The sequence below is a fragment of the Anaerococcus degeneri genome, assembly GCF_017874475.1.
Taxonomy (GTDB): Bacteria; Bacillota; Clostridia; order Tissierellales; family Peptoniphilaceae; genus Anaerococcus; species Anaerococcus degeneri.
This window is the reverse complement of record NZ_JAGGLO010000001.1, coordinates 230687-692059: the sequence shown is the minus strand read 5'-3', so window position 1 is coordinate 692059 and position 461373 is coordinate 230687. Positions and strand designations below refer to the sequence as shown.

General features: G+C 32.6%; 454 protein-coding genes, 3 tRNA genes, 3 other RNA genes, 2 pseudogenes, 3 riboswitches and 1 other annotated feature (2 of these 466 only partly in view). Of the genes and pseudogenes, 213 read left to right on the top strand and 249 right to left on the bottom strand.

From position 1 onward, the window contains the following. From J2Z38_RS10690 to J2Z38_RS03095, 55 genes and pseudogenes are all read left to right on the top strand, one after another. A protein-coding gene (locus J2Z38_RS10690) for a metal-dependent transcriptional regulator (RefSeq protein ID WP_209772480.1) crosses the window boundary here: on the top strand, positions 1 to 22 show its end. Its footprint begins 350 nt before the window's first position; only the last 22 of its 372 coding nucleotides appear in the window; its start codon lies beyond the left edge, outside the window; the stop codon is at positions 20 to 22. A 156-nt stretch (positions 23 to 178) separates the two neighbouring features. Continuing rightward, positions 179 to 937, top strand: a complete 759-nt coding sequence (locus J2Z38_RS03355; protein WP_099320402.1) for a thioesterase II family protein — start codon at positions 179 to 181, stop codon at positions 935 to 937. Further along, a complete protein-coding gene (locus J2Z38_RS03350) occupies positions 915 to 1589 on the top strand; it encodes a 4'-phosphopantetheinyl transferase family protein (RefSeq protein ID WP_022620595.1) in 675 nt (224 codons plus the stop codon). Before J2Z38_RS03355 ends, J2Z38_RS03350 begins: the two co-directional genes overlap by 23 nt. 18 nt (positions 1590 to 1607) lie before the next feature. Then, entirely contained in the window at positions 1608 to 3197 is a 1590-nt protein-coding gene (locus J2Z38_RS03345) for an AMP-binding protein (protein WP_209772413.1), read from the top strand. Positions 3198 to 3213: 16 nt separating this feature from the next. Beyond that, positions 3214 to 9387 carry a non-ribosomal peptide synthetase gene (locus tag J2Z38_RS03340; RefSeq protein ID WP_209772410.1) on the top strand — a complete coding sequence of 2058 codons (6174 nt, stop codon included), beginning with the start codon at positions 3214 to 3216 and terminating at the stop codon, positions 9385 to 9387. Between the two features lie 22 nt (positions 9388 to 9409). Next, positions 9410 to 10474, top strand: coding sequence for a Gfo/Idh/MocA family oxidoreductase (locus J2Z38_RS03335; protein ID WP_154541799.1), 1065 nt, complete (start codon positions 9410 to 9412; stop codon positions 10472 to 10474). Next, positions 10471 to 11928 carry a condensation domain-containing protein gene (locus tag J2Z38_RS03330; protein WP_209772407.1) on the top strand — a complete coding sequence of 486 codons (1458 nt, stop codon included), beginning with the start codon at positions 10471 to 10473 and terminating at the stop codon, positions 11926 to 11928. The genes J2Z38_RS03335 and J2Z38_RS03330 overlap by 4 nt, the downstream gene beginning before the upstream one ends. A gap of 24 nt (positions 11929 to 11952) precedes the next feature. Then, positions 11953 to 13329 carry a phosphopantetheine-binding protein gene (locus tag J2Z38_RS03325; RefSeq protein WP_099320406.1) on the top strand — a complete coding sequence of 459 codons (1377 nt, stop codon included), beginning with the start codon at positions 11953 to 11955 and terminating at the stop codon, positions 13327 to 13329. After that, the gene (locus J2Z38_RS03320) at positions 13326 to 14399 is read left to right on the top strand and encodes a saccharopine dehydrogenase family protein (RefSeq protein WP_099320407.1); all 1074 of its coding nucleotides are present in this window, start codon (positions 13326 to 13328) and stop codon (positions 14397 to 14399) included. Before J2Z38_RS03325 ends, J2Z38_RS03320 begins: the two co-directional genes overlap by 4 nt. A 1-nt stretch (position 14400) precedes the next feature. Beyond that, a complete protein-coding gene (locus J2Z38_RS03315) occupies positions 14401 to 15450 on the top strand; it encodes a Gfo/Idh/MocA family oxidoreductase (RefSeq protein ID WP_225304602.1) in 1050 nt (349 codons plus the stop codon). 19 nt (positions 15451 to 15469) lie between these two features. After that, positions 15470 to 20833 carry an AMP-binding protein gene (locus J2Z38_RS03310; protein ID WP_209772401.1) on the top strand — a complete coding sequence of 1788 codons (5364 nt, stop codon included), beginning with the start codon at positions 15470 to 15472 and terminating at the stop codon, positions 20831 to 20833. A gap of 19 nt (positions 20834 to 20852) precedes the next feature. Continuing rightward, on the top strand, positions 20853 to 22964 hold the full coding sequence (locus J2Z38_RS03305) for a class I SAM-dependent methyltransferase (protein WP_209772399.1): 2112 nt from the start codon (positions 20853 to 20855) through the stop codon (positions 22962 to 22964). 4 nt (positions 22965 to 22968) lie between these two features. After that, complete coding sequence (locus J2Z38_RS03300; protein ID WP_209772397.1) at positions 22969 to 23658, top strand: alpha/beta hydrolase; 690 nt, start codon at positions 22969 to 22971, stop codon at positions 23656 to 23658. Between the two features lie 119 nt (positions 23659 to 23777). Beyond that, a complete protein-coding gene (locus tag J2Z38_RS03295; protein ID WP_209772395.1) occupies positions 23778 to 24401 on the top strand; it encodes a TetR/AcrR family transcriptional regulator in 624 nt (207 codons plus the stop codon). A 69-nt stretch (positions 24402 to 24470) separates the two neighbouring features. Beyond that, entirely contained in the window at positions 24471 to 26213 is a 1743-nt protein-coding gene (locus J2Z38_RS03290) for an ABC transporter ATP-binding protein (RefSeq protein ID WP_209772378.1), read from the top strand. Beyond that, a complete protein-coding gene (locus J2Z38_RS03285) occupies positions 26210 to 27943 on the top strand; it encodes an ABC transporter ATP-binding protein (protein ID WP_209772375.1) in 1734 nt (577 codons plus the stop codon). The genes J2Z38_RS03290 and J2Z38_RS03285 overlap by 4 nt, the downstream gene beginning before the upstream one ends. 81 nt (positions 27944 to 28024) lie before the next feature. Next, entirely contained in the window at positions 28025 to 28606 is a 582-nt protein-coding gene (locus J2Z38_RS03280; protein ID WP_010815644.1) for an MptD family putative ECF transporter S component, read from the top strand. Beyond that, a complete protein-coding gene (locus J2Z38_RS03275) occupies positions 28606 to 29340 on the top strand; it encodes an energy-coupling factor transporter transmembrane component T (RefSeq protein ID WP_154272566.1) in 735 nt (244 codons plus the stop codon). Before J2Z38_RS03280 ends, J2Z38_RS03275 begins: the two co-directional genes overlap by 1 nt. Before the next feature lie 2 nt (positions 29341 to 29342). Next, on the top strand, positions 29343 to 30806 hold the full coding sequence (locus tag J2Z38_RS03270) for an ABC transporter ATP-binding protein (protein ID WP_209772372.1): 1464 nt from the start codon (positions 29343 to 29345) through the stop codon (positions 30804 to 30806). A gap of 42 nt (positions 30807 to 30848) precedes the next feature. Beyond that, the gene (locus J2Z38_RS03265; RefSeq protein ID WP_209772369.1) at positions 30849 to 32213 is read left to right on the top strand and encodes an MATE family efflux transporter; all 1365 of its coding nucleotides are present in this window, start codon (positions 30849 to 30851) and stop codon (positions 32211 to 32213) included. Between the two features lie 238 nt (positions 32214 to 32451). After that, entirely contained in the window at positions 32452 to 32862 is a 411-nt protein-coding gene (locus J2Z38_RS03260) for a sigma-70 family RNA polymerase sigma factor (protein ID WP_209772366.1), read from the top strand. 415 nt (positions 32863 to 33277) lie between these two features. Further along, positions 33278 to 33445 carry a hypothetical protein gene (locus tag J2Z38_RS03255; RefSeq protein ID WP_000332792.1) on the top strand — a complete coding sequence of 56 codons (168 nt, stop codon included), beginning with the start codon at positions 33278 to 33280 and terminating at the stop codon, positions 33443 to 33445. Between the two features lie 98 nt (positions 33446 to 33543). Continuing rightward, complete coding sequence (locus J2Z38_RS03250; RefSeq protein WP_209772364.1) at positions 33544 to 35262, top strand: recombinase family protein; 1719 nt, start codon at positions 33544 to 33546, stop codon at positions 35260 to 35262. After that, positions 35255 to 37000, top strand: coding sequence for a recombinase family protein (locus J2Z38_RS03245; protein ID WP_023059418.1), 1746 nt, complete (start codon positions 35255 to 35257; stop codon positions 36998 to 37000). The genes J2Z38_RS03250 and J2Z38_RS03245 overlap by 8 nt, the downstream gene beginning before the upstream one ends. Next, positions 36993 to 38513: a recombinase family protein gene (locus J2Z38_RS03240; protein ID WP_023059275.1), complete on the top strand. Its 1521-nt coding sequence runs from the start codon at positions 36993 to 36995 to the stop codon at positions 38511 to 38513. Before J2Z38_RS03245 ends, J2Z38_RS03240 begins: the two co-directional genes overlap by 8 nt. Before the next feature lie 189 nt (positions 38514 to 38702). Continuing rightward, on the top strand, positions 38703 to 39506 hold the full coding sequence (locus J2Z38_RS03235; RefSeq protein WP_023059212.1) for a KilA-N domain-containing protein: 804 nt from the start codon (positions 38703 to 38705) through the stop codon (positions 39504 to 39506). 69 nt (positions 39507 to 39575) lie between these two features. Further along, positions 39576 to 40196 (top strand): annotated as a pseudogene (locus tag J2Z38_RS03230) (ABC transporter ATP-binding protein); the annotation flags it as partial. Next, positions 40190 to 40309: pseudogene (locus J2Z38_RS10745) on the top strand (ABC transporter ATP-binding protein); the annotation flags it as partial. The pseudogenes J2Z38_RS03230 and J2Z38_RS10745, both read left to right, overlap by 7 nt. 131 nt (positions 40310 to 40440) lie before the next feature. After that, entirely contained in the window at positions 40441 to 41079 is a 639-nt protein-coding gene (locus J2Z38_RS03225) for a DUF6796 family protein (RefSeq protein WP_209772362.1), read from the top strand. An 85-nt stretch (positions 41080 to 41164) separates the two neighbouring features. Further along, positions 41165 to 41992: a class I SAM-dependent methyltransferase gene (locus tag J2Z38_RS03220; protein ID WP_209772361.1), complete on the top strand. Its 828-nt coding sequence runs from the start codon at positions 41165 to 41167 to the stop codon at positions 41990 to 41992. Between the two features lie 53 nt (positions 41993 to 42045). Further along, a complete protein-coding gene (locus tag J2Z38_RS03215; protein ID WP_209772359.1) occupies positions 42046 to 42672 on the top strand; it encodes an L-2-amino-thiazoline-4-carboxylic acid hydrolase in 627 nt (208 codons plus the stop codon). Between the two features lie 70 nt (positions 42673 to 42742). Beyond that, positions 42743 to 43489 carry an alpha/beta fold hydrolase gene (locus J2Z38_RS03210; protein ID WP_209772357.1) on the top strand — a complete coding sequence of 249 codons (747 nt, stop codon included), beginning with the start codon at positions 42743 to 42745 and terminating at the stop codon, positions 43487 to 43489. A 10-nt stretch (positions 43490 to 43499) separates the two neighbouring features. Then, a complete protein-coding gene (locus tag J2Z38_RS03205) occupies positions 43500 to 44006 on the top strand; it encodes a hypothetical protein (protein ID WP_209772355.1) in 507 nt (168 codons plus the stop codon). Positions 44007 to 44123: 117 nt separating this feature from the next. After that, positions 44124 to 44561, top strand: a complete 438-nt coding sequence (locus J2Z38_RS03200; RefSeq protein WP_225304601.1) for a GNAT family N-acetyltransferase — start codon at positions 44124 to 44126, stop codon at positions 44559 to 44561. Between the two features lie 243 nt (positions 44562 to 44804). Further along, entirely contained in the window at positions 44805 to 45038 is a 234-nt protein-coding gene (locus J2Z38_RS03195; RefSeq protein ID WP_225304600.1) for a recombinase, read from the top strand. A 600-nt stretch (positions 45039 to 45638) separates the two neighbouring features. Continuing rightward, complete coding sequence (locus J2Z38_RS03190; RefSeq protein WP_209772352.1) at positions 45639 to 47168, top strand: hypothetical protein; 1530 nt, start codon at positions 45639 to 45641, stop codon at positions 47166 to 47168. 51 nt (positions 47169 to 47219) lie between these two features. Next, entirely contained in the window at positions 47220 to 48035 is an 816-nt protein-coding gene (locus tag J2Z38_RS03185) for a molecular chaperone DnaJ (RefSeq protein WP_209772350.1), read from the top strand. After that, complete coding sequence (locus J2Z38_RS03180) at positions 48023 to 48424, top strand: HIRAN domain-containing protein (protein ID WP_209772348.1); 402 nt, start codon at positions 48023 to 48025, stop codon at positions 48422 to 48424. The genes J2Z38_RS03185 and J2Z38_RS03180 overlap by 13 nt, the downstream gene beginning before the upstream one ends. A gap of 6 nt (positions 48425 to 48430) precedes the next feature. After that, positions 48431 to 49036, top strand: coding sequence for a hypothetical protein (locus tag J2Z38_RS03175; RefSeq protein WP_209772346.1), 606 nt, complete (start codon positions 48431 to 48433; stop codon positions 49034 to 49036). A 164-nt stretch (positions 49037 to 49200) separates the two neighbouring features. Next, the gene (locus J2Z38_RS03170) at positions 49201 to 49413 is read left to right on the top strand and encodes a helix-turn-helix transcriptional regulator (protein ID WP_209772344.1); all 213 of its coding nucleotides are present in this window, start codon (positions 49201 to 49203) and stop codon (positions 49411 to 49413) included. Next, positions 49403 to 49795, top strand: coding sequence for a DUF2178 domain-containing protein (locus tag J2Z38_RS03165; protein WP_209772342.1), 393 nt, complete (start codon positions 49403 to 49405; stop codon positions 49793 to 49795). Before J2Z38_RS03170 ends, J2Z38_RS03165 begins: the two co-directional genes overlap by 11 nt. Before the next feature lie 184 nt (positions 49796 to 49979). Next, on the top strand, positions 49980 to 51224 hold the full coding sequence (locus J2Z38_RS03160) for a DUF2812 domain-containing protein (protein WP_209772339.1): 1245 nt from the start codon (positions 49980 to 49982) through the stop codon (positions 51222 to 51224). After that, positions 51224 to 51535, top strand: coding sequence for a PadR family transcriptional regulator (locus tag J2Z38_RS03155; RefSeq protein WP_209772337.1), 312 nt, complete (start codon positions 51224 to 51226; stop codon positions 51533 to 51535). The genes J2Z38_RS03160 and J2Z38_RS03155 overlap by 1 nt, the downstream gene beginning before the upstream one ends. Before the next feature lie 102 nt (positions 51536 to 51637). Continuing rightward, on the top strand, positions 51638 to 52540 hold the full coding sequence (locus J2Z38_RS03150) for a carotenoid biosynthesis protein (RefSeq protein ID WP_209772336.1): 903 nt from the start codon (positions 51638 to 51640) through the stop codon (positions 52538 to 52540). A gap of 220 nt (positions 52541 to 52760) precedes the next feature. Beyond that, positions 52761 to 53474 (top strand): CPBP family intramembrane glutamic endopeptidase, encoded by a 714-nt coding sequence (locus tag J2Z38_RS03145; protein WP_209772335.1) that lies wholly within the window; start codon positions 52761 to 52763, stop codon positions 53472 to 53474. Between the two features lie 32 nt (positions 53475 to 53506). Next, positions 53507 to 54085, top strand: a complete 579-nt coding sequence (locus tag J2Z38_RS03140) for a hypothetical protein (protein ID WP_209772334.1) — start codon at positions 53507 to 53509, stop codon at positions 54083 to 54085. A gap of 104 nt (positions 54086 to 54189) precedes the next feature. Next, the gene (locus J2Z38_RS03135) at positions 54190 to 55383 is read left to right on the top strand and encodes a serine hydrolase domain-containing protein (RefSeq protein ID WP_209772333.1); all 1194 of its coding nucleotides are present in this window, start codon (positions 54190 to 54192) and stop codon (positions 55381 to 55383) included. Between the two features lie 28 nt (positions 55384 to 55411). Continuing rightward, a complete protein-coding gene (locus J2Z38_RS03130; protein WP_209772332.1) occupies positions 55412 to 55627 on the top strand; it encodes a hypothetical protein in 216 nt (71 codons plus the stop codon). Continuing rightward, positions 55624 to 55986: a hypothetical protein gene (locus J2Z38_RS03125; RefSeq protein WP_209772331.1), complete on the top strand. Its 363-nt coding sequence runs from the start codon at positions 55624 to 55626 to the stop codon at positions 55984 to 55986. Before J2Z38_RS03130 ends, J2Z38_RS03125 begins: the two co-directional genes overlap by 4 nt. 206 nt (positions 55987 to 56192) lie before the next feature. Beyond that, complete coding sequence (locus J2Z38_RS03120; RefSeq protein WP_209772329.1) at positions 56193 to 57041, top strand: alpha/beta fold hydrolase; 849 nt, start codon at positions 56193 to 56195, stop codon at positions 57039 to 57041. A gap of 272 nt (positions 57042 to 57313) precedes the next feature. Continuing rightward, on the top strand, positions 57314 to 58255 hold the full coding sequence (locus J2Z38_RS03115; protein ID WP_209772327.1) for a metal ABC transporter solute-binding protein, Zn/Mn family: 942 nt from the start codon (positions 57314 to 57316) through the stop codon (positions 58253 to 58255). 8 nt (positions 58256 to 58263) lie between these two features. Then, positions 58264 to 58974 (top strand): metal ABC transporter ATP-binding protein, encoded by a 711-nt coding sequence (locus J2Z38_RS03110; RefSeq protein WP_209772324.1) that lies wholly within the window; start codon positions 58264 to 58266, stop codon positions 58972 to 58974. A gap of 4 nt (positions 58975 to 58978) precedes the next feature. Beyond that, positions 58979 to 59848 carry a metal ABC transporter permease gene (locus J2Z38_RS03105; RefSeq protein ID WP_209772321.1) on the top strand — a complete coding sequence of 290 codons (870 nt, stop codon included), beginning with the start codon at positions 58979 to 58981 and terminating at the stop codon, positions 59846 to 59848. Beyond that, entirely contained in the window at positions 59841 to 60974 is a 1134-nt protein-coding gene (locus J2Z38_RS03100) for a metal ABC transporter permease (RefSeq protein ID WP_209772318.1), read from the top strand. The genes J2Z38_RS03105 and J2Z38_RS03100 overlap by 8 nt, the downstream gene beginning before the upstream one ends. Before the next feature lie 8 nt (positions 60975 to 60982). After that, complete coding sequence (locus J2Z38_RS03095; RefSeq protein ID WP_209772315.1) at positions 60983 to 61387, top strand: metal-dependent transcriptional regulator; 405 nt, start codon at positions 60983 to 60985, stop codon at positions 61385 to 61387. Between the two features lie 82 nt (positions 61388 to 61469). On the opposite strand, the gene J2Z38_RS03090 is transcribed toward J2Z38_RS03095, so the two are convergent. Beyond that, on the bottom strand, positions 61470 to 62477 hold the full coding sequence (locus tag J2Z38_RS03090; protein ID WP_209772311.1) for a potassium channel family protein: 1008 nt from the start codon (positions 62475 to 62477) through the stop codon (positions 61470 to 61472). Positions 62478 to 62577: 100 nt separating this feature from the next. On the opposite strand from J2Z38_RS03090, the gene J2Z38_RS03085 reads away from it, so the two are divergent. The 6 genes from J2Z38_RS03085 to J2Z38_RS03060 all read left to right on the top strand — a co-directional run bounded on the left by J2Z38_RS03085 (position 62578) and on the right by J2Z38_RS03060 (position 65885). Beyond that, positions 62578 to 62895, top strand: coding sequence for a hypothetical protein (locus J2Z38_RS03085; RefSeq protein ID WP_209772308.1), 318 nt, complete (start codon positions 62578 to 62580; stop codon positions 62893 to 62895). A 55-nt stretch (positions 62896 to 62950) separates the two neighbouring features. Then, positions 62951 to 63358: a hypothetical protein gene (locus tag J2Z38_RS03080; protein ID WP_209772305.1), complete on the top strand. Its 408-nt coding sequence runs from the start codon at positions 62951 to 62953 to the stop codon at positions 63356 to 63358. A 144-nt stretch (positions 63359 to 63502) separates the two neighbouring features. Then, entirely contained in the window at positions 63503 to 63871 is a 369-nt protein-coding gene (locus tag J2Z38_RS03075; protein ID WP_209772303.1) for a hypothetical protein, read from the top strand. Continuing rightward, positions 63868 to 64536 carry a hypothetical protein gene (locus J2Z38_RS03070; protein ID WP_209772299.1) on the top strand — a complete coding sequence of 223 codons (669 nt, stop codon included), beginning with the start codon at positions 63868 to 63870 and terminating at the stop codon, positions 64534 to 64536. The genes J2Z38_RS03075 and J2Z38_RS03070 overlap by 4 nt, the downstream gene beginning before the upstream one ends. A gap of 116 nt (positions 64537 to 64652) precedes the next feature. Next, a complete protein-coding gene (locus J2Z38_RS03065; RefSeq protein ID WP_209772296.1) occupies positions 64653 to 65408 on the top strand; it encodes an EFR1 family ferrodoxin in 756 nt (251 codons plus the stop codon). Between the two features lie 156 nt (positions 65409 to 65564). After that, on the top strand, positions 65565 to 65885 hold the full coding sequence (locus tag J2Z38_RS03060; RefSeq protein WP_209772293.1) for a glutaredoxin family protein: 321 nt from the start codon (positions 65565 to 65567) through the stop codon (positions 65883 to 65885). 52 nt (positions 65886 to 65937) lie between these two features. Here J2Z38_RS03060 and J2Z38_RS03055 read toward each other — a convergent pair whose 3' ends face one another. Both J2Z38_RS03055 and J2Z38_RS03050 read right to left on the bottom strand, forming a co-directional pair. Next, positions 65938 to 67548 (bottom strand): DEAD/DEAH box helicase, encoded by a 1611-nt coding sequence (locus J2Z38_RS03055; RefSeq protein ID WP_225304599.1) that lies wholly within the window; start codon positions 67546 to 67548, stop codon positions 65938 to 65940. Between the two features lie 123 nt (positions 67549 to 67671). Continuing rightward, complete coding sequence (locus tag J2Z38_RS03050) at positions 67672 to 68727, bottom strand: CaiB/BaiF CoA transferase family protein (protein WP_209772288.1); 1056 nt, start codon at positions 68725 to 68727, stop codon at positions 67672 to 67674. 99 nt (positions 68728 to 68826) lie between these two features. Here J2Z38_RS03050 and J2Z38_RS03045 point away from each other — a divergent pair, with 99 nt between their 5' ends. Beyond that, a complete protein-coding gene (locus tag J2Z38_RS03045) occupies positions 68827 to 69249 on the top strand; it encodes a hypothetical protein (protein WP_209772286.1) in 423 nt (140 codons plus the stop codon). 191 nt (positions 69250 to 69440) lie between these two features. Here the strand turns inward: J2Z38_RS03045 and J2Z38_RS03040 are convergent, their stop codons facing one another. Continuing rightward, positions 69441 to 70829 (bottom strand): sodium-dependent transporter, encoded by a 1389-nt coding sequence (locus J2Z38_RS03040; protein ID WP_209772284.1) that lies wholly within the window; start codon positions 70827 to 70829, stop codon positions 69441 to 69443. A 157-nt stretch (positions 70830 to 70986) separates the two neighbouring features. Between J2Z38_RS03040 and J2Z38_RS03035 the strand changes: the two genes are divergently transcribed. The 10 genes from J2Z38_RS03035 (at position 70987) to J2Z38_RS02990 (ending at position 77312) form a co-directional block, all read left to right on the top strand. Next, a complete protein-coding gene (locus J2Z38_RS03035; protein ID WP_209772281.1) occupies positions 70987 to 71418 on the top strand; it encodes a 2-thiouracil desulfurase family protein in 432 nt (143 codons plus the stop codon). 21 nt (positions 71419 to 71439) lie between these two features. Continuing rightward, positions 71440 to 71533: riboswitch (TPP riboswitch) on the top strand. 31 nt (positions 71534 to 71564) lie between these two features. Further along, on the top strand, positions 71565 to 72242 hold the full coding sequence (tenA, locus tag J2Z38_RS03030) for a thiaminase II (protein ID WP_209772266.1): 678 nt from the start codon (positions 71565 to 71567) through the stop codon (positions 72240 to 72242). Positions 72243 to 72385: 143 nt separating this feature from the next. Continuing rightward, positions 72386 to 73558 carry a YcjF family protein gene (locus J2Z38_RS03025; RefSeq protein WP_209772262.1) on the top strand — a complete coding sequence of 391 codons (1173 nt, stop codon included), beginning with the start codon at positions 72386 to 72388 and terminating at the stop codon, positions 73556 to 73558. Positions 73559 to 73735: 177 nt separating this feature from the next. Further along, a complete protein-coding gene (locus tag J2Z38_RS03020) occupies positions 73736 to 74131 on the top strand; it encodes a hypothetical protein (protein ID WP_209772258.1) in 396 nt (131 codons plus the stop codon). A 158-nt stretch (positions 74132 to 74289) separates the two neighbouring features. Then, complete coding sequence (locus J2Z38_RS03015) at positions 74290 to 74766, top strand: hotdog domain-containing protein (RefSeq protein ID WP_209772256.1); 477 nt, start codon at positions 74290 to 74292, stop codon at positions 74764 to 74766. Between the two features lie 6 nt (positions 74767 to 74772). Beyond that, positions 74773 to 75681 (top strand): hypothetical protein, encoded by a 909-nt coding sequence (locus tag J2Z38_RS03010; RefSeq protein WP_209772253.1) that lies wholly within the window; start codon positions 74773 to 74775, stop codon positions 75679 to 75681. Positions 75682 to 75818: 137 nt separating this feature from the next. Continuing rightward, entirely contained in the window at positions 75819 to 76172 is a 354-nt protein-coding gene (locus tag J2Z38_RS03005; RefSeq protein ID WP_209772251.1) for a hypothetical protein, read from the top strand. Between the two features lie 23 nt (positions 76173 to 76195). Further along, positions 76196 to 76399, top strand: coding sequence for a helix-turn-helix transcriptional regulator (locus J2Z38_RS03000; RefSeq protein WP_209772249.1), 204 nt, complete (start codon positions 76196 to 76198; stop codon positions 76397 to 76399). 8 nt (positions 76400 to 76407) lie between these two features. Next, on the top strand, positions 76408 to 76827 hold the full coding sequence (locus tag J2Z38_RS02995; protein WP_209772247.1) for a histidine kinase: 420 nt from the start codon (positions 76408 to 76410) through the stop codon (positions 76825 to 76827). Between the two features lie 17 nt (positions 76828 to 76844). Next, positions 76845 to 77312, top strand: coding sequence for a GNAT family N-acetyltransferase (locus J2Z38_RS02990; protein ID WP_209772245.1), 468 nt, complete (start codon positions 76845 to 76847; stop codon positions 77310 to 77312). Positions 77313 to 77396: 84 nt separating this feature from the next. Here J2Z38_RS02990 and J2Z38_RS02985 read toward each other — a convergent pair whose 3' ends face one another. Next, positions 77397 to 78452 (bottom strand): endonuclease/exonuclease/phosphatase family protein, encoded by a 1056-nt coding sequence (locus J2Z38_RS02985; protein ID WP_209772243.1) that lies wholly within the window; start codon positions 78450 to 78452, stop codon positions 77397 to 77399. Between the two features lie 105 nt (positions 78453 to 78557). Here J2Z38_RS02985 and J2Z38_RS02980 point away from each other — a divergent pair, with 105 nt between their 5' ends. The 7 genes from J2Z38_RS02980 (at position 78558) to J2Z38_RS02950 (ending at position 85846) form a co-directional block, all read left to right on the top strand. Continuing rightward, complete coding sequence (locus J2Z38_RS02980; RefSeq protein WP_209772241.1) at positions 78558 to 79253, top strand: YjjG family noncanonical pyrimidine nucleotidase; 696 nt, start codon at positions 78558 to 78560, stop codon at positions 79251 to 79253. A 226-nt stretch (positions 79254 to 79479) separates the two neighbouring features. Then, entirely contained in the window at positions 79480 to 80805 is a 1326-nt protein-coding gene (mgtE, locus tag J2Z38_RS02975; RefSeq protein ID WP_209772239.1) for a magnesium transporter, read from the top strand. 178 nt (positions 80806 to 80983) lie between these two features. After that, positions 80984 to 81218, top strand: a binding site (T-box leader). A gap of 57 nt (positions 81219 to 81275) precedes the next feature. Continuing rightward, positions 81276 to 82466 carry an ABC transporter substrate-binding protein gene (locus J2Z38_RS02970; protein WP_209772236.1) on the top strand — a complete coding sequence of 397 codons (1191 nt, stop codon included), beginning with the start codon at positions 81276 to 81278 and terminating at the stop codon, positions 82464 to 82466. A 19-nt stretch (positions 82467 to 82485) separates the two neighbouring features. Further along, a complete protein-coding gene (locus J2Z38_RS02965) occupies positions 82486 to 83373 on the top strand; it encodes a branched-chain amino acid ABC transporter permease (protein ID WP_209772234.1) in 888 nt (295 codons plus the stop codon). 1 nt (position 83374) lies between these two features. Then, positions 83375 to 84352, top strand: coding sequence for a branched-chain amino acid ABC transporter permease (locus J2Z38_RS02960; RefSeq protein WP_209772232.1), 978 nt, complete (start codon positions 83375 to 83377; stop codon positions 84350 to 84352). Continuing rightward, positions 84333 to 85124: an ABC transporter ATP-binding protein gene (locus J2Z38_RS02955; RefSeq protein ID WP_209772229.1), complete on the top strand. Its 792-nt coding sequence runs from the start codon at positions 84333 to 84335 to the stop codon at positions 85122 to 85124. The genes J2Z38_RS02960 and J2Z38_RS02955 overlap by 20 nt, the downstream gene beginning before the upstream one ends. Positions 85125 to 85132: 8 nt before the next feature. Continuing rightward, positions 85133 to 85846, top strand: a complete 714-nt coding sequence (locus tag J2Z38_RS02950; protein WP_209772227.1) for an ABC transporter ATP-binding protein — start codon at positions 85133 to 85135, stop codon at positions 85844 to 85846. A 49-nt stretch (positions 85847 to 85895) separates the two neighbouring features. Here J2Z38_RS02950 and J2Z38_RS02945 read toward each other — a convergent pair whose 3' ends face one another. After that, positions 85896 to 87263, bottom strand: coding sequence for a leucyl aminopeptidase (locus J2Z38_RS02945; RefSeq protein ID WP_209772225.1), 1368 nt, complete (start codon positions 87261 to 87263; stop codon positions 85896 to 85898). A 103-nt stretch (positions 87264 to 87366) separates the two neighbouring features. On the opposite strand from J2Z38_RS02945, the gene J2Z38_RS02940 reads away from it, so the two are divergent. Genes J2Z38_RS02940 through J2Z38_RS02905 form a run of 8 tightly spaced genes read left to right on the top strand, consistent with a single transcriptional unit; the run spans position 87367 to position 94185 of the window. Next, positions 87367 to 88068, top strand: coding sequence for an alpha/beta fold hydrolase (locus J2Z38_RS02940; RefSeq protein ID WP_209772223.1), 702 nt, complete (start codon positions 87367 to 87369; stop codon positions 88066 to 88068). Next, positions 88065 to 89843 carry a phosphatidylglycerol lysyltransferase domain-containing protein gene (locus J2Z38_RS02935; protein WP_209772220.1) on the top strand — a complete coding sequence of 593 codons (1779 nt, stop codon included), beginning with the start codon at positions 88065 to 88067 and terminating at the stop codon, positions 89841 to 89843. The genes J2Z38_RS02940 and J2Z38_RS02935 overlap by 4 nt, the downstream gene beginning before the upstream one ends. Continuing rightward, the gene (locus J2Z38_RS02930) at positions 89818 to 90129 is read left to right on the top strand and encodes a DUF503 domain-containing protein (RefSeq protein WP_209772469.1); all 312 of its coding nucleotides are present in this window, start codon (positions 89818 to 89820) and stop codon (positions 90127 to 90129) included. Before J2Z38_RS02935 ends, J2Z38_RS02930 begins: the two co-directional genes overlap by 26 nt. 47 nt (positions 90130 to 90176) lie before the next feature. Then, positions 90177 to 90527: a Spx/MgsR family RNA polymerase-binding regulatory protein gene (locus J2Z38_RS02925; protein WP_209772218.1), complete on the top strand. Its 351-nt coding sequence runs from the start codon at positions 90177 to 90179 to the stop codon at positions 90525 to 90527. 56 nt (positions 90528 to 90583) lie between these two features. Next, positions 90584 to 91927, top strand: coding sequence for a branched-chain amino acid transport system II carrier protein (gene brnQ, locus J2Z38_RS02920; protein WP_209772216.1), 1344 nt, complete (start codon positions 90584 to 90586; stop codon positions 91925 to 91927). Between the two features lie 51 nt (positions 91928 to 91978). Then, positions 91979 to 92866, top strand: coding sequence for a DegV family protein (locus J2Z38_RS02915; RefSeq protein ID WP_209772214.1), 888 nt, complete (start codon positions 91979 to 91981; stop codon positions 92864 to 92866). 41 nt (positions 92867 to 92907) lie between these two features. Then, complete coding sequence (gene trmB, locus J2Z38_RS02910) at positions 92908 to 93534, top strand: tRNA (guanosine(46)-N7)-methyltransferase TrmB (protein WP_209772212.1); 627 nt, start codon at positions 92908 to 92910, stop codon at positions 93532 to 93534. 54 nt (positions 93535 to 93588) lie between these two features. Further along, positions 93589 to 94185 carry a DUF4230 domain-containing protein gene (locus J2Z38_RS02905; protein WP_209772210.1) on the top strand — a complete coding sequence of 199 codons (597 nt, stop codon included), beginning with the start codon at positions 93589 to 93591 and terminating at the stop codon, positions 94183 to 94185. A 285-nt stretch (positions 94186 to 94470) separates the two neighbouring features. On the opposite strand, the gene J2Z38_RS02900 is transcribed toward J2Z38_RS02905, so the two are convergent. Further along, complete coding sequence (locus tag J2Z38_RS02900; protein ID WP_209772208.1) at positions 94471 to 95178, bottom strand: heparan-alpha-glucosaminide N-acetyltransferase; 708 nt, start codon at positions 95176 to 95178, stop codon at positions 94471 to 94473. Between the two features lie 62 nt (positions 95179 to 95240). Between J2Z38_RS02900 and J2Z38_RS02895 the strand changes: the two genes are divergently transcribed. Next, positions 95241 to 96515 (top strand): bifunctional folylpolyglutamate synthase/dihydrofolate synthase, encoded by a 1275-nt coding sequence (locus tag J2Z38_RS02895; protein WP_209772205.1) that lies wholly within the window; start codon positions 95241 to 95243, stop codon positions 96513 to 96515. A gap of 64 nt (positions 96516 to 96579) precedes the next feature. Here J2Z38_RS02895 and J2Z38_RS02890 read toward each other — a convergent pair whose 3' ends face one another. Beyond that, positions 96580 to 98376, bottom strand: coding sequence for an ATP-dependent helicase (locus J2Z38_RS02890; RefSeq protein WP_209772202.1), 1797 nt, complete (start codon positions 98374 to 98376; stop codon positions 96580 to 96582). 96 nt (positions 98377 to 98472) lie between these two features. On the opposite strand from J2Z38_RS02890, the gene J2Z38_RS02885 reads away from it, so the two are divergent. Together J2Z38_RS02885 and map are read left to right on the top strand one after the other, a co-directional pair. Then, positions 98473 to 99270, top strand: coding sequence for a nitroreductase family protein (locus J2Z38_RS02885; RefSeq protein WP_209772200.1), 798 nt, complete (start codon positions 98473 to 98475; stop codon positions 99268 to 99270). Between the two features lie 41 nt (positions 99271 to 99311). Then, on the top strand, positions 99312 to 100118 hold the full coding sequence (gene map / locus J2Z38_RS02880) for a type I methionyl aminopeptidase (RefSeq protein ID WP_209772198.1): 807 nt from the start codon (positions 99312 to 99314) through the stop codon (positions 100116 to 100118). 32 nt (positions 100119 to 100150) lie between these two features. On the opposite strand, the gene J2Z38_RS02875 is transcribed toward map, so the two are convergent. Then, on the bottom strand, positions 100151 to 100777 hold the full coding sequence (locus tag J2Z38_RS02875; protein WP_209772197.1) for a thymidine kinase: 627 nt from the start codon (positions 100775 to 100777) through the stop codon (positions 100151 to 100153). Further along, positions 100770 to 101867, bottom strand: coding sequence for a redox-regulated ATPase YchF (gene ychF / locus J2Z38_RS02870; RefSeq protein WP_209772195.1), 1098 nt, complete (start codon positions 101865 to 101867; stop codon positions 100770 to 100772). The genes J2Z38_RS02875 and ychF overlap by 8 nt, the downstream gene beginning before the upstream one ends. Before the next feature lie 197 nt (positions 101868 to 102064). Between ychF and J2Z38_RS02865 the strand changes: the two genes are divergently transcribed. The 11 genes from J2Z38_RS02865 (at position 102065) to J2Z38_RS02815 (ending at position 119801) form a co-directional block, all read left to right on the top strand. Then, positions 102065 to 103834: an aminopeptidase P family protein gene (locus J2Z38_RS02865; protein WP_209772193.1), complete on the top strand. Its 1770-nt coding sequence runs from the start codon at positions 102065 to 102067 to the stop codon at positions 103832 to 103834. Next, positions 103831 to 105681, top strand: a complete 1851-nt coding sequence (gene uvrC / locus J2Z38_RS02860; protein WP_209772191.1) for an excinuclease ABC subunit UvrC — start codon at positions 103831 to 103833, stop codon at positions 105679 to 105681. Before J2Z38_RS02865 ends, uvrC begins: the two co-directional genes overlap by 4 nt. Before the next feature lie 3 nt (positions 105682 to 105684). Next, entirely contained in the window at positions 105685 to 106686 is a 1002-nt protein-coding gene (hprK, locus tag J2Z38_RS02855; RefSeq protein WP_209772188.1) for an HPr(Ser) kinase/phosphatase, read from the top strand. A 134-nt stretch (positions 106687 to 106820) separates the two neighbouring features. After that, entirely contained in the window at positions 106821 to 110345 is a 3525-nt protein-coding gene (gene nifJ / locus J2Z38_RS02850; RefSeq protein WP_209772185.1) for a pyruvate:ferredoxin (flavodoxin) oxidoreductase, read from the top strand. Positions 110346 to 110654: 309 nt separating this feature from the next. After that, positions 110655 to 114182 carry a pyruvate:ferredoxin (flavodoxin) oxidoreductase gene (nifJ, locus tag J2Z38_RS02845; RefSeq protein WP_209772182.1) on the top strand — a complete coding sequence of 1176 codons (3528 nt, stop codon included), beginning with the start codon at positions 110655 to 110657 and terminating at the stop codon, positions 114180 to 114182. Between the two features lie 190 nt (positions 114183 to 114372). Continuing rightward, complete coding sequence (locus J2Z38_RS02840) at positions 114373 to 114726, top strand: Asp23/Gls24 family envelope stress response protein (RefSeq protein ID WP_209772180.1); 354 nt, start codon at positions 114373 to 114375, stop codon at positions 114724 to 114726. 7 nt (positions 114727 to 114733) lie between these two features. Next, entirely contained in the window at positions 114734 to 116302 is a 1569-nt protein-coding gene (locus J2Z38_RS02835) for a DAK2 domain-containing protein (RefSeq protein ID WP_209772177.1), read from the top strand. Beyond that, entirely contained in the window at positions 116259 to 118286 is a 2028-nt protein-coding gene (locus tag J2Z38_RS02830) for an ATP-dependent DNA helicase RecG (RefSeq protein ID WP_209772174.1), read from the top strand. The genes J2Z38_RS02835 and J2Z38_RS02830 overlap by 44 nt, the downstream gene beginning before the upstream one ends. After that, a complete protein-coding gene (rsmD, locus tag J2Z38_RS02825; protein WP_209772171.1) occupies positions 118286 to 118828 on the top strand; it encodes a 16S rRNA (guanine(966)-N(2))-methyltransferase RsmD in 543 nt (180 codons plus the stop codon). The genes J2Z38_RS02830 and rsmD overlap by 1 nt, the downstream gene beginning before the upstream one ends. Then, on the top strand, positions 118825 to 119307 hold the full coding sequence (gene coaD / locus J2Z38_RS02820; protein ID WP_209772168.1) for a pantetheine-phosphate adenylyltransferase: 483 nt from the start codon (positions 118825 to 118827) through the stop codon (positions 119305 to 119307). Before rsmD ends, coaD begins: the two co-directional genes overlap by 4 nt. 8 nt (positions 119308 to 119315) lie before the next feature. Then, positions 119316 to 119801: an ATPase gene (locus tag J2Z38_RS02815; RefSeq protein ID WP_209772164.1), complete on the top strand. Its 486-nt coding sequence runs from the start codon at positions 119316 to 119318 to the stop codon at positions 119799 to 119801. A 15-nt stretch (positions 119802 to 119816) separates the two neighbouring features. Here J2Z38_RS02815 and J2Z38_RS02810 read toward each other — a convergent pair whose 3' ends face one another. Then, entirely contained in the window at positions 119817 to 120980 is a 1164-nt protein-coding gene (locus tag J2Z38_RS02810) for a tRNA(Met) cytidine acetate ligase (RefSeq protein ID WP_209772160.1), read from the bottom strand. A gap of 154 nt (positions 120981 to 121134) precedes the next feature. On the opposite strand from J2Z38_RS02810, the gene efp reads away from it, so the two are divergent. The 26 genes from efp to J2Z38_RS02680 all read left to right on the top strand — a co-directional run bounded on the left by efp (position 121135) and on the right by J2Z38_RS02680 (position 143526). Beyond that, complete coding sequence (efp, locus tag J2Z38_RS02805) at positions 121135 to 121692, top strand: elongation factor P (RefSeq protein WP_209772158.1); 558 nt, start codon at positions 121135 to 121137, stop codon at positions 121690 to 121692. A gap of 9 nt (positions 121693 to 121701) precedes the next feature. Beyond that, positions 121702 to 122031 carry an Asp23/Gls24 family envelope stress response protein gene (locus J2Z38_RS02800; RefSeq protein WP_209772156.1) on the top strand — a complete coding sequence of 110 codons (330 nt, stop codon included), beginning with the start codon at positions 121702 to 121704 and terminating at the stop codon, positions 122029 to 122031. Beyond that, positions 122031 to 122417 (top strand): transcription antitermination protein NusB, encoded by a 387-nt coding sequence (locus tag J2Z38_RS02795; protein ID WP_209772154.1) that lies wholly within the window; start codon positions 122031 to 122033, stop codon positions 122415 to 122417. Before J2Z38_RS02800 ends, J2Z38_RS02795 begins: the two co-directional genes overlap by 1 nt. Then, entirely contained in the window at positions 122414 to 123598 is a 1185-nt protein-coding gene (gene xseA, locus J2Z38_RS02790; protein WP_209772152.1) for an exodeoxyribonuclease VII large subunit, read from the top strand. The genes J2Z38_RS02795 and xseA overlap by 4 nt, the downstream gene beginning before the upstream one ends. Beyond that, a complete protein-coding gene (gene xseB, locus J2Z38_RS02785) occupies positions 123591 to 123776 on the top strand; it encodes an exodeoxyribonuclease VII small subunit (RefSeq protein ID WP_209772150.1) in 186 nt (61 codons plus the stop codon). Before xseA ends, xseB begins: the two co-directional genes overlap by 8 nt. Further along, positions 123766 to 124596, top strand: a complete 831-nt coding sequence (locus J2Z38_RS02780; protein ID WP_209772148.1) for a polyprenyl synthetase family protein — start codon at positions 123766 to 123768, stop codon at positions 124594 to 124596. The genes xseB and J2Z38_RS02780 overlap by 11 nt, the downstream gene beginning before the upstream one ends. 8 nt (positions 124597 to 124604) lie before the next feature. Then, positions 124605 to 125057, top strand: a complete 453-nt coding sequence (locus tag J2Z38_RS02775; RefSeq protein WP_209772146.1) for an arginine repressor — start codon at positions 124605 to 124607, stop codon at positions 125055 to 125057. Then, positions 125057 to 126745: a DNA repair protein RecN gene (recN, locus tag J2Z38_RS02770; RefSeq protein WP_209772144.1), complete on the top strand. Its 1689-nt coding sequence runs from the start codon at positions 125057 to 125059 to the stop codon at positions 126743 to 126745. Before J2Z38_RS02775 ends, recN begins: the two co-directional genes overlap by 1 nt. Further along, positions 126738 to 127286: an NUDIX hydrolase gene (locus J2Z38_RS02765; RefSeq protein WP_209772142.1), complete on the top strand. Its 549-nt coding sequence runs from the start codon at positions 126738 to 126740 to the stop codon at positions 127284 to 127286. The genes recN and J2Z38_RS02765 overlap by 8 nt, the downstream gene beginning before the upstream one ends. Next, a complete protein-coding gene (locus tag J2Z38_RS02760) occupies positions 127276 to 127974 on the top strand; it encodes a segregation and condensation protein A (protein WP_209772140.1) in 699 nt (232 codons plus the stop codon). Before J2Z38_RS02765 ends, J2Z38_RS02760 begins: the two co-directional genes overlap by 11 nt. Beyond that, positions 127971 to 128495 carry an SMC-Scp complex subunit ScpB gene (gene scpB, locus J2Z38_RS02755; RefSeq protein ID WP_209772138.1) on the top strand — a complete coding sequence of 175 codons (525 nt, stop codon included), beginning with the start codon at positions 127971 to 127973 and terminating at the stop codon, positions 128493 to 128495. The genes J2Z38_RS02760 and scpB overlap by 4 nt, the downstream gene beginning before the upstream one ends. Next, positions 128485 to 129180 (top strand): pseudouridine synthase, encoded by a 696-nt coding sequence (locus tag J2Z38_RS02750; protein ID WP_209772136.1) that lies wholly within the window; start codon positions 128485 to 128487, stop codon positions 129178 to 129180. Before scpB ends, J2Z38_RS02750 begins: the two co-directional genes overlap by 11 nt. A gap of 27 nt (positions 129181 to 129207) precedes the next feature. Continuing rightward, the gene (locus J2Z38_RS02745) at positions 129208 to 130422 is read left to right on the top strand and encodes a BaiN/RdsA family NAD(P)/FAD-dependent oxidoreductase (RefSeq protein WP_209772134.1); all 1215 of its coding nucleotides are present in this window, start codon (positions 129208 to 129210) and stop codon (positions 130420 to 130422) included. Continuing rightward, positions 130419 to 131072: a (d)CMP kinase gene (gene cmk, locus J2Z38_RS02740; RefSeq protein WP_209772131.1), complete on the top strand. Its 654-nt coding sequence runs from the start codon at positions 130419 to 130421 to the stop codon at positions 131070 to 131072. Before J2Z38_RS02745 ends, cmk begins: the two co-directional genes overlap by 4 nt. Further along, the gene (locus tag J2Z38_RS02735; RefSeq protein ID WP_318527692.1) at positions 131059 to 131667 is read left to right on the top strand and encodes a lysophospholipid acyltransferase family protein; all 609 of its coding nucleotides are present in this window, start codon (positions 131059 to 131061) and stop codon (positions 131665 to 131667) included. Before cmk ends, J2Z38_RS02735 begins: the two co-directional genes overlap by 14 nt. Further along, on the top strand, positions 131654 to 133711 hold the full coding sequence (locus J2Z38_RS02730; RefSeq protein WP_209772127.1) for a bifunctional 4-hydroxy-3-methylbut-2-enyl diphosphate reductase/30S ribosomal protein S1: 2058 nt from the start codon (positions 131654 to 131656) through the stop codon (positions 133709 to 133711). Before J2Z38_RS02735 ends, J2Z38_RS02730 begins: the two co-directional genes overlap by 14 nt. 69 nt (positions 133712 to 133780) lie before the next feature. Continuing rightward, positions 133781 to 135136 (top strand): tRNA (N6-isopentenyl adenosine(37)-C2)-methylthiotransferase MiaB, encoded by a 1356-nt coding sequence (miaB, locus tag J2Z38_RS02725; protein ID WP_209772124.1) that lies wholly within the window; start codon positions 133781 to 133783, stop codon positions 135134 to 135136. Between the two features lie 142 nt (positions 135137 to 135278). After that, positions 135279 to 136259 (top strand): V0D/AC39 family V-type ATPase subunit, encoded by a 981-nt coding sequence (locus J2Z38_RS02720; RefSeq protein ID WP_209772121.1) that lies wholly within the window; start codon positions 135279 to 135281, stop codon positions 136257 to 136259. Between the two features lie 2 nt (positions 136260 to 136261). Next, positions 136262 to 137143 carry a V-type ATP synthase subunit I domain-containing protein gene (locus J2Z38_RS02715; protein ID WP_209772119.1) on the top strand — a complete coding sequence of 294 codons (882 nt, stop codon included), beginning with the start codon at positions 136262 to 136264 and terminating at the stop codon, positions 137141 to 137143. Further along, positions 137144 to 138505, top strand: a complete 1362-nt coding sequence (locus tag J2Z38_RS02710) for a V-type ATP synthase subunit I (protein WP_209772116.1) — start codon at positions 137144 to 137146, stop codon at positions 138503 to 138505. 11 nt (positions 138506 to 138516) lie between these two features. Then, positions 138517 to 138948 carry an ATP synthase subunit C gene (locus J2Z38_RS02705; RefSeq protein WP_209772114.1) on the top strand — a complete coding sequence of 144 codons (432 nt, stop codon included), beginning with the start codon at positions 138517 to 138519 and terminating at the stop codon, positions 138946 to 138948. Between the two features lies 1 nt (position 138949). Further along, positions 138950 to 139186 (top strand): V-type ATP synthase subunit F, encoded by a 237-nt coding sequence (locus tag J2Z38_RS02700; protein ID WP_209772112.1) that lies wholly within the window; start codon positions 138950 to 138952, stop codon positions 139184 to 139186. 11 nt (positions 139187 to 139197) lie between these two features. Continuing rightward, complete coding sequence (locus J2Z38_RS02695) at positions 139198 to 139803, top strand: ATPase (RefSeq protein ID WP_209772110.1); 606 nt, start codon at positions 139198 to 139200, stop codon at positions 139801 to 139803. Continuing rightward, complete coding sequence (locus tag J2Z38_RS02690) at positions 139787 to 141529, top strand: V-type ATP synthase subunit A (RefSeq protein ID WP_209772109.1); 1743 nt, start codon at positions 139787 to 139789, stop codon at positions 141527 to 141529. The genes J2Z38_RS02695 and J2Z38_RS02690 overlap by 17 nt, the downstream gene beginning before the upstream one ends. Before the next feature lie 4 nt (positions 141530 to 141533). Next, on the top strand, positions 141534 to 142907 hold the full coding sequence (locus J2Z38_RS02685) for a V-type ATP synthase subunit B (protein ID WP_209772107.1): 1374 nt from the start codon (positions 141534 to 141536) through the stop codon (positions 142905 to 142907). Continuing rightward, a complete protein-coding gene (locus tag J2Z38_RS02680; RefSeq protein ID WP_209772105.1) occupies positions 142900 to 143526 on the top strand; it encodes a V-type ATP synthase subunit D in 627 nt (208 codons plus the stop codon). Before J2Z38_RS02685 ends, J2Z38_RS02680 begins: the two co-directional genes overlap by 8 nt. 33 nt (positions 143527 to 143559) lie before the next feature. Here the strand turns inward: J2Z38_RS02680 and rodA are convergent, their stop codons facing one another. Further along, positions 143560 to 144726, bottom strand: a complete 1167-nt coding sequence (gene rodA, locus J2Z38_RS02675) for a rod shape-determining protein RodA (RefSeq protein WP_209772102.1) — start codon at positions 144724 to 144726, stop codon at positions 143560 to 143562. A 101-nt stretch (positions 144727 to 144827) separates the two neighbouring features. Between rodA and nth the strand changes: the two genes are divergently transcribed. From nth to J2Z38_RS02615, 12 genes are all read left to right on the top strand, one after another. Further along, positions 144828 to 145472 (top strand): endonuclease III, encoded by a 645-nt coding sequence (gene nth / locus J2Z38_RS02670; RefSeq protein WP_263641982.1) that lies wholly within the window; start codon positions 144828 to 144830, stop codon positions 145470 to 145472. Beyond that, positions 145465 to 146307: an HAD family hydrolase gene (locus J2Z38_RS02665; protein WP_209772099.1), complete on the top strand. Its 843-nt coding sequence runs from the start codon at positions 145465 to 145467 to the stop codon at positions 146305 to 146307. The genes nth and J2Z38_RS02665 overlap by 8 nt, the downstream gene beginning before the upstream one ends. Further along, positions 146300 to 146758, top strand: coding sequence for a tRNA (cytidine(34)-2'-O)-methyltransferase (locus J2Z38_RS02660; RefSeq protein WP_209772096.1), 459 nt, complete (start codon positions 146300 to 146302; stop codon positions 146756 to 146758). Before J2Z38_RS02665 ends, J2Z38_RS02660 begins: the two co-directional genes overlap by 8 nt. A gap of 11 nt (positions 146759 to 146769) precedes the next feature. Continuing rightward, positions 146770 to 147696, top strand: a complete 927-nt coding sequence (gene trxB / locus J2Z38_RS02655; RefSeq protein ID WP_209772094.1) for a thioredoxin-disulfide reductase — start codon at positions 146770 to 146772, stop codon at positions 147694 to 147696. A 65-nt stretch (positions 147697 to 147761) separates the two neighbouring features. Further along, a complete protein-coding gene (gap, locus tag J2Z38_RS02650) occupies positions 147762 to 148769 on the top strand; it encodes a type I glyceraldehyde-3-phosphate dehydrogenase (RefSeq protein WP_209772091.1) in 1008 nt (335 codons plus the stop codon). Between the two features lie 49 nt (positions 148770 to 148818). Then, the gene (locus J2Z38_RS02645; protein ID WP_209772088.1) at positions 148819 to 150015 is read left to right on the top strand and encodes a phosphoglycerate kinase; all 1197 of its coding nucleotides are present in this window, start codon (positions 148819 to 148821) and stop codon (positions 150013 to 150015) included. A gap of 9 nt (positions 150016 to 150024) precedes the next feature. Beyond that, entirely contained in the window at positions 150025 to 150777 is a 753-nt protein-coding gene (gene tpiA / locus J2Z38_RS02640; RefSeq protein WP_209772086.1) for a triose-phosphate isomerase, read from the top strand. A gap of 23 nt (positions 150778 to 150800) precedes the next feature. Continuing rightward, positions 150801 to 152093, top strand: coding sequence for a phosphopyruvate hydratase (gene eno / locus J2Z38_RS02635; RefSeq protein ID WP_209772083.1), 1293 nt, complete (start codon positions 150801 to 150803; stop codon positions 152091 to 152093). Between the two features lie 105 nt (positions 152094 to 152198). Continuing rightward, complete coding sequence (gene secG, locus J2Z38_RS02630) at positions 152199 to 152426, top strand: preprotein translocase subunit SecG (RefSeq protein WP_209772081.1); 228 nt, start codon at positions 152199 to 152201, stop codon at positions 152424 to 152426. A 54-nt stretch (positions 152427 to 152480) separates the two neighbouring features. Further along, on the top strand, positions 152481 to 154601 hold the full coding sequence (gene rnr, locus J2Z38_RS02625; protein WP_209772079.1) for a ribonuclease R: 2121 nt from the start codon (positions 152481 to 152483) through the stop codon (positions 154599 to 154601). After that, complete coding sequence (gene smpB / locus J2Z38_RS02620; RefSeq protein ID WP_209772077.1) at positions 154582 to 155022, top strand: SsrA-binding protein SmpB; 441 nt, start codon at positions 154582 to 154584, stop codon at positions 155020 to 155022. Before rnr ends, smpB begins: the two co-directional genes overlap by 20 nt. Further along, entirely contained in the window at positions 154982 to 155461 is a 480-nt protein-coding gene (locus J2Z38_RS02615; RefSeq protein WP_209772074.1) for a GNAT family N-acetyltransferase, read from the top strand. The genes smpB and J2Z38_RS02615 overlap by 41 nt, the downstream gene beginning before the upstream one ends. 38 nt (positions 155462 to 155499) lie before the next feature. Here the strand turns inward: J2Z38_RS02615 and J2Z38_RS02610 are convergent, their stop codons facing one another. Beyond that, positions 155500 to 156690, bottom strand: a complete 1191-nt coding sequence (locus J2Z38_RS02610; protein WP_209772071.1) for a M20 metallopeptidase family protein — start codon at positions 156688 to 156690, stop codon at positions 155500 to 155502. A gap of 81 nt (positions 156691 to 156771) precedes the next feature. On the opposite strand from J2Z38_RS02610, the gene J2Z38_RS02605 reads away from it, so the two are divergent. After that, positions 156772 to 157695, top strand: a complete 924-nt coding sequence (locus J2Z38_RS02605) for a serine hydrolase domain-containing protein (RefSeq protein ID WP_209772068.1) — start codon at positions 156772 to 156774, stop codon at positions 157693 to 157695. Next, positions 157685 to 157987, top strand: a complete 303-nt coding sequence (locus J2Z38_RS02600; protein WP_209772066.1) for a DUF4298 domain-containing protein — start codon at positions 157685 to 157687, stop codon at positions 157985 to 157987. Before J2Z38_RS02605 ends, J2Z38_RS02600 begins: the two co-directional genes overlap by 11 nt. 39 nt (positions 157988 to 158026) lie before the next feature. On the opposite strand, the gene J2Z38_RS02595 is transcribed toward J2Z38_RS02600, so the two are convergent. From J2Z38_RS02595 to J2Z38_RS02585, 3 genes are all read right to left on the bottom strand, one after another. Next, a complete protein-coding gene (locus J2Z38_RS02595; RefSeq protein ID WP_209772063.1) occupies positions 158027 to 158764 on the bottom strand; it encodes an ECF transporter S component in 738 nt (245 codons plus the stop codon). Positions 158765 to 158938: 174 nt separating this feature from the next. Next, positions 158939 to 159014: transfer RNA gene (locus J2Z38_RS02590), tRNA-Lys, on the bottom strand. 58 nt (positions 159015 to 159072) lie between these two features. After that, positions 159073 to 159948: a C39 family peptidase gene (locus J2Z38_RS02585; protein WP_209772060.1), complete on the bottom strand. Its 876-nt coding sequence runs from the start codon at positions 159946 to 159948 to the stop codon at positions 159073 to 159075. Between the two features lie 126 nt (positions 159949 to 160074). On the opposite strand from J2Z38_RS02585, the gene J2Z38_RS02580 reads away from it, so the two are divergent. After that, on the top strand, positions 160075 to 160575 hold the full coding sequence (locus tag J2Z38_RS02580; protein WP_209772056.1) for a QueT transporter family protein: 501 nt from the start codon (positions 160075 to 160077) through the stop codon (positions 160573 to 160575). A 46-nt stretch (positions 160576 to 160621) separates the two neighbouring features. Here J2Z38_RS02580 and J2Z38_RS02575 read toward each other — a convergent pair whose 3' ends face one another. Both J2Z38_RS02575 and J2Z38_RS02570 read right to left on the bottom strand, forming a co-directional pair. Next, positions 160622 to 160897 carry a metal-sensing transcriptional repressor gene (locus J2Z38_RS02575; protein WP_209772053.1) on the bottom strand — a complete coding sequence of 92 codons (276 nt, stop codon included), beginning with the start codon at positions 160895 to 160897 and terminating at the stop codon, positions 160622 to 160624. Positions 160898 to 160900: 3 nt separating this feature from the next. Further along, positions 160901 to 163432 carry a heavy metal translocating P-type ATPase gene (locus tag J2Z38_RS02570; protein ID WP_209772050.1) on the bottom strand — a complete coding sequence of 844 codons (2532 nt, stop codon included), beginning with the start codon at positions 163430 to 163432 and terminating at the stop codon, positions 160901 to 160903. Positions 163433 to 163522: 90 nt separating this feature from the next. Between J2Z38_RS02570 and J2Z38_RS02565 the strand changes: the two genes are divergently transcribed. From J2Z38_RS02565 to J2Z38_RS02510, 12 genes are all read left to right on the top strand, one after another. Next, entirely contained in the window at positions 163523 to 163792 is a 270-nt protein-coding gene (locus J2Z38_RS02565; RefSeq protein ID WP_209772048.1) for an acylphosphatase, read from the top strand. A 37-nt stretch (positions 163793 to 163829) separates the two neighbouring features. Then, positions 163830 to 165152, top strand: a complete 1323-nt coding sequence (locus tag J2Z38_RS02560; protein ID WP_209772046.1) for a MurT ligase domain-containing protein — start codon at positions 163830 to 163832, stop codon at positions 165150 to 165152. A 5-nt stretch (positions 165153 to 165157) separates the two neighbouring features. Continuing rightward, the gene (locus J2Z38_RS02555; protein WP_209772463.1) at positions 165158 to 165790 is read left to right on the top strand and encodes a type 1 glutamine amidotransferase; all 633 of its coding nucleotides are present in this window, start codon (positions 165158 to 165160) and stop codon (positions 165788 to 165790) included. A 12-nt stretch (positions 165791 to 165802) separates the two neighbouring features. Further along, complete coding sequence (locus J2Z38_RS02550) at positions 165803 to 166117, top strand: YerC/YecD family TrpR-related protein (RefSeq protein WP_209772461.1); 315 nt, start codon at positions 165803 to 165805, stop codon at positions 166115 to 166117. A 55-nt stretch (positions 166118 to 166172) separates the two neighbouring features. Continuing rightward, positions 166173 to 168368, top strand: a complete 2196-nt coding sequence (locus tag J2Z38_RS02545) for an ATP-dependent helicase (RefSeq protein WP_209772044.1) — start codon at positions 166173 to 166175, stop codon at positions 168366 to 168368. A 2-nt stretch (positions 168369 to 168370) separates the two neighbouring features. Then, entirely contained in the window at positions 168371 to 170374 is a 2004-nt protein-coding gene (ligA, locus tag J2Z38_RS02540; protein ID WP_209772042.1) for an NAD-dependent DNA ligase LigA, read from the top strand. Position 170375: 1 nt separating this feature from the next. After that, positions 170376 to 170654, top strand: a complete 279-nt coding sequence (gene gatC / locus J2Z38_RS02535; RefSeq protein ID WP_209772040.1) for an Asp-tRNA(Asn)/Glu-tRNA(Gln) amidotransferase subunit GatC — start codon at positions 170376 to 170378, stop codon at positions 170652 to 170654. A gap of 8 nt (positions 170655 to 170662) precedes the next feature. Beyond that, a complete protein-coding gene (locus tag J2Z38_RS02530; protein WP_209772037.1) occupies positions 170663 to 172075 on the top strand; it encodes an amidase family protein in 1413 nt (470 codons plus the stop codon). Next, entirely contained in the window at positions 172065 to 173483 is a 1419-nt protein-coding gene (gene gatB, locus J2Z38_RS02525; RefSeq protein ID WP_209772034.1) for an Asp-tRNA(Asn)/Glu-tRNA(Gln) amidotransferase subunit GatB, read from the top strand. Before J2Z38_RS02530 ends, gatB begins: the two co-directional genes overlap by 11 nt. 141 nt (positions 173484 to 173624) lie before the next feature. Beyond that, complete coding sequence (locus tag J2Z38_RS02520) at positions 173625 to 174803, top strand: NAD(P)H-hydrate dehydratase (RefSeq protein WP_209772031.1); 1179 nt, start codon at positions 173625 to 173627, stop codon at positions 174801 to 174803. A 2-nt stretch (positions 174804 to 174805) separates the two neighbouring features. After that, positions 174806 to 175924 (top strand): alanine racemase, encoded by a 1119-nt coding sequence (gene alr / locus J2Z38_RS02515; RefSeq protein WP_209772028.1) that lies wholly within the window; start codon positions 174806 to 174808, stop codon positions 175922 to 175924. Then, positions 175914 to 176264 (top strand): type II toxin-antitoxin system PemK/MazF family toxin, encoded by a 351-nt coding sequence (locus tag J2Z38_RS02510; RefSeq protein ID WP_209772026.1) that lies wholly within the window; start codon positions 175914 to 175916, stop codon positions 176262 to 176264. The genes alr and J2Z38_RS02510 overlap by 11 nt, the downstream gene beginning before the upstream one ends. Before the next feature lie 131 nt (positions 176265 to 176395). Here J2Z38_RS02510 and J2Z38_RS02505 read toward each other — a convergent pair whose 3' ends face one another. The 3 genes from J2Z38_RS02505 to murC all read right to left on the bottom strand — a co-directional run bounded on the left by J2Z38_RS02505 (position 176396) and on the right by murC (position 179331). Next, positions 176396 to 177229, bottom strand: a complete 834-nt coding sequence (locus J2Z38_RS02505) for an IS3 family transposase (protein ID WP_233463460.1) — start codon at positions 177227 to 177229, stop codon at positions 176396 to 176398. 82 nt (positions 177230 to 177311) lie between these two features. Continuing rightward, positions 177312 to 177845: a helix-turn-helix domain-containing protein gene (locus J2Z38_RS02500; protein WP_209772024.1), complete on the bottom strand. Its 534-nt coding sequence runs from the start codon at positions 177843 to 177845 to the stop codon at positions 177312 to 177314. Between the two features lie 91 nt (positions 177846 to 177936). Continuing rightward, positions 177937 to 179331: a UDP-N-acetylmuramate--L-alanine ligase gene (gene murC, locus J2Z38_RS02495; RefSeq protein WP_209772022.1), complete on the bottom strand. Its 1395-nt coding sequence runs from the start codon at positions 179329 to 179331 to the stop codon at positions 177937 to 177939. A 148-nt stretch (positions 179332 to 179479) separates the two neighbouring features. Between murC and rpiB the strand changes: the two genes are divergently transcribed. The 9 genes from rpiB (at position 179480) to J2Z38_RS02450 (ending at position 189408) form a co-directional block, all read left to right on the top strand. Then, on the top strand, positions 179480 to 179923 hold the full coding sequence (gene rpiB / locus J2Z38_RS02490; protein ID WP_209772020.1) for a ribose 5-phosphate isomerase B: 444 nt from the start codon (positions 179480 to 179482) through the stop codon (positions 179921 to 179923). Positions 179924 to 179965: 42 nt separating this feature from the next. Beyond that, positions 179966 to 180685, top strand: coding sequence for a purine-nucleoside phosphorylase (gene deoD, locus J2Z38_RS02485; protein WP_209772018.1), 720 nt, complete (start codon positions 179966 to 179968; stop codon positions 180683 to 180685). Then, positions 180686 to 182071 (top strand): bifunctional UDP-N-acetylglucosamine diphosphorylase/glucosamine-1-phosphate N-acetyltransferase GlmU, encoded by a 1386-nt coding sequence (gene glmU / locus J2Z38_RS02480; RefSeq protein ID WP_209772015.1) that lies wholly within the window; start codon positions 180686 to 180688, stop codon positions 182069 to 182071. Positions 182072 to 182073: 2 nt separating this feature from the next. Then, complete coding sequence (locus tag J2Z38_RS02475; protein ID WP_209772013.1) at positions 182074 to 183057, top strand: ribose-phosphate diphosphokinase; 984 nt, start codon at positions 182074 to 182076, stop codon at positions 183055 to 183057. Further along, entirely contained in the window at positions 183057 to 183644 is a 588-nt protein-coding gene (pth, locus tag J2Z38_RS02470) for an aminoacyl-tRNA hydrolase (RefSeq protein WP_209772011.1), read from the top strand. The genes J2Z38_RS02475 and pth overlap by 1 nt, the downstream gene beginning before the upstream one ends. After that, positions 183637 to 187125: a transcription-repair coupling factor gene (gene mfd / locus J2Z38_RS02465; protein WP_209772009.1), complete on the top strand. Its 3489-nt coding sequence runs from the start codon at positions 183637 to 183639 to the stop codon at positions 187123 to 187125. The genes pth and mfd overlap by 8 nt, the downstream gene beginning before the upstream one ends. Next, positions 187125 to 188168 (top strand): peptidylprolyl isomerase, encoded by a 1044-nt coding sequence (locus J2Z38_RS02460; RefSeq protein ID WP_209772007.1) that lies wholly within the window; start codon positions 187125 to 187127, stop codon positions 188166 to 188168. The genes mfd and J2Z38_RS02460 overlap by 1 nt, the downstream gene beginning before the upstream one ends. Beyond that, positions 188140 to 189048, top strand: coding sequence for a SurA N-terminal domain-containing protein (locus J2Z38_RS02455; protein ID WP_209772005.1), 909 nt, complete (start codon positions 188140 to 188142; stop codon positions 189046 to 189048). The genes J2Z38_RS02460 and J2Z38_RS02455 overlap by 29 nt, the downstream gene beginning before the upstream one ends. An 81-nt stretch (positions 189049 to 189129) precedes the next feature. Beyond that, positions 189130 to 189408: an HU family DNA-binding protein gene (locus J2Z38_RS02450; RefSeq protein WP_209772003.1), complete on the top strand. Its 279-nt coding sequence runs from the start codon at positions 189130 to 189132 to the stop codon at positions 189406 to 189408. 57 nt (positions 189409 to 189465) lie between these two features. Here J2Z38_RS02450 and J2Z38_RS02445 read toward each other — a convergent pair whose 3' ends face one another. Continuing rightward, positions 189466 to 191208: an Rqc2 family fibronectin-binding protein gene (locus J2Z38_RS02445; RefSeq protein ID WP_209771999.1), complete on the bottom strand. Its 1743-nt coding sequence runs from the start codon at positions 191206 to 191208 to the stop codon at positions 189466 to 189468. A gap of 93 nt (positions 191209 to 191301) precedes the next feature. On the opposite strand from J2Z38_RS02445, the gene gmk reads away from it, so the two are divergent. The 12 genes from gmk to J2Z38_RS02385 all read left to right on the top strand — a co-directional run bounded on the left by gmk (position 191302) and on the right by J2Z38_RS02385 (position 205285). Next, complete coding sequence (gene gmk / locus J2Z38_RS02440; protein WP_209771996.1) at positions 191302 to 191901, top strand: guanylate kinase; 600 nt, start codon at positions 191302 to 191304, stop codon at positions 191899 to 191901. Then, complete coding sequence (gene rpoZ / locus J2Z38_RS02435; RefSeq protein WP_209771993.1) at positions 191901 to 192086, top strand: DNA-directed RNA polymerase subunit omega; 186 nt, start codon at positions 191901 to 191903, stop codon at positions 192084 to 192086. Before gmk ends, rpoZ begins: the two co-directional genes overlap by 1 nt. Before the next feature lie 4 nt (positions 192087 to 192090). After that, a complete protein-coding gene (coaBC, locus tag J2Z38_RS02430) occupies positions 192091 to 193263 on the top strand; it encodes a bifunctional phosphopantothenoylcysteine decarboxylase/phosphopantothenate--cysteine ligase CoaBC (RefSeq protein WP_209771990.1) in 1173 nt (390 codons plus the stop codon). Between the two features lie 4 nt (positions 193264 to 193267). Further along, on the top strand, positions 193268 to 195634 hold the full coding sequence (gene priA / locus J2Z38_RS02425) for a primosomal protein N' (RefSeq protein ID WP_209771988.1): 2367 nt from the start codon (positions 193268 to 193270) through the stop codon (positions 195632 to 195634). A gap of 330 nt (positions 195635 to 195964) precedes the next feature. Beyond that, positions 195965 to 197122, top strand: a complete 1158-nt coding sequence (gene ftsY, locus J2Z38_RS02420; RefSeq protein WP_404800247.1) for a signal recognition particle-docking protein FtsY — start codon at positions 195965 to 195967, stop codon at positions 197120 to 197122. A 130-nt stretch (positions 197123 to 197252) separates the two neighbouring features. Continuing rightward, complete coding sequence (gene rpsB / locus J2Z38_RS02415) at positions 197253 to 198092, top strand: 30S ribosomal protein S2 (RefSeq protein ID WP_209771986.1); 840 nt, start codon at positions 197253 to 197255, stop codon at positions 198090 to 198092. A 15-nt stretch (positions 198093 to 198107) separates the two neighbouring features. Then, entirely contained in the window at positions 198108 to 198776 is a 669-nt protein-coding gene (gene tsf / locus J2Z38_RS02410; RefSeq protein WP_209771984.1) for a translation elongation factor Ts, read from the top strand. A 211-nt stretch (positions 198777 to 198987) separates the two neighbouring features. Continuing rightward, positions 198988 to 200532: a Na+/H+ antiporter NhaC gene (nhaC, locus tag J2Z38_RS02405; RefSeq protein ID WP_209771981.1), complete on the top strand. Its 1545-nt coding sequence runs from the start codon at positions 198988 to 198990 to the stop codon at positions 200530 to 200532. A 194-nt stretch (positions 200533 to 200726) separates the two neighbouring features. Further along, positions 200727 to 201638, top strand: coding sequence for a cysteine synthase A (gene cysK / locus J2Z38_RS02400; RefSeq protein ID WP_209771978.1), 912 nt, complete (start codon positions 200727 to 200729; stop codon positions 201636 to 201638). Next, positions 201625 to 202152 (top strand): serine O-acetyltransferase EpsC, encoded by a 528-nt coding sequence (epsC, locus tag J2Z38_RS02395; protein WP_209772453.1) that lies wholly within the window; start codon positions 201625 to 201627, stop codon positions 202150 to 202152. Before cysK ends, epsC begins: the two co-directional genes overlap by 14 nt. Positions 202153 to 202277: 125 nt before the next feature. Then, the gene (rny, locus tag J2Z38_RS02390) at positions 202278 to 203819 is read left to right on the top strand and encodes a ribonuclease Y (RefSeq protein WP_209772451.1); all 1542 of its coding nucleotides are present in this window, start codon (positions 202278 to 202280) and stop codon (positions 203817 to 203819) included. Positions 203820 to 204295: 476 nt separating this feature from the next. Beyond that, complete coding sequence (locus J2Z38_RS02385; protein WP_209771975.1) at positions 204296 to 205285, top strand: tyrosine recombinase XerC; 990 nt, start codon at positions 204296 to 204298, stop codon at positions 205283 to 205285. Positions 205286 to 205328: 43 nt separating this feature from the next. On the opposite strand, the gene J2Z38_RS02380 is transcribed toward J2Z38_RS02385, so the two are convergent. The 6 genes from J2Z38_RS02380 to dut are packed head-to-tail and all read right to left on the bottom strand — an operon-like array spanning position 205329 to position 212942. Next, complete coding sequence (locus J2Z38_RS02380) at positions 205329 to 206606, bottom strand: methionine gamma-lyase family protein (protein WP_209771972.1); 1278 nt, start codon at positions 206604 to 206606, stop codon at positions 205329 to 205331. Next, a complete protein-coding gene (miaA, locus tag J2Z38_RS02375) occupies positions 206596 to 207543 on the bottom strand; it encodes a tRNA (adenosine(37)-N6)-dimethylallyltransferase MiaA (protein WP_209771969.1) in 948 nt (315 codons plus the stop codon). Before miaA ends, J2Z38_RS02380 begins: the two co-directional genes overlap by 11 nt. Next, complete coding sequence (gene mutL, locus J2Z38_RS02370) at positions 207533 to 209314, bottom strand: DNA mismatch repair endonuclease MutL (RefSeq protein ID WP_209771966.1); 1782 nt, start codon at positions 209312 to 209314, stop codon at positions 207533 to 207535. Before mutL ends, miaA begins: the two co-directional genes overlap by 11 nt. Further along, on the bottom strand, positions 209314 to 211923 hold the full coding sequence (mutS, locus tag J2Z38_RS02365) for a DNA mismatch repair protein MutS (RefSeq protein WP_209771964.1): 2610 nt from the start codon (positions 211921 to 211923) through the stop codon (positions 209314 to 209316). Before mutS ends, mutL begins: the two co-directional genes overlap by 1 nt. 57 nt (positions 211924 to 211980) lie before the next feature. Continuing rightward, positions 211981 to 212502: a hypothetical protein gene (locus J2Z38_RS02360; RefSeq protein ID WP_209771962.1), complete on the bottom strand. Its 522-nt coding sequence runs from the start codon at positions 212500 to 212502 to the stop codon at positions 211981 to 211983. 5 nt (positions 212503 to 212507) lie between these two features. Then, positions 212508 to 212942 carry a dUTP diphosphatase gene (gene dut, locus J2Z38_RS02355; RefSeq protein ID WP_209771959.1) on the bottom strand — a complete coding sequence of 145 codons (435 nt, stop codon included), beginning with the start codon at positions 212940 to 212942 and terminating at the stop codon, positions 212508 to 212510. A gap of 79 nt (positions 212943 to 213021) precedes the next feature. Between dut and pepT the strand changes: the two genes are divergently transcribed. Continuing rightward, a complete protein-coding gene (gene pepT / locus J2Z38_RS02350; protein WP_209771957.1) occupies positions 213022 to 214242 on the top strand; it encodes a peptidase T in 1221 nt (406 codons plus the stop codon). 81 nt (positions 214243 to 214323) lie between these two features. Beyond that, positions 214324 to 214554, top strand: coding sequence for an elastin-binding protein EbpS (locus tag J2Z38_RS02345; RefSeq protein ID WP_209771954.1), 231 nt, complete (start codon positions 214324 to 214326; stop codon positions 214552 to 214554). Positions 214555 to 214589: 35 nt separating this feature from the next. On the opposite strand, the gene J2Z38_RS02340 is transcribed toward J2Z38_RS02345, so the two are convergent. The 20 genes from J2Z38_RS02340 to J2Z38_RS02245 all read right to left on the bottom strand — a co-directional run bounded on the left by J2Z38_RS02340 (position 214590) and on the right by J2Z38_RS02245 (position 229533). Further along, positions 214590 to 215825 carry a peptidase U32 family protein gene (locus J2Z38_RS02340; protein WP_209771950.1) on the bottom strand — a complete coding sequence of 412 codons (1236 nt, stop codon included), beginning with the start codon at positions 215823 to 215825 and terminating at the stop codon, positions 214590 to 214592. Beyond that, positions 215818 to 216453 carry an O-methyltransferase gene (locus J2Z38_RS02335; protein WP_209771948.1) on the bottom strand — a complete coding sequence of 212 codons (636 nt, stop codon included), beginning with the start codon at positions 216451 to 216453 and terminating at the stop codon, positions 215818 to 215820. The genes J2Z38_RS02340 and J2Z38_RS02335 overlap by 8 nt, the downstream gene beginning before the upstream one ends. Continuing rightward, on the bottom strand, positions 216440 to 218116 hold the full coding sequence (locus J2Z38_RS02330) for a ribonuclease J (RefSeq protein ID WP_209771946.1): 1677 nt from the start codon (positions 218114 to 218116) through the stop codon (positions 216440 to 216442). The genes J2Z38_RS02335 and J2Z38_RS02330 overlap by 14 nt, the downstream gene beginning before the upstream one ends. Further along, on the bottom strand, positions 218116 to 218556 hold the full coding sequence (locus J2Z38_RS02325; protein ID WP_209771945.1) for a Fur family transcriptional regulator: 441 nt from the start codon (positions 218554 to 218556) through the stop codon (positions 218116 to 218118). The genes J2Z38_RS02330 and J2Z38_RS02325 overlap by 1 nt, the downstream gene beginning before the upstream one ends. Continuing rightward, positions 218546 to 218788 (bottom strand): DUF1292 domain-containing protein, encoded by a 243-nt coding sequence (locus J2Z38_RS02320; protein WP_209771942.1) that lies wholly within the window; start codon positions 218786 to 218788, stop codon positions 218546 to 218548. The genes J2Z38_RS02325 and J2Z38_RS02320 overlap by 11 nt, the downstream gene beginning before the upstream one ends. After that, positions 218781 to 219200 (bottom strand): Holliday junction resolvase RuvX, encoded by a 420-nt coding sequence (gene ruvX / locus J2Z38_RS02315; RefSeq protein ID WP_209771939.1) that lies wholly within the window; start codon positions 219198 to 219200, stop codon positions 218781 to 218783. The genes J2Z38_RS02320 and ruvX overlap by 8 nt, the downstream gene beginning before the upstream one ends. After that, a complete protein-coding gene (locus tag J2Z38_RS02310; protein ID WP_209771936.1) occupies positions 219193 to 219453 on the bottom strand; it encodes an IreB family regulatory phosphoprotein in 261 nt (86 codons plus the stop codon). The genes ruvX and J2Z38_RS02310 overlap by 8 nt, the downstream gene beginning before the upstream one ends. 3 nt (positions 219454 to 219456) lie before the next feature. Further along, a complete protein-coding gene (gene alaS / locus J2Z38_RS02305) occupies positions 219457 to 222075 on the bottom strand; it encodes an alanine--tRNA ligase (RefSeq protein ID WP_209771933.1) in 2619 nt (872 codons plus the stop codon). 9 nt (positions 222076 to 222084) lie between these two features. After that, a complete protein-coding gene (locus J2Z38_RS02300) occupies positions 222085 to 222486 on the bottom strand; it encodes an RrF2 family transcriptional regulator (RefSeq protein ID WP_209771931.1) in 402 nt (133 codons plus the stop codon). Positions 222487 to 222494: 8 nt separating this feature from the next. Further along, the gene (locus J2Z38_RS02295) at positions 222495 to 223145 is read right to left on the bottom strand and encodes a helix-hairpin-helix domain-containing protein (protein WP_209771929.1); all 651 of its coding nucleotides are present in this window, start codon (positions 223143 to 223145) and stop codon (positions 222495 to 222497) included. Between the two features lie 27 nt (positions 223146 to 223172). Next, positions 223173 to 223481, bottom strand: a complete 309-nt coding sequence (rsfS, locus tag J2Z38_RS02290; RefSeq protein ID WP_209771927.1) for a ribosome silencing factor — start codon at positions 223479 to 223481, stop codon at positions 223173 to 223175. Beyond that, positions 223456 to 224040 (bottom strand): bis(5'-nucleosyl)-tetraphosphatase (symmetrical) YqeK, encoded by a 585-nt coding sequence (gene yqeK, locus J2Z38_RS02285; RefSeq protein WP_209771925.1) that lies wholly within the window; start codon positions 224038 to 224040, stop codon positions 223456 to 223458. Before yqeK ends, rsfS begins: the two co-directional genes overlap by 26 nt. Further along, a complete protein-coding gene (gene nadD / locus J2Z38_RS02280) occupies positions 224033 to 224629 on the bottom strand; it encodes a nicotinate (nicotinamide) nucleotide adenylyltransferase (RefSeq protein WP_209771923.1) in 597 nt (198 codons plus the stop codon). The genes yqeK and nadD overlap by 8 nt, the downstream gene beginning before the upstream one ends. Then, positions 224629 to 224913, bottom strand: a complete 285-nt coding sequence (locus J2Z38_RS02275; protein WP_209771920.1) for a YhbY family RNA-binding protein — start codon at positions 224911 to 224913, stop codon at positions 224629 to 224631. The genes nadD and J2Z38_RS02275 overlap by 1 nt, the downstream gene beginning before the upstream one ends. Before the next feature lie 8 nt (positions 224914 to 224921). Then, entirely contained in the window at positions 224922 to 226202 is a 1281-nt protein-coding gene (gene obgE / locus J2Z38_RS02270; RefSeq protein ID WP_209771918.1) for a GTPase ObgE, read from the bottom strand. Positions 226203 to 226256: 54 nt separating this feature from the next. Further along, on the bottom strand, positions 226257 to 226538 hold the full coding sequence (gene rpmA, locus J2Z38_RS02265; RefSeq protein ID WP_004827476.1) for a 50S ribosomal protein L27: 282 nt from the start codon (positions 226536 to 226538) through the stop codon (positions 226257 to 226259). Beyond that, positions 226535 to 226852 (bottom strand): ribosomal-processing cysteine protease Prp, encoded by a 318-nt coding sequence (locus J2Z38_RS02260; protein ID WP_209771916.1) that lies wholly within the window; start codon positions 226850 to 226852, stop codon positions 226535 to 226537. Before J2Z38_RS02260 ends, rpmA begins: the two co-directional genes overlap by 4 nt. Further along, positions 226852 to 227163 carry a 50S ribosomal protein L21 gene (rplU, locus tag J2Z38_RS02255; protein WP_209771914.1) on the bottom strand — a complete coding sequence of 104 codons (312 nt, stop codon included), beginning with the start codon at positions 227161 to 227163 and terminating at the stop codon, positions 226852 to 226854. The genes J2Z38_RS02260 and rplU overlap by 1 nt, the downstream gene beginning before the upstream one ends. Before the next feature lie 97 nt (positions 227164 to 227260). Beyond that, a complete protein-coding gene (gene thiI / locus J2Z38_RS02250) occupies positions 227261 to 228424 on the bottom strand; it encodes a tRNA uracil 4-sulfurtransferase ThiI (RefSeq protein ID WP_209771912.1) in 1164 nt (387 codons plus the stop codon). Further along, positions 228424 to 229533 (bottom strand): cysteine desulfurase family protein, encoded by a 1110-nt coding sequence (locus tag J2Z38_RS02245; protein ID WP_209771910.1) that lies wholly within the window; start codon positions 229531 to 229533, stop codon positions 228424 to 228426. Before J2Z38_RS02245 ends, thiI begins: the two co-directional genes overlap by 1 nt. 100 nt (positions 229534 to 229633) lie before the next feature. Here J2Z38_RS02245 and J2Z38_RS02240 point away from each other — a divergent pair, with 100 nt between their 5' ends. After that, positions 229634 to 230542 (top strand): ribonuclease H-like domain-containing protein, encoded by a 909-nt coding sequence (locus J2Z38_RS02240; RefSeq protein ID WP_209771909.1) that lies wholly within the window; start codon positions 229634 to 229636, stop codon positions 230540 to 230542. Here J2Z38_RS02240 and J2Z38_RS02235 read toward each other — a convergent pair. The 44 genes from J2Z38_RS02235 to J2Z38_RS02020 form a co-directional block, all read right to left on the bottom strand. Further along, positions 230536 to 231207 (bottom strand): uracil-DNA glycosylase, encoded by a 672-nt coding sequence (locus tag J2Z38_RS02235; RefSeq protein ID WP_209771907.1) that lies wholly within the window; start codon positions 231205 to 231207, stop codon positions 230536 to 230538. The two genes, J2Z38_RS02240 and J2Z38_RS02235, sit on opposite strands and share 7 nt — an antisense overlap. Further along, a complete protein-coding gene (gene lspA / locus J2Z38_RS02230) occupies positions 231194 to 231634 on the bottom strand; it encodes a signal peptidase II (RefSeq protein WP_209771905.1) in 441 nt (146 codons plus the stop codon). Before lspA ends, J2Z38_RS02235 begins: the two co-directional genes overlap by 14 nt. Beyond that, positions 231631 to 232398, bottom strand: coding sequence for a YlmH/Sll1252 family protein (locus J2Z38_RS02225; RefSeq protein ID WP_209771903.1), 768 nt, complete (start codon positions 232396 to 232398; stop codon positions 231631 to 231633). The genes lspA and J2Z38_RS02225 overlap by 4 nt, the downstream gene beginning before the upstream one ends. Before the next feature lie 27 nt (positions 232399 to 232425). Continuing rightward, positions 232426 to 232995 carry a cell division protein SepF gene (locus J2Z38_RS02220; RefSeq protein WP_209771901.1) on the bottom strand — a complete coding sequence of 190 codons (570 nt, stop codon included), beginning with the start codon at positions 232993 to 232995 and terminating at the stop codon, positions 232426 to 232428. Positions 232996 to 233059: 64 nt separating this feature from the next. Next, positions 233060 to 234043, bottom strand: coding sequence for an NAD(P)H-dependent glycerol-3-phosphate dehydrogenase (locus J2Z38_RS02215; protein WP_209771899.1), 984 nt, complete (start codon positions 234041 to 234043; stop codon positions 233060 to 233062). 8 nt (positions 234044 to 234051) lie between these two features. Next, on the bottom strand, positions 234052 to 234630 hold the full coding sequence (plsY, locus tag J2Z38_RS02210; RefSeq protein ID WP_209771897.1) for a glycerol-3-phosphate 1-O-acyltransferase PlsY: 579 nt from the start codon (positions 234628 to 234630) through the stop codon (positions 234052 to 234054). Beyond that, positions 234627 to 235946, bottom strand: coding sequence for a ribosome biogenesis GTPase Der (gene der / locus J2Z38_RS02205; RefSeq protein ID WP_209771894.1), 1320 nt, complete (start codon positions 235944 to 235946; stop codon positions 234627 to 234629). The genes plsY and der overlap by 4 nt, the downstream gene beginning before the upstream one ends. Positions 235947 to 235980: 34 nt before the next feature. Then, a complete protein-coding gene (locus tag J2Z38_RS02200) occupies positions 235981 to 236397 on the bottom strand; it encodes a SoxR reducing system RseC family protein (protein ID WP_209771892.1) in 417 nt (138 codons plus the stop codon). 8 nt (positions 236398 to 236405) lie between these two features. Further along, entirely contained in the window at positions 236406 to 238154 is a 1749-nt protein-coding gene (gene aspS / locus J2Z38_RS02195) for an aspartate--tRNA ligase (RefSeq protein ID WP_209771889.1), read from the bottom strand. 11 nt (positions 238155 to 238165) lie between these two features. Further along, positions 238166 to 238768, bottom strand: a complete 603-nt coding sequence (locus J2Z38_RS02190; protein ID WP_209771886.1) for an MBL fold metallo-hydrolase — start codon at positions 238766 to 238768, stop codon at positions 238166 to 238168. Then, positions 238768 to 239217: a D-aminoacyl-tRNA deacylase gene (gene dtd / locus J2Z38_RS02185; protein ID WP_209771883.1), complete on the bottom strand. Its 450-nt coding sequence runs from the start codon at positions 239215 to 239217 to the stop codon at positions 238768 to 238770. The genes J2Z38_RS02190 and dtd overlap by 1 nt, the downstream gene beginning before the upstream one ends. Further along, on the bottom strand, positions 239217 to 241397 hold the full coding sequence (locus J2Z38_RS02180; RefSeq protein WP_209771880.1) for a RelA/SpoT family protein: 2181 nt from the start codon (positions 241395 to 241397) through the stop codon (positions 239217 to 239219). Before J2Z38_RS02180 ends, dtd begins: the two co-directional genes overlap by 1 nt. Before the next feature lie 4 nt (positions 241398 to 241401). Continuing rightward, positions 241402 to 243132 carry a single-stranded-DNA-specific exonuclease RecJ gene (gene recJ, locus J2Z38_RS02175; RefSeq protein ID WP_209771877.1) on the bottom strand — a complete coding sequence of 577 codons (1731 nt, stop codon included), beginning with the start codon at positions 243130 to 243132 and terminating at the stop codon, positions 241402 to 241404. A gap of 64 nt (positions 243133 to 243196) precedes the next feature. Then, the gene (locus tag J2Z38_RS02170; protein ID WP_225304674.1) at positions 243197 to 243457 is read right to left on the bottom strand and encodes a preprotein translocase subunit YajC; all 261 of its coding nucleotides are present in this window, start codon (positions 243455 to 243457) and stop codon (positions 243197 to 243199) included. Then, on the bottom strand, positions 243457 to 244575 hold the full coding sequence (gene tgt / locus J2Z38_RS02165; protein ID WP_209771876.1) for a tRNA guanosine(34) transglycosylase Tgt: 1119 nt from the start codon (positions 244573 to 244575) through the stop codon (positions 243457 to 243459). Before tgt ends, J2Z38_RS02170 begins: the two co-directional genes overlap by 1 nt. Before the next feature lie 8 nt (positions 244576 to 244583). Next, positions 244584 to 245606 (bottom strand): tRNA preQ1(34) S-adenosylmethionine ribosyltransferase-isomerase QueA, encoded by a 1023-nt coding sequence (queA, locus tag J2Z38_RS02160; protein ID WP_209771873.1) that lies wholly within the window; start codon positions 245604 to 245606, stop codon positions 244584 to 244586. Continuing rightward, positions 245607 to 246614, bottom strand: coding sequence for a Holliday junction branch migration DNA helicase RuvB (gene ruvB, locus J2Z38_RS02155; protein ID WP_209771871.1), 1008 nt, complete (start codon positions 246612 to 246614; stop codon positions 245607 to 245609). It abuts the gene before it with no gap. 8 nt (positions 246615 to 246622) lie between these two features. Next, complete coding sequence (gene ruvA / locus J2Z38_RS02150; protein WP_209771869.1) at positions 246623 to 247213, bottom strand: Holliday junction branch migration protein RuvA; 591 nt, start codon at positions 247211 to 247213, stop codon at positions 246623 to 246625. Further along, positions 247213 to 247707, bottom strand: a complete 495-nt coding sequence (gene ruvC, locus J2Z38_RS02145; protein WP_209771867.1) for a crossover junction endodeoxyribonuclease RuvC — start codon at positions 247705 to 247707, stop codon at positions 247213 to 247215. Before ruvC ends, ruvA begins: the two co-directional genes overlap by 1 nt. A 28-nt stretch (positions 247708 to 247735) precedes the next feature. After that, positions 247736 to 248449: a hypothetical protein gene (locus tag J2Z38_RS02140; RefSeq protein ID WP_209771865.1), complete on the bottom strand. Its 714-nt coding sequence runs from the start codon at positions 248447 to 248449 to the stop codon at positions 247736 to 247738. 185 nt (positions 248450 to 248634) lie between these two features. Further along, complete coding sequence (locus tag J2Z38_RS02135; protein WP_209771863.1) at positions 248635 to 249372, bottom strand: HAD family hydrolase; 738 nt, start codon at positions 249370 to 249372, stop codon at positions 248635 to 248637. Beyond that, entirely contained in the window at positions 249372 to 249770 is a 399-nt protein-coding gene (locus J2Z38_RS02130; RefSeq protein ID WP_209771861.1) for a hypothetical protein, read from the bottom strand. The genes J2Z38_RS02135 and J2Z38_RS02130 overlap by 1 nt, the downstream gene beginning before the upstream one ends. A gap of 9 nt (positions 249771 to 249779) precedes the next feature. Beyond that, the gene (locus J2Z38_RS02125; protein ID WP_209771859.1) at positions 249780 to 250250 is read right to left on the bottom strand and encodes a YfcE family phosphodiesterase; all 471 of its coding nucleotides are present in this window, start codon (positions 250248 to 250250) and stop codon (positions 249780 to 249782) included. Next, a complete protein-coding gene (gene rdgB / locus J2Z38_RS02120) occupies positions 250231 to 250827 on the bottom strand; it encodes an RdgB/HAM1 family non-canonical purine NTP pyrophosphatase (RefSeq protein WP_209771857.1) in 597 nt (198 codons plus the stop codon). Before rdgB ends, J2Z38_RS02125 begins: the two co-directional genes overlap by 20 nt. 48 nt (positions 250828 to 250875) lie before the next feature. Continuing rightward, entirely contained in the window at positions 250876 to 252360 is a 1485-nt protein-coding gene (locus tag J2Z38_RS02115) for a hypothetical protein (RefSeq protein ID WP_209771855.1), read from the bottom strand. Next, positions 252344 to 253810: a HAMP domain-containing sensor histidine kinase gene (locus J2Z38_RS02110; RefSeq protein WP_209771853.1), complete on the bottom strand. Its 1467-nt coding sequence runs from the start codon at positions 253808 to 253810 to the stop codon at positions 252344 to 252346. Before J2Z38_RS02110 ends, J2Z38_RS02115 begins: the two co-directional genes overlap by 17 nt. Then, complete coding sequence (locus J2Z38_RS02105; RefSeq protein WP_209771851.1) at positions 253801 to 254496, bottom strand: response regulator transcription factor; 696 nt, start codon at positions 254494 to 254496, stop codon at positions 253801 to 253803. Before J2Z38_RS02105 ends, J2Z38_RS02110 begins: the two co-directional genes overlap by 10 nt. Beyond that, positions 254489 to 255388, bottom strand: coding sequence for an ROK family protein (locus J2Z38_RS02100; protein ID WP_209771850.1), 900 nt, complete (start codon positions 255386 to 255388; stop codon positions 254489 to 254491). Before J2Z38_RS02100 ends, J2Z38_RS02105 begins: the two co-directional genes overlap by 8 nt. A 10-nt stretch (positions 255389 to 255398) precedes the next feature. Continuing rightward, positions 255399 to 256352: an RluA family pseudouridine synthase gene (locus J2Z38_RS02095; protein ID WP_209771848.1), complete on the bottom strand. Its 954-nt coding sequence runs from the start codon at positions 256350 to 256352 to the stop codon at positions 255399 to 255401. A 1-nt stretch (position 256353) separates the two neighbouring features. Further along, a complete protein-coding gene (locus tag J2Z38_RS02090) occupies positions 256354 to 256899 on the bottom strand; it encodes a DUF6648 family protein (RefSeq protein WP_209771846.1) in 546 nt (181 codons plus the stop codon). 32 nt (positions 256900 to 256931) lie between these two features. After that, a complete protein-coding gene (locus J2Z38_RS02085; RefSeq protein WP_209771844.1) occupies positions 256932 to 257360 on the bottom strand; it encodes a P-loop NTPase family protein in 429 nt (142 codons plus the stop codon). After that, positions 257357 to 258307: a TIGR01212 family radical SAM protein gene (locus J2Z38_RS02080; RefSeq protein ID WP_209771842.1), complete on the bottom strand. Its 951-nt coding sequence runs from the start codon at positions 258305 to 258307 to the stop codon at positions 257357 to 257359. Before J2Z38_RS02080 ends, J2Z38_RS02085 begins: the two co-directional genes overlap by 4 nt. Positions 258308 to 258309: 2 nt before the next feature. Then, positions 258310 to 258654: a DUF1292 domain-containing protein gene (locus tag J2Z38_RS02075; protein WP_209771840.1), complete on the bottom strand. Its 345-nt coding sequence runs from the start codon at positions 258652 to 258654 to the stop codon at positions 258310 to 258312. Then, positions 258654 to 260039, bottom strand: a complete 1386-nt coding sequence (locus tag J2Z38_RS02070; protein ID WP_209771838.1) for a zinc-binding metallopeptidase family protein — start codon at positions 260037 to 260039, stop codon at positions 258654 to 258656. Before J2Z38_RS02070 ends, J2Z38_RS02075 begins: the two co-directional genes overlap by 1 nt. Before the next feature lie 9 nt (positions 260040 to 260048). Next, complete coding sequence (locus tag J2Z38_RS02065; RefSeq protein WP_209771836.1) at positions 260049 to 260795, bottom strand: peptidylprolyl isomerase; 747 nt, start codon at positions 260793 to 260795, stop codon at positions 260049 to 260051. Positions 260796 to 260797: 2 nt separating this feature from the next. After that, positions 260798 to 261526, bottom strand: coding sequence for a S1 RNA-binding domain-containing protein (locus tag J2Z38_RS02060; RefSeq protein WP_225304673.1), 729 nt, complete (start codon positions 261524 to 261526; stop codon positions 260798 to 260800). 82 nt (positions 261527 to 261608) lie between these two features. After that, positions 261609 to 262448 (bottom strand): YitT family protein, encoded by an 840-nt coding sequence (locus J2Z38_RS02055; protein WP_209771834.1) that lies wholly within the window; start codon positions 262446 to 262448, stop codon positions 261609 to 261611. Between the two features lie 167 nt (positions 262449 to 262615). Further along, complete coding sequence (locus J2Z38_RS02050; RefSeq protein WP_209771832.1) at positions 262616 to 263509, bottom strand: protein kinase family protein; 894 nt, start codon at positions 263507 to 263509, stop codon at positions 262616 to 262618. Between the two features lie 10 nt (positions 263510 to 263519). Continuing rightward, the gene (gene ptsP / locus J2Z38_RS02045) at positions 263520 to 265226 is read right to left on the bottom strand and encodes a phosphoenolpyruvate--protein phosphotransferase (protein ID WP_209771830.1); all 1707 of its coding nucleotides are present in this window, start codon (positions 265224 to 265226) and stop codon (positions 263520 to 263522) included. Positions 265227 to 265296: 70 nt separating this feature from the next. After that, complete coding sequence (locus tag J2Z38_RS02040; protein WP_209771828.1) at positions 265297 to 265557, bottom strand: HPr family phosphocarrier protein; 261 nt, start codon at positions 265555 to 265557, stop codon at positions 265297 to 265299. Between the two features lie 67 nt (positions 265558 to 265624). Continuing rightward, positions 265625 to 266629, bottom strand: coding sequence for a LacI family DNA-binding transcriptional regulator (locus J2Z38_RS02035; protein ID WP_209771826.1), 1005 nt, complete (start codon positions 266627 to 266629; stop codon positions 265625 to 265627). Between the two features lie 44 nt (positions 266630 to 266673). Then, a complete protein-coding gene (locus tag J2Z38_RS02030) occupies positions 266674 to 267117 on the bottom strand; it encodes a hypothetical protein (RefSeq protein WP_209771824.1) in 444 nt (147 codons plus the stop codon). Between the two features lie 14 nt (positions 267118 to 267131). Further along, positions 267132 to 267740 (bottom strand): YtxH domain-containing protein, encoded by a 609-nt coding sequence (locus J2Z38_RS02025; RefSeq protein ID WP_209771822.1) that lies wholly within the window; start codon positions 267738 to 267740, stop codon positions 267132 to 267134. 270 nt (positions 267741 to 268010) lie between these two features. Beyond that, positions 268011 to 268853: an RluA family pseudouridine synthase gene (locus tag J2Z38_RS02020; protein ID WP_209771820.1), complete on the bottom strand. Its 843-nt coding sequence runs from the start codon at positions 268851 to 268853 to the stop codon at positions 268011 to 268013. 39 nt (positions 268854 to 268892) lie between these two features. Between J2Z38_RS02020 and J2Z38_RS02015 the strand changes: the two genes are divergently transcribed. Next, positions 268893 to 269678: an NAD(+)/NADH kinase gene (locus J2Z38_RS02015; RefSeq protein WP_209771818.1), complete on the top strand. Its 786-nt coding sequence runs from the start codon at positions 268893 to 268895 to the stop codon at positions 269676 to 269678. Here the strand turns inward: J2Z38_RS02015 and J2Z38_RS02010 are convergent, their stop codons facing one another. The 9 genes from J2Z38_RS02010 to J2Z38_RS01970 all read right to left on the bottom strand — a co-directional run bounded on the left by J2Z38_RS02010 (position 269679) and on the right by J2Z38_RS01970 (position 282570). Next, positions 269679 to 271199, bottom strand: coding sequence for a peptidoglycan D,D-transpeptidase FtsI family protein (locus J2Z38_RS02010; RefSeq protein ID WP_209771816.1), 1521 nt, complete (start codon positions 271197 to 271199; stop codon positions 269679 to 269681). It lies immediately after the preceding gene. After that, a complete protein-coding gene (locus J2Z38_RS02005) occupies positions 271192 to 272454 on the bottom strand; it encodes an FtsW/RodA/SpoVE family cell cycle protein (protein ID WP_209771814.1) in 1263 nt (420 codons plus the stop codon). The genes J2Z38_RS02010 and J2Z38_RS02005 overlap by 8 nt, the downstream gene beginning before the upstream one ends. Beyond that, on the bottom strand, positions 272447 to 272950 hold the full coding sequence (locus J2Z38_RS02000) for an FHA domain-containing protein (RefSeq protein ID WP_209771812.1): 504 nt from the start codon (positions 272948 to 272950) through the stop codon (positions 272447 to 272449). Before J2Z38_RS02000 ends, J2Z38_RS02005 begins: the two co-directional genes overlap by 8 nt. Before the next feature lie 100 nt (positions 272951 to 273050). Beyond that, entirely contained in the window at positions 273051 to 274745 is a 1695-nt protein-coding gene (locus J2Z38_RS01995) for a phospho-sugar mutase (protein WP_209771809.1), read from the bottom strand. Next, positions 274735 to 276630: a type I pullulanase gene (gene pulA, locus J2Z38_RS01990; RefSeq protein ID WP_209771807.1), complete on the bottom strand. Its 1896-nt coding sequence runs from the start codon at positions 276628 to 276630 to the stop codon at positions 274735 to 274737. The genes J2Z38_RS01995 and pulA overlap by 11 nt, the downstream gene beginning before the upstream one ends. Continuing rightward, positions 276617 to 278872, bottom strand: coding sequence for a glycogen/starch/alpha-glucan phosphorylase (locus tag J2Z38_RS01985; protein WP_209771805.1), 2256 nt, complete (start codon positions 278870 to 278872; stop codon positions 276617 to 276619). Before J2Z38_RS01985 ends, pulA begins: the two co-directional genes overlap by 14 nt. 5 nt (positions 278873 to 278877) lie before the next feature. Then, complete coding sequence (gene glgA, locus J2Z38_RS01980) at positions 278878 to 280308, bottom strand: glycogen synthase GlgA (RefSeq protein WP_209771803.1); 1431 nt, start codon at positions 280306 to 280308, stop codon at positions 278878 to 278880. Further along, positions 280308 to 281435, bottom strand: coding sequence for a glucose-1-phosphate adenylyltransferase subunit GlgD (gene glgD, locus J2Z38_RS01975; RefSeq protein WP_209771801.1), 1128 nt, complete (start codon positions 281433 to 281435; stop codon positions 280308 to 280310). Before glgD ends, glgA begins: the two co-directional genes overlap by 1 nt. A 1-nt stretch (position 281436) precedes the next feature. Next, complete coding sequence (locus J2Z38_RS01970; RefSeq protein WP_209771798.1) at positions 281437 to 282570, bottom strand: glucose-1-phosphate adenylyltransferase; 1134 nt, start codon at positions 282568 to 282570, stop codon at positions 281437 to 281439. A 148-nt stretch (positions 282571 to 282718) separates the two neighbouring features. On the opposite strand from J2Z38_RS01970, the gene ssrA reads away from it, so the two are divergent. After that, positions 282719 to 283074, top strand: a transfer-messenger RNA (tmRNA) gene (gene ssrA / locus J2Z38_RS01965). 153 nt (positions 283075 to 283227) lie between these two features. Here ssrA and J2Z38_RS01960 read toward each other — a convergent pair. From J2Z38_RS01960 to dnaX, 4 genes are read right to left on the bottom strand one after another with little or no spacing between them, the layout of a single operon-like run. After that, complete coding sequence (locus J2Z38_RS01960) at positions 283228 to 284223, bottom strand: substrate-binding domain-containing protein (RefSeq protein WP_209771795.1); 996 nt, start codon at positions 284221 to 284223, stop codon at positions 283228 to 283230. Further along, complete coding sequence (gene recR, locus J2Z38_RS01955; RefSeq protein WP_209771792.1) at positions 284216 to 284821, bottom strand: recombination mediator RecR; 606 nt, start codon at positions 284819 to 284821, stop codon at positions 284216 to 284218. Before recR ends, J2Z38_RS01960 begins: the two co-directional genes overlap by 8 nt. After that, the gene (locus J2Z38_RS01950) at positions 284821 to 285156 is read right to left on the bottom strand and encodes a YbaB/EbfC family nucleoid-associated protein (protein ID WP_209771789.1); all 336 of its coding nucleotides are present in this window, start codon (positions 285154 to 285156) and stop codon (positions 284821 to 284823) included. The genes recR and J2Z38_RS01950 overlap by 1 nt, the downstream gene beginning before the upstream one ends. Before the next feature lie 9 nt (positions 285157 to 285165). Then, a complete protein-coding gene (gene dnaX / locus J2Z38_RS01945) occupies positions 285166 to 286845 on the bottom strand; it encodes a DNA polymerase III subunit gamma/tau (RefSeq protein ID WP_209771786.1) in 1680 nt (559 codons plus the stop codon). A gap of 103 nt (positions 286846 to 286948) precedes the next feature. Between dnaX and J2Z38_RS01940 the strand changes: the two genes are divergently transcribed. The 3 genes from J2Z38_RS01940 (at position 286949) to cbpB (ending at position 287861) form a co-directional block, all read left to right on the top strand. Beyond that, positions 286949 to 287039: transfer RNA gene (locus J2Z38_RS01940), tRNA-Ser, on the top strand. Beyond that, an RNA gene (ffs, locus tag J2Z38_RS01935) (signal recognition particle sRNA large type) lies at positions 287039 to 287305 on the top strand. Before J2Z38_RS01940 ends, ffs begins: the two co-directional genes overlap by 1 nt. A gap of 91 nt (positions 287306 to 287396) precedes the next feature. After that, complete coding sequence (gene cbpB / locus J2Z38_RS01930) at positions 287397 to 287861, top strand: cyclic-di-AMP-binding protein CbpB (protein WP_209771783.1); 465 nt, start codon at positions 287397 to 287399, stop codon at positions 287859 to 287861. Positions 287862 to 287891: 30 nt separating this feature from the next. Here the strand turns inward: cbpB and J2Z38_RS01925 are convergent, their stop codons facing one another. From J2Z38_RS01925 to J2Z38_RS01800, 27 genes are all read right to left on the bottom strand, one after another. Next, positions 287892 to 289550 carry a glycogen-branching protein gene (locus J2Z38_RS01925; protein WP_209771780.1) on the bottom strand — a complete coding sequence of 553 codons (1659 nt, stop codon included), beginning with the start codon at positions 289548 to 289550 and terminating at the stop codon, positions 287892 to 287894. A 14-nt stretch (positions 289551 to 289564) separates the two neighbouring features. After that, positions 289565 to 290278 (bottom strand): glucosaminidase domain-containing protein, encoded by a 714-nt coding sequence (locus J2Z38_RS01920; RefSeq protein WP_225304671.1) that lies wholly within the window; start codon positions 290276 to 290278, stop codon positions 289565 to 289567. A gap of 60 nt (positions 290279 to 290338) precedes the next feature. After that, positions 290339 to 290917: an orotate phosphoribosyltransferase gene (pyrE, locus tag J2Z38_RS01915; RefSeq protein WP_209771778.1), complete on the bottom strand. Its 579-nt coding sequence runs from the start codon at positions 290915 to 290917 to the stop codon at positions 290339 to 290341. An 8-nt stretch (positions 290918 to 290925) separates the two neighbouring features. Next, complete coding sequence (locus J2Z38_RS01910; protein ID WP_209771776.1) at positions 290926 to 291825, bottom strand: dihydroorotate dehydrogenase; 900 nt, start codon at positions 291823 to 291825, stop codon at positions 290926 to 290928. Beyond that, positions 291825 to 292541 (bottom strand): dihydroorotate dehydrogenase electron transfer subunit, encoded by a 717-nt coding sequence (locus tag J2Z38_RS01905; RefSeq protein ID WP_209771773.1) that lies wholly within the window; start codon positions 292539 to 292541, stop codon positions 291825 to 291827. Before J2Z38_RS01905 ends, J2Z38_RS01910 begins: the two co-directional genes overlap by 1 nt. After that, on the bottom strand, positions 292528 to 293391 hold the full coding sequence (gene pyrF / locus J2Z38_RS01900; RefSeq protein ID WP_209771770.1) for an orotidine-5'-phosphate decarboxylase: 864 nt from the start codon (positions 293389 to 293391) through the stop codon (positions 292528 to 292530). The genes J2Z38_RS01905 and pyrF overlap by 14 nt, the downstream gene beginning before the upstream one ends. Further along, positions 293375 to 294568 (bottom strand): dihydroorotase, encoded by a 1194-nt coding sequence (locus tag J2Z38_RS01895; RefSeq protein ID WP_209771767.1) that lies wholly within the window; start codon positions 294566 to 294568, stop codon positions 293375 to 293377. Before J2Z38_RS01895 ends, pyrF begins: the two co-directional genes overlap by 17 nt. A gap of 1 nt (position 294569) precedes the next feature. Then, the gene (locus J2Z38_RS01890) at positions 294570 to 294998 is read right to left on the bottom strand and encodes an aspartate carbamoyltransferase regulatory subunit (RefSeq protein WP_209771764.1); all 429 of its coding nucleotides are present in this window, start codon (positions 294996 to 294998) and stop codon (positions 294570 to 294572) included. Next, on the bottom strand, positions 294991 to 295917 hold the full coding sequence (gene pyrB / locus J2Z38_RS01885; protein ID WP_209771761.1) for an aspartate carbamoyltransferase: 927 nt from the start codon (positions 295915 to 295917) through the stop codon (positions 294991 to 294993). Before pyrB ends, J2Z38_RS01890 begins: the two co-directional genes overlap by 8 nt. 53 nt (positions 295918 to 295970) lie before the next feature. Next, on the bottom strand, positions 295971 to 296495 hold the full coding sequence (locus tag J2Z38_RS01880; protein WP_209771758.1) for a class IV adenylate cyclase: 525 nt from the start codon (positions 296493 to 296495) through the stop codon (positions 295971 to 295973). Next, a complete protein-coding gene (locus J2Z38_RS01875) occupies positions 296495 to 297175 on the bottom strand; it encodes a metallophosphoesterase (protein ID WP_209771756.1) in 681 nt (226 codons plus the stop codon). The genes J2Z38_RS01880 and J2Z38_RS01875 overlap by 1 nt, the downstream gene beginning before the upstream one ends. Beyond that, positions 297172 to 298995, bottom strand: a complete 1824-nt coding sequence (locus tag J2Z38_RS01870; protein ID WP_209771753.1) for an ATP-binding protein — start codon at positions 298993 to 298995, stop codon at positions 297172 to 297174. Before J2Z38_RS01870 ends, J2Z38_RS01875 begins: the two co-directional genes overlap by 4 nt. Next, the gene (locus J2Z38_RS01865) at positions 298988 to 300001 is read right to left on the bottom strand and encodes a metallophosphoesterase family protein (RefSeq protein WP_209771751.1); all 1014 of its coding nucleotides are present in this window, start codon (positions 299999 to 300001) and stop codon (positions 298988 to 298990) included. Before J2Z38_RS01865 ends, J2Z38_RS01870 begins: the two co-directional genes overlap by 8 nt. Further along, positions 299998 to 300567 carry a histidine phosphatase family protein gene (locus J2Z38_RS01860; RefSeq protein ID WP_209771748.1) on the bottom strand — a complete coding sequence of 190 codons (570 nt, stop codon included), beginning with the start codon at positions 300565 to 300567 and terminating at the stop codon, positions 299998 to 300000. Before J2Z38_RS01860 ends, J2Z38_RS01865 begins: the two co-directional genes overlap by 4 nt. Before the next feature lie 80 nt (positions 300568 to 300647). After that, the gene (locus tag J2Z38_RS01855) at positions 300648 to 303941 is read right to left on the bottom strand and encodes an FtsX-like permease family protein (protein ID WP_209771746.1); all 3294 of its coding nucleotides are present in this window, start codon (positions 303939 to 303941) and stop codon (positions 300648 to 300650) included. A gap of 1 nt (position 303942) precedes the next feature. Beyond that, positions 303943 to 304644, bottom strand: a complete 702-nt coding sequence (locus tag J2Z38_RS01850) for an ABC transporter ATP-binding protein (protein ID WP_209771744.1) — start codon at positions 304642 to 304644, stop codon at positions 303943 to 303945. 75 nt (positions 304645 to 304719) lie between these two features. Continuing rightward, the gene (gene thyX, locus J2Z38_RS01845; RefSeq protein ID WP_209771743.1) at positions 304720 to 305493 is read right to left on the bottom strand and encodes an FAD-dependent thymidylate synthase; all 774 of its coding nucleotides are present in this window, start codon (positions 305491 to 305493) and stop codon (positions 304720 to 304722) included. A 38-nt stretch (positions 305494 to 305531) separates the two neighbouring features. Beyond that, positions 305532 to 306734, bottom strand: a complete 1203-nt coding sequence (locus J2Z38_RS01840) for a cation:proton antiporter (RefSeq protein ID WP_209771741.1) — start codon at positions 306732 to 306734, stop codon at positions 305532 to 305534. 37 nt (positions 306735 to 306771) lie between these two features. Beyond that, a riboswitch (Fluoride riboswitch) is annotated at positions 306772 to 306845 on the bottom strand. Positions 306846 to 306878: 33 nt separating this feature from the next. Next, entirely contained in the window at positions 306879 to 307718 is an 840-nt protein-coding gene (locus tag J2Z38_RS01835) for a hypothetical protein (RefSeq protein ID WP_209771739.1), read from the bottom strand. A gap of 69 nt (positions 307719 to 307787) precedes the next feature. Next, positions 307788 to 308300 (bottom strand): hypothetical protein, encoded by a 513-nt coding sequence (locus tag J2Z38_RS01830; protein WP_209771737.1) that lies wholly within the window; start codon positions 308298 to 308300, stop codon positions 307788 to 307790. 141 nt (positions 308301 to 308441) lie between these two features. Further along, the gene (locus J2Z38_RS10615; protein ID WP_263641981.1) at positions 308442 to 308570 is read right to left on the bottom strand and encodes a hypothetical protein; all 129 of its coding nucleotides are present in this window, start codon (positions 308568 to 308570) and stop codon (positions 308442 to 308444) included. 377 nt (positions 308571 to 308947) lie between these two features. Next, positions 308948 to 311383, bottom strand: coding sequence for an ABC transporter permease (locus J2Z38_RS01825; RefSeq protein WP_209771734.1), 2436 nt, complete (start codon positions 311381 to 311383; stop codon positions 308948 to 308950). Then, positions 311376 to 312056, bottom strand: a complete 681-nt coding sequence (locus J2Z38_RS01820; RefSeq protein ID WP_209771732.1) for an ABC transporter ATP-binding protein — start codon at positions 312054 to 312056, stop codon at positions 311376 to 311378. Before J2Z38_RS01820 ends, J2Z38_RS01825 begins: the two co-directional genes overlap by 8 nt. A gap of 46 nt (positions 312057 to 312102) precedes the next feature. After that, positions 312103 to 312963, bottom strand: coding sequence for a sensor histidine kinase (locus J2Z38_RS01815; RefSeq protein WP_209771730.1), 861 nt, complete (start codon positions 312961 to 312963; stop codon positions 312103 to 312105). Position 312964: 1 nt separating this feature from the next. Further along, positions 312965 to 313615 carry a response regulator transcription factor gene (locus J2Z38_RS01810; RefSeq protein ID WP_209771727.1) on the bottom strand — a complete coding sequence of 217 codons (651 nt, stop codon included), beginning with the start codon at positions 313613 to 313615 and terminating at the stop codon, positions 312965 to 312967. A gap of 135 nt (positions 313616 to 313750) precedes the next feature. Next, entirely contained in the window at positions 313751 to 315118 is a 1368-nt protein-coding gene (gene rlmD / locus J2Z38_RS01805; RefSeq protein WP_209771725.1) for a 23S rRNA (uracil(1939)-C(5))-methyltransferase RlmD, read from the bottom strand. Further along, the gene (locus tag J2Z38_RS01800) at positions 315099 to 317441 is read right to left on the bottom strand and encodes an ATP-dependent DNA helicase (RefSeq protein ID WP_209771723.1); all 2343 of its coding nucleotides are present in this window, start codon (positions 317439 to 317441) and stop codon (positions 315099 to 315101) included. The genes rlmD and J2Z38_RS01800 overlap by 20 nt, the downstream gene beginning before the upstream one ends. A 55-nt stretch (positions 317442 to 317496) precedes the next feature. Here J2Z38_RS01800 and J2Z38_RS01795 point away from each other — a divergent pair, with 55 nt between their 5' ends. Both J2Z38_RS01795 and J2Z38_RS01790 read left to right on the top strand, forming a co-directional pair. Then, complete coding sequence (locus J2Z38_RS01795) at positions 317497 to 318249, top strand: nitroreductase family protein (protein WP_209771721.1); 753 nt, start codon at positions 317497 to 317499, stop codon at positions 318247 to 318249. Between the two features lie 38 nt (positions 318250 to 318287). Further along, a riboswitch (THF riboswitch) is annotated at positions 318288 to 318373 on the top strand. Between the two features lie 21 nt (positions 318374 to 318394). Continuing rightward, entirely contained in the window at positions 318395 to 318910 is a 516-nt protein-coding gene (locus J2Z38_RS01790; protein WP_209771719.1) for a folate family ECF transporter S component, read from the top strand. A gap of 30 nt (positions 318911 to 318940) precedes the next feature. Here the strand turns inward: J2Z38_RS01790 and J2Z38_RS01785 are convergent, their stop codons facing one another. The 9 genes from J2Z38_RS01785 to J2Z38_RS01745 all read right to left on the bottom strand — a co-directional run bounded on the left by J2Z38_RS01785 (position 318941) and on the right by J2Z38_RS01745 (position 328881). After that, entirely contained in the window at positions 318941 to 319447 is a 507-nt protein-coding gene (locus J2Z38_RS01785) for a nucleoside 2-deoxyribosyltransferase (RefSeq protein WP_209771717.1), read from the bottom strand. 10 nt (positions 319448 to 319457) lie between these two features. Next, the gene (locus J2Z38_RS01780) at positions 319458 to 320306 is read right to left on the bottom strand and encodes a TPM domain-containing protein (protein WP_209771716.1); all 849 of its coding nucleotides are present in this window, start codon (positions 320304 to 320306) and stop codon (positions 319458 to 319460) included. 40 nt (positions 320307 to 320346) lie between these two features. Next, the gene (locus J2Z38_RS01775) at positions 320347 to 320934 is read right to left on the bottom strand and encodes a LemA family protein (RefSeq protein ID WP_209771714.1); all 588 of its coding nucleotides are present in this window, start codon (positions 320932 to 320934) and stop codon (positions 320347 to 320349) included. Between the two features lie 24 nt (positions 320935 to 320958). After that, entirely contained in the window at positions 320959 to 321459 is a 501-nt protein-coding gene (gene nrdG, locus J2Z38_RS01770; RefSeq protein ID WP_209771712.1) for an anaerobic ribonucleoside-triphosphate reductase activating protein, read from the bottom strand. Then, positions 321456 to 323576 (bottom strand): anaerobic ribonucleoside-triphosphate reductase, encoded by a 2121-nt coding sequence (gene nrdD, locus J2Z38_RS01765; RefSeq protein ID WP_209771710.1) that lies wholly within the window; start codon positions 323574 to 323576, stop codon positions 321456 to 321458. Before nrdD ends, nrdG begins: the two co-directional genes overlap by 4 nt. 189 nt (positions 323577 to 323765) lie before the next feature. After that, positions 323766 to 326342 (bottom strand): ATP-dependent chaperone ClpB, encoded by a 2577-nt coding sequence (gene clpB, locus J2Z38_RS01760; protein WP_209771708.1) that lies wholly within the window; start codon positions 326340 to 326342, stop codon positions 323766 to 323768. Position 326343: 1 nt separating this feature from the next. Beyond that, entirely contained in the window at positions 326344 to 327264 is a 921-nt protein-coding gene (locus tag J2Z38_RS01755; protein ID WP_209771706.1) for a DnaJ domain-containing protein, read from the bottom strand. Positions 327265 to 327451: 187 nt separating this feature from the next. Continuing rightward, the gene (locus tag J2Z38_RS01750; protein ID WP_209771703.1) at positions 327452 to 327970 is read right to left on the bottom strand and encodes an adenine phosphoribosyltransferase; all 519 of its coding nucleotides are present in this window, start codon (positions 327968 to 327970) and stop codon (positions 327452 to 327454) included. A 38-nt stretch (positions 327971 to 328008) separates the two neighbouring features. Continuing rightward, positions 328009 to 328881, bottom strand: coding sequence for an LCP family protein (locus tag J2Z38_RS01745; protein ID WP_225304670.1), 873 nt, complete (start codon positions 328879 to 328881; stop codon positions 328009 to 328011). Between the two features lie 86 nt (positions 328882 to 328967). Between J2Z38_RS01745 and J2Z38_RS01740 the strand changes: the two genes are divergently transcribed. From J2Z38_RS01740 to scfB, 3 genes are all read left to right on the top strand, one after another. Then, positions 328968 to 330320, top strand: coding sequence for an aminotransferase class I/II-fold pyridoxal phosphate-dependent enzyme (locus J2Z38_RS01740; protein WP_209771697.1), 1353 nt, complete (start codon positions 328968 to 328970; stop codon positions 330318 to 330320). Between the two features lie 44 nt (positions 330321 to 330364). Continuing rightward, positions 330365 to 330517: a six-cysteine ranthipeptide SCIFF gene (gene scfA / locus J2Z38_RS01735; protein WP_004828870.1), complete on the top strand. Its 153-nt coding sequence runs from the start codon at positions 330365 to 330367 to the stop codon at positions 330515 to 330517. Positions 330518 to 330645: 128 nt separating this feature from the next. Further along, positions 330646 to 332028 carry a thioether cross-link-forming SCIFF peptide maturase gene (scfB, locus tag J2Z38_RS01730; protein WP_209771693.1) on the top strand — a complete coding sequence of 461 codons (1383 nt, stop codon included), beginning with the start codon at positions 330646 to 330648 and terminating at the stop codon, positions 332026 to 332028. A gap of 37 nt (positions 332029 to 332065) precedes the next feature. On the opposite strand, the gene J2Z38_RS01725 is transcribed toward scfB, so the two are convergent. The 21 genes from J2Z38_RS01725 to J2Z38_RS01625 all read right to left on the bottom strand — a co-directional run bounded on the left by J2Z38_RS01725 (position 332066) and on the right by J2Z38_RS01625 (position 352917). After that, positions 332066 to 332713: a ComF family protein gene (locus J2Z38_RS01725; RefSeq protein WP_209771690.1), complete on the bottom strand. Its 648-nt coding sequence runs from the start codon at positions 332711 to 332713 to the stop codon at positions 332066 to 332068. Beyond that, on the bottom strand, positions 332685 to 334841 hold the full coding sequence (recD2, locus tag J2Z38_RS01720; protein WP_209771687.1) for an SF1B family DNA helicase RecD2: 2157 nt from the start codon (positions 334839 to 334841) through the stop codon (positions 332685 to 332687). Before recD2 ends, J2Z38_RS01725 begins: the two co-directional genes overlap by 29 nt. After that, the gene (gene murA, locus J2Z38_RS01715; RefSeq protein WP_209771684.1) at positions 334841 to 336118 is read right to left on the bottom strand and encodes a UDP-N-acetylglucosamine 1-carboxyvinyltransferase; all 1278 of its coding nucleotides are present in this window, start codon (positions 336116 to 336118) and stop codon (positions 334841 to 334843) included. The genes recD2 and murA overlap by 1 nt, the downstream gene beginning before the upstream one ends. 9 nt (positions 336119 to 336127) lie before the next feature. After that, a complete protein-coding gene (gene upp / locus J2Z38_RS01710; RefSeq protein WP_209771681.1) occupies positions 336128 to 336757 on the bottom strand; it encodes a uracil phosphoribosyltransferase in 630 nt (209 codons plus the stop codon). 8 nt (positions 336758 to 336765) lie between these two features. Further along, positions 336766 to 337800 (bottom strand): L-threonylcarbamoyladenylate synthase, encoded by a 1035-nt coding sequence (locus J2Z38_RS01705; RefSeq protein WP_209771678.1) that lies wholly within the window; start codon positions 337798 to 337800, stop codon positions 336766 to 336768. After that, positions 337801 to 338739 carry a cation diffusion facilitator family transporter gene (locus J2Z38_RS01700; RefSeq protein ID WP_209771675.1) on the bottom strand — a complete coding sequence of 313 codons (939 nt, stop codon included), beginning with the start codon at positions 338737 to 338739 and terminating at the stop codon, positions 337801 to 337803. After that, a complete protein-coding gene (gene prfA / locus J2Z38_RS01695; protein WP_209771673.1) occupies positions 338740 to 339816 on the bottom strand; it encodes a peptide chain release factor 1 in 1077 nt (358 codons plus the stop codon). Positions 339817 to 339819: 3 nt separating this feature from the next. Next, on the bottom strand, positions 339820 to 340614 hold the full coding sequence (gene prmC, locus J2Z38_RS01690; protein ID WP_209772443.1) for a peptide chain release factor N(5)-glutamine methyltransferase: 795 nt from the start codon (positions 340612 to 340614) through the stop codon (positions 339820 to 339822). Between the two features lie 52 nt (positions 340615 to 340666). After that, positions 340667 to 340870, bottom strand: a complete 204-nt coding sequence (gene rpmE, locus J2Z38_RS01685) for a 50S ribosomal protein L31 (RefSeq protein WP_004828860.1) — start codon at positions 340868 to 340870, stop codon at positions 340667 to 340669. Between the two features lie 66 nt (positions 340871 to 340936). Further along, entirely contained in the window at positions 340937 to 342244 is a 1308-nt protein-coding gene (rho, locus tag J2Z38_RS01680) for a transcription termination factor Rho (protein WP_209771670.1), read from the bottom strand. 42 nt (positions 342245 to 342286) lie between these two features. Beyond that, entirely contained in the window at positions 342287 to 343153 is an 867-nt protein-coding gene (gene fba, locus J2Z38_RS01675) for a class II fructose-1,6-bisphosphate aldolase (RefSeq protein ID WP_209771669.1), read from the bottom strand. 60 nt (positions 343154 to 343213) lie between these two features. Then, on the bottom strand, positions 343214 to 344920 hold the full coding sequence (locus J2Z38_RS01670) for a proline--tRNA ligase (protein WP_209771668.1): 1707 nt from the start codon (positions 344918 to 344920) through the stop codon (positions 343214 to 343216). Then, positions 344920 to 347013, bottom strand: a complete 2094-nt coding sequence (locus tag J2Z38_RS01665) for a Tex-like N-terminal domain-containing protein (RefSeq protein ID WP_209771664.1) — start codon at positions 347011 to 347013, stop codon at positions 344920 to 344922. Before J2Z38_RS01665 ends, J2Z38_RS01670 begins: the two co-directional genes overlap by 1 nt. 7 nt (positions 347014 to 347020) lie before the next feature. Further along, on the bottom strand, positions 347021 to 347770 hold the full coding sequence (locus J2Z38_RS01660) for a TraX family protein (RefSeq protein ID WP_209771661.1): 750 nt from the start codon (positions 347768 to 347770) through the stop codon (positions 347021 to 347023). Continuing rightward, the gene (locus J2Z38_RS01655) at positions 347771 to 348940 is read right to left on the bottom strand and encodes a hypothetical protein (protein WP_209771658.1); all 1170 of its coding nucleotides are present in this window, start codon (positions 348938 to 348940) and stop codon (positions 347771 to 347773) included. Positions 348941 to 349321: 381 nt separating this feature from the next. Next, positions 349322 to 349495 carry an indolepyruvate ferredoxin oxidoreductase subunit alpha gene (locus J2Z38_RS01650; protein ID WP_209771655.1) on the bottom strand — a complete coding sequence of 58 codons (174 nt, stop codon included), beginning with the start codon at positions 349493 to 349495 and terminating at the stop codon, positions 349322 to 349324. Positions 349496 to 349618: 123 nt separating this feature from the next. After that, positions 349619 to 350428 (bottom strand): PSP1 domain-containing protein, encoded by an 810-nt coding sequence (locus J2Z38_RS01645; RefSeq protein WP_209771652.1) that lies wholly within the window; start codon positions 350426 to 350428, stop codon positions 349619 to 349621. Further along, entirely contained in the window at positions 350428 to 351216 is a 789-nt protein-coding gene (locus tag J2Z38_RS01640; RefSeq protein ID WP_209771650.1) for a DNA polymerase III subunit delta', read from the bottom strand. Before J2Z38_RS01640 ends, J2Z38_RS01645 begins: the two co-directional genes overlap by 1 nt. Further along, positions 351213 to 351542: a cyclic-di-AMP receptor gene (locus tag J2Z38_RS01635; protein WP_209771648.1), complete on the bottom strand. Its 330-nt coding sequence runs from the start codon at positions 351540 to 351542 to the stop codon at positions 351213 to 351215. Before J2Z38_RS01635 ends, J2Z38_RS01640 begins: the two co-directional genes overlap by 4 nt. Before the next feature lies 1 nt (position 351543). Continuing rightward, positions 351544 to 352167: a dTMP kinase gene (gene tmk, locus J2Z38_RS01630; RefSeq protein WP_209771646.1), complete on the bottom strand. Its 624-nt coding sequence runs from the start codon at positions 352165 to 352167 to the stop codon at positions 351544 to 351546. A 108-nt stretch (positions 352168 to 352275) separates the two neighbouring features. Then, on the bottom strand, positions 352276 to 352917 hold the full coding sequence (locus J2Z38_RS01625; RefSeq protein WP_209771644.1) for a 50S ribosomal protein L25: 642 nt from the start codon (positions 352915 to 352917) through the stop codon (positions 352276 to 352278). Positions 352918 to 353078: 161 nt separating this feature from the next. Here J2Z38_RS01625 and tpx point away from each other — a divergent pair, with 161 nt between their 5' ends. Then, positions 353079 to 353591: a thiol peroxidase gene (tpx, locus tag J2Z38_RS01620; RefSeq protein WP_209771642.1), complete on the top strand. Its 513-nt coding sequence runs from the start codon at positions 353079 to 353081 to the stop codon at positions 353589 to 353591. Between the two features lie 90 nt (positions 353592 to 353681). Here the strand turns inward: tpx and J2Z38_RS01615 are convergent, their stop codons facing one another. The 8 genes from J2Z38_RS01615 to dnaG form a co-directional block, all read right to left on the bottom strand. Beyond that, positions 353682 to 354674 (bottom strand): lipid II:glycine glycyltransferase FemX, encoded by a 993-nt coding sequence (locus J2Z38_RS01615; RefSeq protein WP_209771640.1) that lies wholly within the window; start codon positions 354672 to 354674, stop codon positions 353682 to 353684. Beyond that, complete coding sequence (locus J2Z38_RS01610; protein ID WP_209771637.1) at positions 354674 to 355459, bottom strand: bifunctional 5,10-methylenetetrahydrofolate dehydrogenase/5,10-methenyltetrahydrofolate cyclohydrolase; 786 nt, start codon at positions 355457 to 355459, stop codon at positions 354674 to 354676. Before J2Z38_RS01610 ends, J2Z38_RS01615 begins: the two co-directional genes overlap by 1 nt. A gap of 53 nt (positions 355460 to 355512) precedes the next feature. After that, positions 355513 to 356877 carry a C40 family peptidase gene (locus J2Z38_RS01605; protein WP_209771634.1) on the bottom strand — a complete coding sequence of 455 codons (1365 nt, stop codon included), beginning with the start codon at positions 356875 to 356877 and terminating at the stop codon, positions 355513 to 355515. Between the two features lie 254 nt (positions 356878 to 357131). After that, an RNA gene (gene rnpB / locus J2Z38_RS01600) (RNase P RNA component class A) lies at positions 357132 to 357471 on the bottom strand. A 36-nt stretch (positions 357472 to 357507) separates the two neighbouring features. Continuing rightward, complete coding sequence (locus J2Z38_RS01595; protein ID WP_209771631.1) at positions 357508 to 358281, bottom strand: Nif3-like dinuclear metal center hexameric protein; 774 nt, start codon at positions 358279 to 358281, stop codon at positions 357508 to 357510. Beyond that, positions 358263 to 358955 (bottom strand): tRNA (adenine(22)-N(1))-methyltransferase, encoded by a 693-nt coding sequence (locus tag J2Z38_RS01590; RefSeq protein ID WP_209771629.1) that lies wholly within the window; start codon positions 358953 to 358955, stop codon positions 358263 to 358265. Before J2Z38_RS01590 ends, J2Z38_RS01595 begins: the two co-directional genes overlap by 19 nt. Next, positions 358956 to 360755: an RNA polymerase sigma factor RpoD gene (gene rpoD, locus J2Z38_RS01585; protein ID WP_209771627.1), complete on the bottom strand. Its 1800-nt coding sequence runs from the start codon at positions 360753 to 360755 to the stop codon at positions 358956 to 358958. After that, on the bottom strand, positions 360742 to 362409 hold the full coding sequence (dnaG, locus tag J2Z38_RS01580; RefSeq protein ID WP_209771625.1) for a DNA primase: 1668 nt from the start codon (positions 362407 to 362409) through the stop codon (positions 360742 to 360744). Before dnaG ends, rpoD begins: the two co-directional genes overlap by 14 nt. Before the next feature lie 246 nt (positions 362410 to 362655). Between dnaG and J2Z38_RS01575 the strand changes: the two genes are divergently transcribed. After that, complete coding sequence (locus J2Z38_RS01575; protein WP_209771623.1) at positions 362656 to 363504, top strand: AraC family transcriptional regulator; 849 nt, start codon at positions 362656 to 362658, stop codon at positions 363502 to 363504. Between the two features lie 96 nt (positions 363505 to 363600). On the opposite strand, the gene J2Z38_RS01570 is transcribed toward J2Z38_RS01575, so the two are convergent. Together J2Z38_RS01570 and tuf are read right to left on the bottom strand one after the other, a co-directional pair. Further along, positions 363601 to 364887 carry a putative glycoside hydrolase gene (locus J2Z38_RS01570; protein ID WP_209771621.1) on the bottom strand — a complete coding sequence of 429 codons (1287 nt, stop codon included), beginning with the start codon at positions 364885 to 364887 and terminating at the stop codon, positions 363601 to 363603. A 79-nt stretch (positions 364888 to 364966) separates the two neighbouring features. After that, positions 364967 to 366163 carry an elongation factor Tu gene (tuf, locus tag J2Z38_RS01565; protein WP_209771619.1) on the bottom strand — a complete coding sequence of 399 codons (1197 nt, stop codon included), beginning with the start codon at positions 366161 to 366163 and terminating at the stop codon, positions 364967 to 364969. 127 nt (positions 366164 to 366290) lie between these two features. Here tuf and J2Z38_RS01560 point away from each other — a divergent pair. Then, positions 366291 to 366366, top strand: a tRNA-Thr gene (locus tag J2Z38_RS01560). 102 nt (positions 366367 to 366468) lie between these two features. On the opposite strand, the gene J2Z38_RS01555 is transcribed toward J2Z38_RS01560, so the two are convergent. The 11 genes from J2Z38_RS01555 to glmM form a co-directional block, all read right to left on the bottom strand. Beyond that, the gene (locus tag J2Z38_RS01555; RefSeq protein ID WP_225304669.1) at positions 366469 to 366711 is read right to left on the bottom strand and encodes a putative sulfate exporter family transporter; all 243 of its coding nucleotides are present in this window, start codon (positions 366709 to 366711) and stop codon (positions 366469 to 366471) included. 84 nt (positions 366712 to 366795) lie between these two features. Beyond that, positions 366796 to 367239, bottom strand: a complete 444-nt coding sequence (locus tag J2Z38_RS01550) for a Fur family transcriptional regulator (RefSeq protein WP_209771616.1) — start codon at positions 367237 to 367239, stop codon at positions 366796 to 366798. A gap of 259 nt (positions 367240 to 367498) precedes the next feature. Continuing rightward, positions 367499 to 367882: a 50S ribosomal protein L7/L12 gene (gene rplL, locus J2Z38_RS01545; protein ID WP_209771613.1), complete on the bottom strand. Its 384-nt coding sequence runs from the start codon at positions 367880 to 367882 to the stop codon at positions 367499 to 367501. Between the two features lie 33 nt (positions 367883 to 367915). Beyond that, positions 367916 to 368464 carry a 50S ribosomal protein L10 gene (gene rplJ, locus J2Z38_RS01540; protein WP_209771610.1) on the bottom strand — a complete coding sequence of 183 codons (549 nt, stop codon included), beginning with the start codon at positions 368462 to 368464 and terminating at the stop codon, positions 367916 to 367918. Positions 368465 to 368660: 196 nt separating this feature from the next. Continuing rightward, positions 368661 to 369374, bottom strand: coding sequence for a 50S ribosomal protein L1 (rplA, locus tag J2Z38_RS01535; protein ID WP_209771607.1), 714 nt, complete (start codon positions 369372 to 369374; stop codon positions 368661 to 368663). Positions 369375 to 369410: 36 nt separating this feature from the next. Beyond that, positions 369411 to 369839: a 50S ribosomal protein L11 gene (gene rplK, locus J2Z38_RS01530; RefSeq protein ID WP_209771604.1), complete on the bottom strand. Its 429-nt coding sequence runs from the start codon at positions 369837 to 369839 to the stop codon at positions 369411 to 369413. A gap of 53 nt (positions 369840 to 369892) precedes the next feature. Beyond that, positions 369893 to 370477, bottom strand: a complete 585-nt coding sequence (gene nusG, locus J2Z38_RS01525) for a transcription termination/antitermination protein NusG (protein WP_209771601.1) — start codon at positions 370475 to 370477, stop codon at positions 369893 to 369895. Positions 370478 to 370484: 7 nt separating this feature from the next. Beyond that, positions 370485 to 370667: a preprotein translocase subunit SecE gene (secE, locus tag J2Z38_RS01520; protein WP_209771598.1), complete on the bottom strand. Its 183-nt coding sequence runs from the start codon at positions 370665 to 370667 to the stop codon at positions 370485 to 370487. An 8-nt stretch (positions 370668 to 370675) separates the two neighbouring features. Further along, a complete protein-coding gene (gene rpmG, locus J2Z38_RS01515; RefSeq protein ID WP_209771595.1) occupies positions 370676 to 370825 on the bottom strand; it encodes a 50S ribosomal protein L33 in 150 nt (49 codons plus the stop codon). Between the two features lie 86 nt (positions 370826 to 370911). Beyond that, the gene (locus J2Z38_RS01510; RefSeq protein ID WP_233463458.1) at positions 370912 to 371229 is read right to left on the bottom strand and encodes an aspartate 1-decarboxylase (aspartate alpha-decarboxylase); all 318 of its coding nucleotides are present in this window, start codon (positions 371227 to 371229) and stop codon (positions 370912 to 370914) included. Then, positions 371222 to 372571 (bottom strand): phosphoglucosamine mutase, encoded by a 1350-nt coding sequence (gene glmM, locus J2Z38_RS01505; protein WP_209771592.1) that lies wholly within the window; start codon positions 372569 to 372571, stop codon positions 371222 to 371224. Before glmM ends, J2Z38_RS01510 begins: the two co-directional genes overlap by 8 nt. Positions 372572 to 372677: 106 nt before the next feature. Here glmM and J2Z38_RS01500 point away from each other — a divergent pair, with 106 nt between their 5' ends. From J2Z38_RS01500 to J2Z38_RS01485, 4 genes are all read left to right on the top strand, one after another. After that, positions 372678 to 374102: an aldehyde dehydrogenase family protein gene (locus J2Z38_RS01500; protein WP_209771590.1), complete on the top strand. Its 1425-nt coding sequence runs from the start codon at positions 372678 to 372680 to the stop codon at positions 374100 to 374102. A gap of 204 nt (positions 374103 to 374306) precedes the next feature. Beyond that, positions 374307 to 375017, top strand: coding sequence for a tRNA1(Val) (adenine(37)-N6)-methyltransferase (locus J2Z38_RS01495; RefSeq protein WP_209771587.1), 711 nt, complete (start codon positions 374307 to 374309; stop codon positions 375015 to 375017). Further along, positions 375017 to 375841 (top strand): 16S rRNA (cytidine(1402)-2'-O)-methyltransferase, encoded by an 825-nt coding sequence (gene rsmI, locus J2Z38_RS01490; RefSeq protein WP_209771584.1) that lies wholly within the window; start codon positions 375017 to 375019, stop codon positions 375839 to 375841. The genes J2Z38_RS01495 and rsmI overlap by 1 nt, the downstream gene beginning before the upstream one ends. 3 nt (positions 375842 to 375844) lie before the next feature. Next, positions 375845 to 376033, top strand: a complete 189-nt coding sequence (locus J2Z38_RS01485) for a hypothetical protein (RefSeq protein WP_209771581.1) — start codon at positions 375845 to 375847, stop codon at positions 376031 to 376033. 115 nt (positions 376034 to 376148) lie between these two features. Here J2Z38_RS01485 and uxaC read toward each other — a convergent pair whose 3' ends face one another. From uxaC to J2Z38_RS01405, 16 genes are all read right to left on the bottom strand, one after another. Continuing rightward, entirely contained in the window at positions 376149 to 377561 is a 1413-nt protein-coding gene (gene uxaC, locus J2Z38_RS01480) for a glucuronate isomerase (protein ID WP_209771578.1), read from the bottom strand. 87 nt (positions 377562 to 377648) lie between these two features. Further along, positions 377649 to 378950, bottom strand: coding sequence for a TRAP transporter large permease (locus tag J2Z38_RS01475; protein WP_209771575.1), 1302 nt, complete (start codon positions 378948 to 378950; stop codon positions 377649 to 377651). Continuing rightward, positions 378950 to 379522 carry a TRAP transporter small permease gene (locus tag J2Z38_RS01470; protein ID WP_209771572.1) on the bottom strand — a complete coding sequence of 191 codons (573 nt, stop codon included), beginning with the start codon at positions 379520 to 379522 and terminating at the stop codon, positions 378950 to 378952. Before J2Z38_RS01470 ends, J2Z38_RS01475 begins: the two co-directional genes overlap by 1 nt. Further along, positions 379522 to 380544 carry a TRAP transporter substrate-binding protein gene (locus J2Z38_RS01465; protein ID WP_209771570.1) on the bottom strand — a complete coding sequence of 341 codons (1023 nt, stop codon included), beginning with the start codon at positions 380542 to 380544 and terminating at the stop codon, positions 379522 to 379524. The genes J2Z38_RS01470 and J2Z38_RS01465 overlap by 1 nt, the downstream gene beginning before the upstream one ends. Before the next feature lie 179 nt (positions 380545 to 380723). Then, positions 380724 to 381794 carry a mannonate dehydratase gene (gene uxuA, locus J2Z38_RS01460; protein WP_209771567.1) on the bottom strand — a complete coding sequence of 357 codons (1071 nt, stop codon included), beginning with the start codon at positions 381792 to 381794 and terminating at the stop codon, positions 380724 to 380726. Between the two features lie 18 nt (positions 381795 to 381812). Continuing rightward, entirely contained in the window at positions 381813 to 383393 is a 1581-nt protein-coding gene (locus tag J2Z38_RS01455; RefSeq protein ID WP_209771565.1) for a mannitol dehydrogenase family protein, read from the bottom strand. 603 nt (positions 383394 to 383996) lie between these two features. Further along, the gene (rpsU, locus tag J2Z38_RS01450) at positions 383997 to 384179 is read right to left on the bottom strand and encodes a 30S ribosomal protein S21 (RefSeq protein WP_209771563.1); all 183 of its coding nucleotides are present in this window, start codon (positions 384177 to 384179) and stop codon (positions 383997 to 383999) included. A gap of 40 nt (positions 384180 to 384219) precedes the next feature. Further along, complete coding sequence (locus tag J2Z38_RS01445) at positions 384220 to 384561, bottom strand: histidine triad nucleotide-binding protein (RefSeq protein ID WP_209771561.1); 342 nt, start codon at positions 384559 to 384561, stop codon at positions 384220 to 384222. 56 nt (positions 384562 to 384617) lie between these two features. Then, positions 384618 to 385916 carry a tRNA (N(6)-L-threonylcarbamoyladenosine(37)-C(2))-methylthiotransferase MtaB gene (gene mtaB, locus J2Z38_RS01440; protein ID WP_209771558.1) on the bottom strand — a complete coding sequence of 433 codons (1299 nt, stop codon included), beginning with the start codon at positions 385914 to 385916 and terminating at the stop codon, positions 384618 to 384620. Further along, positions 385913 to 387034, bottom strand: coding sequence for a molecular chaperone DnaJ (gene dnaJ, locus J2Z38_RS01435; RefSeq protein WP_209771555.1), 1122 nt, complete (start codon positions 387032 to 387034; stop codon positions 385913 to 385915). Before dnaJ ends, mtaB begins: the two co-directional genes overlap by 4 nt. 96 nt (positions 387035 to 387130) lie before the next feature. Next, positions 387131 to 388945, bottom strand: coding sequence for a molecular chaperone DnaK (gene dnaK / locus J2Z38_RS01430; protein ID WP_209771552.1), 1815 nt, complete (start codon positions 388943 to 388945; stop codon positions 387131 to 387133). Positions 388946 to 388956: 11 nt separating this feature from the next. Further along, on the bottom strand, positions 388957 to 389508 hold the full coding sequence (grpE, locus tag J2Z38_RS01425) for a nucleotide exchange factor GrpE (protein WP_209771550.1): 552 nt from the start codon (positions 389506 to 389508) through the stop codon (positions 388957 to 388959). A gap of 16 nt (positions 389509 to 389524) precedes the next feature. Further along, entirely contained in the window at positions 389525 to 390538 is a 1014-nt protein-coding gene (gene hrcA / locus J2Z38_RS01420; protein ID WP_225304668.1) for a heat-inducible transcriptional repressor HrcA, read from the bottom strand. Positions 390539 to 390699: 161 nt separating this feature from the next. Further along, a complete protein-coding gene (locus J2Z38_RS01415) occupies positions 390700 to 391653 on the bottom strand; it encodes a 3-hydroxyacyl-CoA dehydrogenase (protein ID WP_209771547.1) in 954 nt (317 codons plus the stop codon). A gap of 59 nt (positions 391654 to 391712) precedes the next feature. Further along, positions 391713 to 392834: a radical SAM family heme chaperone HemW gene (hemW, locus tag J2Z38_RS01410; protein ID WP_209771543.1), complete on the bottom strand. Its 1122-nt coding sequence runs from the start codon at positions 392832 to 392834 to the stop codon at positions 391713 to 391715. Further along, on the bottom strand, positions 392827 to 393687 hold the full coding sequence (locus tag J2Z38_RS01405) for a GNAT family N-acetyltransferase (protein ID WP_209771540.1): 861 nt from the start codon (positions 393685 to 393687) through the stop codon (positions 392827 to 392829). The genes hemW and J2Z38_RS01405 overlap by 8 nt, the downstream gene beginning before the upstream one ends. A 104-nt stretch (positions 393688 to 393791) precedes the next feature. On the opposite strand from J2Z38_RS01405, the gene J2Z38_RS01400 reads away from it, so the two are divergent. After that, positions 393792 to 394274, top strand: a complete 483-nt coding sequence (locus tag J2Z38_RS01400; RefSeq protein WP_209771537.1) for an RNA polymerase sigma factor — start codon at positions 393792 to 393794, stop codon at positions 394272 to 394274. After that, positions 394267 to 395112 (top strand): zf-HC2 domain-containing protein, encoded by an 846-nt coding sequence (locus tag J2Z38_RS01395; RefSeq protein WP_209771534.1) that lies wholly within the window; start codon positions 394267 to 394269, stop codon positions 395110 to 395112. The genes J2Z38_RS01400 and J2Z38_RS01395 overlap by 8 nt, the downstream gene beginning before the upstream one ends. 28 nt (positions 395113 to 395140) lie before the next feature. On the opposite strand, the gene lepA is transcribed toward J2Z38_RS01395, so the two are convergent. Together lepA and lepB are read right to left on the bottom strand one after the other, a co-directional pair. Further along, complete coding sequence (gene lepA / locus J2Z38_RS01390) at positions 395141 to 396952, bottom strand: translation elongation factor 4 (protein ID WP_209771531.1); 1812 nt, start codon at positions 396950 to 396952, stop codon at positions 395141 to 395143. A 14-nt stretch (positions 396953 to 396966) separates the two neighbouring features. Beyond that, positions 396967 to 397539, bottom strand: a complete 573-nt coding sequence (lepB, locus tag J2Z38_RS01385; RefSeq protein WP_209771529.1) for a signal peptidase I — start codon at positions 397537 to 397539, stop codon at positions 396967 to 396969. A gap of 145 nt (positions 397540 to 397684) precedes the next feature. Between lepB and rpsT the strand changes: the two genes are divergently transcribed. Then, the gene (rpsT, locus tag J2Z38_RS01380; protein ID WP_209771526.1) at positions 397685 to 397942 is read left to right on the top strand and encodes a 30S ribosomal protein S20; all 258 of its coding nucleotides are present in this window, start codon (positions 397685 to 397687) and stop codon (positions 397940 to 397942) included. A 391-nt stretch (positions 397943 to 398333) separates the two neighbouring features. Here the strand turns inward: rpsT and holA are convergent, their stop codons facing one another. Then, positions 398334 to 399347, bottom strand: coding sequence for a DNA polymerase III subunit delta (gene holA / locus J2Z38_RS01375; RefSeq protein ID WP_209771523.1), 1014 nt, complete (start codon positions 399345 to 399347; stop codon positions 398334 to 398336). Next, positions 399344 to 401533 carry a DNA internalization-related competence protein ComEC/Rec2 gene (locus tag J2Z38_RS01370; protein ID WP_209771521.1) on the bottom strand — a complete coding sequence of 730 codons (2190 nt, stop codon included), beginning with the start codon at positions 401531 to 401533 and terminating at the stop codon, positions 399344 to 399346. The genes holA and J2Z38_RS01370 overlap by 4 nt, the downstream gene beginning before the upstream one ends. A 53-nt stretch (positions 401534 to 401586) precedes the next feature. On the opposite strand from J2Z38_RS01370, the gene J2Z38_RS01365 reads away from it, so the two are divergent. The 3 genes from J2Z38_RS01365 (at position 401587) to J2Z38_RS01355 (ending at position 405861) form a co-directional block, all read left to right on the top strand. Continuing rightward, entirely contained in the window at positions 401587 to 402198 is a 612-nt protein-coding gene (locus J2Z38_RS01365; RefSeq protein WP_209771519.1) for a hypothetical protein, read from the top strand. A 166-nt stretch (positions 402199 to 402364) separates the two neighbouring features. After that, positions 402365 to 404104: an ABC transporter ATP-binding protein gene (locus J2Z38_RS01360; RefSeq protein WP_209771516.1), complete on the top strand. Its 1740-nt coding sequence runs from the start codon at positions 402365 to 402367 to the stop codon at positions 404102 to 404104. Further along, on the top strand, positions 404101 to 405861 hold the full coding sequence (locus J2Z38_RS01355; protein ID WP_209771514.1) for an ABC transporter ATP-binding protein: 1761 nt from the start codon (positions 404101 to 404103) through the stop codon (positions 405859 to 405861). Before J2Z38_RS01360 ends, J2Z38_RS01355 begins: the two co-directional genes overlap by 4 nt. A 41-nt stretch (positions 405862 to 405902) precedes the next feature. Here the strand turns inward: J2Z38_RS01355 and J2Z38_RS01350 are convergent, their stop codons facing one another. Further along, positions 405903 to 406250 (bottom strand): hypothetical protein, encoded by a 348-nt coding sequence (locus J2Z38_RS01350; RefSeq protein WP_209771513.1) that lies wholly within the window; start codon positions 406248 to 406250, stop codon positions 405903 to 405905. Between the two features lie 9 nt (positions 406251 to 406259). Then, positions 406260 to 406664 carry a helix-turn-helix domain-containing protein gene (locus J2Z38_RS01345; protein ID WP_209771510.1) on the bottom strand — a complete coding sequence of 135 codons (405 nt, stop codon included), beginning with the start codon at positions 406662 to 406664 and terminating at the stop codon, positions 406260 to 406262. A gap of 169 nt (positions 406665 to 406833) precedes the next feature. Here J2Z38_RS01345 and J2Z38_RS01340 point away from each other — a divergent pair, with 169 nt between their 5' ends. The 4 genes from J2Z38_RS01340 to J2Z38_RS01325 all read left to right on the top strand — a co-directional run bounded on the left by J2Z38_RS01340 (position 406834) and on the right by J2Z38_RS01325 (position 408892). Further along, positions 406834 to 407154, top strand: a complete 321-nt coding sequence (locus J2Z38_RS01340) for a DUF4491 family protein (protein WP_209771509.1) — start codon at positions 406834 to 406836, stop codon at positions 407152 to 407154. A 49-nt stretch (positions 407155 to 407203) separates the two neighbouring features. Further along, positions 407204 to 407752, top strand: a complete 549-nt coding sequence (locus tag J2Z38_RS01335) for a TetR/AcrR family transcriptional regulator (protein WP_209771507.1) — start codon at positions 407204 to 407206, stop codon at positions 407750 to 407752. 62 nt (positions 407753 to 407814) lie between these two features. Beyond that, the gene (locus tag J2Z38_RS01330; protein ID WP_209771505.1) at positions 407815 to 408495 is read left to right on the top strand and encodes a hypothetical protein; all 681 of its coding nucleotides are present in this window, start codon (positions 407815 to 407817) and stop codon (positions 408493 to 408495) included. Then, positions 408476 to 408892 (top strand): DUF2871 family protein, encoded by a 417-nt coding sequence (locus J2Z38_RS01325; protein WP_209771503.1) that lies wholly within the window; start codon positions 408476 to 408478, stop codon positions 408890 to 408892. The genes J2Z38_RS01330 and J2Z38_RS01325 overlap by 20 nt, the downstream gene beginning before the upstream one ends. A 67-nt stretch (positions 408893 to 408959) precedes the next feature. On the opposite strand, the gene J2Z38_RS01320 is transcribed toward J2Z38_RS01325, so the two are convergent. From J2Z38_RS01320 to hflX, 19 genes are all read right to left on the bottom strand, one after another. Then, positions 408960 to 409130 (bottom strand): hypothetical protein, encoded by a 171-nt coding sequence (locus J2Z38_RS01320; protein ID WP_209771501.1) that lies wholly within the window; start codon positions 409128 to 409130, stop codon positions 408960 to 408962. Between the two features lie 9 nt (positions 409131 to 409139). Beyond that, a complete protein-coding gene (locus J2Z38_RS01315) occupies positions 409140 to 409478 on the bottom strand; it encodes an SdpI family protein (protein ID WP_209771499.1) in 339 nt (112 codons plus the stop codon). 8 nt (positions 409479 to 409486) lie between these two features. Continuing rightward, positions 409487 to 410080 (bottom strand): TVP38/TMEM64 family protein, encoded by a 594-nt coding sequence (locus J2Z38_RS01310; RefSeq protein WP_225304667.1) that lies wholly within the window; start codon positions 410078 to 410080, stop codon positions 409487 to 409489. A gap of 159 nt (positions 410081 to 410239) precedes the next feature. After that, positions 410240 to 412642 (bottom strand): leucine--tRNA ligase, encoded by a 2403-nt coding sequence (leuS, locus tag J2Z38_RS01305; RefSeq protein ID WP_209771494.1) that lies wholly within the window; start codon positions 412640 to 412642, stop codon positions 410240 to 410242. Between the two features lie 8 nt (positions 412643 to 412650). Further along, positions 412651 to 414039 (bottom strand): asparagine--tRNA ligase, encoded by a 1389-nt coding sequence (gene asnS, locus J2Z38_RS01300; RefSeq protein ID WP_209771491.1) that lies wholly within the window; start codon positions 414037 to 414039, stop codon positions 412651 to 412653. Further along, positions 414029 to 415348, bottom strand: coding sequence for a replication-associated recombination protein A (locus J2Z38_RS01295; RefSeq protein WP_209771489.1), 1320 nt, complete (start codon positions 415346 to 415348; stop codon positions 414029 to 414031). Before J2Z38_RS01295 ends, asnS begins: the two co-directional genes overlap by 11 nt. Before the next feature lie 25 nt (positions 415349 to 415373). Continuing rightward, positions 415374 to 415841: a transcriptional regulator NrdR gene (gene nrdR, locus J2Z38_RS01290; protein ID WP_209771487.1), complete on the bottom strand. Its 468-nt coding sequence runs from the start codon at positions 415839 to 415841 to the stop codon at positions 415374 to 415376. Between the two features lies 1 nt (position 415842). Then, entirely contained in the window at positions 415843 to 416937 is a 1095-nt protein-coding gene (ftsZ, locus tag J2Z38_RS01285; RefSeq protein WP_209771485.1) for a cell division protein FtsZ, read from the bottom strand. A 51-nt stretch (positions 416938 to 416988) separates the two neighbouring features. Beyond that, positions 416989 to 417783 carry a cell division protein FtsQ/DivIB gene (locus J2Z38_RS01280; RefSeq protein WP_209771483.1) on the bottom strand — a complete coding sequence of 265 codons (795 nt, stop codon included), beginning with the start codon at positions 417781 to 417783 and terminating at the stop codon, positions 416989 to 416991. After that, positions 417784 to 418863: an undecaprenyldiphospho-muramoylpentapeptide beta-N-acetylglucosaminyltransferase gene (gene murG / locus J2Z38_RS01275; protein WP_209771481.1), complete on the bottom strand. Its 1080-nt coding sequence runs from the start codon at positions 418861 to 418863 to the stop codon at positions 417784 to 417786. Continuing rightward, positions 418860 to 420176 carry a UDP-N-acetylmuramoyl-L-alanine--D-glutamate ligase gene (gene murD, locus J2Z38_RS01270; RefSeq protein ID WP_209771479.1) on the bottom strand — a complete coding sequence of 439 codons (1317 nt, stop codon included), beginning with the start codon at positions 420174 to 420176 and terminating at the stop codon, positions 418860 to 418862. The genes murG and murD overlap by 4 nt, the downstream gene beginning before the upstream one ends. Continuing rightward, entirely contained in the window at positions 420173 to 421123 is a 951-nt protein-coding gene (gene mraY / locus J2Z38_RS01265) for a phospho-N-acetylmuramoyl-pentapeptide-transferase (protein ID WP_209771477.1), read from the bottom strand. The genes murD and mraY overlap by 4 nt, the downstream gene beginning before the upstream one ends. Positions 421124 to 421141: 18 nt before the next feature. Continuing rightward, complete coding sequence (locus J2Z38_RS01260) at positions 421142 to 421519, bottom strand: hypothetical protein (protein WP_209771475.1); 378 nt, start codon at positions 421517 to 421519, stop codon at positions 421142 to 421144. A 1-nt stretch (position 421520) separates the two neighbouring features. Then, a complete protein-coding gene (gene rsmH, locus J2Z38_RS01255) occupies positions 421521 to 422441 on the bottom strand; it encodes a 16S rRNA (cytosine(1402)-N(4))-methyltransferase RsmH (RefSeq protein ID WP_209771472.1) in 921 nt (306 codons plus the stop codon). Position 422442: 1 nt separating this feature from the next. Next, positions 422443 to 422856, bottom strand: a complete 414-nt coding sequence (gene mraZ, locus J2Z38_RS01250; protein WP_209771470.1) for a division/cell wall cluster transcriptional repressor MraZ — start codon at positions 422854 to 422856, stop codon at positions 422443 to 422445. 108 nt (positions 422857 to 422964) lie between these two features. Beyond that, positions 422965 to 423765 carry a prolipoprotein diacylglyceryl transferase gene (gene lgt, locus J2Z38_RS01245; protein ID WP_209771468.1) on the bottom strand — a complete coding sequence of 267 codons (801 nt, stop codon included), beginning with the start codon at positions 423763 to 423765 and terminating at the stop codon, positions 422965 to 422967. Position 423766: 1 nt separating this feature from the next. Then, positions 423767 to 424498: a YebC/PmpR family DNA-binding transcriptional regulator gene (locus tag J2Z38_RS01240; protein ID WP_209771466.1), complete on the bottom strand. Its 732-nt coding sequence runs from the start codon at positions 424496 to 424498 to the stop codon at positions 423767 to 423769. A gap of 2 nt (positions 424499 to 424500) precedes the next feature. Further along, positions 424501 to 425145, bottom strand: a complete 645-nt coding sequence (locus J2Z38_RS01235) for a YigZ family protein (RefSeq protein WP_209771464.1) — start codon at positions 425143 to 425145, stop codon at positions 424501 to 424503. Further along, positions 425123 to 426358, bottom strand: coding sequence for a GTPase HflX (gene hflX, locus J2Z38_RS01230; protein ID WP_209771462.1), 1236 nt, complete (start codon positions 426356 to 426358; stop codon positions 425123 to 425125). Before hflX ends, J2Z38_RS01235 begins: the two co-directional genes overlap by 23 nt. Positions 426359 to 426474: 116 nt before the next feature. Here hflX and J2Z38_RS01225 point away from each other — a divergent pair, with 116 nt between their 5' ends. After that, positions 426475 to 429369, top strand: coding sequence for a transglycosylase domain-containing protein (locus tag J2Z38_RS01225; RefSeq protein ID WP_209771460.1), 2895 nt, complete (start codon positions 426475 to 426477; stop codon positions 429367 to 429369). A 194-nt stretch (positions 429370 to 429563) separates the two neighbouring features. Here J2Z38_RS01225 and J2Z38_RS01220 read toward each other — a convergent pair whose 3' ends face one another. Next, positions 429564 to 429815 carry a GlsB/YeaQ/YmgE family stress response membrane protein gene (locus J2Z38_RS01220; RefSeq protein WP_209771458.1) on the bottom strand — a complete coding sequence of 84 codons (252 nt, stop codon included), beginning with the start codon at positions 429813 to 429815 and terminating at the stop codon, positions 429564 to 429566. 126 nt (positions 429816 to 429941) lie between these two features. Here J2Z38_RS01220 and J2Z38_RS01215 point away from each other — a divergent pair, with 126 nt between their 5' ends. From J2Z38_RS01215 to J2Z38_RS01205, 3 genes are read left to right on the top strand one after another with little or no spacing between them, the layout of a single operon-like run. Further along, positions 429942 to 430655, top strand: a complete 714-nt coding sequence (locus J2Z38_RS01215) for a response regulator transcription factor (protein WP_209771456.1) — start codon at positions 429942 to 429944, stop codon at positions 430653 to 430655. After that, positions 430636 to 432000: a sensor histidine kinase gene (locus tag J2Z38_RS01210; protein WP_209771454.1), complete on the top strand. Its 1365-nt coding sequence runs from the start codon at positions 430636 to 430638 to the stop codon at positions 431998 to 432000. Before J2Z38_RS01215 ends, J2Z38_RS01210 begins: the two co-directional genes overlap by 20 nt. Next, positions 431972 to 433369 carry a peptidase S41 gene (locus J2Z38_RS01205; protein WP_209771452.1) on the top strand — a complete coding sequence of 466 codons (1398 nt, stop codon included), beginning with the start codon at positions 431972 to 431974 and terminating at the stop codon, positions 433367 to 433369. The genes J2Z38_RS01210 and J2Z38_RS01205 overlap by 29 nt, the downstream gene beginning before the upstream one ends. A 41-nt stretch (positions 433370 to 433410) precedes the next feature. Here the strand turns inward: J2Z38_RS01205 and J2Z38_RS01200 are convergent, their stop codons facing one another. From J2Z38_RS01200 to pcp, 15 genes are all read right to left on the bottom strand, one after another. After that, on the bottom strand, positions 433411 to 434523 hold the full coding sequence (locus tag J2Z38_RS01200) for a TIGR04086 family membrane protein (protein ID WP_209771450.1): 1113 nt from the start codon (positions 434521 to 434523) through the stop codon (positions 433411 to 433413). Between the two features lie 99 nt (positions 434524 to 434622). After that, positions 434623 to 435534, bottom strand: coding sequence for a restriction endonuclease (locus J2Z38_RS01195; protein ID WP_209771448.1), 912 nt, complete (start codon positions 435532 to 435534; stop codon positions 434623 to 434625). 1 nt (position 435535) lies between these two features. Next, a complete protein-coding gene (locus tag J2Z38_RS01190; protein ID WP_209771446.1) occupies positions 435536 to 435967 on the bottom strand; it encodes a hypothetical protein in 432 nt (143 codons plus the stop codon). A 9-nt stretch (positions 435968 to 435976) separates the two neighbouring features. Continuing rightward, complete coding sequence (locus J2Z38_RS01185) at positions 435977 to 436945, bottom strand: sensor histidine kinase (RefSeq protein ID WP_209771443.1); 969 nt, start codon at positions 436943 to 436945, stop codon at positions 435977 to 435979. Then, positions 436938 to 437606, bottom strand: a complete 669-nt coding sequence (locus J2Z38_RS01180) for a response regulator transcription factor (RefSeq protein ID WP_209771441.1) — start codon at positions 437604 to 437606, stop codon at positions 436938 to 436940. The genes J2Z38_RS01185 and J2Z38_RS01180 overlap by 8 nt, the downstream gene beginning before the upstream one ends. Beyond that, positions 437584 to 439482 (bottom strand): FtsX-like permease family protein, encoded by a 1899-nt coding sequence (locus J2Z38_RS01175; RefSeq protein WP_209771439.1) that lies wholly within the window; start codon positions 439480 to 439482, stop codon positions 437584 to 437586. The genes J2Z38_RS01180 and J2Z38_RS01175 overlap by 23 nt, the downstream gene beginning before the upstream one ends. Next, positions 439479 to 440225, bottom strand: a complete 747-nt coding sequence (locus J2Z38_RS01170) for an ABC transporter ATP-binding protein (RefSeq protein WP_209771437.1) — start codon at positions 440223 to 440225, stop codon at positions 439479 to 439481. The genes J2Z38_RS01175 and J2Z38_RS01170 overlap by 4 nt, the downstream gene beginning before the upstream one ends. Further along, the gene (locus J2Z38_RS01165; protein ID WP_209771435.1) at positions 440222 to 440947 is read right to left on the bottom strand and encodes a hypothetical protein; all 726 of its coding nucleotides are present in this window, start codon (positions 440945 to 440947) and stop codon (positions 440222 to 440224) included. Before J2Z38_RS01165 ends, J2Z38_RS01170 begins: the two co-directional genes overlap by 4 nt. Before the next feature lie 58 nt (positions 440948 to 441005). Continuing rightward, the gene (locus tag J2Z38_RS01160; protein ID WP_209771433.1) at positions 441006 to 443096 is read right to left on the bottom strand and encodes a DEAD/DEAH box helicase; all 2091 of its coding nucleotides are present in this window, start codon (positions 443094 to 443096) and stop codon (positions 441006 to 441008) included. Then, positions 443093 to 444415, bottom strand: a complete 1323-nt coding sequence (locus tag J2Z38_RS01155; protein WP_209771430.1) for an ATP-binding protein — start codon at positions 444413 to 444415, stop codon at positions 443093 to 443095. The genes J2Z38_RS01160 and J2Z38_RS01155 overlap by 4 nt, the downstream gene beginning before the upstream one ends. Continuing rightward, positions 444408 to 446078, bottom strand: coding sequence for a tellurite resistance TerB C-terminal domain-containing protein (locus J2Z38_RS01150; RefSeq protein WP_209771428.1), 1671 nt, complete (start codon positions 446076 to 446078; stop codon positions 444408 to 444410). Before J2Z38_RS01150 ends, J2Z38_RS01155 begins: the two co-directional genes overlap by 8 nt. Before the next feature lie 96 nt (positions 446079 to 446174). Then, positions 446175 to 447026: a fructosamine kinase family protein gene (locus J2Z38_RS01145; RefSeq protein WP_209771426.1), complete on the bottom strand. Its 852-nt coding sequence runs from the start codon at positions 447024 to 447026 to the stop codon at positions 446175 to 446177. A 96-nt stretch (positions 447027 to 447122) separates the two neighbouring features. Further along, complete coding sequence (locus tag J2Z38_RS01140; RefSeq protein ID WP_209771424.1) at positions 447123 to 448130, bottom strand: CAP domain-containing protein; 1008 nt, start codon at positions 448128 to 448130, stop codon at positions 447123 to 447125. Positions 448131 to 448220: 90 nt separating this feature from the next. After that, positions 448221 to 449237: an alpha/beta fold hydrolase gene (locus tag J2Z38_RS01135; RefSeq protein ID WP_209771422.1), complete on the bottom strand. Its 1017-nt coding sequence runs from the start codon at positions 449235 to 449237 to the stop codon at positions 448221 to 448223. After that, positions 449237 to 449881: a pyroglutamyl-peptidase I gene (gene pcp, locus J2Z38_RS01130; protein WP_209771420.1), complete on the bottom strand. Its 645-nt coding sequence runs from the start codon at positions 449879 to 449881 to the stop codon at positions 449237 to 449239. The genes J2Z38_RS01135 and pcp overlap by 1 nt, the downstream gene beginning before the upstream one ends. A gap of 91 nt (positions 449882 to 449972) precedes the next feature. On the opposite strand from pcp, the gene J2Z38_RS01125 reads away from it, so the two are divergent. Next, on the top strand, positions 449973 to 450269 hold the full coding sequence (locus J2Z38_RS01125) for a rhodanese-like domain-containing protein (protein ID WP_209771417.1): 297 nt from the start codon (positions 449973 to 449975) through the stop codon (positions 450267 to 450269). Between the two features lie 25 nt (positions 450270 to 450294). Here J2Z38_RS01125 and J2Z38_RS01120 read toward each other — a convergent pair whose 3' ends face one another. From J2Z38_RS01120 to J2Z38_RS01110, 3 genes are read right to left on the bottom strand one after another with little or no spacing between them, the layout of a single operon-like run. Beyond that, positions 450295 to 450495: a cold-shock protein gene (locus tag J2Z38_RS01120; protein ID WP_209771415.1), complete on the bottom strand. Its 201-nt coding sequence runs from the start codon at positions 450493 to 450495 to the stop codon at positions 450295 to 450297. Next, on the bottom strand, positions 450492 to 451226 hold the full coding sequence (locus J2Z38_RS01115; RefSeq protein ID WP_209771413.1) for a class I SAM-dependent DNA methyltransferase: 735 nt from the start codon (positions 451224 to 451226) through the stop codon (positions 450492 to 450494). The genes J2Z38_RS01120 and J2Z38_RS01115 overlap by 4 nt, the downstream gene beginning before the upstream one ends. Continuing rightward, a complete protein-coding gene (locus J2Z38_RS01110; protein ID WP_209771410.1) occupies positions 451226 to 453862 on the bottom strand; it encodes a valine--tRNA ligase in 2637 nt (878 codons plus the stop codon). The genes J2Z38_RS01115 and J2Z38_RS01110 overlap by 1 nt, the downstream gene beginning before the upstream one ends. 463 nt (positions 453863 to 454325) lie before the next feature. Here J2Z38_RS01110 and J2Z38_RS01105 point away from each other — a divergent pair, with 463 nt between their 5' ends. The 3 genes from J2Z38_RS01105 (at position 454326) to J2Z38_RS01095 (ending at position 458583) form a co-directional block, all read left to right on the top strand. After that, on the top strand, positions 454326 to 455123 hold the full coding sequence (locus J2Z38_RS01105) for a pyruvate, water dikinase regulatory protein (RefSeq protein ID WP_209771407.1): 798 nt from the start codon (positions 454326 to 454328) through the stop codon (positions 455121 to 455123). Between the two features lie 14 nt (positions 455124 to 455137). Continuing rightward, on the top strand, positions 455138 to 457762 hold the full coding sequence (gene ppdK / locus J2Z38_RS01100) for a pyruvate, phosphate dikinase (RefSeq protein ID WP_209771404.1): 2625 nt from the start codon (positions 455138 to 455140) through the stop codon (positions 457760 to 457762). A gap of 113 nt (positions 457763 to 457875) precedes the next feature. Beyond that, on the top strand, positions 457876 to 458583 hold the full coding sequence (locus tag J2Z38_RS01095) for a TraX family protein (RefSeq protein ID WP_209771402.1): 708 nt from the start codon (positions 457876 to 457878) through the stop codon (positions 458581 to 458583). Between the two features lie 29 nt (positions 458584 to 458612). Here J2Z38_RS01095 and J2Z38_RS01090 read toward each other — a convergent pair whose 3' ends face one another. From J2Z38_RS01090 to J2Z38_RS01065, 6 genes are all read right to left on the bottom strand, one after another. After that, positions 458613 to 458897: a hypothetical protein gene (locus tag J2Z38_RS01090; protein ID WP_209771400.1), complete on the bottom strand. Its 285-nt coding sequence runs from the start codon at positions 458895 to 458897 to the stop codon at positions 458613 to 458615. Continuing rightward, a complete protein-coding gene (locus J2Z38_RS01085) occupies positions 458897 to 459142 on the bottom strand; it encodes a hypothetical protein (protein WP_209771398.1) in 246 nt (81 codons plus the stop codon). Before J2Z38_RS01085 ends, J2Z38_RS01090 begins: the two co-directional genes overlap by 1 nt. A 133-nt stretch (positions 459143 to 459275) precedes the next feature. Next, positions 459276 to 459866 carry a hypothetical protein gene (locus J2Z38_RS01080; RefSeq protein ID WP_209771396.1) on the bottom strand — a complete coding sequence of 197 codons (591 nt, stop codon included), beginning with the start codon at positions 459864 to 459866 and terminating at the stop codon, positions 459276 to 459278. A 43-nt stretch (positions 459867 to 459909) separates the two neighbouring features. Continuing rightward, positions 459910 to 460494 carry a hypothetical protein gene (locus tag J2Z38_RS01075; RefSeq protein WP_209771394.1) on the bottom strand — a complete coding sequence of 195 codons (585 nt, stop codon included), beginning with the start codon at positions 460492 to 460494 and terminating at the stop codon, positions 459910 to 459912. A 123-nt stretch (positions 460495 to 460617) separates the two neighbouring features. Beyond that, positions 460618 to 461208, bottom strand: coding sequence for a hypothetical protein (locus tag J2Z38_RS01070; protein WP_209771392.1), 591 nt, complete (start codon positions 461206 to 461208; stop codon positions 460618 to 460620). Positions 461209 to 461229: 21 nt separating this feature from the next. Continuing rightward, on the bottom strand, positions 461230 to 461373 hold the end of the coding sequence (locus tag J2Z38_RS01065) for a hypothetical protein (RefSeq protein ID WP_209771390.1). The gene runs 441 nt beyond the window's last position; only the last 144 of its 585 coding nucleotides appear in the window; its start codon lies beyond the right edge, outside the window — the gene reads right to left on this strand; its stop codon occupies positions 461230 to 461232.

The following is a 461373-nucleotide window of genomic DNA, read 5'->3' as shown; positions in this document are numbered from 1 at the left end:
ACATTTTAATGAAACCTTATAATGAATAGCATAGATAACTTTTAAATAAGTTTTTTATGCTGTTTTTTTTAATTATTTAACAAAAAAGTTCAAAATACCATTGATAAATATTATCAAATAGTATATGATGAATTAAGGTTAGCTGTTGCTAACAAAAAATATTTTAAAAGGTGAATTTATGTCAAAAAATTTTGAAATGCTAAATAAAGAATTAGACGAAAATAATATTAAAGCTAGTCTTGTTATATTTCCGTTTGCAGGAGGTGGAGTATCTGCATTTAGAAATTGGAAATATGAATTTGAAGATGTAAGGGTATTTGTTGCTCAATATCCAGGAAGAGAAAATAGATTTTCTGAAAAGGCTACAAGTGATATTAATATTTTAGTTGAAACATTATTCAATGATATGAAAGAAAATTTTGATTTTGGAAAACCTTACTATTTATTTGGACACAGTATGGGAACAAAAATTGTTTATGAAATAGCCTTAAAGATCAAAAATTCAAGTTATGAAAATCCAAGAGGAATAATAATTTCAGGTGGACGTGCTCCAGTGTATAAAGAACCAAATCCAATCTATCACCTTGATGACGAAGGTTTTATAGAAGGGCTAAGAAGATATGAGGGAACCCCGAAAGAGATATTAGATAATAAAGAATTGATTTCAATTTTTTTACCGACACTTAGAGCAGATTTTGTAATAGACGAAGACTATCAAGATACAAAACATGAAAAATTAGAAAGTCCCATACTTGGCCTTATGGGAGATAAAGATCAAGAAATGAAATTAGAAGAACTTAAAAAATGGCAAGATTATACAACAAAAGAATTCGTCTATAAATATATAGATGGCAAGCATATGTTTGTAAATACATCAACTGATATGGTTATAAGGGAAATAAAAAGCTATATTAATGAAAACGTTAAAAATAATTAAAATTACAGAACTAACAAAATTTGACATTAATGAGGTAGTTCAATTTATACATGATGATTGTATAGCAGTAGTTGCTGTAGAAACAAATAGTTATGGAATTATAAGTGAATGTATTCCATATTTAAGTAAAGATCAAATTGAAATTATGTGGAAGTATAGAAAAGAAAGTGACAGAATTAATTATGCTGTAACAAAAGCAATAGTAAACTTGCTATTTTCTAAAATTGAGAAACTAAAATTCGAAGAGATTAGATGGCGTTACGGTAAATATAATAAACCATATATTAGAAATCATTTGAATTTACATTTTAATATATCACATACCACAGGATTTTCAATAGTAGCTTTCTCAAGAAATGATATAGGAGTTGATATTGAAAATATAGAAAGAAATATAGATTATAGTGAAATTAAGAATAATTTTTTTATTAACAATGAAAAAATATTAGGTTTGAAAGACTTTTACAAATATTGGGTTTCTAAAGAAGCTTATTTAAAATATAAAGGAGTCGGTTTAATTCAAAATTTGGAAACAGTTGATGTTATTAATAAAAATAATAATGTAATGAAAGTTATAGATAAAGAAAATAATATTCAAAAGGAGATTTTGATTTTTGAAAAAGAAAAATTTGTTTTTGCGTTATGCTATTAAAAAGGTAGGGCAAATATTATGAATTTAGAGATTAAGAGACAATTAATCAACTTTTATGATAAAGATGTTTGGGAGCATCTAACTGTTGGCGAACATTTGAAAATGTGGTCAAATACATACGCCGATAGAGTAGCAGTTGTAGATGAAAATGAAGAATTGACATATAGACAACTTAAAGATGAAGTGGATTGTTATGCTAATGGACTTTTAAATCAAGGCTTCTGTAAGGGAGATAAAGTATTATTTCAACTTCCTAATAGCAAAGAATTCATTATAATTTTATTTGCAATGATGAGTATAGGAGTGATTCCTGTAATTATCTTGATGGGTCATAGATATTCAGAAGTTAAGGGAATTTTAAATAAAACAAATGCAAAAGCATATATTGGAATTAACAGGTACTTAGGATTTTCATATGAAGATATGGTGTCTAATATTATAGAAGATACGAAAGAAGATTTACAAGTTTATTTGATTGGCGAAACAGAGAAATATGAGAAGTTATGTACCTTAAGACAAAATAGAAAAAATAAATTTGTTGAAGAATTAGAGTATAAGGAAACGGCTATATTTTTATTGTCAGGAGGTACAACCGGATTTCCGAAACTAATACCTAATAGGCATTGTGAATTTATATATTTAGCAAAAGAACTGGCAAATGCAACAGATATGAATGAAGATACAGTGTATTTGGCAGCTTTACCTATGAGCCATAAATTTGCACTTTGTTGTCCGGGAATGATTGGGACATTGTCAAAAGGTGGTAAGGTGGTTACTTGTAGAGTATCCAGTCCTGATGAAATAATACCTTTGATTGAGGAACAGGAAGTTAGCATTATGGCATTGGTACCTACTTTAGCTAATATGTGTATAGAATATCTTAAAAATGATGATGCTGATATCAGCAGTTTGAAGTATATACAGATAGGTGGATCTGTTCTTGATTCTAACTTAGCAAAAAAGATTCAGGAAGAATTTAATTGTAAATTATTGCAATTGTATGGCATGAGTGAGTCGTTGATTACTTGCTCTAGGGTTTTGGACGATGATTATGACAGATTACATACTCAAGGGAAGAAGTTAAGTGAGTTTGACGAAGCTCGTATTGTTGATGAAAACGGGAAAGAGGTTCCTGATGGAGATTTTGGAGAGCTAATAGTTAGGGGACCATATACTATTTTGGAATATTATGATTCATCAAAACTAAATGATACTCAGTTTACAGAAGAATGTTTTTTAAGAACAGGAGATAGAGCCGCTAAGTTATATGGAGACAATTATAAAATTGTTGGTCGTGTGTTGGAGATTATAAATCGTGCTGGAGAAAAAATAGTTCCTTCTGAGTTGGAAAATATTTTGCTTACAAATAAGAATATTAGAGAAGTGCAAATTGTTGGCATACCCGATGAGACTCTCGGAGAAAAAATAGGTGTATTTATTTTGAAGGGGAGTACCGTTCTTACACTTAGAGATATAAGGAATTATTTGGTAGAAAGAGGACTTGCTTCTTTTAAGTTACCGGATGAAGTACAGTATGTTGATCAATGGCCATTAACAAGCGTTGGAAAGGTAGATAAAAGTAAATTAAAACAACAAATGATTAAATAGATAAGGAGGCTACAATATGGAAACATATCAAACTAGACAACAGGCAGTACGACTTCTTGATGAAGTGTTACAAGCAAACTTAGATGGATTTAAACCTTCAGGAAAAGACAATTTGATTGAAAAGGGTTTAGGCTCTATCCAAATCATGCAAATAGTTTCAGAGCTTAAAAAATTAGGGTTAAAATTATCGTTTGCAAAACTAATGGAAAATCCTACACTTGAAGATTGGATTAGACTTATTGAAAAAGCAAATATTAAAAATATTGATAAAAAGACTGAATCAAGAGAAAAGAATATTTCGGAAGAGTTCCCTTTAACGGATGTACAGTATGCTTATTTTGTAGGGAGAGAAGAAGATCAGGTTCTAGGTGGTGTTGGGTGTCACGCATACTTAGAAATTGATGGACAAGAGATTGTAACAGATAAATTAACTGCTGCTTGGAACTGTTTACAAATGGAAAATCCAATGCTTAGAGCAAAATTTAACCGTAATGGTACTCAGCAAATTATGGAAGAACCATACTCAAAAGAAGTTAAAATTTTTAATTATACTTCACTATCTGAAGAAGATGCAGACATAAAACTATTGGAAATGAGAAAAGAAATGTCTCATAGAAAATTTGATATAGAAGTTGGAGAAGTAGCTAGCCTTAGCATTGCGTTACTAAAGGATAAAAAACATAGAATATTTTTAGATATTGATATTCTAGTTGCAGATATAATGAGCATAGGCATTATAATGAGTAGACTTGTAGAGCTGTACTGCGGAGAAGATAAAGTTTCAATAGATAGCAATTATACTTTTAAAAATTATCTGGAGGAACGAAAAATAGATGACGAAATATACAAAAAAGATAAGGAATTCTGGAAGAAAAAAATTGAATCCAGTTTTCCTTTAGAGGCATCTAACTTACCCATTAACAAAAAACCAGAAATGATTGAAAAAGTGGTTTTTTCAAGAAGAAAGAAAATTATTAGCAAAGAAAACTGGATTAAGATTAAAGAAAATGCATATAAAAATAAAGTTACCCCATCAATGGTTCTGTTATCAGCATATTCAATGATTATTGAAAGATGGACAAATCAAGAAAAATTTGTGATCAATGTGCCATTATTCAATAGAGATGTAAATGATAATAGTGTTAAAAGAATGGTTGCAGATTTTACTAATCTTCTATTAGTTGAGTGTGAAAGAAAGAATGAAAAATTTTTAGATAGAGTGAAAACTATATCTGGCACATTTTTAGAAAATGCCTCTCACAGCTCATACTCTGGAGTGCAGGTACTAAGAGATGTTTATAAAGAAGTTGGAAAAACTATCAATATTGCACCTGTGGTGTTTGCTTGTAATATAGATTATCCTTTAGAGACTCAGGAAACAAGAAAAATATTCGGGAAAATAAACTATATGGTATCACAAACTCCACAAGTTTGGCTCGATTTTCAAACTTATTTAGTAGATGATGAGATTGTATTATGCTGGGATGTGGTTGATGAATTATATCCAGATGGAATGATTGATGATATGTTCGACTCTTTATACACTTTATTACAATCATTAAGTGATAATGAAAATTGGTATAGATTACCTGAAATTCTTCCGTTGAATCAGATTGAAGATAGAGAAAAAGAATTAAAAAATATTTTGCCTTTGAGTTACCCTAAACAAACTCTCTATACAGAATTTCTTGATAGGATTAAAGTAAACCCGGAAAAAGTTGCTATCGTGGATGCACAATCCGGTATTGAATTAACTTATGGAGATTTATACAAAAAGGCGTTAATTATTGCAACAAATTTAATTTCTTTTGGAGTAAAAAAGAATGACTACGTGGGAATAACATTGCCAAGGGGATATAGTCAAATAGTTGGTATTTTAGGAATTTTATTTGCTGGCGCAGCATATGTTCCTATCGGTATTAATCAACCCAACGAAAGAAGAAGGAAAATATATGAACAGATAGGAATAAAACATGTCTTATCCAATAAAAATACAATAAGGGATTTTAATTTAGATGATACAGATATCACATTTGTTGATATGGATCAATCAACTATTCAAAGTATAATTGAAAAACCTGTCAATATTAGTCCGTTTGATACAGCCTATGTAATTATGACATCAGGAACGACGGGAATTCCTAAAGGTGTGGAAATTGCACACAATAGTGCTGTTAATACAATCAATGACTTAAATGAAAGATATGAAGTAAATGCCAATGATAGCGTAATAATGGTATCAGCAATTGATTTTGATTTATCAGTTTATGATATTTTTGGAATATTATCGGCTGGAGGAACCATCATTACTTTAGATGATAATAATTTCAAAGATCCGGAACTTTGGTTAAAACTTATTGAAAAATATGAAGTAACAATGTGGGATTCGGTGCCAATTCTTTTTGATATGCTAGTAACTATGGCAGAGGGTAAAGATGTTTCTATTCCATTGAGATTAGTTTTTCTTTCTGGAGACTGGATTGCAACAACATTACCTAAAAGATTTTATAACAGAAGCAAAAATTCTCTTGTAGTTGGAATGGGAGGAGGAACAGAGGCTTCCATTTGGTCAAATTATATCAATATTCCAAAGGAAATACCTAAAAATTGGATTTCTATTCCATATGGAAAAGCGTTAAAGAACCAAGTCTATAGAGTAGTTGATGGTTTAGGAAGAATATGTCCTAACTATGTTAAAGGAGAATTGTTAATTGGTGGGGTTGGTGTTGCAAAGGGATATAGGGGAGATAAGGAATTAACAGAAAAGAAATTTGTAGAATCGGATGGAGTTAAATGGTATAGAACTGGAGATGCTGGAAGAACATGGAATGATGGAACTATTGAATTTTTAGGAAGGCTTGATAATCAGGTAAAAGTTAAAGGGCATCGAATAGAACTTGGAGAAATTGAAGATGCTTTAATTGGAAATCCTAAAATTAATAAAGCTGTTGTTGATGTTATTAAGATAGGCACTAATAATCAATTGGTCGCATTTATTGAAAGTAATGAGAGTAAGGATCATACATTAACTAGATTAAGTAGTAATGAAAAAATAAATAAACTGAAATCTGAATACATTGATTATGATGAGTATCTAAATAGTGAAAATAATATGGTTTTAGGTTTGATATTTTCTATTTTCATGGATTTGGGTATTAGTCAAGAAAAAAGGTATTCTTTTGATGAAATAATGAAATTTGGAGAAATAGATATAGGATACGAATTGCTCGTAAAAAGATGGCTATTATTATTGCAAGAGCATAGTATGATAAGTTTAGAAGATGGTATTTACTTATTTAAAAAAATAGATATAGCATTAGACACAACAGTCAACCTAGATAATTTCAAAAATAATGTGGTAGATATTATACAGGGTAAGAAACAAGCTATTGATGTGTTTTATGCTTCTGAATCTAAACTTAGTCCTTCCAGACTTTTGAGAAAACTGAAAAATTATAGAGAAAATATAAATGAACTTATTGAAACTATAAAGATGGTATTTGATGGCAAAAATAAAAAGCTTAAGATTTTAGAAATAGGTGGAAGAAATAGCGAATTAACAGAAGAGGTAATTACAAACTTTGAAGATAAAATCGAAAAATATGTTTATACGGACAATTCACTATATTTTGCAAATGAGTTTGAAGACATAAAAAATAAATATACTTGTTTCGAGTTTATAAAAATAAATTCTTCAAGTAAGTATTTGGAAAATTTTAAAACGGAAAATTTTGATATTGTCATATTATATAATTCACTACATCGTTCTCATAATATTTCAGATATGTTGCGTAATATAAAAACCATATTATCTCCTATGGGCGTTGTGATTGGAACTGAAATAAATGATGAATTATTATTACCAGAAATTAGTGCATCTGTATTAGAACGTGGTTTTATTGATTTTGATTTGTTAGAGCGTAATGGAAAAATTATTCCAAATATTAAAAACATTAAAAATGCAAGTGAAAATTGTAAATATAAAATTGAGTATTTATCTAATGAGACTGAAATTAACAAAATGGGAAGTATGATATATGTTCTTAAAAATAACAAAATAGATGTTGAACAAGATGAATTAATTAAATTTTTAAAGAACAAGCTTCCTGAATACATGATTCCATTTGAATTTGTAATAGTAGGAGAAATGCCTTTAAATAAAAATGGTAAAATTGATAGAAAAGAATTAAGGAAATTGATAGAAGGACATGATAATCAAGATTCTGGTTATGATAGCAAAAGTATTGAAGGTAAAAATGAAACAGAAAAGTATGATGAAATTACAAGGAAATTAGTCAATATTTATAAAGAAATTTTAAATGATATGAATGTATTATCGACTTCTAATTATTTTCAATTAGGAGGAGATTCTCTTACAGCGACGAAAATTGTTTCCGAAGTACAGAAAGAATTGTGTGTACAAATATCAATTGGAGACATCTTCAAATATCCTGTTTTGAGAGAACTTTCAGAGTATATTAAAAAAATTGACAAAAAGAGAAATTTATCATTTCAAAAAATTATACCTGATGTTGAAAATATAAATGAGCCATTTCCATTAACGGATGTGCAATTTGCATATTGGATAGGAAGAAACAAAATGTATTCTTTAGGTTCAGTAGCAACACATTGTTACTTCGAATTAGATTGTTTGAATATTGAGCCTAATAAACTTCAAAAGATAATAAATGATATGATTAAGTATCATTCTATGTTAAGGGCGATAATTTTAAACAATGGAACACAACAGATATTGGAAAAAGTTCCACCATTTATGTTAGATATTAATAACTTATCATGTCTTAATAAGGTTGAACAAGAGGAAGCTTTAAAATTGACTAGAGATATTATGTCTCACGAAATATTAAAGATAGATAAATGGCCTATATTTAATTTCAAACTTAGCATTTTAGATGAAATTAAATCCAGACTCCACATTAGTTTAGATAATATTATTTTAGACGGTTGGAGTATGTTCTATATTCTAGATGAATTGAAATTAAGATATAATGATGAAAATTTTTATAAGGAATTACCAGATGTTTCATTTAGAGATTATGTTTTAGAAATTAGAAAAGTAAAAAACACATCTAAATATCAGGTTGATAAAAAATATTGGCTGAATAGATTGAATGGATTTTTGGAAGCCCCTAAATTTGAAATAGCAAAGTTAGAAAGTGATATAGAAGAACAAACTTTTAATAGAAGAGAAAAAATCATTGATTCTTATGGATTGAATAAATTAAAAGGAATCGCAAGAGAAAATAACATAACATTGACAATTTTATTAATAACATTATTTTCTGAAATAATTAGGAAATATTCATTAAATGATGAATTTGTATTAAATATTACACAGTTTAACAAGGAACAAATTCATCCGGATATAAATAAAATCATAGGAGATTTTACTAACCTAACATTTCTTGAAGTAAAAAATTGTACTAGCGATTCATTGCTAGAAAAATCCAAAATGTTGCAAAAACAATTATTAGAAGATACAAAACACAATTCATATAGTGCTGTAGAATTTGGAAGAGAATTAAGGAATAAATACTCTAACAATAGATATTCTTTAATGCCTATAGTATTTACAAGTGGATTAGGTTTGTCTGAAGGCAGGAAAGATACTTGGCTAGGAGAACTTGTATATAATATTTCTCAAACACCACAAGTTTGGCTTGATCATCAAGTTATGGAAATGGACGGCAAATTAAAAATAATTTGGGATTCCATTGATGAAATATTTACGGCACAGTTGCTAGATAGGATGTTTGAGTCTTATGGAAACTTATTGGATACTATAATAAATAATACCAATACGTTTTCCACTAAAATTAATTATAAGGAAAATAAAGATACTGAAAATAATGTATGTATTAGAGAAGACTTATCAGTTTATCAAAATAATGAACCTGATGAAGATATTCATAAATCAAACAAGAAAACAGAAGATAAACTGAACACTGAGTTACTTTATTCTATATCAGAAATTTGGAAAGAAATTTTAAAAATTGAAGAAATAAAAAAAGAAGATAACTTCTTTAAACTAGGAGGGAATTCTTTAAATATGATACAACTATCTAATACATTAATGGAACGATATGGTTTTCATTTAGAATTAGGAGAATTTATGGAAACTCCATATATTGAAAATTTGGTAATAAAGTTGATGGATTTTTTGAAATGATGTATTTGGAGAGAGGAACATTATGATGAAAGCGATAGTTTGTGGAACAACTTTTGGTCAATCCTATATAAATGCGATAAAAAAAATAAATAATATTGAATTGGTAGGTATATTAGCTTTTGGAAGTAGTCGTTCTAAGAGGTGTGCAGAAGAACATAATGTTCCACTATATGTTGATGTAGATTCTATTCCAGGAAATATAGATATTGCATTTGTTATAATTAAATCTTCTGTATTGGGAGGTAAGGGAACTGAATTGTCAGAGAGTCTCTTAAAAAAAGGAATTCATGTGATACAGGAACATCCAATTCATTATAGAGAGATAGAGAACTGCTTAAAGTTGGCTCATGAATTCAACTCATATTATATAGTAGGGAATTTATATAATTCATTGGAAACTATTGAAAAATTTATTGAAGCTGCAAAATATTTAAATAAAAAAGATGTTCTTGAACATGTAGATATCATGACATCTTCGCAACTTCTTTATTCTTTGATAGGTATTCTGAACGAAGCATTACCTCTTCTTAGAAGTTTTAATATAATTCCAACGTTAACAGAGAAAAGATACCCTTTTAATCGTGTTGTTTTGTCAAATGGGCAATTGGATGTAAACTTACAAATTCATAATGAGGTTTCTGATGTGGATGGGAATAACCATATGCATCTTCTTCATAAAATTACTTTTTTTTATAAAAGTGGAAGATTAGATCTTGAAGATACCTTTGGATCTGTAATATGGAGGGATAGAATGAATATATCTGATAATATTGTGTTAGATTCAAAACAAATTGATGTTAATTATTTAAATAAGCCAATAAAATTTAGCTTGGCAAATTACAGTAACTTGACATATGAAACTATACTTTATGATGTTTTTCCGAATGCCATAAGGAAAGAAATTGAAAAATTTATTGAAAATGTTAAACAAAGAAAAAATAATATTACAAGAACGCAAAAGGAAATAATAGTTTCGAAAAAATGGGGAGAAATAATGAAAGAAATAGGGTTTCCTAAAAATGTTAAATTTGGTGAAGAACATCTTAACCATTTACAAGCTTTAAAAAATTTAGGGATGAAAAAATGAAACTAAAAAATGATAGTACAGACTTAGAATTATTTGATTATGTAAATGAGCTGAGAAAACAGGGAATGTTTTTGTTTGTGGAAGATAAAAAATTAAAATATAGAATCAAAAAAGAATTATACAATGAAGAGGTAATCAACGAAATTAAAGTTAACAAAGAGGATTTACTCAGATATTTATCAAAAGCACAAGAAAACACTTTGGAATTGAGTTCACTTCAGTTGGCATATATGGCTGGACAAGTAGATGGGGAATTTTTAAATAAAGTTAATGCTCATTATTATATTGAATTTGAAAAGCAAAATTTAAATATTGCTAATCTTGAAAAAAACATTAATTTGATGATTAGAAAAAATGATATTTTAAGATTGATTTTATTATCGGATGGTAGAGGGATTATACTGGAAAAAGTTCCTGAATATAAAGTTTTTAAATATCAATATAATTCTAAAGAGGATAGGTATAAAATGCGAAAGATTTTATCGCATATGAAGTATAATATCGAAACATGGCCTATGTTTAAATTCGTAGTTGGAAAGAAAATTAATGGCGGGAATAAAAATGATGTACTCCACATAAGTTTTGATTGTTCTATATTAGATGCGTGGAGTGCAGGTAATATGATATATAAGCTTTTTGCGTTATACGAAGGAGAAAAAATAAGTTTTTCCGATGTATCTTATAAAGATTATGTAATGAATTTAAGAATATATAAGGAACTTGCGTTTAATAAGAGACTTTTAGATGAGGCTGAAAAATATTGGAATAAAATGATAAAAACACTACCAAAAGCACCGAATTTAAGAACAAAAATGCCGATTAATGACTTAGAAGAATACAATTTTAAAAGAAAAGAATATCGTTTTAGTAAAGAACAAACTGACAATTTAATACATTATTCAAAACTAAGAGGTGTAACGTTGTCTGCTATATTAATCACTATTTATATGAAAGTATTGTCTGACTTAATTGAGACTGACGAATTAACAATAACAACAACATTATTTGGGAAATTACCAGTAGTTAAAAATGCAGATGAATTGTTGGGAGAATTTACAAATATAGGATTAATTAGCTATAAAGATGAATATAAATCTATATTAGAGTCCATCAAAAAAACCCAAAAACAAATATTTAAGTTATTAGAATATAGATGTTTTGATGGGATTAATGTTATAAATAAAGCTAGGCAAGAGAATGGAATAAATAAATTGTTTCCAATAGTAGTTACCTGTATGATTGGAGAGAGTTATAACAATTGTAAAAATGGATTCCATGAAATATGTTCATTAAGTCAAACACCTCAAGTTTATCTAGATCATCATATAAGAATGATTGATGATAGTATTGTGATTACTTTTGATTATATAGATGAATTATTATATGAAGAGGATATTATTTGGATGATAGGTAAGTATATTGATGTTTCAAATGAAATATGCTCTAATTTTTGATAAATCAACTATGGAGGGAATAATATGAAAAGAAAAAAGTTTAATATTGAGTATCAAAAAAGAATTTATAGTGGTAAATATAAAACAATAATCTCACAAGAAAATGTTAAAACGCTCCTGGTTGAACCAGAATTAGAGGAAGATAAATCGGAATTTAAGATAAATTATATTGATAATATTAATACAGACAATGAAGTAAAAAAGAGAAAGTATTTTGTCCAAAAATTTTTATTAGATTTATTAACTGAAATTAATGTTAAAAAAATAAAAATAGACAACAAGAATGAAAATATAATTAAATACTGGTTGAAATATGTGAAAGATTTTAAAGCAGATGAGATGAATGAAGTAAAAATCGCAGAGGATTCTTTATATAGAAAACTACAACTAAAAAAGAATTTATTTGTAGATATACTTGAGAATAATAATAAAAAAGAGCTTTTGCTTTTAGATAATGAAATATCCCCAGCAAAACTAGGCATTAGAAGTGAGTTTACTGAGAGTTTATTAGATAAATTAATTAAAAACATCAATAATGAAAGTAAAGATATTAAAAGGTTAACAATAGGCATTGTTAATGATGTAGATTGCACAATAAAAGATAACTTAGTCAGCAGAATTAAATATTTAAACAATGTAATTTTATTAAATGATTGCAATGATAAGAAATTTTTAAAAGATAATTACTTAAGTAGATTTGATCACATTATTTCTGTTAATTTTTTACATCAAATTGAAGATGTTGAATCTTTTTTCAAAACCTCAAAACTAATGTTAAAAAGAAACGGAAAAATTCATGTAATTGATTTTGGTAAAATGGATCCAATATCTATACTTACAGCCATATTTTTTCAAGAAAAAAATCTTAATGTAGAAACTGAAAAACGTACGCAGTTTTTTTATAAAGTTGATTACATTAAGGAAATAGCCAAAAAATATTTTTTAAAAAATACTATGTTTTCGATAGAAAATAATATTGCTTATTATCTCGAATCAGAAAACTATACAGATCATCTTGAGTTGATAAATAACTTAGAAAATGAAATTGGGTTAGATTTCGATAAGAAGATTGTTTTGCTGTCATTGGACTCTTTTGATGTGGATGTCTCTGATAAAGCAACAATAAAAGAACAATTAAAAAATCATAATGAAAATTTAGAAGAAATCTTAAAAATAATATGGATGCAAAATTTGGATATAGATGATGTAGATAGAAATTCTAATTATTTTAAGCTTGGAGGAAATAGCTTATCTGCAACAAAGCTTCTAGTTGAGATAGAAAGAAGATTAAAATGCAACCTAAAATTAAATGAAATTTTTTCAAATCCTGAATTTGAAAAAATGTTAAATTTGATAAATTCAAAACAGTTAGGTATGGAGGTAGTAGAAGGTGAAATATGATAGGAATAATTGGAGCTACTGGAGATATTGGTTCAGAATGTACTAAAATTTTGAATGATTATGGCATCAAAGATATAAAGTTGGGATATAGAAAAAAAGAAAAAGTTTATAAGAGTAAGAATACTTTTGCGTTTATAGATTTGGATGATATAAATACTTGTATTGAGTTTGTTGATGGATGTGACTGTATTATAAACTGTTCAGGGTATTCAGATTCATCAATATTTAATTTAATAGATACAGTTAATAAAAACAAATGTATTCTCATTGACTTAAGTTATTATAATTTCTATGAGAAATCTGTTTTTGAAGGAGGAACAATATATCATGGAGTTGGTTCATCGCCAGGATTAATAGAAGCATTGCCAGTTATTATTTCTAGAGTTTTTGATAAAACCCTTAGTTTTCAAATGTATTACGCCTCTAATGGAGAATTTACTTATAATGCAGCCAAAGAATACTTGAGATATTTAAGTGAAGATGGGTTTTATGCAAGATCAATCTTAAATTCAGGGAAGATAGAACCATATTTGGCAGAAAATAAAACAATAACATTGCCAATAAGCAGCGAAAGATGGGTGCCATTTCCGTATATTGATAAAAGAACTATTAAAGTTTGTAGGCAAATAGGTGTGGAAAATGCCATATTTTATATGTGCATAAAGAACGGATATGTTTGCAATTTTTTAAAGAATATTCGTTCCGATAACATTGAAAATATAAATGTAATGGCACAAAAATTAGTGGATTTATCCAATTTGGATAATATTGAAAAAAAAGATTTTGGAGGATTTATCTTAGAGGCAACAGGAATAAAAAATAAAAATACTATAGATGCTAATATGATTTTAAAAAGCATTTCACCAACTAGATTAACGGCTCTAACAGTAGCAGCTGTTTCCATTTTAGCTCTAGAACATGGTAATAAAACTGAAATCAAAGATATGAGTGAGTTTCCTTTATTAAATAGTTTACTTGATAAGATGATGGAAATGGATACAACATTTTATTACAAATTGATGAAAGGAACAAATTTGAAATTGAATAATATCTTTGAAGGAGAAATATAAAATGAAAAAAAGATTGAAAGCCATAGTTTGTGGCACGAATTTTGGGGAATTTTATTTAAAAGCATTAAAGAGAGCCGAATCAGATTTTCAAATTGTTGGTATTATCGGAAGAGGTAGTGAAAGGTCAAAGACATTTTCAAAGAAATATAATATACCACTGTATTTTAATGTTGAAGAATTGCCATCAGATATAGATTTAGCTTGCGTTATTGTTAGAAGTGAGGGAACAGGTGGGGATGGAACAGAATTGTGCATAGATTTACTAAATAAAGGAATAAACGTAATTCAAGAGCAACCTGTTTATCAAGAACATTTATATAAATGTTATAAGCTAGCAAGAGAGAAAAACCTTATTTACATGACTGCAAATCTATATTCAAATTTATCAAATATGCAGAGCTTTGCAGTGTATGCAAAAAAATTAAATATATATTCTAAGTTAGAATATATAAGTGTTTCTTTTTCTACACAATTATCATATGTAGCTTTGGATTTATTAGCTATTTCTGGTATTTTAGGTGATTTAGAGTTGGATAATAATATAATAAAGGGATTAGGCCCATTTGATATATTATATGGAAATATAGGGAAATTACCTATTTTAATAGAATTCAATAATCAATTAAATCCCAAAACACCTGATTACAATATGCAATTAATGTATAGTTTTAAACTTTATTATGAAGATGGAGTATTATCGCTAAATGATGCTTATGGAGATGTTGCTTGGCGTCCAAGAACATATTTAAAAGGAGCTAAAGACGATTTAAATATAGGTAAAGAGTCAATCTACAAGGTTTTGAATTCTTTAAAAGAAACGAGTACTTCAAAATTTTTTCAAACATACTGGATTGATTCAATAACAGCAGAATTGATTAAAATGAAGAAATATATGAATTCAGGCAAACTTGATATTCGTCGAGTAAACAGGGAACTATCAACATCTAAAAAATGGGAAATTTTGCAGAAAAAAGCGGGATATGCAAAGTTTATTGAGACTAGTAAAGAGAAGCTGCTTTTGCTGAGTGATATAAAAATTCTTGATGAATAATTTAATAAGGAGGTAAATAATGGAGAACGGTTATAAAGAAATAATTGAAAAATATTCTAAGCAAGGTATTGAGTTGTATGTTGATGGTGAAAAGTTAAAATATAAATCCATAAATGGTCAGTTAGATGAAGATATTTTAATGGAATTAAAATTAAATAAAGAGGGACTTAAAGAATACATTAAAAAACTTGAGAATAAATATGATGTTAAAGATGATTATGCACCATTTCCATTATCTCCAGTTCAGACATCATATCTTTATGGAAGAGATGACTTACATTCATATGGAAATGTATCTTGTCACATTTATCAAGAATTTTTATATGATAATTTAGACGTTTCAAAAGTACAAGATACATGGAATTACTTGATAAATAAACATGAAATGCTGAGGGCAGTTATATTTAAAGAAGGATATCAAAAAATACTACAAAAAGTTCCAGAATATGAGGTTGTTACTGGAGATAGGATATCTATTAGAGAACAGTTAGAGGATAAAGTTTATCAATTAGAAAAATGGCCGATGTTTGATATTGGAGTATCAAATTATGGAGAAAAATCAATTTTACACTTTTCGATGGATTTTATGATATGTGATTGGTCAAGTATATGGCAACTTTTATTAGAGTTTGAGATGAAGTATTTTAAAGGAATAGAGAATGATAGACAATCTAAGATATCATTTAGGAATTATATAATAAGTGAAGAAAAGACAAAAGAAAACTCGGAATACAAGAATGCGAAAGCATATTGGAGTCAAAAGACTAGAAAATTAAAGACATCTCCAGTAATACCTTTAAAAACGCTAAAAGAAACGGACGTTTGTAAGTTTAAAAGATTGTCTTTAACATTAGATAAGGATATGTGGGATAAATTTAAAATTTTAGCTCAAAACCATGCTTTAACACCGACAGCATCAGTATTGACTGTATATAGTGAAGTACTAAAAAAATGGAGTACAGAAAAAGAATTTCTTATAAATTTAACTTTATTTAACAAGAAAAATTTAGGGGAAAATATAGAATATTTAGTAGGAGATTTTACAAATACATCGGTAATTTCGATAAAAAACATAAAAGAATCTTTTTCAGAGTTAGCAAGAGAAGTTAATAAAGAATTATTCAGCTCAATAGATAATAGTGCATATCCTGGAGTTAATATATTAAGAGATATTGCTAAACTGCATAATTCCAAAGAATTTTTAGCGCCGTATGTATTTACAAGTGCAATAGGGTTAATTAAAAAGAGGTTGATAGGAAGATATGTGTATGGAATATCTCAAACACCGCAAGTATTTATTGATTGTCAAGCTATGGATACTGAATTAGGTTTACAGGTTAATTGGGATGTTCGTGAAGGAATATTTGAAGATGATATGTTGGAGGATATGTTTAGTGAGTTTAAGAAGATTTTAATAAATTTATCGAACAATGAAGAATTTTGGGAGAAACGTCTTGAAATTGATCTACCTAAGTGGCAACGTGAAATTAGAGAAAAAGTTAATGCTACAAATAAAAAAATTAATAATAAGACATTATTAGAAGATTTTATAGAAAAAGTAAAATCTTATCCAGATAAGGCGGCTATTATAGACTCCAGAGGCTCAATTTCTTATAAAGAATTATATAATAAGTCTGTATCTATAGCTTTAGCATTGAAAGAAAAAAATGTAAAAAAAGGTGAGCATATAATTGTAAAACTACCACATAATAAAAGTCAAGTTTATACTATTCTTGGAATACTTATGGTAGGAGCTATATATGTTCCAGTAGATTTTAATATAGAAGAAAAAAGATTAGAAAATATTTTAAAACAATGTAATTGTAAAGTTATTTTGACGAATGGCAGTTGTTATGATAGCAGACAAAGAAATTTTGTGAACATTGATGATGTAAATTATAGGTTAGATTTGATAAATATGTTTAATATAGAACATATCAATTCGACTGATGCAGCTTATATCATGTTTGCGTCAGAGACTACTGAAAATCCAAAAGGTGCTGTAATAAATCATGGTGCAGTATTTAATACTATATATGATATAAATCAAAAATTCGAAATATCTGAGAAAGATTGCATATTAAGAATATCAAAATTAGATTTTGACTTATCTGTTTATGATATTTTTGGAATGTTATCAGTTGGAGGAACTATTGTATATCCTGATGAAAGTGAGTATTTAAATCCTGCTCATTGGGATAAATTGATTGAAGAAAATTCCGTGACTATATTAAATATGATACCAGAATTAATGAAACTATATTTAAATTATTTAGAAAATTTATCAAAAAAACAAAATTTTATTAAACTAATATTGCTGTCAAGAGATTGGATTCCTTTAAATATGCCTAATGCGGTGCAAAAAACTTTTGTAGAATCTAAAATAATAGTATTGGGAGGTGCTACAGAAGCCTCTATATGGTCTAACTATCATGAATATAAAGGTATTAAAAAGGGATGGAAAAGCATTCCGTATGGGAAACCGCTCACTAATCAACAGATTTATGTATTAGATAAAAATTTTGAAGATTGTCCAGTTTATTGCGAAGGTAATTTATATATAGCTGGTAGAGGCTTAGCGGATGGGTATTTAGGAGATAAAAAGTTAACAGAAGAAAAGTTCTTTATTCATCCTCTAAAGCATGTCAGACTTTATTCTACTGGAGATTTGGTTCGCTATTTATCAAATGGAGAAATAGAATTTTTAGGTACGGAAGATACTCAGGTGAAAATAAGAGGCAATAGAATAGAATTTGGAGAGATAAAAAACACCTTAATGAAACAGGAAGGAATTGATGATTTAATTGTTAGAGTCAACTATAATAATGAGGATAAACCGATTGAAGTTATTGCCAAAATAGGGGCTGATATTAGTGAGGTTGACGAACAATACGATAAATATTTTGATGGGTTTGAGGCAATAGAAGAAAATATTCAGAAAAATATAGACTATGATTGTTATCAATATATTTGCAAACAAAGGGATATAGTTTGCCTTAATTCGATGTTAAATACTTTGATAGATTTAGGGGTATTAAAAAATATTGGTTTAAATTTATATAATTATGAAAAAAATTTAACTGATATAGATTTAAAATATCATAAAATTATAAATAAATGGATAACTCAGCTAAAAATAAATAATGTTATTTATTCAAAGGGAGAATCAATTGTAATTCCTAAAATAATAAAGAAAGAATTATTAGATAAGTTATGGAATAATTGTATTTTAATGTGGGATAATGCATTCGGAGATATTAATATAATGTATTATATTAAGGAAAATATAGATAATTTAAAAAACATTTTAACAAACAAGATTGATCCAAGAGGAATTCTTTATCCTAATGGCTCAAAGAAATATACAGAATCTCTTTATGAAAAAAGTATATATTCAGCCTTGATTAATGGCTATTATTGCCAGTTTTTAGAAAATTATTTAAAGTACAATAAAAAGAAAAAGATAAGAGTTTTAGAAATTGGTGCAGGTACTGGTGCAACAACAAAAAAACTATTAAAAATACTTAATGGTCATGACTATGAATATCATTTTACAGATTTGCAAAAATATTTTTTACCACAGGCTAAAGAAAATTTTAAAAATAATAAGAATATATTAGTTTACCAACTAGATATAAATGAAGATCCAATTAAAAATGGCCTACAACCAAATTATTTTGATATTATTATAGGAGCATATGTATTGGAAAATGTTAAAGATATTGCTAAAAGCATGTCTTACATTAAGACATTGATGGCACCTAAAGGATATTTGTTATTCTCAGAAGCTATAAAAAACGAACCTTGGCTACTGGTATCGCAAGCATTAATGATGGAAGAAGCAATTGATAGCATAAGAGAAGAAACTGTATTTATAGACACAAAAACATGGGAAAATATATTGCTTACGGTTGATGATAGCAATAAAGTTTATAAATTTCCATATGAGAATAAATCTTTAGGGATTTTTGGGGTAACTCTTTTTATTAAAAAGTTTAAAACGAAGTTTATGGAAATAGATAGAGAAAAAATAAACGAGAGTATTAAGGGATATTTGCCAAATTATATGATTCCATCTAAAGTTTACTATGTAGAATCTATAATGTTGAATAGTAATGGCAAAATTGATCAGGAAAAGAATTTTGATATAATTAATGCTGAGAATAATGAAGAAAAAGTTTATACAGCTAACAATGAAGCGACATCTGAAACTGAAGAAAAAATTCTTGAAATTTGCAAAAATTTGTTGGAAGCTGAAGATTTAACATTGGAATCAAATTTTTATGACTTTGGGGCAGATTCACTTATTATTGCAAAAATAGCAACCGAAGTGAAAAATAAGCTAAATAAGGAAATTTCTTTTGAAGAATTATTGAGAGAAATAATTAATTTTCCTTTTGTATCCGAAATTTCTGCGTTTCTTGAAGAAAGTGATGACAAGGATGTAGAAAAAGATTATAGTGATGAAGAAATGGTATATACAAAAATTTTTAAAGGTTCAAACAATTTGGAGGCCTCAAGGTTAAGGGTACTTGTACACGGCGCTTTTGGAAGTTGGGAAAATTTCAAGTATTTAGCTACAGAATTATGCCAACAAAATGCAGGAGATGTTTTGATATTGGGAGTTTCAAATATAAAAAAATATTTAGAACTTGATAAGAAAAACCTGGTGCCGGTGCTAGCGGATATGTATTGTAAAAAGATAGTTGGATTTGATGTCAAAGAAGTGCAGCTAATAGGATATAGTTTTAGTGGAGTCGTAGCAATAGAAATGGCAAGAAGACTTTTAGAAATGGGAATAAATGTTGTTAATTTATCTATAATTGAAGGCGGAACAATTCCAGAGAATAGTTTTGATGAATTACCACTTGAATTAATATTCATATATGCGTTTGGTATAAATTTAGAAGATTTGGGAATTAGACAAATTGATATATTTGATGATATTTATACTTCAATTGATACTAATAAAAACATACTAACGATATCAAATATTTTAGATTGTTTTAATAATGAAGAAGATAAAAATCTTATTATAGAATTAAATAATATGATACAGAGTGATAGATTTATTAAGTATCATAGTCTTATTAATAAAAAGCAGAAACAGGCGTTATCTATGTACTCTTTGTTTGATCTATATAAAATATTTAGACATTCAATAGAAGCTCAAAAATATAATCCTGATCTTTTCTTTGGGGATCTTGATTATTATATTGCTAAAGATAACAAAGGAGCATATAAATATATTGAGCATTTAGTTGATAAATGGAAAGATTCAATTATAGGCGATATAAACAAATTCTATATTGATGGAAATCACTATAGTTGTGTACAAAATAAAAATAATGCTAAACAATTGGCGATGTTAATAAAAAAATAAACGTCTAAAGGAGATGTAAATGAAGGTGTCAAATGTTTTGATATGTGGTAATCCAGAAAATTTACATTATTTGCAAGCAAAAACTAAATTATGTATATTAGATTCCGAAGATGAGTTAGCTGAGAAAAATGCTTATTTTAAAAATCTAAAACTATACAAATTTGTTTCTCAGTTACCATCAGATATTAAATGGGCATATATTCCTCAAAAATCCTTGATAGCTTCTAACAATCCCTATTTAAGAATGGAATTGTTAGAAGCCGGAATTTCTATAGTTGATCAGATGCCATTGGATGTAAATCAAATAAAAAGTTGTGTAAAAATAGCAAACAATAAAAAAGTTTATTATATTCCAGAAATACCAAGTGAAAATGATATTTTTTTTAAACAGTGTACAAATACGATATATGAAGAATTTAGTAAGAATAATATTTTATATATTGATGGGCTATTTTCAAAGTTTTTGATATATTATATCTTTAAAATACTGAAAGAAGGATTGAAGACAAACCAAAAAGTAAATATAACAAATAATCATGGTAATTCAATGATAAAATCATTTTCGGGATATATTGCAAGTGTTCCGTTTTGCATAAGAATATATAGACCGAATCTTAATGAAGAATATCAATTTACTGCGTACAATGATGAGTTAAAAATTTTCACAAAAAATTGTTGCATAACAATTAACTTTATTCAAAAAAATATATTATATGGTGATAATATAATAAAAAAAACAGCAGGAAATATTAGCGGTTGTAATCAAACATTGGAGAACAATTATAAACTGAATTTAAGTACAGTTATTGAGGAGGGCATAGATATAAATGAAATTAATTATCGCTCTCATATTCAAGAAGCATTAAACGATTTATCTTTTATTCAAGATATAAATAAAGTATTATCATGTGATAAAATGACAGGAATAGGAGAATATAAAAGAAAAAATAATGGGTTTCAAACTTTGAAACAAGGAGATGGATTTAATTATAATAATTCAGTTACAATAAATATGAGTAAAGAAATTGCTAATATAGAGAGGAATTATTCATATATCTCGAAAGAATATTTATTAAAGTATAAAGAAACGTTGGATACTTATATATTAGGAGAAATATTTAAATTTTTTAAAGACAACGGTGCTTTTATCGATCAAAATATAAAATATTCTGAGGAAAAGATCATTAAAAACTGCTTCCATAGCAAAAATAGTAAGATAGTAAAAAGATGGTTAAAAATGCTCGTTTTGCATGGATTTATAGAAAATAATGAAGGAAGTTTTTATTTGACTAAGAATTTACAAATCAATACAGAACAACTTTTTTGTGAGTTGCGTGAATTATGGGATTGGAAATTAGGTGATCCCTCTTCAATAGATTATATCAGAGAAAATATAAAAAATTTGAAAGAGTTGTTTTATGGGGAAATTGATTGTAATGCTATATTATTCCCGGAAGCTGATATAAAATATGCTACAGCTCTGTATAAAAATAATATAATTTACAGATTTTTAAACGAAATAATCGGAATTCAGGTTGCTGATTATGTAAACCGACATTTGGAAAACAAGATTAGGAAAATAACCATACTTGAGGTTGGCGCTGGTATAGGTGCGTCAACAGATAGTGTAATTACAAAATTAAATGAATATAGTTTGATACAAAAAATAAATTATTTATATACTGATATTTCGAAGTTCTTTTTAGATATTGGAAAAGAGAAGTTTAAAAATAATTCAGCAATTAAGTATTTAAGGCTTAATATTGATAATTTAGAAGAGATAGAATCTTTAGATAAGGTAGATATTATTATTGCAGCAGGGGTTTTAAATAATTCTAGTAATCTTGAGAAAGTAATGAAGGCATTTTTAAAAAAGATAAGACCAGATGGAGTAATGTTGATTACAGAACCAATAGGTAATCCAATTGAGATGCTAGTATCACAAGTATTTATGATGGAAGAACCTGATGATATACGAAAGATTAAAAATAGCACTTTTTTAGAATTAAATGATTGGATAGAACTTATTAATCGATGTGGGGATTTTGATTTTAGTATTTTCCCTAGAGAAAATTTCAATTTGAATATATTTGGGCAAAAGTTATTAATAATTAAAGATAAAGTGAGGTGAAAATATGGTAACACAAAAATATAATATTGTTTTTATATGTGGAGCATCACATGCTGAATGGTGTTGGGATGAAAATTTTACTAAATATTTTATAAAGAAAGGCTATAGTGTTAATATCCACGTTCTGTCTAAAAATGCGAGAAATGTTAGAAACTCTGTTTTAATATTAGAAGAAATTATAAGAAAGATAAAAAGAGAAAATAATAGTAAATTAGCGATAGTTTCTCATTCAATGGGCAATTTAATCTTAAATGAATATTTACAAGATAATAAAAATATTAATAATGTAAATGCAATAGTATTACTTTCACCTTATCCAATTAGTAATAGGTTATTGAATGCTATAAAAATTTCTTTTAATTATTACGGAAAAACGAAGGAAGAACTTTTCTTTTCTGGCAGAGTAGATAAAGCTAAAGAATATGTAGCTAAAATGAAAGAAGAAGCTAAAAATATAAGATTGTTGACATTAACATATTCTTCTATTAAATTATTTTACAAATTTGTACCAACTTTTATAATTGGCTCAAAAAATGATAGATGCATACCTGTAAAGTCTCTAATTGATACTATGAATTATTATGGTGCAACTTTGAAGATTTATAATGAATTATGTCATGATTGTATGCTTGATCCAGATTGGGAAAAAGTTGCCGAAGACATACATTTATTCTTACAAAATAATCGTTCATGAATATGGATGTTGTAAACGCATAAAAATCATGGCTCTTCTAAATTCTCTTGACTCAAAATGGAATATATGGTATTATTTTATATAACAAAGTTATCTGTATATAGGAAGAGGTGAATAACATGAAAAATCTGAAAGGATTTGATGTTACACACGAAAACATTTTGAAAAGTGGGAAAATTAATTTTTTAAATGATGGATATGAACGAGCTAATTTAAGAAAGATATGTAAAGATGCCGGTGTTACTACAGGGGCTTTTTATAGACATTTTGAGGATAAGGAAGCTCTATTTGTTGCCTTAGTTGAACCACTCGCTAAAGAAATTTTAGATTTATATACAAAATTCGAAGAAGAATCGTTTAGAAGTATTGATGAGAAACACATTAAAGACTTAGCTGAAATTAATATTGCTGGATCAATCGAAACCGCAATATATATATTTAGAAAAAAAGATATATTTGAACTTTTAGTGTATAAAGCGTATGGAACAAAATATGATAATTTCATTGAAAAATTAGTAAAAATGGAAGATTTAAATAGAAATAAAATCTCAAAAATAGTTTTAAAAGATAATTATAAATGCATTAATATATCTGAAAAATCAATGCACTTACTTAATCATGCATATATTAATGCATTGTGTGAAATTATTATGCATTCTGACAATATTGAAGAGGTTAAACAAAACTCAGAAATCGTTGCGAGATTTTTTCGTGAGGGGTGGAAAAAATTGCAAGGATTTTAAGGGGTAGTTTTTTTGCATAAATGATAACTAAGTTAGCTAATTAAGTTATTTTATTTGGAGGTGTTGATTATGAAACAAAAAAGTCCTGCTACTATATTGTGGGAACTTGCAAAAAAGGAACATTCAAAGTTAAAAACATCTGTATTTATAGCGAGTATCGGTGTTATTGCAGGGATTGTTCCATATATTGCAGCAAGTCGTATTTTAGTTGAATTGTTAAAGGGAAATGAGGATTTTAAAATTTATTCCTTATGGCTAGGAATAGGATTGTTATCTTATATTTTAAAATCATTTTTATACTCTATGGCTTTATCTGTATCTCATAAAGCAACTTTTAATGTACTGAAAGATGTTCGTTTAAGAATGCTTGAAAAACTCCCAAAGATGCCATTAGGGGAAATAATCTCTGTTCCAAGTGGAAATTTTAAGCAAATTATGGTTGATCAAGTTGAAAGTATGGAAAAGCCTCTGGCACACCTTTTACCTGAAATGACCTCAAATTTATTAGGCTCTTTGAGTATATTTATTTACTTATTATTTCTTGATTGGAGAATGGCTCTTTTATCATTAGTATCCATTCCTGTGGGGATGCTTTTTATGGGACTCGTAATGAAAAATTATGCTGTTCAATATGAAGGATCTGTAAAGGTAAATCGAGAAATGAATTCTGCAATTGTTGAGTATGTCAATGGAATAGAAGTGATAAAAACATTTAATCAAGACAAGAGATCGTACGCAAAGTACAAAGATAAAGTCATTGCAAATGCAAGATACTTTTATGAATGGATGAAGAGCTGCCAGTTACCTGTATCTTTATCTAAAAATATATCTCCTACTACAATGATAACAGTGCTTCCATTTGGTTGGTATTTCTACATTAGTGGCAGTTTGAGTGCAGAAGTATTTATATCTGTTATTATTCTATCTTTAGGTATTGCAGGACCTTTACTTGAAACAATCAATTTTGTTGATGGTCTTGCTAAGATAGGAACTATTGCTAATTCTATTAACTCAATTTTAGAAGGAAAAGAACAAAAGCATTCTGATGGAGAAGTGACTATCCAGCAATATAATATTGATTTACAAAATGTAAAGTTTGGATATGAAGAAGAAAAAGAAATTCTTCATGGAATATCCCTAAACATAAAAGAAGGGACAACAGTGGCTTTTGTTGGGCCAAGTGGAAGTGGCAAGTCAACTTTAGCAAAATTAATAGCTGGATATTGGGATATTACGGAAGGAAATATAAATATTGGTGGATACAATCTTAAGGAAATTCCATTAAAGCAATTATATAGTTCAACTGCATTTGTTTCTCAGGATAATTTTTTGTTCAACGAAAGTATTAGGGAAAACATCCGAATGGGTAATCCAAGTGCCAGTGATAAAGAAGTAGAAGACATTGCTAAGAAATCGGGTTGTCATGATTTTATTATGAAAATGGAACATGGTTACGATACGGTTGTCGGAAGTAGTGGGAGCCATGTTTCTGGTGGAGAAAGACAAAGAATATCAATTGCAAGAGCAATGCTCAAAAATGCACCTATAGTAATACTTGATGAAGCTACTTCATATATAGATCCTGAAAATGAAGTGATTATAAAGCAAGCTTTATCAAAGCTTATAAAAGATAAAACGGTGATTATTATTGCTCATAGGTTATCAACTATAACAGATGCAGAACAAATATTCTTAATTGAGAATGGAGAGCTTGTTTCACATGGTAAGCATGAAGAACTTATGGAAGATTCTGAGTTATACCAAAAGATGTGGAATGCTCATATTGGAGTAAAGGATGGTGAAATAAAATGATAAGTGCCTTAAAGAAAATTTTAGATTTCTCAGGTGATGAGAAGAAAAATGTATACCATTCTATATGGGTAAGTTTCTTGTTTGCAATTTTTCACATGCTCCAAATCAGTGCAATATACATTATTGTTAAAGCTATTGTTGAAAAAAATATGAGTATGACACCTGCATGGATTGCTTTGATACTTCTTGTTATAAGCATAGTTGGCAGAAGTGTTGCAAATTATTATTCACAGTTACAGCAATGCCATGCAAGTTATTTTATGGTGGCAAATAAAAGAGTAGCAATAGGAGAAATGCTCAAAAAAATTCCTATGGGATTTTTCAATGAAAACAATATTGGTGAAGTGGTTGGAATTTCTACAACTGTTTTAGAAGATGTAGAAAATACCGCCGCAATGGTTATGGTAAATACATTATCAGGTTTTATAAACACGATAATATTTACAATAATGATTTTAGCATTTGAGTGGAGAATAGGTTTTATTGTTGCAATTGGATGTCTATTGTACTTATTTGTTCTCTCAAAAATGGAAAGCAAATCAAGGAGTGTTCTTCCTAAAAGACAAAAAGCATCTGCTAAATTAGTTGATGCCATTTTAGAGCAAATTGGAGGAATGTCTGTTATAAAATCTTTCAATTTAACAGGGAAAGGAGATGAAAAAGTCAGAGGTGCTATTGAAAATAGTAGAAAAATAAATCTTGATTGTGAAAAACTGTTTACACCTTATACGATTTTGCAAAATATTCTTTTGGATTTGTTTAGCATTTTGATAATAGGTGCAGGTATTTTCTTTTATATCAATGGAGAACTCTCATTCTTAAATACAGTTATGACGATTATAATTTCTTTTCTTGCTTTTTCTCAAATAAAATTGGCAGGAAGTGCAACAACCTCTCTCAGAGTTGTTAGTGGATCTATTGAGCAAACAAGGAAGTTAGAGGAATTTCCACAGATGGATATTGATGGAAAAGACATAAAGCCTACTACTTTCGATATTTCTTTTGATAATGTAGAGTTTTCATATTCAGGTAAAAAAATCCTCGATGATATTTCGGTCAAGATACCACAAAACCAAATGACAGCTATAGTTGGGCCTTCAGGAGCTGGAAAAACTACATTTTGCAATTTGATAGCGAGATTTTGGGATGTAGAGAAAGGAGAAATCAGCATAGGTAGACACAATATTAAAGAATATTCATTGGAGTCATTAATGAGACAAATTAGTATGGTTTTTCAAAATGTTTATTTATTTCAAGACACTATTGAGAACAATATAAAGTTTGCCAAGCCGGATGCTACACATGAGGAAGTTATAGAAGCCGCAAAGAAGGCGTGTTGTCATGAATTTATTATGAAGCTTCCTGAACAATATGAAACAGTTATAGGAGAGGGAGGTGCAAGTCTATCTGGTGGAGAAAGACAAAGAATATCAATTGCAAGAGCAATGATAAAGAATGCACCTATTATTATTTTCGATGAAGCTACTGCAAATGTAGACCCTGAAAATGAGGATAAATTGCAGGTTGCTATGGAGGAACTCACAAGAAATAAAACAGTAATAATGATAGCACACAGACTAAAGACAATAAAAAATGCAAACCAAATACTTGTTTTAGCAAATGGAAAAATAAATCAAAAAGGCACACATGAAGAGCTAATTCAAGCAGAAGGTATCTATAAAAATTTTGTTGAGGCACGACAAAAGGCAGTTAATTGGAAACTGTCATAAGTGAAAATGATTTATATGAGAATTATTCAAATATAGCTCATGTAGATTTGTATTATTTTAATTTAAGGAGGATTAAAAAAAATGAAAAAAGGATTGTCAGCTAAAGATCTAATCAATGTAGGAATTTATACAGCTATTTATTTAGTTCTGTTTTTTGTAGTAGGGATGATGAATGCAATTCCTATCTTATACCCAGCTATCTATCTTCTAATTCCTATAGTCACAGGAATTCCCTTTATGTTGTTTTTAACCAAAATAGAAAAATTTGGCATGGTTACGATTATGTCAATTATTATCGGTGTGTTTTGGTATTTTATGGGCTATACATGGTTAGCATTGGTAGGATATATCCCATTTGGCATTATCAGTGATCTGGTTATGAAATCAGGTGGTTTTAAGAGTTTTAAAAAGAATGTTATTGGATTTTGGCTATTTTCTTGCGGAATGATAGGTTGTCAAATGCCAATGTGGGTAATGGCAGATACCTATATGGAAGGTGTTAAGCAACAAATGGGAGAACAATATGCACTTGCACTCGCAAAATATATGCCTTCTTGGATGGGGATTGCTGCATTTGGAATTATTTTTATCGGCTCAGTTATTGGTGCAAATTTAGGGAGGAAAATGCTTAAGAAACACTTCGAGAGAGCGGGTATCATTTAATGGAAGAGTATGAGGTATATAAACCGAATAAACCAAAGGGCTTTTTCTTAGATCCTCGTACTAAAATTTTATTTATGATATTTATAACAACCATAATGTCTATCGGATATAAGGATATTTTAGTTAGCCTTATATCCGCCATTGTGGCAATAGCATTATTATTATCTAATAAACAATTTAAGATAGCTTTCATTTATGGAGGGCTATTTACTTTGGCTATTATGGCACACTTTACGAAAGATATGTACACATTGCCTACACTCATAAATACAATTTCAGTATTGTTGAATGCCTTGATTTTAAGACTATTTCCAATTTTTATGTTGGGCTATTATGTTGTAATGTCTACAAAAACGAGCGAGTTTATAGCAGCCATGGTAAAGTGGAAAATTCCCAATGCATTTATTATTCCAACAGCAGTTGCATTCAGGTTTATTCCAACTTTGAAAGAAGAACACAATTCTATTAAGACTGCTATGAAAATGAGAGGAATTAGCTTTAAAAATAAAAAGGCGTGGAAAAATCCAAGCTTATACTTGGAATATGTAACAATACCTTTAATCGTTTCTATTGTAAAAATAGGTGATGAATTGTCGGCGGCAGCAATAAGTAGAGGATTGGGAGCTTTGAAAAAGAGAAGTACTGTGGTAAAAGTAAAGTTTACTATATATGATTTATTAATTTTACTCTTTTCAGTTGCCTTTACAGGACTATTTTTATATAGGAGGGGATAGCATTGATTGAATTTAAAGACGTGTCATTTACTTATGATAGCGGGAATAAGAATGCTGGAATTTATAATATTAATTTAAAAATCAATGATGGAGAGGTGGTTGTATTTTGTGGTGAATCCGGTTGTGGAAAAACTACTATAAGTAGATTGATAAATGGACTAATTCCCGGATATTATACAGGAACTTTGACTGGAGAAGTTATAGTTAGAAACCACAAAATTTCTAAAAAGTCGATTGATGAATTAAGTCGATATGTAGGTTCAGTATTTCAGAATCCAAGAACTCAATTTTTCAATGTAGATTCCACAAGTGAAATTGCATTTACCTGTGAAAACTTTGGAATTCCAAGAGAAGAAATTTGTAAAAGAATTGGTCAAGTGACAAAAGAATTAAATATAAAAGATTTGCTTGATAAGAGCTTGTTTTCTATGTCAGGAGGAGAAAAACAAAAAATTGCTTGTGCTTCTGCTGCTGTTATGGAGCCTGAAATCTATGTATTAGATGAGCCATCTTCTAATTTAGATATACAAACTATAAAAATGTTAAAATATATCATAAAAAAATGGAAAGAAAAAAAGTCAACTGTGGTTATTGCAGAGCATAGACTACAATATTTAATTGATATTGCAGATAGATTTATTTATATGAAAGATGGAAAAATTAACAAAGAATTTTCTTGTGTTGAGTTCAAGAAATTACCTAACAGCATTTTAAATAATATGGGGTTAAGGAGCATACACCCTATTGATACCAGTAGCCGTATAAAAAATATAGAATCTAAGGAACAAATAGAGATTAAGGATTTTATGTTTAGTTATGGAAAAGAGCCTTTTTTTGAAATTAATGATGCTGTATTACCTCAAAAATCTATTGTGGCTGTTTTAGGAAATAATGGTTCTGGAAAATCAACTTTTTCAAAATGCTTATGTGGAGTTGAAGAAAAAGCAAAAGGAACTTTAAATATACAAACAGAAAGTTATGCTACAAGAGAAAGGCTAAAAAAATGTTTTATGGTGATGCAGGATGTTAATCATCAATTATTTACCGAATCAGTTAAAGAAGAAATTCTTTTGAGTATAGAGAACGATGAGAATAAAGAAGAAAAGATCGATGAGATATGTAAAAAGTTAAATTTAATGGATTTTATAGATTGCCATCCAATGTCATTATCCGGAGGGCAAAAACAAAGGGTTGCAATTGCAAGTGCTATCGCTTCTGATAGGACAATACTGATTTTGGACGAACCTACAAGTGGTTTGGATTTTAAGAATATGAAAGAAGTTTCTAATGAAATGATAAGGCTTAAAGAGGACGGAAAAACTATTTTTATTATCACACATGATCCGGAATTAGTAGAATGTTGTTGTGATTATTTTATGTTTATGGAGAATGGAAAAGTCAAATGGCATGGTATTAAAGATGAAAAGAATATGGGAAAAATTAGGGAATTCTTCGATCAAACTTAAAATTTGCTAAAAAAATCTGGATGAAAAAAAGGAGGTAATTTTATGAAACAAGATATGAAAGAACAATTATTAACAAAAAGACCTATAGATTTACTTTTTCAATTATCTATCCCTGCTGTAATAGGAATGATAGTAATAGGTCTTTATCCACTAATGGATGGAATTTTTGCAGGAAATATTATAGGACAAACAGCAATGACAGCTTGTGGTGTAGCTATGCCACTTACATTTTTCAATAGTGGTGTATCTACACTTATTGGTGTAGGTTCAGCATCGGTTTTATCAAGAGCTATAGGAAAGGGCGACAAAAAAACAGTTGATAAAATTATGGGGAATTTAATCTTTTGGGTTATTCTATTCTCATCAATTATTACAATAGGCGGAATTTTACTTGCGCCACATTTTTTAGATATGGTTGGAGCAAGTGGAGAAATTAAAGAATATGGTATCAGATATTTACGAGTAATTTTTATTGGTTCTTTATTTGTAAACTTTACTCAATCAGCAAACATGGTTATGCGTGGAGAAGGATTAATGAAAAAAGCAATGCTCATTATGGGGCTAGGGGCTTTTTTAAACATAATTCTTGATCCGATTCTAATGAAATTAATGGGAAAATACGCAATAGAAGGGGCTGCACTTGCAACTATTACAGCACAATTAGTTCAAGCAATAATAACACTCCATTACTTCAAATATAAAAGTAAAGCAGTAAAAATAAATAAAATCAAACCTGATCAGGAAATAAAAAAAGAAATGTTTGGCGTAGGGTCATCTGCTATGATGATGCAAATTTTATTTATGATTCAACAAACAATGCTATATAAAATGTCATTTAAATATGGTGGAGATACAAATGCTATCTTGATGGCAGCAACACTTAGAATATATGCCTTTTCATTCATTCCACTTTGGGGAATGAGTCAAGGTTTACAACCTGTAGTTGGTACAAATTTTGGAGCGAAAAAATACGACAGAGTAAAAGAAGCTATGAAAGTATTTTCTATCGGAGGATTAGTTCTTGCATCAATATTTTGGATACCAGCATTAGCATTTTCAAAGAATATTCTGTCTTTATTTGGAGTAGAAGAAAGTATTATAACTCAGGGAATAGGAAACTTTAGACTATTTTATTCTATCTTTATCCTATATGGAGTAATGGTAATGACTATAACATTCTTCCAATCAATAGGAAACGCTAAAAAAGCTGGCATAATAGTAATGCTAAGGCAGTTATTTTTATTCATACCTGCCATGATTATTTTACCAATGATATTTGGAGTTAAAGCAGTATGGTTTGCAGAACCCCTTGTAGATTTAATTATGATAATAGTTGGTGTAGTAATGATGTTTGGGGAATTAAATAGGATGGATAAAATTAGTTTGAAAAATTCAAGTAATGAATAATAAGTGGGTTTATTTAAAAGAATGGAGGGAAATATGCAAATAAATATAATTAAAGTAAATTTACCTTTTTTCTTTGGTTTACGCTGTTTATAAGCTAGATAACTCAGTTAAAAAATTAAATATAATTCTTATCAGAAAGAGTTTTTTTCATTTTAGAGGACTAACCATGCCCAAGAGCAGGAGTCCTCCTTTTTTTGTCTGAAAACATAAAGACAAAAAAAGAATGGAGGAAACATAAATGACAAAAGAATATTACCTTTATGTCGGTGGGCAAAAAATCAAAGTAAGTGAGCAGATATACAAAGTTTACTGGCAAGAAAGAGAACACGAAAAATATTTAGAGCAGGTGGACAAGAAAAACCACTTGCTATTTTTTTCGTCCCTAAATCACGATGGGAATTTTGAAGATAATTTAGAAGATAAAAATGTTGATGTAGAAAAAGTTGTAGCTACACAAATGATGATTGAAGCATTAAAAAATGCTATGTCAAAGTTAAATAAGGATGAACGGGAAATCATAGAAAGATTATATTTCAATGATGAAACACTTCGTGCAGTAGCAAAGACTAAAAATATCTCACATCCAACATTAATTAAAAGACGAGATAAAATTTTAGAAAAACTAAAGAAATTTATAGAAGAACTATAAATTATGGTTACCAAAGAGGGCAAATTTTCCTTTATAAAGTGAAGGGGAATTTTGTCCTCTTTTATATAAAAAAGAAATTAATAGAAATTTGAACCTTGACAACTGAATAGACCAAGACAGGACATTAACCATTTGTGGAGCTTTATAATTTCTTCGCCATGACTTTTCTGCTGATAAGGATTTCGGTTTAAATAAATACTCTAGCTAAAGGAAGGATATAAGAAAACGAGCGACAAAAAGAAATTATATATTCAGCCTAGGAAACTGATGCATTGAAGCAAATGGGGATAATGATACTTCTACAGTTGTTGCCGGCTCATCTTGAAAAGGGGCGGTGGTGAAATTCCAATGTCGTGACCTACACGCCTGTTAATGTCAAAAAACTTAAAAAAATTAAAGATAAGGAGAAGATATTATGTGTGATGAACATAATATAAATACAGAAATGAAAACAGATAAAAAAGATAAACAGATGATAAATCAAATTGATGGTTGGAATATAGAAGTTAAATTTAATGAAAATGGATTTAGCTTAGAAAATTTAGTAGAGGAATACATCAAAGAAAAATTTTCTGTCTATTAGGGGCTGACAAAAAATATAAGGAGCGTTATAATATTTTTGTGGAAGCCTAACCTTGGTTCGATTTATTGTATGTAAATTGAATTGAAGGAGGCTTTTTTATGTTTAAAAACAATTTAGCAAAAGAAAATTTGGCAGTTATGTATTTAAGATTATCAAAAGAAGATGGCGAAAAAACAGAAAGTAACTCTATATCCAATCAAAGAGAAATTATAAACTCTTATGCAAGAAAAAATCAAATTACAATGATCAAAGAGTATGTTGATGATGGATATTCAGGTGCAAATTTTGATCGTCCCAATTTTAAAGAAATGATAAAGGCTGCCTATGATAGAAAGTTCAATACAATTATTGTAAAGGACTTATCAAGATTCGGAAGAGATTATATAGAAGCTGGAAAATATATTCAAAGAATATTTCCGGAAAACGGTATAAGATTTATATCAGTAAATGACAATTACGATAGTAAAAGTGCAGATATAAACGATACACACCTTATACTTCCTATAAAAAACTTCATCAATGATAGTTATTGCCGAGATATTTCCAATAAGGTAAAAAGCTCTCAAAAGATAAAAAGAGAAAAAGGAGACTTTATCAGTGCTTTTGCACCTTATGGATATAAAAAGTCTGAGGAGAATAAAAACAAGTTAGTGATTGATAAAAAGATATCGGATATTATCAAAAATATATTTGATATGAAACTCTTGGGATATTCCTCAAAGGCAATTGCAGATGAACTAAATCATTTAGGAGTTTTAACTCCAAGAAAATATAAAGAAAGTCAAGGATTTAAGTGTAATGGATTTCAAAATATAAATGGTGGAAATTGGTCAGCAAAGACAGTAAATAGAATTATAGAAAATGAAGTATATATTGGAAATACCTTACAAGGAAAGAGTGTTACTTTAAGTTACAAAAATAAAAAGCAGATAGAAAAAGAGAAAGAAGAATGGATAAGAGTAGAAAATACCCATGAAGCAATTATAAGTAAAGAAGTTTTTACTATTGCAAATACTATGTTAAAAAGAGATTTGAATAATTCTCGTGGAAAGGACAAAATTGATATTTTTACAGGAATGCTTTTTTGTAAAGAATGTGGAAGTTCTTTGATTAGAAGGACTGTAAAGTATAAAAAAAGAGAAGAGATATTCTATATCTGTTCAAAGTACAACAAGGGAAAATCTTGCACAAGACACAGCATAAAAGAAGAAACTTTGATAAAAGCAGTATCTAAAATAATGAAGTCCTACATTGAATTTAATGAAAATCTATATTCTAAAGTTCAGCGTATAGATATAAATAAAAATTTGAAAGACAATCAAATTCCTATACTAAGACGAGAAAAAGCAATGACAGAAGAACTCTTATCTTCTCTATACCTTGACCTAAAAGAAGATGTTATTAGTAAAGAAGAATATCATCTTTTTAGAAAAAACTATACAGAGAAATTGACTAAATTAGATGAAAGTATCGAGTATAGATTGAAAAAACAGGAATATACTAAGGAGAAGATTGACAAAAATAAGAGTTGGATCATCGACATTAACAAGTATAAAAATTTATCTGAAATAGATAGATTGTCTGTTGTGATGCTTATTGATAAAATTTTTATTTCTGAAAATAAGACGATAGATGTTAGGTTTAATCATACCGAAGAATTGTCTTTACTTGAAGAAATGACAAAAATGGATAAGTCTGGCATTAAATCTAACACCATAAAAAAGAAAAGTATCGATATAAGCAGGAAGTCAAAAACTATACCCACTGTTATGAATAAAAGTCTTGTAAGTGCTGAAAGTGAGGTATGCTATGGCTAGAACAAAAAATAGGCATATATCACAATCAGAAACAGAAGTTGGAAAAGTGATTGAAAAAATATACATTGCCGGTATTTATGCTAGATTATCACAGGAAAGAAAGGAAGCTTATAGGGATAAAAGTAATTCACTTGAAATGCAGGAAGAACTTTGTATAAATGCTGCAAACGAAAAAGATATAAAGATTTTAAGAGTATACAAGGACTATGAATATTCTGGAACAAATTTTAAAAGACCTGCATTTATTGAAATGATGGAAGATATCCGAACAGGTAGGATAAATTGTATCATAGTAAAAGATATGTCAAGGTTTGGTAGAGAGTATTTGGAAATCGCAAACTATATCGAAAAAGTATTTCCATTTTTGGGAATTCGATTTATTTCCGTAAATGATAATCTGGATACCAAAGACGGTATAAAATCAGATCAGAGTTATGAAATAGCAATAAAAAATATCTTCAATGATTTATACGCAAAAGATATTTCAAAGAAAATAAAAGCCTCTAAAGAAATAAAAATGAAACAAGGGTCTTTTATAGGAGCGATGGCTCCGTATGGCTATAAGGTTGATAAAATTGATGGAAAAAGAGTTCTGGTGATGGACGAAAAGGCAGCAGATGTAGTAAGACTTATCTTTTATATGGCAAGTCAAGGTAAATCCAATATGCAAATAGCAAGAGAATTGACTAAAACATATACGACACCTGATGAATATAAAAGAACAGGTAAAATTTTTAAGGATAAAGAAGATACAAAACAATGGGATATTTCTTATATATCAAAAATGCTTTCTGATGAAGTATATATTGGGAATTTGATTCAAAGAGTATACTCAAATAGACATGATCCAAGTAGGAAAAGTAAGTTTCGTGATAAAGAAGAGTGGATTATAACAGAGAACACCCATGAAGGGTTAATAGACAAAACTACATTTGAAAATATCAGAGAGATAAAGGAGAAAAAACAAAACTATCTACCTTACCATTCACTGAAAAACATAATAAAAGACGGAAAAGAAAATGTTGGAGTAAAAATTCAAAGAGATTATAAAAAAGAAGGAAAGTATGACGACCTCATACAATGCAGTGTTTGTGGTAGAAATTTGAAAAAACAATATGGACCACGAGGACTGAAATATCATGATGAGATTTGCTATTGCTATTATTGTAAAGGTGGAGATAGATTAAAATTAGAAAAATCTCATGTCAGAATATATGAAACAGAACTTGACAAAATTTTAGTAGATACCTTAAAAAGACTGGTTTCAAGCTTTTATAAAAAGGATAAAATATTACAACTAAAAATATATTTAGAAAATATAAGTGCTGAAAAGATAAATCAAGTTTCTATAAAAACAGATGTAAATAATAAAAAGATTGCTTCTCTTAGGATCAATCTACAAGAACAATATGAAAACTATGTTAAAGGAGATGTTCTTTTAAGTGATTTTAAAATAGAAAGTAAAAAAATAAATAATCAAATAAAAACCTTAAAAAATGAATTAAAAGTTTTTGATGAAAGAATAAGAAATATAAAGAAAAGGAAAAGGGAACTGAAAAAATTCATAGAAGCTCTATTTTACTGCTTAGATGCTGATAAGAGTATAGAAGTGGATAAAGGATTGGTTGATACTCTCATTAACCATATAGAAATTTCACATAATAAGAAAGTAACCATAAATTTTAAGTTTAATCTTGATAAAGATATAAAAGAGCAGTTGGAGGTAGAGTATGAATAAGGTGGCTATTTATCTAAGACTCTCAGACGAAGATTATAACAAAATGGATGAAAGTATAAGCATAGTAAATCAGAGAGATTATATAAGAAATTATATTGAAAATGAATCATCTTTAAAGAGTTGTGAAATAAAGGAATATGTAGATGATGGGTATTCGGGAACGAATACAAACAGACCTGCATTTTTAAGACTTATTGATGATGTAAAAGAAGGAAGAGTAAAGACTATCATAGTAAAGGATATGTCGAGGTTTTCAAGAGATTATATCTTGCTTGGGGATTATTTGAGCAATATATTTCCATTTTTAAAAATACGATTTATAGCTATAAATGATTGTTATGATTCCATAAACGAAAATGGAAATGGCTTAGATATGGATATGCAGTTTAAGACCTTGTATTATGATTTGTTCAGTAAAGAATTATCTGAGAAGGTAAGCAATTCTTTAAAACAAATTAAATCACAGGGGAAGAATACAAACTGGGCAGCACCTTTTGGATACATCAAAGATCCAAATAATAAATATCATATCATCATTGATAAAAAGACAGCATTTATAGTAAAAGAAGCATTTGATTTAATTTTAAGAGGGTATTCTTGTACTCAAATTGCTAATATTTTTAATGAAAAAGGCTATATAACTCGCTCTGAGCGAAAAGAAGAACTGAAACTTTCTGATTATACTGGAAATTTAATTACAGGAAGTAGAGTAAAGAAAAGAGTTTGGACAAGTGTTTGCATATCACAAATTACAAGAAATGAATTATATACAGGAGATTATGTATATAACAAGTATAAAGAAACAAGAATTGGTAGGCGAAAAAAGATATTACTTCCTGAAGAAGAGTGGAAAGTAATCCATAATACTCATGAAGCAATTATTTCAAGAGAGGTTTTTGATGAGGTTAAGTCAATAAAAGAAAAAAGGAAATTTTATGTTTATACAGGAAAGAAAAATCGCTCTATTTTTTCTGGTAAGATATTTTGTAAAGAATGTGGTAGACCTATGAGTTTTCGATGTGACAGTAGACAAAAGAAGAATTCAGATAAAATATACAAGTATAAAAGTTATTATTGTAATTTATGTAAAGCTGAGAAAACACCAAACAATATCAAAGAGAAAGATATTATTGAACTTATAAAACCAAAATTAAAAGGTTTTAAGATTCAAAACACATTAAATAAAGAGAAAGTTATAGAACACAAGAATGTAAAAGAAGAGATTTTAAAGGAAATATCCATATTAAACAGTAATTTACAAATCATTTATGAAAATTATAAAAAGAAAAATATTTCAAAAGAGGACTACTTAAAGGAAAAAACTTTTATCAAAGATAAAAAGATATTATTGGAGAGTAGGTTGAAAGAATTAAAATCAGAGAAGATTGATTTGAAGAAAGAATTCGATGGTAATTCCTTAGATAAGAATAATTTATTGAAATCCTATGTAGATAGTTCTATTGATAAAATAGTTGTATCAAGAAGTGGAGAAATAGAAATTGTAGAAAAATAGATGAATAGCATTAAAAGTAACTCATAATCTCGCCAGCTTTAATTTTAATATGCCAAAATGTAAATAATGGCGAGAAAATTTGCAGAAATAAATAGTGCTGTTTACTATGAGTTGATAGGGTAAATATTTAGGAACAAACAAAAAAATGATATAATTATAGTTAAAATGAGATATTGTGAGGTGATTTTTGTGTCTAAAATAAATGTGGAAGGATCAGAAATTAGCATTATTGCCATAGATAATAGAGATTATATTTCTTTAACCGACATGGTTAGAAATGTTGAAAATGGTGTGACACTAATAGAAAAATGGCTAAGGAATAAAAATACAATTGAATTTTTAGGAATATGGGAAGAAATGTATAATGCGAATTTTAATTCCACCGAATTCGAGGGAATTAAAAATGAAGCAGGTTTTAATCGTTTTATTTTATCGGTTAAACAATGGGTCAATAAGACGAATTCTATCGGAATTGTTGCCAAAGCAGGAAGATATGGTGGAACATATGCACATAAAGACATAGCTTTTGAATTTGCATCGTGGGTATCACCTTATTTTAAGCTCTATCTTATTAAAGAGTTTGAGCGCTTAAAAGAAGAAGAACAAAAACAATTAGGTTGGGATATCAAGAGGAATTTAGCTAAGATAAATTACAAAATTCATACAGATGCAATTAAGAATAAACTTGTCCCTGAGAAATTATCAAAGGAAAGAATAAACTATATCTATGCAAGTGAAGCAGATATATTAAATGTAGCTTTGTTTGGAATGACAGCAAAAGAATGGCGTGAAAGTAATCCGGAGTTAAAAGGAAATATGAGAGACTATGCTGATATATCACAATTAGTGTGTTTATCAAATCTTGAGAACTTAAATGCTGTTTTTATAAATGAGGGAATGGATGCAACCGAAAGGATAGAAAAATTAAATGCAATTGCTATTGAACAAATGAGGATTCTAACAGAAAGTGAACGTATAAAAAAGTTAAAATAAAAGTTTTGTATATAAATTAGGCGATAGAAATATCGTCTAATTTTATGTAACAATTGCTTGACATTGTAGGGTAAAACAACCATCTTGAAACTTATATCAAGACTTTATGATTATGACAAGGGACAAATCCTAATCGACGGCAAAGATATAAAAGGAATATCAACAGAGTCTCTTTTTGATAAGGTCTCAATAGTTTTCCAAGATGTAGTTCTCTTTAATCAAAGCGTTATGGAAAACATCAGACTCGGTAAGCAAGATGCAAGCGATGAAGAAGTTAAAAGAGCGGCAGAGCTTGCCAATTGTACAGACTTTATAGAAAAAATGGACAAGGGTTTCGATACGGTTATTGGTGAGAACGGCGCTGAGTTATCAGGGGGAGAAAGACAGAGATTATCAATAGCCAGAGCATTCTTAAAAGATGCACCGATGCTAATATTAGACGAGATAGCGGCAAGTCTTGACGTTGATAACGAGAAAAAAATTCAAGAGTCTTTAAATAATTTAATTAAAGATAAAACAGTTGTAATCATTTCACACAGAATGAAATCCATAGAAAATGCTGACAAGATAGTAGTTCTAGAAAACGGAAAAGTAGAAATCGAAGGCAAACATGAAGAGCTTTTACAAAAATCAAAAGTTTACAAGAATTTAATAGAAAAAACAAAAATGGCAGAAGAATTTATTTATTAGGAGGACAGAAGCAAAGACTTGCAATAGTATCTGTTATGTGCAAGGATTCTCCGTTTGTCTATTTCGACGAACCTACAAGTGGTATGGATTATTTCAATATGATAAAAATATCGGCGGTCTTCGGACTGCCTTTGTTTTCTTGCTTAGTTTAGCGCAGCAAATCGTATGATTGAAAGGAAACTGTTTTATATGCTATAATTGAGTTGATAATTAGTATCAATTAAGTGCAAGGAGGTGTTTAATTATGACTTTATACAAAAGTATATTAATAGGTCTTTTGGGATCATTTCTGATGTTTTTGGGAGATATGACCTTATATTATGACCCTGATGATTATGATAGCAAGGATACTATAAATAGTATTGTCGGCATAATGAAAAATGTTAGCATAAAAAGATTATACATTGGCGGTCTTTTAGGTCCAATATGTGCCTTTATATATTGTATTGGCTTTTATCATATTGTTTTAGCTACTCAAGAAAAGTATTTAACTATTGGATGGTTTGTATTTTTAATAAATGTTCTTGGCATGATACTAGGAGGCACTTATCATATTCAATGTGCCTACTTAGGACTTTTATCAAGGCACGAAAACAAAGGAGCCTTTGATGAATTTTTAAAATTTTTAAAATTTCAAGCAAAAATAGTTTTTGGAATTATGGCTCTAGGAAATATAGCAATAGCAGTGATAATTTTATTAGGATTTACAGCCTTTCCAAGTTGGCAAGCCCTATTTACACCAATATTTCTTATAATTTTGACTCCAATTGCTGGGAAATTGCCAAAGGGACTCCACATGATTATTCGCGGAGGTTGGTTTAACTTAATATATTTTATTTACTACTTATCTTTATTGATAAACTATACTAATATGAATTTATAAGATTATAAAGCAAGAGATTAAAATTATTATTTTAGTTAATAAAGGGGAATTTTATAAAATTTATTATTTAAAGGAGGATTTTTTTATGAAACATTCAAATTTTATTGATAACAAGAAAACAGAACCTGATTATAGAAACTGGGTTCCTGCAAGTTTAATTAGAAATTTAATCGGAGGGACTATAATTACTTTTATTCTCTTTATAATTTTCGCAGGGACAGACCTTGTTTTCAGTGGAAGACTTAGGATTATCTGTGGAATTATTTTAGGAATTGGAGTCTTAATACTTCTTTTTTTTTCAATTATGCTTTCCTTTATGTATCGAACCTTTGATTATAAGGGTAAGAGGAAGCTTGCTAAAGTCATAATAGATGGGACTGCCGACTATGTAAAGATCCCAGATGGTGGCGTGGGCTTAGATGTAGGATGTGGTAGCGGTGCACTTACTATAGATTGTGCAAAAAGAAATCCAAAAGCGACCATGGTTGGCTGTGATATTTGGAGCGGTTCATATAAAGGGGAGTTTTCTAAAAAGATTTGTCAAGAAAATGCAAAGGCTGAAGGTGTTTCCAACGTGAGATTTGAAGAGGGAAATGCAGTCAAACTTCCATTTGAAGATGAAAGCTTCGATGTGGTGACAAGCAACTACGTTTATCACAATATAATGGGACATAATAAGCAGAAACTACTATTGGAAACTTTGCGTGTTCTTAAAAAAGGTGGAGTTTTTGTTATCCATGACTTGATGAGTAAGTCAAGATATGGAGATATGAATAAATTTATCGAAAAGCTTAAACAAAATGGATACGAAGATGTGCAATTAATTGATACAACAAATGGTCTTTTTATGGGCCACAAAGAATCTTTATTCCTTGGACTTTCTGGCTCAGTTCTTCTTATTGGGAGAAAATAAATTTGTAAATAAATTACTAAAACAAAATTTGGAAAGCTGATGGGGTATGCAAAATGAAATACAAAGGTTTTTGTTTCTATTTATTTAGAGGACCAATGAAAAAAGTTCTTATAGAGAAGTATGATAAAGCATATGCTTCAGAAATTATTAAAAAGAGCAAAAAAATTTATCGAAAACTAATAGAAGAGGCAGATGATATCGGCAATGACAATCCCATGGCATACAATGAGATGTTCGCTCTTGTCTTTGTTGCTCCATATATAGCAAGTGAGAAAAATATTCCGCCGGAGACCATCCAGGAAATGATGCGTCGCTCTCTTTATTCTGTCAAATGGTTTTTTTCTTTGGTAAATCTCAATACCGAGAGGGGGAAAAAAGCCAATAAGAAAAATATTCTTAAGTATTACAAGTGGTATACAGAGGAAAAAGAAAATCTCTATCCAACGTCATTTAAAGTTGATTTTGAGGGAGAACCTTATGAGGGTGCTTGTTATTATAGAATTACTCGTTGCCCTATCTGTGCTTACACAAAGAAGCTGGGGGTAGATGAATTGATGCCACTTTTCTGCGAGCTTGACGACGTGATGATAAGCCTTCAACATGGAGTTTTACACAGAAAAGAAACTATCGCCAAGGGAGGAGATTATTGTGATTTCCTTATCTTGGGAGATAAAGAGTAATAGATAATTTTATTATTAGAGAGGATATTTTTACTTGCTTTTGAGAAAAATTTAAATAATGAGGAATTAAATGAAATTTATTAGCTACGGAAATAGAAATAATAAGTCAATATTATTTATTCACGGGCTTGCCTCAACTGCAGACCTATGTTTCAAACCTCTTCTGCCTTATTTGCAAGATTATTTTGTAATTTTCTGTGAATTGGACGGACATTATGGAAGTAATCCAAAAGATTTAACTTCAATGGAAGAAACCATAGATTCCATAGAAAGTTACATATTAAATCAAATGGGCGGGAGCGTCTATGGATTATGTGGATTTTCTATGGGAGCAACCATTGCGGTTGAACTAATTGCAATAGGAAATATTTCTGCTTCGAAAGTCCTTTTAGATGCGGCGATTACTGCCGAGTTGGGTTTGAAGGCAAGGCCATTTACCTGTGCTTTTATCATTGGTACAAGTAGAATCAAAAATAAAAAGCCGATACCTAAATTTTTATTAGATAAAATTATGGGCAAGGATAATCTAAGCGTAATAGAAATGATGTATCCGCAAATTTCAAAAAATACTATTAAAAATGTCTGCAAGTTTATCTATCATTACAAAGTTCCAAAAAATTTAACCGACTTTTCAAATCCAGTAATGTTTTGGCGAGGAAGTGAAGAGCCTATCCCTGCGAAAAGTGAAAAAATATTAAGAGATTATCTTCCGCAAATGAAGACAGAGGTGTTTGAAGGAATGGGCCATGGACAATTTCTCCACGAACATTCAAAGGAATACGCTGAGAAGCTAAAAGTCTTTTTGGGAAACAAATAAGGAGAATATTATGGATATAACACGAGCAATATTAGATGGAATTGCAATGGCTGCTATCTTTAACGGTGCAGTGGCAGCTTTTGTACTGATTAACCCGAGATTTTTCTTCGATTCCTATCCAAAAGAAATACAAAATTCTGCTCCAGAAAAGATGACGAAAGAAGAAAAAAGAATAAATGCAATACTTACGATTATAATTTCAGGAATCGTATTTATATATGGAGTGACCTCTCTTTTACATACTGGAATAAGAGAGCTTAGAGATCTTTTCTGGATGAGCTATATTCAGTGGATAATATTAAACTTGGGAGATTTCTTTTTATTGGATGTACTTTTGTTTCAAGGAAAGTACAAGGATAGGATAGTCATACCAGGCACAGAAGGACATGAGGACTACGAATTTGGAAATTGGATGAAACATTTGGCCATTAAGGAACATTTTATCTTGTGGCCATTTTTACTAATTCCAATCGTATCCATAGTAGAAGCGTGGAACGTGCTACTACTTGGATTATAAAATAAAATTTGAAAGTTGTAACACAAAAGAAGTACGAGAAATATCCCTTTAAAAAATGTGACTGATACACGATAATAAGCAAAATAAATTTAAGCAAAAAATTACGAGGAGAGAAATTTGGAAATTAGAAAAATATCAAAATCAGATTTAGAAGAATTAGCAAAATTAATGGTAGATGTCTATAATGCCCCACCTTGGAATAATAAACGGACAGTAGAAACAGCCCTCGAATCTTTAACTGATATTTCAGATTTTCCTAAATTTTTTGGCAATGTAATTATCGATGGAGATAAAATAATTGGTGCATTAATTGGTCATATAAGAAGATATGCCACTGAATTAACATTTTATATCGATGAGTTTTTTATTTCTGAAGAATATAGGGGGACTGGTCTGGCAAAAGAACTTTACCAAACCAGTATAAAACAATTGCAGCAAAGAGGTATAAGTGGTGCATTTTTTACTACTTTAAAAAACTCTCAAGCCTATAATTTTTATGCAAAACAAGGTGCTTGGGATTTGGAAGATTCTGCATGTTTTTACCATAAATTTTAGTAATTTTCTATCAAGTTAATAGGTGTTTTTATTAAAAAATTCTTTGATAAGGGTATTATCGTAATTATTAACTTTAAATTAGTAAGTAAATAAAAAATTGATTATCGAAGAAAAGAAAGATATAGCCTTACAAATGCTAAAATATTTAGAAAAAAATGGATATGAAATCAAGTGCGAAAAATATTAAAAAGAGCTAAAGAGTAAGGTCGACATATTAAAGAAGTATACAGTAGATGTTTTTGAATGATAGTTGATAAAGTCGTGGTGGGCAGAATTGACAAAGACGGAACAGTCCATCCATATGACCTGACATTCTATTTCAAAAAAGGAGTTAAAGATAGTCAAAATTCTAATAATTTCAAAGATAAAAGAAAAAATGCTAAAGATAATGATATTAATAAATTGTGCTCCTACAAGAATGACGAGGATAAAAAATTATGTTCCCCAAAAGACAAGGCATGTGGAAAGCGTTGTTAGATTAGAAAAAGAATGATGATTTTTCAGTTGGAATAATTCAGCAAATAAGAGAAATCAGATTATAAATCAAAAATAGGACTTAAATTTAATAAATATCTATTGTGAATCCCTTGGTGATTTGGCATATCAAAACAATCCTAAATTTATGAAATTCATTGCAGATAACAATCTTGGATTTAAATCGTATGCCTCATTTGGTAAGTATGAGATTGCTGAACGAATTGCAGTTCTAACTAATTTGGTAAAATTAGTTTGGAATGATAACTTGTTTCAATAAATTATGAGCTGTAAAATCAAATAGTTTTAGATAGATAGTTATGGTTAAGTTTCTAGTTTATGGGTCATAGTATAGGATAAATATTGATTTTCTTGGAGAACTTAGTGATTACTCTTTTTATATAGAAGTGTTTTCATATATTTAGAAGATAAAATAAATATTTAATAAGATTTTTAGGTTTGAATTTATCTTAAAAGTCTTATTTTTTTATTCTTATTTATCTTGAAATGGGTATAAATTATTTAAGGAAATTGTTTTTCTGGGGAATTTTTAATAAAATATTATATATTTAAAGCTAGTTGATTTCTTATCTGGAGGATCTTATGAAAAAATATTTTAAATCTTTAGTTATTTTATTTATTACGGTAGTTTTTCTTGCTGGCTGCAAAGGTGAACAAAATTCTCCTGATCTTGAGAAAGAAAATGTAGGCCATGAAAATTCTGTCAAAGAAAAAGCAGTTAAAGAAAATGTTGTTAAGGAGAATATCAATAAGGAAAAAACTGTTTCTGACGATTCTAATAGGGAAAATTCAAAGCTTTCTAAAAGTTTAAAACCTGTTGAAGGAGCTAAGATTGGGTCTTTGTCTTCCTTTGTTGAGGACAGGGAGGTATGGAATGACTTATTTGATGAGAAATATATAGATTCTGCAAAAAGCTATGGATTTGGAATCCACGTGCCTAGGATTCTTTTGGATTCTCCTGATGCTAAGACAGCTAATGATGAGATTGATGACCTGGTTAAGTATATAAAAAATACATATGAAAATAATAAGGATAATATGGAAGGCTCTGATACTGGCATCTGTGCATTTTTTTCTGTTTATCAAGATGAGAAAATCCTAAGCGTGATGATTGAAAATTACGATATTTGGAATGGTGGATTTACAAATTATTATGTATATAACTTTTCCCTTCCTGATGGAAACTTTATAGATGATGATAAGCTTATGGAAAACTTTGGTGTGGATAGGGATGAAATTCTAGGGATAATCGAAAATAGTTTAAGGGAAGACCGAGACTTGTTTACAAAAATTTATTGTAGGGATGTTACAGATTTATCTTATACAAGCAATCCTAGCAATTTAACAGGCCTTATCCTTAATGACCTTTGGGATAATTACGATTCTAAAAATCACCAAATTTTTATAGACGAAGTGGGGATTCCAAACTTTGTTTTCGCCAATTATGAAAGTGCGGACAGGAGACGGGCTCCACTAATTTTAAAACTAAGGAAAGATAAATTTGATGATAATCCAATTTCTGATCAATATTTGAGGATAGCAAGAGATTTAGGAATTGACCCTAATGATGAAAATAACAAGGCCTTTATAATTTATCTTGGCGGAGCATATGATGATCAAAGTCTAAAAGATAGTCTAGGAAAATTACAAGCTTACTTAGATGCCTTTACTTATGATTTTGAAGAGCCTAATATGTTGGTTGCTATTAAACAAAGTGAAGGTGGAGATATGCCATATCTAAATGGCCAAGAATGTTATTTAGTGATTCCAAAGTACAAAAATGCTAGTGTATCTCTTAAAGAATTAGAAATCACAGAAGATGACAAGTTGAAAGAGATTGAAAATCCATACTTGGATAATAATGCTTGTAGCGGAACAACTTTTATTTGTCAAAATATAAGCGATATTGGCCCAAACGGGAAAATTACTATAAGGTATAGGGACGATGTCTTAGAATTTTCGCCTTCAATTAGCTTAAAGGACGGGTCTTTGATTCTTCCAGAAGGAGTCACTAATGCTGAAAAAATCCTTGATTGGGATAAGCTAGTTCAAAAAGTCACTTATCCTTACCTTATCTATGAAAGAATGAAATTTATAATGGGTGTGGGTTGATAATTACTCAGTTTTGTGCATGTATGTAAATAATATATGAAAGGTTATGCTATGGGACAAATTGTTGAACTAGAAGATTATAAAAATAAAAAGAAAAAGATTCAAGACCTCAAAAAAAACTTAGAAGATCTTATTTTTGAAAGGGACAATCTTTTGTATGTTGTTTGTGAAAATATTCAAACTTCCTATATGCTAACTTTTGGAAGCCTTACTTATAGGGTAAATAAGGCCTTTAATGACTATTTACGTTTGCGCAGAAAAAAATCTCTTATCCAAGCAAGGATAAATCGACAAGAAAAAATAGACCTTGGAGAAATTGAGACAAAGCTTGATAAAGAATTTCATGAATACAAAGAGAAACTCCAAGATACTATTTCTCAATTAAAGGCTGCCCTAGAACATTCAAGAGCAAAAGCCTTATCTGAGGAAGATACGGCTTTAATAAAAAAAATATATAAGAAGATTGTAAAGAAAATCCATCCCGATATAAATCCAAATATCACAGATAAAGAAAAAAGATTATTTGTTGCTTCAACAGAATCATATAAAAATGGTGATTTAAATACCTTGCAGGTTATATATACAATTGTAACTAGCGGAGAAACGGAAGATGATGAATCTTTATCCCTTAAATCTATGGAAGACGAAATAGAAAGGCTAGAAGATTTACTTAGGAAAATAAAAAGCAGTATTGGAACAATAAAATCAATCCCTCCCTATACTTGGCGAATTTATGTTGAGGACGAAGAGAAAAAGGCAGAAAAGCTTAATGACCTAAAAGAAAGGTTGAAAGCTTACAAGCAAGCAATAAGAACTCAGGAAGAATACATTAAAGAATTATTAGAGGATAAAAAATGGCTGATTTAATAAAAAAAGATCAAAACAATCTAATTGATTATCTTGTAAACACCGGTGGAGATATAGATATACCAAGGCCTTTTGAGCAGGATATTTATCTTTTCGATACCTATGTGGCAGGAACAACACATGTTGAAGGCATTGAAGGAATATATTCAACATTAAAGATTGACGATAAATTGGTTTTTTATCGAGAAATTGAAAATGAGCACGATCCCCAGGCAATCAGAATAGAAACTCTTCGAAAAGAAAAAATCGGCTATGTACCTCGCCAAGACAATGTTGTATTTTCAAGGCTCATGGATTCTGGGAAAGTTCTTTTTGCAAAAGTAATGGAAAAGGAAATGCGTGGTAAGTGGGCAAGGATGAAAATTAAGATTTACCTTCATGAAAGTTAGGGCAAAATGTATTATAATTACGAATGGATTTGGGATAATATTTGTCTAAAAGATAGCCATGTTATGAATTTTGAACCGATATCTGGAGATAATGCTTTTATTATCTCACACCATGTAAGGGATAAATTAAAAATAGAAAGGGGCGTTAAAAGCTTCTTAGAAAATGGCTTTAGGTATTTTAATATTTTTGGTGAATTTTCAGATTTACGGGCGAAAGCCATTTCTTTAAGAAGCAAAACAAGTAATAAAATAAAAATAGAAGCAAGTAAGATTGAAATGTCAAGGATGGTTTATGATTTGGCAATGATGAAAGTTTTAAAACCAGACTTGACCAACTATGTAATTTCAGATGATGAATATTTTACAGAGTATTTAGTAGAAGACTTAGAGAAAATCATCTCTGGGAAAAGTATTTTTACTCCCTATGATTGGAAAGAATTTAAGAATGGTTGTGAATTTTCATATAATAAGAAAGATGCGATAATAAGTGTTTCTAATGATATAATTATTGGATTTCTAGGAGATGAAAAAACTTTTGATACTACCTATGATGCCTTTTACTATAAATTATTTGATGGTAAAAGTTTGTACGAAATTTGGGAGGAATTATAAAGAAAAATTTATATTATTAGGATTGAGGAAACCTAGTTTGTTTACGTTGGGAGTAGATTAAATTAGGTTTTATTTTCAACCACAAATGGAAAGTAAACTTGACATAATATTACAATTTTATTATAATGAATGTAAAGCTAGCTTAACATTGGGGGTTGATAAATGTGAAAAATAGACTAGAAGAAATTCGTAAAGAAAGAGGGATTACCCAGGAAGATTTAGCAAAAATTCTTGAAGTATCGAGGCAAACTGTGGGTTCTTTGGAAAATGGAAGATATAATCCATCAATTATCTTGGCATTTAAGATTGCAAGATATTTTGAAATGGCCATAGAAGATATTTTTATATATGAGGAGGAGAGCGACAATGAAAAATAAGAAAATTTGGTATTTAGGATATGTAATTGGATTTATGAGTTTGGTGGCTATGTTTATTTTTGAAGAAAATGAGACATTAAATAGAATTATGCTTTTTATTTTTACAATAAGTGTGACTATTGCAAGTGTTAGCCTAGGTCATAATAAGAGAATGGAGGAAGATCCATTCTATAGAATAAATGTAAATGATGAAAGAAATGAGAAAATAAGGGATAAGGTAAATGCTACAATGACACCAATTCTAATGCTCATCATGGGTATAGTTGCTGTGATTTGTTTTTCTAAGAATGATTATTTGCCTGCAAGTATTTTGACCATAGGAATTTTATCCTTTCCTCTTATAACATTTTTCGTCAGCAGTCATTATGAGAAAAAATATTAAAAAAATTCGCAGATGTTGAAACATAAACGATTAGAAGTTATTAAACCATCTTGTCCATGTCTATTAAAGATATGGTTAGGTGGTTTTTTATTTGAAATGTTTCATTTATATTGACAAGTATCGAGTATCGATATATAATTAAATCAACAAATATCGAGATTCGATATTTAAAAGGAGGTAAGAGATGCTAAAGTTTAGATTTTTAACCTATACTAATTTTGGTCTTATGGAAAAATGGTACGAAGAAATGGCAAGGGAAGGTTGGCAAATAGATAAAATTCCACTTCCCTTTGTCCATAAGTTTAAAAAGATAGAACCTGCTGATATAAAATATAAGTTTTCTTTAGCAGCAAATGAGAGTTTATTTACTAAGTTTTCTAAGGAAGAACTCTCCGATTATGATCAAATGGCGGATGAATACGGTTGGCACCTGGTCGATAGGACTTTTAATATGAATCTTTATAAGGTTGACGAAGAAGGGGCAGATTCACTATATGATGACGATTCATACGAAATAGAGATTTTAAATAAAGGCGTTAAGGGGGAATTGATTACATTAAGTTTAAATAGTTTTATTTTTGCCTTTTTGGCCATGTCTAACATCGCTCGAATAAGATCAAGTGAAATATATTATTCTAATTTCCCTTTCTTTATGGTTCCAGCTGTTAGCATGTTTCTTATATTTTCACTCTTATCTTTATGTGATTATATAAGTTTTAAGATTAGAAATAAGAAAGTGCAATCAATAAAAAATTTGAAATTTTCTAGGCTTGCTATAGGAAGGTTACAAGCTTTAATACCAGTCTTATCAATAGTATTAGTAATTTTGGCTTTTATTGCATTAGTAATAAATCAGCTGGAAATGGGTTATGGGCTAACAATAATTATCTCTGTGATTCCTATAATTATTATGGCTATTCTTATATCTTACTTTATCAAAAAAGTAAAACTTATGGATGCCAAAAAAGGAAAGAAAAAATTGCTATTTGCCTTAATCCCAGTAATAATGTTTGTGGTATTTACCATATCTAATCTTGGTATGCTTGCTAAGCTTGCGATGAGAGATGACTTAAAAACAAAAGAAAGTGATGATTTCTCAATAAGAAATGAAGCTACAAGTTTGTTGGCAGAAAGCTGTGAAGATTTTAGAGCAAAATCTTATGACCTTAATATAAGAAAAACTCTTGTAAAATCAGAAGGTCTTGCAGAAGATTTATTCAATAGAAATCTTAAAAATGCCAAAAATCATCCTTATAGGGCGGAATTTGTAAAAGATATTTCCAAAGATTTTGCTTATGATAAGACTTACAGCCTTTCCGATGAAGATTCATATTTGATTTTAAGTGGAAAAGTAGTTTTGGAAGTTGATGGCAATATCTATGACGAAAAGGTCACAAAAGATATAGAAAAGATACTCGAGGAAAAATAATGGCAAGAGATCAATTTCAAACCCTAACAGAACCAATGTATTTTACCCTTTTGGCCTTGGGAGAAGTGAGGAACGGAGCAGAAATCACATCCTGGGTCGAGGAAATAACCAAGGGAAGGATAAGACTAGCACCTGGCACTCTTTATGCCTTATTGGCACAGTTTCTAGAAAATGATTTGATAAGAAGAGTAGAAGCGGATCAAAAAGGCAAGCATTACATTATTACAGATGAAGGTAGGGATCTTTTAAAAGACGAAGTTCAAAGGCTAAGGCTCTTAGTCTCTAACTACGAAAATTACTTTGAGAAATAAAATTATACAAGTAAGCTCTATAATATAGGAGCTTACTTGTTTTTTTGTATAAATTTATATTGAATTTTATTTGAAATATATTGATTTTTATTAGGAGTAAAAATGAATTGGATAAATAGTTTTGAGTTAATTTGCTATTTTATAGTGATATTACTAGTTGTAGACATATATAAATCTAGAAATTATAGGGAATTTGGGCTCTTGATTTCTGGCGCATTGGCAGGATTTTCTTTAGAACTCTTGGCAGTAAGATTAACTGATATTTACCATTACAGCGACGATTTTTTCATAAGCATTTGCTTCAGACCCTATCAATTCCCATTTTTTGGAGGCCTCATGTGGGGAGGGATAACAGTATGTGCCCTAAGAATTGCGAGAAAATTTCATTTTAATAAATTAATGACAGCCCTATTCGCTGGTTGGCTAATAGTAAGCATGGATCTGCTGCTGGACGTTGTTGCGATTAGGTTAGACGGTGGATTCTGGGTCTGGGACGGTCGAGAAATAAATCTAGCAATCAACCACCATATGTTTATGTCAGTAATTTGGGTCAATTTCCTGGGCTATATGTTTGAAGTCCCATCCATAGTCTACATGACCTTAAAAAGTTGGGAAAAGGAAAATAACAAGTCAAAAATAAATCTAGGCAAGTCACTTTTAATAGGATCTGGTGGAGTGATTTTTGTAGGAATCTGTTCTTATCTTGCCCTTTTCCTAGATAAAATAAGTAATGAATGGTTCTCCTGCATTGCATTTTGTCTTTTACGGACATTTATTTTTATAAAATTGTTAGCCGAGTTAATGAGAAATCGAGAAAAAATTAGATTGGCAAAGAATAAAGATTGGACATTGATAATATTCTGGTTTGCTATCTATGCCTACTGTATAGTTGGATTAATAAAACTAGGCATAGTACAAGCTATACCGATTTATGGTATATTCGCCATATTCTTGTTCGCCCTAACTATATTTCTTGCCCTTATTAATATAGAAAAGGAAAAATAATAAAGATAATATGTGAATATTAAATTTAATATAGTTTTCAATACATTCCTAATCTAAATTTGATTTTGGGGTGTATTTTTTTAATATTTATATTTAAATTCAATAAATAATTTTATTTAATTTGTAAAATTTTTTATACAAACTAGCTCCAGTATTTTTGCTAAGTATAGTGAAAATAACACTAAGACTCAACATATATTTAAAAAATTAGGGGAAGCCGATGTATAAACTTTATCAAAAAAACGAGCTTAATTTTGCACTTTTCTGGATCCTTATTTATTGTTTGCTGGCTGCACCAATTATGGGGAAATTTGGGGATGCTAGTATCTTCATGTTTTTATTTCTTCTTGTGTTATCTATTATAATTACAACTTTTATCAAGAAATATAAGCTGGTTGAGAAATATGGTTTAGATAAGTATCCAAAAAATTCAAAAAGATATCTATATTTTCTTCCAGTCTGGATTCTTGCAACGGGGAATCTATGGGGTGGATTTAGCTTATCTTATACTGGACTTTCACAGTTGTGGGCAGTTTTATCAATGATATTAATTGCCTATATAGAAGAAATAATTTTTCGTGGATTTCTTTTTAAGGCTTTGCAAGAAAAAAGTGGGCCTAAAAAAGCTATAGTTATAGTTGGCATAACTTTCGGTCTTGGTCATATTGTTAATCTTTTTGCAGGTCAAGCAAGTCTAGAAACCCTAGTTCAAATAATTTTTGCCATTGCTTGGGGATTTATTTTGGTTATTATTTTTTATAAAAGGAACAGCCTATTTCCTTGTATTATCGCCCATAGCCTAATAAATGCTTTTTCAAAATTTGGTGTAGAAAACCAAGTGACAAAATGGATCTATATTATTCTTACAATTATAGTGGCTATTTTCTATTGTTTATATTTATTGAAATTAGATAAGAAGGATGATTTGGATTAAAACTAAAATATTTTATAATACAGGAGATATAGATGAATCGTAGGAAATATTTGGAAATAAGAAGGATTGTCTTTATAATTATCTTTATAATTATCTTAATAATACTTGGAGTAATTGGGATAATTTCTTTTTATCTTATCTTAGAAAATTCTAATGGCTACTATCGAGAGGGCTTAATAGGATTAATATGTGACGCCATTTTACGAGTTTTTATTAGTTTGATTATTTGTACAACACTTTTTGCGACCTATTTTTTTAGGGAGAGGGATCGAGCAAGTATTATTTGGTGGATTTGTCTTGTCTTTTCTGTTCTGGGTATTTATCTTTTATTAAAAGCACCAATACTAGATTTGGAATATCTTGACAATCCAAAATCCATAAAGCTAGATTATGTAAGCTTTGAGGGAGATTACAACAATGAATATTCTGTAAAGTATCATTTGATTGGATATACAAAAAATGGCGAGATAAAAATCTTTGATATTAATGGAGAAACATACGATAGAGAAAAGGAAAAGTGGGGACCTTATGATAATGTTTTGGCTGATATAAAATATTTACCCCATACAGAAGTTTTAATTAAACTTGAAACGGAAAAAGGGGAATATTAGTAGAATTATTATAATTAAAAACTTTATATATTCCTAATATTATTCTTACATAAAAAATAGAATCTGCTTCTATTATAAAATTATAAGAAAAATGGGGTGTTTTTATGAAAAATCTAGTAAAGTCGTTTGTATATTCATTAATATTCAGTTTAGTTTTTATTATTATCTTTGGACCAGTTAGTTTGGCGAGTAAAGCACAAAAATATTTACCATCTGGAATAAAATACGAAGATTTGCCACAAGAGATAGAAAGTTATTTAGGCAATAATAAGGATACAACTTATGGTCTAAATGTGATTGTGTACGACAGGAATCAAATTATTTATGAAAATTATTTTGGATATTTGGATAAGGAAGCTGGACTTAAGGCTGATTTTGATTCTGTTTACGAGTGGGGATCAATTTCTAAACTATTAGTTTGGGTTTCTATTATGCAGCTTTATGAAGCTGATAAAATTGATTTAAATAGGGATATAAGGGAGTATTTACCAGATAATTTCCTCAATAATCTAAGTTATGACAAGCCAATTACTATTTTAGATCTAATGAATCATAAGGCGGGTTTCCAAGATACATATTTTATCCAAACTACAGATCCTTCGGAAATAAAAAGCCTTGATGATACTCTTAGCACTAATCAACCCAGGCAAATCTATGAGCCAGGCCAACATACAGGATATTCGAATTGGGGAGCGGCTCTTGGAGCTTTTATAGTCGAGAGAGTTTCAGGTATGGATTATGTAGATTATGTTCATGAAAATATTTTTAGACCTCTAAAGATGGACCATAGCTCAATAAGTCCTGTATTTGATGATAATGAGTGGGTTAAAAATCAAAGACTTAAGCTTAAATGTTATGACACAAAGGGAGAAAAAATTGAAGGACCTGGAATATATTATATTCATCTTTATCCTGCTGGCAGTGCAATGGGCACAATAGGCGATTTGGCAAAATTAGCTCGTGCTCTTACTTCTGGTGATAATAATTTTTCTACACTTTTTAAAAATCAAAGCACTCTAAAAAAGATTTACACTCCTACAAGTTTTTACGGACCAACAGAGATTCCTAAAAATTTCTATGGTTTTTTTGCAAGTGAGTATGGCCTTAGAACTATTGGCCATGGGGGTAATACTTTTGATTGCTCAGCTATGTTGCAATTTGATCCTATTAGTGGGGTTGTAATGGTTCTTATTACTAATCAAGCCCATGAAACTATTTATAATTACGATATGTATGAATTAATTTTTGATAAATTTAAAGATTCTGACTTAACTAAAATTAAAATGGATGTTCCCTAAAGGTCTTCTTTTAAATACTCGTGGGATAATGACAGGACCACTAAAATTTATTAGTGCTTTGGGAGTAACTTCCTATGGAGAAGAAGATTTGGGAAATTGGTGGTATGAAGAAAATGAGATAGTTGAGATCCAATTTTCAGATTTTCTTATATCTACACCTAAGGCTCTTACAAATATTTTATTTATGGTGTTTTTTATTCTTGCTGGCATATATGGTTTGGTGAAGGTTATTCTAGGGGCTTGATTAAAGAGAAGATAAAAAATAAGAGAAATTTAAAGAATCTTGCGCAGATTCGTAAGGATTCATATTTTATTTTTGTTTTGATGTCAATATCATTTATTAATTTGCTAATTATTTTTTTTAGACTTAGCCATGGCTATGGTACTGGAAATATTGGAATCAGGGCTTCATACATGGTTCAAAGTGCAATATTTTTACCTCTAATTCTTTTAATGGCATATTTTGTTTTTAATGGATTTAGAAAATATTATAACAAGGCTAGTGAGAAAGAAAAATATAAGTTTTTTATAAATAGTATTCTTGCTATGACTCAGATTCTAGTAATACTTAGTTTCGAAATGTATAGGTTTTGGGAAATTTAAAATACTATGAAAAAATTTTTGAAAATAATTTTGTCTATTTTGCTTATATCAATATTTTTGATTTTGGGACTACAATTTTGGGGAAGTGTTTTAATAAATCAAGGCCAAAGGGTGGAATAAATGAGTCGATGTATGTTGAAATTAACGGAACAAAGTAGTGGATAAACATTTATGGTGAAGATATAAATAATCCAGTTTTACTTTATTTGCACGGAGGGCCTGGCTCAGCTACTAGTGAAATTGATAATGCTTTCACAAGAAAATGGGCGGATATTTTCACAGTTGTGACTTGGGATCAGAGAAATTGTGGAAAAAGTTATGATAAAAATCAAAATAATATAAAGCTAACGAGAGAGATTTTTATGGAAGATGGCAAAGAAATGACTGAATTTCTAAGAAAATATCTGGGAGTTGATAAAATAAGTATTCTGGGTCATTCTTGGGGGTCATTATATGGGGCAAATCTCGTCCAAGCCTATCCTAATTATTATAATTTATATATTGGCACCGGCCAAATAGTTGATATTGTAGAAAATGAAAAGGCCTTTAAAGAAGAGGCGATAAAATGGGCAGCAAATGACAATGTAGATATGAACCTATTAGAAACTTACAATCCTGAAGAAATCAACTTGAAAAATATCAAAATAAAAAATACAATTTTAAATAAATATGGATACGATATGATGAAAGATGGTTCAGATTATAATCTTTTTACAACTCTTTTATTCAATCCGAATTACTCAATAAAAGATTGGGCTGCTTATTTTGGCAGAGACATTAAAGTATATTTTGATTTTTATAGGTCAGATGAATTTAAGGATTTTTCCATAAAAGGAAAGTACACTTATCAAGTTCCCAATATAAATATTAATGGTGATATGGATTATCAGGCTAATTACAAACTAGCGAGAGAATATTTTGATGAGCTAGAGGCGCCAGAAAAAGAATTGTATCTTATTGAAAATACCAGCCATGGACTTATGGAGTCAAAGTCTGAAGAGTTTTCAGATTTAATCCATAAAATTTATTTAAAATATAATAAGTATCTTAAATAAATTTATTAAATTTAATCGTAAGTTGAAGCGATGATAAAATTTAATATTAGTTTTTTCAATAATAGCAGAGTCTTTTAAGATTATTAGGTCTTTTAAGACTCTTTTTCATAGGTTTTAAAATTGAATTCCTAGATAATGTGAATTTTTTCTTACAACTACAATCAAATGATAATTATTATCAAAAAATAATTGACAAAAATAAAAGCTGGGGCTATACTATAAATAGTTAGGCATACCTAACTTCTAATTATATTTAATTTATTGGAGGAAATATGAAATTAAAAAAAATATTAATGGTCCTAGCTATGCTTATTATTGCTAGTTCATGTTCAAAAAACGAAAAGAAAGTAGAATCTGAAGGTGCTAATGAAGATAGTGGCAAGAAGGTAGTTACCGTTACAACCTCTTTCTTGTATGATATGGTTTATAACTTAGTTGGGGATAAGGTTGACAGGGAACTTATAATTCCTGCTGGCGAAGACCCACATCTTTATACCGCAAAACCACAAGATTTAGAAAAAATTAAGAAGGCTGATCTTCTTTTATACCATGGTCTTCACTTTGAGGGCAAGATGGTTGATGTTTTAGAGAAGAGTGGTTCTGCAGTTGCCAGAACTTTCAAAAAAGAAGATATTGGTGAAATGGAACAAGATGGAGAAGTTGTAGTTGACCCACACTTTTGGTTTTCTATAAAACTCTACAAGGAAGCGACAAAAAATGCTGCAGAAGATCTAGAAAAACTTCTTCCTGAAGAAAAAGATAATATTGAGAAAAACCTAGAAGCTTATCTTGCTAAGCTTGATGAACTTGATAAGGAAAATAAGGAAAAAATCAACTCTATTCCAGAAGCTAGTAGGTATTTGATTACCCCACACGATGCCTTCAATTATTTTTCAAGGGCTTATAATATTCCTGTAAAGGCTCCACAAGGTGTGTCTACAGATAGCGAAGTTGCCAACAAGGATATTGAAGATACTGTAAACTTTATTGTAGAAAACAAAATCAAGGCCATTTTTGCAGAATCAACAACTGACCCAATGAGGATGGAAAAATTAAAGGAAGCTGTTAAGGCTAAGGGTTTTGATGTAAGAGTTGTATCAGGTGAGGGCAAAGAACTTTTCTCAGATTCTCTAGCACCAGTTGGTCAAGCCGGTGACACATATATTGATATGTACAAGCATAATGTTGACTTGATTGTAGAAAACTTGAAATAGGTGGAATTTTGAAGGATGTAATCATAAAAGTAGAGGATATGACTATAGCTTATGCAGATAAGCCAGTCCTCTGGGATAATGATATAGATATAATAAATAATTCAATAACAGCGATTATAGGCCCTAATGGGGCTGGCAAATCTACTTTGATCAAGGGAATCCTAAATTTACAGAAAAAATTATCAGGATCTGTGACTATCATGGGCAAGTCCTTTGACGAGGTTAAGAAAAAAATTGCCTATATACCACAAACTGCCTCAGTAAATTGGGATTTTCCTACAACTGTTTTAGATGTTGTTCTAATGGGTAGGTATGTCCACCTTGGTTGGCTCAAAAGACCGACCAAGGAAGACTACGGCCTTGCTAGAAAAGCCTTAGAAAAAATTGGCATGCAAGACTTTGAAGACAGGCAAATTTCAGAACTCTCAGGTGGTCAAAGACAAAGAGTTTTCATAGCTAGGGCCATTTGCCAAGATGCAGACATATATTTTATGGATGAGCCTCTTGCAGGTGTGGATAAGGTGACAGAAAAAATTATTTTTGATTTTATGAAAGATTCTCAAAATAAGGGAAAAACTTCAATAGTTGTCCACCATGACCTTAATACTATAGAAAAATATTTTGACCATATAGTGATTTTAAATAAAAAAGTCATTGCCCAAGGTCCAGTAAGCGAGGCATTTACTAAAGAAAATGTCGACAAGGCCTTTGTGAGGTAAGCTTATGGAGATTTTTAGAAATTATTCTTTTATAATAGTAGCCCTTGGTACAGTAATTCTTGCCATGGCCACAGGCATAATTGGATCTATAAGTGTATTAAAGGGCAAGTCATTGATAGGAGATGCTATTGGCCACTCTACTTATCCTGGTATTGTAATTGCCTTTATGCTATCAATGGAAAAATCTCCACTTGTTCTTTTGCTTGGAGCGGCTATTGCTGGAGCTATTTCATTTTTCCTGATAGATATGATAGCAAATAACTCTAAAATTGACCTCGATGCGACTTTAGCTATTGTATTATCGACCTTTTTTGGACTAGGTATGGTTTTAAAATCCTATATCCAAGGAAATCCTACTTACGCTGGTGTTTCTCAATCTGGCCTAAAAAACTATATTTTTGGTCAGGCCTCATATATTATGAAAAATGATGTTAAGATAATTTTTATAGTATCAATTTTTTCAATATTGCTTTTATTAACTTTTTATAAAGAAATAAAGGTCTATGTATTTGATGAAGTTTATGCAAAAACAATCGGCATAAAACCTGGCATAATGAACACAGTAATACTCCTTGCAACCATGCTTTTAATCACAACTGGTCTTAAGCTTGTTGGGGCGATTTTGATTTCATCCATGCTCATAGTGCCAGCAATTACAGCCCTTCAATGGACTGATAAATTCAATGTAATGCTAACAATTGCAGGCATTTGTGGTGGGGTATCAGCCTTTATAGGCACCTATATTTCAACAGCCTATGATGGAATGAGTACAGGATCTACAATTATTTTGATAATGAGCTTTATTTCCCTAGTGTCTATGTTAATCGGCCCTAGAGGGATTAGAAAACAGCTTGGGAGGAAAAAATATGCTTGATTTTTTAAGGTATTCTTTTATATCTAATTATCAAACCTTGTTGGTTCTTCTCGTCACAGCTATTGCTTGTTCTCTAATTGGAGTATTCCTAGTTTTAAGAAGGCTATCAATGCTTGCCGATGCAATTAGCCATTCAATTCTTTTGGGAATTGTCCTAGCCTATTTCATAGTTAAGGATATTACTTCAGTCTACCTAGTATTTGGAGCGGCGATTTTTGGGATAATAACAGTTTTATCCATAGAATCTTTGTCCAAAACCAAACTTGTAAAAAATGATGATGCAGTGGGAATTGTATTTCCAATGTTTTTTGCCCTGGCAGTTATACTTATTACAAAGTATGCGAGAAATGTCCATCTAGATGTGGATGTTGTCTTAATGGGTGAGGTAATCATGGCGCCTTTGAATACTATGAATTTCTTAGGCTATGAGATACCAAAGTCTCTCTTGCAAATGTCTGTGATTGGGCTAGTAAATTTAACCTTTATAGTCGTATTCTTTAAAGAACTAAAACTAACTACTTTTGATTCGGAATTTGCAAAAATTGCAGGATTTTCAGAAGTGTTATTGTTTTATGCCCTCATGACCCTAACATCATTTACAACAGTAGTTGCCTTTGAGGCAGTAGGGGCAATTTTAGTAATATCTTTCTTGATTGCTCCAGCAGCGAGTGCATATCTGATAAGCAAAAATCTCAGAACTATGATTATAATTTCAGTTTTCTATGCTATAATAAATTCTATACTTGGATTTGTTTTAGCCATGTATTATAATTTGTCTATGTCGGGTATGTCTGCAACTATAGCTGGTATAACTTTTCTTTTAACATTTTTATTTAATAAAAATGGATTTTTGATGAAAATGTTGACCCGAAAGAAAAATCATAGGGAATTTAAAAAAGATGCCTTTTTGATGCATGTTGGTAATCATCACGGCCAAGTAGATGCAAGTGAAGAGTTGGGCTTGTCGACAATTTATAAGCACTTATCATGGAAAAAAGAAGATATTGAAAAATATAGTCAAATCCTTATATCCGAAAATAAGATTGAGGTTGATGGAGGTATTTATAAACTAACTGAAAAGGGTAGAATCTTATATGTAAGTTTAATAAAAGATTACGGACTATGAGGTATAAGATGAACTCTATTAGGCAAGACTACATTCAAGCTATCTACAGACTTTCAAAAGACAAGGGCTATACTAGCAACAAAAATATATCTGATTACTTTTCTATAAGTAGACCATCTGTTAGTGAAATGATCAAAAAACTTGTGGATGATGGCCTAGTAATTCAGGAAAAAAACAAGATTTACCTAAGCAACTTGGGAGATAGGGAAGCCAAAGAAATTCTTTCTAAACATAGGATTTGGGAATGCTTCCTAGTGGATGTCCTAGGTCTAAGTGGAGAAGTTGTCCATGACCAATCGGATTTGTTAGAACATGTGACAAGCGATGAAATGTTCGCCGCTTTAAATAAGTTCCTAGCTTATCCAACAATATCCCCAAAAGGGAAAAGAATTTATACTAACGAAAATAAGTGAAATTTTTTAAAAATTAAAATTTAAAAGCCAAGTTCAAATTCAAATTCGAATTAAATTCTCCTAAGATTTTGACTTGGCTTTTTTATTTGCTTTCATCCCCCAAATTTCTTAATTTATCAATTTGTTCTTCTTGGCCTGGGACTATTAAAACGTCGCCAATTTTAAATGTGTAGGAACCGTGTGGGTTGAAAATCATTTTTCCATCTTCAAATTTTTTGATAGCTAGGACTATTAGGCCAGTTTTGTTTGGGATTTGTGCTTCTATTAGGTTTTTATTTTCTAGGTATGAACCACTTTTGACTATTACTTCCTCAAGGTCAAGCTCAACATCACCGACTTTTGTGACTACGTCTAAGAACGAAATAATGTTTGGTTTGATCACGAGAGAAGCCATTCTTTTGCCGCTTATCTCTGTGGCTGATAGGGTCTTATTGGCACCAACTTTCATTAGCTTATCACTGCCTGACTTTGTTATGGAGTTTGAAATAATGTATATATCCTTGTTCATATTCCTTGCAGTTAAGACTGTAACAATATTATCAACTTCAGTTTCTAGGGTGGAAATTAGGCCTTTGGCTTTCATGATTCCAGCGTGTTCGAGGACATTTTCTTCTGTGGATTGGCCTTCTATTACCAAAATATCGTGGTGGCTATAATCATCCAAGTCTTCACGATTATTTGTAATGACAACAAAGTCTAACTTTTCTTTTATAAATTTATCTATAATTACTTCTGCAAGCTCGCCTGAACCACAAATTATGTAATGATCACTTAGAGCTGATATTTTTTTATCCATCTTGCTTCCCTTCCATAAGTCGCCAAGTTTTCCTTCTACAAACATCGCTACAACAGTCGTAAAGGTGTAACCAACTATACCAACACCTAAAAAAATCATAAAAACTGAAAATAGTTCAGATGCATCGCTAGTTGCGCCTACTTCACCAAAACCAACTGTAGATATGGTTATCACAGTCATGTAGAGGGCATCAACAAAGTCTACTTTTAATAAAAACATATAGCCAAGGACGCCAACAACTAGCAAAAGTACAAAGGCTACGAAAATTAATTTGAGTTTTCTTTTTTCTTCCATACCCAGCTCCTTCTTGACTTGATTATAGTATATTTTGAAAGAAAAAGCTATACCTACTTTTTGATAGGGTATAATTTATATATATTTAGGAGGTTAGGTTATGGAAAAATTAAAAGAAAAGTTGCCTTACTTATTGATAAATATTGGAATATTTTATTTATTGCCAACCCTTATGAAAGATACTGGATCTGCTATGATAATATTGTTAATCTTGATGCCTTTAGGTTGTTTTTTAACATCCTTAGCTTATGGTGTGAAAAATTCATTTTCTTGGCTTTATCCAATTTTTGTGATGCTTATATTTCTACCAAGTATATTTATTTATTATAATGAAAGTGCCATGATTTATGTATTTGCTTATGGATTTATTTCTCTTCTAGGATCCTTTGTTGGGGATAGAGTTTTTAGGAAAATTTAGAAAAAACTAGATATATAGATAATTCGGGAATTTTAATTAATAAAAGGAGTAAATATTGAAAGTCAAAAAAAGGACTTTATTATTGATAGCTGGCATAGTGTGGCTAATCGCGGGTTTTAATGTGGCAAGACTTGGGATTTTGTCTTTTGGTTTGATTGATAAGAATTGGTATTTGTATATTTTAACTATTTTGATCTTCATTATTTTTGGACTTATGTTTTTTAAGATGAGCGAAAAACACACCAAAAGGATCCTATCCTATGAAGATAAAAGACCATTTTGGAATTTTTTCGACTTAAAATCTTATTTGATTATGGTCTTTATGATGTCTATGGGTATTGGACTTCGTGCAAGTGGGAAAATATCTGAGTTTTTTATAGGATTTTTCTACACAGGACTTGGTTTTGCACTGGCACTGGCTGGAGTAGTTTTTATTTATAATTATATTTTTATAAAAAATTGAAATAATGGGACCAAGATATGAAATATTTTATAAAAGAATACTTCAAGTATTCTGATTGTAAATATAAAATATCTCATAAAAAGAGCAAGCGAATTGGGATGCGTATTAGATTATGACCAAGAAAGGGATTTTGGGATTAGATAAATGACTATAGAAAAAACCAGACAATTTTATAAAGATTTTGATGACATTTGTGATTGTGCTTATTGCAGAAATTATATTAAAGAGATAAGAAAATCTTACCTAGAATTGGCAGCCTACTTTGATAAGCTAGGAGTCGACATAGAAAAGCCTTTTGAAACTATGCCAGGAGAGATTGTTGGTGGCTTCATTGAATATTTGGGAGCCCAGTATATTATTATTGGAAATAAGGACGATTTTAGAAAAGTAAAGCTAGGAGAAGTCACAATTGACCTTGCCAAATCTTTCCCAGAACCTGGTATAGATAGAGATTACTATGTGATAGAAATTTACCCAATAAAATTAAAGTGGACAATAGAAGGAGAAATATGAAAAAAATTTATAAAGAATTTAAAGAAATTACAGGTCAATATGTAGATGAAATACCAGGCCAGGATCGTTTTGCCTATGGAACATCTGATATGGATGATTTTTTCGAGATTGAAGACATCATAAAACATGATGGGTCTTATAAAGGATCTGTAATAAGATTTTATGACTATCAAACAAGAAAAATTTACCTCCCATTTGAACAAAAAGAAAATATTAGCTATGGAAGGCCGATATTTATTGACGGGATTTTTTATATTTTGCAAGTAGACTTTAATGAGGGATTTGCAAATATTTATAAATATTATCCAGGACAAATCCTGGAAAAAGTTTTTGACTACAAAATCAAAGACTTATCAACCTATAATCTTGAGCTCATAGGAAATAACCTCCACCTAATAAGCCAAGACTCTGAGAGCCTAGAAATTTACTATCCTTACAGCAAAACTCTAAGCCTAGAAGCAAACGAATCGGTAATTTTGATAGACGATGACAAGGTCTATATAAATCGTTGGATAGAAGAAGGCTGGGATGACGAAAAGAATATAGCAAGTGAAGATTATTCTTATTATGATAAGCTAATTATAAAAGATTTTAATTCTAATATTATCGAAGAAAGGATTGGCAACCTCTACCAAAGACATGACGGGACTTGGTGGCTTGCTTAGAAGAATGATTAATGATTCTAAGAGATTATACAAAGTGAAAGAGTGCGATTTGGGCTATGAAAATAATAAATCCTTTAGGGGAATATTTTAAAATTGATATTATTTAAGGAGAAGAAATGATTTTATATTTTTCTGGGACTGGAAATAGTGAGTATCTTGCAAAATCTTTGGCAAGTGAACTTGAGGACGAGGTGGTAGATTTATTTTATTATATAAAAGAGGGCAGACCTGGTGTTTTTGAATCTGATAGTCCCTTCATCCTTGTTTCTCCAACTTATTCTTGGAGGGTTCCGATATTTTTATCAAAATATTTGCTGACTTGTGATTTTAAAGGAAGCAGGGATTTTTATGCGGTGATGAATTATGGAGATTCTTGCGGAAATGCCTATGATTACATAAAGGAAGATATCGACAAGCTAGGTCTTAATTTCATGGGACTTTATGGAATGAAAATGCCTGAGAATTATATCATGCTTTTTGATCTTGATAATCCAGAAACAAACAAGAAAATAATCGCAAAAGCTAAAAGTAAGATTAGCAATATTGCTAAATACATAAAAAACAAGGAAGAATTTCCAAAAAGGAAAGTTGGTATAGTCGGTAAATTTCAATCAGCAATCATTAATCCCATATTTTTCAAATATATCACAAAAGATAAGAAATTTTATGCGACAGATAAATGTATTTCATGCGGCCTTTGCCAGAAAGTTTGCGTTTTAAATAATATTTCTTATAAGGATGGAAGGCCAGTTTGGAATGGGTCTTGTACCCATTGTGTAGCCTGCATATCAAAATGTCCTGTTGGAGCAATTGAATACGGCAAAAAGACAAGGGGTAAGGAAAGATATTTGCTGGATAAAACAATGGGATAAGAAATGAAGGGACAATGGAAAAACACAATATAAAATGATGAACGGGCAGATTGAGGATTTTCCTTAATTTGCTTTTTAAATGAAATAATTTTAAAAGAAAGTTTTTTATAAGAAGAATAGGGTAGGAATATAGGAGAATAGAAAGAAAGGATTATTATGAGAAAAGAAATTAAAAGAGAATGGGATTTTGAACTTTATTTTAAACCAGATTGTCCATTTTGCCTTAAGGTTTTAAACTTCTTTAAGGAAAATGACATTATCAAATTTCCATCATACAATACTGAAGATGTGAATTGTGGATATGAAAACCAAGATAAGCTAATTGCAGTGGGAGGCAAGGTCCAAGTGCCTTGTATGGTAATAGATGGCAAGGCCATGTATGAATCAGACGATATCATTGCTTACGCCAAAGAAAACTTCCTAGAAAAAGCTAAGGAAAACAAGGCTAATAGACAAGAAGTTTTAAAAAGCGAATAAAAAATGGTGAGCTAGGGAGAATTTCTCATAGCTCATCATTTTTTTTCTATATTTAGTTTTGGGACTCTTCTATTTTTAATTTTTTGCCTGCGACTTTTTTGTTGTTCATAGTCCTTATACATTCATAAACCACACTTTTTTCCACATCCACAAAACTATAAGATTTTTGAATCCTGATTTGACCAATTTTTTTATTTGGTACATGGGCCAGTCTATTTAGGGCATTTATTATCTTATCCTTGGTGAAATTGTCCATCTTGCCCCTGTTTAAAAAGAGGGTTGTCATGTTTTCGTCCTTATATTTGCTAGGTTTTTTCTTAGGAGATTTAGGTTTCTCCTTTGGAGTGTCAACACCAGCTATTTTTTCGTGGTGATCTAGATTGTCTTTATTTAGCTTATCTGACAAGAGGACTTGGGAAATAACAAAGGGATCGTAACCTTTTTCCATTAACCTAATGAGAATTGATTTTTCTTTTTCAAGGCTAGTATAATTTTCAAGTTTCTCAATGATGTCTTCAACTACAGCTATTTCTTGGTTTCTATCCATTTGGACTAGGCTTGGGATTTGTGCTTGCTTAATTGTAGCCTTGGTGTATTTTTCAATAGCCTTAAGCCTATCATTATCCCTGCCAGAAATAAGAGAATATGAGAGACCACTCCTGCCAGCACGAGCAGTCCTACCTATCCTATGAACGTAATATTCATCAAGTTGAGGTAGGTCGTAGTTTATTACCATATCAACATCATCTACATCAAGCCCACGTGCAGCAACATCTGTAGCTACCAAAATATCTATGGTATTATTTCTAAATTTTTTCATAACAACATCTCTTTGAGACTGTTTGAGATCGCCGTGAAGTCCATCAACAAGGTAGGCTTTATTGCTTAGGGATTCTACAAGTCTGTCAACTTTTCTTTTGGTATTGCAGAAAATAATGGCAAGTCTTGGTTGGTTGATTTCTAAAAGTCTTCTTAAGGTTTCTTCCTTATCAGTTTCCTTTAATTTTATAAAATATTGGTCAATTTTATTTACAGTTAGTTCTTCTGCCTTAATCTTGATTGTAACAGGATTAGTTTGGTAGATTTTAGAAAATTCTGTAATTTCCTTGCCCATAGTTGCTGAGAAAAAGCAGGTTTGCCTGTCTTCGTTTGTTGCATCTAGGATAAATTTCATGTCATCCCTAAAACCCATGTCAAACATCTCATCGGCTTCGTCAAGGACAACTATCTTGAGATTATCAAGTTTTAAGACCTTCCTTCTCATTAGGTCCATTAGCCTTCCTGGTGTTCCTACAACTATTTCCACACCTTTTTTTAAAGTTTTTATTTGTTTTACAATCTGTGTTCCACCGTAGACTGAAAGGACTTTTATGCCTGTTTTATATTTAGCAAGATTTCCTATTTCTTTTGCAACCTGGATACAAAGTTCTCTTGTAGGGCAAAGAACAAGGGCCTGGGTTAATCCATTTGCTTCGATTTTTTCGATAACTGGGATTCCAAAAGCGGCAGTCTTACCTGTGCCAGTTTGAGCCTGACCAATCACATCTCTTCCATCTAAAAGGGGAGGTATGGTTTCTTCTTGGATTGGTGATGGCGACTTAAATCCCATACTATCTATTGCTTTTAAAATTTCTTCTGATATATATAATTCTTTAAATTCCACTATTTTTTCCTTTACTAATTCAATAAAAAAAGCAGCCGTCATCAGACAACTGCCAAATACTTATATTATTATACCTCTAATTTTTTAAATAGCTCAATTCTATCATAATTAATTGTGGTTGGTCTATTCAAATTTTATAGGATTAGAGTAAACTTTAATTTGTTCACCATCTATGTCTATGGTATTGATTGACTTTCTAATTTTGGTGTTTTTATCTTCAAGCAAGGCTTCCTTAAGGTCTAAGACTGGTTCCACGCAGCAATCAGCATCTTTAAAGATTAGGGTCCATTCATCCCTAGTTTTTTTCTTGAATATTTTTCTTAAAACTTCTTTCTTTTCCTTAAAGTCAGGGCAGACACAGCCTTTCTCAACCCATTCTTCCTTGCCTATTATTTTACAAAATCTTTCGAAAAATTTTGGCTCAAGGCCACCGAAGCTAAGGTATTTGTTATCCTTTGTTTGATAAAAATCATATAGAGATCCGCCGTTTAGGAAATCTTCTTCTCTTTTTGGATTATTTCCACTCATCATTGCACCAACACCAGCCATGGCATTAAAAGGAATTACAGAATCTAGGATTGAAACATCAATGTAGGTTCCAAGTCCTGTTTCATTTCTCTTGTTAAGGGCGGCAAGGATTCCAATAACAGAATTTTGGGCAGATGCTATGTCCGCAATTTGCATGCCGTAGAGGACAGGGCCAGTTTCTTGCCTTCCAGAATAACTCATAAGACCTGAAAGGGCGAGGTAATTTATATCGTGTCCTGCCTTGTCCTTGTATGGGCCATCTTGACCATAGCCAGTCAGACTTAAGTAGATTATATCATCTTGAATTTCTTTTACGTCTTCATAAGCAAGTCCAAAATTAGCCATCACTCCTGGTCTAAATTGTTCGATGATGCAATTATAGCCTTCCTCTTTGATTAATCGGATGATTTCTTTTTTGCCAGCTTCTTCTTTAAGGTTTAGGAAAATTTCTTTTTTCTTGTTGTTTAGCCATGCTCTATTGGCTGAAAGTCCATTTTGTGTTTTTGGTTCAGAATCCAAAACCAAGTCCTTTCTTCCTGGGGCAGAAATTTTCAAAATATGAGCTCCCATTTCTCCTAGCATCCAAGTTGCGTATGGGCCAGGAAGTAGGGTAGTAAAATCAAGTATCTTTAAATTTTCTAATAAATTCATAATATCCTCTTTTCTTTATATTAATAATTTACCCATAAGTTTCATATTTAAAATATGGTAAAATATTATTAGGATATTAGGTCATTTTTTGGAGGATTTATGGAGTACTTCTTAATTTTAATGTTCTTAGGCTTTGCTATTTATAATCTAAGAGCAAGCAAGGAAAAGAAAATCAGAATAGATGTAAGGCCTATTTATAATATTAATTTGGTCTTAGCAGGGATTTTGTATTTAATTTTAGCTTATAAAATGGGGAGAGGAATAGAATCTTTTATTGCAGCAATTTCTGCACTGTTTTATCTTTACACAATAACTTATTGCGAAGGAATTGGGGAAGATGGATTTTATGTCTTACTTGGAAAATCAATCATTAGGAAAATTACTTTTTCTGATATAAGAAATATAAATGTCGATAAGGAAAATTATAAGCTTGAAATTTACGCAGATTCAACAATTTATAAGCAAAAATATAATAAAGAAGATTTCCAAAAAGTACTTAAAATTATAGGAAATTTAGAATAAAAAATCGCCCCAGAAGGAGCGATTCAGAATGTCGACAAAGTATATAAATATACGTCATTCCGACAGAGAATCCATCAGGATTCGACGAGGAATCCCATAAATTATAGGATTCTTCCTCACTTCGTTCGTTTGAATGACATTAGAAAATGACTTTGTCTATAGCTTGAATCGCCCCAGAAGGAGCGATTTTTTTAGTAGGTAAAAATACCTGTTGATATTAAAAATAGGATGAACATGATGACTGGCAAACAGTACTTTGTCATTATGATATAAAGCCCTTTCCTAGTAAATTTCTTGCCGCCATATTCGACTTCATCAATAATCCATTCTGGTTTCATTACCCAACCAATGAAGATTGAAGATAGGAAGGCGATTAGAGGCATCATGAAACTATTTGAAATATAGTCCATTATGTCAAGAAGCTGACCTGTTGATCCATTTGGTAGGGAAACTTCTATATAAAATTTGCTATAGCCAAGGGCAATTACAGCTGTGGCTATTAGGTAAACAGCAGAAAGTACAATAGTGGTTGACTTTCTTTTTGTATTTAAGATTTCTGTTGTGTTTGCAACGATTGACTCTAGCACTGATATGCAAGAGGTAAGGGCTGCAAATGCTGCTAGTATAAAAAATACAAGGCCTATGATCCTGCCAGCAGGTCCCATCTGGAAAAATACCTTAGGGAGGGAAATAAACATAAGTCCTGGTCCTGCAGACATACCTTCAACACCTAAAAATACGTATACAGCAGGAATTATCATTACACCTGCAAGCATGGCAACTGCTGTATCCATGATTTCGATTACAGAAACAGACTTTGCTAGGTCAACTTCTTTTTTTACATAAGATCCATAGGTAATCATGATTCCCATAGATACAGAAAGTGAGAAAAATAGTTGGCTCATGGCATCAAGAGATATTTGTAAAAATCTTCTTATAGTCATTCCAGTAAAATCTGGCTTCAAATAAACTAATAGACCTTCAAGTCCGGTCCTAAGGTCACCATTATCTGTAGTTGACTTTAGGGTTAGTGAGAAAATCGCAATTCCTAATACCATTATCAAAAGAATTGGCATAATAATTTTAGAAACTCTTTCAATTCCTTTTTCAACTCCGCCAAAAACAATCACAGCTGTAAGTACCATGAAGGCTAATGACCAATAAACTGATGAGTTTGATGAAATGAAATTTGAAAAACAAGCATCATCAGCCGCTAGTGTTACCTGGCCGGTTAAAAAATATTTTATGTAATTAAGTATCCAACCGCCAATTACTGCGTAGTAGGTCATGATAATTACTGGTACAAAAAATGTAAATATACCTAAAAATTTCCATTTTGAATTCATAGATTGGTAGGCATAGATTGCACTTTTTCCAGTTTTACGACCTATGGCTAGGTCTGTTGTTAAGAGGGCAAAACCTACTGTAAAAACCATTAGTAAATATATGATAAGGAAGACTCCTCCACCATTTTTGGCTGCAAGATATGGGAAACGCCAAAGGTTACCTACACCTACTGCAGAACCAGCCGCAGCCAAGATAAAACCAAGCTGGCCCGTAAATCCCTTATGTTCTTTCATAATAATTCCTCTTTCATTTATAAATTAATAAGTCTATCATACCACCAAAATTAATAATTAAAACTTTTTTTTAATTTTTTTTCATTATTTTTTGTGGTAAGATATATTTTGAGTGGAGAAAATGTTTGCAAATCGAGTGGGAAAATGAGGTGAATGAATGAAAATTGCTGTGAGTGCATGTTTATTAGGAGAAAATTGTAAATATAATGGTGGGAATAATTACTCATACGAATTAGGGGAAATTCTTGAAAAATATGATGTGATTCCCATATGCCCTGAGGTCATGGGAGGTCTTCCTACACCGAGAACACCAGCTGAGGTTGTAAATGGGGTAGTCTTAACAAAAGAAGGAAGGTCAGTTGATGCTGAATTTAAAAAGGGAGCAGAAATAGCCTTAGACCTTGTGAAAAAATCTGGTGCAGATCTTGTAGTTTTGCAATCGAGGAGTCCGTCTTGTGGTGTGGGGGTAATTTATGATGGGTCCTTTAGTGGGAAATTAATCGAGGGAAATGGAATTTTTGTTAAGACATTAAACAAAGAAGGGATAAAAGCTATTGATGTTGAAGAATTTATAAAAATTTGCCAATAATTTTCCTATTAGATATAATAGGATTAACACGAGGGGTGCTTAGGCTGAGACGAGAAATCGAACTCTTTAACCTGATCTAGTTAGGACTAGCGGAGGGATGTGAAATAGGCAAATTATAGCTCCTTGTGAAGACAAGGAGGTTTTTTATGTCAGAAAAATTTACAGATAGGATTTATCCAAAAATCAAAGGGATTTGGGAGGCTTGCTATAAGCATCCATTTGTTCAAGGCATGGGAGATGGGTCTTTGGACCTCGAAAAATTTAAACATTGGTTAAAGCAAGATTATGTCTATCTTATAGAATATGCTAGATTATTTGCAATTGGCACATCAAAGGCTACAGACCTTACTACAATGAATTCTTTTGCCAAGGGTCTAGACGGAGTTTTATTTGTGGAAATGGACCTTCATAGGGCCTATGCCAAGACTTTCGGTATTCCAGAAGAAGATCTTGAAGCGACAGAACAATCCGCAATCAATACCGCCTACACTTCTTATATGTTAAATAAAGCCCAGGCAGGTGGAGTAGAAAACGTAGCGGCAGCCCTACTTGCCTGTTCATGGTGCTATAATTATATAGGCCTTGAGCTTGCTAAAATACCTGGAGCCTTGGAGGACGAAAATTATGGGTCGTGGATAGAAATGTATTCATCAGATGAATTTACAGACCTAAATGAAAACGCCATGGATCTTATTAATAAGCTTGCCGAAGGCAAACCTGAAAGAGAATTAAAGGTACTTGAAGAAATAGTAGTAAAAACCGGCTTATTTGAATATATGTTTTGGGATATGTGTTACAACCAAGAAACTTGGCCAGAAATTTAAAATAAAATATTAAAAGTTAGAGATACCTGTGAAGTTTAGCTTTGCAGGTATTTTTGATTCCTCTTTGCACATTGTTAAAAAAAGGCTAAAAAGTACAATATTCCTATAATTCATTTATTAGAGTGAAAAACTAAGGAGTTTGTATGCTAAATGACCTAGGTAAGGTTGCTCAAGATACAATTGATGCAATTAATGAGAAAATTCAAAATCTTTCTACTTTGAATATAATTGTTGCAGGGAAAACTGGCGTAGGCAAGTCTACACTAATTAATGCTGTTTTTAAGGACGAACTTGCTGAAACAGGCATGGGTAGGCCTGTAACAAATCATATGAGAAAGATTACAAAAAAAGATATTCCCCTTGTAATCTATGACACTAGGGGTTTTGAGCTGGGTAAGGATGTTCAGGAAGATGTTAAAAAAGAAGTTTTTGACACAATTAACAAGGGACTTGCGACTAAGGATATTAATAAAGCTATTCACTGTATTTGGTATTGCATAAATACAGCTTCAAATAGGATTGAACCAGAGGAGATAGAATGGCTTAGAGAATTATCAAGAGAAAATCATGTCACCCAAGTACCAATAATTGTGGTCCTAACCCAGTCAATTTCAAGAAAAAATGCCGAAAAGATGAGGCAGATGATTTTGGATGAAAATTTAGATATTATCCAAGTAATTCCTGTCCTTGCCAAAGACTATGAGATAGAAGATGTTGGAATTGTAAAATCTTTTGGACTTGAAAAATTGATTGAGGTCATGGGTGAGGCCCTGCCGGATGAACTCCTTGATACTCTTCAGCACGTGCAGATAGCGAGTTTATCCGAAAAAAAGCGTCGAGCCTCTAAGGTCGTAGCCACAGCTGCCCTTGCAGCTACAGGCCAAGGGGCGGCACCAATACCTTTTGCAGATGCAACCTTGTTAATCCCAACCCAGGTGGGAATGATAGCTTCAATTACAGTTATATTTGGGTTTGATGTAAATAAGTCTGTAATCACAGCCCTTTTATCATCGACAATAGGCTCTGGCGGGGCAACCTTACTTGGTAGGGCAGTTGTGGCAAATATTTTAAAACTAGTCCCAGCTGCAGGATCAATTGCCGGCGGAGCAATATCGGCGGCAACAGCAGGTGTAATTACAGCAGCTTTAGGTAGTGCCTACATAGCCTTCATGGAACTTGTCTATAAGGGAGAGATGAACATAGAAGACCTAACTAGCAAGGAAGGAAAGGAAACCATAGCAAATATTTTTAAAGAAAATCTAAAAAATGGTAGAGAAAATCTTATGAAAATTTTGGAGAGGTCTCAAAATAAATAACAAGAAGATTAGAATTTATTTGACTGAGCAATTCGCAAATATAAGAAACATCCTAAATCAAAAGTCTATTAAAAATATAAACAAATTTAAATCGCCTAAAAATTGAGGGCGATTTTTCTTTCTATTAATAGTTATTAACATAGTTTTATTGGGTATAAAAAGTTAGAGGAGTAAGCTTTGCATTATAATATATTCAATAAACTAATAATAAAAACTGATATTGGAGGATCGGACTTAGCTACTAGGCCAGATACAGAAGATAAGCAAGTCTTAGTTATTGATATAGATGGAACTATCTTTGTAAAGTCATTCTCCTATGATAGGAGAAATCTACCGTATTTTTTCCCTATCTTTATAGGAAATATCACAGAAATTCTCTTGGATTCATCTATACCAGATATCCTAGATCCAAATATTTACGGAAAAATAATTAGAAGTGAGTCTGATTATATTTACTTATCTGTGGAATTTAGCCCCGATAGTAAAAGCTATTACTATAGGACTGATGACGAAACAATTAAGGTTGGGGATAAGGTCCTTGTACCGGTGGAAATCACGGCAGGGAAACTATAGCTGAGGTTGTGAATATTGAATATTTTTCTTACGAAAACCTCCCTTTACTTCTAGAAGAAACCAAAGTTGTTATTAGAAAAATAGATAATTAATAAAATTAATCTAATAGATTAAATTTCTTAGTTGATTTTGAATTTTAATCGAGAAAGGAAAGAAGAATGAGAGAAAAAATTGCGATTCAAGATACTTATGGTCAAAGGTTTCAGTATTGTTGGGGATGTGGACCAAAAAACGAAGAGGGTTTACACCTAAAATCTTACCCAAGTGAAGATGGAAAAGAAGTAATAACTAAGGTTAGGCCTGGAAAGGCTTTTACAGGTGGAGTCCCAAATAATTTATTTGGAGGAATGATAGCCATGATTTTTGACTGCCATGGCACAGCTAGTGCTGCATTTTTCAAGCACTGTGCCAAGGGACTTGACCTTTCTGAAGATACTATTATCGAAAGATTTATCACAGCCCACCTAGAAGTGGATTTTAAAAAGCCAACTCCAATGGATGAGGAAGTTGAAGTTGTCGCAAGCCTTGAAGAATTAGGTGAGAGGAAGGCTATTGTAAATATGGTTTTAACTTGCAAGGGAGAAGTCAGGGCCAAGGCCAAGATGGTGGCTGTAGCAGTTAAGGATAATATGTAGGTTATTATGAAGTTTGAGAAATGTTGCTCAGATAGAAATACGAAAAAATATCAGATTTACCACATGCCAAGGCCAAAAGATTGGGATAAGGACGTGATGGATGCTATTCAAATGTTGTTGTGGTATATACCAAATATCGATTCTGTCCAATCTTTCAGCGATAATCTAATTAGGAGCAAGGCTTTTGAAAATTTGACCTTCGATTATGTATTAGACTGCCTTGGAATGAGTAAAAAAGATGTTTTATTTATAAAACCTGGTGGAGAAATTTTTGATGAATATTGGGATTATTATCAGGGAGAAATATGCACCTCTTGCCAAAAGATAATAATAGTTAGGCAAAAATCCAAAACAAAGACCGAAGATTTACTTAGGTGCATTAGAAATGCTGTTGCCCACGGTGATTTTACTGTAGTTGGAGATATGTTTGTCGGTTTTAACGAACACAAGGGTGAAAAAAAGGCCATAATTAAGATAAGACCTAGAAACTTAATTCGTGCTCTAAGCAACATTTCAATTCAAAGTGAATATAACAAAGCAAAATTAATAGATGCAAATCTTAGGAAAAATGGTTTTAACACTCAGGTTGAGCCTAAAATTGTCGATAAGGAAACTAAGAGAATTTATTATTTGGATATATTGGCAGAAAAAGATGGGCTAAAATATATAGTCGAGATTAAGGATATTAGCTATAAGACTTATTTAAGCCTTGGTGAATTCGAGAGAATCTTAGCAAGTATAGAAAAATATAGAAAGGCTCTAGACGATAGAAACACAAAGTTGGTGCTGGTGATAGATGAGGCAAGATTAACAAAGGATTGTTGGGAAATAGCGGGAAAATACGATGGCTTGATAGTCCTTGACTTAAATAGACTCATAGATATGCCAGAGACAGTTATGGATATATTTGTTTAATAAGAAAAAAGTCTTTAGACATTAATTTGTTTGAAGACTTTATTTTTTACAAAAAGCCTTGCATGATTTTTACAATATGGTACTATAAATGTAACACAAATAGTACTATAAATGTAACAGATTTTAAGGAGAAATTTATGATAAGTTTTGCAATAGCCGCTTATTTTATATTGTTAGTCACAATGTTTTTTGTAGAAGTACCAAATTATTTGCCGATAATAATAGGCTTAGGAGTATTTTTTTACATTTCTTTTTATTATTTTAAAAACGAAGGTGGTAAGGTGCAAAAATATTACACCTTGAAGACATTTTTATTAAGTGCTTTAATATCGATTATTATAGTTTTGAGCTTAGGTGTAGTTCAATCGCTAACAATAGGATATGACCCAAGTGAGGTATTAGATCCAAAGGTCTTTAAGCTATATGTAACTTTATGTATTTTTGTAATTTATACCTTAATTGCAAGGATAAAATATGTTAAAGATTTATAGATAAGAAAAGGAGTGGTTTTTGCTTGGATGTAGTAATAGAAAATAGGATTAGAGAATTTAGGAAGGAAATGGGACTTTCCCAAAACGCCTTGGCAAAAATGGTAGGACTTAAAAGGAGATCTATAATGGCTTATGAAAGTAACACCATAAGCCCAACCCTAGAGACAGCCTACAAAATTTGCAAGGTTTTTGATAAAGATATTAAGGAAGTATTTATATTTAAATAGGAGAAAATATGGGATTATTATTTAACACCAGCGATGATATGGACAAAAAAGTAAGGGAAAAATTTGGAGACGATAAGTCTTATTTAATAGTTTTTAAGCACAATAGTCCGGCTAAGGATATTAGCAAATGGTTTTTAATCGGCGGCCTTTACTATACAATGGATTCATCAAGGACCTTCATTTTATACTTTGACCCTAAAGGAGTCTATGAATCAGAGATTTCAAACACAGATAAAAAAGATTTTCTCTTTATGGCTTGGAATGAAATAGAAGACTTTGAACTAGTAGAGGGAAATAAAAAAATACTTAAAATTAACCACCTAGGTAAACTCTACCAATACGAAGTAGAGCTTAATGGTAGGTTATTTAAAAACAATTATAAGAACCTGACCGAACTTATAGAAAATAATTGGTATAGGATTGATTAATAAAGTCTGGATAATATATGAAAATAATTGAGGCAAACAAATACAATAAAAAAGACTTTGTTGATGGCCTATGTCTTGTAAAATACTTTCCAGCCTATAGATTATCCCTTCCTTGGTATGAAGATAAGGAAACGGTAAAAATGGTTGATAATTCTGAAATGTCTTACGACCTAAATCAGCTAGAAAAAATGTATGAATATTTAAATAAAAATGGAACTTTGTTTTATATTGCCTATAAAAATAGACTAATAGGAGACTGTGCAATTTTTGATGACAATATGGTAGCTATAGTGATTTCAAAAGAATATAGGGGAAGGAAAATAGGAAGCAAGGTTTTGGATATGTTGATATCCTTGGCTAAGGAAACAGACTTGCCATACCTAAAGGCAGAAATCTATGATTTTAACCAAGTTTCACAAAGATTATTTAAAAGTCATGATTTTGAAAAAATCGGCAAAGAAATGTATAAATTAGATTTAAAATGAAATCTTAAAAATAAAAAATCGTCCAAAGACATTTAGACTCAAATCTTGAGCTGAATATCCTGGACGATTTTAATTATACTAATTTTAATTATTTTCTTTTAGACTAAATTCTAACAAAACAGGGTTGTGGTCGCTGTTTACGAAGCCCAATGCTTGGCCTTTTACGGATTTTATTTCTACATTATCTGTTACTAAAAATCCGTCTATAATACACTCATAAGAGTCATTTGGGTCGTAAGGCTTGTGGTTTAGTCTTGATGAGTGGTTAGATTCATCAAAAATTGGTTTGATTTTGTCTGTTAGGTAATCGTATGGGAAAGGTGATGGGTTCCAAATGCCTTCTGGTACATTTGCTACATAATCTTTTCTTAATTCTTGGTTAAGATCACCACCGACTATTAAATAATTTCCCTTGTTGTATTCTTCTGTCATAAAGGCGATTATTTGTTTTGTTTGGGCAAGTCTGCCGCTTGAGCCGGATTCGTAGGCATCAAGGTGGACATTTACCAATACTAGGTATTTATCGGATCCTTCTATAGGAAGGTAGGAGGCGTTGAAGCCTCTTTTGAGGTTGGCTAGCCTTACTGGCCATTTGTGTGGGATTGGCTGTTGGTACCTGTAAGATGATTCTATGGCAAATTTGGAATTGGTATATATTCCGGAATTTACCTTACCCATTGGTGGAATAGGAAATGGTACGAAGTTCACTTTGTAATTATAGGCGAAGGTTGACGCACCATAAAATTCTTTGTCAAAATATCCTACTTCATTTATATGGTAGGTCCTTTTAGAATCAGAATCTACTTCTTGTAATAAGACTAAATCAGGGTTTATATCCTTTATCTCTTTTGTAATACCTGCTAGGGCGTTTTCGACGTGGTCTTTTGATATAGGATTTACCATCTTGCCGCCATCCATAAAGAAATCTGTATCCTTGTCCAAACCGCCGTAGCCAATGTTCCAGCTTAGGGCTTTATATGTTTCATTCATTTTTATTTTATCTTCAGATGAACCGGCTATAGCGACTTCCTCTATGTCTTTTGGCTTATATTCGGTTGCCATGAGATATGCTAGTAGGCATAAAAAGGCAATTATCAATAAGAGTATTAAATAAACTATAATTTTCATAACTTTTTTCATAAATACCTCACATTCTTATGTTAAGGATAACATTAATAAGCATTAAAGTAAATAGTTTTATAATATTTATAGTGTAGTAAAATATTTATATAAAGGGGAGATTACATGAAGAAAATTTTATGGGATATAGATGGGACACTTTTAAATTTTGATCTGGCAGAAACTAGCGCTATAAATAAGTGTTTTGAGATATTTAATTTAGAAAAACCGACCGAAGACATGCTTACGGCCTACAAAAATATAAACAATATTTATTGGGAAAGGCTTGAGCGAAATGAGGTTACTAGGGATGAGGTACTATTGGGTAGGTTTAGGGACTTTTTTGAAAAATATGGGATCAAAACTGATATAGTTGAAGACTTCAATCACAATTATCAAATTGAACTTGGAAAGACCTATGTTTTTAATCCTTTCGGCAAGGAGGTTGTAAAAAAAATTTCTGATAAATATGACCAATATGCAGTCACAAATGGATCTCTAACAGCCCAAAGGGGAAAGTTAGAAGGTTCTGATTTGAATAAAATTTTTAAGGAATCCTTTATATCGGAGCTAATAGGTTTTGAAAAACCCGACGAGAGGTTTTTTGAATATGTATTTGATAAAATTGGATCAAGGGTCCTTGAAGATTATGTAATAATAGGAGATTCTCTGACATCAGATATGCTAGGTGGGATTAAAGCAAAAATCAAAACTATTTGGTTTAACCCATATAAGAAGAAAAATCACTTGAATTTACCAATTGATTTTGAGATAAGTTCCCTAAACGAAGTTGAGGATTGTCTAGCAAAAATATTTGAATGATTGCAGAAAACTTGCGAAAAATGTATAATGTTGAAGGAAGTTTTATGTAAATCTTACATAAAAATATTTTTATTTATGAAAACTTTTAAAATCAAGGAGGAGAAATGGATAAGGCGTCGCCCTATCGAAGGTGTAAGAAAATAAGAGACTAGTATAGTGGCGGATTTCTATTTGCCATTATGCAAAAAATATTCTAAGGAATATTTTAACTTAATAGGAGAAATAAATGGCAGAAAGAAATTATAACGTTGATAATCTTAAACAACTCCAATTAGAGATCAACAAGATGAACCCGGTTGATATAGCCGATAGACTTGAGGTATTGCCAGAAAAATCTGTAGCTATTTGGATTAAGCTATTAAATAAGGATTTGCTGGCTGATACCTTTACAGAACTAAAACCAGAAAACAAGGATAGGGTTTTGAAAATCCTATCAGAAGAAAATATCAAAGACCTTGTAAAAGAACTAGACGAAGACGAACTTGTAGATACCTTGCAAGAGCTTCCTGCAAATATGGTTAAGAAGTTAATGACTAGACATATTGATAGCGACAGAAGGGAAATTATTAATGCACTTCTAGGCTATCCAGAAGAATCTGTCGGTTCTATCATGACAGTTAACTTCCTATCAGTGAAGTCAACAGAAACTCCTGCAGCAGCTATGAAAAAAGTCATGGAAAGCGACCTAGACGCGGAAAAACTTGAACAAATTTGGGTTACAGATGAATCTCTAGTCCTAACTGGCTTTGTTTTTATTGCAGACCTTATTAGGAACAAAAAGGCAACCATAGAATCAATCACCCAACAAATAACAGCAGCAGTAAGCCCAACTGATGACCAAGAAGTAGTAGCAAAGCTATCTATCAGGTATGACCTAGGGGAAGTTCCTGTTATTGACTCAGAAGGCAGACTTATCGGTATCGTACCAGCAGAAGACGTAATCGACGTAGTTCATGAAGAGTTACAGGAAGACTTTGCAAATATAACAGGTATTTCAGACCAGGCAGAATCTTATTTAGATGAATCATCACTTAAGATAGCAAAAAACAGGACAACCTGGCTTGTAATATGTTTAATCACAGCAACAATGACAGGTTTCATTATCCAAAGGTATGAAAGCCTCCTTGCCAAAGCAGTAGTTCTAACAGCCTACATACCAATGCTGATGGACTCTGGTGGAAATGCAGGTAGTCAGGCCTCAACAACAATCATGACCCAATTATTTTCAGGAAATTTAACTGCAAAAGATTTTATTAAGGTAATTTTTAAGGAAATGAAGGTTGGTACCCTAGTTTCTTTGGTGCTAGTTGTAATTAACTTTTTAAGGATACTCATAGTTGATAATGTAAATTTGGCTGTAAACTTAACTGTCTCCTTAACCTTATTTTTAACAATAGTTATCTCGAATATAGTAGGTGGTTTGCTACCACTAGTAGCTGATAAATTAAATATAGACCCAACAGTAATGGCAGGTCCACTTATTACAACTATTGTAGATACTGGTGTACTTTTAATTTATTTTGAAGTTGCATCATTATTATTAGGATTATAAAAATCTGATTACAAATTTTAACCGCATGCTTGTATTAGTGTGTGGTTTTTTATTTTTATTATTTAAAGAAAGTGGCTATTTTCAAGGAAATTATTTATAATAATCAAGTTTTATTAATAATTATCAAAAAAATATTTGACAAGATAAATTTGCTGGTGTATATTCTACCTAACGATAAATAAAAGCTATGACATGGAAGAGTAGTTAGGAGAATCTTTTTAGAGAGGTATCGGCTGGTGGAAGATACTAGGATATTTTAACGAAAATCACCATCAAGCTTCCCACTGAAATGTAAGTGGTTGACGGGAGCTCCCGTTATAGAGCTATTCATTAAATGAATTAAGTGCATCATTAGATGAAGAAGAGTGGTACCGCGGAAGGTAAAAATTATGTAATTACCCTTCGTCTCTTTATCCAAGTGGAGTAAGGAGACGAAGGTTTTTTTATTCCCTAAAATTTAGGAGGAAATTATGAAATTAAAAAACAAATTAGCAGTTGGAATGTTACTAGCAGGTATGTTTTTAACAGCTTGCTCAAATAATGGTGGAAATGAAGGCAAAAAAGCAGATGAAGGTTCAAAGAAAGAAGCGAGTGAAACTTTAAAACTAGGAAACTCATCACCATTAACTGGACAAGTTTCAGTTTATGGTATAACAACAAATAATGGTATAAAACTAGCAATTGATGAAGTAAATGCTAATGGTGGAATCCTAGGAAAACAAATTGAGTGGTCTGAATATGATGACAAGGGTGAAATAACCGACGCTGTTACAAACTACAACAACCTTATGCAAGATGAAGTAGAAGCGATATTTGGTGGTGTACCATCAAAACCATCACTTGCTATAGCAGAATCCGCTGCCAAGGACGAAGTTGTATTTATCACACCAACAGGAACTCAAGCAAACATAACAGAAGGTAAGAAAAATGCCTTTAGAACTTGCTTTACAGATCCTTTCCAAGGTGAAGTTCTTGCAAACTTTTCTAAAAACAAACTTGAGGCTAAAAAAGTAGCTATACTAAGAAACCAATCATCAGATTTTTCTATGGGTGTTGCTGATGTATTTAGCAAGAAAGCTGGAGAATTAGGCATGGAAGTTGTTGCTGATGAATCATACGGAGATAGTGATACAGACTTTAAAGCTCAGCTTACAAAGGTTAGAAAAGAAGAACCAGATGTATTATTTATCCCAGATTATTATGAAAAAGTAGCTTTAATAGTTCCACAAGTTAGAGAGGCTGGAATAGACGCAACCTTAGTTGGTGCTGACGGTTGGGATACAGTTTTATCTGTAATGGATCAGTCAAACTTTAAAGCAATAGAAGGTTCATACTTTGCAAATCAATTTACCCTAGAAGATCCAAGTGAAAAAGTTCAAAACTTTATAAAAGCTTACGAAGAAAAATACGGTGAAAAACCATCAACCTTTGCTGCAGAAGGTTACGATACAGTTTATCTATATAAACAAGCAGCAGAAGAAGCTGGCACAACAGAGTGGGATAAGGTAATCGAAGCCCTAAAGAATATAAAATTTGATGGTATAACTGGATCATTCACATATGATGAAAATCACAACCCTATAAAAACAGCAAAAATGATAAAAATAGTAAATGGAGAATATAAATTTGACAGCGATCTTGGGGTTGAATCCAACAAGTAATATATAAAAGGAGATTAAAATGGATTTTGTAACCCAATTGTTTAACGGGCTTCAGCTGGGCAGTATTTATGCCCTTGTAGCCCTTGGATATACAATGGTTTATGGAATTGCAAAATTAATAAATTTCGCCCACGGTGATATTATCATGGTGGGTGGTTATACTGTTTTTTTAGCAATCCAACTACCTTTATTTAAGGCTGGCCTTCCATTATGGTTGGCTATTATTCCTGCAATTTTAGTTTGTACAATCCTAGGAGTAGTCATCGAGAGAGTGGCCTATAAACCCCTAAGAAATTCTTCAAGAATTTCCTTACTCATCACAACAATAGGTGTATCCTTATTTTTACAGAACTTTTTTGTAAAAATATTCACTTCAAGTGCTAAACCTATACCAGCAATATTCCCACAATTTTCTATAAATTTTGGGGGAGTTCACCTTTCTTTTGCTACAATCATCACTATAGTTACAACAATTTTCTTGACCTATGTACTTAGTTTATTTGTAAATAAAACCAAGCATGGCAAGGCTATGCTTGCTGTTAGTGAAGATTATGGGGCAGCCGAACTTGTAGGGATAAATGTAAATCAGGTAATGACATTGACCTTTGCTATAGGGTCTGCTCTTGCAGGCGTGGCATCAGTTTTGTATGTGGCTAGCTATCCTCAAATTCAACCCTTTATGGGGTCAATGCTTGGTATCAAAGCTTTTACTGCAGCTGTTTTAGGAGGGATTGGATTAATTCCAGGAGCTGTAGTTGGTGGTCTAATTCTTGGTATAATCGAAGTTTTAACTAGAGCTTATCTATCAAGTGCCTATGCAGACGCCATAGTATTTGTAGTTTTAATCGTTGTTTTACTTGTACAACCAAATGGTTTATTTGGAAAATTAGAGAAAGAAAAGGTGTGATATGTCAAAAAATAAAAAGAAATCTTATCTTATCACAACCGGATTAGTTATATTATTTTTTGTCTTAGTCCAAGTTCTTATTTCTGCAAATATCTTAAGTAGGTACTGGCAAGGGATTTTAAATTTAATTTGTATAAATATGATAATGGCAGTAAGCCTTAACCTTACTGTCGGTGTTCTTGGACAAATCAACCTAGGACACGCTGGCTTTATGGCAATAGGAGCCTATTCTGCAGGTCTTTTTTTAAAAACTGGGATTGTAACAGGTCTTCCAGCTTTCGTTCTTAGTTTGATAGTAGGTGGTTTTGTTGCTGCTATATTTGGTATTCTCATCGGTCTACCTGTTTTAAGGTTAACAGGAGATTATCTTGCAATAGTAACTCTAGCTTTTGGTGAAATTATTAGGGTTTTGATAGAAAACTTAGGTTTTACAGGTGGAGCCCAAGGTCTTGCGGGAATCCCAAAAACAAATGATTTTTGGAAATTTTTCTTTATGGCAGTTTTTGTTATAACAATGATTTTCACCTGGGCTGAAAGCCGTCACGGAAGGACGGTTTTATCTATAAGAGATAATGAACTTGCAGCAGAAGCTTGTGGGATAAATATTACTAAATATAAGACACAAGCCTTTACCTTATCAGCGATTTTTGCTGGTATAGCTGGTGCACTTTATGCCCAAAATATAGGAGTTCTCGCTGCAAATATATTTAATTATAACAAGTCTTTTGACTATTTGGTAATGGTTGTGCTTGGTGGAATGGGTTCAATTACCGGAGCGATTTTCTCATCAATTGGACTTACAATTATACCTGAACTTTTAAAACCACTAGCTGAATGGAGAATGGTAATCTATGCTATTATCTTAATTGTTGTAATGATTTTTAGACCTCAAGGCCTACTTGGTAGGAAGGAATTTTCTATAAGAAGGTTTTTAAATCTTGATAAGTACAAGAAAGGAGATGTGGAAGGTGAACAGTAAAGAAGTAAGAAATGAAAATGTTCTAGAAATTAATAATTTAAGCATCTCTTTTGGAGGACTTAAGGCAGTTCAAGATGTATCTTTTAGACTTAAAAATGGAGAACTACTTGGACTTATAGGACCAAATGGGGCTGGAAAAACTACCCTATTTAATATGCTTTCAGGAGTTTATACACCAACAAGTGGCGATATAATTCTTGATGGGCAAAAAGTGAATGGAACTAGACCAGACAAGCTTTCAAAACTTGGTGTTGCTAGGACTTTTCAAAATATAAGACTTTTTGATAACCTCACAGTTCTTGATAATGTAAAACTTGCCATGAACCAGTACATGAATTATGGCATGCTAACAGGTATGTTCAGACTTCCCAACTATTGGAAAGAAGAAAATGAAGCAACTGATAAGGCACTAGAAATCCTTAAATTATTTGACCTAGAAAAATATTTTAGGACCTTTGCAGGATCTTTGCCATATGGAGCCCAAAGAAAATTAGAAATTGCAAGGGCCATGGCAACCCGTCCAAAAGTTTTGCTCTTAGATGAGCCAGCGGCAGGTATGAATGAGTCTGAAACTCAAGACCTTATGGATTCAATAAGGTTAATTAGGGAAAAAACTGGTGTTTCAATCCTACTAATAGAACACGATATGAACCTAGTTTTGGGAATTACAGAAAGACTTATAGTGTTAAATTATGGAGAAATCCTCGCAGAGGGTGATCCTCATGATGTAATTTCTAATAAAGAAGTAGTTAAGGCCTATCTTGGTAGTTAGGAGAAAAAATGAGTATTTTAAGAATAGAAAATTTAGTTGTATCCTACGGTAATATCAAGGCCTTAAAAGGGATTAGCCTAAGAGTAGAAGAAGGTGAAGTAGTATCCTTAATTGGTGCCAATGGAGCAGGAAAGACTACTACACTTCAAACAATTTCTGGCCTACTTCCTATAAAAGAAGGCGATATTTTCTTTAATGATAAGTCAATTAAAAAAGAAAAGTCATATAAAATTACAAGAGCAGGTCTTGCTCAAGTTCCCGAAGGTAGGAGGGTTTTTAAGGATCTTTCCGTTGAAGATAACCTCAAATTAGGTTCGATTTCAGTTGGCTGGAGTCCAGAGGAATTGAAACTTGAACTTGATAAGATTTATAAACTCTTCCCAGTATTAAAAGAAAGAAAAAAACAAAAATCCGGTACTCTTTCAGGCGGTGAGCAGCAAATGCTTGCTATGGGTAGGGCGCTTTTGACAAATCCAAAGGTCCTTCTTTTAGACGAACCTTCTATGGGACTTTCACCTTTGTTTGTAGATAAGATTTTCGATACAATAAGGATTTTGAAAGAAGAAGGCAGGACAATTTTACTTGTCGAGCAAAATGCTAACCTAGCCTTAGACATAGCCGACAGGGCCTATGTTTTAGAAACAGGAAAAATTGTAAAAGAAGGAAGAGCATCAGATCTTAAGACAGATCCAGACGTTAAGGCTGCTTATCTTGGTATATAAAATAAGCCTCTCTTTACTTAAAAAGTAAGGAGGGCTTATTTTTTACTTATTAAAATTCTTTGGCTAATTCATAAAGTGTTTTTACGTGGACGCCTGTTGCACCCTTGCCATTTATACCTTGTGGTGCAGATAGGTGAGCAGTTCCTGCTATATCTAAGTGAACCCAAGGATATCCTTCGACAAAGTTTTCGATAAATTGTCCGGCAGTTATTGAGCCAGCAAGTGGTCCGCCAGAGTTTTTAACATCTGCATCATCTGATTCGTTATAGGTTTTATAGAATGGATCATTTGGTAATAGCCAAATTTTTTCATCCATTTTCTTGCTTGCCTTAAGGATTTTTCTGAAGGCATCTTCATCATTTGTAATTGAAGCTGTGTATGTTTCTCCGAGTGCACCTAGGGCTGCACCAGTTAGGGTTGCTAGATCAACTATCATAGCTGGTTTATATTCTGTAGCTGCGTAGTTTACAGCATCAGCAAGGGTAATTCTTCCTTCAGCATCAGTATTATCAACGTCAATTGTCATACCGTTGCGAGCCTTTATAATATCACCTGGTTTATAGGCTCTACCTGAAATTAGGTTTTCACAGGATGCAACAATAGCAACCACATTGACCTTTAGTTCATTTAGGGCTATAGCGTGCATTGCTCCAATTACTGATCCTGCTCCACCCATATCGGTGTGCATGGTCTTCATTCCCTTTGATGTTTTTATAGAATAACCACCTGCGTCATAGGTTAGGCCTTTGCCAACAAGGGCAAGAGGAGCTTTTCCAGGTTCTCCTTTGAGGTATTCCATAACTATAAATCTTGGTTCCTTATCAGAACCTTTTGCTACTTCATAAAAGGCTGTTAGACCCATATCAAGGATTTGGTCCTTACCATAAACTTTTACATCTACTCCTAGGTCTGAAAGATTTTCAACTACTTTTTGGGCTAGACTTTCTGGATAAATATCATTTGATCTAAGATTTACCAAGTCTCTTGCCCAAAATTGTCCATCTAGAACCTTGATAAGTTCTTCAATTTCTTTGCCATAGGAATTTAATTTTTCGTCAAAATTTACATTAATAAATTTATTTTCTTTTTTATCTGATTTATAATAGTTAAAGTCATAAGCAGAAACTACCAAAGCCTCAACAAGACTTAAGGCGAAGGTTTTGTCATCTAAGTTTGTTGGATTTTCCTTTATAGAAATCTCTACAAGCTCTTTCTCCTTAATAAATTTACCAAGAGCGCAAACCGCTTCTTTAAAAATCTCTTTATTAAACTTATCTTCATCTCCAAGACCAAGTAAGATTACTCCGTCATTTGCAAAAATTTCACCTTTATTGGCCTTAAAATATTTGTTTTCAATTTGATTTTTAAAGGCAAATTGAATTTGGTTTGTATCATTATTATTAATATTAGAATTCATATAATCCTCCTTAATTTATCATACATTTTTTTACCATATATTCATACGTTTATTTAATCTTTCTTTAACAAATAATAGGATATAATATAGGTGAGGTGCTCTTATGGGAAAGGAAATTATTCTAAAAGATAAGACAAGGATATATTATAAGGAATATGGTCGAGGTGAAGATTTATTTCTTCTTCACGGCAATGATGGTGATATGACTTATTTTGAGTACCAAATAGGTTATTTATCAAGATATTTCCACTTAATTCTAATTGACTTTAGGGACCATGGGTTCTCTACTAATGAAAAAAATAAGTTAAATTTTGAGCTTTTAGCCAATGATCTAAAGGAAGTTTATGATCAGTTGGGAATAAAACAAGCAAGTTTATTAGGTTTTTCAGATGGGGCAAATCTCTGCCTGGTTTTTCATAAACTATACCCAACCTATGTAAATAAAATGATATTAAACGCTCCCAATGCCAGGTTTAAGGCAATTACCTTTGCAGGAAAAATCCTTATGGTTTTAGAAAATATATTTTGGACGATTTTGCCATTTTTTAAGAGAAATAAAAGGGTGGCAAGACTCCTATTATCAGACTTAGAAATTGAACTTGATGACTTAAGAAATATTGACAATGATACTCTAATATTAGCAGGATCTAATGATTTAATCAGGATTTCCCATATTAAAAAAATTGCAAAAAATATTGATGGATCAAAACTAGTTATTGTTAAAAACCAAGGACACAGGTTGGCAAGAACAGCACCTGAAATTTTTAATAAATTGGTTTACGATTTTTTGGAAGGACGATTATGAAAAAATTTAAAAAATATAAACAAAGTTTGCTTAATATTTTATTTTTGATATTAATAGTAATATCTTTATATTATTTGGCCAAATCTACTTTAAATATTTGGTTAAGGGTCTTAATTGGCCTTGCATTGATAGGATTTTTCCTTAAGGTATTTTTGAATTTTAAAGATGTATTTATAAAAATAAAAGATTCTTATGGAGAAACTGCAGCCAGACTTTTCAAGGAAGCTATACAAAAGATAAACTCTGCTTTTATAGGATTCTACGGTCTCGCTTTTATATTAAGTGCCGATTTTAGTGGATATTTAGAGTATTTTCCCTTCAATGAATTTTCTATAGTAACAGTAGGCTTGTTTAGGTCCTTTGTTGAGTTGATGATAGGTTTTTTATTTATAGTTTTAGCCAGATTTTCATTTTCAAGGCAAGAAAAATCTTTAAAAATCCTTTGCCCACTTCTGACTTTCACAGGCATATATTTGTACCTAGTTGGTGAAACATTAATAGCCCTTATTCCTCTTGGTATAATCGGCTTGACTGCATATTTTACAAGGGATGTCTTAGTCAAGAAAAGTTTTATATACAGTTTTGAAGAAATCTTGATTGATTTTCTTCTTGGTGGTTTCTGGGTAATTATGTATTTTAAAAACACCTTTGCTGCTAGGCCTCTAACAAATTTCCCGATTGTTTATAAATCAATATTTTTCGCTTTTACTTTTTTATCTATGGGATTGGTATTAAAGCTTTTGCTAAAGTTTATGAAAGGCCATGAAGATTTTTTAGTAAAACCAGATTTAGATGAATTTAAGGAATTTTTAATAAAAAACAATGAAAATTCATCAACCTCAGCAGGTCTTGGACTTCTGGGAGATAAATATATTTATTATTATGAAAAAGAAGATGAAAAAAATTTAGCTTTCACTTATCAAATTGTAAATAACAAAATAATTGTTATGGGTGAGCCAATTGGAAAAAGAGAATATCTTGAGGAAGGTCTAAATGATTTTATAAATAAGTGTCAAGCCCTATCTTTAAATCCAATTTTTTACGAAGTAAGAAGAGATTTCACTCTTTTGCTCCATGATTATGGCTATGACTTTATGAAATTTGGGGAAAATGCCTTCTTAGAACTAGATGAATTTAGCTTGGCTGGTAGGAAGAAGTCTAGCCTTAGGAATATATTAAATAGGTTTGAGAAAGATGGGTATGAATTTAAGATTGTAAGTCCACCTTATGATGATTCCACCCTAGATAGACTTGAAATTATATCCAATAAGTGGCTTAAAGGCCGTGAAGAAAAGGGCTTTACTATGGGATTTTTTGACAGGGATTATTTGAGTAATTCAAGTCTTGCGCTGGTCCTTGATCAAAATCAAGAAATAACAGCCTTTACTAGTATTATGCCAAATTACGACGAAAACATTATGACAATAGACCTTATGCGTTATGATACTGATATGAATGTAAATTCTATGATGGACTATTTATTTTTGAATTTATTTATTTATGCAAAAGATAAGGGCTTTAAGTATTTTAATCTTGGCATGGCGCCACTTTCTAATGTTGGAATTTACAAGTCAGCTTATCTTTCTGAAAGAATAGCATCTTTTATTTTTAAGTACGCTGATAGCCTTTATCCTTTTAAGGGTCTTCGTAATTATAAATCAAAATATGCAACAAAATGGGAGAGTAGGTACACTTGCTTTGCCAAAGGGAATTTTATAATCACATCAATATTTGCAATAATCGCAGCAGATAAGGGGAAAATTAAGGAGGATTAAAATTTATTTATATTTATTAGAAGTAAGGATAAAAATATATGATAGTTTCTCGCTTAAGGATAAGAGGAGGACTGTAAAAAGTATTTTAGACTATGCTAGGAATAATTTGTCTATATCTGCATCAGAAGTTAGTGACCATGAATTTGTAAATATGGCAAGCCTCGCCTTTGTGGCTGTTTCAAATGATAATGAATTTTCAAAATCTCTTTTAGAAAAAGTCATAAAAAGGATTGAGGATAATTATCAGGTTGAAATCCTAGAAGAAAATATGCAGAGATTAATTTAACTTGTAGTGGGGTATTAAGTAGAGAGATAAAAACCATAGGAGGAAAAATGAAAATTATTTGCTATAGCAAGTGTTCGACTTGTAAAAGTGTATTAAAGATAATGGATGAAAAAGGATTAAAATACGAAATAAGGGATATTAAGGAAGAAAATCCGACTAAGAAAGAAATCAAAAAATGGCACGAAGCTACAGATTACGATATAAAGAGATTTTTCAATACTTCTGGAATGATCTATAGGCAAGAAAATCTTAAAGATAAGCTTGACGGAATGAGCCTTGATGAGAAATACGAAAAGCTTGCCACTGATGGAATGCTTGTAAAAAGACCAATTCTATTATTAGATGATGGACAGATTCTTGTTGGTCCTGACGTTAGAAAATACGTTGAAGCCTTATAAAACATTGCAAAATCACTGATAAAGGTGTATCATATTAAAAACTTTAGGGGTTAGATATGAGAAAAAAATTAACTTTATCAGAAAACTTATTAATTGGCTCCTTGTTATTTGGTTTGTTTTTTGGTGCTGGAAACTTGATTTTCCCACTAGAATTAGGCCAAAGATCAGGAGCCAATATTTCGTTAGTAACTATTGGATTTTTGCTATCGGCAGTTAGCTTGCCAATCCTTGCAGTAGTTGCAACTGCAGCAAGTGATAGTGAGAGTCTATTTGATTTGTCAAAGGCTGCAGGAAGAAAGTTTGCCTACTTTTTTACAACGCTTTTATACATAACAATAGGGCCTGGATTTGCTATTCCAAGGACAGCTACAACAACATATGAGGTTGTTTTTGAAGGTAATGAGAGTTTTTACAATTCATTTGGGCTCTTGATTTTTTCTTTGGTGTTTTTTGCCTTGGTATTGTATTTTTCAATAAAAAAAGCAAAACTTATTGATACTATCGGAAAATTTATGACACCTATATTTTTGATCCTGTTGTCTTTTTTATTAATATTAACTATTTTTAGACCTATGGGTCCAGTAGGGATATCAGCTCCAGACCTTAAGTATTCAAAGAACCCTATACCAGTAGGTATCGTAGATGGATATAATACATTAGATGCTCCGGCTGGTCTAGCCTTTGCGATTATTATTATATCAAATATAAAAGATTTGGGAGTAACAGATAAAAAATCAATGGCTCTTGAGACATTAAAATCAGGAGTTGTTTGTCTTTTTGCTATGTCACTAATATATGCAGGCCTTTCCTATATGGGAGGAGCTTCTGCAAACATATTAGATAAGTATGAAAATGGGGCTGTTATTTTATCAAATATTTCTGAATATTATTTAGGAAATCTTGGCCACATTCTACTTTCGATAATTGTTTTTTTGGCATGTTTAAAAACTGCAATTGGTCTTGTATCCGCATGCTCTGAAATGTTTGAAGAGATGTTTAAAAATAGACTTACATACAAAACATATTGCATAATATTTTCCTTTGTATCACTCTTGATAGCTAATTTGGGTCTTAAACAAATTATAGCCTTGTCTTTGCCAGTGCTAATGTTCATTTATCCAATATCAATAGTCTTGATAGGTCTTTCTATCATTTCAATATTTATAGGAAAGAGGAAATTTGTATATCAAGTAAGCCTTGGAATCACCGCCTTATTTGCTTTTCTAGACTTTTTAAAGTCAAGTCCTGATTTTATTAGCAAATCAAATCTTGTTGTGAAAGTTATTGATATATCAAGTAGTATCCTTCCAGGTTTTGAGACAGGTTTTGCATGGATTTTACCAAGCTTGCTTGCTTTTGGAATAGCACTAATAATTGATAAGAAACGTGCTTTAAATTGAATTAAAATTAATAAAAAGTATGATACTTATTAGATTTTTTGAGAGGTTAATATGAGTGATTTTATACTGAGCGCTAGTTCGACCGTTGATATTCCTAGGGAAGAGCTAGAAAAAGAAAATATAAAATGGATTGGCTTTCCCTATCAAATTGATGGTGTAGATTATATAGATGATTTGGGTCTAACTATAAGTTTAGATGAATTTTATCAAAAGCTTGATGAAGGAGCTTTGGCAACAACTAGTCAAATAACCTATCTAACATATATAAAATATTTTAAAGACTTACTAGAAGAAGGTAAGGACATTTTACACATGTGTCTTTCATCAGGAATGACAGGTGAGTACCAACAAGCCCTTATGGCAAAAAAAGAGCTTGAAGAAAAGTATCCTGATAGAAAAATATACATTTTAGATAGCCTTACAGCTACATCCTGTGAAGGCCTGCTTCTGCTTGCTATAAATGAACTTCGAAAAGAAGGTAAACCAATTGAAGAGGTATTTAATTGGGCAGAAGCAAATAGGATTAAGGCGAATGCTGTATTTTTCACTTCAGATCTAACTTATCTTGTAAGGGGAGGCAGGTTATCAAAGGCAGCAGGTTCTTTTGGTAATATGTTAAATATCTGCCCAATCATGGAAGCAAATTCTGAGGGTAAGATTATTGTGATAGATAAAATCAGAACAAAGAAAAAAGCCATGAAGGCTTTGGTTAAGAAAATAATGAGTCGTTTAATTAAGGATTTTCCTTATAAACACGAAATATTTATTGTTCACACCCATGCTTACGATGATGCACTTGAGCTTAAAGATAGGCTTGAAAAATCACTAGAAGATTATAGATGTGATATAAAAATATACGAAATAGGAACAACTGTAGGTAGTCACTTAGGGCCAGGAACTGTTGGTGCATGTTTCTGGGGAGAGGGAAAAACTATATAAGGATGTCCGCTCGGGCGGCTCCTTTTTTTATGAGGTAAATTATGAGATTAAGACACAAACCAAATGCTATTCCACACATGCAAGAAAGTCCATACATAATATTTAATCCAGAAAAATATAAGGGCTCCTGGAATGATTTATTTAAGAATAATAATGAAATAGAACTTGAGATAGGAGCTGGCAAGGGAGATTTTATTGTAAATAAGGCGATGAAAGAGACCGATAAAAATTTCCTTGCACTGGAGATGAATACAAATGCTTTTGTATCTGCTTGTAAGAAAATAGAAGAAAACGAGCTTAGAAATGTCTATGGAATAGTTGGTAAGGCTGAAGACTTGATTGAAATGTTTGGAGAAAATGAAGTATCAAAGATTTACTTGAATTTTTCTACTCCATGGCCAAAAAAACGCCACAACAAAAGGAGACTTTCTCACGAAAATTTCCTTAAACTATACCAAGTTATTTGTAAAACTGGAGCAGAGATTGAGCTTAAGACAGATAATGAAGTATTTTTTGATGCTAGCCTAGACTATATGAAAGACTTTGGTATGGAAATAATTGAGGTTAACAGAAATCTGTCTGAAGAAAATTCTATTGTAACTGAATATGAGAGAAAATTTAGAAATAGAAATATGCCGATATTTCATTTAATAGGAAAATTTAAATAGAATATTAGAAAAAACAAAGTACAGTTTAAGTAAATAAATATTTAGGGAGAATAAATGAAAAAAGCTAAAAAAATGTTTTTGGGACTTTTGGGTCTAATAGTAATAGTTTTTGCTTCATATTTCTTTGGTATGAAAAACATGCTGTTTAACTCAGAGACAAAGGTTTCATCAGATATTATAAAAAATCAAATTCTTTCAGTTAAGGAATTGACAACTCTAAAGTATAAATACACAAATGTAGGTTCTTTTGAAAACCAACAAGAATTCTATGGAATGAAATTACCTTTTACCCAAAAGAAGTTCATTATTTCTTATGATGGGGAGGTAAATGCTGGGATTAATCTTGAGGAAGCCAAGGTTAGCCTAAATGAGGATGATAAAAAAATAAATATCCAAATTCCACATGCAGTAATTTTAAACCATGTAATAGATGAAGATTCTCTAACTATTTTTGATGAGAAACACTCAATATTCAATCAATTAGAAGTCAAAGATTTTTCTGACTTTAGAAAAGATGAAATGAAAAAGGTTGAAAAAGATCTTGAAGAAAAGGGATTTTTACAAGAAGCTGACGAGAAAACCAAGGAGGCTATAGTAGAAATCCTCAAGATAAACCCACTATTAGAAGAATATACAATCGAATTTAACTAAAAAATACCCTTAGGATATAGATTCTAAGGGTATTTTTATTGGTAGCTTTCAGTAAAAATTTAAAGTAATGATTATAATCCGAGATGCGCTCCAAATTTTCCTAATGCATAGCCAAACTTATAAATTAGAAAGATGGTTATGAGAGATGCTAGTATGAAATAAGATGCTGGGTAATCTTTTTTATATTTTTTTATATGCTCCATAAATTTTCCTCCACTTACATTTTCTGTTCTTGTATTTAGTTATTTGTTATTATAAGCTTATATGGTCAAAAATCAACTTGGATCACAAAGTCAACTTATAGATTAGGCTAACTAAGGGATAGAGGATTATTTGATGGGTGAGATATATTGGCATTGAATATCTACCGATTTTTCCTAGTAGATTTTCTTTTATGTCAAAATCATAAAAGTTTTTCTCCTGTAAAAATTTTCCCAAAGAAAGACCTGCTAAAAAGGCAAAAAGCCAAGGGACTAATGGAAAGTAGTCATTTGAATAAAAGTCAAATGATGGAAAGCCTATAGGAAATAGATTCGTTTGGTAAAGGCCATTAAAAAAACTATTATCCCATAAAAGTCCAGCTGGAATTTTGTAGGAAAAGGCAAAGGCAAGTAGGAAAACTGGCCATAGTTTAGGGCTAATTAAATTTTGTACCAAACCAGCGATTACCATTGATAGGCCCAGGCCGTTTAAAACTCCCCAAATAATTAATTGGTCTTTTGCAAAAAAATATGTGACTAGTGTGATCGCAAATCCAATTAAGCTAGTGATTATTCCTCTTTTTATATTTTTCTTTGGATTTAAAAAACTAGAGGTAATACCAGAAATGGTAAAAAATGACATGGCGATAGATAACTGCCAAATTTTATTAAAAACAGTCCCATCATAAAAATCCAAGGTCCAATAGTAGTTTATATTGTAAAATAAGTGAAAGAGGACCATAGAAATTATTGTAAATCCTCTGAAAGTGTCTATTATTTTTATTCTTTTCATAAAATCTCCTCACTTTATTATAACATAAGGTAAAATAAACTTATAAAGTTTCTGGAGGAAATATGAAAAATTTTGATGATTATTTAGATTATTTATATGGGAGAGGCTCTTCTGGGGAAGACCACACCCTTAGAAATATAAGAAAAGTAATGGAAGCTTTTGACAATCCCCAAGATAAGATAAAAGTTATTCACGTTGCAGGGACAAATGGCAAGGGCTCTACAGCAAAGATGCTTGCTAATGTTCTTTCAAAAAAAATTAAATGCGGCATATTTACATCGCCTTATATGGTTAGGATAAATGAGGAAATTTCAATCAATGGAGTAGATATAAGTGATGAAGACTTTTGTGACCTTATGGATAGGATTCGACCTGTTGCTGAAAAGTGTGATGAGGAAGGTTACCACATAACCTATTTTGAGTTTTTAACAGCAATGGTTTATATTTATTTTTATGAGCAGAAAGTAGATGTTGCAGTAATAGAAGTGGGTCTTGGCGGCAGTCTTGATTCTACAAATATTATAAAAAGTCCATTGGCATCTGTGATTTGCTCGATTTCAATGGACCATATGAATGTTTTGGGATCTACTATTGAAGAAATTGCTTCAAATAAGGCAGGAATAATAAAAAAGAACCGCCCTGTTTTTGTTTATCCACAAACAAGTGATAAAGCTTTTGATATTATAAAAGAAAAAGCTAGGGAAGAGGACTCAGAATTATTTACTTTTGAAAAAGATGAAATAAAAATAAAAGAAGTTTCTAATGAGGGAAATATTTTTGATTTTCAGACCTATAAGGATATACATACAAGTCTTCGAGGTAAGCACCAAATTTATAATGCCAGCCTTGTTCTTATGGTTTTAGATTATTTTAAAGATGACTTTAACCTTAGCGAAGAAGATATAAAAGATGGAATAAAAGAAACTTACAATCCTGGAAGACTTGACTTAGTAAGGACAAACCCTAGAGTCCTATTAGATGGATCTCATAATAAGGAATCGATAGACGCTCTTTTAGAAAGTCTTAAAAATTTTGAATACGAAAAATTGATTGTTGGTTTTTCAATACTAAAAGATAAGGACCATAAAGATATAATAAGAGATATTGCAGGCCTTTCTGACAAGCTAATCATAACTTATATTGATGAAAATCCAAGAGCTCTTGATACAAAAGAAATAGAAAATGAGGCGAGTGATTTTGCTTCAGACATTGTTATTATTGAAGATAACAAAGAAGCTTATGAATATTCTTTAAAACAAGCCGGAGAGAAAGATTTGATTCTTTGGTGTGGGTCTCTTTATCTTGTTGGGAAAATCTTATCATTTATAGGAAAATAGTTTCAATTTCTATAACCTGTCTAGTAAAAAATCGTCCAAAGACTCTAGTCAAGGGACGATTTTTTTACTTAATTAGATTTTTTGCTGAAGAATAAAATTCAGACGGAAGGGTTTTTTTACCATTTCTTTTCTTTAAAGCTAGGATATATAAATTTTCCCTTGCACGGGTCATTCCTACATAAAAGACCCTTCTTTCTTCCTCGAGACTTGCCTCCGGATCTTTATCATAATCTATTATAGGAAATTCATTTTTGTTCATATCTATTATAAATGTCTTGTCATATTCAAGACCTTTAGACCTATGAATGCTTTGAAGGATGAGATTTGATGGTGGCATGAGCTTGATTTTTTTCTTCAAATTTAGAATTTTCCTATCAAAATCTTCTATTGTTTCTAGGTCTTTGGTAAAATTTATTAAGCTTTCTACAAAGAGGTCCTTATTAATGACTTCTTCTGCAAATTTATTTGCCTTAAGTGAGGAGTATTCTTTGTAACCTAGGTATTTGTAAATGTAGGAAATTTTCCTTGATAGGGGAAGCTTACGCATATGTCTTAATTTTTTCTCTATATCATATAAAGAATTTTTCCTGTCATAATCTAAAATTTCGTAGAAAAAGTCGAAAATATCTAGGTTTATAGGTTTCGTTCTTAGTTTTTCTACTTCAGTTTTTTTGAGATAGGTCTTTATCTTGTAATAAACATTTTCAAAAGCTTCTACATTTGAAAAATCGTCTGAAAACTTGATTATATCAAAGAAATCATCGATTATTTGAGACTTAAAAAAATCCAAAAAGTCATTATTAATAGCAAAATCCATCCCATCATCAAGAAGGAAAGTAACTAGGTTGATGGCTGAAATATTATTTCTAAATAAAATCGCATTTGACTTTGATAAATCTATATTCTTTTTGATAAAATTATACTGATCATAAGCATCTTTAAGAGTTTTAATTATAATTTTTTCACCATCAGATTTTTTACTGATAAGGTCTTTTTCGTAACGAAAATTATTATCTTTGATAAAATCTCCAGCAAGCTTCGCTATATTTTTGCTTGACCTATGATTTTCATTCATAATAATAATTTCAGCTCCTGGATAATAATCTTTAAAATTTAATAGATAATCAGGATTAGCTGCCCTAAATGAATAGATAGACTGGTCGTCATCAGCAACCACCATAAAATTATTATTTAGGCCGACAATTCTGTTTAAAATTTCAAATTGCAAGAGCGAAGTGTCTTGACCTTCGTCCAACTGGAAGTATTGGTATTTTTTCTGGATTGATTTTAAAAGTCTCGGATTTTCATCAAGGAGCCTAAGGGCAATGGTCTGCATATCATCAAAGTCTATGTAGTTATTTGATTTTTTAAAATTTTCATAAACTTCATAGACTTTTTCTATATTTTTAATCCTGACTTGTTGAAGGTAAGCCTCATCAAGCATTGCATTTTTCATGTAGGATGTTTCTGTAAAAAATGTTAAAACATCTTCTCTTGAAACTTTTTTATTATTAATATCCTGGTAGATGCGTCTTACTAGGTCGTATTTGTTATAGGCATCAGTTGATTCAAGAAGTCTTAATTCTTTATGGTATTTTTTTAGGTAATTTCTTATAATAAGGTAGCAAAAAGCGTGGATGGTCATTATGTTTGTATCATCAGATCCGAAGCGATTTTTCATATCGATTGCCTGGGTCCTAGAAAAAGTTAAGGTTAAAATCTTATTTTGTGGAATATTTTTACTTAAATTATTAATTCTTTCTAGGAGCATTGTAGTTTTGCCAGCACCTGGCACTGCAAGGACTAGGCAGGGTCCATCTACAAAGTTTGCAGCCTTATTTTGTACATCTGTTAATATCATATTATCATCATACCATATATTTTTTTGAAAAATATGATAAAATAGTAGGTAGGTATAGTATAATAATAGAAGTAGAATAAAAATATGGGGGATAATATGCTTACAACACAATTTTTAAAATCTAGAACTTCAACAAGAGATTTCAAAGATATGGAGCTTAATAAAGCTGATCTAGAAAAACTCGATAAGATTATTGATTCAGAAATTATAAAATTAGGCAAGGACGACCTAGCTTTTATAGTGCAAACTGATGGAGAAAAAGTTTTTAAGGCCCTAGAAGGAAAGGCTGGCTACAAGGGAGTTATGATTAAGGCTCCAGCTTACTTAGCTCTTAATATTTTAAATGATGATTCAGCAAGCTTAGTAAAGGGTGCTTATGGTATAGAAGAAATAATTACAGAATTAGACAAGATGGGCATTGGCAATTGCTGGATAACAGTAGCTGACGTAGAAGATTCTGTTAAAAAAGGTGCATTTGATTATGACAAGGGAGAGGTTAGACTTCTTCTTGCTATAGGTTATCCTGTAGATGAGACTGTTAGAGAACACCAATTCGACGACAGGAAGGGTATAGGTGAATTTGTATTTATAGACCAACTTGGAAAAAAAGCTACAAATGAAGACCTTGAACAAAGAGGTCTAGATGAGATTTTTGCCTATGCAAGATTTGCACCATCTGCCTACAACGCCCAACCTTGGAGATTTGTCCTTGTTGATGATTTAATTAAACTTTATATCGAAGATTACAAGGGAGAAGTAAATTTACTCGACGCAGGTATAATTATGTACTACCTTGATAAGCTTGGAGAATCTATCTCAATGGGATCAAAATGGGATATAAAACCAGAAATTAATGACGACAAATACGTCTATATAGCAAGCAAACAACTATAAGATAAAGGGCGCCAAGGCGTCCTTTTTAGGAGAGTGAAATATTGATTAGAATTTATAACGAAACATATTTTGAAAAAATGAGAAAGGCAGCTGAGGTTTTATGTCAAACCCACCTTGCCTTAAAAGAAGTAATTAGACCAGGCCTAACAACTAACGACCTTGATAAATTCGCCAATAAATTTATTGTTGATCACAAAAAGGCAATACCAGCTCAACTTGGTTACCAAGGATTTCCATTTACTTTATGTACGTCAGTTAATGATGAGATATGCCACGGCTATCCAACAGACAGACCACTTAGGGAAGGGGATATTTTATCAATAGACAATGTAATTAACCTTGACGGTGGCCTTGCTGATTCATGTTGGACCTATAAAATAGGTAAGATGAGCGAAGAAGATCAAAAATTAGTTGATGTAAATCTAGAAGCCTTAAATAGGGCCATAAAAGTGGCGCTTCCTGGCAATAGGATTGGTGATATTGGCGCCGCTATCCAAGAATGTGTAGAAGGTGAAAACGGATTTTCCGTAATTCGTGACTTTATCGGACACGGAATTGGTAAGGAAATGCACGAAGACCCACAAGTTCCTCACTATGGCAAAGCAGGTAGGGGACCTAGGATTCAACCTGGCATGGTCTTTACAATTGAGCCAATGATTGCTTTAGGTGATTGGCATATGAAGCTTGATGATAATGGTTGGACTGCGAGGACAGTTGATGGATCAAAGGTAAGTCAGTTTGAACACCAGCTTATAATCCATGAAGATGGACCAGAAATCATAACAGATCAAAGCTTGTATAAATTAACAGAAGAAGATTTAGAATTTATAAAGAACTATAAATTTTAAGGAAAAAAATCTACCCGCATTGGGTAGATTTTTTATTGCTTGTCTAAATCAAGTTGAATTTGGTTTTTGGTTTTTTCTCTTTCACTCATTTTTTCGTTGTAGCAAGACCTGCACAAAGGTTCGTACACGTCTTCAGATCCTATTTGAATTCTCGAATCATCACTAGATTTTCTGTAGGATGCCCAAGCATCTTCACCACATGAAGCGCAGATGGCGTGGTGTTTGATTAACTCATCTGCTAAGGGCATAATTTCCTTTATAATTTCAAATGGTTTTGTTTTATAATCCATATCTAGTCCTGATACAACAATAGTAATGTTTTTAGCCATAAGCTTGTTGAAAATATCAACAACTTCGCTTGGTTCATTTGGGAAAAACTGAAGTTCATCAATCCCGATTGCATCTATTTCATTTTTCTTAACATAGTCTATGATTTCATTAAGGTTTTCAATCTTAATCGCATCAAGGGATAGGTTATCGTGGGAGACAATTTTTTTATCGCTATCTCTATTATCAACAGCAGGTTTAAACGCAACAGTTTTATAATTTGCAATGGTCATTCTGTAAAGCTCTCTCCATAGAGATGTGGTTTTACCAGAAAACATTGATCCAGTGTGAACTATAAGCTTGCCCTGCTTTTTAATCATTTTTTTATACATTAAACTTAAATTCCACTACATCGCCGTCTTGCATGATGTAGTCCTTGCCTTCCATGCGGAGTTTGCCAGCTTCCTTAGCTTTTGCTTCACTACCTGCAGCAACTAAATCATCATAAGAAACAATATCTGCCATGATAAAGCCACGAGCAATGTCTGAGTGGATTTTACCAGCTGCATCTTGTGCGCGAGTTCCCTTTGTTATAGTCCAAGCACGAGTCTCAACTTCACCTGTTGTTAGGTATGAAATGAGGTTTAGGGTTTTGTAAGAATCTTTAATTACTCTATCTGTACCAGATTCAGATAGACCAATCATTTCTAAAAATTCAGCTCTTTCTTCTTCGGTTTCAAGCTCTGAAATCTCTTGTTCAATTTTGGCTGATACTACAGAAACTTCTGCGCCTTCGTTTTTGGCAAAATTTCTTACGATTTCTACGTACTTGTTGCTGGCACCGTCATCTGCGGCATCTTCTTCGTTGACGTTACAAACATAGATAATAGGCTTAGTTGATAAAAGTTGGTAGGACCTTAAGAGTTTTTTCTCTTCTTCATTAAGATCAAGAATCCTTGCTGACTTTCCTTCTTCAAGGACTGCTACGATTTTTTCTAAAACTTCAACCTCTGCTCTTGCACTCTTATCAGCTCTAGCAACTTTTCTTTTCTTTTCCAAAACTTTGTCCACAAGTTCAAGGTCAGATAAGATAAGTTCTAAATTTATTGTTTCAATATCCCTTAATGGGTCAACAGAACCATCAACATGGGTTACATTTGGGTCGTCAAAACATCTTAAAACTTCAACAATAGCATCAGTTTCTCTGATATTTGATAAGAACTTATTTCCAAGTCCTTCGCCCTTACTAGCTCCCTTTACAAGTCCAGCTATATCGTAAAATTCAACAACAGCTGGAACAATCTTTTTAGATTTACTCATTTCAGACAGAACATTTAATCTCTCATCAGGCACATTAACGAGTCCTACATTAGGATCGATAGTAGCAAATGGATAGTTTGCCACAAGGGCACCTGCTTTGGTTATGGCATTAAATAATGTTGATTTGCCAACATTAGGTAGGCCGACAATTCCTAGTTTCATCTTATTCACTCTCTCTTTTTTAATTTATATAACGCTTATATTATAATGGATTTAAAGAAAAAATCAATCAAAATCATGCTTATAATAAGACTTAAGTCAGGTATAATTGTATATAGAAATAATATTAAACTATGATAAAATATTATTAAGACTTATGGCAAGGAAAAATTGCCCAATTTAATAATTAGGAGAAAAGGATGAATATTGATAAAAGATTAGAAGAATTAAGATCTTTGATGAAAGATAGAAAAATTGATGCTTATATAGTTGCCAGTTCAGACCCTCACCAATCAGAGTATTTAGCTGATCATTACAAAACTAGAGAATTTATTTCAGGCTTTACTGGTTCTGCAGGAACAGCTGTGATTACTTTAAAAGAGGCAAGACTTTGGACTGATTCAAGATATTTTCTCCAAGCTCAAAAAGAATTAGCTACATCTGAGTTTGAACTAATGAAGATGGGTGTTGAAGGTTATCCAACTATTTTAGAATATTTGGATCAAAATATAGCAGAATTTGGGAAAATTGGTTTTGATGGAAAATGCTATTCAGTAACTGGTTATAAGGAATTATCTGAAAATATGGGGGCAAGGATCTTAGTTTCAGACCTTGATTATATTTCACAGATTTGGACAGATAGACCTGAATTGCCAAAAGATAAGGCTTGGATACACGATGAAAAATATTGTGGTTTAAGTCTTAAAGATAAACTTACAATCCTAAGAGAAAAAATGTCAGAAAATGATAGCGACTATACTTTTATTGGTGCACCAGAAGATATTTGCTACCTACTAAATATCCGAGGCAATGACGTAGATTTTAATCCAGTTATCCTTTCTTATATGCTTGTATCACAAGATAAGGCCTACCTATGTATAGATGAGGACAAGTTAGAAGGGAGTGTACGTGATTATCTAGAAGAAAATGACATTACAATTTATTCTTACGATTATATTTACACCTTATTAAAAAACATTCCAGGTAAAAACAGAATTTACCTAGATCCAGCAAGGACAAATGTTGCTGTATATGATTCTATAAATTCAAATGTCAAAATAAGTCAAGGGACAAACCTTACAACTTACATGAAATCTATCAAGACAGATACAGAGATAGAAAATATTAAAAAGGCCTATATCTTAGACGGTGTTAGCCTTGTGAAATTCTTTAACTGGCTTGAAGTTGGGGCAAAAACTGGATCTTTAAACGAGCTTGTGGCATCAAATAAACTTCATGACTTAAGAGCTGAGAATGAAAGCTTTATTGAAGATTCATTTGAAACTATAGCAGGTTATAAGGAAAATGCAGCTATAGTTCACTATGCACCATCCAAAACTGGTTCTAAAACTATAAGAGATGAGGGCTTAATCCTTGTTGATTCAGGTGGACATTATAAAGAAGGAACTACAGATATTACTAGGACTATAGCTTTAGGAAGCCTAAGAGAAAATGAAAAAATAGATTACACCCTAGTTTTAAAATCATTTTTATCTCTATTTTTAGCCAAATTTAAAAATAGGACTAAGGGTTCTAGATTAGATATGATTGCTAAATACCCACTTTGGAAGGCGGGTAAGGACTTTTTCCACGGCACAGGCCATGGAGTTGGTTTTGTTCTCACAGTACACGAAGGCCCACAGGCAATTTCGGAAAGAAATGAAGTTGAATTTGTAGAAAATATGACAACTTCAATAGAACCTGGACTTTATATCGAAAATAGCCATGGTATTAGGATAGAAAATGAAGCCTATGTTAAAAAGGCTTTTGATAATGAATTTGGTCATTTCTTGGAATTTGAAACTTTAACCTATGTACCACTTGATACTAGACCAATAAAATCAGAGATGCTAAGTACAGAAGAAATTGATTGGGTAAATGCCTATAACAGAAAATGCTACGAACTTCTAAGTCCATACCTTGAAGGTCATGATTTAGATTACTTGAAAGAGAGTTGTAAGGAAATTTGAGTCGTAAAGAACTTAAAGAAAAATTAAAAGAACTGCCAGAAAAACCTGGTGTATATATAATGAGAAATGACCAAGGCGAAATAATTTATGTCGGCAAGGCCATTTCTCTAAAAAATAGGGTTAGACAGTATTTTGACAACAACAAAAACAAGGGAGCCAAAGTACTTGCTATGGTTAGTCATATAGCTGATTTTGAATATATAATTGTTCAAAATGAAGTGGAAGCCTTGGTCCTTGAGTCTAACCTAATTAAAAAAAATAGACCAAAATACAATATTGTTTTAAGGGATGACAAACAATATCCCTATATAAAGATAAATAAAGAAAAATTTCCAAGAATCCAAAAAGTAAGACAAGTCCATAAGGATGGGGCAGATTATTTTGGGCCATATCCAGATGCCTATGCTGTAAATGACGCTATCGATCTATTTCATGATTATTATCCCTTTAGGACATGTAATTTGAATTTCGACAAGGGTCAAAGCCTCGATAGGCCCTGCCTAAATTATTTTATAAAAAAGTGTAATGGACCATGCATAGGGGCTGAGGATGAGACTAGATACCTAAAAAATATGGAAGACGTTAGGCTCTTTCTTGATAAGAAGGATAGGACTATTCCAGATAAGGTTCTTTGTAAAATGAATGCAGAAAGCGCCAAACTTAATTTTGAGATGGCCGCCAAGTATAGAGATTACTACAGGGCACTTTCTATAATTTCTGAAAGACAATACGTTACAGAAACAACGGGTGAAGATGTAGACATAATCGCCTTTAGCAAGGGTATGTCTATCATAGTTGTCCAAGTATTCTTTATGAGAAAAGGACATATAGTTGATAGGGAACACTTTATTATCAAAAATGACTTTGCTGAAAAAGAAGATGATATTATGTCCTCATTCATGAAGCAATTTTATTTAGACTTATTGTTTATTCCAAAGGAAGTTTTTGTTCAAAGCTTGCCTAGTGATGTCGAAACCATCGCAGAATACCTAAGTCAGAAAAAAGGATCTAAGGTTATTATCCATCAACCAAAGTTAGGAAAGAAACTTGAACTTGTTACCATGGCTAGCAGAAATGCTGCAGACATGCGAATTAAATACGAAAAAAGAATTGATAAAAAAGAAAGAAATAAATCTTCGGGACTTAACCAGTTAAAGGAAATATTGAATATAGAAAAGATAAACAGGATTGAGGCCTACGATATTTCAAATACTTCAGGAGTCCAATCTGTTGGCTCCATGGTGGTGTTTGAAAATGGAATTTCAAGTCCTAAGGAATATAGGAAATTTAAGATTAAAACTATAGAAGGACCAAATGATTATGCATCTCTCAAAGAAGTTCTAACCCGCAGGTTTACTAATGCAAAGAAAGAAATTGCAAAGGGAAGTACTCACACAGGTTTTGGTAAGCTTCCTGATTTGATTTTGATGGATGGTGGCAAGGGCCAAGTGACAGTAGCCAAGGAAGTTTTTAAGGAAATGGAAATTGATATAGAAGTTGCAGGCCTTGTTAAAGACGATAAGCACACGACTAGGGGAATAATTTATAACAACGAGGAAATTCCTATAAAAAGGAGAGATCCAGTCTATAAGTTAATATATGAAATCCAAGAGGAAGCTCACAGGTTTGCTATAAATTACCACAGGTCTCTAATGAGAAAGTCCATGAAAAAGTCAGAGCTTGATAATATCAAGGGAGTAGGCAAGAAAACCAAGGCCAATTTGTATAAGCATTTTAAAACAATAGCTAATATAAAAAAAGCGAGTGTTGAAGAACTTATGGAAGTACCATTAGTTGGCAAAGAAGGTGCGCTTGAAATCTATAAGTATTTTAGGCTGAAAGGATAGTTAATGACAGAATTTAATGATATAAAAGATAAGAGTGATGAAATAACAGAAGTAAATTCGGGAGCAAGTGAGAAGACTGTTCATCTTTCTAAAGTTGTGGAAAATCTGGGTCTTGAAATTATAAGCTCATCCACAGATTATGATGAGATTGTTCTTGAAAATGCAGATGTAAATAGGCCTGGTCTTCAGCTAACCGGTTACATGGAGAGATTTCCATATAAGAGGCTCCAGGTAATTGGGACTGTTGAATATAATTATCTAACAAGTCTTGATAGTAAGATGCAATATGAGAGATTTAGGGGAATCTTATCTTACGATATACCCGCTGTGATTTTTTCTTCTAATAGGGAAATAAATGAAGATATAGTTGACCTTGCTAGATACTATAATATCACTCTTTTGAGGTCACCTGCCAAGACAACCAAGTTAATTTCGGATATATCTGATCAGCTAGAATACCAACTAGCACCTACAACTAATGTTCATGGTGAACTCCTAGAAGTTTTTGGTATTGGTGTCTTAATAATGGGAAAATCATCTGTTGGTAAGTCTGAAACTGCTCTTGAACTTGTAGCAAGGGGCCACAGGTTAGTCGCGGATGATATGGTTGATATAACAGCTATTGATAAAAAAATCATTGGAGAAGCGCCAGAAAATATCAGGCATTTCATGGAACTAAGGGGTCTTGGAATTATAAATGTTCGTAGACTTTATGGTTCGGGTGCTATAAAAATGCAAGCCGAAGTAGATATGGTAATTGAGCTAGAACAATGGAAGGATGATTACGAGTACGATAGGCTTGGTATTGATGAGCACTATATCGAACTTTTGGGAATTAAGCTTCCCCACCTAGTTGTACCAGTAAGGGCAGGTAGAAATATTGCCCTAATAATCGAAGTCGCAGCCATGAACCAAAGAGAAAAGGCTTTTGGATATAATGCCGCAAGAGTGATGACAGATAGTATTTTTCACCCTGAAAGACTTGAGGAAGAAAAAGAATTATAGGAGCATAGCTCCTATTTTTTTGTGGATAAATATTTGTAAAGGATAACTTTTTCCTATATAATAAAATTGTGGGAGTATAAATTATCCCATAATACATATTTCTCTATTTAGAAATAACAAAAGGAAGGTAAGTTATGACAATAAAAAGAGCTAAGAAAACAATGGATGGAAATACAGCGGCAGCTCATATTTCATATGCATTTACAGAAGTAGCAACTATATTTCCAATTACTCCATCGTCACCAATGCCTGAGTGCGTTGATGTTTGGGCAGCCAATGGAAGAAAGAATATTTTTGGCAAAGAAGTTATAGTTAAAGAAATGGAATCAGAAGGTGGAGCAGCTGGAGCTATGCACGGTGCTTTAGGAGCCGGTGCCCTTACTACTACATATTCATCTAGCCAGGGACTATTATTAATGATTCCTAACCTTTATAAGATAGCAGGAGAACGTCTGCCTGGAGTATTCCACGTTGCAGCAAGAACTCTTGCAACTCACGCTTTATCAATTTATGGCGATCATTCTGACGTAATGGCTGTTAGACAAACAGGCGTGGCAATGATGGCAGCTAATTCTGTCCAAGAGGTAATGGACCTAGGTGCTGTTGCCCACTTATCAGCAATTAAGGCCAGGATTCCATTCTTACAATTCTTTGATGGATTTAGAACAAGCCATGAAATCCAAAAGATTGATGTTTGGGATTATAAAGATCTTTGTCCATTAGTTGACTATGAAGCAGTTAAAAAATTCAAAAATTCATCACTAAACCCAGAAAGACCAAAGACCATGGGCACAGCTCAGAAGAATATATTTTTCCAAGCTACTGAAGCTTCAAATACAATTTACCAGGAACTTCCTGGCATAGTGGAAGATTATATGAATAAAATTAATGAACTCATAGGTACAAACTACGGACTATTTAATTATTATGGAGATCCTGAAGCAGACAGGATTTTAATAGCTATGGGTTCTGGCTGCCAAGCTATTAGGGAAACTATTGACGAAATAAGAAAAAAAGGAGAAAAAGTAGGACTTGTTGAAGTTCACCTTTTTAGACCTTTCTCTAAAGAACACTTATTAAAAGTAATACCAAAAACAGTCAAAAGAATTGCGGTTCTTGATAGGACTAAAGAAAAAGGTGCTGACGGTGAACCGCTTTATAAAGACGTTGTTACTGCTTTTTATGACGAAGAAAACAAACCAGAAATCATTGGCGGTAGGTTTGGATTGGGATCTAAGGATACAATCCCAGCTGATATTGAAGCAGCCTTTGATAATCTTAAGGGGGAAATGAAAAAAGACTTCACCTTAGCTATCCATGATGATGTGACCTTTAAATCTCTCCAAAGAACAGACTTAAGAATCAGACATGAAGGCCAATCAAGATGCAAGTTCTGGGGCTTTGGTTCTGACGGAACGGTTGGTGCCAATAAGGAAGCTATTAAAATAATAGGCGACAATACCGACATGTATGTCCAAGCCTACTTTGATTACGATTCTAAAAAATCAGGTGGTCTAACAGTATCTCACTTAAGATTTGGCAAGGAACCTATTCTTTCAACCTATTTATTAGATGAAGCAGACTTCATTTCTTGTTCAAAGCAAGCTTATGTATTTAATTATGATCTTCTTTATGGATTAAAGGACGATGGAATATTCTTATTAAATACAGTTTGGTCAAAAGAAGAACTCGAAGACCATCTTCCAGGATCCATGAAGAGATACCTAGCTAAACACAAGATTAACTTCTACATCATTGATGCTAGTCACATCGCAGAAGAAATTGGACTTGGTTCTAGGACCAATATGATTATGCAGTCAGCCTTCTTTAACTTAACTAAGGTTATAGATACAGATGACGCAATGAGATATCTTAAAGACTCTATTGTAAAGGCTTATGGCCATAAGGGTGAAGATATAGTTGCCATGAACTACAAGGCTGTAGATATGGGCTCTAGCGCTTATGAAAAGATTGATATTCCGGAAGCTTGGTTTGATGCTAAAGACGAAGATAAAAAAGAATTAGACCTTCCAGATTTTATTAAAAATATTGTAAAACCAATGGAAGAACAAAAAGAAGATGATATTCCGGTTTCAGCTTTTAAAGATATTGATAATGGTGCATGGGAAACAGCTACAACCCAATATGAAAAGAGGGGCGTTGCTCTAAATGTACCAGAATGGCAAATTGATAAGTGTATCCAATGTAACCAATGTTCATTTGTATGTCCACATGCAGTAATAAGACCATTCTTAGTAACAGAAGAAGAAAAAGCTAAGGCACCAGCCGGCTTTGAAACAAAGAAGGCTATTGGTAAGGGCATGGATGGTTATGATTTCAGAATTCAAATCTCACCACTTGACTGTACAGGCTGTGGCAACTGTGCTGACGTATGTCCAGCTCCAAAGAAAGCTCTTCTAATGAAACCTTTCGAAGAAGAAGTAGAAAAAGAAAAAGACAACTGGACATATGCACACGAAGTTGTTGGGTACAAAGAAGATGTAATGGATGATTCTTCTGTCAAGGGCAGCCAATTTAAGAGACCACTACTTGAATTTTCTGGTGCATGTGCAGGCTGTGGTGAAACTCCATATGCAACTGTAATCACCCAATTATTCGGAGATAGGATGCTAATTGCAAATGCATCAGGATGTTCATCAATTTGGGGAGCAAGTGCACCTTCAGTTTCTTATGCGAAAAACTGTGAAGGCAAGGGTCCATCTTGGGCAAACTCACTATTTGAAGATAACGCTGAGTATGGCTATGGTATGAAACTTGCAACTGATTCTAATAAACACTTACTAGAAGTTTATATGAAAGATTTCCTAGACCTTAAACTTGATAGTCCGTTAAATAAGGCTTTTGAAAGTTGGATAGAAAACAAAGATGATGTCAAGGGTTCAAAAGAAGCAACAGCTGAAATATTAAGACTTAAGGAAGAAAAAGTTTCTAATGAAAAAGGCCAGGAACTTATAGAAAAAATTTACGATCTTAAAGATTACCTCATCAAAAAATCTGTTTGGATTTTTGGCGGAGACGGATGGTCTTATGATATTGGTTACGGAGGAGTAGACCATGTTCTAGCTAGTGGTGAAGACGTAAATATCCTAGTTTTTGATACAGAAGTTTATTCAAACACTGGTGGCCAATCTTCAAAGGCAACACCACTTGCTGCAGTTGCTCAATTTGCGGCTTCAGGTAAGAAAGTAAGGAAAAAAGACCTTGGTCTGATGTTATCAACCTACGGATACATTTATGTAGCCCAAGTAGCTATGGGAGCCAACCAAAACCAATGCTTGAAGGCTATGAGAGAGGCTGAAAGCTACGACGGTCCATCCATCATAATTGCCTACGCTCCTTGTATCAACCACGGAATAAGGATGGGTATGGGTAAATCTCAATACAGGGAAAAACAAGCTGTTGATGCTGGTTACTGGCACCTTTGGAGATATGACCCAAGGCTAGAAGATGAGGGTAAGAATCCATTCCAATTAGATTCTAAGGAGCCAACAGAATCCTTCCAAGAATTTATCCAAGGAGAAGTTAGGTATTCATCACTTAAGAGATCTTTCCCAGAAACCGCTGACCAACTTTATGAAGAAGCAGAAAAAGCAGCCAAGGCGAGATATAATACCTATAAGAGACTAGCAGGAAAATAATTTCAAATAAAGAAGCAGGCGGATGCTTGCTTCTTTTTATGACTATGTACAACTTTAAAGAAATAAAATATTATTCATAATAGTTTTGATAACAGGCATATTTATTCATATATTAATATTTTATTAAAGATTTCAAATATACAAATGGATAAAAATCATTGTTTGGAAAAGGGTGAATAATAGAGGTTAAAGTATCCTTGTGAATAAAGAATGCAAATATTTTTTTATGCCCTTGACAAAAAATATATAATTAATTATACTTATAGTAGTGTTAACGATAATTGCTTATAATTATATTAGGAGGTCTAGATGACAGTTACTAGAGCAATGAAGACAATGGATGGTAACACAGCAGCAGCACACGTATCATATGCGTTTACTGATGTAGCTACTATATATCCAATCACTCCTTCTTCACCAATGCCAGAAAGCGTTGACGTTTGGGCAGCAAACGGACGTAAAAACTTATTTGGTCAAGAAGTTAAAGTTAAAGAGATGCAATCAGAAGCAGGTGCAGCAGGAGCTATGCACGGTTCACTAGCAGCAGGAGCACTTACATCTACATACACAGCAAGTCAGGGTCTATTATTAATGATTCCTAACATGTATAAAATAGCTGGTGAAAGACTACCAGGAGTATTCCATGTATCTGCAAGAACAATAGCCACACATGCTTTATCAATCTACGGCGACCATTCAGACGTAATGGCAGCAAGACAAACAGGTTGTGCTATGCTTGTATCTAACTCAGTTCAAGAAGTAATGGACCTATCACCAGTAGCTCACTTATCAGCTATAGAAGGTAGATTACCATTCATCAACTTCTTTGACGGATTCAGAACAAGTCACGAAATTCAAAAAGTAGCAGTTTGGGATTACAAAGACCTAGCTCCACTACTTGACTACGAAGCAGTAGAAGAATTCAAAAACCACTCACTTAACCCAGAAAGACCAAAACACATGGGTACAGCTGAAAAGAATATCTTCTTCCAAAGAACAGAAGCAAGCAACCACGCTTATACAGATATAGTTGGTATAGTTGAAAACTATATGAACAAAATCAATGAACTTATTGATACAAACTACGGTTTATTCACTTACTATGGCGCTGATGATGCTGAAAATATCATCGTTGCTATGGGTTCTGTATGTCAAACAGCAAGAGAAACTATCGATGTTCTTCTAAAAGAAGGCAGAAAAGTTGGTATGGTAGAAGTTCACCTTTACAGACCATTCTCTAAAGAACACTTACTAAAAGCTATCCCAGCTTCAGTAAAGAAAATTGCTGTCCTTGACAGAACAAAAGAAAAAGGTGCTGTTGGAAGCCCACTTTACTTAGATGTTAAAGCTTGCTATTATGATGAAGAAGAAAGACCACTAATCATTGGCGGTATCTTCGGTCTATCATCAAAAGATACTATTCCAGCAGATATCAAAGCTGTTTATGATAATCTTGATAAAGATGAACCAAAACACGACTTCACATTATCAATTACAGACGATGTTACTAACAAATCACTTCCAAGAGATGACTTCAAAGTTAGAAATGAAGGCACTAGCAGATGTAAATTCTGGGGATTCGGTTCTGATGGTACTGTAGGTGCTAACAAACAAGCTATCAAGATCATCGGTGATAATACAGACATGTATGCTCAAGGTTACTTTGACTACGACTCTAAAAAATCAGGTGGTCTAACAGTATCTCACTTAAGATTTGGTAAAGAACCAATTCTTTCAACATACCTATTAGACGAAGCTGACTTTATTTCTTGTTCAAAACAAGCTTACGTTAACCAATATGACCTACTAGCAGGTATTAAAGAAGGTGGTACTTTCTTACTAAATACTGTTTGGTCAGTTGAAGATCTTGAAAACCATCTTCCAGCTAATATGAAGAGAGTTCTTGCTGAAAAGAACATTGACTTCTACATCCTAGATGCAAGCCATATAGCTCAAAATATCGGTCTTGGTGGAAGAACAAACATGATCATGCAATCTGCTTTCTTCAACCTAACAAAAGTTATTCCAGTAGAAGATGCTGTTAGATTCCTAAAAGAATCAATAGTTAAATCTTATGGTCACAAGGGTGAAGATATTGTAAACATGAACTACAACGCAGTAGACCAAGGTCTTGAAGCTCCAATCAAGGTAGAAGTACCAGCTGAGTGGAAAGACGCTGTTGATGAAGTTAAAGAAGAAAGAGAACTTCCAGAATTCATCAAAAATATCGTTAAACCAATGCTTGAACAAAAAGAAGATGACATTCCAGTTTCTGCTTTCACAGGTATTGAAAACGGTGAATTCGAATCAGGTACAACTGCTTACGAAAAGAGAGGTATAGCTCTTAACGTTCCAGAATGGCAAATAGACAACTGTATCCAATGTAACCAATGTTCATACGTTTGTCCACACGCTGTAATTAGACCGTTCTTAGTAACAGAAGACGAAAAAGCTAATGCTCCTGAGGGTTTTGAAACTAAAAAAGCTATCGGTAAGGGCATGGACGGATATGACTTCAGAATCCAAGTTTCTCCACTAGACTGTACAGGTTGTGGTAACTGCGCTGACGTATGTCCAGCTCCAAAGAAAGCTCTTCTAATGAAACCTTTCGAAGAAGAAGTAGAAAAAGAAAAAGACAACTGGACATATGCTCACGAAGTTGTTGGCTACAAAGAAGATGTTATGGATGACATGACACTTAAGGGAAGCCAATTCAAACAACCATTATTCGAATTCTCAGGTGCATGTGCTGGTTGTGGTGAAACTCCATACGCTAAATTAATCACTCAATTATTTGGTGATAGAATGTATATAGCAAACGCAACAGGATGTTCTTCAATCTGGGGAGCTTCTGCACCAGCTATGTCATATACAAAGAACCTTGCAACAGGTAAGGGTCCAGCTTGGGGTAACTCATTATTTGAAGATGCTGCTGAATACGGATATGGTATGAAACTTGCAGCTGAAGCAAATACTCACTTATTAGAAGATAACATGGCTAAGTTCCTAGAACTAGGTCTTGACTCTCAATACAACGAACCATTTAAAGCATGGTTAGAAGGAAAAGATGATGTAAAAGCTTCTAAAGAAGCTACAGCAGCTATCCTAAATGTAAAAGAAGAAGTAGGAGGCGAAGAAGCTAAGAAATATCTAAACAACATCCTTAAACTAAAAGACTACATGATTAAAAAATCTGTTTGGATCTTTGGTGGTGACGGATGGAGCTACGATATCGGATTTGGCGGTGTTGACCATGTACTAGCAAGTGGTGAAAACATCAATATCTTCGTATTCGATACAGAAGTTTACTCTAACACAGGTGGCCAATCTTCTAAAGCTACACCATTATCAGCAGTAGCACAATTCGCTGCATCTGGTAAAAAGGTTAGAAAGAAAGACCTTGGTCTAATGATGACTTCTTATGGTTATATCTACGTTGCACAAGTGGCTATGGGTGCTAACCAAAACCAAACTCTAAAAGCTATTAAGGAAGCTGAAAGCTATGATGGTCCATCTATCATAATCGCTTACGCTCCATGTATTAACCACGGTATCAGAATTGGTATGGGTAAATCACAATTTAGAGAAAAACAAGCTGTAGAAGCTGGTTACTGGCACTTATGGAGATTTGACCCAAGACTTGCTGACGAGGGCAAAAATCCATTCCAACTTGACTCTAGAGAACCTTCTGGATCATTCCAAGAATTTATCCAAGGTGAGGTAAGGTACTCATCACTTAAGAGATCATTCCCAGAAACAGCTGACGAGCTTTACCAAGAAGCTGAAAAAGCTGCTAAGGAAAGATATGAAGCTTACAAAAAACTAGCTAACAAATAAATATTATAAGCAAGAAAGAATCGCCCATTAGAGGCGATTTTTTCTATGTGAAAAAATACATAATTTACCTAACTAATTCTTATATAATTATTTTAAGAACCATATAAGTGTCAATAATTTATCAGCTTGGCAATTTTATGGTATAATAAAATAAAATGAATATATACTGTTAATACACATTGGAGGTATTATGACGATCAGATATGTAAATAATTTAGGAAAAGTAACAATCGATGATTCCGTTATAGCAAATATTGCTGTGGCAAGTGTTATGCAATCTTATGGAGTTGTAGGCCTTGCATCTAGATCAGCTAAGGATGGATTATATAAGCTTCTTGGAGTTAATAACATGCAAAGAGGCGTTGAGGTTATAAGAAGAGATAATGGTACAGTTGCTATTTACATTTCACTATTCTTAGAATATGGAATAAGAATACCTGTGGTATGTCAAAATATAATCGAAAATGTTAAATATAATATTGAAAAATCTTTGAATGTTAATGTTGCTGAAGTAAATATCTATGTTCAAGGAATCAATAGATAGGAGAAGTATGAAAGTTATTGATGCAGTTAAGCTCCAACAAATGGTCATTGGAGCCTATAAATATTTAGAAGAGAATAAGTCTCTTGTAGACGAATTAAATGTATTCCCAGTTCCTGATGGGGATACTGGTACAAATATGAATATGACCATGAAATCTGGTGTTGATAAGGTAAATCAAACCAGCGGATTAAGTGTTGAAGAAATAGCTAAAGCTTTAAGCCAAGGTACTCTTATGGGTGCTAGAGGAAACTCGGGAGTTATTTTATCTCAATTAGTGAGAGGAATGTCAAAATCTCTTAAGGGTAAGGATGAAATTGGCGCTATAGAAGTAAGAGAAATATTTAAAAATGCAGCTAAAACTGCTTATAGAGCTGTTATGCAACCAACAGAAGGTACTATTCTAACTGTTGCAAGAAAAATGGCTGAAAAGGCTGAAGAAGCTTTTGATGAATCTAAGGACCTAGATGATTATCTTGTTGAAATTATCACTGAAGGTCAGATAGCTCTTGATAATACACCAAAGCAACTTCCTGTCCTTAAGGAAGCGGGAGTAGTTGACTCAGGCGGACAAGGTTTGATTTTCCTTCTAAGAGGAGCTCTTAATGCTCTTAATGGAGATATTGATAGGGATATTGACCTTTCATCTTCAGCAAGCGAAGAAGAAGGATCTTATATAATTAAATTTGAACTTGTAATCAAAGAAGATGAATTTAAAAATATAAGTAATGCTATTGACTCTATATCAACTAATTTCGATTATGAGTATAAGGATGGTCATCTAAAGGCTGAGGCCCGTTCTGAATATCCTCAACAAATAATATCAAAGATTTTAGTTGATGGACTTCTAATTAAGCTTGAAGTTGAAAATACAAATCCGGATGTAGAAGTTAATGAGTCAAAAGAAGAAAATTTAAAAAAATATGGATTTATAGCTGTTTCAAGGGGCGAGGGTTTTGATGAAATATTAAAATCTATGAACATAGATAAGATTATTTCTGGTGGTCAAACTATGAACCCATCTACAGAAGACATCTATAAAAATATCGAAGAAATTGCTGCAGAAAATATAATTATTTTCCCAAATAATAAAAATATTATCATGTCATCAAAACAAGCTTGTGAATTGACTGAAAAAAATGCTCAGGTTTTGGAAACAAGATCAATACCTGAAACTTTCACAGCTATGCTTGAATTTGATGAAGATAGTGATATAGAAGAAAACATTGAAAATATGACAGATGCAATTGCTGATATGCATACAGTCGAAGTTTCTATATCTATTAGAAACACAAGCGTAAACAATATTGAAATAAAAAAAGATGACTATATAGGAATCCTAGATGGTAATATTGTAGCTACTAAATCTAATATTGAGGAAACTACTAGAGAAGCAATCAAGGTTGCCATTGATAAAGACGATGACATTTCTTTGATAACCCTATATTATGGTGAGGAAGCTGATAAGAGAAAGGCTAAAGACCTTGTTAAAAAGCTTTCCAAAGATTATAAGGATATAGATGTCGAATTAGTCTATGGCGGTCAGCCAGTTTATTACTACCAAGCTACCCTTGAGTAGAGATGTAACAAGCTTAAAGGGAATTGGGCCTAAAAAGGCTCAAGCCCTTGCTAGACTTGATATTTATACAATAAGTGACCTATACTCCTTTTATCCGAGAGAATATGAAGATAGAAGGCTTAAGTCAAGTGTTTTAAAGGCTACTCCAACAAGGTCTTACTATTTTGAATGGAAGGCAATATCTAAACCCTATGTCAAAAGACTTAAGAATATGACAATTTCTTATATGTATTTCGCAGAAGGTGATTTTAAGAAAATTAGGGTTGTTTGGTTTAATGATAGGTTTTCAATTAGAAAAATAAAATTAAATACTACTTATAAATTTTATACAAAAGTCACTTACAAAGACGGTTTTTACGAATCTGTAAATCCATTGTTTGAGGACTTGGATGGTGAAGAAATAGGTGGAATCTATTCTATCTATCCTTTAACGTCTGGCTTAAGTCAGAAAAATCTAAATTCTTTTATAAAAGAAGCTCTCAAAAATTTTGATCCTAGGGAAGAAATTTTATCTAAAGAAATAAAAGAAAAATTCAACCTTTTGGATAGGGAAGAAGCTTTAAATGAAGTCCATTTCCCTAAAGATATTGATGCCTTATTTAAGGCGAAATCTGATATAAAAATAGGAGATTTGTTAAAGGAATTAATTTTCTTAGACTATGCAGGAAAGCTACAAAGAACAAAGCAAGAGATAAGTTTAACTTATAATTTGGATGAAATTTTATCAAAACTTGATTTTTCTTTAACTAGGTCCCAATTAAGTTCTCTAAAAGAAATATTAGAAGATTCAGGTAAAGAAATTTCAATGAATAGGCTCTTAATCGGTGACGTAGGTTCAGGAAAGACTATTGTTGCTATGCTTGCAATGCTTGTATTTGCAAAAAATTCCTACCAATCAGCGATGATGGTGCCAACAGAAGTCCTTGCTATCCAGCAATTTGAAAAGTATAAGAATTTTATGGATTGTCTTGGTGTAAAACTTGCACTTTTAACTGGTTCCACAAGGCAAAAAGATGAGATAAAAGCAGGCCTTAAAGATGGCTCTATAGATATGGTTGTGGGAACCCATGCCCTAATTGAAGAAGACGTTAAATTTAAGGATCTAAGACTAGTTGTAAATGATGAGCAACATAGGTTTGGAGTTAGACAAAGACAGGAACTTGCGAGAAAAGGCATTAATACAAATTATCTCACAATGACCGCCACACCAATTCCAAGGACTTTAAGTCTTAGGATAAATAAGATACTTGATTTAAGCATAATAAATGAACTTCCAAAGGGAAGGGCAGAAGTTTTTACTAGTATTATAAATGAGGACCATCAAGAAATTGTCTTTGAAAACATAAAAGATAGCCTCAAAAAAGGTAGGCAAGTTTACGCCGTAACAACAAATATTGACGCAGAAGATACAAATTCTGTAGAAAACCTTTATAATAAATATAAGAAAATTTTCAAACCCTATAGGGTAGAAAAACTTCATGGCAAATTAAAGTCTAGCATAAAAGAAGATATTTTAACTAAGTTTAATAATCATGAAATAGATATTATTGTTTCCACAACTGTAATAGAAGTCGGAATCGATGTTGCAAATGCAAACACCATGGTTATTTATAATTCAAATAATTTTGGCTTATCCCAGCTCCACCAACTTAGGGGTAGGGTTGGAAGGGGAGAATATGAGTCTTATTGTTATTTAATAAGTAAGGATACAAATCCCAATAGTAAGCTAAAAATTTTAGTTGATTCTAATGACGGTTTTGTAATCTCTCAAAAAGATTATGAGTTAAGAGGAGGGGGAAAGATTTTATCCCTCATTCAGCATGGTAAAAATCTTTCTGAGATAGAATACTTAAAAATGAGCGAAGAAGATACTGAAAAAACCTTTGAAATTTTTGATTATTTAAGAGAAAATTCTTTTGAAGGTGTAAATCTTGATTATATAAAAGATTATTTTGATGAAGATAAGGATATTATTTTAAACTGATGAAAGTAGTAGCAGGAAAATACAAGGGATACAATCTATTAAGCCCTAAATCAAAAACATCAAGACCTACTGATAATAAGGTAAAGGAAGCGATTTTTGATATGCTTTATCCTTTTAAGCCTGATTTCAAGGCCTTAGACCTATTTGCAGGTACAGGCCAAATGGGTATAGAATTTTTATCTAGAGGAGCGAAGGAAGTTTACTTTAACGAAAAAAATTATTCTAATTTTTCTATCCTTAAACAAAATTTAGACAAGATAAATTCTCCGGATGTTTTTACATATAAAAATGATTTTGTTAGGTGTTTAAAAGATTTCGGACAGGAAAATCTTAAATTTGATTATATTTTTCTTGATCCTCCTTATGAAACTGATTTCATCGACAAAGCCTTGTTTTATATTTTAGAATATGACTTATTAGATGAAGAAGGTATAGTTATTACTGAATCTAGTAAGGATATGGATTTTTCTGAAAAATATGGCTTAAATGTTTTAAAAGATAAATCCTATGGAAGGAAATTTATTAAATTTTATACAAAATGAAAGTAATTTACCCAGGTAGCTTCGATCCCCTCACTGAGGGCCATATGGACATTATCAAAAGATTAAGTAATATGTTTGATGAAGTGATTGTCGCTATATTAAATAATGAAAACAAGAACTCTCTATTTACTGTCGAAGAAAGAGAAGACATTATAGAAGAGGCTATTAGAGAAAAAAAGTTAACTAACATTTCAATTCACTCTTTTGATGGTCTTTTAGTAAACTTTGCTAAAGATATGGATGTAAAGCTTGTAGCTAGAGGGCTTAGAGGGGTGACAGACTATGAGTATGAAAAAAATATTGCAAGGGTTAATTCGACTTTATATGAAGGACTTGAAACAATCTTTCTTTTAAGTAATCCTTCATATTCATTCGTAAGCTCTAGTGGTGTTAGAGAAATTGCAGCTTTTAAAGGCGATGTATCAGCCTTTGTAAGTCCAAGCGTTGAAAAGAAAATTAAAGAGAAATTTAATTATTAGGAGGAAAAATGGCAAACAAAATTACTGATCTTATTCTTGAGATGGAAGATATAATGGATGGGGCAAGCTCTGTACCTTTTTCAAAAAAAATAGCAGTAGATCCAGATGAGATTTATGAAATTTTAAACGAGATGAAAGATTCTCTTCCAGAAGAAATCAAACAAGCTCAATGGGTTACTGACGAAAAAGATAGGATTTTATCTGAAGCGTCTGCAGAAGCTGATAACAGACGAAGCCAAGCAGAAGGTGAAATCAAAAACTTTAAGGAACAAGCTAAGAGCCAATACCAAAAAATGGTGAGTGAACATGAACTAACCATACAAGCAAGAAATGAAGCTGACAGAATCCTACAAGAAGCTGCAGCTGAAGCTAAGAAAATAAGACAACAATCTTATGAATATGTTGATAGATTATTCACAGGTTCTGCGGCAAACTTTAGCAAACTTGCTCAACAACTAGAACAAAATAAAAATAAAATTCTAGAAAACAAATAAAAATTAGACCTATCGTTAGATAGGTCTATTATTGTGCCTAAAATCATAGTCAATTTCTCTGCCTATTACTAGGCTATAGAGGTTTGACGCTTCAATTATTTTTTTGTAAACTAATAAATCTGAGTTATTTAATTTTTTTAAGTCGCTTTTATTTATAACGATATCTATGTTTTTATTTAAATTTTTAAAATTTTCTGCGGCCTTTTTGTTATAGGCAAGAATGTTAATAAATGATAGGTCGTAATCATTTAAATCAAGAGTATAAGCTAGTATATAATTTATAACAAGCCTTTTAATTCTAGATTTTGTATATCTTAGAGATGTTGCTTTGTCTAGGAAATTATCATATGAATTGCTGATTCTAGCTATCTTAGATAAGTAATTATCAATTCCTTCTTCATAGCCTAAAATATTACTCATAGGAGATTTTTCTATGAGAATTTTATATTTAAAAATCTTGTAAATATAATCATAATCGAAAGATTTATATTCGGTGCTAAAATCAATAAGCTCTTTATAAGATGAATCGGGCATTAAGTTTTTAACATCCTTGTTCAAATTATTTCGAATTGCTGTTGAGGATGCGAAATTTTTATCATTTATCTTTTTGTCTTCGTTTTTTGTTTTAATCCTCATTATAGGATAAGCTTTGATTTTTGAATTTGTTCTATGAAGGGCTCTCATATATTCAAGGGCCAATATATTATTAGCAGATAAATAATCTTTGCAAACAAAACCTAGGAGGGCTTCGCTGTGGGCTTTTGGATAGGAAAGCCCACTAGCAAGGAGTTTTTGTATTAAAGAGTCAACTTTACTTTCATTTTCTATAATAATTTGACTTGCTTTCAAAAACTCATCTGGATTTATGTTCTCAATACCAAAGACTATATAATCAATATCCATTTTATTTAAAATATGTACAGATTTTTCAGCAAAAAATTCTGCGGATTGAAGAGTTACAAAGCCAGGCATTTCAATTACGAGGTCAAAGCCACAATTAATAGCAACCCTTGCTCTTGAAAATTTATCCATAATTGCAGCCTCACCTCTTTGAACAAAGTCGCCGCTCATTATAGAGATAGCTAGGTCAGGCTTTAATTCTTTTTTTGCTTTATCTAATAAATATTTATGCCCATTGTGAAAGGGGTTAAATTCAGAAATTATTCCTAAAGTATTCATATAAACTCCTTTATTTATCATACTATACTAATTTTATTAAACTTATCATTAGATACATATTTTTTATGGAATATGATTGATATTTATGAATAAAATTTTCAATTAAGGGGTGATTATGGTATAATAATTAAAGAAATATCAACTAGGAGGAATTATGATTTCAGCAAATGATTTAAGAAAAGGTGTAACATTCGTTTACGATAATGATGTATATCAAGTAGTAGATTTCCAACACGTTAAACCAGGTAAGGGAGCTGCTTTTGTTAGAGCAAAAATTAGATCTGTAATGAACGGTGGTGCAAAAGACGTAACCTTTAACCCAAGCGAAAAATTTGAAAATGCTATTATTACTACAAAGGAAATGCAATATTTATACAATGATGGTCAATTATATTATTTTATGGACCCAGAAAGTTTCGAACAAATCGGAATTGAAGAAGACAATGTTAAAGATGCCATCATTTATGTAAGAGAGAATGATACAGTTCTTATCAAATTTTACCAAGGTAAACCATTCTCTATTGATCCACAAAACTTTGTAGAACTTCAGGTAGTAAAAACAGAGCCAGGTGTTAAGGGAGATACTGCTACTAACGTTACAAAACCAGCTACAGTAGAAACTGGAGCAGTAATAAATGTACCAATATTTGTAAACGAAGGCGATGTAATTAAAATAGATACTAGAAGTGGCGAATACCTATCAAGAGCTTAGGAGATATTAATGTCAAATAAATTCAAAGATGGTTCAGTAAAAATAGCTGACGAGGTTTTAGATCAAATAGCTATCCAAGCAGCTAATGATGTTTATGGAGTTTATGAGGATAATTCTGATGAAGGATTTATTCATTCACTCCAAGCAAAGACAACAAAAACATCAATCAGAAATGTTGGCGGAAATCTTGTTATCGATCTTGACCTTTCCTTGGATAAAAATGTTAACGTAAGAAAAACTGTTAAAAAGATCCAAGAAAATGTCAAAAATGTTGTTGAGACCATGACAGGTCTTAGCGTTAGCAAAATTAACGTTAATATAAGTAAATTAGAAATCTAATGAAGCGAACTGACCAAAGAGAATGGGTTTTCAAACTCATTTTTCAAGATACAATTAACAAAATTGAAGATGATGAAGAAATATTAGCAAACCACAACCTTAGCTGTGATGAAACATTTATCGTCGATTCCATCAAATCCTATAAGAAAAATTTTGAAAAAATCGATCAAATTATTCAGGCAAATATTCCTAAGGGTATGCCAAAATTAAGTAGAGTGGTTAAGTCTATTATTTATTTATCTATAAATGAAATCTATTTTTTAGATATTCCAGTGTCAGTATCTATAAATGAAGCTGTTAACCTTGCTAAAAAGTTTTCAGCTGAAGATGACTACAAGATAGTTAACCTTATTTTAGGCAATATCGTAAGAAATGATAATAAATGAGAAAACCCTTAAGTGTAAAGCAATTTAATGAATATATAAAATCAAATATTAAACATGATCCAATTTTCCAGAGAATAAATTTAATTGGTGAGCTTTGCAATATAAGAGTTAATAATTACCATCTTTATTTTTCTTTGAAAGAAGGAACTGACATCATTGATGCTGTAATCTATTATTATGAAGATAAGGAAATAAGTTTTGATTTTAGCCCTGGTAAGGAAGTAATTATCAGGGGCAACTTATCCTTTAATAACTACTCATCACGATTAATTATAGTTGCTTCTGAGATTGAAGATGTGGGATTATCCAAAGAATTTAAAGAATTTCTTAAAATGCAAGAGGAATTTAAAGCAAAGGGCTATTTTGATAAAGAAAATAAAAAGCCAATTCCAAAACTTGTTAACAAGGTGGGTCTCATAACATCAAAGGATGGGGCTGCTCTTGTTGATTTTCTTGCTATGATCAACAGCAAGGCTAATGACATACATATCTATTTAGACCCAGTCAAGGTTCAAGGTGACCAAGCTGAGGATTTAGTAGCTAAGGCTATAAAGAGGCTTGATAAACTAGGACTTGATGTAATCGTCATAACCAGAGGCGGAGGGTCTAATGAAGACCTTTCAAGCTTCAATCAAAGAAAAATAATAGAATCAGTCCATGATGCAAAAACTCCTATTATTTCCGCGATAGGCCATAATATTGATACAACGTTAGTAGATTTCACAAGTGATTTAAGTTTACAAACTCCAACAGAAGCAGGATCTTATCTAATAGCTGACTACATAGACTATGAAAAATTTCTAAAAGAAAAATTTGTAAGAGCAAGATCAAAGATTCAATCTAGCCTAGATATGTATGCTTTAAGCCTTAAGATTTTAGAATCGAAGTTAGAAGGCCTGTCTCCAGGGAAACTCATTGATGAAAAAATTAAAGAACTTGAGTCTTTAAATAAAAACCTTGATAAGGCTATAGAAAGATCACTGACCTACAACGAAACCAAGCTAAAAAGTTTAACAAACAAATTTGGATACCTAGCCAAGCTTATAGATATGAGAAAGAATCAGATTGAAATAAATTTTGATGGTAAAAATATCTATTCGGTTCATAGTATGAAGATAGGCGATGAGTTTGACTTAATATTTAGCGATGGAAAATTAAAGGCGAGGATAATTGATGGATAAATCTTTTGAAGACCAATATAAAAAAATAGAAGAAATTTTAGATGAAATTGAAAATAACAGGGATAATCTAGATGAATCGATCAAGCTCTATGACCAAGCTAAGAAAATGTATAGGGATCTTGAAGCAAGACTTATGGATTATAGGGCGAAGGTGGAAGTTATAAGTAATGATGAATAAAGAAAAGTTTTTGAAAATTTTTAACGATGATAAGGATATAATAGATAAGAAAGTTAAATCTTACTTTAGTCCAGATGGCATCTTAGAGGAGGCCATGGCCTATGCAACAGGTGGAGGAAAGAGGATAAGGGCTTTTCTGTATCTAGAGTGTAAGAAAATGTTTTCATGTAATTTATGTGAAAATGATTATAAATTTGCTCTAGCCTTAGAATTTATTCATGCCTATTCTCTTGTCCATGATGACTTACCTGCAATGGATAATGATGATTTTAGGAGAGGACAGCCAAGTACTCATAAAAAGTATGGAGAAGATATAGGAATTCTTACAGGTGATGCCCTTCTGAATGAAGCTGCTATAATGCTTTTTCAACTTGCAAAAGATAATGATTCATATATCAAAGCTGGATTGTATATACTTCAAAGAGCATCAAGGTTTGGAATGATAGGCGGTCAAGTTTTAGACTTAAGAAGAGGCGCATCCTATGATTTAGATTATCTCTTGGATGTTTATAAGAAAAAAACATCAGACTTATTTAAGGCAGCCTGTGTATCTGCAGGTCTTGCATCTAGAGTAAGTAAAGAGTATTTGGAAAAAATAGAAATTTTTGCTTCAAATTTAGGACTTGCCTTCCAAATCCAGGATGATTTATTAGAAGAAACATATGAAGATGAATTAAATATCTTAAATGTCATGTCAAAAGACGAAGCAATAGTGCTTTTAGATAAGGTTAATAAAAGAGCGAAAGATTCAATAAAAGATTTTCAAAATAATGAAGTTTTATCATATTTAATTGACTACCTATCAAGTCGAAGTTATTAGGGGAAATTATGAAAAAATACACTAGACAAAGATTAATATTAGATATTATTCAAAATAATGACGTCAGAACCCAAAGTCAACTTTCTGATATGTTAAAATCTCAAGGAGTAAACGCTACACAAGCAACTATTTCTAGAGATATTAAAGAGCTTAGAATATCAAAGGTTCAAAGCGATGATTATGAATATAAATATACTGTAGTAGATGCTGTATATGATACACTTACAGAAAGAATTGAGAAGATTTTTAAGGAAGCAGTGCTTTCAGTAGAAAAATCTGCTCATATGATTGTAATTAAAACAATATCTTACTGTGCAACTGTTTGTGGTCAATACATAACAAATGAAAAATTAGAGAATATTGGTGGTATGGTTACAGGGATTGATACAATATTTATTACTCCAAAAGACTTTGAATCAATTGATGACCTTGTAGAAGAAATTAGGAATCTTGTTAAATAATGCTTGCTGAGCTATATATAGATAATTTTATCATAATTAAAAAAGATCATATCTTTTTTGAAGATAAATTTAACGTACTAACAGGCGAGACGGGCTCTGGTAAGTCTATTATCCTTGAAGCAATAAATCTGCTTTTAGGAAAAAGAGCAAGTAAGGATACCATTGGCAATTTCAAAGACCAGACCATTATAGAAGCGGTTTTTGTATTGGAAGATCCATTAATCCATAAACTGGAAGGACTTGGCATAAGTTTTGATGATGAGAAACTAATTATAACTAGAAATATTGGTAAGAATTCATCAAGTATTAGGATTAATGGTAGACTATCAAACATAAATATTCTAAAAGAAATAAGCGATGACCTAATTGATATTTACAAGCAAGGTGATTCTAATATCTATATGAACAAGACTAATTACATTGACCTTATTGATTCTTATCAAAATGACCAAAGAACCACAGAGCTAAGAAAGAATCTTTCGGACCTATCCAAGGAAAAGAATGACTACCTAAGGCGTTTCAAAGATTTTGACCTTACAGATGAAGAATTGACTAGGGAAAGAGATCTTGTAAAATATCAGATTGATGAGATTGATAGTGTAGATCTTTTTAATATAGACGAAGAAGAACTAGAGCACGAATATAAAAGGCTTACAAATATTTCTAGTCTAAAAGAAGGATTCTATAAGACTCTTGAAATTATTGATTCAAATGACTACGATATGCCATCTATCACCAGTCTTTTAAGTGAGGCCTCATCAAATATTGGAGATTTCATCGACATAGACAACAAATCATCTGAACTTTATAATAGACTAGTTGCCTTATCAGATGAGCTTAATGATATTTACTCAGAAGCTGATTCATATGTGGATTTTTTAGCTACTGATCCAGAAAAATTAGAAAGCCTTGAAGATTTAAACAAAAAACTTTTTGACCTTAAAAGAAAATATGGCAATAATATAGAAGAGATTAAAGATTATTATGAGTCAATGAAAGAAAGACTAGAGGAATTAGATCAAATTGACGATTTAAGAAATAACCTAACTAGTATATTAGACAATATTGATAAGAAAATGGTTGCCAACTCTGAGGAAATTCATGAGATTAGACTTAAGAAGATAGAAAGCCTTGAGAAATCTCTTAATAAAGAAATAGTGGAATTAAATATAAAAAATGGTAAGTTTAAAGTCGACCTTAAAAAGAAAGATAATATCGATAAGCTTGGCTTTGATGATATTGATTTTCTGATTAGAACAAATAAGGGAGAAAATTTAACTTCACTAACTAAGACAGCTTCAGGCGGTGAAATTTCAAGAATTATGCTTGCCTTTAAGGAAGTTTTTGCAAGTTTTGATGATATAGATACAATGATATTTGATGAAATTGATACAGGTATAAGTGGTAGAACTGCTCAGATAGTTGGAGAAAAAATCCTAGATTTATCAAAGAAAAGACAGGTAATAGCCATAAGTCATTTGCCACAAATAGCATCTCTTGCTAATAACCACATATTAATTAGTAAGGAAGATGATGGTAACTTTACTATATCTAGTTCGAAAAATATCAAAGAAGGCGAGAGAACCCTTGAAATAGCAAGGTTAATTGGTGGGGTAGATATAACCGATACTACTATTAAATCAGCCAGAGAGATATTAGAAATGGCGGAGGATCTAAGAAATGAATGAAGAAAAGTTTTATGAGAAGACAATAAAATCTGATACAATCTATGATGGAAAGATACTAAAATTAAGAGTTGAGACTGTAGAACTTGAGAATAAGAGATATTCAAAAAGGGAAATAGTTGACCATCAAAAAGGAGTAGGAATTATTGCCTTTGACGGACCTGATAAGATATGGATGGTAAGCCAATATAGAAAGGCTATTGATAAAGTAACTTTGGAAATTCCAGCAGGTCTTGTTGATCCAGGTGAGTTACCAATTGAAACAGCTAAAAGAGAACTACAAGAAGAAGTTGGATATTTCCCAGAAAAGGTGACCTATCTATTTGATATGCACGCATCTCCAGGATTTACCAACGATAAGTTATCTTTTTTTGTGGCAGAAGATTTGGTAGAATCATCTTTAGATTTAGATGAAGATGAGAACCTAACTTGCAAGTCTTATCAGATTACAGATCTATATCAAATGGTAGAAAATGGTGAAATTACTGATGCAAAGTCAATTATTGCTATTTTCTATGCCCTAAGAAAAATAAATGAAGCTTAATATTAAGCTTGAAGATTTTGAAGGTCCCTTTGATTTGCTTTTAAAGTTAATTGATAGGGAAAAAATTGATATTTACGATGTAAAAATAGAAGAAATAACAAATCCGTTTTTAGAAGAAATGGCTAAGATGGATATTGATATATCAATGTTATCTGAATTTATATATACATCGTCAATACTTTTAACTATTAAGGCTAATAAACTTTTGCCAAAACCAGAAAATGAAAATCTTGAAGAAGACTTTTTATCTTACCTTATAGAATATAAAAAAATAAAGTCAGTTCAAGATGATTTTAAAATTCTAGAAGAAGAAGCTAGAAAGGTTCACTCCAAATACCAAGAAGACCTTTCAGTATTTCAAAAAGAGACTTTAGTAATCTCTCAAGACGTAGATATCTTATCACACGAATTTTCTAAATTGATAAAAAGGCTAGAAAAAGAAAAACAGAGTGAAGAAAAGATATTTGAACAGGTGAAAATACCTGATGTTAATACTTATCTAATAAGTCTTAGAAAAACTTTAAATTTTTCTAAAGAATTAAATCTTGTAGACATAACTAGGAGAATAAATTCTAAGGCAGAGTGTATAGCAACATTTTTGGCTTTATTAGAGATGGTAAGGCTTAATGAAATATATATAAAACAAACAGAGATAAACTCATTTAAAATTGTTAAGAGGGTTAAATGATAGATACTTACTTAAAAGGCCTTATTGAAGAGGTTCTATATGTATGGGCAGAGCCTATAAGTATAGATGAATTAAGTAAAATTTTATATGATTTTTCTAAGGCTGATATTAAAAATTGCCTTGATGAAATGATAAAAGGAAGAGAAGATTTAGATAGTGGTCTCATAATTAGAAATTTTAACGGTTCGTATCAGTTTACAACTAGAAAGGCCAGCGATAAGTATTTTGAGTCACTTTTGTCAAAATCAGAAAAAAAACTAACAAATTCGACCCTTGAGACCCTTTCGATAATTGCCTATAAACAGCCAATCACAAGAGTAGAAATTGATAAGATTAGGGGAGTTAATTCCCAATCGACTATCGATTCGCTCCTTGATAAGAAACTCATAACTGAGAAAGGCAGGCTAGATAAGATTGGTAAACCTATTATTTATGGTACAACTTCTGAGTTTTTAAAATATTTTAACTTAAATTCCCTTGAAGACTTACCTGAGATAAGGATTGATAAAAATGAGGATTAATAAATATATTGCCCATTCAGGTTATACATCAAGACGAAAGGCTGATGATCTTATTATTGCCGGTAAAGTTAAAATTAATGGGCAAGTTATTAATGAACCTGGTATTAAAGTTAACGACGGAGATAGGATAGAAGTTGAGGGGAAAGTTTTAGAAATAGAAAAAAAGTTTTATATAAAATTGTATAAGCCAGTAGGCTTTATAACTTCTAACTTTGATCCATATAACGAAAAAGACCTAAATGACCTTATAGATATTGATGAGAGATTTTTTGCAGCAGGAAGACTAGACAAGGATAGCGAAGGGCTATTGATAATAACTAATGATGGTGATTTTACCAACAACTTAATCCACCCAAAATTCAAACTTGATAAGGAATATATAGTTAAAATTGATAAAAAATTAAAAGAAGTTCAAGAAAAAAGATTTGAAAAGGGTCTAGATATAGGAAATGATGAAAAGACTTCAGATGCTAAACTAGAATACCTGGGGGATAATACCTATAGGGTAATAATCCACCAAGGTTATAATAGGCAGATAAGAAGGATGTTTAAGGTTTTCAATGCTAAAGTTATTAACCTAAAAAGGATTAGGATTGGAAAAATTAAACTCTCTAATCTTAAAGAAAAAGAGTACAGATATTTTAATGAAGAAGAATTAAAATTTGTAGAAGAAATTAGAAGATAGGCGACTATCTTTTTTTGTGGGATAAATATGAAAAGAATCGGTATTATTGGCGGAGGGCCAGCAGGCCTTATGGCAGCCATATGTGCAAAAAATAAAAATAATCACGTAACCATATTCGATATTAACGATAAAGTAGGAAAGAAACTCTTAATGACAGGTGGCGGAAGGTGCAACATTACAAATTCTGCCTATTTTGATGATTTTTTAGAAAATGTAGTCACTAATAAAAAATTTATCTACTCGGCTTTTACAAACTTTGATAATTTTGCCTTAATAGATTTCTTAAATCAAAATGGTTTAGAGACAATTATAGAAGAAGATGGTAGGGTTTTTCCAAAAAGCGAAAAGGCAGGAGATGTCGTAAGTTTTTTTGAAAATATAATTAAAGAAAAATCTATTGACATAAAGACTAAGACAAAAATTAAAAAAGTTTATAAGGATAAATATTTTTACCTAACCGACCAAAATGATAAATCATATACTTTTGATTATTTAATAATAGCAACAGGTGGCAAGTCTTATCCAAGGACTGGATCAGACGGAAATGGTTATTCATTGGCAAGTAAACTAGGACATAAGATTATTGATCCAAGGGCGGTACTTGTGCCTATCTATTTAAATGAAAAATTATCATTAAGGGCACAGTCCTTTAAGGACGTGAGTTTGAATATAAAAACAAATGTTGAAAACATAACTGTTAGTGGAGATTTGTTGATAAATGGAAATTTAATTACTGGACCAGCAGCACTTAAGGCTAGTTCATTCATATTAGGAAAAAATATAGTGGAATTTTCTATAGATTTTTCACCTGACCTAACTTATAATGAAATAGAAAAGAAAATCTTAGACTTGATAGGAGATAATCCAAAAAAGACTCTAGGCAATGCTTTGAAGCCGTTAATTAACTTTCCTCTTTTTGAAGAAATTTTAAGATTAGGAAAAATTGACATTAATAAAAATGTAAGCGAGCTTACAAAAGAAGATAGAAAGACTATAGTATCTTATATAAAAGATTTCAAAATAGACTTTGATAGGATCGGTTCTTTTGAATCGGCAGTTGTAACTAGGGGTGGAATTGATTTAAAAGAAGTTAATCCACAAAATATGGAATCTAAACTTGTAGATGGCTTATTTTTTGTCGGAGAAATCTTAGATATAGATAGCCTTACAGGTGGATTCAATTTACAGACATATATATCAACAGCCTATGCTGCTGGAACTTTCATTAAGGAGAACACATGACTTATATAATCGCAGTTGATGGACCGAGCGGGTCTGGAAAATCAACTATATCACAAATTATAGCAGAAAAATTAAAAATAGAGTACTTAAACACTGGTCTTATGTATAGGGCTGTTACAAAATATTTTCTTGACAAAGATCTTGATGAAGAAACAGATGATAAAATCCTTAAAGGAATTTTAGAAGAAATAAGTATTGATTTTAAGGATAATAAATTATTATTAAATGGAATAGATGTGACAGATAAGTTAAGAAACGATGAGGTTACAGCAAATGTTTCTTGGGTTTCTGCAAGAAGTTATGTAAGGGAGAAAATGGTAGACCTCCAAAGAAAAATTGCAGAAAATACATCATTTATACTTGATGGCAGAGATATTGGAAGTGTTGTTTTTCCAGATGCTAAGTATAAGTTTTATCTCACAGCTTCTGCCCTAACAAGGGCTAGAAGACGTTTTGACCAAGGAGAATCTGACATGACTGTGGAGGAAATTGAAAAAGCTATTATAAAAAGAGATAATTATGATTCAAACAGGAAGGTTTCTCCTCTTAAGATAGCAGAAGGTGCAGTTGTTATAGATAGTTCTGATTTAAACATTAACCAGACAGTCGATAAAATACTATCTTATATGGAGAAAAATGATGTTTTATAGGGTGGTAGTCTCGATTTTAAGAGTTTTATTTTTCCCGTTTTACAGAATCAGGGTCCATGGTAAAGACAATATCCCAGAAAATTCTGATATAATCGCATGTGCAAATCATTGGTCGAATCTAGATCCTTTTTTCCTAGCCTTAGGCTTACCGATAAGTTTTAATTTTATGGCAAAAAAAGAATTGTTTGAAATACCAGTTTTAAGAAATATCCTAAAGGCAGCTGGAGTATTTCCTATAAACCGTCAAGGAAATGACCTAAAAGCTCTAAGATATGCAATAGGACTAATAAAAGATGGTAAAACTTTGGGGATTTTTCCTGAAGGAACTAGGGTTAAACAAATATCAAGAGATAATATGCACGAAGGTGTTGGTTTTATTGCCCTTAAGGCTAAAGCAGATATACTTCCAATTGAAATTGTTACAAATTATAAACTGTTTTCTAGGGTTGATATTTACGTAAAAGAACCTATAGATATTAGAAAATTTCAGGAAATAAAAAATAAAGAAGCTATGAATATGATAAGTGATGAAATATTTGCAAATATTTACGAGCATAGAAATGTCTTAGAAAGAGAAAATAATGGAAATAATTAAAGCAGAAAATTCTGGTTTTTGTTTTGGGGTTAAAAGAAGTGTTGATTTGGCAAAAATGGCTCTTGAAAGTGGCAAAAAAGCGTATTGCCTTGGCCCTTTAATTCACAATCCCCAGCTAGTAGAAGATTTCGAAAAAAGAGGCTTAACTGTCATTGACCATAAAAAAGCTTTAAATATTAAGGATAGCTTGATTGTAATTAGGGCTCACGGTGAAAGCAATGACCTCAAAGAAAAACTTATTGAAAATGGAAATGAGCTTTTTGACGCAACATGCCCTGTCCTTATTAATATATATAAAAAGATTAGAGAGAAAGAAAAAGAAGGCTACCAGGTAATTATTGTTGGAGATAAAAGTCATCCAGAAATAATTGCTATGGACTCTTTATTAAATAAGGGTATAATAGTTGAAGATGAGACTGAAGCAAAAAATATTAAGAATTATGATAAGCTATATGTGGTAAGCCAAACCACAAATAGGTTAGAATTTTTCAGAAATATTGCTAACAAGTTAGAAGAAAATAATGATAGTGTAGTAATAGAAAACACAATCTGCAATGCAACTAAATTAAGGCAAGACTCGGCAAAAAAACTTGCGAGTCAAGTGGATTGCATGATTGTAGTTGGTGGTTTTAATAGTTCTAATACAAATAAGCTATATCAAGTAGCTAGTTTGTTTTGTAAAAATGTTTTTAGGATTGAAACTGTTAAAGATCTACCTTTGCAAAAGCTCTCTAAATTTAAAAAATTAGGAATAATCGCAGGAGCGTCTACGCCTGAGTCGATTATCGAGGAGGTAGTAAGTAGTATGGATGAATTCACAAAAGAAGAATTTATGAACAGTCTGGAGGATAGTTTAAAGAAGATTTACCCAAAAGAGGTAATCAAAGGTACAGTAATCAACGTTAAGGATGATGAAGTATTTGTTGATATCCAATATCGTGCAGATGGTATTGTTAAACTAGACGAAATGACTGAAGAAGAAAAAAAAGATCCAAAAAACAGTTTTGAAGTTGGAGATGACATTGATGTATATGTTATCAAACTTGACGACGGTGAAGGCAATGTATCCCTTTCTACAAGAAGAGTGGAAGGAATGAAAGCTTGGACAGAATTAGCTAAAAAATATGAAAATGATGAACTAGTTCATGGTAAGGTTGTAAGCTTCAATAAGGGTGGCCTTACAGTTGAAGTTAATGGCGTAAATGGTTTTGTACCAGCTAGCCAAATTGCAACATATTTCGTTAAAAATTTAAAGAAATTCGTTGGTGAAGAATGGGATCTTAAAATCATCAGCATTGATGAAAGAAAAAATAGACTAGTTTTATCTAGAAAAGATGTTTTAGAAGCAGAATTAGATGACCTTTGGGAAGAGCTTGAAGAAGGTCAAGTAGTAGAAGGTAAAGTTGCAAGACTTACTGACTTTGGTGCATTCGTAGAAGTAAATGGTCTTGATGGTCTACTTCACGTTTCTGACATTGCTTGGACAAGAGTAGAACATCCATCAGATGTTTTAAGTGTTGGCGATGACATTGAAGTTAAGATTCTAAAACTAAACAAAGAGAAAAACAGAATCTCTCTTGGACGTAAACAACTTATTGAAAAACCATTCGAAAAATTTGTTAACGAACACGAAGTTGGCGGCGTTGTTGAAGGTAAGGTTGTAAACCTACTTGACTTTGGTGCTTTCGTAGAAGTAGCAGATGGCGTTGAAGGTCTAGTACACGTTTCTGAAATTTCTTGGGAACACGTAGAAAAACCATCAGATGAATTAAATGTTGGTGATACAATTGAAGTTAAAATAATCTCAATTGATAAGGAAGAAGAAAAAGTTGGACTTTCTATCAAAGCTCTTAAAGAAGCGCCAGAAAGACCAGAAAGAAAGCCAAGAAAACAAGCTAGAACCAACGATAAACCAAGAAGAAAAGTTGAAAGAGATAACTCAAAAGCCTTTGGTGATGATGACCTAAATAACAACCTTGGAGATATGCTTGCTCAAGCTTTATCAGAACAAGGATCAGAAGATTTACTAGGTTCTATCGAATAAGACGCTGAGTAAAATTGATAATTAAAAAGGGATGACTTAGTTCATCTCTTTTTTTACTTAAGGAGCAGTATGGCAAATAAAATATTAGATAAGTACAAGGATTATTTCAAAGGTAAGACCTACAATATAACAACCTTTGGTTGCCAAATGAATGAACACGATTCTGAGAGAATTTCCTTTATCCTTGAAGATTTAGGTTATAGCTATGAGGAAGATAGGAAAAAGGCTGATTTTATTTTGTTTAATACCTGTTTGGTAAGGGAAAATGCGGAGCTTAAACTTTATGGACAAGTTTCATCTCTTAAAAAAATAAAAGAAGCTCACCCAGAAAAAATAATAGCTGTATCTGGATGTATGATGCAAACAGAGGTAGCAAGACAAGTAATAATTGACAAACACAAGGAAGTTGATATTATTTTTGGTACAAAAAATATAAATTCGCTTGCAGACTTAATTTTTAGGTACCTTGAAACAGGAGAAAGGGTTGTAGATATTTCTTCGGACAATGTCAAAGATGATTTTGTACTGTACAATACCCCAAATCATTTTCAGGCCTATGTAAATATCATGACAGGTTGTGACAATTTTTGTTCTTACTGTATAGTTCCAGAATCAAGAGGTAGGGAAGAATCTAGAAGACCTTCTTCAATTATTGAGGAAGTTGAATATTTGGTAAATCAAGGATATAAAGAAGTAACTCTCCTAGGTCAAAATGTAAATTCATATGGCAATAAGGCGGATTTTAACCATACATTTCCAGAACTTTTAGAAAAAGTTGCTCAGATTCCAAACCTAAAAAGACTTAGGTTTACAACAAGTCATCCAAAAGACCTTTCAGATGATCTAATCCAAGTTATAAAAAGAAATGACAATATTTGTAAATATTTCCATTTACCACTTCAATCAGGCTCTGACAAGGTTCTTAAGGATATGAACCGAAAATATTCTCAAGAAAAATATTTGGAAAGAGCAAGGAAATTAAGAGAAGAAATCCCTGAAATAGCTATATCTACTGATATAATTGTTGGTTATCCAACTGAAACTGAAGAAGATTTCAAAGAAACCCTCAAGGTTTGTCAAGAAGTAGGATATGACACAGCCTTCACATTCAAATATTCTCCAAGGCCAAAGACAAGGGCAGCAAAGCTTACCCCAATAGATGATGAAATTGTCCAAGAGAGATTTGATAGGTTATTAGACCTCTTATATCCAATATTCAATGAAAAAAATAAGACATATATTGGTAAAACTGTAGAAGTTTTATTGGAGTCAGAAAGTAAGAATAATCCAGAAGTATTAACAGGAAGAACTGATGATTATAAGCTAGTCCATGTAAAGGCTGATAAGAGCCTAATAGGTGAGTTTGTAAAGGTGAAAATTACTGATAATACTTCATTTACAATATCAGGAGACCTCGTAGAATAAAATCCCGGCCTTAGCTGGGGTTTTTAATTTGCTGAAAAGCTTTGCAAATGAAAATTTTATATATGTTTTATATTAAGTATTTTAAAAGCTTTTTTTATAAAAAAATATCGGGTACAATATAGTCTGTTAGGAAGGAGGTTTTATGAAAGATGTTTCTGTAAAAGCCAAGGCGAAACTTTCATATGTTTTAGATGGTGATTTGCTAGATGGCTTGATAAAGGAAGATAATCTATCAGCTAAGGCTAGTTATCTTAGAAAAAACTATGACTTTTTAGGCGCTGATGATGAAAAGATAATTCTAGAAGATAAATTAAGAACACACTTCTATAAAGAACTAAGAAGTCTTGAATATTTTCTAACAGGTCTAGAAAAAAAGTTTTACCAGCTGTATTTTTCTATTTTCAAAATTTATTTGATTCAAGAAATAATAACAAGCATTTTAAATGGATCTTTGGCTGAGAATTTGGGATATTTTAGAAATAATCCTTACTATAAGGGAATGAATCTTGATTTAGATACAAGTTTTAAAGATTTTATAGAAAGTCTTGATGATTACCATATGAAGCGAGTCCTTGAACCTTTTTTAAATGAAAATATGGATAAGGATTCAATTATATTTTTATCATCAAACGCTCTTATAAAATCATACTATAGGGAGCTTTTAAAAATTAGTGAAAAATTTCCTACGAAAGAAGCAAAAATTATTAAAAATTTCTTGGCAGAAGAAATAAACTTACTCAATTTCGAAATGCTTTATAGGCTAAAGTCATTTTTTGATGTGAATAATAGTGAGATTTTTAATTATTTAATTGAAGGCGGTTATTTATATAATGGCCAAAGACTAAAAATGTTATCCGATTTAAGTAAAGACGACCTTATGGAATATTTTAAGGAAAGTAAATATAAAGATATATTTGAAGATGAGAATCTATTTTATAAAAAAATGCAGGATAAGAAGCTTAAGAATTTCAAAGATGAAATAATCAAAGAAAGATCTGATATGCTCTATATTATTTCTGCAATGAATATTTTATACTTAAATATGAAAAATCTCATAGCTATTTTGGAAATGGATGATAAATATACTAATAAGCAAAAAGAAGAGTTGTTAATAGGAAGGTAAATATGGCAGTAGAAAAAATGCACCTGGTAAATATTACATCTAAGTTAGATAATCTCAAAGATTTGCTCTTAGATGTGGTAGATATAGGTCAAATCGAACCAATTGATGCTTTCAATCAAGTAGCCAGCAGGGCTTTTTCAGTAACAGCAAGTACAGAAAATGTTGAACTTACTGAAGATATGAACAATATTAAAAGTTTTGATGGCCTTTCTAAGTCTGATAATGAAAAAATGACTTATCTGAAGAAATTTCTTGAGATTCATGATGATGAAAATTCAAATTATAATCAAAAAGTAATTTCCAGAGAAAGACTACAAGAGTTATATGAAGATTTAGCGCCTCTTATAAAGAGAAGAGAAGAATTGCTTGAAAAAAGAAAAGAACTTCTAAATTTCAAGGCTAACTTAGAAGTACTTGAAAAGGCAGATATTGATATAAATAAAATAAAAGAATTAAAATATTTTGATTACAGATATGGTGAAGTATCTAAGGATGGTAGGTTTATTCTTAAAAATAATTATGAAAATATACCGTCCCTTATTATCCACCTAGATAGCGAAGCGAAAAAATCCGCTGACGCCTTAAACGAAATTATTGAACTAGATAAGAAAACTAGGATTAGGCGTGAAGAAGTTGACAATATAATCATAAGCGAAAGAGAAGAAAGTCTAAAAGTAGCATCTAGGATTGATACTAAGTATTCTAATATGATTCAAGATGAAATCATTAAGATAAATTCAAAATATGATGGAGAAATTGCAGAACAAAGTAAAAAAATCAAAAGTGATTATAATAAGCTAAAGGATGATATATCTAGTATTTACAACGAAGAAGTAGATTCTCTAGTAGATTATGCTTTTGACATGGTTGTAAAGGGGGATTAAATGACAGATAAGGTAAAAAAATCAACAGAAAATTATTTGTTAGTTTACCCTAAACAGGTTAAGGAAGATATAGGAAGAGCTGTTAACACTATGGGCTTTATTGATAAAGAAATTCCTGATGAGGATTTACTAACTATAAATAAAGACCTAGGAGATATTGATTCAGAACTAAAATCGTTAGAAACAAGTATACAAGACATCAGATCTAAAAACAAAGATGTTGTTGATAACTTATCTAATTCTTTGGAATATTATGAAAAAAGTGATGAATTAGTAGCGAAAATGGCTAAGGGAGATAAATACCTTTATCTATCTGGTTGGGTTCCTGACTCAAAAATAAATGATTTTAAAAATTTATCAAATAAATATGATGATACAATAGTTACAGTAAAGGAGGAATCAAATCAAGAACCTCCTACAAAACTCAAAAATAATAAATTATTTAAGCCCTTTGAATTTTTGGTAAACATGTATGGGGCACCAAATTATAACGAAATAGATCCAACTCCATTTTTTGCAGTATCATATATGCTCTTATATGGAATGATGTTTGGTGACTTAGGCCAAGGTTTGGTTTTTGTTCTCCTAAGTTTCTTAGTTGACAAAAAAAACAAAACTTTTGGTGCCCTAATAAGAAGAGTAGGATTTTCAGCATGTTTCTTTGGTCTAATGTATGGTTCAGTATTTGGTATAGAAACCTTAATACCAGCTATACTTATTAAGCCATTTGATAATATTATGAAGGTCCTTATTGCTTCAGTGGCCTTTGGTATAGGACTACTAGTAATATCCTATTTTATAGGAATTTATAATAAACTTGTTAAGCAAAAAAATATTGAAGAAGGTATCTTTGGCAAGGAAGGTATAGCAGGACTTATGATGATGACATCATTTGTTTTGCTAATATTAAATATTGTCAAAGTAAATCCTCTACCAAAAACTGTAGGTTTAGTAATTTTACTTGCGTCAATAGTTATGATAGTATTTTCAAGACCAATCGCAGCTAAAATTGAAAAAAGAGATGAAGTTTTTGAATCAAGTGCATTCGACTATTATGTAGAAAGTTCGTTTTCAATAATAGAAGCACTTCTATCTGTATTTTCAAACCTCGTATCCTTTACAAGGGTAGGAGCATTTGCAATAAACCACGTTGGTTTATACATGGCATTTGAAGTTATGAGTAAAATCGCAGGTGGAGGAATTAAGGGACTTATTATATTAATTCTAGGAAATATCTTAATCATTGGGCTTGAAGGCATGATAGTCTTTATCCAAGGCTTGAGACTAGAGTTTTATGAGATGTTTAGTAAATATTATCAAGGAAATGGTCGTAAATTCAGACCAATTAAAGAAAGTAAATAAAAGGAGATATTATGATTAAATATACAGCAATGCTAGCATTAGCAGTAGTAATAATAACAATTTATTCAGGTTTATACTTATTAAAGAACAACGAAGATCCATCAAAAGCAAAAATTTCTAAAGCATTAAAGATGAATTTATTTACCTTTGTACCAGTTATGTTAATGATAGTTGTACTTATGATTCCATCTGCTTCAAAAGCAGCAGAAGGTGCAGCTACAGCTCAAGCAGCATCAGATGGACTTAAATATATAGGTGCAGCTCTTTCAACAGGTCTTGCAGCTATTGGTACTGGTTATGCCGTAGGTACAGTTGGTTCTGCAGCTCTTGGAGCTATATCAGAAGACCAATCTATCCTAGGTAGGACAATCATATTCGTAGGTCTAGCTGAAGGTATAGCTATCTTTGGTGTTATCATTTCAATCATGATCCTAAACGCATAAGATGAAAGCGAAGATTTTAACAGATTCAAATAGCTTGTTAACAATGTTTAGACTTGGTGCAATAGAGGGAGAATTAGTTTCTACTAATAATTTTGAAAAAGTTTTTGATAAGTCGATCAGTGATGATAATCTTGCGATTTTAATTATAACTAGATCTGTTTATCAAAAAAATTCTAACAAAATTGATAACTTTAGGAAAGATAATTCTATGCCTTTGATAGTTACCATTGATGGCTGAAAGGATATAATATGCTAGATATAGAAGCAAAATTATCAAGCTTTAGGAAGATGGTTTGGGATGAAGAAAAGGAAAAAACTGACCAAGAATTATTCCAATCCTCTGAAAGAAATTCTTCATTCTTAGATAGTAAAAATGAGTCCCGAAAGGAAGATTTTGAGAAAAAAGTTAAAGACAGGGATGTATTTCTAGAAATAAGAAAAAATGAAGAGATTTCCAAAATAAGCCAAGATGAAAAAAATAGGTTTTTTGCTTATAAGGAGCAATTGCTTGATGATTTTTATGAAAAATTAACAGATAAATTAAAAGCCTATAGGAAGACAAGCGACTATAAAGATAAGCTTCAAAAGGAAATAGAAGGCAAAATTAAAAGCCTAGGCCTAAATGAAGATGAGATTATAGTGGCTGTTGTAGATGAAGATTTAATTTTGATTGATTTTAAGCATACAGAAAGTATCGAAAAAACAAATATCGGTGGCTTCATGCTTATAGATATCAACAAAGAATTTAGATATAATTTTACTTATAGGCAAAAAATTAGAGAAAATAAGTATGAATTTGGTAAGAAATTATACCAAGTTCTTGAAAGTGAGAGTTTTAATGAATCCAAAAATTAAGACAATAAATGGGCCAGTAGTTTATGCCAAAAATGCTAGGAGTCTTAAGATAAAAGAGATGGTCTCTGTTGGAGGATTAAAGCTAATTGGCGAAGTTATATCAGTTGACGGTGATATAGCTACAATCCAGGTATATGAAGATACTTCAGGCCTTAAGGTTGGTGAAGATATTATTTCAACATCTATGCCCTTATCAGTAAGGTTAGGTCCAGGTCTTCTCGGTAATATGTTTGACGGAATCGAAAGACCACTAAAGGATATTATGGATAAGCATGGCGCTTTTATTCCATCTGGAATTGGTTTTGATAACTTAGATCTTGAAAAACAATGGGATGTAAAGATTAAATTTAAAGTTGGTGAAAAGATAAAAAAATCTGATATATACGCCACAATTAAAGAAACAGAAGTTATTGACCACAGACTTTTATCAAATGTTGAAGGCACTATTATAGAAGCCAAAGAAGACGGACTTTATAGGCTTGAAGATACTATTTTAAAAGTTGAAAATGATGAAGGCATCCATGAGCTTAAACTTTATCAATACTGGCCAGTTAGAAATCCAAGACCGGTTAAAAAGGCTTTAAGTCTTAAGAATTTACTTGTAACAGGTCAAAGAGTTTTGGATGTATTTTTCCCAATAGCTAAAGGCGGTACTGTTGCAATTCCTGGAGGATTTGGTACAGGAAAGACCATGCTCCAACACCAACTAGCCCAATATTCTGATGTTGATATTATTGTTTACATCGGTTGTGGTGAGAGGGGAAATGAGATGACTCAAGTTCTTGAGGAATTCCCTGATCTTATCGACCCCAATACAGGCAAGGACCTTATGCAAAGGACAATCCTTATCGCAAATACTTCTAATATGCCGGTAGCAGCGAGGGAAGCTAGTATCTATACAGGTATAACTATTGCTGAGTATTATAGAGATATGGGCTATGATGTTGCCCTTATGGCTGACTCTACATCTAGGTGGGCAGAAGCACTTAGAGAAATATCTGCAAGGCTAGAAGAAATCCCAGCTGAGGAAGGTTACCCAGCTTATCTTGCATCTAGGCTTTCAAAGTTTTATGAAAGAGCAGGATATTTTGAAAACCTAAACGGAACTAAGGGATCGGTTACCTTGATTGGTGCGGTTTCACCATCTGGTGGAGATTTCTCAGAACCTGTAACAGAAGCTACAAGACGTTCTGTAAATGTATTTTTAGGTCTTGATAGAAAACTTGCTTATTCTAGACATTATCCAGCTATAAACTGGCTTACATCTTATACAAACTACCTAGATAGGATAAGAGATTTTTATAAAGAAACCTATAATTCAGATATCATTGGCGTAAGAAATAAATTAATGAATGTTTTAATTGATGAAGAAGAAGTCAAATCAATCATGATGCTTGTTGGATCTGATGCCCTTTCAGATGAGCAAAAGAATATCTTAGATGTAGCGAGTTTAATTAGAAATGGTTTCTTGCAACAAAATGCTTATAATGATACTGATAAATATGTTCCAGTTAAAAAGCAAATTATGATGCTGGATGTTATTGATAAGTATTATGACCTTAGCAAGGCAGCTTTAAAAGATAATATTTCATATAATAAATTTTATAGCTCAAATTTATTAAACGACATAAGCCAAATGAAATACAACGTAGAAAATGATAAAGTTGAAAAACTTAATGATTTAAGTTCAAAGATAGAAAATCATTTTGCAAGAGTTAGGGGGTAGGCTATTGAGAAAAGAATATACTAAGATTAAAAAAATTGAATCATCAATAATTGAAGTTGAAAAAGTTTCTGATATAGCTTATAACTCTCTGGTATCTGTTCATGCAGAAGGAATGGAATTTGTTGGTTCTGTTGTAATGGTTAATGAAGATACTGTTACAATAGAAGTTTATGCCAACACTGATAACTTTTCTATAGATGATATAGTTGTTAGTTTCCATGAAAAACCACTTGAATTACCATTGAATGAAAATATCTTAGGAAGAACTTTCAATGGTATAGGTGAGCCTATAGATAATGGTGGGGATATTTATTCCGACGAAACTTATCCAGTTGAAGGCCTTGCCTTAAATCCAGTTGCTAGAGAATATCCAAGAGACTTTATACAAACAGGAATTTCTGCTATAGATACACTTACAACCCTTATCCGTGGCCAGAAGCTTCCTATATTTTCAGGCTCTGGTCTTCCTCATAATGAAATCGCAGCTCAGATAATTAGACAAGCAAAACTTAAGACCGACGAAGACTTTGCATTTGTGTTCGCTGCTATGGGTATAAAAAAAGATGAAGCGATGTTCTTTGAAGATGCTTTTTCAAAGGCGGGTGTCAAAGATAAGCTAGTTATGTACCAAAACTTGGCAGATTCTCCAATTATGGAAAGACTTCTTGCACCTAAGTGCGCACTCACAGCTGCAGAATATCTAGCTTACAAAAAAGGCTACCATGTTCTTGTAATCATCACAGATATGACTTCATATTGTGAGGCTTTAAGGGAAGTATCTTCAATTAGAGGAGAGATTCCATCAAGAAAGGGATATCCAGGCTATCTTTATTCAAACCTTGCAAGTCTTTATGAAAGAGCTGGCATGATTGAAGGCGTTAAGGGTTCAGTAACTCTAATACCAATTTTAACTATGCCAAACGATGATATTACCCATCCGGTACCTGACCTTACAGGCTACATTACAGAGGGTCAAATTGTAATTGACAGGGGTCTATCTAGTAAGGGTGTCTATCCACCAATAAATGTCCTTCCTTCACTATCAAGGCTTATGAAGGATGGTATAGGTGAAGGCTACACTAGGGCAGACCATGAAGATGTTATGAACCAGCTTTATGAATCATATTCAAAAGTAATTGATGTTAGAAATATTGCCCAAATTGTAGGTGAAGAAGACTTATCAGAAATAGATAAAAAGTACCTAGAATTTGGAGAAGTATTTGAAAATAAATTCCTAAGCCAGGGACAAAATGAAAATAGGGAACTAGAAGAAAGTTTAGATCTTGCATGGGATATATTAAAAATATTACCAAGGACTGAACTACACAGGGTATCTGAGAAAAATCTTGACAAATTTATAGGTAAGATTGATGAATAATGACGCTATAGCAAGCAAGGCAAACTTAATTAAAGCCAAGGATGAGCTTAAGCTTCTAGAAGTCGGTCTTGATATTCTAGATAAAAAGAGAAAGGCCTTGATGAATGCTCACGACAGCAAAATCAAGGATAGGGATGATTTAAATATAAAGGTTAACGAAACTATGGCTAAGGTAAGACACAGCTTTAACAAAGCATTAGCTAGTATTGGCCAGGAAAAGCTGGAAAATCTTGCGGGCCTTATTCCGATAGACAATTCTATTAAATTATCTACAAGCAAATTTATGCAGACTGACATAGCAGAAATTGAGTTTGAAGAAAAAAAATTAACTCTTTCTTATTCATTCTATCAGACTAATGCCTTGTTGGATAAGGCCTTGATTGACTTTAATAAATTAAGGTCTGATCTTTTTAAACTTGCTGAGCTTGATAGTACAATAAATAACCTAGAAATTGAGATTAGAAAAGCTAATAAAAAAGTAAACAGTCTAGAAAAAATTCAGATACCAAATAAAACTGATTTAATAAAAAATATTTCTCAAAGTATTGAAGAAAAAGAAAGAGAAGAATTCTCTAAAACAAAAATTGTTAAGAAAAATAAAGAAAAAAAGTCATCGTAGAATAATCTGCGATGACTTTTTGTTTACGATAAATTATTTTCTTTTTGAGGGTCTTACCATATTTACTTCAAGAGGTGTAACTGTGTCGTAGTCGATAATTCCATCATCATATTGGTTTTTTTGCATTGAAGCTGATAGGGCAAAGCCTATACAAACCAAAATTAAAAGTTGGAAGGTACCACCGTTTGAGAAAAACGGAAGAGGTATACCAGTAACTGGCATTATACCGATGGTCATACCGACATTTTCAAAAACATGGATAAAGATTAGACCTGCAATACCAGTGACAAGGAGACTGATAAAGGTGTTATTTGATGATTTTGCTATAGCAATCAATCTTAAAATTAAAACTGTAAATAAGGCAATCATTATAATTGCACCAATAAAACCAAGTTCCTCAGCTAAAACTGAAAAAATGAAGTCGGTTTCTTTTTCTGGTATATAGCCATATTGGGATTGGCTACCGTTTAAATAGCCCCTGCCGTTTATCATACCAGATCCAATAGCAATCATACCTTGCTGTTGTTGCCAGTTAGATCCAGATGTATCTCTGGACGGGTTTAGGAAGTTTTCAATCCTATCAGCTCTAAAACCGCTTAAGTTAGCAAGAAGGAATAGGCCAAGAGCAATACCTGCTACAGCAAAAATTCCAATCCATTTCCAAGAAAGTCCTGCTATAAAAATCATGGCAGCTATAAAAAATACATAAACCATAGCTGTACCGAAGTCTGGTTGAAGAAGGATTAAACCAAGAGGAACTCCAACGAAAACAATTGTACCAAGCAAGACAAGAGGTGTATTGATAGAATACTTATATTTATCTAAAAAAGCTGCTAGGGCAACAATCAAGATAATTTTACAAATTTCAGCAGGTTGGAATGAGAACGATCCTAAATAAATCCAAGACTTGGCTCCCCATTCATCCAGGCCTCGACCTATGACTAGGGTTATGGTCAGTAGTCCTAACATACCGGCATAGTAAAACCTATAGGGTTTTTTGACAACATCTAAGTCCAAGGTACATATAATTGCAATAAATATAAACCCTAATAGTGTCGAAAAAATCTGTGTTTTAATCGACGCAAGCCTACCGCCATATGCGGAATATAAAACAATAAGGCCGTATATAGACAAGGCCAAAGTTGAAATTAATAGTAGGATATCAAAATCCTTAAAATTTTTCTTTTTTAAATTAAACATTATATCACTCCAGTTCTTATTTATTATATAACAGAAATTGGGCAAATACAATTTTAGCAGATAAAAATAAGACTAGTATAATAATAGAGAAAGATGGTGATATTATTTTAAGTAAAAAGAAAATAGGCGAAGTCCTAGATTTATTAGATAAAATGTATCCTGATGTAGATCGCTCAATGCTTGATTTTACAACGCCATTTGAGTTATTAGTGGCAACAATTCTTTCAGCTCAAGCAACTGATGTGAGTGTGAATAAGGTGACTAAGGAAATGTTTAAGGTCGCTAATACACCAGAAGACTTTGCAAATATGGATATCAAAGAGCTTGAAAATCACATTAGGACTATTGGAATATATAGGAATAAGGCAAAAAATATTAAGGCAGCAAGTAAGATTTTGATTGAGGACTACAATTCAGTTGTACCTGCTGATAAAAAAGAATTGCAGAAGCTTCCAGGAGTGGGTAGGAAAACTGCTAATGTAGTGTGTGCTAATGCCTTTGGAATCCCATCGATAGCAGTAGACACCCATGTTTTTAGGGTTTCAAATAGGATTGGCCTTGCAGATGCTAATAATGTTGATAAGACTCAGGATCAGTTAGAAAAAAATATTGATGAAACAAGATGGTCAAAAACCCACCATCAATTAATAAGCCATGGTAGGGCATTGTGTAAAGCAAGAAACCCACTTTGCGAAGAGTGTATGATAAATAAATTATGTCTATATTATAGGAGGAGCCGTGATTAAATTATTTGCTTTTGATTTAGATGGAACGATTCTAGATAATAATTCAGAAGTTCAAGAATCAAGTATCGAAGCACTAAAAAAACTGGAAGGTGCTGGAATTAAAGTTGTGCTTGCTAGTGGTAGAGTATTTCCATCTGTTAAATATAATCAAAACTTACTTGGAATAAAAGGACCAATTGTAGCTACAAATGGTAGTTTAATTAGTCTAGATGGCAAAGAGGTTTATAAGTCTTATGCTATTGATGAAGAGCATTTAAAATCTCTTTACGATTTCTGCATAAAGCATAAACTCTATTTTCACATTTACGATGATGAAAATTACTACACAAATAGGGTAGAATTAGAAAAAATAAAACACCTTAAAATTGAAAATGATTATGGAATGAATTATCAAGTTGACATAATTATTAAAAACAATCCACTTAAGTATATTATGGAAAATGGCAGAAAAGCAGTAAAATTTCAAATTTCCGGCATAGATGAAAATGAATTGTCAAGAAATGAAATTGTTGACTTGCTTGATAAGCAATTTGGTAAAGAACTTTACATTACATCATCAGGTTTTAGCCAACTTGAAATTAGCAATAAAAATGCAACAAAATGGTCATCAATAGAAGAGATTTGTCGAATATTGGGTATATATACTAGTGAAGTTGCAACTATAGGCGATTCTTTTAATGATATACCAATGGTAGAAGGAGCAGGACTCGGTTTTGCTATGGGAAATGCTAAGGATGATTTGAAAAAAGTTGCTGATGTAGTTGTAGCAGATAATGAATCAGAAGGAGTTCTTGAGGCTGTAAATTACGTTTTAGAGGCTAATAAAAGTGTTTAATATTGTCTTACTCATGCCTGAACATCCTGGTAACGTAGGCAACATAGCAAGAACTTGTGTTCTAACAGAATCAAGACTTCATTTGGTTAGACCTTTTAAGTTTAATTTATCTGATAAATATTTAAAAAAGGCAGGAATAGACTATTGGGAATACGTAGATTTAATAATCCACGATAGTCTTGATGAATTTTTGGAATATTTAAAGGATAAAAATTTCTATTTAGTTGAGACACCAAGTGAAAACAGATATGTTGATGTTAATTTTAAAGATGGTGATTATTTGATTTTTGGACGTGAAAAAGAAGGTATAGATGAAAAACTGCTTGAAGCATATAAGGAAAAAATTATAACTATACCAATGACTCCAAAGATAAATAGGTCTTTAAATCTGGCAAATTCTGTTTCTATTGTTTTGTATGAAGCACTAAGACAAGTAGATTTTAATTTTTAATAAGGAGATACATGTACGATATAATTGTTATTGGCGGTGGTCCTGCAGGTTTGACCGCAGGATTATACGCTGGAAGAAGTAAGTTAAAAACATTGATCATAGAAAAAGATGTGGCAGGTGGTCAAATTTCTGGCACAGCCTTTGTAGAAAACTACCCAGGCTCAATAGAAAACCCAACAGGTATGGGGCTTTCTGAAAGAATGGAAGAACAAGCAAAAAAATATGCAGAAGTAGTTTTTGAAAATGTTAAAGAAGTAAATCTTGAAGGTGAAGTAAAAACTGTAAAGACTGATTCTAATGAATACCAAGCTAAGGTTATTATAATTTCAACTGGTGCAAAGCATAGGAGTCTTGATGTTCCAGGAGAAAAAGAATTTGCAAATAGGGGAGTTTCCTACTGTGCAACCTGTGATGGACCTTTCTATCAAGGTCTTGATATCTATGTTGTAGGAGGAGGAGATTCTGCCTTAGAAGAAGCAAATTACCTTACTCGTTATGGAAAATCTGTAACAATCATCCATAGAAGGGATGAATTTAGAGCAAGTGGCGTTGTCGTTGATAATGTAAAAAACAATCCAAAAATAAAGTTTGAATACGATAGCGTAGTTAAAGAAATCAGAGGTGATAAGGAAGTAGAAGAATTAGTCTTAGAAAATGTAAAGACTAAGGAAGAAAAAATCATTAAAAATGAAGATGGATCACCAATAGGAGTTTTTGTATTTATAGGTAATATAGCCCAAACAGAAATTTTTGAAGGTAAGATTAAAATGGAAAATGGGTATATAATTACTGATGAGGATATGAAAACCGAAATCGAAGGAGTCTTTGCAGTAGGAGATACTAGAAAAAAAACTGTAAGACAAGCTGTTACAGCAGCAAGCGACGGGTGTATTGCAGCTGTATTTGCTAACAGGTATCTAGAAAGCAAATCCTGGTAGACATATTGACAAAGTAATAACAAAATGTATATTAATAGATGTAGAAAGAATTTTAGGAGGCAATAATGACAACAAGAGTAGCAATTAACGGATTTGGTAGAATTGGACGTCTTACCTTAAGAAGAATCGCAGCAGTAGAAGATAATATTGAAGTAGTAGCAATTAACGACCTTATTGACAAAGAAGGTTTATTATATGCTTTCAAATATGATACTGCTCAAGGTAGATTTGACGGTGATGCCGAATTAACAGAAGACGGATTTAAAATCAATGGTAAAGACATTAAAGTTTTTGCTGAAAGAAACCCAGAAGATCTTCCATGGAAAGATTTAAACGTAGACATCGTTCTTGAATGTACAGGATTCTTTACTGAAAAAGAAAAAGCTGAAGCTCACATCAAAGCTGGAGCTAAGAAAGTTCTTATTTCAGCACCAGGTAAGGGTGACTTAAAAACAATCGTATTTGGTGTAAACCATGAAACTCTTGATGGCTCAGAAACAGTTGTTTCAGGCGCAAGCTGTACAACAAACTGTCTAGCACCAATGGTTAACGTACTATTAAAAGAATTTGGATTTGTTTCAGGACAAATGTCAACAATTCACGCATATACAGCAACTCAAGCTATCCAAGATACACCAGCTAGTAAAAAAGACCTTAGAGGCGGAAGAGCAGCAGCTCAAAACACAATCCCAGCTTCTACAGGTGCAGCTAAGGCTGTAGGAAAAGTAATTCCAGAAGTTGATGGTATCCTTGACGGATCAGCTCTAAGAGTTCCAACAATCACAGGCTCTGTTACTGAACTTTACTCAGTTCTTGAAAAGAAAGTAACTGTTGAAGAAGTAAACGCAGCTATGAAAAAATATTCTAATGATGCTTTTGCATACGAAACAGATGATATAGTTTCAAGTGATATTATTGGTTACCCAGCAGGTTCTGTGTTTGATTCTAAACTTACAAAGATAGTTGAAGGAGCAAACGGAACACAAGTTGTTAAGACTGTAGCTTGGTACGATAACGAAATGGGATACGTATCTAACTTAGTTAGAACACTTGATTATCTAGCAAATCTTTAAGAGTATTAAACAGGCGAGATAATATCTCGCCTTTTTTTCGAGGTGAATAATGAATAAAAAAACAGTAAAAGATTTAGATGTAAGGGGTAAAAAGGTTCTTGTAAGAGTGGACTTTAATGTACCTTTATCAAAAGAAGAAAAGGGAAAAATAGCTGATGATGCCAGGATCAAAGCAGCTATTCCTACAATTAACTACCTATCAGAAAATGGAGCTAAGGTAATCCTTATGAGCCACTTAGGTAGACCAAAGGGAGAGGCAAATCCAGAGTTCGCATTAAAATCAGTTGCAGATTACTTAGAAAATCTATATGGCGATAAGTTTAAATTTTTACCATCACCATTAGTAGTAGACGAAAAAGTTAAAGAAGAAGTAAATAAACTTCAAGATGGTCAAATTGCCTTACTTGAAAACACAAGATATAGAAAAGAAGAAACTAAAAATGGTGAAGACTTTGCTAAAGAATTAGCATCTCTAGCTGATTTATATGTAAATGATGCTTTTGGTACAAGCCACAGAGCACACGCTTCAAATGTTGGTGTAGCAAGCATCCTTCCATCTGCAGTTGGTTTCTTAATTGAAAAAGAAATTGAAGTTATGGGTAAGGCCCTAGAGGCTCCTGATCACCCATTTGTATCAATTTTAGGTGGTGCAAAGGTATCTGATAAAATTGGTGTAATTGAAAATTTAATTACAAAAGTAGATACTATCCTAATCGGTGGTGGTATGGCTTATACCTTCCTAAAAGCTATGGGCAAGGAAATAGGAAAATCACTTCTTGAAGAAGACAAGATGGATTTATCTCTAGAATTAATCGAAAAAGCTAAGGCTAATGGAGTAGAAATCCTACTACCAGTTGATGTAGTTATCGCTGAAAAAATTGAAGCTGGTGTTTCTACTGAAATAGTTGATATAGATAATATCCCAGTAGACAAGGAAGCTCTTGATATCGGACCAAAAACAGCAAGACTTTTTGCAGATAAGATAAAAGAAGCTAAGATAGTTGTATGGAATGGACCAATGGGTGTATTTGAAATAAAAGAATTCTCAAATGGTACCAATGAAGTTGCTAAAGCTTTAGCTGAATCTGATGCTGTAACTATTGTAGGTGGTGGAGATAGTGCCCTTGCTATAGAAATGGCTGGCCTAAAAGATAAGATAACCCACGTATCAACAGGCGGTGGAGCAAGCTTAGAGTTCCTAGAAGGCAAGGACCTACCAGGAATTACTGCAATCGAAGATAAATAAGGAGTTAAAATGCGCAAACCAGTAATAGTTGGCAATTGGAAGATGAACAAGACACCAAGTGAAGCTAGACAACTTCTAGAAGAAGTTAAGGCTTTAGATCTTGATTCAAGCGTAGAAGCAGGATTTTGTGTACCAGCCATAGATTTACTTGTAGCTCAAGAAGTTCTTGAAGGTACAAATATCAATTATGGTGCAGAAAATATGTATTTTGAAGAAAGCGGAGCATTTACAGGTGAAATATCCCCACTAATGCTTAAAGATGTTAAGGCAAAATACGTAATTATCGGTCACTCTGAAAGAAGAGAATACTTCAAAGAATGTGATTGCCTTGTAAATAAAAAGGTGAAATCAGCCCTAGCCCACGACTTAGTTCCAATTCTTTGTGTTGGTGAAACTCTTGAAGAAAGAGAAGAAAACAAACAAGAAGCCAAGGTTAAAGAACAACTAACAAAGAATTTAAAAGATGTAAGTGAAGCAGATATTGAAAAAGTAATCATCGCCTATGAACCAATTTGGGCTATAGGTACTGGTAAGACCGCCTCAGCTGAAGATGCCGATGATATGTGTGGTTTTATCAGAAACTTTATCAAAGAAACATACAGCGAAGCAGCTAGTGAAAAAATTAGAATCCAATATGGTGGTTCAATGAAACCATCAAACGTAAAAGAATTACTTGCTAAAGAAAATATTGACGGCGGTCTAATAGGTGGAGCAAGTCTAAAAGCAAGTGATTTTGAACAATTAGTTAATTTTAAAAAATAATAAAAAATTATAAGGAGAAATAAATGAGCTTAATTACAAGTGTATACGCAAGACAAATTATCGATTCAAGAGGAAACCCAACTGTAGAAGTAGAAGTTGAAACAGAACTTGGTGGTTTCGGTAGAGCTGCAGTACCATCAGGTGCTTCAACAGGTGAATGGGAAGCTGTAGAACTTAGAGATGGTGATAAGGACTACTTCCAAGGAAAATCTGTTCTTAAGGCTGTTGAAAATGTTAATGAAATAATAGCAGAAGAACTTGAATATAACTTTGACGTTACTGATCAAATCGGTATTGACAATGCAATGATTGAGCTTGACGGTACAGAAAATAAGGGAAAACTAGGAGCTAACGCTATTCTTGGTGTATCTCTTGCAGCAGCAAAAGCAGCAGCAGATGAACTTGGCATGCCATTATATAACTATATTGGCGGAACAAATGCTAAGCTTCTTCCAACACCAATGATGAACATCTTAAACGGTGGTCAACACGCAGATAACTCAGTTGATATACAAGAATTCATGATTTTCCCACTTGGTGCTGAAAGCTTTTCACACGCTCTTCAAATTGGTACAGAAGTATTCCACAACTTAAAATCAGTTCTTTCAAGCAAAGGCTATAACACAGCTGTAGGTGATGAAGGCGGATTTGCTCCAAACCTTAAATCAAACGAAGAAGCTCTAGAAATCATCTGTGAAGCTATCAAAACTGCTGGTTATGAACCAGGTAAAGATGTTTATATAGCTATGGACTGTGCTTCATCTGAATTCTACAACAAAGAAGACGGTAAATACCACCTTGACGGAGAAGGTACAGTTAAGACAGAAGATGAAATGATTGATTGGCTAGAAGAATTAGTAAACAAATATCCAATCATATCAATAGAAGACGGTCTTGATGAAAATGACTGGGAAGGTTGGGCAAAACTAACAGAAAGACTTGGAAAGAAAGTTCAACTTGTTGGTGATGACCTATTTGTAACAAATACAAAGAAACTTGAAAAAGGTATAGCTGAAGGCGTTGCAAATGCAATTCTAATTAAAGTTAACCAAATTGGTACACTTACAGAAACTCTAAACGCTATCGAAATGGCTAAAGAAGCTGGATATACAGCAATAGTTTCTCACAGATCTGGTGAAACAGAAGATACAACAATAGCTGACCTTGTAGTAGCTGTTAATGCAGGCCAAATCAAAACAGGTGCACCTTCAAGAACAGACAGAGTTTCTAAATACAACCAACTTCTAAGAATTGAAGATGAACTTTGGGACGATGCAAGATTTAAAGGCCTAGACGCTCTTTACAATTTAAAATAAAAGATTTTTGAAGACTTGCTTCTAAGGAAGCAAGTCTTTTTTAATAAATATTGAAATACAAGGCAATTTGTGGTATTATAAAACAGTATGAACGGAGGTGTCTATATGTCAAATTTGCTTGCAGTAATTATGATGATTGCGTCAGCAATAGTTATAGTTGCAGTTACTTTACAAGATCCTAAAACTGACGGACTAGGAGCTTTGTCTGGAACAAAGACAAATGTTTTTGGTAAAAGTGCACATAAATCAAAAAATGAAACTCTAGACAAAGTTGTTATTTTTGGAGGAGTACTTTTATTTTTAGGAAGTATAATATTTATAGCAATAAATTAGGAAGGGGTCAAGGGTTTTGACTCCTTTTTTTATTAGGAGCCATAAGGAGTAGATATGAATATAAAAGGATTAATATTAAATTTAATAAACGATGACGACTACATACCTATGACCTTAAAGGAATTAGAAATATATTTAAAAGCTGATAGGTATACAAAGTCAGCTGTGAAGGACATTGTAGACGAACTCGTTAATGAAAATAAAATAAGAATATCAAATAAAAAAAGAATCATGCCTTTAACAGATGATGAACTTAATCTTATCGGAAAGATATCAATGGCTGCTGGAGGATATGGATTTTTTATTTCTGATAACAAAGACTTTGATGATGTTTATATCTCAAGAGATAGGTTAAATGGGGCTCATAATAATGACAAGGTCAGGATTAAAATTCTAAGACAAAAAGAAACATCAAAGAATGCCGAGGGCGAAGTTTCTGAAATATTAGAAAGAGCTAATGAGGAATTAATTGGGACATATCAAGCTAGCAAAAAATTTGGATTTGTAATAGTTGATGATAGGTCACATCCTGATGATATCTATATAGAGAAAAATAATTCACTAGGTGCAAAAAATGCAGATAAGGTAGTTGTCGAGATTATTTCATACCCAAAAAATGGAAAACCTGAAGGAAAAATAATTGAAATAATTGGCGGTAAAAATGATAAAAATATAGATGTTTTATCGATAATAAGGCAGGAAAAAATCCCTACTGAGTATTCAAAACAAACAAAGAAAGAACTTTTGTTTATAGGTGATGAGGTAGGGGATGAAGAACTTATAGGTAGGACTAATCTCAGTGATTTATTTACAGTAACCATTGACGGAAGGGATTCAAAAGACTTTGATGACGCTATATCCATAGAAAAAAACGGAGAAAATTATGACCTCTATGTCCATATTGCTGATGTTAGCCATTATGTTAAAAGACATACAGCTCTTGATGATGACGCTTATGAGAGGGGCAATTCTACCTATCTATATAATATTGTTATACCGATGCTTCCAGAGAAATTATCGAATGGTATTTGTTCCTTAAATCCAGGTGAAATTCGCCTTGCTATTACAGCAAAAATGACCATTGATAAGAAGGGTAAAGTCGTAGATAATAATTTTTATGAATCTTTCATTAAATCTGATAAGAGGCTTGTTTATGATGATGTAAATGACTTTTTAGAAGGCGATAAGGATGTTTACGATGACCAAGTCCTAAAAGAAAAATTAGAGCTTTTTGATGAACTTTATAATATTTTAAGAAAGTCAAGAGAAAATCGTGGCTCAATAGACTTTAACTTTGAGGAGAGTCAAATAGATGTATCTGAAACAGGCCAAGTTCTAAATATTGAAGCTCTTGAAAGAGGTCCAGGTAACAAGATGATTGAAGAATTCATGCTTATAGCAAATGAAACTGTCGCAAGTTTATTTGCCTATATGGATTTTCCTTTCATTTATAGGATTCACGAAAAGCCAAGTGAAGAAAAACTTGATGGTTTTAAAAGAGCCTTAAATGCTATGGGTTATAATATTAAAGGCAATGACCTTCATCCAAAAGATTTCCAAAATATCTTAAAGGAAGTTGAAGGCAAAAAGGAAGAAAAAATCATTAATATGCTCATGCTAAGGACTATGAAGAAGGCAAAGTATGCCAACTATAATGATATACATTTCGGCCTTTCTACGAAGTTTTACACTCATTTTACATCACCTATAAGAAGGTATCCTGACCTAATAGTCCATAGAATTCTAAAATATTTTATAGAAAATAAATTAAACAAGGTAAATCAAACTAGCCTTGAATCAAATCTTGAACAAGCTGCTGACCACCTATCAATTACAGAAAGGCGAAGCGAGGAAGCCGAAAGAGCTGTAGAAGATTTAATGAAGTGTAAATACATGACACGTTTTATTGGAGAAGTCTTTGACGGTAGTATATCATCTATAACTGAATTTGGAATGTTTATTGAACTTGATAATACAGTTGAAGGACTATTCATGTATAAGTTTTCTGATCACAGATATGATTTCATAGAAGATAGCTTGAGAGCCTTTGATGTTGATTCTAAGAGGTATTATACAATCGGTCAAGAGGTAAAGATAAGGGTAGTAAATGTAGACATAGTTAAAAGGGAAATAGACTTTTATTTGGAGGATGAAGATGAAATTATTAGCCAATAATAAAAAAGCCTTTCATGATTATTTCATTGAAGAAAAATACGAGGCAGGTCTTGAACTAAAGGGAAGCGAAGTAAAATCTATCAAAGCCGGCAAGGTATCAATTAAAGAAGCCTTTATCTCAGACCGTAAGGGTGAAATGTTTGTCTTTGGTATGCATGTAACTCCGTATATGGAAGGATTTGATAAGATAGACCCAACAAGGACCAGAAAACTCTTGCTCCACAAAAAAGAAATAAACAAACTAATAGGCAAAAAAACAGCAGATGGTTATACCATAGTACCTCTCAAAGTTTATGAAAATAATGGCCTAGTAAAGATTGAAATTGCTCTTGCTAAGGGTAAAAAAATGTATGACAAGAGAGAATCAATTAAGAGAAAAGATGATAAGAGGCGCATGGAAAGAGCTCTTAAGAATTATTAAAATTATGCATTACATTAGAATGAGTGAGAAAGATTTGGATGTCATTGCTAGTCTTTATCTTAAATATTATAATGAGAATAAAGATGGATCCTGGACCTTTGAAAAGGCCTACAAAAGGATTAGGCAAGTTCTATTAACTCCTGATTCTTATTGTCTTATTCAAGAAATTAATGGCCTTTATACCGGATTTTTAATGGGCTACATAAAAGAATATGATGATTTGAAATCTTATTTTCTAGAAGAAATTGTAGTTTTTAAAGATTATCAGAATAAGGGACTCGGTACTTTATTTATTAATGAACTTCAAAAGTATTTATTGGATAAGGGAGTCAGTATGATTGAATTAATGAGCGTAAATGACAGCAAACACTTAAATTTTTATGAAAAATTTTCATTTGAGAAGTCAAGTAACCTTTTGGTTATGAGTAAGTTTATATAAACGATCCTCTATTTAGTAAAGACTAAATAGAGGATTTTTTATTGCAAACTGTTCAAATACCTATAACAAACTTCGGCCAAAAGACCGCTTCCAATATAAAGTGTATCTTCATATATATCAAACTTTGATGAATGATGAGGATAAGTTTGTCCATCAGAATGAGGTTTTAGATTATTTAGTGAAATATAAGTTCCTTTTGCTTTTTTTAGGAAAAAGGCAAAGTCGTCAGCACCCATTGTAGGATTTTTAAGATTTATCACTTCTTCACTTCCAAATAAATCTGTTGCAGTGCGTTTTACAAAATCTGTAAAATCATCATCATTTATTAATGATGGATAGTATCTTTTATAAGAAAATTCTGCCTTAGCTCTATAGGCTTTAGCAATATTTACAGATACTTCTCTCATCCTAATTTCAAGGAAATCTCTAGTTTCATCATAAAAGCACCTAACTGTCCCTTCTTCAAAGACTTCATCAGGAATGACATTTTGGTTGACACCTCCATGAATTTGACAGACAGAAATTAAGGATGGGTTTAAAGGGTCAATCTCTCTAGAAATTATCTTATAAAAGGCATTGTTAATCTCGCTTATAATTGAAATAGGATCTATAAATGATTCTGGTCTGGCGCCATGACCACCTTTACCAATAATTTTTAAGGTGAAGGCATCCATACTTGCCATCATCTCTCCTTTTTTAATAGCGATGGTACCTTTCGGATATTCTCCAAATAATCCTCCTTCATGAATAGCGACAATCCTATCTACTTTAGGATTTTCCATACAGCCTTCTTTTATCATAGGTTCTGCGCCGCCAGGTATTTCCTCTCCTGGTTGGAAAAATACCTTGACTAAGCCTCCTAATTTATACTCATTAGCCTTTAAAAGTTCACATGCACCTAATGCCATAGCAACATGGCCATCGTGGCCACAGGCGTGCATAAGGCCCTTATGGAGGGATTTAAACTCCAGATCAGTTTCCTCTTTGATTTCTAGACCATCCATATCAGCTCTGATTGCTATACATTTGTCCTTGTAATTACCAATATAGGCAACAAGGGCATTACCACCAATGAGTTTATCATAAGAGATTCCCATTTTATCTAGTCTTTTACAAATATAAGCACTTGTCTTTGGAAGGTTTAACTCAAGCTCTGGAATTTGATGAAGTCTTCTTCTATCATATATTATTTTATCTTCAATTTCTTTTGCTAATTCTAAAAAATTCATATAAATCTCCTGGTTTTATTATAACATATTAGTATTTCTTTATTTAGAAAATTTGTCTTGTATAGTAGAAGAGAGGTGGAAATGAAAATTAATAAGCTAGATAAAATTGAGATGGATTCTCTAATAATTTATTCTAAAGAAAAGGGAATTTTATTTGAAGAGATAAATGAAGAAAAAATTAATATAAGGTCAATAGCTAAGTTTGTAACTAGCCTTGCTTGCGGAATCTTAATAGATAAATCAAATGGAGATTTTAATGAGGATACACTCATTTATGATATTTTAAAAGATAAGGTGGAAATATCTAATAAGGATAATATTTTAAAGCTTAAAAATATAAGTGTCAGAGATTGTCTGACACACACTATGGGTTATAGAGATATAATTTTAATGAGTAAGGATATAGGAGACCTGGATAAGGATAAACTCTTAGAATATGCCTTATCATATCCTTTGTATTTTAATCCAGGTGAGGAGTTTTTGTATTCTAATGCTGGCTACTATGTTTTATCGGCCACAATGCAAGAATATCTTGGTTATGATCTATATGACTTCATAAATGAAAATATTTTTAGAAAACTAGGTATTATAAATCCACGCTGGGACATGTATGGCAAATACCTTGTTGGTGCTAGTAAATTATATCTAAAAGCGGATGACCTTTTAAAATTAGGAGACCTAGTTTTAAATGATGGAGTATATTTTAATCAAAGAATTGTATCTTCAGAGTGGCTAGGGAAGATGTCTAGTAAATTATTTAAAAATGAAAAAGATTATGTAGATCAATCCTACTTATCAAATGATTATTATGGCTACGGGCTTTGGACTGGCAAAGACGGTGTTACTTACGCATCAGGATCTGGTGGTCAATATGTTATTTTTCTAAAAAAAGAGGGTATTATCATAGTAGCTTGTAATGGAGAAAACCCAAATAAGGTGCCCGCTATTAAAAGCCAACTTAATTCAATAATAAAAAGCTTAAGAGAGGTAGAAAATGGATTATAATTACTTAATTAAACACACAGAAACTTATGAAAATTATAAGGAACTTTTAGTAAAAGTTAATGAAATTTTAGATAAGCTAGAAAATGAAAGGGAAGATTTTGATAAGCTCGTTGAATATTACTACAGCGATCAATTCCAAAAAGATTATGATGATTCTAATGAAGGTAAGATTGATTCTTCAATAAACCAAGGGATTTTAACTGAGGATGCCATTTACGACCTAATGGGAGATGATTATTATCTTGCTCTAAGATTTTTAGACCTTGCTAATAAAATGATTCAAAATAAATAAAAAAATGCACTCAAGCTTAAAAGCTAGAGTGCATTTTTCTTATCTTCTTCTTTTGCTAAATGAAGTCACAACAGCGCTTGCCACAAGGATTGCAACAATTGCTTCTGGGATTGCATTAGTTACAAAGGCAGAAAAAATAGTTTTTGCTGCAAGGTCTGGACTTATACCAATTGCCTCAGCATATTTTTGCGCATAGATAATATAGATTAGACCTAGAACTAGACCTGAGTTTGTTAGGGTTCCCATAAAGGAACTAACGGCTATAGCAAAATTTGCTTTTTTATTTTTGACAGATAAGTAAAGCATAGTACAAGCAATTAGTAAAAATATAACTGAAAATATTTTATTTACTAATGCTACTTTTGTAATAAAGGACTTTATGGTTACATAGCTAAGGATAATTACAATTACAGACCAAAAAATATTCATAAATAAACGAAGTTTATTATTATCCTTATCCTTAAGAGCCTTGTAGATTAGTCCAGTGACCACGCCAATCAATATTCTAGGTAATATAGAAATAAGCGGGTTATAAAAGACGAAAGATATTGGTCCTGGTCTAGTCATAGCATTAAATAAGGAGAAAAATCCAAATATCATACCAACTAGGCCACCGACAACAGGTCCTTGTAGGATACCTGCAATGATTACTGGTATATGTAGACTAGTTATAGAAAGCATGCCTAGTGGGATAAATCCTAGAGGAGTTAGGCCAAGCATTATAACTATAGCTCCTAGAATACCAACAGTGGTGAGATTTTTTGTTTCTAATTTCATTAATTCCTCCTAAATCTCTAACTTTATTATATTATACGGCGAAAAATGAAAAGTAAAGTCCAAATTGATAAAATTTTAATAATTTATTTTAATCTATAAAAATAGGAGCGTTTAGGATGAATTTTGAGAAAATAAATACAAAAAAAAAGGCTATCGCCTTCTAATTTCAACGTTTGGTGCACCATCAGGGATTCGAACCCTGGACGCCCTGATTAAGAGTCAGGTGCTCTACCAGCTGAGCTAATGGTGCATACTTTCGGTTAACTACCTTTATAGTATAACACCCGAGTTAGCTTCTGTCAAGTTTTTTATTTCGAAAATTTCCAAATTTTTAAAATTTGGTCTGAGATATCGTTATAGTCCCATTCTATGATAGAATTTTTAACGCTATTTGGATCATTAATAATAAATTTGCCGTCCTTATAGGAATCAATCACCAAGATATGACCAAAGAGAGTAAAGTATCCTCTGCCGACAGAAATCAATAGGGGACCATCTTCAAGTGCCTTAATCATTTTATCCTTATCTAGATTAACGTCTTCGACTTTAACCTTATATTCTTTTGAAATGTGATCGATAAATGCCCAGTCCATGCCACCGTCATTCATAAATTTAAAGGCTTTTTTAGCCATCTCATTTGGATAGATTAAATTATCTGTCATCCTTGACATAATCATGGCCATTGATGTTGGCCCACAACCAGAAACACCTATATTGGTAGGGTAAAGTGTATCATAGGCCCATCTATTATCCCATTGGATAAAATATGGAGTCTTTCTTTTTAGCTTTACAGATTCACCTTTATAGAAATTGAAGTCAGTAAAATTATGGTTCTTATTGTATACAAATTCTATGGTATCTGGATCATTACCAGTTAAATATGCGTCCACATTGTCCAGATTATAAAAATTATCATAGACCCACTCTGCTTTTTTGTCTTTCTTTGCTGCCTCTTCAACATTTTTTATCAAATCTTCTTTAACTTCAGATTTTTTCTTTGGTTTAACTTCGTATGTAAAGTCTAGGAAATCTTTTCTTTTAAATGTGTCACTGGCTAGAGATTTTAAATCTTCAATTATTTTTACACTTTCTTCATCTATAAAGCCTTTGATATCTATATCAGGTCCTTTAGAACAAGATGTAAGGCAAAATAGAGATAAAAGTAATATTAATAGTTTTTTCATAGTTACATTTTACTAGAAATAAATTTTGCTTCAATTAAATAAAACTTTAAAATTTTTATTTTTAGTATATAATGTACTGGTAATGTTTCTTGGCACCCATTACTAAAAAAAATCAAGGAGAAAAAAATGAAAGAAAAGTTTATTAGTTTAGACGATACTAATTTTTTAGTTAAGTCTGCAGGTGTAGCAGCCTTATATGCTGTTTTGACACTATTATTGCCAGTTGCATCCTATGGTCCTATTCAATTTAGGTTTAGTGAAATTTTGGTACTATTAGTATTTTATAACAAGAGATTTATACCAGGACTTGTTTTAGGATGTGCTATTGCAAATTTATTTAGTCCAATGATGTTATTTGACGTCGTATTTGGGACACTTTCATCATATATAGCTTTTATATTAATGCAAAGAGCTAAAAATCTATATATTGCATCTATATTTCCAGTTTTATTAGTTTCAGTTCCTGCTATTGGGACTTGGCTAATCTTAGCTAGTGATGAAGTGTTTTTTGTACTTTTAATGCAATTTATGTTAAGTGAATTTGTTATGGTTTCAATTATCGGTGTATTGTTGTTTAAGATACTTGAAAAAAACGAAGGATTCATGTCATATATATATAATTTCTAAGAAAAAAAACTCCTCCAGCTTAATAGGCTAGGGGAGTTTTCTTATTTTAGATCTTGTTGAGTTTATCGATTATTTTTTCAATCTCATCAATTTTTTCTTTTATGTCTTTTTCATTTTTTTGCTTAAGACTATCATAGACGCAATGTTCAAGGTGACCTCTTAAGACATCCTTATTTATGTTTTTTAGAATTGAAATTGATGCCATAACTTGATTTGATATATCAATACAATACCTATCGTCTTCTATCATTTTTATCAAACCGTCAATTTGACCACTGACAGTTTTTAATTTTCTGATAGTTTTATCTTTATCGGCCTTCATTTATTACTTTTGAAGTCCCTTATATTCGTAACCTGCTTCGTTAATAGCATCTCTAATTAATTTTTCATCAATATCACCTTGGTAAGATAATTCTGCATTTTTATTATCTAGGTTTACAACAACTTCGTTTACGCCATCTAATTCTTCTAGAGCATTTTTAACGTGCTTTGCGCAGTTGTTACAGCTCATACCATCAACATTTACAATCATTTTTTTAACTTCGTTCATTTCATTCTCCTTTAAATTTTCGTCTTTATAATTTGTTTCATTGGAATATTTTTCTGCCTCTGATTTAAATCCTCTAAGTCTAAGTGAGTTTAGACATACAAATACTGAAGAGAAACTCATTGCTAGTGCAGCAAACATTGGATTTAAAGTTAGACCAAATTTTGGATACAAGAGACCAGCGGCGAGAGGGATTAGGATAATATTATAAAAGAAAGCCCAAAATAAGTTTTCTTTTATTGTCTTAATTGTTGCTTTTGACAAGTCAATTGATTTTACAAGGTCTAGTAAACTATTCTTAACTAGAACTACGTCAGCTGAATCAATTGCAATATCAGATCCCTTACCAATGGCTATACCAATATCTGCTCTTGCAAGGGCTGGAGCGTCATTTATTCCATCACCAACCATGGCAACTTTTTTACCTTCCGCTTGGAGAGTTTTTACAACCTTGTCCTTATCCTGAGGTAGGACTTCGGAAAATTTCTTGTCAATATTTAAGCTTTTCCTAATGGCTTCTGCGGTAATTTCGTTATCCCCAGTAACCATGGTAATTTCGAATCCTTCTTTTTTTAGTATATCTATAGCACTTTTAGAAGAATTTTTTGCCATGTCTTTTGCTGCTATTAGGCCTATTACCTCTTTCTCATTTGCAAAATACATCGAAGTCTTGCCATCTTTGGAAAGTTTGTTATTTAGTTCTTGATAATTATTTAGATTTATATTATTATCTTCCATAAGCCTGAGGTTACCAGCATAATAAAGATTATTATCAATTTTCCCCTTAATACCTCTTCCGACAATTGATTCAAAATCTTCTACTTGGACAATCTGTGTGTTTTTTTCTGATGCGTAAGTATTAATAGCGTCAGATAGGGGATGTTCTGAAAAATGCTCTAAGGATCCTGCAATCTCTAAGAAAGATTTTTCATTCATTTCGGTTAATAAGTCTGTTACTACTGGTTTTCCTTCAGTAATTGTTCCAGTTTTATCAAGTAGGATTGTATCAACTTTATGAAGATTCTCTAAACTTTCGGCATTTTTAAATAAAAGTCCAAGTTCAGCCGACTTACCTGTTGCAACCATGATTGCCATTGGCGTTGCAAGCCCAAGAGCACATGGACATGATATAACAAGGACTGAAATCATAAGATTTAGTGCAAATTCGAAATCTCTACTAATTATATACCAGCCAATGAAAGTTATTAATGAAATAATAATTACAGCAGGTACAAAAATAGCAGAAATTTTATCGGCAAGTTTAGCTATAGGCGCTTTAGTTTCATTCGCATCATTTACAAGACTGATGATCTGGGAAAGAGTTGTATCCTCTCCAACTCTAGTTGCTTTAAATTTAAAAGAACCTTGCTTATTTATAGTTGCAGAAATTACTTCATCTCCAATAGTTTTATTGACGGGAATTGATTCACCCGTAATAGCTGCCTCGTCAACAAGGGAAGATCCTTTTATAATTTCTCCATCCACAGGTATTCTTTCACCAGGCCTTATAACAATAATATCCCCTTTTTCTATATCAGCAGAGTCAATCTCAACTTCTACATTATTTCTAATTACCCTTGCCTTTTCTGGAGCAAGATCCATTAGGTTTTTTAATGAAGCCTTAGTTTCTCCTTTGCTTCTTGCTTCAAAATATTTTCCCAAGGTGATTAATGTAAGTATCATGGCAGAAGATTCAAAATAAAGGTTATGCCTATAAGATTCAATTGTTTCAAAATCACCTAGACCTGCGGCATGAGCCATTCTCATAATTACAAAAATCCCATAGATTAGGGCGGATGATGATCCCAGGGCTATAAGAGTATCCATATTTGGGTTTCTATTTTTTAGGGATTTAAATCCAGATATAAAAAATTTCTTATTTACAAATATTACAGGAATAGTTAATAAGAATTGGACAAAGGCATTATTTATAGCGCCTTGACTTCCTAGTAAAAAACTTGGAATGGGTAGATTTACCATCGGTCCCATAGCTATATACATTAAGAGAATCATGAAGAAAAAGGATACTTTTAGCCTAAACTTTGTATTATCTTCTTCAATTTCTTTTAGGTAATCCTTTGAATTTTTAGCAAATTTTTCATTGTTTTTAAGCCTAGCCTCGTAGCCTGCACTTGAAACTGCTTCGATGATATCGGTATCTGAAATTTTATTTGGATCGTATTCTACACTCATTGATTCATTTATAAGGTTGACATTTACCTCATTCACTCCTAGTTTTTTCACAGCTCTATCTACAGCTGCTTGGCAGGAAGCACAAGTCATCCCATAAATATCAAATTTTTGTTTCATTAAACCTCCTTTCACACCCCTATGGGGTATCTATATAAACTATATTTACTGAATATATTTTGTCAAGTATAATGAGCCAAAGGAGTAAATATGAAAAGATACCATATCATTTTTAAGGGCAGGGTCCAAGGTGTAGGCTTTAGGTTTCAAGTTAAAATGCTCGCAGACAGGCTTGGTGTTACGGGAACTGTTAGGAATATGTATGATGGAAGTGTAGAAGTTTATATCCAGGGAAATGAAAATCAGATTATGAGTTTTTTTAAGGGACTTGAAAATATAAACTTTGCCATAATAGACAGCAAAAATATTAATGAAGTTTCTGTAATAGATGGAGATTCTGACTTTCAAGTGGTTTATTAATATTGAAATATTGGTAAAAAAAGGATATAATATTGCTATGAGTTTAAAAAGCAAATTGGTTAAAGTATTAGCCAAATCAATTAGAAGTATATTAAAGTTATTTAATAGGAAAGCAACGTCTCTACCTGGTTATATAGCTTATAAATTAGATAAGGACATATTGAAGGAATTGTCTAAAAATACTAAGTTTATTTTTGTTACAGGTACTAATGGCAAAACCATGACAACCCATTTTCTAGTATCTATCCTAAGAGAACATTACCCAATAGTTTTAACTAATGAGTCTGGGTCAAATATGGTTCAAGGAATAATTACATCCCTACTTGATAACCCTGCTGATAAGGAGACTGTAGCTGTTCTTGAAGTAGATGAGGCAAATATATTTAGGATTGGTAAATATATCAAGGCTGATTATGTTGCACTTACAAATATTTTCAGGGATCAAATGGATAGGTTTGGAGAGATTTATAATATCTTAGATAAGATATTGGAAGGTCTTGACCTTATGCCAAATGCTAAAATAATTGCTAATGGTGATTTGCCAGTTTTCTCATATGATAATTTAAAAAAGTTTAAGCCAATTTATTTTGGAATCAGGGTTAATGACAAAAAAGACTATGATAAAGAAGCTGACTTCAATTCAGATGGGATAATTTGCCCATCCTGCCACAGTGTATTAAAATACAGTACTGTTAACTATTCTTCCTTGGGAGATTTTTCTTGTCCTAATTGTGATTTTAAGTCGCCTGAAATAAGGTATGAAATAGAAAAAATCTCAAGTCTAGATCCAAATCATTCAAAGTTTGAAATTTCTGGTAAACCATATGAAGTCAATGTTGGCGGGGTTTATAACATTTATAATGCTCTGACAGCTGTTTCAATTGCTTATGAACTAGGACTTACTTATGAAGAGATATGCAGAGGACTAAAAAAACAAAAAAATGTTTTCGGTAGGCAAGAAAATGTAGAAATTTTTGGTAAAAATCTTGTCATTAATTTAGTTAAAAATCCAACTGGGTTAAACCAGGTTATAGATCTTGTTATGCTAGAAGAAAAACCAGTAAGCCTTATTTGCCTGTTAAATGACAATTATGCTGATGGACTTGATGTAAGTTGGATTTATGATTCATATTACGAAAAATTAAGTGGATTAGATATTAGAGATGTTTATGTATCTGGTAAAAGAAAAGAAGATATGAAGAGAAGACTTGAAATAGCAGAGATTTTCAATGGCCAAATCAATGAATTTGACTTTGAAGAAGATATAAAAAATATCATAAAAAATGCAAAGACTGATAATATCTATATCTTATCAACCTATACAGCAATGCTTAAATTAAGGGAGGTGCTTGACTTATAAAAAAGATAAGAATATGCCATCTATATGGCAACCTCTTAAATACCTATGGCGATGTTGGAAATTTAATGGCTTTTGAGTACGAACTTAAAAAAAATGGTATAGATTTTGAAAGAAAGATTGTATCCATCGGGGATGATTTCAAAGCTGAAGATTATGATTTTGTGTTCTTTGGCGGGGGCCAAGATTACGAGCAATCCATAGTTAAAGATGATCTTATAAAGAAAAGAGAAGATTTGGTTAGATATATAAACAACGATGGACTATTGCTTGCAATTTGTGGAGGCTATCAACTTTTGGGTAAGTATTATTATAACGCCGAAGGTGAGAAAATTGAAGGTTTAAATATTTTTGACCACTATACTTTAAATCAAGATTCTAAAAATCGATTTACGGGTCAGATAAAAATTTGTGTTGAAAAATTTGACGAAACTTGTTTGGGATTTGAAAACCACGGTGGAAGAACATTTTTATCCAAAAATCAAAAACCATTTGGTAGAGTAATTGAGGGAAATGGAAATAATGGAGAGGATAAAACTGAAGGTTTTATCTATAAAAACACTATTGGGACATACTTGCATGGTCCGATTTTGGCAAGAAATGAGAATTTGTGCAAAAAAATCATAGAAATAATTTTATAAGGAGCAAATATGATGACTGAATCAAAACTAAGAACACAAGAAGCAGATGAGTTATTTGAAGCAATTCTAATGCTCAAAAATGTTGAAGAATGTTACCAATTTTTTACAGATATCTGTACAGCAAGAGAAATTCAATCTATTTCTCAAAGACTTCATGTAGCAAAACTACTTAAGATTAGAAAAACATATTCAGTAATAGAAGAAGAAACTGGAGCATCAACTGCAACCATATCAAGAGTTAATAGGTCTCTAAATTATGGTGAAGGTGGCTATGACTTAGTTCTAGAAAAACTAATTGAAAAAGATTTAAAAGAATCAAAAGAGTAAGGTCCACTTACTCTTTTTTTGCGGTATAATGTTATGGTTAAGGAAGGATGTGTAGATGAATTTAGATAGGTTAAATGATAGGCAAAAAGAAGCTGTGTTACATAAGAATGGACCTCTTTTGGTTTTAGCAGGAGCAGGAAGTGGAAAGACTTCTGTTCTTACTTCAAGCATTGCCTACAAAATAAAAGAAGAATCTGTAGATCCTAGAAACATTTTAGCTATAACATTTACTAATAAAGCCGCTAATGAAATGAAAGAAAGGGTAAGCAGCCTACTAGATATGGATGTAACTCATCTATGGATTGGAACTTTTCACTCCATATGTGCCCGTATCCTTAGGATGAATATAGATAAGATTGGTTATTCAAATAATTTTACAATTTATGATACCCAAGATCAGAGAACACTTATTAGAGACATTATTAAGGACTTAGGCTACAAGGATGATATAAATCCCAGACTTGCCCAGAGTATTATTTCTAATGCGAAAAATAAGTCTTTGAGCCCTGAAGATTTTCTTAAGATGAATTTCTACATGCAAAATGCAGACGAAATCGCTGAAATTTTCAAAATATATGAAAAAAAGAAGTATGAATACAACGCTTTAGATTTTGATGATTTAATAGAAAAAGTTTTAGATCTTTTTGGAAAAGATAAAGACACCCTAAAATATTATCAAAATAAGTTTGATTATGTTTTTGTAGATGAATTTCAAGATACAAACAATTCACAGTATGAATTAATAAAATTTATCGCAGGGAAGAAGCGAAATGTAGTTGCTGTAGGTGATGCTGACCAATCAATTTATTCTTTTAGGGGAGCTGATATTAGAAATATCTTAAATTTTGAAAAAGATTTTCCAAATACAAAGACAATAAAACTTGAGCAAAATTATAGGTCGACATCAAAGATTTTAAATGCTGCAAATGAACTAATTGCAAATAACGTTGAGAGAAAAGAGAAGAATCTCTGGACAGAGAATAACGAAGGTTCAGATATAATCTACAAAGAAACATCTGTAGAAAGCGAAGAAAGTAAATTTGTGGTTGATACAATCAAAGAATTACTAAAAGAAGGTCAGAAGGAAAGTGATATTGTCATTCTTTACAGAACTAACGCACAATCAAGACCTTTTGAAGAAGCTTTATTAAAAAATCTAATAGATTATAAGGTGGTTGGTGGACTTAAATTCTACGACAGAAAAGAAATTAAAGATTTGATTGCTTATCTAAATATTTTGGTAAATAGCAAGGATGATGTAAGCTTAAAAAGAATTATTAATGAACCAAAACGTGGGATTGGCGATAAGTCTATTGAACAAATAGAAAAAATTGCAACTAATCACGGAATTTCTATGCTAGACTTAATAACAGATCCTAATTTTTCCGTTCTTTTAACTGATAGATTAAGAAAATTAGTTGATAAATTTTATGAACCCCTTAAAGAAATTTTTAGAAATGTTGATAATTACCATATTGTCGATTTAATTAATGAGGTGCTTGATAAGACTGGATATTTAAGAACTCTTGAAAAATCAATTCTTGTTGAGGATAGAGCAAGAATTGATAATATAAACGAATTTATCTCATCAGCTGCTGACTATCAAGAGGCAAATCCTGAAGATACGCTAAGAGACTATCTAGAAAATCTTTCCCTATTATCAGAAATAGATAAGACCGAAGATAGTTTAGAATCTGTATCCCTAATGACCATGCACCAGGCAAAGGGACTTGAATTTCCAATTGTTTTTATAGTTGGCCTTGATGAAGGACTTTTCCCAGGCAAAAGAAGTTTAGATGAAGGTAATCTTGAAGAGGAACGAAGACTTTTTTATGTAGGAATAACTCGTGCAGAAGAAAAGCTTTATATGACTAGTTCTCAAATGAGGAGAAATTACGGTAAAGTTTCTTATTATAAGCCTTCTCGTTTTATTGATGAAATCAAGGATTTAATTCATAAGGAAGCCAATAAAGAGTTTATAGATTACAATTCAAGGTCTTATGAAAGAGCTATGAATGAAGACTATATGAGGGAAAAGGCCAGACAATCAGTTCTTGATTTAAAGAAAAAGCCCGTTAAGAAAGATGACTCAACCTACTTGGTTGGAGATACTGTTGAGCATAGTAAGTGGGGCAAAGGCATGGTTGTCCAGGTAAAAGAAAGCCCTGATGGAAATGAGTTGGTTATCGCTTTTGATAAAAAAGGTCTTAAGAAACTCAACCAGGACTATGCACCAATAAAAAAGGTATAGATATGAATAAATTTGAAGAACTCAAAAATCTAATAGAAAAAATTAATGATCTTGACTATCACTATTATACTCTCGATAAGCCTTTAGTCTCTGATGGCGAATATGATAAAATTTATGATAGTCTTGTAAAATTACAAAAAGAACTTGATTATATACCTGAAGACTCACCAACAAATAGGGTTGGTGGTCAAATTTTAGATAAGTTTGAAAAGCACTTCCATATCACTAAGTTATTAAGTCAAGACAAGGCTCAGTCCTATGACGAATTAAAAGATTGGATTGAGAGGTGTAAGAGACTAAAAGAGACTTATGAAGAAACTAGCAGAGAAAAACTTCCAGACTTAGAATTTATTATGGAATATAAGTTTGATGGACTTACAATAAATCTTACTTATGATAATGGAATACTTAAAACAGCTTCGACTAGAGGAAATGGTATTGTTGGAGAAGAGGTAAAGGCCCAGGCAGAGACAATTAGGTCTATTCCTTTTACAATTAAAGAAAAGTCTCTCTTAGAAATTCAAGGAGAGGCACTAATGCCTTTATCAGAGCTAGCTAGGTATAACAAAGAAAATGAAATCCAGCTTAAAAATGCAAGAAATGCTGCAGCGGGTGCTATTAGAAACTTAGATACTAAAGAAACTGCCAAAAGAAGGCTAACAGCATATTTTTATGCGGTACCTACTAATAATCTAAACTTTAAAAATGAAGAAGAGATGCTTGAATTTTTAAAGGATATGAAACTTAATGTTCATCCTTACCATAAAAAAGTTAAAAGCTTAGATGAAATAATCAAAGAGCTTGAAAGAATTGACAAGGAAAGAAAAACTCTAGATATATTAACAGACGGTGTAGTAATAAAAATAAATGATAAGAAAACTCAACAAGCACTGGGCTTTACGGAGAAATTTCCAAGGTGGTCCATTGCTTATAAATTTGAGGCGGAAGAATTTACCACAAAACTCCTTGATGTGGTTTGGAATGTAGGAAGAACTGGAAAGGTAACACCTTCTGCAATCCTCGACCCAGTTGATTTTTCAGGGGTAACAGTATCCAGAGCAACTTTAAATAACTACGACGATATTGAAAGAAAAAAAGTAAGGATAGGATCAGATGTTTTTATCAGAAGGTCAAATGATGTTATACCTGAAATTTTAGGTGTTGTTGATGAAGACCAACCAGGCACATCTGAAATTGAAAAACCTACTCATTGTCCATACTGTCATAGCGAGTTAATCCAAGAAAAAGTTCACATTATTTGTCCTAATTCTATATCTTGCACACCTCAACTTCTAGCGAGGATGGAACATTTTGCATCAAGAAATGCTATGGATATAGAGGGCTTATCAGAAAAAACCATTGGTCAACTTATAGAAGAATTGGGCGTAAAAGAAATTTATGATATTTATGATTTAACCTATAATGACCTCATTCATTTAGATAGATTTGGGCCAAAGAAAACTCAAAACCTATTAGAAGCTATAGAAAATAGCAAAAATAGAGATCTAAATGCATTTATTTATGCTATAGGAATTCCAAATGTGGGAGAGAGAACAGCAAGAGATTTGGCAAATAAATTTAAATCTTTTGACAAATTAAGAAATGCTACAGTTGATGATTTAGTAGAGGTTGATGATATTGGGGAAATTACTGGAGAAAATATAGTAGAATTTTTCCATGATAAAAATATAGTAGATTCTATAGATATACTTTTATCTAAGGGTATTAAGCTTGATAATCCAACTGAAGATACAAATAATTTAAAGAAATTTGAAGGAATTAACTTTGTAATAACAGGCACTATTGATGGTTACAATAGGGATGATATCAAGAAGATGCTCGAAGATAATGGCGCAAATGTAAGAGGCTCAGTATCTAAAAACACAAATATTGTTCTTGCAGGGGAAAAAGCTGGCTCTAAAAAAGACAAGGCAGAAGAATTAAAGATAGAAATATATGAAGGTGAGAAGTTATTTAATTTCTTAACTGAATTAAAAGGAGAATAGAATGGACGTAAAAGAAGTAGAGAGAATCTATAACCTAAGCCATTTAAGTTTGGAAAATCAAGATAAAGAAATAATTGCCCAAAAATTTAATAGGGTCTTAGATTTTATTGAAGGAATCTTTGAAGTTGATATAGAAGATGTTGAGATGACAGAATATATCAAGAATCATAAGGCTGTCTTTAGAGAAGATTCACCAAAAGAATCCTTAGCTAGGTCAAAGGCTTTAGAAAATGCTAAGGACACTGAATATGGTTACTTTAGATTAGATTGGAAACTATAGGAGCAATAATGGATATAAAAGCTATTATAGAAAAATATAAAAACAAAGAAATAAGTGTTGAAGAAAATACAAAAAATATACTAGAAAAAATTAAGAATGACAAGACAAACGCCTACATTAGCTTTGATGAAGAGGATTCTCTAAAAAGAGCTAGAGAACTTGATGAGAAACTGGCTAAAGGTGAGGAATTAGGTTCGCTTTTTGGCCTTGCAGTTGCTGTTAAGGATAATATTTCATATAAAAATATGGATATGACTTGTGCCTCAAAGATGCTTGAAGGCTTTAGACCTATGTTTGATGCCAAGGTTGTAGAAAATCTTTTAAAAGAAGATGCAATTATCATTGCAAAAACAAATATGGATGAGTTTGCTATGGGTGCTAGGGGTAAGACCTCAGTCTATGGTCCTGTAAAGAACCCGATTGATGATTCAAGAGTGACAGGTGGATCTTCTTCAGGGTCAGCAGCGGCGGTTGCCAAAGAAGATGTTCTCGTAGCCCTAGGAACTGATACAGGTGGGTCTGTCAGATGTCCTGCTAGCTATTGTAATATTATTGGCTATAAACCAACATATTCAATGATGAGTAGAAATGGTGTAGTCTCAATGGCTAATACCTTAGACCAAGTATCTGTATTTGGTGGAAATGTATCTGACGTCAGAACTGTTGCTCAAGCAATAGAAGGACCGGATTCAAATGATATGACAGTAAGACTTGATGATTATAGGTATGAAGTTGAAAATTATGATTTTAAAGGTAAAAAAATTGCCTATATACCATCAGATGACGAGATGCACAATGATATAGACCCTATTGTAGAAAAAGATTACAATATTGCTCTAGATGAACTTAAAAAACTTGGCGCAAACTTAGTCCCAATTAATTTAAAGTATTCAAATTATGCTAATCAAGTTTATAACGTAGTTATGTCAAGTGAAGTATCGTCAAATATGTCAAGGTTTGATGGAATTAGGTTTGGATATCAAAGTGATAAGTACACTTCTGTTGAAGAATTATTCATTAATTCAAGATCAGAAGGTCTTGGTGAAGAAGTTCAAAGAAGAATTGCTCTTGGAACTATGTACCTATCTGCTGATGACAACCAAAGAGTATATAGACAAGGACTAAAACTTAGAACTTTAATTAAAAAAGAATTAGAAGAAGTTTTTGAAACTTATGATTTAATAATTACCCCAACAGTTATAAACCTACCACCAGCTCTTGATGATGATTATAGGGATCCTTTAAGTGATTTTAAATCTGATGGCTTTAATGTTATTGTTAACCTTGCTGGTATGTGCGGCCTATCAGTTCCAGTAAGGCAAGGGATATCTGGTTCAGTACAATTTATAGCAAATGCAAATGAAGATAGCAAATTATTAAATGCTGGTGAAGAATTTTTAAGGAGTATAAATGAAAACTAAAACAATAATAGGTCTTGAGATCCACGTTGAGTTATCTACTGATACAAAGATGTTTTGCTCCTGTAAAAATGAATTCGGAGCAGTTCCAAATACAAATGTTTGTCCAATATGCTTAGGTCATCCAGGTACCCTCCCACAAATGAATAAAAGAGCTGTGGAATACGCTGTAATGGCTGGTCTTGCCTTTAATTGTAAGATTAGAAATGAGCAAAAGGTTGACAGGAAAAAATATTTTTACCCAGACCTAGTGAAGGGCTACCAATTAACCCAATTTGAAAAGCCATATGCTTACGAAGGCTACCTTGAACTTGCAAGCGGAAAACACATAAATATTAGAGAAATCCATATGGAAGAAGATACTGGTAAGTCAAACCACAATGATGATGACACAGTTCTTATGGATTATAATAGGGCAGGAGTTCCCCTAATTGAAATAGTTACAGATCCTGATATATCTTCACCAGAAGAAGCTAGAGAGTTTGTCGAAACTCTTGCATCTACTTTAAAATTCCTAGGTGTTTCTGACTGTATAATGGCGGAAGGTTCTATGCGTGTTGACGTAAACGTAAATATTAAAGACGAAGAATCAGGCTTTAGGACAGAAATAGCTGAGATTAAAAATATTAACTCAATAAGGGCAATTGAAAATGCCTTAACTTTTGAAGTTGAGAGGCAAACATCCCTTTTAGAAGAAGGCCAAACAGGTGTAAAAGAAACTAGAAGATGGGATGACATCGAGCTTAAGACTATCCATATGAGAAATAAAGAAGTAGGTAATGATTATAGATTTTCTGCAGATGGAGATATACCAGATATATACTTATCAGATGAATTTATAGATAGTATAAGAGAAAACTTACCAGAATTACCAAGTAAAAAACAAGCTAGGTATATGAGGGAGTATAAGCTTTCTGAATATGATGCAAATCTTTTAAGCCATGATAGGAACCTCGCAAGTCTATTTGAAAAAACTGATAAGCTAGTTAAAGATCCAAATACAACAGCAAATTGGATTCTTACAGAATTATCAAGAAGACTAAACGAAGCTGAAGAAACAGCTGATAATATGGCTCTAGCAGTGGAAAATTTTGCCAAATTAATAAATCTTGCAAAAGAAAACAAGATAAATAATAATGTGGCCAAAAAATTACTAAGAGAAATATATACTTCTAATGAAGACCCAGAAAAACTTGCAGAAGAAAGAAATCTTCTACAAATTTCAGATTCTTCCTTCCTAGAAGATGTTGTTAATGAAGTTCTTGAAGAAAACCCTCAATCAATCGAAGATATTAAAAATGGTAAGGATAGGGCCTTTGGATTCTTAGTTGGACAAGCTATGAAAAAGACAAAAGGTAAGGGAAATCCTCAAGAAATCAACAAATTATTAAAAGAAAAAATAGGAGAATAGGAAGTGCCAAAGCACTTCCCTTTTTCAAATGAATATAAAATTAAAAAAATAAAACTCTTTGCAGTGATTTAAATTTTATTTATTTACATAAGTATAAGCTTGTTAGGAAGATAAAAGGTGTAATACAAGGTTAGGTTTGCAGTGATTGGTATTGATATAATTTCCATAAATAAAATTAAGACGAAATCAGAAAATTTTTTAAAAAAAGTCTATAGTGAAGGTGAGCTTTCCTATGCTTTAAAAAAAGAAAATCCATTTAGGACACTAGCTGGCATTTATGCCCTAAAAGAAGCGGTTATAAAAGCTTATAATTTAAATCTTTCCTATATAAAAAACTTAAGAATAGAAGTAATACATGAGTCAAATATTCCTTATGTGATTATTGATGGAAAGATAATTAATTCATTAGTATCAATTTCACACGATGGCGATTTTGCCATTGCTATTTGTGTGAACGATGAGCCTATGAAAATAAAAATTTCAAAGCAAATGAAAAATCTCTTACCAAAAAGAGAAAAAATAAGTCATAAAGGAGACTACGGAAAGGTTGCAATTTTAGGTGGGTCCCAGGGTATGGCGGGTTCCTGCCAACTTGCATCTTCTGCTGCTTTGAGGGTTGGAGCTGGACTTGTTTACCTTCTTGTACCGCAATCTATAAGCGATATTTTACAAATTAAGTCATGTGAGCAAATCATAAAAACTATTGATTCTTATAATTTAAAGTATAATAAACTTATATTTAATCAGATTTTGGGATACTTATATGATAAGGATGTTCTTGCAATTGGGCCAGGAATGGGAAAGGATCCAAGTTTAAATGAACTTATTGGCAAAATTATAGATAGTTTTGATGGTAAAATCATTATAGATGCAGATGGATTAAATGCAGTCGCTAAAGACAAGTCGGTTCTGCATAAAAAAAATATAATTCTAACCCCTCATCTTAAGGAATTTTCAAGACTAAGTGGTTTATCAATTAATGACATTAATGCTGATAGGTTAGGAATTGCAAAAGAATTTGCAAAAAAATATGGACTTATTCTTGTCTTAAAATCTGAAGGAACCATAGTAACAGACGGTGATAAGTTATATATAAATAATCTTGGCAACCCTGGTATGGCAACTGCAGGTAGTGGTGATGTTTTAACTGGTATTATTGCAGGACTTTTACCAATACTAGGCGAATTTGATGCTGCAAGACTTGGTGTCTACCTACATTCTCTTGCGGGGGACTTAGCAAGCTATAATTTATGCGAGGAGTCATTGATTGCAAGTGATATAATAGCTTATTTACCACAGGCAATTCGACTTTTGAGGTAGGTATGCAAGAAACTTATTTAGAAATTAATTTAGATAAAATTAGGAATAATATATTAAAAATAAAGAAAATAAGCGAAAATTCTAAATTCTGTGCAGTTGTAAAGGCTAATGCCTATGGTCTTGGTTCTGATGTGATTTGTAGAGAAGTAGAAGATATAGTTGATTATTTTGCTGTAGCAAGACTAAGCGAAGCACTTTTACTAAGAAGAGCAGGGATCAGAAAACCAATTTTAATATTAGGATATGTGGGTTTAGATGATATAGAAAAATGTTCTAGAAATGACATTGATATTTCGATATATGACCTGGGATTAGCCCAAGATATAAATAAATTAGGCTATAAAGTCAAGGGTCATCTAGTCCTAGATACAGGCCATGGTAGGATTGGTTTTAGGGAAGATGAAATTATTAAAATTAAAAAGTTAAAAGAGTTAAAAAATATAGAAATAATTTCTGCCTTTAGTCATTTTGCAACGGCTGACGAAGAAGATAATAGCTTTACTATTGAGCAAGAGCAAATTTTTGATAGGATTATTGGCCAAGTCAAGGACGATTTTGCCTTTGATTTTGTGCATCTTGCAAATTCTGCAGCTACTATAAGACAAAAAATATTTAAGGGAATGAACAGAGTAGGTATATCTCTTTATGGATTATATCCTTCAATAGTAGTTAAAGATAATACAGAAATAGAGCTTGATAAAATTTTCAAACTCTATACACATGTTCATTTTGTTAAAGAAATTGATGCTAATATCCCAATATCATATGGTAGAACTTTTGTAAGTGATAAACCAATGAAGGTAGCCTCAGTTGCTATTGGATATGCAGATGGTTACAGTAGGTTATTTTCAAACAAAGGTGAAGTTTACATAAAAGACAATCCTTGCAAAGTTTTAGGCAGGGTTTGTATGGATCAGATGATGGTTGATGTAAGTGGACTTGACGTCAAGATTGGTGATAGGGTAGAAATTTATAGAGATATTGATAGAGACGCAGAGCAAATCGGAACTATTTCCTATGAGCTAATGACAAATATATCGATGAGAGTTAAGAGGCTTTACATAAAAAACGGAGAAGTGATTGAAGTGCGTGATTATTTAGGAGAAATAAATGAAAGTTAGAAGAGGAGATTTATATTACGCAGATCTTTCTCCGGTAGTCGGTAGTGAACAGGGAGGAGTAAGACCTGTTATTGTAGTCCAAAATGATATAGGAAATAAATATTCACCAACAATTATTGTTGCACCTGTGACAAGTCAAATGAATAAGGCGAAGCTTCCTACCCATGTTAAACTAAAGGGAAATAAATACGGCTTGCCAAAAAATTCGGTAGCCCTTATGGAGCAATTAAGAACAATAGATAAAACCAGGCTTAGAGAAAAAATAGGAACATTTTCTGCTGAAATTATGAGTAAAATAGATGAGGCTATTGGAATCTCTCTAGCCATTGAACAAGATTAAAAAAACCAGTCTTATAAACAATAATCCACGTTTATAAGCTGACCCCACAAAGTTGGACCTAATACCAGAGTTAGAACTAAACTAGCTCTAGTATTTCTTTTTCCTTTCCTACCCCTAGGGGTAGGAAATTTTTATGCTGCATTCTTCTTTCTGTATTCTATTGGTGATAAGTATCCTAATTTTTCTTTTATTCTTTCTTCGTTGTAATATTTTATAAATTCTTCAATTGTTTGTTTTAAGTGTTCATATGAGTAGAATTTTCTTCCGTAATATATTTCTTGTTTTAATATTCCAAAGAAGTTTTCCATTGGCGAGTTGTCTAAGCAGTTGCCTTTTCTGGACATAGATTGGGTGATTCCCTTTGTTTCTAGCCTTGATGTGTATTGTTTTGTTTGATATGCCCAGCCTTGGTCTGAGTGGAATATTCTTTTTTCTTTGCTTTTGTTAGTTATTTTTATGGCTTTATCTAAAGCTTTTAGGATTGGTTCTATTGTTGGGTGTTTTGATATTTCATAGCTTAGTATTTCACTGTTGTACATATCAAGGTATGGGTTTAGATAGAGTTTCTTTACTTGATAGGTTCCTGATTTATCTTTTTCAAAATACTTAAATTCTGTTGTGTCTGTTGTTATTTTTGTGTATGGTTTTTCTACTTTGAAGTTTCTCTTTATTTTATTATCCGCAATTTTTCCAACAGTTCCTTTGTAGGATGAGTATTTTCTGGATTTTCTTGAATAGCTTTTTACTTGAAGTTTTAACTTTTGAACTAATCGTTGTACTTTCTTTTTGTTTATTATCAGTCCTGATCTTTTTAACATTGCTGTTATTCTTCTGTAGCCGTAGTTTGGGTTGTCTTTTCTTATCTTTAGTATTTTCTTTTCTATTTCTATATCTTTATTTGGTTTGTTTAAACGTTTTTGCCAATACATGTATGTTGATTTGGCAATATTAAAGTATTTTAACAAGTCTTTTAGTTTGTATTTATCTCTTAAGACCTCAATTGTTTCAGCAATTGTCTTATTTCTGTATCTGTCATTTGAGACAATTCTATCTTTTTTTTATTGCATCGTTTTCTAGTTGGAGCCAATAGTTTTTTTCTTCTAATTTCTTTATTTTTTCTTTTAATTGTGCTTCATTTAATGAATTATCTTCTTCATTGGTTAATTGTGCTGATGATTCTACTTTAGCGTCTTTTGATTTCTTTGGGGATTTTGGCATTTTTGAAGGTCTTCCTCTCTTTTTAGATTTCAGTCCTTCTATACCTTTTTCTCTAAAATCATTTACCCATCTTGTTATGATTGATGGGTTGTTTATCTCTAATTCATTTGCTAGGCTTTGATAGGACATTTCTCCTGTTAAGTACAAGTTTACTACATTTAACTTAAATTCTAAAGAGTATTTATTATTTCTTCTTGATACTTTTATCCCATCATAGCCTTGAGTCTTGTATATACTGACCCATGTTTGAATAGCACACTTATTAGGTATACTATATTTTTTTGCTAATTCTTTGTATCCTATTTCCCCTTCAAGATATTCTTTTATTACTTTCATTTTGAATTCTGTGCTATATTTTGCCATTTAAAAAACTGACCTCCTTTAGTTAGTTTTTTAGGTCTAACTTTTGGGGGTCAGTTCATTTATAAGGCTGTTTTTTTATTTTACTTATTAACTAATTTTTTTGATCTTCTACAATCATTTTAGCAAGTTTATCAGGATTTCCACAACCTGTAGTTATAACCAAATCGTCGTTTTTAATTATCTTATAAATATAATCTCTAGCTTCTTCAAATGTAGCAAGGTATTTGGCATTTAAACCTTTATTAACCATAGCATCTACAACATCTTTGGAGTGGATAGATGGATCAAATTTTTCCCTTGCTGCATAAATATCTGTAACGATAATTTCATCAGCTGAATCAAAACTATTTAAAAAGTCATTAAATAAGGTCTTGGTTCTTGAATATGTGTGAGGTTGCCAAACACAAATAAGTCTGCCCTTTGTATGTTCTGCAAGGGCATCTAAGGTAACAAGAATCTCAGAAGGGTGATGACCATAGTCAGTCATTACAGTTGTTTTATTTACATGGCCAATAACTTGCATTCGCCTGTCAAGGCCTGTGTATTTTAGAATATTCTTTCTAATTGTATCTATATCAATTCCATTTTCGTAGGTCGCTATAATTGAAGCCATGGCATTGTTAATATTGTGCCTACCAATAACTCCAAGTTTAAAATGCTCAGTATTTCCATTTTTCATAACTAGATCAAAGCTTGGTCTACCTATTTCATCAAAAGTGATATTTGTTGCATAGTAATCAGCGTTTGAATTTTCTTGTCCATAGGTAATCAATTCCCCTTGGACAGCATCTAAGATAAGTTTGTTATTTTCTTCGTTTAAGTTAAGTATTGTTTTTGAATTTTTATCTTGGTTTCTTAGATAAACTTTGAAGGTTTCTACTATATCATTTAAATCCTTGTAGTAGTCTAGGTGGTCTTCGTCAATATTTAAAATAATTACTGTCTGAGGGTAGTAGTATCTTATATTTCCCTTATATTCACATGCTTCAGTAACAAGAAAGTCTTCATTTCCAACTTTTACATTTCCTTTCATATCATCTAGATTTCCACCAAGTAAAATTGTGGCATTTTCATCTGAATGAAGGAGGATTTTAGAAATCATGCTTGTGGTAGTTGACTTACCATGGGAACCTGATATGGCGATGGAATTCTTATAATTCCTCATAAGTGCACCCAAGAATACACCTCTTGTAACAACAGGTACATCAAGTTTTCTTGCTTCAATTAATTCTTCGTTATCATCTGCAATTGCATCTGTATATACAACTAAGTCTGGGTTTTTAATATTTTCTTTTCTCTGACCAATGAAAACTTCTATTCCAAGATCTTTTAGGATTTTAACTGTATCTGATTCGCTCCTATCTGAGCCAGTAACCTTATATCCTTTTTCAAATAAAAGGTGGGCAAGCCCACTCATGGAAATACCACCGATTCCAATGAAATGAACATATTTATAATCGTGTCTATCTAAGTTAAATTCAAACATATATTGATAATCTCCTTAATAGTTAAGTCTTTAAGTATATTTACTACATTATACCATATTTAATAAAGAAAACTTGTCAAGTTCTACTTTGAATATGGGAATAGATGTCGTATATTTATATTATAATGTAAAGTTTAAAGGAGGGGCCATGAAATTTGTAGTAGCTAATGATCATGGGGGCATTGATCTTCAACCATCTGTTTGTGAAAAACTTGAAGAACTAGGTCATGAAGTCATTCATCTAGGTACTTATGACAAGGAATCTTGTGATTATAGTGATTTTGCCATCAAAGCTTGTGAAAAAATTATCAATAAAGAAGCTGATTTTGCTATCCTTATATGTGGTACAGGTTTAGGCATGTCTATGTCAGCAAATAAAGTTAAGGGAATAAGAGCAGCATGCGTTTCTGAGACATTTTCTGCAAGAATGAGCAGGGCTCATAACAATGCTAATGTATTATGCCTAGGAGCTAGAGTTATAGGAACAGAAGTTTGTAAAATGATTGTAGAAGAATTTGCAAAAACTGAATTTGAAGGTGGTCGTCACCAAATTCGTGTAGATAAAATTTGTAAAATAGAAGAAAATAACTGAGACTATTTGAGTCTCTATTTTTGTTTATAAAAAGGAGTATATATGACAATACCAACACCGCACATTTCTGCAACAAGCAAAGATCAGATAGCAAAAACAGTATTAATGCCGGGTGACCCTTTGAGGGCAAAATTTATTGCTGATAATTTCTTAGAAGATGTCACTCAATTTAATGATACTCGTGGTATGCTTGGCTTTACTGGCTACTACAAAGGAAAAAGAGTATCTGTAATGGGTAGTGGCATGGGAATACCATCTGCTATGATATATTACAATGAACTTTTTGATTTTTATGATGTAGATTGCATCATAAGAGTGGGTACGGCAGGTTCTATGCAAGAAGATGTTAAACTTCACGATATTGTAATTGCTCAATCAGCATGTTCAGAGTCATCTATAAATGATAATTTGTTTGGAAATATTCATTTTTCTGTAACTCCAGATTTTGACCTTCTAGTTAAAGCTGTGGAGAGATCAAAAGAACTAGGATATAGGACTCATTGTGGTCAAGTGCATTCTTCCGATCAATTTTATAATGAGATGGCTCCTAAAGTCTTTGAGAATTTAAGAAAATATGGAATTCTTTGTGTAGAGATGGAATCTTACGGTTTATTTATGGCAGCTAGAAAACATGGCAAAAAAGGCCTTGGAATCTTTACAATTTCTGACTCTCTTATTGAAAATGTAGCTGATAGTGCAGAAAATAGGCAAAAATCATATACAAATATGATGGAATTAGCCCTAGAGGTGGCTGAAGCCTAGATGATTAAAACAATAATAATGGCAGCTGGTGAAGGAACAAGGATGAAATCAGAAAAATCTAAAGTCCTTCATAAGCTTATCAATAAAGAAATTATAAAATACGTAAAAGATGCAAGTGATTTTCAAAATTCAGAAACTATTATAATTGGTGGAAAAAATAAATCTAAGCTAGAAGATTTATTTCCTGATGTAAAAATAGTAGAGCAAAAAATAGGTCCAGGCATCCCTTATGGAACCGGATACGCAGCAAGTCTTGCCCTAGATTTTGTGGAAGATGATGATCAAGTTTTGATCCTAAATGGAGATATACCGCTAATAAGAAAAGAATCTCTTGAAAAATTTATTGAATTCCATAATAAAACTGATTCTGCTTGCACAATTCTATCTACCATTATAGAAGAACCAAAAGGATACGGTAGAATCATCAGAAATGAAAATACAGACTTTGTAAAAATTACTGAAGATAGGGACCTAGAGTTAGGTCAAGAGAATATAAAAGAGATTAATGTTGGTATTTATATTTTTAAAGCCAAGGATTTAAAGTCTTCTCTTTCAAAAATAGATTCAAATAATGATCAAAATGAGCTTTACATAACGGATTGTATTGGTATCCTCAGAAATGAAGGAAAATTAGTAAGTGCTTATGTTAGTGAGAATTATGAAGAGTTTTATGGAATAAATAATAAGTATGAACTATATAAGGCAGAAAAAATTCTTCAAGCTAGGATAAATAAAGACCACATGATTAATGGTGTAATAATAGAGAGCCCTGAAACAACATTCATAGAAGAAGGAGTGGAGATAGGCTCTGACACTGTAATATCTGGTTTTGTAAAAATTTATGGTAAGTCTAGGATTGGAAAGTCTTGTTCAATTGAAGGGTCAACAAGAATTATTAATTCAACCATAGAAGATAATGTTAAAATAGATAATGCGGTTATAGAAGATTCTTATATGGAAGAAGATAGTAATATAGGTCCCTTTGCAAGACTGAGACCTAATGCACACATAGGTAGAAAAGTTCATATAGGTAACTTTGTTGAGGTTAAAAATTCAAGTCTTGGGGAAGGAACCAAGGCAGGTCATCTTGCCTATATTGGCGATAGTGACCTTGGTAAAGATATAAATATTGGTTGTGGAGTTGTTTTTGTAAACTACGATGGTAAATTTAAGCATAGGTCAATTATAGAAGACGGTGCCTTTATTGGTTCAAATGCGAATATAGTTGCTCCTGTCAAGGTTGAAAAAGAAGGCTTTGTTGCTGCAGGTTCTACCATAACCGAAGATGTTAACAAAGGTGAGTTGATAATCGAAAGAGCAGAGCAAAAACACATTAAGGGTTATGTTGAAAGAAAAAAAGAAAGAGATAAAAATCATAAGGAGTAGAAATGTTATCTAAATCAAATAAGTATATTCAAAGAGGGGAATTAAAACTATTAACAGGAAATTCCAACATCAAATTAGCAGAAAGTATGGCTAAAAACCTTGGAACTGAACTTACAAAGGCTGATATTGAAAAGTTTAAAGATGGGGAAATTAGCATAAAAATTAATGAGTCCATAAGAGGCAAGGATGTATTCATTGTTCAACCTACTTCTAGTCCTACAAATGATAACTTAATGGAATTACTAATTATGATTGATGCTTGTAAAAGGGCTTCTGCTGGATATATAAATGCCGTTATTCCGTATTATGGCTATGCTAGACAAGATAGGAAAACAAGAGGTAGAGAACCTATCACAGCAAAACTTGTTGCAAATCTGCTTACCGTAGCTGGTGCTAATAGGATGATAACTATGGATCTTCATGCAGGTCAAATTCAGGGATATTTCGATATACCTGTTGATCATTTTTCTGCAATTAGACTACTTTCAACTCACTTCCAATCATTCGCTTTTGACAAACCAGAGGAGTTTGTAGTAGTAAGTCCTGACCTTGGTGGTGTAAGGCGTGCAAGAGAATTTGCTGATTACTTAAAATTGCCGATAGCTATTATTGAAAAAAGAAGGCCTATGCCAAATGTTTCCGAGGTTATGTCTGTAATTGGTGATTTCAAAGGTAAACACGCTATTATCGTTGATGATATGATAGATACTGCTGGAACAATTACTAATGCAGCAGATTTCCTAGTTGGAAATGGTGCAAAAGATGTTTATCTAGTTGCAACTCACGGCGTATTCTCTGGAGATGCTGTAAAGAAACTTCAAAAACCATCTGTTAAAGAAGTTATAATCACAGACACTATAGCCCTACCAGAAGAAAAAAGAATAGACAAGATAACCCAACTATCTATAGCTCCACTTCTTGCTGAAGCTATTAACAGAATTAATACTTATGAATCAATAAGTGGTCTATTTACGGTTATTGAATAATGTATTTTATTGTAGGACTAGGCAATCCTGGATTACAATATGAAAATACTAGGCACAATGTTGGTTTTATGACGATTGATTATCTTGCGAACAAATATGATATAGATGTAAGAAAATTAAAATTTAAATCGCTCTATGGTCAGGGAGAAATCTCTGGCCATAAAGTTATGCTCATAAAACCTCAAACCTATATGAATAATTCAGGTGAAGCGATTAGAGAATTAAGAAATTTCTATAAATTTGATATAGATAAGTTAATTGTAATTTATGACGATATAGATATTGACTTTGGGACTATTAGGATTAGGAAGAAAGGCTCTGCAGGTAGCCACAACGGAATGAAGTCTATTATTTATCAAATTCAAGATGATCAATTTCCAAGGATAAAAATATCTATAGGTCAAAAACCAGAAAGGTGGGACCTAGCTAATTTTGTTTTAAGCGGTTTTAGCAAAGAAGAGGTAGGAGTCCTTGAAGATGAAATCAGGCTTGCTGCCGAAGGAATCGAACTAATCTTAAAAGAGGACATTGATAAGGCGATGAATAGGTGCAATTCAGTTAAGTTGGTGAAAAAAGATAATGAATAAATTAATTGAAAGATTAATTAATGTCGACCAAATTAATAAAATTAAATATCAGCTTAAAGATTACTCTCCTCTTTATATCCAAGGCTTAAGTGAAGGAGTTAAGGCACATCTTGTTTTAGGTCTTTTTGACTTATTGGATAAAAATTTGGTTTTTGTGGCTGAAAATCCAAAAAGGGCAGAAAGATTTATTGATGATATAAATGAAATATCAGATATTTCAAAATATTTCCCATCTCTTGATACAAATTTTTATAATATTAAATCAATTGATGATAAAAAAATCAATCAACGACTAGATACCTTGATCAGCCTTGCCAAGGGACAAAAATTTATTACTATAACAAGTATTGACGCTCTTAAAAATAAACTAACAACTTTAGTTAAATTTAATAAGTCTTTTGTTAGAATAGACGAAGAGAGCACAGTAGATGTTGATAATTTTATTTCAAGTTTATTAGCTCTCAATTATAATCCATCGGACTTTGTTGAAGAAAGAACTGACTTTGCAAAAAGAGGTTCTATTATTGATATCTGGCCCGTAAATTACGATAATCCTGTTAGAATTGAACTTTTTGACGATGAGATTGATTCTATAAGAATTTTTGATAAGGATACCCAAAGAACTGTAGAAAAAATTCAAAGCGTCGAAATAGGACCTGCTAATGAACTTCTATATGACAAAGATGACTATAAGAAAATTATTAAAGGGATTTTAAATGACCTTGAAAATAGAAAAATATCTGAAAGTAGAGATCAAAAACTTATAGATAAGTATAGGCAAATTATATCTTTCTTAGACCAGAGTATGTATGTTGCAAACAAAGATTTGATAAATGCCTATAGGGAAGATAATTATGATACATTTATTGATTACCTTCCAGAGGACACAGTTTTTATTTTTGATGATATCTCTAGAATCTATGAATCGGTCGCTACTAGCGACGAGAAATTTTTAGAAGATTTAACTTATCAAATGGAAAATGGAGAAGTGTTTGCTAGTTTTTCAAATTATTTGTTAGAGACTAACGATATCTATGAAAAAATTTCTGAAAAAAAGATTATAAATCTGACATCAATTCTTAAAAGGACAAAGTTATTTTCTCCCAAAAAAATTGTTGATCTTAAGACAATAGAGGCTGAAAATTTCAATAAAAATGTCGAAGAATTTATAAATACAAGTATTGACCTTGTTAATAGGGAACAAAAAGTCTTTGTTTTTGCTGGATCTAAATCACGCAAAGAAAAACTTCTAGAAAGTTTTATTGACAATGATTTTCTTCTTGCAGGTTTTGAAGAAAGTGTTTCGGATTTTGAAAAAATTCCAATAATTATTTCAGAAAAAAAGGCAAGTGAAGGTTATTTTATAAAAGACCTAAAACTCCATGTTTTTACAAGTAGAGAGATTTATGGGAAATCCTCAAATAGAAAACAAAAACCTAAAAAACTGTCATCAAAAAACATTATAAACTATTCTGACCTTGAAATTGGTGATTATGTTGTTCATGAAAATAATGGTATAGGAATCTATAAGGGTCTTACAAAAATTGAAAGAAATGATGTTGAAAAGGACTTTATTCTTATAGAATATAGAGGAAATGACAAGCTGTACATACCTGTTGATCAAATGAATCTGGTTAGTAAGTATATTGGCAATAGAGGCGAAAAGCCTAAGCTCTCTGCCCTAGGTTCTGTCCAGTGGCAAAAATCCAAGCAAAGAGCCAAAAAAGCTGTCGATGAAATTGCAGATGATCTTGTAAAATTATATGCAAAAAGAGCTAAAGAAAAAGGTCATGCTTTTTCAAAAGATACTAGCTGGCAAAATGAATTTGAAAATTCCTTTCCTTACGATGAGACATTATCTCAGTTAAGAAGCCTTGAAGAAATTAAAAAGGATATGGAAAGTGAAAATCCTATGGATAGGTTGTTGTGTGGTGATGTTGGCTATGGAAAAACAGAAGTAGCTCTAAGGGCTGCCTTTAAAGCCATAATGGATGGTTATCAAGTGGCTTTCCTTGTTCCGACTACAATTTTAGCTAATCAGCATTATCACACAATGCTTGAAAGATTTAAAGATTTTCCTGTATCATGTGCTATGCTTTCAAGATTTAATACCAAGGCTAAGGATGAGAAGATTCTTAAGGATATTAAAACCGGAAAAGTGGATATTGTTGTTGGAACTCATAGACTTCTATCAAAAGACATCAAATTTAACAAGCTTGGACTCTTGATAATAGATGAAGAGCAAAGATTTGGGGTAAAGCATAAAGAAAAATTTAAGAAATTAAAATCATCAATTGATGTCTTAACCCTATCGGCAACACCGATACCAAGAACACTTCAGATGTCACTTTCCGGAATAAGGGACTTATCGACTTTGGATGAGCCACCAGAAGATAGGCTACCAGTAAATACCTATGTTTTAGAATATGACTCTGGAATAATTAGAGATGCAATTCTTAAAGAAATTAATAGGAATGGTCAAGTATATTTTGTTTATAATAGGGTAAATGATATTGAAAAACTTTATCTTCAAATAAAAGATCTTGTTCCTGAAGCAAGCATAGATATTGTTCACGGGCAAATGAGTCCAAGGCAAATTGAAAATATAATGCTTGATTTTATTGAAGGTAAAACCGATATCTTGCTGGCCACAACAATTATTGAAACAGGTATGGATATAAAAAATGTTAATACCATAGTAATCTATGATGCTGATCTTATGGGCCTTTCTCAGCTTTATCAGCTAAAGGGAAGGATAGGTAGAGGATACAGATCTTCATACGCATATTTCACTTATAGGACAGGAAAAATTTTAACAGAGATTGGTGAAAAGCGATTAAAATCAATCAGGGACTTCTCAGATTTTGGGTCAGGTTATAAAATTGCCATGAAAGACCTAGAGCTAAGGGGGGCAGGAAATCTCTTGGGGGAAAGTCAATCAGGCCATGTAGAAGCTGTTGGTTATGATCTTTATGTAAAATTCTTACAAGAAGCGGTCGAAAAAGCTTCTGGTAAAGAAGTTAAAATCAAAGACGAAAATCCAACCTTCATTGATATTAAGGTCGATGCCTACATTCCAAATTCATATATTAGTGATTCTTCACAAAAAATTGAGATTTACAACCGTATAGCTAATATTGATGATAAAAAAGATTATGAGGCTTTGGTTGAGGAATTAATAGACGTTTATGGCGATATTCCTATAATCGTGGATAATATAATGTATGTGTCCCTAATCAAATCTCTCGGTTCAGCTAATGGTATTACTGAGATTAGAGAAATTGATAACAAGATTAATTTATTCTTTTCTGATAGAGATTTTTATTCTTTTGAAGAGCTTAAGGGTATAAATAATTCATACAAGGGTGAGATGAGTTTAGACTTATCGAATAAACCAGCTTTTAAAATCCCTGTTACAAAGAGTAAATTACTTGACACATACGAACTTTTAAATACAATTAACAAAATAAGGAGTAAATGATGAATAAGAAACTATTAATTGCAATGTTAGCATCAACAATGGTGCTAGGCGCTTGTGGAAATCAAGCAAATGACGGTAAGAAAGATACAAAAGTAGAAGAAAAGGCTAAGGAAGTTAAAGAACTTGATAAGGGAACAATTGCCATAGTCAATGGAGAAAAAATTTCAAAAGATGATTACAAGGCTGAAATGAGTTTTTATGGAGCAATGCTTGCAAGCAGACAAAACCTTAAAAATTCAATTGTCCAAATGATGGTTCAAGATAAACTTATTTCTGACGATATGAAGGCAAATAAGATTGAAGTTGCTGATAAAGATGTTAATGAAGCTTTCCTTAATTCAGTAAAACAATTTGGCGGTCAAGAACAATTTGATAAGATGCTGGATGACTACAACATGGATGTAGAAAAATTCAAAGAAACTGTAAAAAAAGATTTAATGTATAAAAAACACAAAGAATGGTTTGAAAAAGAACATCCTGTAACTGAAGAAGAAATCAAACAATATTTCGAAGATAATAAAGACCAATTTGCTAAACGTGATGCATCACACATTTTAGTAGAAGACGAAAAAACAGCTAAAGAAGTTAAAGCGAAATTAGATAAGGGTGAAGATTTTGCTGACCTAGCAAAAGAATATTCAAAAGATACAGCTAATGCTGGAAAAGGTGGAGAGCTAGGAACATTTTCAAAAGGTCAAATGGTAAAAGAATTTGAAGATGCAGTTTTTGCTCTAAAAGAAGGCGAAATTTCTGAACCAATCAAAACTCAATTTGGTTACCACATCATAAAATTAAATAAGATTGCTGATTCTGTTGAAGATAACAAAGAAGCAATTACTAAGGCTCTTAATGACAAAAAGTATGCTGACTATATCAAAGAATTAAATGAAAAAGCAAATGTTGTAACAGAAGCAACTATTGCTAAAAATAAAGCAGCAGAAGGCGAAAAAGAAGGATCAGAAGAAAAGCCTGAAGAAAATTCAAAAAAAGAAAAATCTGGCGAAACTAAAGAAAATGAAAAAGATAAAAAAGATAATAATTAGTTTATTATCTTTAAGCCTTTGCCTAATTATTTTTTCTTCTTGTAAAAAAAATAACGCCAATGAAAATGCAATAGCATTGGTAGATGGCGAAGCAATAGACAAAGAAATGTTTGATAAGGAGTTGGAGTTTTATCTGACATTTTATTCTAAAAAGTACGGCGACTCTTACTTAGAAAATAAAAATTCTAAGGGAAAGACTAATAAAGATCTTCTAAGGGATGACTTACTTGATTCAATGATAAAAGACCAGGTCATGCTCAATGATCTGGCTAAGAAAAAAATAGAAATTGATGATAATACAGCCAACAAAATAAGAAGTGATATGGAAAAAGAATTGGGCGATAAAAATTCATTGAAGGCAAATATGAAGGCCTTAAATATTAGTGAAGGAGATTTCTCCGATGTGATTTTTAACGACTCAATTAGGAAAATTCACTACGATTATTTTCTAACTCATAATAAAATCAAAGATTCAGAAATATTAGAATATTATAAGGCAAATGATGACCTTCATATATTGTATAAGTACAATGTATTAGTGTTTGATAATAAGGATGGAGCTGAAAAAACTAAAGCTAGTATAAAAAACCAAGTTGATTTTAGAGAAGCTTTAAAGAATCCAGTTAGAAACTACAAAATCATAAATTCAGATTTTGTTTATAAAGATGATCCCTTGCTTGTAGAATCTAAAATGAATGAGAAAGATAAGATTAGTGAAATATTTGAACATGACGGTAAGTATATGATTCTTATGATTAACTCATATAATGAGAATGAAAATGAACTTTTGATGCATACAAAAGACAAATATCTTAAGGATGCTTACGAACAATATCTAAATAAATTAGTAAAATCTAGTAAAATAAAGGTATTTATATGAAAATGCTTGATTTTATTGAATTTGTTATGTATAATCAATCTTAGAGTTAAACAGAATACATGTTGATTTATAGGAGGAAATATGAATAAATCAGAATTATTAAATAGCATATCAGAAAAAAGTGGTCTTAAAAAAGTTGAATCTGAAAAAGCACTTAACGCATTTTTAGAAACAGTAGAAGAAGCACTTGTAGCTGGTGACAAAGTTCAACTTGTTGGTTTTGGTACTTTCGAAGTTAGAGATAGAAAAGCTAGAGAAGGTAGAAACCCAAGAAAACCAGAAGAAGTAATCCAAATCCCTGCTTCTAAAGCTCCAGTATTCAAAGCTGGTAAAACTCTTAAAGAAGCTGTTAACAAATAATAAATTAGAATTTTAAAAAACCGGATCTTGAAATAAAGAGCCGGTTTTTTTATTTTTTTATAGGTGTTCAAGCTTGAAGTCAATCTTTTGGTCTAGATCAACTCTTATGGTTGAAAAATTTTCATAGTAAACCATTCCATCTTTGGCACCCTTAGCTTTATTAACATTCTTCTTTTCTGTATAGTCTACATCCACTTTTTTATCATTAGAAAGTGATGAGTTAAGTGCAGCAAGATAGGCGGCTACCATTATATCATCATCGTAAAACTTATCAGCTTTTAATATTACATGGCTACCTGGGCTATCCTTAACGTGAAACCAGAGGTCATCCTTCCTAGCAACTTTTAGAGTAATATAGTCATTTTGTTTTGAATTTTTTCCGACATATATGTCAGCTCCGTTTTCAGTTTTATAATGAAGGGGCTTAGAAGGTTTAGATTTTTTCTTGTCTTTATTTTTTTTCTTTATCAACTTATTGTCAATCATTTCTTCTCTAATTTCTTCTAAATCTGAAATAGATTTTACTCTTGTAATAAAGTCCTCTAATTGATCTAAGTAGGATAGAAGATTTTCTTGCTTTGGTAAATCTTTTTGAGCGTAAACAATTGATGTTTTTATCTTTTTAGACCTATTATAGTAATCGTTTATATTCTCCCAAGGAGTTTTCATTGGATTTAGGGATATTTTTACCGGCTTATTTTGATTATAAAAGTCTTCTAGGGTAATTTCCTTGGCTTTTTCTTCAATCCTGTATAGGTTAGCTGCTAATAGGTCTGCATTTTTCTTTGCGTTTTCTGCTTGATTTTTCTTCGAAATATTAGTATTTAAAATACTTATCTTTTTACTTACAGCTTTTTTATGATTGTTAATTATTTTTATAATATTTGCCTTAGCTTGGTCTAATCTATCATTTGATTTATTTATAGAATAAAAATCATCTATGGCCTTACTCATTAAATCATAGGAGTTTTCACTAAAATTTAAGTGGGTTAATTTAAGAGTATGGTATTCTTTAATTTTTCTTTCATCCCTATAATCATAGGCACCCAATTTATTTTCCAGAATATCATTTCTTAACTTAAGGAGTAAATGATTTAATTCGTTTTTATCAGATTCGCTCACAAGTCCCCAATTTATCCTAGGATCAATCTTAGCCCTATGGATAAGTTCCCTACCAATAATAGGAGAAAATCCCTCATAATAGCTATAAAAGACCTTATAAGGCTCAATACCATTAGGTATCCTTGGGCTAATAGCAAATATATCTGCTTTAAAGTCAGCATCACTTATATCAATTTTTTCACTTTCGATTCTTTGATAGGGAAGGGATGGAAAAATTTGCCTAACTGAAGACATTTGGTCATTTACTCTCTTAATTGCATCAATAATTTTATAGTTATCGTCGGTTAAGATAATATTTGAATGTCTGCCCATAATTTCAATTATCAATTTTTTGCTGGTATCAAAGCCCATTTCATCAATTGACCCTATGGAAAATTCCACAACTCTGTCAAGTCCGTATTGTTTTATATCCAAAATCTTTCCTTGACCAATATGTTTTCTTAAAACCATGCAAAAATTATCAGGTTTTTCAGGATTTTCATATTTTTTTTCAGTCAAATTTATTCTTGCCTCATTATTATTTGCACTTAACAATAATTTTACTGACTTACCCATTGAATATATGTTAAAAACTAAGTCGTTTTTTGATGGTTGGGATATTTTTTGGATTTTCCCACCAAGAACTTCACTTTTGAGTTCGTTTACTATTTTTCTTGTTACTATTCCGTCAAAACTCATAATTCACCTCAGTTATATTATACTCTTTGCCATCAAACATGATACTTGAAGTAAAAACATATAAAAGTAAAATGAATAAGATAAGGGGGAGTGATGAAAAAGGGATTTTTATTAGTAATATCAGGACCGTCTGGAGTCGGTAAAGGTACTGTTCTTCATGATTTGATGAACACCCAAACAAACTTAGTATATTCTGTATCTGCCACCACTAGAAAGAAAAGGGATGGAGAGATAGAGGGAGTTAGCTATTTTTATTTAGATCACGATCAGTTTGAAAAAATGATCGCTGAAGATAAATTCCTTGAATATGCTCAAGTCCATAACAATTATTATGGAACACCCAAAGAATTCGTAGAAAAAAAGATAAACGAAGGCAAAATCGTAATACTAGAAATAGATGTACAAGGAGCTCTAAATATCAAGAAAAATACTGATAATGGAGTCTTTATTTTTTTAGCTCCACCAAGTCTTAAGGAATTAAAGAAAAGAATCGTAGGACGAGGTACAGAGACTGACGAAGATATTAAAATTAGGATGAATAATGCTAAAAAAGAGCTACAGTATATCAAGGATTACGATTATATAGTTGTTAATGACCACCTAAATTCTGCCATAACATCTGTTAATGAAATAATAAATGCGGAAAAACATAAGGTATTTAGGGAAGAAAATTTAGTATTTGAGGAGGATTAATGAAAAATCCATCATTTAAAACATTATCTGAAGTTAGCCCAAGTAGGTATGAAATTTGCATGATGTGCGCTAAAAGAGCAAGAAGAATTGTAAATGGATCTGCACCTTTAACTAAACATTTAGAGGCTAAACCAGTAACTCAAGCCTTAAATGAGGTTATTGAGGGTAAAGTAAGAAAAAAGTAATAATATGTTAGAAAATAAAAACATACTCCTAGGTGTAAGTGGAGGAATTGCTGCTTATAAGGTTTTAGACTTATGTTCTCGCCTTAAGAAAAGAAATGTAAATCTTAAGATAATTATGACTAAGTCTGCAACAGAATTTGTAAATCCTATTAGTTTTGAAACAATGGGAAGATGCATGGTTTATACAGATTTATTCACTGGCCATCATGAAGAAGTTCATCACATAGAGCTTGCCAAATGGGCGGATTTGATGCTACTAGCTCCAGCTAGTGCTAATACAATTGCGAAGATGGCTCATGGAATAGCTGATAATTTTCTTTTGTCAACCTATCTTGCCTTTGATAAGGATGTTGTAATAGCACCTGCTATGAACACCAATATGCTTAAGGCAAAGGCCACACAAAGAAATATTCAAATTTTAAGTGAAGATGGGGTTAGGATTATAAAACCAGAACCAGGTCTTTTGGCTTGTAATACAATAGGGGATGGAAGGCTTGAAGAGCCTGAGGAGATTGTAGATTTTCTTGATGATTATTTTACAGAAAAAGATCTCTTAGGCAAAAAAATTATTGTGACAGCTGGTCCAACTGTAGAACCAATTGATTTTGTTAGGTACATAACCAATAATTCTAGTGGTAAGATGGGTTATAATATAGCTAATGAAGCTAGGAAGCGTGGTGCAGAAGTTGTTTTGATTTCTGGTCCAGTAAACCCTCTTAAGGTTAATGGTGTCAAAAGAATAGAAATTAAAACTAATTCTGAAATGAAAGATGCAATTGAAAGAGAGTTTAAAAATTCTGATGCCCTAATAATGTCTGCAGCACCTGTTGATTATAAGGTTTCAAATCCAAGTGACAGAAAAATTAAAAAAGATGGTTCTAATTTAAGCTTAGAATTAATCGAAAATATTGATATAATAAAATATTTTGGATCAATAAAAAAAGACCAAACTATTATTGGTTTTGCTGCAGAAACTGATGATTTGATTGCTAATGCAAAGAGAAAACTATCTAAGAAAAATTTAGACTATATTATTGCTAATGATTTAACCAAATGGGGAGCAGGTTTTGATGTAGACACAAATGTTGCATCAATAATTTCTGAGGATCAAATAATTAACTTGGATATTATGCCTAAAAGCCAGCTGGCAAATAAAATATTAGATCTATTAAGGTGATAATTTGTACGCAAAAGTAATTATTGATAGCAAAAGCAGATTTTTAAATAGATCTTTTACCTATCATATTCCAGAAAAATTAAATAATAAATTACAAAGAGCAATGAGGGTCTTAGTTCCTTTTGGTAAGGGAAATAAGACTGTCGTTGCTTTTGTTTATGAAATTTTAGGAGATTTTGAAGCCGACTATGAGATCAAAGATATAATATCAATAATTGATGAAAATAAACTAGTTAGTGACGAATTATTAGACCTGGCATTTTTTATGTCAAAAGAATATCTTTCTCCAATCCAGCTATCATTTAAACAAGTTCTGCCACCTACTAGTATTGATAAAATAAAAACTTTTTATTTGGCGAATTCAAAAGAAGATAATGAAATACTTAATTATTTACAAATTGAGAGAAGTAAGGAGGAAATATTAAATAAATTTCCGAATAGCCTGGAAATATTAAATAAATTAGTTGAAGATAAGAAGCTTAAGGTCTTGTATGAAGCAAGTGATAAAATAAAAATTACTTATGATACTTATATAAAAATAAAAAATTCTAATATTAAACTAGCAAAGAATGCCAAAAAACAAAAGAAAATTATTGATTATCTAAAATATCATGGACAAACTAAGCAGAGTGATCTACTTAAAAATACTTCCTCTTCCTTATCTTCATTAAGATCTCTTATTGAAAAAGATATAGTTGAGGAAATTCAAAAAGAGGCTAATAAGGAGATTAAGTTAGATACAAACAGATATGATAAACACTCATTAAACGAAGACCAAGAAAAAGCTTTTAAAACTATTCTTAGTAAAGATAAGGGGCAATTTTTATTGTTTGGGGTAACAGGATCTGGGAAAACTGAGATATTTTTACAGGTTGTCGAAGAAGTTATAAAACAAGGAAAAGAAGCAATTATACTAGTTCCTGAAATTTCTCTAACTCCACAAACTATTGAGAGATTTTCAGGTAGATTTAATGAAAAAATTGCAATAATTCATTCAAGGCTCACTCCTAAAGAAAAATTCAACCAATGGATGATGATAAAAAATGGTGAAGTTAAAATTGCCATTGGAGCAAGATCAGCCATTTTTGCACCATTTGATAATCTTGGAGCTATTATTATAGATGAAGAGCATGATAATTCTTATATATCATCAAAAGACCCCAAGTACCATACAAGAGAAATTGCAAAATACAGAGCGTTTTACCATTCTTGCAAGCTGATTATGGCTTCAGCGACTCCTTCAATTGAAACTATGAAGGAAGTAAAGGATGGAAAACTAGATCTCTTGCACCTAAGAACTAGGGTTAATAATACTATGCCAGATATTAATTTGGTTGATATGAGAGAAGAGCTAAAAAATTCAAATTACTCTATGCTTTCATACAAACTGCAAGAAGAAATTAGGAAAAATCTTTCAAATAAAGAACAGACGATTTTATTTTTAAACAAAATAGGTCATGATTCATTCACCTTTTGTAGAGCCTGCGGATATGTTGTAAAATGTGAAGCCTGTGATGTAGCTATGACTTACCACAAAAATGTTGACAAACTTGTATGTCACTACTGCGGGAGGACCAAAAATCAAGTAAGAGTATGCCCAAACTGCCATTCAAAAAAGATTAAAGAATTTGGAGCAGGTACAGAAAAGCTTGAAGAAGAAGTAAGGCAATTTTTCCCAGACGCAAATATTTTTAGAATGGATTCAATGATAGCAACTAACAAGGCAAAGTATGACCACATGTATAGGTCTATGAAGGAAGGAAAGATTGATATCCTACTAGGAACACAAATGATTGCTAAAGGCCTTGATTTTGAAAATGTAACCTTAGTTGGGATAATATCTGCAGATCTTTCTTTGAATGTGGGAGATTTTTCTGCCCAAGAAACAAGTTTTCAACTTTTAACCCAAGTAGCGGGCAGGGCGGGTAGAGCTAATAAGCCGGGAAGGGCTATAATTCAAACCTATAAACCTGAAAATTTCGTAATTCAGGCTGTTAAGGAAAATGATTATGAAAGTTTTTTTGCTAATGAGCTTAAAATTAGAGAGGCTTTTTCATACCCACCTTTTAAAAATATAATTACGATAAAAATTATAAATGAAAATAGGGTAAAGACCATAGATATTTCTAGAGAATTTACTACTGAGCTGAAAAATTTAATGAAATCTAATTTAAATGTTGAAATAATAGGTCCAAATCCTTGCAAAATATCAAGAATAAATAACAAATACAGGTATAATATTCTTGTGAAGGTTAGTGACAAGGACCTTGATATTTGTAGAGATGTTATAAGCAGGGTTAGGAATTCTTTAATCAATAAATACAATGATACATCATTTATTGTTGCATTAAATCCTGTGAATATTAATTAAGGAGTCGGTATGTTTAATTTTTTTAAAAGGAAAAAGAAAAAATCTGAAGAACATGAAAACAAAGAAGTCATAAGAGAATCTGGTCAAGAATTAACTAATGATAATAGTAATTCAAATAGTGACGATAAGACTAACGAAGAATTTAATAAGTTCAATGAAGTAAATAAAAACAACAACTTAATTGACAAAATAGTAGAAAAGTTTGATGAAGTTAAAGAAGAAGTCAAATCTGGAGTAGAAAAACTAGAAGATAAGACTGAAGAAATTACTGATGATGTTAAATCAGCAGCAGAAAAAGCAGAGGCTAAGGCTGTAGAAGTTTCAGAAGAAGTGAAGTCTGAAGTAAAAGATATTGAAAATAAAGTTGAAGAAAAATCTAGTAATATTAAAGCCGGAAGATTTATAGACTTAACAAAAACTGAAAATACGGAAAAAAAAACTCTAAAAACTGAAGATGAGAAATTAAAAGAACAACAAGAAGAAAATCCAGAAAAAAAAAGCTTAAATATACCAACTGAAGAAGAAATCCATGATTTCAAATTAGAAGAAACTGAAGAACCAGTTAAAGAAAAAGAATCGATATTTGATAGGTTAAAAAAGGGCTTAACAAAGACTAGAGATAGTTTTACATCAAGTCTAACAAATCTTTTTACAAGAAATGTGAAAATAGACGATGATTTATATGATGAGCTTGAAGAAATCCTAATTTCTGCAGATATTGGTATGAACTCAACAATAGAAATTGTTGATGAATTACGTGGAGAAATCAAGAAAAGGTCTATTAAAGAAGCTGATAAAATTTATCCTGTCTTAAAAGAAATAATGATTAAAAATCTTGATGAAAACAACCTTAACAATGAAATTAAATTTAAAAAAGGAAAATTAACAGTAATTCTAGTAATAGGTGTAAATGGTGTAGGAAAAACTACTACAATTGGTAAACTTGCAAATAATTTCAAAAATGAAGGTAAAACAGTAATGCTTGCAGCAGCTGATACTTTTAGAGCAGCAGCTATAGATCAGCTCCAAGAGTGGGCAAAAAAAGCTGATGTAGAGCTTATTTCTCACAAAGAAGGTGCTGATCCATCAGCAGTAATTTTTGATGCTATAAAATCAGCTCGTAGTAAAGATGTAGACGTTTTAATATGTGATACTGCAGGAAGACTTCATAATAAAAAGAATTTAATGCAAGAGCTAGATAAAATCAATAGAACAATTGATACTCACGCAGTAAATTCAAATAGGGAAAACCTATTGGTACTTGATGCTACAACAGGACAAAATGCAGTAAGCCAGTTAAGAGAATTTAAAAATGTTACTGAGATTACAGGGCTAATTCTTACAAAACTTGATGGTACTGCAAAAGGTGGGGTAATATTTCCACTACAGGTTGAAGTAGAAGTTCCAGTTAAATATATAGGCGTCGGTGAAGGAATTGATCATTTGCAAAAATTCGATTCAAAATCTTTTGTAGAAGCAATGTTTTAATGTTGAAATATAGGTTTTAAGTGGTATATTATTCAGGTACTACAACAATCACACTCATGGATGGGTATTACGTTGCCGATAGTGGTTTAATATCCAGTTGAGATGAGTGGAAGAAAAAACGGAGGTAAATATGGCAGTAGTTTCAATGAAAAAATTATTAGAAGCAGGTGTACACTTTGGACACCAAACAAGAAGATGGAATCCAAAAATGTCAAGATTCATCTTCACAGAAAGAAATGGTATCTATATTGTAGATCTACAGAAAACAGCTAACCAAATTGAGGAAGCTTATAAAGTAATGAGAGACATCGTTGCTGATGGTGGTAGAGTTCTATTCGTAGGTACAAAAAAACAAGCACAAGACTCAATTCAATCAGAAGCTAAGAGATCTGGTCAATACTACGTATCTCACAGATGGTTGGGTGGTATGCTTACAAACTTTAAAACAATCAGAAAAAGCGTAGAAAAACTTCAAAGATACGAAAGAATGGAAGAAGATGGAACATTTGATCTTCTACCAAAAAAAGAAGTTCTTCAATATCAAAAAGAAATGGATAAGCTAGAAAGAAACCTTGGTGGTATAAAGGAAATGGAAGAACTACCAGATGTACTATTTGTAGTTGATCCAGGTGAAGAATCTATAGCAGTACACGAAGCTAAAATACTTGGTATTCCAGTAATAGCTATAGTTGATACAAACTGTGACCCAGATGAAGTTGACGTTCCAATCCCAGGTAACGATGATGCAATTAGAGCTGTAAAACTTATTACATCTGTAATGGCAGATGCTGTAATTGAAGCAAATCAAGGTAATGAATTTGATCCTTCTAATGATGAATATGAAGAAGAGGTTGAAGAAGAAGCTTCTGAAGTGGAAGTAACAGAAGAAGAAAACCTATCTGATGAAGCAATAAAAGAAGCAGCTGAAGAAATAAAAGAACAAGCTTTCGAAGAAAACGAAGCAGAATAAGTAGAGGAGATTTAGATGGCAATTAGTGCAAAATTAGTTAAAGAATTAAGAGAAAGAACTGCCGCTGGAATGATGGACTGCAAAAAAGCTCTTGAAGAAGCAGGCGGGGATATTGATAAAGCTCAAAAAATCCTAAAAGAAAAAGGACAAGCAACTCTTGATAAAAAATCTGGTAGAATTGCTGCAGAAGGTGTTATTGGTTCTTACATTCACAACGATAAGATTGGCGTAATTGTTGAAATCAATACTGAAACAGATTTTTCAGCTAATACCGACACAGTTAAAAACTTTGCTAGAGATATAGCAATGCACGTTGCTGCAAGTGCTCCTAAGTACATCTCTGAAGAAGATGCAGATGAAGCTGATGTGGCTGAACAAAGAGAAATCCTAATCAACCAAGCAATCAACGAATCAAGCGATAATATGCCTGAAGATAAGAAAAAAATGATTGCTGAGAAAAAGGTTGAAGGTAGACTTAAAAAATGGTTCTCAGAAGTTTGCCTACTAGATCAAGCCTTCATCAAAAACCCTGATTTAACGGTAGAACAACTTCTAAGAGATACTGCTAACGAAGTTGGCGAGAACATCAAAATCAGAAGATTTGCTAGATTCCAAGTAGGTGAAGGTCTTGAAAAGAAAGAAGAAGACTTTGCTGCTGAAGTAGCTAGCCAAATGAATGCATAATATAAAAATTTAAGCATAGACAATGGAAAGATAGCCTTGTCTATGCTTTTTTAATTGCGATAATATAAGTTGGTAAAAATACTGAATATAATTAAATTTATTTATTATAATAACTAGGTAATTAAATAAAACAATAGTTGACAAAATTATCAATCTAATGTATCATATACATAGTCGATTTAACACGCTAATGTATTTATAAGGAGCTATTATGAAAAATGAAAAAAATATCAGGCTTCCAAATTTAATTGAATCAGCCTTGCCTATTATAACGATGGTTAGTTTAATGATTTATTTATTTGTATTTGCTAAAGATGGGGAAGAAAATATATATGATGCCGCTCACCTCCCTCTTATTTGCGGGATAATGGTTGCTTGTATAGTTGGATTAAGGTGCGGGAATAGTTTTAGAGATATGCTTGATGGTATGATTGAACGTATAAGAACTACTCTTGATGCCATATTAATTTTACTTACTGTAGGTCTTCTTATATCATCTTTTATGATATCAGGAACTATACCAGCTCTTATATATTACGGTCTAAGTTTTTTAAGCCCAAAGTTATTTCTTCCTATTGGGTGTATAATTACTGCTTTAGTTAGTCTTGCTTGTGGTTCTTCTTGGACTGCTACGGCTACAATAGGAATAGCCTTTATGACTATAGGCCAAGGCCTTGGAATAAATCCAGCTATCACAGCGGGTATGGTTATATCAGGTGCTTACATAGGAGATAAGTTTTCACCCTTATCAGATACGACAAATCTAGCTACAGGTGTAGCTAAAACAGGTCTTTTTGACCACGTTACAGCTATGGTTTCAACAACTGGTCCGGTTTTCTTAATTTCTTTAATTCTCTATAGCCTATTAGGTATTAGAGCCAATGTTATAAACTATGACTCAAATATTGCGAAAGGAATAAAAACTGCACTCTCTAGTAATTTCAACTTAAACCCCTTAGTCCTACTTCCTATTGTTTTGATTGTTTTTATTTGTATATTAAGGATTGAAGGTCTTGCAGGTGTTATAATTGCTGTTATTGTTGGACTTATATTTTCTTTTATATTTCAAGAAAAAAGAAGTCTGGCAGAAATTTTTGCTATTCTACACTATGGACCAGACATTGCTACTGGCAATGAATTTGTAGACAAGGCTCTAGCTAAAGGTGGTATGGATAATCAAATGTGGACGGTTAACCTTATACTTTTAGCTGTTTCCTTTGGTGGAGCTCTGGAAAGAGCTGGTATTATTGAAAGGCTCTTTGCTCACCTTAAAGAAAGGATAAATTCAGTTGCTGGTCTTGTATTCGTAACTATGCTCACTTCAATTTTCTGCGATGCAACTATGTGTGATCAATTTTTAGGTATAGGTGTTCCTGCCCCACTATATGAAGATAAATATGATGAACTTGGTCTATCAAGGAATATGCTTTCAAGAACCCTTGAAGATGCTGGTACATTATGGGCTGTAATGTTCCCATGGACAGCGTGTGGTGCATATCAAATGAAGACCTTGGGTGTTAGTCCTATTAGCTTTTTCCCATTCGCCTTTGTAAATTTATTAAATCCTATTTATGCACTTATAACTGCTCTTTTGAAAAGAAATATTTTCTGGGCAGACGGAGCATACACTAATATTTTTGGTAAAACAAAGATGAAAAAAATGGCTAAGGCTCCTGAAGAAGCTAGAGAGTTTGCTATTAAAAATTTGATAAAATTAAGAAACGAAGGCAAGGCTCCACAAGTAAATATAAGTTAAGGAAAGATATAAAAATTGAAATATTTTAAGTTATAGAAATCCGTTATCTAAGAGGAAGCAAAGCTTCCTTTTTTTTTTACTTTTAAATGACCTTATTTTATAGTATAGTAAATATGTAGGAATTAAGACAACTTATTTTTATATAAATGATGATTATATAAATTAATCGAATTTTTTGAAAGGAGAAATACAATATGAAGAATAATCCAACTGAATTAATTGGAGGAACTCCTATATTGAAACTTAACTCACTCAAGAAAGAGGGAAGAGCAGATATATATGTTAAAATAGAAAAAAACAACCTAGCCGGCTCTATTAAAGATAGGATAGCTCTATATATGATAGAAGAAGCTGAAAAATCAGGCAAGCTTAAAAAAGGTGGTACAATTGTAGAACCAACTAGTGGTAATACCGGTGTAGCCCTAGCAGCTCTTGCTGCAGCAAAAGGCTATAATCTTATCTTAACAATGCCAGCTTCAATGAGTATTGAAAGAGCAAAATTAGCTATGGCTTATGGAGCAAAGGTAATTAGGACAACAGAAGGTGCCCTCCAGGGTGCTGTTGATAAGGCAAAAGAACTTGCTGAAGAAAACGGATATTTCTTGCCTGACCAATTTTCAAACCCAGCCAATATTAAAGCTCATTATGAAACAACAGGTCCAGAGATTTTATCTGAAATAAGTCCAGATGCTTTTATAGCTGGTGTTGGAACTGGTGGCACTGTAACAGGAACAGGTAGAAGATTAAAGGAAGCAAATCCTAATACAAAGATATACGCAATAGAACCAGCTGAAAGCCCACTTTTATCTGGTGGCAAGGCTTCTGGCCATAAAATTCAAGGTATAGGTGGAAATTTTATTCCAAAAAATTTAGATTTTGATATTCTTGATGGTATTGTTGACGTTAAAAGCGATGATGCTATAAATATGTCAAGACAGCTTGCAAAAGATGAAGCTTTAGCAGTAGGAATATCATCAGGAGCTAATGTTGTAGGTGCAATTGAAATTGCCGATAAATTAGGAGAAGGGAAAGTTGTGGTAACTGTTTTACCTGATACGGGCGAAAGATACTTATCAACTGAATTATATGACAATGATCAATTATAACGAATACAAAGAAGAATTAATTAAAAACGCCCTAGAACATGACCCAGCATTAAAAAGTGAAGAGGAGGCTATCCTCTTCTCTGCTGGTATAAAGGCCCTATTATCTCATTATATAGCACATAATCTATATCTAGAAGGCAAATTATATGAAGCACAAGAGATGGCTTATAAGACTAGGATGGAAACAGGAATTGAGATTCATCCTGGAGCAAAAATTGGAAGAAGATGTTACATAGATCATGGTATGGGAGTTGTTATTGGAGAGACAGCTGAAGTAGGTGATGATGTTTTAATGTATCACTCAGTCACCCTAGGAGCTGTAACAAATAAGAAGGTTAAAAGACACCCAACCGTAGGCAATAACGTAATGATAGGAGCAGGTGCCGTTTTACTTGGTAATATTAAAGTAGGTGATAATTGTAGAATTGGTGCAAATTCTGTTGTATTAACAGATGTACCAAGTGATTCAACTGCGGTAGGCGCGCCAGCAAAAATAATTCCACATAAAAAGTAGTTTTATGCTACTTTTTTTATTTTGTAAATAATGAAAACTATTTCGTATAATTATAAAAAAATGGTATAATATAAATGGAATATTAAAATTTCCATATTATTGGAGGTGATATGATGTTAGATAATATGAATCCAATTGTTGTTCTCATCATATTTGTCGCCTTCGTATTGTTAGCTTTTTATTTTGGCTATCTTTATCGTAAGAAAATTGGGGAGTCTGTAATAGGCGGTGCTGAAAATCTCAGTAGGCAAATTATAGATGATGCCAACAAACAAGCAGAAGCATTAAGAAGAGAAACTCTTATTGATGCTAAAGATGAAATTTCAAAATTGAAATCTGAAAATGAAGAAATGCTGAATCAAACAAGGAATGAACTAAATAAAAGAGAAGCTCGTTTGATTAAGAAAGAAGAAAGTTTAGACAATCGATCTTTATTGATTGACAAAAAATCTGATCAAATCTCTAGTGATCAGAAAAAGTTACAACAAAAAGAAGAAAAAATTGACAAGTTAATAGAACAACAAGAGTTGGAATTACAAAATATCGCTGGACTCACCAATAATGAAGCTAAAGAAATAATTTTAGCTCGAGTTAAATCTGAAACTATTCATGAATCAGCTAGGATGATTAAAGAGGCTGAAGAGAAAATTAAAGCAGAAAGTAAAAAAATGGCTACAGAAATTCTTGCAACTACTATTCAAAGATTTGCTCCAGAACTTGTAGCTGAAAATACTGTATCTGTAATTTCTCTACCTAACGATGAAATGAAAGGTCGTATTATAGGTCGCGAAGGTCGTAATATTAGAGCCTTTGAACAAGCCTCAGGTGTTGACCTTATAATTGATGATACTCCTGAAGCTGTAGTTATATCATGTTTTGAACCAGTAAGACGTGAAATAGCAAAAGTTGCACTAGAAAAATTAATTCAAGACGGAAGAATAAACCCATCTAGAATTGACGAAATGCTTCAAAAGGCAAGCGATGAAGTTGAAGCAAGGATAATTGAAGACGGTGAAGCAGCTGCTGAAACTGTTGGAATAATAAACCTACATCCTCAATTAATCAGGCTAATCGGTAAGATGAAATTTAGAACATCTTATGGACAAAATATCTTAAAACATTCTGTAGAAGTTGCATTACTTGCAGGAATGCTTGCTGATGAAATTGGTGCTGATAGTCAATTAGCAAAACGTGGTGGATTACTTCATGATTTAGGCAAGGCTATAGATCAAGAGCAAGAAGGAACACACGTAGCTCTAGGTGTTGAAGCTGCAACCAAATATGGCGAAAATAAATACGTTATAAATGCTATAGAATCTCACCACGGTGATGTAGAGCCAAATTGTGTAGAATCTATCTTGGTTCAAACGGCAGATGCCATTAGTGCTGCTCGACCAGGTGCAAGACGTGAAAGTCTCGAAAGTTATATTAAGAGACTTGAAAACTTAGAAAGAATTGCAAATTCTTTCGAAGGAGTCGAAAAATCTTTTGCTCTACAAGCTGGTAGGGAATTAAGAATATTAGTAAAACCTGAAAAAATATCTGATGATGAAATGGTTGTAATTGCTAGAGAGATTGCAAAGAAAATTGAAAATGAATTAGAGTATCCAGGTGAAATTAAAGTAAACTTATTAAGAGAGTCCAAAGCGATAGATTATGCTAAGTAGAAATTAATCAAGCTGCCATTATAACAATGGCAGTTTTTAATTTGCTTAATTTACAAGGTATAATTACACTTATTAAAAAATAAAAACGCTTAAAACGCAAAATAAAGCGTCGAATTTTCTGATAAAACATATGTTATAATAAAATAGGAAAAATATAAAACTATTAATTGAAATAATTTGAGATGAAGGCTAGTATCTTAGCTAAGATTTAAAATGTAAGAAGCTCTAAAAAATAGACTGGCAAAATAGTATAGGATTTTTATTTGTGTAAATTTGCTTAGAATCTTTAAACGCTTCATAAAATATATAAAAAAGAGGAGATATCGCGCATTCAAATTTATTGCACAAAATTATTATTTTGTGCAATAAATTGTATTTCTAATTGGGGTGGGTATAATTTTAATATAAATATGAGAAACCTCAAATTTATCATATTTAAGCTAAACTTGCTATTGTTATTATGAATGGAGAATTTTATGGAAGAATTTATTAGACCTCTTTTATTAAACGATTACTTAAATTATTTAAAATCAATCAAAGGTCTTTCCGAGTCGACAATTAAAGAATATGCTTATGATCTTGAAATGTTTATTGAATATCAAATAATAAGAAAAATTTATAATAATAATTTAGAAAAATATAAAAATGATTTTAACTATAATAAGGTAAATTCTTTTATAGATAATAGTTTTTTTGAAAAACTTACAATCCAAGATTTTTACGCCTTTCTTTCTTATTTAGATAATGATAAAAGTGATTCTGCCACAACTAGGTCTAGAAAAATCTCAGCTTTAAAATCCTTTTATAAATATATGTATAGCGAGATTGAAATAATAAATACCAATGTTGCTGATAAGTTAAGAAATCCTAAAATTAGCCAAAGACAACCTGTTTACCTTACATTAAGTGAGACAGAAAAGTTATTGGAAACAATAAACCAAGAAAAAAATACCTTTCTAAGAGTTAGAGACCTAGCCATGGTCTTCACATTCTTAACAACTGGAATGAGGCTTTCTGAGCTTGTTTCAATTGATTTATCCGATGTAAATAAAGATAGATTCAATATTATAGGTAAAGGTAATAAAGAAAGAACAGTTTATCTTACAAAAAACTGCCAAGATCTTATTAACAACTATATTGTAATTAGATCTGAGTATCTCAAGGATGCCAGCATTGGTGCACTTTTTATTTCGACTAGAAAGAAAAGAATTTCAAACAGAGCTGTACAATCAACTATTGAAAAATATTTGTCAAAAGCTGGTTTTGATACAAGTATCTACTCTACTCACAAACTCAGACATACCGCTGCCACACTAATGTATAAGTATGGTGATGTTGATATAAGAGCCTTAAAAGATATTTTGGGCCATGCTTCAGTCTCCACAACTCAAATTTACACTCATTTGGATGATGAGGATCTTAAAAAGGCTGTAAATAAAAATCCTCTATCAGGATTAGAATTCTAATTTAAAAATCGTTCTAACTATAGAATTAGAACGATTTTTTGTTTTATATGAAGTTATTTTTAGAAAATCTATTTAAAACTATTTTCAAAGCAAGTTTTCCGTGGTAATAGTTAAGTCCACCTTGTAGGTAAGCCATATAAGGCTTTCTTAAAGGTCCATCAGCAGATAATTCTGATGTTGCCCCTTCTACAAAGCCTCCCGCCGCCATAATTACTGGATCTTCATATCCTGGCATAGGATAAGCTTCAGGGACGAAGGTTGAATCAACTGAACACGCCTCTTGTATTGCTTTACAGAAAGTTTTTAATTTTTCTGGATCATTTAATTTTATGGCAAGAATGACATCAGATCTTGGATCATCGAGTTTTGGTGTAACTTCATATCCTAGTTTATTGAAGATGCTTGCGAATAATAAGGCTACTTTTAAAGCCTCTTTAACAACATGCGGAGCAAAGTAAAGTCCTTCTACTACCAATCTATTCGTACCAAAGCTTAACCCCTCATCTTTTCCAATTCCTGGAGCTGTTAGGGTATTAGCGCAATATTCTATAAGGTCTTTTCTACCACTAATATAGCCGCCTGTTATCGCAAGACCGCCTCCAAGATTTTTAATTAAAGATCCCGCAACAATATCAGCACCTATTTCTATAGGTTCCTTTGTTTCAGTAAATTCACCATAACAATTATCTATAAAAATAGTTACATCTTTTGAGACCTTTCTAATTTCTATTACAGCTTTTTCTATTTCATCTATAGTAAAGGCTCTTCTTTGTGTGTAACCTGTTGACCTTTGAATTAGGATGACTTTTGTATTCTCATTAATTTTTTCTTTTATCTTTCCGTATTGGATTCTATTGTTAGAATCAAGGCTTAACTTGTTATAAAGGACTCCTTTTTCTATTAAGTTTCCCTTTTTATTCCCAGCAATGCCTATTACTTGTTGCATGGTATCATATGGGTCATCGGTAATTGATAATAGCTCATCTCCCTTGTTTAAAAGAGAGAATAAAACAATTGATAAGGCGTGAGTCCCTGATACTATTGAAGGTCTTACAAGACTATCTTCCGCTTTAAATATTGAGGAAAATATTGCCTCAATCGTATCTCGGCCTGTATCTGCATAACCATAGCCTGTTGCAGTAAAAAAGTCTGATGATTTGAGTGAATTCTCATTAAATGCCTTCATAACCTTTAATTGATTGTATTCTGAAATTTCTTCGTGTAATCTGAATAAGTCAGATAATTCTCTTTCGGACTCTCTTATAAGGTCGTCATACCTAGCATCGATATTATAATTTTTGTAAATTTCATTAAAATTCATACATACCCTTTATTAAATCTTCTATTATCATTGTTGCATCATCTTTATTTAAGTCATCCATTATTATTTCTCTTGTAAAAGGATAATTAAGGTATCTTTTCATCCAAGTGATTTGCCTTTTAGCATACCTTCTAGTGTTTCTCTGTATGAGGTTAACCAACTCATCTAGACTGATTTCACCTCTTATATATGGAAAAATCTCCTTATAACCAATAGCAGACATTGATTGAGAATCTTCATTTAGGTTATATTTATCAACCAAGTGCTTAAACTCATCTACAAGACCAGATGCAATCATTTCATTTACTCTATCATTAATCCTGTCATATAAGATTTTCCTATCCCTATAATTTAGGAAAAATAATACTGGATCAATATTATTATTTAAAACTCGGTCGCCTGTGCGTTTTTCTGATGGTTTTTCGCCTGTAATTTCATATATTTCTAGAGCTCTTATAACTCTATTTAATTCATTTGGATGATATTTTTCAGCTGTATCTGGATCGATTTCTTTAAGTTTATTATATAAGGAATCTTTTCCGTGATTCTCAGCTATTAACTCCAACTTATTCCTTATGTTAGAATCTTTTTTTACTTGGCCGTAGTTCATTTCAAAAAGCAGTGAATCTATATAAAAGCCAGTCCCACCAGTAACAATTGGCATTATATGTCTTGAATTTAATTTGGAAATAATATCCGATGCATCTTTTCTAAAATCTTCAACAGTGAATTCTTCGTCAGGATCAACTAAATTTAAGAGATGATGGTCAACTATAAATGGATCGACAACCTTGTTAGTACCAATATCCATCTCTCTATAAACTTGTTGGCTATCAGCGGATAAAATTTGGCCATTAATTTTTCTAGCGATATTTATTGCTATATCACTTTTCCCACTTGCTGTTGGACCGGTAATTATAATTATTTTATCTTTCAAAATATTTCTCCAAATCTTTATCTTCTAATGAAATAATGGTGGAATTACCATCATAGGTTTTGTATGGATTTTCCTCTTTCATTAGATTTTTATAAAGCTCGATTGCTTCGTTTTTATTGATAGCATAACCCTTTCTAAAAGAAAGGCTCTTGACTAATTTTCTCAATCTACGAGTAATTAACTCATCATTTACATTATTATCTAAATCTAAAATTTCGTAGAAAAAACTGTCGTTTTCAGGTTTGTCAAAAATCATAGGGATTTCTCTTATAAGTATTGAATTTTCTGAGATTAACTCTACATCAAAACCTAATTTCTCAAAAAAACTTTGCTTAGTTTCAAACCTCTCTATATCTATCTTATTTAAGTGTATCTTAATAGGTTCTAATAATAATTGACTTGCTACTTTATTAGCTTTAAAATCTTTAAGGAATTCGCTCATTTTGATTTTTTCTTCAGCTTTTCTATGATCAAGTATAAATACCCTGTTTTTATCTTCAAATATAGAATATCTTCTGAAGATAGAAGCCTTATATGTTGGTAATTCTGTATCCTCTATATAAGATTTTTCATTTATTTCTTCAGCTTCTTTTAAAAACTCAAAATCAAATTCTTTTTCATTCTTAAAGAAATCTGAATTTTTATCTTCTATATCATTACTATAGGGATCGTCGTCTTCCCTAACAACCATATTTGACGGAGAATACTTATCTAAGATTGCTTTATAATCAGTAAAGTCTAAAAATTCATCTTTTTTATTTTCTTTAATATTAATTGATTGTATGTCTTGATTTGCTTTAAGTAAATTTCTAACATTATTAATAATTAATTCTAGAAGTTCATCTTCATATGAATACTTAACCAACTTTTTATTAGGATGTATGTTTACATCAATATTTTTTGGATCGGTGTAAATAAAGATAAAGAAAGCAGGAAATCTGCCTTGAGGAATAAGGCCTTGATATTGGTCTTCTATAATTTTTGTTATTTCCTCATCTTCAACTAGCCTATCATTTACAAAAATATATTGCATAGACCTATTGCCTCTGTAATAACTAGGAAGACCTATCTCTCCAGTTACACTATAAGATGAATTATTAGCATTTAATTCAAGGAGATTTTCCTCTAAAAGATTGTCTAATAGGTCGGAAATCTTTAACTTTAAGTCTAAATTCGGATTTGATTGAAATTGAACCCTATCATCTTTTATATATTTAAAAGAAATATTTTTATATCCAATAGCAAATGCATACATCAGCTTACTAATCTTATTAGCTTCAGCCATATCAGATTTTAAAAACTTTCTCCTTGCTGGCATATTATAGAATAAATCCTCTACAATAATGCTTGTACCCTTATTTGTAGCGATTGAAGATTTTTTATTTTCTTTTACACTAAGGTCAAGTTTTGTTCCGATTTCTGAATCATCAGTTTTTGAAATAGCAACAACTTTACTTACTGCTGAAATACTTGGAAGAGCCTCACCTCTAAAGCCAAGGGAAGCAATTGTGTAGAGATCATCGAATTTACTAATCTTACTTGTGGCGTGTTTTTCAAAAGCCAAGTCAATATCATCCCTAGCTATTCCAACTCCATCGTCGGTAACTCTTATATAAGATTTACCACCATTTTTAATATCTACAGTAATATTTTTACTGCCTGCATCTATTGAATTTTCAACCAATTCTTTTATAATTGATAGAGGAGATTCTATTACTTCACCAGCAGCGATTTTTTCTACTGTGTCTTTATCAAGTTTTATAATTGACATTATATCTCCCCAATTCTTTCTATTAGTATATTAAGTTGGTTCATTGCTTCAAGAGGTGTTAATTCATTGATATTAATTTTTTCTGTAAGATTTCTAAGTTCTTTAATTTTCTTATCCTTAATATCTTCTAGTGAATTTTTAATTTCTTCGCTTTTATTTACATTAAAGAAATCTTCATTTGAAAGTTTTTCCATAATGTTTTTAGCATTATCTAGAATTTCATCTGGAAGCCCACTAAGTTTAGCTACTTCTATTCCATAAGACCTATCAGACTTACCTTTTTTTATCTTTCTTAAAAATACTAAATTATTATTTTCTTCAAGAATCTCAATCTTTAGATTTCTAACGTTATTAAGCTCATTTTCAAGGACTGTAAGTTCATGGAAATGTGTCGCAAATACAGTTTTCATCTTTTTGTGCTTAGATAAGTACTCAACAAGTGCCATTGCAATGCTAAGTCCATCATCGGAACATGTTCCCCTACCAACTTCATCAAGGATTACAAAGGATTTTTCGGTTGAATTTTTAATAATATTTGAAACTTCGTTCATTTCAAGCATGAAAGTCGATTCACCCTTAGAAATATTATCACTAGCACCAATTCTTGTAAAAATTTTATCGCAAATACCGATTTTAGCTCGACTTGCTGGAACAAAAGACCCAATTTGTGCCATTATTATAATAAGGGCCATCTGCCTCATATAAGTCGATTTACCAGCCATATTTGGACCTGTGATTATTTGGATGAGATTATCATCCTGACCAATATCAGTGTCGTTAGCTATAAATTCATTTTCATCAAGGTTTATCTCTATTACAGGGTGTCTTCCGTCTTTAATAATTATTTCATTTGCTTCGGTAATTTCTGGTCTACAGTAAGAATGCTTGTGGGCGATTTTTGCAAATGCGTTTAAACTATCTATATTTGCTATCATCTTAGAAAGACTTTGAAGCCTAAGAGTTGAATCTAATATAGCTTCTATTATCTTGTTAAAAATATCATATTCTAATTGGTTTATTTTTTCCTTGCCATTAAGGATCATTGATGAAATATTTTCAAGCTCTTCGGTGGTGTATCTTTCCTGGTTTTTTAAGGTCTGTTTTCTAATATAAGACGAGTCCACCTTATTTGTATTAGTCTTGGTAACTTCTATAGAATATCCATTGTTTTTATTATAAATTACTTTAAGATTTTTAATGCCGGTAAGATTTCGCTGTTCATTTTCATAGTTAACTAGCCTATCTTCTGCAGAATCTGCCATTTCTTTTAATTTATCAAGGCCTTCATCATAGTTTAATTTTATAAGGCCACCCTCAGTTATATTTATCGGTGGTTCATCAACTATAGACTCATCAATAAGTTTGTAAACATCATAAATATCTGGGAGATTATAGCCTAGATTTTTTATTAATTTATTAGTTGAGTCAGTAAGGATTTCCTTAAGTTTTGGAATATCTCTAAGAGAATTTTTAAGAGAGATTAAGTCCCTAGCATTTGCTCTTTTATAAGAGATTTTTGCCAGAATTCTTTCAAGATCGTAGACATTATCTAAGAGATTTGATACATTTCTTGAAAGGATATTATCATTATAAAAACCGTCAACCAAGTCAAGTCTTCTGTTAATTTTGCCTTTATCAATCAAAGGTCTTTCTAGCCAGTCATGTATCATCCTTGAACCCATAACAGTATCGGCCTTATCTAAGATACTTATTAAAGTATTTTCTTTAGTATTAGTTGATAGATTTCTTGTAAGTTCAAGATTTTTTCTTGTATTAGCTTCAACTTCCATAAATTCATTGATTTTTAATACTTCAATGTTATTAATATGGTCGAGTTTTTCCTCGTAATACTTATAGATATAATCTAGAAGATTAGCGAGAGCCACAATTATGAGTCTCTTATCCATTATTTTTTCAAGGTTATCTTTGCCAAGATACTCACTTATAGTGCGTACTCTATTTTCATAGTCTGTTGTAAAATCGATATAGTTTATAAAAATTTGATTATTTAAATTAAGGTATTTTTTTATATCATAATTATTAAAATTACTTGTTAAAACTATTTCTGAAGGATTAATTTTTTCAATCTGGTCAATAGCTTTTTTCCCAATACTTTGACTTAATGTCTTTATTTCGAGACCTACAAGCTTACCTGTAGAAATATCGCAGTATGCCATAGCAAGACCAAATTCATTTTCAAAAATTGATAAGAGGTAGTTATTCTCCTTATTTTCAAGAGATTCAATATCAGTTAAGGTACCAGGAGTGATAACTCTAGTGATGGCTCTTTTTACAAGACCTTTAGCTTCCTTAGGATCTTCGATTTGATCACAAAGAGCAACTTTATATCCCTTCTTTACAAGTCTATTGACATAGGTATCTATAACATGGTGAGGAACGCCACACATCGGAGCCCTATCAACATGGCCACATTCTTTACCGGTAAGTGTTAAAGACAAAACCTTTGCTGTAATTATTGCATCATCAAAAAATGTCTCATAAAAATCTCCTACCCTATACAAAAGCAGGGCATCTTTGAAATCATTTTTTACATCTACATAATGCCTTAACATCGGTGTTAATTTTTCGTACTTAAATTTACTAGTCATATTTCACCTTTTCTTATCTTAATAAAATAAACTGTCACAGTTTGTGTAACAGCCTATTTATTGAATATTAAGAGTTTTTACATTTGTAATCCAGCTATTAGCGCTCTTACTTGTGGTATCAATGATAACGAGTGTTCCGTAAGAAGGATTGTATTCTACAATAGGCTCGCCATCTATTTTATAAACCAAATAGACCCTATCTACCTCCAGTGCAATAGACATAGGAAACCTATTTGAATTTCCATCTGTGTTTTCTATGGAAATAGTAGGTCTCTCCCTTAAGTTATAGTCAAGACTTCCTATTAATTTTTCTAGTGAGACACCTTCAACCTTTACTTTTTCTAGACCGTTATTGACATAAACTTTTTTTTTACTACCAGCTTTTTTCTTAAGCTCTCTTATGGAGTATGACTTTATTTCATCCCCATTTCCTTTAATAATAACAATGTCATTATCATATTTAGCCATATTCATATCATCTAGCTTTCCTTTTAGAAAAATACCAAGAATTATTAGTACTAAGATAAAGGCAGCAAATAAATATAAATTATACTTATTTTTTCTTAAAAATTTATTCATATATATTATTTACCAGTAGACCCAAAGCCGCCTTCGCCTCTTTCACTATCTGCAAGGTCGTCGACTTTTTGTATTTCACATTGCATATATGGTTGAATAACTAGTTGAGCTAGTCTATCTCCATTTTCTATTATTTGTTCTTCTTCACCGTAATTATAGAAGAAAATCATCAGTTCTCCCCTGTAATCCGAATCAATAATACCCACAGTATTTGCAAGCATTAAGTGTTTTTTAACACCAGTTGAAGACCTTGGATAAACCGCTCCAAAATATCCTTCTGGAATTTCTACATAAACTCCTGTATGTATTTTGACTGTTTCTTTTGCTTTTATTATAATATCCTCATCGCTTTTGCAATATAAATCTATTCCTGCTGAATATTCTGTTGCATAAGCTGGGATTTGACCTTCAGTTTTTATTTTCAAAATGTTTTCTTTCATCTAACTCACCTTCCTAAATTAATATACCAATTTTAGCTACACTTTACAATTGAAAGTATAGTATTAGAAAGGAGTAAATATGGAAAATTTAACAAAACGTTTTTTAAAGTATATAACATTTGATACTAAAAGTGATCCAGAGAAAGGCGAAGTACAAAAGCCATCAACAGATGGTCAACTAGTCCTTGCTAAAGAATTAAAAAAAGAATTAGAAGAATTAGGATTAAATGCAGAAATTAATGAGGAAGGCTTTGTATTTGCGAAAATACCTGCAAATTCTGACAAAAACTTGCCAAAAATTGGTTTTATTTCTCACATGGACACATCACCAGAGATGTATGGGAAAATTGATAATCCACAAATAATTAAATATGAAGGTGGAGATATAAAGTTAAATGATACAAAATCTATAAGGGTAGAAGATTTCCCTTATCTTGAAAAATTGAAGGGAACAACACTAATTACTACCAGAGGTGAATCTCTCCTTGGTGCTGACGATAAAGCTGGAATAGCAGCTATAATGACCGCAATAGAATATATTGTAAATAATCCCGATTTTAAACATGGAGAAATTAGGATTGCCTTTACACCAGATGAAGAAATAGGTACTGGATGTGATAGCTTCGATGTAAAGAAATTCGACGCTGATTTTGCCTATACCATTGATGGGGGTATCCTAGGAGAACTTGAATATGAGTCATTCAATGCAGCTGACGCCAAAGTGACTATTCATGGCAAGTCTATCCACCCAGGATCTGCAAAAAACACCATGATTAACTCTATAACAGTCGCAAATGAATTTGATAGCCTATTGGGCTATGTAAGACGTCCTGAGCATACAGAAGGCTATGAGGGCTTCTTCCATTTATTAAGCATTAACGGTGACATAGAAACTACTAAAATGGAATATATTATCCGTGATCATGACAGGATGATTTTTGAACAAATGAAAGAAGAAATCAAAGAAAATGCTGATTTCCTAAATAAAAAATATGGAAATATTATAGATATTAAAATAAGTGATAGCTATTACAATATGGGTGACATTATTAAAGACCATATGGATATTGTAAACTACGCTAAACAAGCCATGGTAAATCTTGATATAAAACCTCTCATAAGCCCAATAAGAGGTGGTACAGATGGCTCAAAACTTTCATTTATGGGTCTTCCTTGTCCAAACATTTTCACTGGAGGCATGAATTTCCACGGCGTATATGAGCTAATTCCTATTGAACATATGGAAAAAGCTTGCCAAGTTATTATTGAAATTATTAGGCTTATAGAGGAGTCTAACTAAGAAAAGGATTGTAAATTTTCCTGAAATGTGTTATTATATTTGTATAGGAAATACATAACGCATTAATAAAAAGGAGATATTATGGCAGACCAAAAAATTTCAAATGATAATCAATACAGAGGAAATGAGGAACTTGACAGAAAAATTAGAGAAGAAAATAAGGAAAACGGCGGAGAATCTCTAGATAAAAAACTAGGTCCAGACCAAGAAAACCTTAGATCAATCTCTGATGAAGCTGATGAAAACTCTAACGTTGGCGCAGAAGCTAGAAGAACTAGAGCTGATTTTTCTGAAAATCCATCTGAAGACTAATAAAATATTAAAAGCTAGCCAAACGGCTAGCTTTTTTAGTCTTCTATTTTCTTTCTAAGAATATCTCCCTCTTCTAATGGAAGATCAATTTTTATTTTCAAAATTTGCTTTGGTTGATTAGCTACTTCTACCTCTTCTCCCTTTTCATCTTCCATATAATCGATATTTAGGGTGTAAAAGTCCTTACTATTACCAAAAATTTCTATTTCATCTCCTTTAAAGAACCTATTTCTTTGCTCAATTGTTGCAATCTTTGATTCTTTATCATAACCAATAACCACCCCTATAAAGTCATAATTTCTTATATATGAAGATGACCCATAGATTTGATCATTTTCATCTGGCTTATTATAGAAAAATCCCTTAGTAAAGTGTCTGTGGCTAGCCTTATTAATTTCATCAAAGTACTTCTTACTTATTTCCTTGCTAAAATTTCCTTCATAATAGCTATCTATTACTTGTCTATAGGACCTGATTACAGTTGCTACATAAAAAGGTGTCTTCATTCTGCCTTCTATCTTAAAGCTGTCTATACCAGCTTCAATTAGCTTATCTATCTCATCAATCAAACAAAGGTCCTTAGAGTTCATAATAAAGGTGCCACCCTTACCATCTTCTTCTATTGGAAAATATTCCCCAGGTCTAGTTTCTTCTTGTAGAGAATATTTCCACCTGCATGGTTGAGCACAATCCCCCCTATTAGCATCTCGACCTGTCATATAAGAAGACAATAGACACCTACCAGAATATGAAATACACATGGCTCCATGAATAAAACACTCTATCTCCATGTCCTTTGGTGTATTATTTCTAATTTCTGTAATTTCTTTTAGTGAAAGTTCACGGGCAAGGATTATTCTTTTAGCACCCATTTCATACCAAAAATTAACTGTTGCGGAGTTTGTAACAGAGGCTTGAGTTGAAATGTGTAGATCAATATCAGTGTGTTTTTTAGCTAGAGAAAATATCCCTGGATCTGATATTATTAGGGCATCTATACCAATGGTATTAAGGTTTTCTAAATATTCCACAATACCATCCATATCACCATCATGAGGCATGATATTCATGGTTACATGGACTCTAACACCTCTTTCATGGGCGTATGCCACAGCTTTTTTTAATTCATCATTATTAAAGTTTTTTGCATTGGCTCTTAAACCAAAATTATCCCCTGCTAGATAAACAGCGTTTGCTCCAAACTTAATAGCTGTTTTTAATTTTTCAAAATCCCCAGCGGGGGCAAGTAGTTCCACTTTTTTATCAATCATTATCTCTCCTAACACTTAAGGTAAGTCCATCGCCTATGGGAATCACAGATGTAGTGAAATCTTCTAAGTCTGTTATATAGGCTAGGAAATTCCTAAGTCTTTTAACTAAAGTATTCTTTCTTTTTTCCATTATATCATCATTGCAGACTTCTCCTCTAAATAAGACATTATCTGCAATTATTATTCCACCTTTATTAAGAAGTTTGCTAGTAATCTTAAAATAATCTAGATACCTTGATTTATTTGCATCAATAAAAACAAAATCAAAGCCTTGATCAATATTTCTCAAGGCTTTCATTGCGTCGTCATTAATAAGATTGACGTTTACATTATATTTTTCAAAATTTTTTCTTGCGATTTCTGCTGTAGTTGTATCTAGTTCTATAGTTGTTATATCAGCTCCAGTGTACTTTTTAAAACAAAGTGAAGAATAACCGATAGCTGTCCCTATTTCTAAGATTTTTTTTGGCTTAGATATTTGAAGGATACTTATTATAAGTTCCTTGGTTTGGCTATTCATAATCGGAACATCATTATCTATAGCATACTTTCTTAAATCTACAAAGTCAGTATCGTTAAGCAAATCTTCTATAAAAAGGGAAGTATATTCGTAATTAATATTTCCCATCTTCAATCTCTGATATTACTGGCAAGATCATTGGATCTCTACCAAGTTCATTGTAAATATAAGATTTCAAATCTTCTCTAATTTGATATTTAATTTGACTTAAGGCCTTAATATCTTGTTTCTTGCATTTGTTTATTGATCTTAATACAACATCTTTAGCATTTTCTATGATGTCTTGGTTTTCTTTTACATAAACAAAACCACGAGAAACAATTTCAGGTCCAGCTAATAACTCTTGAGTATGTCTATCAAAAGTGATTGATACAACCATTAGGCCGTCTTCAGAAAGGTGTTTTCTATCCTTTAGGACAATATTTCCTACATCACCGATACCAGATCCGTCGACTAAAACATTTCCTGCTTGGACTTTTCCTTTTATTCCCGCAGATTTCTTAGTAAATTCAATTATATCACCATTTTCACATATAAAGATATTTTCTCTAGGTTGTCCCATATCTTGAGCGATATCAGCGTGTTTTTGAAGTTGTCTAATCTCGCCGTGAGCAGGAATTAAATATTTTGGTGTAATTAATTGGTACATCAATTTTATTTCTTCCTGACATGCGTGTCCGGATGCATGAACTTTAGCTAAGGACGAATAAATTATCTTACAACCAATCTTAGTAAGGTTGTTGATTGTAGTATTTATTGCCATTTCGTTACCTGGAATGGCTGATGATGATAGAATTACCATATCTGTTTCGTTAAGGGAAATTTGTCTATGTTCCTTATTGGCCATTCTTGTTAGAGCGCTCAGCGGCTCCCCTTGAGTACCTGTAGATAGTATTACTAATTCATCGTCAGCATATTTTTTGATTGCTTTCATATCAATTAAGGTATTTTTCTTTATTTTTAGATATCCTAATTCATTTGCAATCCTAACGTTATTTAGCATTGACCTACCAGATAGGGCGACTTTCCTATTATACTTTTCTGCAGCAGTAATTATTTGTTGGACTCTGTGAAGGTTTGATGCAAAAGTTGCAACAATTATTCTTGATTTTGCTTGACCAAATATCTTTACAAAAGTCTCACCAACTACTTTTTCACTTAAAGAAAATCCTTCTCTTTCTACATTCGTAGAATCTGCAAATAGAGCAAGAACTCCTTTTTTACCAAGCTCTGCTAGTCTTTGGATGTCTGTTGGATCGTTGTCAATTGGTGTAAAATCCATCTTAAAATCACCTGTGAAGATAATTGTTCCTAAAGGTGATTTTACTGCTATAGCACAAGCATCAGGAATAGAGTGACTTACCCTAATAAATTCAGCACTTAGACTTCCAGCCTTTACTGTATTATTAACATTAACCATCTTAATCTTATTAGGATTAAGACCGTGTTCTTTAAATTTATTTTCAAGAAGACCTTTAGTAAGTTTTGAGCAATATACATTTGTATCTACATTCTTTAAAAAATATGGGATTGCACCTACGTGGTCCTCATGGCCGTGGGTTACAAATATGCCTCTTAATTTGTCTTTGTTTTCTTCAACGTAGTTAAAATCTGGTATAACTATGTCAACTCCTAGCATTTCTTCATCTGGAAATGTCAGACCGCAGTCAATCATTATCATGTCGTTGCCATATTCAACCAGTGTACAGTTTTTACCTACTTCATGTAATCCTCCTATTGGGATTACCCTTAATTTCTTTTCATTTGCCATTATTTCTCCTTATTATTCTGACAATCGGAACAGATTCCATAAATCCTTAAAGAATAATAAGATAAATCAAAATCAAAATTTTTCTTAAGAGAATTTTTAACATCTTCATATGATAAAAACTCATCTTCTAGAATTTTCCCACAAGAAGTACAGATTATATGATCGTGGTGATCACTTTTTGGATCTATTATCTCATAAGTGTAGGCTTGATCAGTGAATTCTTGTTTATTAACTATACCCAGCTCTTCAAAAATATTTAAAGTCCTATATATAGTCGCAATTCCTACTTGCTTATGGTCCTTATGGACTATAGAAAATAGCTGCTCTGGTGTTAAATGTTTTTCTGAAGAGTTTTTTAAAACATTAAATATTAATTCTCTTTGCTTAGTGAATTTTTGATTGTTTTTTTCAAAAATTTTTCTTACTTCTTCAATGTTCATCATTCTCTCTTTTCATCTCTTCATAAAATTTTATAATTTCATCTAGTTCTTTTTGATCTTCAATTGTTTTAAAGTTTATAACATCACATGTATTGTAAACCTCAACAATCATAATCATGTCATCCCCTACTTTTTCAAGGGCGGCATAATTTTTATCATCTATTCCGAATGTATCTAATATATTAAATTCAACTTCATTATTATTTTCATCCAGTAAAAAGATACTATCCATTATTACTCCTGTCTAAATAACATTGCAATATAAAACTTGCAGCAATTTTATCAATATGGGTTTTCCTATTTTCACGTCTTACGTCCATATCAATGAGAACAGATTCTGATTGTACTGTAGTTAATCTTTCGTCTTCATAGACAATTTCTGAGTCTATTCTTTTCTTGATTAGGTCAACAAAGCTCATGACCTTCATTGATTGAGGTCCGATTGTATTATTCATATTCTTAGGTAGACCAACTACTATTAATGAGACATCTTTTTCATTAACAATTTCTTCAATCTTGTCTATATCAAATTTTGCCTTAGTTCTTTTTATTGTTTCAAAAGGTTGAGCGGTTAAAAGCATAGGGTCGCTTAAAGCGACACCTACTGTTTTATCCCCAACATCTAGTCCCATTATCCTAGTCATTGATGTAATTATTTAGTAATTCTTCTAGAATTTTATCTCTATCAACTGCTCTAATAAGCTTTCTGGCATTATTATGAGCGGTTATATAAGTTGGATCTCCAGATAGTAGATATCCTACTATTTGAGAATTTGGTTTATAACCCTTATCTTCTAAAGCCTTGTAAACTGTTGTAAGAATCTCTCTAATGTTATTCTTTTCTATATCTTCTCTTTTGAAAAGCATAGTTTCATTACGCTTATTATTGTCAGTCATTCATTACTCCTTTATGATTTCGTAAGCCCTTTCAAGTGCTTTTTCTAAGGCAGATAAATCATTTCCACCTGCTTGAGCGAAATTCTTTCTACCTCCGCCATTACCACCGGTAATTTGAGCGATTTCTCTAACAATTTTGCCAGCATTATATTTATCTGTTAAATTATCATCAACAGACACTGTAAATACAACTTTATCTGTAACTGTAGCAAAGATGATAATTAAATTATCATATTCAGTTTTCAACCTATTTTCTAAATCACGTAATTCGTCAATACTAATATTATCAAACTTTGCAATTAGTAAGTTAACCCCATTGATATTTTTAATCTTACCCTTAAGTTCACTATATATGTCTTTATTTGATTGAGACTTGAGTCTTTTTATTTCACTATCTTTTGCTTCAATTTCGGATTTTAGCGAATTTATTCTTGATGAAATATTGTTTACTTTTGCATCTAGGCTTTGGGCAATATTTTTAATTGTGTCTTCTTTTTTGATTAAATCTTCATAAACTGCTCTACCGGTTATAGCTTCAATTCTTCTGACACCTGCAGCTGCAGATGTTTCTGATTTGATTTTAAATATTAGCACCTCTGCTGTATTATTTACATGGCAACCGCCACAAAGTTCTATTGAGTAATCACCCATAGATACTACTCTAACAACGTCTTTGTATTTGTCCTCAAAGAGAGCTACAGCCCCTAACTCTTCAGATTTTTTATAATCCATATATTCTTTCTTAACAGGAAGTTGTTCTCTTATTTTGGCATTAATTTCTTCTTCTAGAGCTCTTAATTCTTCAACGCTAAGGGCCTTATTGTAGGTAAAGTCAAACCTTAATTTGTCTTCATCTACCAAAGAACCTGCTTGTTTAATGTTTTGCTTTAAAACATTCTTAAGAGCTTTATCAAGTAAGTGTGTTGCTGAGTGGTTTCTTTGAATATCTAGTCTTCTTTCAAGGTCGATAACAAATTCTGCTTCTGAATCAGTTCTAAGTTCACCTTCAGTCAATTCTATATAGTGGAAGATAATATCATTTTTCTTTTGAACATCAACAACCTTAGCAAAGGCTTCTGAAGTTTTGATATATCCTGTGTCGGCAACTTCTCCGCCACCTTCTGGATAAAATGAAGTCTTATTACTTATTACTATACCTTTTCCAGGAGCTTTTATCGAAGATTTCTCTTCTCCATCTTCAAATATAGCTATAACATTTGCTTTAATATTAAAATTATCATATCCAACAAATTCTGTTTTCTCTAGATGGTCTGTTATTATGTTGTCGTGTCTATGGTTATTATCAGTTTTTCTAGCATTTCGTGCAAGATTTCTCTGATTTTCCATTTCTTCTTCAAATTTTACTTCATCTAATTCAAAGTTTTTCTCTTCTAGAATTTCTTTAGTTAGATCTAATGGGAATCCATAAGTATCATAAAGTTTGAAAGCCTCACTACCATCTAAAACTTTTTGGTTGTTATTTTCCATTTCAGAAATTAGATCGTCTAACATTTCAAGCCCTTGATTTATAGTCTTTTGGAATCTATCTTCTTCGTCGCTAATAACTTGATGAATATTATCCATATTTGTAATTAATTCATCATATTCAACTTTATAGGTTTCTATTACCTTATCAACGATTTTATTTAGGAAAGGTCCTTCAATACCAAGAAGTTTTCCGTGTCTGTAAGCTCTCCTGATGAGCCTTCTTAGGACATAGCCACGTTTCTCATTTGATGGAATTACGCCATCAGATACTAAAAATGTCATAGCTTTAGCGTGGTCAGCTATTACTCTTATCGATACATCATCAGACTTGTTGGTCTTATAAGTTTTTCCAGATAGTTTTTCAATTTCGGAAATAATTTCCTTCATTACATCTATTTCGAAAATGTTATTTTTTCCTTGAAGAATCATGGCAATTCTTTCAAGGCCCATACCAGTATCTATATTTGGATGGCTTAAATTAGAATATTTACCTTGATTATCCTTGTTAAATTGAGTGAAAACCAAGTTCCATACTTCCATGAATCTATCAGAATCATCATTACCTGGTTGGTTATCATTTTCATCAACCGCTCTTTCGACTCCTCTATCTACATAAATTTCTGAGCATGGACCACATGGACCTACTTCAAGTTCCCAGAAGTTATCTTCTTTGCCTTGTCTTAGAATTCTCTCAGCAGGAATTCCTATTTCATCAAGCCAAATATTGTAAGCTTCATCGTCATCGTGGAATACAGTAACCCAAAGGTCATCCTTGTTTATTTCAAGTTTTTCTGTTAGAAATTCATAAGCCCAGCTTATAGCTTCTCTTTTGAAATAATCTCCGAAGGAAAAGTTCCCAAGCATTTCAAAAAATGTACCGTGACGTTCAGTTTTACCAACTCTTTCGATATCACCAGTTCTAACACATCTTTGAGAGGAAGTAGCCCTATTATTTTTCATCTTAAGTTCGCCAGTAAAGTATTTTTTAAGAGGTGCCATACCAGCATTAATTAATAAAAGTGTATCGTCATCGATTGGTGTTAGAGGAAATGATTTTAATACTGTGTGGTTTTTTTCATTTCCAAAAAATTCTAAATAGCTTTTTCTAAGCTCATTCATTCCTAAGTTCTTCATTAGTTCTCCTTAAATTTCATGTTTAACAATATTATCCAAAGTGATGGAATCTATAGCTTGGTTAATTAGGTAGTCAAGCTTTATAAATAAGTCATAGGCATCACATTTATCATCACAATTTACCTTACCACTTACACATTCACTTGTTGTCATGTCGCCTTCTAGACTTCTTAGAATTTGACCAATGGTTATACTATCTAAGTCCTTATTAATCTTGTAGCCACCCTTTGGGCCTCTGCTTGATTTAATCAAGCCATCTTTTTTTAACATCCTAACTAGTTGTTCTAAATAATTTTCAGATAAATTTAAATTTTCACTTATTTCAGAGACAGGTATAAAACCTTTGTCTTGGTTTTCAGCTATATAGCAAATTGCTCTTAATCCATACCTACCTCTAGTAGATAATTTCATATATACCCCTATACTGTAATCAAATCTTTCATAGCTTCAAAATACTTATCACCTATGCCACTTACATTTTTTATATCTTCGATTTTTGTAAATTTGTTTTCTTGCCTATAGTCTAGAATGGCTTGAGCTCTTTTTTCACCAATATTAGGCAGGGTCATCAGCTCTTCCTTACTAGCCAAGTTTATATTTATCTTTTGGCCTTGCGACTTTGGATTAGTAGATGTAACTTCCCCTACGGCTAGATTGGTATTATCAGCATTTATGTTTTGATTCTCATCAATATTAGGTATGTATATTTTCATCTGATCTTCCAGCTTTAAAGCTAGATTTATAGCGTTAATATCTGCTTTTTCTGTAAAACCCCCAGCTCTTTTGACAAGATCATCTAATCTATCTCCATCTTTTATATCATATACACCAGAGTTTTTGACTTCTCCAGAAATATATACTTTCTTATCCTCGATAGATAAATCATTTGAGGACACTTCTTTGTTTTTCTCATCGTCTTGATTTTCGTTATCAGGGTTAGATATTACAATTTCGTCCTCGTTTTTATTAAAAATATCTTTAAACCCACCGTTAGAAAAAATATTTGCGACAAGAAAAGCAAGGAAAATAACACCTGCAAAAATAATTTTATCTTTCCTATCCTTAGGCATATCAACTCCTATAAAAAGTGGGAGAGATTAATTCTCCCACAAATTATCTAAATCATAAAACTTTCTTTGCTTTTGGGTGAAGATGTGTACTATTATGTCCCCAGCATCTATTAGAATCCATTCTCCCTCACGAAGCCCTTCATTAGATAAAAGCTCATAACCTTCTTTATGAAGATTTTCTTCTATATAATCAGCTAAGGCCCTAGTTTGGTTTATAGAGTTACCTGTAGCTATAACAAAGTAGTCTGCAACAGATGAGTCTTCTAGTTTTATGACATTTACATCTTCAGCTAATTTATCTTCTAATGTTTTAACTATTATGTCTAATTTTTCCATTTTTCTCCTCAATCAAGTAATTTCTTGCTTCAAAGCTCAAGGGATTTATCAAAGCCTTCTTGCCTATCAAAAATATTATGTTGGTATCCAAAAGATTTAGTATAGCTTCATTTAGGTTTTCAAAAGCTAATTTTCTAATATTTTCAATGCCTTCAAAGTCTCTAGCTGGCTCAATAGCATCAGCTGTAAAAATAATCTTTTCTAATTCGCTCATAGCAGGTCTACCTGTTGTATGATATTCGATAGCTTTTAATATATCCCTATCGTATATATTATACACTTTTTTTGCGACTTCTGCTCCTAAAAATGAATGGAGTACAGGATCTTTAATCGAAGACACCGGATATATAGAAAAATCTATATTGTATTTACTTATATAGGCTTCTTCATTATATTTTGCACAATCATGGATAAGACCTGCAAGATAGGCTTTTTTTTCGTCTATTCCATAAGTTTCAGCAAGTTTTTTCGCTGTTTCAGCAACTCTAAGGCTATGTTCAAATCTTTTTTTGCCTATATCTTCAAGCAACTTAAATTCGATTTCTTTGATATTATTCATACAAATTCCTATTTTTTATAATATATTCAACTTCGTCCTTAACTAGATACTTTAAGCTCTTATCTTCTTTGGATAAAGACCTAATTAAAGTTGAAGAAATATTTATATTTAAGATATCTATAAGGTAAATGTTATGATTATCTTTGCGGATTTTTTCAACTTTTTTAACAAGTGGACTGTTCTTTTCTATACCTTCTCGTGCAAATACTATGATATTAAATCCGAGTATTTTATTGTAATTTCTCCAAGAATCTATAGTCATAAAAGAATCTTCTCCCATGATATAAAATATTTCGTGATTTTTTAAATTTTTTGTGAAATATTCCAAGGTATCATGTGTATACCTAACAGCATTATTTGAAGATTCAAAAGTAGATAAAATTATTTTCGGATTATCTTTTATCGCTTCAGCAACCATCTCTACCCTGATATCTGCTTTAGTCTTATTTTTATGTTTTTTGTGGGGAGGATTTGAGCTTGGCAGAATAACCACCCTGTCTAATTTCATTTCATTGATTGCATTTTCAATTACTATTAGATGACCCAGATGGATTGGATCAAAAGTCCCACCATATAAACCTATTCTCATTATAAATTATAAAGATTATTGTCGCTTTTTCTATAGATTGTAAAAATCGAACCGATATGTGAAATAAATTCACAGTTAAGTTTTTCAACTATTGTATCAATAATATAATCAGCATCATCTAAGTTATTATTTAATATTTTTACTTTTATCAATTCCCTAGCTTCAAGCGCTTGATCAATTGCCTCAAGTAATTGGTCTGATATAGATAGTTTTCCAATATTGATTATTGGTTTAAAATCATGAGCTTCTTGCTTTAATCTAGCTCTTTGTTTACCTGTTAACATACATCCTCCTATTCATAGTATTCAAAGACAATATCACCTACAGCAACACTATCTCCGTCTTCTATTCCCATTTCTTTTAATTTGTCAAATACTTGCATCTCCCTTAATGTTGATTCAAAATAAATCATAGAATCATAGTCGTCAATGTTGACTTTCTTTAATAGATTATCAACTCTTTTTCCATAAACAAGGTAGATTTCATTTTCTTTTTTGATATTTAAGTCAAAGTCAATTTCTTTATTATAGAAATCTTCTAGGAAATTTTCATCGACTTCTTCATATAAAGCAAATTCCTCTTGGTTTGATTTTTCAAGTTCCTCTGTAACATAGTCAATCATTTCCTTAATTCCTGTTGTGGTAGCAGCAGAAATCTTAAATATCTTGTAGTCTTTTCCATACTCTGCTATAAATTTTGAAGCATTATCATTATAATCAAGTTCTGATTTATTTAAGGCCACAATCATTGGCTTTTCAGATAGTTTTTCGTTATAAAGCTTTAATTCCTTATTTATTAGTTCAAAGTCTTCTATAGGATTTCTACCCTCAAGCCCAGAAATATCAACAAGGTGAATTAAAATTCTGCATCTTTCAATGTGTCTTAAAAAGTCATGACCAAGTCCTGTGCCTTCACTTGCACCCTCTATTAGACCTGCTATATCGGCTACAATAAAACTTCTTTCATGGTCTACATTAACAACCCCAAGGTTTGGATCTATTGTTGTAAAATGATAATTTGCTATCTTTGGCTTTGCTTTTGTTATTACAGAAAGAAGTGTAGATTTACCAACATTAGGAAGTCCTACTAGGCCAACGTCAGCGAGTACTTTAAGTTCAAAAACAACTTCGATTTCTTGGCCTTTTTTGCCCGACTCAGCAAATCTTGGGGCTTGTCTAATTGAGTTTTTGAAGTGAACATTTCCACGTCCTCCTCTACCGCCCTTAGCTATCAAAAATTCTTCGCCGTCTTTTTTCATATCCTTGATTATGGTATTAGATTCTGCCTCTCTAATTAAAGTGCCAACGGGAACTGGTATATAAAGATCTTCACCTTTTTTCCCAAATTTCTTGCTCTTACCACCCTGTTCACCATTATCTGCTTTAAAATTTTTCTTATATCTAAATTCATCAAGTGTAGATAGGTTTCTAGTAGCTCTAATAATAATCGAGCCGCCGTCACCACCATCGCCACCAGCAGGTCCTCCAGTAGGTTCATACTTTTCCCTTCTCCAGGCTACTGCACCATTACCCCCATCTCCTGCTTTGATGCTTATTTTTGCAATATCAATCATAGTTTTCCTTTCATAAAAAAAGGCTTGCCAAAGGCAAGCTTAATTTTTAATCTCTTATTGTGCATAAACAGATACTTGTTTTCTGCTTTTGCCTTTTCTTTCAAATTTTACAACACCTTCACATGATGCATAAAGAGTATCATCAGAACCTCTTTTAACGTTGTTACCTGGGTGAATTTTTGTTCCCCTTTGTCTAACAATGATTGTTCCAGCGTTAACAAATTGACCATCAGCTCTTTTAACACCAAGTCTTTTAGCTCTTGAGTCCCTACCGTTTTTAGATGAAGAAACTCCCTTTTTGCTTGAAAATCTTTGTAAATTAATATTTAATATCATAATTTCTCCTTATAATTTAATTTTACGTAGCTGCTATAGTTACCTAAAAGTGTTTCAATACCAGTCTTAAAATACTCGAATATCACATTTGTATCCCTATTAGGATTATCGATATTAACAGACATTGTTATTTCATCATCTATAAAACAAACATCATCAGTATATTTGTCAAGACTGTTCACACAGCTATAGGCAAGTATAGTTACAGCTGAACATACAAGGTCCTTGCCATATTCATCATATTCGGCATGGCCTTTTATTTCAAAACCTACTATTTCATCTTTTTTGTTGATTAATAAATCAATATTAATCATTAAAGACTTATGCTATTAATTTTTACTAAAGTATAAGGTTGTCTGTGGCCGTGTTTTTTTCTATATTGTTTTTTAGGTTTATATTTATAAACAACAATTTTTTTATCTTTGTTTTGATCTTCAACTGTTGCTGATACCTTAGCACCTTCTACTATTGGAGAACCTACTTTAAGTTCACCATCGTTAGATACTAATAGTACTTGATCAAAATCTACAGTCTCACCAACTTCGTAAGCAAGTTTTTCAACTCTTACTAAGTCACCTTCTGATACTTTGTATTGTTTTCCACCTGTCTTAATAATTGCGTACATGGAAAGCCTCCTATTTATAATATTCTCGCCAGCATTCGGGGATCAGAGCCCTAGCTGAGCGGTCTACTCATATATATTACTCTCTATTATGACTTTGTCAAGCAATTTCAATTATTTCCATATTGTTTATTGCATTATTTTCTAAGGTCTCTATATCAAGATTTTCCTCCGATAATTTTATATAGGTTAGTTTTGGTTTTGTAACTGGCTTATCAGGTGCGAAAATTGAACAACAATCATCATATGGCTCAATTGATTTATCATAAGAGCCAATTTTCATTGATATATCTATTATATCTTTCTTATCCATTGCTATCAGCGGTCTTAGAATTGGTCTTTTTGATGAATCATTAATAACCGCAACCGACTCAATAGTTTGGCTTGCAACTTGCCCCAAAGATTCACCTGTTATTAAAGCTTGATAATCATTTGCTTCAGAAATTTTATTGGCAATTCTCATCATAAATCTTCTTGAGAGAATAGTTGTTTCTCGCCTATCACAATTCTGGTTTATTGCCTTATATATATTTGCTAGATTTACTGAATATATTCTCATTTTGCCAGTATAGGCAGACATGATTTCAGCCAGATCTATAGCCTTTTGGAGGGCTCTTTTAGAAGTGAAAGGATAAGAGTGGAAATGAATACAATCGAGCTTCATTCCTCTTTTTGCTACCATAAAACCAGCAACTGGTGAATCAATTCCTCCTGATAATAATAAAAGTCCCTTGCCAGAAGAGCCAATAGGAAGTCCGCCAAGACCTTCAAATCTCTTTGAATACACATAAACATTATCTTTCACATCGATAAATACTTTGAAGTCAGGATTATGAACATCCACCTTTAAGTTTGGAAAATCTCTTAAAATAAATCCTCCAATCTTTGCGGATAGTTCTGGTGATTTATATTCGAAAGCCTTGTCTGTTCTTTTTGTCTCAACTTTAAAAGTATAAAGCTTATCTGAAAAATATTTCTCAAGATCAACCTTGCAAGCTTCATATATGCTCTCAATGTTTTTTTCAGTCTTCACAGCATAAGCAACATATGATATTCCAAAGACTTTTAAAATATTATCTTTAATTTTTTCAAAATCTTTTTCATCAGCCCTTATATAAAGTTTAGAAGATTCTGAATACATTTCTTCATATGGAATATCTCTTATATTTCTTTTTATATTATCAATAGCTGTTTTGTAGAAAATATGCCTATTTTTACCCTTTAGAAATATCTCTCCAAAACTTACCGCTAACATCCATTCCATTAAATTACCATCCTTATCATTTCTATACTATTTTTTAATACTTTTAAAGTAAAATCTAAATCTTTTTTTGTTATTTCGCCAGAAAAAGAAAACCTAATTGCGCCATCCATATACTTTTTATCAATTCCTAGGGCTGATAAAACCCTGCTATATTGGCCCTTTGAGCAGGCAGAGCCGCTTGATGCATAAATTTCTTCTTCTTCTAACATATGAAGTAGAACTTCTGATTTTATATTTGCAAAGGCAACATCTAATATATATGGAGATGAATTCTCAATTGGTGATATTATATACGAATCTTTAATATTTTCCTTAATTAATTTTCTTAAGTAGTGATTTAATTCTTCTATTTTGGAGTATTCATTAGATTCAATTTGCTTTTTTAAGGCAATTCCGCAAGCATAAATTGCAGGCGGATTGTTTGTCCCTGACGAAACTATCTCCTGATAACCACCGTCTAAAATAGGTTTTATCTTCCCTTGAATATTTTTTCTAATATATAAACCGCCGAGTTGTTTTGGTCCATGAAATTTATGTGCAGAAAAACTCATCATATCGATGCCAAGGTATTCAACGTCACATGGTATTTTTCCTAAGGCTTGAGTCGCATCAATGTGGATTACAATATCCTTATTAAAATCTTTAATGATTTTTGAAATATTTTTAATATCTTGAATTGTCCCTATTTCATTATTTACATATATAAAAGATATAAATGTAACTTTATTATCTAATTTTACTCTAAGATCATCTTCATCAATGAAACCATACTTATTGTTTAAAACGTATCTGACTTCATCAAAATATGAGTTCTTAAAGGTATTATAGACTGAAGAATGTTCAATTCTGCTAGTAATAGCTGCTCCATCAAAAGATTTTATTGCGATGTTATTTGATTCTGTAGCTGATTTAGTAAAAAATATCTCTGAATCACTAGCAGATATTAATTTTCCTATATATTTTTTTGTATCTTTAATTAAGTTTTCTGCTTCCATTCCGTATGAATGAAGGGCACTTGGATTAGCAAAATGATTTTTACAAACATCAACATAGGCATCAATCGCTTCATCATACATTTTTGTAGTTGCAGCATTATCTAAATATATCATATATACTCCTTAATTATATTATTATATTAGAGCTTAGAAAGATTACAAGATTGGCGAGCTTTTACTGATATTAAGAAGATATAAATAGTATAATGCTTATATGATAAGCAAAAAAATTAAAATTAGTGGAGAAAAAATAAATAAGAATGACCTTGTTTTAGATATAGAAACTACTGGACTTGATTTTAATAGAGATAAATTGGTACTTTTGGGTCTTGTAAAAAAAGAAAAGGATGAGGCTTATATTTACCAATATTTTGCAGAAAATGATAATGAGGAAATTAGACTCTTAGAAATATTCCTCAGAGAAATAGTAGGCAAAAAGCTTATAACTTTTAATGGAGATAATTTTGACATTCCTTTTTTAAATTCAAGGCTTCTTGCCCACAAATTAATGCCGGCCTTCCCTGAGGAGAGCCTTGATATATACAAGATTATAAAATGGAATTCCAAATTTTTTTCCTATGAATCAATGAAACTTATGGACATAGAAAAATTAATAGGAATAGAAAGGCATGATCCTAGTCGATATAAAGTCATTAGTAAGCTTACAGATGATATGATTGTAAGAGATAAACCCTATCCTATTCTAAAACACAACGAAAATGATCTAATAGCAACTTTAGCTCTATCTGATATAGAAAATTTTTATATCAGTAAACTTTCCATAAATTCTAAAATAGGAAAATTTTGGATAGTAAAGGCAAATATAAACAAAGATATAGGAAATTTCGAATTTAAATCAGGAACCGATATAAAAGATTTATTTGTTGCAGAAAATAATTATCAGCTTGCTATAAGTGATAATACCATCAAACTTAATCTTCACGTATTATATGGACGTTTTGATGATAAAAATACTGGATTTGTGAGCATTAATACTTTTGATATAATTAATAATTCAAATATTAAAATTAATGATAAACTATTAATAATTAGAGAAAATTATACTTACAATTACAAAAATATTTTGAATCTATGCAAAAAAATAATAGAGAATCACTATTGATTCTCTATTTTCCAATCTATCTCTTTGATATTATTTTTCTTTAAAAATTCATTAGTTTTTGAAAATGGTTTTGTTCCAAAAAATCCATGCCTAGCCGACAATGGTGAAGGATGAGCTGATTCTATTATCATATGTCTTTTGTTAGTAATTAAAGATTTTTTACTTCTTGCAAAGTTCCCCCATAAAATAAACACTAGGGGCTCTTGCCTTTCATTAAGTGAACTAATAATCTTATCCGTAAAAATTTGCCAACCAATAGATTTATGGGAATTTGGATTTTTTTCTTCTACAGTAAGGCTAGCATTAAGTAATAACACACCTTGTTTTGCCCAAGAAACTAATGACCCGGTGTTAGCTGGCTTAATATCAAGGTCGGATTCCATTTCCTTATAAATATTTCTTAAAGAAGGTGGAAGCTTGACTCCTTCATTTACAGAAAAGGAAAGACCTTGAGCTTGACCATAATTGTAATATGGGTCTTGGCCAAGTATAACAACTTTTGTATTTTGATATGAAGAAAGTTCTAAGGCTTTAAAAATCTCTTCTCTAGGTGGATAAATATTTTTTTCATTATAGGCCTTATCTAAAAAAGAAAAGATTTTTTTGAAATATTCTTTTTCAAATTCTTCTTTTAATATAAGGTCCCAATCGTTATTTATCTTCATGGATAAAAATTATATATATAATCATTAATCCGCATCCTAATGTAACAAAAATATCTGCAACATTGAAAACAGGAAATGAGAAAAATGAAAATTCTAAAAAGTCTACTACAAAACCATTTACAAACCTGTCGTAAAAGTTACCCAAAGCTCCTGAAATAATCAAAGCTAAGCTTACATTCAAAATTACAGGATTTGTCTTATAGGATTTGTAAAAATAATATAACAAATAACAAACAATAGCTATAGTTATTATTAAAAAGAAAATTCTTTTATCCTGCAAAATTCCAAAAGCGGCTCCCCTATTTTCTAAGTATGTTAGGTTGATGAAAGGGCCTTCTATTGGGTTTTCTATGAAATTATTAACTGCGTATATCTTACTAAGCCTGTCTAAGACAAGTCCTAAGATAATAATTATTATATATATCATTTTACTTTCCTATACTTTATGTGATAATTACCTTTTTTGCTGTAACCATCAATACTATCAAAAACAAATCTTCCAAACCTTCTGACAGAGATTAGGCATCCTTCATCAACTTGGTAAGATGGGTCTTCTATGATTTGAAAATCTACCTTAACAAGTCTCGCCTTTACGATTTCCCTAGCCTTAGTTCTTGATGTTGATAAAAATAAGCTAAGCAGGTTATCAAGCCTTAAACTTGATACAAACCCAGTATAGTCTTCGTATTTAGGTTTAATCAAATCTAGCTGTGCATCTTCCTTAACTTTAAGATTTACACTTTCATTTTTAATTTTTGTTAGGTTAAATTCTATAAAACTTGCCTGGTCAACACTAACTGCAAATTCAACTTTTCCATCAAGAATAGAAATATCTCCAATATCATTCCTATCAATCCCTAGGTTTAAAAGTGCGCCTAAAACATCTGGATGGCTAATATCTTTAGCACCGAATTCTAGAACACTAATATAATTAGGTTCATATAGTGGCTGATAATAATAGTTTGCTACAAAAATTTTTCTTTCAGAATCATGGTTTCCACCCAGAAAGTAAATATCAATCGAATTTTTATTAGCAATTTCAGCCAAAGTTTTTTGTTCAAAAGGATCTAAAAAGAAACTTCGAGTTTCTATTTTCTTATAAAAAGCCTTCTCTAAAATAGATAAGGCTTTTCTAATATTTGTTTTTTTCTGTTTGTCACGTATGTGATCTAAATTATATTCTAATGCCATAAAAACAAAAGATCGAACTTAATCGATCTATAGTTGGTTATAATTTCCTTCTGAAATTTGATCTGCTACATAAGAATCAATTTCAACGCCATTTGGTGTTATCACAAAGATTCCCTTTGTAACTTTTCTCATATTTCCTTTAAGTGCGTAAACTGCACCACTTACAAAGTCGAATATTCTCATTCTTAGGTCATTATCAACCATTTCTAGATTTAATACTACAACTCTATTTTTAAGGATTTCCTCTATAACAACTGGTCCATCATTATCATAGTCTAAAGGTTCTTGTATAGATATTCTCATATTGCTACTCCTGGTAAAGCTACTACTACTATTAATGCTAACTACCTTGTCTTCAGTATTACTAGTTTTAAATGAATTGCCGAATGAATAATCATAAGAAAAACTTGATTTGCTTGATTTAAATGAATCGTCAGCATAGGTATTATCCTTGCTATCATCTAATAAGTCGCTATAAGTTGTTCTAGGTCTACTTTCTTCTAGCTTATCATCTTCATCATCATAATACATTTGATCATCGTCGTAATCGTCATAATTATCATCGATACCAATGAATTCTTTAAATTTGTCAAACATTTTTTCATCCTTTGCTAGTTTTATCTACTCTTATTATATACTAAAACGATTATAATGTAAAAATTTAAAATTCGCTTTTTATTTCTCTCATCATTAAATCTCTTACAGACTCATTGCAATCCTTGTTATTAAAAAGCACTTGATATATTTCGTTTGTTATAGGTAGGTCAATGTTTTTTTCCTTGGCAAGTTCATAAACTGACTTTGTTGTTGGAATACCCTCTACAACCATTTTTATTTTATCATTGAGTTCCTCGAGGCTAAGGCCTTGACCAACTAGAATACCTGCCCTGTTATTTCTTGAATGAGCGCTTGTGGCAGTAACAATCAAGTCACCAACACCAGCAAGACCATTTATAGTTTTAAACTCTGCACCAAATTCACATGCAAACTTACTCATTTCGTGAATTCCTCTTGTCATAAGGGCAGCTTTAGCATTATCGCCATAACCTAGTCCTTGAGCCATACCAATTCCAAAAGCTAAAATATTTTTAATTGCTCCGCCAAGTTCTACTCCAATTAAATCATTTGAAGAATAAACTCTGAAATAATCTCTAACAAAAAGCATTTGAACTTCTTCAGCAATACTTATATCCTCACTCGCAGATACAATTGTAGTAGGCATCTTGTTTATAACTTCTTCAGCGTGAGATGGTCCACTAAGGGCTACAAAAGAAATATTTGGATTAAAATCTTTAAATATTTCAGAAATTCTTTTATGACTAAAAAGTTCCAAACCCTTTGATAGGTTTATTATTATATGCTCATCGCTTAGTACACCTTCACATTGTTTTAAAACATTCCTAATTTGCTGGGTTGGTATTCCGTTGACAATATATTTATTTTTAAATATCTCTTTAAGATTGCTGGTAGCTTTTATATTATTTTTTAATTTATTGTTTGGAAAATATTTTATATTTAAATGGTCATTATTGATTGTCGATACAACTTGCTCATCTCTGGCATAAATGAGAACATCTTCCTTCTCAGCCAACAAATCTGCTATTGCTGTCGACCAAGATCCAGCTCCTAGTATAGAAATCGTCATCTTTTCCCCTAAAATAATTTATTTTCTTTGCCTTCCATGATTCTTTTTATATTTTCTTTGTGTTTTACAACTATAATAATCGCAATGATTGATAGACTAAGACTAAAATAATTAAAACCATATTTATAAAGGCTGGCAAATATTGCAACAAGGCAAACACTAATAGAGCCTAGAGATACCATTCTTGATAGCAATACTATTATAAAAAACACGCCAAACATACAAAGTGCGAAAATCGGTTTAATGTATACTAAAGCGCCAAATACTGTTGCTATGCCCTTTCCAGCCTTAAAATTAAGAAGAAAACTATACATATGTCCCAAAACAACAAAGAACATAGCTAGATACATTCCGTTTTCACCAGCTATTTTCCCACCTATATAAGCAGCCACAGCACCTTTTAAGGCATCTAAAAGGAATGTGATTAGCCCAGCGGTTTTACCAAAATTTCTTAAGGCATTGGTTGTTCCAATGTTGCCTGATCCCATAGATCTAATATCTTTTTTGTAAATATACTTACCGATAAAGTATCCAAAAGGTAGGCTTCCTAATACATAAGACAAAAGAGCAATTATAAAAAAAATCATTTTTTATCCCCTCGCTCCTTAAATACGAAGCTAAATGGTACTCCTACAAGTGAGTAGTTTTGCCTGATTTGATTTTCTAAATATCTAGTATATGAAAAGTGCAATAATTCTCTATCATTTATTGATAAGATGAATTTTGGTGGGCATGTTCCAACTTGGCTCATATAGTAAATTTTTAATCTCTTGCCCTTATCCTGTGGAGGCTGATTTAATAACATAGCGTCTTGAAGAATTGTATTTAAAACTCCTGTCTTAATCCTCATTCTATAATTATTGTCAACAACCTCTATCATATCTAGTAGGGTATCTATCCTAGCATTATCTTTTACTGAGATAAACACTATTGGAGCATAGAGGGCAAAAGATAAGGCGTTTCTTATTTCTTTTTCCATTTGAGCCATGGTATTAGTATCTTTTTCAACTAAGTCCCACTTATTTACAGCAATTATCATCGCTTTTTTATTGTTATGGGCATAACCAGCTATCTTTGCATCTTGTTCTGTGACACCAACTGTTGCATCGATTAAAAACAAACAAATTTCTGCACTATCTACAGCATCGAAAGTCCTTTGGTTGGCGTAATATTCAATATTTTCCTTTACTTTTGATTTTCTCCTAAGACCTGCTGTATCGATTAAAACATAGTTGTGATCATTGTAGGTCCAGTAAGAATCAACTGCATCACGAGTTGTTCCTGCTATATCGGTTACAATCATTCTATCTTCATTTAGTAAGAGATTTACTAAAGAAGACTTACCGGCATTAGGTTTGCCTATGATTGCAATCCTAGTTTCGTCTTCTAAGTTTTCATATTTGGAAAAATCTATAAATGAAATAACCGCATCTAGGAGGTCACCAAGCCCCTTAGCCTGTTCAGCTGAAATCATAATAAGGTTGTCAAATCCAAATGAATAAAAATCGTAGAGGTCATCTGGAGTTTTCATATTATCAACCTTATTTGCAACTATAATTACAGGTTTATTGTATTTTCTAATCTCATTTGCTATATCAACATCATGAGGATTTACACCCTCTTTACCGTCAACTACAAATAGGATTAGGTCAGTTTCAAGGAGGGCTTTTTCTACCTGACCCCTTATTTCAACATTCATCATGTCCTTGCTAGATATATCAATACCGCCAGTATCAACAAGTAAAAACTCATTGTTTTGCCATTCAGCCTTATCAACTATTCTATCCCTTGTTACACCTGATACATCTTCTGTTATTGATTTTCTTTTTCCAACTAGGCGGTTAAATAATGTAGATTTACCTACATTTGTTCTGCCTACTAGGGTTACTATTGGTAAAGCCATTTTCCCCTCCAATTTAATTATTGATTACTATCTTTTAATAAATTTTTCTAACCTTCATAAGATTTTCTTTTTTTGCTCCCTTATCAAGTCTTTTTATATATAGGACTGATAAAACAAGCATCAATATAACCGAGCCTAAACTTATTAGGTTAGTATCATATCCAGAGTTTTTTAATAAAAATGATGGCACTAGTGCACCTATCATTACTAAAATAACTGGAACTACATAAACAAGGGCAGAAATTTTACTAATTTCATCGGCATCGCTTTCTAAGATGACCTTGTCTCCTTTATTTATGTCATCGGCAGAAAAAATTTCTATTATTGTTGTTTTTCTTTCTGCACAAGAACCGCTTGCAGCACATGATCCACATGCTGCATTTCGGTCCACCTTTATTTTTAAATTTCCATTGTTATTTTCAAGGACTAGACCTTCTTTAGTCATTGCCATTAATCAATTCACCTCAATTTTATATTAAGTTCCTCAAGTGCCTTATCATCCACTAAAGCTGGTGCTTCAGTTAATGGACATGTTGCAGATTGAGTTTTTGGGAAAGCAATTATATCCTTAATATTATCTGTTTTTGCAAATAACATTAATAACCTATCAAGTCCATAAGCAAGTCCTGCGTGTGGAGGTGTGCCGTATTGAAGAGCTTCAATAAAGAATCCGAACTTATTTTGTATATCTTCATCAGTCAATTTTAAAGCTTCAAATACCTTTTTTTGTAGGTCTGAATTGTTAATTCTAACAGATCCACCACCCATTTCATCTCCGTTTATAACAATATCATAGGCTTGAGTTCTCACCTTTTCTGGCTCTGTTAATAATAAATCAATGTCTTCTTCATTTGGCATTGTGAATGGATGGTGTTGAGCTACATACCTATCTTCTTCTTCGCTATATTCAAACATTGGGAAATTCACAACCCAAGTTAGGGCATATTCTTTTTCATAAAGATTATTTTCCTTAGCGATTTTTACTCTCAATGCTCCTAGACCTTCAAGAACAGTCCTATCCTTGTCAGCAGCAAGGAAGATTAGATCTCCATCTTTTGCATCTAGCTTTTCTCTAAGACCATCTATCACTTCATCAGTTAAGAATTTTTTAATTGATGATTGCATACTTTCATTAAATTTAATGTAAGAAAGTCCTTTAAGACCGTAATCTTTTACAAAATCAGTTAATTTATCTAATTGCTTTCTAGAATACTTTTCTTCAAGTCCTGTAAAGTTAATAGCTCTTACAGACCTACCATCGCTTGTATTATCAGCAAATACCTTAAATTCACTATCAACAAAAAGTTCTGTTACATCTTTAATTTTGTAGCCAAATCTTAAGTCTGGTTTATCAGATCCGTAAGATTCCATAGCTTCACTGTAATCCATTCTATTGATAGGTAGTTTTAAATCATAATCAGTGTAAGTATCAAAAAGAACTTTAAGTAGTCCCTCATTCATAGCTATTACATCATCTTGGTCAGAAAAGCTCATTTCAAGGTCTAGCTGGGTGAATTCTGGTTGTCTATTTGCTCTTAAGTCCTCATCTCTAAAGCATTTTACGACTTGGAAATACCTATCAAGGGATCCAATCATTAAAATCTGTTTTAGTAATTGTGGCGATTGTGGAAGAGCATAGAACTTACCCGCATTGATTCTAGATGGTACTAAATAATCTCTCGCACCTTCAGGAGTTGGTTTTGTTAAAAATGGAGTTTCTACTTCAGTAAATTCATTGTCATAGAAATATTCTCTCATAGTCCTAACAATATCAGACCTAAGCTTGAGATTCCTTTGCACTGAAGGTTTCCTCATGTCTAGATACCTGTATTTTAATCTTAAATTTTCACTTACATCATCATCATCTTTGATATAGATTGGTGGTGTTTTTGCCTTATCGAGAATATTGATTTTATCAGCAATTATTTCAATATCACCTGTTGGTATATCTGGGTTCTTGCTTTCTCTTTCAAAAACTTTTCCCTTAACTTCAAGTACATACTCAGCTGATATTTGACGTGCTCTTTCGTAATTATCCTTATCATCTTCCCTGATAACAATCTGGCTTATTCCTGTTTTATCTCTTAGATCGATAAAAACCAAGGAACCCAGGTTACGTTTTTTAGCAACCCATCCCATTAAAACTACTTCTTTGCCCAAGTCCTCTATTCTCAAGCTTCCACACATATGTGTTCTTTTAAATTCCATACTTCCTCCAATTATTGTAAAAATGGATTATTGTCTAATTCAAATCCAAGAGTGCTGTTTTCATTATGACCTGGGTAAATCTTTGCACTCCTATCTAGTTTGCCCAGTTTATTTATGATAGAGTCTTTAATCTCTTCAAAAGACCCACCTGGAAAATCTGTCCTTCCTACTGAGAGCCTAAATAAGGTATCTCCAGTAAAAATAGCATCTCCTAAAACAAAGGACATAGAGTCTATTGTATGTCCAGGTGTTTTTATTGCCTTAATATTATATTTACTAAATACTTCCTCATCCTTAAGATAATGATCTATTGGCACTTCAAGGTTATTTATATGATACCCTAAATTGAAATTTGGATTTTCAGCCAATTCTTTGGCGTCTTCTGAAGCATAAACATCCACTCCATACCTATCTTTATAATATTTCAAACCAGTAACATGATCAAAATGTGTATGAGTTAATATAATAAATTCTATTTTTATTTTATTGTCTTCTATAAACTTATCAAGCACACTTGATGGGTAGGGACAATCTACTATAAATCCTCTCCCATCTTCATGGACAATATAAGTGTTGGTCATAACAGGACCTAGGGTAAATTTATTGATTTCCATTAAAATATCCTTTCACTATCAAGAATAATTGTAACAGGTCCGTCATTTACAAGACTAACTTCCATATGTGCTTGAAATTGACCAGTTTTCACAATAAAACCTTCATTTACAAGCTCATCACGAAGTTTTTCATAATAAGCATTTGCTTTTTCAAGTCCTGCTGATTCGGTAAAAGATGGTCTATTGCCTTTTCTAGCATCACCATAAAGTGTAAATTGACTAACAAGGAGTATTTCGCCACCTGTGTCTTTAAGGCTTAGGTTCATTTTACCTTCTTTATCTTCAAAAATTCTTAAATTTGCTATTTTTCTTTTTATATAGGCAAGGTCATCTTCATTGTCTGTATCTTTAACAGCAAGTAGGATCATGTAGCCATTTCCTATTTCAGAAATTAAGTCATCTTTTACTACAACATTTGCCTTTGTAACTTTTTGTATAATTGCTCTCATTAACTTTTCACCCTAAATACATCAGAGACAGTTTTAATTGTCTTAAGTTTCTTAATCACATTGTCTAATTGCCCTGTACTTGTAACTTCAATAACCAAGTCCATAATACCTGCATCACTATCAGTCCTTGCGTTGATGCTTAAGATATTAACGTCAAAGGTTGATATCATCTTAGAAACCTCATACAGGATTGAAGGTCCATTTGCAGATATAATTTGGATTTTAACTGGAAACTTATCAGTAGATAGGTTTTGCCAGTAAACATCGATTAATCTTTCTGGAGACTTTGAATTAATAATATTAGGACAAGTTTTAACATGAACTGATATTCCATTGCCCTTGGTAATAAATCCAATTATTGGATCTCCAGGCACTGGCGTACAGCATTTAGCAAACTTAACTTCAACATCATCCTCGAGGTCTGATACCCTAATTTCGTTAGTAACTTGGGTATTAATTTCTTTTTGAATTATGTCTAAAGGTTTGTTGAGTTCTTCTTTTTTAAACTCTTCTTTATCTTTCCTTATTAATTTCTGGCTTACTTGTTCGGCAGTAGTTTTGCCATAACCAACTGAGGCATACATTTCATCTTCAGATGGGAATCCCAGATCAGACGCAATTTCAGCAAGCCATTCATCTTTAAGAAGATATCTGTAGTTTTGCCTATATTTCTTGAGGTCACGAGCTACAGAATATTTACCAATTTCAATATTTTCTTCCTTGTCAAAACGCTTGAAAAATTGTTTGATCTTAGATTTAGCTTGATTGCTTTTAACAATATTAAGCCAGTCCCTACTTGGTCCTTGAGAATTTTTGCTGGTAATAATTTCTACCAAATCCCCAGTTTTTAGTGGTTGGGTTATAGGAACCATCCTACCATTTACCTTTGCCCCAACACAAGAATTACCAACTTCTGTATGGATCTTATAGGCAAAATCAATAGCGCATGAATTTATTGGCAAGGAATAAACCTCACCAGCAGGTGAATAGACATATATTTCTCTAGAGAAGAAATCTGTCTTAAGAGTTTCCATAAACTCTTCGTTGTTTACATCCTTGCCGCCTTCTTGTTGCCATTCTACAATTTGTCTCAAAAAGCTCATTGCATCATCGAATTCCGACTTGGTCTTTTTATTTTCTTTATAACGCCAATGGGCAGCAACACCAAATTCACACTCCCTGTGCATTTTTCGTGTCCTAATTTGAACTTCAAAAGGCTTGGAATCATCACCAAAAACAGTAGTGTGTAGAGACCTGTATCCATTTGGCTTAGGTTGGCCTATATAGTCCTTAATCCTATTTGGGATTGGTCTCCATAATGAGTGAACCTTACCCAAAACTGCATAACACTCTGCAATAGTATCAACAAGGACCCTTACCGCAGTTAAGTCGTAAATTTCTTCAAAAGCAATCTTATTTCTTTCCATTTTTTTATTTATGGAATATAGAGACTTTGGCCTGCCAGAAATTTCAAAATTAATACTTGTTGACTCGAGAGATTTTGTTAAGGTATCAATTATTTCGTTGATGTAATTTTCTCTCTCACGTCTTTTTACGCTTACCATTTCTGCAAGCTCATAGTACTTTTCAGGTTCCTGGTACCTAAAACAAAGATCTTCTAATTCCCATTTTAAAGAATAAATTCCAAGCCTATGGGCAAGAGGCACATATATTTCAATGGTCTCATTCGCCTTTTGTAATTGTTTAGACCTGGTCATGTATTCTAAAGTTCTCATGTTGTGAAGTCTATCGGCAAGTTTTATAAGGACTACCCTTACATCATTTGCCATAGCCATAACCATTTTTCTAATGTTTTCAGCTTGCTTTTCTTCTTTTGAAGTGTAGTTTAGGTTTTTAAGTTTTGTAACTCCATCAACTAAAAAAGTAATTTCCTCTCCAAACTCAGACTTCATTTCATCTCTAGTAACATCAGTATCTTCAAGAACATCGTGCATCAAGCCAGCACAAATAGTCTCATCATCTAGCTTCATATCTGATAAATTAGAGGCTACAGCAATCGGGTGGATAAAATAATCTTCTCCAGAATTTCTTTTTTGTCCATTGTGATGGAGAACACCAAAGTCATAGGCCTTTTTTATAAGTTCTATGTTAGCGTGAGGATTATTTTTTAAAATAAGCTCTTTAAATTTTATAAATTCTTTATTAAAATCGGTTGCCATAAAATCACCTAATATCAATTAATTTTAATTGCAAGGACCTATTGCCCCTAAATTCATTCACATCCGGATAGTAAACAATATCAATCTTTTTGCCAAGGATATCTCCATTAAATTTCTCTTTTAAATACTTATAATCATCCTCTGCCTGAAATTTAATAGCATTATAGTAAATTCCATTCTGGAATAAGGATAGTCTTAAGGTGTTTTTATCTTTACCAATCATTGAAATTGATGCAATATCAACACCTTTATTTGCAAAAACTGGTCTTTGATTATCTTTGCCAAAAGGTTTAAACTTATCCAGACTTTCTGCAAATTCTAATGATAGTTTAGAAATAGGAATCTGAGTATCAATGTTTATAGAATTTTCTTTATCAGCCTTTGATAATTTTGAGTTTTCATTTAAAAATATCCTAAATTCATCTATTTTATCTATACTAATCGATAAGCCGCAGGCCATAGGGTGGCCACCAAAAGATTCTAGTTTATCAGCATACGGCCTTATATTTTCATACATATTGTAAGTAGAAATTGACCTGCCAGACCCTTTGGCAACGCCCTCTTCCTTAGCATTTGTAAGAATGATTGTTGGTCTATAATATTTTTCCTTTATCCTACCTGCAACAATACCACAAATAGATTCATTTATATCTGGAGCATAAACTATGATCACATCATCCTTGTCATAAGAATTATCTTTAATAATTTCAATTGCTCTGTTATAAGCAGTTTCAGTCAAGGATTTTCTTTCGTTGTTAAGTTTAACCAAATCAGTCGCCATCTCATAGATCTTGTCAATATCTTCTTCAATTAGTAAATCTATAGCAAGTTTTGCACTTTTTAGTCTGCCTGTAGAATTCATAAGAGGGCCTAGAATAAAACCAAGGGTGTATTCGTCGATTTCCCTATCCCAACCAGCTTCATCTAGTAGAGCTTTTATTCCAATCTTCTCTGTCTCATTCAATCTTTTAAGGCCCTCTATGACAAATATCCTATTTTCATCTGTGAGTGAAACAATATCACAAACTGTGCCCATAGCCACGTATTCTAATAGGGAATATAAATAATATTCATCCCCATCAAGCTTTTGATAAAGCCCTTGGATTAGTTTAAAACTAACCCCTGCTCCACATAAGTCATCAAAGGGGTAGGTTGAATCTAGTCTTTTAGGATTGATAACAGCATCGGCATTTGGCAAAATTTGATCTAACCATTCGTCATTTTCTTCTTTTTGAATTTGATGGTGGTCAGTAACTATTACATTTATCCCAGCCTGTTTGAGGTTGTCAATTTGATCAAAGCCAGTAATTCCATTATCACAGGTTATGACTAAGGAAACCTTATCTTCTATTGCTTTATCGCTCATTTTTGAAGAAATCCCATAGCCTTCTTCTACCCTATGAGGAATATCATATGAGATATTGTCATAATAAAATAAAAGACCATCCATCAGGGTCATTACTGACGCTATACCGTCTTGGTCGTAGTCTCCAAATATTCTTATCTCCCCACCATTTTTCATAATTTCAATTATCAAATCTACTGCCTTATCCATATCATTTAATAAAAATGGGTCATGGAGCTTTTTTAAGTCGGGATTTATATACATATCTACTTTTGCTGGGTCAATAATATCCCTATTTCCCAAAATAAGGGCATCTAATTTAGAGATATTTCCAAGCTTAAGATTGTTTATATAGTTTTGTTTTTTGTTATAAATAAACCAGTTTGCCATAACTTCCTTTCTAGTAAATTATACTCTTTAATAAAGATTTATAAAGAAAAAGAGGCCTAGGCCCCTATTCCAAAATATTTTCTATATATGATTTTTCAATAATCAGGTATGATGTTTTTTCAACTTCACCAGTAACTATGGTAACTTCATTTTTATTAATATTTGTTACATAACCGACAATTCCTGATTTTGTAATAATTTTTGAAGACACTTTCAAATTATCATTAACAAAAATCTCTCTATTTTTATCTTTCCTATAGTCTAAAATATTTGTGTAATAAAAACCTACAGCTAAGATAATTAAAATTATATATTCAAGTTTCATTAATAACCATATTTTTCGTAAAATTCTTTTTTATAATCTAGGAAAGAATCATTCATAATGGCTTCTCTTATATTTTCACACATCTTTAATAGGAAGTATAAATTGTGATAAGAAAGAAGTCTTGCTCCTAAGATTTCTTTTGCATTCACCAAGTGTCTTAGGTAAGCTCTTGAATAATTAGAGCAGGTATAGCAGTCACACTCAGGATCCAGTGGTGAGAAATCTTCTTTATAGGTTGCATTTTTTATTACAACCCTTCCCTTTGATGTAAGAGCTGTACCGTTTCTAGCAATCCTGGTTGGAAGGACGCAGTCAGCCATATCTATACCGGCCTGAAAAGATTCAAAAAGATAATCAGGTGTACCTACACCCATGTTATATCTTGGCTTATCTTCAGGAAGAAGTGGGGTTGTGAAATTAAGAATATCAATCATTTCTTCTTTTGTTTCCCCTACTGAAAGACCACCAATTGAATAACCATCAAAATCCATAGCTACTGTTTCTCTTGCAGAAATCTCCCTTAAGTCTTTAAACATCCCACCTTGGACGATACCAAAAAGAGATTGGTCTGGGTGAGAATTTGCCTTGTGATAATCAAGGCCTCTTTTTGCCCATCTGAGGGTTCTTTCCATAGAGTTTTTTACATAATCATAACTAGCATTGGCATCAACACACTCATCAAAACTCATCATAATATCAGAATGGATGTCATTTTGAATTTCGATTGACTTTTCTGGTGTAAAAAAGTGTTTTGACCCATCTATATGAGACCTAAACATAACTCCATCTTCGCTAATTTTTCTATTATCAGCAAGAGAAAAAACCTGGAATCCTCCAGAATCTGTAAGTATAGGACCATCCCAGTTCATGAATTTATGGAGACCACCGGCCTTTTTCATAATATCCATACCTGGTTTTAAGTAAAGGTGGTAGGTATTACCAAGGATAATTTTTGCTCCCATTTCCTTTAGATCATCAACTGTCATTGTTTTAACTGTACCGACAGTTCCTACTGGCATAAAGATTGGTGTTGGTATGTCACCACTAGCTGTGTGAATTACCCCAACTCTTGCATTTGTATATTTGTCTTTTTTTATCAATTCGTATTTTAAAGGCATTAATCCTCCTATTTTATGAACATGCAGTCTCCGAAAGAGAAAAATCTATATTTTTTGCTAACAGCATCGTTGTATGCATTTAGGATAATATCCTTACTTGTAAATGCAGCTATTAACATAATTAGTGTTGATTTTGGTAAGTGGAAATTAGTAATAATAGCATCAACCACTTTAAATTCAAATCCAGGATAGATAAATATATCTGTCCAACCAGAATCAGCACAAATCTTGTCGTTTTTCTTATAAACAGATTCCAGAGTTCTAATTGAAGTAGTTCCTACTGCAATTATCCTACTACCCTCACTCCTAGCAGTATTTAGAATTTCAGCTGTTTCTTCACTTAGGGTGTAAAATTCTGAATGCATTTTATGGTCTGTGATTTCATCTTCATTTACTGGCCTAAAGGTGCCTAGGCCTACATTTAATGTTAAATAAGCAAGTTTAACACCCTTAGCTTCAATCTCTTCTAATAATTCTTTGGTAAAATGAAGACCAGCAGTTGGAGCTGCTACAGAACCTGGATTTTTAGAATAAACTGTTTGGTAATCTTCATTATCTTTTAGTTTTTCTTTTATATATGGTGGAAGAGGCATATTGCCTAGTTTATCAAGAATTTCATTAAAAATTCCTTCAAAATAGAATTCCACAATCCTATTTCCATCTTCTTTTATATCTATAACCTTACAAGAAAGTTCATCAGAAAAAATTACTTCAGTTCCAATTTTCATCTTCTTGCCAGGTCTGACAAGGACTTCCCATTTTGAGCCTTCGGTATTATTTAATAAAAACACCTCAATCTTTTCTTCTTTATCTGGTCTGTGACCAAAAAGCCTAGCAGGTATTACCCTTGTATCATTCATTACAAGGACATCTCCTGGTTTTAGATAGTCAATAATATTGTAAAAATACTTATCTTCCCTATCACCTGTATTTTTATCTAAAACCATCATCCTAGCTTCATCTCTTTTGCTGGTAGGATGTTGGGCAATTAATTCTTCTGGTAAATAATAATCAAATTCGCTTGTTCTCATCTAATCCTCATATTTTAAGCCGTAGTGGTCATAGGCTTTTCTAGTCAAAATTCTACCTCTTGGTGTCCTTGATATAAAGCCAATCTGAAGGAGATATGGCTCATATACATCTTCTATTGTAACATTTTCTATTCCAGTAGAAGCAGCTATTGTATCCACACCCACAGGACCACCTGCAAAGTTCTCATACATTGTAAGTATAATTTTCTTATCCATGGTATCAAGACCCATGGGATCAATTTCAAGAAGTTCAAGTCCCTTCTTGCTTGTCTCATAATCAATCTTATCATCTGCCTTAACTATGGCGTAGTCCCTAACTCTTTTTAACAACCTATTGGCAATCCTTGGTGTACCTCTTGATCTTTTGGCAATTTCTATTGCGCCTTTATCGTCAATTGGTATGTCTAAAATACTTGCAGATCTCTTTACAATAGTTGTGAGGTCTTTGCTATCGTATAAGTTTAAGGATAAAAGAACTCCAAACCTATCTCTAAGTGGAGCGGATAGCATACCTGCTCTTGTTGTAGCTCCTATCAAGGTGAATTTTTCTAAGTCAATTCTTATTGATTGAGCATTTGGTCCTTTTCCTACAATAATATCAAGAACAAAGTCTTCCATAGCTGAATACAATATTTCTTCAACTGACCTGTTGATTCTGTGAATTTCATCTATAAATAAAACATCGCCCTCGGCAAGATTTGTAAGTATTGATGCAAGGTCAGATGGCCTTTCTATGGCAGGTCCACTTGTTACACGCAAATTAACTCCAAGTTCATTGGCAATTATAGTTGAAAGTGTTGTCTTGCCAAGTCCAGGAGGGCCTTGGAGAAGAACGTGGTCAAGGGGTTCTTTTCTTGAAAGAGAAGACTTTATAAAAATATCAAGCTTTTCTTTTGCCTTATCCTGGCCAATATAGTCCTTTAGCCACCTTGGTCTTATAGAGTTTTCTTGTTTTAGGTCTTCGATTTGCTCGTTAGATCCTACTATTCTTGTGTTTTCATCAAACATTTATCCACCTAAATAAGTCTTTTTAGACTTTCTTTAATCAAAGCTTCAAGGCTTAGGTCAGCATCCCTTAATTCACTTAAGACCCTTGCAATATCATTTTCCATATATCCTAAATTTTTAAGTGCTTCTCTTGCAACACCTAAATTATCATTTTCCACATGGTTAACTGTTTCAATTTTATCTACATCTGGCAAGGCCATTTTCTTAACCTTGTCAACTAGCTCAAGGATAATTCTAGAAGCTGTTTTCTTGCCAATTCCCTTAGCTTTTGTAAGTTTATCTATATCATTATTTACAATTGCTAATTTAATTTCATCAGCACTTATTGATGATAACATGCCTAGGGCAATCTTTGGTCCTATACTTGATACAGAAATTAAAAGTAGGAACATTTCTAATTCTTCTTTCGAATAAAATCCATAGATAGAAATATCGTCTTCTCTTACCTGCATTGATGTATAAATTTTATATTCGTTATTTATTTGGATGTTTGAAAGGCTTGTGAGAGTTGAATTTATAAAATAACCAATGTTATTATTTTCTATTACAAAACCCTCTTCACTAATTGCCTTAACATCACCTTTTATGTATGAAATCATTAATTCATCCTATACTGTTCTTTAAATCTTTGGCTAAGCACATGACAAAGAGCAACAGATAAGGCGTCTGCAGCATCATCTGGCTTAGGTATCTTCTTTAGGTTCAGAAGAGTGGTAATTGTCAATTGCATTTGCTGCTTACTTGCCCTTCCATAACCTGTTATAGCTTGCTTAATCTGAAGAGGAGTGTATTCAAATATATCTAGGCCGTTATCTTGAGCACATAAAACTTGAACACCCCTGGCATGACCTACTGTTATAGCTGTTTTGACATTTTGGTTGAAAAACAACTCCTCGATAGCAAATTCATCAGGTCTATATTCCTTAATTATCTTATCTAAATGATCATATAAAATTTTAAGTCTTTCAGGTGTCCTTGTCTTAGATGACGTTGTTACTACACCATTTTCTAATACTTTAACCTTATTTGATTTAAATTCAACCACGCCATAGCCCATGATTGCTATGCCTGGATCTATTCCTAAAACTATCATAGCCAATATAAAAAGGGCTTATTTAGCCCTATTGATACCTTTCAAATACTTCTTTTATCAAACCCCTGTAATAATACTCAGCATATGTATCAACAATGGACCTATATAGGTAGCTGACTGTTTTTTCGTATATTTTTTGAGTTTGTTTGGTAGTAATATCTTCTGTAAAAATACTTTCTTTGTTAAATGTTAACTGTTTATGTGTCAACATATCTATAGCATAAATCTTTTTCTTTAGGCATAGATCAGCAAAATTATATAAGTCACGTCTCAAAGAAGCAACCAATTCTCTATTTGAAAAAATTACATCTTTCATGACTTTTCCTATTTTTACTATATCCCTATCTTCTCTATTATAATAAATATTTGTTCCGTCAAGCAGAAAATCCACACCAAAAGATTCAATTAGCATAAATTCAAGCTTATCAACCGCTTTTTTGGACCTAAATGCCCTGTATTGAGCCTTAATAGATATTAAATATTCATACCTATCTATGTCTCCACCAATATTTCTGCTAAGACTATTGATTATTTCATCAATATCTACTAAGTTCCAGAAATATTTCTTTAGATTCTTAAAGCAGTAGTCCTTAACATAGTAGGAATGCTTAGAGAAATTAATAAAATTTCTGTCGTATAACAAAGACATAAGGGTATTTAATGAGTATATATCTTCATCTACTAAATAATTATATTCAAGTTTTTCAATTACTGGAATAGGATTCCTTAATTCTGCCTTCATTATTCTACCTCGACTACTATTTTAACATAAAAACGAAGTCTTTTATTTAGATTTATTTGCCATAAGAAATAAAAAAAGCTAAATTAGCGGTAAAAATATTCATTAATAATTTATTAATGAATATCTCTTAGATGTTTTAGCTTTTGAGAATGATTATTATTTAAAAAAATTCATTAAAAATATTTTTAGAATTTTAAAAATTCTACTGATAAATCTTTTAGAGCGAAATTATAATTCACATCTTTTCTCTCAATATTAATAACTGCTTTTTTTCTTAATTCTTCATTCTTGTATAAATTCTCGATTAATTCAAAAGATGGGTTTATGGCATGTGGATTGCCAACAAGATCAAACATTGTAATATCACCATTTGTATCTCCATAAGCATAGGATTTACTAAGGTCTATATCATATTTTTCCTTAAGTCTACCAACAGCTCCTAACTTACTTTCCCCATCCCACATAGGTATTACTTTACCAGTAAATTTATTATTTTCATCAAAAACATAGTTTGTTGAAATTGAATCTGTTGCCTTATAAAGTTTAGAAAAACCATCTACCAAAAAATCTGGAGAACCAGATATAAAAAAGATTAAATAACCTTCTTCTATGTGTTTTTTAACTGCATTTCTAGTTACGTTATAAACTTTATCCTTATTTTCAGCAAGGACTATTTGGGCATACATATCTACTATTTCTTTATCAAGCCCAACCATTGCCTTTTGGTATGCTAGGGCTGATTTATTTAAGTAATCTTCATAGGCACCGAGCCTATTTTCATACTTACTAAATAGAGGCCCAATTTCTTCTGTCCATATGCTCCTATCTAAAATCCCTGCCTCTACAAGCTTAAGAAAGTGCTCGATAAGTAAAGAGTTTCTAAAAAGTGTACCGTCTATATCAAAAAAAGCTGCTTTAGTCATTATATTTTCCTTTTTTTCTTAGCCTTAAATGCCTTATCACTAATTAAATAATTTGATTTATCACTGTCGCTTTCATCAACAGCTAAACCAATATTTTTCTTTATAGAACCTATTAAATCTATAATAAAACATACACATATACCTACAAGTGCAGCCGAACCTAAAAAGACTGCAATCCATGCTGTGTTAAGCCCCATTGGACTATTGAATATAGTTATAGAATAGATTCCTACTACTAAGGCTCCTATACCAATTATAAATGACGGTAAAAATTTTAGTAATTTTTTTCTATTAATAAAATGAATAATAATAGTAATAATTACATTCATAAGAACAAGGATTGGTAGTATCGCAAGTCTTGAAGAATATTCACTTATTAAATTTATTAGTCCACTCATATTTTCTCCTTAATCCAGTAAGACTTTTTCAATTCTAAGGTCATCATCTATGGTCATAATCATTGCAGAGGGAACACCATCTCTTGGCAAAAATGGTGATCCGGGATTTAAAATCAAAATCCCTGACCTATTTAATTCAACATACCTATGAATATGTCCAAATATAGCTATGTCACAAGCAAAAGATTCAGCTTTTTCAATTAATCCAGCCAAAGAATAGTCAACATTTTCTTTGTGGCCATGGGTTAAAAATATCTTATAGCCGGCCACTTCAAGAATCTTATTATATGGCTCATTAGAAAAAAAATCATTATTTCCTTTAACGACATAATAGTCAATGCCAGTTTCATATTTAATATTTTTGCAATCTTCTACTCCATCACCTGCATGGATCATTAGGTCAAAGTCGCCTTGGTCTATTATTAGGTCAGAAATTCTCTCATAGTAGCCATGTGTATCGCTAGTTATTAAAATTTTCATAATTTTCTTCCAGGAACTTTTTAAATTCCTTCATAGCAAGTCCTCTGTGACTGATTTGATTTTTAAAGTTTATATCCATTTGGCCCAAGCTTTTTTTATATTCTTTAACATAAAAAATTTTGTCATAGCCAAATCCGCCATCACCAAGCTCAGTCTCAGAGATTGTTCCATCAAGTCTTCCCTCAAAATAATAGTCATTGCCGTCTTCATCTATAAAGCATATTACCGTTAAAAAGTAAGCATCGCGGTTATTCTTATCAGATAATTCTTCTAAAAGCTTGTCTCTATTATCCTTATCTGTGGCATTTTCACCTGCATACCTATGGGCATAGATGCCCGGCCTATTGTCAATAGCCTTAACAAAAAGACCTGTATCATCAGCGAAAATTCTTTTTTTAGTTAATTTATATAGTTCATTTGCTTTTTTAAAGGCATTTTCCTTAAGAGTAAGCCCATCTTCAATAACATCAAATCCCTCAACGCCAACATCTTTTGGCATGAGTACCTTATCATTATCTAAAAGCAATTTTACTTGTTCTAATTTATTTATATTATTACTTGCAAAAACTAGTTTCATCATATCTCCTAATAAAATATTAGCAAATGTTAGCTAATTTAGTCAATCTTATTTTTCTATTATAAAATTATACTTTTCAAATGCCTTTTCTACATCACTTGCATTTGATCCTAGATATTGATCAATACTAATTATAGTAGCTGGAACTCGAGTAGCAATAGCATAGACAGGTGTCTTTTCTATTATACCATCTCTTATCCTATGAATTAATATTTCATCTGGTGTTTGAATAAGGACATATCTTTGGTTTGCTAAAACTAAATAGTCTTTAAATTGTGTATTTATATTATAGACTTGATCCCTATTTATTATAGAATTTCCAGGATTTAAAATCGAATCTCCTATAGCTATATCCATATTAAAGAAATTTTGGACAAACTCATCACTATTTCCCTTGAAGATTGAAGATTGGAAAGCCCATATCCCCTGATTTCTAACTATACCAAAATTTGTATTGTCAAATTTAAAATCATTAATATTTGATTTTGGGAAGTTTTTATTGATTTCATCTTTAACTTTTTCTTTAAAAATTAAATCACTTTGGTCTTCGCCTGTGAACTCTTCTATAGACATAAATTTATTTTCAGCTATATTATTTGTTTCTATCAGAGCATACTTTCTGACAGGATTTGAGTTATCTTTGTTTGTATAATCTATTGATATAAAATCTTTTGATACGAAATTTAGCCTCATATTTAAATTTATATCTTTAAAAGTGTAATTTTTTAAAAGTAATTCATCATTTTCTTTTTCTCTAATCTTAATTGGATATGCTCTAATCTCATCATAAAGATCTGTAAAATTATTTAAATCCAAGGATACTCGCCAATACTCATCTTGGTTTTTAATAAAAACATCCTCAGCCTTTTGATACTTAATCGTATCGTCTGGCTCTATTCTGATTAAATATGTGTAATACTTATAAAGGGGATTATCACTTTCTGGATCAATCCTCTCTCTTACACCTAGGAGGAGCGACAAATCCTCATCTATATCTTCACCCTCATCAGTCGTTGTTCTCTCCTTAGACGCAAGTTTTGCGTAGGTATCTTGGATTTTAGAGTCGACTATTTCTGAAATTTTCTTTAGACTTATAATATTTTCATCTTTAATCAAAAATAAATATTTATCACCAGTAATAATTAAATCTCTGGAAAATAGTTGTCCCTGAGATGCATTAATTACAGTTACATTTCTATCTTTGAAGTCAGGTTTAGTATCTATTCCCCTATTCTTTAAATAATCTGATAGTTTAACATACTTTGAATTAAAAGTTGGTGGAAAGGCATAAGAATCATTTATGGCTACTAAATTTTTATTTACATATAATTTATCGCCTAATTTAATATTATTTGATTCATCTTCAGAATTGTTTCCCTTTACTTCGACAACTTCCCAAGTTCCCTCAATTATTGGGTTATTCTGCTTAGGTGTTTGTATCAAATCGCTAAGATCATCTTTATAAGCATTTATACAAGATGAAAAAATTATTGCTAAAGTAGAAATTAATAATAATTTAAATAGTCTTTTCATCTTCTAACCTCGGTAATACTACGCTAACAACTGTTCCCATTCCATATTTTGACTTTATAATAAGCTTTCCATCATGAGCTTTTACTATTTCTTCACAAATCGAAAGTCCTAGACCTGTTTGTGATTTAGATGAAGAGCCCTTATAAAATTTACTAGCAACAAAAGCAATTTCGTCTTCTTTTATGCCCTCTCCATCGTCTTTAACACTTATTTCAATGTCATTATCATATAAATCTATAACTATATCTATATTTCCACCTAAATCTGTAAATTTAATAGCATTATCTATAATATTTATAAACACTTCTTTCATCCTATTAGTATCTGCATTTATAAATAAAGACTTATAGTAAGTTGTGAAGGTAAATTTAATGCCATCTGATTGACACCTTGGTGAAAGTTGAGTGTGGACTTGCTTAACTAAATCCACTATGTCAATTTTTTCTTTTTCATATTTAAAAGTACTCGAAGATAGCCTAGAAAAATCAAGCAAATCTTCAACCATCATCGAAAGTCTATCGCCTTCTGATTCTATAATCTTAAGTCCTTGGCTAACCATATCTGGATCTTTTTGAATAGTTTCCGATTGTAGAGTTATAGCCCAACCTTTAATTGATGTTAAAGGTGTTCTTAATTCATGTGATACAGAAGATATGAATTCATTTTTCATATCTTCTCTCTTAACAATATTTTCGCTCAAAAGGTTAATTGTTGAAGCGAGTTCAGATATCTCATCGCCTCTGGAATCATCAGCCTTTATTGAATAGTCACCTTGGGCGAGTACCTCTGATACACCAATTAATTTTTTTATTGGCTTAACAAAACTTTTTACAGCTATAAAGGATACTAATAAGGCTAAAATGCTTATAATAATTCCGAATAAAAAATATATAAATACATCCTTATTGATTTGCTTATTTACCCTATCCATAGAGCTTGTAAGCCTTAGGATTCCTACTTGTTGGTCAGATGCTTTCAACGGATAAGAAATTGATAGGACCTGCTCATTTGAGTCAATATTTGTATCCTTATTTATTCCTGTCCCACCTTCCTTTGCCTCTATTACATCTAAAGTATTAAGTACAGAGCCTATCTCAGAAGATGCGATTGAGTCAAATAAGACCACTCCTGAGTTGTCAAGAATTTGGACCTGACTGTTATTTTGTCTATAAAATAAATTCTTATCTCCGATTATAACTTCTTGAAGGTCATACCTTGACATATATGAGGAGTATTGTAGCTGACTTATCCTAGCTTGGTTTTTCATTGAAGAAATTAGGGAAGATTCATAGTAATTTTTAATTGAATTATAAGCAAAAATCTCAAAGCCGATTACAATAGTGAGTACAAAAAGCATTATTATCTTTATAACAGTATACTTAATGCTTTTTGACTCTATTAAATTTTTAGTTGTTTCTTTAGTTTTTTTAAAACTTTTTCCTATTTCCATCTATATCCGGTTCCCCAAACAGTTTCAATAAATTCTGGTTTCGCAGGATTTTCCTCAATCTTAGCTCTTATTCTTCTAATATTCACGTCAACAATTTTAGTATCATTGCTATAATTATCACCCCAAGTTTCTTTCATTATTTCATCCCTGGTCATAGCCTTACCCTTATTTTTGATAAAATATTCAAGAATTGTAAATTCTGTTGGAGTTACATCTATTTCCTGTTCATTTTTGAAAAAAGTTTTAGAATAAATATCTAAGGTAAAAGGGCCATCTGTAATACTTTTTGCTTCATCTGCACTTCCCCCAGCTGGATTCAAATTTACCCTTCTCATTAAAGATTTAACTCTTAGAATTAATTCCTGAGGGTTAAATGGTTTTATAATATAATCATCTGCACCCTTTTCAAGGCCTAAAATTTTATCTATATCTTGACTTTTGGCAGAAACCATAATAATTCCAGTCATTGGAGACTTATCTCTGATTTTCTCACAAACTTCATAACCACTTATACCTGGAAGCATAATATCAAGGATAGCAACTGCTGGTTTTTCTTCATCGAAAATCTTTAAAGCTTCTTCTCCACTAGCAGCTTCTACAGTTTGATAGCCTTGGTAGTCAAGGTTTATTTTCATAAATTGTCTTATTGGATCTTCATCATCTAGAATCAAGATTTTATTATTCATTACCCATCCTCTCAAAGGCGATCTTTGCAGCACCTATTACGCCCGCATCATTTAAAAATTCTGCTGGTCTAATATCAATATTGTATGGTTTATTACAGTAGGATTTAAATTTTTCAATAGTTCCATCCCACCAAATATCTTTAGAATTTATTACTCCACCACCAATAACAATTGCCTCTGGATCGAAAATATTTCTAAGAGAAGTTAAAAAGTAAGCTAAATTTGATTGATAATTCTCTAAAACTTCCTTAGCCTTTTCATCTTCATCCACTAAGGCAAAAATCTCTTTGCCAGTTAATCTTTTACCTGTAAGTCTGAAATAATCTTCACTTATAGCTGGACCTGCACAATAAGCCTCAGCACAGCCATATTGACCACAAGTACAATAGTTTCCGCCTGGATGGAGCATCACATGGCCAAGTTCAGCACCTTGAAAGTGAGCACCTGAAAGTAGACCACCATCTTTTGTTATAATCGCACCACCAAGACCTGTTCCTAGTGTTATCATAACAACATTTTCACAATCCTTACATGCACCTATCCATTTTTCAGCTACTAAGGCAATATTAGCATCATTTTCAACAAATACAGGCATGTCCATATATGACTCTATTGCCTCTTTAAGGTTAAGACCTGTCCATCCATTGATATTTCCGGCAAAAGTGACTATACCTCTATCAGAATCAATAAAACCAGGAGTACCTATACCTATAGCACTAGCTTTTTCATATGAAAGACTATGGATTGCTTTCTTAATATTTTCAAGAACTACATCTCTGCCCTTATTAGCCTCTGTATCCATCATGTGCCTTTCAATGATATTTCCTTCTTCATCTACTAAGCAGGCATTTATTTTTGTTCCGCCTATATCAATTCCAATTACTTTTTCCATTTCTCCCTCATTATTTCATTATTTTTTCTTTTAATTTAACCATGTCGTCATATTTCTTTGATAGAAATTCCTTGCCAGCTAAATATTCTAAACCCTTAATTTCAGGAAATACTATTTTGTAGGATAATAGAATTTGATTATTAATTCCGAACTTATCCCTTATTTTAGCATTTACTTGCTTAAAGCCATACTTTCTATCTCCTAAAACTGGTGTTCCATTTTCTCTAAGCGAATATCTTATTTGGTGGGTCCTACCAGTAATTAGCTTACACTCTATAAAAGAGTAATCTCCATTTGTTTCCAAGGCTTTAAAATATGTAAGTATATTTTTGCCTTCATTGCTCTTTTTAACCTTGTTTTTGTTTTTATTTTTTGAAATAGTACTATCGATTTTAAAATCATTCCTAATTTCACCTGATACCAAGGTAAGATAGTATTTATCTATTTTATTTTCTTTTATAGTTTTATTTAGAATCCTAAGAGCTTCACTATTTTTAGCGCCAATAACAAGACCAGCAGTATTTCTATCAAGTCTGTTTACCACTGCAGGTTTAAATGTCTTATCAGACATATCAAAAGATTTAGTTTTATAAAGATAAGATAGCATATTATCAACTAGGTTATTGCCATAGTCATCTTTACTTGCAGCATGGGTTAACTCGCCGTAGTCTTTGTCCATTATAATAATATTATCATCTTCATATACTATATCTAAATTAAAATCACCTGGCTTAAAATCAGTCTTTGTTAGCCATTCATTATAATTTTCGTCTGAGATATACATCTTAACTACATCTCCTTCGTAGACGAAATCATTATTTTTTGCCCTTTTATTATTGATTTTAAAATTCTTTTTTCTGATATTTTTTAAAATTACCGAAAGTGGTGCATTTTCAAAATATTTTCGTAAAAACCTATCAAACCTTTGATTAGCTTGGTTTTTGCTTATTATTATTTCTATCATTCTAATAACTTCTGTTTACATATGAATCTATAATAGACTCTCTAATTTCCTCGCAAAAAACATTTTTTTGCCTTAACTTATTTAGTATTTTTTTATTCTTAGAGTGGAGTATCAACTTATTGCATGATTTTATTGATATTTCAAAAATTTCACCAGTAAGTCTCTTTGACTTTAGACTAATAAAATAAGATTCTATGTTTTCTGGTTCAACCATATCAATTAGTGAGTCTGTTGCCAAATCTTTAAGATAGTAAAAATTTTCCCTGTCATTGATAAGTCTTGTATGGATTTTTTTCTTTTTAGGTGAATTTTGATATTTAAATGCTTTTGCATTTGCAAATTTAGCCATTATATTATAATATTGATAATTATATATTGCTTCTTCAAGTTCCCTAATATTGGAAAAAGGTTTAAGACCTAGGTTAGTTAAAAACTTATAGTTCCTATTTAAAAATTCATCTTTATTTATCTTTTTATCAGATAATAAGTCGATAGATTCTATTCTCCAACTTTCAAATAAATCTAATTTTTTCTTTTCAACAATCATAATAAAAAACCGTCTCAAAGAGACGGTTTAAATTAATCCTCTAATTTAAGTTCAATAATTTCTGATTGGGCTATTTGAGGAACGTCTTCTTTTTTCCAATCTAATCCTAGATAAATATCTGATTTAGAATATTCTGATAGAGCATTTAATCTTTCAATTAGGTCTTTGATATTTTCCTCATTTATATCAACAACATCATATATTCCATCAATATAAATTTTTCCTATATCATAGTCACGAGCAAGAATTCCAGAAATGAATCCTATTAAAGCTTCGGTATTTCTAATTTTGTAGCTCTTTGCATTGATTAGTCTAATCTTGTGATCAAGAATTCTTACCTGGCTATCATCAGTATCTACAAATACTATGTTTGCGTTTCCAACTTCTTTTTCGTGGTTTGCTTCCTCAACAAGATATTTTGTTTTACCAGTTCCTTGTTCTCCTACAACTAAATAAATCATAATTTATCCCCCTTTATTTTTTTATAAATTATTTTTTCACTTTTATCGCCTTGTTCTATAGAATTTTCCATCATAAAATCCACTATTTCATCCCTGATAAGCCACCATGACCTACCCCAATTACAGAAAATTGTGTCTTCTTCAGGTGCTCTTCCAACAAGTCTTGCTATCGCACAGTTAGGATCGATGTACCTTAAAAATTCAATTACGTTTTTTTGGTAATCTTCCTTACTTTGTAATGTTATTTGACCTTCTTCATACATTTGGCCAAGTTTTGTATTTTTTGCAATAAATAGCGAATGAATTTTTACTTCTTTCACATTCAAGGCATTCAATATCCTTGCTGTCTCTATTGTATCACTAATGTCATCCCGAGGTAAAGCTAAAATCACATGGGTTGATATCCTAAAGTCGTATTTATTTATTAGATTACAGGCTAGAATAAAGTCTGCGAGACTTTCACCCCTATTCAGGATTCTTAAAGTCTTATAATTTGCAGTTTGAAGTCCTAGTTCTATTGTAATATCAATACCAGTTTTATCATGCCATTGTTTTAAAAATTTTAGCTTATCTTCTGTGATGCAGTCACTTCTTGTAGCTATTGATATTCCAACTACATAATCTTTGTTACACGCACCAATAATTTTTTTGAAATCTTCCAAAGTCATATAGGTATTGGAGAAGTTTTGAAAATAAGCAATAAATTTATTTACCTTATATTTATTTGCAATATATTCTTTATTTTTTGATAATTGGTCACTAACTGAGAGACTCGAATCTAAATTTTCGAAAGACCCACCAGTTTCTGAGCAATATATACATCCTCCATATCCACATTCTCCATCCCTGTTAGGACAAGTAAGCGGAAGTTTAATAGGTAACTTATAGACTTTTTCCTTATAAGTTTCTTTATAATAATCACTGACCTTATAGTATACTTGGGTCATTATTATTCTTCAGAGTTTGCCTCAGCGTCGTACTCGTCAATTAAATCATCAATTTTTTCATCAGTCCAATAATGACTAAAGATGTGGAAAACTTCATCAATTTCATCTTCATCGTCAATCATTGTTAGATCTATATTATCTTCGCCATATATATCTGTATATCTAAAAAGATATATTTCTGAAGATTCTCCTGAAAGTAGGGCGATGTATTCTTTATCATCAACACTGAAAATGTCAATCAAGATACATTCTTCTTCTGTTTCGCCTAATTGGATAGCAATTACTGCCTTACCCTCATTCTTGTTAAAAACTACATCATGACCGTGTATATCAAATGTTTCTGTCATTATTTCTCCTTATTATCTTTTAGTTTTTCGAATACATTTTCAATTAAATTTATAACCTTTAGGATGTCATCTAATTGAGTATAAAAATATTCTTCATCTTGTTTATATTTTACCCCTAATGAAACCATCTTCACATTCTGATTTTTGAAAACTATACTAGAGTCCAAGGAATACTGGCTCTTAATAACTTCTAAAGTCTCATTGTAGAGCTTTTTATAAGTATCTTCAAAAATATTTGTAAAAGCTTTATCAGAATTTTTAAAACTAGGAATATATATTTTCTCATCTAGTTCTGATTTTGCAATTTTTGCAGCAATATTACTTTTTTCAAGCATCTGCCTCATGCCTTCTTCAGTCAACGACCTCATAACCAAAATCATATTAATTGCATTTTTCATTGTCCTGGTTGTAGCAAGATTTGAAGAAGAAATAACCTGATTGTCAAGACTACTTACAGTAAATGTTCCAGATGGACATAACTCAACAAAAGAAGCTAAGTGGTTGAACGATTCAGTTGTTATCGGATTTATATCTCTATTCTCAGTTTCGACACACGTGAATTTCATATCCGGTTCATAACGGAGATTTTTCTCGATTTCTTCATTCTTATAAATCTCAAAAGCATTTAATAGGTCATTTTCATAGTCTTTATTTATAAGAAAGTCTAAAATAGCAGCAGATGGTATATTATCATACCTATCTCCACCTGATAAAGATATCATTTCAAGATCTACCTTTGACTTTAGCCTTCTAAAAAATCCTATAAGCATCTTAATAGAATTTTTTCTAACTTTATTTATATTATCCCCAGCATGTCCACCCATAAGGTCAGTTAAAGACAACCTATAAGTTTTATATGCAAATTCTGGTTTAAACCTGTTTACAGGCACTGTTATTAGAGATAAAAGTAGGCTTGAAAATTCATCCGCTATAGCATTTGCTTGCCTAAGATTTAGATTTATAATATTCTTAGTTCTTAATACACCAGCAATTTCCCTATAATCTTGAAATTTTGTTTGAATATTACTATAGGATAATAAAACATCAAAAGAGCTAACTGAATTACTTAAAAGATGGTTAATAATTATTGCGGATGTAATTAAATTGATATTAGATTTGCATTTTATCGATTTATCTCCATCAGCAGATGAAAAATCAAATGATATGTCTGTTGGGCTATCGATATTTAAATGCAAGAGAGCTGATGGACTATCACCTTTTTGTATATAGTAAGATTCTTCTAATTGGATTATTCTACACTCATTTTCACGAGCTGTTTTTAAAATAGTCGCAACTATTGTTGGCGAATAAGTTCCTTCAGTTTCTTTTATCTTTAATAATCCTATTAAATTGTAAAAATTTGAATATCCACTTTCATTTGCCATAAGGCCTGCCTAATAATATTTTTTGACTTCTGCATCCTTTGAGATTTTATTTAATTTCTCTAAATATTTCTCTTGCCTTTTTACCATAAGATATGTTTGATAAACTTGTTCTTTTACTTCATCAAAAGCTTTTGCTTCTTCGTTATTAATATCTTCAAGATAAATTAAATGATAACCGAATTGAGATTTAACTGGTTTTGAAATCTCACCTACTTCTAGACTATCAAGTCCATCTTGGAATTCCTTTACCATAACACCTTTTGGGAAAGTCCCTAAAGAACCTCCGCTTGCTGCTGATGGATCTTTAGAGTATTTCTTTGCAGCTTCCTTAAAGTCAAGTCCATTTTGAATTTCATTATAAACTTGGTTCGCTTTATCTTCATCGTCTACTAAGATATGGCTTGCTGTATAAGTTTTTTGCGGGCTTATTACTTCTTTGTTATCTTCGTAATAAGACTTGAGATCAGCTTCTGTAGGATTTACACTTTCAAAAATCTTATGCATCGCATAATTTTTAAGCATATTATCTTTTACAAGACTAAGCTCATTTTGAAACTCATCTTCTTTGTCTAATTTATTTTTGTAAGCATCCTCTAGTATTATTTCTTGGTTAACCATTTCATCAGTTAAAACCTTGATGCCTTCTTCGTTCTGAAACCTTGCTCCGCCCTCAATATTTTGCATAAAAGCGATAACGTCGTTTCTGTATATTTTTTTACCATTGACTTCTGCTAAAAGTTTATTATTGTTATCCATACTTACCTTTCATTTAGTTCTATTCTGTTATTAAAGATTTTTATATCCTTGTTTTTATATAATCGGCCGATTGCCCTTTTAAAAGATGATTTACTCATAGCAAAATATGAATATATTTTCTCTGGTGATGATTTGTCAGATACTTCGCAAACTCCCCCATTTTGATAGAGATAATCTAGGATTTTGTCACTGTCATTATTTATTTCAAGATATGCTCTTTGTCTAAGGGAAAGTTCAATTTTTCCATCACTTTTAACTTCTTTTACTCTAGCAGTAATTTCTTCTCCCTCAATGTAGACACCCTTTAATTCCTTAATCCTGATTAGTGAATCAAATTTATTGTCAATTACAACAAAGGCTCCTATTGATTTATTTATTGAATAAATTCTGCCTTTTACAATATCATTTTCTTTGAAATTGTGGTCTGTGATTAATAAATCTCTAATTTTGCTAGTTAGGTATAAGTATCCATCTTCTTCCTTAAAAGTAACAGGATAAACCATATCTTTTAAGATTTTGTAGGTTCTTTCTTCGAATGGTAGGAAGGCATGTCCACCTTTTATTTCAAAGTAAACACCTTTTTTTGTAACATCTACGGCCTTTAAAGCATAAATCTTACCTAGTTCATAGGGAAGGTTTCTACTTGCCCTTAAAACTTCATTTAGATCCCTATAAAGATAAGCATCTACCTTATCATTTTGCCTAAAGTCCTTTACTTGGTCCTTATCCATTACAGCGTCACCAAGTTTGGTTTTTAAATACGCTTTATTTTTTGTAAATCTTTTTATAGTAAATTTTTTAATAATAAATCTCCTAATCCAATTGGTTATAGGTAAAGCCCTCACCCAAAACTTCTGAGATTGTATATGTAAATACAAAGGCTCTATCGTCAATTTGTAAAATATCATCTTTAATTGCAGGAAACGTCCTAATACTTGTTATAGTCATAACAACTTTTTTCTCATTATGAGAAAATCCCCCTTCAGCTTCTAGAAGGGTTACTCCTTTAGCATGTTTATTGATTAACATTTCGTTAATTTCTTTATACTTATCTGAGATAACCATAATTGATATTTTTCTACCAAAACCTTGCATGAAATAATCAAAACCTATTGATTGAATCATAATCGCAAGAGTAGCATACATTGATAGTTCGATGCCAATAATGAAGGCTGAAAGTGCTACTACCGTAAAATCAGCAAAAAATAAGCAAACATGGAGCGGTACATTGAAATATTTATTAAATATTGCAGCAATTAAATCTGTTCCACCTGAAGATGATTCGTGGTTAAATACAATAGCTAATCCTAGAGATACTAAAATCGAGCCAAAAAGTATATTTATTATCTTATCGTTACCTAAAGTTACATTTGGTAATATCTTCTCAAATACAAGTATATAAGCTGAAACCGCCAAAGATGATATAAGTGATTTTTTTGCAAATTCAAAACCAATAAATATCATTCCAGCAATAAGGACTATAACGTTCAAGAAAAGGTTAACCAGGCCTAAATTTAAAAATGGCAAGGCTTTTGACACTACAAGTGCAAAACCTGATATACCACCTGCTGCTATATCTTGGCTTAGTAGAAAAAAATACAATCCGCTTGCAATAAGAAAGGATCCAAATAAAATCCACAGGTATTTTTTCATACAACCTCCTTATATTATAATAAAATGTTATCATAAAATAGAGATTTATTCAATAAATTACGACTTAAAAAGTGGCTATTATAATTGGAAGCCCCTAAGAATTTAACTTAAATTTTATTTTCGCATTGTTAATTCTGTAAGTACATACCACTATAATGCCACCTTTTCTATTCTGCCCATTTAGGTCTTACTTCATTAAAATTGTCATACATCTTAAGTAGTGAGTCTATCTCTTCTTTACTTAAGTATGCTGGCGTTTTATTTCTTTGGTCTATTATACTATCAAGGATAGTTGTAGCTTGATATAGACTTAATAATCGATAAAACTTTCTTGCAGGCTTATGCCCACCCTGATATGAATGAAGGACTGCTCTTGCAAAAATTGGATGGGTTATAGCAATCCTATTTATTTCAACAAAATCTATTATACCATCACCATATTCAAGTTTTTTAATACCTCTTAAGTCTAAATAATTTTCATTAAATATCCTAATATTTTTATCGCTAATATCTTTATATAGTAGGTTCACTGCTGTATTTTCAGTCAAATGCCTATTAGTATTAATGAAATCTACCAAGATATAATCATCATCACCAATCTCACTTAATCCATGCCTGTAAAATATTTGATTAGATTTGAGGAGAAAAGATTTTTGCCAATCTACATTATCTGTAGGTTTTATTCCATGAAGCTTTTTGAGAGCGATCCCAAATTCTTTTCCAATTTTTTCTTCATCTTCATCGCTTGCTTTGTCTAAAAAATCTTTTAATGCAATTTCATCTCTATATTCATAAACCTTAAAAGATTTTTCTATATCAGGCATTAAGCCTTTCTCGTATATTTTAAGTGGATTAAGTCCAGCATGTTCTAAAACTTCATTGACAAATGATTCGTTTTCAATTTCATTAAATTGGTCTAATTCGTATAGGGCAAACACGTAGGACTTTTCTTCTCTGTCTACCCTATACTTACTTGACCCAATTCTTTCAATCTTTTCAATTTCATTAAGATTATCAAAAATATTAGTATGTCCTAGGATATTTCTAATATCACTAGTCATTTTTAAATCCTTATTTATTGTGTTCTTTAACTAATTCTTCAACTTCAGAAGCAAGTTCCATGTCTATTGCTTTTTCAGCAAAGATTTTTTCTTCAGCTTGGCTTGATTTTAAAATTGTATCTTTAATTTCAGCTATCTTTGCAGAAGACCCTGAAAATTCATCTAATCCTAGACCAAGTAAAAGCTTAGTAGCTTCTGTATCAGCAGCAAATGCTCCACACATACCTGTCCATTTACCAGCTTGGTGAGAAACATCAATTACATGTTTAATCGCTCTAAGAACCGCTGGATTGTAGTTTGAGTACATATGCGCTATATTCTCATTTCCTCTATCCACAGCAAGAGTGTATTGGGTCAAGTCATTAGTTCCTATTGAGAAGAAGTCAGCGTATTTTATAAATTTATCAGCCATTATTATTGAAGCTGAGGTTTCAACCATGATTCCAACATCTAGGTCTTTATTGAAGTCAATTCCTTCTTTATCAAGGTCTTTTTTAATTTCTTCAATTAATTCAATTGATTTCTTTAACTCATCAATATTTACAACGAAAGGAATCATTATCTTAAGGTTACCAAAGGCAGAAGCTCTTACTAGAGCCCTTAGTTGAGTTCTAAATATATCTTCCTTGTCTAAGCATAAACGAATCGCTCTGTAGCCTAGGAATGGATTTTCTTCTACTGGGAATTTGAAATAATCAAGTCCCTTATCTCCACCAATGTCAAGCGTTCTTATAATAAGAGGTTTTTCACCAAGCATTTCAGTTGCTTGTTTGTAGACTTCAAACTGAACTTCTTCACTTGGGAATTCTGAGCTCTCCATGTACAAAAATTCTGTTCTAAAAAGGCCTACACCATCACATCCATTTTCGATAGCTAGTTTAAGATCTTCAATGTTACCAATATTTGCTGAAACTTCGATTTTTTTGCCATCAGTAGTAACAGCTTCCATATCTTTGACGTTCTTAAGTCTTTCTTTCTTTTCTCTTTGTTCAACAATTAATTTTTCGTACTTTTCGATTTCTTCTTGGCTTGGATTGATAATAAGTAATCCTTCATATCCATCTATAATAGCCTTTTCTCCACCCTTTAGCTTGGTAGATACGTTTGCCATACCAACTAGAGCTGGCATATCTAAAGTTTGGGCAATTATAGAAGTATGGCTGGTCTTTCCACCTAAATCTGTAGCAAAACCGACAACAGCTTCTTTATCCATATTTGCAGTATCTGATGGGGTTAATTCTTTAGAAATAATTATGCTTCCTTTTTCAAGATTAGATAAATCTTTTGGTTTAATTCCCTTTAATTTATACATAACTTGGAAGCCAATATCTTGATAGTCACTTGCACGTTCTTTTAGGTATTCATCATCAAGAGCACTCATAATTTCAACCATCTCTCTGACTGTTTCATCTAGAGCAAGTTCACTATTTTTATTTTCGTTTTTGATTTTTCCTTCAATTGTGTCAGAAAAATATGGGTCTTGGAGTAATTCTTTATGGGCATTTGCAATATTTTGTTGGGCTTCTGTTGGGTTATCAAGGTTATTTAAATCTTCAAAATAAGCATTAATGGCACATTTTACCTTTTGATATTCACCATCAGCTTGATCCTCGGTTATCTTTGCTTGATTAACATCTATTTTTTCTCTAGTAAATAAATAGATACTACCAATAGCATAACCAGTGCTAGCCTTAATTCCTTCGTATCTTTCAGTCATATAACTTATTCTCCTTATATTTATATTTTAAAAAAAGGATACTTTGAAAGTATCCTTTATAGACTTGATTTTATTCAGCTAAATTCTCAACAAATTCTACTAATTCGTCAGCGAATTTTTCTTCATCGTCGCCTTCTACGATTAGTTTGATTTCTGTTCCTTTAGCAATTCCAAGGCTCATAACATTGAAGATGCTCTTTGCGTTTGCTTCTTTTTCATCTTTTATAATTGTAACTTCACCTGGATAGTTTTTTACGAATTGTACTAATGATGCTGCTGGTCTAGCATGTAAACCTGTTTCATTTGTAACAACTACTGTTCTTTCTGCCATAAAATCCTCCTAAATTGATTTTTATTTATAATTATATTCTACTATTTTTAAAAAAATTAACAATACTTTAACTAATAACTTTGGTTGATTCTCTTTTATTTATTTGAGCGTCAATAATCCAGTCATCTTCTAAAATATCAGATTCCTTTTTAATTCTCTTGATTAAGGCCCTTATTGAAATAGCCCCTATATCATAATATGGAATAGACACTGTAGTTAATTTTGGCCTATATATGCTAGCTATTTTGTTATCTCCAAATCCTACAACAGATAGGTCATCTGGGACTTTTATACCGTGGTCAACGCAATAGTTAATAAAACCAATAGCTATCTCATCATTCACACAGGCAACTGCGCTAATATTTTTTTCTTTAACAAGTTTTACAGCTTCATCAGCATTTGAATATCCGTCATCACTTGACATTCCATCTATTCTTAAGATATATGAATTATCTTTTCCTACGGCTTTTTCATAGCCCTTAATCATAGATTCATTGATTACGTTTTGATCTTTGCCTGCAAGCAATAATATATTTTTATGACCTGCTTCTGTTAGGCTAGATATTAGTTTATATTCTTCACTTTCATAATCAACTTTAACTGTTTTTATATTTTTATAATTGTGGTACTTATCTAAAATTACAAAAGGTATTCTTGTTTCTCTTAGTTTCACAAGTATTTCTGTAGAAATATCTTCAGTGATTATTACAAGTCCTTCAACTTGTTTGGTTGCTAAGAAGTCTATTGAATTTTCAACTTGTTTATCATCACCATAAGAACTAGTAAGCAAGATATCATATTTATATACCCTACCTATTTCTTCAATACCTCTTATCAGTTGAGCCATGTATTCGATGCCAATATCCTTAACTATTACACCTACAAGGTTTGATTTTCTCATAACTAAAGATCTAGCCAATTCATTTGGCTTAAAGTCAAGCTTATTAATTGCATCTACTACTTTTCTTCTTGCTTCTGGACTAACAGGTTTTGAATTATTCATAACCCTAGAAACCGTAGATATAGATACGCCTGCAAGCTTAGCTACGTCTTTGATAGTTGGTTGTCCCATATTTCCTCCATTATAGAAAAGACCATCATCAAGATGGTCTTAGTTTAACCTGCAATTACGTTTTTTACTATATCTATTACATCTATAATTAAAGATGAATAGTCAGTAATTGATGCAACTCCAGCTCCAAAAGTATCTACACTATCTACAGCTGTTATTCCAACATAGTTGACTGTATCTTTCACATCATCAGCTATAGAATTAACACTTGTCATTGTGTCATTTACTTTTGCTATGGCCATCTTCAAATTAGGATCTGTTACCACGCTATTAACATTTTCTACAAGACTGGTTGCCTCGTTTGTAAGATGTGGTAGTTTTGTAATCACGTTATCAATGTTGCTTGAATTCTTATTCAGAACTTCTTGAACACTTCCCAACAATTTATTCACCTTGACTAAAACTAGTACCAAAAATATTAATGCTAGTATAGCCAAGATGCTTATAATTATATTGCCTAGAAGATTAAAATCTATAGTTATACTCATTTATATCTCCTTGACTAATTATCTTTATGTTTTACTTTTAAATCGTTCTCTTTTACCTTTTCTTTTGTTTCTTTAGCTTCTTCTTTTATTTCTTTTACGCCTTCTTCAACTTCTTCTTTGCTTTCTTTTACTTCTTTTGAGATTTCTTCTTTCTTCTCATCAGCAACTTTAGAAATTTCTCCAGCGCTTTCTTTAACTATTTCTTTTACATCCTTTGCTCCGTCAGCAAGAGATTCTTTTACTTCTTTAGAGGCTTCTTTTATTTGTCTTCCTGTATCTTTTGCAACTTCTGCTCCGTACTCAATACCATCTTTAATCGGTTGAAGATCTGTATAAGCTCTATATTTTAAATCTTCATATCCATCCTTTGCTTGGTCAATCACGTCATAAGTTGTATCTCTAACAGTATCAACTGTATCATTAAAAGCTTCTTTTAAATCTTCTCTAGTTTGTTTGCCAGATTTTGGGGCAAATAAAATACCAGCGGCTGCACCTACAAGTGCACCTACTAAAAGACCTTGACCTCTCATTCTTGAATCATGGTTTTTAGCTTTCCAAATTTCGTATTTAATTTCTCTTTGCTTTGCTTTTGCTTTGCTTTCAATATAATCTTGTAATGACATATAATATTCTCCTTTATTTTATTCTTATTAATTATTACCCAAAAATAATATTTTAAAACTTAATATTATCCTAAGGGGTCCTTAACTTAAGACCTTCCCGTCTGTGAAGGTGGGCAAGCTGTCTAAAATCTCAGACTTCCACTCTAAGGAGGCTTGTCATCAAAGTCAGAACTCCGCAATCCCGTATAAAGTTTGTAGGTTTAAATTGGACCTTACCTTAGGATAATTTAATTATAATATATTTCTATATATTTTGCAAGATAAATCTTTTCACAGCTTCATTAAAAAAGGCTTAAAATCAGGGAAATCCTCAAGGATAATACTTTCCTGGCTAAGAAATTCTTTAAATTCCAAAAAATATGAGTGTAGGAGAAACCTTTCAAATTGGAATTCTGATCCATACAGAATATCACCTATTATTGGATATTTCAAATTTGAAAGACTAGCTCTGATTTGGTGGGTTTTTCCTGTCTTTATATCACATTCAATTATAGAATATTCTTCCCCTATCTCTAAGGACTTAAAATATGTAATAGCTTCCTTTCCAGCAGTATTTTTCCTATAAGACTTACTTAGCTCATCATAAGCAAGCTTAATTTTATAGAGCTCGTCTATATTTAATTCACCTTTGATATATGCCAGATACTTTTTTATAATCTTATTTTCTTCCAACTGTTTTTGGTAATATGCCTGAGCATACTTATTCTTTGCAACCATCATAAGACCTGATGTATTCATATCTAGTCTAGATATCAACCTTACTTTCGATTTTATATTATTTTCTTTGAAATAATACGCTAAATAATTTGCCAGACTTGTTTGATTCTTAGAATTTACAGTAAGTCCACTTGGTTTATTAACTACAAGTAGGTTATCGTCCTCATAGACAATTTTAAGATCTCCTTTAATAGGTTTATAGTCTAAGTTTTCATCTTCTATAAATATTTTTATAGTATCTCCTTCTTTAAGAGCAATATTTTTGAATGTTGGTTCATCATTGACAAATATTCCTACCTTAATGAGTTCTTGATAAGATCTCATAGAAATTGATTTTTCTTTTAAGAATTTTTTTAAAAATATTTTCGTAGAATTTTTAAATTTTATATATTTCATACTTACTCCTATGATATAATATAATCGAGAGGATATGATATGACAAATATAATTAATATTTTTAAAAACAAATCTAGGTATACAAACACAATCTTTCAGAGAACAAAAAAAATATTAGAGTCCAACGGTTATCAAATTAGCGGAGATTTTAACCCTCACGCATTTCTAAATCTTGTCATAGGAGGTGACGGCACTTTCCTAAATGCCGTTCATCTTTCTAATTTTTCTTCTATTCCCTTCATTGGAATAAACACTGGTCACCTTGGATTCTACCAAGAAATTGAGGTAGACATGCTAGAAGAATTCGTAGATGCCCTTAAAAAAAATCAATACAAGATTGAAGAGCTAACGGTTCTTCAATCAAAAATAAATAACAAGAGCATAAATGCCATTAATGAAGTAGTTGTTAAATCTAAGAAAAACCAAATTATTAGACTCAAAGTTTTTATTGATGGAAATTTTATAGAGGCTTATTCTGGAGATGGCCTCATAATTTCCACTCCACATGGATCTACAGCCTATAATTTATCGGCAAATGGAGCTATTTTACACCAATCCCTTAACGGTTTTCAACTAACTCCTATTGCCCCTGTCTATTCAAATTTAAATAAGTCACTAAAGTGTCCTGTTGTCCTACCAAATGATGCGACAATTGAAATATCAGTATCAAAGAGAGACAACTATCATACAATCTTTATTTTTGATGGCAGAGAATTATATACTAAAGATTACAAAATTAGCATAGGTGTTTCCCCAAATAAAATAAATAAGCTTATTCTAAATAAAAACCATTACTGGACTAATATTAAAAATAAGCTTATGTGATTAGTTAAATGTTATTGTATTAAAAATATCTCTAACCATGTTTCTTGCTAAAGGCGCAGCCACTTCACCACCTGTGCCTTGGCTATCTTCTATTACCAAAGCAAAGGCTATTTTGGGCTCATAGGCAGGTGCAAATCCAACAAACCAAGCATCAACATTTCCATCAGCCTTATCGGCTGTTCCTGTTTTTCCTGCTAGTTGTACCCAATTTAGATAGGCATTGGTTCCTGTTCCTGAGTTAACTACCTCAACCATCATATCTCTAATAGTATTGGCTGTTTTCTCGCTAGTTGCTTTCGATAAAACCTCATCATCCGCCTCAAAAATCACTTCTTTTTCTTTATTAGTAATCTTATCAACAAGTCTTGGTCTCATCATAACTCCATCATTAGCAATAGCAGATGTTATCATCGCCATATGAAGAGGAGTAATTTGAGTCTTTCCATATCCAAAACCAGTCATCGCAAGATCTGCTTCATTTAAATCTTTAAAAGGTATAACAGAATTATTCTTATCTAGGTCAAACTCGTAATCTTTATTAAAAACAAATTTTTCACTAGTTTTAGCAAGTTTATCCTTGCCAAGGTTAACAGCCTTATTCGCAAAATATGTATTTGCTGAATTAATAAATGCTGATCTTAAATCAAGATTTCCAAAAATTTGATCACCATAGTTCTTAATCTCGAAACCTTGGATAATTTCGCTTCCTTCATCCTTATATGATGTATCTATCTTATTTTCTAGAATCGAAGCAGAGGTTATTATTTTAAAGACAGATCCAGGCCTATATAGACCAAGAGTTGCCCTATTAACTAGCCTACCATCTGTTGTTTGAATTAGATTATTCCAATCATTGTCTAAAGTATTTGGGTTGAAACTCGGTGTTGAAACCATTGCTAGAATTTGACCAGTACTTGGATTCATAATAACACAAGAACCCTTGTACGCACTTAAGTAATTATAAACAATATTTTGAATATTTTGATCTAAACTTAAATGAAGGTCATTTCCTGTATCATTTTTGACAACCATTTTTCTAAAATTACTAAAGTTTTCTCCACTTATAGCAAGAAGTTCTTTATTATAAGATTTCTCAATTCCTGTCTTTCCATAAGTATTAGAAGAATATCCAGTAACTGGAGCTGAAGCTTGCGGATAATTATAAATCCTTACCTGTTTACCTGACCCATCTTTCTCGCTATAGGCTAATACATTTTCGTTCCTATCATAAATACTTCCCCTTTTAACCAGGTCCTCATTTAACCAAAGTCTCCTATTGTGTGAATTATCCGCCAATGATTTTGCCTTAAACAATTGGAAGTAAACTAAGTATAAAGCTACAAACATAAACAAAAATACAAAAAACACCATAACAAAGACAAGTCTTTTATTTAAGGTTGATTTTGTTAGTACTTTAAGTTGGCTATTTTCCTTATATCTTTGTTTTTCTTCTACCTCTTTAATTTTATCTATAAAGCTTTTACCAGTAGTTCTTTTTTTACTCGGTTTTTTATCAGTCATTTTGTCCTCCTTCCTTTATTTCTTCCCCGCAATATTGGAGACAACCTAGGAGGATAAAACCTGCTAGCATTGAAGATCCGCCCTGGCTGATGAATGGTAAGGTGACACCTGTTAGAGGTATGAGTTTTAATACTCCACCTAAGATTATAAAGGTTTGTAGTGCAAATAATACTCCTATACAAAAAGCAAGGACAGAATAGAATTTGTTTTGTTGGGTGAGTGAAATTTTTATTGCCCTATAAACTAGAATCATAAATAATAGAACCACTCCTATACCCATAAAAACTCCCATTTCTTCGCAAATAGCCGAAAAAATAAAGTCTGATTCTGCAACTGGTATATAATCTGGTCTTCCAAGGCCAATTCCAGTCCCAAAAAGCCCACCACTTGCTGTTGCAAACAGAGCTTGAGTTATCTGATAGCCTGTAACGTCAATGTCTGACCATGGGTCAAGCCAAGTCGCTACCCTTATCCTAACGTGGCCAAATAAAAAATACGCAACTACCGAGCCAATGACCATGAAAAACATATTTATAAAAATTAATTTTCTATCTTTTTCATAAACAAACTGGCTTAAAATTAAAACACCAAAAAATATCAGAGCCGTTCCTAAATCCTTTTGTAGGAATAAGAATCCTATAAAGACATAAATCATAAAATTCATAAAATATCTTCCAAAAGGTTTTAAACTAATTTGGTTAAAGTTAGTGTAAAAACATGCTATAAAAAAAGCAAGTGGAACTTTAATAAACTCTGAAGGTTGGATACTAAATTTATTACCAATAATAATCCAGTTTTTAGCTCCATATAAATTTGTACCCAAAACTAAAGTTATTATAAACAAGGCAATTGAAACTCCTGCGTAAAATAAAATTAATTTATCCCATTTATTACCAATTTTTAATATAAAATAGGTCGTAAAAAATAAAATTACGCCAACCAGGTAAAACTGCAACTGTCTTCTTCCAAGCTTTGGGTCAAGTCTATAGATAATCGCAACACCTATTGAAAATAGCATGTTTACTATGAGCAGCAAAATATTGTCAGATTTAGTAAACCTATCTACTAAAAATGAAGTAAGTAGGGTGACAGCTAATATAGCTAAATAAGTGTAAAAATCAAAATTTGTTAGGTTTTCGATATTAAAAATCATAGCCAAAGACAAAGACAAGAATTCAAAGATAAACAAAAGCATATTTGCTTTAGCTCTGGTCTTTCTCATTGATTTTTCTAATATATCTATTGATTTATTCATCACGATCACCTTGGACAAATAAAAATTTAAGCGACCCAATTCTAATTATATCGCCTGATTTTAATTCAATAGCATCAACTATCTGTTCATCATTTAAGTAGGTTCCATTAGCTGATTTTAAATCTTCAAGAAAATACATGTTTTCATCTTGGAGGATTCTAGCATGAAATTTTGACAAGTACTTATCGTTAATACTTATAGTATTTCTTGCATCCCTGCCAATTGTATTATCTTCTCCCAAAAAGTAATATTCTTGAACCATAAATGAAAAACCATCGTTCAAATTTATTAATTTTAAATAAGTATCAGAATCTTGTTCTTTTTTAAGTGTAGTTCTAACATCATAATATATTATTCTAATAATAGAGTAAATAAAATAAAAAACTACAAATACAAATATATACTTCAATATTGTTGATAATAATTGATATAAAGTTAAATTTCCAAAAACATTTATTGAAAATACTTTATCAATAAGATTAAAAAATTTTTCCATATATTTAATACTCCTTGGGTATATATTATGATATTTTAAGGCTAAATTCAAGTTTTTAAGAAAAAAACCTCAGAGTTTCCCCTGAGGCCTAGAATTTATTTTATTTTATGGAGTCAATTACAGATTCCATATGCTTAACTATAGAATCTTTCTTATCTTTTGCCTTATCCATAGAATCAGCAATAGCATTTACATAAATCTTAATTTTTGGCTCTGTACCTGATGGTCTTAATGTTACCCAAGAATCATCTCCAAAATAATATTTCAATACATTTGATTTTGGAAGTCCAGTATCATCATTTTGATAGTCAATAACTTTAACTACCTTATCGCCATTAAATTCTTTGATAGGATTTGTTCTTACTTCAGTCATAATCCTTCCAATTCTTTCTTGGCCATCTACACCTTCAAGGACTATTGATATAACTTCGTTAGAATAATATCCATGTTCATCATAGATTTCTTTTATTACATCTATTAAAGTCTTGCCCTTTGCTTTGTAATATGCAGCCATTTCTGTAATCATCATAGCCGCATTTACAGAATCTTTATCTCTTACAAAATCTTTGTAGTTATATCCAATTGACTCTTCAAAACCAAATACGAACTTACCTGAATTTTCTCTTTCAAGTTCATTTGCCTTATCATAGATATTCTTAAATCCTGTTAAAACATCAAATTTTTGAACACCGTACTTAGCAGCAATTGGAGCAATTAAATCTGTAGTTACTATCGATTTAACTACTGCAGCATTATTTGGGAGTTCTCCCTTATCTTTTAGACCTGATAAAATATATTGGGTTAAAAGAGTGCCTATTAAGTTACCTGTAAGGAATTGATATTCCCCATTTTTATCCTTAACTTCTACAGCACACCTATCTGCATCTGGATCAGTTGCTAGAAGAAGGTCTGCATCAACTTTCTTTCCTAATTCTTCTGAATATTTGAAAGCCTTTGGATCTTCAGGGTTTGGATATCCAACAGTTGTGAAATCTGGATCTGGATTTTCTTGTTCTTTAACTACGTGAATATTTGTAAATCCTCTTTCATCGAGAATTCTTCTAACTAGTTTATTTCCTGTACCATTAAGTGGAGAGTAAACTACGCAAATATCCTTGTCAATTTCCTCATCATTAATTGTGCAATCTAGTATTAGGGAAATATATTTATCGATAACTTCATCTGGAACATATTCAATAATTCCATCTTTCAGACCCTCTTCAAAGTCCATTCTTGGGATTTCAAAAAAGTCTGGGTGGTCACCAATATAGGATAAAATCTTGTTGGCAGTTTCATCCATAATTTGGCTTCCTTCTTCATTGTAAGCCTTATAACCATTGTATTCTCTTGGGTTGTGAGATGCTGTTACCATTACACCTGCCACACAACCAAGTTCACGAATAGTAAACGAACATACTGGTGTTGGCTCTATGTCTTTATGGATGTAAACCTTAATGCCATTTGCAGCAAAAACTTCTGCAGCAATCTTAGAAAATTCTAGAGACTTATGTCTAACATCATAAGCAATGGCAACACCGCGTTTTTTGGCTTCTTCTCCACCTTCTGCTATGGTATCTGCAAAACCTTGGGTTGCTTGAGCTACCATGTACTTATTCATCCTATTAGTACCAGCACCAATTTTACCCCTAAGACCTGCAGTTCCGAATTTTAAAGATTGGTAAAACCTATCTTTAATTTCTTCATCATTATCCTTGATAGCTTCTAGTTCTTTTCTAGTTTCTTCATCAAACCTTTCATCTTCATACCAAGTTTCAAAAATTTTCTTATAATCCATAAGCATCTCCTATCTTATATACATTTACCGACAAAGATTCTAAGTTAATACCATGACTTATATCTATGTTTATATTATTAATACCCTCTTTATCAAAAATCTTTTCAATTTTATTAAACTTCTCAATGCCTAGATGATTTGTAAGTTTATCATGTCCTACAAACATTTCATGACCATTTGCATTTATAAGAACTAAATATTTTTTATCAAGGCTATAACCTATCAAGCTATCATCTAGACCCTCAATAAACTTAAGCCTTTTTTCTATTTCATTATAATCTGTATATTTAAAAGCTTCTATTGATTTTCTAAGAGAAATTAAGTTTTTTGTATAAGTAAATATTTCTTTATTATTTTCCTTATCTGCCCAATCTATAGCATTTACATAAAGTGGCGACCTATAAGAGTTAGCATCGTTTTTCTTACTGTGATTAAATTCATTGCCTTCATAGATAAATGGCTTACCAAAAGATAACATAATTATACCTAACGCAAGTTTAATATATGAATTAATATCACTAGTGTCATCAAGCGAAATAGCTAACTTGTCATATATAATCAAATTATCATGGCAATTAAAATAATTAATTGTCTCACTAGCATCATCTGCAAAACCAAGTCCATTACCATTATCAATTGAACCTCTAATGCCTGTTTCAATTGCATGTTTATTGTGGAAAATCCCTTGGATATAGCCCTTGCCGTATGAATTCACATCACCTTTTATAGCATCCCTAAAATCATCGTTAAAAACTCCAAAGCCATTAGACCTCTGTCTTCCCTTCCATATTTGCTGGTCATATGCTAGAGGTGAAGATAAAGCCATCCATGGCTCCCCGTATATAATAATATTAGGATTGATTTTCTTTAGCTCTTTTATCGCAATCTTTATAGTTTCTAAATCAATTAGAGCCATCAAATCAAATCTAAAGCCGTCTATTTTATATTCTTTTGCCCAATAAACCAAAGAATCTATTATAAGTTTTCTAACAAATGGTTTTTCGCTTGCAAGTTCGTTACCACAACCAGACCCATTAGAAAAACTCTCGTCAGGATTTGTCCTGTGATAATATTTAGGAGCCAAGGTATTCAGATTTGAGTCAATAGTTTTAAAAGTGTGATTAAAAACCACGTCCATAATCACACCACTTCCCCTATCGTGAAAGGCCTTCACCATCTCCTTAGCTTCCCTAACCCTAGATTTTGGATCTAAGGGATTAGTTGAGTAAGAACCTTCTGGTGCAAAATATAATTCAGGATCATAGCCCCAATTATAATTGTCATCATGGAAAAATCTTGAATGGTCTTCATCTACAGAGATAAAGTCGTAAATTGGTAAAACTTGTACATGGGTCACACCAAGCTCTTCAATATTATCAAGACCTGTCTTTACATCCTTAAACCTAGTGCCAGCTTCAGCTAGTCCTAAAAATTTACCCCTATTATAAACTCCACTAGACTTATCTGCAGTATAATTTTTTACGCTTAACTCACAAATGATAGCTTCATTTTCCTTAATATCTGGATGTTTGCTTTCCTTAAATCCTTCTGGGTTTGTATCATCTAGATTAATTACAGCCGAATACATAGAATTTATCGATGCTGAAACTGCATATGGGTCAGTTACTTCATACTTATCTTCAACAATATAATTATAAAAATATCCGTCGTAATCACCCTTTATACTTACTGTAAATATACCCATTTCATCCTTTTTCATAGGGTGAATATCTCTTCTGACTTTTTTATAATCATCTGTTATTACTAGGTCAATCTTATCTCGATTTGGAGCAAACACCTTAAATGTAGTTTCATTTTTAGAATAAATCGCTCCTAATTTAATTTCTTTAATTTCTTTATAGCTAATATTGTTAACTAAGTTCATTATCTTTATTAATTACTTCATCCAATCTAAAATTATTTGCCCACAATATATTTTCAATTTGTCTACTTATCCATTTATCAACATCTAAAAAGTCCTTCTTGATAATTTTACGAGTATCAAGTAAGTCTTCTAGATCATAAAAACACTTAAAGGAGTCATTGTACATAAGCAACTGATCATATATAGTCTTGAAATTATAAGGGAAAACTTCATAGGATTCATTTAATAAATTGTCTATAGTAAACTTAACAACATGCTTATCATAATAAAATTCGTTAGCATTATAAGAATTTTCTTCATTTAATTTTTTGACTTGGTTAAAGTCAGCGCCAAAAGTATAAAATGAATTTGATTTAGCAAGATTGTCCACAATCCCTCCCTTAGATGATAGGATATTGGACATGTTAAAGCTGGCATTTAAAATATTGAAATTCTGATTATCAAGGGTTGGCAGGGTTAGATTTGAATATAAGTCAACCGCCGGTAAGATTCCTTTAATTTTTTCAACATTTAAATCTTCTATAAAAACAATTTTAATCTTTTCCCTAATAAATTTATCCTTATCTATCATTTTCTTAAGAGCTATGATAAATTTAATGGTCTCTTTTGCCATGAAGTATCCTTCGTTGGCTTTACCTGAAAATATATAAGTGGTTGGCGTTAGCATAAGGTTACTATTATATTTTAACATGTAATACTCATAAGCAATGGCCAGACAATTAAGAATCTGCCTTTTGCTTTCATGCATTATAGTTAATTGTATATCAAAAATAGAGTATGGGTTTATTACATCACCCGTCCTATCTTTCACAATTTTTGCGAACGCACTTTTATTATTGTACTTTACTTTGTCTAAATCAAGAATAAAATTCTTATTATTTTTTAGTTTTTTAAATTTTTCAATTTTTTCATAATGGTAAGAACTTATGCCGTAGTCTTTTAAAAGATTTGTAAGACCTGCATTCGCAGACTCGGCATAAAGAATCCTATCAGTTCCATAATTATAATATGAATGATTAATATCATTTTCTCTAGAATCTGAAATTATTTTTGATAAGTAGTGATATTCCCCTGACAGATATTTATTTATATTCCTAAAATATACTTTGCCATTTTTTACAAGATTAATATCCCTAGACCTAATTTGAAGATTTTTTTGAATCTCAATTATTACATCCATTGCCCCTGGATTTATCCTTCTTATCATGTCTATATCATAAACTTCGACACTATCATCTGTTATCGAAAAAGCAACATGTTCAAAAACATTTCTTGCCATCTCAATAGCTTTGGACATATCATAGGCATATTCTTGAGTTAGGATCCTAATAAATTCTATTATTGCAAGGCTTGGGTGAATATCATGAGTGTATATTTTTATGTTTTTTTCAATACCTTCAATTTGACCATGTCTTTTATTATGCCTTCTAAATATATCTCTAACTGCAGATACCGAATAAAAATATTCTTGCTTTAACCTAAAAATCTTACCTTCATAGGTAGAATCATCTATATATAAGAATTTATTTATAGAACTAACATTTATATAGTCATCGTAAGCTTTTAAAAAATCTCCCCTTGAAAAATCATCAATATTTATAGCATTTAGTGGTTCAGATTTAAAAAGTCTTAAGGTATTTACAAAGCAAGCATCATCGCTTAATATTGGCATATCATAGGCAACTGATTTATTTTTTCTACCATCAATATCAAGCAAGTAGGTAAAGGCCTTCTTATGTTCCCAGTTGGAACCTTGTTCAAGCCAAAAATCCGAATATTCAACCTGTCTTCCATCAATTATTTTTTGCTTTAAGTTTCCATTTTCATACCTAAGAGCATAGGCAACCGCACGTTTATTTTCGTTAGCAAGAGCGTTAATTAAGGCAGATGAACCTATACCAATATCTCCAACACCTAGATCAGCTTCCTTTTCACATGCTAGGATGTCATCAAAATTGAAACCTAATTCATCAAGAGCTCCTGTAATTTCGTCTTTAATCTTAAGTCTACGGATATTTCTTTCTATAAACTTACCTGGTAGATATTCGAAGGATAAAATGTAATAATCCTTATCACCACCTAGGGCTTTTGATCTTACCCAAGTCTTACCAATGATTTCCATCATGTACCTACAAAGGCAGTCATATACTTCATTTATTCTTGCGTTTTCAATATTTTTCGCATAAAAAGAATACAAAAAACTTTGTATTCTTTTTATGATAAAATCTTTATCATTTTTCATATTTTCTAAGCTTTAATTCGTTCGTACAAATCTAAATATTTTTCAGATGACATTTCCCAGTCATTCTTTTGCTTCATCGCATTTTCTATCAAGTGTCTATGGACATCCTTTTTGTTATTATATACTTCGACGGCATTTTTAGCAGCAAATAAAAGCTCGTGAGCATTTATATTTGCAAATGAATAGCCAGTTCCTTCTCCAGTGTATTCATTATAAGGAATTACAGTATCTTTTAAACCACCAGCTTCCCTGACAATTGGTAGAGATCCATAGCGCATAGCTATAAGCTGGCTTATACCGCAAGGTTCTGAGATTGAAGGCATAAGATAAAAATCAGATCCAGCATAGATGTCATGCGATTCTCTATCATTATAATATATCCTCGCAGCTACCTTATCTGGATACTTCCACTCAAAATATTTGAACATTTCCTCATAGGTATAATCACCTGTGCCTAGGACTACTAACTGGACATCTTCTTGTAAGAATTCTTCTAAAATATATCTTACAAGGTCCATACCCTTCATTTCATTAAGTCTTGAAACTATACCAAATACAGGAACATCTTCTCTTTCTGGAAGATTATAAAGTTTCTGTAATTCTTTTTTATTCACATACTTATCATCAATAGAATCTAAGTCGTAATTTTTAGCTAGGTTTTTATCGGTTTTTGGATTCCAAACATCATAGTCAATGCCGTTTACAATTCCATCCAGCTTAAAGTTATATTCCCTAATTACTCCGTCAAGACCTTCGCCATAGAAAGGATATTGAATTTCTCTTGCATAATTTTCTGATACTGTATTTACATGAGTTGCGTGAATAATACCGCCCTTCATAAAGTTTATGGCATCAAAATACTTTAAGTCATTTTCATTAAAATATCTTCCATCAAGTCCAGCTAAGGCCATGTAGTCAGAGTTGAAAACTCCCTGGTATTTTAGGTTGTGAATAGTAAATAGAGTCCTTATGTCTTCATAAAAACTATCACCCTGTCTAAAGTCATTTACAAAAACGTTGACCATAGCAGTATGCCAATCATTTGAATGGATTATATCTGGTTTAAAATTAATTTCTTTTGGTAGAAGAGTACATGCCTTCGAATAATAGATATATCTCTCAGCATCGTCATCATAACCATACAGACCATCTCTGTCAAAATATTCAAGGTTATCTATAAAATAATAAGTTACTCCATCCCATTCTAACTGATAAACTCCAGCGTATTGGTGTTTCCAATCAAGGTCTACATAAAATTCTGTGATTTTTTCCATTTTTTCGCGGTAGGTATTATCAATGCCTTTATGTAAAGGTAAAACTACTCTTATGTCCACACCTTTTTTCTTAAGTTCCTTTGGAAGGGCCCCAGCAACATCTGCAAGCCCTCCAGTTTTTATGAATGGTACTGATTCACTTGTTAGAAAAAGTATATTCATTAATAACTCCTTTGATCTAATGATTCATTCTTTCCTGTAACATATGGATTAGCCCTATTACCAAATAATCTTACATCATGACCAATCTCTGTACCTTTATCAGTAATTACAAAATTTAGAATAGCACCGTCACCTATTACAGAATCTTGGAAAATTATGGAGTTTCTTATTATAGCTCCCTTTCCAATTTTAGCGCCCCTAAATATAATAGAATTTTCAACTTCACCCTCTATAACTCCACCATTTGCTATAAGTGAGTTTTTAACATTGGCGTTTTTAGTATAGGTAGTTGATGGCTCATCTTTTGATTTTGTATAAACTAAACCATCCTTATAGAATAGGCCATCAAAAATGTCCTCGTCAAGTAATCTCATATTTACTTCATAGAAGGAATTTACATCCTTAATAATTTCAAATTCTTTCTCTTGTCTATAGAAATCAATATTAAGCTTACCAGGATAAGCAAAAATTGCAGATAACATTGAATTTGAAACATTAGCTTGCATAGCATGTCTTAGGACTCTTAAGAAAGATTCCTTTTTCATAATTAATGATCCTAGGAATAAGTCAACTGTATCTGTAATTCCAAGGTTCATGCCAACACCTGTTGGTTTTCCTGAATCATCAGAATTAATAATGGATTGGTTTAAGTACTCCCCGTCCTTATCTACAGTCTTATTCGATAAGATTAAACAATCTATGTCTTCTTCTTTCATTCTTTCCATTGCATCGCCAATGTCTTCTTTTATAATATACATTGGGTTTTTGATGTATACATATTCAAAATCATGGTCTTGGAAATATACTATTGTATCGTAGTAAGTCTCAACTTCGCTTCTTGGTCCTTTATTGGCTAGACCAACTGGGTTTATCATGAGACCGCCATTTCTCCTATTTAATTCCCAGCTTTTACCATTACCAACGTGGTCAAGAGTCGAACGCAACTTGCTACCTGCATACAAGATAACCCTATTTATATCATAATTCGCAAGATTAGACAAAGCGAAATCTATAATTCTATATCTGCCACCAAATGGTAACATATAATCTGGCCTAAATTTACATAAAGGACCATAATTTGATTCATTAAAGTCTGGACTATAAACTAAAGCGACAATTCTTTCCATCCTATTCCTCCTCTATACCTTCGTTGCTAACTAGATATACATTTTCGTCATTTTCTTTACCTATATCTTCAGTTAATTCCATATTTTCTGCTACTACAGCATTATAAATTTTAACTCCGGATTTAACTTTTACACCGTTTAGTAAAACTGAATTGTAAACTTCAGCTCCTTCTTCTATCTCAACTTCAGAAAACAGAACAGAATGGTTAACCTTGCCATTTATAACACATGCCTCATTTACAAGAGTATCAGTAAGCTCAGCCTTCTTTCCTAGTCTATGTGGAGGTAGGTTAAGAGATTTTGTATATATTCTCCAATTATCATCATATATTCCAAGTTCATTATCAGGATCGATAAGATCTAGATTTGCCTGCCAGAAACTTCTAACTGTTCCTACATCCTTCCAATAACCATCAAATTTATAAACATAAAGTGGTGAGCCTTGATTTAACATTTTTGGTATAATATCATGACCAAAGTCATTTGTAGATTCTTTATTTTCATAATCTTCAATTAATTCTTTTCTTAAAACTTTCCAATTGAAAATATAAATACCCATTGAAGCAAGATTTGATTTTGGATTTTCTGGCTTTTCTTCGAATTCAACAATTTTTCCATCTTCATCAGTATTCATAATACCAAAACGACTAGCTTCATCCCAATCCACTTCCATAACAGCGATTGTACAGTCTGCGCCTTTTTGCTTATGAATATCTAGAAGTTCTCTGTAATCCATCTTATAAATATGATCGCCAGATAAAATTAAAACGTACTCTGGATTAACCTCGTCTAGATAATTTATGTTTTCATAAATAGCAGAAGCAGTACCTTCAAACCACCTACCACCTTCTTCTGTATAATAAGGTGTAAGAATTCTTAAGCCACCAAAATTCCTATCATAATCCCATGCAGTGCCAATACCAAGGTGTTCATTTAATAGTTGTGGTTTATATTGAGTCAATACACCTATGTCTTTAATTTCACTATTTGTAGAGTTACTAAGGGCGAAATCTATAATACGATATTTCCCCCCAAAAGGAACTACCGGTTTTGCCATTTCTCTTGTCAATGCTTTAAGTCTTGAACCTTGTCCACCTGCTAAAAGCATTGCTGCAATATTGTTTGAGTTTCTCATAAGCCCTCCTGTTTTATGAATTATATTTGTCTTCATATATATACCCAATTATGGAAATTATATTCTAGAAAACCTTTTCTTTTTTATATTTTATCATAAATATAACTCTTTTGACAAGCCTTATTATATTAGTATAATCATCTTATATGGGGATGCCATGGTTTCGACGTGATTGAAGAGGCTTTGGCTGCAGGTCGTATATCAAAACGTAAATTGATAATTAAATATAAACGCAAACGAAAATAGCGAAGCAAACTTCGCACTAGCTGCCTAGTAATAGGTCAAGCAATGAATATTAGGTCCGTCGCAGACTTAATATTTGTTTTATAATTACGCGACAACCGATATATCAAAGCTTTGAGTTATATCGAGTATTATGAAGCTAGCATAAATACTTTTTGTAGGTTTTTGATTATTTATGCGAAACTTTAAAACTTAATAAACTTGTAGATGCCTTTGGTGACGCTTTCACGGACAAGGGTTCGACTCCCTTCATCTCCACCAAACACCTTTTAAACGTTGATTATTCAGCGTTTATTTTTTATTAAATACATATTTACTACCATTAATATATATTTACCAATAATTTTCATTTAAAAATCGTATAAATTTCCACACAAAAAACCCCCAAAAGGGAGTTTCTTGTTTTTATAATTTTTAGTTTTTATAATATAGATTATCCGTCGGTCTTTTTCCGCCAAATATATTTTTATCTAAGCTTTCTAATTTGTCCATATAAATCTCAAACACACCTGCCATGGTATCTGAATCTATAAAGGTATTTTCCATTGATTTATAAATTTTTATAGCCTCTTCATTTGTTATGTCGTAATTATTTATAATACCTTGTGATAAGACAGTTTCTTCGTTAATTTCTTGTTGGGCTTTTTTAAATTCAATCATGAACTTATCAAAACTTTCCTTATTATCTTTAAGGTAATTTTTATTAACTATGATTACTTCTGACAAGAAGTCACTATCAGAGTCTGTTTTTGAGTTAGGTAACATAGCTATTGCTTTGTTTACATCAAAAGTGTAATATGATCTCTTTGCTATTGCTTTTGAATAATATGGTTCTGAAATTATTGCTAAGACATTTTCTGTCTTATCGAGATTTTTTACCAAATCTTTTTGATTGTAATAAAACTCGGTTTTTATCCTCATAAGAGTCTTTATGAATCCAAGTCTAGATTCAATTAATTTGTTCATCGACTCATTTAATTCAGGTACCATGATAGTTTTTCCAGCCATATCTTTAGGATTATTAATTTGTTTATCGCTTATTATATGAATGTTATTAATTAGAGTTATTGCAGCGACTTTAATGTTTTCATCAGTTTTATTATATAAATCAACGACCTGATAGGCTGGCACTATTGCTATGTCAAAGTTTAATGACTCAATCTGAGAAAAGTTATTAACCTTTGTATAATCATAATTTTCATTACTAGCACATAGCCTATCCATGATAATATCTGAAGCAAATGTAGCAGTTTTAACGTTTATTTTATTTGTTACCGGTTTTTTGCTTACTTCAATCACGTCTTTTTCGATTTTTTCAACTTTATTAGACTTATTTTTCTGGAGTAAAATGCAACCTGTTAGCAATAAAACAGGGATGATTATCACTAACAATTTTTTTAACTTATTCACTCACATCTCTCCTATCTTCCAAGGCTCTTTCTAGTGTAAGTTGATCAAAGTACTCTAGGTGAGACCCTACTGGAATGCCTTGGGCAATTTTTGAAATCTTAATATTTCTTCCCTTTAAAAGATTAGTTATAAATAGAATTGTTGTCTCACCTTCTATTGTTGATGCAATAGCAAGGATTATTTCCTTGATATCCTCTTTATCCAATCGTTCTAAAAGTTTATCAATATTTAATTTATCAGGACTTATATCATCTGATGGTGAAATAAGCCCCCCCAAGACATGGTATTTCCCTCTATAGGCTCCAGATTTTTCGATAGCTATGAGATTTCTCACATCTTCAACAATACAAAGATATTCTTCATCTCTAGTGAAATCTCTACAAATCTTGCAAGTTTCTTCTTCTGTGAGATTGCCACAAATATTACAGTGGTGAATTCTTTCCTTAACGTCTATCAAAGCTTTTGAAAAATCTTCAACACTTTTTGCATCCTCGTCGACTATGCTCATGGCAAGTCTTTCTGCACTTTTTCTGCCTATAGTAGGTAGTTTTTGAAATTGTTCTATTAAATTATTTAGTGATTCGGGTAAAATCGCCATTACATTAAACCAGGAATATTAATTCCACCAGTTAGTTTGCCCATATTTTCTTCGTTAAATTTATCAGCTTTGCTTGCTGCATCATTTATAGCAACCATGATTAAATCTTGAAGCATCTCAACATCATCAGGATCAACTACATCTGGATTAATTTTAATAGATGTTAGTACTTTTTTACCTGTAACAGTTGCTTCTACAACCCCACCGCCTGCAGAAGATGTAAATTCTTTTTCCTCAAGCTCCTGTTGAGCCTTTTCCATTTCCTCTTGCATCTTCTTAACTTGTTTCATCATGTTGTTCATATTTGGCATTCCGCCTCTAAAATTTCTAGCCATTTTTTCCTCCTATTTTATAATTAATTCATCAGCAAAAATATTTTTTAGCTTGTTTATTATATCGGTTGTCTTCTTATTAAATTCTGGTTTTTCAGTTTTTTTTATGTCACCAGTCACTAAAGAAAAGTTTATATCTTTTTTTAGGATACCTGAAAGCTTTTCGCCTATTTCATCTACTTTTGTTTCAATAAATATCCTATAAAACTCATCTTTAATTATAAGGATAAAATCATCTTCGATATATTCATAATTAAATCCTTCATCCTTAAAAAGTGTGTTTAACATAGTTCCCGATGTAGAAACTACCATATCTCTAATAGAATGCACTGTCTTTGGATCAAGCATAGTAGGCTCAGGAATATTTTCCTTTTCTTCTTTAATTTCATTTGCAATAGATTGATCCAACTCTTCATTTGGACTGAATTGTTCAGAATTATTTTCAATCGAATTTTCAATTTCCATTTCTTTTTTAATAGGTAATTGATTTTGAGTATTCACAATTGGTGTGAAATTTTCTAACCTATTATCAATTATCCTATTAATAGTATCAACTATATCAGACTGACCCATTCTTTCAAGTTTTTCAACCCTTGATATAAGGCTATTCATATCAACAGTATCAATCAATCTTAAAACCATAACTTCACTTAAAATATCCGTATTAGATGAAGAATTTATTTTTATAAAATAATCGTTCAATACATCAAGACTAGTTAAAATTCTTTCTAAACTAATATCTTCAATTTTATCTTTAAGCAATTCAAGTCTTTCCTTATTTTCAAAACTTGATTCATCCTCACTTACCTTCAAAACCATAAGGTCCCTATAAAAATTGATAAGTGAATCGACAATATCCAGGTTAGACTTACCATCATCTCTTATTACTTCAAGGTATTTTAAGCTTTCTCTTTGATCTTGTGCAATGATACTGGTTACAAGTTTATTGACTTTCTCAAAATCTACTGAACCAAGAATAAATTCGACATCCTTGAGTAAATATTCTTCCTTATCAAAGGATAGGACCTGGTCTAAGATGCTTAAAGCATCCCTCATAGCTCCCTTAGCCTTTCTGATAATAAGGTCAATAGCCTCATTTTCCATTTTTATATTTTGGTCATTAAGGATTATATTTATCTGTTCTCTAATTTTAGATGAGTCAATCTTGTTAAATTCAAATTTTTGAACCCTTGATAAAATTGTTTTAGGGATCTTGTCAATTTCTGTAGTAGCAAGAATAAATACCAAATGTTTTGGTGGTTCTTCCATGATTTTTAAAAGGGCATTAAAAGCTTCCCTGGTAATCATGTGGGCCTCGTCTATTATGTAGACTTTGTATTTTAAGTTTGCTGGTGGATATATTACATTATCCCTAAGATTTCTAATATCATCTATACGCCTATTACTAGCCGCATCCATCTCCACTACATCAAGACTAGTTTCTTCTTCTATAGCCCTACAATTTTCGCATTCTAAACAGGGTGAACCGTCTTGTGGGTTTAGACAATTTATTGCCTTAGCAAAAATCTTGGCAGCAGAAGTCTTACCACAGCCTCTTTCTCCAGAAAATAGATAAGCGTGAGAAAAGTTTTTATTTTTTATTTGATTTTTTAATACATTTACAACCTTGTCTTGACCAAGGACTTGATCAAACACCTTAGGTCGGTATTGTCTATATAAAGCTTTTGCCATAGCCTTCCTCTCTACCTACTAATTATACCACAAATTAAGATAAATTTTTATTTTTTTCTTTTGCAATGATAATAAACAAAGGTATAGTAAGTTATTGTAGCATGGAGAGCTGTCCGAGCGGTTTAAGGAGCACGATTGGAAATCGTGTATACAGTTTTCTTGTATCATGGGTTCAAATCCCATGCTCTCCGCCACGCACTAGACAGGGAACTAGCGGTGCCTTGTAACCTGCAATCCGCTATAGCAGGGTTTAAGTCCCAATGGAGGGCTCTTAGCAAAATAAAAGACTAAAATAACTAGTGTTGATTGATAGATCTTACGCAACATAAGACTGTGAACCATGTCAGGAGGGGAACCTAGCAGCATTAAGCAGACACTTATGTGTGCCGTAAGGCAACCTATCATGAGCTAGGGATTCTAGCCCCTATATTAGGCTAATTGTTCGATATTGGGTGTGCTTACATATGACTCCAAGTTAATCTTGGAGTTTTTCTATGCTCAAAATTAGTTTTATGTTATAATAGAATTAGATAAAAATTGAGGAGCTAAAATTGATTGGAGAAAAATTTACCAAACTTTTTAATAAACCAACAGCCAACCTTATGATACCAGCTAGCCAGGTTGCCGTAGTTAATGAAAATGACTCTTTACTTCACGCAAGCTTGGTCTTATCTAGTTCCGGATATCAAATTATACCTGTAGTTGATGATCATAATTGCATTAGGGGGCTTATTTCTATTCCCTTAATAGTAAGAAGTTTTGACGACCTGTCCCTTTTTAATGAAGATAAACTTGCGGCTCATAAGGTAAAAGAAGCAATGAACCAAGTAGTACCTATTCTTTTTGATAATTACGAACTTGAGGATGTAATCTCTTTATTAATCGACAATAACTTTGTCTGTATAGCCCTTAAAAACGGATATTTTTTAGGAATCATACCTAGGAAAGTTGTCTTAGAAAGGTTTACACAAGTGGCCCACAATATTGAAAAAGAATATGATTTAATAGAAAAATAACAAGGACAAAAATCCTTGTTATTTTTATGCTTATTTTTCAATTTTAAAAATGGCTGACCCAAAGGCTTCGATTCCTATTTCTTCACCCTTGTTTATCTTTCCATTAATATTTCCACTGCCACCAAATTTTAGTTCGTTAGTATTAATAATTTCATTTAGCTCATAAGGACTTGTAAGCTCATATCCAATGTCAGTAAAGTTTACAATTATCAAATACCTTTCATTTTTAAAAGATTTTTCATATGCATAAATACTATATCCATCTATATCAAAAATCTTAATTTCAGAATCATCTTCATTTAAAGGCTTGGTAGATAGGAAAATTTTTGCTAATTCTTTATAATATTCATTGAAGTTTTTATTCAATATTTCATCCAAATTAAATTCGTTATAAATGGAAAATGTCCTCATATCTGCAAGTTCATCTCCCATGAAGATTGACTTCGAAGATTTTAATGTCATTAAAAATGTAAATAGGGTCTTGAGTTGGTCAATTTTCCTATCTTCTGAGTACATCTTCATGGCTAGATTAGCTTCATTTAAGAAACTATCCACATATGAAAAACCAAATACCTTAGAAGAAGACCCATTTTGTATTAAATTTCTAATATATGTCTGATAACCAGCCCTTTCCATAGGAATTTTCTGGAATACTTCAACTATCTTCCTAAATTCACTATCAAATATTAAATCATAACCCAGGTCTAAATCTGGGTAGACTCCGTTAAAACCAACTATAGAATATGCCTTGTTAGCCTTAATCAAAGCATTGATTTCCCTGATGAGTTCAAGCCATGATTGATTGACTCCCCTATTTTTATCTCCTTGCCAATAAATCATATTCTCTGCTGCCGGAAAATATAGGCCGTCAATTCTTAATTCTTTTAGGTAATAATTAACTAGTGATAATAAGTAAGACTTCACTAGGTTTTTATCAGGATCAAAATTCATGGACCCATAATAATTGTATTTTATATTGTCATAATCGTAATTATAAAGATTTGTCCCATCAAACTTATCTAAGTATAAAAAATCTGAGTCAAATTCTGCTATGTCTAGCTCAGCTATTACTCCAATTTTTTCTTTGTGAAGTAAATCGATAAAATATTTAAAATCATCAAGACTTCCATATCTTTCAGAAAAAGCGAATAACCCAATTGAAGAAAATCCCATTTGCTTGTAGTTTTTGTATTCACTAATTGGCATTATTTGTACATGAGAAAAGTTATTTTCTTTTATATGGGCTACTAGGTCTTCATAAACTTTTTTCTTATCATCTTTTCCCCTAAAAATCGCTCCAAGATGAACTTGATATATATTTTTTGGCTTAGTAGATACTTTTTTATACTTATATTTATAAGAAGAATTTTCAATGACCGATACTTCTTCATCAAGGCAGATTTTCTTAGAATATGGATCTAATTTTTTAAAAACATTACCATTTTCGTCTTCAACAAAATATTGGTAGCGGTCTCCATTATTCGCCACATCTATAGTTACCGAAAATACTCCAGTAGGATATTTTCTTAGGGTAATTTTTTCCCAATTATTAAAATCACCTGCTAAGCAAACATTTTGGGCATTTGGTGCAAGGACCCTAAAAATATAATCTTTTCCCTTTCTATTATGGGCGCCGAAAAATTCATATCCTTCGGCAGAATTACCATTTATATAATCTCTAGTATTCATTTATAAACCTTTCTTTATCTTAGTTCATAGTCTTTATAGCCACTAATCATGGCCCTGGTAACTTCAATCATCATCCAGTCAACCTTTTTTGACCAATCAGGATCAGTGGCGTATAGCTTGCCAATTCCATTTGTAGAAATACCATTATAAAACTTGCCTTCTTTATTGAGGTATTCATTCTTTAAATGTTTAGCTACCGTAAAAATAGAGGCCCTTTCATCTTTAAAATCTGTCGCTAAATTGTATGGGTCATGGTCAACAGCATTAAACCCAAATAAATTTTTCTTCTTTAAAAATAGCTCACTGGTACCATTGCCAGTCTCATGCTTAGCCATAGCCATAAGCAAAATTGGATTTACACCTTCTTCTTCGCTGGCATCTTTAAAGTCTTTTTCAAGTCCTAATAGGTTTGTACCAGTAAGACCCCATCCTAGTTCTTCCCTAGAAAACTGAGTAGGATTTAAAGGATAAAAATCACTTTTACTCGATATTTTTGTTGATCCTTTTTCTATGAAATCATCTAAGTCTTTTTTTAATTTTTCAAACCTTATATCTCTCATGTCTTTTAAATTCATAGCTTCTTCAGAAATTTGTTTAAGGCCAAGTATTAGGGCTTCCTTCTTATTAACCTTAGGCTCACTTGCAAATGAATTATCGGCAAATCCATAAAATGGCAAAATTAAAAGCATTAAGAATATAAAATTACTAATAAAACTTTTTTTATACACATAAGTCTCCTTATATATAAAATATATATTAATAAAATTATATGCTTAATGCTCTATTTATCAAGCTTTCATTTTTCTTGAACCAGGCTTGACTGCAGGTATATCTTTTAAATGATCTGGTAGATCATCAGGATCCCAGGCATTTACCTCAATTTTTGTTGCTGATATAAGTGGTAGGCCATTTATTTCGTCCTTATGGGACCTATTTACAATTGAAGTTAGGGCAAGGACTTCGCCACCGTGTTCTCTAATAACTTCAACTGTTTCAAATGAAGACTTACCAGTTGTAATTACATCTTCTACGATTATTACTTTTTGGCCTTCTTTAATTTCAAAGCCACGTCTTAGTGTCATCTCATTGTTTTCTCTTTCTGTAAAGATCGCATCTACACCAAGAGCCCTAGCTACTTCATAAGCTATTATAATTCCACCCATAGCAGGTCCAACACATAAGTCTACCTCAATACCAGCTTCTTTTATTTTTGCCGCAATTATTTTTGCAACTTCTTCGCAGTATCTAGGATTTTCAATTAACTTTGCACATTGTACATACTTATCAGAGTGTTTCCCACTTGATAAAATAAAGTGTCCTTCAAGTAAGGCGTGAGATTCTTTTAATAATTCTATTGTTTTATCCATTTTTTCTCCTATAAAATTCCAACTATATCGTTAATATCACTGATATTATTATCAGCACAATATTTTTCTAGATTGTCAATTATTTCAATCATTGTATCGAGTTTTGAAAAGTTTGCTGTACCAACTTGGATTGCCGAAGCTCCCACCATCATAAATTCGAGGCAATCTTCAACATCCATAATTCCACCCATTGCTATAATTGGTATGTCAACAGCTTGGGCAACCTCATAGGTCATTCTTAAAGCTATTGGCTTGATAGCAGGACCTGAAAGGCCGGCAGTTTTATTATTAAAAACAAATTTTCTCTTTCTGACATCAACTGCCATGGCATTAAAAGTATTAACAAGAGAAATTGCATCAGCCCCACAATCTTGAGCTATTTTTGCAAATTCACCAATATGAGTCACATTTGGTGAAAGTTTTACAATCAAAGGATGCTTAGTTTCAGCTCTTACGAGACTAATAACTTCTCTAGCTTTTTGAGGATCTGTACCAAAGGCCATACCTCCTTCTTTAAGGTTTGGGCAAGATATGTTAAGCTCTATCATATCAATGTCAGCCTTATCAAGCTTGGCAGCTCCTATACTATAATCATCATATGAATGGCCACCAAGGTTTGCTATAACAACTGTGTCATACTTTCTCATGAAAACTAGTTCATTATCTATAAAGTGGTCAACACCTGGATTCTGAAGGCCAATTGAATTCATTATTCCTGCTGGAGTTTCATAAATTCTAATTCCGGGATTTCCTGGATTTTTCCTTAAAGTTAGACCCTTGGAAGAAATCCCACCAAGTTTATTAAGGTCTATGTAGTCTTTGTATTCTTCTCCAAAACCAAAGGTTCCACTTGCTGCAATTACTGGATTTTTAAATTCAACGCCCGCTATATTCACTTTTAAGCTCATTAAAATATCCTTTCTGCATCAAAAACTGGACCATCTTTACAAACTCTGATGAAGTCACCATTTTTATCTTCAACTGTGCATCCTAGGCAAGCACCTATTCCGCAACCCATATAGGCTTCCATTGATACTTGAATTTTGGCCTTAGTATTTTTCTCACAAAGAGCTTTTAACATAGGATTTGGACCGCAAGCATAGATAAGGTCATAATCATCTGGGTTTAATTTATCAAGAATAAATAACCCTTCATCTCTCTCAGAGCTTGTTACAATCTTGTTTACATAAGGATTAAATTCATCTATAAAATAAGGATCAGCTGCAAATCCACCATAGAAATCAGCCTTGGTTTCAAGGTTTTTAGCGAGTTCTAATAATGGTGCTATGCCAATTCCTCCGGCAACTATGGCAATCTTCTTATCATCTGTTTTTACAAATCCATTGCCAAGAGGACCTAAGACTGAAACTCCGTCACCTTCTTTAAGTTCTGCTAATAGCTTTGTGCCCTTTCCTACAACTTGAACTAAGAATATCAGCCTATCTTCTCTTTGGTCACATACACCAAAGGGTCTGGCTAGGATTGGGTCTTGCCTAAATGAATCTGCCCTCAGCATAAAAAACTGGCCTGGTTTAGCATTTAAGTTTATATCTATGGAAATTTTTAAAATTCCTGGTGCAATTTCAACATTTTCTAAAACTTTACATGGTCTATATGCTTGCATTTTTAGCTATTTCCTTGTAAGTTTCAATAGTTTTTTCTCTTGCATATTTACCAACATTTGATGCCCCATCTTCAAAATTCATCCAATTTTTAAGGATAGCTCTAGATGAGTTTACTACGCCTGCATTTAGATTATTCATTAAATTATAAACATTTAAACTATCAGCTGCTTGGGCACCAAAGCCAGGAATTAAGAAAAACATCTTGTCATATCTTTTTCTAATTTTTTCGACTTCTTCGCTGTGAGTTGCACCTACAACAAGTCCAACGGGACCGAAACCAAATTCACCAATGTAATTATCATTTAGTTCTTTTAGCTTATCTCCAATTGTGTAGAAAAGTTCCTCACCATTTGTCTCTAAAACTTCAAAGTCATTTGCACCTGGATTTGAGGTCCTTAGAAGAACAAAAACACCTTTGTCTCCAGATTCTAGGTAAGGAAGGTATGGAGAAATCGAATCCATACCCATGTATGGGTTTAAGGTCATAAAGTCAACTTCAAAGTCACCTTCAAAATGAGCCTTTGCATACATAGTAGCAGATGCTGCAATGTCAGATCTTTTAACATCCCCTATTGTGAGTAAACCTTGACTTCTAAGGTAGTCTAAAGTATTTTTATAGGCAAGCATACCCTCAAGTCCATAAGACTCATAGTAGGCAATTTGTAGCTTATATATAGCACAAACATCTTTAGTTGCATCAATTATTTCCTTGTTGTAGTCAAAAAGCGCTTGGTGGATTTCTTTGTCTTCCTTCATAGATTCAGGAATATAATCCATAGATGTATCAAGACCTACACAAACAAAGCCTAATTTTTCGACCCTTTCATATAATTTATCTATTATTTTCATATTTCAATACTCCTTTTCTATAAACTCTTTCAACCGAACCAGTAAGTGTCTTTCCTATCATTAGGGAATTTTTTGACTTAGAAAGAATATCTTCTTCTTTGTAAACAAAAGACTTATCAAGGTCAACTAGAGTAAAATCAGCAAGATAACCTGGTTCTAATTTGCCCTTTTTAATTCTTAGAATTTCTGAAGGCCTAGTAGACATTATCCTTACTAAGTCATTTAAAGATATAAGTCCAGACTTAACCAATACTTCATAGCAAGTAGAAAAAGCTGTTTCAATGCCTATGAAGCCTGGTGCATTTTGCTTTTTCTCTTGGGCTGAATGGGGAGCATGGTCTGTTGAAATTGCATCAACATAGCCCTCCTTAATCATTTGAAGTAAAAACAACCTATCTTCTTCTCTTCTAATTGGAGGATTCACCCTCATTTCATCCCTAGTTTTGTCTGAAAAATATATGTGATGAGGGGTAACTTCACAAGTTATTTTTGCACCAAGATCTTTAAAATATTTAATAGCTGTCATGGCCCCTTTTGTAGAAACGTGGGAAAAATGAACTGGCATATCTAACTTATAGGCATAATAACAATCCCTAAGAGTCATGGCGTCTTCTGCCACTTCATAGTCTATAGCAGAAACTTTTCCAACTTCCTCGTGGAGGGTCATATTTATACCAAGTTCTTTAGCCTTTACCATAGCCATATACATGACAGCATCATCATTAACACCATGACCGTCGTCTGAAATAAATTTTACAGAATCAGGCAAAGTGTCAAGATGATCAAGAGTTTTTCCGTCAAAATTTTTTGTAATAGTATAAACTTGGTCAATACTAATTAAATCAAGGTCCCTACCCCTTTTCATGATATCTTCATAAACTTCAGGGCTTGAAACAGTTGGCATGGTATTACCCATTAAAAGAACGTTTGTAAAACCACCCTTAAGAGCAGCGTGAGAACCAGTTTCCAAGTCTTCCTTGTAGGTAAAACCTGGATCTCTAAAGTGGACATGAAGGTCTGTAAAAGAAGGAAGAAGGGCGAAATTATCACAATCTACAATCTCGTCTGCCTCTTCTTTAGGGAATTTTTCTACTATAATTCCATCTTCAACATAAAGGTCATTTTTAGAAATTTTTACGTCATCAAAGCCGTAAAAGTTGGTAAAAATTTGCTTCATTTTATTCTTCCACGTCATAAATGTGGCCACAATAAGCGCACTTATAAGTTTTTTCTTCTTTATCTATCAAAATAAATTCACTTTGAACTTCCCTTTCGCTTGTAGAAACACATTTAGGATTTTGACATGTTAAAATATCAACAGCCTTTTCTGGAAGTTCTAGTTGGAGTTTTTTAACTACCTTTTCATTTTCAATAATATTTACAGTTGCAGTTGGATCGATGATTGAAACTGCATCTAAGTTTATTTGAATATTATTGGCAATTTTTAGGATGTCTTTTTTGCCAAATCTTGTAGAAGAAGCATTTAAAATTATGGCTACTTCATCTTTCAAATCTTTTAAGTCCAAAAGATTATATATTTGCATGCCAAGACCAGCCCTAATGTGGTCTATTACGATTCCGTCTTTAATACTTGTAATTTCAATCATTGTTCGCCTCCAATAATTTCATAATTAGTGCCATTCTTACATACATACCAAATTTTGCTTGTTTAAAATAAACCGCTCTTGGGTCATTATCGACCTCTTTTGCTATTTCGTTAACCCTTGGAAGTGGGTGTAATACTATCATATCTTTTCTAGCCCTATCCATTTTTTCCTTATCTAGAAGATATGAGTCTTTAAGTCTTGTGTATTGGGCATCAGAGTAAAATCTCTCTCTTTGAATCCTTGTCATATAAAGAATATCAATCTTGTCCATGACTTCGTCAAGACTTCTTACTTCTTCATACTCAGAATTTTCATCAAATACTTCTTCTTTTACATATTGTGGAAGTTTTAACTCTTCTGGAGAAATTAATATGTATTTATTTCCCTCAAATAGGTTTAAAATTTTTATTAATGAGTGTACTGTTCTGCCATATTTTAAGTCACCGCAGATACCAATAACATGGTTATCAAAGCTTTCTTTGTAGTTGCTAATTGTTAGCATATCTGTAAGAGTTTGGGTTGGGTGTTGGTGACCACCGTCCCCCGCATTGATAATTGGGCAATCAGCTGCAAGACTTGCAAGGTAGGCAGCACCTTCTTGTGGGTGACGCATGGCTATTATATCAGCATATTGACTTACAGTCTTGACTGTATCTTGAAGGCTTTCACCTTTTTTTGCTGATGACACGCTTGCATCAGAAAATCCAACTACAGAACCTCCCAGTCTAAGCATAGCAGATTCAAATGATAATCTTGTCCTTGTTGAAGGCTCAAAAAAAAGAGTCCCCAATAACTTCCCATCTGCTGAATGAGAAAAATCGGCTGGACTCTTATAAATATCATTTCCTAGTTCGATAATTTCAAGTAAATCTTCTTTTGTCAAATCGTGCGAATTTAATAAATTTTTTATAGAAATCATACTATCTCCTTAGATTTTTTAAAATTATACCAGTATATTTCTATCTGTCAAAATTATAATTCGCTAATTAAATCTGAAATTGACTTTGTGGTAACCATGCCCTTTTCGATACCTAAATCATTAAGGATTTCATCTATTTTTGATTGGTTGGTAAATTCAATTTCCATATATGGGTGTGGGTAGGTATTCTTATCCCAGGTGTCTATATCAAATCTCTGACCCTTATACCTATATGAAATTCTTTCCTTATTCCCCTTGTATTTTAACTTTATTCCCATCTTATCAAGGATTGATGTCATCATAGATACTGAATCAATATGAACTGTAAATTCATTATTAATTCTCACATCCTCATCATTCTTGACTTCCTTGAAGGTTAATTCTATTGGATTTTTCTTATCATCTACTAGGCTTTCCCTAATCCTTAAATACCCTTTTTTAAATTCTCCATCTTCTGGTTCAAAAGTGTAATTTGTTTGCATTTCCTTACATATTTTCTCTGCCCCAAGGCTTATTAATTTTTCTTCAATCTCCTCAGGAATTATGTTTAAAACTTTTACTTCTATTTCTCTTTGCATTATCCTATCCTAACTGGGTCAAAATCAACATAGTCGCTTGATACACAAACTAAATTGACCCCTTCAAAATTTCCTTCCTTTATCAACCTATGACCATTCCCATGAAGGTGACCATAGATTACCGTATGAGCCTTAAAATCTTTGGCCAAATCAAAAAATTCATTCAATGATCTATCTGTATTTATTGGTGGATAGTGGAGATTTATAATAAGGTTTTTATCAGACTTTGAACTTTTTATTGAGTTTTCAAGCCTTAGAAGCTCTCTTTTAAAAATTTTTTCATCATGATCAGTGAAATCTCTACTATCCCTGCTAATCCAGCCCCTAGTTCCGCAAATTAAATAATTTTCTACTTCAAAAGAATTATTTTGCAAAAACTCTATTGAATTAAGTCCCAGCTGGTTAAGCTTATTTAAGGATGACCACCAAAAATCATGGTTGCCCTTCATCATTATCTTTCTACCAGGAAGGGCGTCTATTTTTGCAAGGTCAATCTTTGCATCATTTATATCCATTGCCCATGAAATGTCTCCTGGTATTAAAACTGTATCATCATCTTTTATTTTATTTTTCCAATTTGTGAAGATTTTCTCTTGGTAATTTTCCCAAGCATCTCCAAAGACCTCCATAGATTTTTCTTCAGTATAATCTAAATGTAGATCAGCTAGAGCATATATCATCTATCCTCCAATTGTATTTTATTAACATCAATATTTTCAGCTGCAAAAAAATCTTCTTCTCTCTTATGACAAGTAAAATAAATTATTTGTCTAGTTGAAGATTCATCTAAAATCAAATATAAAAACCTAATCAATCTTTCTATATCAAAGTTTATGAAGGCATCATCAAAGATTAAAAAAGAATCTCTAATGGCTTCATCTACCAAGCTAAGCTTCATAGCAAGGTTTACCTGGTCAAAAAATCCTTTTGACAGCTGGTCTTCATTATATAGAAAACTAGACCTATCTCTAATTTGGCTTTGTAAGTCCTTATCAAAATCAACTTCAAATTGTGATTTGCTGGTCTCATTCAAAATAGTTTTTATTTTCCTATTTAACCTACAAATATCAGCCCTATTTTCATCAGCTATTTCTAGAATAATTTTTTGAGCAAACTTAATTGCTTTTATTTCATTCTCTATTTTTTCTAGTATATCTCTTTGATACTTAAGGTCATCTCGTAGACCTGCTTCCTTTTGTAAAATATTATCAACTGATAAAAGTTCTTTTTCTTGAGAATGGATTTTTAATCTACGGTCCCTTATTTGATATTCAAGTTTTGAAATTTCTTCCAATTCTTTTAAATTATCGTAGTTTGTAAAATCAAGATTATTTCTCTGGTCATCTTCAAATAAACCTAAGTCTTGTTTTTTTAATATATCCAAAACATCTAGTATTTTTTCTCTTTCAGCAAGAAGATTTTCATATTTTTCATACCTGCGCCTTAGACTATTATACTCAGCTTGATAATTTCCTCCATTCTCTTCAAATCGCCTTAAAATAAGATAGATAAAAGGTAGACTTAAAAGTAAGATATAAGGCTTTTTAGAAAATATTCCAACTAAGCCTATAGCAAGAATTGCAAGGATATAGATTAATCTATATTCTTTTTTTATTTCCTTGTTTTCATAAACCTTTAAATTTTCTTCGTCTACTCCCTCAAGATCATCATAAGCCTCTAACTCTTTATCTAGTTCAAAGAGTTTATCAGACCACTTCCTATAGGATTTGAAATTTTCATCTGATCTTTTCTGCTGATATATATAATTAGTTTCTTTTTTTGTTTTGTATTCATTTTCATTCTTAGAAAGAATATTTTTTTCTTCTTCTAAGTTTTTAAAAGACTTATAGAAATTTATTTTTAGCTTTTCAATTTCAGTAATTTCTCTTTCTAGATTTTCTATTTTTTCTTTTGTTTTATAATAAGGCTTGGTATAAGCCCTGTCAGTGCCTAGTTCTCTTAACCTGTTATCTAAGATATCCAAGGCATTTTTCACAGAAAAATTATAATCTATATCAGATGAAGCGAGTTTTTCAAGAATTTTTTTCTTACTATCAAGGCTAATTTCCTGTATTTGCTCTGATGAGATATAAGACTTATAGATATCATAACCGATTCCTAGAAAAAATTTCCCAGGTGCATTTAGGTCTGATTTTTTAAGATCAATCTCTTTATTGTCGCTTAAATTTGTAATCCTAAAATCCCCATTATCAAAATTTCTATAAAGCAAATATAATTTATCATTTTTTCTAATTTTCATCTCACCTGCGTAGATATAAGATGATTTTGGCCTATAGATTTCTCTTTTATTTGAAAAACTTATCCTTACTTTCCCCTCATCAAAACCATAGAACATACCTTCTATGAAATTTTTTATAGTTGTTTTTCCCGATTCGTTTAAACCGTAAATTAGGTTAAAGGTTGGAGCTAACTTTATTATTTTATTTTGAAATTTACCAAAAGACTTAATATTTAATTCTTCAATAAAAATCCTAGTCATCCTTGCTCCTATAAATTGCATCTAATCCTAATTCTAGAGCTCTTTTTTCTGTTTCTGATAATTCTTCTGGAAATTTTTTCCAATATTTTTCTAATAAAGAATTTGGATATAAATTAACTAAGTTATTAATTGGCTCAACTTCAGTTGACTTTATTTCAAGGTGATTAACCCTTATACCTTCTTTTATCTTTTTGATATTAGCTTTTCCTTCAATACTTAACCTTAAATAATTTTCCCTATCAGATTTAATTTTAGAATTTACATACGAAATAAGGCCATTTTCATCTTCAAAATCATCCATATTTAAGCTTATATTGCAAAAACTCATAATAGATGAATCAAGGTGACTAATTTCTCCTTCATCATATAAGATATAACCATAATCATAAATATCTGAAAAATCGCTTGGTTCTATAGAACCAGCATAGTAGATATTATTTCCAAGATCGTCCCATCTATGGATATGACCAAGACCAACGTAATCAAAGCCTATTTCCTTTAATTTATCCAAATTTAAATTTAAATATGGAGAATCAGGAGTATTGATTGTAGCGTGTACCAATAAAATATTAAAATAATCAGAATCTAAGTCTATATCATAAGAAAAATCTTTATTAAAAATCCTATCCCTATAAGATATGCCATAGATTCTTGTAGAATTTATTTCATAATACTCAAGTTTTTCCTTATTGAAGATATGGAGATTAGTTGGTTTGATTTTAAAAATGGCCTCATTTTCTTCTCCAATATAGTCATGGTTTCCTGCTACATAAAAAACATCTTTGCCAAATTCTTCAAATTTCTCAAAAAGATTCCTATAATCACTAAGAGTAAATAACGACCTTTCATACAGATCACCTGCTATTAATAAAAAATCAACATCCTTATTATTACTTAAAATATTTTCCAAAGATTTTCTATTGTTTTCTCTTATTTTATTTGAAAGACCACTATTAAAATCAAACCTATCTCCCAGATGGCAGTCAGCTAGGTGGATAAATTTCATATAAGGTTTACACTTTCTATAAGCCTTTTGCCATCTTCAATCTTATAAACTGTAAGGGAACCATTATCTATCCAAAAAGATTGCCAATTATCAAGGTCTTTCAAAATCCAAAATAAAGTCGACCTTATAGCTATGCCGTGACTTATAGCTAGTATATTTTTATCTTCTCTAGATTTTTCATCTAAAAATGATGAAAGTCTATTAATTACATCTCTTCTTGATTCCCCATTTGGGTAGGTTGTGTCAAAGTAAGCATCTTTCTCTTTTGCAAAAAAATCTTTATGATTTTCCCTCACATCATAAATGTTCTGACCCTTAAAATCCCCAAAATCCATTTCATTTAATCTTGTATCTACCAAATAATCCTCATAACCCAAAATCTCCGCGGTTTCTTGGCTACGAATTAAACCTGAAGTATAAACTTGATCAATTTTATAGTTTTTTAAAAGTTCTTTGGTCTTATCTAGTATATATAAACCCGATTCCTCAAGCCTGGTGTCAGGTGTAGAGTATTTCTTTTCTATATTTGCCATGGTTAAACCATGTCTTAAAAAAATAATTTTCATATTCCACCTCACTAATAATTATAACAAAATTTATCTTTTTATCTAGTTTTGCAAAATAAAAGACGGTTTCCCGCCTTTTATCATTCTCCGCTTGACATGGCCTCTGCCATATCAATTTTCTTTAATTTTTTGTGTACATAGACTAAAATAATTACCGACAATATTAGGGTAATAGTCGCTGAAACTATAAAACTCATTGGGTGAAGTTTGTAGGCAAGCATAATATTTCTTGGTGCAACTAGGTCGATAATGTACCTAAACATTACATAACCAAGTCCAAAACCAAAAATAATCCCCAAAATTGTTAGCATAAATATTTCCCTATAGATATAGGAAGTGACTTCTTTAGGATAGAATCCTAAAACCTTGATTGTTGCTAATTCTCTTTTCCTCTCACTAACATTTATGTCAGTAATATTATATAACACAACACTTGCTAAAACTGATGATATAAGCGTAATAACCACTATTACAAGGTTTAGATTTGCTAAAAGTGCGTCCATTGAAGCATAGGCCTTTCCAGTATTAATAACTGCGAGCACCGAACCAGTATCTTCTAACTTCTCAATTATATCATTAGGATTACCCTTAATATAATTAGCGTTAATTTCTACATTTTTTTTAGCTAAATTCTCGTAATAATCTTTTGATAGGTACAAATAATCAGCTACGTAATTTTCTGCTATTGCTCCTATTTTTATTTCAAGTACCTTATCATCTACCTTGATTTTTATGACATCTCCTGTTTTTATATCAAGTTTTTTACTGGCATTTTCAGTAAGAACTGCCTTAGCTTCTTCCAAGTCTATTGGATTTTTCTTATTTTTCCTCAATGTAAAGAAGTCTTTATAAGATTTGTCATCATTTGGAATTACAACAGAAATATCAAGGTCTGTACCATCTTTTGCTAGGTTTGCCGAATCGTTCTTAATTGGTAAACTTTCATAAGATTTTATTTTATTATCGTATTTTGCCTTATCTTCCTCACTTGCCTTTTCATCTAAAATCGCAACCGCCTTATAGTTGTGAATTTCGTTTTGCTGGATTGAAGCTGTATCTTTAAGGGAATCAATCATAGCAAAACCAAAAAATATAAGGGCTGTACATCCTGCTACACCAAAGATTGTCATAAACATCCTGGACTTGTACCTAAAAAGATTTCTTGCAGTAATTTTTTGCATAAATGACAATCTTTTCCAAATAGATTTGATCTTTTCTAGTAAGATTGTAGAGCCTCTTTCTGGTGCAAGTGGCATTAATAACCTTGCTGGAGTTTCCCTAACAGTCGATTTTGATGTAAAGAAAACTGTAAGACTTACTAATAATGATGATAGGATAATAGAAGCAATTATCACCATTAATGAGTTTACATATTCTACATCAAGGATTTCAAATCCAGTGGAGTAGGCATCAAATATTACCTTAACGATTATGAGCCTTCCGAGTATTCCACCAATTATAGAACCGATTATAGTTGGTATTAGTCCATAGATATAAAATCTTTTGGCAATCATTTGGTTGGTGTAACCAAGAGATTTCAATGTGCCGTTAATTAACCTTTGCTCTTGGATATATCTTTTCATGGTTGTAAGGGTCACAAGCATGGCTACCATGTAGAAGAAGGCCGGGAATACCTTAGAAAGCGAATCCATATTCAAAGAATTTTTGTAATAGGTATCAATTCCTTGGTTATCAAATATAGTTTCCACCTTATATTCTGGGTCCCTAAGCTTGACTAGGGCTTCTTTATTATCAGAAATTTTCTTCTTTCCATCTTGGATTTTTTCCTCTGCCTCAACTTTTTTATCAGAAAATTCCTCTAATCCCTTCTCATAATCAGCCTTTGATGTTACTAACTTTTTGTAGGCATCTTCTAATTTTCTTTTGCCATCTCTTTTATTGAAGGTAAGCTTATCCCTTCCCTCAAAATACTGGGTCCATCCCTGGTTTATTTCTCTTTGATTTTTATCAATTTCTTCTTGACCAGCATTAATTTTTTTAAGTCCTTCTTGTTTTTGAGTTTCAAATTCAGCCTTAGCTTTGTTATATTCAGAAAATCCGGCATTTAATTCAGCTTCCTTAACTTCAATTTCTTTTAGTGCTGATATGAGTGGCGCCTTTTGTTCTTCAAGCTTGGCTTGGATTTCTTCTTCGCTTGGAATTTGTTCAAGGCCTGATAAATTCCCGCTATTAGCTTGATTTAATAATACTTCTTTTTGTTCGTTTGCTGCCTTATCTATGGCATCTAATCCATTTTGTATTTCTATTTTTTTCTCATCAATTTGGATTTTGGCTGAATTTAATTCTTTTTGCTTATCCTCAAGTAATTTTTCATTTTCAGTTATTTTTGATCCATATTCTCTTTTTGAATCTGCCAAAGATTTCTTTGCATCCTCAAGCTTAGCCTGACCATCTTCTAATTCACGCCTAGAACTAATTAGTTTATTTTCACCATCTCGGATTTTTTTTTCAAACTCAAACTTATTTTTTTCATACTCATTAAAACCATCGTCTAGTTTAGCTTTAGCATCTTGGAGGTCTTTTTCTGTTTTACTTATTTTATCTTCAGCTTCGTTTATATCATCTTCTGCGTCTGAAATTTTATCATTGGCATCAGTTTTTATTTTCTCTAGGACTTCCTTAGGTCTGAGATATATGCCATCTTCAATTTTTTCCTTCTTGGCTTTGATAAAACTAATATATTTGTCACTAGTTTTGTCAATCTCAAGGGTATCTTTATAGGAAATATTTATCTCATTAAATTTATCACTTGTGAAATTGTCAGCATCAATAAAGGCAAAACCTTCGATCTCCTTTTTACCTATAGGAGAAAGTTCCCTCATATCCTCCATTATTTTTTCACTAGTAACAAAAAATCCAACCACCTTATAATTTGTATTTTTTATCTTGGAATTCTCTTTTTGATCATCATTTATATAAGAAAATTTGACCTCATCGCCTATTTTATAATATTTTTCTAAGGACTTATCGAGGATGATTTCCCTATCATTTTTGATGAGGCTTCCCTTTTCTAGATTAATTTTCCTAAAACTTTTGTCAAAGGATTTTAGCCTAATGATTTTTTCTCCATCCATCAAATCCAACGTTTTGATATAGGAAATATCTTCAATATCCTTATCATTATCCAAAAGAATTTTATCTTCATAATCCATTGGATAAGTCGATTTTACAATTATATCAGGATGGCCAAAAATATCTAAGGACGATCTCAAACTTTTCCTCATCGAAGGTCCTGTTAGGTTAAGAGCAACAATTACCATTGTAGCAAGCCCAACCATAACTCCTATTGAAAAAACTTTCCCCTTAGTTTTTTTAATATCCCTTAGGATATTTTTTATATAGGTCTTATTCATACTACCACTCGAGTTCTTCTACAGGAACAGGATTTTCATTTGTATATGCCTTTAAAATCCTACCATCTTTTAGCTCTATTACTTCATCTGCCATTGGTTTTATAAGTGAATTATGGGTTATTATTATGACTGTAGAATTAAAGTTTCTTGAGGCATCTTGAAGGAGTTTCAAGATATTTTTTCCAGTTTTATAATCAAGAGCGCCCGTAGGTTCATCGCACAAAAGAAGCTTTGGATTTTTTGCTAGAGCCCTTGCAATAGCAACTCTTTGCTGTTCACCTCCAGAAAGTTGCGAAGGGAAATTACCTTCTCTTTTAGAAAGTCCCACCTGATTTAAAATCTCATCTGCATCTAGAGAATCCTTAGAAATTTCACTGGCAAGTTCCACATTTTCTAGGGCTGTTAAGTTAGGAATGAGGTTATAATGTTGAAATACAAATCCAACATCATCCCTACGATATTTGGTAAGGTCGTTTTCATCAAGCTTGCTTAGATTTTTCCCATCTATAAAAATATCACCACTAGTCGCCTGTTCCATACCACCTATGATATTTAAAAGTGTGGTCTTTCCAGCACCTGACGCTCCGACAATTATCAATAACTTACCCTCATCAAGGTCAAAACTTATCCTATCGTTTGCGAGTATTTCTGACTGACCAGATTTATATTTTTTACTTACTTCATTTAATTCTATATAAGACATAGAAACCTCTACTTTCTTTATTCTTATTCTTTATTTATACCCATTTTAAGGCAAAATAAAAGAGCCAGAGGCTCTTTAAATGTTTTTAAATTTTTCTCTCACTTCTTGTATTTTCCCGCAAGTCATTTTGCCTTCAGGACAAGGACCTGATACACATGATGGACCAGCTTGTGCAAAGACATTTGGATATATATCCTTAACTAATTTAACCATCTGATCAGACATTTCTCTTATCTCCCATTGGGCCCTGTTACAAGACCTAAGGTTGAAAAAATGTAAAAGTGTTCTTGCATTCATTGTAAAAACTATTTTTGTTTCGCAGGCATTGGGAAAAACGTACCTAGCATCTTCAATGGCCATCTTTGTAGCCTTTCTTTTTGCAGATTTTTCATCTTCTCCCTCATTTAATAGGTCTTCATAATGTTTTTTGGTTAGAATTTCTGCTAGTTTATCGTATGCTTCTTGGTCTTTTTCCATGGCTTCTATAAAAATTTTCCTAGCTTCTGGATTTTTCTTTATGTGAGGTGGGATTACATATTCAAAACCATCTAGTTTTACATATCTTTGGGACTGCTGTGAATAAGAAGCAAGCCTATGACGAACAAGTTGATGGGTTAAGGTTCTAGACACTCCCTCAACAGCGAAGGTAAATGAAATATGCTCGATTGGGCTTAAATGGCCAAGACTAGCTAGCATCTTTACATATTTTGCTATTGATTCTGGGTCTTGTTTTTGAGAAATTTCCTCAACACCAACTGGAGAATAGCAAAGTTTACCAGCCTGAGCTATTGTTTCTTCACCATTTTTTGTATAATTTAATAAGGTCACTTTCAATTTTGTTTCTGCCATAGGTTCCTCCTAATATTTAAAAACATTATACCATTAATTTAATTTGGAGCTTTTTTTAGTAATTTTTTATATGACTTATCGATTAAAATAGCACCAAGTGGGGCAGTGATAATTATGCCTAAGACAGCTATTGATAAAATTGCCATCCCTGATCCAATTCCATTAGCAAGGGCAACTGATCCAATTGCTGCTTGGACAGTTGCCTTTGGTGTGTAGGCTAATATTGTAAATATTTTTTCATTTTTACTAAGTCTACTTCCAGCAACAGAAATAAAAACACCAATAGATCTAATTAAAAGTCCTAAAAAGATCAATAAAACTCCAGCAAAACCTATTCCAGTCATATATTTGATATCTACTTCTGCACCAACAAGGACAAATAATAAAATTTCTGCAAAAATCCAAAGTTTAGCAAATTTTTCTGAAAGCCTTTCAACAACACCATCTTCGGCTTTTATCTTATACGCTGAAGCCATAGCAATAACTGCTAAAAGACCTGAAATTGGGATTATTTCTTTAACAAGACTTTCTAAGCTAACTAGCAAAAAGGCAAGGGCTAAGATGATAATTACCTTAGAAGAATTCCTAATATAAGATCCATTTTTATATCTTCTTTCAAAAAATAAGTACAATAAATAACCAATTACGATACCAAATCCAATACCCAAGATAATTGAAACTGGCACCTTTAATAAAGATTTATAAGAAAATTCGCTTCCTTTGGCCATGGATAGAAAAGATGAAAATAAAACCAAAACAAAAACATCATCACAAGATGCCCCCGCTAGGATCATTTGTGGAATAGACTCATCCTTGCCATAGCCTTCATCAATAAGTTTTACCATCCTAGGCACAACTATTGCAGGAGAAACTGCTGCCATAACAGCCCCCATCAAAAGCCCATCAACTAGATTCAAACCCAATATTTTTGGCACAAAAATAGCATAGGCTAAAATCTCAAAACTTGCTGGTAAAAATGATAACAATACTGCAGACCTACCAACTTTTTTAAGGTCTCCTATATCAAGGCTTAAGCCTGCCTTTAATAAAATTACTATAAGGGCGATTGTTCTTAAATCTGGTGAAATTTTCAAAATATTTGCATCCAAAAGATTTAAGACTTGTGGACCTAAGATAATTCCCGTAAGAAGCATACCAATTATCTTAGGAAGTTTTAACTTATCAAAAATTTTGGCAAAAACCATGCCAAAAATTAAAATAAGTCCAAGTGATAAAATCATAAACTCTCCTTCCTAATAAAAAAGCTGACAACCCTACAAAAATGTAGAAGTCATCAGCAAACGCGTTTTAGATTATAATTATCAAGGGAGTACTTCATTCCCTAAAAATATTATATGCACAAGTCTTATAAAATCAAATTATTTTTAATTAATAGGTTCAAAGGTTTTTCCAAAATTAGTTGATTTATATTGTTTTTCATTCCCATTAATATCTTTACAAATAAGTAAAATAGAACCATCCTTTTTTATAGATCCAGAAATATCAGGGCTAGTATCAGGGATTTCCGATATAAATTTTAGGTCGCCATCCTCAATCTCAACAAAAAACCACCTAGACCTGGCCCCTGCCCTATCGACTTCAAGAAGACCAAAATTTGAATTTGGAATTTCTTTTACATCTTTAGGAGAAAAATCATTTAACCTCTGGGTTTGGCTTTGAATTTCTTTTTGATTTTCGTATTCTGCTGGTATTTTTACATCATTAGTCTCTTTATCCTTGTTTAGATAAAATTTAAGACTTGCTTTTGTATCTTCGTTTGTTATTTGATCAAGTTTTTTAAAAGTTTGCTCACTCTCCTTAAATGTCATCTTATCCATAGTAATAAAATCTTTCCTATAAACCACAAAATTATCATCAAGCCAACCTTCATTTAAGATATAATATTTTTCTCCATCATAAGTAAAAGGAACATTATCCTTAAAAGCAAAGATACTCATAATCAAAACCAAATATCCAGCCAAAAGACCGAGTCCAATCATAAGAAGAGTTGACAATAGTTTTAAATAAAAATTAATATTAAGGTCTGTAAATTTTAATATAAAATATATTTGAAACGCAAAAAATGATAGTTCTGCTAAACCTAAAAATATATTGTTAAAAAGTGGGATGAATTCTATTTTAGCGGATAAAATAAAGCACAAAAATAACAAAGGAAAAGATCCCATATATAAAATAAAATATAAAATCCCTTTATTTTTTCTCATCATTAATCCTTATAAATATAAGCTTTTAAGTTATTCTTCGTACTCAACAAAAAATTAATTAAAACTAAATTAATTTTTTTCACTTTGCCCTATTACAAAAATAATTATAGAAATAAAGAACAAGATACTTCCTTTTAAAATATTTACTTTAATTTGAAAATTAAATATTAAAATAGCTAAACAAATGTTCAAGACTAATGATGGGAGCATTGATTTTAGATTTTCTAACCCAATTCGCAAATCAACCTCTAAATTTCTTCTATATCCCTCATCATAAGATGGAAGCCTCTTTTGGAAAAATAGCAAAATAATATTTTCAGCTCCAAGTATATAGAAAATTAATGTAAATAATAATTTAAATCCAAAGTTTATTTGTCTAAGTAAAAATATTTTGGAAATAATACCTATTACTAAAAATAGGATAAGGATTATAAACCCTACAAATAAAATTGTAAAAAAATTTTTACTCAATATATAATTAAGTCTATCTTTTCTACTATCTAAATTTTTAAAATCATCATAAAATAAGGCATCTGTTGTAATAAATCTAAAAATCGCACTTGTAAGCACTCCAAGACCCAAACAAAAAATCCAATAAGGCATACTTAGAAATGCAAAAACAAATAAAATTACCAATCCAAATATAAACCATAATAGGTCATAGCTTCCATCATTTACAAAAAATTTCTTAACTGTTTTATTAAAAAAAATAGTATCCTCCTTTTATAATTTAAAAACTTTTGGCAAATCAGTTGTCAAGACATCTACAACATCATCAAGGCCAATAATTACAAAATGAATTATTTCATCATCTCTAACATAGTCGACATCTTCTTTTAATCTATCGATCATTTCTGAATTTTTACTATAATAAAATGGATAATAATCACTTTCTGCGTCGATATGCCAGCTTGGTTTATAAACTTCTTCTGTATCCTGGTATAAGTAGACAGTTTCATCAAATAAAAGACCGATTTTATCTAAACCTGACTCACTTTCTAAGGTAACTTTAAGTCCCTCCTGATTCCACCTTATATCGATAATATAAAGGGGTTCCGGACTTAAATTTCTTATTATATATTTTTTAAAATTTTCAATATATACCTTTTTTATTTTTATTATAAATTAAATTTACTTAATATGCAAAAATATTATTTAGGATTATAAGTTAGGATTTATTATATATTTCAAAAATAAAAACAGCCCAATTAAGAGCTGTTTTGCTTGGATTATTCTGTTCTAATTAAATCTATAGTCGGTCTGTCTAAAATTCTCTTTAGAGAAAAATGATAGATGACCAGATTAATACTATAGACGACTAGTGAGAATCCTAGGAAGCTTTTATAGTCATAATATTTTATTAAAGTACTCATTCTTAAATCAGGAGCAATTAATGATATTACCAACATAACACCTAAGCTCACCATAATAGAAATTATAAAGGACTTTATCTGTTCTCCAATAAATTCTCTTTGATAAATACTCTTTAACTCATCTACATCCATCCCACAAGAGTAAAGACTTCCGATTTCTTTTTTTCTGCTCATGAGACTTAAATTAATGGATGAGTAGCCATTGGTAATATTTAGTACAAAAATAATCGATGCTATTCCTATTGCAAGTTTTATGAAACTTTTCACATCGTTATATTTATTTTTTGCGGTTTCCTCACCTGTTGTGATATTAAAGCGATCTTCAGGTGAAATTTGCTCTCTGATCATGGCCTCTACATATTCTTTTACATCTTTGGTATCAGAATCTTTTACCTTCATATTTAAAGTATAGGCATATTCTGTATATTTCTCATCTCCGGACTCTTCCATCAGTTTAAAATAAGTGTCAAAATCTGTATAAACTTTTACATCAAAAGGCATTGTTCTCGACTTATATTTTCCCAAATCTGTTATTGTCTTTGAAATTTCAATCGTCTTCTTATAATCATTTGCAAAGTTAATATCTAAAGTCTGTGGATTTTCGAAATATGGAATTCTCTTTGCCTTAGCTATTGGAATAAAAGAATCTTCTTGAATTGTATTGTAGAGGACAAATTCACCCTTCTTTCCTCCAAGTTCTTTTAAGTCTTTTTCTTCCAAGGCGATGATAAATCCATCCATACCATCTGCCTTATATTTTTCTATATTCTTTCTAGCTTCCTCGTCTAAACCTACAGCCTTTGCTTCCTTTGAGAATTCGTTAGTATTTTCTACTTGAACATATTTATATTTTGAAATATAAGACTTGTCGCTAGGAATTTTATCGACAATTTCTTTTAATATTTTTGGGACTTGATTCTTTTCACTAAAATAATCCACGGAAAAATTATAGCCATCATCGTAATGAGAAAAATCTCTGTAGTATGTTGAGATGCCAATAGTGATTATAAATACAGAAATAATAATTATCCCTATTGAAGAAATATATCTCTGTGATTTTATTGAAGCTAAGTTGTTGAGTTTTAATTCCTTCCAAAAATCTTCGGCTCTTTTCTTCTTTGATTTTGAAAAATCTATATTCCCTCTTATACCGTCTATAATATTTATTGTAGAAATCTTTTTCGCAGGGGATTTAATTGCTAATGCTACAATCATAAAGGAAACGAAAAGTATCGCCAAACTTAATAAGGGATTAAATTTTATAACTTCAAAGGCACTTACTCCTTCTCCTTTTGTTATGTTTTTATACAAACAATACATAAAGAAAAATCCTGCAATATGTCCTAAAAATATTGGAATTGCAGTTATGATAAGTCCTTCCTTTAGAAGTAACTGATAAATTTGTCCATTGGTAGATCCTATGGACTTATAAATGGAAAACTCTCTAATCTTCCTAAGCCCCCAAACCCAAAAGATGTTTTTTATAAAAAACACAAAGATGGCTATACATCCAAGAACTGATAGTACAAGAACAGCCTGGCTCATTATGTTTTGTAAGGGTTCGTTTTCTACCCCATAATAGTTTATAAGACTTTCAGAAAATTCAAAAGTAACTTTTTTGCCCAAAGTCTGATTGATTTCTGCTTGAATTTTATCTCTATTTTTGTATGCTTCTTCAAATGAATGAAATTTTACAAAGGTTCTGAAAGTGGACATTTTATTTTGTAGGCCTAGAGCAAAAGTCAGTTTACTGTATTTGTTGTAGACATCTCCGTAAACACCGACTAAAGTAAAGCTTTTAGAACCCTGGCTCTCAAATTTTTCCCTGTCAGTATTTGCACTTGTGGGACCTATCTCTTCGCCATCTAAAAATCTTTTGCCTAAATCAAGTTCTACCTCATTGCCTATTTTAAGTTTGTGTTTATTTACAAGGCTTTCCGATAAAACTATCTCATTTTCGTTTTCAGCAAATCGCCCTTTTTGAAGTCTTGAAAATTCTCGCATTTCATTGATATCTTTGTCTTGATAGTTAATGACTATTAAATCATCATTTAATTTTGCATTGTCCGGATGAAGAGACATTTTTCCGACCAAATCTATATCTTCAATAGACTTTAGTTTTTCAACATCTTCATTTGAAAGTTCTTCTTTAATCTCCCCATGATAAAAACTTGAAGCCATGTAATATCCATAGTTTGCCCTCAAATTTGTATATCCGTAGTAAAAAATTACGGTGAAAAACAGACTTACAATAAATAATGAGATGAAAATAGGAAAAGTCTTCTTATTCATTTTTCTCATCTCCTATAATTTTTCCATCAACTATAGTGACAATTCGATCTGCCTCTAGGGCGATTTTTTCATCGTGGGTAATTAGGATAATAGTTTGTTTTAAAGTCTTATTAAAATATTTGAAGATTTCTATTATTTCCTTGGAGTTTTTCCTATCTAGGTTGCCAGTTGGTTCATCCGCTAAGATTATTGATGGTTTGTAGATTAAAGACCTTGCTATGGCAACTCTTTGTTGCTGGCCTCCAGATAGTTCACTTGGAAAGGAATCAAGTTTACTTTCTATGCCAAGTTTTTTTACTAGATCTTGTAAGACATCCTCATGGATTTTTCTCTTATCTAACTTTAAGGGTAATTCTATGTTGTGCCTTACTGTTAGATTTTGGATTAGATTATAAAATTGATAGATTAAACCTACTTTCCTCCTGCGAAATAGGGCCAACTCCTTTGATGAATATTGGGAAATGTCGTTGCCATCTATGTAAACTTTTCCACTGCTTGGGCTATCTACTCCTCCTATAATATGTAAGAGAGTTGATTTACCAGACCCACTAGGGCCTACAATGGCGACAAATTCTCCTCTTTCTATTGTGAGATCAACTCCATCTAAGGCCACTACCTTGGAATTGCCTTCTCCATATTCTTTTCTTAAATTTTCTACTTTTAAAATTTCCATACTTTCCTCCTTAATTTAAGGTAAGTATATAAAAGTAAAGTGATTTTTAGGTGACATTATAAAATTTCATTTCAAATTTTGCACCATCTTTAGTATTATCAACAGATATTAATCCATTATTCTTTTCAACAATTGTCTTCGCCATAGCTAGACCGATTCCAAACCCCTTTGAGTCTGGAGTTTTATAAAAGCGTTTAAAAATTTTTTTGATATCATCTTTTTTAATTCCTCCTCCATTATCCTCAATAATCAAAGATGTATAAAGTGGATTTTTGAAAGATGAAATAGAGATTATATTGCAAGAAGGTCTATTATCTGCATTTTTTAAGATATTAATAAGGGCTTCTGTTAGCCAATAAAAATCACCGAAAATAATATTTTCTTTTAAGTTATTTTCTGTTTTTATACTTGTAGATTTTTTTATATCTAGGGCGTCTAAAGCGTAAGTCACTAATTCATCAAGATTAATTTCTTCCTTTTTCATAAGATCTTTATTGGCATCAAGGCTTGATAATTTAAGCAAAATATCTGACAAAGAATTTAATCTTTGAATTTGCCTTTTTAAGATTCCTATATCATCATTATCTGGGTAGTCAATTTCCAAATTTTCAACAGAAAAAATCATAGATGTAATTGGAGTTTTTATTTGATGGGCGATGTCTTCTAGGTATTCTATTTGCTTTTCACTATTTTTGCTGGTGGTTTCCTTGGCTTCTACTATTTCTATAAAAAGCTTGTAAATTTTATCTTCCAAGATTGAAAAATCATCTTGCTTCATCGGTATTTTATAAACTTGATTTTTCATATTCTCTATCAAATCTATGAGTTCATTTATCCTATTTTGCTTTCTTTTTTCCAAAAAATAATAAAGAAGTCCTAGACTTATTATCCAAAATACATATACCATCTCAGTCCATCCTATAACCTATGCCCCTAACAGTAGAAATAACTTCCCTATCAAGCTTTTCTCTGATTCTCTTAATAGTTGATGTTAGGGTATTGTCATTTACAAACTTATCCCTATCTTCCCAAAACATTTCCAAAAGTTGGCTTCTTGTGTAAACTCTGTGGGGATTTTTGATAAATAAAAGTAATATTTCGTATTCAAGTGGGGTTAAGTCAATATTTTCCCCTTTAAAATAAACTTTTGATTCTTTTAAATCTATTTTTATATCTTTATAAGAAATAATTTTATCTTGTGATATAGGCAAAGTCCTCAAAACAGCATCAATTCTTGCCCTTAGTATTGCAAGAGAAAATGGCTTTGTTATATAGTCATCTGCTCCCCTATCTAGAGCTTCAATTATAAAATTCTCATCATTTTTTACCGTTGTAACAATAACTCTTATATCTTTTTCTTTTAATTTCTCTATCAAATGCTGGCCATCTTTATCAGGTAGATTTATATCTAAAAGGGCTACATCAATGTCTACATTCATCTTGAAAGTAGCCTCATAAAAAGATGATGCAATTTCAACACCATAGCCATTTTTTATTAGATATTTTTTCATTTGTAAGGCAATATCTTGGTTGTCTTCTATGATCAAAATATTTTTCATTCTTATCCCCTTATTAGAGTTTTAATAGTTACATTAACAGTATACCATTAACAAAATAGTAAATTAATTAAAATAATTGTAATATAAAATTAGTAAAAAAGACCTACAATCTTTTGCTTGTAAGTCTTATAAAAATTATTTTTCAAGTAAAGCTATGGTTTCCAAATGTCTTGAATTTGGGAATTGATCGTAGATTTCGTAGTCTTTTATCTCGAATCCCCTATCAATAAAAGTCTTTAAATTTTCCATTTGAGTTTTAGGATTGCAAGAGATGTAGACAAATTTTTTGCAGTCTATATTTAAGATTTTTTCTAAAGATGCAGGGCTAATTCCTGCTCTTGGTGGGTCTAAGACTACTACGTCGTATTTATTTCCGACCTTTTCTATCTCTTCTAAGACATCGCCGCACAAGAAATTTACATTATCTAAGCCATTTATTTTAGCATTCTCTTTAGCTTTTTCTACAGCCTCTTCTACTATTTCAATACCTGTTGCAGATTTTGCTACACTTGCCATTAATTGAGTTATGGTACCTGTTCCTGAGTAAAGATCGAGTACATCCATGTTCTTATCAATTTCTGCAAGTTCAAAGGCTTTTTGATAGAGTTTTTCTGCTGTAAAGACATTTGGCTGGAAGAAAGAAAATGGGGATATTCTAAATTCTAAGCCCATCATTTCTTCTGTGATATATTCTTTGCCGTAAATTAATTTTATCTTTTCAGGAATGACTGCATCCGCTACAGAATCATTTAAAACATGATATACTGAGAAAATTTTGCCATCAAGATCAATGTCTAAGAGCATATGTAAAAATAATCTTAATCTTGTATCATCAAAGATGTCTTCGCTTGTTGTTACCAAAATTACCATGATTTGATTAGTGTGCATAGCTTTTCTGATGACTAAGTGCCTTAATAGACCTTCCTTTGCCATCTTGTGATAAAAGTCAGTTTCTTTTTTCCTAAAATAATCCTGAACCTTTTCCCTTATGGCATTAAAATCAGCATCTACTATATTACAATTTTTGCAATCTACTATTTCATAAAATCTTCTTTTTCTGTGAAGACCCAAGACAAGAGGACCGCCCTTAACAGAATCTCCAAAAGTATATTCCATCTTATTCCTAAATCCTCTTGTGATTGGAGACCTATTTATAGATATATCCTTATTATATTCAATTCCATGCTCATCAAAAAGGTCTTTTATCATTCCATGTTTGAGCATTAGTTCAGTCTCATATGCTAGTTTTTGGTAGGCGCATCCACCACAACTTTCAGCTTGTGGGCAGTAATCTCTTGCATTTTCGAGTTTAGATCCTTCTAGGAGTTCTATGTATTTACCTTTAATCCTATCCTTGTTTTTCTTTCCTGCCTTTACTCTTACAGTTTGGCCTAAAAGACCACCCTTAAACTCTACTTTCCTTCCGTTTTCGTCAAAACCTATTGAAATATTCGGATATTTCATTTGGCTTATTTTTATATCTTTAGTCTGTCTCTTTTTCATCTATACTCCAAAATTTATTTATAATTTTTTCAAAATCATTTTTATCATTTGCCATAACTTGATTTGTCCAATGTTTAGGAAAAAGCTCCATATATTTTTGCCATGAATACCTATCATCCAAAAGATAAATTATTCCCCTATCATCTTCTCCTCTTATAACCCTACCAGCTGCTTGAAATACCTTATTTAAGCCGGGATAAGTGTATGAATAATCAAAACCATTGAAGCCTTCCTTTTCAAAGTGATATTTGATTAAGTCCCTTTCTTTAGAAACACCAGGCATTCCAACAGAAATTATCATCGAACCAATCAGCCTATCTCCAATCAGGTCTACTCCTTCTGAAAAAATTCCACCTAGGACTAAAAATCCAATTTTCGCCGAATCATAGGTAAATTCATTCAAAAATTCGCCCCTAGCTTCAGCCGTCATTGTTCTTTCCTGAATAAGAATTTCTTCATCAAAATTATCCTTATAATATTCTGCCACATCCTCCAAATAAGAATAAGATGGGAAAAATATAAAATAATTGCCTTTTTTACTTTTCACAAAGTCATTTATTGATTCTGCTACCACGGCCAAGTTCCTATTCCTATCCCTATATCTAGTTGAGATGGATTTCTTAAAAATCAAAAGATGTTCAGGATTAAATGGCATATCTAGTCTTAATTTTAAGGAATCTTCTCCGGAGAGTGCCTTGACAAAATATCCCATTGGTGAAAGGGTAGCTGAAAAAAATATCGAAGCTCTCGCAAGTTTATATTTATTTTTAAGAACTTCCCTTGGATCGACACACTTTATCTCAAAGCTTCTCTCAAAACTTCCTTTGTCATAAGAAATGACATTATAAAATCCTTCTGTAAAGTAATCTGAAATTTTTAAATACTTATTTATTTCAAAATAGAGATCTAATACCTGGTCATAGTCCTTATAGTCAGTTTTTTCTACAAGGAATTTTTCCATAGTTTTTGATAGGGAAATCAAATCTTTGTCCAATACATCTATGTAGTCACTTGTGAAATAATATGTATTTTTATTTGCAATTTGGCCTAGCTTATAAAAATCATCTACAATCTGACCTAATTTTTTTCTTAACTTTCTATCCTTTTTCTCATCTAAAAGTTCGATTAAACCTGTAAAAGTAGTATCTTTGAAGGAATAGGAATACATATCCCTAGTTCTTTCAAGGAGGTTGTGGGCCTCGTCTATCAAAAATACATAGGAGTCTATAACTTCCTCAAAAAATCTCTTCAAAAATACATTTGGATCGAAAACATAATTATAATCACAGATTACAAAATCAGCATAGGTGCTAATATCAAGTTCAAATTCTAATGGGCAAACCATATATTTTTTTGCATACTCGATAATTATATCATAGTCCATTATATTTTCATTCTCTAGTATATCTTTTAAGGCATCATTTACCCTATCAAAATGACCCTTGGCATAAGGACAATCAACAGGATTGCAAGAAACCTCATCATTTAAGCAAATTTTTTCCTTGCTTGTAATATTAAGTGCTTCTATAAAAAGTCCCTTATCCTCAAGTCGGTTTAGACTTTTTAAGGCTTCTTTAGCAATGGTATTTTTGCTTGTAAGATAAAAAACCTTATCTGTAAGACCTTCTGGCATAGATTTTATACTTGGAAAAATCGCTGAAATGGTCTTACCAATACCTGTTGGTGCGTCTACAAAAAGATTTTTTTCTTCTAAAATTGCCATGTATACAGCCACAGCCATCTTCCTCTGGCCTTTCCTATAAGTTTCGTAGGGGAAAACGAGCTCTTTTATAGACCCATCTCTTTTTTCTTTATTTGATGCCAAAATTTTTGAAAATATTATGTATTCATCTAGGAGTTTTAAATAAAAATCTTTAAGTTCATCAAAGCTAAAGGACTTTTCAAATATCTTAGACCTATAATCATCAACCGATACGTAAGTTAAAGAAATAAGCATCGTATCTTGTGAATTATCTACAGCATAAAAATAAGCATAGCAAAGAGCCTGGGCCCAATGGAGTTTATTATCGTCTGTTAAATCGTCAAGACTCCTTGATGTAGACTTAATCTCATCTATTAGATAAATTCCATCTTTTTTGCCAAGTCCATCCGCCCTGCCTTCAACTTCAAAAACTACGTCCTTATAGGTCGTAGTATTCTTAAGTTTATATTCTTTTTTATAAGTCTTATCGTACTTAGCTTGAATTTTTTGGTGGGCCCTAATACCTTCAATCATCCTGGTATTGTCCCTAAATCTGTTGTCTATATCCCCAGATCTCATAACGAATTCAATTAAGTTTCGAACAGATGTCCTTATTTTCATAACTTCTCCTAGTATTACTATACTCCTTTGGGTATTAATTAAGAAAGGAGGACTTATGAACCAAACAATCAAAAACCAATTAAAACATAGGACTATTAGAGAATTTACAGATGAAAAGATAGATGATTCAACAATCAAAACCCTACTAGATGTTGTAAATATGTCGGCATCTTCAAACGGCATGCAAAATATGTCTGTAATAAGGATTACAGATCCAAAAATCAAAGAAAAATTAGCAGAAAATGGTAACCAAGCATACATGGCAAGGGCAACCGAACTTTGGATTTTCATCGTAGATCTAAAAAGAAATTATGAAATAGCAAGAGAATTAGACCTAGAAAATGACAATATAATTAGCTTTGATAAGTTTATCCAAGGTTTTACAGACGCAATTATTGCCGCTCAAAATTTAACTAACGCTGTTGAGTCTTTGGGTCTTGGAGCTAATTATTTTGGCAATATCCACAACGATACAAAAAAGGTAATTGATATACTAAAGATGCCAAAACTTACCTATCCAGCGGTCGGTGTAGGCTTTGGGATACCTAATCAAAATCCACAAATAAAACCAAGGCTTGATATAAATTTAAAGAATTTTGAGAATTCCTATAAGACCTATGATTCTTACTTAGAAATGATAAAAGATTACGATAAAGAAATGACAACTTATTATGATTTGAGAGATTCTGGTAGAAAAAGTGAATCTTTTTCAAGCCAAATACCTAAAAAACAAGGATCCATTATCAAAAATAGAAATAAAATGTTTGAAACCTTACTAAGCCAAGGTTTTGTCTTAAATCCAGACTAAAATTTTGAAATTTCCCCCAATTAGCTTATAATGATTCTATCAGAGTAGGTAAAGAGCGATTAGTGCTGGAAAATGGGTTGTTGTTTCCAGACGAAACTTCCGATTCTTTATCGCAACCGCTGACCTCTGATAGAAAGGGGAAAAAATGAATAAAAAATTGAGTGTTGATTCACTCGTGAAAGCAGCTATGCTAACAGCATTATCAATCATCTTTTCAAGATTTTTTGGTATTTTTATCACACCAACAATTAAGTTTTCTTTTGGCCACTTGCCATTGATGCTTGCAGGCATGCTATTAGGTCCAATACCTGGAGCACTTGCTGGACTTGCAGCCGACTTAATAGGTGTTGCTATAAATGCTGGAGGCACACCACACTTTGGATTTACCTTAGTTTCTGTCCTAACAGGTCTTATACCTGGACTTATTACAGAATACTCAAAGTATAAAAACATTTCTATGAAGGTTCAAGTTGGGCTTATGGTATTTTTTGTATTTTACATCTGCCATATGTTCTTAAACACCTTATGGTTAAGCCAATTGTTTAATAATCCTTACAAGGTAATGTTAGCTTCACGTTTTGTAAAAGTATTAGTAGATGGTCTTATAAATTATTTCCTTTTATATTTCATATCTACAAAATTACTAGATAAATTAAAATAAATAGAGGTGGTAGATATTTTTCTACCACCTCTATTTATTTGCTTCTATAAATTTATTTATATGACTTATTACTTCTTTTTTGAAGGAATCATCTCCGGCATAGCCTACTACCAAATGACCATGCTCCTTAACTTTTCCAACAACCATGAGATTTCTATAGAGTTTATTCTCACCAGTTCCCTGATATCTCATATCTGTGATTATCCCTATAATCATCCTTGGAAAATCTATTCCATGTTCTAATTCAAATTCTCGCATAACTCCATGGGCCATAATTTCTGCGCTAACCCCATCATCAATTGTCAATCCGTCAAGATTTGCAATTAATAAATTAGATTCTTTAAGATGAGCAGTATCAGCCTGTGATATCTTTATATCAGTAATAATCGCATCATTATTTTTCTTATCGTTTATATCTGCATTTCTTTGTGGGACATAAAGTTCAAGATCAGTATTTTTTTCTATATACTGGGCTAAATCTTCTGTCCACCTAAACATAGCATCATTAAAAAAATGACTTGCTAAATATCCTTTCAATATTTACTCCTTAAAATTTTCTGCCAGCGCCGCCACCGCCTGAAGATCCTCCACCACCGGAAAAACCTCCGCCAAAACCTCCTGATGAACCGCCACCAAAGCTTGATCCACCCCAAGAATCCGATGAGCTAGACCAAGATGACCAACCAGGCCCAAACCTTGGATAAGTATAGCGTCTTCTTCTCCTAAAGCCGCCACCACCTCGGTAGTTATTATTGTTATTAATAATATTTGAAATAATAATAAACATTATAGTGATAAAGACGATTGTTCCAAGGGAAATTCCATCTTCATCATTAGAATCAGCAAGCTCGTCTTGATAGCCTGCATAATCTTTTTCAAGCTCTATATCGTATTCAGCTGCAATTTCGCCTACAACAGCGTTAAAACCTTCATTAAGGGCTTTAGAATAATTACCATCTCTTAAATCTTCAAACATAAAAGAATCAATTATCCTACCAATTTTACCATCATTTAGCCTGCCTTCTATGCCATAGCCAGTGATGATGTTTATTTGATTTTGCCCTTCTTCTTCGCTCATTAATAAGAGAATTAAAACACCATTGTCTTTTTGTTGATCCCCTATTTTCCAAGAGTTGAAGATTTCCGTGCCATAATAATTACCTTCAAGGCCACGAGGATTAGCTAGGGTCATGACCACTACTTGACTTCCTGTCTTATCTTCAAGCTGCTTGTTGGTTTTATTAATATTTTCCTTAGTCGATTCGTCTAATAGATTTAATTCATCTAGGTAATAATTATCTGTTGGATTAGGGATGCTGGCATAAGTTTTACTTTGAAAAAGGCAGAAAAATATTATAAATATTAGCCAAAGCCTTTTAAATTTTGCCTTTCTCATTATATCTCCTTCTTATTTCCTAATTAGTTTTAAACTAATCCTAATTACCAAAGTCTACCTTTGGTGCATCTTGGGCACTGGCATCAGCCTTAAAGTAATCAGCTGGATCATAGCCTGTAAATTTAGCTATTAAGTTTGTTGGAAACTTCTTTATATCAGTGTTATATGCCTGAACAGCTTCGTTATAATTTTTTCTTTCTGTTGAAATCCTATTTTCGCTGCCAGCTAATTCATCCATTAATTGAACAAATTGAGTATCAGCTTTTAATTCTGGGTAGGCTTCGACAACTACATTAATGTCTCCAATTGCTCTTGTTAACTCTTCGTTAGCCTCAGCAAGTTCTTTTGGATTTTTAGCATTTTGGACACCTGCCCTTGCATTTGTAACTTGAGTTAAAGTTTCTGATTCGTGGTCAGTGTATCCTTTAACAGTATTTACAAGGTTTGGTATCAAGTCTGCCCTTCTTTGAACTACATTTTGCACTTGGGCGTAAGCCTGATTCACATTTTCACGACTTCCTGCAAGTCTATTATAGGTTGGCACAATCATAACAAGGGCAATTACAATAAGAGCTACTATTGCAATAAGTATCCCTGCACCACCTGATCTTTTCTTTTGATTAATCATTTATTCCTCCTAAATTGTCTTTTTCTATTTATACCCATTTAGGATAATAACTTTATTATTTTCTAATGATTTCTTTACATCAATTATTCTTTGATTAGAGGAACCCCTAAATTTCAGCCTTAAATCTTTAAGTTCTTCTATAAATTCTCCGTCAACGAGGACGTCAATTTCTTCTAAAATCTCACGTGCTTTTGCCATATTAACTAAATCTTCATAGACAAAACCTGTATAAACCCAAATTGACTTTGTTACCTCTTTTTTTATATTCCTTAAAGCATCTAAAAGACCCAGAGGGTTTTCAAATGGCTCCCCACCGAGAACAGTAAGGCCTTCAACTTGGTTGAGTTTTAGATATGAAATAACTTCTTTTTCAGCTTGATCATCCCATTTTTTCCCATGGTTAAAGTCCATATAATCGGTATTAAAACAATTTGGGCAATTCCTATCACAACCTGTAAGGAAAAAAGTGGTCCTGATACCAGGACCATTTGCTACATCATATTTTCTTATTTGCCCATAATTCATATGTGAAGGACTCTCGCCTTTATTTCTTTAGTTCTACCTTCATTCCAGAAATTTTCTCCAAGATAGCCGCAAGTTCTTCTTACTACTGTAAGTGTTGCCCTATCGTGATTTCCACAATTTGGACAATACCATTGGTTATTTTCATCTAGAAGAATTTCCCCATCATAACCGCAATTACCGCAATAATCACTCTTTGTATTAAATTCAGCATATTGGATGTGGTCGTAGATGTATTCTATCATTGTTAAGACTGCGTCTATATTGTTAGTCATATTTGGAATTTCCGCATAGGAAATGCAACCGCCTGTAGATAATTTTTGGAATTCTGATTCGAAATCAAATTTATCAAATACAGAAATATTTTCCCTAACATCAACGTGGAAGGAATTAGTGTAATATCCTTTATCTGTGACGTCTTTTATATCTCCAAATCTCTCTTTGTCAATTGATGCAAACCTGTGAGTTAAGCTTTCTGCAGGTGTGCCATAAACCGCAAAGGCAATGCCATATTGATCTGACCACTCTTTTTTCTTGTCATTTAACATTTCCATGATCTTCATGGCAAAATCGTGGCCTCTCTTTGTTGTATGGCTTTCTCCGATAGTTAACTTAGTGGCTTCATATATTCCAATATAGCCAATTGTAACTGTAGCATAGCCATTTTCTAGAAGTGGTTTGATTGATTGGTGTTTTTTAAGTCTAGCAATCGCTCCGTGTTGGAAATGGATTGGTGAAGAATCGCTTGTTACCTTAGCAAGGTGGTCATATCTTAGAATTCCTACTCTTTTTACAAGGTCAAGTCTTTTTTCTAATATTTCAAAGAATAAATCTTCATCACCATGGGCTAGGATTCCAATTTGTGGGAGGTTTATTGTACAAACTCCCATATTAAACCTGCCATCAAACTTGTAGTCTCCATACTTATCCTTGTAAGGAGGAAGGAAGGCCCTGCAACCCATTGGAGAGAAAACATTGCCTTCGTAGTTTTCACGCATCTTCTTTGCTGAAATGTAATCAGGATACATCCTCTTTGCAGTACATTCTGCAGCAAGTATTGTTAGGTTGAAATACTTGGAATCTGGATTTATGTTATTTTCATCAAGTACGTAAATAAGCTTAGGAAAAGCTGGTGTTACATATACGCCTTGGTCATTTTTAATGCCTTGGATTCTTTGTTTCAAAATTTCTTTTATAATTTCAACTGTTTGGTCAAGGTAAGGATCGTTTTCATCTGTGTGCATGAAAAGTGTCACAAAAGGTGATTGACCGTTTGAAGTCATAAGGGTATTGATTTGATACTGAATGGTTTGAATGCCACTTTCTAGATCTCTTTGAGTTAGGGCATCTGCCATTTCTTTTGCCTTGTCAGTGTCACCTAAGATTTCTTTTGATAATTTAAAGTTCTTATCAAAAGATTTTTCTAGGTAAGGACTTAAACAAGAAATATTGATTGATTGGCCACCATATTGGTTTGACGCTATTTGAGCTATGATTTGGGTCATAACATTGCAAGCAACCTGAAAAGACTTTGGTGTTTCAATCATTTTTTCGTTTACAACTGTTCCATTATCCAGCATGTCTTTCATATCTACCAAGCAACAATTAAAAATTGGTTGGATTAGATAATCAAGGTCGTGAATATGTATAGCTCCTGAATCATGAGCTTCTACAAGGTCTGCTGGAATTAGTTTTCTTTTTGCTATGTCTTTTGCTACTTCGCCGGCTATTAGGTCTCTTTGGGTTGAAGCAATGATTGGATTTTTGTTTGAATTTTCATCCATTACATCTATATTGGTTTGATTTAAAAGTCCGATTATTTCATCGTCAGATGTATTTTGCTCACGTTTATAAGCCTGGACTGACTTATAAGACTCATAGGCCTTGGCTGTAGCAGGATTTTTCCTGTCTATTAGTTTGTAGTAGACTAAGTCTTCGATTTCATAAATTGAGATTTCTCTTTTATTTTTAGATCTCTCCTCTATCTCACCAGCTATCTCTGCTGCCTGACCTCCCACATAAATACCGCTTGGGGAATGCATGGCTTTTTCAATAGCGATGGTTATTTTGTCTTTATTAAAATCGACTTTAGTCCCATCTCTTTTAATTACCTGTAACATTTTTACCTCCGAAATTTTACACTTATATCATACCATATTTTATTTTCAAAGTAAAATAAATAGTACTATATATTGTGGTATGAAGCTGAAAAACACTACATATAGTGTAAAATCCCAGAAAATAGCCAAAGTAAAAACGGAGCAACCCACTAAATTACTCCGTTATTATTTCTACTTGTCTATACCAAGCTATTTGATTTTAAACTCTAATTTATTATCAACTAGGTCAAGGGTAGCTGTATCTCTATCGGAAACTTTTCCTTCAATTATTAATTTGCCAAGTTTTGTTTCTACATTTCTTTGTAAGTATCTCTTGACAGGTCTAGCACCGTATTCTACATCGTAAGAATTGGCTAGGATATACTCCTTGGCAGCTGGTGTGATTTCAAGTTTGATGTCCCTATCAGCAAGTCTCTTTCTAATATTATCAATTTGTAGGTCAATAATTTCGTAAACTTGTTCGCTTGTTAGAGGTGTGAACATCACAATATCATCAATCCTGTTTAAAAACTCTGGCTTAAATGACCTTCTTAAAACTTCATCAACATTCTTTTGGTTTTCTTCCTTGATGGTACCGTCTTCGTTTAGGCCATCAATTAAGAATTCAGAGCCTATATTTGAAGTCATGATGATTATAGTATTCTTAAAATCAACTGTCCTACCTTGACTATCTGTCAATCTTCCGTCATCTAATACTTGAAGAAGGATATTAAATACGTCTGGGTGAGCCTTTTCAATTTCATCAAAAAGAATTACTGAATATGGTTTTCTACGAACAGCTTCAGTTAATTGTCCACCTTCTTCGTAGCCAACATAGCCTGGAGCTGCTCCGATTAGTCTTGATACGGAATATTTTTCCATATATTCACTCATATCAATCCTTATCATATTGTGCTCATCATCAAACATTGCTTCAGTTAATGTCTTTGCAAGCTCTGTCTTCCCAACACCTGTTGGGCCTAAGAATATAAAGGAACCTATTGGCCTATTTTGCTCTTTAAGGCCTGACCTCGCTCTTATCATAGCATCAGAAACAGCTTTTATAGCTTCATCCTGTCCAATCACTCTTTGATGAAGGGTATCTCCTAAGTGAAGGATTTTTGCCCTTTCAGTCTCAACTAGTTTTGATACTGGTATATTTGTCCAGCTTGAAACAACATCAGCTACATCTTCGTCAGTCACTTCCTCTTTTATAGAAGAATCATCATTATTAGATGCACTAGCTTCCTTCAATTTATTTTCAAGTTCAACTAGCTTACCGTATTTAAGCTCTGAAAGTTTTTCAAAATCATAAGACCTTTCTGCCTGGTCTATTTCTACCTTGACTTTGTCTATTTCTTCCTTAATGGTTTTGACATCGTCAATGGCAGATTTTTGGTCTTTCCATTTCAAGAAGTCTTCATTGTAAGTTTCTGAAAGGTCAGCTAATTCTTTTTCAAGATCAGCTAGTCTCTTTTTAGAATAGTCATCATCCTCTTTTTTTAATGCTGTAATTTCAATTTGTAATTGTAATAATTTTCTTTTTTGCTCATCTAGATAGGCTGGCATGGTGTCAATTTCTGTCCTAACTGTAGCACAAGCCTCATCCATAAGGTCTATTGCCTTATCTGGTAAAAACCTATCAGAAATATACCTATCAGATAATTCAGCAGCTGCAATTACTGCTGAGTCTTGAATCCTGATTCCGTGGAATATTTCATATTTTTCCTTTATACCTCTTAAGATTGAAATAGTATCTTCAACGCTTGGCTCTTCTACCATTACCTTTTGGAATCTTCTCTCAAGAGCCCCATCTTTTTCTATATATTCCCTGTATTCGTTAAGGGTTGTAGCACCAATAACCTTGATTTCTCCTCGTGCAAGCATTGGTTTCATAATGTTTGATGCATCCATAGCACCTTCAGATTTACCAGCACCAACAATAGTGTGGATTTCATCAATAAACATTATAATTTGTCCATCAGATTTTTTGACTTCTTCAATTACTGCCTTTAGTCTTTCCTCAAATTGGCCCCTATATTTGGCACCAGCTACTAGAGCACCCATATCAAGTGAGAAAATCCTCCTACCTTGGAGTGGCTCTGGTACATCGTTATTTACAATTCTTTGGGCAAGACCTTCGACAATAGCTGTCTTACCAACACCAGGTTGACCGATTAAAACCGGGTTATTTTTCTTACGACGTGATAAAATCCTAAGTGCATTTCTAATTTCTGCATCTCTTCCGATAACTGGGTCGATTTTACCTTCCCTAGCTTCTTGAGTTAAATCACGTCCAAATTTTTCCAATGGATTTGAAGTTTCTTCAGGATTATCAGTTGTAACTTTTTGACCATTCCTGACTTTTAAGACATAATCTTTGAAGGCCTTATAGGAAATATTAAACTCCTTGTTAATTGGACTCATTTCGGTATTTTCCTTTAGTAAGGAAAGGAAAATGTGTTCTATCGATATGAATGAATCGCCCATGGCCTCTGCCTCATCCTCAGCCTTCAAAAATATCCTTTGAAAGACTTGGGATGGGTAGGTCTTAGCATTGCCTGATTGTTTTGGCAAAGCTTCTATCTTGTTTTCTATTTTTTTCTTATATGCATTTACATCTACTCCCATTTTGGTTAAAACCAATGAAACATAGGAGGATGGGCTATCAACTAAGCTTAAGGCTAAATGAAATTCATTAACTTCTGGATTGGCATCTTTAATTGCCATTGAATTTGCATTGTTGATAGCTTCGATTGATTTTTGTGTTAATTTGTTGTTATCCATATTATCCCTCGATTTCTTTTAGCTTTTTATATAATTCAATTTGTTCTTCGTTTAAGTCTGGGTTATCTATAAATACATCCAAAATTAAATCGCCGGTCTGATTTTTCCTGTCGGTATATCCTAAATTATTAAGTCTGATTTTCTTATTAGAAGTTATTTTTTCTGGAATTGTTACTAAGATATTTCCCTTAATTGTTGAGATTTTTTTCTTAGTACCAAAGTATGCATCCCAAGGACTAATCTTAACTTTTTTTACAAAGTCAATTCCTTCTAGCCTTAAATCTTCAGTTTCCTTAATCTTGACCATTACATAAATATCTGCATTTAAGCCGTATTTAGAACCATCGATTTTAATCTTATTTTTATTCTTTAGTCCCTTTGGAATATTTACTTCAATATCTTTTATGCCAGTTTCTGACTTTATAGAAATTTTTCTACTTGTACCTGACATGGCCTCATCAATTGAAATACTAACTTCAGTATCTAGTTTTGACTTAGGCTTTTTAGTAAAAGAACTGCCAAAACCGCCAAAACCTTGGCTAGATTTTGAAGACGAACCTCCCCCAAAGCCGCCGAATAAGGTATCAAAAAAGTCTGAAAAACCTGAACCGCTTGAACTTGTATATGTGTAAGAGCCGTTTCCAAAGTTACCAAAATCAAAACCAAAATCTCTTGGATCAAAGTTTTGACCGCCAGAAAAGTTTGCATTAGCACCAAAGGTGTCATATTTATTCCTCTTATCTGGATCTGATAGAACCTCGTAGGCTTCATTTATTTCTGTAAATTTTTTGTGTGCACTTTCATCGTCTGGATGAAGGTCTGGGTGGTATTTTTTAGCAAGTTTTCTGTATGCTTTTTTTATCTCATCAGCGCTAGCTTTTTTGTCCACCCCTAGCACTTCATAATAATCCCTATATTGCATTTATACCTCCATCATAATTCTTTGACCATCTCTGACCTTAATAAGATTATACTAGGTATAATATTCATTTCAAGTATATTTATAAATTTATTTATTAAAATTAATTTAATTTTCTTATTATTAAAGATGTTTAAATTTAAGCATTTAAAAAGAGATTTCAAAATGAAACCTCTTTACATTATTTTAATTAATGGTCATATTCAACCAATGATATTACATCATAGTCTTTTAGAAATTCTCTGCCCTTTAGAGATGTAAGTTCAATTAAAAATTCAAAACAAACAACCTTACCACCAATTGATTCAACAAGTTTAGCAGCAGCCTTTGCAGAGCCACCTGTCGCAATAAGGTCATCAATAATTACAACCCTATCGCCTTCATTAAGGGCATCTTTGTGAATTTCCAGCTCGTTTGTGCCGTATTCTAGGTCGTAAGATACTTTTTCAATTTCAGCTGGAAGTTTACCTGGCTTTCTTATTGGAATAAAGCCTTTGTTTAGCCTATCAGCCAAAGGTGCGCCAAAGATAAGTCCTCTTGACTCAACACCTGCTATATAGTCAAAATCATAGTCTTTTAACTCCGCCTCAAGTAGGTCAATTGTTTTTCTAAATCCATCCTTGTCCTTTAGTAGTGTTGTTATATCCTTAAAGGATATGCCCTTTTCAGGGTAATCTTCTATTACTCTTATTAATGATTTGATATCCATAATTCCTCCATCCTATTCATATCTATTATACCCATTTCCTAATTTCTTAAAAATGAATTTAAGTAAGTTGACCTGATATTTTCGATTGATTCAGGATAAATTTTATAATATGAGATTCCACCCATATTAAAACCCTCACCCTCAAGCCTTACAGAATTAAGATTTGAGGAATCTGCGAACTTAAATTTCATTGCAAGAGATGATAAGTCTTTTATATTCATATTTGTTTTTATATATGGCTTCATAGCCGCGTAAACTTTTGGAAGTTTTGGCAGATTACTTGGCTTAGTAGCTTCTTTTATAAATTGTTTTAGAAAATCTTGCTGGGTATTAATCCTACCTAGGTCTGCATTTTGGTAACCCTTCCTAAACCTAACATATTTTAATACCTCATCTCCACTCATAGTGTGGATACCAGGACTTATTCCCATAGCCGCTGCCACGTCTTGGCTTACATCAACATCCATACCACCAAGGGCATCAATACCTTTTATTACTGCCTCAAAGGAAATTACCATGTACTTATCTAGGTTAATTCCCAAAAAGTCCCTGACAACGCTCATTGTCAAATCTATCCCTCCATAGGAATGAGCAGCATTAATCTTATCCATCTTGCCATTTATAGACACATAAGAATCTCTTGGAATAGAAATCATATCTACTGTATTGTTATTGCTATCAGCCTTAATAAGCATGAGAGTATCAGTCCTTGTACCTGTTTCTTCACCAGTTGAGTCAACTCCTGCAAGGAGGAACAAAAACTCATCCTTAGGACCTGAAATATCCGAAATTGGATTTTCTATCTTTTCACCCTTAAAGAAGCCCAACAGAATAAAACCTGCTGCAAATACTATGACAAAGAGCAAAAATACTATTATTGATTTAATTATTTTTATAAAATTATCTTTCATTTTATCACCTAGCCTTATCATACACCCAAAAGGATAATTTACCTTACAAATTTTTTAAGTTAAGCTATAATATTAGTGGAGGACATATGTTAAATAAACTTATTGAAAATTACCTAAATGAAAATATCTATCCTTTCCATATGCCTGGTCACAAAAGATCAAAGCTTTTATATCCAAATCTAGGCTATGGGAGGGATTTTACAGAAATATATGGGCTTGATAACCTAAATGATCCCAAAGAAGTTTTTGTTGAAATGGAAAATAAAATTGCAGAAATTTATAGGGTAAAAGAAGCAATTATATCTACAAATGGATCTACATCAGGGATTTTGGCAAGTATTAGAGCAATATGCAGAAACAATAAAAATATCCTAATCCAAAGATCATCCCACAAGGCTGTCTACAATGCGTGTTTGATTAATAATTTAAAAGTAGATTACATCGGTGTTAAAACCAATGATATAGGGGCAATTATTGATATTTCTTATAAGGACTTAGAAAATCAATTAAAAACTAAAAACTACGGTGGAGTTGTAATCACTTCGCCTTCCTATGAAGGTTATTTACTAGATATAGAGAAAATATACAACTTATGTAAAAAGTATGGTTCAAAACTCATTTTAGACATGGCTCACGGTTCTCATTTGTTTTTGACAGGCGAATATAAAAATACTTTTGATATAGCCATAACTTCCTTTCACAAAAACCTACCTGCCATTACACCAGGAGCTGCGGTTCTTGTTAACGACGAAAAAATTATAAAAGATTTAAGATTTGCTATGGCCATTTTCCAAACATCTTCCCCATCTTATCTTATCCTGCAATCTATTGACTATATCTTAGAAAATATAGAAGATATGAAAAGTTTAAATGAGAAGTTATCAAAAAATCTCGATAATCTTTACAAGTTAAATTTGAAAAATTTAAAATTAATAGATTCTAAAAATAAAGATAGGTCAAAAATTTTAATTTCAACCAAAGATACAAATATAAACGGAAAGGACCTTGGAGACTTACTAAAGAAAGAAAAAATCGAAATAGAAATGGCCTACCCTTCCTATGCCCTTTTGATAGCAAGCCTTTATGATAGTGACCAAGCTTTTGAACTTCTCAAAAATGCCCTAATTAAAATTGATAAATCAATAAGTAAAACAGTTAAGCCATATAATTTTTCCAATCTTAGCCCCCAAAAAAATTTCGAAATCTATGAGGCTATGGAAAAAGAATCAGTGTTAATTGATATAAATGATGCTGAGGGAAAAATTGCAGCAAGCTTTACTTACGCCTATCCACCGGGTATTCCAATTCTTGCACCAGGAGAATTAATCGATAAAAATATCATAGCAAATATAAATAATTTACAAGCAAACAACATTAATCTAAACCTTGAAGAAAATTCGATTCGTGTCCTAATTGACAAAGAGGATAAAAACTGTTAATATATTAATTGAATAAGAAATTCTTATCGATAAGGAGATTTGATATGAAAAGAATACTTACACTTAACACAAGAAATCTTCACAAGAGCCAAAAAGACGGCGGTTGCGGTGAATGTCAAACATCTTGCCAATCTGCTTGTAAAACATCTTGCGGAGTTGCAAACCAAGAATGTGTTAGCAAAAAGGAAAATAAATAGGAAAAAACTTACACTATTTAATAACTTACTTACATACATAAATGTAGGTAAGTTTTTTTCTGTTTATTACTTTTATAATTCTTGCAAATAAGTATAATAGTAAGGATTTTACAAATAAAGGAGAATTTATGATACACCAATATAAGGCTAAGGGTTTTAATATTGTTTTAGATATATATAGTGGATCTGTCCACCTAGTTGATGATGTCACCTACGATATTATTGAAAAATACATAAAAACAGACAAAAATCTATTAAAAGAAGAAATTAAAGAAAAGTATAATCTTACAAATGATGAGTTAAATGCAGCCTTTAACGAGGTTGAAGAGCTAATCTCTACAGGTCAATTATTCACAGAAGATAATTTTAAGGACCTTGCAATTGATGTTACAAAAAGGCCAACTAACATCAAGGCTCTTTGCCTGAATGTGGCCCATACTTGCAATTTCACCTGTGATTATTGCTTTGCCAAGGGCGGAAAATATCACGGACCAGATGCAATTATGACTAAGGAAGTTGCCAAAAGAGCAATTGATTTTCTCTTAGAAAATTCTGGTGGTCATCATAACTTAGATATAGACTTTTTTGGCGGTGAGCCTTTGATGAACCTTGATGTGGTAAAATATACTGTCGACTACGCAAGGAGTAAGGAAGAAGAATACAACAAACACTTTAACTTCACACTCACAACTAACGGCCTACTTCTAAATGACAATACTATTGATTATTTAAATAAAAATATGAAAAATGTAGTCCTATCCCTTGATGGCAGGCAAGAAAAACACGACCACTTTAGAAAGACCCTTGCTGGTACTGGGTCTTTTGACCTAATCGTGCCAAAATTCCAAAAATTAGTTGAAAAACGTGGTGACAAAGAATACTACATGAGGGGTACCTATACTGCCAATAACCTAGATTTTACAGAAGATATTAAAACCTATCTTGATTTAGGCTTCAAACGTACTTCACTAGAGCCAGTTGTAGGTAGCCCTGATAATGAATACGCCTTAAAAGATGAACACCTACCAATTCTTTTTGACCAATACGAAAAATTGGCTGATATGATGATGGATGCTATTGATAATAACGACGAGTTTATCTTCTACCACTATATGATTGACCTTGAAAATGGTCCTTGCATCCACAAGAGACTTTCAGGCTGCGGATCTGGAACAGAATACATGGCAGTAACACCAACAGGCGACCTATTCCCTTGCCACCAATTTGTAGGCAATGACGATTTTAAAATAGGTAATATTTTTGAAGGTGTAAAAAATACTGGACTTGTAAATCAGTTTAAAACCTGCAACTGCTATTCAAAATCAGAATGTAGGGAATGTTGGGCCAATATGTACTGCTCTGGTGGCTGTGCTGCAAATAATTACAATGCGACAGGTGATTTAAACCATACCCACGATTATTCTTGCAAACTATTTAGAAAAAGAATTGAAATGGCCCTAGCCGTTAAAATTTATGAATTTATGAAAGAAGCAGAAAAAGTGGATGCATAAAAATAAGCCAAGTTTAAGCGAAAGCTTTCCTTGGCTTTTATAATACCCTTCTTTCTGAAGCGAGTGCTAGGATTTTGACTTCTTTTACGTTTGCTTTTTCTAGAACTTTTATCATTTCAAGTGAGGTGTTTCCAGTTGTGACAAGATCATCAATTATCAAAACTGATTTTCCACTTAAGTCCTTTTCTAATCTAAAAGCACCGATTAAGTTTTTCGACCTATCTTCCTTTCCCAAGTCGTGCTGGGCCTTTGTGTCTTTTATCTTTATAAAATCATCAAGATAAGTCGGTTTTATTTTGTCAATAAAATCATCTGTAATCATTCTTATATGATCAAATCCTCTATTTATCAAAGTTCCTCTTGATGATGGTGAAGGCAAAATATAATCTACATTGAAAAGATTTTTCCTCTTCCCATATTCATAAACAATCTTTGCGAAAATCCTAGAAAACTCAGTTCTTCTTTCAAACTTATAGAGGCCTATGAGTTTTTTAAAAAATTCGTCATAAAAATATATGGAGTAGCACTCATAATCACCAATAAGAAATTTATTATCAACGTAATCAAGCCTATCATAACAATCCCTACAAAGTCCGTACTTGTAAATGTATTCGTTCTGACAAAAAGTGCAGGTATTTTCATCTAAAAATAAATAATCAATCAGCAAGAATAGACTCCATTTCATTTATCCAATAGGAAAGATTGGTATTTCTGTCATTTGACCTATTATTATCAACCATTCTTTTTATATATCGCTTATCTCCTAGTAAAATTACGAGTTTTTTCGCACGAGTTACCCCAGTATAAAGAAGATTTCTAGTTAAAAGCATTGGAGCAACCTGCATCATTGGTATGATCACACACTTAAATTCGGATCCTTGAGACTTATGAACCGTTATAGCATAAGATAGGTCCAAATCTTTAATATCTTCTTTTTTGTATTTTACAATTTTGCCATCATCAAATTCGACTTTAAGACTCTCCTCATCGGTGTCAATTTCTGTAATAATGCCAATATCCCCATTATAGACACCATCATCGTTAGATGCGTTGTTTAGGGCCTTTAAATCGTAATTATTCCTCACTTGCATTACCTTATCGTGAAGCTTAAATGTCCTTTCATTAACTTTTAAATATATTTTTTCTTTATTAATGGCTTCTTGGATAGATTTATTAATGGCATCAACTCCCCAATTCGTTTTTCTTGATAGGGCTAAGACTTCAATATCCCTTACTGGGTCAAAATTATAAAAATTTGGCAATCTATCTTTAATTAAATCTAGCAAGGCCTGATTAAAATTGTCTCCATTTGCATTTATAAAGAAAAAGTCTTTATCAGGTTGGTTTAAAACTGGGTATTTACCCTCATTTATCCTGTGAGCATTCACAATTATATTTGACTGGCTCGCTTGTCTGAAGATTTTTTTAAGCCTAATGGACTTAGCTGAAGAATTTAATACATCAGATAAAACATTTCCCGGACCTACTGATGGCAACTGGTCACTATCACCGACCAGAATTAGGGCTGTAGATTCACCAACTGCATCAAGGAGATTTTTCATCAAATAAATATCAACCATACTCATCTCATCAACAATTACGTAGTCTTTGTCGATTGGATTTTCCTCATTATATTCAGCTATCGGCATATCTGGTCTAATACCAACTAGCCTATGGATGGTGTTAGCTTCACTGTCAGTTGCTTCTTGCATACGCTTAGCAGCCCTGCCTGTTGGTGCTGCAAGGGCATAGGAAAGTTCATTTTTATCAAGAATACTAGTAATGGCATTTATTATTGTTGTTTTTCCAGTACCTGGACCACCAGTTATTACTAAGACCATATTTTCAAATGCAGCTTCAATTGCTTGTTTTTGTTCTTCAGAATAACCACCAAGGTCTTCATCAATTCCTACATCAAAAATATAAGGCTCTTTAATTTTTTTTGCAAGGGCCATGGCAACTGATTTTTCAGCCTTATAAAGACCTTTGGAATAAACATAGGATTTTTCTTCTATTTCAACAAGTTCAAGTTTTCCCGATAAGAGATCTACTTGGATTTGCTCTCTTATCAAATCCTTATCAGCCTTTAAAAGCTTGGCTGCCTCATTGATGAGATATGAGATTTCAAGGCTAGTGTGACCATTAAAATCTGCCTCAAAATCAATAACATAAGTTAGGCCAGCGGATATCCTAAAGGCAGAGTTTGATTCCATTTGCATATTTCTTGCCAAGGCATCTGCCATATTGAAACCAATCCCCTTAATATCTTCAATAAGTTTATAAGGGTTGGATTTTACAATATCTATGGTGTTTTCGCCGTACTTATTGTAGATTTTCATAGAAAGATTATAGGAAATCCTTAGTCCTTGGAGAAATTCTAGACTACGTCTTGAATCCCTAGTTTCTTCGGCGGATATCTTTATATCTTCAAGTTTCTTCTTGCCTATACCTTCTACCTTCAAAAGCTTGTCGGGATTCTTATATAAAATATCCAAAGAATCTTTGCCAAATACATCGTAAATTGCTTCAGCTGTTTTTTTACCAACCCCTCTTATATTTCCGCTCGCCAAATACTTTACTATAGATTCCCTATCAGAAGGTTTTTTAAGCCTTACATTTCTGACATTTATCTGCTCGCCGTACTTATCGTGGTAGGTAAAATCACCCTCAACTTCTATCCTGTCGCCTTCATTAAAAAAAGGCATAGTACCAACAATAGTTATGTCAGAATCGGTAGTTTCAAGCGTCATAACGCTATAACCACTTTCATCATTCCTATACCTAATGTTTGATACTATACCTTCTAATTTCATTATTCTACTTCTACTCTCTTTATGTCAGCGCCAAGTTTAGTTAGCTTCTCAACGAGATTTGAATATCCCCTGTCTATGTGAAAAATATCAAAAACTCTTGTTGTGCCTTTTGCAACAAGTCCTGCCATCACAAGAGCCGCACCCGCTCTAAGGTCAGTTGCTTTTACATCAGCACCATGAAGTTTCTCAACGCCAGCAATTGTTGCCCTGTTTCCAGATGTGGCAATTACAGCTCCCATCTTCATAAGTTCTTCAACATGCATAAACCTATTTTCAAAAACAGTCTCTTGAATCCTGCTTTCTCCCTCACAAACTGTCATTAGGGCCATAAATTGAGCCTGAGCATCTGTTGGGAAACCTGGATATGGGAGGGTTTGGATATTGGTTGATTTTAATCTATGAGGAGCCTTGACAATAATCTTATCCTCATCTTCAATTTCTTCTACATCAACACCCATTTCTACAAGTTTTGCAATCACTGGTCTAATATGAGAACCTATTACATTATTTATTAAAACCTCTCCCATTGTCATAGCTGCAGCTGTCATATAGGTTGCAGCTTCTATCCTATCTGGGATTATAGTGTGACGAGTACCTGTAAGTTTTTCTACACCATCTATAACTATTGTAGATGTACCTGCACCCTTTATATTTGCACCCATCTTAGATAAGAAGGACGCAAGGTCAACTATTTCTGGTTCTTTTGCTGCATTTTCTAAGGTTGTCTTACCCTCAGCAAGGCAAGCAGCCATAATTATATTTTGTGTAGCTCCTACTGATGGAAAATCTAGGTAAATCTCTGTACCAACTAGCCCATCCTTAGCTACTATGGCTATTTCGTCATTATTAACAGTATTTACTGCACCAAGAGCTTCAAAACCCTTTAGGTGTAGGTCTATAGGGCGACTTCCTATATTACATCCGCCTGGTGCCTTGGTGTGAGCTGCGTGAAACCTTGATAAAAGCGGACCCATTACAACAAATGATGCCCTCATCTTATCCATAAGTTCATATGGAGTTTCACTAGTATTGATACCTGCTGAATTAATTTTTAAGGTATTTTGATCAAGATATTCAACCTTGCTTCCAAGGTGCTTAAGCACCTCAACCATTATTTCAACGTCCTTAAGCTCAGGAACCCCATCTAATATGATCTCTTCAGTACCTAAAACGCATGCGGCTAGTATAGGAAGTGCAGAATTTTTCGCACCTGATATATTAACCTCACCTTTCAGAGGTCCATTAGAATTAATAATTAAAATCTCTTTTTTCGCCATTTTCATTCCTTACTTAGTTCCAAATAACCTATCCCCAGCATCTCCCAAGCCTGGAACAATATAACCGTTTTCGTTTAACTTCTCATCTAATTGAGAAATATAAATTTTAACATCTGGGTGCTTTTCTTCTAGGAGTTTAAAAGCTTCTGGTGCTGCAATTATTGATAATAACTTTATAGATTTGCATCCATATTCTTTTAGTCTATCTATAGCATCACACGCAGATCCACCAGTAGCAAGCATAGGATCCACAACTAGAATATCTCTACTTTCAACATCGCTAGGAAGTTTACAGTAGTATTCAACTGGTTGAAGAGTTTCTTCATTCCTGTACATACCAATATGACCAATTTTGGCTGCTGGTAAAACTTCTAATACACCATCAACCATGCCAAGACCTGCTCTAAGAATTGGAACTATACCGATTTTCTTGCCTGTAAGCCTGTATCCAGTAGTCTTTGCAACTGGAGTTTCTACTTCATATTCTTCAAGTTCAAGATCTTTTGTTGCCTCATAGGCAAGAATCATGGCAATTTCTGTTACCAAGGACCTAAATTCATTTGAACCTGTATTCTTATCTCTAAGTATAGAAATTTTGTGCTTTATTACTGGATGGTCTAATACTGTTACGTTTTTCATATCTTCTCCTATATATAATTTACATCGTTTGCTGCTGCTTTTTTCATCCTATTCATTATACTCTTACCCAAATGATTTTCCCTTACACCTTCAGCAAGAATTATGTCAACTTTTAGCCTATCCATCTCTCTTAAAGATGAAAATAAGACATGGCTCATAGTTGATAAATCTCTTCTTGAACCTAGAGAAATGTATGGGTAGGATGCAAATTTATCTTTATCTTCCTCAAAGGCAAGGATTCCAACTTTTTCTCCTTGAGATTTGCATTCCTCTGCGAGGTTTAATAAATAATCTGGTACATTTTCTCCTATAAAGACCCTAAGCTTTGCCTTTGGTGCATAATGTTTGTACTTCTGTCCAGGTGATTTTGGTATCTTTGTAGAATCCACTAGGCTATCATCAAGTCTCATATCAGGGAGTATTTCTTTTAAAAATTCATAAGTGTAATACCCTGGTCTTAAAATTATCGGATTCTCTCCTGATAAGTCTATCACTGTTGACTCTATTCCTATATTTGATTCTCCTCCATCGATTATTAGAGGAATAATCCCGTTCATATCTTGGTAAACATCATCTGCCTTGGTTGGAGAAGGTCTACCAGAAATATTGGCGGATGGAGCTGCTATTGGGGTATTAGCTTCACTTATCAAAGCCCTAGCTATCTCGTCAGATGGAAATCTAATAGCAACTGTATCTCCGCCAGCTGTCACAGCCTCAGGAATTAATTTGGATTTTTTAAAAATCAAAGTCATTGGCCCTGGCCATAGGTCAAATAGCTTCCTATGTTTATCACTTATTGCCTCTACTAAATTATCTAACATAGATATATGGGAAATATGTAAGATAAGTGGATTATCAGCAGGCCTTCCCTTAGCCTTGAAAATTTTCTTGCAGGCTTCATCATTTAAGCCATCTGCTCCAAGACCATAAACTGTTTCTGTCGGAAAAGCCACGAGTGCTCCTTCATTTATGAGGTCCGCCGCTTTTTTTATATAAGCCTTATTTATATTTTTTCTATCAATATTTAAAATTTCAGTTTTCATTTAACCTTCTTTATCTAAGATATTGTAGGTTGGGTCAGCGTGGAGGGTGAGAATTACCCCTGTTTCTTTTCTAACCTTTTTTTCTATCGAATCAATTTCCCTGTGAAGTTCTGCTACAGTAAGATTTCCAGGCACTTCAACATGGCAGGACCCTGCAATATGGCCTTTTCCATATTGGTGTATATCTAGATGGTGGAAACCTATAATGTAAGAACCACTTAAAAGAATTTCAGAAATTTTCTTTTCTATTTCCTTATCAATTCTTTCGCCTAATAGATAACCAACGGTTTCATTAAACAAGTCAATACCAGGTTTTGTTACAAAAAATGCTACCACAACACCCATGGCCGCATCTAGGTTGAAAGTTACAAATCTTTGTAAAAACACACCCAGAATGATAGCTGTAGTTGAAATTATATCATTTCTTGCGTCAAGCATTACTCCTAGATTTAAATCTGATTCTAATTCCTTGTAAAGTCTTGAATTTAGATAATAAATATAGACCTTAATCAAAATACCAGAAAAAAGTATTATGAAAGATAGTAGGCTTAGGCCATTTGGGTTTTGATCGTCAAAGCTTTTTGCAGAATTTATAAATAAATTAATACCTACATAGACAATTACAATCGAAACCAAAAGAGCCATTACATATTCAACCCTTCCATGCCCAAAAGGATGCTCTTCGTCAGCTGGTTTTTTCGAAAAACTAGATCCTACTAATGACATTATGGAAACCACTGAGTCTGATAAGTTATTAAAAGCATCATTTAAAATAGCTGTAGACTTGGTAAAGATTCCCAAAAATATTTTCGATAGGAAAAGAATAATATTCATGACAATGCCCATGATTGAAGAAAGGCTAATTAAGTTGAGCCTTACATCTGGATTGTCAATATTTTCATGGTCTTTTACGAATCTATTGGCTAAAAAATCAAACAATTATTCGTCCTCGCCTACTTTTTCGAGTTTTCTAGTTTGATCTTCTGCAATTAGGGAATTTATCATATCCTCTATTTCTCCATTTAGAAAATCATCTAGTTGGTAAATTGTCTTGTTAATTCTGTGGTCTGTAATTCTTCCTTGTGGGAAGTTGTAGGTCCTAATTCTTTCAGACCTGTCACCTGTACCTACTTGACTTTTTCTGTTGTCAGCTATTTCCTTATTTCTCTTTTGCTCTTCAAGTTCAAAAAGCCTTGCCCTAAGAACTCTCATAGCTTTTTCCTTGTTTTTTATCTGACTTTTTTCATCTTGAATGGCAACAACTAGACCTGTTGGTATATGAGTTAGCCTTACAGCTGAGTCAGTTGTATTTACTGACTGACCACCATTACCGCTTGACCTATATACATCTACTCTGATGTCATTTGGATCTATGTGAAGTTCTACTTCGTCTACTTCTGGCAGAACGGCCACAGTTGCAGTTGATGTGTGGATTCTTCCACCAGATTCTGTTTCTGGAACCCTTTGAACCCTGTGTACACCTGATTCGTACTTTAATTTTGAATAAGCTCCCTCACCTCTTACAACGAAAGTCGCATCTTTAATACCGCCAACACCTTGGGTATTGACTTCAATTTCTTCTGTCTTGAAACCAGCCTTATCTGCGTACATGTTATACATTCTGTATAGGTCTCCAGCAAAAAGGCCTGCCTCGTCTCCACCAGCTCCTGGTCTGATTTCAACAATTACGTCTTTTTCATCATTAGGATCTTTTGGAATTAGAAGAATTTGCATCTCATCTTTTAATACTTCTAATTTATCCTTGTTTTCTTCTATCTCTTCTTTTAGCATTTGAACCATTTCCTGATCATCAGCTTCATTTATTAGTTCCTGATTTTCAGCTATGGTATCTTCAGCATTTTTTATCTCTTCGTATTTTTCAACAACAGGTTTTAAAGAATTATATTCTTTAGATACTTTTCTAAACTGGTCCATATCAGCTAAAACAGCTGGATCAGCAAGTTTCAATTCTAATTGCTTGTAATTTTCTCTAACATGTTCTAAATTTTCAAACATATTCTATCCTTTCTGTGCAATAATAAACCTATCAAAATCATTAAAATCTTTTATATTTTTAATATTTACAAAACCTTGGTCTACGAGAAGCATATTTAAAACCTCTTTTTGATCATAACCTATTTCAAAAACAAGATAGCCCTGATCATTTAGATAATCATTGGATTTTTTTATAATTTTTCTATAAAAATCTAGTCCATCCTCTCCACCATATAGTGCAGACTTTGGCTCAAAATAAAGTTCCTTATCAAGAGAATCATAATCTTTTTTGTTGATATAAGGAGGATTGGAAATAATCAAGTCGAATTTTCCTTCAATATTTTCAAACAAGTCTGATTTTATAAATTCAACGTTCTCTATACCAGTAAATTCTTTATTTTCCCTCGCAAGACTTAGGGCCTTTTCTTCTATATCTGACCCGATAACATAAGAATTTTCTACATTCTTTGCAAGCGATAAAGCAATAGCACCGGTACCTGTACCAATATCCAAAATTTCATCTTTTTTTATTGGCGATTTTATTAGGAAATCCACAATTATTTCTGTTTCAAAACGTGGAATCAAGGCTCTTGTGTCAACCTTAAGCCTAAGATTATAAAATTCCCACTCGCCTATAGCATACTGGAGTGGATAAGAGTCTTTTCTCTTATCTATTATATCCTTTAATCGTTGACTTTGCTTGTCATTTAATTCTAAATTTTGATTCATTAGTACATAAGACTTGGTTTTGCCTAAAATATAAGTAAGGGCAATTAAGCTTGTCTCATAATCTATTTTTAAAAAGTCTGATATTTTCATTATTTTACACAAAAATAAGGTAAGTTGCCTTACCTTATTATCTTTCATACTATTATTTTCTACCGTATTTTTTGTTAAATCTTTCTACCTTACCACCACGTTCAGCAGTTCTTTGTTTACCAGAGTAGAATGGGTGACAATTGTTGCAAACTTCTACTTTGATTTCTTCTTCTGTTGAACCTACAGTAAACTCGTTGCCACATGACATACAAGTTACTTTGGCTTGGTGATATTCTGGATGTAATTCTTTATTCATAATTCACCTCTATTTTCCATTTCAATAAGCAATATAAATTATACCTGCTCAAATATTAATATCAAGTTATTTGATAGATGAATTTATTAATTCTACAAATTGTTTATTTGACTTAGTCCTCTTCATCCAATCTATAAGTTCAACTATTGATTCAGTTGTATTTAGGTCAGACTTTCTAAGTTTATAAACTGCTTCAAGTTCTTCTTTAGTTAATAGAAGGTCATCACGTCTGGTGGATGATTTTTCAATATTAATTGCTGGGAAAATCCTTCTGTTTGAAAGACGTCTGTCAAGGTGGATTTCCATATTACCCGTTCCCTTAAATTCTTCAAAGATCATATCATCCATCCTTGATCCTGTATCAACAAGGGCTGTGGCGAGGATTGTTAGTGAACCACCGTTTTCAATATTTCTTGCAGCGCCAAAAAATTGCTTTGGACCAACTAAGGCAAGAGGGTCAAGACCACCCGAAAGTGTTCTTCCTGATTGAGGAGTCATTATGTTATAGGCCCTTGCAAGCCTTGTGAGGGAATCTAAAAGAATAACCACATCTTTTTTCTCTTCGACGAATCTCTTTGCCCTCTCAAGAACCATTTCTGCTATATCGATGTGGCTTTGTGGAGCCATGTCAAAAGTTGATGCAGCGACCTCTGTACGCATCAAAACATTTTCTGGATCCCTATATTCATTTACAAACCTTATAAAATCTGTAACTTCTTCAGGCCTTTCATCAATGAGAAGGACAATTATTTTTAGGTCATGGTAATTTTTTTCTAAAGACCTTTCTATATCTTTAATTAAAGTTGTCTTTCCTGCTTTAGGCTGGGAAACAATAAGACCTCTTTGGCCTCGACCAATTGGACTAATTACATCAATAATCCTTCCAGAAATATTTTTAGGGTCTGTTTCCACACTTATTCTTTCATTTGGATAAATTGGTGTTAAATCTTCAAATAAATCCCTATTAAAGGCATCAGCTGGTTTTATACCATTTACTGTTGAGACAAAAATTAGAGGAGAAAATTTGTCCTTATCATGTTTTTCTCTTGCAATCCCTTCGATATAGTCCCCTGTCTTCAACCTAAACATCTTTATTTGTTTTGGTGGTACATAAATATCATCGTCTCCAGATTCATAAAGTTGAGTCCTTAAAAATCCAAATCCGTCTGGTAATATTTCTAGAATACCATCACAGTCAAATTTAGCCCCAAGATCATTTTCTCTGGCTTCTTTGCTTTCTTCTTCCTTATTATTTTCTTCTTCTTCGATAAGCTTGATTAATTCATCTTTTCTATACTTGCTAATTGACTCTATGCCTAAATCTTTGGCAATTTCTCTGAGGTCAACTAGTTTTTTGTCTTTTAAATTATCCATATTTTTATACAAAAAGGGGCCCTAAAGCCCCACAATTTAATCTTATTTATTAGCGCTATTTTCGCTACCAAACATATCAATTTTTTCTTCAACTAAAGCTTGAACTGCGTTTGTTCCTGGAAGAAGAAGTTTTCTTGGGTCAAAGCCCTTGCTTTGTTGGTCTTTTCCAGCTTCGATATATTCTCTAGTTGCCTTGGCAAAGGCGATTTGGCATTCTGTATTTACGTTAATCTTAGAAACGCCTAGGCTGATAGCTTTTTTGATTTGATCATCAGGAATACCTGTACCACCGTGAAGTACTAATGGCATTTTAACTGCATCAGAAATTTCTTTAAGTCTATCAAAGTTTAGACCTTGCCAATCAGCTGGGTATACACCGTGGATATTACCAATACCTGCTGCTAAGAAGTCTATTCCGCAAGCTGCAAGGTTTTTACATTCTTCAACGTCTGCAAGTTCACCAGCAGATGTAACGCCGTCTTCTTCTCCGCCGATACCGCCAACTTCACCTTCTACTGAGATGCCTTTTTCGTGAGCAAGTTTAACAATTTCTCTTGTTTTTTCAAGGTTTTCTTCGATTGGGAAGTGAGAACCATCAAACATTACAGAAGTATAGCCTGCTTCTATACAAGCCTTTGCTCCCTCATAAGAACCGTGGTCTAAGTGGATTGCTACTGGAACAGTGATTCCAAGTGCATCGTGTAAGTTTCTAACAAGATTGGCAACAGTTTTGAAACCACCCATGTATTTTGCTGCACCTTCACTAGATGAAATTATTACAGCAGTCTTTTTTGCTTCAGCAGCAAGTAGGATTGCTTTTGTCCATTCTAGGTTATTTGTATTGAAGTGTCCAATAGCGTAGCCATTTTCATAGGCTAGGTCTAACATTTCTTTTGCATTAACTAACATATTATCTCCTCCGGGCTGTGCCCTATTTAATTCTATATATTATATCATACCTATCTTGGATTAATCTTCCAAATCTTTATAGATATTTTCACAAACTAATTTTATTGCCTCGTCAGCATCTAGGTTTTTATTTTCCATTTCAGCTCTGGTTGAATATTCGATAATAGAATTTACGGCATCTTTTCCAACGGTAATCCTATATGGGATACCGATTAGGTCCCTGTCATTAAATTTAACTCCTGGACGTTCATTTCTGTCATCAAGAAGAACATCTATTTTCTTTGCTTTTAATTCTTTATAGATTTTTTCAGCTAAGTTTGCTTGTTCTTCATCATTTGGTTTAATTAGGGTAATTATTACTTCAAATGGAGCGACGCTTGTTGGCCAGATAATACCCTTATCGTCATGGTATTGCTCAACAACAGCAGAAATTGATCTTGATATACCTATACCATAAGAACCCATTATAAATGGCTTAGAAACCCCATTTTGGTCTAAGAAATTAGCCTCAAGGGCTTCTGAATATTTTGTTCCAAGTTGGAAGATATTTCCTACTTCTATCCCTCTAGCAGCCTTATATGCACCTGATCCGTCATAAGCTTGGTCACCTTCTTTTGCAAGAGTTAAATCTTCTGCTGTTTCGCCTTCGAAATCTCTGCCATAGTTAGCGTTTATATAATGGTAACCAGCCTTGTTAGCTCCTACTACTAGGTTATTAATTTGTGTAAGAGATTTATCTATAATAATTCTTGCATTTTCTAAGCCGATAGGTCCTGTGTAGCCAGGTTGTGTATATTTTTCGATTGTTTCATCGTCAGCCATTTCAATTTCATGCTCTGGCACCTTTAGATAAGAAATCATTTTTGCCATATTTAGTTCCCTATCACCAGGTATAAAGACAAATACAGGCTCTCCCTCAACAATAAGGTCTATTGCCTTAGCGCATTTTATTTTATCTTCATTTAAAAATTCGCTAACATCTTCTATTGTTTTCTTGTCAGTTGTTTTTATTAGTTCTAGTTCTTTTTCATCTTCTTTTATAGCTTGAATTATGCTTCTTGCTTTTTCATCTGTATAGGCAGAATCACTGTTTTCTGTATAAAGAATAATTCCTTCTCCAGACTCAGAAAGGGCTATAAATTCGTGTGATTTGCGACCACCCATGGCTCCTGTGTCGCCTTCAACTACTTTGTAGTCAAGTTTCATCTTATCAAAGGCAACCTCATAGGCTTTCCACATATTCATGTAAGATTTTTCAAGGCCTTCTTGGTCAGCATCAAAAGTGTAGGCATCTTTCATGAGGAAGTCCCTAGACCTATTGATTCCAAATCTCGGTCTCTTTTCATCCCTAAATTTATCAACAATTTGATATAAATTTAATGGTAATTGTTTGTAGGAATTTAGTTCGTCCTTTATAAGGTCTACAAAAGATTCTTCAGCAGTTGGACCTAGAGCGTATTCCCTGTCATGTCTATCCTTTAATTTAAACATCTCAGGACCAAAGGTCTCCCATCTGGTTGACTTATCCCAAATTTGTCTTGGTTGGAGGATTGAAGTTGAAACCTCAATTGCTCCATGGCTATCCATTGCATCTCTAACTATAGTTTCAATTTTGTTTAAAACTTTTTGTCCAAGAGGTAAAAAGGAATAAATTCCTGAAGCTTGTTGCCTAATAAAAGCACCTCTTACTAACAATTTATGGCTGGCTGTTTCTGCATCAACCGGATCTTGTCTTAGGGTTGGCATATAATAATTTGATAATCTCATTAATTCACACTCCTCATTGAAAGACCAATTCTTTCTTTTTTCTTATCTATTTCTATAATCCTAACACTTACCACCTGTGAATTTGTTAATTCATCATGTGGATTTTTTACAAACTTATCGGAAATTTCTGAAACATGGACTAGGCCATCTGTTCCAACTCCAATATCTACAAAGGCGCCAAAGTCAGTTATATTTCTTACCTTGCCCTTAAGAACCATGCCAACTTTCAAATCATCTATGCCCATTATTTCCTTTTTGGTAAGGACTTCTGGGTTATCTTCCCTTGGATCGCGTCCAGGTTTCTTAAGTTCTGCAATAATATCTTCTAGGGTCGGTATGCCTACTTCTAGTTCTTCGGCAACTTTTTTTACATCTATCTTATCTAAATCCAAATTCTGAATTTTTTTGGCTATCTTATAGGATTCCGGGTGGACTCCTGTGTTATCCAAAATCTCTGGTGATGATGGGAATCTTAGAAAACCTGCTGCGAGTTCATAGGTTTTTTTGCCCAATCCCTTCACATCTAAGAGGTCCTTTCTATATACAATCTTGCCATCTTTGAAGTCTTCTTCTATCCTCTTAGCGAGATTTTGATTTAAACCTGACACGTAGGATAAAAGCTTGTAGGAGGCATTGTTAATAGCAACTCCTACTTCATTTACCGCATCTTCTACGACCTTCGCTAGCTCTTCGTCAAGTTTTTTACCATCAAGATCGTGTTGGTACTGGCCAACACCTATATGTTTTGGCTCAATTTTTACAAGTTCAGCCATGGGGTCTTGGAGTCGCCTTGCCATTGATATTGCACCTCTGATTGTAACATCAAGGTCAGGAAATTCTTCTTTACCAAGGCTTGATGCAGAATAAACACTGGCACCCGCCTCATTTACTATGGCATAGGAAACTCCATCTACTTCCTTGATTAATTTATCTACAACAAGTTCTGTTTCCCTAGAAGCAGTTGCATTTCCAAGTGCTATCAAAGTTACTCCATATTTTTTAATCAAGGATTTTAAAGTTGCAATTGCTTCTTTTTCTTTCTTGTGAGGTTCTACTGGATAGATCACAGCTTGGTCTAGGTATTTTCCGTTTTTATCAACCACTGCTACCTTACATCCTGTCCTAAAACCTGGGTCAAGACCCATCACCACCTGGCCCTTGATAGGTCTTTGAAGTAAGTAAGGCTTTAAATTGTTTCCAAAAACTCTTATAGACTCATCACTGGCCTCTTCAGTGAGTTTATTACGTAGCTCTGTTGTAATTGAAGGTAACATCAATCTCTTGTAAGCATCATCTATTGTGAGTTCTACAAGTTCTTTTTGATAAGGATTAAAGTCCCTATCTTGGCTAACAAGCTTGTAAATTAAACTTTTGTTATAGGCGTCTGAAAATTCGATTTTTACAGTAAGTATGTCTTCCTTTTCTGCCCTGTTAATGGCTAGAACCTGGAAAGACTTGAGATCTTTTAATTTTTTAGAAAAATCATGGTATGATTCGTATAGACTATCCTCTTCTGCCTTAAGACTTGTAAGTAAAGATGCTCTTAGTAGTCCGTCACGCCTAATTATATTTCTAGCATCAATGGTGTTTGCAATATCCTCTGCAAGGATATCAAGAGTTCTTTCTATAACTTCCTTCTCATCCTCTAGGCCTTCCTGGAAATAATCCTTAGCTGCTGCTAGAGCGTCTTCTTGATCAGATATTTCTGTAAGAAGTTTCTCTAAAAATCCTTCTAGACCAAATTCTCTGGCAATATCCGCCCTTGTCTTTCTCCTTGATTTATATGGGGCGTAGATATCTTCAAGAATGGTTAGAGAATTACTTGCAAGGATTTCTTCCCTGAGTTCATCTGTCAACTGACCTTTTTCATCAATTAACTTTATAATTTCTTCTTGTCTTTTTTCTATATTACGGAGTCTAGAAAGATTTTTTTCTATTTCTCTAATCTCAACGTCGGTAAGATTTCCTGTAACTTCCTTCCTATATCTTGCTATAAAGGCAACTGTTGAGCCTTCATCGAGAAGTTTAATTACATTTTCTATTCTTTCTTCATTAATATTTAATTCTTTTGATAAAATTTCTGTAATATTCATATTTTCCTTATAATAATATAATTTTTAATAAATAAATAAGTATCAAGTGGACTGGGTAGAAGGCATAAAAATACCACTTATTATAGGTACCTCTCTTGCCATTATATAAGAGTATAAGTGGTATAGAAAGGTAGACCATGTAAGGTATCGATAAGTAATCCCCACCAATCCTTGCCTCAAAGGCAAAGCCTATTAGAATTGCTATAGCCGTTAAAAGCCTGCTTTCTTTAGCAAGATATATCAGGGCTATAACCACAATTGCCCTCGAATCATAGTCCGTCATGAGAAATCCTGCTAAAAAATAAAATCCTAAAAAAATTAAAAAGCCAAAACCTAATCTTAAGAATATATTTGTCTGGCTTGCCAAAATTTTTTCCCATAGATAAACCATCAAGGCTCCTAGAAATAAGGAGAAAAATACATTCTGACTGTAGACAAAAAAACCAGTGCCTGAAAATACTAAGTCAAAAGGTATTTCTGAAACCAAGGCAAACATAAAAAGTCTTTTCAAATACTTTCCACGATTCTTGGTCAAAATAATTCCCTGAACAGCCATAAAAGAAAAAAGTGGCATGGAAATTCGCCCAATGAGCATAAATAAGTCTGCAATCTTGGTAAACTCCATCATATATAAAAGTTCAGATTGGGCCAAATGGCTTAAAAACATGGCGCTACAAGCGATTATTTTTAAATGACCGCTTGTTAAATAAGGGCGATCCACTTGCCAAGCTTTCATAAAGCTCTTGTTTTCACACATCTAATAATTCCCCTTGATAAAGTTTATCTTATATTTAGGGAAGACCATTGAAATATCTCTGCCAGAAGGCTTTACGCTCCCGTCCTTATCCATATCAACAATTTGGCTTGGATCAAAAAATACCAATTTAAAATCCTCATTAAGTTTGGAAATGACTGTTAGTTCAAATTTATAAATTTCTTTTTCAACGCCATAAGCAATGAGAAGGTCTATAAACCTACCATAGTCGTAATCATTATAATCGTCAAAGCTTAGCCTTATTTTATATTCATGTTCTTCTTTTATATAAAAATTAGCTCGCTTGCTAGTGTAGGAATGTTCATCACCTGTTTTAAGGTTTGTAATAGTAATCTTTGTAATATTTGGATTTGATTCCTCCATTAATTTGATTACATCATTATCTGTTATGTCTTTTTCAATATTTTTTATCATTTCCATATTCTTTGCTTCTTTGTTTATCTCAGAAATGGAAATAGGTTTAGCAGAACTCGGCTTTTTTCCTTCTTTATTATTAATCTCTGATGATTTTTTAGAAGGGGTACTATTATTATTTATATTCTTTCTTACAACCCTGCCATAATTTTTACTTGTCTTGTCTTCAGGATCATAAAGATAAGCCTTTATATCATCAAAATCCATATCGTCTTTTATTGGGAGGCTTTCCTTTTCACTTAAATATAAATAAGTAGAATAAAGGGTCTTGAAGGCCATATATAAAAAAGATAGGCTTGTTAAAAGTGAGATGATGTTTTTTGGTAAATAGGAATTAAAATTAACTAGGTTAATAATAAGCATAAGGAAAAATGGGCCTATACCTGTAAATTCCATAAAATTTTGAAGGCTTGACTTTTCTTCTTCACTAGTCTTCCTTTTGCTCATCTTTACAACCATTACTATTACCCTGATAAGGAAATTTAAAAATCCAACAACATAAAGCCCAGTTATTATTTGCTGAGCTATTGGATAATAGGTATAGATTTCAAATGGAAGTGACCTAATGGTGTAGTCAATCAAAAAGGTGTTAGCTATTAAAAATAGTCCAGACTTCCTGAACGTCCTTGATATAATAAATATTAAAAGCAAAACCACAAATCCGCCTATGGCAAAACCCAATATTTGGTTATCTAATATTAAATTGTAAATTTGATTTATTATTACGTCTATATCCATAATGTCTCCATTATATAATTATATCAATTTCCTTGATTTTAACAATATTTATTTGACTTTTTTTAAAAAACTAAGACAAAGAAAAAATTTAAAACCCCTCCATCCGAATTTTGAATATTGGGGTCTGAGCTTAAAGGTGTTTAATAAGTCAGTTATATCAAATTATATTCGAAAAACAATAGTCTAGCTTTCTTAAAAATCTTAATTTCCACAAGTAATAATTATTTTAGTCTTTAAGTAAAATAATTATTACTTCCTATCTAAAATATTTCGTCAAGGAATTTTCAATATATAACCTAATCTGCTATTTAGATTTTGATTAACTATTGAGGAAAAATAAAAAGACTCCCAAGGGAGCCTTTGTTTTTTATGTAGTATATATTATTCTTGGTCGATTGCTTCAACTGGGCAAACTGCTGCACAAGCACCACAATCAATACATGCATTTCCGTCAATTTCGTAAGCTGCATCGCCTTGTGAGATTGCTCCTACTGGGCATTCACCTTCACATGAACCGCAAGAAATACAAACATTTTCATCTATTTTGTATGCCATAATTTCCTCCTATATTTATTATATAGTTAGTATACAACTATATACAATAAATGTCAACTATTTCTATATTTTTATACCTAAAAACGGAAAATAATGATTATTTATGCAAATTGATAATAATTATCATTTACATTTGACCAGGTCACTTGCCTTATAATATTCTTCTATTTCTACATCGTCTTCTGTCTTTACTCTCACCTTGCATACTTCTTTTACAAAATCATTAGTAAGGACGATGCCCTCTCCATCTTCTGTTTGAACCATAGTTCCTGGTCTTGGCATATATTTCCTAGCCCTAACATAATTATCTTCCTCAAAAGAAAGACAACACATTAGCCTACCGCATACTCCAGAAATTTTTGCTGGATCTAATGTTATTCCTTGATCTTTTGCCATTTTAATAGATAAAGGTGAAAAATCAGTCATAAACCTTGAGCAGCAGGATTTTTGACCACAAGTCCCATGAAAGCCTTTAAGTTTAGCGTGATCTCTTACTCCTATTTGTCTTAATTCTATCCTGTTTCTAAATATAGAAGCAAGGTCTTTGACAAGCGACCTAAAGTCAACTCTTTTATCAGCTGTGAAATAAATGGTGATTTTTGTTCTATCAAAGCTATATTCACTGTCTACTATTTTCATTTTTAGCCTATAAAAATCGGCTTTTTCTTGAGAAATTCTAATAGCTTCTTCGGCATCTTCAAGATTTTGTCTATAAATTTCCAAGTCTTTTTCTGTTGCCTTTCTTATAACTGGTGAAAGAGCTTTGTCAAACTTTTTTTCATCTATTTCAATATTGGCCAAGGCAACTTCTGCTAGCTCCAATCCATTCGAACTTTCTACTATTACCTTGTCCTTAAAATTCAGAATTAAATTATTAGCAGAAAAATAATATACCTTTCCCGCATCTTTAAATCTTATTCCAACTACATTCATTAACTTTGCCTGCCTTCTTTATATATATTTAAAAATATATTTTCAACACTCAACTCAAAATTTATATTATTTCTAAAAGACCTATATATTTTCTCAAACTTAGCTAAAAGCCTCTCTATACTAGCTAGGCTTAAATTAGTTAGGTTTTCTATATTGTAATCATAGCTAGTAAAACCCGTAAGCCCTTTGTACTTAATTGCAATGGTGTCTGATAAGATTTTTATCAACCCATCCATTAGACTTGCCTTATCTTCCCTAAAAGAAAGCAAAAAATCCCTCTCCTTATAATAGACTGCAAGGTCTCCTTGGTAAAGCTTTGAAAAAATATCCGACAATTTTTCTATATCAATGTCTAGATCATTTTTTGTAGTATTTAAGGATATTATTTGACATCTGGACCTGATAGTAGGAAGAATTTTGCCAGCATTATCAACTGTAAATACAATCAAAGAATATGACTTTAATTCTTCAAGACTTTTTAACATGGCATTGGCCGCTTCTATCCTTAAATTTTGAGCATTTTGAATTATATAAATCTTAATTTTATTATTTACTGGCCTTATTACCATATCTTTGATAAGACTTCTAATGGTTCCTATGTCGATTACGTCCTTATCAATTATTTCTATATCTGGATTTGTCTCAAGCTTTGTGCTTAATCCATATGATTCAAAGACTTTTTTAGCAAAGTCTTTTGCGTATCCGAGGTTATAGTCTAGATCTTCTCCCTCAATTATATAAGCATTTGATAGGCTATTATTTTTTAGCTGACTATCTAAAAAGCTCATAGTTGTATATATTGTTCAACGTCAATTATAAATATAGTTGCTCCACCTACGCTTATTTCTATTGGAACAGTTGAGCTTATAAGCGAACTTTCTCCTGTTGGATTTATAATTGTTGTGGTTGTGTTTCTCTTCTTGCAGTTTTTCTCAATTACACCTAGGGCTTCATCTAGTTTAGCTTCTTCTACACCTATTAATAATGTAGTATTACCCTTTTTAAGGAATCCACCAGTGGTAGATAGTTTAGTTATCCTGTATCCTTTTTCTGTTAGGGCATCAATTAAAAAATTAACATCTGCATCTTGTACTATAGCAACCAATAATTTCATCTTAGTCCTCCAATAATTGATATATGATATTTATAACATCTTCTGTCAAGTCTTCTATAGATTTTCTAGCATCTACCTTCTTGATTTCATCCTTATAAAGGTCTGCCATCTTTAGATAACCATCAAAAATAGTCTTATGGAAAGAAAAATCTTCATTTTCTAGCCTATCTGGAGAAAAATTCGCTCTTTTTCTTTCTAGGGCTGTCTTATAATCTATATTAAAAAATAAAGTAAGATCAGGTTTTAGTCCACCTGTTGCAAAGTCATTTATACTTTTTACATTTTCTACTCCAAGTGACCTGCCAAGTCCTTGATATAAAAGAGATGACATTACAAATCTATCGCAAATAACAATTTTGCCTGCCTTAAGATCAGGAAGGATTTTTTCTGCCACAAGCTGGGCTCTTGATGATGCAAATAAGAGGGCTTCGGTCTTAGAATCCATCATATGATTGTCATTGTCTATGATAATAGACCTAATCTTTTCAGAAATATCTGTACCACCTGGTTCCCTATAATAGGATATAGAGTAGTCTTTATTTTCTAGTAGCTCTTTAACTTTTTTTATTATTGTGGTTTTTCCAGACCCATCAGGTCCTTCAAAAACTATAAATTTTCCATTCATACATCCATTATACTATAAAATTACATTTTTAGTCTACTATTGTTATTCTATAAAAATTTGCAAATAAAAAAACCATTGTCCTTCTTGTAAGATCAATGGTTTTAAGTCTTATTCAGCGTCTTCTTCAGTTTCGCCAACTGTTGGTACATCTGCTGCATCTACTGCTTCAGCATCTTCATCAACGATTTCTTCTTCAGAAACTTCTTGTAGTGAGCATACTACTTCATCTTCATCAGCAAGAATTGTGATATTTTCATTTGAAGCGATATCAAGATCTGCAACAGTCATGTTGTCACCAATTGCCATTTCCTTAACATCAACATCTGCTGTTTGTGGGATGTATTTTGGTAGACATTCAACTTCAACGCTTTCAAGGTTTTGTACAAGTACACCTGTAACTTCGTTCATATCGTCTCTGTTAACTAGGACAACTGGAACTGTAACTCTGATTGATTCGTTTTGGTCGATTGCTTGGAAATCAACATGTAGGAATTGGTTCTTGTATGCGTGGCTAGTAAATTCCTTAATAAGAACTTCCTTACCTTCACCTTCGATGTCTAATGTAATAATAGTAGATGTTCCAGCCTGTCTAAGTACTTTTTCAAAATCTCTAGCTGTGAATTGAACATTTACATTTTCTTGATTTTTACCATAGATAACTCCTGGGATAAGTTCTTTATTTCTAAGTTTTTTAACTTGATTTTTACCAGTAGCTTCTCTTTTTTCTGCTTGTAAAACTATTTTAGCCATTTTGCCTCCTTATTTATTCATACTTGCTAATTATACCCCATCCACGCCTTATTTACAATATCTGTTAATCTAATTATTTTTAAATTTAATTGATTAAAATTCGACTTTGATATAAAATATAGGAAAGACAGAAAAGATAAAGAAATCATAAGGAGAATATTATGCCAAGAAAAGGAAAATTCGGCACTGTAGATATCACAGTCCTTGGAGATGAATTAAAGGTTGGCGAAAAGGCGCCAGATTTTAAGGCGGACAAGATGGACTTGACTGAATATAATTTTTATGAAGAAGAAGGAAGAAAAATAAAAATCTTATCAGTAGTGCCATCCCTAGACACTGATGTATGTGAGCTTCAAACAAAAATGTTTCAAAAAGCAACTGAATTTTTCTCAGAAAATATTGTTGTTGTTACAGTTTCAAATGACCTACCTTTCGCCCAACAAAGATTTAAGAAAGTTAAAAAAACCGATAAAATAAAATTTGTATCAGACTATAACTGCAGAGACTTCTCTAGCAAATACGGCACTCTAATCCAAGAATTGAAACTTTTAAACCGTTCTGTTTTTGTTCTAGATAAGGATAACACCATAAAATATGTCCAATACCTAAAACAAAACACTGATCTTCCGGAATATGAAGAAGCAATCAAAATCGCAAAAGAACTTGATAAGTAAAAATTAAATATAAATTATATTTTGCTCTAAAAAAGACGAGAACTTAATCCTCGTCTTTTTGTTCATCTTTCTTACGTTTTTTATCATAATTTATTTTGTAATTAAAAATTCTTCATATTTTTCCCTATCATAGACTACATCAAGTTCACCTATGAAATTTGAATACTTATCCGGATAGCAGAATGATTGCTTAAACCTATATAACCCGTCATTTGTATCTAAGCTAAAGGTGCCGCCTAGGTCTAAGTAGTCATAGCCATTTTCTAGGCACCATTGTATTTCTTCCCAAATCATATTGTAATTTGGCATCTTGTTTCTCATCTCATTTGAACTTGCGGCATAGAGATAGTAAACTTTTTTACCATAAGGAATTAGTAATGATGCAGATAAAGCCTTGTCTTCAAAATATGATACAAAAATTTCTCCACCTAAGTATTCTATTAATCTTTCGTAATAATCCTTTGGCCTATGACCTATGCCTTGCCTTTCAGCCATTATTTTTGTAAGTTCATAAAAAATATCAAGGCTTTCTTCATCTGTTTTACAAATGGTTTTAATTCCTGCTCTGATTGATTTTCTAACATTATACCTACCTTTTGGTGAAAAAGATTCAAAGATTTCATCTTCATCTTGGCTGCTTAAGTCAATTATCATATTATATCTTGGCTGGGTAAAGGCATGGGTATCTATCCCTAAAGACCTAAAATCATAACCCATTTTTCTATAATCATATAAGAGTTTTTCATCGAAATTAATTTCTGGGTCCATTCTTAATAAAAAAGCGTCATATTTATCCTTTAAAGGCTCTGCTTCTTTGATTAAGGCTTCAACAAGCTTTGTGTCTTTAAAATCACAAACAGGTCCTCTTGGGGCATATAAAAAGTGTTTTCCATTGGTATTCTTAATTCCAATTACAGACATGGCTGCAATTATCTGTTTATTTTCTTCTAGATAGACATAGTCATGGGTCCAGTTATTTTTTATTTTTGACCAATTTGTATCTTGCATTGGTCTAGCATATTCAGAATTTCTTACAAAGTCATTATATCTATTCAAATCTTGGTCATTATTTACTATAGGCATTAATATATAAGTCCTTCCACTAAAGTTAAAGTTGTAATAGATCCAATCCCATTTTTACTTCCTAAGTATTTTACATCCATATCTGAAATTGAATCGCTATCAATATCTCCTATTATCCTACCATTTTTGTATGAAGTTCCCACATCGATAAGAAGCTGGCCACATTTGAAGTAATTCTTATCGTAAAAATGAGCATTTCCAATTGCAGATATAAAAATATCACAATTCTTTATAAGGTCTTTTGGATTATTTGTAAGGCTATTAATAATAGTTACACTTGCTCTCTTAGATGCTAAATACATTGCAAGTGGCCTACCAATAATATTTGTGTTATTGGCTATTACAACTCTTTTTCCCTTATAGTCAAGTCTCACATGGTCCATAAAACTAACTACAGCCCTAGCTGTGGCTGGTAAAGCTTTTTTATCTCCATCTAAGATTTTTCCTAAACTTTTATAGGTAAATGAATCCAAGTCCTTAAGATTAATTTTTTCCTTAAGTAGGCTTAAATCTTCCTTATCTCCAAAAGGAGCAAGGATTATGAAACCGTCTTTTTTATCAAATGTAGATAAATAGTCTAGAATTTCCTCTTGACTTTCACCTTCAAAAACCTTGTCTATGTATGTAATTCCTAATTCTTTGCATCTTTTTAAAATTACTTCTTTATAGTGATTTACTTCTTGGCTAGGATTTTTGCTTAGAAGAAGGATTTTATTTGTAAAATCGTGTCCCTCTAACCTATCTATTATTTCTTTTCTTAAACTTTTTGTATTTAAAATTTCCATATTTTTCCTAATAAAAAAAACCCAAAGCTTCTGCCCTGGGCATTTGATTTTTCTTAATATATTCTTCTAGCGCCTCTATAGGCTGTTTGGAAGGATCCGTTAAAGATATTATCGTACCTAACACCTGTTTGTGGTGTAGATGCGTGGATGAAAGATCCATCAGAACTTGTTATAATACCTACGTGGTCGATTGAGCCGCCACCAAATGAGAAGAATACAAGGTCTCCTGGTTTTAAATTGTTGGTATCAACAGCATAACCATTATTAAATTGAGCTTGAGAGCTGTGTGGAAGGTTTACTCCTACTTGTCTATAAGCATAAGATGTAAGACCTGAACAGTCAAAACCAACACTTGGATTTGATGAACCCCAAACATATGAATAACCAACAAATTGGCTAGCAACATTTACAGCACCTTGGGCACCTTGACCAGCAGGGGCTTGTGTATTTATAGCTTGTTCTTGAACAACTTTTTCTACTTGTTGAACAGTTTGTTTAACTTGTTGCTTTTGTGCTTCTTGAGCCTTTCTAGCCTCTTCGGCTTTTCTTGCTTCCTCAGCCGCTCTTGCTTCTTGAGCTTTTCTTGCTTCCTCAGCCGCTCTTGCTTCTTGAGCTTTTCTTTGCTCTTCAGCAAGTCTTGCTTCTTCTGCAGCTTTTGCTTCTTGAGCTCTTTTAGCTTCAGCTTCTGCGTTTACTTTATTAACTAAATCTTGTGGATAATAGTCTGCAAGATAATCAAGACTTACATAACCTTCATTAGTTACAAACCAGTTGCCTTCAACATGGCCTACAAGTTTATCGCCAGCTTTTATTGTTCTAACGATATTATCTGAAGATGTTGCATCTTTTGTTGCTCTAATATTTAAACTTACAGTGTTTACGAATTTATCAGAAACTACAGGCGCTACAGAATTTTCTGCTAATGGAGCTACTTCTGTATTTTCCTTGTATGTAGCAACTTGTTCTTTAGCAACTTCATCTATGTTCTTATTATCATAAACAACAACATCATTAACTTCTGCTTGAGCTTTTTCTTCGATGATTTCATCTAAGTTTTTGTCATCATAGACAACTACTTCACTTTCATCTTGGCTTGACTCTGCTTTTTTCTCAGCATTAACAATTTGTTTCTCAACAAGAGTCTTGGCTGTTTTTTCTATAATAATATCTTTTTTGATCTCTTGGCTAGATTTTTTAGAATCTCTAGTCTTGCCAGCGATCTTTGTATTTTTAACTTCTTTTGTATAATCAGACTTAACGAAAGAATAAGAAGATTCAACTTCCTTATTTTCTTCAGTAATTAGTGAATTAGTATGTTTATCATTTTCTAAATCTGTTACAGTAGTAGCATATGCTGTAGCAACAACCGCTGATGCAGCTATAACTGATAATGCTGCTCCTATATTTTTCTTACTCATAAAAAATTACTCCTCCATAATTGTCATGAATAGTATATCTATTTGTTAATTGTATTTGAAATCTATGTTAATTCTATATCTTTTTAACAAAAAAGTCAATAATTAGTTACAAAAAAATTACACTTACTGGATGGTTTTTATATATATTACGAAATTTCCGAAAAAATTCCCAATATAAATAAAACATTTTTACCAATAAGTGTAAATATTAAGAGACACAATTATTAATTTGTAACCAATTGTGTAGTAATTATGTAAAGAGTAAACCTATAAGCCGTGTTCTGTCGTGGATAATCATCTATCTAGGCTTATTATTGCTAATAAGCTCAAGCGAACTACCATTTTCCGGACCGGGCCGAGCAAGCCTCCTAATGTCCTTTTTGTTCTTGCACCGGATGGGGTTTACATAGCCTGCCTATCACTAGGACAGCTGGTGAGCTCTTACCTCACCATTCCAACCTTACCAAAATTGGCGGTATACTTTCTGTTGCACTTGCCTGAGGATCACTCCTACTTGACGTTATCAAGCATCCTTGCTCTGTGGTGCACGGACTTTCCTCGTGACTTTCGTCCCGCGATTATCTGATTTACTCCCTAGTTAAGATACCCCTTTTTATCCAAAAAGTAAAACTAAATAAAGTTTCTAAATTTATCTGTTTTTGAAAAAGTATAAACTTCTTTGCTAATTATTTCTTCTATTTCTCTTTGTAATTTATATATGATGTGGTTCTCACTTGCAAAGTGGCCTACATCGGCAATTATTATGCCTTTATTTGAAAGATCCATAGCTTCATGATACTTTACATCCCCTGTTACAATTAAGTCGCAATGTTGATTGATAGCGTCTTCTATAAGAAAAGATCCAGCCCCGCCACAAATACCAACTTTTTCAATAATTTTGTCATAGTTTCCGTAGACAACAATACCACTTGCTTCTAGTTTTTCTTTTACTTCTTTAAGAAATTGATAAGCTGGTTGCTTATTAATATAACCAAACCTTCCTAATCCCAGATCTTTACCATCTTCTAGGCTCTTTATATCCCTTATCCCTAATATTTTGGCGAGATTGTCATTTACCCCGCCCTCAGCTATATCTAAATTTGTGTGAAAAGCGAAAACCGTGATGTCATTTTTTATGCATCTTTGAAGTCTATTATAAAAACCATCCCTAAAATCAATAGATTTTGTTGGGTTAAATAAATATGGATGATGTGTTATTATTAAATTTGCTTTGCTTTCTTCAAGAGCTTTGTCTATCGCACCTTCTTCCAAGTCTAAAGATAGGACAACGCCCCTTAATTCATCGTTAGGATTTCCTATCTGCAGGCCTGAATTATCCCATTCTTCTTGTAATTCAAAGGGATATTTTTCTTCTAGTTTATCTATTAATTCTCGAATTTGCATCTTTCTTCCACCTTTTCTATGGCTTTTAACCTATCTGTAATTTTCTTAATTGCCCTTTCGTCTTGAGATTTTTCCTTAATTTCTTTTAAAAATCCTTGGTTCTTTCCTTTATCTATGGCAAGTTTTTCCTTTAGTAAGGAGGTTTTGTTTTCTATATCAGTTTTACCATAATAGTATTCTTCAAAGCTTAAGTTTTGTTTTTTACCATAATAAACTTTTAAGATATCATAATACTTTCTATTTTCATAAGATAAAAAATCTTTTTCTATATAGAAACCGTGGTCATTTAAAAAGTGTCTTAACTCATAGGTATTGATATTTGAAGCAAGGACCATATAATCAAGATTTTTTGCAAAATCTAAACTTTCTTCAATAATTTCTATTATGGTATTTGCCCCCATTCCTGCAATAATAGCAACCTGATCATCTTCCCTTTCTAACCCCTTAAAACCATCTGTGACCCTTGTTTTAATTATCTTCCTTAAATCATCATCAAGTCTGTCAACAAGTTTTTGAAGGCTTGGAGCAGATATATCTGTTGCAGTAATATCGGTTGAAATCTTATTTTTTGCCAAATATAAAGGAACCAATCCATGATCGGTTCCTACATCTATAATTTTTTTATTTGAATCTAAGATATTAATAATATCTAATAATCTTTTCTTATCTTCCATTTATAAAAAATCTTTCAATAATTCACTTTTGTTTGGGGATTTTAGCTTCCTTAAGGCCTTAGCCTCAATTTGTCTAATTCTCTCCCTAGTTACATCAAATTCCTTGCCTACTTCTTCTAGGGTACGTGGAGTACCATCAATTAGGCCAAATCTCAATTGTAGGACACGTTTTTCCCTAGCTCCCAGGCAAGATAAAACATCATTTAATTGCTCTCTTAACATTGTATAATTAGCAGCCTCGCCTGGATCTATAGCTGTGTCATCTTCTATAAAGTCTCCCAAGTGGCTGTCTTCTTCTTCACCGATTGGAGTTTCAAGACTTACTGGTTCTTGAGCAATTTTTCTAATCTCAGATACCTTATCAACTTCAATACCCATTATATCTGCAATTTCTTCATTAGATGGGTCACGCCCTAAGTCTTGAACAAGCTGTCTTTGAATCCTAACTAATTTATTGATTGTCTCTACCATATGAACAGGAATTCTAATTGTCCTTGCCTGGTCAGCAATAGCACGGGTTATAGCCTGTCTAATCCACCAAGTGGCATAGGTTGAAAACTTAAATCCCCTGTTATAATCATACTTATCGACAGCCTTCATAAGACCCATATTCCCTTCTTGGATAAGGTCTAAAAAGCTCATCCCGCGACCAACATATTTTTTGGCAATGGATACAACAAGTCTAAGATTAGTTTCAGCAAGTTTTTCCTTGGCTCTTTTAGATTTTATAATATCTAATTTAAGTCTTTTAAGCTCTTCCTCTGTGAATTTCTCCTTATTTAGCATCTTTAATGACATTTCTCTCTGATCAATATTGTAGGCTAAATAAGCCGCTTCATCATCAGTAAGATACTTATTATTTTTGATAGATGCTGCAAATTCTGAAGTTTTTAAAAGATTATCAATAACCATCTGATCATTTGTCTTTATAGCATCTTTGTTCGCTGCCTTCTTTAATAGGTCGTTAAAAGATGAATAAACCATGCTAACAACTTCGTCATTTTCAATAATTTTTAGCATATGGTCAAAGGAGTCAAATAAATCACAGAGTATATTTGCATCCTTTCTTGATAAATCATCGTTTATTGAATTTTGGGCAATATTACAAATAATTATTTTTGCATTTAACTGGTCTAGCTGATCTTTATCAAGGTCATCTTCCATAACTTGCTTGAACAAAGAACCCATGTTGATAAGGCCATCTAAATCTTTGATGGTTTCAAAACTTAATTCCTCCTTATCATTCAAGGTCTTGTTGGCTTTTTCTAAAACCCTTGCTAGGTCACCAAAAAACACATCATTTGCAAGTTTGTTTTTATTTTGTTTATTAAACTTATAGCCATGTATGGACTTATAGGCTATTTCTCCAGCTTCCATGCGTCTAGCTAGGATGATTTCTTCTGTAGCTGTAAGCAAGTCGACCTTACCAATTTCTTTAAGGTACATTTTTACTGGATCATCAAGCTTAATGCCAACTAGATTATCGACAGACTTGTCTATTTCTTTTTCTAACTCTTTTTCATCAATTTCGTCTTCTTGCTCTTCTTCTTCGATGTCGTCCTCAACTTCTTCCTCTTGGTCAATCTCTGTTTCAGACTTTTCAACAATTTCTATACCAGAAGCTGTAATTTTAGAAAGAATCAGCTTTTGACTTTCCCTATCAACGTCCCTAAAATCATCAAAATTAAAAATTTGGCTATAAGTGATCATGCCATCTTGGCTTTCACTTATGGACACAAACTCCTCGATAATTTCGTCTAGAACATCATCTTCGAGCAATTTACTATCATCGCTGTTCATTATCTCTCCCCTTACTATTTATAGACCTGCCTTTAAGATTTTTTCTTTTTTGCAGTCTTTCATATAGGTTAATCTTATCCTTTAATTCGCTAACAACTATTGGATTTTTATCATCCATAACGTAGTCTAGCATATATCTATAATCCACATCGGCCTTATCAAACTTATTTACTTCCTTATTTATTAGAAAATCTCTAAAATTAAGGGCCTTAGGATTTATCAAATACTTATCAAAATAATCAGCATTTTCTTTATAGTCTTCAAGCTGATTAAAGATAAGCCTTAAAATTTCTAGTTCGTGAGCACTAATATTGGTAACTTTTTCTTCTACAACTATATTTGGCTCAGGAAAATTATCTTTTCTAATTTTTTCTTGGTGATGCTTGTTATTATACTTTGAAATGGCTCCTTTTAAAGTTTGTTTGTCTATTTCAAACAAAGAAGATACCTTATTTATAAATATTTCCCTGGTTAAATCTTGTTTAATAGAAGCTAAAAAACCTATAAACAAATTTAATTTTTCAAATTTTTCATTCTCATTTGCTTCAGAATAGCCATTTAATATCTGCTCATAAGCATAATTATACTCGTCGAGTGCCTCGTCCATTTTCTTTTCAAAGGCATCCTTGCCATATTTTTTCACAAAGTCATCTGGATCAAGGCCTTCTCCTAGCTGTATTATATTTACCCCAATATCTGCTTCTCTAAATATTTCTATAGCTCTTTTTGTTGCTTTAATACCCGCAGAATCGGAATCATAACAAATATAAATATTATCTGCATATCTCTTAGCGAGCTTTGCTTGATCTACAGTAAAGGCTGTACCAAGACTTGCAACTGCTATATCAATACCATTGTTATTTAGGGCAATCACATCCATATATCCTTCTACAAGTATTAAATCTCTTTTGTTTTGCTTTTTAAAAATATTTAGGCCATAGAGGTTAAATCTCTTCTTAAAAACCTCAGATTCTGGTGAATTTAGGTATTTGGGCATAGTATTATCAATAGCCCTACCACCAAAGCCAATTATCCTGCCGTAAGTATCAATTATCGGAAAAATCAACCTGTTCCTATACTTATCATAGTAATTTCCATTTTTAGACTTAGCTATAAGGCCAAGTTCAAGTAGGTCTTCTTCCTTAATGTTATTTGACCTTGCAAAATTTAATAAGTCATCCCAGCTATCCTTAGCAAAACCAAGCATAAATGTATTCACAATATTGCTTCTAAGTCCTCTTTTTAGAAGGTAATCTTGCGGCTCCTTATTTGTCAAAAGATTCTTATAGAAATACATCATTATATCTTTGTTGATTTCATAAAGTTTTTTTCTCTTTTCGCTCATACCAGGACTTTCATTGAAAACTAAGTTTATCCCAGCCTTTTGTGCCAGGTACTTTAAGCTATCCGGATATGACAATCCTTCTTTTTGCATTATAAAAGAAACAACGTCACCACCTGCTCCGCACCCGAAACAGTGGAATAATTGTTTCTTCCTATCTACTGTAAAAGATGGGGTCTTCTCATTATGAAATGGGCACAAGCCTTTAAAAGACGAACCCGCTTTCTTAAGGTCGACATATTCACCAATTATATCTACTATGTCAGAATTTTCTTTTATTTGATTTATCATATCATCTGATATCAATCTCATCTTCTCACCTAGTCAAATTATACTTTTCTTGTTTTTATTATCAATTGACAAAGTCTTTAATATATGATACCCAAAAAACTAAATATCCTAGCTTTAAATTATAATTAATAATTTTCACTAAATTTTTTATAAAAATATTATAAATTATTTCATATTTGTCTTAAAATTCCCTAAATTTTATAGTATAATATAGTTAGAAATTTATTACTAATAGATACAGTTTAGGAAAAAATTCAGAGGATAAAAATGGAAAAAAATAACGAACAAATATTAGAAGAAGAAAATAGTCTTAATAATTTGGATGTAAAGATACTTGACTCTCAAAAAAATACATATGACGAAAAAATTTCTAACAGGATACAATTCCATCCTTTTACCTACTTTTATTACCTGGAAGAAGGATTTGGCAAACTTTCCATTGAGAGTGAAATGATTGATGTCCACGAAGGAGACCTTGTAATTATTAATTCAAATATTGGCCACACTCTATATGTAGACAAAAGTATAAAAAATGTTAAATGCTTAGGTTTTGGTATAGAATCTATATCCATAGCTGGTCTTGAGGACGACACAGCAAAGCCTATCAATTATTTCCATATAGATAATAGGGATAAGAGTTTAAAATTTGAGGAATATTTCGAAGATATTTTCAGAGAATATAAAGGCAATGATATTTTTTCTAAAAGCCTTGCAAATGCTATTGCATCCACTCTTGTGATCAACCTTTTAAGGAAATACAGGAAATCTATAACCGTCAAACATGATAAAAAAGTCAACAGACAGATTGATTATATAAAATCATACATTGATACAAATTATAACGAGGATATTAAGCTTGAAGACCTTTCTTCAATGGCCTATATGAATAAATTCCACCTCATTTCTGAATTCAAACAATCCTACAGGATAACACCAATAGAATATTTGATTTTAAAAAGAATAGAAATATCCAAAAACTTATTAATTTCAACCAACCACACTATGGAGGAAATTTCTGCCCTTGTAGGTTTTAATTCACAATCCTATTTTAACCAAGTTTTTAAGAAAAAAGTAGGCCAAACTCCATCTCAATTTAGGAGAAAACACAGACTATAAACTATAAAAAATAAACTGAAATTTTAATTTTATACCAGAGCAAGTGAATTAACTTGCTCTTTTATTATAGGAAAAAAACAGGGTTGCCCCTGTTTTTTAATAATCAACGCCTTCGGAATAAGTATTGGTTGCGTTCCATATTAAATATTCCCTCTGGCCTGATTCATATATTGCATCTATTTGAGCTTGAACAGCATCAGCATCATAGACCATCCAATTTCCTTCTCCAATCCAAGAAGCTGTGAAATCTTGAATCCAAGGACGAGATTGTGGCCTATGGTCTAAATCTTTAAAAATTGCTTGTTCTTCTTTTAGGTATCTTGTTACAAGTTCATAAGGCTCAAGGTCTGGTTTTTCAATATCAAAAGAATATGGACCCCAGTGAGATGGGTAGATCATGGAGCACATTATATCAGCTTCATTAGATATTTCCGAAAAATCCTGTCCTATACCACTTGCTCGTCCTGCCTGAAGAGCATAACCAAATACATCAATGGCCACTGGTAGACCATAAGCTGAAATTGATTCACGCGCCTTTCTAACATAGCCTGTGATAGCTGAGACTCTCTTGTCTCCTTCATCCATCGGCTTATTTTCATACTCTCCCCTAGAATAAGAAAGAGAATCACCAAAAGTTTCAAACCCTTCTGCAAATCTAACATAGTCGTATTGGATTTCGTCAAAACCTGCCTCTGCGGCAAGTTCTCCAATTTCAATATTATAGTCTTGGACTTCCTTTAAAAAAGGATTCATAAACACTTCCCCACGACCATTGGCCCAAAGGCTTCCATCATCTTTTGTAAAACCCCATTCCGGATGTTTTTTTGTAATAATAGAATCCTTAAAAGTTGTAATCCTACCAATAACATAAATACCTCGGGAATGGAGATCTGTAATTAGCTTTTCAGCATCGAGGAGCTTTGTATTGGCATATTGGATATCTTCGTTATCTGTCTTAAAATTTACAGTAATATTGCCCCAATCGTCTTTAACGTCAATTACCACTGCGTTAAGGTTAGAATTTTCAATAAGTCCTATAATCCTACTATAAACCTCAGGGTTATTTATAGAACCTGTATTAAAATATAAGCCCCTAACTCCATCTTTAGGATAATACTTACTTTTTTTATCCTCAAAAGAAAGAAGTCTTGATGTATCGTAGTCCATGTTGTAATCGTCTGGAGTTACCCCTATTTCATAAGGTTCTCCTATTTTATTTTTTCTCGTTTTTTGCTTTTTGGATATTTTCTTCTCAATTTTTTCACTGCTTTCAAGAGCTTCTTTTAACTTGTCATTTTCTGCAAGTTTATTTTTTTTAGCACAAGCAGATAAGATTAAAATAAATATCAACAAAATGCCGAGAAAAGTTTTTTTCTTAAACATAGGTTCTCCTAAACAAAAAAGCGAGCCAGGCCCGCTTTTTGATTATTGTTTTAAATTTGTAAAGTTAATCTAAATTAGACTATTTTACGATTTTAGAAACAACTCCTGATGCTACTGTTCTACCACCTTCACGTACAGCGAATCTTAGTCCTTCTTCTAGGGCGATTGGCTTTTGAAGTGTGATTTTGAATGTTGCGTTGTCTCCTGGCATTACCATTTCTACTCCGTCTTCTAGTTGGATGTCACCTGTAACATCTGTTGTTCTGAAGAAGAATTGTGGTCTGTAGCCTGAGAAGAATGGGGTGTGTCTTCCACCTTCTTCTTTGGTTAGTACGTATACTTGTCCTTCGAATTCTGTGTGTGGGTGTACTGATCCTGGTTTTGCTAGTACTTGTCCTCTTGAGATTTCGTTTCTTTGAACGCCTCTTAGTAGTACTCCTACGTTGTCGCCTGATTCAGCTTGGTCTAGTTGTTTGTGGAACATTTCTACACCTGTTACTACAGCTTGAGATGTTTTTTCTGTTAGACCTACGATTTCTACTGTGTCGCCTACTTTTAGTGTTCCTTTTTCTACTCTTCCTGTTGCTACTGTTCCACGTCCTGAGATTGTCATTACGTCTTCTACTGGCATTAGGAATGGTTGGTCGTTGTCTCTTTCTGGGATGTCGAAGTATTCATCTACTGCATCCATTAGTTCTAGGATTTTGTCTGACCATGGACCTTCTCCACCTTCTTCTAGTGATTTTAGGGCTGATCCTACTACTACTGGGCAGTTGTCGCCGTCGAAGTCGTATTCGTTTAGTAGGTCTCTTACTTCCATTTCTACTAGTTCGATTAGTTCTGGGTCATCTACTTGGTCTTCTTTGTTTAAGAATACTGCGATTTTTGGTATACCTACCTGTCTAGCTAGTAGGATGTGTTCTCTTGTTTGTGGCATTGGACCGTCTGCTGCAGATACTACGATGATTGCACCATCCATTTGTGCTGCACCTGTGATCATGTTTTTAACGTAGTCAGCGTGGCCTGGAGCGTCGATGTGTGCGTAGTGTCTTTTTTGTGTTTCGTATTCTACTACAGATGTGTTGATTGTGATTCCACGTTCTCTTTCTTCTGGAGCTTTATCGATGTGTTCGTAGTCGATGTATTCACCTGTGCCGTATTTTTTGTTTAGGGCTTGAGTGATTGCTGCTGTTGTTGTTGTTTTACCGTGGTCTACGTGGCCGATTGTACCAATATTAATATGTGGTTTGCTTCTTTCAAATGTTTGTTTGCTCATTAAATCCTCCTAATGTACTCATATACATTATTTTACCATAATATAATAAAAAATTCTATTAATTTGTTAAAATTTATTTATTTTATTTACTTGAAAAATTTTTTTTAGCTCGTATAATTTAAAGTGTGCCGCTTTAGCTCAGTAGGTAGAGCGCTTCCATGGTAAGGAAGAGGTCCTCGGTTCAATTCCGGGAAGCGGCTCCATTTTTTATTTGCCCTTTATAGGGACTATTTTTTTCCAAATTTTTCAATAAAAAAAGAAACCCGAAGGTTTCCTCTATACCAATCCCATAAAATAAATTACTACTATAGCGACAATCTATCTACATTTAAAACTATACTAATATTGAGGCTTGCCCCAAAAAGAATAATTACAAATTTTAAAAGCCTTTTGGATGTGAAGGTGATTCCTGATTTTAAATTTTTTTCTGTATCAATTATTGTGTTTAAAAACATTCCTATAAATAAAGCGATGACTGATCCGCCTATCAAGTGTTTTGGTAGGATATTTTCTATAAATTGTGCGATAAAAGCAATTACCAGAGCCAAGGCGAGACCTGGTAAATATGATATAATTTTTTTCGTTTTTCTCCTTTTTACAAATAAAAAAAGCGTTAAAAAACGCTAAATTTATTACTTACAATCAGGGCATATTCCCCTGTAGATTACTTCAGTAGTGTCTATTGTATAATCTTTTAGCATGGCAGGTTTTTCGATTTCAAGAATTTCTAAATCCTCGATTTTGCCACAAGAATCACAAATAAAATGACCATGGCTTGGCCTTTTAAATTCGTATCTTTTTGATGCCATATTGAAATCTAGCTCTTTTACAAGATTATGAGATACGAATAAATTCAAGCTGTTATATACAGTTGCTTGACTTATAACTGGATCTTTTTCCATAAGGTCTTTATAAATCTTGTCAGCTGTTGGGTGGATAGGATGGGTTATTAAATAATCCAAAATCAAAAGTCTTTGGTGAGAAACCCTTATTTTTTTATCTTGAAGGATTTTTTTAAGTGTATTTATTCTTTTATCGGAATCACAGTCCCTTAAACTTTCTATTAAATCGTGCATATCTTCCCACACCTTTCTAGCTAATAATATACGTCAAAATGTCTATTTGTCAACATTGGGAATGATTATCAACTATTATAGTAAAATAAAATTAATACATAATAATAAGAATATTTCCTAAAAACTATCGCTCTTTAAATATTAAATCAACGATAAAATTAGATATTTTTAGTTTTAATTATAGGCAAATGGCCATAAAAAAACCTCCCAGTGAAAACTAGGAGGTTTGACTAGGATAAACCTAGTGATTTTTATAAGCTTATGCTAATTCTACTTCAGCGCCTGCTTCTTCAAGAGCAGCTTTAACTTCTTCAGCTTTGTCTTTTGCTACGCCTTCAAGAACGTTGCCTGGAGCTCCGTCAACTAGAGCCTTAGCTTCTTTTAGTCCAAGACCAGCTACGTCTTTAACAACTTTGATTACGTTGATTTTTGATTGTCCAGCTGATTTAAGAACTACGTCGAATTCTGTCTTTTCTGCTGCTGCTTCACCAGCTGCTCCGCCTGCTACTGGAGCTGCTACTGCTACTGCTGCTTGAGCAGATACGTCAAATTCTTCTTCGATTGCTTTAACTAGTTCTGAAAGTTCAAGAACTGTAAGATTTTTAATTTCTTCTAATAAGTTTGTTACTTTTTCTGATGCCATTTTAATTCTCCTTAAATTTTTAATATTATTTTATTATGCTGCTTCGTTTTCTTTTTTGCTTGCCACTTCATTAAGGGCAATTGCAAGTTTAGATATTGTGTTATTAAGATCTCCTGCAAGAGTTCTGATTGGTGCTTGTAATACATTTGCAAGCATAGAGTGTAGAACTTCTGTAGCTGGTAATGTAGCTATTGCCATCATTTGTTGGCTATTTTGATACTTACCTTCAACAATACCTGCTTTTAAAACTAATTTTTCTTCGTTTTTTTCGTTTTCTTTTCTGTAGTCAACTGCGATCTTTGGACCATCTACAAGGTCGTGTTTAGAAAATACTAGTGCGTTTGCTCCTTTTAGTTCTTCGATTAATTCATCGTAGCCTAGTTCTTGGAAAGCAAATCTCATCATTGTATTTTTGTACACTTTGTATTCAGCTTCTTTTTCTCTGAATTTATCACGTAGGTCTGTGATTTCCTTAACGTCCATACCGTTAAAACCTACAAGTGTCACTGATTGTGAACCTTCGATTTTTTCTTTGATTTCGTTGACTATCAACTGTTTAGCTGCTATAGCTTTTTCGCTCACTTTTTCACCTCCTAAGGCTAATGGTAGGTATATAAAAACCCCACTTTCATAGACACTCTAATAGTGCCTACATCGGTGGGGATGTAGTTAATTTCTCCCACCTATACGCAATAATTAAACATTTCTGTCTGCGTAGTCTTTGGTAGCCTGTTTATTTGACTTTTATATTATACAATCAATCTAGCAAAAATGCAAATTATTTTGTTTCAACTAATTCGCTTGCTCTACCTGCTTGTAATTTTACACCAGGTCCCATTGTTGATGCTACTGTGATTGATTTAATATACTTACCTTTTGCTGCTGCAGGTTTAGCCTTTACAACCTCTCCAACTAGAGCTTTGATGTTTTCAGAAAGTTTTTCAACTCCGAAAGATACCTTACCAGCTGGAACGTGGACTAAGTTAGCCTTGTCTGTTCTATACTCAACCTTACCTGCTTTGATGTCTTCGATAGCTTGTTTAACGTCGTTTGTAACTGTTCCAGTTTTTGGGTTTGGCATTAGGCCTTGTGGACCAAGTACCCTACCAAGTCTACCTACTGTAGCCATCATGTCTGGTGTAGCTATTACAACGTCGAAGTCTAACCAACCATCTTTTTGGATCTTTTCAGCGTATTCTTCATTACCTGCATAGTCAGCTCCTGCTGCAAGAGCTTCGTCTATTCTGTCGTCTTTTACGAAAGCAAGTACTCTTTGTACCTTACCTGTACCGTGTGGCAAAATTACTGTACCCCTAACTTGTTGGTCAGCGTGTCTGCTGTCAACGCCAAGGTTGAAGTGAATTTCAACAGTTTCATCAAATTTTGCCTTTGCATTTCTCTCAACAATTTCAAGTGCTTCGTTTAATTCATATTCTTTTGTAGAATCATATGAAGCTTTTGATTCTAAATATTTTTTTCCTCTTTTAGCCATTTAATACCTCCTGTGGTAAACGAGTAAACTCTCCCACTAATCTTCTACAGTGACTCCCATACTTCTTGCTGTTCCTGCTATCATGCTTACTGCAGCTTCTAGGCTTGCAGCGTTAAGATCTTCCATCTTAGTCTTAGCAATTTCTTCAAGTTGGCTTCTTTTAATTGATCCAACCTTTTTTTTGTTTGGTTCACCTGAACCTTTTGCTAGGTTGATAGCTTTTTTGATTAATACTGGTGCTGGTGGTGTTTTTGTTATAAATTTGAATGTTCTATCCGCATAAATAGTCATTTCAACCGGTATAATCATTCCAGCTTGGTCAGCTGTCTTAGCATTAAATGCTTGAACGAATTCCATAATGTTGATTCCGTGAGGACCTAGTGCGGTTCCTACTGGTGGCGCTGGTGATGCAGCTCCTGCTGGTACTTGTAATTTTACTATCGCTTTTATTTCTTTTTCTGCCATAATTTACCTCCTTGTGGTGATTCGGGTTTCCCCTCCCACTGCTTTTGACAGTGCTAAATTTCTTCTATATCACTGAATTCTAGGTCTATTAATGTGTCACGACCAAACATATCTACATATGCTTTGATATTGCCCTTTTCCATGTCGATTTCTTCGATTTTTGCAACGAAGTCTTTGAATGGGCCTGCAATGATATTTACGTCATCGCCTGGTTTTACATTGATATTAAATACAGGCTCTTTTTCCTTAACACCGAATTTTCTAACTTCAGCTTTTGTTAATGGAACTGGATCCCCGTCAGGGCCAACAAAACCAGTAACGCCTTGGGTATTTCTTATTATATACCAAGACTTACTTGTAACGTTCATTTTGACCATTACATAACCAGGAAATAACTTTCTAGTCTTTACTTTCTTTTCGTTGTTCTTAACCTCGACATACTCTTCTGTTGGTACAGTCACATCTACAATGTCAGGGTTTTGCTCATTATCAATCATCATTTGAATTTTATCAGCAACCCTATTTTCATATCCAGTATAGGTGTGTACTACATACCATCTAGCATTTTTTTCTATCTCGGTTAATAAAGCTTCCTTTTCTTCTTCTTTATTTGCTTCAAAGTTTAAAGAATCAGTCATTGTCCACCTACATTATTGTTGAAAGTAGGAAATGGAATATCTTATCAAGTCCCCAGATTGCAACTGCTGTAGCTGCACTGATGGCGATTACTAATAGAGTGTACTCTAAAGTAATCTTCTTGACAGGCCATTGGATTTTTTTGAATTCTTTGCTAACTCCTGAGAAGAAAGAATCTTTTTTCTTAGCCATTTAATCTCCTACCTTGTTTCTTTATGAACTGTGTGTTTTTTGCAGAATGGGCAGTATTTTTTAAGCTCAATTCTCTCGCTATGATTTGTTTTGTTTTTTGTTGTATCATAGTTTCTGTTTTTGCATTCTGTGCATTCTAATTTAACTTTTACTCTCATAAAACACCTCCTATTTGTCTATACGGATACTTCCATACAATCATCTATATTACCCTCTAAGTCTATACTTGTCAACACTTAATCTCTTATTTTATAAGTTTTTTTACAAATTCTTCTCTTTTTTTAACAAGTAAGACCCTTAAGTCATCTAAATCATGGTTGGAAAAGCAATAATCACTATAAGATAAAAGATCATCTTCTATGTCAGAAAATTCATATAGGCCCTCTTCTTCAAAGCTTCCAAGGTATTCGTCTTCCCTATCGTAATACACAACAGGCGGATAAGCCTTAAGCCTAGATGTATCAAAGGAAATATAAGACTCCCTAGCATAGACTTTTCCCTTTACTATAAGGAAGCTTTCCCTTATATCTATCTCTCTTCCACTTTTACAATCTCTAATCAAGACAAAGGCCGTTTTCTTTGATGGTATTTACAATTTCCAAAGCAGATTTGTTTGCAATTTCTTCAGTTTCCGCTTCTACCATAACTCTAATAAGCGGCTCAGTACCTGACTTACGTACTAGGACCCTGCCTGAATCTTTGAGATCTTTTTCGATTTTTTCTACACTTCTTTTTACATTTTCATCATCTAAAACGGTATTTTTATCTTTAACTCTTACATTAATTAAAACTTGTGGATATATTTTTAGGTCACGAACCAAGCTCTTTAGGTCATTTTTAGATTCAATCATGGCTTCCATTATCTTTAACGATGTAAGAATACCATCACCTGTGTTGGCAAATTTCTTTATAATAATATGGCCTGATTGCTCGCCACCAAGTTCTATATCTTTTTCATACATACGGTCGTGGACATTTTTATCTCCAACATCTGTCTTTTCATATTTTATTCCAAGGTCATCAAAGACCTTATAAAGACCGATATTTGACATGACTGTTGTAACAACTGTATTTGAATCAAGAGCCCCGTCTTTTTTCATGAAATTTGCTAGGATATAAAGGATGGAATCCCCATCTATAATATTTCCTTCATTATCAACTGCTATACACCTATCACAATCACCATCAAAAGCAAATCCTAGGTCAAGTTTATTTTCTACTACATATTTTCTTAGGCCATCTATATGAGTAGACCCAGCGTCCCTATTGATATTAAATCCATTTGGTTCGGCATTAATTACAAAAGTATCAGCACCAAGAGCATCGTAAACTGGCTTTGCTATTGTAAAGGCTGCACCATTTGCACAGTCAAGACCAACCTTGATTCCTTCAAAAGATTTGGTTACTGTTTGGATTAGATAGGCAATGTACCTATTTCTGCCACCAATATAGTCGACTGTCCTTCCTATGTCTTCGCCAACAGCAAGGTCAATATCTTCTATATCGCTATCTATATATTCTTCGAGTTTATATAGGAATTCATCTTCCATTTTCTCGCCATTTTTATTTATAATCTTAATTCCATTATCGTGGTAAGGATTGTGGCTGGCTGTGATCATAATTCCACAGTCGAAATCTTCTGTCCTTGTTATATATGAAACTGAAGGAGTTGGTGTAACGTGTAATAGATGGGCATTTGAACCTGATGAGGTAATACCAGCTGATAGAGCATCTTCAAACATATAAGAAGACCTTCTTGTATCTTTGCCGATAAGGATTTTCCCGTGGCCATTATTCTTTGTTGAAAAATAATCCCCAATAAATCTACCAATCTTAAAAGCATGGTAAACATTAAGGTTTTTATTAGCCTCTCCCCTAAATCCGTCTGTACCAAAATATTTCATAATATCTCCTTTTAAATTCTAAATTTTAAATCTTTATTTTTAAACATTATACCCTTTTGATATATAAAGAGAAAAATTGGGTAAAAAATTAGGAAAGGAGAAGAATATGAATTTTGAAAAACTTAACAATGAAAAATTATATATAAATGGTAAATACCAAGAAAGCCAATCCAATAAATGGATTGAGGTTGAAAACCCTGCCACAGGTGAGATCCTAGCCAGGGTTCCAAAAGCAAGTGAAGAAGAAATAAATCAAGCAGTTGAAGCTGCTTATGAAGCCTTTAAAACTTTTTCTAGGACAAGTCTTGATGAAAGAATTGCTTATATAGAAAAGTTTAAGAAATGGATGATGGACCACCAGGACGAAATTATAGAAACAATAAAACTCGAACTTGGTGTTCCAATTAAAATTGCAAAACCTGGTCAATTCGATAAGCAAATGAGAAGGGTTGATGTCTTCATAGACCAAGCTAGGAAAATCGACTACAGGATTGATATGGATGGCGGCTATGTTAGAATGGAGCCAATTGGAGTTGTGGCAAGTCTTACACCTTGGAATTATCCTTTGGGCCAAATAATAATGAAAGTTATCCCTGCCCTTCTTATGGGATGTACAGTTGTACAAAAACCTGCCTCAGATACACCTCTGACTGCATATTTTGTCGCCAAAGCCTTTGATGAAATAGGTCTTCCTAAAGGAGTCTTTAACCTAATTACAGGTTCAGGCGCACAAGTTGGAGATGTTTTAAATTCTCATCCAAAAGTTGCCATGGTTTCTTATACAGGAAGCCTAGCTGGTGGTGCATCTTCAGCCAAACACGCAATGAATACAGCGAAAAAAGTAGTCCTAGAACTCGGCGGCAAGTCTCCTGCTGTTTTTATCAAGGGAGCAGATATCAAGATGGGTGTAAAACAAGTATTAAATAGAGTTTACCTAAATGTAGGTCAAACCTGTTCCTGCCTATCAAGAGCCATCATAACTGAAGATATTTACGACGAAGTCATAAAAGAATTCATAAACCAATACGATAACTATCCTGTTGGAGACCCAGATGATCCAAAAACTGTTGTTGGTACACTCGCAGGTAAGAAACAATTTAATAGAGTTAAAGATTTTATAGAAGAAGGAATAAAGGAAGGTGCAAAACTCCTTAAGGGAGAAATCCCTCAAGAAAGCGACAAAGGTTATTATGTAAAACCTGTAATCTTTACCGATGTAAAACCAGGAATAGCTATTCACGACAAAGAAATTTTTGGACCTGTCCTTGCTATTATTAAAGTAAAGGATAAGGATGAAGCTATAGAAGTGGCTAATGCTGTAGACTTTGGTCTTTCATCAGCAGTCTTCGGCAATCCAGAAGAAGCAGAAAAAATTGCTTACCAAATAAAAGCTGGAGACGTCTACCTTAACTCTAATGGAGGAAGTCCAGAATTGCCTTTTGGTGGCACCAAGCAATCAGGTGTAGGCAGGGAAGGCGGAAAATTTGGTCTGATGGAATATCTAGAACCAAAATCAATCCACACAGCCTAATTTTTACCAACTCAAGCTGAATTTTCAGGCAAAAATTTATATTAAAATTAATTAATCATTACTAAATCTTAATGATTAACAAAACTGTTACCAGAATTGAAATATAATCAATTCTGGTATTTTTTCTATAGGATAAAAGATCAAAAAAACCAATAGAAATTTCATTTTACTATAAAAATTAACCATATCTGATATAATATAAATATGAAAAAACTAGATTATATACCAAGAACAAAATTAAAAATGATCCACGTTGAGGGTGCTTATTCTTTTGGGATTGATTCGATTTTGCTGGGAGATTTTGCAAAGATGAAGAAAAACAAAATTCTCCTCGATATTGGATCGGGTAATGGAATTTTAGCAATGATGGCAAATAGCCTTTACGATTTGGAAAAAGTCTATGCCGTAGAAATCCAAGAGGCCAAGGCAAAAATCCTAAAGGAAAATTTAGACCTTAATGGCATAAATAATATTGAAATTATAAACGAAGACTTAAACAATGTTAATTTTAAGGAAAATAGCCTAGATTACATAATAACCAATCCCCCTTATTATAAAATTGACCAAAATATCAAAAATAAGGACGAGGAATACCTAATTTCAAGGCAAGAACTATATTTAAACTTAGACGACATCTTTGCCTTTGCAAACAAAACTTTGAAGGATAAGGGCAAGCTTTTTATGATCCACAAACCAGAACGCATGGTAGAAATCTTTAATAAGTGTGGAAATGTAAAAGCGAAAAGAATACAATTTGCATCTTCTACCTACAATACCAAACCCCAGTTTATCCTAATTGAATTTGTAAAAAACGCCAAAGACGGGATAAAAATCGAAGACCCAATCATAATCTATAAGGACGGAAAATATACCGACCAGGTTAGGAAAATAAACGGAACCTACAAGGAGGACTAATGGACTACCAAATATATTTTGTGCCAACATCAATCGGCAACCTCGAAGACATGACCCTAAGGGCCATAAATACCCTAAAAGAAGTTGACTTAATCGCTTGCGAAGATACTAGAGAATCTAAAAAACTCTTAGACTTCTATGACATATCTAAGCCTCTCACTTCCTATCACAAATTTAACGAGCAAGCCAAAAGCGAAGAGCTGATAAAAAAAGCAAGCGAAGGCATGACCATAGGAGTAATTAGCGATCAAGGTATGCCTGGCATGTCTGATCCGGGAGAAATTTTAATCAAAAAATGCATTGAAAATAATATCTCGTATACAATTCTTCCTGGTCCAAGCTCTATTCTAACAGCTCTTATAGGTTCTGGTCAGGATATGTCAGCCTTCACATTTTATGGATTTATCGGCAAAAAATCCAAGGAAAAAAATGAATTGTACGAAAAGTTAAAAAACGAAGAAAAGACTTCAATTATTTTTGACTCTGTCCACAACCTTCCAAAAACTATCGAAGACTTAAAAGAAATCTTTCCAGAAAGAAAGCTTACAATTGCTAGGGAACTAACTAAAAAATTCGAGGAATACAAAACCTACACAATCAAAGACATTGATCCAGAGAAAATCACCTTTAAGGGAGAGTTTGTTCTTATTTTAGAAGGCAGAAAAGAAGAAGAAACTGATGATATTTCAAGTTTTGATGATAAAATAAGGGAAATGATTAATGACGGAAAATCTACCAAGGAAATTGTTAAAAAAATCAAAAAAGAAAGTTCTTTTTCAAAAAATGAAATTTATGAATATGTAATTAACTTTGATAAGGATTGATCAATGAAAACTACTAAAAAATCTTTATTTATAGGACTCGGCATGGTTTTAATCGCCATAGCATTTATAGGCTATGCCCTAGGCCACCCAGAAGAATCTTTTCCTTGGCCATTAGAAATTACTTATATTCTTTATATAGTCTATCTAGGATTTACAATTTATATCATAACAAAAGGATTGAAAAAGAAATAAGTAAGGAAAAATATAAACTCACTTTTTTAAAAATCTAGTGCATTGTTACATCAATAAAAAACCTCTTAACTTTATTAAATACCAGTTAAGAGGTTTTTTGCTTACATTAATTTAACTATAAATCTATCTTTATATATTTTCTTGCATTGTTATAGCAAATATCTTCCACAACCTTGCCTAAGAATTCTTCATCAGCTGGGTATTCACCGTTTTCAACTAATTCACCTATGAAATTGCAGAGGATTCTTCTAAAGTATTCGTGTCTTGGATAAGATAGGAATGATCTTGAGTCTGTTAGCATTCCTATGAATTTTGATAGGACTCCTACGCTTGAAAATACCTTTAATTGCTCAATCATCCCTTCTTTGTGGTCTAGGTGCCACCAAGCTGTTCCTAGTTGGATATTTTGCATATTATCAGGATTTGCCCTGTTAAATGATCCGCCTATTGTTGCTATTGGAAAATGGTCTTTTGGATTTAATGGGAAAATAACTGTTCTTGGTAGGCCATCATTTTCCTCAAAATCTGAAAGTAGGTTTGCAAGGTTTTCTGCATAACTTAAGTCGTTTTGGCTATCTCCACCTACGTCTGGACCTAATTTTTCAAATAAGACCTTTGAGTTATTTCTAATGACACCAACATGGATTTCCATCGCCCAATCAAGTTTTTTATATTCTTTGGCTAAGAAAATAGTAAGTTCTGTCTTATATTTTTCCTCACATTCTGAGCAAACTTTCTTACCTGATAATTTCTTTTGAACTATTTCATTAAGTTCTTCTTCGCTTGCCCTCTTGTATGGGATGAAGGCATAGGCTTGGTCGCTTGCCATACAGCCAGATTCTTTAAAATATTCCATCCTATTTACAAGAGCTTTTTTGATGTCTGAATAATTTTCAATCTCAAATCCTACTGAATCAGAAAGTTTTTTAATATAGTCTTTAAAGCCGTCTTTTTCAATATAAAGTGCATTATCAGGCCTATAGGCTGGCAATACTTTTACCTTAAAACTATCATCTTCTGCTAGGAGTTTATGGTAGGTTAAATCCTCTGCTGGATCATTTGTTGTACAAACTGCAGCAACATTACTCATCTCAATTAGACCTCTTGGCTTAAATTCATCTTTGGCCAAAAGTTCATTACATTTATCAAAAATCTCCTTAGCATTGTCCTTATTTAATGGATAATCTATACCAAAGAAATTCTTAAGTTCTAAGTGAGTCCAGTGATAGATTGGATTTCCTATTAGGTTTGGAATTACTTCTGCGTATTTCTCAAACTTTTCAAAGTCAGATCCATCTCCTGTGATGTATTTTTCTTCCACACCACAAGCCCTCATCATCCTCCACTTATAATGGTCTCCACCAAGCCAAGCTTCGGTAATTGATGGAATATTTTTATTCTCATAAATTTCCTTAGCTTCAAGGTGGCAGTGAAAATCAAATATTGGCATTTTTGCTGCATACTTATGGTAGAGCATTTGTCCAAATTCATTATTAATCATAAAATTTTCATCAAGAAACTTCTTCATATTTACCTCCTAATGGTAATAAAAATACATTTTTGTAGTAATTATTGTTAAAAATATTGGCAAGGTATTCACCCTGCCAACATAATATTAAATTAATCCTGCTGCTTGTGGTAGGCCTAGTGATATTGCTGGTACATAAGTTACTAGTAATAATCCTATTAGGATTAAAGCGTAGTACCTTAGCATGTATGGCATTACCTTGGCTAGAGTGGTATCCCCAATCTTGATTGCTACGAATAAGGTGTTACCTACTGGAGGTGTAATGTTTCCAATACATAGGTTGTAAACAATAATTAGACCAAATTGTACTGGATGAATACCAAATTCTTGAACAATCGGTAAGAATAATGGAGTAAATATTAATATAGCTGGTGTAACGTCCATGAAAGTTCCAGATATTAATAAGATTACGTTCATTATTAATAGGATGATTATTGGGTTTGTTGTTATTGATAATAAACTTTCTCCTATCATTTGTGGTATACCTGTAAAGGCCATTACCCATGATAAGATATTTGAGACACCTATCAAAAATACAACAATAGCACTCATTTTAGCTGATTCTACTAAGATATTTATTATTTTTTTGAAGTTTAGATTCCTATATAAAAGTCCTAGGATTAAGGAATATACAACAGAAATAGCTGATCCTTCTGTTGCTGTAAATACTCCTATTACAATACCACCAATTACTATCACAATTAGTCCTAAAGATGGTAGGGCAGCTAGAGTTGCTCTTCCTAGATTTGACCAAGAAAACTTGCCTTCGGTTCCCTTGTATCCTTTTTTCTTTGCTACGGCTACAGCTACTATTGTACAAGCTAGGGCCCAAATTAATCCTGGAATATATCCTGCTAGGAAAAGAGCTGCTACAGATGTACCGCCCGATACTAAAGAATAGGTAATAAGTGCATTTGATGGTGGGATTAAAAGACCTGCTGGAGCTGATGCACCATTGGTGGCTGCTGATAAACCTCGGTCATAACCTAGTTCGTCTTCTCCCGATCTAACCATAGATCCAACTGCAGCTGCAGCTGCTGAAGCTGATCCAGAAATCGCTCCAAAAAGTGCGTTCGCACCTACGTTTGTTACCAAAAGTGCTCCTGGTAATTTACCTAAAATCGCCATTACAAAGTCTACTAATCTCTTAGCAATTCCACCTTCATTCATAAAGTTTCCAGCCAAGATAAAAAATGGAATAGCTGTAAGAGTGAAGGAACTCATACCAACAAAGGTTCTTTGAGCTGCTGTTAGTACTGCTACATTTAATGGAACAGTTGACATGATTGTCACTATTGATGCTATACCAATTGAAAAAGCAATTGGCACTCCTACTATCAATAGGGCTGCTAAAACTATTAATATTACTGCTAATGCTTGTCCACCCATTATTTACCTCCCAAATTTATATCTAGGTCTTCATTTTCATATTTAGATACTTCGTTAGCATCATTTGCCAATCTTTCAGAAATCTCTGATGCAGATTTGGCTTGGAAGAACTCGACCTTGCCATCTAAGATATCCTTAATATTAAGGATACAGAATATCATATTGATTATTCCTGCTACTGGAAGAGGTATATAAAAGATTCCTATTGCAACTCCAAGTGAAGATGTCAATTGATTTAGAGCTAGGTTTGTAATCCTGATTCCACCATAGGTAAGAACTATTAGTGAAAATAGGAAGATCATTATTTCAGAGAATATGCTTGCATTTTTTTGTGTTTTAACTGATTTTGTGTCAATCAATACAGGTATATTCATGTGACCTCTTTCGCTAACAACAAGGCTTGCTCCAAAAAGAGTTGACCATGCAAACAAATATGACACCAACTCTTCGGACCATGTTGATGGGTTTGATAAGACGTATCTGGTAAATACTTGCCAAACTACAAATAATAGCATGACTAAAAGGGTACCAGCTGTTAAAAATTTCATTAGATTTTCTAGGGCTTTTCTCATTATTTTGCCTCCTTAGCTGGGTATTTTTTGTTGTATTCTTGGATTTTCTCATAAACAGGTTTTAATTTTTCGTTCCTTGATAAAACTTCTTGTGTTAAAGGTGCAACTGCATCCACAAAAGGTTTTTGATCAGGATATGAAAATTGAACTCCCATTTTTACTGCACCTTCTTTGGCATTTTCTACAGCTTTGGTCCATTCTTCTCTTTGAACCTTGTTTATAATCTTAAATCCTTCGTCAAATACTGCTCTGTCTTCTCCAAGACCTTCTAACCATTCATAGTTAGCAAGGACAATATCTGGTATCATTTGGTGCATATCGTAAGAATAATACTTACAAACTTCACCGTGACCATTATCTGTTAAACTCATTTCATTATTTTCTGCCCCGTCAATGATACTTGATTGAAGGGCTGTATATACTTCACCAAAACCCATTGGAGATGCTGAGCCTCCCAAAAGTTCCATCATCCTAACGTTAGTTGGTGATTGTTGGACTCTGATCTTTAGTCCTTTAAGGTCTTCAGGTTTTTCTACAGGTTTTTTTACTGTATAGAAAGAACGGCTTCCTGCATCAAGCCAGGTTACAGCCTCAAATCCACCATCTCTAGTAGATGTAAATATAGGGTCTGTAATTAACTTATCATCCATAACTGCATGGTAGGCATCGCTTGAAGCAAAAAGATATGGAAGGTTGAAAATTTCATAGAAATCATCAAAGGTTTCAAGTATTGAGTTACTTGCAACAACCATGTTTATAGCTCCAGTTTGTGTAAGCTGAACCATGTCAGTCTGCGAACCTAGAAGTTCTGATGGGAATACTTGCACATCATACTTATCCCCCAGATTATCCTCTATATATTTTTCAAAAGCCAATAATCCTTTGTGGGTAGGGTGGTTTTGAGATTGGTTGTGGCCAATCCTAATAATTGTTTTGCCTGCATCAGGTCCCTTATTACCGCATGCTGTAAAAACGCATATAGCAATAAATCCCAAGGCAATTTTCATAATTTTTTTAATCATAATTCCTCGATTCTGTCATATAAGCTAATTTTATTAACTTATAGGCCTATTTTTTATAATTTAATATTAAAATCAAAAGCTCATTTTAAATATTTTTATATACAAACTTATAATTTAATTATTGCTTAAACCAGGGCTGGCTTTAAAACCAAGCCCCAATCTTTAAGCTTTTTCTAAATCTATTTACTTGCCTTATCTATTGCTTCCCAAAGACCGTTTAAGTAGGCAACTCCTAAGGCCCTATCGTATAGGCCATATCCTGCCCTACCTTCTTCACCCCAAATCATTCTGCCGTGGTCTGGTCTTAGATACCCATCAAAGCCACCTTCATAAAGAGCCTTCATGATTTCATACATATCTAAAGAACCACATTTTGATAAGTGAGCTGATTCATAGAATTGTTTTTCACCAGTAAACTTAATGTTTCTTACGTGCATTGCTCCAATTTTGCCTCTTTTAGCATAATCTTTAATTATTTCTGGCACGTTATTCTCAACTCTTGATCCTAAAGATCCTGTACAAATACAAAGTGTATTTGATGGAGAGTCAACTAGGTTTACTATTTTTTCTAAGTCTTCTGGTGTAGAAGTTATTCTTGGAATATCAAAAATTGGCCAAGCTGGATCATCTGGATGTACTGCCATTTTGATTCCTACTTCTTCACAAGTTGGGATGATTGCTTCAAGAAAGTACTTATAATTTTCTCTTAACTTATCTTCGTCAATGTCTTTATACTTATCTAGTACGTCTTCAAGTTGGGCTAGTCTTTCTGGTTCCCAGCCTGGAAGTTCAAAGTTTCCTGCTCCATCTAGGATTTCGTTTACCATATCACGTGGTGAAAGGCCTTCTACCTTGGCTTGGTCAAAAGCAAGGGTGTTTGACCCATCTGGAAGAACTTTATATAATTCGGTTTTTACCCAGTCAAATACTGGCATGAAGTTATAAATTACTGTCTTTACTCCACAAGCAGCGACATTTCTAAGAGATTGTTTGTAATTTTCAATGTATTTATCCCTAGTAGGAAGACCCATTTTAATGTCTTCGTGAACATTGATTGACTCAATTATTTCACATTCAAGGCCTACAGCATGGCATTTATCAACATATTCTTGGAATACATCTTTTTCCCAAACTTCACCTGCTTCCCACTCATTCATCATTACCATTACACCAGTCACACCTGGAATTTGGGCAATGTACTCAAGTGAAATTGGGTCATTATTACCATAGTGTCTAAAAGTCATTTTCATAAGCTTATCTCTCCTTTTCTATCCTAAATATTTTTTAAGTGTAGCTCTTACACTTCCTGGACCAGCTGACAATTCTTCGAAGTATCCTATAACAATTTTATCAAGGCCAACTTCTTCTAAATCAATACCAAATATTTCTTTATTTCTTAAGATATCTTTCAAACCTTCTGTTACTTTGAAGTTTCCAAGGCTGATACCTTCAAGACTTTCTTGTAGATAATCCATCATTGGATCACTTGAAAGTTCAAAAGCTTTTCCTTCATCATTCACACCTAATAGGTATCTTAAGTAACCTGCTAGGGCCAATGGTATGAACTTAAGGTCTTCTACCTTGAGGTCCTTATCTTTCATATACCCCTTGATAGTTTGGCCAAATCTTACAGAAATCTTCTGAGATGTATCGGTTGCAATTCTTTGTGGTGTATCTGGCATAAATTTATTTGGGAATCTCACATTGATAACTTCATCGATAAAATCTTTTGGATTTATAATACCAGGATCTACTACTACCTTTAATCCCTCGTAATAACCAATTTTCTTTATTAATTTAACTAAATCTTCATCTTGCATTTCTTCTGCAATTGTTGTGTGGCCTAAAACGCAGCCATAAGTTGCTAAAACTGTGTGCAAAGGATTTAGACAGGTTGTTACCTTCATTGTTTCAACCTTATTTACAGTATCCCTATCAGTTAGGAAAACACCCGCTTTAGTGAAATCTGGTCTGCCATTTTTGAAATCATCTTCCATTACTAAATATTCAGACTCTTCACTATTTACAAATGGAGCTGTGTAAGTATTTTTTTGAGTAACTACAATATCCATATCTTCAAAACCAAGGTCTTCTACATATTTTTTAACTTCTTCAGCTGGTCTTGGAGTAATTTTATCAATCATAGTTAATGGGAAAGAAACTTTTTCTTCAAGATAATTAATGAATTCATCGCTTACCTTTCCATTTTCATTCCATTTATTAGCAATAAGCATGACAGAAGCTTTTACCTTATCACCGTTTTCTGAGCAGTTGTCAAGGCTTAGAAGTGTAAGTGGCTTTTCATTTTTATTAAATCTCTTATAAAGTAAATTGGTAACTATACTCATAAGATGTTTGCTATCTTCAGGATTATTTTCCAAATCATCCTTGACAACATCCATCAATTCGCCATTTGGAGCATAAAGGTTGTAACCTTTTTCAGTAATTGTAAAGGATGCTATTTGAAGATTATCATTTAAAAATATTTCTGTAATTCTATCAAGATCCTCTAAGGTTAAACTTTCTGCCAAGTTAGCAATTAAGTTAGTATCAAAGTTACCATCTTTGTGAAGAGTCACAGATAAGCAAAGGTTGTCGAATGGTTTGTAGGTCTTTTCAATAATTTCTGTATCAAATGTTTCAACTACAGAAATCCCCCTATCAAAATATCCTTCGTTGACCAAGTCTTGACCAATCCTAGCAATGTAAGCTCTAAAAATATTTCCAGATCCAAAAGCCAACCACTTAGGGTCTCTTATAGAATCTTCCCTTAATTGTTTGACATCATAGGATACCTTTTTGTCAACCTTTTCATTTGCTTTGGCTAAATTTTCTAAATTTAATTTCATACAAAATCCTTTCTTTTACCTTTTCATGAATCCCGTTAATTCATCAAATATTTAATAAATGGAATGCATTATTAAAAATATTTTCATAACTTTACTACCCCTAATAAGTCAATTTTAACCATGAGTTTAAAATAATATATGCGAATCCATCGTATTAATTCAACTTTTTGTAAGCGGTTACATTTTTTTGAAAATTTTTTATAGGGCTATCTGCCCTAAATTTTCTCACTAAATAAATTATTGAAAATTTAAAAAAACTGCAAGTAAAGTAGTTAGAAAGTTAGTGATAAATATCTTCGTTAACGTTTTCTCATTAGAATTATATAATATATATTCAATATAGTCAATGATTGTTAAATTTATAACTCAATTTACTTTCTTAAATTATTTTTGGAATTACTATAAAACAAGATAAAAAAACTATATTTAAATAGAATTATAAGATAATGAAAAACAGAAAAAATAATTTATTTACATAAATTTATAGTATTGGGACTTTATTCAGACACAAATGCTTTAAATTATCCCTAATTTAAATAATGATTATTTATTGTTTGTTCAAATTTCATAAAAAAACCACCCACATTGTGGATGGTTAAATTATTATTTTCTTTTTCTGTTTTTTCTTTTAGCAGCGTCGATTTTCTTTTTCTTTATAACGCTTGGTTTTTCGTAGTGTTCTCTTCTTCTATATTCAGAAAGTACACCGGATCTTGCGCATTGTCTTTTGAATCTCTTAATCGCACTGTCGATTGATTCGTTTTCTCCAACTCTGATTTCTGTCATCTCTATCCCCCCTCTCGTATATGCACGGTCTAGACGTAAATCAGCCTGGTGGCCATTGTAGGCTTCTATCGCCAAGAACATGGAAATGCATGTGAGGCACAGTTTGTCCTCCGTCTTCTCCTATGTTATTGACAATCCTATATCCAGAATCAGCTATGCCCTTATCGTGGGCTATCTTTCTGATTGCCAAAAATATCTTGCCTATCAATTCACTATCAGACTCATCAAGAGTCTCTAAACTTTGGATGTGCTTTTTTGGTATAACAAGAAAATGGATAGGTGCTTGTGGATCTAAATCGTCAAATGCAATTAACTCTTCATCTTCGTAGATTATCTTAGATGGGATTTGTCCATCTACAATCTTACAAAATACACAATCCATACTTCACCCCCATTAATATATATGTTACCACAATTATTTTTAAGAGTAAAGTATTTTTACCTTATTTCTCCAATTAATTCATCATTTTCTATACCAGTGATGATTACGTCATAGATTTCATTGCTTGGAAGTGTTTCATCTTCCACATTTACCCTAAGATAATTTGTAGAATATCCTGATTTGAAACCAGCCATATCAGATTTTTCTTCAAATAAAACTGATAATGTCTTTCCAATTTGCTTTTCTAAAAATTCTTCCCTATTAATTTTCTCAATTGCTTCCAAATCTTTTAAACGTTCTTTTTTGATATTTCCGTTAACTTGCCCCTTCATGGTGGCCGCTTTTGTCCCATCTCTTTTTGAATATTTGAATAAGTGGGTCTTAGCAAATTTAATTTTCTTTACAAAGTCCATGGTTTCTTTGTGATTTTCGTCTGTTTCTCCTGGGAAACCTACAATGATATCTGTAGTAAGTCCAGCATTTGGGAAAACTTCCCTAATTAGGTCTATTTTTTCTTTGAATATGGTTGTATCATATTTCCTATTCATGGCCTTTAGGACATCATCTGATCCTGATTGGAGGGAAAGATGGAAGTGGTCACAGGCCTTTTCTGTAGCCTTCATTCTTTCTAGGAAATCTCTTGTTATATGTCTAGGTTCCATCGATGAAAGTCGAATTCTTTCTATACCTTCTACCTTGGCCACATTTTCAATTACATCTATTAGGCTTGTCCCGTCCTTAAAGTCCTTGCCGTAGCTTGCAACGTGGATGCCTGTTAGGACTATTTCCTTAAAGCCATTTTCAGCAAGTCTTTCTGCTTCTTTAACTATGGAATCCATTGGACGGCTTACAACATTTCCCCTTGCGTAAGGTATGAGGCAGTATGAGCAGTACATATTGCAGCCGTCTTGAATTTTCATATAGGCCCTGGTCATTTCTGTTTGGTTTGAAATTTGTAGGTCTTCGAAAGTTTTTTCCTCTGAAACTGAAATGATTTGGTCAATAGCTTCCTTGTTTTGTAGCATATCCTCACATAGATCTACTACTTCTTCCTTATTTCTTGAACCTAAAATTATATCCACGCCTTCAATTTTCGCCACGTCTTCAGGTTTAACTTGAGAATAACAACCCATTACAGCTATAATCGCATCTGGATTATCCTTTCTTGCCCTTGAAATCATCTGACGGCTCTTTCTATCAGACATATTTGTAACTGTGCAGGTATTTATAACATAGACATCTGCGTTTTTTTCTTGTCTTTCAAAGCCCCTTGACTCAAATATTTCCTCGACGGCCTCTGACTCGTACTGGTTTACCTTGCAGCCTAGGGTTAGTATGTTAAATGTTTTTTTCATTCAAAAAAGTCCTTTACCTTATCAAAAAATGACTTGTCTTCCTTGACATCATCCCCACTTGCCTCAGCATAGGCCTTCAAGGCTTCTTTTTGTTCTTTGGAAAGCTTAGTTGGGGTAATAACCTTGACGTAGAAATAAAGATTACCTGTGATACCCCTTCTCTTGTCTTCGATTCCTTCATTCTTGAGGGTAAATCTTTGGCCAGTTTGAGTGCCTGCTGGGATATCAAATTCTACTGGCTTTCTAAGCGTTGCTACATTAATTTTTCCACCGAGGGCTGCTGTTGGGAAGCTAATTGGCATTTCATAATAAATATCAAGACCATCTCGCTTAAAGATCTCGTGGTCTGCTACCCTTAGGATGACATATAAATCACCGAAAGGACCTCCATTTTCCCCAATATGACCCTTACCAGAAAGTCTGATAACATTCTTATCTTCAACTCCTGATGGAATATCGATTTTGATTTTTTCTGACTTATATTCCTTACCTGAACCATGGCAATTTTTGCATGGTTTATCTATAATTTCACCAGTTCCATGACATCTATTACAAGTTACTGTTCTTGACATGGTGCCAAAAGGTGTTCTTGATACCTCATTAACCACACCCTGGCCATGGCAATCTGGACAGGTATGACTTTCTGAACCTTCTTCAGCCTTAGATCCGTGGCAAACATGACATTCTACTTCTCTTCTTACTTGGACTTCCTTACTTGTACCAAAGGCAGCTTCTTGGAAAGTAAGATTTACAACCTGCTGGATGTCCGCTCCCTTCACTGGTCTTTTGGCATTGTTCTGATAACCTTGGTTAAATATATCTCCAAATAAATCACCAAAAATATCACCAAAGCCACCAAAACCTCCACCAAAGCCGCCATTAAAGCCTGCCCCTCCGTTTTCAAAAGCAGCCGCCCCGTAGGTGTCGTATTTTTGTTTTTTCTCAGGATCTGAAAGAATTTCGTAAGCTAGGGTTGCTTCCTTAAAATTATGTTCAGCTTCCTTATCATCTGGGTTAAGGTCTGGGTGGAATTTTTTAGCAAGTTTCCTATATTCTCTTTTTATTTCATCAGTTGAGGCGTTTTTACCAACGCCCAGCACTTCATATGGGTCTCTCATTTTTCCTCCAATCACTAAAAAAAGCTATTTCACTAGGAAATAGCTCCTTTTATCAATTGTTTTTATTATACTAGCTATAGTAAATCTTTCAAAAGATTATTCTTCGTCTTCATCGATTACTTCATAGTCAGCATCAACAACGTCTTCGTCATTTCCGCTAGCTTGGCCTTGGCTTGCTTCATTTGCCTTATACATTTTTTCGCTTACCTTGTAGATTTCGTTTGTTAACTCTTCTGATAGGCTCTTGATTTTGTCAATATCGTTAGCTTTGATTGCTTCTTCAAGTTCTTTTGCCTTAGCTTCGATATTTTCCTTATCAGCACCTTCAAGTTTAGCATCTTCTACAGTTTTTCTTGCTTGGTAAACTAGGTTTTCTGCGTTGTTTTTTGCGTCTATATCTTCTTTTTTCTTCTTATCTTCTTCTGCAAATTTCTCTGCTTCTTTGATTTTCTTATCAATTTCTTCTTCTGATAAGTTAGATGAAGATGTGATTGTAATCTTTTGCTCCTTGCCAGAACCTTGATCCTTAGCTGTTACATTTACAATACCGTTAGCATCTATGTCGAAAGTTACTTCGATTTGTGGTACTCCACGTCTTGCTGCAGGGATACCTGTAAGTTGGAACCTGCCTAGAGTTGTGTTATCTGCTGCCATTTCACGTTCACCTTGAACTACGTGGATGTCTACTTCTGTTTGTCCATCTGCTGCAGTTGTGAATATTTGTGATTTCTTGGTTGGTATAGTTGTATTTCTTTCAATTAGTTTTGTAGCAACGCCACCAAGAGTTTCAATACCTAATGATAGAGGTGTTACATCTAGTAACAATAAGTCTTTAACTTCACCAGTTAATACACCACCTTGGATTGCTGCACCGATTGCAACTGATTCATCTGGGTTGATGTCTTTTTGTGGGTCTTTGCCAATTATTTTCTTAACTAATTCTTGAACTGCTGGTACCCTTGTTGAACCACCTACTAGTAGAACCTTGTCAATGTCAGATGCTGATAGACCTGCATCGTGAAGAGCATCTTCTACTGGTTTTCTAGTCTTTTCTACCAAATCGTGGGTCAATTCATCAAATTTTGCCCTTGATAGGTTGATATCTAAGTGGACAGGTTGGCCATCTACTGCTGTGATAAATGGTAGGTTAACATTTGTTGTTAGGGTTGATGATAGTTCTTTTTTAGCCTTTTCAGCTGCATCTTTAAGTCTTTGCATAGCTGTTAAATCTTTTGTTAAATCAACTCCAGATTCTTTTTTGAATTCTGTTGCAAGATAATCTACAACTGCATTATCAAAGTCATCTCCACCTAGTTTGTTGTTACCTCTTGTAGATAAAACTTCAAATACTCCATCACCTACTTCTAGGATTGAAACGTCGAATGTACCACCACCAAGGTCGTAAACCATAATCTTAGATTGGTCAGTTTCCTTATCCATACCGTATGCAAGGGCTGCAGCAGTTGGTTCGTTGATAATTCTATCAACTTTTAGACCTGCGATTTGTCCAGCATCTTTTGTAGCTTGTCTTTGAGCATCTGTAAAGTATGCGGGTACTGTAATTACCGCATTTGTTACTGTATCATTTAGATAAGCCTCTGCGTCTGCCTTTAATTTTTGAAGGATCATTGCAGAAATTTCTTCTGGTGTATATTGTTTACCATCAATTTCTGGAGATTTCCAGTCGTGGCCCATCTCCCTTTTAACTGAAGCTATTGTCCTGTGTGGATTGGTGATTGCTTGTCTTTTAGCTGTTTCACCAACTAATCTTTCTCCATCTTTTGAGAAAGCTACTACTGAAGGAGTAGTTCTATTACCTTCGCTATTTGGGATAATGGTTGGTGTACCACCTTCCATAACAGCTACTGCTGAGTTTGTTGTTCCTAAGTCAATTCCTATAATTTTTGCCATAATTTTTCCTCCTACTTGCTTACCTTAACCATAGCTGGTCTAAGGATTTTGCCGTTTAATGTATATCCTTTTTGGAATGTTTCTATAATATAATCTTCTTTAACAGTATCACTACTTTCTGTCATAACTGCGTGGTGAAGATTGTGATCAAATTTTTCGCCGTCTGATGGAATTTCTTCTAGACCTTCATTTTTAAGAGTTTTTAAGAGTTCATCCCTTGTCATTATAACTCCCATAACAAATGGGTCTTCTGGGTCCTTATCTTTAAGAGCCCTATCGAAATTATCAAGAACTGGCAATAATTTTTCTATCAAAGAGCTTGATGCAAACTTCTTAAAATCTGCTTTGGCCTTTTCTTCCCTTTGTTTGTAATTAGCAAAGTCAGCCATTAGCCTTTGGTATTTTTCTATATATTCGTTATTTCCTGAAGAATCTTTTTCATCATCAACTATTTCAGCATCTATGATTTCTTCTTCAAGTTCTTCTTCTATTTCGTCTTCTATATCCTTTATATCTTCAACTTCTTCGTCAAGATTTTCATCTTTTTTGATATCGTCTGCCAAATCATTCACCTTCCTCTTATTGATTTAATAAATCTGAAACTAGTTTTATACTCTCAATTACTTCCTTATAATTTATCCTAGTTAGACCTACCACACCGATTGTCCCAATGGTGTTTTCATCTACCTTAAAATATGAAGTTATGATTGTATTTTCTTTTAACTGGTCGATCTCATTTTCTTCTCCGATAGTGATGACAAGGCTTTTATCATTGTTATCAGTTAGAAAATCTGTAATAATATCTGGACTTTCAAAGAGATTGATAAATTCCTTAGCCTTTACTATATCATCAAATTCTTTGAATCTGAATATATTACCCAAACCCTCTATCTTGATTTCTTTTTTCGAATCTTTGTCAGATTCGTTTTTCATCTTAGTTTGGATTATATCGAGTAAATACTTATAATTGAGGTTTAACTTTTCTTCAATTTTCCTAATCTTATCAGACAAGTCTAAAATATTTGACCCGATTAAGTCTCTTTGTAAGAGCCTGTTTAAAAATTCAAGGTCTTCGTCTTCTAGACCATAATTTAACCTAATCAAGTCATTTACTATAAAACCATTATCATAAACCACTATCAAAAGCAAGGAAGATTCGCTCACCCTTAACATTTCAATATTAGCAATAGATTTGATTTGATTTTTGTAAGTAACTGATACTGCTGTTAGGTTTGTAATTCCTGCCAAAATCTTTGTGGCAGAGCTTACTATATCCGTAGCATTGTGGTATCTCTTATCTAGTGAATCTTTCAAACTAGTATAGTCTGGTCTAGGCCTTTCATTTATAAGACCATTTTCAAGTAAATAATCTACAAAAAACCTATAACCCTTGTCTGATGGGAGTCTACCGCTTGAAGTGTGGGCCTTTTTCAAGAGACCTTTTTTCTCAAGGTCGCTCATGTCATTTCTAATTGTGGCAGCTGATACATCAAAAGAATAATCATCCGCCAAAGCCTTAGAACCGACTGGCTCTCCTCCCAAGATATAAGAATTTATGATAGTGAAAAGTATCTGCATTCTTCTATCTTTCAAAGTCTTTCACTCCTTTTTAGCACTCTTTACTTCCGACTGCTAATATTAATATACTAAGTTAGGAATAATTGTCAAGTAATATTAAATCCAAATTTTTATTTTTATAAAATTATTTTTTATTTCAAGCAAAAAGTGGCAATTAAGCCACTTTTAAAAGGTTTTTATTTATATTTATAGAAGCCTTGACCAGATTCTATACCAATATGTCCCTTATTTAACATTTCTTTTAACTTAATCATAGCCTTACCAATTGGTGTTTCTTGATCATTTGCTGCTGGATTTCTGCTTAAAATATTAACTACAGTTGTGACTCCAACAATATCTATTATCTCAAATGGGCCCTTTGGTGAACCAGTACCGATTTTCCAATCCATGTCTATATCTACTGGGTCTGCCACATCATTTCCATAAAGGGTAAGGCCTGCATTAATTACAGGAACAAGGATTGAATTTAAGATATAGCCCGGTTGTTCTTTTTTGATTACAGCTGGATACATACCAATAGATCTTGCAAATTCGATAACTTCCTTAAAGACACCATCATCTGTCTTATCGTGTCTCATAACCTCGGCTAGGTTTTGTCTGTGTATATTATTTGCAAAGTGAAGACTTAAGAATTTTTCTTCCCTGCCAGTATATTCCCTAAACATAGATGGAAGTAGGGTTGAAGAATTAGTTACAAGTATGGCTTCATCTTTTAAGAATGGAGCGACTTTTTCGTAAAAGTCTTTCTTTTGGTCAACTACTTCAGCAATTGCTTCTATAACAAGGTCAGCATGACCAAATCCTTCTTCTAAGTCTGTTGTGTATATAAAACTCTTATAGACTTTTTCATTTACTTCTTTTAGTTCAGCTATTCTATCTTCAGTAATTTCTTCTTTAGATGCAAAAAATGATCTTGGGTAGTTTGGGTTTTTCTCACCAATATAAGAAGGAGCCACTTCTAATTCTTGGCTATATATTTGATGCAGACGGTCAATCCTTGGTTTGATTCTTTCGATTGAATCATCACGTCTGCCCCAAATTGTTACATCATATCCATGAAATGCGGCTGCGTAAGCGATTTGTGCACCCAATACACCTCCGCCAGCCACTGTTACTTTTTTAATTGTCATAATTTCATCTCCTTAATTCTTATATTTCCTATATACCCAAAAATATAGAAATTAAAAGCCTAGATTATTTCTACAAAAAATTCATTAGATAAGCTCATACCTTTTTTTGTAAATTTTATAGCTTTATCAATTTCAAAAAATCCATCATCTTTAAATTTATTTATTTGGTCTTTATATTTTTCCAGCAAGTCTATACCGTATTTAGCTCTAAAGACTTCTAGATTTATGCCCTCTGTTTCCCTGAGTTTGAAAATTATATATTCCTTCTCATTTTCATCCTTATCAACAAAATCCTTATTAATTATAGGTAAGTCGTTTCTCTTAAGCATCCTATCATAAATAGCAAGATTTCTAGTATTATTATATCTAAGATTTGAAAGATAACCTGCCGCTCCAATTCCAAATCCTAGATAACCTTCCTGGTTCCAATATTTTTTGTTATGAACAGACTCAAAACCTTTATGGGCAAAATTTGATACCTCATATCTATGAAGGCCAAGATTATCAAGTTGGTCTATCAAATAAGAAAAAATATCAACTTCAAGATCAGAATCCATAAGGTCAAGCTTGCCCTCTTTATCAAGGGCATAAAACCTCGAACCCTTATCCAAAATTAATGAATACCAAGAAATGTGCTTAGGTTTTAAAATTTTTACCATTTCCAAATCTCTTTTTACACTCTCAAAATCCTGGCCAGGCAAATTTAGCATGAGGTCAAAGGAAATATTATCAAAGCCAACTTTTTTAATCATTTCAATATCACTGATGGCTATTTGGCTAGTATGGTTTCTACCAATATTTTTTAAAACCGTATCATCAAAGGACTGGACCCCTAAGGAAATCCTATTAATTCCCAAAGCCTTATAGGTTTGTAATTTTTCCATGTCGAGGGATTTGGGATTTACTTCTATGGTAAATTCCTTGATTTCAGTTTTAAATTTATAAATTTCACCTACAATTTTTTCTATAAAGCTTGGATCAATATATGAAGGAGTGCCTCCACCGATGTAAATAGAATCTATAATAACATCCATCCTCTCCCTATAGAGTCTAATTTCCTTTATTAAATTATCTACATAAGGCTCTATCCAATTTTCCAAATTTGGAAAAGCTGCAAAATCACAATAATAGCACTTTTTCTCGCAAAAAGGGATGTGGATATAGGCTCCGACCTTATTCATGATGACCTGTCACTTCTATTAATACAACCTTAGCAATAGACCTTGATATAATTTTAAAATCCTGGCCTTTTTTTATTCTTAAAGCATCAGCTGGAAAATAAGTATATTCCTTATTTTCTGAAATAACCCTGACTCTGCCTTCAATTACGACAAGATAATATGAATTTTCTGTATTTTTAGAAACAAATTCATTTTCTTTCTCAAAGTTTAATCTCTTAATTATTTCGCAATCGGATTTAAATACCAATTCTTCACTAGCTTTAGGATTCTTTTTCTCTTCCACACTACCAATTTTATTGTTTTGATAATCCTCTTTTGTGAAAATAGTTTGATGGATGGGTGCCAAAATTCCAAGAGGGATTTTTACAATATGGCTGCCATAATAAGTGAAGCCTAATTTTTTTTGAAATGCCCTTGACTTAAAATTATTCCTAAAATAACCAGCTGAAATAAAATCTAGATCCAAGTCTTCAAAGGCATATTTCATAAGAGCTTTAACAGCCTCAGTCATTATCTTTTGCCTTTGAAAATCTTCGCTTAAGACAAAGCCGATTTCCTTGCCCTTCCCATCTTCAAAGTCTTTATAAAACTCATCATCCACAGGATGAAGACCGATGGAGCCAATAACCTTTCCATCCTTCTCTATGGCAAGGACGTCTTTGTTTTTCTTAAACCTCTCTAAAACTTTCCTAGTATCATCTATGCTTTCATGGTGTGGCCAACCAGCCATTTCTCCAAGTCCAGGTGTCTTTGCATACTCATAAAAATCTTCCAAATCACAATCTTTAAAGGGTCTCAAAACGAATCTGTCAGTTTTAATTAACAAATCTGTAAAATCAACTTTAATATCCATAATTTCTCCTTTGGTCTGTTAGGAATACTATACAATAATGGAATTTTTTTTAAAATTTTGTAAGATATGATTAAGTTATTTGTCTACTATATGAAGGAGGGGTCATGGATATAGAAAAAATTTATAGGATATATTTTGACGACCTTTATAGGTTTTTGCTGTATCTATGCAAAAACAAAGAAGTCGCCCAGGATATATGCTCGGAAGTCTTCATAAAATCAATGAAAAGTATTGAAAAGATAGAGGATTCAAAGGTAAAATCCTACTTATTTCAAGTAGGCAAAAATACCTATTACAATTATTACAAGAGAAACAAGAAGATTTTATTGACAGAAAGTATCGAAGATTTTGACTTGGCTTTGGAATCTTTTGAAAAAGATTTTTTAGAAAAAGAAAATTTAACAAAACTAGATATGGCAATAAATAATCTGGACAATCCTTACAAAGACGTTGTAAAATTAAGGCTTAACGAACTTTCTTTTAAAGAAATTGGAGAAATTTACCATAAAAACCAAAACTGGGCCTGTGTAGTCTTCCACAGGGCAAAAGAAAAATTAAAAATACTATTGGAGGAAAATAATGAATAATTGTGAAATTATAAAAGATTTACTTCCCCTATATAAGGAAGAACTCTTAAGTGAAGAATCAAAAACTTTTGTAGAAAACCATTTAAAAACTTGTCCAGAATGCGAAAATCTTTTGAAAGATCAAATACAAATCGAAAACAAAGAGACTAAACCCCTTGATTTTGTAGAAAAAAGGATAAAAAAAGAAAGTAGATATTTTACCCTGGCTGTCCTTGCCCTAATCGGGTCTATACTTATTTTTATCATCTCCTACCTCAATACCCCAAGGCACTTTGAGCACGAAAAGGACTTGTATAAGGTTTATAAGAGTAAAGATATCTATACCGTGGAATTTTCTGACAAGGTCAGCGGAATAGATTATATTGATACAGAAGACGCCATCTATCTTGATGCCTATACTACAAAATATGACGAGATTTTTAATAAAGAAAGGCCAAGAAAATCTCTCACCTTCCACAAGGATAAACTAAAAACTGTTCTATACCAAAACCATGAATCCATGCCAAATATGGTTATTGGATCTGGAGAAGTTCGCCAAACCCTCCTTCCAAGATTGTTTTTAGGATTTTATGCAAGACTTTCTATAATAGGCTTTGTAGGCCTTGGTCTATTAATATTTTTGATTGAAAAAATCAAAAAAAAATCCATAAGTCTACTAATAAAAACCCTTCTAATTGGGGGTCCCCTCGCACTTTTCCTAGCAATTATTGGCCTTAAGGGACTAAATACATCGACTTACTATCCAGTGACCGATTTTAAATATATCGCCTTTCTAGCTTTAGGAATCTATTTGTTTTTTATCTTCTTAAGCCTAGCAAGAGACCAAAAAAGGATGTGAATTTCACATCCTTTTAAAATAATTATTTTTATTCGTCATCTAGTTTCAATACTGATAAGAAGGCATCTTGTGGAACTTCGACGTTACCAAGTTGACGCATCTTCTTCTTACCTTCTTTTTGTTTTTCTAGAAGCTTTTTCTTCCTTGAAATATCACCACCGTAGCACTTAGCTATTACGTCTTTTCTAAGAGCTTTTACGGTTTCTCTAGCTATAATCTTACCACCAATAGCAGCCTGGATTGGTACTGCGAATTGTTGTCTTGGGATCTCATCCTTTAGTTTTTCAACAATACCACGGCCCCTTGAGTAGGCGTTATCCCTATGAACAATAAGAGAAAGGGCATCGACGCTTTGCTCATTAATCAATATATCAAGCTTAACTAGGTCTGAAACTTGGTAGTCAGTTACTTCATAGTCAAGTGAAGCATAGCCCTTAGTTCTTGATTTCAAAGAGTCAAAGAAATTATAAATTACCTCACTTAGAGGAATTTTGTACTTAATTGACACCCTAGATTCATCTATATAGGTCATATTTATTAACTCACCACGTCTAGATTGGGCAAGATCCATTACTTGGCCTATATAATCTTTTGGTGTGATAATTTCAGATATTGTTACAGGCTCCTTTATATATTGGATTTCTGTTGGGTCTGGGAAATCATTAGGATTTTGTAATTCCTTCTCATTATCCTGGCCCTTTAGCTTTAACCTATAAATTACAGATGGAGCTGTAGCTATAATATCAAGGTCATATTCTCTTTCAAGCCTTTGTGTAATGATATCCATATGCAAAAGCCCAAGGAAACCTGCCCTTAGACCAACACCTAAGGCTTGAGAATTTTCTTGCTCAAATACTAAGGATGCATCATTTACTTGGAGTTTTTCCAATGAATCTCTTAATTTATCAAAGGACTCACCTTCTGCAGGATAAATACCAGAATAAACCATAGGTAGGACTTCCTTATAACCTGTAAGTGGTTTATCAGTTGGATTTTCAACAGTTGTGATTGTATCCCCTACCCTAGCATCCTTAACTTGCTTGATAGACGCTTCAATAAAACCAACGTCACCACTCCTTAGTTCCTTAGTAGCAATCCTGCCCCTTGATGTATAGCCAACTTGGTTTACTTCAAAAACCTTGCCTGTATTCATCATCTTAATTTCATCACCAGGACGGACTACCCCTTCAAAAACTCTTATGTAACAAATTACTCCCACGTAGGAATCGTAATAAGAGTCAAAAATAAGGGCCTTAAGCGGTTTATCATCGTGATCTTCTGGTGCTGGTATGTTTTCAACAATATCTTCTAGAACGTCTTCAATATTTAGGCCAGTCTTTGCTGAAACCAAAGGTGCATTATCAGTGTCAAGACCGATTTCATTTTCAATTTCAAGCTTTACTTCATCAACTCTTGCGCTTGGTAGGTCGATTTTATTTAAAACAGGAAGGATTTCCAAGTCTTGCTCAAGCGCTAAATAAGTATTGGCCAAAGTTTGAGCTTCTACACCTTGGCTTGCATCAACAACAAGAATAGCTCCTTCACAGGCCTTAAGGGATCTTGAAACCTCATAGTTAAAGTCAACGTGACCAGGAGTATCAATTAGGTTTAGATCATAAACTTTTCCATCATTAGCCTTGTAGTGAATTTTAATTGATTTTAATTTAATCGTAATCCCACGTTCCTGCTCAAGCTCCATATCATCAAGCATCTGCTCTTTTATATCCCTTTGGCTGATATTTTCGCTTCTTTCAATAAGCCTATCTGCTAAAGTTGATTTTCCATGATCGATATGGGCAATGATAGAAAAATTCCTAATATTTTCTTTTTTCTTTGTCATATAACTCCTACTAATTAATTTCCATAAGGATTGTTGTCAATCAAACCTGCATCTTCAAAAGGATAAATCCTAAAGAATGCGTGGCCTACAATCTCTTCTTTATAAATCTGTCCAAAATCTCTTGAATCATTAGAATTGGCCCTATTATCACCAAAAACTAAATATTGCTTATCTCCTAGGACCCAGCCTGTTTGCTCTGTCTTGGCAAGGGTCTCGTCAACTGAAACATATTTTTCATCAAGTTTTTCACCATTGACATATACATCACCGTCTTTTAATTCAACAAGGTCTCCAGGAGTACCGATTACCCTTTTTACATAAAGTCTGTTTGGATAATCAGGAGCTTTCAAAATAACAATCTCTCCTCTTTTATAATCCCTAAAATGCTTGCCGATTTTATTAACCATAAGCATATCCCCGTCGTGGAGTGTATTTAGCATTGACTTTCCCGCTACCCTTGTAGCATCAATAATAAAGGCCTTAACAAAAAATGTAATAGCAAGGGCGATAAGGATGGTTTTAACCCAATCCCAAATGATATTTAATAGTGAATTTTCTTTTTTATTTTGTTTTTTTTCTTCGTTCATACTTATAACCTCTCATTCTTATTAATTATATACTAGTTTGGGTCAATTCTCAAAAATTTACATAAGATAAATAAAAACTTGAGCTTTTTAATAAATTATGGTAGAATACATAAGTCAAGCAAAACAGAAGAGAGGTGAAAAATAGATGGCAAATATTAAATCAAGTCAAAAAAGAATAGAAGTTGCTAAGAGAAATAACCTTAGAAACAAATCTAGAAAATCAGAAATCAAGACATACATCAAAAAGTTTGAAGCTGCAGTAGAAGCAGGTAATCTTGAAGAAGCTAGAGAAATCTTTAAAGTAGTTGACAAAAAGCTAAAACAAGCTGAAAGCAAAAATGTTATCCACAAAAACAGAGTAGCAGCAACTACATCAAAATTAGCTAAAAAACTAAACGCATAATAAAATGAGTGATAATCAGTAATGGATCCTAACATATGACTACTGATAATCACTCATTTAAAAGTAGAGCAGATATTGAGAGCAATATCTGCTCGTTTTTCGTTGTTTTTCAAGCAACAAAGTTGCGCAGAAAAAACAATAGAAAAACTTTATGCAGCGAAGAAGAAGCGACGCGACGAATAGGAGCGTTCTTTTTTCGTAGTCGAAAATTGCACGTGTAGTGCGAGCAAAATTTGTGCGTTTTTCATTATTTTACAAGTGCAAAGCACGCAGGAAAATAATAGAAAAACCTTATGCAGGGAAAAAAGCTCAGAGCGACGAATTTTATCCCGAGCGAGGTCAAGAAATTATTTAAATATAAGTATCAAAAAAGAGTGGACGCCCACTCTTTTTATATTCCTACAAAACCAATTAATTTCATCAATTCATCCTTCATTTCAAAGGCCTCGGATTTTGATCTTATTTCCATATCCATAAGCCTTTCATTTATATCTGTCAATTCGTCCAAGGAATAATTTCTTATATTAGCCTTAGCTTTTCTTAATTCAAAAGGACCAATTTGGGCAGCTTTCATTATAAAAGAATCATTGAAATTAGCCTTAGTCAAACTTTTTACAGCTGTCAAAATCCTAAACTGCCTTATTAACATATGGTAAATCATAAAGAGGTCTTCCCCAGATTTTACCATTAAAAGAAGAGTTTTTAATGCTTCTTTTGTATTTTTACTAGCTATGGCATCTGTAAGGTTAAAGATATTTAAATTTAAGACCTGGTCAAGCTGGTCGTCTATATCTTCTTTTTTGATGATCTCGTCAGATGAATTTGAAATTATCTTATCAACTGAATTTACAATCTCAAATAAATCAATTTCGCTATTATAAGACAGATAAGAAAACCTATTGATAATCTCATCTATATGAGCATTTGAAATCTTTTTATTATTTTTTATAAATCTTCTGCCAATAAAAGACCTTAATTCATTATTATTTAACCTATCAATTTCAACTACTGTCCCATTTTTAGAAATTTCCTTATAAAATTTCCCCTTAAATGGTTTTGTGTCTGAAAAAATCAAAAATGTTGCATATGGAGGGAAATCTTTGGCATCTTTTCCAAGCTTATCTAAAATTTCCTTATAATTTTTGACCCCATCCTTGGATAAATCTATATTTTGCCAGATAATAATCTTCCTATCTTCCATGACTGGATAGGTTTCGTAGGAATTTTTTATTGTGTCAAAATCGGTCTCTCCCTTTATTTTAATTAGGTTGAAGTCTTTTATTCTTATAAGTCTTTCTGCTTCTTCGATTATAGTTGTATTTAAATATTCTTCTTTTGAATCAAATAAATATATGCCAGATGTTTTTAAGCCAGAAAAGTTTTTAAAAAAATCAATATATTTCACCTAAAAAATCCTCCCTTCAAATATTTTTCTACCTTGACCCTATCCTTATAAAAGTTGATTTTTACAAGGCCATCAGTTTGAGTGCTGTATTTTTTAATATCCCTTACATTTTCAAGAACTTTTTTATTTGGATGGCCATAAGTATTATCCCTTCCCGCAGAAATTAAAACCATCTTTGGATTAACTTGGCCTATAAATTCTTTAGAGCTAGAAGACGCTGAACCGTGGTGGGATAATTTTAATATATCAGCCTCTACTTTAAGTTTATCTTCATAAGGTGACGATAAATCTCCCATACTTAAGATTTTATTGCCCCTAATCTCAAGTAAAAGACCTAGGGATTGGTCATTTTTATCAAGGTCCCCCTCTGCCCCATCATAGATACAGGTGATTTTACCAGATGTTAACTTAAGCTCATCACCTATGCCCATAAAACTTGGCTGGTATTTTTCTATAAATTCTTTTGAAACCTTATTATCAGTTACAATTTTCTTAATTCTAATATTTTCCCTTAATATATCAAGGTTACCAGCGTGATCAGAGTCTTCGTGACTTATGAACACCGCCTCAAGCTCCTTAATTCCAAGACTTTGTAAGTAAGGTACAAGAATCCTTTCTCCCGAATCATAATCCTTATACTTTGGCCCACCCACATCTACCATATAATATTTTCCCCTATCATTAAGCAAAAATGCGTCCCCTTGACCTATGTCTATCATTTGGTATTCAATCGGTCTATCGAGGCCTCTGACAGCCATTGATAAAAGTACAATGGCAAGAGAAGACTTGAAAAATTTATCTAAGCCTTTTTTGTTTTTTATATTTGTAAGTATAAATATAAGGGCAAAAAGGTAAAGGCTAATAAAAATGCTTTCTGCTATAAAATTAAAAGATAAAAACCTAATTTTCGCAAGTATTTCAGTCATATTAAATATTGACCTAATCATTATATCAAGGACTATAAAAACTGGCTGTAGTAATCCTTTTAAAATCGGATATAAAAATATCAGGCTAAAAATAATATACATGGCAAGTTCAAAAACAGGCACTACCAAAAAGTTTGCAATGATACTAAGAAAATTAAAATACCTAAAATAATAGACAGTAAAAGGCAAGGCTGCAATTTGGATACTGGTTGTAAAGGCTAGATTTTTCCTGATAAAACCCTCTTTAAAATAAGTACTAAGTCTTGGATAAATCTTGTAAATTGCAAGCATTGTCACAAAGGTAAGGATAAAACCTGTATTTAAGATGGCGAAAGGATTAATAAATAAAATCACAACCGCTGCAACCATCAAGGCTTTAACTCTGTCTACCCCTCGCCTTAATAAAAACCCTAGAAAAACAATTGAGCTAACTATTATTACCCTAAGAACAGAATAGGCAAAACCAATTATATAACCATAAAGACAGGCTAATATTAGTGAAAGAGCCATGGATTTCTTATAGGAAAGACCAATTTTCGATAAAATTAAAACCATAAAACTCATCAATAGATTAAGATGAAAACCTGAAATGGCGAGAATATGGGCAAGGCCCAGCTTATTTATATCTCCTTTTTCGAAAAAATTGTCCGCTAAAACCACTGAGATTACAAAGTCAGCAGAATCTTTGGATAAATTTCCCCTAAAAATCCTATTTACATAAGATGTAAAGGATCTTCTAAGACTTAGGAAAATATTGGAAGACCTTGTTCTTGTTACTTCTTGATTTAAGTTTCTAGGCTTAAATTCAAGTCCTATCCCCTTTGAAATAGCATAAGACCTATAGGAAAAGAGGTTTGGATTAGTATTTCTCCTCACAAGGTTAAGATCTCCGGCACATGAGATTTGATCTCCAATATCAAAGTCATTTTCATCAAACATGAAGGCTTTTTTCCCATTTTCAATAATTTTAATTGTATATCTTAATGAGTTTTTGCTCATTTTTTTATCAATTATAGTAAAATTTATATTTACATTTTTACTTTCCTTTGGATTAATCCTAGAAAATTTAAAACTCGCTAAAGAAAATCCCACTAGGATTACGAGAAAAAATATGGCATATTCTTTGCTTTTCCTATAAAAAAATATGGAAAGGCTTCCAAAAATAAATCCAAAATAAAGGATATTTGCGTTTTCAAAATTAATAAAGCCCAGAATTCCAAGGATTAAACCCAAAAGAAAAGGGATGATTCTTTTTTTCATAAAAACCTCTATTTCATTATATCATATGATATAATAGATTAGAGGAGAAAATCATGAAAATTTACGAAAAATATCCAGAGATTTTAACTTTCACCGCAGAAGTGAAAGATAAGAGATTTAAAAATAATATCAGCCAGCTTCTAGTAGAAAAAACAATCTTTATGCCTAGTGATGATTTTTTGATAAACGATTACAAGACTGCAGGAGGCCTTGAAGTTGTTGAAGTAAAGGAAAATAAAGGCAAGGACCTTATTTCTGTAAAGGGCAAATACACAGACGATACAATCGAATTAGTTGTTGATAAGGCTTTAAGATACAGAAACCTATCCTACAATACCGCCTACATCCTCTTTCAAATTTTCCTAGAGGGATTTTATGGTAATGTTAAAACAAACTTATTTCTAAGCGAAGACAAGGCCTATATTACCCTGCTTAAATACACATCAGACATTGATCCTGAGCTTTTTGATGAGATGATAAACTACGCCATCGATTCCAACCTACCTATCACTACGAAGGCTGGAATAACAGAAGTGGCTGGTCTTGGTACTGTGATTAATTCTTATATTAATTTTGATAATACCTACAAAATAAGAAGATTTAAGGTTTTAGATACTAGAAAAGAAGGAAAAAATACAATTATTTCTTTTGCCGCTGGTAGATAAGAATTTGACACTTTTACCTTGTTGCGGTAAATTATTAAAAGTTTAAAGAAAGGAGAAAAGAAAAATGACAATAATAAAAATAGGAAAGAAAACCCGTAACTAGTAAGTAAGGATAGCTCCTTGACTTACATATGAAAACCAAGGAGGATGCCGAGATTTCGGCACTATGAAAGAATTTAAATTTTTGATTAAAAAGATGGCTCATATGGAGCCAATCATGTTTTTACTAATCGCACTTTACGGTCTATTTGTAGGGATCAAACCCTTCTTATGGATTATTTCACCTGCCTATATTTTAGAAAACTACCAGGAAAATCCTAAAGTTTTCCCAATGTTTTTTATAGGCTTATTTTTTATTTCTTCACTAATTAGCTTTTTTGATGCCTTTGTTATGGGCAATTATAGGATGAGGATGAACCACGTCCGCTATAAGCTGATGAATATGATCACAGAGTACTCACTCTATCTCCCTTATGCCAAGAAAAAAGAAAAAGCAGAATCCGAAAAAATAAGTGATGCCATGAAGGCTGTAGAATCGCCTTGGGGCGGTGTTGGTGGCATAATGATGGATTTACCAGAAGTCTTTGCCCTTCTTATTTCGATTGGTGGATTTTTATGGATTTTTGCTTCTATGGACCTTTGGGTTCTTGCTACAACAATAATTCTAACCATAATTTCCTGGTTACTTTTAAACCAAGTTCCTAAGTCTTATGACAAGTACTGGGATGAAATGAGTCCAAACTGGGATAAGTTTTCTAAGCTTAATAATGAGATGAAATCTCCCCTATCAAAGCAAGATATTTTAATTTTTGATATCATAAGGATTTTTAAATCCTATTACGGAAAAACCAACAAGGATAGGATAAACCGCCTAGGAGAAGTTAATACAAAGACCCTTAGGATTTTTACCCTAGCAAATGTATTTAACCTAATCAGGGACGGACTTATCATATACTGGCTAATGACAGGTCTTATTGCAGGGAGGATTTCTATAGCGAATTTCTATGTATATTTTACAGCAATCTTTACCTTTATTGCCTTTAACCATCAGACCATGTGGGTTTTTTCTGATATTAGGAGAAACTTTACCATGTTTAAGCCATTTTTTAAGATAACTGAAGTTTACAAAGACGAAAATCAAGAAATTTATCCAGACCAGATGGAAATTATTCTTGATAATGTTTCCTTTAAATATCCGGGAACAGATGCATATGTATTAGAAAATATTAACCTTAGGATAAAAGACTCAGAAACAATCGCCCTTGTAGGGGAAAATGGTGCAGGTAAGTCTACACTCGCCCTTATCCTCGCAGGTCTATATGAGCCGACAGAAGGTAGGATTTTAATAAATGGAGAAGATATTAATAAATCTCATATAGACTATAAAAAGCTAATCTCAGCTGTCTTTCAAGATTCAAATCTATTGCCATTTTCCTTTAAGGAAAATATCCTAATGTCAACTGACGATAGGAATTTGGATGATATTTACAAAATGACCCACCTAGATGAAATCATAAATACCTATGATAAAAAAGAAGACCAAACTCTTTTGAGGATTCTCGATAATGACGGAGTCGACCTATCAGGTGGCCAAAAGCAAAGGCTATTTTTGGCCCGCGCCATTGCAAAATCCAAGGCTAAGCTTTTAATCCTAGATGAGCCAACAGCTCAGTTGGATGCTCTAAATGAAAGAGAGCTTTATATGCTCTATGACGATTTGACCCGCGATAAATCTTCGATTTTTATCTCTCACAGGCTGGCGTCTACCAAGTTTTGTGACAGGATAATTCATCTTAAAGACGGCCAGATTCTCGCAAATGGGACTCATAATGAGCTGATGAATACTTGCGAGGATTATAAAGACCTCTACAATCTACAAGCAGACAATTATAAGGAGGTCCTATGAAAAATATAAGAAAACTTTTTACATTAATAGACACCTACCACCCAGGTTTTACCTTCAAGGTCATTATAACAAACCTAGTCCTTGGGTTCTTGCCTCTTATAAATATCTTCGCTCCAAAGCTAATTATAGATGAGCTTATGGGACAAAAAAGAATTTCATTTTGTCTAGGCCTTGGCCTTTTGGTTATAGTCCTAGGTTTCATCAAAGAAGTAACTTACAGGGGCTTAAATAATTACCTGACCCTAGTCTTTGAAGATATGTCAGATAAACTCACTTTTAGGATAGCAAAAAAATCTTTAAGGCTTCCTATAGAAAAATCTGACTCCAAGGATGTTCAAGATATGATGGAACAGGCCCACTATGCTGTTTGGGAAATGTACACCCTCTATGACATCATAGTTTTAGTAATATCCGCTGTTATAACGGGGATTTTATCACTAGGTATTCTTGTAAAATTAAATCCAGCAATAATTATTCTATTGATTTTGCTAGTTTTAATAAATAAAAAACTCGTAAGGCTAATTAAGGAAAATGAACTAAAATACCAAGAAAATAATATTTCAGATCTCAGATCATATAGGTTTTTTGCAAAATTTGCAGCAGATCTTAGGTATTTTAAGGATATAGAAATCTATGAAGGACAAGATTTGGTCCTAGAAAAAGCAGACTTCTACCAACAAGAAATGATAAAATCATCAACTGATTACTTCAACAAAAATGGAATTTACTCTGGTATTATGAATGTAAGTGCAAATGGCTCAATAATCTTAACTTTAATTTACCTAACCTATAAATTAATCGATAAGACCATTAGCCTTGCAAATTTTACCATGTACTTTAACTCCCTAATACAAGTCATAAACGCAACTAACCTCATCCAGCAAAACTACGCCAAGGTTATTTCAGTAAATGCTCAATTAGAAGTATTTTTCAACTTCCTAGATATGGAAGAAGGCCTACTTGATAAGGGAGAAATCACCGATATTGACACAAGTGAAATTAGGATTAGATTTGATAATGTATCCTTTAAGTATCCAGCAAGTAAGGACTATGTCCTAAAAGATGCTTCTTTTGAAATAAAAAATGGAGAGACCCTGGCCCTTGTAGGCAAAAACGGGGCTGGTAAATCTACTATTGTAAAACTTTTGTGTAAATTTTACGAACCGACCGAAGGGGCTATCTACCTAAACGATATAGATATTTCTAAGATTTCAACTAAGAAATACTATGAGATCCTATCCCCTACCTTCCAAGACTTTAGGCTATTTCCATTTAGGATTAGTGAAAATATTACAAGTAAATTGAAGGAAAATATCGATGATGGTGAATACAAAAAAATGGATAAGGCCTTTGACCTTCTCAATTTATCATCTTGGATAGGAAAGCAAGTAGAAAAAGAAGATACTTTCCTAACTTATCTATTCTCAGATAAGTCAGTCGAACCATCAGGAGGAATAGGCCAGAAACTTGCCCTTGCCCGCTCAATCTTCCATGAGGGGAAATTTTTCATAATGGATGAGCCAACCAGTGCCCTAGACCCAAGGAGCGAACAGGAAATCTTTGAAAATATGCTAAAAATTTCCAAAGGTCAAACATCCCTTTTCATCTCCCACAGACTATCATCTACCAAGTATGCTGACAGGATAATTGTTTGTGACGATGGAAAAATCACAGAAAACGGTACCCACGATCAACTCATGAAAGAGGATGGACTTTATAAAGAAATGTTCACCACCCAGGCAGAATTATATGTATAGAAAAAAGCTTAGGCGAGAAATTGCCTAAGCTTTTTAGGTCTTTATAATGTCATCCCCTTATAGTATATAAAGGCTATTACAAAAACCAAGGATGCTATAAGGTTCATTGATAAGGCAATGAGAGATTTTTTCTTATAGGATTCAAGCTCTGCCAAATCCTTACTAGAAATATTTTGTATAGGATATTTTTTTCTCCCTATTAAATATGCTAACAAAAAGGCATTGCCGTTGTTTCCAGAAATATTTAAAACACCCAGTAATCTAGGATGCTTAAGTCCTCTAGCCTTGGCATCAATTTGGGTCATTTGATAGATATTGTATTGGAGGATAAAACCACCTACCACGAATACTGCTCCGCTAATTATCATTATTATTAATTTAATATCCATTTCCTTCTCCTAAAATCTTTTAATTATCTCACTATATACTAAGCCTGTTGCTATTACTGCTAGGCTAAATATAGAAATTAAGAATACTTTTTCTGGCAAAAATTCTGTAAAAAGCGCCATTACAATCATTGCTGTCAAGGCAAGACCTATAAAAAATATGAGTTTTTTATTTGATTTTACTATATCTGTTGATTCTTCCAAATGTTTCATAAAATTATCACTCCCTTTTAAGAGCTCATCAAGACTTATTTGGTATAAGTCTGATAAGGCAATTACATTTCCTATGTCAGGATAAGTTTTATTATTTTCCCAGTTTGATATTGATTGCCTTGAAACAAAAAGTTTTTCTGCAACCTCTTCCTGGGTCATGGATTTTTTTAACCTGGCATTTTTTAATTTATCTCCAATCTTCATTTTTACCTCCTAGGTCTATATTAAGAAATTTTATGTATTTAGTCTATCTATATCACTTTACACTCAAGTTTTTTTATGTAAAAACCCTTTTACATCCATTGATTTTATGAGTCTTCTTAAATATTTAACCAATTTTTCAATATATATGATAATTATATAAGGAGGAGATATGGAAGGAATTATTATTGGAGTAGTAACATTTTTTCTTATTGGAATTTTTCATCCCCTTGTGATCAAGGGCGAATATTATTTTGGGAGGAAGGTTAACAAGTTTTTTATTTTATTTGGTATAATTTTTGTTCTCCTTTCCCTCTACATCAAATCCCTTATCCCTAGCATCTTTGCTGGTGTAATTGCCTGTTGTTGTTTTTGGTCAATTGGTGAAGTTATTGAGCAAGAACAAAGAGTTCTTAAGGGTTGGTTTAAGGAAAATCCTAAGAGAAAAGCACACTATGATGAATTGAGAAATAAAAAAAATCTTGACAAGTAAAAATTTCAGCTTATAATGATAATGAACAATGTTCATATAGGAGTCATATATGATTATATCCAAAGAAAAAATCCTTAAAGAGTCTAGAGACTTGGTTGCAAGCGAAGGCTTAGATGCCCTAAGCATAAGGAAGTTAGCAAAAAAATGTGACCTTGCAGTAGGTACAATCTATAACTACTTTTCATCCAAGGATGACCTTATGATTTCAACTATAGAAAGTGTTTGGGAAGATATATTCCGAATAGAAGAGCACGACCAGGGAGCCGATGACTTTTTGAAATACCTATCGGATATTTTTACCCACCTAAGTCTTGGTATAGAAAAGTACCCAAACTTTTTTACCATCCACTCCCTAAGTTTTAAATCTCAGAGCATCGGCAAGGCCAAGGACTCAATGGCAACCTACATCGAAAAACTCAGGGAAAATTTGATTTATATACTGGATAGAGATCCTAATATCAAAAAAGATGCCTTCGACGATGACTTTACTAAGGATGATTTAGTTGAATTTATTATTTCGACCAGCCTTTGTTTTATAGTTGATAAAAATTATAACAAAGACTTGCTATTAAAAATTGTAAAAAAGACCTTATATTAACCCGCTATCCTAAGCGGGATTTATAAGGCCTCTAAATGAACAATGTTCAGTAAGGAGTTTATATGCAAAGAGTATTTGAAACAATTTTTGATATTTTTTACCTAGGAACAGTTATATTTCTCGGCACAAAAATGCTTAAAGAAGGAAAATTTAATAAAGCCTACTATTTATTCGGCATAATGGCCCTGGTCCTAGGCTTTGGTGATGCCTTTCATCTAGTACCTCGTGCCATCGCCCTTAATACCACAGGTCTAAAATCTTATACAAGATCTCTTGGCCTTGGCAAGCTAATCACATCCATTACCATGACGATTTTTTACCTCATTCTCTACTATGTTTGGAGAGAACGTTATAAAATTGGGGATAAAAAGGGACTTACTCTTACAATCTGGACCCTAGCAGTTTTGAGGATTTTGCTAGTTCTCTGCCCAGAAAATAAATTTTTAACCACTTCTTCCCCACTTACCTGGGGGATTTATAGAAATATTCCCTTTACAATAATGGGTTTAATTATAATTGTTATATTTTACCAAAAATCAAGGGAAAGAAAAGACACTGCCTTTAAAAACCTCTGGCTTACCATTGTTTTAAGCTTTGGTTTTTATTTGCCAGTTGTGCTTTTTGAACAAAGTCTACCAGCTATCGGTGCCCTTATGGTACCAAAAACTTGTGCCTATATCTGGACAATTTTGATCGGATATAAGGCTATGAAAGGAGACAAACATGACAAAAAAATACTTTAAAACATCGTTCATCTACTCACTTTTTGGCTTATTTATCGGAGCTTTTTACAGAGAATATACAAGGATTATTGGTTTTACTAGCCATACAAATTTAAGCCTTGCCCACACCCACACCCTTGTTTTAGGTTTTTTCTTATTTTTAATCTTAAGTATTTTTGCAAAAAGTTTTGATTTAAAAGAAGATAAAAAAGAAAAAAGATTTTTCAATACCTATAATTTTTCGCTAATTTTAGTAATTAGCACCCTAATCGCAAGGGGTTTTTATCAAATCTATGGCTTAGATAATAGTGGCATAAGTGCAGCCATATCCGGCATTGCTGGCATAGGCCACATAGGAATTTCATTTGCCTTTTACTTTTTATACGCTTATCTAAAAACTTATATAGAAAAGCCTTAGAAAGTTGAGGATATTACTCTCTTAAAAAGCTCTCCAGCTTGGAATTTCCGAGCTAGAGAGCTTTTTATTATATAAATTGACCTATTACTAAGATAATTAGAGATGGAATCATAATTCCTAGACCTATTAATTCTAACAAGTCTGACCTATCTCTACTTTCTTTATATTTTCGATAATAACTTGGAATTAGTAGTATAATCCCAAGTGCTAATAAGATGTAGGCAATTAATCTTAACATATTTTCCTCCTATTTTTTGTGGGCTGTCTTAAGCCTATTTTCAAGCGTAATTCCTAAAATTACATAGGACATAAATTCTATTATAATAAATAAAATTCTTCTATACCTGGTCATATCGACAAAATTATTCAAGACCAAACCCAAAACCATAAAGATAAAAGCAAGGGCGAAGGAGCCTTTGGCCATAAAATCATTTGCAAAATACCAGTTTTGCTTGGACTTCATTGAAAGTTCAGTCCTATAGCCGTATTTTTTATCAATGGGCTTATCCTTAATCATGTTTGAAATAAAACCAACAATTACAAAATAGGCTGGAAATGAAAATATTATATAGTCTTCAAATTTCATTATTCCTCCTATAAATATTTTTTAATTAAAAAGTCAAGACCAAGGGCCCAGGCCATTGAATAGGCAAAAATACTAAGTGGCTTGCAAAGAAGAATGATTGCAACAAATTTCCTTACCGACATTTCAGTAAGACCTGTTAGGTAGCAAAGAAAGTCATCTGGTGCAACTGGCAAGAAAATCGCAAGGGCAAAAAACTTGTCGTACCTATCTTCATTTAGTTTTCCCTTGTATTTATCATAAAGTTCTTCGCCAAAAATCCTAATTACAATAGACCTACCAAAGGTCCTAGAAATGAAAAACACAAGTATAGATCCTAGGCATATTGATATGTAGTTATAAATAAATCCCCAAAATGCACCAAAAATCACCACTCCTGCAACACAGGTAAGACCGCCTGGTATAACCGGCACAATTATTTGAACAATTTGCAGGCCCATAAAAACAAGGGGTGCCCAAGCTCCCTTGGCCAAAATTAATTCCCTAAAAGTATCAAGTGAATTAAAATATCCCTTGTGGAAGCCTACAAAGCCCAGGACAATACCTAATATTAAGAGGATTGCCCCTATTATATTAAAAATTTGATCTTTTACGAACTTTTCCATATTTACTCCACTGTATGATGTATGTAGTGCTATCATACACTTATCTTTACTATCTGTCAATTACTAGATTATAATACCATACTTTTGTGAATATTTGATAAAAATAGAAATTCTACAAAAAAATCCAAAGACCAGACTCGGTCAATGGATTTTATTTTTTTATACAACTATATTTAAAATTTTGCCTGGAACGTAGATTACCTTCCTAAGTTCTTTGTCTTTGATGTAGGTATTTACATTCTTATCAAGGTTGGCAAGGGCTAGGGCTTCGATTTGTGTAGCTGTTTTTGATATTGTAATCTTTCCACGCATCTTACCATTAACTTGAACTGGTAGGTCTACTGTATCAAGACTTAGCTTGTTTTCATCAAAGCTTGGCCAGCTTGTGTCTGTTAGCCTTCCTTCAAAGCCTGCCATTTCCCAAAGCTCTTCTGTTAGGTGAGGAGCTACTGGATTTAATAAAGTAATGTAGGTCTTGAAATCTTTTTTAGTAATTTTTCCAAGAGCTCTCATCTCATTTGAAAGGGTCATAAGTTGAGCTATGGCTGTGTTAAACTTAAGGTTTTCGTAATCTTCGCTTACCTTTTTAATTGTTTGGTTTGTTAGGATTTCTAATTCTTTAGAATAATCATCCCCATCTTCCACTAGGTCTAGAAGGTTATAAACTCTTTCAAGATATTTTCTACAGCCCTTGACTCCCTCATCTGACCATTTTGCAACTGACGAGAAGTCTCCCATGAACATTTCATAAGTCCTAAGTGTATCTGCACCAAAATCTCTGATGATATCATCTGGATTAATTACATTACCACGAGATTTACTCATCTTTTGGCCATCAGGACCTAGAATCATACCGTGGCTTGTCCTCTTCATATAAGGCTCTTTTGTTGGAACTACTCCAATGTCGTATAGGACCTTGTGCCAAAATCTTGAATAGAGTAAGTGGAGAGTAGTATGTTCCATTCCCCCATTGTACCAATCAACAGGTGTGTAATAATCAAGGGCTTCCTTGCTTGCAAGAGCTTCTTTATTATGTGGGTCTACATATCTTAGGTAGTACCAAGAAGATCCTGCCCATTGTGGCATGGTATCTGTCTCTCTTTTTGCAGGTTTTCCGCAGTGAGGACAGGTTGTATTTACAAATTCGTCAATCTTTGCAAGTGGAGATTCACCTGTGGCTGTTGGTGTGTAAGACTCAATTTCAGGTAATTTTACTGGTAGGTCTTTTTCATCTACTGGCACCCAACCGCAGTCATCACAGTAAACCATTGGAATTGGCTCACCCCAATATCTTTGTCTAGAAAATACCCAGTCACGGAGTTTGAAGTTTGTTTTTGCTTTGCCAAGACCCTTTTCTTCTATATATTCAATGGCTTTTTTCTTTGCCTCGCTTGCAGTAAGTCCATTTAGGAAATCAGAATTAATTGAAATTCCTTTTTCAATGTCAGTCACAGGAAGGTCTTCTTCTGAGTCATATACACGGACGATTGGCATATCAAATTTCTTAGCAAATTCAAAGTCACGTTCATCGTGAGCAGGAACTGCCATGATAGCACCTGTACCATAACCCATTAAAACATAGTCAGAAACCCAAATTGGAATTTCTTTTTCATTTAGGGGATTAATTGCGGATAGACCATCAATCATTACACCTGTCTTATCCTTATTTAATTCTGATCTTTCAAAGTCAGATTTAAGACTTGCTTGGTGTTGATATTCTACAATTGCATCGTAGTTTTTAATTTCATCTTTATATTTTTCAAGGATTGGGTGTTCAGGAGATACAACCATGTAAGATACACCAAAAATTGTGTCAGGTCTGGTTGTGTAAACTGTTAGCTTTTCTTCCTTGCCCTTGATTTTGAAATTAACATCTGCACCGTGGCTTCTACCAATCCAGTTGATTTGGCTAGTCTTTATCCTGTCTTCAAAATCAACTCCTTCAAGGTCATCGATTAGCCTATCGGCATAGGCAGTTATCTTTAGCATCCATTGGTTTTTAAGCTTATGCTCAACATCTGCCCCACATCTTTCACACTTGCCGTCAACGACTTCTTCGTTTGCAAGACCAACAAGACAAGATGGACACCAGTTTACTGATGTTTCAGACTTATAGGCAAGACCCATCTTATACATTTGTAGGAAAATCCATTGGGTCCACTTATAATATTCTGGATCTGTTGTATTGATTTCCCTATCCCAATCGAATGAGAAACCAATAGATTCCATTTGTCCCCTAAAGTGGTCGATGTTTTTTTCTGTAATGATAGCAGGGTGGATTTTATTTGCTATAGCATAGTTTTCAGCAGGTAGACCAAAGGCATCCCAACCCATGGTATAGATTACATTTTCACCCTCAAGTCTTCTCTTACGGGCAACTACGTCTATAGCTGTGTATGGACGTGGGTGGCCAACGTGAAGGCCTTGGCCTGATGGATATGGAAATTCTACAAGTGGGTAAAATTTCTTTTTATTAGGGTCTATTTCAGACTTAAAAGTTTTTTCTTCTTTCCATATTTTTTGCCATTTTTTCTCAATGGCATTTGGATTATATTCCCTCATCTTTCCTCCTAATTTTCCCTTGCAAAGGCGTTTACATACCTAGGGTAGGCTATTACGTCTCTGATGTTTTTCATGCCTGTCACATACATCATGGCTCTTTCAAAACCTAGGCCGTATCCTGAGTGGACAACTGTACCAAATCTTCTTAGGTCAAGGTAGTTTTGGTATTCTTCTGGCTTTAAGCCGTTATCAATCATAGATTTTACAAGCTCGTCGTATCTTTCTTCCCTTTGAGAACCACCGATTAATTCTCCAACACCTGGCACAAGCATATCAAAGGCTGCAACAGTTTTGCCGTCGTCGTTTCTCTTCATATAGAAAGCCTTGATGTCTTTTGGATAATCTGTTACAAATACTGGACCACCTACGATTTTTTCTGAAAGGTATCTTTCGTGTTCGGTTTGTAGATCCATGCCCCATTCAACTGGGAATTCAAATTTTTCGCCAGATTCTTTTAGTAATTCGATTGCCTTTGTATAGGTAATTCTTGCAAATTCAGAATCACGAAGCTTTGTTAGTCTTTCAATTAAGCCCTTGTCTATCCATTGGTTGAAAAATTCAATTTCGTCTTTGGCATTTTCTAGGATAAAGTCAATGGCATATTTTATCATATCTTCAGCTGTATCCATGCAAACATTGTAGTCTGCAAATGCCATTTCAGGCTCTAGCATCCAGAATTCTGCAGCATGTCTTGGTGTGTTTGAAACTTCTGCCCTAAAGGTAGGACCGAAAGTATATACATTACCAAATGCAAGGGCATAGTCTTCTGCTTCAAGTTGGCCAGATACGGTCATATATGATTTTTTGCTAAAGAAATCTTTGGTGTAATCGACTTTTCCGTCATCTCTTCTTGGTGGGTCGTTAGGGTCGATTGTTGTTACGTTAAACATCTCGCCTGCACCTTCAGCATCGCTTGCTGTGATGATTGGTGGGTTTACATAAACAAAGTCTCTTTCTTGGAAGAACTTATGAAGACCAAAAGCTAGGATTGAACGAAGTCTAAAAACAGCCCTGTAGGTATTTGTTCTTGGTCTAAGGTGTGGGATAGTTCTCATAAATTCAAAGGTTTGTCTTTGTTTTTGAATTGGGAATTTTTCTGATGATTCGCCTAAAACGGTGACCTTACTTGCTTGGATTTCGTAAGGATTTTTGTTATTACCTGTCCCAACAAATTTTCCTTCTACACATAAAGATGCAGATAGGTGTTGTTTATCAAGTTCGTCATAGTTTTCGATTTCTTTTCCAACTACAACTTGTAGGTTCTTAAAAGTAGAACCATCATTTAGATCGATAAAACCTACGTTTTTGCTAAATCTTGAGTTTCTTATCCAACCTTCGATTTTTACTTCCTTATCAACAAACTTATCAGCTTGTCTCATTAATTCTCTAATCTTCATTTTTGCCTTCCTTTATTTTTTCTAATCTTTCAATCATTTCTTTTTCATAGCCTAAATATTTTGCCTGGTAAAATTTTTCACCAGCGAAATCATCTGGCAAATAATTTGTATCTACATAACCACCGTGATCATGAGGGTATAAGTATTCTTCTGTAATCAGATTTTTGCTTCCAGCGTAATGGCTATCCTTTAATTTGTTTGGTACGGTCTTATCCAGATTTGTCCTTACAAAATCGAGGGCCTTATCTATTGCAAGATAGGTAGAATTTGACTTGACCGCTGCCGCTAGGTAGGTCACGGTTTGGGCAAGAATTATCCTTGCTTCAGGCATGCCTATCTTATTTACAGCCTCAAAAGTCGAATTAGCCAAAACTAAGGCATAGGGATCAGCGTTTGATATATCCTCTGCCGCAAAAATTATCATCCTTCTTGCTATAAATTTTATATCTTCTCCAGAAACTAGCATCTTTGCCAAATAATACAAACTCGCATCTATATCAGAACCTCTCATCGACTTGATAAAGGCCGATATGGTATCATAGTGCCTATCACCATTTTTATCATATACAGCAATTTTTTTACTTGTAGAATTCTCTATAGTTTCAGAGTCTATTTCTATTCTACCATCTTTTTCATTTTCTGAAAATATGGCGATTTCTAAGGCATTTAAAAGGGCTCTCGAATCACCATTTGAATATTTTATTAATTTATCCCTCGCAGATTGGCTTAGGTTTATATTTTTATTTTTTAAAACCTCATCAGTATTTAGGGCAAGGTCAATCAAATCACTAAGGTTTTTTTCTGTAAGTTCTTTTAATTCAAAGACATACATTCTTGAAATCAAGGCCTTGTTTACTTCAAAATAAGGATTTTCCGTTGTTGCACCAATTAATATAATTGTAGCATCCTCCACAAATGGAAGCAGATAATCTTGCTGGCTCTTGTTAAACCTATGGATTTCATCAACAAATAAAATAGTTTTTTTATTTTCGTAGGCTAGGTTATCCTTGGCGATTTGAATTTTTTCCTTTAAGTCTGCAATACCACTTGCCACAGCTGAGACTTCTTCAAAGGCCATGTTGGTTGAATTTGAGATAATCTTTGCTAGAGTTGTCTTGCCAACGCCAGGTGGCCCATAAAAAATCATCGAGTAAATCCTATCAGCCTTAATCATCCTTCTTATGATTTTGCCCTCTCCTACCAAGTGGTCTTGGCCTATGTAGGCATCTAGACTTTTTGGCCTAAGCCTATCTGCAAGAGGTGCAGATTTTTCCATTTCAATTTTCCTATTTAGTTCAAATAAATCCATTTTTCTTCCTTAAAGAAAAAAGATGCTAAGAATTAGCACCTTTATCATCTTTTAAATTTATAATCTCCTCATAGAAGGACTCCAAATCCTTAAATTCCCTATATACAGAAGCAAATCTGACATAGGCTACAGAATCAAGGTCTTTTAGCTCATCCATAACAAGCTCGCCTATATATGTTGAGGTCACTTCTTTATTACCAGTGTGGTTGACTTTGGTTTCGATATTTTTTGCTACTTCTTCTATTTGATCCATAGATACTGGACGTTTTTGGCAGGATTTCACTATCCCTGATATGACCTTTCTTGGGTCAAAGGCTTCTCTAGTATTATCCTTTTTTATAATCATGACTGTAGAATCTTCGTACCTTTCGTAGGTTGAAAATCTCTTGTCACAATCTTCGCAAAGCCTTCTCCTACGGATGGCCCTGTCATCGTCAGTCGACCTTGAGTCAACTACCCTAGTATTGGTTGAGTTGCAATAGGGACATCTCATCTTATTTTAAGAAGTCTGGAAGATCTATATCATCAAAAGGATTTGATGATTTTCTTTGTTGGCTAGGTTGGGAATTTCTTTGTGGAGCTCTTAGTTCATCAGCTCTATTAGTGTTTCTATCATTCCTACGAGATCTAGAACTATTGTCAAAACCTGTTGCTATAACAGTAATCTTGATTTCATCTCCTAGAGATTCATCTTGTCCAACACCAAAGATGATGTTTGCATCAGAGTCAATTGATTCTCTAATTAATTCTGCAGCTTCATTTGCTTCCATTAATCCAACTTCAGCAGCTGTAACGTTAAGTAATACTGCGTTTGCTCCGTCAATGCTTGTTTCAAGAAGTGGAGAATTAACTGCAGCCTTAGCAGCGTCAACAGCTCTATTTTCTCCACTTGCCCTGCCGATTCCCATGTGAGCAATACCTTGATCGCTCATGATTGATTCAACGTCTGCAAAGTCAAGGTTGATTACGTTTGGTACTGCGATTAGCTCTGAAATACCGCTAACTGCATCCATAAGTACTTGGTCAGCCATTTGGAAGGCCTCTACCATTGATGTTCTTTTTTCAACTATTTGTAAAAGTCTATCATTTGGAATAGTGATTAGTGTATCTACATTTTCTTTAAGTTTTTCAATACCTGCTTCTGCTTGAGTTGCTCTTTTTCTACCTTCGAAAGTAAATGGTTTTGTAACTACACCTACAGTTAGGATGTCCATTTCCTTAGCAACTTGAGCTACAATTGGAGCTGCACCTGTACCTGTTCCACCGCCCATACCAGCTGTGATAAATACCATGTCAGCGCCCTTGATTGCTTCTTCAATTTCACCCTTAGATTCTTCTGCTGCTTTTTCTCCAACACTTGGATTTGCACCAGCACCAAGACCTCTAGTTAGTTTTTCACCAATTTGTAGTCTTAAATCTGCGTTTGATTCTTGAAGAGTTTGTAGGTCTGTATTTAGAGCTAAAAACTCTACTCCTGATAGTCCGTTATCTCTCATTCTGCTGATAGCATTGTTGCCACCACCACCAACTCCTATAACTTTAATCTTAGCTAAAGAGTTGTTGTCCATATCAATGTTAATATTTGCCATAAAATCCCCCATTGTTTTTTTCTACTTATTAAGATTATTACTAAAAGACTTCTATTTTACAACCACAAGAGGATTATCTCCATTGTTTAAGTTGATACTTGCAGCTTCTAGTCCCTTGCTTTTAATGTCTTGTAAAATTTTCTCTAGCAATTTAATTTTATAAGAACTATTATTTAAATCGCCAAATTTAACCTCAATATCTTGTATCATTATACCAATATCAAGCTTATTTTCCAAATTTAATTGGCTTATGCTGCCTATCAAAGAGGAAGCTTGTACTTCTTTTATAAAATCTTGACTTGCCTTAGATGAAGTAAAGCTTTGTCCAAGTGTAGTTTCAATTCCCTTAGTCTTTATTTCTATAAGCCTTGCCTCTTTGCTGTAAGGTTTTTTATCAGTCACTAAGCCATTGTTTGTAACTGTGATTTCCTTGCCGTATTTTTTAATCACAAACATAGGAAAATCTTCTTCTACCTTAACTGATAAAATCTTTGGAAAAACCTTCCTCACCTTAGCTGTTTTTATATATTCTAGATTTTCTATATCATCTTCGTACTTAGTTGGATTATATAATAAAATATTTTTACCTAGAGGCGACTTGAGTTTTTTTATAATCTCAGTATCCTCGGTGACCCTATTTCCATTTATGTATATATCCTGGATTTTCATAAAAGGGTGGGTGTAGAGATTGTAAAAAACTCCTAGTAAAAAAGCTAAAACCAAGGAAAAAATAAAAATTTTTGAATTTCCTCTTTCTTCTTCCTTGCTACGTTTTTTTGCTATATACTTTTTATTAAATACCCTAGATCCTTTTTTTATTAACCTATCGTCGTTATTATTTGTCATTTATATTAGCTCTTTGATTTGCTGATAAATTTTATCTAAGGCATCTTCATCAGCAAGGTCGCAAGCTTTCTCCCCCATTTGTTTAATTTTTTCCCTATCTTTTATTATACTCATAATCTCTTTTTTTAGGAGGGCACCCGATAAATCTTTTTCTAAAATCATTAAACTTGCTCCATGGTCGACATAGGTACGGGCATTATATTCCTGGTGGTTTTCAGTTGTGTAGGCTTTTGGAATTAAAATCGAAGGTCTTCCTACTGATGATATTTCAGCAAGGCTCATAGCTCCGCTCGATGCGATTACCAAATCCGAAACCCCGTAAAATAGGTCAATATTATCAATATAAGCAAAGGCTTTTAGGTATTTTGATTTATGAGCTTTTTCTATAAAATCATCGTAAAACCTATTTCCTGTTTGGTGGAGGAGGTAAAATTCTCCATTTAAGTCCTCACTCATTTCAATAACTGCCTTATTTAAAGCAAAGGACCCATTTGATCCGCCAAAGGAAAATACAACTGGAATAGATTTGTCAATGCCTAGTTCATTTAGGTCTTCATCTGTAAATGATAAATCAAAATTATTTCTAACTGGATTTCCTGTAACTACTATATTGTCCTTGTTTTTAAAATGTTTGGCAGCTTCCTTATATGAAATTAAAACCCTGTCGACTTTTTTTGATAAAAACTTAGAAGCCATACCTGGGTAAGAATTTGATTCATGAACTATTGAAGCGATTTTCGCCTTAGATGCCTGGTATAATATCGGTGCGCAAACATAACCGCCTGTTCCAATAACAAGGTCTGGCTTAAAATCTTTGATGATTTTTTTCGCTTCCTTAAAACCCTTAAGGTTTGTAGCTAGGGCTTTAAAAAGTCTTTTATTTATTTTTCTAGGAATGCCCATAGCCTCGATTGCCTTAAATTCATAACCATTTTTTGCGGCAATCTTCTCTTCTGGACCACCTTTAATTCCAACATAAATTATTTGGCTATCTGGATTTTCTTCTCTTATTTTTTGTCCAATGGCAATGGCAGGATAAATATGTCCACCCGTACCACCACCTGATAGTATTACTCTCATTTTTCTTCCAATCTATTTACAAGAGCCTTAAACTCATCTCCCCTTACCTCGTAGGACTTATACATATCCCAAGAAGCACTAGCTGGAGAAAGTAAGACCACATCGCCCTTCTCGCCGTTTTCATAGGCTGTAACAATGGCTTCCTTCATGTCTTCTACTAATATATATTTAATCTGGTATTTTTCGCACAAGGTCCTTAATTTTTCCTTAGTTGCTCCCATTAAGACCATGACCTTGCCATTTTTCTTAAAGGCTTTAACAAAATCAGTGTAGTCAATATGTTTATCATAGCCGCCTGCAATTATAAGTATCGGTCTATCAAAGCTTTCAATTGCTTTTACAGAGCTATCCACATTTGTTCCCTTAGAATCATTGTAAAAATCAATCCCTGAGAGAGTTCTGACATATTCAAGTCTATGAGAAATTGACTTGAAAGTTTTAATTGCCTTGACAATATCAACTAAATCTAGGCCATATAAATAAGTTAGCAAAATCGCAGCCATAACATTTTCGTAATTGTGTTTTCCAATTACAGATAAGTCTCTAACATCAAGGATTTCCCCTATATTGCAACCGCCATTTCTAAAGCAGATTTTATTGTTATCGAGGAAAAGACCCCTATCTACAATATTTTGGCTTGAAAACTCATAAACTTGAGCCTTAAAATCTTCCAAGTGGCTCTGGCTTATTTCATCTTCGTGATTTATTACAAGATAATCTCTTTCATCTTGATTTGCCGCAAGTTTTAATTTGCTATTTATATAATCTTCAAAAGATCCATGCCAATCTATGTGATCTTCCTTGATGTTTAAAATTGCTCCAATGTGTGGTTTATAAGTCTGTGTATCATGAAGCTGGAAGGAAGAGAGTTCTTCTACAAAGACCCCTTTCTTATCATACATCTGCCACAAAATTCCCTCGCCGATATTTCCTACGGCGTAAGCAGGATGGCCACACTCATTTAAAATATGAGTGACCATAGAAGTTGTAGAAGTCTTTCCATTTGTGCCCGTAATTGCAATTTTTTCCTTTTCCGAGAAAAGTCTTTGACTAGCTTCTATGTCAGAAATAATTTCATTATCTTTTTCTAAAATTTTCACGATATCATCACTGGGCTTGATCCCAGGTGATTTTAAAACAAAATCGTATTTGCTAAAATTCGAATCAGAAATAGGGCTATAATTATAGCCCTCAAGTTCATTTATATTTTTTTTATTTTTATCATAGGTGTAAACTTCGAAACCCAGTTTATCTAAAGCCTTAACTGAAGAAATTCCTGTTACACCAAGTCCGTAAACTAAAACTTTTTTCATAGTATTGCCACCAAAGTAATTAGACATAGGATTGTAGACAAAATCATAAATCCTACTACAATTTTTTGCTCCTTATAACCCTTTAATTCAAAATGATGGTGGATAGGTGTCATAAGAAATACTCTTTTCTTATTCCTATACCTATAAGAAATTACCTGGATAATTACAGATAAGGTCTCCATCACATATACTCCTCCAAATATCACAAGATATATTGGAATTTTTAGGTTAATGGCAAGGGCCACTACAGCTCCACCAATAGCCATCGATCCAGTGTCTCCCATAAAAACGCTAGCTGGGTTTGAATTGTAGATCAAAAATCCTAGAATCGCACCTAGCATAATTATAGCAAACAATTTATTTGTCCCAGATCCCGCAAGAATTGCAAGACTTATAAAAACCGGAATAGACACACTTACCAAGAGTCCATCAAGACCGTCAGTTAGGTTTGTGGCGTTTGAAGTTCCTACAATTATGAAAATCATTATAGGAAATCCAAGGACTGACACTGGTAGGTAGGTAGTTGTAAATGGTATTAAAAGTTTTGTTATAGATTCTTTGTCGTTAAAATATGCAAGGACTGCTATTAAGGCTGCTAAAACAAATTGTAAAACCAATTTTTGTTTAGGTTTAAGGCCTTCAGATTGGTGGAGAACAAGTTTTCTAAAATCATCAATAAAACCAATAGCTCCAAATCCCAGCATAGAAATAACTAAGATCAAAGTTTCTAGATTTTTTGGTAAGATAATTAGACTCAAAACAAAGGCGACTATTATAAATATAATCCCGCCCATGGTAGGTGTGCCTGCCTTAGCCATATGGCTTTGAGGCCCTACTTCTCTAATGTTTTGTCCAATTTTCTTTCTTTTAAGCATGGGAATTATGACTTTTCCAAGTCCCATACTCAAAAAAATGCCAATAATAGTTATTAAATATATATTGTCCATAATAATTCCTAACGGCAGTTAATTATTTTTATCATTTTTATAAACCATGCCCATTTCTTCAATAGCATATCTTTGAATCCTGTTTAGGTCAATTGCCTCATCAAGATTATCTTGAAGTCTATTTCTTTGGAGCTCATAGCTTACAATTTCTGCCTGTAGTCTATTATACTCAAATCTGTCATTTGACAAGTTTCTTCTCTTAATAATTAAAAGAGTTGCCAAAGTAGTTATAAAGGCAAATACCAAAAAAGAAACGGCGTATTTTACTCTCCTATCTCTTTTTCTAAGCTTATCTACCTGATATGACCTCATAACTTTTGGTTTTTCCTTAACCCTAAGTCTGACACGATTTTTGTTATTATTTTTTACTAATCTTTTTTCAAAACGTTCAGCCATATCATATCCTTTGACATACTCTTAATTTTGCAGGTTTTGACCTAGAATTTGCTTTTAGCTCATCAGCCTTAGCTGTAATTGGCTTTTTGGTAATAATTTTTACCTTAGCTTCGTGGTTACATACACAGACTGGAATTTCTGGCGGGCAAGTACACCCTGTTGCCAGATCCTTAAATTTATTTTTAACTATCCTATCTTCTAAAGAATGGAAAGTAATTATCGCTAGTCTGCCATCTTTATCAATAAAATCTATTATTGTGTCGATTGCCTTTGTTAGGACATCAAGCTCCCTATTAACTTCGATTCGTAGGGCTTGAAATACTCTTTTCTCAGGATGGGCTTCTGAAAATCTCGCAGATTTCATAACAATATTTCGGAGTTTGAAAGTGGTATTAATTCTTTCGTTTGCGCGAGCTTTTACAATATTTCTAGCTATGGCTTTAGAAAATCTTTCCTCGCCGTAGTCAAAAAATATTCTAGAAAGCTCATCCTGGGAGTATTCATTGACAATTATTTCTGCTGTTAACTCATTTTGCCTATTCATTCTCATATCAAGAGGTCCATCGTGCATATAGGAAAATCCACGCTCTGGATTGTCTATTTGATAAGAGCTGACGCCAATGTCCATTAGAGCACCATCAATTTTATTAAAACCTGCCTCAGTTAAAACCTTGCCTATGTTTTCAAAATTAGTATTAAAAAATACCTTGTTATCATAGTCCTTTAGGTTTTCTGAAGCCGCTTCAATGGCAGCTTTGTCTTGGTCTATGCCTATTAATAGTCCCTTTGGGGAAAGATTTTCTAAAATTAATTTAGAATGACCTCCCTTGCCTAGGGTCAAATCTGCATAAATGCCGTCAGGTTTTATATTTAAATTTTCTATACATTCCCTATAGAGAACTGGTGTATGTTCAAATTTCATATTATTCATCCATAATATCGGACAAATTCACCTCGACTTCATTTATATATTCATCCCAGATATCCTTATCCCATATTTCTATGGTTGTGTTATTGCCAATAATCATGGCCTCATCTGAGATTCCGGCATAATCCTTCAAAGATTTGTTGATCAAAATCCTCCCTTGCTTATCAAGGTTGACTTTGACAGTGGATGAGAAAAATAGCCTTTTTATAGCACGATTTTTCTTATTTTCGTAAGCTAGTTGGTCAAGGGCGGCTGATCTTTTCTGAAATTCTTCCTCTGTATAAACAATAAGAGACTTTTCTGGTCCCTTAGTTAGGTAGAAATATCCGTCAAGACCTTCCCTAAAGTCACTAGGCATCATTATTCTGTTCTTGTTATCCAATTTATGGATGTATTCACCTAGGAACATTTCGTACCACCTTTTACCACTATCTTCCACTTCAATTATATTTTATCCTATTTAGCAGAAAAAAGCAAACAAAAAGACCGGTTTTTATAACCGGTCGATATCTTTATATTATTTAAATTTGATAATCTTATCTTCTTTAACCATTTTCTTTTCTTTATAAAAATGTGGTGGGAGATTTTCCCTCTTGGCATAAATTAATAAACAAACTCCTACAATCATAAATACAATTGATACAAGCTGAGCTGTTCTTAGGCCAAATACATATAGGGAATCAGTCCTTAAACCCTCTACAAAAAATCTCACAATGCCATAAGCTAGGAAGTATATTCCTGAAATAAAACCCTTAGACGGATTCTTCTTTCTATAGATAACCAAGAATAAAAATATCAAAAAGTCCCCAAAGGATTCATAAAAAAATGTTGGATGGACCTTGACCCCATCTATGATAATTCCCCATGGGAGATCTGTTGGATAGCCGTGGGCTTCGGCGTTGGCAAAGTTCCCCCAACGTCCAACCGCCTGTGCAAAGGCAAGAGATGGAGAAAGTATATCTGTAAGGTCAATCATTGGTATTTCACGCCTTTTACTAAATATATATAGGGCGATTAAGCCAAAGATAATCCCTCCTTGGATGGCAAGACCTCCCCCCCTAATGTCAATAATTTCATTTGGGTGGGCACCATAGTAGTCCCATTCAAAAATCACATACCAAATCCTTGCACCAATTACTCCTACAGGAAGGATGGCAAAGAGGATATCGTCAACAATATCTGCCTTATAGCCCCTTCTTTCGAATTCTTTTTTTGCGAAAATCGCTGAAACAAGGATGCCTGTGACAATTATTATCCCATACCAATAGACATCTAAGCCAAATATTGTAAAGGCAACCCTATTTATGTCAAATTCCATCCTAGTCCTCGCTTGGGCTAGCCCAGTTGTTGTAGACTTCTTGAACGTCGTCATTATCTTCAAGAGCGTCCACTAATTTAAATAGTTTTTCGTGGTGGCTTGGGTCTACTTCAATTTCATTTGCGAGATAAGAAATATTAGCGCTTTCAATCTTATAACCCATATCCCTTAGTTTATCAAGAGTATCATTAAAATCTGCCACTTCTGTAAGAGCTTCGTAATAACCTTCTTCAAGTTCTTTTATGTCGCTTGCTCCTGCTTCTAAGGCATCCATCATAAAATCATCGAGGTCCTTACTTTCGCCGTTTACAATAATTTCTCCCTTTTTTTCAAAAAGGAACATTACAGATCCGTCTGTTCCGAGGTTACCGCCATTCTTATCAAAAATATGTCTAATATCAGGGGCAGTCCTATTTTTATTATCTGTTAGGCAGTCAACTATAAAGGCAACCCCGCCTGGACCGTAGCCTTCGTAGATAACTCTCTCATAATTATCCCCACCTGCTTCGCCGCTTGCCTTTTTAATGGCCCTATCTATGTTGTCATTTGGCATATTATCAGCTTTTGCCATTTCAATTGCAGTCTTAAGGCTGGCATTATATTCAGGATCTAGTCCACCTTCCCTAGCTGCTACAGTGATATTTCTAGCGTGCTTGGTGAATATTTTACCTTTTTTTGCATCTTCGCTGCCTTTTTTGTTTTTGATTTTACTCCACTTATTATGTCCAGACATTTTTAACTCCTTACTTCATAGAGCATCAGCTCTTCTTTTTTATTTATTATAATATTTGCACTTGTCATATTAATTAGGTCTTCGGAAAATTTTTCGTACCTGTCACTTCTTACGTAAAGTTCAATTTTAACTTCATCTGTATAAGACTTGTCTATAACTTGGTACTTTTCTTCGTTCAAATAATTTTCGATTTGACCTAGGATAGTATAAGACAAAATTAATTCTACTCTCAAATAGTCTCTTTTGTAAAGGGCATTGGGGCCGACTGTATCTGCCACTCCCTTGGTGTAGGCACGGATAAGTCCGCCCTTGCCAAGAAGTTTGCCTCCAAAATACCTTGTTACAACTACAGCGACATTGGTGACTTCCTCTTTTTCAAGGACTGATAACATTGGGAGTCCTGCAGAACCTTGGGGTTCGCCGTCGTCGTTATACCTTTTGATTACTGGGGTTTTGTTAATTATATAGGCTGTGCAATTGTGGGTTGCATCCTTATATTTTCCCCTAATTTCTTCTATAAATTCTATGGCCTCTTCTTCACTTTCAACGTACTTAGCTGTTGTGATGAAGACTGATTTTTCAACCTCAAACTCTGAAACCACAGTACCCTTTATTGTCTTGTAGTCATTTGTTGATGTAGGATTCATACTTACCATAGTCTCCCTTACTTATCTCAAGGTCAATAATAGTCCCCTCGTTATCATAATCTGTCTTTAGGATGTCGTAATTGGTCATAAAATAATCAAGGACTGATCCCTTAGAAAAAGGAATATGCATTCTCACTTGTTTGTAATCTTCCTTGATGACCTTTACAATCTCCTCTTTTAAACTCTCAAGGTCATTGTCATCCTTAGCCGAGATGAAAATCCTCTCATAGTCTCTTTTATACAAAGAAACCGCCGTATCATCCTTGACCCTATCCATCTTATTGAAAACGTAGATAATTTCCTTATCGTCCATCTCAATTTCGGATAGGGACTTATCTATAGTTGAAATTTGCCCTTCTATATTATTTGAAGAATCAATTACAATTAAGAGCATATCAGCAAACTTGATTTCTTCTAGAGTTGTAAGAAAGGAATCATTTAATTCCTTTGATAGGTTATCAATAAAACCAACTGTATCTGTAAGGGTGACCTTGGTATTTGAAAAATCAAGGCGTCTTGTTGACGTATCTAAGGTTGCGAAAAGAAGATCGTCAGAATAAACATATTTTTCTAACCCAAATAATTTCATCATTCCATTTAAAATCGTAGACTTGCCGGCATTTGTATAACCAACTAGGGAAATATTATAAGTGCCATCCCTGGATTTACGATTTAAACGCTTGGTTTTTTCTACATCCTTAAGGGCTTTTTCTAGGGACCTGATATCCCTTTCAATAGCCCTCCTATCGGTCTCAAGCATGGTTTCACCTGGACCTCTGGTACCAATGCCCCCTGCCTGACGTGAAAGATATGCAAACCACTTATTTATCCTTGGTAGTTGGTATTTAAGTTGGGCTAGTTTTATCTTAAGCCTTGCTTCCTTGGTGTGGGCTCTTTGGGCGAAAATATCTAAAATTAAAGATGTCCAGTCAACAACCTTGAGTTTTAACTCTTCTTCTAGGTTATATAATTGACTGGCTGATAGCTCCACATCAAATATTATGGTCTTTACTTCTAATTTATTTGCCAAATCCCTAATCTCTTCAAGCTTGCCCTTGCCAATATAAAACCTAGGGTTAACCTTAGTTACCACTTGGCTTACAAAGGCAACAGACTTTCCACCTGCAGTGTTAATCAGGGATTCTAATTCATATATTTTTATTTCTTCGTCGTCATCCTTTCCTAGGACGTTGACTTGTATAACTTCTTGCATAAAAATCCTTTCCGTTTCATTATACTTTTATCTAAAATTTAATAAAGGATGGAACTTAACCGCAAAAAATGATAAAATAGAAGTAAGTATAAATTTAAAGATTAAACGGAGGCCATATGACTAAAAAAATATTCGCTATCATATTAAAACTCCTACTTATAGTTATCCTATTTTTAGGGTCGATTATGATAGTTTTTGCAGGCATAACCGGAGGAGCAATCCTTGAAGTTATGAAGACTGCACCAGAAATAGATGCAGATGCAATCAAGTTTGAAATGAGTCAGAACTCGACTGTAGTTGACGAAGATGGCAACGAAGTTGATGCAATTGCAACAAGCCAATTTAGAGAAATAGTTCCCTATGACCAAATACCAGATAATTTAAAAAACGCCTTCATAGCTGTTGAAGACGAAAGATTTAAGGACCATAAGGGTATAGATATTATTTCTATAATTGGTTCAATGTTTGAAAATATCAAGGCAGGCGGCATTGTTAGAGGTGGGTCAACTATTACCCAACAGCTTGCTAGAAATACCTACCTTACAAACGACCAAACCTACCAAAGAAAGATTAAGGAAATATACCTAGCCCTTGAGATAGAAGACCACCTTTCAAAAGAGGAAATCTTAGGCGCCTACCTCAATAGGGTCTTTATGGGGCAAAATTCCTACGGTGTCCAAGCTGCTGCAAATACTTATTTTAACAAGGATGTAAAGGACTTAAACCTTGCCCAATGTGCGGCTCTTGCAGGTATTGTCCAATCTCCATCAGAATATTCTCTCTATAAGGCTATTAAGACAAGTGAAGTGACTGATGAGAGAGTTCTTGGAGAATTTACCATTGACGGGACAAAATATTCTGCAGTTTTTAATGATGCACCACTTAAAAGAGAAAATTATGTCCTAGATAAAATGCTAGAGCTTGGTTATATTAGCGAAGAGGAAATGGAAGAAGCGAAAAGCTTTGACATTGCCAAATCAATAGAACCTGCCGAAAGGGCAAATACAGAAATTACATCATATTTCAACACCCTTCTTGAAAAGCAAGTTGTAGCAAAACTAATGGAAACTCAAGATATGAGTGAAAACCAAGCTTGGGACAGGCTTTATTATGGCGGACTTAAGATTACAACAACCCTTGACCAAGAAATGCAAAGAAAACTTGAAGATATATATGCTAACTTTTCATCCTACCTCATGGGTGATACTTCTGGTTGGAATGTTCCTCCCCTCCTTGACATGAAATATGATAAGTGGGGAAATATTGTAAATTCAAGCGGTAGGCTCCTTTACTATGCAAGGAATAATTTCCTAAATGAAAACAACGACATCAGGCTTTCAGCCGATGATGCCCACCTTGATGATAAGGGAAATTTAGTTTTAACTACAAATAAGGCCTACCTAGACCAAACCAAGCTAGTTTTTAGAGACTACTATTCCCTAGATGAGGAAAATAAAAACCTAAGAACCCACAGGGTTGGTATGGTTGATCTTTCTTCTAATAAAAATATCTACCTAGACGATGAAGAACATATTGTTATTGCCAAAAATTATTTAGATGAAAACGAAAACTTCATAAAATCTTACCAAGACGGAACATTTTCTGTAAGCAAGGACTTTTATGCTATGGACCTAGAAGGGGTTATCCAGCCTCAATCATCATCTGTAATTATTGACCACAAGACTGGCCACATCAAGGCAATCATGGGTGGACGTGATCAAAAAGGCCAAAGGATCTTAGACAGGGCCTCATCTGTTCCCCGCCAACCTGGTTCATCAATGAAACCTCTTGCAACCTATACCCCAGCCCTTGACAATGGATTTAACCTTGCAACAGGCCTTGATGATGTACCTTTTATGATGGATGAAGATGGCAAGCCTTGGCCAAACAACGTCTATGGATACTTTATGGGAGTTAAGCCTCTAAGAGAAGCCCTCAAACTTTCCATAAATACAACTGCAGTAGCAACCCTTGACAAGGTTGGTATTGACACATCCCTACAATATCTCAAAAACTTTGGCATTATAAAAGAAAATGGCAAAGATAACTTTGTAACAAGTGATGAAAACAGGGAAACCAACGACGAAAACCTCGCAGCTATGGGACTTGGTGCCATGACAAACGGCCTTACAGCCCTAGATATGACTGGTGCCTACGCAGCCCTTGCAAATGGCGGTAAATATCTTGAGCCACTTACATTTTCAAAAATAGTTGACTCAACAGGCAAGGTTTTATTTGAAGATAAGGATAAGATTTCTCACGAGGTTACAAGTCCAGAAACAGCTTATCAAATCACTTCTGCCCTAGAAGATGCGGGCAAGTTTTATGGAAATATCTTCCTAAATGGAACAGAATTTGCTACAAAAACTGGTACAACAGATGATTATAACGACTTTTGGTGTATGGGCTATACCCCTTATTACACAGTTGGAATCTGGATGGGTTGTGATAACCAAAATATTTCCCTAACAGGTAACTCTGCTGACCGTGCAGCCCTCATGTGGAATGTGATAAATAATAAAATCCTCGAAGGATATGAACCAGCTAAGTTTGATGTTCCGAAGGGAATTATCTCTATGGAAGTTGATACCATGAGCGGTATGCTTCCAACAGAAGCTTCATATGCAGATCCTAGGGGAACTGTAAGAACAGAAATATTTGGACCAAACAACAAACCAACTCAAAAAGATGATGTACACGAATGGGCTACTGTCGATTCTAGGAACAACCTCTTAGTAAGTGAACAGACTCCTGAAGAATTCGTAACAACAAGGTCCTTTATAAATCCAAAGTCTAACTATAATCCTGCAAACTTCGGCAACATCTACCCTAGAGACTGGGCAAACAGGATGCCAAAAACCTATTCAGACCTAGGCGAAGAGAAAGATGAAGACGAGGACGAAGAAAAGGATAAGGATAAGGACAAAGATAAAAATAAAAAAGGTGAAAAAGGTGAAAAACCTGAAGGAGAAGAAAAAGAAAGTCCTCCAGAAGAAAACCCAGAACCGTAAATATAAAAAAGGGACTGCAAAAGCAGGCCCTTTTTTATGTGCAAAAATTATTTCATATAAAGTATTTAACTCAATAAAACTATATTCTTTATATTAAACTACGGTGAATTTATTATGTAGATTTTAATAGTTTTTTCCTAGAAAATCATATAAAATTGCATTAAAAAAGCCAGGCTCAAGCCTGGCATGAATTCTTATTTTTTACGGTTTTGGATTAATCCTAGGATGAATAATAAAATTACTGCACCTATTACAGCTGAAATTATTTGAGAGAATTTGCCTCCCATATAGTTTCCAAGTAGCCAGTTACCTAGGTAACCACCAAGCACACCTGTAAATATATTTGCAATACCTCCCATTTCGGCGTCTCTTTTCATTATCCTACTTGCTATCCATCCAGCAAGGGCTCCTATAATTAATGTCCAAATAAATCCTAAATTTCCCATATTTCCTCCTTTGGGTTTTATTCTTTTCTCTTTATATTTATATCCAATTTTAAATATTTTAAACATTAGCTAAAGATAGACGAAAAATCGGCCTGAATATGGTATAATAATTGTGGAAGGTGAACTATGGAAAAGATTAAAATTTTAATAATAGAAGACGAAGAAAGTATAAATAATATAGTTAAGTCCTACCTCGTCAAAGAAGGTTATGAAGTTTACCAGGCCTTTGACGGTGAAGAGGGACTTAAGAAGTTTTTATCAGAAGATATTGACCTTGTTATCCTTGATCTAATGCTACCAAAAATGCTTGGCGAAGATGTGATGAAAGAAATTAGAAATAGGTCATCAGTACCAGTAATCATGCTATCTGCCAAGGTTGAAGAGGACGATAAGGTCACCGGCCTAAGGCTTGGGGCTGATGATTATGTAACCAAACCATTTTCAGCAAGAGAGCTTATAGAAAGAATCAAAGCAGTCCTTAGACGTATTGAAAAATACAATATCCCTAGGGCTGACATTATTAAAACCCTTGACGGTAGGCTTGAAATGGATCTTGAATACAACAGGTTTTTTAAGGATGGTGTGGAAATTTACCTTACTAAAAATGAATTTTCTATCCTTAAAACCCTATTTTCAAATCCTAACAAGATTTATACCAGGGATGAGATTATAGAAATTACCTTCGGTTATGACTACGATGCCTATGACAGGGCCATTGATACCCACATCAAAAACATCAGGCAAAAAATCGAAGACAATCCAAAAAAGCCAATGTATATTAAAACCATCTACGGTATGGGTTATAAGTCTGGCGGTATAGATGACTACCCTCAAGAATAAGATAATAAAAAACTTTATAGCAGGAATCTTATCCTGTATCCTAGTTTTTTCTATCCTTATTACCCTCCTTGTTACGATCAACTATAATGACCTTTTTAAGGCTATCGATGATAAGAGGCCCAAGGAAGTTGTAGAGCAATTCACAAGGTTAAACAACGATCCAAATATAAGCGGCCAGTCTATGTGGGCTTATCTATCGAATATGGCCTTAGACCAAATGGTTGATATAAGATATTACGATGAAAATAATAATTTAATCAAGGAATTGAAGGGCCGTGACGAGTCAGACCACTCGAAAATTTTGACCAAGGAATATAGTTTTATCGATGAAAATAACAATTCCAAGGCAGGAAAGATTGAAATTTACTACAATAGAGACTACACTGGCGTAAATGAAATGAAAGGCAATTTTACCCAGGCAGTTTTATATGCGATTACAATTTCTCTGGCCATTGGTCTTGTAATTGCTATAATTCTTTCGACAAATATTTCAAAACCAATTATCTCTATTGACGAATCAACAGTTGCGATCAAAGAAGGTAACTATGATGTAATAGTAGAAGATTCTGACATTCAGGAAATAGAAAGCTTAAGGGATAATATAAATTACCTATCAAACAACCTAAAAAAACAGGAATCGATAAGAAAGCAATATGCCCAAGACATTTCCCACGAGCTTAGGACTCCCCTCACCAACCTCAAACTCTACATTGAGGCTATGAAAGACGGTGTTGTGGATGCTGATCCAGCGACTTTAGATCTTTTATCGAATGAAATTATAAGACTTGAGGGCCTTGTAGTAGGTCTTAAAAACACCTTTGACGAAAATGTGTCCTACGCTATTTTATCAAAATCTAATGTTAATATTACTGAATTAATCGAAAATATTGCATCTACCTTTCTTGCCAAGACGAGATTAAATAATATAACTATAGAAACCCACCTTGACAGGGATGTTATATTTTCAACTGACAGAGATAAGCTAACACAGATTATCCAAAACCTTGTCTCAAACGCTATCAAGGCAATTGGTAAGGACGGCACCATTGATATCCACCTTAGAGAAACTGACAAGGAAATTATTATAAATGTAATTGATACTGGTATAGGTATCGAAGAAGATAATATACAAAGAATTTTCGAAAGATTTTACAGGGTTGAAGATTCTAGAAATACAAAGGAAAATGGTGTTGGCCTCGGCCTTGCCATTACAAAAAATTTCGTCGAAGCCCTATCCGGCAAGATTAAAGTAAAATCAAAGCTTGGCGAAGGCAGCGACTTTGCTATAATTTTTGAAAAAAACAACAGGATGACCAATGACAAGAAGAAAGAGAAATTACTCTAGAAGAAAAACAGAAAATACAAGAAGGAAAGAGAAAAGGCCTAGTCAAATCAGGATTGTAAAAGATGATGACAATCTCACTCCTAGAGAAATATCTAGGAGAAAAAGAGCCAGGCGTGAGAGAGAAAGAGTCTACAAAAGGCGTAGGATAATCCTCTCTGCCCTTGCAATTTTAATTATTGTAATCCCTAGCTTTTTTATAATAAGAAGGCTAAATACCTATGCTAAAACTGGCTATCCAGCCTTCAGAGATGAGGTCCTTGATGACCTATCCAAAACAGCCTTCATCTCCTCTACCGAAGGCAGAAGCTTAACTAGCGCTGAGAAAAACGCTGACTTTGATGTACTCTATGAAACCATCGTTAAAAATTTTGCCGTTGATAAGTCAAATGCAGAATCTTTTGGAGAATTTAGTAAAAAAAGCGATGAGTACAGAAAAAAAATTACTAGCTCAAAGACCGACCAAGATTTCTTTATGCTTTTGGGTGAATATTTGAGCCTAATAAATGACTCCTACACCAAGATTTTGGATAAGGATAGCTACACCGACTTATTTAACTACTATAAAAACAAAACCGGATCTTCTATGAAGGAAATTTTGGAAAATCCTCAGGTTGTCAACCGCTACAAAAGAATAATAAACGATAAAAATGTAAGCGAGGCTTCTGTAGGTATTGAAAGCGGCTATGTTTTAAGAATTTCCCTACCAAATTTTAGGGTAAATGACCTTAAAAAAATTATCGATGAAGTAATAAAAAATGTAACAGCAGCTCCTGGTATTTCAACTATGATAATTGACTTATCTGATAACAATTCGCTTAATAATTTATTTGTAAACGAATTTGCCAAGTATTTCATCAACCAAGACTATACCAAAGAAGACTTGATTTTCTACAGGGGAACCTTGATTGAAAACAATCTAAAAGATATAAAGGCTGACGAAAATTCAGCCTACCAAACTGCATTTGTAAAAAATCTTTCTAGTAAATATAAGGAAAAAATAGAGCATTACGACCTTAACCCTTATATGTACTACGACCAGGTTTCCTTAAAAATAAAAAAAGACCAGACATTTGCATCGAGAAATATTTATATTTTGACAAATTCAAATACAGCTAATGAAGCAATCAAGCTTGCTTCAATCTTTAAGGAATCATCAAATGCCTATGTAGTGAAAAACGCACTCGATCCAAATCCTACTGCGGAAGATAGGATTTATGAGTTTCCACCATCTCTTTTCGTCCTTGACCATTCAGGGCTCATTATTTCCTTAAATACAGCCAGGGCCGAAAAACCAAATAGGTATCTAGAATACAACCAAAGAATAAATTCAAAATACCCAATCTTATCAATGCTTTCAATCATTAGATAAATGGACAAAGAAATAGACCCTCTTGGGTCTATTTTTTATGCTTATCTAAAGTTTTTTAAAGCGAATTCTTCACCTTTTCTACCAGCTATTGCTGATATTGCTAGGGCTGCGATTAGGCCTAGGAAGGTTAGAACTGAACCAATAGATACTGCATTTGATGCCTTGTCAGCACCTTTTTTAGCTTTTTCTACTGTCTCGTCTGCAGTAATTTTTGCTTCCTTAGCAAGTTTGTTAATCTCATCGCTTGCTTGGTTGATTGCCTTGCTTGTTTCAACAGATGCCTTATCAAGTTCATCATAGATGTTCTTGCCGATTTCTTTAGCTTCTGCTTCGCTTAGTTGTGAATTTTCTGCTACTGCACTTGCTATAGCATCTTCATCTGCTGCATTTGCAATTGTTTCAGCTTTCTTAGAAAGTGATTTTGTTAGCTTATCAATTTCTGATCCGGCGCTTTCTGGATTTAAAGCTATTGACTTAACAGCTGCAGCGATTTCATCCTTACTTTCCTTTACTTGACCTTCAAGGTAGTCAGGTTGAAGTTCCTTAACATCTGTGTCAGCTAGGTATTTTTCAAGGTTTGCTTGAAGTTTTTCTGTATCTACATCTTTGATGCCTTCACCAACCTTATCAACAGCTGTCCCAATTGCTGAGCTTGCAGCATCTCCTGCACCGCTTAGAGCAGATCCTGCTACATTTGAAGCGCCTCCTGCTATAGCTCCTGCTGCTTGGCCTGCAATGCCAAGAGTTGTTGCTACTGCGTTAAATACTAGGGTGAATAGTAGTAAAACTGTTACTGCCCAAGTAATTGCTCCGTGAAGTAGACCTGTCGATCTTGCTGCATAACCTGCTACAAAACCACCTGCGCAAAATGAAACTATAAGGGTAATTGCTGTCCAAAGGCCAGTGAAAAATCCGATTCCTGCAAATGGGTTAGCTGATGTTGCAGAAAAGATTCCAAAGCCTAGGGCTGCTGTTAAAAGGCTTAGTACAGTAAATACTGCAGCGCCTGAAACTGCTCCTGCTATGATAGATCCCCATGAAAGGTTTCTACCCGCTTCTAGTTTGCCTTCTCTTTCGATGGCAATATCTCTTCTTCTTTCTTGGCGATTTCTTCTAAGATTTTCGCCTTGGTTTTGATTATTTATATCTGTCATAATTCCTCCTAATTACATATTTACAAAATTACGATGTAGGCACATTATACCAGACCTTAAAATAATTTAAAGTTTTTTGCAAATTTCTTTAATATCTTATTAAAAAACCAAATTATCTCTAAGTATCTCTGAAACCATATCCCTACCTTTGTGCATCTTTTTAATATTTTTTATATCAAGTATTATAACTTTTTCCCTCAATAGCTTATTGCGGGCCGCATCTGTAAGGTAGTTTGAATTTATAATTAAAACTGGGATTAAATCATCAGCCCCGCCCCTAAAATCCTTTAGCATTTTAGAAATTTCTTTTTTTGATACCTTGTGACCATACTCGTAATTTCTTATTTCTAGGGCAAAACGCTTGTCATTCTTTTTGGCATAGAGGTCAAAACGATGACTTCTTTGGTATTGTTCTTGGTAAGGCTCAACCCTATAACCTGCCCTTCTAAAGGCCTCTGAAATAAATTCCTGGCTTGATAGGTCAAAGTGGATTTTCCTTAGGGCTCTTAATAGACCTTCAGGATTTATTTTAAAAATCCCCTTGTATTGAATCTTTTCATCAGCTTGCCTTTTTATGTCAAAGCCCACAAGCAGACCCTCAACCACGTTAAAATTCCCATGGGCAATAGCATTTCTAACGTGTCGTAGAAGGCTCATTGTTTTTGTCTCCCCATCTGCCAAGGTCATGGCGATTTTTTGATCATTTGGGCAAATTCCTTCCCTAAAATCATCTACTATTGACTTTTTTATAGCATCTGTGAAAAGTACATCCTCATCCCTTAGCTTCATAGCAGCCATCAATTCAACAAATACGTAATCATCGTATTCCATATTGGTAAGGAGGTCCTCTTTTTTAGCCTGCTCAGAATTTATATTTGGCACATACCACAAGAGGTATTTAATGGCCTCATCAAGGTTGGGATCAAGCTTAATAGGCACATCTTCATGTTTTATCTGGTATTTTATTTTATTTTTACATCTTTGAAGTTCAAACTTCTTTGTTAATTCCATACTATCCCTTAATTTCAATCTGTTTTTTCTTCTTCCAAATAGCCTCTATCTCTCCCCTATAGAAAATATCTATGGTCATATCAAAGGCGGATGGTTTCTCATCTTTATAAATATTTCCTATCCCATAAAAGTGAATGATACCTTCCCCATAGGCTTCTTCTATAATATCAAAGGTGTAGTCCTTAAATTCATCTAAAGTTAATTTTTTAGCCTCTTTCTCAAAACCTACTATCCTCACAGGACAATCCATATTAGTTTCTATATCTATGAGGTCATGGCAGATGATTTTTGGATTATCTATGGCCAAATTCTTGTCATTTTCAAAAATAACCATACTTGCTAGGCTTATTTCAAGGTCCTTTTCCCTCCTCTTGATATCGAAAATTTTCGAATCATGGAGGCTAAATACTGCCCTGTAGGGTTTTAAAATCATATATTCTCCTTATTGTTTTAAGGCTATTACAAAGTTTCCGTCCCTATTTTCGACCACCTCTATGTCTATTGCTATGTCCTTAGCGTAGAGTTTTGCGAGATATAGACCCATGCCTGTTGATTTATGAATCTTGTCAACTTCGCCTGTGAAGGCCTTTTCAAAGATAAAAGCTATATCCTGGTCTGCAACCTTTGGTCCGTTATTTCCTATATAAAGATTTTTACCCTTATTAGTGATGTTTATAACGCCATCACAATATTTAATAGCATTTGAAATAATCTGGGAAATGATAAATACCAGGGTATTTTTATCTGTAAATACTTTTACTTCTCCCACATCTTCCTTAATTATAATCCCCTCTTCTGCAATCAATGGATAATAGGCCTTGATGGCTTCATCTAGACATTCTCTAATGAGGACATCTTCCATCTTGTAATCTTTTTTGTTGGCATCGACTCTTGCGTAGTAAAGGATTTGGTTGATATAATTTTCTATATTTGTGTTGGCAAGACTAAGTTTATCGAGGCTTTCCCTGTCAAAATCATTTTTGTGGTTTTCAAGAAATAAATTTGCAAAGGCAAGTGGAGTTTTTATCTCGTGGGCCCACATTTCTATAAAATCCCTATAAGAAATAAGCTTGGCCCTAGACTCTTCAAGTCTCTTATCCTTAATCTTTATAGTCCTTTGAAAGTCTTCAAAGATTTGTCCATAGTCATGGCCGAATTCTGCCACAAGCATATCCTTGGCCATAAAGGAATTATTTAGCAAAAATTCCTCAAGGAGGGCCTTTTTCTTTTCATTTTTCTTTTTAATTGATCTTAGAATAAAGGCAAGGGCCAAAATTGTAAATAAGAGGATAAATATTATGAAATTTCTTATTAGGCCCGGACTTATTAGGTAGATTAAAAAAATAAATAAGGCATCCAAGGCTAGGAAGGCAATTATCCAAAGAAGTCCGTCTTTTAATGTGCTAGTCATCTATCTCTCCTAGGCCGTAACCCTGGCCCCTCTTGTTGTAGATATTATAAGGGCCCAGGTTTTTAAGTTTTTTTCTTAACCTTGTTATATTTACTTGAAGGATGTTTTCGTCAATATAAATTGTAGACCAAACCGCCATCAAAAGTTCATCCTTTGTGACAATTTGAGGGTAGGATTCCATTAGTTTTTTTATTATGTCGGCTTCAGTTTGGGGCAAAATTAAGTAAGCTTCTTTGTAAGATAATTTACATGTTGATAATTCAAGGCTTAAGTCCCCGACACTTATAATATCTTGGAAATGGTCAAAAAGATCTAAAAGCTTTTCCATCCTCAAAATTAATCTCCTTGTATCAACTGGCTTTGCCAAATATTCATCAGCTCCGATTTCAAGGCCTTTGATTTCATCTTCAATCCCAACCCTCGATGTAAGCATCAAAACTGGGATATTTGACTTTTCCTTTATTTCCTTACAAATATCGAAACCAGAAATCCCAGGTAGGTTTATATCCAAAATTACAAGGTCAGGCCTCATTTCAAGGGCAATCTGACTTGCTATCAAGAAATTATCCACACTTTCTACTTGATAGCCATTTCTTTCTAAAAATTCCCTTAGTTCTTTTAAGAGGTTTCTGTCATCTTCAATTATTAAAATCTTCTTCATAATTAAGTATCCTTTCGTAGCTCATCCTTAGAATAAACCTCAAAAATAGGCCTATTAAGACCAAAATCCCAAGACTAATTAGGGACAAGGTCCCTATAATTTTACTAAGCTTTAATTTTGAAAATATATCCATTGTATATGGTATGTTGGTAAATAAAAATATTGACACAATAATTGAAACAAGGCCCACAGTGAGAAAAAGCGTTGTATATTCCTTTTTAATTATAGACCTAATTTCTTCCATATCTTGGCCCATGAGGCTTAGGATTCTTAATTTTTCCTTAGACTTTTCAAAGAGCATGAAAATCCTAATTGTAAAAAAGCTTAGACCTGCCAGGATAAAAATCAAACTCAAATAAAAATAGGTATATAGGTTTTCTGTAATCTTAGATATAGCATTTTTCGCCTGCCAGATGTAGGATTCGTACTTATATCCCCTGTCTATGAAAGCCTGTCTTAACATATCTGACCCCTTAGAGAAACCAAAGGAGTTTACAAAATCTTTTCTCAAATTCACATTGTAGGCAAAGGGAGCCTTATCTCCTATGAGATTTTGATATACTTTATCATTTACAACAACCATGCTTGAAAGGCTAATCACATCATTGGAAAAAATTTTATTTGACATAAGAAGGGGTATTACCTTAAATTCCTCGCCTCCTAGCTTTATAAATAAGCTTTCTTTGGAAATGGTATCTTCTAAGGCGTATTTTTCATTTTCGTTACTTGCTAAAAGGATGGCTTCCTTATCCCCCAGGCTAAACACGCTCTTATAAATATTTTCGAAAGAGGATTCCTTAAGTAAAAATCGTGGCTCAAAGAAAAAATCATTTTTAGTAGACCTATCAAGACTAATATTTGCCCTAACCAAATTGTAAATTTCACTCGTGTCAATATCCCAATACTCATAACCATAAACCGGATAAATTTCCCCTATCATTTGGCCCATGTCTTGGTCTTTCGATAAATTATCTATCTTTTCCTGAGATTCATAGAGTGTAAAGTCTGCTGGTCTTTCTAAGGCATTTCTGGATGCCATACTTGTTAAAATTGTGTACGCAAGGATATAGGTCCCTACAATTAGCATAAAACTTGTAAATAAGAGGGAAGCCTTGTCTTTTTTGAAGGTTAGGCTCAAACTTTTCCTTACAATCAAATCCCTCTCGCTGGTCTTTTGGAGAATTTTTGATAATATAAAAAAAAGTATAAGCAAAAATATACTTATAAGACTTAGTAGGAAGAGTAAATCTTCCCAAAAATAATCATAATTTAAAATTGTTCCTAGTAAAAATAAAACTAGGGCCAAAAATAGAAAGGAATCAGACCTTGACCTTATCTCGCCCCTAAAAATCTCATCTGGATTCTTCTTATAAAAATCTCTCACAATTGTGTGAATTGATAGGCTGTTTAAAAACAAACTTATAACCAGAGTCAAAATAATGGCCTTAAATGATAGGCTGAAATTATGGAAAGTCAGACCCAGACTTAGGACCTTTACAGTCAAAAGGTTTATAAATTCATTGATGAAAATAGATATGGATAGGCCCAAAATATTTGCCCTCATAAGGTCTTTTAGGGAATCCTTAAAAAGAAGCTTAAATAACTTCTTTTGTCCTAGCCCTTCTGCCATCAAAAGTCCAATGTCGTTTTTCCTCTCGCTTATCAAGTAAAAACTCGCATAATAAATCAAAATAAAAATAAAAATTAGGGAAATTATGTAAATCAGCCTAACTGTATCTAAAAGATAATACCTATTTTCCTCGTAGATATAGGAAAAAACTTCCGACTTATCGATGGATAAAATTATGTAGGATGTTATGGAAGAAATTATTAAGATTAAAAGATAAAGTTTTGTGCTAGATTCATTTCTTTTCATCTGAAAAACTTCCTATCTGCGTTTTCAATTCTATGTAAGAATTCTTCCCTAGACTCATTTTCCTTGCGCCTTAGCTCGTTATAAATCTTGCCGTCATCTAAAAATAAAACCCTATCTGTAAAAGAAATCGCTCTTGTGTCGTGACTTGCCATTATTATTGATCTTTTGTGAACCTTATTAAAAGTTTTTAAAAGTCTTAGGACATTTGCGCTAAGCTTGCTATCCAGAGAACTTGTTGGCTCATCGGCAAGGATAATCTTTGAATCTTTTATCAATGCCCTTGCTATACCTACCCTTTGCTTTTCCCCTCCAGAAAGACTTTCCGGATAAGAATCAAGTATGTCCTCAATTTCTAAAATCTTTGCAATTTCTAAGACCCTTGCCTTATCAATTGGCTTATTAGCAATATTTAAAGGCAAAATTATATTTTCATAAGCTGTGAGAATATCAATCAGTTTAAAATCTTGGTAAATATAAGAAATCACATTTTTCCTATAGGAAGAAATCGCCCTCCTCTTAAAGAGTGAAATATCCCTATCATAATAGGAAATAGAGCCCTTGTTAAAGGACCCTATGCTTGCTATACAATTAAGGATAGTAGTCTTACCTGAGCCAGACTTGCCCATTAGGCCTAAAAACTCTCCTTCAAGAAGGTCAAAGTTTAGCTGGGATAAGACCCTTTTGTCTTCCTTACTATAATATTTTTCAAGATTTTCTACTTTTAAAATTCTCTCAAATTTCATTGCTTACCTTTGTTTTTTATTTGACCTAAATCATCAACCCTTGTATAGGTATCTTTTAGGTCTAGGAGTTTTTCGTATATTTCATTAACATCTGTAGTTTCTGAAACAAGAACTTCCTTCCATCTTCCTTGGCTATTGTCGGTGAAAGATTCTAGCCAATTTCCCTCTAGGTCGTAAATATCATAAGAGCCCTTGTTTAAATCATCAAGGCAAGTCACCTTATAGGTGTCGCCAATTTTTTCGATACCTTTGTCATAGCCACTTAGGAATTTTTCGTAAATCCAATGTTCATTACTAGAAATAATAGAAGGCTCTTTTGGATTTTTGCTGTAATCAAAAGTATCTGTGTAATAAATTTTTTTACTTGGATCTATCCAAAATCTTTCATTGCCTTTTCTAAAAAAGATTGTATCATCAAGTCTACCGCCAATTTCAATTTTATTTTCCTTATCACTAGCCTGTATTCTTTTGTAAGACTCACCTGTGTCTACATTTGTAATTTCGAATACAGCCACGCTTGGATTTTTGTCCTGGTGGTTTAGAATTTTTTCTACAAATTCTTTCTCCACTCCTTCTACTTGACCCAAGTATTCTTCCACCTTGGCCTTCTTGTCCCTTAGTTCGTTTTCATAATCTTTTTGTCCTATAGAACCAGATGCCTTTAGAAAAATACCTCCAAAAACTATTAGGCCTATAAGTAACATTTCTTTTATATGTTTCATAATATCCTCCTTATCTTTATGTTAATTTAATAATAACACGAAATAAGGAAAAATTTAATTACAAGTTTTGTAAGTATTCTTTTGCTCCACTTAGGTCTAGGATATTTTCTATAATATAAATAACTTTCAATGAATCAGGCACAAGGACCATAAACTTATTCAAGGAGATATAGCCTTCTATAAGTCTTGGATTTTCGCTTAGAAAAGCTTGTATATCAGAGTCTTCAAGGGGATTTTGCCTTAGATCTTCAAAATCTTTTTTGATTTTCGGTCCCAATATGGTTGATGACTTATCTTCGACATAATAATCAAAGGACTTTGTTTTTATATTTAACATAAGGGCTAGGGTCTTATTGACTTTCGTTGACCTAAAAGTCCTAAGGCCAGTCTTGCCATCAAGGTCTACAAAGTGATAGGTTTCATCAGAGATTTCTTCGCCCAATTTATGAATTATTTCTTTTATTTTTTCATCAAGGTCAATCTTCGACGGATTTAATAAAATTTCTTCCATCTTTTCCCTTACTTCTCCGCTAATTTCAAATCCGCCCGTTCCTGCAAAGCTCCTAGCGTTTGCCTTTTCAGAAAGGCTTACCCTGATTTTTCGAGTCTTGTGGTTTATAGCTTCGATTTTCCATACTTGACCAGAAAGATAAATCCTATCTGCCACCCTTAGATTTTCTCCAAGTTCAATTTCTCCCAAGGTTGCCTTGTCAGTTTGGACTCTGTAAGTTTTTTTCGCCACAAATTGGTTATAAAAAGAACCCATTGTCATTAATTTTTCAGCTTCCATACCGACTATATATTGACCGTCAATTTCTTCTACAAAATCTTTTTCTAAAAGATATTTAGTTAGGGTCATAAATTCTTCGTCAGAAATATCTATAAAAGATTTTAAATCTTGGTTTAATTTATAATATTCTTCTATATGTAAGCCGTTTTTTTCAAGTAGGGTCGCTAGAACTTGGTGGGCAAAAATATCGTAGGATTTTTTTGGGACGTCTATCTTATCAAGCTTTCCTTCCTCAAAAAGCATCAAGGAAGTCAAGGCTTGGGCTAGATCCCACTTATCAGTGGAGATTTGATGGATGACTGATTTACGAGTTCTTCTTCCTGACCTACCGAGCCTTTGGGATAAAGATAAAACTGATGCTGGAGATCCTACTTGGATAACTTGGTCAACCGCCCCTATGTCAATTCCAAGTTCTAAGGTAGATGTTGCTACAATTATAAAATCTTGCCTGCTAGTTTTGGCAAAATTTTCAATTTCTGTTCGCTTTATCTTTGAAATTGAAGAATGGTGAGAAAAAACCTTAATGTCATAGGGATTTTCTGCCACAAGTTTTTTTAGCAAATAGGATAGCTTTTCAACCTTGGCCCTGGAATTTGGAAAAACAAGGGTAGATTTTCCAAGACTATATGCCAAAATTTTCTTGGCGATTTCTTCGTTTACATCTTGGCATTCTATATAATCAAGACTAGTCACTAAGTCATTTTTTGACCTATCTAGAAGGATATTAGTATCTCTCCCATTTAGGATAAAACTTTTGGCTAGGTCGTAGTTTTTATCACCTATAGTTGCAGAAAGGCCCAACATTCTAGGAATTTTTTCTGTATAATTTTGTATTCTCACAAGGAGAGACTTCAATTGAAGGCCCCTATTTGAATCCAAAAATCCGTGGATTTCATCAACTATAATAAAATCTAGGTCCTTAAATAGAACTTCTGCCCTTCCCTTATCTGAAATTAGCATAGCTTCCAGGGATTCTGGAGTTATAAGTAAGATGCCAGAAGGACTTTCCACAAGCTTTTCCTTTTGGCTGGCTGATGCCTCTGAGTGCCAGCTAGTAACCCCTATATCAAGGTCTTCGCACATTTCAGTGATTCTTTTAAATTGGTCATTAATAAGGGCAATCAAAGGTGAAATGTATAAAATTTTCAGCTTATTTTTAATATCTTGTGACTGAGAAATAGCTGGCAAAAAGGCTGCCTCAGTTTTCCCAGATGCTGTTGGAGCTGCAAGGATTAAATTATTTTCCGAACTATATACGTGCTTGATTGCTGCATCTTGAATCTTTGTAAGTGATGGCCAGCCTTTTTCGTAGATATATTTCCTCATATCCCTAGATAATAGGTCATAAGTCTTTGTCATATCACTTCTATTTCGTCATCTAGGTTGTCAGGGTCTTTTGAAACTGGAAGTAGGTTTCCAAATTTATCAGCTAAAAGATCAGCAATTTCTGTATTAGGATTTTGCCTTTTTATGTCAAGGATTTCTATAAAATCCTTTATCACTGCCCTTGGGGTCAAAAACTCATCTGCTCCTGGCCTATTTAGCTGGCCTTCCATGTAGGAAATAATTTCACCACTTGTTATGGATATTTGTGTTTTATAATGAGTGTTGTAAATATTTACCAGATTTTCAAGGAGGGTGTAAATTTCTTCGTCTGTTAGTACTTTAAGGCCGAGGACGGTTTTGTTGGTATTTACAAAATCACTATCCATAGAAGCTTCGCTTCCAAGCCTGCCCTTTAGGGCACCATAGGAAGCTAGACCCCTCGATTCGTCAAAAACAGTCTTTCTTGTCGCCCCGAAATTAATAAACAAACCCTTGGCTTGGTTTGATTTACATTCGTTGTAAATATTTAAAATCTTTTCATAATTTCTTTCCCTGGTTGTGGCGTGTGGGAGTTTATAGAGATTTACCGCCTCATCAAAATTTATCACAAAGCCAGCATAGCCAATTTCTTGGAAAAGCTCGGCAAGATTTTTTATAGCCTCAAAATAATTATCGTCATTTATTATTTCATTTATGCCCAAGTCTTTTTTAGCCTCTGTCTTTGTGGTAATATCTCCCCTTATCCACCTCATGGCCTTAAGCTTTAGGATCCTGTTATTGGTGATAAAACCTTCATAATAGGTTGAAATGGCCTGGCCTAGTTCATAAGAAAGACCAACCGACCTAAATTTTGCCAGGGTTTCAAGGATAATTCCTATCACCTCATCCTTATATTCTCCTGCCATTAGGTCTTTTAAATCATAGGCCTTATCAGAACTTAACATGGCAAAAATATTTGAAATCCATTCTTCAAAAATAATTTCAATTACATTGCCAGTCCTGGCGTTTTTTGTCTTGAGGTTTTCAATAATTGTAGAATATAAGTTTACAGCCTTCCTGTCTGTCGCATAAAATCTTCTTGATGGATTTAGGTCAATAGTTGAGGCAACAAAATTTTTTGAAAGGGCTAGGTTTTCTATGGTTTTTAGCATAAAAGACTTGCCAGACCCGAAATCACCAACCCAAAACCTCAAGTCAGAATCTCCATTTTCTATATTTGCCAAAATCTTTATAAGCTCGTCAACTTCAGCCTTCCTGCCTACAAGGAGGTGTCCAAGACCAATGTCTGGCACAACTCCCGCCTCAAGACTTCTTATAATAGTGCTCGCTTCTTTTGGATTTATCCTATCCATCAATTAACTCCTTTACCATTTCCACATAAAACTCATCAATAAGGATTCTGTCATCCTCAATTACTAAAGTCTGGTCATTTATATATTCATATAATTCGTCATTAATATTATTAATAAAAACATTCAAGAAAAGCCCCTCTTCCATAGCAAGATTTGTAGCTTCGCCCTTTGAAATAAAGCCTTCCTTCAAGATTTTTTCTAAAAAAGATTTTGCCCATGGGGAAATTTTATCATTGGCAATTTGATTTTTTTCACTTTCATCAGCACTTCCAATTCCTTCTAAAGTTTCTTCATCTTTTGAAAAGTCATCATCCCCACCAACAAAATCATTTATGGTTTCAACTGTCTTTGACAAATCTTTCCTAGATTTTTTTACAAGGCTTTTATCAAGTTTAATCCTCTTAGCCTTAATTTCCCTTAGGTCTAAAATATCTGAAACAAGGTCAATATCGAAGTTTCTCTCCTTAATTAGATCTAAAAAATCTTGGTAATTTTCTTCCCTTATAATTTCAAAAAGAACTTTTTTATCCTTAGGCCTTTGCCTAGAATTTTTAAAAATATAAAAAAGTGCCAAAACTACTGTCGGGGTAAAATCAGCTTTTAGTAGATTGTCCAAAATTTCTCCAAAATTTTCCCTATTCTCAAAAGACCTTAGGATTTCTTCTTGACGATCTAGGGCCAAACTTTCTATAAAAGCGGCTATATCATTAGATTTCTGAGAATTATCCTTAAGGTATCCTAGATAAATCTCTTCTATTTTTTTATCTTCCAAATTATCCAGGTAAACTAATTGATATTCCATAAAAATTATCAAAATGTCATCGCATTGGTTTTCTAAGAGAATATCAATAGCCTTTTGGGTTTTAATCTCAGCTAGGAAGGAAAAATACCCCCTCACATTAGCTTCTGTAATTATAAATAGGCTATCCAAAAGATTTTTTGAAAGTGTGTATGGCCTGGCATAAGTTTTTATAATATCACTATTAATTTCAGGATTGGAAAATACCAATTTCAAACTTTTAAGGAATAAATTTATTGTCAGGTCTGCCAAATTCGGATTTTCCCAAAGGACATTTCGCCTTTGACTTAATTGGAGTAAGGCCCTTTCCTCATCCTTTTGAAAATCATACCTATCACGAAGTTTTCCATCCATATCCCAAAATACAGCCACTTTCCCACTTGAAGTTAGGTTGTAAAAATCAATTACATCCTTGTTAAGGCTTGGGAATTTTTTTAGAAATTCTTCAGCAACAGGCCCAAAAAGAGGCTCTAAATCTCTATTAATAAGACTTTTTATGTTCCTATAGATCCTTGCCGACTTTTTTTCATGATAGGGATCTATAAAATCTTCTACATAATCACGGGCTAGGACGTAAAGTTGGTTATAAAAATAAGGAGATTTTGTAATCTTCACTTCCTTTTCGCCAAGTCTTGCAAACTTTATATAAAGCTTCAAACTCTGCGATTTAACTTGGCTAGGCACATCTATTAGATTTCCTGTAAGCCTTAGTTTCGAAACATAATAACCATCATTTTTCTCTCCTATGTCAAGGTTGATAGAAGCTTTGATATGTTCAGTATTAATTTTTCTTTTAATTTTCTTTTTATCTACATCTTTGATATCATTAAGTAAATTTTCAATCAAAGCCTTAATATCTTCCATAGTACCTCCTGTTTCTAGCTTATGTATCATTATACTGCTGTAAGGAGCTTTTCTAAAGGCAAAAAATTCCAATAAAAAAAGTGCCGAAGCACTTTTTTACTTAGTAATTATCTTCATTAGGTCATTTACAGATGAATCGTAAACTGGACCAAACCTTAACATATATTTCATTAAAATATAGAGCCTATAGAAGTTAAGACGTTGTTGATAGCCTTCATCAAGTGGCATTAGGTCTTTGTATTCCTCATAAAAGGCCTTTCTAAAACCACCGAAAACTGTTGAAACTCCAATATCAAATTCCCTATCACCATACAGTGGAGATGGGTCAAAGACGATTGGTCTTTCGTCTTCATCAAACATAAAGTTTCCTGCCCAAAGGTCGCCGTGGAGTAAAACTGCCTCTGACTTATGTTTATCAAGTTCTCTTTCTATAACAAACCTTACTTCTTCGTACCTAATTCTATCCTTATCATCCCAAAGCTTGGTTTTAATAAGCATATCTCTTAGTTTGTCCATTCTTTCGAAAAGGAAAACTTCCTTCCAAGTGTCTTTAAATTCATTGTCAAAATCACAAGCTGTCCCTATAAATGGATAAGGAAAACCAAATCTCCCATCAGGACTTTTAATCTTGTGAATATCTGCAATAACCTTGGCTAAATCTTCTTGGCTACCAGCCCTTTCTTCGTGGTGGTAGGTCATAAGTAGATAGGCAGACCCATCTATATCCCCACTTGCGAGGGCTCTAGGCGCAAAAATTCCATTTTCTTCAAACAATTTAAGGCCGGCTTTTTCACATTCAAAAAATGAAGCATCTTTGTTTTTATGGACCTTCATAAAATAAGATCCACCGTCAGCCTCAAGCTTGTAGGAATCATTCACATCCCCACCTTCAATTGGACTGATATTTGTTACATTATTAATAGGTAATAATTCTATAATTTTTTCCATAATATCCCCTATTCTTTCTTTACTTATAATTTACTATCTTTTTTAAAATTTACTAGAAAATCCCCAAATCATAAGAGATTAGGGGATTATAATTACTTATTGTTGTAACATTTTTTCTGCTTTTTGGATTAATTTTTCTGACTTAGCCATCAATGCTAAAAGTTGGTCTTTGACTTTTTCTACCTTTTTTGGAGAAGTTTCAAATAAGAGTTTAACCGCAGCAACTTGTGTCTTATTTTCGCTTATAGATTTCTCTAATTTCTTTCTTTGTTCCTCGGTTAGTTTCTTATCTTTCTTTGGACTTTCTTCAACATCAGCTTTGCCAAAGTACATTGTGTAATCTCCGACAATTCCTGTAGCATTTGAGCCTGAATTATTTGCATATCCAAATTCAACACCTACATAATTTAATCCACCAGAATAAATTATGCTTAGGCCCATATGGTCGTATTCAGGATCTAGGATGATGTGGAGGTGGGCATTTCCATTATTATAAACACCATTTGATTCTTTTAGAAGTTCGTATTCGCTTTTGCCACCGTAGTTTGCCCTCTTGCCATAAGCCCATTGATTAAAGGCTTTATCTGGAGTATAAGAATCAGAGTTATTTGCGAGTATTTCTGCATAAGTTCTTGTACCACTTGGAAGCACGGCTGTAGCACAATCACTACCGTCAGGTCTTTGGTGAGAAAGTCCTGTAAGACTAACTTCATACATCCTTTGGATGGCTATTCTTTCAAGGTCTGTAGACCATTTTGTCCTATTGATGTAGGCTTCTTTTGATGTGATTCCCTTTGTCTTTAGATATTCTCTTAACTTCATATTTTTTGGATTTGAGTCAGCATCAGATATATATGGTACATTTTCATCCCACATTTTTCCTCTAAGTTCTCTGATTGCAGCCAAAGCAGCAGACTTATTTGCCTCATCTTGCTTTAAATTTAAAGTGACAGCCTTAGATTCAAAATTTTTAGTAGATACGCCAAAATCAAGTTTTTCGCTTGCATAAGCGATTTTTTCACATTGTGGGTTTACAAAACCAAGGCTATTTACTGATAAGCTTGCTAATAAAGCTATTGCAAGGACTTTTTTTGTATTTTTCATGACTTCTCCTTTATATTTATTACTTATATTATAACATAATTTGATTTTATAACAAAGTATTTTATTATAAAATCCTACTAAAATCTCAAATTATTGACCATCAAAAAATTTCAATATATCATTATAAACCATTTTTTTATCGGTTTCATTTAGGATTTCATGTTTCATATTTTTATAGACCTTATTTTGGATATTTCTATAACCAATTGATTTTAAAAAATCAAGACTGGACTTAATTCCCTTATCTCCCTTGGTTATAATGTCATCTTCGCCAACCATATTATAAATTTGTAAATCCTTATTTTTACACTCATATGTGGATTTTCGGCCTAATTTTTTATTAATCTCTACTAAGACCCTTGAATACCCTGTCTTAAACTTAAAAATCCTAAGTGGGTCATTAGCTTTTATTCTAATATTTTCTTCATCGTAGGATATAAAATCCAAACCCTTTGCTCCAACGAGAGCGTCAATCAACCTACTTTCTCCCTTATCTCCAAAGAAAAAACATCCTATATTAAAGAAAAATAAGGCTAAGGCTGATAGTGGATTTGTAGGGACAGTTCCAGTTAAAATAAGTTTGTCTAGTAAATCATCATTTTTCCTTATAAATAATCTAGCAAGCATAGATCCCATTGAATGGCCTAGCATGTAATATTTTAGGCCTGGATATTCTTTTTTCATGTATTTTGCAATCATTATCTCATCGTCCACGATTTCTTCTGCCCTTTTCATATAACCATTTGGATAGGCTGTTGAAATTGATTTGCCGTGGCCTCTATGATCTCCTATTACAACTATGTAGCCGTTTTTATTTAAAAAGTTTGCAAAATCCAAATAATTTCCCGAATGTTCTGCCACTCCATGGATTAGTTGGACTATGGCCTTGGGATTTTTGCAGCTTAGGATTCTTACAAAAGAATCAAAACCATCGGTATTTGTAAGGTAGACTTCTTCATAAAAATCCTCTTTTCTAACAGCCTGCCTTTTAAAATATTTGCTTGTCATATTTAATGACTTGTAGCGAATTTCCTTTATCAAATAATAAATTTGTGGAATAAGTGATATTAAGATAATAATATTAATATTAATAAGAGTTTTAATCATTAGCATATCCTCCCTTCAGCCTTTTTTAAGTCTTCACTTCCCTTATATTCAGCACTAGTTTTTATAATAATTTCTACAGCCTTGACCATATTTTCAAGACTCATAGAAGCCATATTCCTCTTATCTAAAACCTGGGCTGGTAAATATGGGACATGGATAAAACCTGCCGAAATATTTTTGTATTTATCTGCAAAATATAAATCATTATACATAATAAAATTACAAACATAGGTCCCAGCTGAGTTTGAGATTGATGCTGGGATTTGATCTTTCCTGAGATTTTCAACTATCGCCTTAATTGGCAGTGTCGAAAAATATGCATTTTCCCCATCCCATCTTATTTTTTCATCAATAGGCATCTTACCATCATTATCAGCAATCGAAGCATCTGCTATATTAATAGCCACCCTTTCTACTGTAATATCAGTCCTCCCGCCTGCTTGGCCAAGAGAAATGATTATATCTGGCCTTGTTTGGATAATTTTCTTTTCAAGTATATCTGCAGTTCCAACAAACTTTGTAGGAAGCAAGAGTTTTTCTAGTTTATGACCATCAATTTCATCTCCTAGCTTATCTAAGATTAGACTAGCCGGATTTATTTTCTCGCCTCCAAAGGCATCAAATCCTGTAATTAAAATTTTCATAATTCACCTCTATATTTATTTACCATAAAGTGTCAGTTTTTAAACAAAATAAAATAATTTTATAGTATAGTGATAAAAAAAGGAGAAAAGAATGAATATTAAAACTATTTCAGGCGACGAATTATTAAAACTTGACCCTTCCTATAAAATTATCGATGTTAGAACAGAAGAAGAATACAAAAATGGCCACATCAAAAATGCCACAAATATTCCACTTGATAAAATTTTGGAAAATGACTTTGACCTTGATAAGGATGAAAAACTTGTAATCCACTGCAGAACCAATGGCAGATCTGGTATGGCTATTGAAAAACTAGCTGAACTTGGCTATAAAAACTTAACTATGGCACCAGGTGTTGACCTATATAACTATGATTTAGTTAAATGAAAAATCCCTCAACCGAGGGATTTTTTTATAATTTCTTAACTTTTTTTGCTTGTGGGCCTCTTGGAGCTTCCATTTTTTCAAATTCTACATTATCTCCAGTATCTAGCTTCTTAAATTCTTCTTCAGAAATTATATCTGAAAAATGGACGAAGAGGTCTTCTCCGCCCCATTTTATAAAACCAAAACCTTTTTTATTATCAAAAAATTTTACTACACCTATACTCATTTTGCCGCCTTTCTTGCTGAAAATAAGACTCTCAAAGTTTCCTCATTTACATCATCAAGTGTGTCCTCATCGTAAATCCTTATATCAGTAAAACCAACTTTTTCAAGCAAAGTTTTTACATAATTAATTGAGTAAATTCTTTCTTGTTGGTATTCCTCAATTCTCCTATAGGATCCATCAGGATTTTCTACAAAGAAGTTTAAATTCATATCGATTAAGTCCTCTTCTAGGTAATTATCCCAAGTATAGAAAATATCCTCATATTCATAAACATAGCATTCTGACCCGAAGATTTCTCGCATTTTCATCTCTGAATTTATATCAAAAACCAAAAGTGAATTGTCCTTAAGATTATCAAAGGAATTTCTAAATAATTTCTCAAGGTCAGCAGGATTTGTGACATAGTTTACACTATCTAGGAGGATTACTATTAGGTCGTAAAAATCTTTTTTCTCGTATTCCACCATGTCGTAGTAGATGAGGTTCACCTTGTCATTGTCGTATTTTTCTGCAAAACAATTTAGCATATCTGTTGAAATATCAAGGGCGTCTATCCTCTCGAAGTCGTCAAAAAAACATTGGGTGAGCATGCCTGACCCACAAGCGAGCTCAAGCATATTCTCATTTCCAATTTTATAATCTTTTGCTAAATCCTTGATGTTTTGGGCGTAGCCCTCGTAATCTATATCAAAACTTAGTTTGTCATAGATATAGGAAAACTCACCGTACATTACTTATCCTTAATTTCTTCAAGACTAGCCTTTGTTTTTTCTAAAAGATCCTTATAGTCTGCTAGTTTTTCTTTTTCTTTATTTACTACAGCCTCTGGAGCCTTGTCTGTAAAGCCCTTGTTTGATAGCTTGCCTTCTGCCCTTTTGATTTCTGATTCAATTTTCTTAATCTCGCCTTTTAGACGTTCTCTTTCCTTTTCATAGTCCATCAATTCATCTAAGGACATATATACAGAAAATTCGTTAAAGACAAGTTTTACAAGACCATCATCAGAAATATTCGCTTGGTCTTTATTTAAAACTTCTACTTCGCTTGCACTAGCAAGGTTGATAAATTGGGCCTTAATTTGCTCAAGTAGGTCCTTATTCTTGTCGTTTTCCGCAACAATTGTTAGTTTTTGCTTAGTCTTTGCAGGTACATTTAAGCTTGCCCTTTGGTTTCTGATTGCAGTTATCGCCTTGATTACAGAGTTTACATTTTTCTCTTCTTCTACAAAATTAAATTCTTCCTTGATTTGTGGCCAATCTTCTACGATTAGCATGTCCTTTTTATTTGGTAGGGAAGAATAAATTTCTTCTGTTATAAATGGCATAAATGGATGAAGGAGGATAAGCATTGATTTTAGTACGTAAAGAAGAACTTTCTTTACATTAGCTTTTGCTTCTTCATCATCACCATAAAGTCTAATCTTGGCAAATTCTATATACCAGTCGCAGTATTCGTTCCAAATAAAGTCCTCAATCCTATCTGCTGCAAGGCCGATTTCGTATTTATCAAGGTTTTTGGATACGTCTTCTATAACTTGGTTAAGCCTTTTTAGAATCCATTCGTCTTCTAGGGTGAGGTTTTTTCCGTCAAATTCTAAATCATCAGATTCATCTATATTCATAAGGACAAATCTTGATGCATTCCACAACTTATTTGCAAAATTTCTTGATGCAAGTAGCCTATCCTCGTCATATCTCATGTCGTTTCCTGGAGAGTTGCCTGTAATTAGGGTAAATCTAAGGGCATCTGCACCGTATTTGTCAACTACATCTATTGGGTCAACACCATTACCAAGTGATTTACTCATTTTTCTACCTTGGCTATCTCTGATTAGACCTGTAAATAAAACGTGGGAGAATGGAACTTTTCCAGTTGTATAAAGAGATGCAAAGACCATCCTTATTACCCAGAAAAAGATTATATCATAGCCAGTTATCAGAATGTCTGTCGGGAAGAAATAATCAAATTCTTCGTTTTCTTCTGGCCAACCTAGGGTTGCAAAAGGCCAAAGAGCTGATGAGAACCAGGTATCGAGAGTGTCCTCTTCTTGGGTAACTTTTTTACCTTCAAGCATTCCGTTTTCATCTGGTTCGTCTTCTGAGACTATGATTTCCCCGTCTTCTGTATAGAAAACTGGTAATCTATGGCCCCACCAAAGCTGGCGGGAAATTGTCCAATCTCTGATATTTTCAAGCCAATTCATGTAGGTTTTTGAAAGATTATCTGGAATCAATTTTAATTCGCCAGAATTATAGGCATCTATACACATTTTGGCAAATTCATCCATCTTTACAAACCATTGCTTAGAAATTAATGGCTCAATTACAACGTCAGTTCTCTCAGAATAACCGACTGCGTGGTCGATTTCTTCGATTTTTACAAGTAGGCCCTCTTTTTCAAGATCATCTAGCATGGCTTTTCTGGCTTCATACCTATCCATACCTGAATATCTGCCATAGCCATCAACAATATGGGCCTTTGTGTCAAGAACAACACATTGGCCGAGGTCGTGGCGGGCTCCAACTTCAAAGTCGTTAGGGTCGTGGGATGGGGTTATTTTTACACAACCTGTACCATATTCCATGTCTACATAAGAATCTGCAATTATTGGAATTTTCCTACCTACAAGTGGAAGGATTAAATTTTTGCCTATCTTATCTTTAAATCTTTCGTCTTCTGGGTTTACTGCCACAGCCAAATCGCCTAGCATAGTTTCTGGACGAGTTGTAGCAATAGTTATAAAATCATCAGAATCTTCATAATTATATTTAATATACCAAAGCTTGCCTTTTTGGTCCTTGTGGTAAACTTCTGCATCTGAAATAGCTGTTTCTGCCATTGGATCCCAGTTTACAATCCTATTGCCCCTGTAAATCAAACCATCATCGTACATTTTTTTGAAAACTCTTTTGACAGCACGGGTTAAGTTTTCATCCATTGTAAAAGAATCGTGATCCCAATCGCAAGAAACGCCGATTGTCCTTAGTTGTCTTTTGATTGTGCCGCCGTATTCGTGGGTCCAATCCCATGCTTCTTTAAGGAAACCATCCCTGCCAAGATCTGCCTTGGTTTTTCCCTCAGCAGCAATCTTACCAACTACCTTTGCCTCTGTAGAAATAGAAGCGTGGTCTGTGCCTGGTATCCAAAGGGCTTCAAAACCAGCTAGTCTTTTATACCTAATAATTATATCTTGCAAGGTATTATTTAGGGCGTGGCCCAAATGGAGTTGGCCTGTAACGTTTGGCGGTGGCATAACAATTGTAAATGGTTTTTTGTCAGGATTCACTCCTGCCTTGAAATAGCCGCCTTCTTCCCATTCTTTGTAGATTTTTTTCTCAAAATCCTGTGGACTATACTTTGTATCCATATTTTCTCCTCTCAATTAAAAAAATGGCAACGCATTCTAGGACGAATTATCGCGTTACCACCTAAATTTCTTATAAAAAGACTCTCTTTTGCATTTATGCATGCTACATTAACATATATGAAAGCAACCTTCACCTAATTACTCCAAAGATTTTCACCAACCATCTTCTCTCTAAAGGACTTCCTAAGCTAATCCTCTTTCATTGTTAGTATTAAACTGTTGAGATTATTATATTAATAAATCCCCAAAAGTCAATAAACTTAGTGATTGTTAATTTAATTTCAATCTCTTACATGATATTGATTTCCTTTTCCTAATAAATATGAAAAACATTGGTAAAAAGCTTTTGAATATCGTATATTTCACTATTAATTAAGGATATTTATAAATTTTTGATGAAAATATTTTCATTATTTCAATTTTTTTGGTATAATAGGTATAGAGTCTTGGTGTAGGAGAAATTATGAAATTAATAGTATATATAATCTCAGATGGTAGCTCTATTGGCCTAATAGATATAGTAAAGGAAACTATGAGCCACTTTAATCAACCCTATGAAATAAAGATTTTTGATAGGATTATTAATGGAGAAAACTTAACTAAGCTACTAACATCAATTACAGATTCAAATTCTTCGATAATTTACCACTCATTTAGAGATTCTAAAATGAAGGCCTATGTCAAAAACTACCTAGCTAGTAGAAACCTTAGGGAAATTGGTCTAATAGATTTTTCTGTAAAGGAAATGAATAAATTTTTGGAAAATCTTCCACAAAATAAGAAAGACAAAAATTCCCTAAACCCAGTCCACCAAAGGAGACTAGCAGCTCTTGATTTTGCCATTGATTATGATGATGGACAAGATTTTAGGGGGCTTGCTTTTTGTGACATAGCAATAATTGGAGTTTCAAGATCTTCTAAGACTCCCCTATCCATGTATCTTGCGAGCAAGGGATATAAGGTAAGCAATATTCCAATCCTTGTTGACTCAAAAGTGCCTCAGGAATTATTTGAAATTGATCCAAATAAAATCTTTGGCCTTACAATCGATAAGGATGTTCTAAAAAAAATAAGGGAAGAAAGACTTAAGTCTTTGGGCTTATCTGTAGATTCGCTTTATTCATCAAAGGAAAGAATAGGCAGGGAAATCGATTATGCGCTTGAGCTTATGAATGACTTGGGCTGCACAATCATAGATGTGACTTACAGGTCTATAGAAGAAACTTCAGAAATTATCACAAGCAAATTAAATAAAATATAGAAAGGGAAAAAATTATGAGCACAAAATACGTTTACAATTTCGATGAAGGTAACAAGACAATGAGAGACCTTCTAGGCGGCAAAGGTGCAAACCTAGCAGAAATGACAAATATGGGAATCAACGTACCATATGGTTTTTCTGTGACAACTGAGGCATGTATAAGATATTACAAAGAAGATAAAAAACTTTGGGATGCCTTAAATGAAGAAATCACAAACCACATCAAAGACCTTGAAAAACATAATGGCAAGACTTTTGGTAACAACGAAGACCCACTTCTAGTATCAGTTAGATCAGGCGCTCCTATTTCAATGCCTGGTATGATGGATACAATCTTAAACCTTGGTCTTAACGATATAGCTGTTAAAGGCCTTGAAAATAAGACAAATAACAAAAGATTTGCCTATGATTCTTACAGAAGATTTATCCAAATGTTTGCTGACGTTGCTATGGGACTTGATAAAAATAAATTCGAAGAAGTCCTAACTGCTAAGAAAGAAGAAAAAGGCGTTTCAACAGACCACGACCTTGTAGCAGAAGACTTTGTTGACGTTGTTGAAAAATACAAGGTAGTTTACAAAGAACTTGCTGGAGAAGAATTCCCACAAGATCCTAGAAAACAACTTGACCTTGCTATTTCGGCAGTATTTTCTTCATGGAACAACCCAAGAGCTATCCTTTATAGAAAGTTAAACGATATTGATGATAAAATGGGTACAGCTGTAAACGTTCAAACCATGGTATTTGGTAACATGGGCGAAACAAGTGGTACTGGTGTTGCTTTCTCAAGAAACCCAGCTACTGGTGAAAACGTACTTTATGGTGAATACCTAATGAACGCTCAAGGTGAAGACGTAGTAGCAGGTGTTCGTACACCAGAACCAATCAGCCACCTTCACGAATTAATGCCTGAAGTTTATGATGAATTTTATAATACAGCACAAACTCTTGAAAAACACTACAAAGACATGCAAGATATGGAATTTACTATCCAAGAGGGCAAGCTTTACCTACTTCAAACTAGAAATGGTAAGAGAACTGCCCAAGCAGCTGTCCAAGTAGCAGTAGATATGGTAGAAGAAGGATTAGTTGACGAAAAAGAAGCCCTATTAAGAGTTAACCCACAAGACCTTGACGGACTTCTCCACCCAACCTTCACCCAAGAAGCTGTTAAAAAAGCCCAAGCTTTAACAAAGGGTCTTGCAGCATCTCCAGGAGCAGCTGTAGGTAAGATTGCTTTCTCAGCACCTGAAGCAGCTAGAAGAGCAAAAGACGGTGAAACAGTTATACTTGTTCGTGAAGAAACAAGCCCAGAAGACCTTGAAGGTATGGTATCAGCAGTTGGTATTCTTACTGCAAGAGGCGGTATGACTTCCCACGCAGCAGTAGTTGCAAGAGGTATGGGTAAATGCTGTGTATCTGGTGCCCAAGATATCCACGTTAACGAACTTGAACACACCCTAAGAGTAGGCGACATTGTCCTAACTAGCGAAGATACAATCTCAATTGACGGTTCAACCGGTGAAATCTTTGCAGGTGCCCTTGCTACTCAACCACCACAAATGCACGGTGCCTTTGGTAAATTCATGGAATGGGTTGATGAGTATAGGGATATGAAAGTTAGAACAAACGCTGATACACCAAGAGACGCTAAACAAGCTCTAGAATTCGGTGCTGAAGGTATTGGTCTATGTAGGACAGAGCACATGTTCTTTGCAGATGACAGGATTTTCCAAGTTAGAAAGATGATCCTTGCTGCTGACGTTGAAACAAGACAAGCTGCCCTTGATAAGATTCTTCCAATGCAAGAAGAAGACTTCTATCAAATTTATAAATTAATGGAAGAAAGACCAGTAACTGTAAGACTTCTTGACCCACCACTTCACGAATTCCTACCAAAGGGAGAAAAAGAAATAGCTGACCTTGCCCTAGAATTAAAAATCCAACCAGCAAGGGTTCACGAAAGAATTTCAGAACTTCAAGAAGTAAACCCAATGCTTGGTTTCAGAGGTCTAAGACTAGGCGTTATCTATCCAGAAATCTCTAGAATGCAAGCAAGAGCAATCATGCAAGCAGCTATTAGACTAAATAATGAAGGCGTAAAAGTAGTTCCAGAAATCATGATTCCACTATCATCAGATGTTCACGAACTTGCCTATGTAAAAGATATAGTTGTAAAAGAAATCGAAAAAGTCTTTGAAGAACAAGGCATGGAAATCAAATACCTACTTGGTACCATGATTGAAATTCCAAGAGCTGCTATCACTGCCGATGAAATCGCACAAATCACAGACTTCTTCAGCTTTGGTACAAACGACTTAACACAAATGACCTTCGGTCTATCAAGAGATGACGCAGGTAAATTCCTACCAGCCTACATCGAAAAAGACATCCTAGAAAAGGATCCATTCCAAGTTCTAGACCAAAAAGGTGTTGGTTTCTTAGTAGAAACAGCTGTTGAAAAAGGTAGAAAATCTAATCCTGCCCTCCACTTAGGTATCTGTGGTGAGCACGGTGGTGAACCAAACACTGTTAAATACCTATACAACGTAGGACTTGACTATGTATCTTGTTCACCATTCAGAATTCCAATAGCTAAACTTGCAGCAGCCCAAGCAGCAATTGAGAAAAATAAATAAGATAAAAAACCATTCTCCGACTAGAAAATCCTAGTCGGAGATTTTTTTCGTCAAAAATTTGCAATTTTTATATATTTGGGATAAAATCTTCAAATAATCTAAAAGGAGATTTTATGGAAAAAATCAAAAGCATTAAGGGCATAAACGGTGCCCAATTAAAATATATAGCCTTCGCTTCAATGTTTATAGACCATTTCAACAAGGCAATCATAACCCCATTTCTAACAGGAACTGGCCCTATGGTCATTATTACAACTATTTTTGACATCTTGGGAAGGATCGCCTTTCCTATCTTTGCCTTTATGATTGTAGAAGGATTTTTCAAAACAAAATCACAATGGAAATATTTAAGAAATTTACTTATTTTTGCGGTAATTTCAGAAATTCCCTACGATATGTTCCAGTCGGCTGAATTTGTAAATACCTGGTCACAAAATATTCTCTGGGGCCTTGCCCTTGGACTATTTACTATCATGGTCATAGATAAACTAAAAGAAAAAATCAAACAAAGACCCCTATGGATCTTTGTTTCTATCTTGATAGTGGCCCTTTCAAGCCTCGGCTCAATGCTCATCTCGTCTGACTATGAGTACTATGCCATCATAATAATTTATCTATATTATCTTTTCTATGACAAAAGACTTGTGGCATCGGGACTCGGTTATCTTGTAATAATCAAGGAAATCTATGCCATCCTCGGCTTTGCGACCGTTCTTCTATATAATGGTGAAAAAGGCAAGCAAAATAAAATATTTAACTACTTCTTTTATCCAGTTCATCTACTAATTTTCGGAATAATAAGAATGATCTTTAAAATCTAAAAGACAGCTTAACTTATTTAAGCTGCCTTTTAATTTTGCAATTTTTTTCTATGAGATTTTATTAATGAAATAGAATTTATAAGAATTGAAAGGGCCACACATATCCAAAGGGCCTTAGATATGGTTGGCATGGTATCCATAAGGCCTGACCAATCCTCTCTTACAACCCTTCCTGCCCCATCGGCATAAAAAGCACAGACAGTTAGACTTGTGAAGGATAAGGATAAAAACCTAAAAATATTTGCTCGTTTTTTAAAATTCATTATATTTAAAAGAGCTGTGATTATCGCACACGTTCCAAAAATTAACCACATTAGTAAGCTTCCTTCTTTATATATTTCTTAATTATAATACCAAAATAGATAGACATGAAAATAGCGATAAGACCTGCTATTATCCTCTTAGTAGCACCCATTTCTGTCACAAAAATCGCATAGGCAAAGAGGGTTAGAATCGCAATTGTATATACAAAAAATACCATGCCCCTAGTTGCGAATTTTATAGTAGTTGAGTTTTCTCTATCAAAAGATTTTTTTAAAACAAATAAGAAAAATCTCATATAAACTATTGTTAGTAGTAAATAAAGTGTTTTCCTAAAATTACCATAACATTTCCTTTCCTACTTATATAATATATTTTTTTGTCATTCTAGCTAAAAGTATTTTAAAGAAAAACAATAGATTTGACCACTATTATTTCTCATCGTTTATGCTTATTTCTAATACTAGGGCCGATAAGTCTTTATTATTTTTAAATTGTGACCTAAAATCTGGATTTTCTATGCCTATAAATGAAAATTCATTTGTATCTGTAAGGAAGGCTGCAAATACAGGATAAGGTCCATTTTCATTAATGATGCCACCTTCTGTCCATTCCCAAACCTTTGCTTCCTTATTTTCAAAAATTTGATTTTCAAAGTCAAATTTTGTGACTTGGGAAATTTTCTTATCTGAGATCACATAGACATTAACCTGGTTTGAAGAAAGTTCAAAACCTAATTTTTCTCCTTCTTCCAAATTTGGTAGGGTAATATCAAAAATCTTTTCTTCTTTTCCCTCATCAAAACTTGTGAGTTTCAGTTTAAAATTTGAGTCTTTGCCGTCCTTAATGGAATAAACTCCAGTTCCAAAATCGACAATATTACCACCATCATATTTATCCATAAGATCAAGGTCAAAATCTTCTTTTATAAGCCCCACTTCTCCAGGCTTTTGGCTTTCGATTTTGCATGCTCCTAGGATTATTATGAGCAAAATGCTTAATAATATATTTTTCTTTTTCATTTCTTCCTCCTTAGATAATCGAAATTATATCAAGATTTAAAAATCACTTTGCTTCCTTATCCAAAATAAGTTCAAAGGCAAAAATCTTAAGGTCCTTATCTTCTTCAGTCATTTTTTTAAGGTCTTCTTTAGTGATATTTTTTATATCAATATCCTTATCATCTTTGGACATGCCGACAAAAAGGATAGTTGACTCCTTATCCTTAATATCTCCTTGATCTAGCCAATAGGTCTTCTTAAATACGTCTTTATCTATAGAATAATCAGCCCTAAAGCTTGACGCATCCTTTACTTCCTCGCCATCTATCCTAAAGAATGTATAAGAATTTTCATTAAAACCTAGACCTATTAAAGCATTTGACTTTGTGGCGTTCACTGGTCCTCTAGAAATCTCAAAGATTTCCCCGTCTTTTATTGAAAATAACTGCTCCTCTAGATTTTTTGTATCAAGTCCTTCTAGAGAATAAGTATAATAGGCAAGGTCTAATTTCTTTTCTTCGCCAAAATATTCTACCGCATCCACATCAGTCTTAGCCTGGCTTATTTTTACACCCTCTTCTAGATTAGCTTCCTTATTGCAGCCTGTAATAGCAAGGGCTAAGGCACATATTAATAAAAACTTTTTCATCTTATCCTCCTTTATCTTGTTACTTATATAATACCCAAAATTAAAAAAAAAAAGGATTTCCTAAATAATTCAAAAAAAGCGGCCGAAACCGCTTATGTTTTGATAATAGATTCTATAATGTTATTACTCACTATCCTCAAGTCTTAATTCTAAGAGCATACCTGAGTATTCCTTATTATTTTTTATCCATTCTCTAATTTCATCTTCATGAAAAATTGGGGTTATCAAAGAATTAGCTTCATTAGAAAAACTTGCAAATACTGGATATCGCTCTCCGTCTTTGATTACACCACCATTATCCCACTGCCAGCCATTTGACATCTTGTGAGTAAGTTTTTTATCTTTAAATTCATATTTGGTAAGTAGAGAAGTTTTATTATCTGATAGATCGTATATATATATTTTGCTAGAATTTACCGCTATACCAAGCTTGTCCTTATCTTCTATTTTAGGAAGCTCAATATCAAAAGCTTCTGAAATTTCCCCATTTTCATAAGTTGAAAGAGTCAGGCGAAGATCATCAGGCCTTATTCCCTTGAAGGAATAAACTCCTGCACCATAATCTAAATTATCTCCACCATCAAAGGTTTCAAGCACATTAAGCTCATAGTCTTCTTTTGTAAGCATAACATCTTCTGCATTTTTTACATCTACTTTGCAAGACGCTAAGCTTAGTATTAAAAATAGACTTAATAATACATTTCTCTTTATCATTTTTTCTCCTAAATATGAAAATTACTTTTCTTTTTTATCTAGTATAAGTTCATAGGCTAAAATCTTAAGGTCCTTATCTTCCTCAGTCATTTTTCTAAGGTCTTCTTTTGTGATGTTTTTAATATCGATATCCTTATCATCTTTTGACATGCCAACAAAGAGGAT

Bases quoted from the DNA above. Each gene is read 5' to 3' on its own strand.
- J2Z38_RS03355 (WP_099320402.1), top strand. From the start codon at position 179: ATGTCAAAAAATTTTGAAATGCTAAATAAAGAATTAGACGAAAATAAT.
- J2Z38_RS03350 (WP_022620595.1), top strand. From the start codon at position 915: ATGAAAACGTTAAAAATAATTAAAATTACAGAACTAACAAAATTTGAC.
- J2Z38_RS03345 (WP_209772413.1), top strand. From the start codon at position 1,608: ATGAATTTAGAGATTAAGAGACAATTAATCAACTTTTATGATAAAGAT.
- J2Z38_RS03340 (WP_209772410.1), top strand. From the start codon at position 3,214: ATGGAAACATATCAAACTAGACAACAGGCAGTACGACTTCTTGATGAA.
- J2Z38_RS03335 (WP_154541799.1), top strand. From the start codon at position 9,410: ATGATGAAAGCGATAGTTTGTGGAACAACTTTTGGTCAATCCTATATA.
- J2Z38_RS03330 (WP_209772407.1), top strand. From the start codon at position 10,471: ATGAAACTAAAAAATGATAGTACAGACTTAGAATTATTTGATTATGTA.
- J2Z38_RS03325 (WP_099320406.1), top strand. From the start codon at position 11,953: ATGAAAAGAAAAAAGTTTAATATTGAGTATCAAAAAAGAATTTATAGT.
- J2Z38_RS03320 (WP_099320407.1), top strand. From the start codon at position 13,326: ATGATAGGAATAATTGGAGCTACTGGAGATATTGGTTCAGAATGTACT.
- J2Z38_RS03315 (WP_225304602.1), top strand. From the start codon at position 14,401: ATGAAAAAAAGATTGAAAGCCATAGTTTGTGGCACGAATTTTGGGGAA.
- J2Z38_RS03310 (WP_209772401.1), top strand. From the start codon at position 15,470: ATGGAGAACGGTTATAAAGAAATAATTGAAAAATATTCTAAGCAAGGT.
- J2Z38_RS03305 (WP_209772399.1), top strand. From the start codon at position 20,853: ATGAAGGTGTCAAATGTTTTGATATGTGGTAATCCAGAAAATTTACAT.
- J2Z38_RS03300 (WP_209772397.1), top strand. From the start codon at position 22,969: ATGGTAACACAAAAATATAATATTGTTTTTATATGTGGAGCATCACAT.
- J2Z38_RS03295 (WP_209772395.1), top strand. From the start codon at position 23,778: ATGAAAAATCTGAAAGGATTTGATGTTACACACGAAAACATTTTGAAA.
- J2Z38_RS03290 (WP_209772378.1), top strand. From the start codon at position 24,471: ATGAAACAAAAAAGTCCTGCTACTATATTGTGGGAACTTGCAAAAAAG.
- J2Z38_RS03285 (WP_209772375.1), top strand. From the start codon at position 26,210: ATGATAAGTGCCTTAAAGAAAATTTTAGATTTCTCAGGTGATGAGAAG.
- J2Z38_RS03280 (WP_010815644.1), top strand. From the start codon at position 28,025: ATGAAAAAAGGATTGTCAGCTAAAGATCTAATCAATGTAGGAATTTAT.
- J2Z38_RS03275 (WP_154272566.1), top strand. From the start codon at position 28,606: ATGGAAGAGTATGAGGTATATAAACCGAATAAACCAAAGGGCTTTTTC.
- J2Z38_RS03265 (WP_209772369.1), top strand. From the start codon at position 30,849: ATGAAACAAGATATGAAAGAACAATTATTAACAAAAAGACCTATAGAT.
- J2Z38_RS03260 (WP_209772366.1), top strand. From the start codon at position 32,452: ATGACAAAAGAATATTACCTTTATGTCGGTGGGCAAAAAATCAAAGTA.
- J2Z38_RS03255 (WP_000332792.1), top strand. From the start codon at position 33,278: ATGTGTGATGAACATAATATAAATACAGAAATGAAAACAGATAAAAAA.
- J2Z38_RS03250 (WP_209772364.1), top strand. From the start codon at position 33,544: ATGTTTAAAAACAATTTAGCAAAAGAAAATTTGGCAGTTATGTATTTA.
- J2Z38_RS03245 (WP_023059418.1), top strand. From the start codon at position 35,255: ATGGCTAGAACAAAAAATAGGCATATATCACAATCAGAAACAGAAGTT.
- J2Z38_RS03240 (WP_023059275.1), top strand. From the start codon at position 36,993: ATGAATAAGGTGGCTATTTATCTAAGACTCTCAGACGAAGATTATAAC.
- J2Z38_RS03225 (WP_209772362.1), top strand. From the start codon at position 40,441: ATGACTTTATACAAAAGTATATTAATAGGTCTTTTGGGATCATTTCTG.
- J2Z38_RS03220 (WP_209772361.1), top strand. From the start codon at position 41,165: ATGAAACATTCAAATTTTATTGATAACAAGAAAACAGAACCTGATTAT.
- J2Z38_RS03215 (WP_209772359.1), top strand. From the start codon at position 42,046: ATGAAATACAAAGGTTTTTGTTTCTATTTATTTAGAGGACCAATGAAA.
- J2Z38_RS03210 (WP_209772357.1), top strand. From the start codon at position 42,743: ATGAAATTTATTAGCTACGGAAATAGAAATAATAAGTCAATATTATTT.
- J2Z38_RS03205 (WP_209772355.1), top strand. From the start codon at position 43,500: ATGGATATAACACGAGCAATATTAGATGGAATTGCAATGGCTGCTATC.
- J2Z38_RS03195 (WP_225304600.1), top strand. From the start codon at position 44,805: ATGATAGTTGATAAAGTCGTGGTGGGCAGAATTGACAAAGACGGAACA.
- J2Z38_RS03190 (WP_209772352.1), top strand. From the start codon at position 45,639: ATGAAAAAATATTTTAAATCTTTAGTTATTTTATTTATTACGGTAGTT.
- J2Z38_RS03185 (WP_209772350.1), top strand. From the start codon at position 47,220: ATGGGACAAATTGTTGAACTAGAAGATTATAAAAATAAAAAGAAAAAG.
- J2Z38_RS03180 (WP_209772348.1), top strand. From the start codon at position 48,023: ATGGCTGATTTAATAAAAAAAGATCAAAACAATCTAATTGATTATCTT.
- J2Z38_RS03175 (WP_209772346.1), top strand. From the start codon at position 48,431: ATGTATTATAATTACGAATGGATTTGGGATAATATTTGTCTAAAAGAT.
- J2Z38_RS03165 (WP_209772342.1), top strand. From the start codon at position 49,403: ATGAAAAATAAGAAAATTTGGTATTTAGGATATGTAATTGGATTTATG.
- J2Z38_RS03160 (WP_209772339.1), top strand. From the start codon at position 49,980: ATGCTAAAGTTTAGATTTTTAACCTATACTAATTTTGGTCTTATGGAA.
- J2Z38_RS03155 (WP_209772337.1), top strand. From the start codon at position 51,224: ATGGCAAGAGATCAATTTCAAACCCTAACAGAACCAATGTATTTTACC.
- J2Z38_RS03150 (WP_209772336.1), top strand. From the start codon at position 51,638: ATGAATTGGATAAATAGTTTTGAGTTAATTTGCTATTTTATAGTGATA.
- J2Z38_RS03145 (WP_209772335.1), top strand. From the start codon at position 52,761: ATGTATAAACTTTATCAAAAAAACGAGCTTAATTTTGCACTTTTCTGG.
- J2Z38_RS03140 (WP_209772334.1), top strand. From the start codon at position 53,507: ATGAATCGTAGGAAATATTTGGAAATAAGAAGGATTGTCTTTATAATT.
- J2Z38_RS03135 (WP_209772333.1), top strand. From the start codon at position 54,190: ATGAAAAATCTAGTAAAGTCGTTTGTATATTCATTAATATTCAGTTTA.
- J2Z38_RS03130 (WP_209772332.1), top strand. From the start codon at position 55,412: ATGACAGGACCACTAAAATTTATTAGTGCTTTGGGAGTAACTTCCTAT.
- J2Z38_RS03115 (WP_209772327.1), top strand. From the start codon at position 57,314: ATGAAATTAAAAAAAATATTAATGGTCCTAGCTATGCTTATTATTGCT.
- J2Z38_RS03105 (WP_209772321.1), top strand. From the start codon at position 58,979: ATGGAGATTTTTAGAAATTATTCTTTTATAATAGTAGCCCTTGGTACA.
- J2Z38_RS03100 (WP_209772318.1), top strand. From the start codon at position 59,841: ATGCTTGATTTTTTAAGGTATTCTTTTATATCTAATTATCAAACCTTG.
- J2Z38_RS03095 (WP_209772315.1), top strand. From the start codon at position 60,983: ATGAACTCTATTAGGCAAGACTACATTCAAGCTATCTACAGACTTTCA.
- J2Z38_RS03090 (WP_209772311.1), bottom strand. From the start codon at position 62,477: ATGGAAGAAAAAAGAAAACTCAAATTAATTTTCGTAGCCTTTGTACTT.
- J2Z38_RS03085 (WP_209772308.1), top strand. From the start codon at position 62,578: ATGGAAAAATTAAAAGAAAAGTTGCCTTACTTATTGATAAATATTGGA.
- J2Z38_RS03075 (WP_209772303.1), top strand. From the start codon at position 63,503: ATGACTATAGAAAAAACCAGACAATTTTATAAAGATTTTGATGACATT.
- J2Z38_RS03070 (WP_209772299.1), top strand. From the start codon at position 63,868: ATGAAAAAAATTTATAAAGAATTTAAAGAAATTACAGGTCAATATGTA.
- J2Z38_RS03065 (WP_209772296.1), top strand. From the start codon at position 64,653: ATGATTTTATATTTTTCTGGGACTGGAAATAGTGAGTATCTTGCAAAA.
- J2Z38_RS03060 (WP_209772293.1), top strand. From the start codon at position 65,565: ATGAGAAAAGAAATTAAAAGAGAATGGGATTTTGAACTTTATTTTAAA.
- J2Z38_RS03050 (WP_209772288.1), bottom strand. From the start codon at position 68,727: ATGAATTTATTAGAAAATTTAAAGATACTTGATTTTACTACCCTACTT.
- J2Z38_RS03045 (WP_209772286.1), top strand. From the start codon at position 68,827: ATGGAGTACTTCTTAATTTTAATGTTCTTAGGCTTTGCTATTTATAAT.
- J2Z38_RS03040 (WP_209772284.1), bottom strand. From the start codon at position 70,829: ATGAAAGAACATAAGGGATTTACGGGCCAGCTTGGTTTTATCTTGGCT.
- J2Z38_RS03035 (WP_209772281.1), top strand. From the start codon at position 70,987: ATGAAAATTGCTGTGAGTGCATGTTTATTAGGAGAAAATTGTAAATAT.
- tenA (WP_209772266.1), top strand. From the start codon at position 71,565: ATGTCAGAAAAATTTACAGATAGGATTTATCCAAAAATCAAAGGGATT.
- J2Z38_RS03025 (WP_209772262.1), top strand. From the start codon at position 72,386: ATGCTAAATGACCTAGGTAAGGTTGCTCAAGATACAATTGATGCAATT.
- J2Z38_RS03015 (WP_209772256.1), top strand. From the start codon at position 74,290: ATGAGAGAAAAAATTGCGATTCAAGATACTTATGGTCAAAGGTTTCAG.
- J2Z38_RS03010 (WP_209772253.1), top strand. From the start codon at position 74,773: ATGAAGTTTGAGAAATGTTGCTCAGATAGAAATACGAAAAAATATCAG.
- J2Z38_RS03005 (WP_209772251.1), top strand. From the start codon at position 75,819: ATGATAAGTTTTGCAATAGCCGCTTATTTTATATTGTTAGTCACAATG.
- J2Z38_RS02995 (WP_209772247.1), top strand. From the start codon at position 76,408: ATGGGATTATTATTTAACACCAGCGATGATATGGACAAAAAAGTAAGG.
- J2Z38_RS02990 (WP_209772245.1), top strand. From the start codon at position 76,845: ATGAAAATAATTGAGGCAAACAAATACAATAAAAAAGACTTTGTTGAT.
- J2Z38_RS02985 (WP_209772243.1), bottom strand. From the start codon at position 78,452: ATGAAAAAAGTTATGAAAATTATAGTTTATTTAATACTCTTATTGATA.
- J2Z38_RS02980 (WP_209772241.1), top strand. From the start codon at position 78,558: ATGAAGAAAATTTTATGGGATATAGATGGGACACTTTTAAATTTTGAT.
- mgtE (WP_209772239.1), top strand. From the start codon at position 79,480: ATGGCAGAAAGAAATTATAACGTTGATAATCTTAAACAACTCCAATTA.
- J2Z38_RS02970 (WP_209772236.1), top strand. From the start codon at position 81,276: ATGAAATTAAAAAACAAATTAGCAGTTGGAATGTTACTAGCAGGTATG.
- J2Z38_RS02965 (WP_209772234.1), top strand. From the start codon at position 82,486: ATGGATTTTGTAACCCAATTGTTTAACGGGCTTCAGCTGGGCAGTATT.
- J2Z38_RS02960 (WP_209772232.1), top strand. From the start codon at position 83,375: ATGTCAAAAAATAAAAAGAAATCTTATCTTATCACAACCGGATTAGTT.
- J2Z38_RS02955 (WP_209772229.1), top strand. From the start codon at position 84,333: ATGTGGAAGGTGAACAGTAAAGAAGTAAGAAATGAAAATGTTCTAGAA.
- J2Z38_RS02950 (WP_209772227.1), top strand. From the start codon at position 85,133: ATGAGTATTTTAAGAATAGAAAATTTAGTTGTATCCTACGGTAATATC.
- J2Z38_RS02945 (WP_209772225.1), bottom strand. From the start codon at position 87,263: ATGAATTCTAATATTAATAATAATGATACAAACCAAATTCAATTTGCC.
- J2Z38_RS02940 (WP_209772223.1), top strand. From the start codon at position 87,367: ATGGGAAAGGAAATTATTCTAAAAGATAAGACAAGGATATATTATAAG.
- J2Z38_RS02935 (WP_209772220.1), top strand. From the start codon at position 88,065: ATGAAAAAATTTAAAAAATATAAACAAAGTTTGCTTAATATTTTATTT.
- J2Z38_RS02925 (WP_209772218.1), top strand. From the start codon at position 90,177: ATGAAAATTATTTGCTATAGCAAGTGTTCGACTTGTAAAAGTGTATTA.
- brnQ (WP_209772216.1), top strand. From the start codon at position 90,584: ATGAGAAAAAAATTAACTTTATCAGAAAACTTATTAATTGGCTCCTTG.
- J2Z38_RS02915 (WP_209772214.1), top strand. From the start codon at position 91,979: ATGAGTGATTTTATACTGAGCGCTAGTTCGACCGTTGATATTCCTAGG.
- trmB (WP_209772212.1), top strand. From the start codon at position 92,908: ATGAGATTAAGACACAAACCAAATGCTATTCCACACATGCAAGAAAGT.
- J2Z38_RS02905 (WP_209772210.1), top strand. From the start codon at position 93,589: ATGAAAAAAGCTAAAAAAATGTTTTTGGGACTTTTGGGTCTAATAGTA.
- J2Z38_RS02900 (WP_209772208.1), bottom strand. From the start codon at position 95,178: ATGAAAAGAATAAAAATAATAGACACTTTCAGAGGATTTACAATAATT.
- J2Z38_RS02895 (WP_209772205.1), top strand. From the start codon at position 95,241: ATGAAAAATTTTGATGATTATTTAGATTATTTATATGGGAGAGGCTCT.
- J2Z38_RS02890 (WP_209772202.1), bottom strand. From the start codon at position 98,376: ATGATATTAACAGATGTACAAAATAAGGCTGCAAACTTTGTAGATGGA.
- J2Z38_RS02885 (WP_209772200.1), top strand. From the start codon at position 98,473: ATGCTTACAACACAATTTTTAAAATCTAGAACTTCAACAAGAGATTTC.
- J2Z38_RS02875 (WP_209772197.1), bottom strand. From the start codon at position 100,777: ATGTATAAAAAAATGATTAAAAAGCAGGGCAAGCTTATAGTTCACACT.
- ychF (WP_209772195.1), bottom strand. From the start codon at position 101,867: ATGAAACTAGGAATTGTCGGCCTACCTAATGTTGGCAAATCAACATTA.
- J2Z38_RS02865 (WP_209772193.1), top strand. From the start codon at position 102,065: ATGAATATTGATAAAAGATTAGAAGAATTAAGATCTTTGATGAAAGAT.
- hprK (WP_209772188.1), top strand. From the start codon at position 105,685: ATGACAGAATTTAATGATATAAAAGATAAGAGTGATGAAATAACAGAA.
- nifJ (WP_209772185.1), top strand. From the start codon at position 106,821: ATGACAATAAAAAGAGCTAAGAAAACAATGGATGGAAATACAGCGGCA.
- nifJ (WP_209772182.1), top strand. From the start codon at position 110,655: ATGACAGTTACTAGAGCAATGAAGACAATGGATGGTAACACAGCAGCA.
- J2Z38_RS02840 (WP_209772180.1), top strand. From the start codon at position 114,373: ATGACGATCAGATATGTAAATAATTTAGGAAAAGTAACAATCGATGAT.
- J2Z38_RS02835 (WP_209772177.1), top strand. From the start codon at position 114,734: ATGAAAGTTATTGATGCAGTTAAGCTCCAACAAATGGTCATTGGAGCC.
- J2Z38_RS02830 (WP_209772174.1), top strand. From the start codon at position 116,259: ATGGCGGTCAGCCAGTTTATTACTACCAAGCTACCCTTGAGTAGAGAT.
- rsmD (WP_209772171.1), top strand. From the start codon at position 118,286: ATGAAAGTAGTAGCAGGAAAATACAAGGGATACAATCTATTAAGCCCT.
- coaD (WP_209772168.1), top strand. From the start codon at position 118,825: ATGAAAGTAATTTACCCAGGTAGCTTCGATCCCCTCACTGAGGGCCAT.
- J2Z38_RS02815 (WP_209772164.1), top strand. From the start codon at position 119,316: ATGGCAAACAAAATTACTGATCTTATTCTTGAGATGGAAGATATAATG.
- J2Z38_RS02810 (WP_209772160.1), bottom strand. From the start codon at position 120,980: ATGAATACTTTAGGAATAATTTCTGAATTTAACCCCTTTCACAATGGG.
- efp (WP_209772158.1), top strand. From the start codon at position 121,135: ATGATTTCAGCAAATGATTTAAGAAAAGGTGTAACATTCGTTTACGAT.
- J2Z38_RS02800 (WP_209772156.1), top strand. From the start codon at position 121,702: ATGTCAAATAAATTCAAAGATGGTTCAGTAAAAATAGCTGACGAGGTT.
- J2Z38_RS02795 (WP_209772154.1), top strand. From the start codon at position 122,031: ATGAAGCGAACTGACCAAAGAGAATGGGTTTTCAAACTCATTTTTCAA.
- xseA (WP_209772152.1), top strand. From the start codon at position 122,414: ATGAGAAAACCCTTAAGTGTAAAGCAATTTAATGAATATATAAAATCA.
- xseB (WP_209772150.1), top strand. From the start codon at position 123,591: ATGGATAAATCTTTTGAAGACCAATATAAAAAAATAGAAGAAATTTTA.
- J2Z38_RS02780 (WP_209772148.1), top strand. From the start codon at position 123,766: ATGATGAATAAAGAAAAGTTTTTGAAAATTTTTAACGATGATAAGGAT.
- J2Z38_RS02775 (WP_209772146.1), top strand. From the start codon at position 124,605: ATGAAAAAATACACTAGACAAAGATTAATATTAGATATTATTCAAAAT.
- recN (WP_209772144.1), top strand. From the start codon at position 125,057: ATGCTTGCTGAGCTATATATAGATAATTTTATCATAATTAAAAAAGAT.
- J2Z38_RS02765 (WP_209772142.1), top strand. From the start codon at position 126,738: ATGAATGAAGAAAAGTTTTATGAGAAGACAATAAAATCTGATACAATC.
- J2Z38_RS02760 (WP_209772140.1), top strand. From the start codon at position 127,276: ATGAAGCTTAATATTAAGCTTGAAGATTTTGAAGGTCCCTTTGATTTG.
- scpB (WP_209772138.1), top strand. From the start codon at position 127,971: ATGATAGATACTTACTTAAAAGGCCTTATTGAAGAGGTTCTATATGTA.
- J2Z38_RS02750 (WP_209772136.1), top strand. From the start codon at position 128,485: ATGAGGATTAATAAATATATTGCCCATTCAGGTTATACATCAAGACGA.
- J2Z38_RS02745 (WP_209772134.1), top strand. From the start codon at position 129,208: ATGAAAAGAATCGGTATTATTGGCGGAGGGCCAGCAGGCCTTATGGCA.
- cmk (WP_209772131.1), top strand. From the start codon at position 130,419: ATGACTTATATAATCGCAGTTGATGGACCGAGCGGGTCTGGAAAATCA.
- J2Z38_RS02735 (WP_318527692.1), top strand. From the start codon at position 131,059: ATGATGTTTTATAGGGTGGTAGTCTCGATTTTAAGAGTTTTATTTTTC.
- J2Z38_RS02730 (WP_209772127.1), top strand. From the start codon at position 131,654: ATGGAAATAATTAAAGCAGAAAATTCTGGTTTTTGTTTTGGGGTTAAA.
- miaB (WP_209772124.1), top strand. From the start codon at position 133,781: ATGGCAAATAAAATATTAGATAAGTACAAGGATTATTTCAAAGGTAAG.
- J2Z38_RS02720 (WP_209772121.1), top strand. From the start codon at position 135,279: ATGAAAGATGTTTCTGTAAAAGCCAAGGCGAAACTTTCATATGTTTTA.
- J2Z38_RS02715 (WP_209772119.1), top strand. From the start codon at position 136,262: ATGGCAGTAGAAAAAATGCACCTGGTAAATATTACATCTAAGTTAGAT.
- J2Z38_RS02710 (WP_209772116.1), top strand. From the start codon at position 137,144: ATGACAGATAAGGTAAAAAAATCAACAGAAAATTATTTGTTAGTTTAC.
- J2Z38_RS02705 (WP_209772114.1), top strand. From the start codon at position 138,517: ATGATTAAATATACAGCAATGCTAGCATTAGCAGTAGTAATAATAACA.
- J2Z38_RS02700 (WP_209772112.1), top strand. From the start codon at position 138,950: ATGAAAGCGAAGATTTTAACAGATTCAAATAGCTTGTTAACAATGTTT.
- J2Z38_RS02695 (WP_209772110.1), top strand. From the start codon at position 139,198: ATGCTAGATATAGAAGCAAAATTATCAAGCTTTAGGAAGATGGTTTGG.
- J2Z38_RS02690 (WP_209772109.1), top strand. From the start codon at position 139,787: ATGAATCCAAAAATTAAGACAATAAATGGGCCAGTAGTTTATGCCAAA.
- J2Z38_RS02680 (WP_209772105.1), top strand. From the start codon at position 142,900: ATGAATAATGACGCTATAGCAAGCAAGGCAAACTTAATTAAAGCCAAG.
- rodA (WP_209772102.1), bottom strand. From the start codon at position 144,726: ATGTTTAATTTAAAAAAGAAAAATTTTAAGGATTTTGATATCCTACTA.
- trxB (WP_209772094.1), top strand. From the start codon at position 146,770: ATGTACGATATAATTGTTATTGGCGGTGGTCCTGCAGGTTTGACCGCA.
- gap (WP_209772091.1), top strand. From the start codon at position 147,762: ATGACAACAAGAGTAGCAATTAACGGATTTGGTAGAATTGGACGTCTT.
- J2Z38_RS02645 (WP_209772088.1), top strand. From the start codon at position 148,819: ATGAATAAAAAAACAGTAAAAGATTTAGATGTAAGGGGTAAAAAGGTT.
- tpiA (WP_209772086.1), top strand. From the start codon at position 150,025: ATGCGCAAACCAGTAATAGTTGGCAATTGGAAGATGAACAAGACACCA.
- eno (WP_209772083.1), top strand. From the start codon at position 150,801: ATGAGCTTAATTACAAGTGTATACGCAAGACAAATTATCGATTCAAGA.
- secG (WP_209772081.1), top strand. From the start codon at position 152,199: ATGTCAAATTTGCTTGCAGTAATTATGATGATTGCGTCAGCAATAGTT.
- rnr (WP_209772079.1), top strand. From the start codon at position 152,481: ATGAATATAAAAGGATTAATATTAAATTTAATAAACGATGACGACTAC.
- smpB (WP_209772077.1), top strand. From the start codon at position 154,582: ATGAAATTATTAGCCAATAATAAAAAAGCCTTTCATGATTATTTCATT.
- J2Z38_RS02615 (WP_209772074.1), top strand. From the start codon at position 154,982: ATGATAAGAGGCGCATGGAAAGAGCTCTTAAGAATTATTAAAATTATG.
- J2Z38_RS02610 (WP_209772071.1), bottom strand. From the start codon at position 156,690: ATGAATTTTTTAGAATTAGCAAAAGAAATTGAAGATAAAATAATATAT.
- J2Z38_RS02605 (WP_209772068.1), top strand. From the start codon at position 156,772: ATGAAAATTAATAAGCTAGATAAAATTGAGATGGATTCTCTAATAATT.
- J2Z38_RS02600 (WP_209772066.1), top strand. From the start codon at position 157,685: ATGGATTATAATTACTTAATTAAACACACAGAAACTTATGAAAATTAT.
- J2Z38_RS02595 (WP_209772063.1), bottom strand. From the start codon at position 158,764: ATGAAATTAGAAACAAAAAATCTCACCACTGTTGGTATTCTAGGAGCT.
- J2Z38_RS02585 (WP_209772060.1), bottom strand. From the start codon at position 159,948: ATGAAAAAACTATTAATATTACTTTTATCTCTATTTTGCCTTACATCT.
- J2Z38_RS02580 (WP_209772056.1), top strand. From the start codon at position 160,075: ATGAAAGAAAAGTTTATTAGTTTAGACGATACTAATTTTTTAGTTAAG.
- J2Z38_RS02575 (WP_209772053.1), bottom strand. From the start codon at position 160,897: ATGAAGGCCGATAAAGATAAAACTATCAGAAAATTAAAAACTGTCAGT.
- J2Z38_RS02570 (WP_209772050.1), bottom strand. From the start codon at position 163,432: ATGAAACAAAAATTTGATATTTATGGGATGACTTGTGCTTCCTGCCAA.
- J2Z38_RS02565 (WP_209772048.1), top strand. From the start codon at position 163,523: ATGAAAAGATACCATATCATTTTTAAGGGCAGGGTCCAAGGTGTAGGC.
- J2Z38_RS02560 (WP_209772046.1), top strand. From the start codon at position 163,830: ATGAGTTTAAAAAGCAAATTGGTTAAAGTATTAGCCAAATCAATTAGA.
- J2Z38_RS02550 (WP_209772461.1), top strand. From the start codon at position 165,803: ATGACTGAATCAAAACTAAGAACACAAGAAGCAGATGAGTTATTTGAA.
- J2Z38_RS02545 (WP_209772044.1), top strand. From the start codon at position 166,173: ATGAATTTAGATAGGTTAAATGATAGGCAAAAAGAAGCTGTGTTACAT.
- ligA (WP_209772042.1), top strand. From the start codon at position 168,371: ATGAATAAATTTGAAGAACTCAAAAATCTAATAGAAAAAATTAATGAT.
- gatC (WP_209772040.1), top strand. From the start codon at position 170,376: ATGGACGTAAAAGAAGTAGAGAGAATCTATAACCTAAGCCATTTAAGT.
- J2Z38_RS02530 (WP_209772037.1), top strand. From the start codon at position 170,663: ATGGATATAAAAGCTATTATAGAAAAATATAAAAACAAAGAAATAAGT.
- gatB (WP_209772034.1), top strand. From the start codon at position 172,065: ATGAAAACTAAAACAATAATAGGTCTTGAGATCCACGTTGAGTTATCT.
- alr (WP_209772028.1), top strand. From the start codon at position 174,806: ATGCAAGAAACTTATTTAGAAATTAATTTAGATAAAATTAGGAATAAT.
- J2Z38_RS02510 (WP_209772026.1), top strand. From the start codon at position 175,914: ATGAAAGTTAGAAGAGGAGATTTATATTACGCAGATCTTTCTCCGGTA.
- J2Z38_RS02500 (WP_209772024.1), bottom strand. From the start codon at position 177,845: ATGGCAAAATATAGCACAGAATTCAAAATGAAAGTAATAAAAGAATAT.
- murC (WP_209772022.1), bottom strand. From the start codon at position 179,331: ATGTTTGAATTTAACTTAGATAGACACGATTATAAATATGTTCATTTC.
- rpiB (WP_209772020.1), top strand. From the start codon at position 179,480: ATGAAATTTGTAGTAGCTAATGATCATGGGGGCATTGATCTTCAACCA.
- deoD (WP_209772018.1), top strand. From the start codon at position 179,966: ATGACAATACCAACACCGCACATTTCTGCAACAAGCAAAGATCAGATA.
- glmU (WP_209772015.1), top strand. From the start codon at position 180,686: ATGATTAAAACAATAATAATGGCAGCTGGTGAAGGAACAAGGATGAAA.
- J2Z38_RS02475 (WP_209772013.1), top strand. From the start codon at position 182,074: ATGTTATCTAAATCAAATAAGTATATTCAAAGAGGGGAATTAAAACTA.
- pth (WP_209772011.1), top strand. From the start codon at position 183,057: ATGTATTTTATTGTAGGACTAGGCAATCCTGGATTACAATATGAAAAT.
- mfd (WP_209772009.1), top strand. From the start codon at position 183,637: ATGAATAAATTAATTGAAAGATTAATTAATGTCGACCAAATTAATAAA.
- J2Z38_RS02460 (WP_209772007.1), top strand. From the start codon at position 187,125: ATGAATAAGAAACTATTAATTGCAATGTTAGCATCAACAATGGTGCTA.
- J2Z38_RS02455 (WP_209772005.1), top strand. From the start codon at position 188,140: ATGAAAAAGATAAAAAAGATAATAATTAGTTTATTATCTTTAAGCCTT.
- J2Z38_RS02450 (WP_209772003.1), top strand. From the start codon at position 189,130: ATGAATAAATCAGAATTATTAAATAGCATATCAGAAAAAAGTGGTCTT.
- J2Z38_RS02445 (WP_209771999.1), bottom strand. From the start codon at position 191,208: ATGAGTTTTGACGGAATAGTAACAAGAAAAATAGTAAACGAACTCAAA.
- gmk (WP_209771996.1), top strand. From the start codon at position 191,302: ATGAAAAAGGGATTTTTATTAGTAATATCAGGACCGTCTGGAGTCGGT.
- rpoZ (WP_209771993.1), top strand. From the start codon at position 191,901: ATGAAAAATCCATCATTTAAAACATTATCTGAAGTTAGCCCAAGTAGG.
- coaBC (WP_209771990.1), top strand. From the start codon at position 192,091: ATGTTAGAAAATAAAAACATACTCCTAGGTGTAAGTGGAGGAATTGCT.
- rpsB (WP_209771986.1), top strand. From the start codon at position 197,253: ATGGCAGTAGTTTCAATGAAAAAATTATTAGAAGCAGGTGTACACTTT.
- tsf (WP_209771984.1), top strand. From the start codon at position 198,108: ATGGCAATTAGTGCAAAATTAGTTAAAGAATTAAGAGAAAGAACTGCC.
- nhaC (WP_209771981.1), top strand. From the start codon at position 198,988: ATGAAAAATGAAAAAAATATCAGGCTTCCAAATTTAATTGAATCAGCC.
- cysK (WP_209771978.1), top strand. From the start codon at position 200,727: ATGAAGAATAATCCAACTGAATTAATTGGAGGAACTCCTATATTGAAA.
- epsC (WP_209772453.1), top strand. From the start codon at position 201,625: ATGATCAATTATAACGAATACAAAGAAGAATTAATTAAAAACGCCCTA.
- rny (WP_209772451.1), top strand. From the start codon at position 202,278: ATGAATCCAATTGTTGTTCTCATCATATTTGTCGCCTTCGTATTGTTA.
- J2Z38_RS02385 (WP_209771975.1), top strand. From the start codon at position 204,296: ATGGAAGAATTTATTAGACCTCTTTTATTAAACGATTACTTAAATTAT.
- J2Z38_RS02380 (WP_209771972.1), bottom strand. From the start codon at position 206,606: ATGAATTTTAATGAAATTTACAAAAATTATAATATCGATGCTAGGTAT.
- mutL (WP_209771966.1), bottom strand. From the start codon at position 209,314: ATGTCAATTATAAAACTTGATAAAGACACAGTAGAAAAAATCGCTGCT.
- mutS (WP_209771964.1), bottom strand. From the start codon at position 211,923: ATGACTAGTAAATTTAAGTACGAAAAATTAACACCGATGTTAAGGCAT.
- J2Z38_RS02360 (WP_209771962.1), bottom strand. From the start codon at position 212,502: ATGAATAAATTTTTAAGAAAAAATAAGTATAATTTATATTTATTTGCT.
- dut (WP_209771959.1), bottom strand. From the start codon at position 212,942: ATGAAAGAAAACATTTTGAAAATAAAAACTGAAGGTCAAATCCCAGCT.
- pepT (WP_209771957.1), top strand. From the start codon at position 213,022: ATGGAAAATTTAACAAAACGTTTTTTAAAGTATATAACATTTGATACT.
- J2Z38_RS02345 (WP_209771954.1), top strand. From the start codon at position 214,324: ATGGCAGACCAAAAAATTTCAAATGATAATCAATACAGAGGAAATGAG.
- J2Z38_RS02340 (WP_209771950.1), bottom strand. From the start codon at position 215,825: ATGATTGATAAAAAAGTGGAACTACTTGCCCCCGCTGGGGATTTTGAA.
- J2Z38_RS02335 (WP_209771948.1), bottom strand. From the start codon at position 216,453: ATGGGAAATATTAATTACGAATATACTTCCCTTTTTATAGAAGATTTG.
- J2Z38_RS02330 (WP_209771946.1), bottom strand. From the start codon at position 218,116: ATGGCAAATGAAAAGAAATTAAGGGTAATCCCAATAGGAGGATTACAT.
- J2Z38_RS02325 (WP_209771945.1), bottom strand. From the start codon at position 218,556: ATGAACATTGAAGAAGTAAGAAAAATTTTTGAAAAAAACAATCAAAAA.
- J2Z38_RS02320 (WP_209771942.1), bottom strand. From the start codon at position 218,788: ATGGATAGTATCTTTTTACTGGATGAAAATAATAATGAAGTTGAATTT.
- ruvX (WP_209771939.1), bottom strand. From the start codon at position 219,200: ATGACTAGGATAATGGGACTAGATGTTGGGGATAAAACAGTAGGTGTC.
- J2Z38_RS02310 (WP_209771936.1), bottom strand. From the start codon at position 219,453: ATGACTGACAATAATAAGCGTAATGAAACTATGCTTTTCAAAAGAGAA.
- alaS (WP_209771933.1), bottom strand. From the start codon at position 222,075: ATGAAGAACTTAGGAATGAATGAGCTTAGAAAAAGCTATTTAGAATTT.
- J2Z38_RS02300 (WP_209771931.1), bottom strand. From the start codon at position 222,486: ATGAAATTATCTACTAGAGGTAGGTATGGATTAAGAGCAATTTGCTAT.
- J2Z38_RS02295 (WP_209771929.1), bottom strand. From the start codon at position 223,145: ATGCCTAAGGATAGGAAAGATAAAATTATTTTTGCAGGTGTTATTTTC.
- rsfS (WP_209771927.1), bottom strand. From the start codon at position 223,481: ATGGAAAAATTAGACATAATAGTTAAAACATTAGAAGATAAATTAGCT.
- yqeK (WP_209771925.1), bottom strand. From the start codon at position 224,040: ATGAATAATATCAAAGAAATCGAATTTAAGTTGCTTGAAGATATAGGC.
- nadD (WP_209771923.1), bottom strand. From the start codon at position 224,629: ATGAGAATAGGTTTATATGGTGGGACTTTTGATCCAATCCATCTGGGT.
- J2Z38_RS02275 (WP_209771920.1), bottom strand. From the start codon at position 224,913: ATGTTAACAGGTAAACAAAGAGCTAGATTAAAGCAAGAAGCTCATGAT.
- obgE (WP_209771918.1), bottom strand. From the start codon at position 226,202: ATGATTGATATTGCAAAAATAAGCATCAAAGCAGGAGATGGGGGTAAT.
- rpmA (WP_004827476.1), bottom strand. From the start codon at position 226,538: ATGATATTAAATATTAATTTACAAAGATTTTCAAGCAAAAAGGGAGTT.
- J2Z38_RS02260 (WP_209771916.1), bottom strand. From the start codon at position 226,852: ATGATTAATATTGATTTATTAATCAACAAAAAAGATGAAATAGTAGGT.
- rplU (WP_209771914.1), bottom strand. From the start codon at position 227,163: ATGTACGCAATTATTAAGACAGGTGGAAAACAATACAAAGTATCAGAA.
- thiI (WP_209771912.1), bottom strand. From the start codon at position 228,424: ATGGAATGGATGTTAGCGGTAAGTTTTGGAGAGATATTTCTAAAGGGT.
- J2Z38_RS02245 (WP_209771910.1), bottom strand. From the start codon at position 229,533: ATGATATATTTAGATAATGCTGCAACTACAAAAATGTATGATGAAGCG.
- J2Z38_RS02240 (WP_209771909.1), top strand. From the start codon at position 229,634: ATGATAAGCAAAAAAATTAAAATTAGTGGAGAAAAAATAAATAAGAAT.
- J2Z38_RS02235 (WP_209771907.1), bottom strand. From the start codon at position 231,207: ATGAAGATAAATAACGATTGGGACCTTATATTAAAAGAAGAATTTGAA.
- lspA (WP_209771905.1), bottom strand. From the start codon at position 231,634: ATGATATATATAATAATTATTATCTTAGGACTTGTCTTAGACAGGCTT.
- J2Z38_RS02225 (WP_209771903.1), bottom strand. From the start codon at position 232,398: ATGGCATTAGAATATAATTTAGATCACATACGTGACAAACAGAAAAAA.
- J2Z38_RS02220 (WP_209771901.1), bottom strand. From the start codon at position 232,995: ATGTTTGACAAATTTAAAGAATTCATTGGTATCGATGATAATTATGAC.
- J2Z38_RS02215 (WP_209771899.1), bottom strand. From the start codon at position 234,043: ATGACGATTTCTATACTAGGAGCTGGATCTTGGTCGACAGCAATAGCA.
- plsY (WP_209771897.1), bottom strand. From the start codon at position 234,630: ATGATTTTTTTTATAATTGCTCTTTTGTCTTATGTATTAGGAAGCCTA.
- der (WP_209771894.1), bottom strand. From the start codon at position 235,946: ATGGCTTTACCAATAGTAACCCTAGTAGGCAGAACAAATGTAGGTAAA.
- J2Z38_RS02200 (WP_209771892.1), bottom strand. From the start codon at position 236,397: ATGGCAATGACTAAAGAAGGTCTAGTCCTTGAAAATAACAATGGAAAT.
- aspS (WP_209771889.1), bottom strand. From the start codon at position 238,154: ATGGAATTTAAAAGAACACATATGTGTGGAAGCTTGAGAATAGAGGAC.
- J2Z38_RS02190 (WP_209771886.1), bottom strand. From the start codon at position 238,768: ATGGAAATCAATAAATTTACCCTAGGTCCTGTTATGACCAACACTTAT.
- dtd (WP_209771883.1), bottom strand. From the start codon at position 239,217: ATGAGAGCAATTATACAAAAAGTTACAAAGGCAAATGTTGTAGTAAAA.
- J2Z38_RS02180 (WP_209771880.1), bottom strand. From the start codon at position 241,397: ATGGCAACCGATTTTAATAAAGAATTTATAAAATTTAAAGAGCTTATT.
- recJ (WP_209771877.1), bottom strand. From the start codon at position 243,132: ATGGCAAACTGGTTTATTTATAACAAAAAACAAAACTATATAAACAAT.
- J2Z38_RS02170 (WP_225304674.1), bottom strand. From the start codon at position 243,457: ATGAAACTTGAATATATAATTTTAATTATCTTAGCTGTAGGTTTTTAT.
- tgt (WP_209771876.1), bottom strand. From the start codon at position 244,575: ATGCCTTTAAAATACGAATTGATAAAAAAAGACAAATATACAAATGCA.
- queA (WP_209771873.1), bottom strand. From the start codon at position 245,606: ATGAGAACAAGCGAATTTGATTATTATTTACCAGAAGAATTAATTGCC.
- ruvB (WP_209771871.1), bottom strand. From the start codon at position 246,614: ATGTTTGATGAAAACACAAGAATAGTAGGATCTAACGAGCAAATCGAA.
- ruvA (WP_209771869.1), bottom strand. From the start codon at position 247,213: ATGATTTCATACATAAAAGGTGATGTTAAGGCAATTAGTGAAGAGGGT.
- ruvC (WP_209771867.1), bottom strand. From the start codon at position 247,707: ATGATAGTTTTAGGAATAGATCCAGGCATAGCAATCATGGGCTATGGC.
- J2Z38_RS02140 (WP_209771865.1), bottom strand. From the start codon at position 248,449: ATGAAGGCAGAATTAAGGAATCCTATTCCAGTAATTGAAAAACTTGAA.
- J2Z38_RS02135 (WP_209771863.1), bottom strand. From the start codon at position 249,372: ATGACTAAAGCAGCTTTTTTTGATATAGACGGTACACTTTTTAGAAAC.
- J2Z38_RS02130 (WP_209771861.1), bottom strand. From the start codon at position 249,770: ATGAGTGGACTAATAAATTTAATAAGTGAATATTCTTCAAGACTTGCG.
- J2Z38_RS02125 (WP_209771859.1), bottom strand. From the start codon at position 250,250: ATGAAAATTTTAATAACTAGCGATACACATGGCTACTATGAGAGAATT.
- rdgB (WP_209771857.1), bottom strand. From the start codon at position 250,827: ATGAAACTAGTTTTTGCAAGTAATAATATAAATAAATTAGAACAAGTA.
- J2Z38_RS02115 (WP_209771855.1), bottom strand. From the start codon at position 252,360: ATGAAAAGACTATTTAAATTATTATTAATTTCTACTTTAGCAATAATT.
- J2Z38_RS02110 (WP_209771853.1), bottom strand. From the start codon at position 253,810: ATGGAAATAGGAAAAAGTTTTAAAAAAACTAAAGAAACAACTAAAAAT.
- J2Z38_RS02105 (WP_209771851.1), bottom strand. From the start codon at position 254,496: ATGAATAATAAAATCTTGATTCTAGATGATGAAGATCCAATAAGACAA.
- J2Z38_RS02100 (WP_209771850.1), bottom strand. From the start codon at position 255,388: ATGGAAAAAGTAATTGGAATTGATATAGGCGGAACAAAAATAAATGCC.
- J2Z38_RS02095 (WP_209771848.1), bottom strand. From the start codon at position 256,352: ATGATAGAAATAATAATAAGCAAAAACCAAGCTAATCAAAGGTTTGAT.
- J2Z38_RS02090 (WP_209771846.1), bottom strand. From the start codon at position 256,899: ATGATTGTTGAAAAGAAAAAATTAGATTTATTTGAAAGTTGGAGAATA.
- J2Z38_RS02085 (WP_209771844.1), bottom strand. From the start codon at position 257,360: ATGATTTATTTAGTTGTAGGAGAACAAGGAACTGGTAAAACAAAATAT.
- J2Z38_RS02080 (WP_209771842.1), bottom strand. From the start codon at position 258,307: ATGACCCAAGTATACTATAAGGTCAGTGATTATTATAAAGAAACTTAT.
- J2Z38_RS02075 (WP_209771840.1), bottom strand. From the start codon at position 258,654: ATGACAGAAACATTTGATATACACGGTCATGATGTAGTTTTTAACAAG.
- J2Z38_RS02070 (WP_209771838.1), bottom strand. From the start codon at position 260,039: ATGGCAAATGAAAGTGGATATTCAAATTTTTACAATTTAATAGGATTA.
- J2Z38_RS02065 (WP_209771836.1), bottom strand. From the start codon at position 260,795: ATGGATAACAATAATAAACTTTTAGCAGAAGTCAATGGTAAAAAAATA.
- J2Z38_RS02060 (WP_225304673.1), bottom strand. From the start codon at position 261,526: ATGGATAAGGACCAAGTAAAGGACTTTAGGCAAAATGATAAGGTAGAT.
- J2Z38_RS02055 (WP_209771834.1), bottom strand. From the start codon at position 262,448: ATGAAAAAATACCTGTGGATTTTATTTGGATCCTTTCTTATTGCAAGC.
- J2Z38_RS02050 (WP_209771832.1), bottom strand. From the start codon at position 263,509: ATGACTAGTGATATTAGAAATATCCTAGGACATACTAATATTTTTGAT.
- ptsP (WP_209771830.1), bottom strand. From the start codon at position 265,226: ATGACTGAAAGATACGAAGGAATTAAGGCTAGCACTGGTTATGCTATT.
- J2Z38_RS02040 (WP_209771828.1), bottom strand. From the start codon at position 265,557: ATGGCAGAAAGAACAGTAGTTGTTACAAATGAAACAGGTTTACATGCT.
- J2Z38_RS02035 (WP_209771826.1), bottom strand. From the start codon at position 266,629: ATGGGACAACCAACTATCAAAGACGTAGCTAAGCTTGCAGGCGTATCT.
- J2Z38_RS02030 (WP_209771824.1), bottom strand. From the start codon at position 267,117: ATGAGTATAACTATAGATTTTAATCTTCTAGGCAATATAATTATAAGC.
- J2Z38_RS02025 (WP_209771822.1), bottom strand. From the start codon at position 267,740: ATGTCATTACAAGATTATATTGAAAGCAAAGCAAAAGCAAAGCAAAGA.
- J2Z38_RS02020 (WP_209771820.1), bottom strand. From the start codon at position 268,853: ATGAAATATATAAAATTTAAAAATTCTACGAAAATATTTTTAAAAAAA.
- J2Z38_RS02015 (WP_209771818.1), top strand. From the start codon at position 268,893: ATGACAAATATAATTAATATTTTTAAAAACAAATCTAGGTATACAAAC.
- J2Z38_RS02010 (WP_209771816.1), bottom strand. From the start codon at position 271,199: ATGACTGATAAAAAACCGAGTAAAAAAAGAACTACTGGTAAAAGCTTT.
- J2Z38_RS02005 (WP_209771814.1), bottom strand. From the start codon at position 272,454: ATGAATAAATCAATAGATATATTAGAAAAATCAATGAGAAAGACCAGA.
- J2Z38_RS02000 (WP_209771812.1), bottom strand. From the start codon at position 272,950: ATGGAAAAATTTTTTAATCTTATTGATAAAGTATTTTCAATAAATGTT.
- J2Z38_RS01995 (WP_209771809.1), bottom strand. From the start codon at position 274,745: ATGGATTATAAGAAAATTTTTGAAACTTGGTATGAAGATGAAAGGTTT.
- pulA (WP_209771807.1), bottom strand. From the start codon at position 276,630: ATGAACTTAGTTAACAATATTAGCTATAAAGAAATTAAAGAAATTAAA.
- J2Z38_RS01985 (WP_209771805.1), bottom strand. From the start codon at position 278,872: ATGAAAAATGATAAAGATTTTATCATAAAAAGAATACAAAGTTTTTTG.
- glgA (WP_209771803.1), bottom strand. From the start codon at position 280,308: ATGAATATACTTTTTCTAACAAGTGAATCAGTACCATTCATAAAAACT.
- glgD (WP_209771801.1), bottom strand. From the start codon at position 281,435: ATGGAAAGAATTGTCGCTTTAGTTTATAGTCCAGACTTTAATGAATCA.
- J2Z38_RS01970 (WP_209771798.1), bottom strand. From the start codon at position 282,570: ATGAGAAACTCAAACAATATTGCAGCAATGCTTTTAGCAGGTGGACAA.
- recR (WP_209771792.1), bottom strand. From the start codon at position 284,821: ATGGCGATTTTACCCGAATCACTAAATAATTTAATAGAACAATTTCAA.
- J2Z38_RS01950 (WP_209771789.1), bottom strand. From the start codon at position 285,156: ATGGCTAGAAATTTTAGAGGCGGAATGCCAAATATGAACAACATGATG.
- dnaX (WP_209771786.1), bottom strand. From the start codon at position 286,845: ATGGCAAAAGCTTTATATAGACAATACCGACCTAAGGTGTTTGATCAA.
- J2Z38_RS01925 (WP_209771780.1), bottom strand. From the start codon at position 289,550: ATGAATACTAGAGATTATATAAATGGTAATTCTGCCGAAGGATATGAA.
- pyrE (WP_209771778.1), bottom strand. From the start codon at position 290,917: ATGGATAAAACAATAGAATTATTAAAAGAATCTCACGCCTTACTTGAA.
- J2Z38_RS01910 (WP_209771776.1), bottom strand. From the start codon at position 291,825: ATGAGCTTAAAAGTGAATATAGCGGGCGTTGAATTTAAAAATCCAGTA.
- J2Z38_RS01905 (WP_209771773.1), bottom strand. From the start codon at position 292,541: ATGCAAGCATATAGACCATGTAAAGTTTTAGAAAATGTTGAAATTGCA.
- pyrF (WP_209771770.1), bottom strand. From the start codon at position 293,391: ATGAAAATAATAGATAAATTATATGAAAGGGTCGAAAAATTAGGCTTT.
- J2Z38_RS01895 (WP_209771767.1), bottom strand. From the start codon at position 294,568: ATGAAGCAAATTTTTACCAACTTTTACGGCTTTGATGACGTAAAAATT.
- J2Z38_RS01890 (WP_209771764.1), bottom strand. From the start codon at position 294,998: ATGATTGAAATTACAAGTATTAAAGACGGAATCGTAATAGACCACATT.
- pyrB (WP_209771761.1), bottom strand. From the start codon at position 295,917: ATGATTTCTATAAAAAATTTATTAAATTCGCACGATTTGACAAAAGAA.
- J2Z38_RS01880 (WP_209771758.1), bottom strand. From the start codon at position 296,495: ATGCAAAGAGAAATAGAAGTAAAAGTTTTAAACATAATTCCTGAGGAG.
- J2Z38_RS01875 (WP_209771756.1), bottom strand. From the start codon at position 297,175: ATGATATATGCTCTAGCTGATCTACATTTAGATTATACTGAAGAAAAA.
- J2Z38_RS01870 (WP_209771753.1), bottom strand. From the start codon at position 298,995: ATGACTAGGATTTTTATTGAAGAATTAAATATTAAGTCTTTTGGTAAA.
- J2Z38_RS01865 (WP_209771751.1), bottom strand. From the start codon at position 300,001: ATGAAATTTATCCACCTAGCTGACTGCCATCTGGGAGATAGGTTTGAT.
- J2Z38_RS01860 (WP_209771748.1), bottom strand. From the start codon at position 300,567: ATGAAAATTATTTTTTTAAGACATGGTTTAACCATGGCAAATATAGAA.
- J2Z38_RS01855 (WP_209771746.1), bottom strand. From the start codon at position 303,941: ATGAATAAGACCTATATAAAAAATATCCTAAGGGATATTAAAAAAACT.
- J2Z38_RS01850 (WP_209771744.1), bottom strand. From the start codon at position 304,644: ATGTCTTATATAGAATTAAATGAAGTAAGTAAAAAATATAAATCTGGT.
- thyX (WP_209771743.1), bottom strand. From the start codon at position 305,493: ATGGCAGAAACAAAATTGAAAGTGACCTTATTAAATTATACAAAAAAT.
- J2Z38_RS01840 (WP_209771741.1), bottom strand. From the start codon at position 306,734: ATGATTTTATCACTTGGACTTATTTTAATTTTTGGCATGGTTTTTGCC.
- J2Z38_RS01835 (WP_209771739.1), bottom strand. From the start codon at position 307,718: ATGAGAAAAAATAAAGGGATTTTATATTTTATTTTATATATGGGATCT.
- J2Z38_RS10615 (WP_263641981.1), bottom strand. From the start codon at position 308,570: ATGATCGATAGATTAAAAGAAGATGTCGACTATGTTAGAGATGATGAA.
- J2Z38_RS01825 (WP_209771734.1), bottom strand. From the start codon at position 311,383: ATGAATAAGAAGACTTTTCCTATTTTCATCTCATTATTTATTGTAAGT.
- J2Z38_RS01820 (WP_209771732.1), bottom strand. From the start codon at position 312,056: ATGGAAATTTTAAAAGTAGAAAATTTAAGAAAAGAATATGGAGAAGGC.
- J2Z38_RS01815 (WP_209771730.1), bottom strand. From the start codon at position 312,963: ATGGTATATGTATTTTGGATAATAAGTCTAGGACTTCTTTATTATTTT.
- J2Z38_RS01810 (WP_209771727.1), bottom strand. From the start codon at position 313,615: ATGAAAAATATTTTGATCATAGAAGACAACCAAGATATTGCCTTACAA.
- rlmD (WP_209771725.1), bottom strand. From the start codon at position 315,118: ATGAAAAAGAGACAGACTAAAGATATAAAAATAAGCCAAATGAAATAT.
- J2Z38_RS01800 (WP_209771723.1), bottom strand. From the start codon at position 317,441: ATGAAAATAAGGACATCTGTTCGAAACTTAATTGAATTCGTTATGAGA.
- J2Z38_RS01795 (WP_209771721.1), top strand. From the start codon at position 317,497: ATGAACCAAACAATCAAAAACCAATTAAAACATAGGACTATTAGAGAA.
- J2Z38_RS01790 (WP_209771719.1), top strand. From the start codon at position 318,395: ATGAATAAAAAATTGAGTGTTGATTCACTCGTGAAAGCAGCTATGCTA.
- J2Z38_RS01780 (WP_209771716.1), bottom strand. From the start codon at position 320,306: ATGAGAAAGGCAAAATTTAAAAGGCTTTGGCTAATATTTATAATATTT.
- J2Z38_RS01775 (WP_209771714.1), bottom strand. From the start codon at position 320,934: ATGATTAATCAAAAGAAAAGATCAGGTGGTGCAGGGATACTTATTGCA.
- nrdG (WP_209771712.1), bottom strand. From the start codon at position 321,459: ATGAATTATGGGCAAATAAGAAAATATGATGTAGCAAATGGTCCTGGT.
- nrdD (WP_209771710.1), bottom strand. From the start codon at position 323,576: ATGTTACAGGTAATTAAAAGAGATGGGACTAAAGTCGATTTTAATAAA.
- clpB (WP_209771708.1), bottom strand. From the start codon at position 326,342: ATGGATAACAACAAATTAACACAAAAATCAATCGAAGCTATCAACAAT.
- J2Z38_RS01755 (WP_209771706.1), bottom strand. From the start codon at position 327,264: ATGCAATATAGGGATTATTATGAAGTGCTAGGGGTGGACAAAAAAGCT.
- J2Z38_RS01750 (WP_209771703.1), bottom strand. From the start codon at position 327,970: ATGGATATCAAATCATTAATAAGAGTAATAGAAGATTACCCTGAAAAG.
- J2Z38_RS01745 (WP_225304670.1), bottom strand. From the start codon at position 328,881: ATGAAAGATAATTTTATAAAAATAATTAAATCAATAATAGTATTTTTG.
- J2Z38_RS01740 (WP_209771697.1), top strand. From the start codon at position 328,968: ATGTTAAATAAACTTATTGAAAATTACCTAAATGAAAATATCTATCCT.
- scfA (WP_004828870.1), top strand. From the start codon at position 330,365: ATGAAAAGAATACTTACACTTAACACAAGAAATCTTCACAAGAGCCAA.
- scfB (WP_209771693.1), top strand. From the start codon at position 330,646: ATGATACACCAATATAAGGCTAAGGGTTTTAATATTGTTTTAGATATA.
- J2Z38_RS01725 (WP_209771690.1), bottom strand. From the start codon at position 332,713: ATGAAATGGAGTCTATTCTTGCTGATTGATTATTTATTTTTAGATGAA.
- recD2 (WP_209771687.1), bottom strand. From the start codon at position 334,841: ATGAAATTAGAAGGTATAGTATCAAACATTAGGTATAGGAATGATGAA.
- murA (WP_209771684.1), bottom strand. From the start codon at position 336,118: ATGGCGAAAAAAGAGATTTTAATTATTAATTCTAATGGACCTCTGAAA.
- upp (WP_209771681.1), bottom strand. From the start codon at position 336,757: ATGAAAAACGTAACAGTATTAGACCATCCAGTAATAAAGCACAAAATT.
- J2Z38_RS01705 (WP_209771678.1), bottom strand. From the start codon at position 337,800: ATGAAAACTGAAATTTTAAATATTGATAGAAAAAATATAAATAAGGCT.
- prfA (WP_209771673.1), bottom strand. From the start codon at position 339,816: ATGTTTGAAAATTTAGAACATGTTAGAGAAAATTACAAGCAATTAGAA.
- prmC (WP_209772443.1), bottom strand. From the start codon at position 340,614: ATGAAAATATCAGACTTTTTAAAAATAGATTATGAGACAAGCTTAATT.
- rpmE (WP_004828860.1), bottom strand. From the start codon at position 340,870: ATGAATAAAGAATTACATCCAGAATATCACCAAGCCAAAGTAACTTGT.
- rho (WP_209771670.1), bottom strand. From the start codon at position 342,244: ATGGATAATTTAAAAGACAAAAAACTAGTTGACCTCAGAGAAATTGCC.
- fba (WP_209771669.1), bottom strand. From the start codon at position 343,153: ATGTTAGTTAATGCAAAAGAAATGTTAGACCTAGCCTATGAAAATGGC.
- J2Z38_RS01670 (WP_209771668.1), bottom strand. From the start codon at position 344,920: ATGAGATTATCAAATTATTATATGCCAACCCTAAGACAAGATCCGGTT.
- J2Z38_RS01665 (WP_209771664.1), bottom strand. From the start codon at position 347,013: ATGAATATTACAGAAATTTTATCAAAAGAATTAAATATTAATGAAGAA.
- J2Z38_RS01660 (WP_209771661.1), bottom strand. From the start codon at position 347,770: ATGTGTGAAAACAAGAGCTTTATGAAAGCTTGGCAAGTGGATCGCCCT.
- J2Z38_RS01655 (WP_209771658.1), bottom strand. From the start codon at position 348,940: ATGGATATAGACGTAATAATAAATCAAATTTACAATTTAATATTAGAT.
- J2Z38_RS01650 (WP_209771655.1), bottom strand. From the start codon at position 349,495: ATGGCATACAAAATAGATGAAAATGTTTGTATTTCTTGCGGTTCATGT.
- J2Z38_RS01645 (WP_209771652.1), bottom strand. From the start codon at position 350,428: ATGAATGTAGTTGGAATAAGATTTAAAGATGCGGGAAAGGTATATTAT.
- J2Z38_RS01640 (WP_209771650.1), bottom strand. From the start codon at position 351,216: ATGAGCTTTTTAGATAGTCAGCTAAAAAATAATAGCCTATCAAATGCT.
- J2Z38_RS01635 (WP_209771648.1), bottom strand. From the start codon at position 351,542: ATGAAATTATTGGTTGCTATAGTACAAGATGCAGATGTTAATTTTTTA.
- tmk (WP_209771646.1), bottom strand. From the start codon at position 352,167: ATGAATGGAAAATTTATAGTTTTTGAAGGACCTGATGGGTCTGGAAAA.
- J2Z38_RS01625 (WP_209771644.1), bottom strand. From the start codon at position 352,917: ATGGCTAAAATAGTTTTACAAGCAGAAAAAAGAGAAGCTACTGGTAAA.
- tpx (WP_209771642.1), top strand. From the start codon at position 353,079: ATGCCAAGAAAAGGAAAATTCGGCACTGTAGATATCACAGTCCTTGGA.
- J2Z38_RS01615 (WP_209771640.1), bottom strand. From the start codon at position 354,674: ATGCCTATAGTAAATAATGACCAAGATTTGAATAGATATAATGACTTT.
- J2Z38_RS01610 (WP_209771637.1), bottom strand. From the start codon at position 355,459: ATGGAAATTTTAAATACAAAAAGTTTAAGAAAAGAAATAATAGATAGG.
- J2Z38_RS01605 (WP_209771634.1), bottom strand. From the start codon at position 356,877: ATGAGTAAGAAAAATATAGGAGCAGCATTATCAGTTATAGCTGCATCA.
- J2Z38_RS01595 (WP_209771631.1), bottom strand. From the start codon at position 358,281: ATGCAAATTCGAGAATTAATAGATAAACTAGAAGAAAAATATCCCTTT.
- J2Z38_RS01590 (WP_209771629.1), bottom strand. From the start codon at position 358,955: ATGGAAGATAAGAAAAGATTATTAGATATTATTAATATCTTAGATTCA.
- rpoD (WP_209771627.1), bottom strand. From the start codon at position 360,755: ATGAACAGCGATGATAGTAAATTGCTCGAAGATGATGTTCTAGACGAA.
- dnaG (WP_209771625.1), bottom strand. From the start codon at position 362,409: ATGAGATTGATATCAGATGATATGATAAATCAAATAAAAGAAAATTCT.
- J2Z38_RS01575 (WP_209771623.1), top strand. From the start codon at position 362,656: ATGGAAAAAAATAACGAACAAATATTAGAAGAAGAAAATAGTCTTAAT.
- J2Z38_RS01570 (WP_209771621.1), bottom strand. From the start codon at position 364,887: ATGTTTAAGAAAAAAACTTTTCTCGGCATTTTGTTGATATTTATTTTA.
- tuf (WP_209771619.1), bottom strand. From the start codon at position 366,163: ATGAGCAAACAAACATTTGAAAGAAGCAAACCACATATTAATATTGGT.
- J2Z38_RS01550 (WP_209771616.1), bottom strand. From the start codon at position 367,239: ATGCACGATTTAATAGAAAGTTTAAGGGACTGTGATTCCGATAAAAGA.
- rplL (WP_209771613.1), bottom strand. From the start codon at position 367,882: ATGGCATCAGAAAAAGTAACAAACTTATTAGAAGAAATTAAAAATCTT.
- rplA (WP_209771607.1), bottom strand. From the start codon at position 369,374: ATGGCTAAAAGAGGAAAAAAATATTTAGAATCAAAAGCTTCATATGAT.
- rplK (WP_209771604.1), bottom strand. From the start codon at position 369,839: ATGGCAGAAAAAGAAATAAAAGCGATAGTAAAATTACAAGTACCAGCA.
- nusG (WP_209771601.1), bottom strand. From the start codon at position 370,477: ATGACTGATTCTTTAAACTTTGAAGCAAATAAAGAAGAAGAAAAGGAA.
- secE (WP_209771598.1), bottom strand. From the start codon at position 370,667: ATGGCTAAGAAAAAAGATTCTTTCTTCTCAGGAGTTAGCAAAGAATTC.
- rpmG (WP_209771595.1), bottom strand. From the start codon at position 370,825: ATGAGAGTAAAAGTTAAATTAGAATGCACAGAATGCAAAAACAGAAAC.
- glmM (WP_209771592.1), bottom strand. From the start codon at position 372,571: ATGAAATATTTTGGTACAGACGGATTTAGGGGAGAGGCTAATAAAAAC.
- J2Z38_RS01500 (WP_209771590.1), top strand. From the start codon at position 372,678: ATGAATTTTGAAAAACTTAACAATGAAAAATTATATATAAATGGTAAA.
- J2Z38_RS01495 (WP_209771587.1), top strand. From the start codon at position 374,307: ATGAAAAAACTAGATTATATACCAAGAACAAAATTAAAAATGATCCAC.
- rsmI (WP_209771584.1), top strand. From the start codon at position 375,017: ATGGACTACCAAATATATTTTGTGCCAACATCAATCGGCAACCTCGAA.
- J2Z38_RS01485 (WP_209771581.1), top strand. From the start codon at position 375,845: ATGAAAACTACTAAAAAATCTTTATTTATAGGACTCGGCATGGTTTTA.
- uxaC (WP_209771578.1), bottom strand. From the start codon at position 377,561: ATGAAGAAGTTTCTTGATGAAAATTTTATGATTAATAATGAATTTGGA.
- J2Z38_RS01475 (WP_209771575.1), bottom strand. From the start codon at position 378,950: ATGGGTGGACAAGCATTAGCAGTAATATTAATAGTTTTAGCAGCCCTA.
- J2Z38_RS01470 (WP_209771572.1), bottom strand. From the start codon at position 379,522: ATGAGAAAAGCCCTAGAAAATCTAATGAAATTTTTAACAGCTGGTACC.
- J2Z38_RS01465 (WP_209771570.1), bottom strand. From the start codon at position 380,544: ATGATTAAAAAAATTATGAAAATTGCCTTGGGATTTATTGCTATATGC.
- uxuA (WP_209771567.1), bottom strand. From the start codon at position 381,794: ATGAAAATGACTTTTAGACACTATGGTAATAATGACCCAATTTCACTT.
- J2Z38_RS01455 (WP_209771565.1), bottom strand. From the start codon at position 383,393: ATGAAATTAAATTTAGAAAATTTAGCCAAAGCAAATGAAAAGGTTGAC.
- rpsU (WP_209771563.1), bottom strand. From the start codon at position 384,179: ATGACAGAAATCAGAGTTGGAGAAAACGAATCAATCGACAGTGCGATT.
- J2Z38_RS01445 (WP_209771561.1), bottom strand. From the start codon at position 384,561: ATGGATTGTGTATTTTGTAAGATTGTAGATGGACAAATCCCATCTAAG.
- mtaB (WP_209771558.1), bottom strand. From the start codon at position 385,916: ATGAAAAAAACATTTAACATACTAACCCTAGGCTGCAAGGTAAACCAG.
- dnaJ (WP_209771555.1), bottom strand. From the start codon at position 387,034: ATGAGAGACCCATATGAAGTGCTGGGCGTTGGTAAAAACGCCTCAACT.
- dnaK (WP_209771552.1), bottom strand. From the start codon at position 388,945: ATGGCAAAAATTATAGGAATTGACTTAGGAACAACAAACTCAGCAGTA.
- J2Z38_RS01415 (WP_209771547.1), bottom strand. From the start codon at position 391,653: ATGACAATTAAAAAAGTAACAGTGGCTGGCGGAGGTGTATTGGGTGCA.
- hemW (WP_209771543.1), bottom strand. From the start codon at position 392,834: ATGAATAAGGTCGGAGCCTATATCCACATCCCTTTTTGCGAGAAAAAG.
- J2Z38_RS01405 (WP_209771540.1), bottom strand. From the start codon at position 393,687: ATGGATATTAAAGTTGATTTTACAGATTTGTTAATTAAAACTGACAGA.
- J2Z38_RS01400 (WP_209771537.1), top strand. From the start codon at position 393,792: ATGGATATAGAAAAAATTTATAGGATATATTTTGACGACCTTTATAGG.
- J2Z38_RS01395 (WP_209771534.1), top strand. From the start codon at position 394,267: ATGAATAATTGTGAAATTATAAAAGATTTACTTCCCCTATATAAGGAA.
- lepA (WP_209771531.1), bottom strand. From the start codon at position 396,952: ATGACAAAGAAAAAAGAAAATATTAGGAATTTTTCTATCATTGCCCAT.
- lepB (WP_209771529.1), bottom strand. From the start codon at position 397,539: ATGAACGAAGAAAAAAAACAAAATAAAAAAGAAAATTCACTATTAAAT.
- rpsT (WP_209771526.1), top strand. From the start codon at position 397,685: ATGGCAAATATTAAATCAAGTCAAAAAAGAATAGAAGTTGCTAAGAGA.
- J2Z38_RS01370 (WP_209771521.1), bottom strand. From the start codon at position 401,533: ATGAAAAAAAGAATCATCCCTTTTCTTTTGGGTTTAATCCTTGGAATT.
- J2Z38_RS01365 (WP_209771519.1), top strand. From the start codon at position 401,587: ATGAAAATTTACGAAAAATATCCAGAGATTTTAACTTTCACCGCAGAA.
- J2Z38_RS01360 (WP_209771516.1), top strand. From the start codon at position 402,365: ATGAAAGAATTTAAATTTTTGATTAAAAAGATGGCTCATATGGAGCCA.
- J2Z38_RS01355 (WP_209771514.1), top strand. From the start codon at position 404,101: ATGAAAAATATAAGAAAACTTTTTACATTAATAGACACCTACCACCCA.
- J2Z38_RS01350 (WP_209771513.1), bottom strand. From the start codon at position 406,250: ATGGATATTAAATTAATAATAATGATAATTAGCGGAGCAGTATTCGTG.
- J2Z38_RS01345 (WP_209771510.1), bottom strand. From the start codon at position 406,664: ATGAAGATTGGAGATAAATTAAAAAATGCCAGGTTAAAAAAATCCATG.
- J2Z38_RS01340 (WP_209771509.1), top strand. From the start codon at position 406,834: ATGGAAGGAATTATTATTGGAGTAGTAACATTTTTTCTTATTGGAATT.
- J2Z38_RS01335 (WP_209771507.1), top strand. From the start codon at position 407,204: ATGATTATATCCAAAGAAAAAATCCTTAAAGAGTCTAGAGACTTGGTT.
- J2Z38_RS01330 (WP_209771505.1), top strand. From the start codon at position 407,815: ATGCAAAGAGTATTTGAAACAATTTTTGATATTTTTTACCTAGGAACA.
- J2Z38_RS01325 (WP_209771503.1), top strand. From the start codon at position 408,476: ATGACAAAAAAATACTTTAAAACATCGTTCATCTACTCACTTTTTGGC.
- J2Z38_RS01320 (WP_209771501.1), bottom strand. From the start codon at position 409,130: ATGTTAAGATTAATTGCCTACATCTTATTAGCACTTGGGATTATACTA.
- J2Z38_RS01315 (WP_209771499.1), bottom strand. From the start codon at position 409,478: ATGAAATTTGAAGACTATATAATATTTTCATTTCCAGCCTATTTTGTA.
- J2Z38_RS01310 (WP_225304667.1), bottom strand. From the start codon at position 410,080: ATGGAAAAGTTCGTAAAAGATCAAATTTTTAATATAATAGGGGCAATC.
- leuS (WP_209771494.1), bottom strand. From the start codon at position 412,642: ATGAGGGAATATAATCCAAATGCCATTGAGAAAAAATGGCAAAAAATA.
- asnS (WP_209771491.1), bottom strand. From the start codon at position 414,039: ATGAAGATTAGAGAATTAATGAGACAAGCTGATAAGTTTGTTGATAAG.
- J2Z38_RS01295 (WP_209771489.1), bottom strand. From the start codon at position 415,348: ATGGATTTATTTGAACTAAATAGGAAAATTGAAATGGAAAAATCTGCA.
- nrdR (WP_209771487.1), bottom strand. From the start codon at position 415,841: ATGAGATGTCCCTATTGCAACTCAACCAATACTAGGGTAGTTGACTCA.
- ftsZ (WP_209771485.1), bottom strand. From the start codon at position 416,937: ATGGCAAATATTAACATTGATATGGACAACAACTCTTTAGCTAAGATT.
- J2Z38_RS01280 (WP_209771483.1), bottom strand. From the start codon at position 417,783: ATGACAAATAATAACGACGATAGGTTAATAAAAAAAGGATCTAGGGTA.
- murG (WP_209771481.1), bottom strand. From the start codon at position 418,863: ATGAGAGTAATACTATCAGGTGGTGGTACGGGTGGACATATTTATCCT.
- murD (WP_209771479.1), bottom strand. From the start codon at position 420,176: ATGAAAAAAGTTTTAGTTTACGGACTTGGTGTAACAGGAATTTCTTCA.
- mraY (WP_209771477.1), bottom strand. From the start codon at position 421,123: ATGGACAATATATATTTAATAACTATTATTGGCATTTTTTTGAGTATG.
- J2Z38_RS01260 (WP_209771475.1), bottom strand. From the start codon at position 421,519: ATGGCTGAACGTTTTGAAAAAAGATTAGTAAAAAATAATAACAAAAAT.
- rsmH (WP_209771472.1), bottom strand. From the start codon at position 422,441: ATGAAATTTGAACATACACCAGTTCTCTATAGGGAATGTATAGAAAAT.
- mraZ (WP_209771470.1), bottom strand. From the start codon at position 422,856: ATGTTCCTAGGTGAATACATCCATAAATTGGATAACAAGAACAGAATA.
- lgt (WP_209771468.1), bottom strand. From the start codon at position 423,765: ATGGAATTTGACATAAATAGGGTTGCCTTTACAATATTTGGCTTAGAT.
- J2Z38_RS01240 (WP_209771466.1), bottom strand. From the start codon at position 424,498: ATGTCTGGACATAATAAGTGGAGTAAAATCAAAAACAAAAAAGGCAGC.
- J2Z38_RS01235 (WP_209771464.1), bottom strand. From the start codon at position 425,145: ATGAATCCTACATCAACAAATGACTACAAGACAATAAAGGGTACTGTG.
- hflX (WP_209771462.1), bottom strand. From the start codon at position 426,358: ATGCAAGAAGTTATACAAGTCAACGTCCTAGGAAAGGATGACGACGAA.
- J2Z38_RS01225 (WP_209771460.1), top strand. From the start codon at position 426,475: ATGACTAAAAAAATATTCGCTATCATATTAAAACTCCTACTTATAGTT.
- J2Z38_RS01220 (WP_209771458.1), bottom strand. From the start codon at position 429,815: ATGGGAAATTTAGGATTTATTTGGACATTAATTATAGGAGCCCTTGCT.
- J2Z38_RS01215 (WP_209771456.1), top strand. From the start codon at position 429,942: ATGGAAAAGATTAAAATTTTAATAATAGAAGACGAAGAAAGTATAAAT.
- J2Z38_RS01210 (WP_209771454.1), top strand. From the start codon at position 430,636: ATGACTACCCTCAAGAATAAGATAATAAAAAACTTTATAGCAGGAATC.
- J2Z38_RS01205 (WP_209771452.1), top strand. From the start codon at position 431,972: ATGACAAGAAGAAAGAGAAATTACTCTAGAAGAAAAACAGAAAATACA.
- J2Z38_RS01200 (WP_209771450.1), bottom strand. From the start codon at position 434,523: ATGACAGATATAAATAATCAAAACCAAGGCGAAAATCTTAGAAGAAAT.
- J2Z38_RS01195 (WP_209771448.1), bottom strand. From the start codon at position 435,534: ATGGAATTAACAAAGAAGTTTGAACTTCAAAGATGTAAAAATAAAATA.
- J2Z38_RS01190 (WP_209771446.1), bottom strand. From the start codon at position 435,967: ATGATTTTAAAACCCTACAGGGCAGTATTTAGCCTCCATGATTCGAAA.
- J2Z38_RS01185 (WP_209771443.1), bottom strand. From the start codon at position 436,945: ATGACTAGCACATTAAAAGACGGACTTCTTTGGATAATTGCCTTCCTA.
- J2Z38_RS01180 (WP_209771441.1), bottom strand. From the start codon at position 437,606: ATGAAGAAGATTTTAATAATTGAAGATGACAGAAACCTCTTAAAAGAA.
- J2Z38_RS01175 (WP_209771439.1), bottom strand. From the start codon at position 439,482: ATGAAAAGAAATGAATCTAGCACAAAACTTTATCTTTTAATCTTAATA.
- J2Z38_RS01170 (WP_209771437.1), bottom strand. From the start codon at position 440,225: ATGAAATTTGAGAGAATTTTAAAAGTAGAAAATCTTGAAAAATATTAT.
- J2Z38_RS01165 (WP_209771435.1), bottom strand. From the start codon at position 440,947: ATGAAACATATAAAAGAAATGTTACTTATAGGCCTAATAGTTTTTGGA.
- J2Z38_RS01160 (WP_209771433.1), bottom strand. From the start codon at position 443,096: ATGACAAAGACTTATGACCTATTATCTAGGGATATGAGGAAATATATC.
- J2Z38_RS01155 (WP_209771430.1), bottom strand. From the start codon at position 444,415: ATGGATAGGATAAATCCAAAAGAAGCGAGCACTATTATAAGAAGTCTT.
- J2Z38_RS01150 (WP_209771428.1), bottom strand. From the start codon at position 446,078: ATGGAAGATATTAAGGCTTTGATTGAAAATTTACTTAATGATATCAAA.
- J2Z38_RS01145 (WP_209771426.1), bottom strand. From the start codon at position 447,026: ATGGAAAAAATTATAGAATTATTACCTATTAATAATGTAACAAATATC.
- J2Z38_RS01140 (WP_209771424.1), bottom strand. From the start codon at position 448,130: ATGAAAAATACAAAAAAAGTCCTTGCAATAGCTTTATTAGCAAGCTTA.
- J2Z38_RS01135 (WP_209771422.1), bottom strand. From the start codon at position 449,237: ATGATTAAAACTCTTATTAATATTAATATTATTATCTTAATATCACTT.
- pcp (WP_209771420.1), bottom strand. From the start codon at position 449,881: ATGAAAATTTTAATTACAGGATTTGATGCCTTTGGAGGCGAGAAAATA.
- J2Z38_RS01125 (WP_209771417.1), top strand. From the start codon at position 449,973: ATGAATATTAAAACTATTTCAGGCGACGAATTATTAAAACTTGACCCT.
- J2Z38_RS01120 (WP_209771415.1), bottom strand. From the start codon at position 450,495: ATGAGTATAGGTGTAGTAAAATTTTTTGATAATAAAAAAGGTTTTGGT.
- J2Z38_RS01115 (WP_209771413.1), bottom strand. From the start codon at position 451,226: ATGTACGGTGAGTTTTCCTATATCTATGACAAACTAAGTTTTGATATA.
- J2Z38_RS01110 (WP_209771410.1), bottom strand. From the start codon at position 453,862: ATGGATACAAAGTATAGTCCACAGGATTTTGAGAAAAAAATCTACAAA.
- J2Z38_RS01105 (WP_209771407.1), top strand. From the start codon at position 454,326: ATGAAATTAATAGTATATATAATCTCAGATGGTAGCTCTATTGGCCTA.
- ppdK (WP_209771404.1), top strand. From the start codon at position 455,138: ATGAGCACAAAATACGTTTACAATTTCGATGAAGGTAACAAGACAATG.
- J2Z38_RS01095 (WP_209771402.1), top strand. From the start codon at position 457,876: ATGGAAAAAATCAAAAGCATTAAGGGCATAAACGGTGCCCAATTAAAA.
- J2Z38_RS01090 (WP_209771400.1), bottom strand. From the start codon at position 458,897: ATGTGGTTAATTTTTGGAACGTGTGCGATAATCACAGCTCTTTTAAAT.
- J2Z38_RS01085 (WP_209771398.1), bottom strand. From the start codon at position 459,142: ATGAGATTTTTCTTATTTGTTTTAAAAAAATCTTTTGATAGAGAAAAC.
- J2Z38_RS01080 (WP_209771396.1), bottom strand. From the start codon at position 459,866: ATGAAAAAGAAAAATATATTATTAAGCATTTTGCTCATAATAATCCTA.
- J2Z38_RS01075 (WP_209771394.1), bottom strand. From the start codon at position 460,494: ATGAAAAAGTTTTTATTAATATGTGCCTTAGCCCTTGCTATTACAGGC.
- J2Z38_RS01070 (WP_209771392.1), bottom strand. From the start codon at position 461,208: ATGATAAAGAGAAATGTATTATTAAGTCTATTTTTAATACTAAGCTTA.